The sequence below is a fragment of the Sorangium sp. So ce281 genome (genome assembly GCF_051527395.1).
Lineage (GTDB): Bacteria > Myxococcota_A > Polyangia > Polyangiales > Polyangiaceae > Sorangium > Sorangium cellulosum_B.
The window spans coordinates 6,688,770-7,150,142 of sequence record NZ_CP150322.1 but is presented as its reverse complement, the minus strand read 5'-3'; the positions used below and the strand labels follow the sequence as shown (position 1 = coordinate 7,150,142).

General features: G+C 71.4%; 325 protein-coding genes, 5 pseudogenes and 2 CRISPR repeat arrays (2 of these 332 running past the window's edge). Of the genes and pseudogenes, 176 read left to right on the top strand and 154 right to left on the bottom strand.

What is annotated here, in order from left to right; all coding sequences use genetic code 11:
- The 5 genes from WMF27_RS27040 to WMF27_RS27020 form a co-directional block, all read right to left on the bottom strand.
- Nucleotides 1–2,150: the start of an AAA family ATPase gene (locus WMF27_RS27040; protein WP_437765987.1), read on the bottom strand. 3,886 nt of this gene lie to the left of the window's left edge; the window shows 2,150 of its 6,036 coding nt (coding positions 1–2,150); it begins with the start codon at nucleotides 2,148–2,150; its stop codon lies beyond the left edge, outside the window.
- A 134-nt stretch (nucleotides 2,151–2,284) separates the two neighbouring features.
- Nucleotides 2,285–3,370 carry a P1 family peptidase gene (locus WMF27_RS27035; protein WP_437765988.1) on the bottom strand — a complete coding sequence of 362 codons (1,086 nt, stop codon included), beginning with the start codon at nucleotides 3,368–3,370 and terminating at the stop codon, nucleotides 2,285–2,287.
- 341 nt (nucleotides 3,371–3,711) lie between these two features.
- Nucleotides 3,712–4,698 carry an HTTM domain-containing protein gene (locus tag WMF27_RS27030; RefSeq protein ID WP_437765989.1) on the bottom strand — a complete coding sequence of 329 codons (987 nt, stop codon included), beginning with the start codon at nucleotides 4,696–4,698 and terminating at the stop codon, nucleotides 3,712–3,714.
- 4 nt (nucleotides 4,699–4,702) lie between these two features.
- Nucleotides 4,703–5,491 carry a DUF5819 family protein gene (locus WMF27_RS27025; protein ID WP_437765990.1) on the bottom strand — a complete coding sequence of 263 codons (789 nt, stop codon included), beginning with the start codon at nucleotides 5,489–5,491 and terminating at the stop codon, nucleotides 4,703–4,705.
- Between the two features lie 217 nt (nucleotides 5,492–5,708).
- Nucleotides 5,709–6,116 (bottom strand): hypothetical protein, encoded by a 408-nt coding sequence (locus tag WMF27_RS27020; protein WP_437765991.1) that lies wholly within the window; start codon nucleotides 6,114–6,116, stop codon nucleotides 5,709–5,711.
- A 576-nt stretch (nucleotides 6,117–6,692) separates the two neighbouring features.
- On the opposite strand from WMF27_RS27020, the gene WMF27_RS27015 reads away from it, so the two are divergent.
- Nucleotides 6,693–6,986 (top strand): hypothetical protein, encoded by a 294-nt coding sequence (locus WMF27_RS27015; RefSeq protein ID WP_437765992.1) that lies wholly within the window; start codon nucleotides 6,693–6,695, stop codon nucleotides 6,984–6,986.
- 177 nt (nucleotides 6,987–7,163) lie between these two features.
- On the opposite strand, the gene WMF27_RS27010 is transcribed toward WMF27_RS27015, so the two are convergent.
- Both WMF27_RS27010 and WMF27_RS27005 read right to left on the bottom strand, forming a co-directional pair.
- Entirely contained in the window at nucleotides 7,164–7,643 is a 480-nt protein-coding gene (locus WMF27_RS27010) for a YbhB/YbcL family Raf kinase inhibitor-like protein (protein WP_437765993.1), read from the bottom strand.
- Between the two features lie 50 nt (nucleotides 7,644–7,693).
- On the bottom strand, nucleotides 7,694–9,037 hold the full coding sequence (locus WMF27_RS27005; protein WP_437765994.1) for an erythromycin esterase family protein: 1,344 nt from the start codon (nucleotides 9,035–9,037) through the stop codon (nucleotides 7,694–7,696).
- 1,286 nt (nucleotides 9,038–10,323) lie between these two features.
- Here WMF27_RS27005 and WMF27_RS27000 point away from each other — a divergent pair.
- A complete protein-coding gene (locus WMF27_RS27000) occupies nucleotides 10,324–11,439 on the top strand; it encodes a glucuronyl esterase domain-containing protein (protein ID WP_437765995.1) in 1,116 nt (371 codons plus the stop codon).
- Nucleotides 11,440–11,582: 143 nt separating this feature from the next.
- On the opposite strand, the gene WMF27_RS26995 is transcribed toward WMF27_RS27000, so the two are convergent.
- Nucleotides 11,583–12,635 carry a hypothetical protein gene (locus tag WMF27_RS26995; protein WP_437943079.1) on the bottom strand — a complete coding sequence of 351 codons (1,053 nt, stop codon included), beginning with the start codon at nucleotides 12,633–12,635 and terminating at the stop codon, nucleotides 11,583–11,585.
- 332 nt (nucleotides 12,636–12,967) lie between these two features.
- Between WMF27_RS26995 and WMF27_RS26990 the strand changes: the two genes are divergently transcribed.
- From WMF27_RS26990 to WMF27_RS26970, 5 genes are all read left to right on the top strand, one after another.
- Nucleotides 12,968–13,381 (top strand): FG-GAP repeat domain-containing protein, encoded by a 414-nt coding sequence (locus WMF27_RS26990; protein ID WP_437765997.1) that lies wholly within the window; start codon nucleotides 12,968–12,970, stop codon nucleotides 13,379–13,381.
- Between the two features lie 274 nt (nucleotides 13,382–13,655).
- Entirely contained in the window at nucleotides 13,656–14,471 is an 816-nt protein-coding gene (locus WMF27_RS26985) for a hypothetical protein (protein WP_437765998.1), read from the top strand.
- Between the two features lie 226 nt (nucleotides 14,472–14,697).
- On the top strand, nucleotides 14,698–15,855 hold the full coding sequence (locus WMF27_RS26980; RefSeq protein WP_437769800.1) for a sensor histidine kinase: 1,158 nt from the start codon (nucleotides 14,698–14,700) through the stop codon (nucleotides 15,853–15,855).
- Nucleotides 15,852–16,508, top strand: a complete 657-nt coding sequence (locus tag WMF27_RS26975) for a response regulator (protein WP_437765999.1) — start codon at nucleotides 15,852–15,854, stop codon at nucleotides 16,506–16,508. Before WMF27_RS26980 ends, WMF27_RS26975 begins: the two co-directional genes overlap by 4 nt.
- Nucleotides 16,509–16,655: 147 nt before the next feature.
- Nucleotides 16,656–17,366, top strand: coding sequence for a DUF2306 domain-containing protein (locus WMF27_RS26970; RefSeq protein ID WP_437769801.1), 711 nt, complete (start codon nucleotides 16,656–16,658; stop codon nucleotides 17,364–17,366).
- Here WMF27_RS26970 and xylA read toward each other — a convergent pair.
- Nucleotides 17,347–18,678, bottom strand: a complete 1,332-nt coding sequence (gene xylA, locus WMF27_RS26965; protein WP_437766000.1) for a xylose isomerase — start codon at nucleotides 18,676–18,678, stop codon at nucleotides 17,347–17,349. The genes WMF27_RS26970 and xylA overlap by 20 nt on opposite strands.
- A 1,015-nt stretch (nucleotides 18,679–19,693) precedes the next feature.
- Between xylA and WMF27_RS26960 the strand changes: the two genes are divergently transcribed.
- Nucleotides 19,694–21,295 (top strand): hypothetical protein, encoded by a 1,602-nt coding sequence (locus WMF27_RS26960; RefSeq protein ID WP_437766001.1) that lies wholly within the window; start codon nucleotides 19,694–19,696, stop codon nucleotides 21,293–21,295.
- 175 nt (nucleotides 21,296–21,470) lie between these two features.
- Nucleotides 21,471–23,903 carry a substrate-binding domain-containing protein gene (locus tag WMF27_RS26955; RefSeq protein ID WP_437766002.1) on the top strand — a complete coding sequence of 811 codons (2,433 nt, stop codon included), beginning with the start codon at nucleotides 21,471–21,473 and terminating at the stop codon, nucleotides 23,901–23,903.
- Between the two features lie 39 nt (nucleotides 23,904–23,942).
- Here the strand turns inward: WMF27_RS26955 and WMF27_RS26950 are convergent, their stop codons facing one another.
- Complete coding sequence (locus tag WMF27_RS26950) at nucleotides 23,943–24,386, bottom strand: DoxX family protein (protein ID WP_437766003.1); 444 nt, start codon at nucleotides 24,384–24,386, stop codon at nucleotides 23,943–23,945.
- Between the two features lie 171 nt (nucleotides 24,387–24,557).
- Between WMF27_RS26950 and WMF27_RS26945 the strand changes: the two genes are divergently transcribed.
- From WMF27_RS26945 to WMF27_RS26920, 6 genes are all read left to right on the top strand, one after another.
- The gene (locus WMF27_RS26945) at nucleotides 24,558–25,496 is read left to right on the top strand and encodes a LysR family transcriptional regulator (protein ID WP_437766004.1); all 939 of its coding nucleotides are present in this window, start codon (nucleotides 24,558–24,560) and stop codon (nucleotides 25,494–25,496) included.
- A 150-nt stretch (nucleotides 25,497–25,646) separates the two neighbouring features.
- Nucleotides 25,647–26,057, top strand: a complete 411-nt coding sequence (locus WMF27_RS26940) for a hypothetical protein (protein ID WP_437769802.1) — start codon at nucleotides 25,647–25,649, stop codon at nucleotides 26,055–26,057.
- A 142-nt stretch (nucleotides 26,058–26,199) separates the two neighbouring features.
- Entirely contained in the window at nucleotides 26,200–27,426 is a 1,227-nt protein-coding gene (locus WMF27_RS26935; RefSeq protein WP_437943078.1) for a hypothetical protein, read from the top strand.
- A gap of 83 nt (nucleotides 27,427–27,509) precedes the next feature.
- A complete protein-coding gene (locus tag WMF27_RS26930; RefSeq protein ID WP_437943076.1) occupies nucleotides 27,510–29,204 on the top strand; it encodes a DUF1592 domain-containing protein in 1,695 nt (564 codons plus the stop codon).
- 148 nt (nucleotides 29,205–29,352) lie between these two features.
- Nucleotides 29,353–30,825: a protein adenylyltransferase SelO gene (locus WMF27_RS26925; RefSeq protein WP_437943075.1), complete on the top strand. Its 1,473-nt coding sequence runs from the start codon at nucleotides 29,353–29,355 to the stop codon at nucleotides 30,823–30,825.
- Nucleotides 30,826–31,029: 204 nt separating this feature from the next.
- Nucleotides 31,030–31,959, top strand: coding sequence for a YkgJ family cysteine cluster protein (locus tag WMF27_RS26920; protein ID WP_437943073.1), 930 nt, complete (start codon nucleotides 31,030–31,032; stop codon nucleotides 31,957–31,959).
- Nucleotides 31,960–32,364: 405 nt separating this feature from the next.
- Here the strand turns inward: WMF27_RS26920 and WMF27_RS26915 are convergent, their stop codons facing one another.
- Nucleotides 32,365–33,573: a hypothetical protein gene (locus tag WMF27_RS26915; protein ID WP_437766009.1), complete on the bottom strand. Its 1,209-nt coding sequence runs from the start codon at nucleotides 33,571–33,573 to the stop codon at nucleotides 32,365–32,367.
- A 439-nt stretch (nucleotides 33,574–34,012) separates the two neighbouring features.
- On the opposite strand from WMF27_RS26915, the gene WMF27_RS26910 reads away from it, so the two are divergent.
- The gene (locus tag WMF27_RS26910) at nucleotides 34,013–34,864 is read left to right on the top strand and encodes a helix-turn-helix domain-containing protein (RefSeq protein WP_437766010.1); all 852 of its coding nucleotides are present in this window, start codon (nucleotides 34,013–34,015) and stop codon (nucleotides 34,862–34,864) included.
- Nucleotides 34,865–35,074: 210 nt separating this feature from the next.
- Entirely contained in the window at nucleotides 35,075–35,428 is a 354-nt protein-coding gene (locus WMF27_RS26905; RefSeq protein ID WP_437766011.1) for a DUF1428 domain-containing protein, read from the top strand.
- Nucleotides 35,429–35,482: 54 nt separating this feature from the next.
- On the opposite strand, the gene WMF27_RS26900 is transcribed toward WMF27_RS26905, so the two are convergent.
- Nucleotides 35,483–35,899 (bottom strand): hypothetical protein, encoded by a 417-nt coding sequence (locus WMF27_RS26900; RefSeq protein WP_437943072.1) that lies wholly within the window; start codon nucleotides 35,897–35,899, stop codon nucleotides 35,483–35,485.
- A 116-nt stretch (nucleotides 35,900–36,015) separates the two neighbouring features.
- Entirely contained in the window at nucleotides 36,016–36,447 is a 432-nt protein-coding gene (locus tag WMF27_RS26895) for a hypothetical protein (RefSeq protein ID WP_437943071.1), read from the bottom strand.
- A gap of 19 nt (nucleotides 36,448–36,466) precedes the next feature.
- On the opposite strand from WMF27_RS26895, the gene WMF27_RS26890 reads away from it, so the two are divergent.
- Nucleotides 36,467–36,829, top strand: a complete 363-nt coding sequence (locus WMF27_RS26890; RefSeq protein WP_437943070.1) for a hypothetical protein — start codon at nucleotides 36,467–36,469, stop codon at nucleotides 36,827–36,829.
- Between the two features lie 18 nt (nucleotides 36,830–36,847).
- Here WMF27_RS26890 and WMF27_RS26885 read toward each other — a convergent pair whose 3' ends face one another.
- The 4 genes from WMF27_RS26885 to WMF27_RS26870 form a co-directional block, all read right to left on the bottom strand.
- Nucleotides 36,848–37,246, bottom strand: a complete 399-nt coding sequence (locus WMF27_RS26885; protein ID WP_437766015.1) for a hypothetical protein — start codon at nucleotides 37,244–37,246, stop codon at nucleotides 36,848–36,850.
- A 170-nt stretch (nucleotides 37,247–37,416) separates the two neighbouring features.
- Complete coding sequence (locus WMF27_RS26880) at nucleotides 37,417–39,972, bottom strand: helicase HerA-like domain-containing protein (protein WP_437943068.1); 2,556 nt, start codon at nucleotides 39,970–39,972, stop codon at nucleotides 37,417–37,419.
- Entirely contained in the window at nucleotides 39,969–42,164 is a 2,196-nt protein-coding gene (locus tag WMF27_RS26875) for a hypothetical protein (RefSeq protein WP_437943067.1), read from the bottom strand. The genes WMF27_RS26880 and WMF27_RS26875 overlap by 4 nt, the downstream gene beginning before the upstream one ends.
- A complete protein-coding gene (locus WMF27_RS26870) occupies nucleotides 42,161–43,030 on the bottom strand; it encodes a hypothetical protein (RefSeq protein WP_437766018.1) in 870 nt (289 codons plus the stop codon). The genes WMF27_RS26875 and WMF27_RS26870 overlap by 4 nt, the downstream gene beginning before the upstream one ends.
- 22 nt (nucleotides 43,031–43,052) lie before the next feature.
- Between WMF27_RS26870 and WMF27_RS26865 the strand changes: the two genes are divergently transcribed.
- Both WMF27_RS26865 and WMF27_RS26860 read left to right on the top strand, forming a co-directional pair.
- A complete protein-coding gene (locus WMF27_RS26865) occupies nucleotides 43,053–43,322 on the top strand; it encodes a hypothetical protein (RefSeq protein ID WP_437766019.1) in 270 nt (89 codons plus the stop codon).
- A 91-nt stretch (nucleotides 43,323–43,413) separates the two neighbouring features.
- On the top strand, nucleotides 43,414–44,964 hold the full coding sequence (locus tag WMF27_RS26860) for an outer membrane protein assembly factor BamB family protein (protein WP_437766020.1): 1,551 nt from the start codon (nucleotides 43,414–43,416) through the stop codon (nucleotides 44,962–44,964).
- 66 nt (nucleotides 44,965–45,030) lie between these two features.
- Here the strand turns inward: WMF27_RS26860 and WMF27_RS26855 are convergent, their stop codons facing one another.
- The 8 genes from WMF27_RS26855 to WMF27_RS26820 form a co-directional block, all read right to left on the bottom strand.
- Complete coding sequence (locus WMF27_RS26855) at nucleotides 45,031–46,119, bottom strand: HisA/HisF-related TIM barrel protein (RefSeq protein WP_437766021.1); 1,089 nt, start codon at nucleotides 46,117–46,119, stop codon at nucleotides 45,031–45,033.
- A 42-nt stretch (nucleotides 46,120–46,161) separates the two neighbouring features.
- The gene (locus WMF27_RS26850) at nucleotides 46,162–46,713 is read right to left on the bottom strand and encodes a tyrosine-protein phosphatase (protein WP_437766022.1); all 552 of its coding nucleotides are present in this window, start codon (nucleotides 46,711–46,713) and stop codon (nucleotides 46,162–46,164) included.
- A 19-nt stretch (nucleotides 46,714–46,732) separates the two neighbouring features.
- On the bottom strand, nucleotides 46,733–47,050 hold the full coding sequence (gene xseB, locus WMF27_RS26845) for an exodeoxyribonuclease VII small subunit (RefSeq protein ID WP_437766023.1): 318 nt from the start codon (nucleotides 47,048–47,050) through the stop codon (nucleotides 46,733–46,735).
- 4 nt (nucleotides 47,051–47,054) lie between these two features.
- Nucleotides 47,055–48,698: an exodeoxyribonuclease VII large subunit gene (xseA, locus tag WMF27_RS26840; RefSeq protein WP_437766024.1), complete on the bottom strand. Its 1,644-nt coding sequence runs from the start codon at nucleotides 48,696–48,698 to the stop codon at nucleotides 47,055–47,057.
- 259 nt (nucleotides 48,699–48,957) lie between these two features.
- Nucleotides 48,958–49,581 (bottom strand): glutathione S-transferase family protein, encoded by a 624-nt coding sequence (locus WMF27_RS26835; RefSeq protein WP_437766025.1) that lies wholly within the window; start codon nucleotides 49,579–49,581, stop codon nucleotides 48,958–48,960.
- 206 nt (nucleotides 49,582–49,787) lie between these two features.
- Complete coding sequence (locus tag WMF27_RS26830) at nucleotides 49,788–51,152, bottom strand: MATE family efflux transporter (protein ID WP_437766026.1); 1,365 nt, start codon at nucleotides 51,150–51,152, stop codon at nucleotides 49,788–49,790.
- Between the two features lie 6 nt (nucleotides 51,153–51,158).
- Nucleotides 51,159–52,136 (bottom strand): phosphotransferase family protein, encoded by a 978-nt coding sequence (locus WMF27_RS26825; protein WP_437766027.1) that lies wholly within the window; start codon nucleotides 52,134–52,136, stop codon nucleotides 51,159–51,161.
- Between the two features lie 469 nt (nucleotides 52,137–52,605).
- Nucleotides 52,606–53,655 (bottom strand): iron-containing alcohol dehydrogenase family protein, encoded by a 1,050-nt coding sequence (locus WMF27_RS26820; RefSeq protein WP_437766028.1) that lies wholly within the window; start codon nucleotides 53,653–53,655, stop codon nucleotides 52,606–52,608.
- Between the two features lie 118 nt (nucleotides 53,656–53,773).
- On the opposite strand from WMF27_RS26820, the gene WMF27_RS26815 reads away from it, so the two are divergent.
- A complete protein-coding gene (locus WMF27_RS26815; RefSeq protein ID WP_437766029.1) occupies nucleotides 53,774–54,898 on the top strand; it encodes an ATP-grasp domain-containing protein in 1,125 nt (374 codons plus the stop codon).
- 121 nt (nucleotides 54,899–55,019) lie between these two features.
- Here WMF27_RS26815 and WMF27_RS26810 read toward each other — a convergent pair whose 3' ends face one another.
- The 6 genes and pseudogenes from WMF27_RS26810 to WMF27_RS26785 form a co-directional block, all read right to left on the bottom strand.
- A complete protein-coding gene (locus WMF27_RS26810; protein ID WP_437766030.1) occupies nucleotides 55,020–55,814 on the bottom strand; it encodes a hypothetical protein in 795 nt (264 codons plus the stop codon).
- A 601-nt stretch (nucleotides 55,815–56,415) separates the two neighbouring features.
- On the bottom strand, nucleotides 56,416–56,754 hold the full coding sequence (locus WMF27_RS26805) for a hypothetical protein (protein ID WP_437770005.1): 339 nt from the start codon (nucleotides 56,752–56,754) through the stop codon (nucleotides 56,416–56,418).
- Nucleotides 56,755–56,933: 179 nt separating this feature from the next.
- A pseudogene (locus WMF27_RS26800) lies at nucleotides 56,934–57,194 on the bottom strand (VOC family protein); the annotation flags it as partial.
- Nucleotides 57,195–57,362: 168 nt separating this feature from the next.
- Nucleotides 57,363–57,779, bottom strand: coding sequence for a DUF6210 family protein (locus WMF27_RS26795; protein WP_437766031.1), 417 nt, complete (start codon nucleotides 57,777–57,779; stop codon nucleotides 57,363–57,365).
- Between the two features lie 291 nt (nucleotides 57,780–58,070).
- A complete protein-coding gene (locus tag WMF27_RS26790) occupies nucleotides 58,071–59,501 on the bottom strand; it encodes an SPFH domain-containing protein (RefSeq protein WP_437766032.1) in 1,431 nt (476 codons plus the stop codon).
- A gap of 161 nt (nucleotides 59,502–59,662) precedes the next feature.
- On the bottom strand, nucleotides 59,663–60,502 hold the full coding sequence (locus WMF27_RS26785) for an SDR family NAD(P)-dependent oxidoreductase (protein ID WP_437766033.1): 840 nt from the start codon (nucleotides 60,500–60,502) through the stop codon (nucleotides 59,663–59,665).
- Nucleotides 60,503–60,533: 31 nt separating this feature from the next.
- Between WMF27_RS26785 and WMF27_RS26780 the strand changes: the two genes are divergently transcribed.
- Nucleotides 60,534–60,656, top strand: a complete 123-nt coding sequence (locus WMF27_RS26780) for a hypothetical protein (protein ID WP_437766034.1) — start codon at nucleotides 60,534–60,536, stop codon at nucleotides 60,654–60,656.
- A 62-nt stretch (nucleotides 60,657–60,718) separates the two neighbouring features.
- On the opposite strand, the gene WMF27_RS26775 is transcribed toward WMF27_RS26780, so the two are convergent.
- From WMF27_RS26775 to WMF27_RS26755, 5 genes are all read right to left on the bottom strand, one after another.
- Nucleotides 60,719–61,273, bottom strand: coding sequence for a hypothetical protein (locus WMF27_RS26775; protein ID WP_437766035.1), 555 nt, complete (start codon nucleotides 61,271–61,273; stop codon nucleotides 60,719–60,721).
- A gap of 128 nt (nucleotides 61,274–61,401) precedes the next feature.
- Nucleotides 61,402–61,941: a carboxymuconolactone decarboxylase family protein gene (locus WMF27_RS26770; protein WP_437766036.1), complete on the bottom strand. Its 540-nt coding sequence runs from the start codon at nucleotides 61,939–61,941 to the stop codon at nucleotides 61,402–61,404.
- Between the two features lie 75 nt (nucleotides 61,942–62,016).
- A complete protein-coding gene (locus tag WMF27_RS26765) occupies nucleotides 62,017–62,481 on the bottom strand; it encodes a MarR family winged helix-turn-helix transcriptional regulator (RefSeq protein ID WP_437766037.1) in 465 nt (154 codons plus the stop codon).
- A gap of 210 nt (nucleotides 62,482–62,691) precedes the next feature.
- Nucleotides 62,692–63,432 (bottom strand): HEAT repeat domain-containing protein, encoded by a 741-nt coding sequence (locus tag WMF27_RS26760; RefSeq protein WP_437766038.1) that lies wholly within the window; start codon nucleotides 63,430–63,432, stop codon nucleotides 62,692–62,694.
- 82 nt (nucleotides 63,433–63,514) lie between these two features.
- A complete protein-coding gene (locus WMF27_RS26755) occupies nucleotides 63,515–63,916 on the bottom strand; it encodes a type II toxin-antitoxin system PemK/MazF family toxin (RefSeq protein WP_437766039.1) in 402 nt (133 codons plus the stop codon).
- A gap of 297 nt (nucleotides 63,917–64,213) precedes the next feature.
- Here WMF27_RS26755 and WMF27_RS26750 point away from each other — a divergent pair, with 297 nt between their 5' ends.
- The 3 genes from WMF27_RS26750 to WMF27_RS26740 all read left to right on the top strand — a co-directional run bounded on the left by WMF27_RS26750 (nucleotide 64,214) and on the right by WMF27_RS26740 (nucleotide 68,384).
- Nucleotides 64,214–65,608, top strand: coding sequence for a serpin family protein (locus WMF27_RS26750; protein ID WP_437766040.1), 1,395 nt, complete (start codon nucleotides 64,214–64,216; stop codon nucleotides 65,606–65,608).
- A 291-nt stretch (nucleotides 65,609–65,899) separates the two neighbouring features.
- Entirely contained in the window at nucleotides 65,900–67,258 is a 1,359-nt protein-coding gene (locus WMF27_RS26745) for a serpin family protein (protein ID WP_437766041.1), read from the top strand.
- A gap of 211 nt (nucleotides 67,259–67,469) precedes the next feature.
- Nucleotides 67,470–68,384 (top strand): hypothetical protein, encoded by a 915-nt coding sequence (locus WMF27_RS26740; protein WP_437766042.1) that lies wholly within the window; start codon nucleotides 67,470–67,472, stop codon nucleotides 68,382–68,384.
- Nucleotides 68,385–68,492: 108 nt separating this feature from the next.
- Here the strand turns inward: WMF27_RS26740 and WMF27_RS26735 are convergent, their stop codons facing one another.
- A complete protein-coding gene (locus WMF27_RS26735; protein ID WP_437766043.1) occupies nucleotides 68,493–70,010 on the bottom strand; it encodes a xylulokinase in 1,518 nt (505 codons plus the stop codon).
- Nucleotides 70,011–70,257: 247 nt separating this feature from the next.
- Between WMF27_RS26735 and WMF27_RS26730 the strand changes: the two genes are divergently transcribed.
- Both WMF27_RS26730 and WMF27_RS26725 read left to right on the top strand, forming a co-directional pair.
- The gene (locus WMF27_RS26730; protein ID WP_437766044.1) at nucleotides 70,258–71,292 is read left to right on the top strand and encodes a zinc-dependent alcohol dehydrogenase; all 1,035 of its coding nucleotides are present in this window, start codon (nucleotides 70,258–70,260) and stop codon (nucleotides 71,290–71,292) included.
- A gap of 161 nt (nucleotides 71,293–71,453) precedes the next feature.
- Nucleotides 71,454–72,212, top strand: a complete 759-nt coding sequence (locus tag WMF27_RS26725) for an SDR family oxidoreductase (RefSeq protein ID WP_437766045.1) — start codon at nucleotides 71,454–71,456, stop codon at nucleotides 72,210–72,212.
- Between the two features lie 55 nt (nucleotides 72,213–72,267).
- Here WMF27_RS26725 and WMF27_RS26720 read toward each other — a convergent pair whose 3' ends face one another.
- Together WMF27_RS26720 and WMF27_RS26715 are read right to left on the bottom strand one after the other, a co-directional pair.
- Nucleotides 72,268–72,537: a hypothetical protein gene (locus WMF27_RS26720; RefSeq protein WP_437766046.1), complete on the bottom strand. Its 270-nt coding sequence runs from the start codon at nucleotides 72,535–72,537 to the stop codon at nucleotides 72,268–72,270.
- 542 nt (nucleotides 72,538–73,079) lie between these two features.
- Nucleotides 73,080–77,756 (bottom strand): CARDB domain-containing protein, encoded by a 4,677-nt coding sequence (locus tag WMF27_RS26715; protein WP_437766047.1) that lies wholly within the window; start codon nucleotides 77,754–77,756, stop codon nucleotides 73,080–73,082.
- Nucleotides 77,757–77,966: 210 nt separating this feature from the next.
- On the opposite strand from WMF27_RS26715, the gene WMF27_RS26710 reads away from it, so the two are divergent.
- Together WMF27_RS26710 and WMF27_RS26705 are read left to right on the top strand one after the other, a co-directional pair.
- Nucleotides 77,967–78,794: an SDR family oxidoreductase gene (locus tag WMF27_RS26710; RefSeq protein WP_437766048.1), complete on the top strand. Its 828-nt coding sequence runs from the start codon at nucleotides 77,967–77,969 to the stop codon at nucleotides 78,792–78,794.
- A gap of 55 nt (nucleotides 78,795–78,849) precedes the next feature.
- Nucleotides 78,850–80,070, top strand: coding sequence for a lanthionine synthetase C family protein (locus WMF27_RS26705; RefSeq protein ID WP_437766049.1), 1,221 nt, complete (start codon nucleotides 78,850–78,852; stop codon nucleotides 80,068–80,070).
- 216 nt (nucleotides 80,071–80,286) lie between these two features.
- Here WMF27_RS26705 and WMF27_RS26700 read toward each other — a convergent pair whose 3' ends face one another.
- The gene (locus WMF27_RS26700) at nucleotides 80,287–80,604 is read right to left on the bottom strand and encodes a hypothetical protein (protein ID WP_437766050.1); all 318 of its coding nucleotides are present in this window, start codon (nucleotides 80,602–80,604) and stop codon (nucleotides 80,287–80,289) included.
- Nucleotides 80,605–81,245: 641 nt separating this feature from the next.
- Here WMF27_RS26700 and WMF27_RS26695 point away from each other — a divergent pair.
- A complete protein-coding gene (locus tag WMF27_RS26695; RefSeq protein ID WP_437766051.1) occupies nucleotides 81,246–84,281 on the top strand; it encodes a PEP/pyruvate-binding domain-containing protein in 3,036 nt (1,011 codons plus the stop codon).
- A 16-nt stretch (nucleotides 84,282–84,297) separates the two neighbouring features.
- Here WMF27_RS26695 and WMF27_RS26690 read toward each other — a convergent pair whose 3' ends face one another.
- A complete protein-coding gene (locus WMF27_RS26690; protein WP_437766052.1) occupies nucleotides 84,298–85,068 on the bottom strand; it encodes a hypothetical protein in 771 nt (256 codons plus the stop codon).
- Between the two features lie 423 nt (nucleotides 85,069–85,491).
- Between WMF27_RS26690 and WMF27_RS26685 the strand changes: the two genes are divergently transcribed.
- The gene (locus tag WMF27_RS26685; protein WP_437766053.1) at nucleotides 85,492–86,532 is read left to right on the top strand and encodes a Gfo/Idh/MocA family protein; all 1,041 of its coding nucleotides are present in this window, start codon (nucleotides 85,492–85,494) and stop codon (nucleotides 86,530–86,532) included.
- A 7-nt stretch (nucleotides 86,533–86,539) separates the two neighbouring features.
- Here WMF27_RS26685 and WMF27_RS26680 read toward each other — a convergent pair whose 3' ends face one another.
- Both WMF27_RS26680 and WMF27_RS26675 read right to left on the bottom strand, forming a co-directional pair.
- A complete protein-coding gene (locus WMF27_RS26680) occupies nucleotides 86,540–90,055 on the bottom strand; it encodes an AgmX/PglI C-terminal domain-containing protein (protein WP_437766054.1) in 3,516 nt (1,171 codons plus the stop codon).
- A 223-nt stretch (nucleotides 90,056–90,278) separates the two neighbouring features.
- Nucleotides 90,279–90,707, bottom strand: a complete 429-nt coding sequence (locus WMF27_RS26675) for a hypothetical protein (protein ID WP_437766055.1) — start codon at nucleotides 90,705–90,707, stop codon at nucleotides 90,279–90,281.
- A 1,012-nt stretch (nucleotides 90,708–91,719) separates the two neighbouring features.
- Here WMF27_RS26675 and WMF27_RS26670 point away from each other — a divergent pair.
- Both WMF27_RS26670 and WMF27_RS26665 read left to right on the top strand, forming a co-directional pair.
- A complete protein-coding gene (locus tag WMF27_RS26670) occupies nucleotides 91,720–93,369 on the top strand; it encodes a DUF262 domain-containing protein (protein WP_437766056.1) in 1,650 nt (549 codons plus the stop codon).
- The gene (locus WMF27_RS26665) at nucleotides 93,362–94,585 is read left to right on the top strand and encodes a type II toxin-antitoxin system HipA family toxin (RefSeq protein ID WP_437766057.1); all 1,224 of its coding nucleotides are present in this window, start codon (nucleotides 93,362–93,364) and stop codon (nucleotides 94,583–94,585) included. Before WMF27_RS26670 ends, WMF27_RS26665 begins: the two co-directional genes overlap by 8 nt.
- Here the strand turns inward: WMF27_RS26665 and WMF27_RS26660 are convergent.
- Nucleotides 94,582–94,842: a hypothetical protein gene (locus WMF27_RS26660; RefSeq protein WP_437766058.1), complete on the bottom strand. Its 261-nt coding sequence runs from the start codon at nucleotides 94,840–94,842 to the stop codon at nucleotides 94,582–94,584. The two genes, WMF27_RS26665 and WMF27_RS26660, sit on opposite strands and share 4 nt — an antisense overlap.
- A 167-nt stretch (nucleotides 94,843–95,009) precedes the next feature.
- Between WMF27_RS26660 and WMF27_RS26655 the strand changes: the two genes are divergently transcribed.
- Nucleotides 95,010–95,789, top strand: coding sequence for a hypothetical protein (locus tag WMF27_RS26655; RefSeq protein WP_437766059.1), 780 nt, complete (start codon nucleotides 95,010–95,012; stop codon nucleotides 95,787–95,789).
- 81 nt (nucleotides 95,790–95,870) lie between these two features.
- Here the strand turns inward: WMF27_RS26655 and WMF27_RS26650 are convergent, their stop codons facing one another.
- Entirely contained in the window at nucleotides 95,871–97,781 is a 1,911-nt protein-coding gene (locus tag WMF27_RS26650) for a DUF4215 domain-containing protein (protein ID WP_437766060.1), read from the bottom strand.
- A gap of 269 nt (nucleotides 97,782–98,050) precedes the next feature.
- On the opposite strand from WMF27_RS26650, the gene WMF27_RS26645 reads away from it, so the two are divergent.
- The 3 genes from WMF27_RS26645 to WMF27_RS26635 all read left to right on the top strand — a co-directional run bounded on the left by WMF27_RS26645 (nucleotide 98,051) and on the right by WMF27_RS26635 (nucleotide 102,463).
- Entirely contained in the window at nucleotides 98,051–98,797 is a 747-nt protein-coding gene (locus WMF27_RS26645; RefSeq protein ID WP_437766061.1) for a TVP38/TMEM64 family protein, read from the top strand.
- A gap of 632 nt (nucleotides 98,798–99,429) precedes the next feature.
- Nucleotides 99,430–101,169 carry a glycoside hydrolase family 5 protein gene (locus WMF27_RS26640; protein WP_437766062.1) on the top strand — a complete coding sequence of 580 codons (1,740 nt, stop codon included), beginning with the start codon at nucleotides 99,430–99,432 and terminating at the stop codon, nucleotides 101,167–101,169.
- Between the two features lie 286 nt (nucleotides 101,170–101,455).
- Nucleotides 101,456–102,463 (top strand): hypothetical protein, encoded by a 1,008-nt coding sequence (locus WMF27_RS26635; protein WP_437766063.1) that lies wholly within the window; start codon nucleotides 101,456–101,458, stop codon nucleotides 102,461–102,463.
- 63 nt (nucleotides 102,464–102,526) lie between these two features.
- Here WMF27_RS26635 and WMF27_RS26630 read toward each other — a convergent pair whose 3' ends face one another.
- The 6 genes from WMF27_RS26630 to WMF27_RS26605 all read right to left on the bottom strand — a co-directional run bounded on the left by WMF27_RS26630 (nucleotide 102,527) and on the right by WMF27_RS26605 (nucleotide 108,483).
- Nucleotides 102,527–102,901, bottom strand: a complete 375-nt coding sequence (locus WMF27_RS26630) for a DUF4406 domain-containing protein (RefSeq protein WP_437766064.1) — start codon at nucleotides 102,899–102,901, stop codon at nucleotides 102,527–102,529.
- A gap of 14 nt (nucleotides 102,902–102,915) precedes the next feature.
- Nucleotides 102,916–103,950 carry an aspartate-semialdehyde dehydrogenase gene (locus WMF27_RS26625; RefSeq protein WP_437766065.1) on the bottom strand — a complete coding sequence of 345 codons (1,035 nt, stop codon included), beginning with the start codon at nucleotides 103,948–103,950 and terminating at the stop codon, nucleotides 102,916–102,918.
- A 186-nt stretch (nucleotides 103,951–104,136) separates the two neighbouring features.
- Nucleotides 104,137–105,399 carry a glucose-1-phosphate adenylyltransferase gene (locus WMF27_RS26620; RefSeq protein WP_437766066.1) on the bottom strand — a complete coding sequence of 421 codons (1,263 nt, stop codon included), beginning with the start codon at nucleotides 105,397–105,399 and terminating at the stop codon, nucleotides 104,137–104,139.
- 96 nt (nucleotides 105,400–105,495) lie between these two features.
- Nucleotides 105,496–107,157: a serine hydrolase domain-containing protein gene (locus tag WMF27_RS26615; RefSeq protein WP_437766067.1), complete on the bottom strand. Its 1,662-nt coding sequence runs from the start codon at nucleotides 107,155–107,157 to the stop codon at nucleotides 105,496–105,498.
- Nucleotides 107,158–107,359: 202 nt separating this feature from the next.
- Nucleotides 107,360–108,187 carry a TIGR02452 family protein gene (locus WMF27_RS26610; RefSeq protein ID WP_437766068.1) on the bottom strand — a complete coding sequence of 276 codons (828 nt, stop codon included), beginning with the start codon at nucleotides 108,185–108,187 and terminating at the stop codon, nucleotides 107,360–107,362.
- Nucleotides 108,188–108,309: 122 nt separating this feature from the next.
- On the bottom strand, nucleotides 108,310–108,483 hold the full coding sequence (locus WMF27_RS26605; protein ID WP_437766069.1) for a hypothetical protein: 174 nt from the start codon (nucleotides 108,481–108,483) through the stop codon (nucleotides 108,310–108,312).
- Nucleotides 108,484–108,745: 262 nt separating this feature from the next.
- Here WMF27_RS26605 and WMF27_RS26600 point away from each other — a divergent pair, with 262 nt between their 5' ends.
- The 3 genes from WMF27_RS26600 (at nucleotide 108,746) to yddG (ending at nucleotide 111,590) form a co-directional block, all read left to right on the top strand.
- Nucleotides 108,746–109,597, top strand: coding sequence for a matrixin family metalloprotease (locus WMF27_RS26600; protein WP_437766070.1), 852 nt, complete (start codon nucleotides 108,746–108,748; stop codon nucleotides 109,595–109,597).
- A gap of 132 nt (nucleotides 109,598–109,729) precedes the next feature.
- Nucleotides 109,730–110,521, top strand: coding sequence for a helix-turn-helix domain-containing protein (locus WMF27_RS26595; RefSeq protein ID WP_437766071.1), 792 nt, complete (start codon nucleotides 109,730–109,732; stop codon nucleotides 110,519–110,521).
- A 181-nt stretch (nucleotides 110,522–110,702) separates the two neighbouring features.
- Complete coding sequence (gene yddG / locus WMF27_RS26590) at nucleotides 110,703–111,590, top strand: aromatic amino acid exporter YddG (protein ID WP_437766072.1); 888 nt, start codon at nucleotides 110,703–110,705, stop codon at nucleotides 111,588–111,590.
- Nucleotides 111,591–111,634: 44 nt separating this feature from the next.
- Here the strand turns inward: yddG and WMF27_RS26585 are convergent, their stop codons facing one another.
- A complete protein-coding gene (locus tag WMF27_RS26585) occupies nucleotides 111,635–113,041 on the bottom strand; it encodes a serine/threonine protein kinase (RefSeq protein ID WP_437766073.1) in 1,407 nt (468 codons plus the stop codon).
- 169 nt (nucleotides 113,042–113,210) lie between these two features.
- Here WMF27_RS26585 and WMF27_RS26580 point away from each other — a divergent pair, with 169 nt between their 5' ends.
- Entirely contained in the window at nucleotides 113,211–114,107 is an 897-nt protein-coding gene (locus tag WMF27_RS26580) for a hypothetical protein (protein ID WP_437766074.1), read from the top strand.
- An 8-nt stretch (nucleotides 114,108–114,115) separates the two neighbouring features.
- The gene (locus tag WMF27_RS26575; RefSeq protein WP_437766075.1) at nucleotides 114,116–118,132 is read left to right on the top strand and encodes a protein kinase domain-containing protein; all 4,017 of its coding nucleotides are present in this window, start codon (nucleotides 114,116–114,118) and stop codon (nucleotides 118,130–118,132) included.
- Between the two features lie 16 nt (nucleotides 118,133–118,148).
- Here the strand turns inward: WMF27_RS26575 and WMF27_RS26570 are convergent, their stop codons facing one another.
- Entirely contained in the window at nucleotides 118,149–120,212 is a 2,064-nt protein-coding gene (locus WMF27_RS26570) for a hypothetical protein (protein WP_437766076.1), read from the bottom strand.
- A gap of 472 nt (nucleotides 120,213–120,684) precedes the next feature.
- On the opposite strand from WMF27_RS26570, the gene WMF27_RS26565 reads away from it, so the two are divergent.
- The 5 genes from WMF27_RS26565 (at nucleotide 120,685) to WMF27_RS26545 (ending at nucleotide 126,382) form a co-directional block, all read left to right on the top strand.
- Complete coding sequence (locus tag WMF27_RS26565; protein WP_437766077.1) at nucleotides 120,685–121,392, top strand: alpha/beta fold hydrolase; 708 nt, start codon at nucleotides 120,685–120,687, stop codon at nucleotides 121,390–121,392.
- Between the two features lie 117 nt (nucleotides 121,393–121,509).
- Entirely contained in the window at nucleotides 121,510–123,018 is a 1,509-nt protein-coding gene (locus WMF27_RS26560; protein WP_437766078.1) for an NfeD family protein, read from the top strand.
- The gene (locus WMF27_RS26555) at nucleotides 123,015–123,488 is read left to right on the top strand and encodes an NfeD family protein (RefSeq protein WP_437766079.1); all 474 of its coding nucleotides are present in this window, start codon (nucleotides 123,015–123,017) and stop codon (nucleotides 123,486–123,488) included. Before WMF27_RS26560 ends, WMF27_RS26555 begins: the two co-directional genes overlap by 4 nt.
- Nucleotides 123,489–123,538: 50 nt before the next feature.
- Nucleotides 123,539–124,531, top strand: a complete 993-nt coding sequence (gene floA / locus WMF27_RS26550; protein WP_437766080.1) for a flotillin-like protein FloA — start codon at nucleotides 123,539–123,541, stop codon at nucleotides 124,529–124,531.
- A 180-nt stretch (nucleotides 124,532–124,711) separates the two neighbouring features.
- The gene (locus tag WMF27_RS26545; RefSeq protein WP_437766081.1) at nucleotides 124,712–126,382 is read left to right on the top strand and encodes a hypothetical protein; all 1,671 of its coding nucleotides are present in this window, start codon (nucleotides 124,712–124,714) and stop codon (nucleotides 126,380–126,382) included.
- A 279-nt stretch (nucleotides 126,383–126,661) separates the two neighbouring features.
- Here WMF27_RS26545 and WMF27_RS26540 read toward each other — a convergent pair whose 3' ends face one another.
- From WMF27_RS26540 to WMF27_RS26515, 6 genes are all read right to left on the bottom strand, one after another.
- The gene (locus WMF27_RS26540; protein ID WP_437766082.1) at nucleotides 126,662–127,558 is read right to left on the bottom strand and encodes a fatty acid desaturase; all 897 of its coding nucleotides are present in this window, start codon (nucleotides 127,556–127,558) and stop codon (nucleotides 126,662–126,664) included.
- An 875-nt stretch (nucleotides 127,559–128,433) separates the two neighbouring features.
- Nucleotides 128,434–129,405, bottom strand: coding sequence for an FAD-dependent oxidoreductase (locus tag WMF27_RS26535; RefSeq protein WP_437766083.1), 972 nt, complete (start codon nucleotides 129,403–129,405; stop codon nucleotides 128,434–128,436).
- Nucleotides 129,406–129,702: 297 nt separating this feature from the next.
- Nucleotides 129,703–131,037, bottom strand: coding sequence for a formylglycine-generating enzyme family protein (locus WMF27_RS26530; protein ID WP_437766084.1), 1,335 nt, complete (start codon nucleotides 131,035–131,037; stop codon nucleotides 129,703–129,705).
- Nucleotides 131,038–131,257: 220 nt separating this feature from the next.
- The gene (gene ilvD, locus WMF27_RS26525) at nucleotides 131,258–133,174 is read right to left on the bottom strand and encodes a dihydroxy-acid dehydratase (RefSeq protein WP_437766085.1); all 1,917 of its coding nucleotides are present in this window, start codon (nucleotides 133,172–133,174) and stop codon (nucleotides 131,258–131,260) included.
- A 98-nt stretch (nucleotides 133,175–133,272) separates the two neighbouring features.
- Nucleotides 133,273–133,509 (bottom strand): hypothetical protein, encoded by a 237-nt coding sequence (locus WMF27_RS26520; protein ID WP_272094263.1) that lies wholly within the window; start codon nucleotides 133,507–133,509, stop codon nucleotides 133,273–133,275.
- A 100-nt stretch (nucleotides 133,510–133,609) separates the two neighbouring features.
- Nucleotides 133,610–134,353: a class I SAM-dependent DNA methyltransferase gene (locus WMF27_RS26515; RefSeq protein ID WP_437766086.1), complete on the bottom strand. Its 744-nt coding sequence runs from the start codon at nucleotides 134,351–134,353 to the stop codon at nucleotides 133,610–133,612.
- A gap of 1,143 nt (nucleotides 134,354–135,496) precedes the next feature.
- Here WMF27_RS26515 and WMF27_RS26510 point away from each other — a divergent pair.
- The 4 genes from WMF27_RS26510 to WMF27_RS26495 all read left to right on the top strand — a co-directional run bounded on the left by WMF27_RS26510 (nucleotide 135,497) and on the right by WMF27_RS26495 (nucleotide 140,054).
- Nucleotides 135,497–136,009, top strand: a complete 513-nt coding sequence (locus WMF27_RS26510) for a hypothetical protein (RefSeq protein WP_437766087.1) — start codon at nucleotides 135,497–135,499, stop codon at nucleotides 136,007–136,009.
- A 211-nt stretch (nucleotides 136,010–136,220) separates the two neighbouring features.
- Nucleotides 136,221–138,065, top strand: coding sequence for a type IV pilus twitching motility protein PilT (locus tag WMF27_RS26505; RefSeq protein ID WP_437766088.1), 1,845 nt, complete (start codon nucleotides 136,221–136,223; stop codon nucleotides 138,063–138,065).
- A gap of 1 nt (nucleotide 138,066) precedes the next feature.
- Nucleotides 138,067–139,137 carry a type IV pilus twitching motility protein PilT gene (locus WMF27_RS26500; protein ID WP_437766089.1) on the top strand — a complete coding sequence of 357 codons (1,071 nt, stop codon included), beginning with the start codon at nucleotides 138,067–138,069 and terminating at the stop codon, nucleotides 139,135–139,137.
- 101 nt (nucleotides 139,138–139,238) lie between these two features.
- Nucleotides 139,239–140,054, top strand: a complete 816-nt coding sequence (locus tag WMF27_RS26495; RefSeq protein ID WP_437766090.1) for an arylamine N-acetyltransferase family protein — start codon at nucleotides 139,239–139,241, stop codon at nucleotides 140,052–140,054.
- Between the two features lie 96 nt (nucleotides 140,055–140,150).
- On the opposite strand, the gene WMF27_RS26490 is transcribed toward WMF27_RS26495, so the two are convergent.
- On the bottom strand, nucleotides 140,151–140,747 hold the full coding sequence (locus tag WMF27_RS26490; protein ID WP_437766091.1) for a hypothetical protein: 597 nt from the start codon (nucleotides 140,745–140,747) through the stop codon (nucleotides 140,151–140,153).
- Between the two features lie 647 nt (nucleotides 140,748–141,394).
- The gene (gene cysS, locus WMF27_RS26485) at nucleotides 141,395–142,933 is read right to left on the bottom strand and encodes a cysteine--tRNA ligase (RefSeq protein ID WP_437766092.1); all 1,539 of its coding nucleotides are present in this window, start codon (nucleotides 142,931–142,933) and stop codon (nucleotides 141,395–141,397) included.
- 197 nt (nucleotides 142,934–143,130) lie between these two features.
- Here cysS and WMF27_RS26480 point away from each other — a divergent pair, with 197 nt between their 5' ends.
- A complete protein-coding gene (locus WMF27_RS26480) occupies nucleotides 143,131–144,198 on the top strand; it encodes a class I SAM-dependent methyltransferase (protein ID WP_437766093.1) in 1,068 nt (355 codons plus the stop codon).
- A gap of 33 nt (nucleotides 144,199–144,231) precedes the next feature.
- Here the strand turns inward: WMF27_RS26480 and WMF27_RS26475 are convergent, their stop codons facing one another.
- On the bottom strand, nucleotides 144,232–145,776 hold the full coding sequence (locus tag WMF27_RS26475; protein WP_437766094.1) for a serine/threonine-protein kinase: 1,545 nt from the start codon (nucleotides 145,774–145,776) through the stop codon (nucleotides 144,232–144,234).
- 219 nt (nucleotides 145,777–145,995) lie between these two features.
- Between WMF27_RS26475 and WMF27_RS26470 the strand changes: the two genes are divergently transcribed.
- Both WMF27_RS26470 and WMF27_RS26465 read left to right on the top strand, forming a co-directional pair.
- Nucleotides 145,996–149,877 (top strand): protein kinase domain-containing protein, encoded by a 3,882-nt coding sequence (locus WMF27_RS26470; RefSeq protein ID WP_437766095.1) that lies wholly within the window; start codon nucleotides 145,996–145,998, stop codon nucleotides 149,875–149,877.
- A 440-nt stretch (nucleotides 149,878–150,317) separates the two neighbouring features.
- The gene (locus tag WMF27_RS26465) at nucleotides 150,318–151,085 is read left to right on the top strand and encodes a hypothetical protein (RefSeq protein WP_437766096.1); all 768 of its coding nucleotides are present in this window, start codon (nucleotides 150,318–150,320) and stop codon (nucleotides 151,083–151,085) included.
- Nucleotides 151,086–151,138: 53 nt separating this feature from the next.
- Here WMF27_RS26465 and WMF27_RS26460 read toward each other — a convergent pair whose 3' ends face one another.
- The 5 genes and pseudogenes from WMF27_RS26460 to WMF27_RS26440 all read right to left on the bottom strand — a co-directional run.
- Complete coding sequence (locus WMF27_RS26460; protein ID WP_437766097.1) at nucleotides 151,139–153,178, bottom strand: protein kinase domain-containing protein; 2,040 nt, start codon at nucleotides 153,176–153,178, stop codon at nucleotides 151,139–151,141.
- A gap of 111 nt (nucleotides 153,179–153,289) precedes the next feature.
- Nucleotides 153,290–153,925: a hypothetical protein gene (locus WMF27_RS26455; RefSeq protein WP_437766098.1), complete on the bottom strand. Its 636-nt coding sequence runs from the start codon at nucleotides 153,923–153,925 to the stop codon at nucleotides 153,290–153,292.
- A gap of 26 nt (nucleotides 153,926–153,951) precedes the next feature.
- Complete coding sequence (locus WMF27_RS26450; RefSeq protein ID WP_437943062.1) at nucleotides 153,952–154,449, bottom strand: hypothetical protein; 498 nt, start codon at nucleotides 154,447–154,449, stop codon at nucleotides 153,952–153,954.
- A gap of 107 nt (nucleotides 154,450–154,556) precedes the next feature.
- On the bottom strand, nucleotides 154,557–155,630 hold the full coding sequence (locus tag WMF27_RS26445; RefSeq protein WP_437766100.1) for a fibrinogen-like YCDxxxxGGGW domain-containing protein: 1,074 nt from the start codon (nucleotides 155,628–155,630) through the stop codon (nucleotides 154,557–154,559).
- Between the two features lie 182 nt (nucleotides 155,631–155,812).
- A pseudogene (locus WMF27_RS26440) lies at nucleotides 155,813–156,037 on the bottom strand (PAS domain-containing protein); the annotation flags it as partial.
- A 355-nt stretch (nucleotides 156,038–156,392) separates the two neighbouring features.
- Here WMF27_RS26440 and WMF27_RS26435 point away from each other — a divergent pair.
- The 8 genes from WMF27_RS26435 to WMF27_RS26400 all read left to right on the top strand — a co-directional run bounded on the left by WMF27_RS26435 (nucleotide 156,393) and on the right by WMF27_RS26400 (nucleotide 166,128).
- A complete protein-coding gene (locus tag WMF27_RS26435; RefSeq protein ID WP_437766101.1) occupies nucleotides 156,393–157,292 on the top strand; it encodes a 1,4-dihydroxy-2-naphthoyl-CoA synthase in 900 nt (299 codons plus the stop codon).
- A gap of 238 nt (nucleotides 157,293–157,530) precedes the next feature.
- Nucleotides 157,531–159,492 carry a glycoside hydrolase family 9 protein gene (locus WMF27_RS26430; RefSeq protein ID WP_437766102.1) on the top strand — a complete coding sequence of 654 codons (1,962 nt, stop codon included), beginning with the start codon at nucleotides 157,531–157,533 and terminating at the stop codon, nucleotides 159,490–159,492.
- A gap of 105 nt (nucleotides 159,493–159,597) precedes the next feature.
- Entirely contained in the window at nucleotides 159,598–161,538 is a 1,941-nt protein-coding gene (locus tag WMF27_RS26425; RefSeq protein ID WP_437766103.1) for a DEAD/DEAH box helicase, read from the top strand.
- 102 nt (nucleotides 161,539–161,640) lie between these two features.
- Entirely contained in the window at nucleotides 161,641–162,042 is a 402-nt protein-coding gene (locus WMF27_RS26420) for a DUF4398 domain-containing protein (protein WP_437766104.1), read from the top strand.
- A 17-nt stretch (nucleotides 162,043–162,059) separates the two neighbouring features.
- On the top strand, nucleotides 162,060–163,031 hold the full coding sequence (locus tag WMF27_RS26415) for an OmpA family protein (protein ID WP_437766105.1): 972 nt from the start codon (nucleotides 162,060–162,062) through the stop codon (nucleotides 163,029–163,031).
- A gap of 53 nt (nucleotides 163,032–163,084) precedes the next feature.
- Nucleotides 163,085–163,927 carry a CPBP family glutamic-type intramembrane protease gene (locus tag WMF27_RS26410; protein WP_437766106.1) on the top strand — a complete coding sequence of 281 codons (843 nt, stop codon included), beginning with the start codon at nucleotides 163,085–163,087 and terminating at the stop codon, nucleotides 163,925–163,927.
- A 157-nt stretch (nucleotides 163,928–164,084) separates the two neighbouring features.
- Nucleotides 164,085–165,419 carry a B12-binding domain-containing radical SAM protein gene (locus tag WMF27_RS26405; RefSeq protein WP_437766107.1) on the top strand — a complete coding sequence of 445 codons (1,335 nt, stop codon included), beginning with the start codon at nucleotides 164,085–164,087 and terminating at the stop codon, nucleotides 165,417–165,419.
- The gene (locus tag WMF27_RS26400; RefSeq protein WP_437766108.1) at nucleotides 165,406–166,128 is read left to right on the top strand and encodes a hypothetical protein; all 723 of its coding nucleotides are present in this window, start codon (nucleotides 165,406–165,408) and stop codon (nucleotides 166,126–166,128) included. Before WMF27_RS26405 ends, WMF27_RS26400 begins: the two co-directional genes overlap by 14 nt.
- Nucleotides 166,129–166,182: 54 nt before the next feature.
- On the opposite strand, the gene WMF27_RS26395 is transcribed toward WMF27_RS26400, so the two are convergent.
- The gene (locus WMF27_RS26395; protein WP_437766109.1) at nucleotides 166,183–166,944 is read right to left on the bottom strand and encodes an SDR family oxidoreductase; all 762 of its coding nucleotides are present in this window, start codon (nucleotides 166,942–166,944) and stop codon (nucleotides 166,183–166,185) included.
- Nucleotides 166,945–167,239: 295 nt separating this feature from the next.
- On the opposite strand from WMF27_RS26395, the gene WMF27_RS26390 reads away from it, so the two are divergent.
- Nucleotides 167,240–167,437, top strand: coding sequence for a hypothetical protein (locus WMF27_RS26390; protein WP_437766110.1), 198 nt, complete (start codon nucleotides 167,240–167,242; stop codon nucleotides 167,435–167,437).
- Between the two features lie 58 nt (nucleotides 167,438–167,495).
- Here WMF27_RS26390 and WMF27_RS26385 read toward each other — a convergent pair whose 3' ends face one another.
- Entirely contained in the window at nucleotides 167,496–168,749 is a 1,254-nt protein-coding gene (locus WMF27_RS26385) for an SLC13 family permease (RefSeq protein ID WP_437766111.1), read from the bottom strand.
- A gap of 54 nt (nucleotides 168,750–168,803) precedes the next feature.
- Between WMF27_RS26385 and WMF27_RS26380 the strand changes: the two genes are divergently transcribed.
- Both WMF27_RS26380 and holA read left to right on the top strand, forming a co-directional pair.
- On the top strand, nucleotides 168,804–169,355 hold the full coding sequence (locus WMF27_RS26380; RefSeq protein ID WP_437766112.1) for a hypothetical protein: 552 nt from the start codon (nucleotides 168,804–168,806) through the stop codon (nucleotides 169,353–169,355).
- Nucleotides 169,356–169,464: 109 nt separating this feature from the next.
- Nucleotides 169,465–170,523 (top strand): DNA polymerase III subunit delta, encoded by a 1,059-nt coding sequence (gene holA, locus WMF27_RS26375; protein ID WP_437766113.1) that lies wholly within the window; start codon nucleotides 169,465–169,467, stop codon nucleotides 170,521–170,523.
- A 42-nt stretch (nucleotides 170,524–170,565) separates the two neighbouring features.
- On the opposite strand, the gene WMF27_RS26370 is transcribed toward holA, so the two are convergent.
- From WMF27_RS26370 to WMF27_RS26360, 3 genes are all read right to left on the bottom strand, one after another.
- A complete protein-coding gene (locus WMF27_RS26370; RefSeq protein ID WP_437766114.1) occupies nucleotides 170,566–171,549 on the bottom strand; it encodes a hypothetical protein in 984 nt (327 codons plus the stop codon).
- 1 nt (nucleotide 171,550) lies between these two features.
- Entirely contained in the window at nucleotides 171,551–173,311 is a 1,761-nt protein-coding gene (locus WMF27_RS26365) for a MutS-related protein (RefSeq protein ID WP_437766115.1), read from the bottom strand.
- Nucleotides 173,312–173,468: 157 nt separating this feature from the next.
- Nucleotides 173,469–173,993, bottom strand: coding sequence for a DUF1801 domain-containing protein (locus WMF27_RS26360; RefSeq protein ID WP_437766116.1), 525 nt, complete (start codon nucleotides 173,991–173,993; stop codon nucleotides 173,469–173,471).
- A 924-nt stretch (nucleotides 173,994–174,917) separates the two neighbouring features.
- Between WMF27_RS26360 and WMF27_RS26355 the strand changes: the two genes are divergently transcribed.
- Nucleotides 174,918–175,130: a hypothetical protein gene (locus WMF27_RS26355; protein ID WP_437766117.1), complete on the top strand. Its 213-nt coding sequence runs from the start codon at nucleotides 174,918–174,920 to the stop codon at nucleotides 175,128–175,130.
- A gap of 255 nt (nucleotides 175,131–175,385) precedes the next feature.
- On the opposite strand, the gene WMF27_RS26350 is transcribed toward WMF27_RS26355, so the two are convergent.
- On the bottom strand, nucleotides 175,386–176,069 hold the full coding sequence (locus WMF27_RS26350) for an HAD family hydrolase (protein ID WP_437766118.1): 684 nt from the start codon (nucleotides 176,067–176,069) through the stop codon (nucleotides 175,386–175,388).
- An 868-nt stretch (nucleotides 176,070–176,937) separates the two neighbouring features.
- On the opposite strand from WMF27_RS26350, the gene WMF27_RS26345 reads away from it, so the two are divergent.
- The 3 genes from WMF27_RS26345 (at nucleotide 176,938) to WMF27_RS26335 (ending at nucleotide 181,997) form a co-directional block, all read left to right on the top strand.
- The gene (locus WMF27_RS26345; protein ID WP_437766119.1) at nucleotides 176,938–177,978 is read left to right on the top strand and encodes a hypothetical protein; all 1,041 of its coding nucleotides are present in this window, start codon (nucleotides 176,938–176,940) and stop codon (nucleotides 177,976–177,978) included.
- Between the two features lie 2,188 nt (nucleotides 177,979–180,166).
- Nucleotides 180,167–180,949 (top strand): hypothetical protein, encoded by a 783-nt coding sequence (locus WMF27_RS26340; protein WP_437766120.1) that lies wholly within the window; start codon nucleotides 180,167–180,169, stop codon nucleotides 180,947–180,949.
- Between the two features lie 250 nt (nucleotides 180,950–181,199).
- Nucleotides 181,200–181,997, top strand: a complete 798-nt coding sequence (locus tag WMF27_RS26335) for a helix-turn-helix domain-containing protein (RefSeq protein ID WP_437766121.1) — start codon at nucleotides 181,200–181,202, stop codon at nucleotides 181,995–181,997.
- Here the strand turns inward: WMF27_RS26335 and WMF27_RS26330 are convergent.
- Complete coding sequence (locus WMF27_RS26330; protein ID WP_437766122.1) at nucleotides 181,963–182,724, bottom strand: methyltransferase domain-containing protein; 762 nt, start codon at nucleotides 182,722–182,724, stop codon at nucleotides 181,963–181,965. The genes WMF27_RS26335 and WMF27_RS26330 overlap by 35 nt on opposite strands.
- Before the next feature lie 373 nt (nucleotides 182,725–183,097).
- Here WMF27_RS26330 and WMF27_RS26325 point away from each other — a divergent pair, with 373 nt between their 5' ends.
- Complete coding sequence (locus WMF27_RS26325; RefSeq protein ID WP_437766123.1) at nucleotides 183,098–184,384, top strand: efflux RND transporter periplasmic adaptor subunit; 1,287 nt, start codon at nucleotides 183,098–183,100, stop codon at nucleotides 184,382–184,384.
- Nucleotides 184,381–187,563 carry an efflux RND transporter permease subunit gene (locus WMF27_RS26320; protein ID WP_437766124.1) on the top strand — a complete coding sequence of 1,061 codons (3,183 nt, stop codon included), beginning with the start codon at nucleotides 184,381–184,383 and terminating at the stop codon, nucleotides 187,561–187,563. Before WMF27_RS26325 ends, WMF27_RS26320 begins: the two co-directional genes overlap by 4 nt.
- Here the strand turns inward: WMF27_RS26320 and WMF27_RS26315 are convergent.
- Nucleotides 187,540–188,904, bottom strand: a complete 1,365-nt coding sequence (locus tag WMF27_RS26315; RefSeq protein ID WP_437766125.1) for a Vgb family protein — start codon at nucleotides 188,902–188,904, stop codon at nucleotides 187,540–187,542. The two genes, WMF27_RS26320 and WMF27_RS26315, sit on opposite strands and share 24 nt — an antisense overlap.
- A 284-nt stretch (nucleotides 188,905–189,188) precedes the next feature.
- Between WMF27_RS26315 and WMF27_RS26310 the strand changes: the two genes are divergently transcribed.
- On the top strand, nucleotides 189,189–189,398 hold the full coding sequence (locus tag WMF27_RS26310; RefSeq protein WP_437766126.1) for an efflux RND transporter permease subunit: 210 nt from the start codon (nucleotides 189,189–189,191) through the stop codon (nucleotides 189,396–189,398).
- An 834-nt stretch (nucleotides 189,399–190,232) separates the two neighbouring features.
- On the opposite strand, the gene WMF27_RS26305 is transcribed toward WMF27_RS26310, so the two are convergent.
- Nucleotides 190,233–191,621 carry an IS1380 family transposase gene (locus WMF27_RS26305; protein WP_437763081.1) on the bottom strand — a complete coding sequence of 463 codons (1,389 nt, stop codon included), beginning with the start codon at nucleotides 191,619–191,621 and terminating at the stop codon, nucleotides 190,233–190,235.
- A gap of 398 nt (nucleotides 191,622–192,019) precedes the next feature.
- Here WMF27_RS26305 and WMF27_RS26300 point away from each other — a divergent pair, with 398 nt between their 5' ends.
- The 4 genes from WMF27_RS26300 (at nucleotide 192,020) to ribA (ending at nucleotide 195,551) form a co-directional block, all read left to right on the top strand.
- Nucleotides 192,020–192,262: an addiction module protein gene (locus WMF27_RS26300; RefSeq protein WP_437766127.1), complete on the top strand. Its 243-nt coding sequence runs from the start codon at nucleotides 192,020–192,022 to the stop codon at nucleotides 192,260–192,262.
- Nucleotides 192,259–192,585 (top strand): type II toxin-antitoxin system RelE/ParE family toxin, encoded by a 327-nt coding sequence (locus WMF27_RS26295; protein ID WP_437766128.1) that lies wholly within the window; start codon nucleotides 192,259–192,261, stop codon nucleotides 192,583–192,585. Before WMF27_RS26300 ends, WMF27_RS26295 begins: the two co-directional genes overlap by 4 nt.
- A gap of 146 nt (nucleotides 192,586–192,731) precedes the next feature.
- The gene (locus WMF27_RS26290; protein ID WP_437766129.1) at nucleotides 192,732–194,534 is read left to right on the top strand and encodes an acyl-CoA dehydrogenase; all 1,803 of its coding nucleotides are present in this window, start codon (nucleotides 192,732–192,734) and stop codon (nucleotides 194,532–194,534) included.
- Between the two features lie 339 nt (nucleotides 194,535–194,873).
- A complete protein-coding gene (ribA, locus tag WMF27_RS26285; protein ID WP_437766130.1) occupies nucleotides 194,874–195,551 on the top strand; it encodes a GTP cyclohydrolase II in 678 nt (225 codons plus the stop codon).
- A gap of 15 nt (nucleotides 195,552–195,566) precedes the next feature.
- On the opposite strand, the gene WMF27_RS26280 is transcribed toward ribA, so the two are convergent.
- The 4 genes from WMF27_RS26280 to glmU form a co-directional block, all read right to left on the bottom strand.
- Complete coding sequence (locus WMF27_RS26280; RefSeq protein ID WP_437766131.1) at nucleotides 195,567–196,370, bottom strand: family 1 encapsulin nanocompartment shell protein; 804 nt, start codon at nucleotides 196,368–196,370, stop codon at nucleotides 195,567–195,569.
- Nucleotides 196,371–196,372: 2 nt separating this feature from the next.
- Entirely contained in the window at nucleotides 196,373–196,756 is a 384-nt protein-coding gene (locus WMF27_RS26275) for an encapsulin-associated ferritin-like protein (RefSeq protein ID WP_437766132.1), read from the bottom strand.
- Between the two features lie 18 nt (nucleotides 196,757–196,774).
- The gene (locus tag WMF27_RS26270; RefSeq protein WP_437766133.1) at nucleotides 196,775–196,954 is read right to left on the bottom strand and encodes an FmdB family zinc ribbon protein; all 180 of its coding nucleotides are present in this window, start codon (nucleotides 196,952–196,954) and stop codon (nucleotides 196,775–196,777) included.
- Nucleotides 196,955–197,327: 373 nt separating this feature from the next.
- Complete coding sequence (gene glmU / locus WMF27_RS26265; RefSeq protein WP_437766134.1) at nucleotides 197,328–198,749, bottom strand: bifunctional UDP-N-acetylglucosamine diphosphorylase/glucosamine-1-phosphate N-acetyltransferase GlmU; 1,422 nt, start codon at nucleotides 198,747–198,749, stop codon at nucleotides 197,328–197,330.
- Between the two features lie 169 nt (nucleotides 198,750–198,918).
- On the opposite strand from glmU, the gene WMF27_RS26260 reads away from it, so the two are divergent.
- Both WMF27_RS26260 and WMF27_RS26255 read left to right on the top strand, forming a co-directional pair.
- On the top strand, nucleotides 198,919–202,779 hold the full coding sequence (locus tag WMF27_RS26260; protein WP_437766135.1) for a hypothetical protein: 3,861 nt from the start codon (nucleotides 198,919–198,921) through the stop codon (nucleotides 202,777–202,779).
- Between the two features lie 5 nt (nucleotides 202,780–202,784).
- The gene (locus WMF27_RS26255) at nucleotides 202,785–204,281 is read left to right on the top strand and encodes an OmpP1/FadL family transporter (protein ID WP_437766136.1); all 1,497 of its coding nucleotides are present in this window, start codon (nucleotides 202,785–202,787) and stop codon (nucleotides 204,279–204,281) included.
- On the opposite strand, the gene WMF27_RS26250 is transcribed toward WMF27_RS26255, so the two are convergent.
- The 3 genes from WMF27_RS26250 to WMF27_RS26240 all read right to left on the bottom strand — a co-directional run bounded on the left by WMF27_RS26250 (nucleotide 204,247) and on the right by WMF27_RS26240 (nucleotide 208,003).
- Nucleotides 204,247–204,747, bottom strand: a complete 501-nt coding sequence (locus WMF27_RS26250; RefSeq protein WP_437766137.1) for a host attachment protein — start codon at nucleotides 204,745–204,747, stop codon at nucleotides 204,247–204,249. The genes WMF27_RS26255 and WMF27_RS26250 overlap by 35 nt on opposite strands.
- Before the next feature lie 282 nt (nucleotides 204,748–205,029).
- Nucleotides 205,030–205,992: a prolyl aminopeptidase gene (pip, locus tag WMF27_RS26245; protein ID WP_437766138.1), complete on the bottom strand. Its 963-nt coding sequence runs from the start codon at nucleotides 205,990–205,992 to the stop codon at nucleotides 205,030–205,032.
- Nucleotides 205,993–206,140: 148 nt separating this feature from the next.
- Nucleotides 206,141–208,003 carry an AMP-dependent synthetase/ligase gene (locus WMF27_RS26240; RefSeq protein WP_437766139.1) on the bottom strand — a complete coding sequence of 621 codons (1,863 nt, stop codon included), beginning with the start codon at nucleotides 208,001–208,003 and terminating at the stop codon, nucleotides 206,141–206,143.
- 294 nt (nucleotides 208,004–208,297) lie between these two features.
- Between WMF27_RS26240 and miaB the strand changes: the two genes are divergently transcribed.
- From miaB to WMF27_RS26220, 4 genes are all read left to right on the top strand, one after another.
- Nucleotides 208,298–209,788 carry a tRNA (N6-isopentenyl adenosine(37)-C2)-methylthiotransferase MiaB gene (gene miaB, locus WMF27_RS26235; RefSeq protein WP_437766140.1) on the top strand — a complete coding sequence of 497 codons (1,491 nt, stop codon included), beginning with the start codon at nucleotides 208,298–208,300 and terminating at the stop codon, nucleotides 209,786–209,788.
- Between the two features lies 1 nt (nucleotide 209,789).
- Entirely contained in the window at nucleotides 209,790–210,374 is a 585-nt protein-coding gene (locus tag WMF27_RS26230; RefSeq protein ID WP_437766141.1) for a gamma carbonic anhydrase family protein, read from the top strand.
- Entirely contained in the window at nucleotides 210,371–210,571 is a 201-nt protein-coding gene (gene thiS / locus WMF27_RS26225) for a sulfur carrier protein ThiS (protein WP_437766142.1), read from the top strand. Before WMF27_RS26230 ends, thiS begins: the two co-directional genes overlap by 4 nt.
- A gap of 243 nt (nucleotides 210,572–210,814) precedes the next feature.
- Nucleotides 210,815–212,254 (top strand): VanW family protein, encoded by a 1,440-nt coding sequence (locus tag WMF27_RS26220; protein ID WP_437943061.1) that lies wholly within the window; start codon nucleotides 210,815–210,817, stop codon nucleotides 212,252–212,254.
- 36 nt (nucleotides 212,255–212,290) lie between these two features.
- Here the strand turns inward: WMF27_RS26220 and WMF27_RS26215 are convergent, their stop codons facing one another.
- Nucleotides 212,291–213,874, bottom strand: coding sequence for a DHA2 family efflux MFS transporter permease subunit (locus WMF27_RS26215; protein WP_437766144.1), 1,584 nt, complete (start codon nucleotides 213,872–213,874; stop codon nucleotides 212,291–212,293).
- 15 nt (nucleotides 213,875–213,889) lie between these two features.
- On the bottom strand, nucleotides 213,890–215,131 hold the full coding sequence (locus tag WMF27_RS26210) for an HlyD family secretion protein (protein WP_437766145.1): 1,242 nt from the start codon (nucleotides 215,129–215,131) through the stop codon (nucleotides 213,890–213,892).
- 164 nt (nucleotides 215,132–215,295) lie between these two features.
- Between WMF27_RS26210 and WMF27_RS26205 the strand changes: the two genes are divergently transcribed.
- Complete coding sequence (locus tag WMF27_RS26205) at nucleotides 215,296–216,042, top strand: TetR/AcrR family transcriptional regulator (protein ID WP_437766146.1); 747 nt, start codon at nucleotides 215,296–215,298, stop codon at nucleotides 216,040–216,042.
- Between the two features lie 487 nt (nucleotides 216,043–216,529).
- On the opposite strand, the gene WMF27_RS26200 is transcribed toward WMF27_RS26205, so the two are convergent.
- Both WMF27_RS26200 and WMF27_RS26195 read right to left on the bottom strand, forming a co-directional pair.
- The gene (locus WMF27_RS26200) at nucleotides 216,530–217,492 is read right to left on the bottom strand and encodes an MBL fold metallo-hydrolase (protein ID WP_437766147.1); all 963 of its coding nucleotides are present in this window, start codon (nucleotides 217,490–217,492) and stop codon (nucleotides 216,530–216,532) included.
- 152 nt (nucleotides 217,493–217,644) lie between these two features.
- A complete protein-coding gene (locus WMF27_RS26195; protein WP_437766148.1) occupies nucleotides 217,645–218,616 on the bottom strand; it encodes an aldo/keto reductase in 972 nt (323 codons plus the stop codon).
- Between the two features lie 267 nt (nucleotides 218,617–218,883).
- Here WMF27_RS26195 and WMF27_RS26190 point away from each other — a divergent pair, with 267 nt between their 5' ends.
- Nucleotides 218,884–219,453 (top strand): hypothetical protein, encoded by a 570-nt coding sequence (locus WMF27_RS26190; protein WP_437766149.1) that lies wholly within the window; start codon nucleotides 218,884–218,886, stop codon nucleotides 219,451–219,453.
- Nucleotides 219,454–219,579: 126 nt separating this feature from the next.
- Nucleotides 219,580–219,672, top strand: a pseudogene (locus tag WMF27_RS26185) (ester cyclase); the annotation flags it as partial.
- Between the two features lie 31 nt (nucleotides 219,673–219,703).
- Here the strand turns inward: WMF27_RS26185 and WMF27_RS26180 are convergent.
- The 3 genes from WMF27_RS26180 to WMF27_RS26170 form a co-directional block, all read right to left on the bottom strand.
- Nucleotides 219,704–220,744, bottom strand: coding sequence for a methyltransferase (locus WMF27_RS26180; protein WP_437766150.1), 1,041 nt, complete (start codon nucleotides 220,742–220,744; stop codon nucleotides 219,704–219,706).
- A gap of 167 nt (nucleotides 220,745–220,911) precedes the next feature.
- Nucleotides 220,912–221,103, bottom strand: coding sequence for a hypothetical protein (locus WMF27_RS26175; protein WP_437943060.1), 192 nt, complete (start codon nucleotides 221,101–221,103; stop codon nucleotides 220,912–220,914).
- A gap of 37 nt (nucleotides 221,104–221,140) precedes the next feature.
- Nucleotides 221,141–222,436 (bottom strand): hypothetical protein, encoded by a 1,296-nt coding sequence (locus WMF27_RS26170; RefSeq protein ID WP_437943059.1) that lies wholly within the window; start codon nucleotides 222,434–222,436, stop codon nucleotides 221,141–221,143.
- 488 nt (nucleotides 222,437–222,924) lie between these two features.
- Between WMF27_RS26170 and WMF27_RS26165 the strand changes: the two genes are divergently transcribed.
- Complete coding sequence (locus tag WMF27_RS26165) at nucleotides 222,925–223,521, top strand: hypothetical protein (RefSeq protein WP_437766153.1); 597 nt, start codon at nucleotides 222,925–222,927, stop codon at nucleotides 223,519–223,521.
- A gap of 166 nt (nucleotides 223,522–223,687) precedes the next feature.
- On the opposite strand, the gene WMF27_RS26160 is transcribed toward WMF27_RS26165, so the two are convergent.
- On the bottom strand, nucleotides 223,688–224,431 hold the full coding sequence (locus WMF27_RS26160) for a formylglycine-generating enzyme family protein (RefSeq protein ID WP_437766154.1): 744 nt from the start codon (nucleotides 224,429–224,431) through the stop codon (nucleotides 223,688–223,690).
- 127 nt (nucleotides 224,432–224,558) lie between these two features.
- Between WMF27_RS26160 and WMF27_RS26155 the strand changes: the two genes are divergently transcribed.
- From WMF27_RS26155 to WMF27_RS26145, 3 genes are all read left to right on the top strand, one after another.
- Nucleotides 224,559–225,326 (top strand): hypothetical protein, encoded by a 768-nt coding sequence (locus WMF27_RS26155; protein WP_437766155.1) that lies wholly within the window; start codon nucleotides 224,559–224,561, stop codon nucleotides 225,324–225,326.
- 168 nt (nucleotides 225,327–225,494) lie between these two features.
- Complete coding sequence (locus tag WMF27_RS26150) at nucleotides 225,495–226,334, top strand: hypothetical protein (protein ID WP_437766156.1); 840 nt, start codon at nucleotides 225,495–225,497, stop codon at nucleotides 226,332–226,334.
- 684 nt (nucleotides 226,335–227,018) lie between these two features.
- A complete protein-coding gene (locus WMF27_RS26145; RefSeq protein WP_437766157.1) occupies nucleotides 227,019–228,113 on the top strand; it encodes an NFACT RNA binding domain-containing protein in 1,095 nt (364 codons plus the stop codon).
- Nucleotides 228,114–228,198: 85 nt separating this feature from the next.
- Here the strand turns inward: WMF27_RS26145 and WMF27_RS26140 are convergent, their stop codons facing one another.
- Both WMF27_RS26140 and WMF27_RS26135 read right to left on the bottom strand, forming a co-directional pair.
- Nucleotides 228,199–228,657, bottom strand: coding sequence for a tellurite resistance TerB family protein (locus WMF27_RS26140; protein WP_437766158.1), 459 nt, complete (start codon nucleotides 228,655–228,657; stop codon nucleotides 228,199–228,201).
- A 25-nt stretch (nucleotides 228,658–228,682) separates the two neighbouring features.
- Nucleotides 228,683–229,462 carry a HAMP domain-containing protein gene (locus WMF27_RS26135; protein WP_437766159.1) on the bottom strand — a complete coding sequence of 260 codons (780 nt, stop codon included), beginning with the start codon at nucleotides 229,460–229,462 and terminating at the stop codon, nucleotides 228,683–228,685.
- A 489-nt stretch (nucleotides 229,463–229,951) separates the two neighbouring features.
- On the opposite strand from WMF27_RS26135, the gene WMF27_RS26130 reads away from it, so the two are divergent.
- The 7 genes from WMF27_RS26130 to WMF27_RS26100 all read left to right on the top strand — a co-directional run bounded on the left by WMF27_RS26130 (nucleotide 229,952) and on the right by WMF27_RS26100 (nucleotide 251,379).
- Entirely contained in the window at nucleotides 229,952–230,515 is a 564-nt protein-coding gene (locus WMF27_RS26130; protein WP_437766160.1) for a hypothetical protein, read from the top strand.
- Between the two features lie 1,229 nt (nucleotides 230,516–231,744).
- Nucleotides 231,745–241,599 (top strand): aminotransferase class III-fold pyridoxal phosphate-dependent enzyme, encoded by a 9,855-nt coding sequence (locus WMF27_RS26125; protein WP_437766161.1) that lies wholly within the window; start codon nucleotides 231,745–231,747, stop codon nucleotides 241,597–241,599.
- A complete protein-coding gene (locus WMF27_RS26120; protein ID WP_437766162.1) occupies nucleotides 241,596–247,163 on the top strand; it encodes an amino acid adenylation domain-containing protein in 5,568 nt (1,855 codons plus the stop codon). Before WMF27_RS26125 ends, WMF27_RS26120 begins: the two co-directional genes overlap by 4 nt.
- Nucleotides 247,160–248,482: an MFS transporter gene (locus tag WMF27_RS26115; RefSeq protein WP_437766163.1), complete on the top strand. Its 1,323-nt coding sequence runs from the start codon at nucleotides 247,160–247,162 to the stop codon at nucleotides 248,480–248,482. The genes WMF27_RS26120 and WMF27_RS26115 overlap by 4 nt, the downstream gene beginning before the upstream one ends.
- Nucleotides 248,479–249,321: an aspartate/glutamate racemase family protein gene (locus tag WMF27_RS26110; protein ID WP_437766164.1), complete on the top strand. Its 843-nt coding sequence runs from the start codon at nucleotides 248,479–248,481 to the stop codon at nucleotides 249,319–249,321. The genes WMF27_RS26115 and WMF27_RS26110 overlap by 4 nt, the downstream gene beginning before the upstream one ends.
- A gap of 2 nt (nucleotides 249,322–249,323) precedes the next feature.
- The gene (locus WMF27_RS26105; RefSeq protein WP_437766165.1) at nucleotides 249,324–250,379 is read left to right on the top strand and encodes a MupA/Atu3671 family FMN-dependent luciferase-like monooxygenase; all 1,056 of its coding nucleotides are present in this window, start codon (nucleotides 249,324–249,326) and stop codon (nucleotides 250,377–250,379) included.
- A complete protein-coding gene (locus WMF27_RS26100) occupies nucleotides 250,372–251,379 on the top strand; it encodes a TauD/TfdA family dioxygenase (protein WP_437766166.1) in 1,008 nt (335 codons plus the stop codon). The genes WMF27_RS26105 and WMF27_RS26100 overlap by 8 nt, the downstream gene beginning before the upstream one ends.
- A 283-nt stretch (nucleotides 251,380–251,662) precedes the next feature.
- Here WMF27_RS26100 and WMF27_RS26095 read toward each other — a convergent pair whose 3' ends face one another.
- Nucleotides 251,663–252,931, bottom strand: coding sequence for a lamin tail domain-containing protein (locus WMF27_RS26095; protein ID WP_437766167.1), 1,269 nt, complete (start codon nucleotides 252,929–252,931; stop codon nucleotides 251,663–251,665).
- 564 nt (nucleotides 252,932–253,495) lie between these two features.
- Entirely contained in the window at nucleotides 253,496–253,696 is a 201-nt protein-coding gene (locus WMF27_RS26090; RefSeq protein ID WP_437766168.1) for a hypothetical protein, read from the bottom strand.
- A gap of 222 nt (nucleotides 253,697–253,918) precedes the next feature.
- On the opposite strand from WMF27_RS26090, the gene WMF27_RS26085 reads away from it, so the two are divergent.
- A complete protein-coding gene (locus WMF27_RS26085; protein WP_437766169.1) occupies nucleotides 253,919–254,293 on the top strand; it encodes a molecular chaperone DnaJ in 375 nt (124 codons plus the stop codon).
- Between the two features lie 357 nt (nucleotides 254,294–254,650).
- Here the strand turns inward: WMF27_RS26085 and WMF27_RS26080 are convergent, their stop codons facing one another.
- A complete protein-coding gene (locus WMF27_RS26080; protein WP_437766170.1) occupies nucleotides 254,651–255,688 on the bottom strand; it encodes a PA0069 family radical SAM protein in 1,038 nt (345 codons plus the stop codon).
- Nucleotides 255,689–255,908: 220 nt separating this feature from the next.
- Here WMF27_RS26080 and WMF27_RS26075 point away from each other — a divergent pair, with 220 nt between their 5' ends.
- Nucleotides 255,909–256,331 (top strand): cupin domain-containing protein, encoded by a 423-nt coding sequence (locus WMF27_RS26075; RefSeq protein WP_437766171.1) that lies wholly within the window; start codon nucleotides 255,909–255,911, stop codon nucleotides 256,329–256,331.
- A 97-nt stretch (nucleotides 256,332–256,428) separates the two neighbouring features.
- On the opposite strand, the gene WMF27_RS26070 is transcribed toward WMF27_RS26075, so the two are convergent.
- The 3 genes from WMF27_RS26070 to WMF27_RS26060 form a co-directional block, all read right to left on the bottom strand.
- Nucleotides 256,429–257,052, bottom strand: a complete 624-nt coding sequence (locus WMF27_RS26070) for a DUF4276 family protein (RefSeq protein WP_437766172.1) — start codon at nucleotides 257,050–257,052, stop codon at nucleotides 256,429–256,431.
- Nucleotides 257,046–258,209 (bottom strand): AAA family ATPase, encoded by a 1,164-nt coding sequence (locus tag WMF27_RS26065; protein ID WP_437766173.1) that lies wholly within the window; start codon nucleotides 258,207–258,209, stop codon nucleotides 257,046–257,048. The genes WMF27_RS26070 and WMF27_RS26065 overlap by 7 nt, the downstream gene beginning before the upstream one ends.
- Nucleotides 258,210–258,297: 88 nt before the next feature.
- Nucleotides 258,298–258,744, bottom strand: coding sequence for a CoA-binding protein (locus WMF27_RS26060; protein WP_437766174.1), 447 nt, complete (start codon nucleotides 258,742–258,744; stop codon nucleotides 258,298–258,300).
- An 83-nt stretch (nucleotides 258,745–258,827) separates the two neighbouring features.
- On the opposite strand from WMF27_RS26060, the gene WMF27_RS26055 reads away from it, so the two are divergent.
- The gene (locus WMF27_RS26055; RefSeq protein ID WP_437766175.1) at nucleotides 258,828–260,018 is read left to right on the top strand and encodes a mechanosensitive ion channel family protein; all 1,191 of its coding nucleotides are present in this window, start codon (nucleotides 258,828–258,830) and stop codon (nucleotides 260,016–260,018) included.
- A 65-nt stretch (nucleotides 260,019–260,083) separates the two neighbouring features.
- Nucleotides 260,084–261,046: an L-lactate dehydrogenase gene (locus WMF27_RS26050; protein ID WP_437943058.1), complete on the top strand. Its 963-nt coding sequence runs from the start codon at nucleotides 260,084–260,086 to the stop codon at nucleotides 261,044–261,046.
- 270 nt (nucleotides 261,047–261,316) lie between these two features.
- On the opposite strand, the gene WMF27_RS26045 is transcribed toward WMF27_RS26050, so the two are convergent.
- From WMF27_RS26045 to WMF27_RS26035, 3 genes are all read right to left on the bottom strand, one after another.
- On the bottom strand, nucleotides 261,317–262,711 hold the full coding sequence (locus tag WMF27_RS26045; RefSeq protein ID WP_437766177.1) for a tetratricopeptide repeat protein: 1,395 nt from the start codon (nucleotides 262,709–262,711) through the stop codon (nucleotides 261,317–261,319).
- A gap of 508 nt (nucleotides 262,712–263,219) precedes the next feature.
- Nucleotides 263,220–264,422 carry an FIST signal transduction protein gene (locus WMF27_RS26040; RefSeq protein WP_437766178.1) on the bottom strand — a complete coding sequence of 401 codons (1,203 nt, stop codon included), beginning with the start codon at nucleotides 264,420–264,422 and terminating at the stop codon, nucleotides 263,220–263,222.
- 342 nt (nucleotides 264,423–264,764) lie between these two features.
- Entirely contained in the window at nucleotides 264,765–270,380 is a 5,616-nt protein-coding gene (locus tag WMF27_RS26035; protein ID WP_437766179.1) for a DNA repair ATPase, read from the bottom strand.
- A gap of 470 nt (nucleotides 270,381–270,850) precedes the next feature.
- Here WMF27_RS26035 and WMF27_RS26030 point away from each other — a divergent pair, with 470 nt between their 5' ends.
- From WMF27_RS26030 to WMF27_RS26020, 3 genes are all read left to right on the top strand, one after another.
- Nucleotides 270,851–273,787, top strand: coding sequence for a DUF4215 domain-containing protein (locus tag WMF27_RS26030; RefSeq protein WP_437766180.1), 2,937 nt, complete (start codon nucleotides 270,851–270,853; stop codon nucleotides 273,785–273,787).
- Between the two features lie 259 nt (nucleotides 273,788–274,046).
- Complete coding sequence (locus WMF27_RS26025; RefSeq protein ID WP_437766181.1) at nucleotides 274,047–278,024, top strand: RHS repeat-associated core domain-containing protein; 3,978 nt, start codon at nucleotides 274,047–274,049, stop codon at nucleotides 278,022–278,024.
- Nucleotides 278,025–278,093: 69 nt separating this feature from the next.
- A complete protein-coding gene (locus tag WMF27_RS26020; RefSeq protein WP_437943057.1) occupies nucleotides 278,094–279,404 on the top strand; it encodes a hypothetical protein in 1,311 nt (436 codons plus the stop codon).
- 268 nt (nucleotides 279,405–279,672) lie between these two features.
- Here WMF27_RS26020 and WMF27_RS26015 read toward each other — a convergent pair whose 3' ends face one another.
- The 5 genes from WMF27_RS26015 to WMF27_RS25995 all read right to left on the bottom strand — a co-directional run bounded on the left by WMF27_RS26015 (nucleotide 279,673) and on the right by WMF27_RS25995 (nucleotide 286,216).
- On the bottom strand, nucleotides 279,673–281,886 hold the full coding sequence (locus tag WMF27_RS26015; RefSeq protein ID WP_437766183.1) for a hypothetical protein: 2,214 nt from the start codon (nucleotides 281,884–281,886) through the stop codon (nucleotides 279,673–279,675).
- Between the two features lie 183 nt (nucleotides 281,887–282,069).
- Nucleotides 282,070–282,963, bottom strand: a complete 894-nt coding sequence (locus WMF27_RS26010; protein ID WP_437766184.1) for a glycine zipper family protein — start codon at nucleotides 282,961–282,963, stop codon at nucleotides 282,070–282,072.
- A 250-nt stretch (nucleotides 282,964–283,213) separates the two neighbouring features.
- Nucleotides 283,214–284,179 carry a hypothetical protein gene (locus tag WMF27_RS26005; protein ID WP_437943056.1) on the bottom strand — a complete coding sequence of 322 codons (966 nt, stop codon included), beginning with the start codon at nucleotides 284,177–284,179 and terminating at the stop codon, nucleotides 283,214–283,216.
- The gene (locus tag WMF27_RS26000) at nucleotides 284,176–285,459 is read right to left on the bottom strand and encodes a radical SAM protein (RefSeq protein ID WP_437766186.1); all 1,284 of its coding nucleotides are present in this window, start codon (nucleotides 285,457–285,459) and stop codon (nucleotides 284,176–284,178) included. The genes WMF27_RS26005 and WMF27_RS26000 overlap by 4 nt, the downstream gene beginning before the upstream one ends.
- A 403-nt stretch (nucleotides 285,460–285,862) precedes the next feature.
- The gene (locus WMF27_RS25995; RefSeq protein ID WP_437769803.1) at nucleotides 285,863–286,216 is read right to left on the bottom strand and encodes a BON domain-containing protein; all 354 of its coding nucleotides are present in this window, start codon (nucleotides 286,214–286,216) and stop codon (nucleotides 285,863–285,865) included.
- 147 nt (nucleotides 286,217–286,363) lie between these two features.
- On the opposite strand from WMF27_RS25995, the gene WMF27_RS25990 reads away from it, so the two are divergent.
- The gene (locus WMF27_RS25990) at nucleotides 286,364–287,602 is read left to right on the top strand and encodes a hypothetical protein (protein ID WP_437770006.1); all 1,239 of its coding nucleotides are present in this window, start codon (nucleotides 286,364–286,366) and stop codon (nucleotides 287,600–287,602) included.
- A 740-nt stretch (nucleotides 287,603–288,342) separates the two neighbouring features.
- Nucleotides 288,343–289,662 carry a DUF5690 family protein gene (locus WMF27_RS25985; protein WP_437943055.1) on the top strand — a complete coding sequence of 440 codons (1,320 nt, stop codon included), beginning with the start codon at nucleotides 288,343–288,345 and terminating at the stop codon, nucleotides 289,660–289,662.
- A 106-nt stretch (nucleotides 289,663–289,768) separates the two neighbouring features.
- Here the strand turns inward: WMF27_RS25985 and WMF27_RS25980 are convergent, their stop codons facing one another.
- A complete protein-coding gene (locus WMF27_RS25980) occupies nucleotides 289,769–291,268 on the bottom strand; it encodes a hypothetical protein (protein ID WP_437943054.1) in 1,500 nt (499 codons plus the stop codon).
- Nucleotides 291,269–291,603: 335 nt separating this feature from the next.
- Nucleotides 291,604–292,116: a hotdog fold domain-containing protein gene (locus tag WMF27_RS25975; protein WP_437766189.1), complete on the bottom strand. Its 513-nt coding sequence runs from the start codon at nucleotides 292,114–292,116 to the stop codon at nucleotides 291,604–291,606.
- Between the two features lie 433 nt (nucleotides 292,117–292,549).
- Here WMF27_RS25975 and WMF27_RS25970 point away from each other — a divergent pair, with 433 nt between their 5' ends.
- Complete coding sequence (locus WMF27_RS25970; RefSeq protein ID WP_437943053.1) at nucleotides 292,550–293,842, top strand: sigma-70 family RNA polymerase sigma factor; 1,293 nt, start codon at nucleotides 292,550–292,552, stop codon at nucleotides 293,840–293,842.
- Nucleotides 293,843–293,882: 40 nt separating this feature from the next.
- Here the strand turns inward: WMF27_RS25970 and WMF27_RS25965 are convergent, their stop codons facing one another.
- Genes WMF27_RS25965 through WMF27_RS25955 form a run of 3 tightly spaced genes read right to left on the bottom strand, consistent with a single transcriptional unit; the run spans nucleotide 293,883 to nucleotide 297,834 of the window.
- Nucleotides 293,883–296,147, bottom strand: a complete 2,265-nt coding sequence (locus WMF27_RS25965; protein WP_437943052.1) for a hypothetical protein — start codon at nucleotides 296,145–296,147, stop codon at nucleotides 293,883–293,885.
- Nucleotides 296,144–297,517 (bottom strand): hypothetical protein, encoded by a 1,374-nt coding sequence (locus tag WMF27_RS25960; RefSeq protein ID WP_437943051.1) that lies wholly within the window; start codon nucleotides 297,515–297,517, stop codon nucleotides 296,144–296,146. Before WMF27_RS25960 ends, WMF27_RS25965 begins: the two co-directional genes overlap by 4 nt.
- A 2-nt stretch (nucleotides 297,518–297,519) precedes the next feature.
- Nucleotides 297,520–297,834, bottom strand: a complete 315-nt coding sequence (locus WMF27_RS25955; RefSeq protein ID WP_437708072.1) for a hypothetical protein — start codon at nucleotides 297,832–297,834, stop codon at nucleotides 297,520–297,522.
- 364 nt (nucleotides 297,835–298,198) lie between these two features.
- Between WMF27_RS25955 and WMF27_RS25950 the strand changes: the two genes are divergently transcribed.
- Nucleotides 298,199–301,579: a protein kinase domain-containing protein gene (locus WMF27_RS25950; protein WP_437943050.1), complete on the top strand. Its 3,381-nt coding sequence runs from the start codon at nucleotides 298,199–298,201 to the stop codon at nucleotides 301,577–301,579.
- Nucleotides 301,580–301,610: 31 nt separating this feature from the next.
- Here WMF27_RS25950 and WMF27_RS25945 read toward each other — a convergent pair whose 3' ends face one another.
- A complete protein-coding gene (locus tag WMF27_RS25945) occupies nucleotides 301,611–302,591 on the bottom strand; it encodes a helix-turn-helix transcriptional regulator (RefSeq protein ID WP_437943049.1) in 981 nt (326 codons plus the stop codon).
- A gap of 135 nt (nucleotides 302,592–302,726) precedes the next feature.
- Here WMF27_RS25945 and WMF27_RS25940 point away from each other — a divergent pair, with 135 nt between their 5' ends.
- Nucleotides 302,727–303,182: a GFA family protein gene (locus WMF27_RS25940; protein ID WP_437766198.1), complete on the top strand. Its 456-nt coding sequence runs from the start codon at nucleotides 302,727–302,729 to the stop codon at nucleotides 303,180–303,182.
- Nucleotides 303,183–303,248: 66 nt separating this feature from the next.
- On the opposite strand, the gene WMF27_RS25935 is transcribed toward WMF27_RS25940, so the two are convergent.
- From WMF27_RS25935 to WMF27_RS25915, 5 genes are all read right to left on the bottom strand, one after another.
- A complete protein-coding gene (locus WMF27_RS25935) occupies nucleotides 303,249–304,613 on the bottom strand; it encodes an SGNH/GDSL hydrolase family protein (RefSeq protein ID WP_437943048.1) in 1,365 nt (454 codons plus the stop codon).
- A gap of 237 nt (nucleotides 304,614–304,850) precedes the next feature.
- Nucleotides 304,851–306,008 (bottom strand): hypothetical protein, encoded by a 1,158-nt coding sequence (locus WMF27_RS25930; protein WP_437943047.1) that lies wholly within the window; start codon nucleotides 306,006–306,008, stop codon nucleotides 304,851–304,853.
- Between the two features lie 148 nt (nucleotides 306,009–306,156).
- Nucleotides 306,157–307,242: a hypothetical protein gene (locus WMF27_RS25925; RefSeq protein ID WP_437766201.1), complete on the bottom strand. Its 1,086-nt coding sequence runs from the start codon at nucleotides 307,240–307,242 to the stop codon at nucleotides 306,157–306,159.
- Nucleotides 307,243–307,292: 50 nt separating this feature from the next.
- On the bottom strand, nucleotides 307,293–308,813 hold the full coding sequence (locus WMF27_RS25920; RefSeq protein WP_437766202.1) for an RNA polymerase sigma factor: 1,521 nt from the start codon (nucleotides 308,811–308,813) through the stop codon (nucleotides 307,293–307,295).
- 463 nt (nucleotides 308,814–309,276) lie between these two features.
- Entirely contained in the window at nucleotides 309,277–309,684 is a 408-nt protein-coding gene (locus WMF27_RS25915; RefSeq protein ID WP_437766203.1) for a DUF6968 family protein, read from the bottom strand.
- Nucleotides 309,685–310,543: 859 nt separating this feature from the next.
- Nucleotides 310,544–311,304: a CRISPR direct-repeat array (repeat unit 36 nt; unit sequence GCTTCAATGGGGCCGCCGCCTTTCAGCGGCGGAGAG).
- A gap of 601 nt (nucleotides 311,305–311,905) precedes the next feature.
- On the opposite strand from WMF27_RS25915, the gene WMF27_RS25910 reads away from it, so the two are divergent.
- The 3 genes from WMF27_RS25910 (at nucleotide 311,906) to WMF27_RS25900 (ending at nucleotide 317,838) form a co-directional block, all read left to right on the top strand.
- Complete coding sequence (locus WMF27_RS25910; protein ID WP_437761397.1) at nucleotides 311,906–313,108, top strand: IS110 family transposase; 1,203 nt, start codon at nucleotides 311,906–311,908, stop codon at nucleotides 313,106–313,108.
- Between the two features lie 425 nt (nucleotides 313,109–313,533).
- Nucleotides 313,534–314,374: a CRISPR direct-repeat array (repeat unit 36 nt; unit sequence GCTTCAATGGGGCCGCCGCCTTTCAGCGGCGGAGAG).
- Nucleotides 314,375–315,175: 801 nt separating this feature from the next.
- Nucleotides 315,176–315,358, top strand: coding sequence for a hypothetical protein (locus WMF27_RS25905; protein WP_437766204.1), 183 nt, complete (start codon nucleotides 315,176–315,178; stop codon nucleotides 315,356–315,358).
- An 89-nt stretch (nucleotides 315,359–315,447) separates the two neighbouring features.
- Nucleotides 315,448–317,838 carry a hypothetical protein gene (locus WMF27_RS25900; protein ID WP_437766205.1) on the top strand — a complete coding sequence of 797 codons (2,391 nt, stop codon included), beginning with the start codon at nucleotides 315,448–315,450 and terminating at the stop codon, nucleotides 317,836–317,838.
- 111 nt (nucleotides 317,839–317,949) lie between these two features.
- Here the strand turns inward: WMF27_RS25900 and WMF27_RS25895 are convergent, their stop codons facing one another.
- On the bottom strand, nucleotides 317,950–319,011 hold the full coding sequence (locus WMF27_RS25895) for a hypothetical protein (RefSeq protein WP_437766206.1): 1,062 nt from the start codon (nucleotides 319,009–319,011) through the stop codon (nucleotides 317,950–317,952).
- A 488-nt stretch (nucleotides 319,012–319,499) separates the two neighbouring features.
- Here WMF27_RS25895 and WMF27_RS25890 point away from each other — a divergent pair, with 488 nt between their 5' ends.
- Nucleotides 319,500–320,240 carry a Uma2 family endonuclease gene (locus WMF27_RS25890; RefSeq protein ID WP_437766207.1) on the top strand — a complete coding sequence of 247 codons (741 nt, stop codon included), beginning with the start codon at nucleotides 319,500–319,502 and terminating at the stop codon, nucleotides 320,238–320,240.
- 362 nt (nucleotides 320,241–320,602) lie between these two features.
- Here WMF27_RS25890 and WMF27_RS25885 read toward each other — a convergent pair whose 3' ends face one another.
- The gene (locus tag WMF27_RS25885) at nucleotides 320,603–322,114 is read right to left on the bottom strand and encodes a sigma 54-interacting transcriptional regulator (RefSeq protein WP_437766208.1); all 1,512 of its coding nucleotides are present in this window, start codon (nucleotides 322,112–322,114) and stop codon (nucleotides 320,603–320,605) included.
- A 391-nt stretch (nucleotides 322,115–322,505) separates the two neighbouring features.
- Here WMF27_RS25885 and WMF27_RS25880 point away from each other — a divergent pair, with 391 nt between their 5' ends.
- A complete protein-coding gene (locus WMF27_RS25880; RefSeq protein ID WP_437766209.1) occupies nucleotides 322,506–325,394 on the top strand; it encodes an nSTAND1 domain-containing NTPase in 2,889 nt (962 codons plus the stop codon).
- Between the two features lie 143 nt (nucleotides 325,395–325,537).
- On the opposite strand, the gene WMF27_RS25875 is transcribed toward WMF27_RS25880, so the two are convergent.
- From WMF27_RS25875 to WMF27_RS25865, 3 genes are all read right to left on the bottom strand, one after another.
- The gene (locus WMF27_RS25875) at nucleotides 325,538–327,466 is read right to left on the bottom strand and encodes a CARDB domain-containing protein (RefSeq protein WP_437944541.1); all 1,929 of its coding nucleotides are present in this window, start codon (nucleotides 327,464–327,466) and stop codon (nucleotides 325,538–325,540) included.
- Between the two features lie 1,013 nt (nucleotides 327,467–328,479).
- A complete protein-coding gene (locus WMF27_RS25870) occupies nucleotides 328,480–331,161 on the bottom strand; it encodes a Kelch repeat-containing protein (RefSeq protein ID WP_437766210.1) in 2,682 nt (893 codons plus the stop codon).
- A gap of 33 nt (nucleotides 331,162–331,194) precedes the next feature.
- Nucleotides 331,195–332,277: a hypothetical protein gene (locus WMF27_RS25865; protein WP_437766211.1), complete on the bottom strand. Its 1,083-nt coding sequence runs from the start codon at nucleotides 332,275–332,277 to the stop codon at nucleotides 331,195–331,197.
- 1,236 nt (nucleotides 332,278–333,513) lie between these two features.
- Here WMF27_RS25865 and WMF27_RS25860 point away from each other — a divergent pair.
- Together WMF27_RS25860 and WMF27_RS25855 are read left to right on the top strand one after the other, a co-directional pair.
- Nucleotides 333,514–333,999: pseudogene (locus WMF27_RS25860) on the top strand (Uma2 family endonuclease); the annotation flags it as partial.
- A gap of 741 nt (nucleotides 334,000–334,740) precedes the next feature.
- Nucleotides 334,741–335,031, top strand: a complete 291-nt coding sequence (locus WMF27_RS25855) for a hypothetical protein (RefSeq protein ID WP_437766212.1) — start codon at nucleotides 334,741–334,743, stop codon at nucleotides 335,029–335,031.
- A gap of 40 nt (nucleotides 335,032–335,071) precedes the next feature.
- Here the strand turns inward: WMF27_RS25855 and WMF27_RS25850 are convergent, their stop codons facing one another.
- Nucleotides 335,072–337,882, bottom strand: a complete 2,811-nt coding sequence (locus WMF27_RS25850; protein WP_437766213.1) for a protein kinase domain-containing protein — start codon at nucleotides 337,880–337,882, stop codon at nucleotides 335,072–335,074.
- Between the two features lie 296 nt (nucleotides 337,883–338,178).
- On the bottom strand, nucleotides 338,179–338,667 hold the full coding sequence (locus WMF27_RS25845) for a hypothetical protein (RefSeq protein WP_437766214.1): 489 nt from the start codon (nucleotides 338,665–338,667) through the stop codon (nucleotides 338,179–338,181).
- A gap of 371 nt (nucleotides 338,668–339,038) precedes the next feature.
- On the opposite strand from WMF27_RS25845, the gene WMF27_RS25840 reads away from it, so the two are divergent.
- From WMF27_RS25840 to WMF27_RS25830, 3 genes are all read left to right on the top strand, one after another.
- Nucleotides 339,039–340,304: a hypothetical protein gene (locus tag WMF27_RS25840; protein WP_437766215.1), complete on the top strand. Its 1,266-nt coding sequence runs from the start codon at nucleotides 339,039–339,041 to the stop codon at nucleotides 340,302–340,304.
- Nucleotides 340,305–340,790: 486 nt separating this feature from the next.
- On the top strand, nucleotides 340,791–341,849 hold the full coding sequence (locus WMF27_RS25835; RefSeq protein ID WP_437766216.1) for a hypothetical protein: 1,059 nt from the start codon (nucleotides 340,791–340,793) through the stop codon (nucleotides 341,847–341,849).
- A gap of 214 nt (nucleotides 341,850–342,063) precedes the next feature.
- On the top strand, nucleotides 342,064–343,887 hold the full coding sequence (locus WMF27_RS25830) for a sigma 54-interacting transcriptional regulator (RefSeq protein ID WP_437766217.1): 1,824 nt from the start codon (nucleotides 342,064–342,066) through the stop codon (nucleotides 343,885–343,887).
- A gap of 9 nt (nucleotides 343,888–343,896) precedes the next feature.
- Here the strand turns inward: WMF27_RS25830 and WMF27_RS25825 are convergent, their stop codons facing one another.
- Both WMF27_RS25825 and WMF27_RS25820 read right to left on the bottom strand, forming a co-directional pair.
- Nucleotides 343,897–344,085: a hypothetical protein gene (locus WMF27_RS25825; RefSeq protein ID WP_437766218.1), complete on the bottom strand. Its 189-nt coding sequence runs from the start codon at nucleotides 344,083–344,085 to the stop codon at nucleotides 343,897–343,899.
- Between the two features lie 142 nt (nucleotides 344,086–344,227).
- The gene (locus WMF27_RS25820; protein WP_437943046.1) at nucleotides 344,228–344,365 is read right to left on the bottom strand and encodes a glucuronyl esterase domain-containing protein; all 138 of its coding nucleotides are present in this window, start codon (nucleotides 344,363–344,365) and stop codon (nucleotides 344,228–344,230) included.
- Between the two features lie 291 nt (nucleotides 344,366–344,656).
- Between WMF27_RS25820 and WMF27_RS25815 the strand changes: the two genes are divergently transcribed.
- A complete protein-coding gene (locus WMF27_RS25815) occupies nucleotides 344,657–346,441 on the top strand; it encodes a DUF1592 domain-containing protein (RefSeq protein WP_437766220.1) in 1,785 nt (594 codons plus the stop codon).
- A complete protein-coding gene (locus tag WMF27_RS25810) occupies nucleotides 346,438–348,051 on the top strand; it encodes a DUF1552 domain-containing protein (RefSeq protein ID WP_437766221.1) in 1,614 nt (537 codons plus the stop codon). Before WMF27_RS25815 ends, WMF27_RS25810 begins: the two co-directional genes overlap by 4 nt.
- Nucleotides 348,052–348,211: 160 nt before the next feature.
- Here WMF27_RS25810 and WMF27_RS25805 read toward each other — a convergent pair whose 3' ends face one another.
- Complete coding sequence (locus WMF27_RS25805) at nucleotides 348,212–348,790, bottom strand: Uma2 family endonuclease (protein ID WP_437766222.1); 579 nt, start codon at nucleotides 348,788–348,790, stop codon at nucleotides 348,212–348,214.
- 139 nt (nucleotides 348,791–348,929) lie between these two features.
- Between WMF27_RS25805 and WMF27_RS25800 the strand changes: the two genes are divergently transcribed.
- The 9 genes from WMF27_RS25800 to WMF27_RS25760 all read left to right on the top strand — a co-directional run bounded on the left by WMF27_RS25800 (nucleotide 348,930) and on the right by WMF27_RS25760 (nucleotide 364,001).
- Entirely contained in the window at nucleotides 348,930–353,513 is a 4,584-nt protein-coding gene (locus WMF27_RS25800; RefSeq protein ID WP_437766223.1) for an nSTAND1 domain-containing NTPase, read from the top strand.
- A gap of 128 nt (nucleotides 353,514–353,641) precedes the next feature.
- Nucleotides 353,642–354,175, top strand: a complete 534-nt coding sequence (locus WMF27_RS25795) for a hypothetical protein (protein ID WP_437766224.1) — start codon at nucleotides 353,642–353,644, stop codon at nucleotides 354,173–354,175.
- Complete coding sequence (locus tag WMF27_RS25790) at nucleotides 354,156–354,533, top strand: hypothetical protein (protein WP_437766225.1); 378 nt, start codon at nucleotides 354,156–354,158, stop codon at nucleotides 354,531–354,533. Before WMF27_RS25795 ends, WMF27_RS25790 begins: the two co-directional genes overlap by 20 nt.
- 20 nt (nucleotides 354,534–354,553) lie before the next feature.
- Nucleotides 354,554–357,037 carry a SpoIIE family protein phosphatase gene (locus WMF27_RS25785; protein WP_437766226.1) on the top strand — a complete coding sequence of 828 codons (2,484 nt, stop codon included), beginning with the start codon at nucleotides 354,554–354,556 and terminating at the stop codon, nucleotides 357,035–357,037.
- 186 nt (nucleotides 357,038–357,223) lie between these two features.
- Nucleotides 357,224–357,679, top strand: a complete 456-nt coding sequence (locus WMF27_RS25780) for a hypothetical protein (RefSeq protein ID WP_437766227.1) — start codon at nucleotides 357,224–357,226, stop codon at nucleotides 357,677–357,679.
- Nucleotides 357,660–358,037 carry a hypothetical protein gene (locus WMF27_RS25775; RefSeq protein WP_437766228.1) on the top strand — a complete coding sequence of 126 codons (378 nt, stop codon included), beginning with the start codon at nucleotides 357,660–357,662 and terminating at the stop codon, nucleotides 358,035–358,037. Before WMF27_RS25780 ends, WMF27_RS25775 begins: the two co-directional genes overlap by 20 nt.
- Nucleotides 358,038–358,054: 17 nt before the next feature.
- Nucleotides 358,055–360,544: a SpoIIE family protein phosphatase gene (locus tag WMF27_RS25770; protein WP_437766229.1), complete on the top strand. Its 2,490-nt coding sequence runs from the start codon at nucleotides 358,055–358,057 to the stop codon at nucleotides 360,542–360,544.
- Between the two features lie 590 nt (nucleotides 360,545–361,134).
- Nucleotides 361,135–361,512, top strand: coding sequence for a hypothetical protein (locus WMF27_RS25765; RefSeq protein WP_437766230.1), 378 nt, complete (start codon nucleotides 361,135–361,137; stop codon nucleotides 361,510–361,512).
- 20 nt (nucleotides 361,513–361,532) lie between these two features.
- A complete protein-coding gene (locus tag WMF27_RS25760; RefSeq protein WP_437766231.1) occupies nucleotides 361,533–364,001 on the top strand; it encodes a SpoIIE family protein phosphatase in 2,469 nt (822 codons plus the stop codon).
- Between the two features lie 652 nt (nucleotides 364,002–364,653).
- Here the strand turns inward: WMF27_RS25760 and WMF27_RS25755 are convergent.
- On the bottom strand, nucleotides 364,654–365,328 hold the full coding sequence (locus WMF27_RS25755) for a hypothetical protein (RefSeq protein WP_437766232.1): 675 nt from the start codon (nucleotides 365,326–365,328) through the stop codon (nucleotides 364,654–364,656).
- Nucleotides 365,329–365,397: 69 nt separating this feature from the next.
- On the opposite strand from WMF27_RS25755, the gene WMF27_RS25750 reads away from it, so the two are divergent.
- The gene (locus tag WMF27_RS25750) at nucleotides 365,398–367,371 is read left to right on the top strand and encodes an ATP-binding cassette domain-containing protein (RefSeq protein ID WP_437766233.1); all 1,974 of its coding nucleotides are present in this window, start codon (nucleotides 365,398–365,400) and stop codon (nucleotides 367,369–367,371) included.
- Between the two features lie 37 nt (nucleotides 367,372–367,408).
- Here the strand turns inward: WMF27_RS25750 and WMF27_RS25745 are convergent, their stop codons facing one another.
- Nucleotides 367,409–368,011, bottom strand: a complete 603-nt coding sequence (locus WMF27_RS25745; protein WP_437766234.1) for a hypothetical protein — start codon at nucleotides 368,009–368,011, stop codon at nucleotides 367,409–367,411.
- Between the two features lie 206 nt (nucleotides 368,012–368,217).
- Here WMF27_RS25745 and WMF27_RS25740 point away from each other — a divergent pair, with 206 nt between their 5' ends.
- The 3 genes from WMF27_RS25740 to WMF27_RS25730 are packed head-to-tail and all read left to right on the top strand — an operon-like array spanning nucleotide 368,218 to nucleotide 371,787.
- The gene (locus tag WMF27_RS25740) at nucleotides 368,218–369,177 is read left to right on the top strand and encodes a hypothetical protein (protein ID WP_437766235.1); all 960 of its coding nucleotides are present in this window, start codon (nucleotides 368,218–368,220) and stop codon (nucleotides 369,175–369,177) included.
- Nucleotides 369,174–370,013: a S8 family peptidase gene (locus WMF27_RS25735; protein WP_437766236.1), complete on the top strand. Its 840-nt coding sequence runs from the start codon at nucleotides 369,174–369,176 to the stop codon at nucleotides 370,011–370,013. Before WMF27_RS25740 ends, WMF27_RS25735 begins: the two co-directional genes overlap by 4 nt.
- A complete protein-coding gene (locus WMF27_RS25730; protein ID WP_437766237.1) occupies nucleotides 370,000–371,787 on the top strand; it encodes a hypothetical protein in 1,788 nt (595 codons plus the stop codon). Before WMF27_RS25735 ends, WMF27_RS25730 begins: the two co-directional genes overlap by 14 nt.
- Before the next feature lie 63 nt (nucleotides 371,788–371,850).
- Here WMF27_RS25730 and WMF27_RS25725 read toward each other — a convergent pair whose 3' ends face one another.
- The gene (locus tag WMF27_RS25725; protein ID WP_437766238.1) at nucleotides 371,851–372,771 is read right to left on the bottom strand and encodes a transposase; all 921 of its coding nucleotides are present in this window, start codon (nucleotides 372,769–372,771) and stop codon (nucleotides 371,851–371,853) included.
- 227 nt (nucleotides 372,772–372,998) lie between these two features.
- The gene (locus WMF27_RS25720) at nucleotides 372,999–373,916 is read right to left on the bottom strand and encodes a LysR family transcriptional regulator (protein ID WP_437766239.1); all 918 of its coding nucleotides are present in this window, start codon (nucleotides 373,914–373,916) and stop codon (nucleotides 372,999–373,001) included.
- A 124-nt stretch (nucleotides 373,917–374,040) separates the two neighbouring features.
- Here WMF27_RS25720 and WMF27_RS25715 point away from each other — a divergent pair, with 124 nt between their 5' ends.
- Nucleotides 374,041–375,261 (top strand): Acg family FMN-binding oxidoreductase, encoded by a 1,221-nt coding sequence (locus tag WMF27_RS25715; RefSeq protein ID WP_437766240.1) that lies wholly within the window; start codon nucleotides 374,041–374,043, stop codon nucleotides 375,259–375,261.
- Here WMF27_RS25715 and WMF27_RS25710 read toward each other — a convergent pair.
- Nucleotides 375,173–375,790 carry a hypothetical protein gene (locus tag WMF27_RS25710; protein WP_437943045.1) on the bottom strand — a complete coding sequence of 206 codons (618 nt, stop codon included), beginning with the start codon at nucleotides 375,788–375,790 and terminating at the stop codon, nucleotides 375,173–375,175. The genes WMF27_RS25715 and WMF27_RS25710 overlap by 89 nt on opposite strands.
- Nucleotides 375,791–376,400: 610 nt before the next feature.
- On the opposite strand from WMF27_RS25710, the gene WMF27_RS25705 reads away from it, so the two are divergent.
- Entirely contained in the window at nucleotides 376,401–377,198 is a 798-nt protein-coding gene (locus tag WMF27_RS25705) for a sensor histidine kinase (RefSeq protein WP_437943044.1), read from the top strand.
- Nucleotides 377,199–378,076: 878 nt separating this feature from the next.
- On the opposite strand, the gene WMF27_RS25700 is transcribed toward WMF27_RS25705, so the two are convergent.
- Complete coding sequence (locus tag WMF27_RS25700) at nucleotides 378,077–379,930, bottom strand: sigma 54-interacting transcriptional regulator (RefSeq protein ID WP_437766243.1); 1,854 nt, start codon at nucleotides 379,928–379,930, stop codon at nucleotides 378,077–378,079.
- Between the two features lie 194 nt (nucleotides 379,931–380,124).
- Here WMF27_RS25700 and WMF27_RS25695 point away from each other — a divergent pair, with 194 nt between their 5' ends.
- Nucleotides 380,125–380,526, top strand: coding sequence for a hypothetical protein (locus tag WMF27_RS25695; RefSeq protein ID WP_437766244.1), 402 nt, complete (start codon nucleotides 380,125–380,127; stop codon nucleotides 380,524–380,526).
- 281 nt (nucleotides 380,527–380,807) lie between these two features.
- Nucleotides 380,808–381,980 (top strand): amidohydrolase family protein, encoded by a 1,173-nt coding sequence (locus WMF27_RS25690; RefSeq protein ID WP_437943043.1) that lies wholly within the window; start codon nucleotides 380,808–380,810, stop codon nucleotides 381,978–381,980.
- A gap of 1 nt (nucleotide 381,981) precedes the next feature.
- On the opposite strand, the gene WMF27_RS25685 is transcribed toward WMF27_RS25690, so the two are convergent.
- Both WMF27_RS25685 and WMF27_RS25680 read right to left on the bottom strand, forming a co-directional pair.
- Nucleotides 381,982–382,431 carry a BMA_0021/BMA_0022 family TOMM bacteriocin gene (locus WMF27_RS25685; protein ID WP_437943042.1) on the bottom strand — a complete coding sequence of 150 codons (450 nt, stop codon included), beginning with the start codon at nucleotides 382,429–382,431 and terminating at the stop codon, nucleotides 381,982–381,984.
- Nucleotides 382,432–382,576: 145 nt separating this feature from the next.
- The gene (locus WMF27_RS25680; RefSeq protein ID WP_437943041.1) at nucleotides 382,577–386,806 is read right to left on the bottom strand and encodes a TOMM system kinase/cyclase fusion protein; all 4,230 of its coding nucleotides are present in this window, start codon (nucleotides 386,804–386,806) and stop codon (nucleotides 382,577–382,579) included.
- A 560-nt stretch (nucleotides 386,807–387,366) separates the two neighbouring features.
- On the opposite strand from WMF27_RS25680, the gene WMF27_RS25675 reads away from it, so the two are divergent.
- Nucleotides 387,367–388,221, top strand: coding sequence for a hypothetical protein (locus WMF27_RS25675; RefSeq protein WP_437943040.1), 855 nt, complete (start codon nucleotides 387,367–387,369; stop codon nucleotides 388,219–388,221).
- Between the two features lie 101 nt (nucleotides 388,222–388,322).
- Here WMF27_RS25675 and WMF27_RS25670 read toward each other — a convergent pair whose 3' ends face one another.
- Complete coding sequence (locus WMF27_RS25670; RefSeq protein WP_437766249.1) at nucleotides 388,323–389,192, bottom strand: hypothetical protein; 870 nt, start codon at nucleotides 389,190–389,192, stop codon at nucleotides 388,323–388,325.
- Nucleotides 389,193–389,253: 61 nt separating this feature from the next.
- On the opposite strand from WMF27_RS25670, the gene WMF27_RS25665 reads away from it, so the two are divergent.
- On the top strand, nucleotides 389,254–392,061 hold the full coding sequence (locus WMF27_RS25665; protein WP_437766250.1) for a pentapeptide repeat-containing protein: 2,808 nt from the start codon (nucleotides 389,254–389,256) through the stop codon (nucleotides 392,059–392,061).
- A gap of 344 nt (nucleotides 392,062–392,405) precedes the next feature.
- Here WMF27_RS25665 and WMF27_RS25660 read toward each other — a convergent pair whose 3' ends face one another.
- On the bottom strand, nucleotides 392,406–393,479 hold the full coding sequence (locus WMF27_RS25660) for a GDSL-type esterase/lipase family protein (protein ID WP_437766251.1): 1,074 nt from the start codon (nucleotides 393,477–393,479) through the stop codon (nucleotides 392,406–392,408).
- A gap of 779 nt (nucleotides 393,480–394,258) precedes the next feature.
- On the opposite strand from WMF27_RS25660, the gene WMF27_RS25655 reads away from it, so the two are divergent.
- From WMF27_RS25655 to WMF27_RS25640, 4 genes are read left to right on the top strand one after another with little or no spacing between them, the layout of a single operon-like run.
- The gene (locus WMF27_RS25655; protein ID WP_437766252.1) at nucleotides 394,259–394,990 is read left to right on the top strand and encodes a sensor histidine kinase; all 732 of its coding nucleotides are present in this window, start codon (nucleotides 394,259–394,261) and stop codon (nucleotides 394,988–394,990) included.
- Complete coding sequence (locus WMF27_RS25650) at nucleotides 394,987–395,340, top strand: hypothetical protein (protein WP_437766253.1); 354 nt, start codon at nucleotides 394,987–394,989, stop codon at nucleotides 395,338–395,340. Before WMF27_RS25655 ends, WMF27_RS25650 begins: the two co-directional genes overlap by 4 nt.
- Nucleotides 395,337–396,872 carry an ATP-binding protein gene (locus WMF27_RS25645; RefSeq protein ID WP_437766254.1) on the top strand — a complete coding sequence of 512 codons (1,536 nt, stop codon included), beginning with the start codon at nucleotides 395,337–395,339 and terminating at the stop codon, nucleotides 396,870–396,872. The genes WMF27_RS25650 and WMF27_RS25645 overlap by 4 nt, the downstream gene beginning before the upstream one ends.
- 14 nt (nucleotides 396,873–396,886) lie before the next feature.
- Nucleotides 396,887–397,639 (top strand): response regulator, encoded by a 753-nt coding sequence (locus tag WMF27_RS25640; RefSeq protein WP_437766255.1) that lies wholly within the window; start codon nucleotides 396,887–396,889, stop codon nucleotides 397,637–397,639.
- A 15-nt stretch (nucleotides 397,640–397,654) separates the two neighbouring features.
- Here the strand turns inward: WMF27_RS25640 and WMF27_RS25635 are convergent, their stop codons facing one another.
- Entirely contained in the window at nucleotides 397,655–400,336 is a 2,682-nt protein-coding gene (locus WMF27_RS25635; protein ID WP_437766256.1) for a protein kinase domain-containing protein, read from the bottom strand.
- 444 nt (nucleotides 400,337–400,780) lie between these two features.
- Nucleotides 400,781–401,317: a GNAT family N-acetyltransferase gene (locus WMF27_RS25630; RefSeq protein WP_437766257.1), complete on the bottom strand. Its 537-nt coding sequence runs from the start codon at nucleotides 401,315–401,317 to the stop codon at nucleotides 400,781–400,783.
- A 263-nt stretch (nucleotides 401,318–401,580) separates the two neighbouring features.
- On the opposite strand from WMF27_RS25630, the gene WMF27_RS25625 reads away from it, so the two are divergent.
- Both WMF27_RS25625 and WMF27_RS25620 read left to right on the top strand, forming a co-directional pair.
- Nucleotides 401,581–402,021, top strand: coding sequence for a hypothetical protein (locus WMF27_RS25625; RefSeq protein WP_437766258.1), 441 nt, complete (start codon nucleotides 401,581–401,583; stop codon nucleotides 402,019–402,021).
- Between the two features lie 57 nt (nucleotides 402,022–402,078).
- Nucleotides 402,079–402,696 carry an antibiotic biosynthesis monooxygenase family protein gene (locus tag WMF27_RS25620; RefSeq protein WP_437766259.1) on the top strand — a complete coding sequence of 206 codons (618 nt, stop codon included), beginning with the start codon at nucleotides 402,079–402,081 and terminating at the stop codon, nucleotides 402,694–402,696.
- 69 nt (nucleotides 402,697–402,765) lie between these two features.
- On the opposite strand, the gene WMF27_RS25615 is transcribed toward WMF27_RS25620, so the two are convergent.
- Entirely contained in the window at nucleotides 402,766–403,626 is an 861-nt protein-coding gene (locus WMF27_RS25615; protein ID WP_437766260.1) for a PAS domain-containing protein, read from the bottom strand.
- A 683-nt stretch (nucleotides 403,627–404,309) separates the two neighbouring features.
- On the opposite strand from WMF27_RS25615, the gene WMF27_RS25610 reads away from it, so the two are divergent.
- From WMF27_RS25610 to WMF27_RS25565, 10 genes are all read left to right on the top strand, one after another.
- A complete protein-coding gene (locus tag WMF27_RS25610; protein ID WP_437766261.1) occupies nucleotides 404,310–405,551 on the top strand; it encodes an enolase C-terminal domain-like protein in 1,242 nt (413 codons plus the stop codon).
- The gene (locus WMF27_RS25605; RefSeq protein WP_437766262.1) at nucleotides 405,548–406,666 is read left to right on the top strand and encodes a hypothetical protein; all 1,119 of its coding nucleotides are present in this window, start codon (nucleotides 405,548–405,550) and stop codon (nucleotides 406,664–406,666) included. The genes WMF27_RS25610 and WMF27_RS25605 overlap by 4 nt, the downstream gene beginning before the upstream one ends.
- Nucleotides 406,663–407,436, top strand: a complete 774-nt coding sequence (locus tag WMF27_RS25600; RefSeq protein WP_437766263.1) for an SDR family NAD(P)-dependent oxidoreductase — start codon at nucleotides 406,663–406,665, stop codon at nucleotides 407,434–407,436. Before WMF27_RS25605 ends, WMF27_RS25600 begins: the two co-directional genes overlap by 4 nt.
- Nucleotides 407,433–409,097, top strand: coding sequence for an MFS transporter (locus WMF27_RS25595; protein ID WP_437766264.1), 1,665 nt, complete (start codon nucleotides 407,433–407,435; stop codon nucleotides 409,095–409,097). Before WMF27_RS25600 ends, WMF27_RS25595 begins: the two co-directional genes overlap by 4 nt.
- A 108-nt stretch (nucleotides 409,098–409,205) precedes the next feature.
- On the top strand, nucleotides 409,206–410,303 hold the full coding sequence (locus tag WMF27_RS25590) for a PfkB family carbohydrate kinase (RefSeq protein WP_437766265.1): 1,098 nt from the start codon (nucleotides 409,206–409,208) through the stop codon (nucleotides 410,301–410,303).
- Nucleotides 410,300–410,941, top strand: coding sequence for a bifunctional 4-hydroxy-2-oxoglutarate aldolase/2-dehydro-3-deoxy-phosphogluconate aldolase (locus tag WMF27_RS25585; protein ID WP_437766266.1), 642 nt, complete (start codon nucleotides 410,300–410,302; stop codon nucleotides 410,939–410,941). The genes WMF27_RS25590 and WMF27_RS25585 overlap by 4 nt, the downstream gene beginning before the upstream one ends.
- Before the next feature lie 173 nt (nucleotides 410,942–411,114).
- Nucleotides 411,115–412,575, top strand: a complete 1,461-nt coding sequence (locus WMF27_RS25580; RefSeq protein WP_437766267.1) for a hypothetical protein — start codon at nucleotides 411,115–411,117, stop codon at nucleotides 412,573–412,575.
- Between the two features lie 224 nt (nucleotides 412,576–412,799).
- The gene (locus WMF27_RS25575) at nucleotides 412,800–413,576 is read left to right on the top strand and encodes a mobilization protein (protein WP_437766268.1); all 777 of its coding nucleotides are present in this window, start codon (nucleotides 412,800–412,802) and stop codon (nucleotides 413,574–413,576) included.
- 29 nt (nucleotides 413,577–413,605) lie between these two features.
- Entirely contained in the window at nucleotides 413,606–414,535 is a 930-nt protein-coding gene (coaA, locus tag WMF27_RS25570) for a type I pantothenate kinase (RefSeq protein ID WP_437766269.1), read from the top strand.
- A 120-nt stretch (nucleotides 414,536–414,655) separates the two neighbouring features.
- The gene (locus WMF27_RS25565; protein WP_437766270.1) at nucleotides 414,656–415,519 is read left to right on the top strand and encodes a hypothetical protein; all 864 of its coding nucleotides are present in this window, start codon (nucleotides 414,656–414,658) and stop codon (nucleotides 415,517–415,519) included.
- Here WMF27_RS25565 and WMF27_RS25560 read toward each other — a convergent pair.
- The gene (locus WMF27_RS25560) at nucleotides 415,450–415,935 is read right to left on the bottom strand and encodes a sigma 54-interacting transcriptional regulator (protein WP_437766271.1); all 486 of its coding nucleotides are present in this window, start codon (nucleotides 415,933–415,935) and stop codon (nucleotides 415,450–415,452) included. The genes WMF27_RS25565 and WMF27_RS25560 overlap by 70 nt on opposite strands.
- Nucleotides 415,936–416,216: 281 nt before the next feature.
- On the opposite strand from WMF27_RS25560, the gene WMF27_RS25555 reads away from it, so the two are divergent.
- From WMF27_RS25555 to dauA, 3 genes are all read left to right on the top strand, one after another.
- Nucleotides 416,217–417,968 (top strand): phosphoenolpyruvate carboxykinase (GTP), encoded by a 1,752-nt coding sequence (locus WMF27_RS25555; RefSeq protein WP_437766272.1) that lies wholly within the window; start codon nucleotides 416,217–416,219, stop codon nucleotides 417,966–417,968.
- 65 nt (nucleotides 417,969–418,033) lie between these two features.
- Nucleotides 418,034–418,387, top strand: coding sequence for a hypothetical protein (locus WMF27_RS25550; RefSeq protein WP_437943039.1), 354 nt, complete (start codon nucleotides 418,034–418,036; stop codon nucleotides 418,385–418,387).
- 2 nt (nucleotides 418,388–418,389) lie between these two features.
- On the top strand, nucleotides 418,390–420,114 hold the full coding sequence (gene dauA / locus WMF27_RS25545; protein ID WP_437766274.1) for a C4-dicarboxylic acid transporter DauA: 1,725 nt from the start codon (nucleotides 418,390–418,392) through the stop codon (nucleotides 420,112–420,114).
- A 93-nt stretch (nucleotides 420,115–420,207) separates the two neighbouring features.
- Here the strand turns inward: dauA and WMF27_RS25540 are convergent, their stop codons facing one another.
- Together WMF27_RS25540 and WMF27_RS25535 are read right to left on the bottom strand one after the other, a co-directional pair.
- Nucleotides 420,208–421,470: an RNA polymerase sigma factor gene (locus tag WMF27_RS25540; RefSeq protein ID WP_437766275.1), complete on the bottom strand. Its 1,263-nt coding sequence runs from the start codon at nucleotides 421,468–421,470 to the stop codon at nucleotides 420,208–420,210.
- The gene (locus WMF27_RS25535) at nucleotides 421,470–421,862 is read right to left on the bottom strand and encodes a YciI family protein (protein WP_437766276.1); all 393 of its coding nucleotides are present in this window, start codon (nucleotides 421,860–421,862) and stop codon (nucleotides 421,470–421,472) included. Before WMF27_RS25535 ends, WMF27_RS25540 begins: the two co-directional genes overlap by 1 nt.
- A gap of 510 nt (nucleotides 421,863–422,372) precedes the next feature.
- Here WMF27_RS25535 and WMF27_RS25530 point away from each other — a divergent pair.
- Nucleotides 422,373–423,305, top strand: a complete 933-nt coding sequence (locus tag WMF27_RS25530) for a DUF2935 domain-containing protein (RefSeq protein WP_437766277.1) — start codon at nucleotides 422,373–422,375, stop codon at nucleotides 423,303–423,305.
- A 163-nt stretch (nucleotides 423,306–423,468) separates the two neighbouring features.
- Nucleotides 423,469–423,834: a DUF4180 domain-containing protein gene (locus WMF27_RS25525; protein ID WP_437943038.1), complete on the top strand. Its 366-nt coding sequence runs from the start codon at nucleotides 423,469–423,471 to the stop codon at nucleotides 423,832–423,834.
- A 470-nt stretch (nucleotides 423,835–424,304) separates the two neighbouring features.
- Here WMF27_RS25525 and WMF27_RS25520 read toward each other — a convergent pair whose 3' ends face one another.
- The 3 genes from WMF27_RS25520 to WMF27_RS25510 all read right to left on the bottom strand — a co-directional run bounded on the left by WMF27_RS25520 (nucleotide 424,305) and on the right by WMF27_RS25510 (nucleotide 426,370).
- Nucleotides 424,305–424,808, bottom strand: a complete 504-nt coding sequence (locus tag WMF27_RS25520) for an SRPBCC family protein (protein ID WP_437766280.1) — start codon at nucleotides 424,806–424,808, stop codon at nucleotides 424,305–424,307.
- Between the two features lie 33 nt (nucleotides 424,809–424,841).
- Nucleotides 424,842–425,258, bottom strand: coding sequence for a VOC family protein (locus WMF27_RS25515; RefSeq protein WP_437766281.1), 417 nt, complete (start codon nucleotides 425,256–425,258; stop codon nucleotides 424,842–424,844).
- Between the two features lie 164 nt (nucleotides 425,259–425,422).
- Complete coding sequence (locus WMF27_RS25510; protein WP_437766282.1) at nucleotides 425,423–426,370, bottom strand: sigma-70 family RNA polymerase sigma factor; 948 nt, start codon at nucleotides 426,368–426,370, stop codon at nucleotides 425,423–425,425.
- A 223-nt stretch (nucleotides 426,371–426,593) separates the two neighbouring features.
- On the opposite strand from WMF27_RS25510, the gene WMF27_RS25505 reads away from it, so the two are divergent.
- Complete coding sequence (locus tag WMF27_RS25505) at nucleotides 426,594–428,438, top strand: serine/threonine protein kinase (RefSeq protein ID WP_437943037.1); 1,845 nt, start codon at nucleotides 426,594–426,596, stop codon at nucleotides 428,436–428,438.
- 531 nt (nucleotides 428,439–428,969) lie between these two features.
- Entirely contained in the window at nucleotides 428,970–431,204 is a 2,235-nt protein-coding gene (locus WMF27_RS25500; RefSeq protein ID WP_437766284.1) for a penicillin-binding protein 1A, read from the top strand.
- Nucleotides 431,205–431,493: 289 nt separating this feature from the next.
- Here WMF27_RS25500 and WMF27_RS25495 read toward each other — a convergent pair.
- Together WMF27_RS25495 and WMF27_RS25490 are read right to left on the bottom strand one after the other, a co-directional pair.
- Nucleotides 431,494–431,790, bottom strand: a pseudogene (locus WMF27_RS25495) (protein kinase domain-containing protein); the annotation flags it as partial.
- A 74-nt stretch (nucleotides 431,791–431,864) separates the two neighbouring features.
- Entirely contained in the window at nucleotides 431,865–432,755 is an 891-nt protein-coding gene (locus WMF27_RS25490; RefSeq protein WP_437766285.1) for a serine/threonine protein kinase, read from the bottom strand.
- Nucleotides 432,756–433,079: 324 nt separating this feature from the next.
- On the opposite strand from WMF27_RS25490, the gene WMF27_RS25485 reads away from it, so the two are divergent.
- The 4 genes from WMF27_RS25485 to WMF27_RS25470 all read left to right on the top strand — a co-directional run bounded on the left by WMF27_RS25485 (nucleotide 433,080) and on the right by WMF27_RS25470 (nucleotide 437,178).
- Nucleotides 433,080–434,405, top strand: coding sequence for a flavohemoglobin expression-modulating QEGLA motif protein (locus WMF27_RS25485; protein ID WP_437766286.1), 1,326 nt, complete (start codon nucleotides 433,080–433,082; stop codon nucleotides 434,403–434,405).
- A gap of 134 nt (nucleotides 434,406–434,539) precedes the next feature.
- A complete protein-coding gene (locus WMF27_RS25480) occupies nucleotides 434,540–435,247 on the top strand; it encodes a hypothetical protein (protein ID WP_437766287.1) in 708 nt (235 codons plus the stop codon).
- 772 nt (nucleotides 435,248–436,019) lie between these two features.
- Nucleotides 436,020–436,229, top strand: a complete 210-nt coding sequence (locus WMF27_RS25475) for a hypothetical protein (RefSeq protein ID WP_437766288.1) — start codon at nucleotides 436,020–436,022, stop codon at nucleotides 436,227–436,229.
- Nucleotides 436,230–436,443: 214 nt separating this feature from the next.
- Complete coding sequence (locus tag WMF27_RS25470; RefSeq protein ID WP_437766289.1) at nucleotides 436,444–437,178, top strand: ferredoxin--NADP reductase; 735 nt, start codon at nucleotides 436,444–436,446, stop codon at nucleotides 437,176–437,178.
- Nucleotides 437,179–438,108: 930 nt separating this feature from the next.
- On the opposite strand, the gene WMF27_RS25465 is transcribed toward WMF27_RS25470, so the two are convergent.
- Nucleotides 438,109–439,659: an ATP-binding protein gene (locus WMF27_RS25465; RefSeq protein WP_437766290.1), complete on the bottom strand. Its 1,551-nt coding sequence runs from the start codon at nucleotides 439,657–439,659 to the stop codon at nucleotides 438,109–438,111.
- Nucleotides 439,660–439,762: 103 nt separating this feature from the next.
- On the opposite strand from WMF27_RS25465, the gene WMF27_RS25460 reads away from it, so the two are divergent.
- Together WMF27_RS25460 and WMF27_RS25455 are read left to right on the top strand one after the other, a co-directional pair.
- Entirely contained in the window at nucleotides 439,763–440,161 is a 399-nt protein-coding gene (locus WMF27_RS25460; RefSeq protein WP_437766291.1) for a hypothetical protein, read from the top strand.
- 94 nt (nucleotides 440,162–440,255) lie between these two features.
- The gene (locus WMF27_RS25455; RefSeq protein WP_437769805.1) at nucleotides 440,256–444,131 is read left to right on the top strand and encodes a protein kinase domain-containing protein; all 3,876 of its coding nucleotides are present in this window, start codon (nucleotides 440,256–440,258) and stop codon (nucleotides 444,129–444,131) included.
- 61 nt (nucleotides 444,132–444,192) lie between these two features.
- Here WMF27_RS25455 and WMF27_RS25450 read toward each other — a convergent pair whose 3' ends face one another.
- Nucleotides 444,193–444,984: an OmpA family protein gene (locus WMF27_RS25450; RefSeq protein ID WP_437766292.1), complete on the bottom strand. Its 792-nt coding sequence runs from the start codon at nucleotides 444,982–444,984 to the stop codon at nucleotides 444,193–444,195.
- A gap of 646 nt (nucleotides 444,985–445,630) precedes the next feature.
- On the opposite strand from WMF27_RS25450, the gene WMF27_RS25445 reads away from it, so the two are divergent.
- The 3 genes from WMF27_RS25445 to alaS all read left to right on the top strand — a co-directional run bounded on the left by WMF27_RS25445 (nucleotide 445,631) and on the right by alaS (nucleotide 451,873).
- Entirely contained in the window at nucleotides 445,631–447,829 is a 2,199-nt protein-coding gene (locus WMF27_RS25445; RefSeq protein ID WP_437766293.1) for a TIGR04551 family protein, read from the top strand.
- A gap of 283 nt (nucleotides 447,830–448,112) precedes the next feature.
- Nucleotides 448,113–448,952 (top strand): HEAT repeat domain-containing protein, encoded by an 840-nt coding sequence (locus WMF27_RS25440; protein ID WP_437766294.1) that lies wholly within the window; start codon nucleotides 448,113–448,115, stop codon nucleotides 448,950–448,952.
- A 170-nt stretch (nucleotides 448,953–449,122) separates the two neighbouring features.
- A complete protein-coding gene (alaS, locus tag WMF27_RS25435; RefSeq protein ID WP_437943036.1) occupies nucleotides 449,123–451,873 on the top strand; it encodes an alanine--tRNA ligase in 2,751 nt (916 codons plus the stop codon).
- Nucleotides 451,874–451,906: 33 nt separating this feature from the next.
- Here the strand turns inward: alaS and WMF27_RS25430 are convergent, their stop codons facing one another.
- On the bottom strand, nucleotides 451,907–452,305 hold the full coding sequence (locus tag WMF27_RS25430) for a hypothetical protein (RefSeq protein ID WP_437766296.1): 399 nt from the start codon (nucleotides 452,303–452,305) through the stop codon (nucleotides 451,907–451,909).
- Nucleotides 452,306–453,178: 873 nt separating this feature from the next.
- Between WMF27_RS25430 and WMF27_RS25425 the strand changes: the two genes are divergently transcribed.
- The 3 genes from WMF27_RS25425 (at nucleotide 453,179) to WMF27_RS25415 (ending at nucleotide 457,793) form a co-directional block, all read left to right on the top strand.
- Nucleotides 453,179–455,077 (top strand): HTH domain-containing protein, encoded by a 1,899-nt coding sequence (locus WMF27_RS25425; RefSeq protein ID WP_437943035.1) that lies wholly within the window; start codon nucleotides 453,179–453,181, stop codon nucleotides 455,075–455,077.
- 197 nt (nucleotides 455,078–455,274) lie between these two features.
- Entirely contained in the window at nucleotides 455,275–456,162 is an 888-nt protein-coding gene (locus tag WMF27_RS25420; RefSeq protein ID WP_437766298.1) for a LolA family protein, read from the top strand.
- 161 nt (nucleotides 456,163–456,323) lie between these two features.
- The gene (locus WMF27_RS25415) at nucleotides 456,324–457,793 is read left to right on the top strand and encodes a protein kinase domain-containing protein (RefSeq protein WP_437766299.1); all 1,470 of its coding nucleotides are present in this window, start codon (nucleotides 456,324–456,326) and stop codon (nucleotides 457,791–457,793) included.
- Between the two features lie 30 nt (nucleotides 457,794–457,823).
- Here WMF27_RS25415 and WMF27_RS25410 read toward each other — a convergent pair whose 3' ends face one another.
- Complete coding sequence (locus WMF27_RS25410) at nucleotides 457,824–458,630, bottom strand: glycerophosphodiester phosphodiesterase (protein ID WP_437766300.1); 807 nt, start codon at nucleotides 458,628–458,630, stop codon at nucleotides 457,824–457,826.
- A complete protein-coding gene (locus tag WMF27_RS25405; RefSeq protein WP_437766301.1) occupies nucleotides 458,627–459,631 on the bottom strand; it encodes a hypothetical protein in 1,005 nt (334 codons plus the stop codon). The genes WMF27_RS25410 and WMF27_RS25405 overlap by 4 nt, the downstream gene beginning before the upstream one ends.
- Nucleotides 459,632–459,710: 79 nt before the next feature.
- On the opposite strand from WMF27_RS25405, the gene WMF27_RS25400 reads away from it, so the two are divergent.
- Nucleotides 459,711–460,460, top strand: a complete 750-nt coding sequence (locus WMF27_RS25400; RefSeq protein WP_437766302.1) for a hypothetical protein — start codon at nucleotides 459,711–459,713, stop codon at nucleotides 460,458–460,460.
- Nucleotides 460,461–460,556: 96 nt separating this feature from the next.
- On the top strand, nucleotides 460,557–461,373 hold the 5' portion of the coding sequence (locus tag WMF27_RS25395) for a DNA-processing protein DprA (RefSeq protein WP_437766303.1). It continues 155 nt past the right edge of the window; 817 of the gene's 972 nt are visible here — the first part of the coding sequence; the start codon lies at nucleotides 460,557–460,559; its stop codon lies beyond the right edge, outside the window.

Here is a 461,373-nt window from a genome sequence, read left to right as displayed (position 1 = left end):
CCGCGGTTGAGGTGGCCCACGATCTCGAACAGCGTGTCCTCGCGCTCGTCCGGCCTCCGCCCCTTCAAGAGCAACTGGCCGATCCGGAGGTGCACCTCGGCGAGCTGCCCGGGCGGGATGAGCGAATAAGCCGCTTGCTGCACCCGGTCGTGGAGGAAGCGATAGGCGCTGTCCCGTCGGAGCAGCAGCCCTTCCCGCACGGCCTCCTCGAGCGCCGTGCGCAGGGCCTCGGCCGGCCTTCGCGCGACCACCGCGAGGGTGTCGAGGGTCAGGCTGCTGCCGAGGCAGGCGGCGAGCTTGAGCGCGTCGCGCGTCGGGACCGAGAGCCGATTGAGCTTGCCGACCATCAGCTCGACGACGTTGTCGGTGAAGCCCTTGTCGCGGATGGCGTCGATGTCCCACCGCCATGCGCCCTCGTCGGCGTCGAAGGTGATGAGCCCCTCGTCGTGCAGGGCGATGAGGAACTGGAGCACGAAGAAGGGGTTGCCGCCGGTCTTCTCGTAAACCAGCCGTGAGAGCGGCTCGACCTGCGCTTCCGGTGTGCGGACCGTCTCGGCGACGAGGGCCCCGACGTGGGCGGCGGAGAGCGGCTCGAGGACGATGTCGCCGACGGCGGCGCCGCGCTTCTGCACCTCGGCGAGGGTGAGCCGGAGCGGGTGCGCGGGGCCGACCTCGTTGTCGCGATAAGCGCCGATCAGCAGGTGGTGCGCGTCGCCGGCGAGGGTGGCGAGCTGTTCGAGCAAGAGGAGGCTACCGGGGTCGGCCCATTGCAGGTCGTCGAGGAAGAGGGCGACGGGGTGCTCCTTCCGGGCGCAGGCGGCGACGAAGCGCTGGAGCGTGGCGAGCAACCGGCTCTGGGCCTCGGCGGGCGGGAGCTCGGGCACGGGCGGCTGCGGGCCGAGGAGGCGCTCGATCTCCGGCAGCATGTCGGTGAGCAGCCTGCCGTTCTGGCCGAGGGCCTCGCGGAGGCGCTCTTTCCAGCGCTCGACCTGCTGCTCGCTCGCGCCGAGGATCTCCTGCACGAGGTCCCGGAAGGCGTGAAGGAGGGGGCGGTAGGGGACGTCGCGCTTGAGCTGATCGAACTTGCCGCAGAGGAAGGAGCCGCGCTCGCGCAGGACGGGCCCGCGCAGCTCGGCGACGAGCGAGGACTTGCCGATGCCCGAGTAGCCCGAGACGAGCACGAGCTCTGGCCGGCCGCCCGCGACGACGCGCGCGAACGCGGCGCGCAGCGCCTCGATCTCGCGCTCGCGGCCGTAGAGCCGCTGCGGGACCTGGAACCGGTCGGAGACGTCGCGCAGTCCGAGCGGGAAGGCCTCGATGGCGCCGCCCTGGCGCAGCTGGGAAAAGCACGTGTCGAGGTCGTGGCGCAGGCCGAGGGCGCTCTGGTAACGCTCCTCGGCGGCCTTGGAGAGCAGCTTGAGGACGACGGCGGAGAGCTGGAGTGGAATGGAGGGGACGAGCGCGTGGGGCGGCCGCGGCGCCTGGGCGATGTGGCAATAGACCCACGCGACGGGGTCGCTGGCGTGGAAGGGCAGGGTGCCAGTCAGCATCTCGTAGAAGGTGACGCCGAGGGAGTACAGGTCGGTCCGCTCGTCGACGCGGCGGTTCATGCGGCCGGTCTGCTCCGGGGCCATGTAGGCGAGCGTGCCCTCGATGAGCCCGTCGTGCGCGAGCACCTGGGCGCCGCGGGGGGAGAGGGAGGCGATGCCGAGATCGGTGATCTTCACCTCGCCGGTGTCGGGGTTGTAGAGGAGATTCTGGGGCTTGATGTCCTTGTGGATGACGTGGTGCCGGTGCATCTCGGCAAGCGCGGCGGCGAGGCGGAGGGCGAGCGGGAAGAAGCGCTCGATCGACATCGGCCCATCGATGAACCGGTCGAGCGAGCGGCCGCCGAAGTCCTCGAGGACCAGCGTCACCTGGTCGCGGAACGGCTCGATCCCGTAGGCCTTGACGACGACGGGCGACTTCAGCGCCCTGGCGACCTCGAGCTCGTGCTGGAGCCTGCCGAGGGCGCGGGGGCTCGCGTGGTCGCGCCGCAGGGCCTTGAGCACCACCGGCCGGCCGTCCTCCTCGCGCCGCGCGCGGTAGAGGATCGTGTCCGCACCCTGGTGCAGCACCCCGAGCACGCGGTAACGTGGACTGTCGGTCATACAGGGAGGATGTCCAAAGCCGGATCGGCCTCCGAGGCACCCGGTCCATTCGTGATGTTGCCAAAAGCACCTCGCTGCGCCACGGGAAACGGCGGCGAGCTCTCGCGCCGGCCCGCCCGCGGCGGTCTCGTGCTTTATGCAGGGCGGGAGCGGCCGGACGGCCGCTGGACGCCGTGCCTCGACAGCACCTCACGGACGCGATCCAGCGGAATGGCGTCCACGGTGCGGCCGCTCCCCGTGGTGGTCTCGGCCGTGAAGAGCGAGTTGTAGATGGCCTCCTCCGTCGCCTCGATCACGGCCTGAAAGAGGGCGGACGTCTCCTGGTTCGAGAGCTCCGTGATCGCGAGCCGCTTCGCGCCCGAGCGGCGCCGCACCGAGGCGCTCGTCGAGAAGGCGATCGCATAGTCCCCCGAGCCGTTCGCGCCGGAGGATCCGGTGCGCGCGAGGCCCAGGATCGCGCGGGCAGCGAGTCGCCCGAGGTTGCGATCCGACAGCGGCGCGTCCGTCGCGACGAGGATGAGGATGGAGCCGTCCCCCGCCGCCGCCTCGACCTGCGACCGGAAAGCGTACCGGCCGAGCTCCTCGCCGACGGGCGCCCCCATCACCTGCAGCACGCCGCCGAAGTTCGACTGGACGAGCACGCCGACGCAGGCCCCGCCGAGCGACGCCGGCAGCGCCCGCGAGGCGGTGCCGATCCCCCCCTTCCATCCGAACGCGACGGTGCCCGTGCCCGCGCCGACGCACCCCTCCGGCGTGGGCCCCTCCCGCGCCGAGCCCAGCGCCGCGCGCACGTGCTCGGCGGTGATCGGGCGGAGCCGGACCGCGTTGAGCACGCCGTCGTTGGTCTCGCCGACGACCGGGTTGAGCGAGCGCACCTCCTCCATGCCCGGCTGAGCCAGCATCCATTCGACGAGCGCGTCGGCGGCCCGGAACGCGCAAAGCGTGGTCGTGAGGAGAATGGGAGTCTCCAGCTCACCCAGCTCGCGGACCTGGGTCGCGCCGACGAGCTTGCCAAACCCGTTGCCCACGTGGATCGCCCCGGGGACGCGGTCGAGGTAGAGGTTCCCCCCGTGGGGGAACACGGCGGTGACGCCGGTGCGGATCGCGTCTCCCTCGATCACCGTGGCGTGCCCGACGCGCACGCCGCCCACGTCGGTGATCGCGTTCAGCGGGCCCGGATCGAAGATGCCAGGCGCGACGCCGAGATCACGCGCGCGCACGGCGCCTCCCGCGCGCTCCGTGGATCCGGGCGCGAACGGCGCGCTGCCCGCCTCGTCCGGGCAGCGGGCGATCGGGCAGCGGCAGGGCGAGGCAGCCAGGCGCGACGTGCGGCCCGGTGGCGGGACACGGCCGAGAGAGGGTTTCGGCATCCATGGGGAGCGGCGGTATCAACCTCCGTGCCAGGCGCGTCGCATGCGGCCCGATCAGGGGCGCGCTCGGCGGTGCCCGGGCCGCACGGGATGGGCCGCGATCCGCGTGGCGGAAGGCTGGTGAGGCTGGGCGGGGAGCGCTGGGCGGCCGGGGGGAGATCGGGCGGGCGCTCGAGCGCGCCCGCGCCGCGCTACTTCGTCTGGATCCGGCGCGCGGGCAGGAGGCGCCGGAGCGAGGGCGCCTCGAAGGACACGAGCCGCCTGGCGAACGCGCCGATCGCCCGGTACTCCGCGTCCGCGATGAGCGCCAGCTCGACGCTGATCATGAATACTGCGAACGTTCCGAGCCCCATCATGACGGCGATGCCGGCGTGGAACAGGAACGCCGCGGCGAGCGAGAGCCTGCGTGTGTGCCGGTTCAGGGCGAACAGGAACGGGAAGCTGAGCTGGAACCCGACCGTCGCGTAGGTCAGCGCCGTCACCACCGCCACGCTGCGGGAGAGGCTGTCGCTGTGGCCGGGCCACGTGAACTCGCCGACGCGGGTGATATAATACAGGGCCGTCCCGTTCTGCCACAGCTCCCCCTGCACCTTGTAGAGCCCCGCGACCCCGTAGACCAGGCACACCTGGACGGCGCAGGCGAGGATCGCGGCGTTGTGGAGCATCCCCTTGATCCGCTGGAGCTCCCCGCCGCGCTCCCGCTGCGCGCGGAGGCGATCGGCGTCGAGCGAGAAGTACGCGCCGAGCTCGGCGAAGATGCCGTACAGCAGCGCGAGCCGGACGAGGTTGTCGCCGCCGTCGAGCAGGACGGGGTTCCGCTGATGCAACGACCAGAGCCCGACATAGGTGAGCAGCGACATGAGCCGCGTGCGGAAGCCGATCACCCATAGCGCCGTGAACAGCATGGCGAGGTGGAAGACGACCTCGAAGTAGAGCGGCGACCTGCTGAACAGGTAAATCGAGAACGCGCCGGTGCTGTGGGCCTCCTCGAGCGACCGCGCGAAGGGCCACACCCCCTCGGGGCCGTAGAGGTAATGGCGCTGGAAGTAGTTGGCCAGGTAGAGGTGGAGGATGGTCAACCCGGCGACGATCCGGAAGAGGCTGGCCCCGATGAGACAGCGCTCGCGGCTCGTGAGCTCCACGATGCGGTGCCAGCGTGCGTTCAGCTTGCTCAGCATGGCGTCACCTCTCCTCCGCGGCCGCCGCCCGGAGGGCCACGGGCGTCGGGCGTCTGTCCTCGGTCGTCGCGTCCAGCGGCGCCACCGGTCGATGGGGAGCCCAGTCGAAATCATAGTACGTCATTTCACCCTTCGAGTCGGGCAGGTCGCGCCGGGAGAAGCGCGGGAATTTCAGCACCGCCAGGCGGAGCCGCACCGCCGCGGTGCGGCTCGGCCCGTACAGGCTGTCACAGTGCGCGGAGCCGGCCCGCTCCAGGACGGTCTTGCCGAGCTGAAAGCCGGCGTCCTGCTCCTTCTTCACCTCGTCCTTGAGCATGTTGACCACCTGCTCTTCGTGGGCCTCCGCGCCGCCTCCGCCCGCCTGCGCGCGGGTGCGATGTTGATCGAGCTTCTTCGCCATCTGAAGCGACGTCGGATCGACGGTGTAGATCATGCGCGCCGCGCCCGTCACCGATCGTCCGAGGCGCGTCGCGGGGCCGAGTCGGTTCTCCAGGTGGGATTCCCAGTAGGGGGTCGTGATATCGGTCCACCCGGTCTCGGTCGTGCTCCCGTCCGGCTCGTGCAGGCGGCAGGCGACCATCACGAGGCGCGTGTCGGTGATGGGATCGGGGGCGAAGAGGTGCCAGTTCTGCTCGAAGAACGGGTTCATGTACCCGCTGATGAGCCGCGCGAAGCGGAGCTGGAGCGGGTTCTGCGGCGTCAGGTAGGCCAGCGTCATCGCGAAATGAAAGCAGAGCGCCGCGGCCAGCAGCGCGGGCGCGGACGTCGAGAGCACACGGAGTAAACGGCGCATGGTTTCGTCCATCCCGGGTTCGGGGTCGTCGGAGAGGAGGCCGCGCGCGGCCTCCGTGGATGCTCCGGCCCCAGCGGGCCGGCCGGGGCCGCCTGTGGCCGCCGGGGTGCGGAGTGGGGCGGAGCCCCGAGGAAACCAGCCAGGTCCGCCCGCGCGAAGCCGCCGCGAAGCGGCGCAGAGGTCCGGCCATTCCTGGCCGGACCTCTGGCCGGTGGAACTAGTTGTCGAAGAGGATGTCGGCTTGACCGGACGCCGGCGCGTCGTTCATCGCGATCCTCCTCCAGCCTCCATAGCCCCGGCCGTGGCCGCGGCCATGGAAGCCCCCTGCGTTGGCCGTCGCGACACCGACGTTCCCGTACCCGCCGGCCTGGGCGACCGACGACTGGGCGACGGACCCCGAGGTCCCGATGGCGATGCCCGCGATGCCGATGTTCGTCGAGGTGGCCACGTTGGCCCCAGGGAACCCGCTGTAGTACGCCACCTTCTCGGGGATCCCGGCGCTCGCGTCGGCGTCGAGGACCGAGCGACCCTTCAGGCTCGATGTGGCGGGCGTCGCCGCCTGCGCCATCGCCACGCCGACGAACAACGACAACCCAGCGACCGCGGTGATGATCTTTCGTGTCATGTTCTTCCTCTTTCGTTCGATCTCGTGATGGTTGATGGTCAGAGAGGCCAGACATGCCAGCTGCGTTTGCCGACCGCGCGGAGCCGCTGCGTTCGAGCAGCTCCACCGGGCTCGGTGCATCAAGCCAGCTCGCGGGTCATGTGCCCCTGTGTGCTGCCTGCGGTCCGACGCAAGAGCACCCGTCGTGCCAGCCGCGTTCTCCGCTGGCCCAGCGCGCGCCGCGCCCTCTCGCCGCGCCGACGTGAGGCCGCGGCCGCTCGGCGGCGCGCTCCGCCCGCGGCCGGCTTGCGTGTTCGAGCAAACCATCGCGCGCAACCCTTTGCTCGGATTGTCGCGTTCGAAGCGACGATGTCGCCGCGCGCGGTGATGATGCGGCAGGACAGGCGAGCTCAACCCGGGCAGCTGGGCTGGCGGCGCCGTCCGAACATCGCGGACACACGCGGGGCAGCGCTCCCGTACCCGCCGCGGCGCCGCGAGCTCGGCCGCCGGCCGCGCCATTCGGCACGCCGCGTGCCTAGGCCCCTGGCAATCAATGATGCCCATTCATGGAAGCATCGCTGACCAGGAGGAGTGAAGATGCGCGGTACGCTGTTGTCGGTGTTCGTGTTGTCGATGCTGCCCGCTTCCACGGCGCTCTGGAGGAGCGCGGCCGCGGGGGCGGTGGACGGCAGAGCGGGGGCGCTGGTCGAGGCCAATGATCCTGATCCTTCGCAGCCCAGCGACGCCGATGTCGCGGCGGGCGTCGAGGGGGACTCGATCGCCTCGTGCGTCGCCACCTGCCCGAAGGGCGATAAGGTCGTCACGTGTCCTGATGGAGTGTGTCAGTGCCACTGTGACGATGACGGTCGCCCGGTCTGTAAATGCGAATGAGCGCGCGCCGAAGGCGCGTTCGTGGCGAGGTGTAGAGTCGTGATACGGACTCATCCGCCAGGCAGGCGAGCGAGGCGTACGGAGGTGCGCCGCAGCGAGTCGAACGACGCGGATGAGCCCGTAGCGCACGAGAGCGCACGAAGGCGAGCGCGAGCAGGGGCCGGCGGCGCTCGGCTCCTACGAGCCGCCCCTCTTCTGGTACGTGCCGACGAGCTCGACGCGCGCGAGGACGTGTCCTTCCATCGCCTTCTCGAGCTCCACCTTCGTGAGCCCGCCTCGCGGGGGCAGCACCGTGTCGAGCGCATACAGCTTGAAGAAATAGCGGTGCTTGCCGCTCGGCGGGCACGGACCGCCGTAACCGGCGCGCTTCCAGTCGTTCCTTCCCTCGAGCGTGCCCGTCGGCAGATCGGCCTTGCGCGCGCCCTCGGGCAGGCCGCCGGCGTCGGGCGGGATGTTGTAGAGCACCCAGTGGACCCACGTCGTCTTGGGGGCGCGTGGATCGGGCGCGTCCGGGTCGTCGACGATGAGCGCAAGGCTCCTCGTGCCGCCGGGGACACCCGACCAGGAGAGCGCGGGCGGCACGTCCTTCCCCTCGCAGGTGTGCACGATCGGGATCACGTCGCCATGGTGGAAATCGGGAGATTGTAACGAGAGCATCGTTCACCTCGCCCAGCGCGCTTTGCACCGCGCGCGCCATGCCGCCGGCGTCACACGCCGGAAGGGTAGGTCTCCGGCGGCTCCTTCTCGGCCCGCGGCGCGAGGTGCAGCGGCCGGACGGCCTGTGACTCGTCCACGAAGACGAGCGCGTCGTAGCGGCGCGGCAGCACCGTCGGCACGTAGTTCCCGTACCCCTCGTACTCGGGGTGGTAGACGACGCCGACGGCGCGGTGGCCGCGCCAGGCCAGCGACTCCTCCGGCAGCCGCCCCGGCTCGAAGATCAGCAGCTGATCCCGGTCGCCCGCCTGGTGCAGCAGGTCCTCCCAGCTCCCAGGCCGCCCGCTCGGCAAGCGCATCACCTCCATCGGCGCGTCCCACGCCCGGGCGGCGATCACCGTGCCGCGGTGGGCGCCGAAGGCGACAAGCGCGACGCGCTCCTCCCCGTGGCGCTCGCGGGCGAGCTGGCCGAGGTTCACCTCGCCCCGCTCCGCCATGTCGGTGAAGCGCGCGTCGCCGATGTGCGTGTTGTGCGCCCAGACGATCGCGCGGCCGCGCGGGCCGTGATGCTCGAGCAGCCGATCGAGCGTCTCGGCCATGTGCCGATCGCGGACGTTCCACGACGCCGCGTCGCTGCGCACCATCGCCCGGTAGTAGGCCTCGGCGTTCTTGACCACGAGCGCGTTCTGCTCGGCGACGAAGTGCCCGTCGCGCCCGTCGGCGCCGTGCTCCGGCGCTCTCTTGCGCACCTCGGAGAGCAGCTTGACGACCTCCGCCTGGCACGACTCCGGCACGAGCACCGTCGCCCGGGCGTACTCCTGGGCATCGTCGGCATACGGCTCGAAGCAGCGCACCGCGCGCCGCGCGGCCGGCAGCGCGTCGGGGGCCGCCCCCTCCAGGTAGCGCATGACCTCGCGGAGCGAGTCCCAGAGGCTGTAGACGTCGAGCCCGTAGAAGCCGACCCGCTGCTCCTCGGGGCGACCCTCGTTGTGCCTGCGCAGCCACTCGACGAGGTCGGCGACCTCCTCGTTGGCCCACATCCAGGTCGGCCAGCGATCGAAGGCGCGCAGCACCGCGCGGGCGCTGCTCCCCGCGTCCGCGTAGCCCTTCACATAGCGGTTGACGCGGTAGCAATCGGGCCAGTCGCCCTCGACGGCGATGAAGGACGCGCCCGCTTCGACGACGAGCCGCCTGGAGAGCGCTGCGCGCCACGTGTAGAACTCGCGCGTCCCGTGCGTCGCCTCGCCCAGGAGCGCGCAGCGCGCGCCGCCGACGCGCTCGATCAAGGGGTCGAGATCGGCCGTGGAGCGCAGCGGCCGAGCCAGCGCGCGGAGCGCGGCCAGGAGGTCGGGCGTCGCGCGCGTGCCGGGCTCGATGAGGCGTCGCAGTCGAGCCATGATGGGATCTCCTGGGGCACCGCGGCGGAACGGCAAGCGCGCGCGGGGTAAGGGCGAGCGTGCAGGCCGCCTGGCGGCGGAGGAAGGGCCGCCCGATGCCGCTGAGCCCGTGCCTCCGCGGGCACATCGCCGCCGGAGTCCGGTTCGCCCTCCGGCGACGAGCAGACGACCAGAAGCTGCATCGACGCGACGCGACGAGAAAAGTCTCGCTGACGAGCGTCGCTTCCTCGGATGTCCCGCAGGTGCGAGCTCTCGCGAGGTGTTCCCGGAGACGATCCGGATCACATCGACTACAAACTTGTCGAACATTTGCATCCTGACCAAACGCTGCGCGCTCCGGTCGTACGATTCCCAGCGATAAGCGTGATCGAACTGCCCTCCGCTGGGAATGGGCATCTGGTGATGTCGTTCCGGCCAGCCTTCTCCAGATCTCTCCCGCCAACGGCCATCCTCCCCTGTTCGTCGCGTGCGGCCCCAGCGACAGCCCCGAGATCACCGGCTCCGAGGCTCTTCCCTCCGGACCCGGCTGGACCGGAGGCGTCTTCCGGGAAGAACTTCTCCTCATCGAGCGACGTCCGCCCACCGCAGGCGACTGCAGAGAACCCAGCGAGGAAGCGAAGAGCTCGAGCGGAGCGCAGAGCCAGATCCGGGACTGGCTCCCCCAAGCCCCGGGAGCGCCGTTCTCATAGCTCAACTGACGGGCCTTCGGCTTGACGGTGATCGACTCGCACCGCGCCCTGGAACTTCTCGTTCACGTGCCATTGGCATAGTCAGTGCGCAAATTCGCACACGTTACGAAAGCAGCGTCACCAACGCGAAAAACGCACAAACTTCCCTATCGTCTGCTATAGATACGGCGGTTTGCCCGCGTGTCACGTGCTACGTGTCAAGGACCGCGTGTCGCATTCCGCCACTGCACTCGAAACATGGAGGCCTTCATGTCTGTCCGTTCTCGTGCCTCGCGCAAATTAGCCGCTCTCGCGATCCCCGCCCTCGCCCTCTTGAACTTCCCTGGCTGCGCTTCAGAAGTAGGAACCGGCGGTGCCGGGGGAGATGCCTCGGGCTCAGGCGGCGGGACACCGAGCGGGAGCGGGGGGGTCACCACGGGTGCAGGCCCCGCGACCAGCGGTGCTTCCACGACCAGCGGAGGCGCCAGTACGGGCGGCGGCGCCGCGACGAGCGGAGCCGGCACGGGCGGCTCCCCGACTGGCGCAACCAGCGGGACTGGCGGGGCCAGCGCGACCAGCGGGACTGGCGGCGGCGAATTCACTTGTGTCCTGCCCACTTTGCCTGAGCCGAGTGGTCTGACCGAGGTAAACCGGAAACTCCCGGATCCGTTTACGTTCTTCAACGGAACGAAGGTCACGACCAAAGAGCAGTGGGAGTGCCGCCGCAAGGAAATCCTGGCAATGGCGGCCAAGTACCTTTACGGTCCGGTTCCCCCCGAGCCGGATGAGGTGACCGGAACCGTATCCGGAGGTACCGTCTCAATCACCGCCAAGGCAGGTGGAAAGACAGAGACCTTCTCGGCGAGCATCAGCGGATCCGGCAGCGTGATCGCTCTCAAGTTGTCGGGTGGGATCTTCCCGTCAGGTCATAAAACGCTGTCGTTTGGAAGCGGCTTTGAAGGCAAGATACGAAATCTTTTCGGCTTGTCCGAGGTCAACACCAACATCGCCAACGGGTGGATGATTGACCGGGTGATGGACGTGCTGGAGCAGAACCCGGGCAGCGGGCACGATCCCACGAAGGTGATGGTGTCGGGATGCTCCGGGTGTGGAAAAGGTGCTTACCTGGCGGGTGTCTTCAGTCGTGCACCGGTGGTTGTCATCGTGGAGTCGGGCGGTGGTGGTGTAGCCAACCTGCGCCAGGCAGAGTGGTTCAGGCACGGTGAAGGTGGTTCTGTCTGGCAGTGCAAGGATGCCAAGCCTCAGAGCATCGACAACCTCGAGGACAGCGGTATCTGCGGACCCTGGGTGACCAGCGCGGCCCGCTGGCTCCGAAACGATCCCTCGAAGGTGTACAACCTCCCCTTCGATACGCATATGCTCTTGGCGACCATCGCGCCACGGCATCTGGTGCACTTCACGAATGCCAATGGCAAGGACTCATGGTGTCACCTGGGCGGGACCTGTGAGGCGCTCTCCGCATGGGCGGCAAAGCCGGTGTGGAAGGCGCTCGGCGTCCCGGAGCGCATGGGTTTTCAGATGTACAGCGCAAACCACTGCGGCGCCTCGAGCTCTCAGACCGCCCTTGCAGGCGAGATGTTCAAGCGAGCGTTCGATGGCAATACCAGCGCGAACACGGACGTGATGGGCATCCTGGACAATGGCGTTCAGCAGCCGGTCAGCGAATGGGAAGACATGTGGATTGACTGGGATATGGATACAGTACTGCAGTAGTGAGCCTGGTCACGAGAAGGCGCGGCCGGGCCGTTGTGCGAGGCCCTGCCGCGCCGGCGCGGCCGCCCCCGGTCCGTTGACCGGACGGGCGGGCTACCGATCCGATCAACGGACCGGCGCGACAGCGCGGAGACGAAGCTCGTTCACTCCCAGCCGGAGCTGCTGGCCGCGCCCAGGATCGCGCTCACGCCGTAGACCTGGCCGCCGCGCATCTTGAACATGTGCATGTCGGTGTTCCCCATGAACATGGTGAACCCGACCCCGATTCCCCTCTCGACGTCGGCGAAGATGAGACGAGGGGGAAGCGCGGGTGACCCCGAGCCCGGCTCGCCAGGATCGCAGCTCGCGCCGGCGCTGCACGTGAACGACCCGCCGCCGTTCTCGATGCGCTTGCAGTTGCTGACCGTGTTGCAGACGCCGCGCGGGAACATCCAGAAGTACTTCTCCATCCAGCCATCGAGCTCGTCCCGCGAGTTGCGCTCGCTCTCCGGAACGGGCTCCTCCCACTCGACGGTATCCCCGCTCGCGATGATGGCGCCGGTGTTCGAGGCGAAATTTTGCCCGGAGACCTTGTAGTCCCCTGGTCGCACGGCGATGGTCTCGATCTCGGTGATCTCCTGGCCCTGGAGCTTGAGGCGAAGGGCGAGCGGGATGTCCATGCTGCCGTCCGGCACCACGGCCTGGCTCGCAGAGCTGCAGGTCTCGGTGTCGAGCGCGCTGTGAGCGTATTTGAGCGCTCCGGCGGTCTTCCAGAGCCCTTCTTGACCGAGCGCCAGGGCTTCGCCGTTCTCCGTGAATTTTACGTTGTCGGCGAGGGGCAGCGTCGACGGATCGTGCGCCGCGAGCGCTTCGAAATAGGCGTCGATCGTGCTCTTCAGGAGCTCGCGGGTACAGGCTGTGGAATTCCCACCTCCCCCTGTCCCGCTGGTCGCGCCGGTCGCGCTGTCGCCCCCGCCGCCAGTGGACGTTCCTCCGCCGCCGGTCCCACCGGCCGGCGAATCACCGGCTCCGCTGCTGCTCGTCGCGCCGACGCTCTCGGCGGTCGACGTCGTCCCCGTGCCGCCGCTGCCGCTCGTTTCCGGCGTAGACGGCGAGTTGGCGCCGTCTACGCCGCAGGCGATGAGCGCGAGCAACGGCAGACAGGCAGCGAGGGAGCGACGCACAGAGAGGATGGATATCACGCCATGGTCAGCCATGTCCTCGGCTACATCTCCCACGTCGGCACGTCAAGGCCGTCTTGCTCGCAGCGGCCGCGCGCATCTCTTCGATGGTTCGAGTGCTCCTCCGCGATAGAGAAAAATATCGTCACAACGTGTCCGTTACGCGCTGGCCCGGGCTTGCTCGCCGCCGCTGGACTGGCGCTTGCCGCTCCACGGGCGCGCGTGCTCGGCGCGTCCAGGAGGCAGGGCGCTGGACAGGAAATGCCCGGACCGCATCTGTGCCCGCGCCTGAGACGCAAGAGAGGGCGCGTAGGAGACGGTCTGCGGCTACAGGGGCGGCGCTGCGCGTGGCCGCCGCGATTCACACCATGGCCGCCTGTTCGCCTGGCATGGACCTGCACGAGGAACGTGGGGCGGACGAGCCCGCGGCGTCACCGGTGGGGGGCGCGACACCGAGGCTGGGCCGCGATCAGTGGGAGGCAGTCCGCCTGAACGACTTCGATGCCGACGGCATGGGGGACATACTCTGGAGCTGCAAGGAGCAGAACCTGATCGCGATCTGGCGGATGGAGGGGAACCGGCTCCTGTCGCCGGGACCGGTGATCCCGGGGCCGCTCGGCCGCGGCTGGGAATTGCGCCCCGGCGCCGACGCGAACTTCGACAGCATGGCGGACGTCCTCTGGTACACCGTCGGAACGAACCAGGCGGCGGTCTGGCTGATGGACGGACCGCAGCTGCTCGCTCCCGGGCCGGTGATCCTGGGGCCGTACGACGGCGGGTGACGCGGCGCCGTCGCGCTCCGAGGCTCGCGACGGCTCGCGCGGCTCGATGCCACCGCTTGTTCTCAACGCGCGACGGCGGCATTCCGGCGCGGACGGAGGTAATAAAGGTCGTTGCAGGTCGCCATCGCCTCGAGCGCCGTTGCGGGCTTGACGCTCCCGAGACGTTTCGATTTCCTCCGTTCTCATGAACGGTGTGAATTCAGCTGCAGGAACTGCCGGAGAAGGCGCAAGAATCCGACGGCCGGCTCGATCGTGGCTTGACCGGCTGACGTCGATGGCCGCGGTGTTGTTGCTCGTCGCGTGCGGTTCGGGCGATGGGAACAGCGCCAGCGCGGGCGATGGGGCCACGGGGGGCCCGGGCGGCGCAACGAGCGGGGCGTCTCACGGTCCGTCGGGAGGTCTGGGCGGAGGCGGCGACGGCGGCGGGGCGGGGGAGGGCGGCTCGGGCGGAGACTCGGACCCTGGCGCGACGTCGGGCGCTTCTGCCGGGGGCGCAGGGGGGGCCGGAGAGGGCGGCGCTGGAGATTGCGAGAGCGGCCCGGAGGCGCTCGAGGGCAGCGTCCATCAAGGCGATCTGCTCATCGCTTCGGACGCGGACGCCCTCGCGGCGCGCGCTTACTCCACGATCAACGGCACGATCTCGGTCAGCCCCGACTTCGCCGGAACGCTCGACTTGCCCAGCTTGCTCGACGTGGGCGGTATCCGGGCCGAGGGCAGCGCCTCGAGCGGGGAGCTGGTCACGGCGCAGATCAAGGCGATCCGCATGCCGAACCTGGTGCGTGTTCGCGGTACGTTGTGGATCTATCTGGCGTTCGAGCTGCGGGAAGCCGACTTTCGCAAGCTCGAGGCCGTCGACGAGCGGCTCTGGATCCATCGAAACACGGAGCTCGCGACGCTGCGGCTCGATGCCTTGCGCAGCGTAGGCGAGGACGTACAGATCACCGACAACTTCAAGCTCCCGGCATGCGGCCTCGAGATGATCGAAGCCAGCCTGCGCGCGGTCGGCACCAGCAGCATGAACATCTCCGGAGGCCTCCAGGAGACCGGCTGTGAATGCAGGCTCGTCTGCGGACAGGGGCTCTGCTTGTAACGAGCGCCGGTCCGTGGCCGAGTCGAGGAGGTGAGCCATCGGACAGGGCAGGTCTCCCTGCCGGCAGCTTCGGGGCGTCGATCCGCGCGGCGCAGCGGACCATCGCGACAGCGCCCCCATCGAGGCCTCGTGCGCGGCGTCCATCCGGTCTATGCTGCGACCAGCACGCCAGGTCGTCGTGCTGGTTCGCTCGAGCGATGGGTATGGAGTCAACCCGGCCCTCATCATGAGGCAGGTGCGCGCGTTCTTTCGATCCGTGTGGTCCGAGCCACGAGCGCCGCACCCCCCTCGACGCGTCCGGATGGATTGGGTGCTCCTGGCCGCGTTCGCCGCGCTCGGGTCGCTCGAGGTCGCGATCCGGCGCGACCTGCCGTGGCGGATCGCTTCGCTGGCCCTTTGCATCGGGCTCTTGCCGACGCTGCTCTGGCGGAGGACCAGGCCGCTGCGGATGGTCGTGATCGCGTTCGGCCTCCTCATCGCGAACCAGCTCGCCGTGATGGCGACCGGCAGCGCGTCGCCGGGGCTCTACGCGATGGTCTACATGGTGCTGCTGCCCTATTCGTTGTTCCGGTGGGGTACGGGGCGTGAAGCGATGATCGGGCTGCCGATCATGGTGACCTCGGCGGCGGTCGACATGATCCGTTCTCATGCCAGGACCGGCGATGTCATCGGGGGCTACGCCGTCCTGGTCTCCACGATGGCGCTCGGCGCGGCCGTGCGCTACCGGGATGGCGTGCGCCTGCGAGAGCTCGATGAAGCCAAGCTGGCCGAGCGAGAGCGGATCGCCCGCGACCTGCACGACACCGTCGCCCACCATGTATCGGCGATCGCGATCCGCGCGCAGGCTGGCCTGGTCGCCGCGTCGGCTCGCCCCGAGGCTCCCGTCGACGCGCTCCGCGTGATCGCGGACGAGGCGTCTCGCGCCCTCGGCGAGATGCGCGCGATGGTCCGGCTCCTGCGTCGCGGCGAGTCGGCCGAGCTCGCGCCGAGCCCGCGGGTCGCCGATCTCGGACGGCTCGCGGGCGCGTCCGCCACAGGGGCCTCCGTCGAGGTGAAGTTGACCGGGAGCTTCGATGACCTGCCATCGTCGGTCTCCGCCGCGATCTTTCGCCTCGCGCAGGAGGCGATCACCAACGCTCGCCGGCACGCTCGCCACGCGACCCGGATCGACGTGGAGGTCACGGCCGACGAGGAGTCCGTGCGCTTGCGCGTCACCGACGACGGCCAGGGGGCCCACGCCGGCCATTCCACGTCGGCGGGATACGGGTTGGTCGGCATGATCGAACGAGCGACGCTGCTCGGCGGTACGTGCCACGCGGGCCCGGGCCCGCGGCGCGGCTGGACGGTGACGGCCGTGCTGCCTCGGAATGGACGGACAACATGAGCATTCGCGTCATCGTCGCCGACGATCAAGAGATCGTCCGCACCGGGCTCACCATCCTCCTCGACGCCCAGCCTGACATCGAGGTCGTGGGCGTCGCCGACGACGGACACAAGGCCGTCGAGCTGGCGCTCGCCCTCCGCCCCGACGTGTGCCTGTTCGACATCCGCATGCCCGGGATCGACGGCATCGAAGCTACCCGACGGCTCGCCGGCCCGACCGTCGACCGTCCCCTGGCGGTCGTGGTGATCACCACCTTCGATCATGACGACTACGTGGTTTCTGCCCTCAAGGCCGGCGCCCGCGGCTTCTTGCTGAAAGACGCCGGTCCCGAGCTGCTCGCGCAGGCCATCCGCGCCGCGGCGAGCGGCGACGCCTTGATCGCGCCGCGTGTCACCGCCCGCCTGCTCTCCTCGTTCGCGGCCTCTCGCCCCCAGCTGCCACGAGCGCAGCCCGGGGAGGCCCTCACCGCCCGCGAGGAGGAGGTCCTCCTCATCGTGGCCCGCGGTCGAACCAACGCCGAGATCGCCGACGAGCTCCACATCAGCCTGAGCACCGTCAAGGCGCACATCGCCAGCCTCATGACCAAGCTCGGCGCGCGCAACCGGGTCGAGATCGCCATCTGGGCCTACGAGACAGGTCGCGTCCGCGACTGATCCGTCGGCCCGGGCCAGGTGGCGGTGCACCTGGCCGAAAGTACGATCGCCGCGTCGGGCAATCGGCCGACCCGGATCCGCCATTTGCGCCAATTGCGAGGCGACGAGGGCCGTCCCTAGCTTGGCGGCATGACGAACGAGAGCACCATGACCCCCTCGGCGAAGCGAGACTGGCTCGTACCCGCGCTTCTGCTCGGCCTCAGCGCGGTCCCCGTGGTGGCCGGCGCCTTCCGCCTGGCCGAGCTGAGCGTCGGCGCCAAGATCACCCCGGACAACGCCCGCTTCTTCGCTGCGCCCGTTTCCATTTTGCTGCACATTTTCAGTGTCAGCGTGTTCTCGATCCTGGGTGCGTTCCAGTTCTCCTCGGGCTTTCGCCGCCGGAGGCCTCGCTGGCATCGCGCGGCGGGGTGGGCCGTGGCCCCATCAGGGCTCGTCGCTGCCGCCTCGGGTCTGTGGATGCAGGCGTCTTACGAGCTCCCCAGGGGGGACGGCGACGCCCTCGCCGTTCTCCGGGTGCTGTTCGGCTCTGCCATGTTCATGTCGCTCGTGCTCGGTCTTGTCGCCATCTCGCGGCGCGACTTCGTCCGTCACGGCGCCTGGATGCTGCGCGGCTACGCGATCGGCCTGGGCGCGGGGACTCAGGTGCTGACCCACGTGCCGTGGGTGCTGCTCTTCGGCGCGCCGGGCGAGGGCGCCAGAGCGCTCCTGATGGGCGCCGGCTGGGTGATCAACGTCGCCGTCGCGGAGTGGATCATCCGCAGGAGAGCTACATCTCCTCGGAAAGAAAAACAGCCGGGCGCGCAGCGGCGCCCGGCTGTCGTTCCCTCGATCGCTCGGCTTATCGGATCCAGCGATTGATGATGTTTTCGTACAGCTCTTGCTGACCGCTCGTGAGCTTGACCTCGCCGCCGGCGTTGCCGATCTCGGCCAGCTGCTCGAGCGTCAGCTTGCCCTGCTCGAACTCGGCGCCCTTGCCGCCGTCGAAGGACGCGTAACGCGCCTTGCGCATCGCCTCGAGCGGCGACTTGCGGATCAGGTCATCGGCGATGAGGAGCGAGCGGGCGAACACATCCATGCCGCCGATGTGCCCGTGGAAGGTGTCGATGAGATCGCTCGAGTTGCGGCGGCGCTTGGCGTCGAAGTTGACGCCGCCGCCCTGGAACCCACCGCTGCGGAGCAGGATGAGCATCATCTCGACCGTCTCGTTGATGTTGTAGGGGAACTGATCGGTGTCCCACGCGTTCTGGTAGTCGCCGCGGTTGGCGTCGATGCTGCCGAGCATGCCGTTGTCCGCGGCAACCTGCATCTCGTGGTCCATGGTGTGGCCGGCGAGCGTCGCGTGGTTCGTCTCGAGGTTGAGCTTGAAGTCCTTGTCCAGGCCGTGCTGGCGCAGGAACCCGATCACGGTCTCGGCGTCGAAGTCGTACTGGTGCTTGGAGGGCTCCATCGGCTTGGGCTCGATGAAGAAGACACCCTTGAAGCCGCGCGCGCGGGCGTAGTCGCGGGCGATGGTCAAGAAGCGAGCGAAGTGCGCCTTCTCGCGCTTCATGTCCGTGTTCAGCAGGCTCATGTACCCTTCGCGGCCGCCCCAGAACACGTAGTTCTCACCGTTCAGCGCGATGGTCGCGTCGAGCGCGTCCTTGAGCTGGGCGCCGGCGTAGGCCAGCACGGAGAAATCCGGGTTCGTGGAGGCGCCGTTCATGTAACGCGGGTTGGAGAACAGGTTCGCCGTGCCCCACAGCAGCTTGACGCCCGACTGCGCCTGCTTCTGCTTGGCGTACTCGACGATGCTCTGGAGGCGGCGCGACGTCTCGGCGCGGTTCTCGCCCTCCTCCACGAGGTCGATGTCGTGGAAACAGTAGTGCGTCGCGCCCAGCTTGGTGATGAACTCGAAGTTCGCGTCCATCTTCATGCGAGCGCGGGCCAGCGCGTCCTTGCCCTCGTCCCAGGGGAAGTTGATCGTCCCCGGACCGAACGGATCGTGCCCGCGCCCGCAGAACGTGTGCCAGTAACACACGGCAAACTTGAAGTGATCCTTCATGGCCTTGCCGGCGACGACGCGGTTGGCGTCGTACCACTTGAAGGCGAGCGGGTTGTCGGACTCGGGCCCCTCGTAGGGGATCTTGCCAACACCCGGGAAGTACTCTCTGTCTCCAGTGACAACGGTCATAAACGGATCTCCAGCTCGTGGTTTGCGTGTGCCTTAGTTCAGAGGGCGCTTTCGACAACGGTGTCCGCGGGGTAAGCCCCAGGGCGCTGGTCTCCGGGCCAGGGTGGAGGCGGCGTCTCCACGCCCGCGCTGGGCTTCCAGGCCTGTTGCGTTTGTTGTGGCTCCGGCGCTCCTCAAGTCAGAACCACCGGCGCGCATCAATTGCGCGCGTGGCGGAATCGGCGGGCTAGCAATAACATGGTGCCGGGTCGGAGGCTAGGGTGGGCCTCCGGCGCCTCGCACCGTTGACTCTGGCTAGCTGTGCCGCGTCAACCTCCCCCGCACGGACGAGCCGCGAGACCTTACCGAGGTTGCCTGCGCTGCCCTCGCTGGATCCGTCGAGGCGCTCGTGCCGCCGCCCCCTGCGACGCCGGCCGTGTTGAGCGAGCCGGTCCACGGCGGCGCTGTCTTACAGCGACATGGCATTCAAGCGCCTGGCAGCGGAACTTCGACGTGGGCGGCGCCCGAGAGGGGCCAAGCCCTGCGCGTCCATCGCTTCGCGAGGCAAAGGACTCGCCCGCATCGGGTGCCGTCAGCCGCGGTCGCACGGGCGCTTCGCTCACCTACCAGGTCAGCGTGTGCGTGTCAACGCTCGTCAGGACCCGCGTGACGGAGGCGGTCGGTGGTCTGGAGCGGGCGAGACTGCGGCCATCGCGGCGGATCGCGAGCGACGGCCGGCGCTGCGACCGCGTTGTCCAGGGGCGCCTCGGGTGGCGCTGGAGGCCTTGCCGAGCCGCCCGGGCCCTCGCACCGGGGGGCCTGCGGGAGGAGCCTGGGACGCCTCGCGCGGCGGTGGGTGAGGGGATGTCCGCCATCGATGGCTGTTCTGGTCCAGGGTGCTGGCGTGGTGTCCTGGCCCGCGAGATCTCCGCACAGGACGCTGAGCGCCACGGCGCGTTGCTCGGGCGCCGAGCGGAGATTCTGCCCCATGAGCGGCCGGCTCGCGCGGTAGCGTGGCGAGATGTCGAGACGATGCATGCGAGTCATCTGGTCTTTGGTTCTTATCACCTTGCCTCCGGGCTGCGCTGGCGAGTCGGGCGATGAGGTGTCGAGCCGTGGCGGAGGCGCGTCGAGCGCGAGCGGGGGAGGGGCGTCGAGCGGGAGCGGCGGCGGAGCGTCGAGCGGGAGCGGCGGCGGAGCGTCGAGCGGGAATGGCGGCGGAGCGTCGAGCGGGAATGGCGGCGGAGCGTCGAGCGGGAATGGCGGCGGAGCGTCGAGCGGGAATGGCGGCGGAGCGTCGAGCGGGAGCGGCGGTGGGGCGTCGAGCGGGAGCGGCGGCGGAGCGTCGAGCGGGAGCGGCGGAGGTGCCGGCGGGGATCCGGGCCCCGGCGCGTGCGGCGTCACCCGCGACCGTATTCGCATCACCCAGGTCGACGTCGGGGGCCGCGTGATCAACAACGAGGACGAGGCCGCGCTGAAGCCGCTCGTCATCTCGCCGATACCGTCCGGCGGGTCGCGCCTGGCATGGATGGGCGACGACGGGCAGGTCCACGTGCTCCAGCTCGACGCGGATGATAAAGCCGTGGGGCGCTCGTTCGGCTTGCCCGCGAACGACTTCGCCGACCTCCACGCCGACGAGAGCGGCGGCGTGCTGCTGCTCACCCGCGATGCCGAGGGCGGCGGGACGCTGAATTGCGGCACGCCCTCGAACCTGTGCGGAACGCCGCCGTCTCCTCCAATCGCCTGTCACGACATGTACATGGTCCGCTTCGACGGCGAGCGCGCGACCTGGGCGACCAAGCTCACGAGCTCGAGCGCCGCGCTGCCGCCCTACTCGACCGGACCCGACGGGCCCGAGGTGTACATGATCTGGTGGTACGCGCACCACGGCCGCATCGCCTTCGACGGCTCGCGCTATGCGGGCTATTTCGGCGCCGCGATCAGCGTCTCGCAGGGCGGGTGCATCAACATCCACCAGGGCGATCGCATGAAGGTCGTCGACGCGAGCGGCGCGCTGCAGAGGGACGGCTTCGACTGGGGCTGCAGCCACAGCGGTTACGAGCGCATCCTCTGGGACGACAGCGCCCGGAAGTTCGTGACGGTGTGCAAGACCGACAACGACAACCGCATCGCGTTCGCGCCGAATTACAAGACCATCTATCCGGTCGATCTCGCCTACTCGAACCTTGGAAATCTCGTCACGGCGGTCGGCGGCGGATACTGGCTCACGACGAGCAATATCCGCTCGGGCCAGCCGGCGGGCGCGAACGGGCTCGCGGAGGTCCGGCTGCTCCACTTCACCGACGGCGCCGCGGACAAGGACCTCACGATCGCCAGCGACGCGGGCATGAACCACCGCGCTCCGCACCTGGCCGCCTACGGCCGCTCCCGCATGCTCGCGGCCTGGGAGACCACGACGAGGGCCGGCGAGATCGCCCGCAACGACGCGGCGCGCGCGCTGTTCCTCCAGACGCGCGATCGCGCCACCGGCGAGGCCGAGGGCGAGCCGCTGGAGATCGACGTGCTCGGCAATCGTTACCAGGACCTCGTCGCGTTTCCCGACGGGAGCGTGGCCTTCGCCGCGCCCGGCAGCTCGAACACCACGATCCAGGTGCTGCGCATCCTGCCCTGCGCGTAGCGCGCGCCGCGCGGGCGACTCGTCACCTCCCCGGCGACCTCGGCCGTCGACGGCGGGCCGCGAGCCGGCCCACACACCTGGGGAGATGGGCAGATCGACCTTGACAGAACTGTGGTTCATCGCGCCTTCTGGGCACCGCGTCGCGCGTCGTGACGGCGGATCGAGCGGGACCCGTATGCGGCATGGAGTGGATCTCTTCGCGACATTGCAGCTGATCGTGCGACGGGCCATGGCGATCGCGCCGCGGGCGCCGCGCGGCGGCCTGCTCCTCTGCGAAGGGCGCCGCCTCGTCTACAGGGCGCTCGAAGGGTTCGACTCGTTCGCTCGGCAGGGGGTGAAGCTCCCGACCGACGCGGGCCTCGCCACCGAGAGCGGCCCGCGCGCCCCGCGCGCGGCGCCCGAGGCGGCGAGCGGGATGTGCGTTGTCGGTGCACATGCGTGGTATGAAGCGCACCTGCCCCTCGCGATCGCGGCAGAGGGCGCGGTGCCCGCCGGCGCGGGGGTGCTTGTCGCGCCCGTCGTCGTCCGGGGAGCGCCGGCAGGCTACCTCGCCTTGGAGCAGGCGACCCTCGAGCCGCCGCAGGGCGAGCGCCGCGCGATGCTCGAGGTGTTCCTGGACGCGGCCGGGGCCGCGCTGGAGCGGCGCAGGCTCTATGACGAGAAGGCGAGATTGGCACAGGAGATTCGCCTGCTCGAGCAGGTGCTGAACGCGGTGGGCACCACGGTGGAGCCGGACCACCTGCTGGACACGCTCGCCCACGGCATCAAGGGCGTGCAGATCGACCAGCAATGGGCCTCGGTGGAGCTGTGGCTCGTCGAGGACGCCGGCGGCGGAGAGGGCGCCGTGGCCGCTTCGGGCGAGCTTTCCGCCCGCGTGTTCCGGGCAGGGCGGTCGGCCCCCATGACGTACTTCCACACCCTGCGCGACGGCGCGGTCGACGCCGCGCGCGGCCTCGGCATCTCCGTGGATTTCCGCCTCGGGCCCCCCGCCGGCCCGGGGGGCCAGCGCGAGATCCTCGAGGACGGCATCCGGCGGGGTGTGGACGGCATCATCATCGCTCCGGGCGCCCCCGAGGAGGCGGAGGAGGGGTTCCGGCGCGCGGCGGAGGCGGGGATCCCGGTGATCGTCGTCGACACGCCGCCGGTGCCGGGCAGCCGGGCCCCTCTTTATATCGGCACGGACAACGTGGCGGCGGGCAGGCTGGCGGGCGAGATGATGCGGCGGCTGCTGCCGGGCGGCGGGGTCGTGGCGTCGCAGCGGCCCACGAAGGACGCGATCAACACGCGCGAGCGCATCGAGGGGTCCTGCGCGGCGATGGAAGGGGCCGAGTTCACCGTGCTGCCCCCCCACGAGGACAGCGACCACGATCTGGAGCTCGGGACGGAGCTCGCGCGGGCGGCCCTCCAGCGGCGGCCGGACATCGCCGGCGCCTTCGGGGTGGCGGCCGGCGGCGGGCCGGCATGGGGCCGCGCCGCGAGGGAGATCGGCAGGGACGGAGAGCTCAAGATCGTCGCGTTCGATCTCTTCTCCGCGACGGTCGCGCTGCTCCGCCGGGGCGCGATCCACGCGACGATCGTGCAGCGCGAATACGACATGGGGTATCGCGCCGCCGAGATCGTCCACCGGATGATCACCCGGGGCGTCGAGCCGACGCTCGCGGAGCTGCCGGCCTCGCGCATCATCCACACCGGCGTCGATTGCGTCACCCTCGAGCACACGCCGTGGTCCACGACGCTCAGCGATCACCTCGCGCTCGACGCGGCCCGCCGCGTCGCGAGCCGGCGCGTCGAGGGCGACGCCGCCGACCGGCCGATCGAGGTGCTGTTGATCGGCGTGGCGGCGCGCAGGGAGCCCGTCGTCGAGGAGCGCGTGTCCTTCTCGCCGCGCTCGCTGGTCGGCCGCGTGCTCGACGCAGGCCGCCCGCTCGTGATCGATCCGGCCGGGCACGGCGGGCGCGAGGACGCCTCGCTCCTCCGCGGGCACGCCGGCGCGCGGACGCTCGTCGGGGTGCCGCTGCGGGCGCGGGGCAGCGTTGTCGGCGTCCTCGTCCTGAGCAGCGGGCGTGAGGACGCCTGCGGGAGCGACGACGTGCCGTTCCTCGAGCGCGTGGCCGGCACCGCGGCCGTGGCCATCGAGAACGCACGGCTGTTCAGCCGGATCTCCGAGCGGACCGCCGAGCTGGAGCGGGCCAACGAGCTCCAGGAGTCGATGCTCCGGACGATCCATGAGCTGTCGAGCCCCGTCGTGCCGATCGCGGATGGAATCCTGGTCATGCCCGTGGTGGGCACGATGGATGCCCAGCGCTCGAGCGGCTTCATCGCGTCGCTGCTGAAGGAGATCCACGAGCACGACGCGCAGGTGGTGCTGATCGACGTGACGGGGATGGCGGTGGTCGACGCCACGGCGGCGAACCAGCTCGTCCGGGCGGCGCAGGCGGCGGCGCTGCTCGGCGCGGAGGCGGTGCTCGTCGGCGTGACCGCGGGGGCGGCGCAGATGATGGTCGCCCAGGGCCTGGACGTCGGCGCGATGGTCACGCACGTCGACCTGGCGCGCGGCTTCCGGTACGCCCTGGCGAAGACCGGCGGCCGCATCCTGGTTCAGCGCTGACGGCGACGGCCGCCGATCAGGTCAGCGCGGACGGGCGGCTCACGCCGCGCTCTCGGCCGGCCGGAGCTTGCTCTGCTCCGCGCCGGCGCTCGCGTCGACGCGCGCGGCGAGCATCGGGCGGAACGCGGCGCGGTACGCGAAGGCGAGGTAGAGCTGGAGGGCGAGGATGAGCCCTGTGACCGGGTTCGCCGGCGCGAGGAACGTGTGGAAGGCGATGATGTTCACGACGATGGGCGCGAGGAGCGCGAGCGCGAGGGGCACGTAGCGGTTCGAGAGCAACAGCGCGCCTGCGACGACCTCGGTGCCCTTGATGAGCGGGAACATGTACCCGGTCGCCGCGAGCGCGCCCGCGAAGCTGGCCGCGGCCTCCGGAGCCGGGGGCTGCGGCAGGAACTGCAAGAAGCCGTTGAGCCCGAACACGAAGAACACGAGCCCTTGCAGGATGCGGGCGGCGGTGGGGGCGAAACGCTTGACGTTGTTCATGGTGAGCCTCGCTGAGGTGTGGCGGGCTCTCCCGATCGGAGCGCCCACGCCTTTCCTGATGCGCCCTCGCGACGCCCGGTGCTATCGTGCAACGGCTCAACTCAACGTTGCGCTGGTGCAACCTGGCGAGAGCCCCCGATCGGCGCCGTCCACCCCTCGTGAGGTCCTACCATGCCCAGCCCCCGCGCGGCAGCCCGAGCGCGCCCCGCCCGGGCGCCCCAGCTCGACGAGATCGCCGCGTTCGCCAGGGTGGCGGAGCTCGGGTCGTTCACCGCCGCGGCGGAGCAGCTCGGCGTCCCGAAGTCGACGGTGAGCCGCGCGGTGACGCGGCTCGAGGACGGGCTCCAGGTGCGTCTCCTCCAGCGGTCGCCGCGCGCCGTGGCGCTGACCGAGGCGGGCCGTCGCTTCTTCGGCGACGTGGCGCCGCACATCGCCGGTCTCCGCGACGCGGCGCAGGCGCTGGACGCCTATCAAGGGCAGCCCCAGGGCACGATACGGCTGAGCGCTCCTCCGGATGGTGGGGAGTCTTTCCTCGGAGAGATGCTCGTCGAGTTCGGGGCGCGTTACCCGCTGCTGTCGGTCGAGATCGACATGTCCACGCGCCGGGTGGACCTCTTGCGCGAGGGCTTCGACGTGGCACTCCGGGCGACGCGCGAGCTCCCGGACTCCTCGCTGGTCGTGCGCAAGCTGCTGGACTCCTACGTGCAGCTCTTCGCCGCTCCGGCGTACCTCGCGCGCCGCGGCCTGCCCCGCGCGCTCGAGGAGCTCGCCGACCACGAGCGGGTGGTGTTCCTCCCGAGCGCCCGGCGCGGCCAGCAGCCCGTCGACGGCGCCCGCGCGGTGCGCGACGCGATGGCGACCGGGCGCCTCGCGACCGACGACTTCCAGCTCATCCGCTCGCTGCTCCGGGCGGGGGGCGGTATCGGGCCGCTCCCGCGCGTCCTCGCCGCGCCCGAGCTGGCGAGCGGGCGCCTCGTCCACGTGCTGCCGGAGTGGTCGCAGCGCGCAGGGACGCTGTACCTCGTCTATCCGAGCGCGCGGCACGTGCCGCGGAACGTGGCGGTGTTCCGCGATTTCGTCCTTGCCTGGGTGAAGCGGCTCGCGTGCTAGGGCAGCTCGCGCCTGGCCCGCTCGACCCCGGCCGCCTGGCTCAGGGCGCTCCGCTCGTCAACTGGTGAGGCGGCCAACGGCCGCCAAGCGTTGCTGCGGACCCGCGCGGAGCGGGCGCTCGCGCCGCGCGCTACAATGGGCGCGGTGTTCATGAGGGAGGTCCTGCGCAACGCGCACTTCGTCGTTGGCATAGATCACGCAGCGAAGCTCGTGAGGATCACGCGGTCCGCGGCGCCATTCGATTCCATCGAGCAGATCGAGCAGAAGTGTCGGGAGGTCACCGCGGCGCTCGCCCCGGTGGATCGGACGGCGATGTCGCTGCTCCTCGACATCCGCGCGGCCCCGGGGCGAAACGATCCGAAGTTCGAAGAGGCGACGCTGCGGCTGCGGACGGCCTCGGTGCGCGGCTTCGAGCGCATTGCCGTCCTGGTGCAGACCCCCGCCGGGGCGCTGCAGGTCCGGCGCCATAACCGCGAGGACGGCGTCGACCGGTTGATCAGCGACGACGAGAGCGAGCTGCTCACCTACCTCGCCGAAGCGCTTCCGTCGCGCCGCCGCTGACCGCGGCCAGGGGGCGGCCGCGCGCCCTCACGGCTCTGGGCCGCGCGGAGGGGCCCCACATGGCCCGGGATCGAGCCCGGGAAGCGCACGGCGATGACCGCAATGGCGCCGCGGACGATGGCTCGGTGTACCCTCCCGCGCCGTGCGTGCGTTCGAGAGTGCCGTGCTCCACCCGCGCTGGCTCGCAGCCGTCGTCGTGCTCGCCGGCGCCCTGACCGGGGGTGACGCCTCGGCGGAGGTCCAGCGCCTGCGCATCGCGTTCGAGGCGCACGACGGCTGTCCCGGCGCCGGGGCGTTCCTGCGCGAGGTGACCGCGCGCACGGAGCTCGCCCGCGCCGCCGCGGCGGACGAAGCGGCGCTCGACGTGCGCGTGCGCATCACCTCGAGCGCGGGCAGGAGCCGCGGCCGGATCACGCTCGGCAAGGGCGAGGAGGCGCGCGTCCGCGAGGTCGACGGCGCGACGTGCGGCGAGGTCGTCGCGGCCCTGGCGCTCATCACGGCCCTCCGGGTCGACCCCACAGCGTCGCTCGATCCGCAACCGCCGGCCGTCGGGTCGCGCTCGTCCGAGGCCCCGGAGGCTGGCGGGGCTCGGGATGCCGGCGGGGCGGCAGCGCCGGCCGTGGATCCCGTCGCGGCTGCGCCGCCCGCCGCGGAGCCCGCCGCTCCTGCGCAGCCGGCCGGGGCCGTCGGCGTCGCAGCGCCGGGCGCGGGGAGCTCGCCGCAGCTGCCCGCCGCCTCGCCGGCCCCACCGGCACCGGCCGCGCGCCCCGCGACCGCGCCGATCCGCCCGCCGCCGCCGGTCGCGGGGGCCTCGCTCCCTCCGCGGCCGCGACGGCCCGTGGAGCGCCCGTGGACGCTCGGCCTCCAGGGAAGCGCGGCGTCCGGGGTCGCCCCCGAGGCGCTGCTCGGCGGGGGGCCCTTCGTCGAGCTGCGCGCCGATCTGGGCCTCGGCGCGGCGTTCCGCGTCGCCGCCGAGGTGGCCGCCACCGGCGCGGTCGACGCCGGGCCGGGCGGCGCTCGCTTCGTGCGCGGGATCGGCCGGGTCGACGCCTGCGCGGACCTCTTCCGCCCGGCACGCCGGCTCTCGCTCGGGCCCTGCGTGGGCGCGGAGGGCGGCTTCCTTCACGGCACCGGGCTGGCCGGCGAGGCGATCTCCGACGTGGAGGAGGGCACCGTCCCCTGGGCCAGCCTCGGGCTCCTCGCGCGCGTGAGCGCCTCGCTCGGGGCCCTCGTGCGGCTCGACGCGCAAGGTGGACCGGAATTTCCGCTGGTGCGGCGATCGTTCATGTTCGAGCACCCCGCGCAGCTCATCCACGAGGTGCCCGCGGTCACGTGGACGCTCCGCGTCGGCGCCGGCCTCTCGCTCTGATCGCCGGCCGCCGGGAGCGGCGCGCGACGAAATTGTGATCCCGGGGGAGAGCCTCGGAGATTGCTACGGCGGGAGGCTTGGTCATGAGGCTCTGGCGCGCCGTATCCTCGCTCTGCTGCTTCGCGGCGCTCTCGCTCGTCGCCCCCGGGTGCGGGATCACGATCCTGGGCAAGGGCACCGACCGCGACGATCAGAGCGGCGGCGGCAGCGGCGCCACCGCCGGCGTCGGGGGGGGATCGGGCGTCGGAGGGGGGGATTCCTGCGTGCCCGGCATCCCGGTGACGTCCCAGATCCCGCGCCTGCTCAACCGGCAGTACGACGCGGTGGTGCGGGATCTGCTCGGCGTGACGACGCTGGAGAGCGCCGGCAACCTCCCGCCGTCTGCGCTCCTCGTCCCCGACTTCGAGGGGGACATGACAGAGCCCGCATGGAACGGCTATCTCGCGGCCGCCGAACACCTCGCCGCCGAGGTGATGGGCGGGCCGAACAAGCCCAGGTTCCTCGCCTGCGATCCGGCGGCGCCCGCGTGCCTGGAAGAGACGATTACCGCCTTCGGTCGCAAGGCGTTCCGCCGTCCTCTGCTCGAAGAAGAGGTGCAGAGCTTCCTGCGGCTCACCGCGGTGGAGCCCCAGGGCACGCCCGGCGAGATCGCCGAGGCCATCCTCTTCGCCTTCCTCGCTTCGCCCTCGTTCATCCTGCGCCCTGAGCTGGCGCAGGAGCGCGAAGGAAGCGCGATCAAGCTCTCCAGCCACGAGGTGGCGGCGAGGCTCTCGGTCCTGCTCTGGGATTCCATTCCAGATGACCTCCTGGACGCCGCGGCCGACGCTGGCCAGCTCGCCACCAAGGAGCAGATCCTGGCGCAGGCGCAGCGGATGATCCAGGACCGCGAAAAGACGGCGCCGGTCGTGACCCGGTTCCATCGCGCCTATGCGGACATTCGCCCGGGGTCGCGCTGGGGAGCGGTCGACCACGACACGACCCAGTTCCCCGACTACTCCCCGGACGTTGTGGCGCCGATGATGGCAGAGATGGACGCCCTCTTCGAGGAGGTGGCGTTCGAGGGGGGGTCGTTCAAGGACCTCTTCCTGAGCAACGTCGGTTACGTCAATCAGGACACCGCTCCGCTCTATGGGCTCGATGCGGCGGATTACGGCGCGGAGCTGACGCGGGTGGAGCTCGACCTGACCGAGCGGCCGGGGTTCTTGACCCGCGTCGGGTTCTTGAGCTCCTACGCGCGTCATGGCGCCACGAGCCCGATCCTTCGGGGCGCGTTCGTCGTCAACAGGCTGCTCGGGATCAACCTGGCGCCCGTGCCCGGCGCGAGCGAGGCGCCGCGGCCTCCGGGCCCGTTCTCCACGGAGCGTGAGGCCATCGAGGCGCTGACCTCCCCCGCGGGGTGCGCCGGATGCCACGGCACGTACATCAACCCGCCGGGCTTCGTGCTCGAGAGGTACGACGCCGTTGGCAAGGTGCAGACCACCGATCCGCTCGGCGGCGCCATCGACGGGGCCGCTGACGTCACCTTTGGCGCCGACAACGTCAAGACGATCACGTCACCCATCGAGCTGATGAACGAGCTCGCCGCCGATCCGGCTGCCATGCGCCATTATGCCGAGCGGTGGGTCGCCTTTGCCACGGGACGGGAGCCGAACGGGAGCGACAGGTGTGACGTTCACGGGCTCAGCGTCAACCTGCTTGTCGACGGCTATACCATCCTCGATCTGCTCGCCGATCTCACCCAGACGGACTCTTTCCGCCTGCGCGTCGCCGGGAACTGAGGAGGGAATGCGATACGACAAGGAGCCTGTTCGCTCGCCCTCGCGCGAACGGCTGAGCGTCGCTCGCTCCCGCGGCGCCGTGGCGCGGCCCGGCGGCGGGCTCTTCCGGCGGCTTGAGCGGCGGCAACTCCGCGCGTAAGGTTCGCCGATGAAGCTCCCGTTCGACAACACCTACGCCCGCCTTCCCGACCGCTTCCACGCGCGTGTCTCCCCCGCACGGGTCCGCGCGCCGCGCGTCGTGAAGGTGAACCGCGCGCTCGCGGAGGTGCTCGGGCTCGACGCGGAGCAGCTCGCCTCGCCGGAGGGGGCGGAGGTGCTCGCGGGCAACACGCTGGCCGAGGGCGCGGAGCCGATCGCGCTCGCGTACGCGGGGCACCAGTTCGGCAGCTTCGTCAGCCAGCTCGGGGACGGGCGGGCCATCCTGCTCGGCGAGATCGTGGGCAGGGACGGCAAGCGGCGCGACCTGCAGCTCAAGGGCGCGGGGCGGACGCCGTTCTCGCGGGGCGGCGACGGGCGCGCGGCGCTCGGGCCGGTGCTGCGCGAGTACGTCGTGAGCGAGGCCATGGCGGCGCTCGGCGTGCCGACGACGCGCGCGCTCGCCGCGGTGACGACGGGCGAGCCGGTCTATCGCGAGGAGGTGCTCCCCGGCGCGGTGCTCACGCGCGTGGCCGCGAGCCATATCCGCGTGGGCACGTTCCAGTTCTTCGCCGCGCGGGACGACCGCGAGGCGCTGGCCACGCTCGCTTCGTATGCGCTCTCCCGGCATTACCCCGAGGCGATGGGCAGCGGCAACGACGCGCTGGCGCTGCTCGAGCGCGTCGTCGACGCGCAGGCGTCCCTTGTCGCGCGCTGGCTCGGCGTCGGCTTCGTGCACGGCGTGATGAACACCGACAACACGTCGATCTCCGGGGAGACGATCGATTACGGGCCGTGCGCGTTCCTCGACGAGTATGATCCCGCGAAGAAGTTCAGCTCGATCGATCGGGGCGGCCGGTACGCCTTCGGGAACCAGCCGCGCATCGCGCAGTGGAACATGGCGCGGCTCGCCGAGGCGCTCCTGCCGCTCCTGGCCGAGGGCGAGCAGGAGGCCGTCCGCCTGGCGACCGAGCGCGTGGAGCGCTTCTCCGCGCTCTTCGCCGCGGCCCACGCGCGCGTCCTGCGGGCCAAGCTGGGGCTCGCGCGCGAGGAGGAGGGAGATCTCGCGCTCGCCGCGGATCTGCTGGAGCGGCTCGCGTCGAACGGCGTCGATTACACGGTCTTCTTTCGCCGGCTGTGCGCCTCAGCGGCCGATCCAGCGGCCGACGCGCAGGTGGCCGCCCTGTTCGCGGAGCCCGGCGCCTTCCGCGACTGGGCCGAGTCGTGGCGCCGGCGGCTCGCCCGGGAGGAGGTCACGTCCGAGGCGCGCGCGAGCGCGATGCGGCTCGTCAACCCGGCGTTCATCCCGCGCAATCACCGGATCGAGGCGCTCATCCAGGCGGCCGTCCTCCGTGACGACTTCGAGCCGTTCGAGACGCTGGTGCGGGTGCTCGAGCGACCGTACGACGATCAGCCGGAGAGCGCGCATCTGAGCGAGCCCCCGCAGCTGGACGAGCGCGTGCAATACACGTTCTGCGGGACCTGACCATTCTCGGACAGCGCGTCATCTCAGGGAGTCGGCCATAACGGTCGGTCACCAACGTGAACGTGAACGTGAACGTTAGGATGTGGGAGAACGCGGCGCGAAGCTTGGTTGACGCCTGGGAGGCTGGCGGACGGTTCGGACGTGTGATAAACTACGGTTTCTTCGAGCGCTCGGGCGGCAATCACCTTCCAGGAACCGGCCCCCATGAGTCAGAGGAAAGGCAAGCCGCGCCCCGCGTCAGGAAAGAAGGCCCGGCGAGACGCCCGCAAGGACGGCGCGGGCCGCGTGCATCTCACGGTCCTCCGCGACCCCGCGAGCGGGCATGAGCGCGTGGCGCTCAGGACCCCGGTGTTCCGGGAGGCGTGGCAGAACGACATCGCGGCGGCCGCGGCGAACACGGCCTATTCCGCTCTGCGCGGGGAGCCGAGCGTGGAGGGCGCGGTCGAGCTGGCGCGGGACGCGATGGCGGCCACGTCGCGGCTCGCTGCGGGGCTCCTGGCGCGCGCGCCCGATGGCGCGGTGGCGTGCAGGGCGGGCTGCGATCACTGCTGCCATCAATCGGTCGGGGTCACGCCGCCGGAGGCGCTCGCGATCGCCGACCACCTGAGGTCGACCCTGTCCGACGCGGAGCTCGCGCGCGTGGCTCAGCACGTGTCCGGGTGCCACGAAAGGACGCGGGGCCTGCCCTCGGCAGAGCGGTTTTCGCCGGACCACCCCTGCCCCTTCCTGCGGTCGGGGCGGTGCTCGATCTACGAGGTTCGACCGCTCTCCTGTCGAGGGATGAACTCGCTCGACGCGGGCGAGTGCGCGACCAGGCTGCGGGACCCCGAGGCGCGCGCCGCGTTCCTGGCGCGGGGCGTGGGGGGTCGCTCGTTCATGGAGCCCATTCGCGGCGTCCACGCCATCAGCGCCGGCCTGCAGCTCGGCCTCTCCGAGCTGTTCCGCCTCGACATGCGCCCCCTGGAGCTGACGGCGGCGATGCACCTGCTCCTGAACGGGCCCGACTCGCTCGCCGACGCGTGGATCCGCGGGGAGCGGCCGTTCGAGTCGGCGCGCAGCGCCGACAAGGCGACGGATCCCGGCCTGGGCGAGCTCATCGCAGCGGTGGGTCTCGCGCCCGGCCGGGAGCCCTGAACGGCTCAAAGCGGGGTGCAGGTTCGTGGGATACGGGCTCAGCCGCTAGGCAGGCGAGTGAGGCGTACGTAAGTCTCAGGATTGATCCTATTTCCCCCACCTCCCTCGCGGCGCTCCAGCCCTGGACGAGGGTGAGGAGCTGCTCGTAGCCACGGCCCAGGGTCTGCCAGCCGGGCTCGCCGAACTCGAGGATCGTGTCGTGCAAACACGCGGCGCCGTCACCGCTGGGCATGCACTTCAGAAAATTCTTCTTGAGCGCGGGGTCCGCCATCACCGGCGCGGCGATCATCTCGGCCACGGCCCTGTAGGCGCTTCAGCCCAGATCCGTGAGGCTCCCTGCCTGGTCCGTCGCCAGCAGCGTCGAGGGCGCGACATTGCCGGAGGCCGTCATGTTCGCTTTTCCGCTCAGAGGAGCTTGAGATAGGCGACCATGTCCGCCTCTTCCTGGGCGGTCAGGGTCGTGCGTCCCCCGAGGATCGGGGCGGCCAGGATCGGGGCGGCCTCGAAGGCCAGCTTGTAGTGGTGAATGACGTCCTCCAGCGTAGGGGCCGAGTTGTCGTGGAAATAGGGCGCCGTCTCGTTGATGCCCCAGAGGGAGGTCGTCTTGCCGTCCCCCAGGACGTCCAGGGTGCCAAAGACGAGAGCGGCGCCCGGATCGGCGGCGAGCATCGAGAAGACACCGTTCTCGAGCCTCGGCTGGTAGACGGCGATGAGCGGGAAGTACAGGTCCGGATCGGAGCAGAGGAGGCCGCTCCCGTCCGAGGGGCAGGCCATGGCGTAGCGACGCATCGGGTTCGGCGTCGGCCGCACCTCCGAGGTGCCGAGGACCTCGCCCGAGAAGCCGGTCAGCACGCCGGTGATCCTGGTGAACGCCCCGAAGGGGAACTGCTCGCTGCTCGTGTTGAGCATGGGCCCGCTGTGGCACTGGCCGCAGACGCCGTTCGGGAGAAAGTGCTTGCGCCCGCGCTTCTCGGACGGCGTGTGGCCGCGAGGCAGCTTGGGCTCGGGCCCGCCGTGCGCGTAACGGCGCAGCTCTCGCGAGCTGAACAGCGTCCGCTCGTAATCGGCGATCTTCTCGAGCTGCCGCCGCGTGGGCGTGACCGTCGGCTCGAAGTGCGCCAGGATCGCGTTCGCGGCCTGCGTCTCGAGGTCGGGCTCACGGGCATCGAACGTGATGAGCGGATCGAGCGCGGGCGAGTTCTTCACGGAGGGGACGCCTCGGAAGAGGGTCACGCTCGTGGCCGCGGGGTCGTCGTAGAGCCAGACGTTCGGGGGCAGCGGGAACTCGAAGCGGATCGTGGCCTCGTTGAGGAGCCGCGTGTAGCTGTCGCCGACGCCGTCGTCGCTGTCGATCGGGCGGAAGAGGGGATCGTTCGGGTTGGCCGCGTACCGCGCCTGCACGTCCGCCGGGGAGATCGTGCCGGTCTCCTCGCTGTGGCAGGTCACGCAGCGGCGCCCGTTGCCGCCGAAGGTCGCTCTCTCGAAGAGCTGCTCGCCGCTCTGGGCCCGGTGCGCCTGGGCGGCGACCGCGACGAGCTCGCCGGAGTCCCACTCCTCCTCCCCCGCGCAACCCGCGGCCCCCAGCAGCGGGATGAGGAGGAAGAGACAGGCCATGAACACGCCTTGATGAGAATTGAACATGTGATTCATAAACCCTCCCTGATGATGAGTCTGACAGGGGAGCGTCGCCCGGAGCGAACACGGTGTCGTGATCGCGCCGGTCGAGGTACGCGCGCGTGAACCGAGCGCGCAGCCATCATGTTTGATCTAGATCACGGTGATTCGGGCGTCCGCGCGAGGTTGCGGCGCGCCGCGAAGAGGACCCCCGGGTGACCTCGCAAGTTTCAGAAAAAACGAATCGATCCCCGGCTGTCAAGGGAGCTCAGCCGTGCTCGATCCGTTTGCTATGGTGTGCGTGTCCGTGGGGTTCAGGTCGCCGATGCGCGCCGGGTGCCGCCGCTGTGTGACGCCGCGTCGCCTGCCGGACCGAGGGAGCCTCGAGCGCCTGGTCAGTCCAGGAGCCTGTCCCATCAACGCGTGTTACCCTGCGACGGTGGCCATTGAGTCGCAGCTTACAATCGACGCGCTCGAGGCGGGCGTGATCCACGTACATGCCTGTCGCGCGCCGGAGCTCCGCCCGGTGCAGCGCGCCGCCGTGCACACCTATTCGGTCCTCGCCTTTCACCTCGGCGGCCGGATGCGGGTGGAGCACCGCGGCGAGCTGGAGCTGACGGCTGGCCAGGTCCACCTCATCCCGGCCGGCGATGCCCACCGGTGGCTCACGGCGAGCAAGGTGGATCTGCGCGGCGTGGCCTTCTGTCGCTCGTGCCTCCCTCAGGATCGTTTTCAGGAGCTGCTCGCCCCGCTCGATCGCGTCCGGCGCGGGGCTTTCCCGGTCGTCGAGCTGCCGACCAGCAGGCAGCCCCACGTGCTCGGCCTGCTCGAGGAGCTCGAGCGCGAGCTGTCGCGGTCCTCGGGCATGCTGCCCATCGTGGCCGAGAGCCTGCTCGGGCTCGTGCTCGCCGAGATCGTGCGCGCCGCCCCGCGCGACGCAGCTCCCCCCGAGGCCCCCTCGATCGTCGCCGAGGCGCTCGCCGTGATCGAGGCGCGCTGTCTGGGACCGCTGACCCTCGGTGAGGTGGCCCGCGCGGTGCGCCGATCTCCCGCGTACGTCACGACCGCGGTGAAGCGGTCGACGGGCCGCTCCGTGGTGGCGTGGATCCTCGAAGGCCGCCTCGCCGAGGCGCGGCGTCGCCTGCGCGACACGGACGAGCTCGTCGAGATCATCGCCGAGCGGGTCGGTTATGCCGACGCCAGCCAGTTCAGCCGCCTCTTCCGCCGCCGCCACGGCGTGGCCCCGGCCGCGTGGCGCGCCCGCGAGCGCGCGCTGCCTCGCCCTGGGTGATCGTCCGGCAGGCCTGTTGCGCCGAGCGCGCCCTCTGGCCGGTTCGAGCGCCGTGAGCCGTCGGGCGCGGCCGCCGGGCGGCCTTGCAGCGAAGTTGCCTTCGTCGATCGCGTGGGGCATCACCCCCGGTCCCCGAGCAGGTCGGCACGCCGCCGCGCGGGTCGCGGCGGTGGGCCGTTTGGAGCGGGGCCGAACGAGAGGAGAGCAACGATGAGCTACGTCGACGGTTTCGTTGTGCCCGTGCCCGCGGGCAAGAAGCAGGCTTATCGCGATCTGGCCGAGAGGGCCGCAGCGGTGTTCAAGGAGCACGGGGCGATTCGCGTCGTCGAGTGCTGGGGCGACGACGTGCCCGACGGCAAGATCACCGACTTCAAGGGCGCGGTGAAGGCGGAGGAAGGCGAGGTCGTCGTCTTCTCGTGGATCGTCTGGCCCTCGAAGGCGGTGCGGGACGAGGGCAACAAGAAGGTGATGGAGGACCCGCGCATGCAGATGAACAACGAGGACTCGCCCTTCGACGGAAAGCGGATGATCTACGGCGGGTTCGACGTCCTCGTCGACGTCTGACCGGGAGGCGGCGGTCCGCGAGCCCGCCCCCCCGCTCAGGGGGCCCAGGGCCGGTCACGGCGAGGCGTCGATGGGGTAGGTATCGATGACCGCATCCCAGAGGTCAACGTGGTGGACGAGGCTCACGGCAAAGTGCGCCTCGTCCAGCTCCACGAGGATGGGGTCGGACTCGTCCCAGCTCGCACCGGCGAGGACGGCGGCCACGCAGCCGGCAGCGAGCTCCTTGCGGCCTGCATCCTTGAGCGCAGAGACGCTGGCGCGAGCCCAGCCGGTCCGAGCATCGAGCAGCAGAGCGACAGTCGCGGACGGGAACGCGCGCTCGAGGTGGGGGAGCGCTCGAGAGGCGGCTGACGGATCACCGAAAGGGGTGGCGATCAGGACGAAGAACTCGGAGGCACGGGGGTCGCCCTGGAGCGCGGCGCTGTAGCGAAAGAACTGAGGGCTGTGCTCGACGCCAGGGACCGGAAGCATGACGAAGCGGCCCTCTGTGACCTCACCCGCCCCAGGATGGCCGGGCGGAACGAGGAACCCGTCCTCGATCGGCTTCACCTGGGCCGATACCGCGTGCTGGCGCGCCGCGCGCGCCGTCACCCCGGGCCCCGCAGCGCCTCGACCAGCGCCTCGACCAGCGCGCGCACCGGGAGCGAGGGCGACCGCTCGCCGAGCAGCTCGAGCACGTCCTCGTCGTCCTCGCCGCACGAGAGCTGCACGGCCGCGACCACGGCCCCATCGCGCTCGACCGCCAGGTCGAAGATCCCCTCCTCGTCGCTCACCGGCGCGCCGAGCAGCGCCGACAGCCGGCGGCCCAGGAGCTCGGCCAGGGGCTCGTCACCGTCGAGGCCCGCCTCGCCGGGGTCGATGGTGGCCTGGACCGCGCGCGTCGGCGCCCCGCTCACCTCGGCGCCCTCGCGATCGAGCCGGAAACGAAAGCCACGCGCCTCGAAGAACCCCGTCGTCACGCGCGCGATCAAGGCACGCCGCGGGGGCGCCGGCAAGCAGGGCGGGTAATCCACGCCCATTCAGCGCGCCGCGTACTTCATGACGAACGAGGGGTACCGATCGCCGACGATCGCGCCGCCGCGCCACGAAGTGCGCGCCAGGGCTCGGCGCCGTCGCGCCGCTGAGCAGCTCGTCGGCGAGCACGCGGTAGGCGACGATGCCGATACCGAGCTCGCGCGCGGACAGGCCGCCGGCCGCGTAGACGACACGTTGCCGGCGGCGGCCCTCGCGACGATGCTGCTCGCCGTGCTGGACGGCAGCAAGGCGATCCGGCTGCGCGATCCAGCCGTCGACGGCGGCCACGCGCGCGAGATGCTGCTCGCGCTCGTGTCGCGCGTCCTCAGCAACCGGGCCACGTCGCCGGCCACAAGCTCCGCGACGGCAGATGACAGACCGCGGTAAGGCGCCGGTACGGATGGGCTACGTCAGTCGTCGGATACCGACCATAGCCAGCGCGCCGCCAATCGCAATGGGGAGAAGCAGTTGCCATGTGAACTCGGGACGTGTCTCCCTCGTCGCGTTGATATAGAACGCTATGCCGGCAATCAAGGTGATGACACCCCCAAGGATCAGGCAGAAGTAGGCACCAAGCCTCTGCCAGATGGAGAGACTCGGCTTTGGCGCAGTGGCCGCCGGCGTGAGCTGGGGTAGTGCCAGACGCCGCAAGGCGACGAATGCGGTCGGAGCTCCGATCCACAGGAGACCGTACTCTCCCAAGAGCGGTATCCGAGCGAGCGCGCCAGCCACTGCGAGCCCGAGGAGCGCCGCTGGCACATCCCAGAAGTGTAGCGTCGGGTTCCTTGGGTTTCCGTTTGCCATGTCGATCTCCCTGCCAGATGTCATTCTGGTACGAAAAGTCGATCCGGAGCCGGAAGCCAGGGCGAGTGGCGCCGACTCCATCAACTCGCCCACGAAGCATGGGGCGATGCCGGAACCGAGCGCCTCGCGGCGCAGGTGAGAAGGCGTCGACCGAGCCCGCGCCCGGCGTCTCACCCGCCCGCACCACGGAGCCCCGCCTCGGTGACGGCCCGCTCCACGCGGTCGGGCGACCATGCGCCGGCGTGGCGCGTGAAGAGCGTTCGTCCCTTGAACGCGCGGCCCGCGAGCTCCGCGGGCATGTCGGGCCAGCGCGCGACGAAGCTCCCCTTCGGCGCCCCCTTGCGCGCGGCGACCCAGGGAGGCGCCCCGCCCTCGATCGTGAACCAGTCGATCACGCGCTCCACGTCCTGGGCCGCCTCGAGCCGCCCGATGAGCTTCGTGCTCGTGTTGCCGAACACGTTGTAATCCACCGATCGAGGGCTCTGGGTGCACAGCAAGCAGCCCACGCCGTACTTCCGGCCCTGGGTGAAGAGCCGGATGAGCGGCTGCTTGGCGGGCGGCTTGCTGCCGCCGGCCGGGATCCAGTCGCGCGCCTCGTCGATGTAGAAGAGCAGGTTCACGCCGCCGGAGGTCGCGTCCACGGTCGTGATCATCCAGCGGTACAGCTCGGTCGCGAGGGCGGCGAGGAAGAAGTGCTTCTCGTCGTCGTTGCTGAGCGCGTTCAGGTAAACGACGTTGAGCGGGACGCGCCCCGGCTTCGAGGGCCGGAGCAGCTCGGTGAAGTCGAGGCGCGTTCCCCCCGAGAAGAGCCGCGCGGACGGGCCCTGCACGAACGTGTTGAGCTTGCGCGCGAGCCGCTCGCGCTCGGACTTGCGGATCAGGCTGTCGACATCGTCGATGCCCAGGTCCTCGGGTGCGGTGACGGCGGCCACGATGTCCCTCAGCCGGACCGGCGCCGCGCGCGGCAGGTGCCGCAGCACCTGGTAGAGGAACGTGCGCTGCGACTCCTCCTCGCCGCCGCACGCGCAGAGGCTGACGAGGTTGGCCGCCACCGCCACGAGCAACCCCTCCTCCTCCTCGGCGCGGAGCGCGGGGTTCGCGATGTGCGAGAGCTCGCCCGCGCTCGGGAGCCGCAGCGGGTCGAGGCAGAGCCGCTGGCCGTGCGACGACCCGGGCGTGAGGATGCGCGGTTCCATGCGCTCCCGGAGCTCCTCCCAGGCGCGGTGCAGCTCCGCCGGCACGTCGGACGGCGGGCGCGCTTCCATCATCTGGACGAGATCGCCCTGGGGGTCGATCGCGACGACGGGGACACCGGCGCGCAGCGCCTCCTCCGCGATGACCTTGGCCATCCACGTCTTGCCGCTCCCCGCCGCGCCGACGACCGAGACGTGCGTCCGGAGCACCGCAGGGTCCACGCAGACGGGCGAGCCGCCGTCGTCGAAGCCGAGGAGCATGCCGGTGACGCTCGCGGTGCGGGCCTCCGGCGGCCTCGCTCCCGGGTCGAGCGCAGCTGGGGTCGAGCGCTCACCGCCCGGCGGCGCCTCTGCCGGCCTGGCACCGCCTGGCGGCGCCTCCGCCGGCCTGGCGCTGGTACCGCCCGGCGGCGCCTCCGCGGGCGCCCTTCGCCCGCGGCCGCGCGCCGGCGCCGGCTTCGGGCGCTCGACGGCCGGCTTCACGACCGCCAGCGCCTCGTCGAGCTCGGGATCGTCCTCCACCATCGGCTCGTCCGCCGCTGGCTCGTCCGCCGCCGGCGCGCTGGCCGCGGCGGGCTCGCGCCCCTCCGGCGATCCGCCGCCGCGCGTGGCCTCGAGCGCCGTCCAGCGCCTGTCCCACGCGCCCACGTCCTTGTGGCCGAGCTGCGCGACGCACGCCCCCGAGCGCTCGTGCTTGCAGCCGCCGCAGGTCGCGCGGTCACCCGGCGGCGCGAGCCCGCCCGCGCCCACCGCGTGGTCGGACCAGGCCACCATGCTGGCGATGAGCTCGTAGACCTTGCCGCGCTTCGCCTCGATCTCCTCCCAGCGCGCCTCGCGGACGCTGCGCGTGGGGTGCAGGTAGAACACCGCCACGTCCGGCCGGGTGCCGTGCTGGTGGTGGTGCATCAGCGCGTACGTGAAGATCTGGAAGAGATCGCTGTTCGGGGAGGTCGCGGGCGTGAGCTTGTAGTCCACGATGCGGTGCTTCCCGAGCCGCGGATCGAAGTACACGTAGTCGATCGCCCCGGTGACGTGGACGTGGACGTCCTCCCCCACGTGGAACGTCACGTCGACCCGCTTGCGCGAGTCCCCGAAGAGCTGCGCCCGGAGCTCCGCCGCGGGCAGGCCCGCCGCCCTCGCGTGCGCCGCGAGCCGCGCGAGCTCCTCCATGTAGCGCTGGACCGCGGAGATGAAGCCCAGCCGCAGCGGCACCGGGCGCGCCGCGAGCGCGTCGAGGTTCAGGCAGGAGGCGTTGAACCAGCGCATCAGCGCCTGCTGGAGGCCCGGGGCGTCGCCGGCGGCCTCCAGCGCCGCCAGCACCTCGTCCGAGCTCGCCGCGGCGGCGTTGAAGCGCTCCACCGCGGTGTGGAACAGCGCGCCGCAGCCGGGCGCCTCCCCGCCCTTGCGCCAGATGCGGCTCACGACCGTCCGCCCGTCCTGCCGCTCGGCCGTGGCGCGCGCGTCGAACCAGTGGAGCCTCGGGCACGTCGCCGCGACGCGGAGCTGGGTCACGTTGACGTGAACGAGCCTCACTTCTTGCCCCGCAGCTGGACGAAGAGGTCGTCGTCGGTCGCGGTCGCGTGGACGTGGCCCTCGTCATGGAGCGCCTGCGCCGTCTTCTTGATGTGCGACCACACCTCCGGGAAGCGCCTCTCGTGCAGCTTCTTCCGGCTCGCGAAGATCTGCGCGAGCTCCTTCGCCATCAGGCCGAGGCGCCACGACAGCTCGGCCATGATGTGCTCCCGCGTCTGCTGCGGATCCCACGCCGGGGGCGGCGTCGAGTCCCCGCCGCCCTTCACGATCTCCTCGGTGAGCAGCTCGCGCAGCAGCGGGTGCGCGAGCAGGAGGCTCTGGCGCTCGAAGGACGCCATGACCTCGGCCTCGGTCACCTTGCGGTACTGCCCGCGCGGGTGCTCGATCTCGAGGTCATGGCTCCTCGCGGCGCCGAGGAGCCCCACGAGCGAGTCGAGCTCCGCGTGCCCGGCGAAGTCGAGGTGGAGGTGGAGGAAGCGCTGGCGGCCCAGCTTGCAGAGCGCGTCGTACGCGGCCTTGCCGGCGCCGCCGAGCCGCAGCGGCCGGCGCTCCTCGTCGGTGACCAGGATGCGCTTGTCCGTGTGCTTCGTGTCCTCGACCATGCGCTGGAGCGGCAGCCGCGCGCCGTGCCCGCTCGGCGCGCAGAGGAACGTCACGCCGGTGGTCACGATGACCCCGTCCGCGCGCTTCTCCTTGGCCACGAGGTGGTGCGCCGGGGCGGCCTTGCCGCGCCTCTTCGCGGTCGCGTGCTCGACGCTCAGGAGCGTCGAGGCGCCCTTTCCGGCGCACCTGGCGAGCAGGTGGTGCGTCAGGCTCGCGAGGTTGTCCTCGTCGGGCGGCAGCGACGCCTGCTGCAGCCGGCGGCGGGTCGTGCCCTCGACGAGCTTCTTCTTCACCTCGGCGTCGATGACGTCCTCGAGCCTCCCGCCCGGCTCCTTCGGCTCGCGCTCGGGGCCGGGCCACTCCTTGAGCCAGCGCTTGCCGCCGACGGCCGCGAGCCGATCCTGCTGCGCCTCCCAGCGGTCGCGCGCCCAGAGGATCGCGTCCCGCGGCCGGAGCTCCTGCACGCCGTCGAGGCGCCGCTCGAGCCACCCGCTGCCGAGCGGGAAGAGCCGATCGCGCTTGCGCGCGGCGTTGAGCTCCTCGATCTCCTTCTCCTCGAAGCCGGAGAGCGCGGCGTCGAGCCGCCCCTCGAGGATGGCGCGGGCCTCCTCCGGCGAGACCATGTGCAGCTCGAGGATCCGCTCGGCGATGCGGTCCCACGCGGCCGCCGGGATCACCTCGCCGGTGCGCAGGGAGAGCATCGACTGCTTCACGCCCGAGACGATCACGACGAGGTGCTTCGCCCGGTCGAGCAGCGCGTGCGCGTACGACATCAGGGCGCGCACGGCCTCGGCGTCGAGGTTGTCGATCTGGTCGAGGCAGAGCACGAGCGGGAGCTCGGCGAGGGCGCACAGGTGCGCGAGGACGTGGAGGACGCGCTCCACCGCGGCGTCGTCCGCCAGGGCGAGGCCGTCCTCCCCGGCCGCCTGGTCGAGCAGGCGGGCCTCGTCGGGCCCGAGGGTCTCGCCGGAGAGCCAGAGCACCGCCGCCTGGGCGCGCTTCTCGGCGCCGGCGTCGCCGAGGCTCGCGTGCGACGTCCCGGTGAGGAACGCGTTGAGCACGGGGATGACGGCGTTCTGCGGGTCGATCTTGGCGCCGAGGCGGGCCAGCGCCTCCTTGCGCGCCTCGATTTCCTTCGGGCCCGTCATCATCCTGCGGCCCTTGAGCGCGCCCGTCCGGATGACGGCGCGGTTGAGGACGGTATAGAGGCGCGACTGCGTGTAGTCGCTGCCGCGGTGCCCCGCGAGGTCGCTGACGGTCGCGTTGAGCACGTACCGGAGCATCCGCTCGGGCGAGGCGAGGATGTTGTGCAGGTAGACGACCGTCGCCCTGTCTTCCCCGGCCCACTGGAACAGCCGCGCGAGCAGGTGGCTCTTGCCGACGCCGGGCGCGCCGATGAGCAGCGCGCCGATGCTGATCGGCTCCTTCGCGGCGTCCTGCACGACGCGCACGAGCTTGGTGAAGGCGCTCTTGTGGATCGACTCGACCGTGGCTTCGCCGCCCCCGACGTCGGTGATGCGGTGGCTGCGGAACGGGTTGGTGCCCCGGACCGCGGCGAGGAAGCGCTCGAACGTCGGCTCCTCGCTCATGCGTCGTCCCTCCGCGCCACGTAGACGAGCAGGTTCCCGGCCTCCTTGATGCCGGCGTCGCGCTCCGCCTCGGCCATCTGGTGGTGGCGCCCGTCGGACGGGTCGAGCGAGTAGCGCCGCTGCCGCCGGAGCGCGCCGAGCTCCTCGTCGAACGTGGCGCGCGGGATGTCCGGCAGCGCGGTGCGGAGCGCGTGGAGCGTGACGTAGTTGAGGCGGCCGGAGGCACGGTCGAGCGAGGAGAAGGCGGCGTCGAAGCGATCGGCGAAGGAGATGGCCGGCGCGCCGGGGCCGCTCGGGGCCGAGGTGCCGGGGCCGTCCGAGGTCGCGTTGCCGGCGCCGTCGGGGGCCGCGCGGCGGGCAGCGCCGTCGGTCGCGGCCGCGGCGGGCCGCGCCGGCGCGCCGGCGGCCGGGAGGACGGCGTCTTCGAGGAAGAAGAGCAGCGGCTTCTTCCCGGTCAATGCGCCGATGGTGCGGGGGAGCCGGCGCTCGGCGAGGCGCTGCTCGAGCGCCGCCTTGAACGCGCGGCTCAGGGCGGGAAGGAGGCCCTTGGGGAGCTTCGCCAGGTCGACCGCGGGAGCGTCGGCCGTCCGCGCCGACTGGAGCTGCACCTCCAGGAGCCGATCGGACTGCGCGACCGCCTCCAGGTCCTCCGCGAGCAGCACCAGCGTGGCGCCGGGGGCTGGCTTCTTCTTGCCTCCCGCCGCGCGGGAGAGCAGCAAGCGCGCCTTCGCCTCCTTGGTCGTCAGCGCCTTGCTCGTCACCGCGAGCGTGTCACCGGTCAGCTCCGTCAGCCGCTCGAGCGTCGGCGGGTACGACGCGCCGCCGAGCTGCTTCTGGGACTCCAGGACGCCGAGGAGCTTCGGCACCGGCGAGGGCGGCGGCTCCTTCTTGCGCGCCGCGCCCTTCTGCCTCGCGGGAGCCTTCGGCGCGGCGGCCTTACGCGGCGCGGCGGCCTTCTTCGGCTCCTCGGCGCTGCTCTTCCTCGCTGCAGTGGTCTTCGTTGTCGTCGCCCGCGAGCGCGGACTCGATGTGCTGTTCCGGTTCGTGGCCCACCTCCCGAGGGGTCGAGATTACCCCGGTATCCAGCCATGGGAAGGGGCTCCGCGCCGCCGCGCCGCCTTTCTCTATCCGATTGACACGCAGCTCGATTCCGCGTGACGTAGACTCGGGGCCTCGTGCTGCAGAGGCGACGGAACCGGCGTGTCGGGTGGCCGATCGCCGCTCACCTCGATGCCCCGGGAGGAGCACCATGAAACGCATCTTCTGGGTCCGGTCCGCGATCGGGGCCGCCCTATGTCTTGCCTTGCTCACTGTCGTCCTGGGGAGCACGGCCATGGGCACGGGCGCCGGGCGCTGGACCGTCTATGGCTACGATCTGGCCAACACGCATTACGCGCGCGACGAGCACCACATCGGGCCATCGAACGTCGCATCGCTCGCCGTGAAGTGGGACTTCACCACGACCGGCATCGTCCCCGCGACGCCGGCCGTCGACCACGGCGCTGTCTACTTTCCGGACGGGGGCGGCAAGCTGTACAAGCTCGACGCCAGGACCGGGCACCCGATCTGGACGCGCACGATCGCCGATCTCACGGGCACGGCCGGCGCCGTCTCGCGCACGACCCCCGCGCTCCACGGCCACACGCTGTTCCTCGGCACCCTGGCCGGCGCGCACATGATCGCCGTGGACACCCGCACCGGGGCGCTCCTGTGGAAGAGGCAGCTCGACACGCACCCCGCGGCGATCATCACGCAGTCTCCCGTCGTGCATGGTGGCCGCGTGTACGTGGGTGTCTCCTCGCGCGAGGAGCTCTTCGCGGCGGACAACGCCTATCCGTGCTGCAGCTTCCGCGGCAGCGTGGTCGCGCTCGACGCGGGGACCGGGGCGGTGCTCTGGAAGCGCTACACGGTGCCCGCCGGCTACACCGGCGGCGCCGTGTGGGGCGGCGCGCCCGCGATCGACCTCAAGCGCCGCACGCTGTACGTGACCACCGGCAACAACTACACCGTGCCGCCGTCCGTCTCCGCGTGTGTGGAGGCCGCCGGCGACGACGCCGTCGCCGCCGAGGCCTGCCTTGCGCCGGACGACTATATCGACGCCGTCCTCGCGCTCGACCTCCGCACCGGCGCGCTGAAGTGGGCGCGGCGGCTCCAGGGCTTCGACGCCTGGACGGGGGCCTGCTACTTCGGCGGCGACTGGTGCCCCGATCCGGCGGGCCCGGATTACGACTTCGGCACGGGCGCCACGCTCTTCACGGCCGGCCAGGGGGCGGAGCGCCGCGACCTGGTCGGCGCCGGCCAGAAGAGCGGTATCTTCTGGACGCTCGATCGGGACGACGGGAGCGTGGTGTGGAGCACGCTGGTCGGTCCCGGCGGGGAGCTGGGCGGCATCATGTGGGGAGTCGCCGTCGACGAGAGCAGGATTTACGTGCCGATCGGCAACAACGGCCAGGTCGAGTACACGCTGCAGCCCTCCGGGGAGGTCATCGACTGGGGTTCGTGGAGCGCGCTCGACACCGCCACGGGCGACATCCTGTGGCAGACGCCCGATCCCACGCCGGGCGCGCAGACCAGGGGGCCGCTGACGGTCGCGAACGGCGTGCTCTACGGCGGCTCGATGAGCGGCGACGTCCACGCGCTCGACGCCGCGACGGGCGACGTCCTCTGGAGCCATCCGGCCGACGGCTCCGTCAACGCCGGGCCGGCGGTGACGCGCGGCATGGTGTTCTGGGGGAGCGGCTACGAGAGCTTCGGCATCGGCACGCCGGGCAACACGCTCTTCGCGTTCGGCTTGCCGTAGCGCTGCCCGCCGCTGGACGCCGGAGCCCGGCCGTGCCGTGGGGCCAGGCGCGGGCGCCGGTGGCCGTCAGTCGGCCACGAAGCCTTTCCACCGCCGCAGGTACCCGGCGAACGTCTCCGAGACGCCGCGCTCGTACAGCTCGGCGCGCGTGAGCGGCGGTCTCCGGGGTTGCCAGGCGGGGTCGGCGATCCGCTGCGGCCAGTCGGGGTTGGTGATGGCGGCGCGCCCCAGCGCGACCCCGGTGGCGCCCTTGTCGAGGAGCGCCTCGGCCTCGGCGCGCGTCCAGACCCCGCCGGCGACCACGAGCGGCAGGCTCGCCCCCACCGCCGCGCGGAACAGCGGCAGCGGGTGCGTGTCCCCGCGCTTCTGCGAGGGCTTGCTCGAGTCCCACAGCGAGAGGTGCAGGAAGTCGGCGCCGTCCTCGGCCAGCCAGCGCGCGAGCGTCAGGTTCTCGTCGAGGTCGAGCCCCTTGGCCTGGCCCCAGTCCTCGGGCGACAGGCGCACGCCGACCACGAAGGACGCGGGCACCGCGGCGCGGACCGCCCGGAGGGTCTCGCGCAGGAGGCGAGCCCGGTTCTCCCACGCGCCGCCCCAGCGATCCGTGCGGAGGTTCTGCGTGGCGGACAGGAACTGGCCGAGGAGGTAGCCGTGGGCGCCGTGCAGCTCCACGCCCGCGAAGCCGGCGGCGTGCGCCCGTGTCGCGGCGTCGCGGAAGCGGCCTATCACAGCGAGGATGTCCTGCTCGGTGGCGGCGCGAGGGACGGGGAGGTCCGGCTCGGCGACGGCGCTGGCGCTCCACGTGGGCAGGCCGGAGACCTGGGGATTGGCGCGGAGGCCCCCGTGAAAGAGCTGGACGAGGCCGAGCGCGCCCTGGGCGGCGATCTCGGTCGCGAGCCGGCGGAGGCCGGGCAGCAGCCGGTCGGCGAAGACGCCGAGCTCGCCCTTCCAGCCCTGGCCGTCCTCGGCCACGTGGGCGGCGCAGGTCTCGACGACGCCGAAGCCGCCGCGGGCGCGGTAGGAGAGCCAGCGCAGCTCGTCGTCGCCCAGGGAGCCATCGTCATGGCTTTGCCCGTTCGTGAGCGGGGCGAGCCAGACGCGGTTCCTGGCGGTGAGGCCGTTCGGGAAAGAGAAAGGAGAGAGCAGCGGTGAGGTCACGGGGAGATGAGTAGCACTCGCCGGGCCCTGCGTGTCGGCGGCTCAGCTGCCGCCGCCGAAGGTCAGCGCGCCCCGCAGCCTTGCCCTGTCGACCTCGGCGGACGGCAGCCACTCCAGGATGCCCTCGATGGCCCGATCGATGGCGATGCGGTCGGCGCCGTCGCTGAGCATGTACTCCTCCGCGACGACCTGCCGCGGCACGTCGATCGCGAGCAGGGCCGCCGCGATGACGACCCCGGTCCGGTCCCTTCCCGACGTGCAGTGGACGTAGACGGGCCAGGGGAGGGCGGGGGCCGCGAGCGAGGAAAGAGCCTTTCCGATCCAGCTCCTCACGCGTCGCTGCCGCGTGTCGTAGTTCTCGATGTCGTCCTCCGCGGCGACGTGGACAACCTTGATTCCCGCGAGGTGACCAGGATCGGCGCCGCGCCGGAGGTTCAGTATCGTCCCGGGGAAACCGAGATCGCTGGCCGTCGTCATGAGGTCGAATCGCCCGCCGCGGAACAGGCGGCCGGCAGGGATCGGCGAGACGTCGAGCCAGAGCCCGAGCATCTCGCCGACATCCCGGTAGTTGGCGGGCCGGAACGTCGCGCTCATAGGGGTCGCCTGCGCCCGGTTACTCGTCGTCTTCGTCGTCCTCGTCTTCGTCGTCCGCGTCCGTGGTCACCTGCGCCTCGCGCTCGAGCTGCTCGGTGATGGTCTGCACCTGGATCTCCGCGGCGTGGATCTTCTGGCGGCAGAGCGTCACCAGATCCGCGGCCTCCTTCACGAGCGCGGAGAGCGCGTCGATGTCGACCTGGCCTTCCTCGATGTTCTGCAAGATCTCCTCGAGGCGCGATGACGCCTCGCCATAGGAGACCTCTTTTGCGGCGCGCTGCGGGCTCGTCGTGTCCCCATCGGACAGCTCCTTCGTCCCGCGCTTCGGCTTTGCCATGACCCTATGTCTCCTCCGATCCGTCCGAGCGAAGCCGCAGCACGCCCCGCTTCAGCTCGGCGATGAGCGTCGTCCCCTGGGGCGCGCGCGCCGCGTCGGTGAGCACCGCCCCTTCCGTCGTGCGCAGGATCGCGTATCCCCGCTCCACGACGCGCCGCGGATCGAGGAGGCGCAGGCGCCGTTCGCGCGACTCGAGGCGCTCGGATTCGAGCGCCAGCCGCCGGGACGAGCGCGGGCCGAGGAGCGAGGCCATCTCGTCGACCCGATGCGAGGCGGCGTCGAGATCGCGCCTCGCCCCCTGGCGAAGCTGGCGGACCGCCTCCTGGAGCTGGCCCGCGCGGCGCGCGATGAGCAGCGACGCGGAGCGCGGGACCCGGGCCGCCCGGCGGGTGAGATCCGACGAGGCCGACAGGAGGACCCGCCGGCCCTGGTCGAGGATGCTCAGCAGCGACGACTCGACCTCATCCCTCGCGTCCGAGACGCGTTTGACGAGCATCGCGGCCGCGGCGGTCGGGGTCTTCTCGCGAAAGCCCACGAAGTCGAGCGCGGAGATGTCGCGCTCGTGGCCGATGCCGACGACCACGGGGAGGGGGAACGTGGCGACGGCGCGGGCGATCGGCTCCGAGTCGAACCAGGCGAGGTCGGTGCGCGAGCCGCCGCCGCGGCAGATCAGCAGCACGTCGAGCTCCGCGGCGCGCGCCCGGAAGTAGTCGAGGGCGTTCAGGACCGATGGCTCCGTCTGCCGCCCCTGGACGCGGACCCCGTGCGCCACGACGCGGAACGCGAAGCCTGACTCCCTGAAGGTGCCGAGCACGTCGTTGTAGGCGTCCGAGCCCAGGCTGGTCACGAGGCCGACGCGGAGGGGCAGGGCGGGGAAGGGCAGGGAGCGGTTCCGATCGAGCAGCCCTTCCTCGGCGAGCCGGCGGCAGATCTCCTCTCTCCGCCGGGCGGCCTCGCCGAGCGTGTAGCCCACGTCGAGGTCCTCGATCAGGAACCGGTACGAGCCCCAGGGGACGTAGAGCTCCACGCGCCCGCGCACGCGGATCTGGATCTCGTCCTCGATCTGGAACGGGTCGCCCGCCGCGGCGAGGCGCCGCTCGATCTCGGCGCGCGCGCTCTCGAAGAGGGTTACCTTGACCTGGGCGATCTCCTTCCCGAGGGCGTCGCGCTCGACGAGCTCGAAGCCGACGATGCTCTTGTGGGCGGCCCGGTTGTACCCGCAGACCTCGCCCACCAGCCAGATCGAGGCCGGAAACGCCGCCTCGAGCGCGGCGCGGACCTGCCCGTTGAGCTTCGAGACCGTGAAGTCGGAGGCGGCCACCGCTGGCCTCGGCCGCGCGTCCCCGTTGCGCGGCTCATCGGCTCGGGCCGGCTCCTCGGTGGGGATCGGCGTGACGCCCCCTTCGTCGAGGGCGAGGGCCCCGCCGCGTTCCCGGTAGAGGCGCTGCGTCACCTCGCAGAAGCCGAACCCCTCGGCGTGCAGCACCTCCACCACCGCGACCACGTGCGTCTCCGGGACGCGCCAGGTCTTCTGTTCGGGATTCCAGCGGCGGGACGGGAGCGACTTCACGACGTCCACCAGCCTGCGATCGAAGGCGAAGTGGATCTGGAGGGTCCCGGTCCCGTCGCTGCTGACGCGGCGGCTCATCGCGCCACTCTATCATCGCGGGCGGGCATCGCGGGCGGGCATCGCGGGTCGCGCACGGGCATCGCGCACGGGCATCGCGGGCGGGCATCGCGGGTCGCGCACGGGCATCGCGGCGGATCTCCCGGCCGACCTGACGGGGGGCGCGGCTGCGCTGCGCGGTGGCCGAACGCGCGCTGCGTGGCGGCCGGGCGCGCGCTGCGCCACGGCGGCGAGCAAGCCCTCGGCCTCGAGGACGAGAGCTCCTCCAGCCACCTGCCCCTCAAGCGTTGATGCTGGCGAACGCCTGGGCGATGCGCGGGGCCGCGTGCGGGCGGGCGTACATCCGATCCATGTAGGCCCGTAGCTGCGGGAAGTCGTCCAGGAGATGGGCCTCGTTGGCCCAGTCGAGGGTGTAGGCCATCACGAGATCGGCGACCGTCACGCGGTCGCCGACGACGAACTGCCGCTGCTCCATGTGCTTCTCCAGCACGCCTGCCATGGCCTTGAAGTCCTCGCGGGCGACGGGGATGTCGGCAGGCAGGCGCTTGTCCTCCGGATACAGAAACTTGTTACGCGCGATGCGCCACAGCGGCTGCTCCAGCTCGGTCGCCGCGAACAGCAGCCATTGGTTGACCTTGGCCCGCTCCCTGGGGTCTGCCGGGAGCAGGCCCTTGTCGGGGTACTTCTCGGCCAGGTAGAGCACGATGGCAACGGACTCGGTGAGCACGAGGTCGCCGTCCACGAGCACGGGGAGCTTGCCGGCAGGGTTGAGCTTGAGGAACTCGGGGCGGCGATGCTCGCCGGCCCGGAGGTTGACCTGGATGGACTCGAACTCCACGCCGAGCTCCTGGAGCGCCCAGCGCACACGGATCGAGCGGGTAGGAGCGAACTCATAGAGCTTCATCGATGCCTCCCTCCTCAGCCGCGCGCTGCGGCTGGTATCGTTGCTTCTGTTTGCTTACGTCCGGACCTGCTGTGTTTTGAGACGGACGGTGCCAACCAGCAGGCGAATGGCCGAGTGTATAGCCGCACCGCGCGACGAGTGTCAACGGACACATTCGCGGTACGCAAACGGCCTCTGCGCCGTTTTTCCGCGGTCCGGAGGCAGGCTCAGCCCGCGTCAGGCGCTCTCGCCATGCCATGCCCAGAACCCGCGTGGGCATTCTTCAGAAGAAGGAAGGAGACGATGCAAAGAATCAGCTCCGAGATCGCCTCGGAGGCCCAGATCCCGGTCAGGGAGAACAGGCGGGAGGCCAGCAGCAGCACCGGCAGCTTGACCAGCAGGATGCCCCCGAGGGTGAGCAGCAGCGCCTCCCTGGCCCGGCCGATCGACTGAAACGAGGACGCCGTGACCATGGCCACGCCGGTCAGGGGATAGGAGAGCGCCAGCAGTCGCAACGCGGTCTGCCCTTCCGCGATGATCGCGCTCTCCCTGGACAGCAGGGCGATCAGCGCGGCCGGCATCACCAGGCAGACGCCGCAGACGAGCGATCCATAAACGACCGCGGCGCCAAGGGAGAGCCGGATGGCCTCCCGCACCCGCTCGAGCTTCTTCTGGCCGAAGTTGTACCCCACCAGCGGCTGCATCCCCTGGACGACGCCGGTCAGCGGCGCGAGCAGCCCGGAGTAGAGCCGGCTCACGATCGCGAACACGCTCAGGGCGCTGTCGCCGCCGATCCGCCGGAGCAGGTTGTTGGTGACGATGGCGATCAGGCTGACGCTGGCGCTCTTGATGAGCGAAGGGGACCCGATCTTCACCACCTCGATGATGATGGGCCAGTCCGGCCTGAAGTAAGACGCCTTGATGCGATAGGAGCGGTTCTTCCTGAAAAAGAAGAAGTGGAGGCCCATGCCGGCCGAGGTGACCTGGCAGCAGACCGTCGCCAGGGCGGCGCCGGAGACGCCCATCTGCAAGATGAGGATGAAGAGCCAGCACAGGACGATGTTGACGCAGATCGGGATGATCCACATGGCGGTCGAGTACCTGGCGTTGCCATCCGCCCTGACGATGGCCGAGTAGCCGGTGCCGGCGATGGCGCCGAGGAAGATGATCCGCCCGTACTCGATGGCATAGGGGGCGACGCTGTCGGTGGCCCCGAGCAGGTAGACGAGCGGCTCGATGAAGACCGAGCCCAGGGCCGTGATGGCGAGCGCCGCCGTCCAGAAGATCAGGAAGGTGCTTGCCACCGTCCGGGAGGCCTTCTCCACGTCCTGCTCGCCGAGCGCCCTCGAGACCAGCGAGGCGCCGCCGGCCCCGACGGTCGTGGCGACGGCGCCGAGGGCGATCTGGACCGGCGAGATGATCGAGGCCGCGGCTGCGGCCAGCGCGTTGACGCCCACGGAGAGAAAGTAGATGTCCGTGAGGCTGTAGATGGTAAAGACCAGCAGCGAGAACGTGGTCTGGGAAGACATCTCCAGCAGCAGCTTCCCGACCCGCTCGGTCCCCAGCTTTTCAACCCTGGAGCTCTCGCCCATGAGCGTTCAGCTTGCGCTCAGCCAGGCCATGTGTTCGCCCATCCACTGCCTGGAGAGGTTGAGGACGGAGTCGGTGTCGTAGTTGCGGTAATAACACTCCGTGTTCATGACCAGGGCGAGGTGCAGCGAGTACAGGCGGCATCTTCGCTCTTCTTCGACGGTGAAGGAGGTCTTGCCGTAGCCGCGCATGCTGCTGGTGATGCCCTCGGAGGAGAGCACCCGGAACTGGGCCTCCATCAAGGGATCGGCCCAGAGCGCCCTCTCGAAGTCGATGATGCCGGCGACCCTGCCTTCCTTGACGAAGACATTGGGGTTCCAGACGTCCCAGTGGACGAGGCAGGGCGTGGCGACCTCCTCCAGCGCGGGGGCGTGCCTGAGGACGGCGGCGCGGATCTCGTCGTAGCCCTGGTCGTACGCCACGCCTTTCCGGGCGCCGTCCTCCAGCACCGACTCCATGATCTTGATGAACGCCTCTCTCCAGGTGCTCGCGCGCAGGTCCGGGTTCCCATCGTAACCAAAATAGGTGCCGGTGAAGCCGTTGATCGCCCGGACGATCTCGCCGATGTGCAGGTCGATGGACGCCTGCGTCTCGGGGGAGAGGCTCGATTTCACGTGCTCGAGGTTGTCCGCGGCGATCTTCTCCATGAAGAAGTAGTCCGAGTCGCACAGGTCGCGGGTGTCGTCGAAATGGTAGATCTGGGGCACCGGGATGGCCGGGTTTCGCCGGACCAGGCGCATGGCGGCGACCTCGGTGGCCATGATGTTCTTTTCGTAGAGCATGACCTCCGCGTCTCTCGGCGGCGCGATCTTGAGGATGACCTCCCGGCCATCGGCGAGCCGGACGCTGTAGGCCGCGTTGAACCAGCCGTCTTTCAGCTCGACCACGGCGCCTTCGCCGTCCGCGAGCGCCATGCCGCCGAAGGCCCTTTCGGCCATGGCCGCGATCTGCGGGCGTGTCTTCGTGTTCTTGGTCTTGCTCTCCACGGTCTTCCTTCGTCGATTGGCGGCCCTTGTGATGAGCAAAATGGCGTTCATTGTGCTGGATCCTGGGGAGCTGTCAAGTCGCGACCTGGAGTCGTGCCGGGGCCCGGAGCGCGAGGGGGCCAGAGTCGTCGGCGTGGCCGGCGGGGGGCTCATGCGGGGTATCGTGTCATCCTGCGCCCCATGCCGATATACGGATTCTGACGGCGCTCGTCGCCGAGCTGCACGACGACTTGCTACGCCCCGCCTGGTGGTGGGGGCATTTGCCCAGAGAGATGTCACATGAAGGCGGGAAGGCGGGAAGATCATTGATGATTTTCTTCCCGCCTTCCCGCCTTCATGTTCAAATGACCCCACCACCCCCCGCCTGGCCGGCAGAAAAGCAGGCCACGCTGCCCCGCTCGCGCGCGGACCTCCCGCCGCCCGTGGCGGCGCCCCTCCTCGCCGGCGCGGACCGAGCGCGGCTGGCGGGTCAGGCGAAGCACCCCTTCAGGCGCGGATCGGTCCGGAGGATCGCCTCGACCTCGGATGCGCAGTCGCGGGAGGAGAGGACCGTGTAGTAGCCGGGCTTGATCTCCGGCGCGACGCGGACCGCCTCGATCCACTCGTCGAGCGAGAACGGGTCTGCCCGGATCGCATCCCAGAAGCTCGTCGCGTCGAGGACGGCGGCGATGAGGTCCGTGTCCCGCCCCTGGAGCTGGCTGACCACGTAGGCGGCCGCGCCGACCTGCAGGCCGTGGAGCCGCGGCCGGCCGGAGATCTGGTCGAGCGCGTGCGAGATGAGGTGCTCGCTGCCGCTCGCCGGCCGGGACGACCCGGCGATCTCCATGGCGATGCCGTTCAGCATGAGCGCCGTCGCGAGCAGGCGCATGCCCTCGAGGTCGCGCCGGGGGCGCGCCATGAACTGGAACACGGTCGCGTCCGAGAGCAGGGCGGCGAAGTCGTTGACCGGCTCGCCGCGCGCGTGGAACGCGAGCTTCCAGTCGTGGACCGCGGTGACCTTGGCCGCGAGATCGCCCACGCCGGAGAGCCACAGGACCTCCGGCGCGCCCAGGCAGACCTCGGTGTCGACCACCACGCCGAACGGCACCGCGCACGGAAGCGAGCGGCGCCTGCCGCCCACCGTGAGGCTCGCCGAAGGGCTGCAGAAGCCGTCGTTCGAGAGCGATGTGGGCACGGCGAGGAACGGCAGCCGGGCGAGGGACGCGAGGTATTTGGCCGTGTCGAGGGCGCGGCCGCCGCCGAGCCCGACGATCGCGTCGCAGCGCGTGGGGAGCGCGGGCAGGAGCGCCGAGGCCTCCTCGACGCTGGCCGAGGCGACCTCGCGCCGGGCCACGACCTCGATCGCCTGTGCGTCCAGGCCCTCGCGCATCGCCGCCTCGATGGCGGCCGGCGTCCCCGCGCTCGCGAGCAGCAGGACGTGGCGGCGCGCCGCCCGCGCAAGGTAGAGCCCGCTGCGCGGGAGCGCCCCGGGCTTGATGCGCACCAGCGTGGGGATGCCGATCTGGGTGGCTGCGGGCATGCGCGGTCTCCTAGGCCCGCCGCCGCGGCGCGGCTAGTCGCCGCGGGCTGCTCTACTTCCGGCAGAGCCTAAGGGGCGCCGAGTCGTCCTGATCCAGGGAAAGTGCGATGCTTGACCCGTGTCCCGCGTCGCTCTCCTCTCCGACCTCGACCGTGCCTTCGACGCCCAGGCCGACCCCCGCAACGTGGCCATGATCCGGCGTCGCCATGCGTTCTGGGCCCAGCTCGCCCGCCTTCATGGCTGGGACCTCGCGGTCTGCGACGTCGCCCAGCTCGACGCGCCGCACGGGGTCCGCGGCAGTGTGTCCTGGATCGATCTGCCGATGCTACCCCGCGCCGCATACCACTCCGTCTTCGCTCGAGCGATCGCCGCCGGCGCCGCGTGCGTGCTCGACCTCCCCGAGCATGTGGAGCGGGTCCTCGGGCTCGATCGATTCTACTCGGTCCTCACGAACGCCGGTGTCCCCACGCCGCGCACCGCGCTGCTGCCCGTGGACGCCGCCGTCGCAGCCGCGATCGACTCTCCCGCGGCCGTGCGCCGCCTGTTGACCGAGGCGATCTACGGCGCCCTCTTCGATGCGGAGATCGATCCCCATGCCGGGGTCTTCGTCCGCGGCTTCTACGCGTCGGCCAAGTCCGCCAACCCCGAGCTCTACTACGGCAGCAACCAGGCGGACATCGAGGCCACGGTCTTCGAGGTGGTCCGCCGCCTGCGTGTCGCTCTCGACGTCGGTGGCCTCGCCTTGCGGGAGCACCTCGACCTCGAGCGCATCGAGCTCGCCACCCTGCCCGGCGACCGCGACGCCATCCGGGTGCCCTTCGAAGTGCGGCTGACGGTGCTGGGTGGCCGTCCCCTCATGGCCAGCTACCACGGCCCCTTCGAGGTCCTCGTCGACGACGCGCGCCGCCTCCTCGCCGATGAGCTCACTGCCAGGAGCGACGTGGTGCAGCGGGCGGTTCGCGCCCTCGTCCCAGCGCTCCTCACCGCTGACCTCCCGGCGAACTACGTGGCTGACGTGGCCTTCGTTCGAGGCGGCCAGCCAGTGGTTCTTGAGCTCAACCCACTCTATGCCGCCGGTTACAACGTGCCCTCGGCGCACGCCCTGCTCGTCGCTGCGCTCGGCGCCGACCTCGCCCACCGTGCCGGGTACGCAGCGTTGCCGTGGACCCAGATCCTCGACAGCGCTGCGACACTCGCCGGCGAACGTGTCGAGCAGAGCACGGCGGTATGGCGGCTCGTGTAGTGGCCGACCCCTCGCTTCCTGTTCTGGCATCGTCGGTGAGTGCCTCCGGCCTCACCCCGCCATGGCACGGTGCGCCGCGGGTGCGACGCGCCCTTCGGCATCAGCGTCTGATTGGGCCAGCTCACGGGGCATCGGAGAACGCGAGCCAGTAGGCGAACTCGTGGCCCGGCTCCGCGTACTCGAACGAGCGAAGATTGCGGAACGTGTAATCTCCCGCGTGCGCGCCGGTGATGTGGATCGCGGCTCCCTCGCCGGCATTCAACGTCACGGAGGACGGGCTCGCGTCCGGCATCGAGAACCGCATCGCATAGACCGGGTTGCCGGCCTCGGTCGAGACGCAAACGTCCAGGCGCTCCACGGTGAAGGGGTCGAACGCGGCGGTGAGCGAATTGGGCCCGCCGGTGACGAAGCGCTCGTGCGCCGCCAGCCACACGCGGTCGTCCGTGGCCACAGGGTTCGAGAGGCCGCGCCAGTCGGAGAGATTCTCGATGTTGAGGTGCATCGCGGTGTAGTCGTTGTAGTCGGCGTAGCCGCTCCGTTCGCGCTGGGCCTGGAAGGTGAGCCGTACGAAGGCGCCCTCCGGGACGAGCACGTCGGGCAACCCGCTTGCGGCGAGCGTCAGGGTGGTGAGCGCCTGGTCGCAATCCGCGCTGGGAGAGCATGAGTCGATGGCGATCTCGCCCGGGGTGGAGGAGACGATCTGCCCCTCGATCGAGATCTGCGTGGGAGGATCGCCGGCCTCGCCGACCGGACTTTCGGACGAGAGGCTGGCGCCATCCGCCGTGGCCAGCGACCACGTGATCCGGTCCATCGCGGGGATCGAGCACTCGGCGCCGTCGTCGCCGCCGCTGCCCGCGTCCCCGCCTTCGACGACCTCGGAAGAGGTGCAGCCGGCGAAGAGAGAGAGTGAGAGCATGCCCAGAAGAAGGTCATGTTGAATTGACATGACCTGCAACATAGCAACCGTCGTGCCGCGCGAGAGCCCCGTCCCTCGCTGCGGAAGGTGCCCTGTTTCAGCCAGGAAGAACGGCACGGCCGGGCTGTGCCAGTGTGCGTCGTGTCACAATGTGCCGCTTCGCCCGGCACCTGTGCCCGCCGGGCCGCCAGGCGCAGCGGAGTTGCACCGGGGGCGGCCGGGTGTGGCAGCATGCGGGCCAGTAGGTTACATATATACGGCGAGATGCCTTCCGCTTGGTGAGCGCCTGCGCGACAAGGCTCGCCACGATCACGACGACGCCGAGATAGACGCCCGGCCGAGGAATCGAAGCGACGGGGGCGTCGCGCGCCGCCGGCACCCCGCCCGGGGACCTCCATCTTGCTGGCGCTGCTCATGGAACCGGACCTGCTGTGCTGTCTACGCGAAGCCCAGAGCACGCTCGTGCGGGCGCTGCGCCCCGGCACGGCACGGCACGCGTGCTCATGGTCCGCTTTGGCGGTCAGGGTGGGTTTGAAATGACATTTTTCTGACTGGCGCCGAGTCGAAACGGAGGTCGGCTCGCGCAGCCGGAACGGGCTTTCTAGCCGGCGGTCACGGTCGTCGCTCGCTTCTGGACCGCGGCGGCGCCCAGGGCGCGGACGAGCGCCTGTGCGATCTTCAAGCCGCCGGCGCCCGACGGCTCGATGGCGTTCGCGAAGTCCCCCACCTCCGAGCAGACAAGGCGGAGGTCGACGACGTCGAGCGCGCGCGAGAAAGCTTGACGAAGGATGACGTCGTTGAACGTCATCAAGGCGATGCGAGCTCGCTCCGCCTCACCGGGAGCGAGGTTGCCGTTGTAGATCGTGCAGACCGTGGTCGGTCGGCCGAGCGCGACGACGGCCTCGAGCGCCCACGAGTACGATTGCTCGAACGCGTCCACGCGTTCGCGGAATACGTCCAGAGCCTCGGCCGTCGACCGGACGGGCAGCCCGAGAAGGTCGGCGTTCGAGAGCGCGTCGTTTCCGCCGAGCGAGAGGAGGACGTATCGTAGTTCTCGCGAACGCCGGGCGGTCCTTCATCGACACCGCCCTTGCTGAGGGCCTCCGCGTGGAAACGATCGACCGCCTCGCGGCTCGGGGCAACGAAGGCGAGGTGGAAGCCTCGACCGGGAGCCGTCGCGTCAGGACCGGACGCGACGATGGCGAAGGGCGGCTCAGCTTCGTATCTCTCGGGCCCGTACCCCACGCTACGGGCGTTTTGCGAGAGCCGGACAAAGCCGAGCGGCGCCAGACAGGCGTCGTAGAACTCCGCAGCACGCTCGAGGTTCTCGACACCGACCGACACGTGATCGAACACGAAGACTCTGGCGTCCTTGGGCATGGGTACGAGGTACCTCTCGCGGTCGTCCGTGGCAAGCGACGAGGCGCGGGAGGACCTGTACGGACGCGGCGGAGAGGGCGGCAGCGAGCGGCCAGCCGACGACTGCCGCGGACAAGAGTTGCCTGGCGCTCGCTGTCGAGCAGCGCGCGCCCGACGAGCGCGCGGTCCTCAATCGGAATTGGGCCAGGTGAGAATCCCAGGACGCGGGTACGGGCCGAACCCGGTGAAGGGGCTCCAGTCAGATTCGCCTTCTATCACGGCGTGCACCCACGCTTCGTGCGAGTCTACGAGGCGTGTCCGGTCGGTCACGATGCCAACGATGCGACGCTCGCGCAGGATGCGGTCAACGACATCCGCGTCCTCTTGGTCGAGCCCGAGCATCGCGCCGCTGCCCATGTACTTCGGTCCTTCGAAGTGCGCCGCGAGGGAGCGCCACCCGTCTTCGTCGTCGAGCGGAACGAATACGCCCTCGATCTCGGGCTGCATGCAAATGTTCCCACAGGTCTGGTTCGAGTAGATGACCCCGCTCGGGCAGGGGATGAGCAGGCCGAGGCCTGCGTCGCATAGCCTGATGATCTTGTTCATCGTCCTCGCCTCGCGAACGCCTGCGGCTCTGCCGCGCCGCTCGTCGGTGCTGATTGCGACGGGCCGTGGCGTGTCATCCTTGGTAGCCCTGCTGTCTTTCAGGCTGGCAATCACAGCAGCCCGATGCCGTACCTGTCCAGCGACTCGTTCAGGCGCGCGTGTGTCGCGCGTCAGTTGATCCAACTCCCCACGGCCCGGTTGATGTGCGCCTCGCGCCGCGCCGCCAGATGAAGCAACCTTGTCCCGGCCCGCCTGGCTCCGCGCCAGGATCGCGCGACCGTGGCGCCGGGCTCAACGCCGGCTGCCGTCCAGCCCGCTCTCCTCGGTCAGCTCCGCCTTCTGCGCGCGCGCCGACGGCACCTCGAGCCCTGCCGCGCGCGCCAGCCCCATCACCCCCTCCACGGCCGCCGCGATGTATCCGAACGGGTTGGCGCCATCGACGGCCGTGACGTGCACCTCTCCCATCCGCTGCTGGAACGCGGCGGCGAGCGCCGGCATCTGCTGCGCGACCGTCAACCGGATGACTTCCGGCGACACGGTGTTCTCGATCTCCCGGAGCGCCCGCGCGCGGTCGAGCTCGATCTCCTGCGTGAGCCGCGCCTTCCTCGCCTCGATCTCGGCGATGGCGAGCTCGGCCTCGGCCACGAGCCGGCGCGCGCCCGCGATCGCCGCGCGCTGCCTGAGCAGGTCGATCTCCTGGGCGCTCGCGGCCATCTTCGCCGCGTGGCGCGCCGCCGCCGCCTCCGCCTCGAGCGTGGTCTTCTCGATCTCGGCCTTCAGCGTGAGCGCCGCGATCTGCTGTTCGTGGGCCAGCCGCGTCTCCTTCAGCCGCGCCTCGGAGGCGAGCTCCTCGAGCCGGGCCTTCTCGCTGGTCTCCTGGCGTCGCGTGCCCAGCTCGACCTCGGCGGAGAGCCTGGTCAGCTCGATCGCGCGCTGCGCCTCGGCCTCGCCCTGCCGGACCGCGCGCTCGGTGAGCAGCGACGCCTCCCTGGCCTTCCGCTCCTGCTCCTGGCGATAGTGCGCCTGCAGGTTGCCGAACACCGCCGGAGAGAGGATGCGCACGTCCTGGATCTCGATGGTATCGATGAGGACGCCCCACCCCTTGTCGGTGGTGTCCTCGGCGCTGCCGCGCCCGGAGACGACGGGCACGATCTCTCGCATCAGCTCGCTGGCGAGCCCTTCCTTCCGCCGCGTCAGGCATTCCTCGACGGAGAGGTTCGCGACCAGCCGGCGCGCGGCGCCGGCAAACATGTCCACGAGGAGCGCCTCGAGCTTCTCCTGCGCGCGCTCCGGGAACGAGAAGTTCAGCATCCGGAACGCGATGAGCGGCTCCGCGATGCGGTAGACGGCGAGCCCCGTGATCTCCACGCCGACCTTCTCGAGGGTGACCTGGTCGGCCGTGAACTGGAGCTTCTGGACCGTGGTCGGCACGATGGCGACGCTGTCGCCCGGGAGCTTGAAGCACGAGGCGCCCTGACCGGAGGTGGGCCGGAGGCTACCCCGCCGCATGTGAATCAGGTACTCGCTCGGCTTGGCGCTGACACGGCCCCATCTCTTGAGCTTCTCCGGATCTTCGGCCGGCTTGCCGGCGCGCCAGCCCTGATCGTACCGCCCGCGACCGGCCGCCCCGGTCCCGTGATCGTCCGCGTGGAGGACCGCCGCGGCGCTGCCCGGCACGCCGTTCTCGTGGATGATGACCCTGCGTTGCTCGATGTGCGTCATGACCTCTACCTCGCGAGAACGGCTTTCGCAGGAAGCGGGCCAGGCAGGAGACACGGCGAAGCAGGCGTTCCGGGGCCGCGCCGCGCGCGGGCGACCCGCGACAGGCGAGGCGCCGATCCGGAATGGAGCGCAGCGCCGGTCCAGGATGGAGCGCTGTTACCTCATAACCAGGGAATTATCCGTCGGTGCTGTACGAGCTCACCATAAATTACGCGCGTCGACTCGGCGGGTTGCGTGCAGATCCAGAGCACGTTCTTTGCGGCATCCGCTGGCGACTGCGCCGACGACATGTCGTCGAACCACGGGCGCGACGCGTCGGTGTCCACGAGCCCGGGGCAGAGCGCGGCGATGGTGAGCCCGCGCTGTGCGGCCTCGGCCTGCCGCTGGCGCGCGTAGATCTTCATCGAGGCGACCTGCGCGACCTTGGACGGGATATTGATCCACGCCGGCCAGTGGTGGGCCTCTGCTTCGCCGCGCTCGACCAGCTCGACGTACTCGTCCATGACGCGCTCGATGTCCTCGAGAGATCGCGTGGCGGGGTCGAAGCGGTGGTGCAGCCGCGAATCCAGCTTGCTGAGCGAGCCGAAGGCGCTCGCGACCACGAGGAACCGCCCGCCGTCGCGCAGCAGGTGCCCGAAGGCGCCGATCATCCGGTAGGTGCCGTGGTTGTTCGTGTCGATGAAGGTGCGGACCTGGACCGCCTGCGGCAGGTCCTTCACGATGCGCGCGGCCGCGTTCGAGAGCACGATATCTATCCCGCCGTGACGGCGCGCCAGCGTCTCCGCCAGGGCCTGGACGCTCGCGTCGTCGGTCACGTCCAGCCGGGCCAGCGACGGCTGCAGGCCTTGCTCGCGCAGGCGCGCAACGGCCGCCTCGCCGCGCTCCGGATCCCGCGCCCCCAGGTACACGGTGCTGCCCGGCGGCAACTCCTGGCACAGGCGGGCCACCATCGCGTAACCGAGGCCCTGGTTCGCGCCTGTAACGAGTGCGATTTTCGACATCGATCCCTCCTCACCCCCGCGCCGCGAAGACGTGGTGTTCGAGAAGTGCTACCTCAGCCTGGCTCGGGGCGCGACGATCGTCGTTCACGGCGCGCGCGATCCGCTCGACCCGCCCGGCTCCCGCAGGCTGAAGCGCTCGTTCTGCGGGACGTGACGACGAATCGCGCGGCGTCCTCGCGGGCTTGCCACGAGCTCTCCGGGGATCAGGAAACGGCGTCAGTACTTGCGGGAAAAGGCACGCTCGACCCACGCCTCGATGTCCTCGTGGGAGCTCCCCGGGCCTGGCTCATCCGTGCCCGCGACGCGGCTGCGGATGTCGGCCATCGCCTTCGAGCAGTCGGTGACGCGCGAGATGCGTCCCGCCTCGAGCTCCACCTCGAGGACGTGGGCGTATTTCCACGCCGGGTGGAAGCCCATGTGAACATAGAGTTCGAGCAAGAAGTCGCACGCGAGAAGCAGGCCGCCGCTGAACGGGACGTGGAGCCCGATGCCTTCGTAGGCGGCCGTGAATCCCAGGGGCTCCTTCGGCTTCTGCGGCATCTTGTCCAACAGGGGAGGAGCTTCACCTTCGAGCGCGACGTCCAGGCCGTCGAGGTACAGGGCGTTGTCGCGAAGCTCATAGCGACAGACGAAGCCACGCCAGCATGCAGTGCTCGCCGGGCGAACACGAAGTCCGTGGCTCGCCGGGTCGAACAGCTCGCCGCCGTTCACGCCCGCAAGGCTCCAGTCAGCGCCCGCATAGGCGACGTCGTCACCGAATTGCGCAGTCATGCGTCCGCTACCTCGAATCCTTCTTTCGTGGAGAGCCAGCGTAGCTGACGCTTCCCCCGCCTTGTCAAGGAGACCAGCGCGAGATCACCGCGGCGCTTCCGCTCTCGAGCCCCGCGCTTCTGTCGCGATCAGCGCAGCGCGTGGGTGCGGGTCATCCGGTTCGCGAACGTCGACAGCATGGTTGTGCCGATACCGACGATCACCTCCAGGGCCTGCTCGGCGGTGAAGCCCGCGCGGAGGAAGGCGTCGAGATCGGCGTCCGGCACCTGGCCCCGCTCGCGCAGCGTCGCCTCGGTGAACGCCGCGAGCGCCTGGAGGCGCGCGTCGGGCGCCGGCCTTCGCTCGAACAGCGCCGCGGCGACCTCGGGGGAAGCCCCCGCGCGGAGGAGCAGCCCGCGGTGCATCGTGCGGCAGAGATCACAGCCGTTCTCGCCGGCGACGACCATCACCACGACCTCGCGCTCGACCGGCGAGAGCGTCGCCCCCTCGAAGACCGAGAGGAGCTCGTCGAAGGCGCGCACCAGGAGCGGCGAGGTAGCGAAGCGCGCCAAGGGCAGCGGCAGGAAGCCGAACTTTTGCGAAGCCCGCTCCAGCGCGGGGCGGGCCGCCGCGGGCGCCGTGTCGAGCGTGTGCGCAGGGAAGTGAGGGGAAGCAGCGGTCTGGCTCATGCGGGTGTCTCCTGAATTGGTTGTCTATGCAAGTAATTGGAGATGAAGAAGGCCCCGCGGACGGCGGGGCGCCTTTCAGGCCTCGGGCTCGAGGTTCGCGAGGATGCGCTGCAGCGTGCGCCGGGTCGTGAGGAGATCGTCCTCCGGGATGCCGGCGCGCAGCGTGTCCACGAGGGCCATGGCCTCGCCCGACAGGGCCTTGCGCAGCGTTCGCCCGCGCGCGGTGAGATAGACGAGCCGGGCGCGCCGGTCCGTCGGGTCGAGCCGGCGTTCGACCAGCCCGTCGCGCTCCATGAGCGCGAGGATCCGGCTCATCGTGGGCACGTCCCGGAAGGTGCGCTCGGCCAGGTGCGTCTGCGTGACGCCCTCCTGCTCCCACAGGCGGACGAGGACCATCCATTGCTCGGGCGTGATCTCGACGCCGTGCGCGCGGAAGCGCCGGTACATCGCGGCGCGGGAAGCGAGGTAGACGCGCGCCACCCAGTAGCTGAGCGCGTTGTCGAGGACGATCCCCCCTTCGGCCGTGAACTGGTCGCGCATGATGACCGATCCTAGCGCACAGAATTTAGTTGTCAATGCAATCAATTGCGCCGCTCGTGCTGACGGCGGTGCCCCCTACGCCTCCGCAGCCGTCAGCGGAGAGCGCGAGCACGGCGGTCCGCAGACAGGCGCTCGGTCGTCGGCTCATGGTCATGTCGTCCATGGACGGAAGCGCTGGCATGGCCTCGTGTGTGCGTTGAATGAAACCGTTCAGGGTTCACCCTGGGTCGCACGAAGCTCCCGTACGAGCCGCTCGATCGTGAATCTCGATTCGTGCCACGACGTGTCGCTCCGGCTGGGCCCCGAGGATCGGTCCAGGAGCTCGTTCAGCTCGGGCAACAGCGCGGACGCATCCCGGCCAAGGGCGGCGACCGCGCGCAGCCAGCCATCGAGCCGATAGGCAGCGAGCCAGGCGTCGAGCCGTGGACGCGACGCCGCAAGGACGGGCGCCAGCGGGTGTTCGTCGCCGCTGCGCGCGAGCGCCTCCACCGCCAGCCAGCGCACGGTGAACAGCTCGTCGGAGAGGGCACGACGGAGCGCCGGAGCCTGCTCGGGACACGGCGCAGCGCGCGCGAGCACGCGGGCTGCGGCGAGCCGCACGACGGGCTCCTTGCTCGTCAGGGCATCGGCGACCGTACCCAGAACAGGCTGCGCAGCCGCCCCAGCCTTCTCGAGGGCAGAGAGGGCGGCTCGCTGGACGTTAGGATTGGACGCAGCCACCCAGCGCGCAGCGCTCTTCACGCCACGCTCGGTCGGGGCAACCGGCGGCAGCCACCTGCCGAAACAATTCCGATGGTGAACCGGGCGGCCCCACGCCTCGGCCAGCGCGATCAGGAACCGCTCAGGCTTCGGCTTTTCCCCCGAAAGCCGCTCGATCGCCGCCTCGATGCGCGCCCGATCCTGGGCAAGCCTCGTCCTGAAAGCGTCCTCCGGACCACCGCGGTGAGCCATTCATCCTTCTCCCCAGAAGCCGCGCTCGCACAACGCCACAGCCGCGATGAAGTCGACCTGCCCCATGAGGTGCACCCCCTCGCTACCGCCTGAAGAACGACGCCTGCTGGAAGCGCAGGCCGGCCAGGATCTGCTCCACCCGTCCGTCGGACAGCGACCCGATCCGCTCGCCCAGGCGGGCCTTCTCGACCGAGGAGATCTGCGACACGACCACGACGCTCTGCCTGGGAAGGTTCCCCTCGCCCACGTCGAGCAGGATGTTCCCAGGCTCGCTCGCCCGGTGCAAGTTCGACGTCAGCGCGCACACGACCACGGTCGTGATGCGCGAGTGGTTGAAGACGTCGTCCTGGACCACCACATGGGGATGGGAGTAGCTCGGGACAGGCCCCCGCGAGTCATCGGGCCCTATCCAGAACACGTCGCCGCGATCGATCCGCGCCGAGCGCGTGCCTGTCGGTTCTCCTGCGCCTGCGTCCGTCTTCATGTGCCTCGCGCGCCGGCACGAAGGATGGTCCGTGGCGCATCTCGGCGCAACCGCGCTCGTGCGGCACGATCTTCCCAGCACACCACGGGGTCTGGCAAGGCGGCACAGGCACATCGACCCCACCGATCCAGCGGTTGCGTCATCACCGGCTCGTCCCGGCTCACCCGTGAGCGCCGCGTTCGGCTCATCGTGGCACAGTCTGCTCCAGGTTTGCCGGCTGTGCGCGTCTCCCCGGGACAAACGTGCGATTTTCGGCGCAAAGGCGCTCTGGCACGCAGACTGCAATACCCTGGCATCATGAGAACATCAATTATCTTGGCGACCGTGCTCATGTCGGCTCTCGCGGGGTGCAGCTCGAACGAGGGTGGCGGCAGCGGCGGCGGTGGCCCGGACCAGGGAGAGGGCGGCTCGGGGCAGGGAGGGGGCGGCTCGGGGCAGGGAGAGGGCGGCGGGGCCGTCGAGTGCTTCGAGAAGAAGGCTGGCTGCGTGCTGCCGTCGAACGCGGCGCGGATCGAGAGCCCGGTCGTCTCCGAGGAGGATCGGGTGTTGCTGGCGCGCAACAACGCGAGCTTCGCGCTCGACCTCGGCCGCGTGCTCCCCAGCGAGAACGGGAACCTCGTCTATTCGCCTTACAGCATCTCGACGGCGCTCGCCATGACGTACGCGGGCGCGCGGACCACCACGGAGCAGGCGATGGCCGCGGCGATGCGGTTCGAGCTCCCGCAGGAGCGGCTGCACCCGGCGTTCAACTACGTGGATCTCGAGCTCCACAAGCGCGCCGAGGGCTCGAGCAACGTCGAGGGAGGCGGCTTCCGGCTCCACACGGCCAACGCGATCTGGTCGCAGCTCGACCTCGCGCTCGAACAGCCGTTCTTGAAGGTGCTCGGCGAGAACTACGGAGCGCACGTGCGGCTCGCCGACTTCGATGCCCCGGAGGAGGCCGAGAGCCTCATCAACGCGTGGGTGAAGGACCAGACGGAGGGCATGATTCCGGAGCTCCTCAAGAAGAGCGTGACCCCGGAGACGCTCGTCGTGCTCACCAACGCCATCTACTTCGACGCCGCGTGGCACACGCCGTTCAACGAGGACGCGACGAAGCCCGGCGCGTTCCAGCGCGGCGACGGCACGAGCGTCACCGCCCAGATGATGCACGGCACACAGGAGACGCGCTACGGCGCCGGCGACGGCTGGGAAGCGGTGGAGATCCCTTATGCGGGCACCCCTGTCTCGATGTTCCTCGTCCTGCCTGCCGAGGGGAACGCGGACGCGCTGGCGGAGTCGCTCGACGGCGCGGCGCTCGAGACGATCATCGCCTCGACGCAGTCGCGGTCGGTCGACATCACGATGCCGAAGTTCTCGTTCGGCACCTCGGCCTCTCTCAAGAGCGCGCTGACGGAGCTCGGCATGGGGGCCGCCTTCGGCCCCGGCGCCGACTTCTCGGGGCTGCTCCCGGTCGAGCCGGGCGAAGATCTCTTCATCCAGGACGTCATCCACAAGGCGGTCATCGACGTGGACGAGGCCGGCACCGAGGCCGCGGCGGCGACGGCGGTCCTCATCGGCGCCACGGGCTCGGGCTTCTTCCCCGAGCCCGCGGAGATCGTGCTGGACCGGCCGTTCTTCTTCTTCATCAGCGACCTGCCGACGGGGGCGCTCCTCTTCGCGGGGCGCGTCAACGATCCGACAGCACACTGAGGTGAAACGAAGCCCCTCGGGCGCCGGAAGAGCTCCTCGCCATGACACCCCGGTGTCTGGCAAGGAGTGGCACAGACTCATCGATCCCGCCGAGCCATGAATTCGCCGCCGCCCGCATATCCCGGTTCTCTCTCGGGCTAGACATGCGGCTCATCGTGGCGCAATCTGTCTCTGATTCCCCCGCTGCGCTCAGTCCTTCAGGCCAAAGTCGCGTTTTTTTCGCGGGGAGGCGCTCTGGCATGCTGCCTGCAGTCCGCCTGCGCCATGCGAACAACGATTCTCTTGGCGACCATGCTTATGTCAGCTCTGGTGGGGTGCAGCTCGGCCCAGGTTGGGGGCACGGGAGGCGGCGGCCCAGGCCAGGGCGAAGGCGGCTCGGATCAGGGCGGGGGAGGGGGCGACTCGCCCGAGGCTCCCGTCGAGTGCTTCGAGAAGAAGGCGGGCTGCGTGTTGCCCTCGAACGCGGCGCGGATCGAGAGCCCGGTCGTCTCGGAGGAGGATCGGGTGTTGCTGGCGCGCAACAACGCGAGCTTCGCGTTCGACCTCGGCCGCGCGATCCCCAGCGCGAACGGGAACGTCGTCTACTCGCCTTACAGCATCTCGACGGCGCTCGCCATGACGTACGCGGGCGCGCGGACCACCACGGAGCAGGCGATGGCCGCGACGATGCGGTTCGAGCTCCCGCAGGAGCGGCTGCACCCGGCGTTCAACTACGTGGATCTCGAGCTCCACAAGCGCGCCGAGGGCTCGAGCAACGTCGAGGGAGGCGGCTTCCGGCTCCACACGGCCAACGCGATCTGGTCGCACGTCGATCTCGCGCTCGAGCAGCCGTTCTTGACGGTGCTCGGCGAGAGCTACGGGGCGCGCGTGCGGCTCGCCGACTTCGATGCCCCGGAGGAGGCCGAGGGCCTCATCAACGCGTGGGTGAAGGACCAGACGGAGGGCATGATTCCGGAGCTCCTCCACGGCAGCGTGACCCAGGATACGCGCGTCGTGCTCACCAATGCCATCTACTTCGACGCCGCGTGGCACACGCCGTTCAACGAGGACGCGACGAAGCCCGGCGCGTTCCAGCGCGGCGACGGCACGAGCGTCACCGCCCAGATGATGCACGGCACACAGGAGACGCGCTACGGCGCCGGCGACGGCTGGGAAGCGGTGGAGATCCCTTATGCGGGCACCCCTGTCTCGATGTTCCTCGTCCTGCCTGCCGAGGGGACCGCGGACGCGCTGGCGGAGTCGCTCGACGGCGAGGGGCTCGAGACGATCATCGCCTCGCTGCAGTCACGGTCGGTCGACATCACGATGCCGAAGTTCTCGTTCGGCACCTCGACCCCTCTCAAGAAGGCGCTCATGGATCTCGGCATGGACGTCGCGTTTGGCGGCAGCGCCGACTTCTCGGGCATCATCGAGGGCGGAGGGCTCCAGATCCAGGACGTCATCCACAAGGCGGTCATCGGCGTGGACGAGGCCGGGACCGAGGCCGCGGCGGCGACGGCGGTCCTCGTCGCCGAGAATTCCGCGGGCGCGGGCATCTTCCTCGAGCCGGTGGCGATCGTCCTCGACCGTCCGTTCTTCTTCTTCATCAGCGACCTGCCGACGGGGGCGCTCCTCTTCGCGGGGCGCGTCAGCGATCCGACAGCGCGCTGAGGAGACGTGAGGCATACGCACTTCTGAGATCGCCCTCGCGCTGCAGGTTCTCACACGATTGGTTCGACGTATCGGTAAGTGCAGGTCGGTTCATGCGTCATTACGGGCGTCGCTCGAATATCGCGTCGAATCTGCCGATTCTCCGATTCGACTCTCTGGCTCCATAGATGGTGGCCCGCGCCGCGATCACGGGTTATAGGGTCGCGCGCCGATGCACAACCGCTCCGACCAGTTCTCCAAGAACTTGCTGCGCGATGGGCTGAGCCTCGTATCGGCGGTGCAAACCGAGGTCGAGGTGCTGGCGGCTACCCAGAAGATCGACGTCTACTGCGTGCCCGATCCTGCTCGGGAGGCTCAGCGCGTCAGGATGGGGCTGCTCGGCGAGCTCTCGACGGGGCCGAGCCTGTTCGAGCCGTTTCACGGCACGCCGAGCCTTCGGCTGGTCCGGCGGTGCCTGCGCAAGCAGCTGACATGGCACCACGAGCTCGAACGTCGCGCCCGCGCTGCAGCCGGCTCCGTCGTGCCGGACGACGATGCCGAGGCGCCGTTACAGCCGACGGTGGACTTTCCCGCGCTGGTCGTTGTCAGCCGGGGGCGTCCTGAGACGGTGCTCGACGCTGATGGGTTCAAGCCGGCGCAGGCAGGCGTCTACCAGGCTGTGCCGGGCCTGGCAATGCGCGTGGTGGTGCTCGCGGAGCTGCCCCGGACGCGTGCCACGCTGCTGCTGCGGCTGCTCGGGTCAGGCCGCCGCTTTCGCGAGGCGCTGGCGGATCTGGCGGCCCTGCCGCACGGTGCCTGGGAGAAGAGCGTCGCCACGCCGCTGCTGGTACACTTCCGGTTCACAAGCCATGAGCCGACGACGGACGAGGAGGACGATGTGAGCGCAGAGATCCGGGCGTGGTTCGAGGAATACGAGCGGAAGCTTCGGGCCGAGGAGCGGAAAGAAGGCCGCGCCGAGGAGGCGGCGCGTGCGGTGCTGACCGCGCTCAGGGTTCGTGGCATCGCCGTGCCGGACGTGGCGCGTGAGCGCATCCTGGCCGAGAAGGATCCGGAGACTCTGGAGCGATGGCATGAGCGGGCCATCGTCGCCGCGTCGCTCGCCGAGGTGCTCGACGGTCTGAGCTGAGCGATACCGGCCAACGACGGGCTGTCCAGGTCGCGGGCGTCGGTCGCGGCGCCTGCTTGAGCGCGGGTCTGCCGCCGCGGAACGCGCCCTGCGGCGAGGGGGGCGCACTTACTCCCTCGTGAAGGCCGAGAGGCGGCGCAGCAGCCCCGAGAGCTGCGGATACATGTCCCGGTAGATCCCCAGCAGCGCCGCGTAGCGCCCCCGGCGCGCGGCATCGGGATGGAACGTCGCGGTGGCGGTCCCGCGCATCGCCCGCGCGGCCGCCTCGATGCTCCCGGCCAGCCCGGCGCCGGCGGCCGCGCACATGGCGGCGCCCAGGCACGCCGCCTCGACCGTCTCGGACCGCTCGATGGCGACGCCCGTCGCGTCGGCCATCACGGCGCACCAGAGGTCGCTCGCGGCCACGCCGCCGACCGCGGCGAACTCCGCGACCTCGATCCCGGCCGCGCCCCGCATCAGGTCCAGCACCAGGGCCTGCTCGAGCGCGACGCCCTCGATCAGGGCGCGGTAGACGTGGCCGCGCCCGTGCGCGTCCGTGAGGCCCAGGATCGCGCCGCGGGCGTCGGGATCCCAGTGGGGGTTCATGGCGCCCTCCCAGTAGGGCAAGAGCAGCAGGCCGTCGCTGCCGGGCGGCAGCGACGCCGCCTCGGCCTCGAGCGCGGCCATCGCGGCACCGTCGCGCGGATCGACGCCCAGCTGGCGGCGCAGGTACCAGTCCGAGAGCAGCGCCCCGCTGCGCAGGCTGCTCTCCAGCACGTAGCCGCGGCCGGAGGCGCTGGTCATGGTCCGCCACGCCGGGTCCTGCCGCGGCTCGGCGCAAAAGACGCCGAAGACCACCGCCGTGCCCAGGTTCAGGTAGGCGCGCCGCGGGTCCAGAGCGTCCACGCCGAGCCCCGCCATCTGGCCGTCGCCGCCGCCGGCCAGCACCGGCGTGCCCTCGCGCAGGCCGGTGGCCGCCGCGGCGGCCGCCGACACAGCGCCGAGGGGCGCGCCGGGAGGGAGCGCCTCCGGCAGCCGGTCGGGCGTGATGCCTGCCGCGGCGCAGAGCTCCTCGGACCAGCGGTGCGCGCCGATGTCGAAGAGCGCGAGCGGGTCGGCGCTCGCCCAGCTGGTGCGGGCGCGCCCGGTCAGCGCCTGCACGAGGTACGCCTGCACGTCGCAGAAGAGGGCCGTGCGGCGGTGGGTGTCCGGCTCCTCGCTGGCCAGCCAGGCGATCTTGGGCAGCGCCGGGCCGAAGTCCGCGGCCTTGCCGGACAGCGCCCGCAGGCGGTCTCGCCCGATGCGGTCGATCAAGGCGCCGAGGTGCCCGCGCGCGCGGCCGTCCAGCCAGAGCATGGCGGGGCGGAGCGGCTCGCCGTCGGGACCGAGGCAGGCGAAGGTCTCGCGCTGGTGCGCGATCGCGAGGCCAGCGATGCGGCCCGGGTCCACCGCGGCGGTGACGCCGGCGACCGCCTGGCACAGGGCAGCCCACCAGTCCCGGGGATCCTGCTCGAATCGCTCAGGGGCCGGCCGGGCCAGCGAGAGCGGCGCGCGGCCGGCGGCGTGCAAGCGCCCCTGGACGTCGAAGGCCGCCGCCTTGGCCGCGGTGGTGCTCAGGTCGATGCCGAGGACGAGGTCGGCCGGCATGGCGCCGTCAGCGCCCCGGAACGCAGGATTGACAAGCGATCACGGGCGCAGACTACAGTAGGAAATCGCGCCGGCACAATCGTCCAGCGCGGCGCCGCCGGGTAGTGGTCGCATTTGCCCGGAGAGAGTTCACATGAAGGCGGGAAGATCATTGATCTTTTCTTCCCGCCTTCCCGCCTTCATGTTCAAACACGACCACTACCCGCCGCCGGGGAGCCGGCGGCGTCTTGAAAGGGAGACTCGAACGGTGCGCGCAACCTTCATTCACGGCATCCGTGATGTCCGGCTCGGCGAGGTCGAACCTCCGCTGCCTCGCGAGGGGATGGTGACGATCCAGGTCGCGGGCTGCGGGATCTGCGGCAGCGACCTGCACTATTACCTGGAGGGCGGGATCGGCGCGGCGCAGGTCCGGGCCCCCTTCGTGCCAGGGCACGAGTTCGCCGGCTGGGTCGTCGACGACCACCCGGCGCTGGGCCTGTCGAGGGGGCAGCTGGTCGCCGTCGACCCCGCGCACGCCTGCGGCCGCTGCGAGTGGTGCCACCGCGGCCACGTGAACCTGTGCCCGCACGTGGAGTTCCTCGGTGCGCCGCCGCTCCACGGCGGCATGGCGGAGCGGCTGGCGGTGCGCCCCGAGCAGCTGGTGCCGGTCCCCCGCAGCTTCTCGGTGCGAAAGGCCGTGATGCTGGAGCCGCTGGGCGTCGCGATGCACGCGATGGACCTGGCGCGGCCCCACCTGCAGGAGACGGTGGCGGTGCTGGGGTGCGGGCCGATCGCGCTGTGCCTGGTCCAGCTCGCGCGCCTGGCCGGCGTCGCGCGCGTCTTCGCGGTCGACCCTGTCGCGTACCGGGCCGAGGCCGCGCGCCGGCTGGGCGCGCACGACGCTGCGCCGACGTTCGCGGCCATCGCGGAGTGGACGGGCGGCCGCGGGGTCGATCTCGTGATCGAGGCGACGAACTCGCCCGAGGGCTTCCACCACGCGGCCGAGGCCGCGCGCATCGGCGGGCGGATCCTGCTGGCGGGCATCCCCGAGGGCGATCGCTATTCGCTGCCGGCGGCGCTGTGCCGCCGCAAGGGGCTGAAGATCAAGTTCTCCCGGCGCATGGGGCACGTGTACCCGCGGGCGATCCGCCTGGTCGCCGACGGGGCGGTGGACGTCGAGTCCATCGTCACCCACCGGTTCGATCTGTCCGAGGCCGAGAAGGGCTTCCGCCTGCAGGCGGATTGCCAGGACGGGGCGCTGAAGTCGATCATCGTTCCGGGCGAAGGCGACACGCCGTTCTGATCGGGGTCCTCGCGCGGGATCTCCAGGCGAGGCAGCGCGGCTCTCCTTCTTCCCTTCGATCCATGTCACACGAGCTAGACCCACTTCGTCATTGTGACGGCGAGCGCGGGGTCACAGGAGCAAGGCACCGGTCGCTCGCGTGATCGACAAGGGAGAAAGACATGAAGATCGTGGTTATCGGTGGAACCGGCCTGATCGGGACGAAGCTCGTGCGCAGGCTCCGCGAGCGGGGCCATGAGGTCGTCGCGGCGTCGCCTTCCACGGGCGTCAACAGCCTCACGGGCGAGGGGCTCGCCGCGGCGCTCGCGGGGGCCGAGGTCGTGGTCGATGTGGCGAACGCGCCGTCGTTCGAGGACAAGGCGGTCCTCGCCTTCTTCGAGACCTCGGGCCGCAACCTGCTCGCCGCCGAGGCCGCCGCGGGCGTCAGGCATCATGTGGCGCTCTCGGTGGTCGGCACCGATCGAATGCTCGGCAGCGGCTATTTTCGCGCGAAGATGGCGCAGGAGGCGCTGATCGAGGCCTCCGGGATCCCCTACACCCTCCTGCGGGCCACGCAGTTCTTCGAGTTCATGGACGGCATCGCGCGCTCCAGCGCCGACGCCGAGCGGGTCCGCCTCTCGTCGGCGCACCTGCAGCCGATCGCGGCCGAGGACGTCGCCGAGGCCCTGGCCGACGTCGCGCTCGGGGCGCCCGTGAACGGGATCCTCGAGGTGGCCGGCCCCGAGCGGCGCCCGCTCGCCGAGTTCGTCGGCAAGTACCTGAGCGCGAAGAAGGACCGCCGCGAGGTGATCGCCGACGCGGAGGCGCCCTATTTCGGTCTCCGGATCGACGATCGGTCGCTCACCCCGGGCGACGGCGCGCGCGTCATGCCGACGCGCTTCGACGACTGGCTCGCCCTGTCGCTGGCCGGCGCGGCGTGAGGCATCCGGTGGGACGCTCGAAGCAAGCTATCGATCGTATCCCTGCGGGGCGTGATCAGCGCCGCCCGAGCGGCTTCACGACGAGCGCCCCGGTCTTGACATAGCGCTCGTAGACGACACGCAGCTCCGCGTCGTCGAGCCCCTGCTCGTCGTCGATGAGGTAGACCCCGCGCTGCGGGTCGCGGTAAACGTTCGCCTGGAACTCCTCCCAGCTCATGATTTCGTCTCGGTCCGGCGTGGACTCGTCGGACTCGGACGAAGTGGAGGGCTCCGTGCCGCCGCAACCGGCGAGCGCGAGCGCCACCACGGGCACGCAGAGAAGCACAGACAGGGAGCTCGCGACGCGGCTCCTGGACAGACGCCTCGAAGACGATCCTCGATTCATGGAAACACCTCTCACGGCAAGGTCACACGTTGCTGGCAACCAGGAGATCCTGCCGGCGGCGATTCGACATTCAGCGCCGACAGCATCTGGCATATTTACACAGGAATCGAGGGACATGGAAGTCCCATGCGGGAGTGGCAGGGCACTTTAGTTGCCGCGTCGCCGCCAGCGGGGGGGGCGGTCTCAGCGCTGATTGCGCCTTGCGAGCCAGGAGGATGAAGAGAAGCGCGCACAGCGTCTGCCACAGGTCGTGTAAATCGAATGAATCCGGCGCGCCTGGGCTACCTCGGCCCCATCATGGCGCGCGTCGGAGGGGGTCGACTTGGCTCCGGGGTCCGCGGGGTGGTGACGAAGTGATTTTCACCCGCTTCCTCTGTACCCTCTTCGTTCGCGGGGAGGTCTTGTCACGATGCTTTCCCCCTCGATGGTCGTCGCGAGCGCGAGCGACCCGTGCTGCGCTCCGGAGCGAGCCGAGGCGATGATCAGAAGCTGACGACGAGCTCGCCGCCTGCCGTGGCGTTGTTGCCCTCGAGGAGCTCGGGGACCTCGCCGTAGGCGTCCACGATGGCCCCGAGCGTGTAGGTGTCCACCGGGAGGTAGGTGTCAGCGGGGACGACGAGGCTCTCGCACTGGCCTACGGCGAGGCCTGGCACCCAGGCGCCTCCGGCGAGGAAGTCGGCCGTCGTGATCGTCGCGCCGGCGGACAGCCGGACTTCCACCATGGTGCCGTAGCTCGGGGCCGTCCCCTGGTTGCAGACGGTGATCGAGGCGTCGAAGAGGCTGCCCTGCGTGACGCTCGGCGGGCCGCTCACCGCCGAGACGACGAGATCGGGGCCGTGGCCGATGGCCATGAGCTCGCCGGCGGCGGCGTTGTTGGTCTCGATGAGCTCCTGGACCGGGCCGTTCAGGTCCACGATCACGCCGAGGTGGTAGGCGCCGTCGGGGGCGTAGGCGCCGGCGGCCACGGTGACGCTCTCGCACTGGCCAGGGCTCAGCCCGGGGACCCAGCCGTTGCCGACATGGATATCCGAGGGCGTGACCGTCCCATCCGACGACAGCAGCACATCGACGCTCGTACCTCCGCTCGGGGTGGTGCCCTGGTTGCACACGGTGACGATGGCGTCGAAGCCGCCGCCCGGCGCGGCGGTCGATGGGCCGCCCACGGACGCGATGAGATCCGGCTGGTAGCCGACGCCGAACACGCCGCTTGCGTTGGTGTTGTTGGTCTCGATGAGCTCTTGAGTCGAGCTGAAAGGGTCCACGACGGCGGCGAGGCGATAGGCGCCGTCGGGCACCGCCGAGTAGGCGGGGATGGCCACGACCGTGCACTGGCCAGGATCCAGGTACGACACCGGCGCGCCCCCGGCGATCACACCGGCGCTGGCCGTCTGGTCGCTGGCCGCCAGTCGCAGCTCCACATCGGTGCCGTAGCTCGGCTGCGTGCCCTGGTTGCAGACGGTGACCTCGGCGTCGAAGCTGCTGCCTGGCAGGGCGCTGGACGGGCCCTCCACCGCGGAGATGATGAGGTCCGGCCGATAGCCGACGCCGAGCACGGTGCCCGCCGCGGCGTTGTTGGTCTCGATGAGCTCGACGAGCGATTCGCCCGGGTCCACGATCGCCCCGAGGTGGTGGGCGCCGTCGGGCCCATAGGCGCTCGCGGGGACGAGCACGGAGGTGCACTGTCCAGGGCTCAGGCCGGGCACATAGCCGCTCCCGGCGTGGATGTCCGCGGGCGAGATCGCGTCGTCGCTCGACAGGAAGAGCTCGAGGTCGACCCCGTAGCTCGGGGACGTGCCCTGGTTGCAGACGGTGGCGAAAGCGTCGAAGACGCTGCCCGGCATGGCGCTGGGCGGGCCGCTGACCGCCGAGACGACGAGGTCGGGCTGGAAGCCCACACCGATGAGGTCGCCCGAGGCGGCGTTGTTCGACTCGATCAGCTCTTCGTGCCAGTCGTTCACATCGACGATCGCTCCGAGGTGATACGCGCCATCGGGAACATAGGCGCTCGCGAAGACGGGCACGGAGGCGCACTGCCCGGGTGCCAGGAAGGGGACCATGCCGGCGCCAGCGTGTGTGTCGTCTTCCGTGATCGCGGCGTCGCCGGACAGGTAGAGCTCCACGTCGCTGCCGTAGCTCGGCTGCGTGCCCTGGTTGCACACGGTGACGGACGCGTCGAAGACGCTGCCCGGCATGGCGCTGGGCGGGCCGCTGACCGAGGAGATGATGAGGTCGGGCCAGTTGCCGACGCCGATCACGGCGCCCACCTCGGCGTTGTTCGTCTCGATGAGCTCGGGAACCCAGTTGTCCCGGTCGACGATCGCGCCCAGGTGATAGGCACCGTCGGGCACGTACGCGCTCGCCGGGAAGGTCACGGCGGCGCACTGGCCCGGATCCAGGTACGGCACCGGACCGCTGCCAGCAGGGGAATCCGCCATGGTGAGGGTCGCGTCCGCAGAGAGCAGCAGCTCCACCTGGGTGCCGTAGCTCGTCTGTGTGCCCTGGTTGCAGACCGTGACCGACGCGTCGAAGCTTCCGCCAGGGATGATGCTCGGCGGCCCGCTCACGGACGAGACGACGAGGTCGGGCCAGTAGCCGACGCCGATCAGATCGCCCGGCGCCGCGTTGTTGGTCTCGATCAACTCGGGCTGCCAGTCGTACGGATCGACGAGCGCGCCGAGGTGATAGGCGCCGTCGGCCACATACACGCTGGCGGGGATCGTCACGGCCGCGCACTGGCCGGGATCCAGGTAAGGCGTCGGCGCGCCGCCCGCGAGCGCGTCGGCCTCCGTGATCGTGGCGTCGGCGGACAGGCGCAGCTCCACCATGCTGGAGCCCGGGGTCATGCCCTGGTTGCAGACGGTGATCTCCGCGTCGAAGCCGCTGCCCGGCAGGACGCTGGGCGGGCCGCTCACGGAAGCGACGGTGAAGTCAGGCAAGGTGCCGATGCCGATCGGAGCGCCTGAGGCCGCGTTGTTGGTCTCGATGAGCTCGGGGACCCAGCCCTGCGGGTCGACGATCGCGCCGAGGTGGTAGGCGCCCTCGGTCACATAAGCGCTCGCCGGGAAGGTCACGGTGGCGCACTGGCCCGGATCCAGGTAGGGCACAGGACCGCCGCCGGCGAGGAAGTCGGCGGTCGTGACCGTCGCATCCGCGGAGACGCGCAGCTCGACGTGGGTGCCGTAGCTCGTCTGCGTGCCCTGGTTGCAGACGGTGACCGACGCGTCGAAGCCGCCGCCGGGGAACACGCTCGGCGGCCCGCTCACGGCGGAGACGATGAGATCCGGCAGATAGCCCACGCCGAGCAGCCCGCCCGACGCGGCGTTGTTGGCCTCGTTCAGCTCTTCTTGCCAGTCGTACAGATCGACGATCGCGCCGAGGTGATAGGCGCCGTCTGGCACGTAAGCGCTCGCAAGGACGGTCACGGCAGCGCATTGCCCCGGATCCAGGTACGGCGTCTGGGCGCCGCCGGCGGGCGGGTCGGTCCCCGTGATGTTGTCGTCGGCTGACAGGCGCAGCTCCAGGGCTGCGCTGTAGCTCGGGGTCGTGCCCTGGTTGCAGACGGTGACGGCGGCGTCGAAGCCGCTGCCCGGAACGGCGCTCGGCGGGGCGCTCACCGAGGTGACGATGAGATCTGGCCGATAGCCGATGCCGACCACCTCGCCAGCTGCGGCGTTGTTGTTCTCGATGAGCTCGGGGACGCTGCCGTACCGATCGACGATCGCGCCCAGGTGGTAGGCGCCGTCAGGCGCGTAAGCGCCCACGTGGAGCGTTCGCGTGGTGCACTGCCCCGGATCGAGGTACGGCACCGCATCGACGCCGATGGGCACGTCGTTCGCCGTGATGATCCCGTCCGAGGAGAGGTACAGCTCCACGTCGCTGCCATAGCTCGTCTGCGTGCCCTGGTTGCAGACGGTGACCGAGGCGTCGAGGATGCCGCCAGGCATCGCGCTCGGCGGCCCGCTCACCGAGGACACGATGAGGTCCGGCTGGTAGCCGACGCCGATCACGCCGCCCGCCGCGGCGTTGTTCGCCTCGATGAGCTCGACGACCCAGTCCGGGGCGTCCACGATCGCGCCCAGCGTGTACGCGCCGTCGGGCACGTACGTGTTCGCGGGGATGGTCGTGGAGAAGCACTGTCCGGGGCTCAGGTAGGGCACATGGCCGGCTCCGATCGGGAAATCGGCGGGCGTGATCTCGCCATCGGGCGAGAGCAGGAGGTCGACGTCGGCGCCGTAGCTCGGCTGCGTACCCTGGTTGCAGACGGTGACCGACGCGTCGAACCAGGCGCCGGGCCCCTGGCTCGGCGGCCCGCTCACCGCCGAGACGACGAGGTCCGGCTGGTAGCCGACGCCGAGCAGCCCGCCCGCCAGCGCGTTGTTGGACGTGATGAGCTCCGCGTACCAGCCGTTCTCGTGCGCGATCGCGCCGAGATGATAGGCGCCTTCGGGGACACTGGCGCTGGCGGGCATGATCACCGACTCGCACTGGCCAGGATCCAGCCATGGAACCGGAATGCCGCCGAGGAGGTGATCCGACGGCTCGATCGCGGCGTCCGGCGAGAGGAGCACATCCACGAGCGCGCTCTGGCTCGGCGTCGTGCCCTGGTTGCACACCGTGGCCTGGACCTCGAAGCCGCCGCCGGGGGGCGCGCTCGGGGGGCCGCTCACGGCCGAGACGATGAGATCCGGGCCGTAGCCGATGCCGATCTCGCCTGCGACCGCCGCGTTGTTGGTCTCCGACAGCTCGATCACCTGCTCGAACGAGTCCACCACGACGCCGAGCGTGTACGCGCCATCGGGCACGGCCGCGGCGGTCTGGACGCCGAGCTCGACGCATTGCCCCGCGTCGAGATACCCCAGCGGCGCATAGCCGGTGATGGGATCCGACGGTGTGATGATGTCGTCGTCCGACAGACTCACCTCGACCTGGGTGCTGTAGCTCGCCGAGTTGCCCTGGTTGCACACAGTGACCCACGTCGTGAAATAGCCGCCTGGCAGGACGCTGGGCGGCGCGCTCGCGCTCGAGATCACGAGGTCGGGCTCGTCGCCTGTGAGCGCCCCGGTCGCGGCCCCGATCGGCTCGGGATCGTCAGGGGGTCCGCTGCTCCCGCACCCCACGGTCATCGCCAGCATGCCGAACACGAAGCACGCCCGTCGCACCAGAGATACTGTTAGGCTGAGCATAGAGAATCAGGAGAAGCTGGGGGCGCGTCCACGTCAAGGGGGTCGCGATTCTCGCTGGAGTTTCGCGGGATAGGGGCGTTGCGCCGGCACGAGGCGAGGGGCGCCTCCGCTTCCCTGGCGTCTTCGGTGGCGAGGCGCGCGCGCTGTGGCCTTGCGCTCACCGCGGGAACCTGAGAGAGGAGCTCCATGAACGGGAAGGTCTGCATCGTCACCGGCGGCAACACGGGCATTGGCAAGGAGACGGCCCGCGGCCTCGCGCAGCGCGGCGCGAAGGTGGTGCTGGCGTGCCGCGACACGGGCAAAGCGGAGGCGGCGCGCGACGACATCGCGCGCTCCACCGGCCGCAAGGACGTGGAGGTGATCGCGCTGGATCTCGGGAGCAAGGCGAGCATCCGCGCCTTCGGCGAGCGCTTCCGCGCCGCGCACGAGCGCTTGGACGTCCTGGTGAACAACGCCGGGGTGTGGCGGAGCGCGCGCGGCACGACCGAGGACGGGATCGAGGCGACGTTCGGGGTGAACCACGTGGGGACGTGGCTGCTCACGCAGGACCTCCTCCCGCTCCTGAAGAAGAGCGCGCCGTCGCGGGTCGTGGTCCTGTCCTCGAAGCTGCACTACCGCGGCCGGATGGACTGGGAGGACCTGCAGTTCGAGCGGCGAAAGTACGGCACGACCGCGGCGTACAGCCAGTCGAAGCTCGCGAACGTGCTCTTCACCAAGGCGCTGGCCCGGCGGCTCGAGGGCACCGGCGTCACGGTCAACGCCGTCCATCCGGGGGTGGTCAGGACGGACCTGATGCGCGATTATCCAAAGCTCCTGGTGAAGCTCTTCAACCTGTTCCTGCTCACGCCCGAGCAAGGGGCCGAGTGCTCGTTGCATGCGGCCACGGCGCCGGAGCTGGCCGGGGTGACGGGTGAGTACTTCGAGAAGAGCCGTATCAAGCCGGCGGCCGAGGCGGCGCTCGACGAGGCCGCGCAGGAGCGGCTCTGGAAGCTGACCGAGGCGCTGGCGGTGTAGCGCCCGCCGCGGCGCGCGGCCGAGCGCGACGCTCGCAGAGCAGGCAAAGGCACCGATGCTGCACGAACCCGAACGCCACGAGGCATTGAACTCCGTCGCATGGGACGAGGACGTCGCGCGCGACGCCATCCAGGGCATCGTTCGCGACACCGAGGCGCGCTCCTCGGAAGACGCGTACTGGCCGCTGCACCCGAAGGACATCGCGCCCGGCGACGACCCGAGCCAGCCGGCGCTGCCGCTCTACCACGGCGCTTCAGGCGTCATCTGGGCGCTGCGCTACCTGCATGCGGTGGGGGCGGCGCCGGGCGCGAGGCGCACTACAGAGCAGCTCGACGCGCTCTTGCCACGCAACCGCGCGTGGCTGGCCTCGATGCCGGGCGATGAGAGCGCCGCGTTCATGATGGGGGACACGCCCATCCTCCTGATGGCGCAGGGCGAGCGGCCCACCGAGGAACGAGCCGACCGGCTCGCGGCCCTCATCGAGCGCAACCTCGATCACCCGGCGCGCGAGCTGATGTGGGGGGCGCCCGGCACCATGCTGGCGGCGTCGTTCTTGCACGAGCGCTTCGGCGACGCGCGCTGGGCCGATCTCTTCCGCCGCACCGCCGCGCGCCTCTGGTCGCAGCTTCAGTGGTCCGACGAGCACGGTTGTCATTACTGGTCGCAAGACCTCTACGGCCGCCGAAGCACCTATCTCGACGCCGTCCACGGGTTCGTCGCGACCGCGCGTGCGCTCCTCCATGGCCGGCACCTCCTGGACGCCGGCGACTGGGCAGCCTGGGAGCAGGCCATCGCCACCACGATCGGGCGGACAGCCACGCGAGAAGGCAGGATGGCCAGCTGGCCAGCGCAGCTGGCTTTACAAGGCGATGCCCCGTACCCCCGGCTGATGCAGTTCTGCCACGGCGCGCCCGGCTTCGTCATCTGTCTTTCCGAACTCCCCAGCCCCACGCTCGACGAGCTCCTGTGGGCCGCCGGCGAGGCGACGTGGGCGGCCGGGCCTCTTTGCAAAGGCTCCAACCTTTGCCATGGCACAGGCGGAAACGGCTACGCCTTCCTCAAGCTCCACGAGCGCACGGGCGACGCGCTCTGGCTGGATCGCGCGCGCGCCTTCGCGATGCACGGCATCGTGCAGACGCAGGAGGACGCGCGCCGGTATGGACAGCTGCGCTACTCGCTCTGGACGGGCGATCTGGGGTTCGCGGTCTACCTCTGGGACTGCATCCGCGCCAAACCGGCTTTCCCGACGCTCGATGTCTTCTATCCGCCCGCGTAGCGAAGCCCTGGAGGCGCTGCGGTCACGCCTGGCTCAGCGGGTGTTGGAGCGGATCTCGCGAACGAAGAGAGAGTAACGCAAAGGCGCCAAGGCGCAAAGACGCAAAAATACACGAGATCTGTTCTTTTTTTTGCGTCTTTGCGTCTTTGCGTCTTTGCGCCTTTGCGTTGAATTCTCTCTCTCCGGATTCATTGCCAGGACGCCTGGCGGACGGAATTAGGGGCAGCTCGGCCGCCACGCGTCGTCGGCGAAGTACCTGGCGATGAGGTCGTGGAGCGGGCGATCGTAGTCGCGCAGCTCGGCCCGGGTGTCGATGTCGTTGTGGATCCCGTTCGTGGGGATCGCCTCGGTGTTGGCGTCGAACCAGGACTGGACCCCCTCGGCCCAGTATTCGTCCTTGTTCGTCGCCGCGTAGGTGTTCTCCCATTTCCCCGCCTGGAGCGCGGCATCGAACACGTCCTCGAGCTCCCCGTTGAACGTCGGCTCGACGAAGGCGATGCCCATGATCGCGATGGCGTGCGAGAACTCGTGCACGCCGCGTCAGGCACCTTCTCGGAGCTGATGACGGGAATCCCCGAGGCGTCGACGTACTTCTCGTAGAAAGGGTCGAACCCCAGGTCGGGCGGCATCTCCGAGACGCTCCCGCACTCGCCCTCGGGCTCTCCTCCTCCTCCGCCGGCCCCGGCGCCCGTCGCGGCGCTGGAGGTCGCGCCCTCCGCCGCGCTCGAGCTGGCCTCCGCGGCGCCGCCGGAGCCGCCGCTGCCGGCTGGACCCGCGCCGCCGCCGCCTGCGCCGCCCTCGCCGGCCGGCGGCTCAGAACAGGCGGCCAGGGCGCACGTGAGGAGAGCGATCAAAGCAACTCGTTCATGCACGCTTTCACGCATGCGCGCGAGGCTACAAGAGCTGAAGCCAGCATCCAAGTCGCGCGCCCGACGAATGGGCAGTTGATGGTGTCAGCCGGCGCGGCCCCCTGGCGGTGACGGCGCAGGAGCTGGCACAGCCCGGCGCACGGCGAGCCGCGCTGCGCGGTCGAAGCACTGGATTCCACGAGCTTTCTGCGTCGCGCCAGGCGCCGGTGCGCGCGGCACGCCGCGTGCTGGCGGAGCGGGCATGACGGTGCAGGAACGACGGGAGCACGCATGATGGAGCGCTCACCCAGCGATCACGTTCACCCTTTGTCCCAGCCGCGCATTGGTGCGGCCCTCCTGTCGCTCGCCCTTGGCGTCGGCTGCTCGGGCGAGACCCGGCTCCCGGCGGAGGAGCACCCACCGGAGACGAAGGTGTGCGACTTCGAGCTTCCTGTGGCCGCCTCGCCTGCGCTGAGCGGCGATCTTCGCATCAACGAGGTGATGACCGGCAACGACGGCGCCTGGGTCGACGAGGTCGGCGAGACGGACGATTTCATCGAGCTGATGAACATCGGCCAGCGCGCGCTCGATCTCGGGGAGTACGCGCTGAGCGACAAGTCCGGCAAGGCGACACGGCTGCCGAAGCTGACGCTCGGGCCGGGGCGAACGGCGCTGTTCTGGGCCGACGACACGCCGGAGCAGGGCCCGCTGCACCTGCCGTTCAAGCTCTCGAACTCGGGCGCGCGCGTGGCGCTGTGGTCGTCGTCGTGCCTGCTCGCCGACCTGGTGAATGTGCCGGAGCTGCCGCGCTCCGAGAGCTACGCGCGCTTGCCCGACGGCACGGGCGAGCTGTCGATCTGCCGCTATGCCACGCCCGAGCGAGAGAACGGCGAGACCTGCGGTCCGCCGGATCCGCCGAACCTCGACGACAGCATCCGTTTCGCGCCTTTCCAGTGGCCCGAGCCGTTCCCGGCCATCGCCGGGCCGCTGGTCATCTCCGAGCTCTCGCTGCGGCCCGCGGGGTTCGTCGAGGTGCTGAACGCGAGCGGCGCGCCCGTCGCGCTCGACGGCTTCGCGCTGCGCCTCGCGGCGCTCTCTCCGGGGCAGGCGCCGCCCGGCGCCGATGCGGGCGTGCTGCTCGCGTGGCCCGAGCCGTCCGCCGCGCTCGCGCCCGGGGAGCGGTTGAGCGTCCCGGTGGGCGCGAGCGACACGGCCGAGCTCGAGGCCTCGCCCGATTTCGAGGGCGTGGCGACGCTGTGGCGCGAGGACGGCCCGGAGCCGAGCGATCGCGTCGACTTCATGGCCTGGCCCGAAGGCGCGTCGCTGGCCCGCGTGCCCGACGCCACCGGGGCGCCGCGCTTCTGCGGGGCGGCGAGCCCCGGCGCCGCGAACGAGGGCTGCGCCGAGCTCCCGGGGCGGGAGCTCGCGAGCGGGCGCGCGCACCGGCTGGAGACGGCCGCGGACTTCGCCGAGCTGGCCGAGGGCGGCACCGCGGTCGGTGAGCTCGGCGTCAAGTTCGTCGTCGACATGGCCGCGAACGACACGGTGCACCTCCTGAGCACGCGCCAGTGGGCGCTCCACTACACGTTCGTCCGCGAGCAGATCCGGAAGGAGCCCCACCTCGATCGCTGCGATCCCGAGCAAGCCGCGGAGTTCAACGTCGGCTGGGGCTTGTTCAGCCAGACCGAGTACTTCCGGTCCGAGGGCCGTCGCTACCTCCTCGGCACGCTGGTCGAGCACACCAACGGAGCCAAGACCGTCGAGTTCTCGCCCGGCGACCAGATCGTCGGCGAGCAGATGCGGCGCGCGTTCTTCGCGGCGATGAAGGCGGTGCCCGACCCGGAGGCGTGGGCGATACGGCCCACCGAAGGGCGCCAGATCATCGAGCTGCGCGCGATCGAAGGGACCGCGCCCATCGTGGGGCCGAACGCGCCGTACAAGGGGCTCACGTACCAGTCGCTCAACCCGGCCGAGGGCTTTGGCACGCTGACGTTCGTTCCGGCGCGCGACCTGGAGACGGCCGAGCTCGGGCCGAACGTGATCGTGGTGACCGACGACGTGCCGAACGAGACCGCGTTCATGGGCGGCCTCATCACCGAGGCGTTCCAGACGCCGCTCGCGCACGTGAACGTGCTGGCGCGCGGCCGGGGCACGCCGAACATGGCCCTGCGCGGCGCGCGCGGCGACGCGCGCCTCAAGGCCCTGTTCGGCAAGCTGGTGCGGCTCGAGGTGCGCGCGTCGGACTTCGACATCCGCGAGGCCACCGCGCAGGAGGCGGACGCTTACTGGGAGAAGCGCAAGCCGACCGGCGCGCGGCTCGCGCCGGCACTCGACCGCTCCGTGCGCGGGATCGTGCCGCTCGACGCCGCGGGCTACGCCATGGGCGACAGCATCGGCGCCAAGGCGGCAGGCATGGCCGAGCTGTACCGCGTGAGTGGCGTGGGGCAATATTGCCCGCTCGACCTGCTGCCGCTGTACGTGCCGCCCGCCGCGTTCGCGATCCCGTTCTCGCACTACATGGATCATTTCGAGGCGAGCGGCGCGGCGGAGCTCCTCGCCGAGCTCGAGCAGGATCCCGAGTTCCGCGCCGATCCGCACGCGCACGCCGAGGGCCTGGCCGAGGTGCGGGCGCGGATGCTGGCGCACCCGGTGGACCCTGCGATCCTGAGCGAGGTCACGGGCGCGATCGAGCAGCGCTTCGGCGGCGACCGCGTGCGCCTGCGCAGCAGCAGCAACACCGAGGATCTCGCGACCTTCAACGGCGCGGGCCTGCACACGTCGACGAGCGGCGATCTGGACGCCGAGTCGAGCTCCATCGGGGACGCGCTGCGCACCGTCTGGTCGAGCCTGTGGAACACGCGCGCTTACGACGAGCGCGAGTTCGGCCACGTCGAGCAGGCGCGCGCGGCCATGGCCGTGCTGGTGCACCAGGCCTGGCAATCGGAGCGCGCGCAGGGCGTGGCGATCAGCCGCAACGCGCTCGACGCCACCCGCGACAGCCAGTACTACATCAACGCGCAGATCGGCGAGGCCTCGGTCACCAACCCCGCGCCTGGCGTGACCAGCGACGAGATCGTGTACACGCCGCCGCCCCGCACGATCAAGGCGGAGTACCACACGCGCTCGAGCCTGTCGCGCGGGCGCGACGTGCTGTCGTTCCCGGAGGTCCAACGGCTCGGGTGCGTGCTCGAGTCCGTCCACGCTCATTACCGGCCGCTGGTGGACCCGGAGGGGGAGAACCACCTCTACGCGATGCAGATCGAGTGGAAGCTGATCGGCCCGGAGCGCCGGCTGCTGGTCAAGCAGGCGCGGCCCTACAGCTTCGGCGCGCTGGAGGCGCCAGGCGACTGCCGCGAATACTAGGCTCGACGCCTCCCTCTCATTCGAGGAAGACCGTGATCGGATGCAAGCTCCTGGTGGCCGGGCGGTTCGCCGGATCCGTGAAGCAGGAAGGGTGGTAGATGCCGTTCTTGGGGGCAATGGGGTCGCAATAGCTGCTACACGGGCCAAGGAGCTGGATCTCCCCGCACGGCTGGATGGCGCCGGTCGTCTCGTCGATGTGCCCGGCGGCGCAGTCGCGAAGCGCCGCGCGTGAGCTCGCATCGTTCTCTGGAACATGGCAGGCATAGAGCGCCGGCGAGCTCCCGTAGATGTTGCCCCAGAACGCGCCCTCCTCCCTCGTGAACGTGGACACCTCCGGCGAGTTTTGCTTGTTGAGCGCCTTCGTGGGTCCACGCGAAGAGAGCGCGACCGAGACCCTGTAGTAGTTGGTGCGCGCCGCGAGGCACGCCGAGACCCAGCGCTGTCCGTCCCCATCCAGCGGGTCCCACGCCCAGCTCCTCGCGAGGCCGAGCACGCCTGTGTAGATCTCGTCGTGATAGACGCCAGAGGCGTCGATCCAGCCGAAGCGGAATGATTGCGAGCTTTCGAGGGCGCATTCGACGGCGTACCTCAGGTGCTCGCGTGAGATCGCGCCGTTCGGCCCGGGGTCCAGGATCGCGGTCAGCGCCTGCGAGCCAAGGGAGATGACGCTCAAGGCGCCGATGGCCAGCGCGTTGGGATTGAGCGCGTTGGGGTTCAGCGCGTTGGGATTGAGCGCGTTGGGATTGAGCGCATTGTCGGCCTCCAGCGCGCTCTGCGCTTTGCCCAAGGGCTCTTCCAGCCACTCTCCGTCCTCGCCGCATCCGGTTCCGGCCAGAACGATGAGCGGTATCAGACCTACCATGGTATTTCGAGCCATATCAGTCCCCCACTGAAAGGCTGCAATTCTGGTAATAATGGCAGAGTTTACTGAGGGTGTCGAGTGAGCGGGTCGAAGTAATGGCGTGAGGTCTGACGGACAGACGTCTGGAGCGTGAGGGGGACTTCGATGGCGTCCTCTGTTCCGCCCCTGGACGATCTCGGGTACGTCGTTGGCGGCGAGGAGTTGGCGGCGAGGAGTTGGCGGCCAGGAGTTGGCGGCGAGGAGGTTGACCGGCGCTCGGCGCGGGGGCGCCTCGGCGGTTCCTCCGGTGCTTGTCGAGCGTTTACAGGCGCGCCGTCGACCGTTAGTTTCGCGAGCAGCGAGGTGCCCATGTCCACATCTGCCGAAGATCCGACGTCCGACGAATCCCTTACCCCCGTGCGCTGGGGCGTCCTCGGGGCGAGCCACTTCGCGTTGACGGTCAGCCTGCCCGGCATGAAGCGGGGGCCGCTGACCCAGCTCGCCGCGCTGGCGTCGCGCGACATCGGCAAGGCGCGCGAGGCCGCGCGGTCGCTCGGGATCCCGAAGGCGTACGGCAGCTACGATGAGCTGCTCGAGGATCCGGAGATCGACGCCGTCTACAACCCGCTGCCCAACCACCTGCACGTGACGTGGACGGCGCGCGCCGCCCGCGCCGGCAAGCATGTCCTGTGCGAGAAGCCGATCGCGCTCAGCGCGAAGGACGCCGAGGCGCTCGTCGACGTCCAGCGCGAGACGGGCAAGCTGATCGCCGAAGCGTTCATGATCCGCAACCACCCGCAGTGGCAGCAGGCCAGGGACTGGGTGCGAGGCGGCCAGATCGGCGATCTGGTCAGCGTCCAGGCGGCGTTCTCGTACTTCAACCGCGACGCTGCCAACATCCGCAACAAGAAGGAAGTCGGGGGCGGCGCGCTCTACGACATCGGCTGCTACGCGGTGAACACGTCGCGCTTCCTGTTCGGACGCGAGCCCGTGCGGGCGCTCGCGCTCGTCGAGCGCGATCCCGAGTTCGGCACCGATCGCGTGACCTCGGGCCTCGTCGACTACGGCGGCGCGCACCTGACGTTCACGTGCAGCACGCAGGCGGTGGCCTACCAGCGCGTGAACGCGCTCGGTACCAGGGGGCGCCTCGAGATAGAGATCCCGTTCAACGCCCCCGCCGACCAGCCGTGCAAGGTCTTCCTCGATGACGGCTCGACGCTGAACTGCAGCTCGGCCAGGGTCACCTCGTTCCCCGCCGTCGACCAGTACCACCTGCAGAGCGAGGCGTTCTCGCGCGCCATCCGCGCGGGCGGTCCGGTCGAGAATTCGATCGAGGTCGCGGTGGGCAACATGCGGGTCATCGACGCGCTCTTCCGTTCCGTCGAGAGCGGGCGCTGGGAGAGGGTCTAGCGGCGCGTCAGCGCGTGACGGCGCCGAGCTCCACGAAGGCTCCGTCGGTCATGACCACGAAGGGGCGCTCGTCGAAGGTCAGACCGCCCTTGCCGTCGTGGTCGACGATCTGCAGCTTGCCCATGCCGTAACCCATCGGGCCGCGCGCGTAGTAGTGCGCCTGCAGGGTGTACCGGCTCGCTCGCTGCTCCCGGGGCGCGCGGATGGTGAAGCACTCGGGCCCGTAGCCGGTGGTCACGTCGGCGTAGAGGCGCCCGCCGCCTGGCAGCGCCGGGTCGCCGTAATAGGCGTGGCCGCCGCGGTCGTCCCGGATGTGGAAGTCGACGTCGTTGGCGTCGGTCTCCCAGTTCAGCACGAAGCGGAGCGAGGGCGCGCTTTCGAGCGCGGCGCCGGCCTTCGCGAGCCGGGCCAGGATGGCCGCCCGGCGCGCGGGCTCCGCCTTGAGCCACGCCGCGGCGACCAGGCCGAGATCCTCGCGCAGGATGTTCTGCACGCCCACGAAGCGCCCCGGCGGGTAGCGCCGCGCGACGCCCGCCGCGAGCGCGTCGAAGGCGGCGGCGTGCTCGCCCCGCTTGAGGCGGGCGAACGCGAGCAAGCGGTGGCTCGCGGGGTGGTCGGGGCGCTGCTCGCGCGCCTTCTCGTAGGTGTCGACCGCCAGCTCGAGGCCGGCGCCGCCCGCGAGCCGCTCGAGGCGCGCGCCGGCGAAGCGGCGGAGGTCCGCGCGCGCCGGGAACAGATCGATCAGCGATCCGTACGCGCGGGCGGCGCCCGGCGTGTCGCTCGCCGCCTCGAGCGCCTCGCCGAGCGCGACGAGCGCGAGCACGTCGCCGGGGGCCTCCGCGTGCCAGGCCCGGGCGTCGCGCGCGGCGGCCGGCGCGTCGCCCCGGGCGAGGGTGTCGTGGATCTGCTTGAAGCGGCCGGTGTACGGCTCGGATCGAGGGGGGGCGGCGTCGTCGGCCGCGGCCGGCGCGGGCGCGGGCGCGCCGCTCGGGGGCGGCGAGAACAGGAGCGGGTACACCACGTCGACGCTGCCGCCCTCGGGCGCGGGGAAGGTGAGGTCGCGGAAGGCGCGGACCACGCAGGAGACCGCGGCGCTGTCGGGCAGATCGGAGCCGCCGTCGCGCGCGTTGACGAGCGCGCCGCGCGGGTCGATGGTGAAGCGCACGACGACGCGGCCTTGCAAGCCCGCGTCGCGCTGGAGCCCGTGCTCGTAGCAGAGGCGGAAGCGGCCGAAGCTCTGGCGGACGATGCGCTGGATCACCTCGGGCGGGAGGCGGCCGCTCACCTGGGTGGCGCCCGCGCGGACCTGCGGCGCCCTGGTCCGGTGGTCGCCGGCGAGGCGGCCGTGCCCGCTGCCGAAGCCCTGGCCGGTGCCCGTGGCCGACATGGCGCTCGGCGCGGGCGCCGCGGCCCCGCTGCCGTGGCCAAGGGTGCCGATCTCGCCGAGGCCGATGCCCTCGCCGCGGCCGCCGCCGCCCTCGCCGACGCCCGATAGCCCGAGCCCGCCGGCGCCCGACGGCGCGAGCACGTCCGCGCCGAAGGTGTATTGGCTGTCCGCGCCCGCAGGGGGCGCCGGCGGCGCCGGGGGAGGGCGCAGGGCAGCGCTCTCGCCAGGGGAAACGCCGGCGCCCTGCTCGGAGAGCACCTCGGCGCGCTTGCCAGGCGAAGCGCCGGCGACCGGGCTCTGGGCCGGCGCGGGGGCCGGCGGCTTCCCGGCCTGCGGCCGCGAGCGCTTCCGCACGGCGACGCGGCCGCCCTCCACGGTCAGGATGTCGGAGAGCCCTCGCCGGGCGATGTCGAAGCGCGCGTAGTCGTGCTCGGTCTCCAGCACGAGCAGCGCGGTGTACGGGCTCAGCACCCGGTGCGCGATCGAGAGGTCGATGATCTGCTTGCGGATCGCGTCCTTGTCGCCCCCGGCGCCCTCTCGGGCGAGGAGGCCGTCGATCTTCGCCCGGGCCCAGGAGCGCTCGAGCAGCGGGCGCTCCACGCCGCGGAGGTCGGGCGTCGTGGTGCGGCCGTCGACCGTGAGCCGGACGGGCAGCTCGGCCGGCACCTCGGCGTAGACGAGCGCCTCGTCGCCGGGCTGCACGCCGTTCAGGGTGCGGGGCCAGACCCAGCGCGCGCCCTCGATGTTCACCGCGATCCCCGAGCGCGTGGCCGAGCCGAGGCGCCGCTCGATCTCGGCGGCGCCGCGCGCGCCGTCGACCACGGCGCCGTCGCGGGGCAGGCCCGCCGCGACGAGCTGCCGCAGCGCGGCCTCGTCGCGGAGGCCGCCGAGCGCGACCGCGTCGAGCCGCTCGACCCCCGCGCCCCGCAGCGCCGCCGCGGCGCCGCGCAGCGCGCCCGGCGCGACCTCGCCCGCCGTCGCGATGCCGTCGGAGAGCAGCACGACGCGCCGCTGGCCGCGGGCGCGCGCGCGTTCGCCGGCCCAGCGGAGCGCGCGCCCGAGATCCGAGGCGCCGAGGGCCTGCCGCTCGCGGATGCGCGCGATCTCGACCTCGCCGAACGCCGACGCCGCGCCGTCGAAGACGGGGGAGACGGCCTGGTCGTAGCAGGCGACGGTGAGCGGTGCGCCCGGGCCGCCCGCCTGGGCGACCGCCCGCGCGATGGCCGCGAGCACGCCGAGCTGCTCCTCGAGCCCGAGCGCGCGTGAGGCGCTCGTGTCCACGAGGATCACCGCGGAGGCGAGCGGATCGGGCCGCGCGTCCACCGGCGCGCTCACGCGGGCGAGCACGAGCTCGCCGCTGCGCAGGCCGCCACGCGCCTCGATCGACGTGAGCCGCGCGGGATCCACCACGAAATCGGCCTCGGGCGCGGCGTCGTTCCGGCGCAGCGCGTGGACGGGCGCCGCGGCGCCGGCGACGGTGGCCTCGATGTCGAGGCGGCTCACCGTGGGCAGGCCGCGCAGCGGGACGGCGAAGGGCGCGTCCGGGCGGAGCTCCTGGGAGTACGCGAGGACGATGTGCTTCACGCCGCGCGCCGGGATGGGGAAGACCCGCGCGCTCACCTCGTTGCCCGCCGCCTGCTCGAGCAGCGCAGGGTCCTGCTTGCGGTGGAGGAAATCCTCGTACGCCTCGCGCGCGCGCTGCCGCTCGACGACCTCGCCCTCCTGCCACCGGTCGTCGATCTTCATGGCGAGGCGCCCGACGCTCGCGCCGGGCGGCAGCGTCACGCTGAAGGTGCCCTCGAGCACGCGATCCTCGGGGTTCTCGAAGGTGAGGTGCAGCTCGGCGAGCGCGAGCGGCGCCTCGATCACCGCGCGGCCGGTGAGCGCGACGAGGCGCAGCCCGGTGCCGTCCGCGGCGGTGAGCCGGAACGGCGCGGCCTCGGCGCGGCGCGCCGCGACGGCGACGGCGACGGCCGGCGCGGCGGGCAGGGGGAGCGGCGCGGCAGGCCCGGGCCCGCGCGAGAGCGAGGCGGGGGTGGCGGGCGGCGAGGGGCTGTCGGCGCAGCTGAGGAGGGCAGGGACGAGGGCGGCGATCGCGGCGAGCGCAGCGCGGCTGCGGAGGAGGGCTCTGGGCACGGGGGATCTCCGGTCGTTGCGCGGTGGGCCGAGCCGGAGCGCGGGCCCGCCGGCGGTGGGGCTGGGCGATCGACAGCCCGGGCGGGCCTGAAGTTCCCGCCTCGCGCCGCTCAGTCGCCAGTTCGAGCAGGTCCGTCGTGGTTCATCGAGTGGCGCTGAGCGCGCAAGGCCCCGTCCGGCATGGCCAGTTCCAGGTACGACAGCACCGGCGCACCGGCGTCGGCTAACCGTGTACGCCCGCTCTCGTCGCGAGCTCGTACACTTGCGCGGCCCAGGCCAGGACCGCGTGCGCAGCGCGGGCGGCGGGGTCCTTCGCGCTCATCGCGTCGAGGATTGCGAGTACCCGCCGCCGCCCTTCTTCGTCGCCGTCGACCCAGCGGTTCATCGCTTCCTCGAGCGGTGAGATGCGGCAGATCGGCGCGCGGTCTTCGGGCGCTTCAGGCTCGCTCTGCCATCCGGGAGTCGCCTCGTCCAGGACCGATCGAGCGAACGAGAGGAGCGCCGTCGCCACCTTGCCCGTCGGAGCGCTGTTGTAGGCATTGAATCCTTCTTCGATGAGCGCCTGCACGTGCTCCTTGCTCAACGGGACAACACGCCATTCCATTCGTTGAATCAATGGTTCGAGCTTCGATCTTTGGTCCTCGGATTCCACTCATCCCCCGCTTCCTACGCCCGGCAGGGTCGTGTTCAGCGGTGAGCGCTCGACGTCCTCCCAGTCGGATCCGCGTGCAGGGCTATCGCCACCCTCTTCGTGCTGTAGCGGGAAGCTCGTCAGGCCGGCAGCGCGACGCGCGGGCTCGGCCCCCGCCCCGGCGCGAGCGGGGAGCGGCGATCGCAACCGCACCGCTGGCTTGGCTGTGGATGGTCAGCCGACCCGTCAGCGAAGCTGCCTGAGCATCTCTTCGCGCTCCGTGGCGAGCCGACCGCGCGAGAACTCCTCCGCGTGTGCCTCGAGCAGCCGGTGCGCCTCGAGATCCGCCTCTGGGCTGCGAGCCTCGATGGCCGTACGGGCCTGGCTGATCAGGCTCCTCTCGCGCGCCGCCGCTCGCCCGCCTCCCTCGCATCGAAGGGCGCCGCCCTGGCGAGGTCCTCCGCGAGATCGCCGTCCTGGCGCAGACGACCGAGGACGGCGGCGGGTAGGCCCGCCGTTCTCGACGCCGAGGCCCGCCGCGATCGAGTGCTCTCAACCGAGGCGCGCGCCGTCTTGCAGGTGCTCGACGCGACCGGTACCACGTCAACTGCGACAAACAGCCGCGCGCGGCGAGGCGCTGCACGGGATCGCCGAACTCGCGCCCACGAAGGCGGCGAAAAACCTGCGCCTGCGCAGTGCCCGAGGCAACGTGCCGCATGAGCGCTTCGTCTCCAGCAGCGCCGGCAGGCGACGACGAGGTATCTCCGGCGAGATGCGACGCGCCACAGCCAAGCCGCCTCGCCCGCGAGACGCGCCCGCAGCCGCACGTAGCTCGCCCGTCTGCCGCGATCCCCGCGGAAGCGTGTTTGCTCGGCGAAGTGGTCCGCGCCCCCCCCGCGGCAGGCCGGGGCAGCACCAACCGGCCGCAGCACCCCCGTGCAGGGCCGCGGTGACGTCGAGCGAAGGATCGAGTATTCTTCTCTTGGACATGGGAATCCGGAAAGTTGGACAGATGTCGCTCCCTCGAACCGGGATGGTCAACAACGCCTCGCTGCGAGTAAAACCGCCGTCGTTGGACAAGCGCCCTGAAGCGACCAGGTTCCGCGTCGAAGATCTTCTGGGCATGGTTCCCGAGGGCCGAATCCGCGTCCCACAGTTTCAGCGCAGATGGCAATGGGGCCCAAAAAACGTCGAGGAGCTATTTGATAGCATGTACCGGGGCTACCCTGTCGGCACGCTACTGCTGTGGAAGCGCAGAGGCGAGCAGGCTACGCTGCACCTGGGCCCTCACTTGTTCACAGTCCCGCAACGCGATGACGCGCTGTGGGTGGTAGATGGACAGCAGCGCCTCACAGCTCTCGTCGGCGTGCTCACCGGCCAACCCGACACAAATATTAGCCCAGGGTTCGATCTCTATTTCGATCTGAAAACACAGGCATTCACTCGCCCTGCCCGCCACCGGCAGCCGGAACCCGACTGGATCCCGATGCGGGTCGTTGTGGATGCAGAAAACCTCTTTGCATGGGTGGATGAGTACAGGAAGCAAGACCCCCCCAAAGAACGAGTTCAGCTCGCCTTTCGACTCGGCAAGCTCATTCGCGAATACGAGATGCCGGCTTACGTGGTGGACACGGACGACGAGCAAGTACTTCGACAGGTCTTTAGGCGAGTAAACACGTCCGGAAAGCCACTCATGGAAGCAGATGTGTTCGACGCGCTCTACGGCACGATCGGACAAGCTCAACCGGGTGAGCTTCGGGAAGTAGCGGAGCGATTAAAAGAAACCAGGTTTGGCGAATTCGAGGCAAATTTACTCCTGAGATCCCTTCGTGCCTTACTCGGCCAGGACGTGGCAACCGACTACGACCTGCGCTTGCCGGAGGGGGCTAATCCTGGCGACGCGCTGGCCCGTACGGAGCGTGCGCTTCATCGAGTGGTCACGTTCTTTCGGGAAGACGCGCATATCCCGCATATTCGTCTCCTGCCGTACGAGATGACCGTCGTCACACTAGCAGTGTTCTTCGATCGACACCCGGATCCGGCGCCGCGTTCGCGCGAACTCCTAGCCCGCTGGGTCTGGCGTGGAGCGATTACCGGCGCTCACCGAGGCGATACCGTGGCACTGCGGTCAACTCTTGCAGTAGTTCGGGACCAGAAAGAGACGACGTCGGTAAGCGCTCTATTGAGGGCATTGCCCGAACAACCAAATATCGAGCCAAAGCTTGATCGTTTTAACTTTCGGACCGCTCGGTCCAAGCTGGAAACACTAGCGCTCCTTGCTCTCGATCCAAGAGATTTGTCAACCGGTCGCCCGGTAACGGTCACCAAGTTATTTCGCAATAATGGGCGCGAAATCCCGCCTGCGCTCATCGATGTGCGGTCCGAATCGATGCACGAGCTCGAGCTGTGCGCGCTAACCGTCGCCAATCGAATCGTGCACCCTCCAATTCAATCACGGACACTTCGCGAGCTTGCGCAAAGTGACGTCAATGAGGACATTCTCAAGAGTCACGGAATCTCTCGCGTCGCGTGGAAGAAATTGAAAAGAGACGACGCGCTTGGCTTTCTGACCACCCGGGGAGAGAAACTGAAGGAGCACATCGAGGCCTTTCTGACCGCTCGCGCAGCCTGGGTCCAAAGCGATCGACCCGCGATAAAATCACTGGTAATCGCAGATGACTGACGCATCGAATCTCCTGATAAGGCTACACGAGATAGACGTTGGCGTCCTTCGAAAAGGTTCGCGAACAAGCTTTTCTTTCTCACGCCCCTATATCGACCTCCCCCGTAGACCTGTGCTTGGCCAAGCGTTCGAGGACGACCTTCGTCGTCGCCGCCTGGGCGGTGGTGGGAGACTGCCTGCATTCTTCTCGAATCTCCTCCCGGAGGGTGCACTTCGTGAGCGGCTGGTGAGCGCGCTCAAGCTAAGCATTGCGCAGGAGTTCAAGCTGCTAACGGCGTTGGGCGAGGATCTTCCTGGTGCGATCGTAGCTACGCCTTTCGATGAAGAAGGCTCGGGAGACGAAGCAATCGCCGCAGAGGACGATGAATCACCGCCATCGCCGCCGAGGGAGGCTGGAATGTTTCGGTTCTCACTCGCAGGCGTACAACTCAAACTTTCGATGCTGCGCGAAGATGAGCGTCTGACGGTACCAGCCTCGGGTAGTGGCGGGAAATGGATCGTCAAATTTCCGAGCCCGGTTTACTTGGCGCTACCCGAGAACGAGCACGCGACGATGACGTGGGCCCAACGCGCGGGCCTGCGGGTGGCAGAGCAGGAGTTGGTGCCACTGGATCGACTCGATGGCGTACCGCAAAATTTGCTCGGCGGGCTCACCGGAACGGCGTTCGTCACACGTCGTTACGACCGCTTGGATTCAGGCCAACGTATCCACCAGGAAGACTTCGCCCAAGTCCTCGATGTATATCCCGAAAAAAAGTACGATGCCACCAACTATGAGACGATCGCAAACATCATTCTCCGACTATCAGGCATCGATGCGCTTTACGAGTATCTGCGACGCTTGGTCTTCATAGCGCTCAGCGGCAACGGCGATGCTCACTTGAAGAATTGGTCTCTTTACTATCCAGATGGCATCAATGCGGAGCTGTCGCCCGCCTACGATCTCGTGTCCACTGTTCAGTATGTTCAGACTGAAAATCTAGCGCTGAATCTCGCCCAATCTAAGCTGTTTGGCAACGTCTCCCTGGCGAGTTTTCAGCGGCTTGCTCGCAAAATCGGCGCCAATGAGGACAAGATCACTGAGCTGGTGCGCTCCAGCGTGGCAGCGACGCTTGCCGCATGGCGCGAGTTACAAAGCCACCTGGCTGTGCCCGACATTTACCTGAAGCGAGTCAATGAGCACCTTGACAACATTCCGCTAGCACGTGCTGGCTAATCGAGCGCGGAGATCTGCCGCCCGCCCTTGCCAGCAGCGATCGAACAGGCGCGGGATGTCTTCGGGCCGGATCCGTCGGCTGTCTGCGACGTCACGACCAGCATCCAGGAGCTCGCGCCCGTGGTGGTCCAGGCGGACCACGACACCCTGGCGCGCGGGCTCTTTCGCGTGCTGGTGAGCGCCATCCGGGCTGCGCGCCGCGGCGTCGTGCGCCTCGCGCTCCGGGCGAGGCCGACGGACGGAGAGCTGTGCGTCACGCTCTCACCGTCGTCCTGGCGCCGCGGCCGCCGCTTACGACAGAAGCGAGCCATCACCATCGCCGATCGAACGGCGTCGTCCCGGCGATCCGATCCTTGCTCCGCGCGCCGCGAGCGGATTGACGCGTGTTATGCTCGTCCGTCCTTTCCATCAGAGGAGGTCCAGCATGAGTCGATCATCGCTTGTCAACGTCGGGTTCGCGGCAATGTTCCTTGCGGCGGCGCCGCTGCTCCCGGCGTGCGCCGTCGGTCCGGACGGCACGGAAGAAGCCGAGTCCACCGGCCGCGCGAGCATCGCCCTGGTGGCGCAGACCAACGGGCACGTGTACCGGCTGAGCAACGCGCTCTTCAGGATCGAGGGGCCGATCGTCACGTACCTCGGCACCTCGGATGATCCGGGCGAGACGGTGCTCAGCGCGGCATTGCCCACCGGCGATTACGCGAGCACCCTGGAGCAGGGCTGGGTCTTGCAGCGCGATGACGGGGGCACGTTTGTGCCCGTGCAGGCGACGCTGCTCACCCCTCCCACCGCCTCATTCACTATTTACGATGGGGCCGTCACGCAGCTGGTCTATCAATTCCAGACGGACGGCGCGATCATCACCATCGGGGATGGGCAGCTGGACATCTCCATCGAGGTGACCGAGGTCGGCGGTGGCGGCGCGTGCACGCCGTTCGGCGCGGGCTGTAGCGGCGGCGAGTGGTGTGTTCCAGGACCGCTGATGGGAGGGGTTCCGGCCTGCCTCCCGGGAGGCACCATCCCCGTAGGAGGCACATGTGGAGGCGTCGAGGGGTGTGTGTCCAACGCCGCGTGCGGCGACCTGACCGGGGAGGGCGTCACCTTCACCTGCATCGAGCTCTGCCCGGGGAGCAGCTTCGGCGCGCCGTGTGCCAGCGGCGGGAGCTGCGTCGACATCGGCTACCCGGAGTTCGGGATCTGCTTCTGAGCGGGGTTCGCGGCGATCGTCGCCGGGAGCGCGCGGGCGGCTTCCGGCGACGATCGCATCGGGCGGCGACCCTCCGTCGGGTCAGCGCGGAATGAGGTTGCGGCAGCCGCTGCCGCAGGCGTCCCCGTCGCGGTTGTTGCCGTCGTCGCACTCCTCCACGTCCTGGACGACGCCATCACCGCAGTACTCGCCGAGCTTGCAGTCCTGCGCGCACTCGCCGTAGCCGCCGTCGTTCACGCCGTCGTCGCACTCCTCGCCCAGGCTGACGACGCTGTCGCCGCAGATGGGCTTGCACTCGCTGCGCGCCGTCGCGAAGCCCTGCAGCGTGAGCTTGAACGTCGACGCCGCGGTCTGGCGCTCGGCGTGGAACACCGCGATCTGGTAGACGCCGCCGTCCGTCAGGCCGAGGTCGATGTTCCGCGGCTGGATGTTGTCGTTTTCCTCCGTGGCGTAGGTGACCCTGCCGCCCCCGTTGGCGCCGATGACGAGGCGCCCGTTGACGGCGCTGTGGATGCCGCCGACGTCGACCGCGAGGCGATCGTTGATGAACACCCACACGTCGTCGTCGCCGGTGAAGTCGAGCTCGTACTGCTCGCCCGCGTTGTACTGGAACCAGTAGCGGATCTCGCTCGTGAAATGGAAGTTGTGCTTCGGGCTGCCCTGCTCCTTCAGCCAGTCGCCGCCGCCGTAGCTCGGGAAGATGTCGGCCGCGACGCGCTCGGCTGCCGGGGTGAACGGATCGTCGTCGACCGGGAAGAACAGCGGGTTCCCGTCGTAGGTCTCCTCGATGTACCTCGCCCAGTAGACCCCGCCGCGCACCTCGCAGCTGTGGAACGCCTCGCTGTGGATGTCGCCGCAGTCCGGGGTGGCCTGCGCCGACGAGGTGCACTCCTCGTCGTTCACCTCGTTGCCCACGTTGCCGCAATAGTGCTCGCTCTCCTGGGACAGCAGGGTCCACTGCTCGCCGTCCTCGCCCCAGCGGTTCACGAAGCGGCCGTCGCCGGTGTCCCAGAGCGTGAGGGTGGTGACCGTGGTGCTGTTGGTGCCGGGCACGTCGTGGTACCACTGGGCGAAGCTGTCCGCGCTCGTCACCAGGCTATTGGCGGCGGCCATGTACGTCGGCTTCTTCTGGGCGTCGAGCCGGGGCCCGACCATGTTGAAGATCGGCCTGCTGTTGGCGGGCCCCTTCGGCTCGAAGTCGGGGTGGGCCGCCTTGAAGTCGCGGAAGACGACAGGCACGGCCATCGAGCCCGAGGGCTGGGGAACGGCGCATGTGTATCCCGGCTCCTTCGTGCACGTCGCGGAGCAGCCGTCGCCGTCGATGTTGTTGCCGTCGTCGCACTCCTCGCCGAGCACGAGGCCATCGCCGCAGCTGGACGTGCAGGAGCCCGCGGAGCAATCGGGCTCGGCCTGGCAGCTCGAGGAGCAGCCGTCGAAGGGCATCGTGTTGCCGTCTTCGCAGCTCTCCGCGCCCTCTTGCGTCTTGTCGCCGCAGATCGTCGGCGTGCAGGCGCTCGGGCTGCCGCTGCACTTGAAGCCGACCTCCACCTTGCAGGTCGGCGAGCAGCCGTCGGTCGCCTCGGTGTTGCCGTCGTCGCAGAGCTCCGGGAACACCACGGCGCCGTCACCGCAGCGGGCGATACGCGTGCAAGCGACCCCGGGCAGCGGGCACGACCAGCCGAGCTCGACCGAGCGGCAATCCGCCGCGCAGCCGTCATCCCCCACCGCATTTCCGTCGTCGCACGCCTCGTCGTTCGTCAGGCCCCCGTCGCCGCAACGGAACGCGCTGTCGCTGTCGCCGATGTCCGATCCGCTCCCCGTGGTGTTGCCGTCGCCGAGATCGCCGCCGGTGGTGGTGGTGGGTTTGTCCCCGCCGCCACCGGGGCCGCCGCCTCCGGGAGGGCGGTCGGCGCTCGCAGAGCAGCTCGCCACCAGGGCGGCGCAGCTCGTGATGAAAATGGTTGAACCAAGCCACGAAGATCGGGGACGCATGACCTGCTCCTTCCGGTTGCCCGGGACCTCTCGGGATGCGGGAATTCGCGACAGTCTCCCACGCGGGTGCCCTGAATTCGAGCCCTTCCTTCGCGCGCCGCGGCCTCCAGGGCGGTTGAACAAGGCGACTCCCCCTGTGCGTCGACAAATCCTGAACCAGCGTCTCTTTCCCCCGAGGGCGGACCGCCTGAGGGACGTATACTCGCGCGCCTGCCGGCTCCCTCGTCACTCGCGGGGTGGCCGGCCCGTCACCGGACCTGGAGCGCTGCATGGTGCGATCGTCTGACTCGACCCGTCCTCCGGGGAGCGCACGCCTCCCCGGCGCGACCGCGCGCTCCCGGCGCTCCTGGCCCGGGTGGGCCGGCTTCTCCGGCGTGCTCCTCCTGGTCATCCTCGTGCCGTTCTTCCTCTTCGCCGACAGCCTCGAGGCCGCGGCGCGAAGGCTGCTCGCGGCGCCGCCCTCGCCCATCGCGACGGCGCTCGTCCTCGGCGGATTGCTCGCCGGCGATATCGTCCTGCCGGTGCCGTCGAGCCTGGTGAGCACGGCGGCGGGCGGGCTGCTCGGCTTCTGGCGCGGGACGGCGGTCTCCTGGGCGGGCATGATGGCGGGCTCGGGGCTGGGTTATCTGGTCGGCGCGCGCGCGGGCGCGCCGGCCTTGCAGCGGATGGTGGGCGAGGCGGAGCTCGCGCGCCTGACGCGGGCCGCCGAGCGGCACGGCCGCTGGTTCCTGCTCCTCTTCCGCGGCGTGCCCGTGCTCGCGGAGGCGTCTCTCGTCTTCGCGGGCGCGGGCCGCATGCCCTGGCGCGCGTTCGTCACGGTGACGGCCCTGGCCAACCTGGGCATCTCGGCGACCTATGCCGCGGTGGGCGCCTCGGCCGCGCGGCTCACGTCATCCCTGCTGCTGCTCGCCGGGATGGTGCTCCTGCCGGGGCTCGCGCTGCTCCTCGTGCGCCTGCCGGAGCGCCGGCGGAGGCCGCGAGAGGAGGGCGAGGGCCGCGGGAGAAGAAGGGAGTAGTGTTATCCGCTCAGCCGCCGGCACGCCCGCCGCCGTCAGGATCGATGAAGGCCGGAGCAGCGCGTCGACGCGCCGACGCGTCGCGTGCCCCCGTGACAGGCATCGTGGCGAGTCGTGGTCTTTCAGCTTGCCTTTTCCATCGACGAGCTCTGCCGATGTCCCCTTTCATCGACTTTGACGCTGTGCGCAGGGTGGATGACGCTGTGCACCTATCGAATGACGCCGCGCGCCCTTCGGGAGCGCAGGGCGCCCAGGTGGTTCGGCAATTCATGTGCAACTTGAAAGTCAAGCGCCTCGTGGCGGTCGCCCCCTCGTGCAGCGCTCCTGCAGGATGCCGCTGAAGGACAGCGCCTCCTGCGATCCACCGTCGTGGGAAAAACACCGCCCTATCGATAACTGGTCCGGGCGTCGGGGGGTGCGTCTCGTCTTGACCCTCTGTTTGGCGGCGGGTAACATGCGAGCCCGGTTGGCAACCCGTCGGTGTTGCTTGATTGCGAATTCTGCGCAGGGTCGACTGTAGAGCGCGACCGACCGTTGATCTGGCTGAGATTGTCTTACGGACGAGCCTTGGGGGTTGTCGCTCGAAGCAGTGCGCCGTGTTCTGAATTTGTGCTTAACGAAAGAACGAACCTATGAGAATCCGAAGAAGCCATATCTTCTTGTGTTCCTTCGCCGCCCTTGCTCTGACGGGCATCGCCTGCGGTGGTGATGGATCGACCGCGGCGACCGGGGGAGGGCTGACGGGCTCCGGCGGCGCGGGCAGCGGCAACGGCAGCGGCGCGGGCAGCACCGTCGGCAACGGCAACGGCAGCGGCGCGGGCAGCACCGTCGGCAACGGCTCGGGCGCGGGCAGCAGCGTCAGCAACGGCGCGGGCGCGGGCAGCACCACCAGCAACGGCGCGGGCGCTGGAGTCCCGAGCGGCAGCGGCAGCGGCAACCCGGACGCGAAGCCCACGCCGGACACCGACGACTCGCCGAACGGCAGGTTCCGGGTCAACCTCGACAACGGCCGCCTGACGCAGGACGGCGCGGAGATCCAGGTTCGCGGCGGCAACTGGTTCGGGCTCGAGGGACAGGACGATCTCGATCGTCCCGGCGCCATGGAGCTCTTCATCGGGTCGATGTGGTGGGCGGAGAACAGCGCCCCGCGCACGATCGAGGACACGATGAAGGAGCTCACCAGCTCCAACCTCAAGTTCAACACGATCCGGCTCCCCATCGCGCCGCAGACCCTGGTCGCCAACCACCCGGACGGCAACTACAGCACCACCTCGCCCCGGATCAGGAACAACGACGAGGACGTCTACCCGTACGCCAACGCCCTCGAGGCGCTGGAGGACTTCCTCAAGCAGGCCGACAAGAACAACCTGAACGTCATCATCGGCATCCACTCCTGCTCGAACCACCTCGGGTGGCGCGCGGGCAGGCTCGACGATAACAAGCCCTACGTGGACAGCGATCGCGAGAACTACGATTACAAGGCGGACGACTACTCGTGCCTTACGGGCGAGGACGCCTACAACTACGACAAGTGGCTCGCGGACATCCGGAAGATCGCGCAGCTGCCCAAGAAGCTCAACATCAAGAACATCATCGGCGTCGATTGCTTCAACGAACCGTGGAAGTACAGCTGGCCCGAGTGGGCGGACATGGCCAAGGCCTGCTACGACGTCATCGCCGAAGAGAACGACGACATGATCGCGGTGGTCCAGGGCGTTTCCGGCAGCCACCAGCCCGCGGGCGCCAGCGGCCTGACGCTGGAGCCGGAGCCCCACGGCGATCCCGACCTCAACCCGAACTGGGGTGAGAACTTCTACGGACAGACGGCCTACCCGATCCAGATCCCCAGGAATCGGCTCTGCTTCTCGCCCCACACCTACGGGCCTGCAGTGTTCGTTCAGAAGCAGCACGTCGATCAGTCGAAGCCCGAGTGCGTCGGGCTCGAGGACGAGGCGGCTGCCAAGGCCGGGTGCGGGCTGATCCTGGAGCGGAGCAACGCAACGGCTGTCGCGAAGCTGGAAGCGCAGTGGGACGAGCACTTCGGGTTCCTGCACGACCAGAAGTTCTGCGTGATCACCGGCGAGTTCGGCGGCGTGAAGGACTGGCCGAAGAACGAGATGGACCCGGCGCTGGCCCAGCAGTGGGCGCACCTGCCTGCCGGCAAGCGCTACGACTGGGAGTGGCAGAACATGTACGTGGATTACCTCATCAAGAAGAAGATGACGGACTTCACGTACTGGTCCATCAACCCCGAGTCGGGTGATACGGGTGGCATCTACGAGCACGCGTACACCGACGCCGACAAGTCGGGCTGGGGCACCTGGACGGGGCTCGACAAGGAGAAGGTCGACATGCTGGCCCGCCTCAAGTAGGCCGAGCCGCTGACGAAGAAGACCGCCCGCGGGCCTGGGCCTGCGGGCGGTTCTCTTTTGTGACTTCCGCCGTGTGACGCCAGCTTGCCACGGCGGCGTCGACCCGGGTCGTGGCCGAGCGCCGCGCGGTCGGGGCGGATCGGGCAGCGCGCTCGCCGATCGGTGGCAGCGGCGCGCTGCCGTGTTCCGCGGCGCTCCCGGCTTGGATACGCTGCTTCACGAGCTCCCCCGTCTCGTGTGTGCATACGGGGCCGAGCGCGCTGCTCTTCGAAGCCCCGCACCCGCCATGTACCGTACCGCCGCTCCCCTGCCTCCCGAGCCGCCCCGCGAGTGGCAGCTCATCGTCGAGGCCTTTCTGTACGAGCACCTCTCCGTGCCCGAGGCATGGCTCGCGCGCGCCGGGGGCACCGTCGCGCTGCTCGTCGGCGCGCGGATGCTCGCGCCCGAGCACCACGGGGAGAACCGCGCCTGGCTGTTCGGCGATCTGCGGCGGATGGAGGGCCAGCGGCCGCCGCTCCTCGCCCCCGCCTCGTTCGGGCTGGAGCGCGTGTGCGCGCCGGGCGAGGCGGAGGCCCTCCCGCGGCACGTCGCCGTGTGCCCCTGGCCCGACGCGGCGGGGATGACGCTGGCGGGCATCGCGCGCCACCTTCCGGGCTCGCGCTTCGAGATCGGCGCGGCGGCGGAGGTCGCGGCGCAGCTCGCGCGCGTGCGGCTCGCGGTGCCGCACGCGCGCTTCACGTACGCGCGCGTCATCGTCTTCGAGAGCGGCGAGGTGCGGGTCGCGCCGCCCCTGCCCGAGACGGAGCGCTCGGCCGCGCTGAGCCATACGGGGTTCGAGTACCTCGATGATCTGGGGATCAGGGTCTTCCAGCCAGGCGACCCCCGCGAGGCGGAGCCAGGCTTCGGCGTCGCGTCGGCGCTCTTCGAGCTCGTCGCCGGCTTCGGCGAGGCGGGCGGCGTGGCGAAGCGCCAGTTCCTCCACGCCGCGATCACGGCGCAGCCCGCGCACCCGCTGCCGTCGGACTTCGGCGTGCGCAGCCGCGAGGTCGACGCCCTCGTCGCGCGGGGCACGTCGGGCGACGCGTCGCTCCCCGAGCTGGCGCAGGCGCTCGCGGCGCTCAGCCAGGCGCTCGACGGCGCAGCCGCGCTCGGGCGCGCGGTGCGCGCGAGCGTCGCGGCGGCCGCGCCCTCGCCGCCCCACGGGCAGACGTGGAATGGAAAGCGTGTTTACATGCTCTTCCCCGACGTGCAGGCGCTCCCCGTCGGCGCCGGCTGGCCGGGGCCCGAGCCATGAAGAGACCGCGCCGCCGCGGCGTCTCGTGTGCCTCTCACGGGTCTCTCGTGTGGCAAGCCGCGGCTAGGCGCAGCCCGGCACCTCGTCGAAGCTGAAGAAGACCTGCTTGCCCATGGAGCGGGACAGCTCGACCATCTCGTCGGCTCCCTTCGAGGGGCCGCCGATCCGCAGGCAAGCGTCGCAGCGCGCGACGAGCCGGCGGGCGACGGGATGGAAGATCTCGTTGAAGATCTCGTCGCCGATCTGCCGCGACCCGGCGTGCTCGATGAGCGGCAGCGCGAACCATTCGCCGAGGACGGGGAGGTGGCCCGCCCGGAAGAGGCGCACGGCCATGTCGTTCATCGCGCGAACGTTGGCCGCGATCAGGACCGGATCATCGCCCGTGCCCGAGCGATACGGCCCGGCGACGAGGATCATGAGGGGCTGGGTGGGTTGCATCGTCTGCCGTCAAGTCAAGGGGCCTGCAGGTCGCGATCGGCGCTCGGGAACCAGCGCGTCGCGGCGCGGACCGCGTTGGTGGCCGCGCCGAGCCGAAGGTTGTCCCCGACCACGGTCAGGCACACGCTCTTCCGGTCGCGGTCCCGGGGATCGGGGCGGATCCGCCCGACCAGCGCGAGGTCTCGGTCCTGCACGCAGTGGAGCGCGCTCAGGCCCTCGCCGGCGGCGCCGGGGAGGTGCTTCACGAAGGGCGACTTCGCCGGATCGCCCAGGATGCTCGCGACCCGCTCGAGATCCACCGGGCGATCGAACGTGACCCACGCGTTCTCGTAGTGGCCGACCGCGACGCCGACCCGGCAGCACTGCGCGGAGACGCCGAGCTCCGGCATGCTCAGGATCTTGCGGCTCTCGAAGATGAGCTTCCGCTCTTCCGAGGAGAAGCCGCTCTCGTCGGTGCCGCCGTTGTGCGGGACGGTGTTGCCGGCGTAGCCCGACGTCTTGAACGGCAGGCCCAGCCGATCGAGGGCCTGGAAGCCGTCGCGCGCGTCCGCGAGGAACGAGTCCAGGGCGGCGATGCCGGCGCCGCTGACCGCCTGGTACGTGCTCACCGTGACCGCGCTCAGCCCGAACTCCCGGCGCAGGGGCGAGAGCGCGAGCATCAGCGGGATGGTCGTGCAGTTGGGGTTGGCCACGAGCCGGACCGAGTCGTCGACGATGCTCGAGTTCACCCCGGCGACGACGAGCGGCACCTTCGGGTCGGCGCGGTACGTGTTGCTCTTGTCGATCACGCGGTACCCGAGCTCCACGAGCCGCGGGGCGTACCGCTTGCTGTGATCGTCATCCAGGGCCACGAACGCGAGGTCTCCGCGGGGGGCGTCCTGCGCCTCGAGGCGCGACGCGCTGAGCACCTCGTACGACTTGCCGTCGAGGGTGAGCTCCTGGTCCCGGCTCGCGAACAGGGCGAGCGTCGCGCCGGGCCAGGCCCGCGCGATGAGGGTGATGGTTTCGCGGCCGACAAGGCCCGTGGCGCCGAGGATGCAGATTCGCATAAGGGCGCTCTTTACCAGACCGGGGCCCAGCCGACGAGGGGCGAGTGGCCGGGCGCCGCGGCGGCGTTCTGCCTACCTGGCTACCTGCCTGGCCGAGCCTACCTGGCCTAGCCTAGCCGCGCGCCGCGTCCCTTCCGCCCGCGTGCCCAGCCGCCGTCCCGTCGGCGGCCGGGGCGCGGCCCGCGCTCAGATGACCGTGCCCGGCGGGACGACGGCGTTCTTCGGGACGACCACGATGCCCTCCCGGGCCGCGTAGTACGGGGCGTCGCTGTCCGGCCGGTCGGGGATGTTGCGGATCACCACCCCGTCGCCGATGCGCGCGTTCTTGTCGATGATCGCGCCGTCGATCGTGCACCCCCGGCCGATGCCGATGGGCGGCAGGCCCCTCGTGCTCTCGGGGCCGTGGGGCTGGAACAGCGACTCGTAGTCCGCGCCCATCATGACCGTGTTCGCCATGGAGACGTGGGGCCCGATGGAGGAGAGCTGCCCGACGACCGACCGGGAGATCTTCGACTCGACGATCCGGCTCCCCTCGGCGAGGAGCACCTGGTCGAGGACCGAGCCGGCGGTGACGTGGGCCGGAGGGAAGAACTGCGGGCGCGTGTAGATCGGCCGCTGCGGGTCGTAGAACGAGAACGGAGGATCGGAGTCCGTGAGCGCGAGGCTGGCCTCGTAGTAGCTGCGGATCGTGCCGATGTCCTCCCAGTACCCGTCGAACGTGTAGGTCATCATCCGATGGGTGTCGAGCGCCCGGGGGAGGATGTGGCTGCCGAAGTCGGAGGCGTTGTCGTGCTCGAGCATCTCGTAGAGCGCCTTGGCGCTGAAGATGTAGACGCCCATCGAGGCGAGCCACGGGGTCGCCTGATCGGGCACCTGCCGCACGTTGTCGAGCAGCTTCATGTCCTTCGGCTTCTCGATGAACTTGAGCACTCGCCCGGTGTCGTCGGTGTCCACGATGCCGAGGCGCGACACCTCGGCCGTCGGGACCGGGCGGACGGCGAGCGTGACGTCGGCCCGGGTCTCGCGGTGGTGCTCGAGGAAGGGCTCGTAGTCCATGCGGTAGAGGTGATCGCCCGAGAGGATCATGACGTCCCGCGGGTTCGGCGATTTCACCTCGACGAGCTGCTTGCGGACGGCGTCGGCGGTGCCCTGGTACCAGTCGCTGTGGGTCGGCGTCTGCTCGGCCGCGAGGATCTGCACCGCGCCGGCGGAGAAGACGTCGAATCGGTACGTCTGCGTGATGTGGTTGTGGAGCGAGACCGAGTTGAACTGCGTGAGGATGTGGATGCGGTTGAACCCCGAGTTGAGGCAGTTGCTGATCGGGATGTCGACCAGCCGGTACTTGCCGCCGGTCGGGACCGCTGGCTTCGAGCGCAGCTTGGTGAGCGGGTAGAGGCGGCTTCCTACGCCTCCGCCGAGGATCAAAACCACCACGTCGTTGTGCTTCAAGCGGGTCTCCGCGAGGTGAGGGGGACGGTTCGACGCCCGGGACGATGGGCGCGGTTACACTAGCAGGAGTGGCGAACCCGCCGGGCTGCAGATCGCTCAGCGGCAGCGGGCTGGGCGGTCGCTCGGGCCGGGAGCTTCCCGGGCGATCGCCCCCGTCTGCTCCTCCACGCTGAGCGACGTGATCCGCGCGTCCGGCGAGGTGTCCACGCGCACGGCCAGCGAGAGCGCGCCGCGCTCGCAGCGCAGGCCGAAGCGCGCCGCCGTGGCGCTCTCCACCACGGCGGAGCCGTCGAGCGCGCACGCCCCCACCCGCGCGCCGGCGTCGCGCAGCGCCTTTCGCAGGGAGGTGAGGTGAGCCTCCGGGAACCAGCCGGGCCTGAGCCTGCGATCGAGCGCCTCGGCGCGCGCGCGGCCGATGACCGAGGCGACGGCCTGAGCGGCGCGGCGCAGGGGCGGGGAGGGCGGGACGACGCGCGCCGCCATGGCGCCGGTCGCCGCGAGCTGGCCTAGCACGTCCGCGTTGAGCGACTCGAGGTCGGCGCCGGCGACGTTGGCGAGCGCGACGACGCCGACGCCCCGCTGCGGGAGGAGCGTCACCGACGCGGAGAAGCCGTCGATCAGGCCGTTGTGGAAGACCATGTGGCCGAGGTCGCAGTCCTCGCGCACATGCCAGCCGAGCCCGGGGCCGTCGTCGCCGCCGGCGGCCGGGAACGCCGAGCCGTTGCGCGCCATCAGGTGCGACTCGCGCACCGTGCTCCGCCGCAGGGCCCCCGTCTCGGGCGCGTCGCGCGCGGGCCAGGCGGCGAGCTCGAACCCGACGAAGCGACCCATGTCGGCGAGGCTCGCGTAGAGCCCCGCGGTCGCCTCGGAGGCCCCGAGCCGCCAGGGCTGGATCGGCGCGACGGCGCCGTCGTCGGCGCTCCGCGCGTGGGGCGAGGCGAGCGCGCCGGGCGGCACCTGCGACGGGTCCCAGGCGGCGTCGCGCATGCCGAGCGGCCCGAGCACCGCGTCGCTCATGTAGCGCCGGTACGGCACGCCGGCGGCGCGCGCGACGACCAGCCCGAGGAGCGAATAGCCGAGGTTCGAGTAGGAGGTCGCGGCGCCCGGCGCGCTCTCGAGCCCGAAGCCGTCGAGCGTGGCCAGGATCTCCCGCTCGGTGACGTCGCGCGACGTCGACGCCGGGGGGAACACCCCGAGCCGCGGCAGGCCGGAGCTGTGCGTGAGCAGATCGCGGACGGTGATCTGCCGCGCGTCGCGCGTCGGGTAGACGACGCCGGTGAGCGCCGGCAGGTAGCGCGCCGCCGGGGCGTCGATCGACAGCCGCCCTTCGTCGCGGAGCCGCAGTATCGCCGCCGCGGTCAGCGGCTTGGTGACGGAGCCGATGCGGAAGCGCGTGTGCTCGTCGACCGCCCCGCCCGCCGCGGCGTCCCGCACGCCGAGCACCGCCTGGATCGCGAGCTCCTCGTCGATGACGACGCCGAGCGCGAGCGCCGGCAAGCGCTCCCTCTCCGCGGCGCGCCGCGCGAGCGCCTGCACGTCGGCCGCCGCCGCGCGGAGCTTCCGCCCGCGCGCTGGATCGGGGAAGCGCGGCGTCGGCGCGGGCTCTCTGGCGAAGCGCTGGTCGAGCGGCGCCGCGGCCCCCCGCGCGACGGCCGGCGGCGCGGGCGCGGTCGACGCGCACCCGCAGAGGAGCAGGGGTGACGCGGAGAAGACGGCCGCGGCGAGGAGCGCGGCGAGCCTGTCGTCGATCGTCCTCAAGTCGGAGCCATGACTCTCGCTCTTCGATCGCGACCCGACAATTCGAAACGGACCCGGTGGAGGGGGGCAGCGCTCGATTTTGGCGGTGGAGGTAGGCAGGGAGCGCGACGTGCGCGCAGCTCTGGGGTGGGGATCCCACGGTGTGAGCCGCGCGGGGCCGTGACGGCGCGCGCGGGATCGGGGGCGCCGGCGGTGTACGCGCCTACGCCTGCGCGAACCGCTCCTGGAAGGCCCGGTAGTTCGGCCGATCGTCGCCCCGGTCGTACACCGCGAACACCACGCGCGAGAACGCGCCGCGGAAGCGCGGGCGCTCGAGGCACCGGGCGAAGACGTCGGCGACCTCGCGCGGATCGTTGCGGAAGACGCCGCACCCCCACGCCCCGAGGACCAGGCACCGGTGCCCGTGCGCGCCCGCAGCGGCGAGCACCATGTCCGCGCGGCGCTCCAGGGCGGCTCGGATCTCCTGGTCCGTGGCGTCGTCGCGCTGGAACGCCTCGCCGGCGTTCGGCGCCGGCGCCGTGATGATCGACAGCGCGAACGGCCGGTCGAGGAGGGCGTGCCGCTCGTCGCGGAAGAACGGCACGTCCGGCGAGTAGATGATGTGGTCGGTATAGAGAAAGCTCCCGCAGGCGCGGTTCTGGTCGTAATACTCGCGCTGCTCGACCAGGGCCGCGTACAGCGCCGAGCACCTGGCGAGGTCCTCCTCCTGGGCCTTGGCCCCGCGCAGGAACCCGCCCCCGGGGTTCTTGGCGGACGCGAAGTTGAGGGCCATGACGCGGGCCTCGCTCTGCTGCTCGATGAGCCGCCGCCCGGCGGCCCCCGTGGTCTCGCCGGTGACCTCGATCACCGTCGGGCGCTCGAGGCGCTCCTTCGGCTCCCAGGCGTCGAGTGATCCGGGCCGGTAGAGCACGGTCCCCTTCACCGCGGCGAGCACGCGGTCGCGGATGCGAACGGTTGCGCCCGAGGGCGCGACGTACTCGCCACGACTCGCGATCTGCACGGTCTCTGCGGCGATGCTGGTCAGCTTCATGCGCTCAAGGATTGGCGAGCCGCGGCCGCTCGTCCAGCGAAACGCGCGGCGCGGGCGCGGCGGGGAGCGCTGCCCCCTCTGCCGGAGGCGCAGGCGGGCCGGCGATTTCCTCCAGCCAGCGTTCACCCCGCGGGGGCCGTCGAGTACACGCGCGTCGCGCCGACCGCGAGGCCGAACGGCTCGTTCTGCGCGGTGACGAGCCGCTCCGGCTCGGCGCCGCCCGGCTCGCGATCGACCGCCTCGAGCCGGTCCCGGCGGCGCGCGCTGCTTCGATCTCGATACGCAAGTCCTTGCACAGGTGCGCAAGCACCCGCTCCACGAGTGTGGACTCCATCGCACCGCGCTTGAGCTCTGGACCGCAAAGTCACGCCATCGCGCATGCGGCACGTCGCTTGCCAATATCGGACGACGAAACCGGACGCCATCCGCGTCAGTACCAGCAGTCGAGTCGGCCCGACCCGCCGTGGGGGTCCCGTGGCGCCGTCCGGCGGAGCTCACTGCGGCGCTGCGCGCCCTCGCCTGACCCGGGAGGGAAAGGCATGAACGAGAGGTACCTGTATGATGAGTCATCCGTCTACGAAGTCTCGCGGTCTCCTTCATGGCACTCTTGGTCTCCTCGTCCTGTCGCTCGCGCCGGCCGGGTGCGCCGCCGGCGCGCCCGGGGGAGAGGAGATCTCCGAGCAGGTCGGCGATACGGAGGTGAGCTTCGACGCGTTCGAGGCTCGCACCTATCGTGAGCCGGAGAGCGGCATCTACATCGTCGATGGCGACATCCCCGTCGAGGGCCTCGACGGGCTCGAGCGGTTCTATGAGCGCCACGTCCAGCGCGGGGCGCTCATCGTCGGTCGGAGCCATGGAAGGGACGTGCGGTGGAGCGACAGGGAGAAGCGGAGCCTCAGCTACTGCGTGAGCGAGGCGTTCGGTGGCGACCATGGCGCGGTGGTCTCCGCGATGGAGAGCGCCGCCGGGGCGTGGGAGGAGGTGGCGGACGTCCGCTTCGTTCACCTCGCGGACCAGGACGACGCGTGCGACGCGCGCAACAAGAGGGTCGTCTTCGACGTGCGCCCGGTCGAGGGGCAGCCGTACTACGCGCGCGCGTTCTTCCCTGACAGCTCGCGCCGCGCGCGCAATCTCCTCATCGACTCGACCGCCCTCGGCCCGCTGGATCTCTGGACGCTCACGGGCGTCCTGCGGCACGAGCTCGGCCACGCGCTCGGGTTCCGGCACGAGCACACGCGGCCCGAGGCGGGCGCCTGCTTCGAGGACGACGGCTGGCGTGCCCTGACGCCGTACGACGCGGGCTCGGTGATGCACTATCCGTGGTGCAACGGCACGAACTGGGGCGACCTCGACCTGACGAAGCGCGACGCGCGCGGCGCCGCGGCCCTGTACGGCCCGCCCTGCCGGTGAGCTCCGCCCCGCGGCGCGCGCTGCGTCCCGCGCGCGCTGCGTGCCGCGCGCCGCGCCGGCGGGAGCGCTGGCGCGGTGGGGAGCCCGAGGGACCATGGCGCGCGCGCGCCGCGCGTGAGATCGTGGCGCGCGATGGATGAGGTCGAGCTCGGCGTCCGGCGATACTCGGCCGAGGTGGTCGCGCACCGCCACGCGCACCACCAGCTGGTCCTGCCTCTGGAAGGCGCGATAGCGCTCTCGATGGACGGTCGAGAGCTCAGGGCATCCGGGCTCTCGGGCGCTCTCGTCCCGTGCGACACCCGCCACGCTTTCGCGGCGCCGGACCGGAATCGCTTCCTCGTCATCGATGTGCCGCCCGCCTCCGCGGAAGCCCTCGGCGCCGCGCCGTGGTTCGAGCGGATCGCCGGCGGGTCGATCGCCCTCGACGCCGCTGCTGCGCACCTGGTCCGGACCGCGGCGGACGAGCTCGACCGGGGCGGCTCGGTCGCGCTGCGCCGGCGGTGGGCGGGGCTGCTCGTGCTCACGCTGGCCGAGCGCGGGGCGCGCGGCGCGCTCGGCCCGATGCGCGCCCCGGAGAAGCTGCGCCGCGCGCTGCGCTTCCTCGAGGACCACGCGCACGAGCCGCTCACCGTCGCGGACGTGGCTGCCCGGGCGGAGCTCAGCCCGGGGCACCTCCATCATCTGTTCCGTGCGGTCCTCGGGACGACGGTGCAGGAGCGCATCGCGGATCTGCGCCTCGCGCGCGCGACCGACCTCCTGTCCCGCACCGAGCTCGGGATCGCGGAGATCGCGCTCCGCTGCGGCTACGCCGACCAGAGCTGCCTGACCCGCAGCCTGCGGCGCCGCCGCGGCGTGACCCCGGCGGCCCTGCGTCGCGCGGTCCGGGCCGAGAGTCGGGGCGAGCCGCGGCGCGGGCGAGCGTAGTCGGGCCGCGGGCGCGCAGCCCAGGCGCGGCGAGCCGGGGCGCGGGCGAATGTCGCTGGGGCGCGAGCCCGTAGTCCCGGCACAGGACGGCGGAGCCTGGGCCAAGACGGCGGCCGGCCGGCGCGCCATGCTCGGCGCCATGTCGGACACGACGCACGGCGCCGCCCTATCGGACGCAGCGATGGCAGCGACGCCGGCCGCGCGCCCCTCGCGGCGAGCCGCCACCCTGGCGGGCGTCGCGGCGATCGGGCTCTGGGGCAGCCTCGCCCTGCTCTCGACCTCGGTGCGCAGGTTGCCGCCGCTCCAGGTGCTCTCGTCGACCTTCGCGGTCGCGGCGCTCCTCGGCGCGGCGCGGCTCGCCCAGCGCGGCAGGGGCGGTCTCCGCGCGCTGCGCCAGCCGCTCGGCAGCTGGATCCTCGGCGTGGGCGGCCTGTTCGGTTATCACGCTCTCTATTTCTACGCGCTCTCCGCGGCGCCGCCCGCGCAGGTCAGCGTCATCTCGTACCTGTGGCCGCTGCTCATCGTCCTGCTCTCGGCGGCGCTCCCCGGCGGGCGCCTGCGCGGCAGGCACGTGGTCGGGGCGCTGCTCGGGCTCGCGGGCGTCTGGACGCTCGTCGCCGGCGTGGGCGCCGTCCGCCTGAGCGCCACACACGCGCCCGGTTACCTGGCCGCGCTCGGCTGTGCGCTCCTCTGGTCGACGTACTCGGTGCTCCAGCGCCGCTTCGCCGAGGTCCCTGCGGACGCCATCGCGGGCTCCTGCGCCGCGACGGCCGCCCTGGGCCTGGCCGGGCACCTCGCGTTCGAGCGCACGGTCGTGCCGACGCCCGGAGAGGCGCTCGGCCTGCTCGCGCTCGGGCTCGGCCCCGTGGGGGTCGCGTTCTTCGCGTGGGATCACGCGACGAAGCACGGCGACGTGCCGCAGCTCGGGGCGCTGTCCTACGGCGCGCCGATCCTCTCGACGCTGCTCCTCTGCGCCGCCGGCCACGCCGAGGCGAGCGCCCAGCTGCTCGCCGCCTGCGCCCTCGTGACCGTCGGCGGCCTCGTGTCGACCGCGCCCGGGCGCTCGTGACGGCGTCGCTCTTCTAGCCTCGCATCTTGCTGGTCGTCAGCGGTTCAGGGGTTGCGCCACGTGGGCAGCTCATCGTCCAGGATGCCGGCGGTCGCGCTCGGCGTCGCGAAGACCTCCTTTGCCTCGCCGGCCGGCGCCCACAGCCCCGCGCACGTCAGCGCGCCCCCCATGATCTCGGGCTGCGCCGTCTGGCGCACCTGCACGTCGTCGGCGTGAACGCACACGTTGACGTGGACGCGTGGGTCCGCTCCTGGGCGCCGGGCCACCGCCTCGTGCAGCGTCGTCGCGACCAGGAGCGCCGCGCGCCGCGCTTCGCGCTCCTCGTCCGGCTCCGCCGGCAGGACGCGCACGCCGAGCACCTCGTTGCCGGTCGTCGAGGCCAGGATGAACCCCGCGCTCGTGAGCTCCGACTCGGCCATGTCGAGCACCTGCCCGAGATCGGCCGCGAGCGCCTCGTCGAGATCGTCGGAGCCGCCCCGCGTCCGGATCTCCAGGTACACACCCACCGCCGGAAGCGTCGGGTCGAGCTTGCTCTGCGCCCCCGACGCGGGCTCGTCGATCGCCTCCCGGAGCGCCCACAAGAGCTCATCGACCGAACCGAACCGGCGCTCCCGGCGCTTTTCCATGCAGCGCAGCACCACGGCGTCGATCTCGAGAGGAAGCGGGACCCGCAGGCTCGGAGGCATCGGCGGCTCTTCGAGGTGCTTCCTCACCATCTCGTCCATGTCGTGGGTGTGGAAGGGCAATCTCCCAACCAACATGCGATGGAGGAGCACGCCGAGCGCATAGACATCCACCCGTGCATCGATGTGGCCCCCCAGGATCTGCTCAGGCGCCATGATGGATGGCGTCCCGGGCATACGTCCGGCGGTGGTGAGCCAGGTCGAGCCCTCCTCGGGCGCCATCATCTTCACGATGCCGAAGTCGAGCAGCTTCACGGTCCGCGGTCTGCCGCGGCAGATAAAGATGTTGCTCGCCTTCACGTCGCGGTGGATGATCCCGGCCGCGTGCGCGGCCCCGAGCGCTGCGCAGATGGGCTCGAACAGCTCGAGCACCTCCCGGGGCGCCAGCCGCGTCTCGGCCCTGATCAGCTCGTCGAGCGTCTGCCCCTCGAGACGCTCCATCACGTAGAACGGCCGATAGTCATACAGCTCACCTACTTCGTAAATTTCTACGATATTGGGGTGAGACATCCGCTGTAACGCCTCGATCTCACGGGCGAAGCGCTCGACCACGCGGCGGGAGTGGGCCACCGCCTCGCTCAGCACCTTGACCGCGGCGGGCCTCCCCGAGCGGGCGTGCCTGGCGGCATAGACGACGCCGCAGCCGCCGCGCGCGATGAACTGTTCGAGGAGGTATTCGCCGGCCAGGGTCCCCGGCGCGAGCTCGCCGCGCGCGCCGACCTTCTCCACATCCGAAAACGGCCTCGTCTCGTCCTCTGTCATTGTCATCGTCTCGTCTCACCGTGCGGCGCGTCATGGAGCTGCGGTGCGTGCTCCTGTCGTCGTTCGGGAAGATATTTGATAATGGGGATATACAGGAGCGTTTCCGAATGGTAACTTAAACTTGGCCGCGACTCGACCTCAAACGCCGGGACCCAACTCCGAAAGGGGGATCAACATGTTCCTTAGCTGTATGCGGACTGTTGCGCTGCTCGCAATACCTCTGGTTACTACCGCCTGCATCGGGGCGGAGCTCGACGAAGCGTCGATCGATGAAGCATCCGAAGAAGCAATCGGGGAAGCCGAGGCTGCGGTTGAAAGCAACAACGGCATCTTCCCTAATGCGATTGGCCGGAATGCCCTCACCTTGTCCTCGTTCTCGCCCAGGGATCTCAGCCTGAGCGCGCTCTCCTGGGGTGCGTTCAACCAGAACGTGCGCGCAGCTCTCCAGAATCCAGGACCGGACGGCGCCATGTCAAGGCAGCTCGTTCAGTACGTTGTGAGCTGTGCGCTGAGGCAGAATCAGTCGCTCTCGTTTACCTGGACCGACAGCGGCGGTGTGAGTCACCCGGAGACATACACTGGCTTCCTTGGGATGGCGGACTGGTGGGTGTACGGTCCACTCACAGATCCCTTCTACCAGCGCTACATCACCGCGTGTCTTGCAGCACGGACGAACTGGTACGGCGTCTCTGTGCAAATATCCTTGCGCGCCAGCCAGACGTCCATGGCCTCGTCGATTCCGGAGCGCTGGGCCTACCTGGTGAGGGAGGGCGCGTTCTGGGGGAATGTGTTCTCCACAACACCGTACGTGCGCGCCTGTTACTCGCCGCCCGGGGTCGCTCGTGCACGGGCTCTGCAGCGAGATTGTGCGGCAGGTCACCTCAGCGTTGACCCGGTGACCGGGGCGACGATCACGCAGCAGTGTGGTCCCATCGAGATCGTGGGCTCGTGCGATACTCTGTGCGGCTCGGTGAGCTACAACGGCGGATTCTACTCCCAATGTCTCGAGAACCCCGCAATCTCGTCCACGGTACGCACGGATGTGGTGATCACGTCCTTCCTGCCGCAGTAGGATTGGGCATGGGCTCCGAGGCCCTGCGGGACAAGGATCTCGAGCAAGCGCCGGCAGAGTCTCGGCGGTGTCCGTCGTGCGGGCGGCGGAACCTGGGCCTGTGCCCCGAGTGTCCGCTGCCCGAGCCGCAGCCCTACGACGAGGCGACCCCGCCGGACATCACCGAGGTCGTCGCGGTCTCGTTCCCTCGCTTCCCCGGCTACCGGACACGCAAGGTCTTGGGGCAGGGCGGCTTCGGGACCGTGTTCGAGGCCGAGCCCGAGGGGGGCGGAGAGCCGGTGGCGATCAAGCTCGCGCGCGCCGAGCGCCACGGGGCGGGGGTGCGGCTCCGGCGCGAGGTCGAGGCGCTCCTGGCCGTGGGGGTGCCCCACGTGCCCGCCGTGCACGCGTGGGGCACGTTGGAGGACGGCCCACCCTACGCCGTCCTCGCGCGCGTCGACGCGCCGACGCTGGCCGCGCGCCTCGCCGTGCGCCCCGCGCCAGGAATCGAGGAGGCCGCTCGGCTCGGCCTCGCGACGCTCGCCTCGCTCGAGGCCGTCCACGCGCGCGGCTACGTGCACTGCGACATCAAGCCCGAGAACATCTTCGTCGACGGTGCCGGGAAGGCGACCCTCATCGACCTCGGCATCGCCCGTGTCGTGGGGCGGCGCGACGGCGCGCAGGACGATGACCTGGCGCTCGGGACCGCGGAGTACATGGCCCCCGAGCAGTCCGCCGAGCGCGCCGATCTCGACGCGCGCACCGATATCTACGCGATGGGCGTCATCCTGTACGAGCTCTTCGCGGGCCGGCCGCCCTTCTGGGGGCCGCGGGCGGCGGTGCTGGAAGCCCACAGGAGCCGGAGGCCCCCGCGCCTCTCGGCACGCGCGGCCGTGCCGCGGACGATCGAGGAGGTGGTGCACCGCTGCCTGGCCAAGGATCGGGGCGCGCGGTTCGCCAGCGCGACCGAGCTCCGCGCCGCGCTGGAGCGCGCGCTCAGGGACGAGCGCACCGCGTGCGAGCGCGACGGGCCGCGCACGGCGGGCGGCGCCCAGCGCCGCGCGGTGGGGCTCCTGTTTTTCGAGGGCGCGGCCGATCGGGTGGTCGTGCAGCGCCGGATCCGGGCGCTGGGCGGCGATCTCGCGCACGCTTCCGGCTCACGTTACGTGGCGGTCTTCGGCCACGAGGGCGCGGCGAGCCCTGCGCGGCACGCGCAGCGCGCGGCCGACGAGCTCCTGCGCGGCGGGCTGTGCGAGCGGGTGCTCATCGATCTCGCGCCCGTCTCGGTCCAGGCCCGACCGGGCGGGGCGACACGCTTCCTGAGCCCGCTCTTCTCACGCGCCGAGCGGTGGCCGGCGGCGCCGGGGCCGCCGGGGCCGTTCCTCACGCCCGCGGCCGCGGCCGCGCTCCCCGAAGCGCCCGTCGCAGCAGACGCAGAGCTCGTGCGCGAGCCCGCGAGCAGCACCGGAGGAGAGGGGCGCGACGCGACGGATCCCGAGGCTTTCATCGGTCGCCACGATGTCCTCGACCCTCTGCTGCATAGCGCGGAGGAGGCGCTCCGCCTCCGACAGCCCACCGTCGTGTCGGTGATCGGCGAGCCCGGCTACGGGAAGAGCCGCCTCTTCGTCGAGCTCGGCAAGCAGCTCCGCGCGCGCTTGCCGCACGCCCACCTGATCGATCTGCGCGGGCAGGAGCCGACGAGCGGCGTCTCGGACGCGACGCTCCAGGAGCTCGTGCGTGAGGCGCTCGACGTGCCCGATGCGCCACCGCAGAGCGGCGCCCGCGCCATTCTCGTGGAGCGGCTCGGTCCGGTGCTCGGCGAGGAGCTCGGCTCGGGGTTGGCGATGGCGCTCGGGTGGGTGGACGAGCGGGCGGGCGGCGAGGTCTTCCCCGAGATCGAGGCGCTCGAGGCCGCGCCTGGTGCGCTGCGCTCCGCGCGCGTGCGGGCGGCGGGCGAGTGCTTGCGTCGGCGCGCGGCCGTCGCGCCCGTCATCGTCGTCCTCGACGATGCACACTTCGCGCATGACGTGACGCTTGCGGCCCTCGAGTACGCCGCGCTTGCGGATGGCGCCGCTCCTCTGTGGATCTGCGCGATGGGGCGCCCGGCGTTCGCGGAGGCGCACCCCGCCTGGGGCGAGCGGGCCGCGCGGCGCGAAAGGGTGCGGCTCGGCCCTCTGGACACCGAGAGCGCGCGGGCGCTGTGCCGGCGGCTGCTGCTGCCTGCGCGGGGCGTGCCCGAGCTGGCGATCGATCGCCTGCTCGAGCGCTCGCAGCAGGTGCCGTTGCTGCTCGTGGAGCTCGTGCACGGGCTCAAGCGCGAGGGGATCCTGCGGCGGCATCCGAAGGGCGACGCGTGGTATCTGGCGACCGACGAGCTCGAGCGCCTGCCCGTCTTGCCGCTCATCGATCAGCTGGCGCGGGGCGAGATGGCGGCGCTGGGGCCGGCGCTCGGGGCGCACGCGCGGCTCATCTCGCTGCTCGGCGCCGAGGTGTCGCTCGACGAGATCGAGGGCGTGCTGAACCAGCTGGATCAGCGCGGTGAGGGCGCGGCCTTCCCGCTCGACGCGCGCGTCGGGACCGAGCGCCTTGTCGAGGCCGGCGTGCTGGTCGCCGGTCGGAAGGGCCGGTTCGCCTTCCGTCACTCCCTCGTGCGCGAGGCGAACGCGCAGGGGATCGCCGAGGCGGAGCGGCGGCAGATCCACCTGGCCGCATACGAGCACCACCGAGATGCGGTCCACGAGAGCGAGGAGCAGCGGCGGTTCAAGATCGCATTTCATGCGGCCGAGGCGGGGCTCGCCGCGATCGCGGCCGAGGCCTACCTGGAGCTCGCCGAGCGAGCGCGGGCGCGGCACGCCTACGTCGAGGCGGAGCTCCACTACAGCCGCGCCCTCGCGCAGCCGGTCGAGGAGCGCGGGGTGCGGCGGAGGGCGGCGTACCGGGGTCGGGGCCTGATGCGCTACCGGCTGGGGCGCTACCACGATGCGCTCGGCGATCTCGAGCGCGCGCGTGCGATGGCCGTGGAGGAGGGCGACGCGATCGAGCAGATCGAGATACTGCTCGACGAGGCGACGGCGCTCGACTGGATGGACGACTACGGGCAATCGAAGGAGCGGGTGGAGCAGGCGATGGCGCTCGTGCGGGGCGGTCTGTCTCCGGCGCTCGCGGCGCGTCTCTCGATGGGGGTGGCGCGCTCGCTCGTCCGCGAGAACCGCGAGAAGGAGGCGGCGCCGCAGCTCGAGCTCGCTGCCGAGCAAGCCGAAGCCTTGGGCGACGAGGCCTACGAGACGTTCGTGGTGTCGATGCTCCTTTTGAGCTTCATCTATCCTGGGCTGGGCAAGCTGGACGAGGCAGGGGTGGCGCTGGAGCGGACGATTCGGATGTGCGAGTCGCGTGGCGACCTCCTGCACCTCGGGCCTGCGATCAGCAACCGCGCGCTCCTGCGCGCGCACCTCGGGGACAACGAGGGGATGATCCTGGATCTCTGTCGCGTCCTGGCCATCTCGCGCGAGCTGGGCCTCGGAGCGATGGAGCTCATGGGGGAGTTCAACCTCGGCGAGTTCCTCTACCTGATGGGCAACCTGGAGATGGCGACGCCGCACGTCGAGCGGGTCGTGTCGCTGGAGCGCCAGCAGCGGGGGGACGAGGCGCTGCCGCTGGTGCAGCTCCTTCTGGCCCGGCTGCTCCTTTACCGGGGCGACGAGAGCAAGGCGCGTGAAATCATCGAAGCGATCCGGGTCCAGCAGGCGAAGCTGGCCGCGGAGGGGCGCGAGGGCATGGAGATGGCTCCCGCGGAAGAAGTGCAGTGGTCGATGATCGACCTGGCGACGCGGGACGCGAGCGACGAGGAGTGGGACGAGCTCGAGGAGCGATCGGCCCGCTTTTTCGTGGGGCAGGAGCAGATCGAGGTCATCGAGGCGCGGGCGCGGGCGCGCTCACGGTGCGGTCGTCACGCGGAGGGTGCGGCGGCGCTCGAGCGGGCGATCGAGGTGGCTGGGCGGATCCCCAACGTCATGCGGGAGCGGCTCGATCGGCAGCGGCGCAGCTAGCGCTGGGCGCGCCGGCTCACCGCGGGACGGCCGCCGCGGCGCGGCGCGGTGGGTCCTCGCGGTGGGAGACGCCCGCGACGGCGCCCTTTGCGCCCGGGTGCGCAGCGGGGTCGCCCGTCGCGTCGAACAGGGCGAGCGCCCTCGAATAATCGAGCGCCGCCCCGGCGGTGTCGCCCCGCTCGCAGCGCAGATCGGCGCGCGCGTGGAGCACCGTGGCCTGGCCCGCGCTGTCCCCGAGCTCCTCGAAGAGCCGCAGCGCGTCCTCGTAGTCGCGCTGCGCGCCCGGGAGCGCGCCCCGCTGGCGGCGCAGGTCGCCGCGGGCCTTGAGCGCGGCGGCCTCGCCGCGGCGATCTCCGCTGTCCCGGTACAGCAGGATCGCATTGCCATAGTCGCGCGCCGCGAGCGCCGTCTGCCCCTCTCGCAGGCGCAGGTCGCCGCGGGCCTGCCACGTGCGCGCATGGGTCTGCTCGCACCCGAGCGCCCGGAGGAGATCCGGCTGCGGGAGCACCTCGCGCGCGGCGCGGGCGCGTGAGCTCGCCCCGCGACGCTCATCACGGCTGCTCGGCGGGGGCGAGCGCAGCTGGCTGAGGACGCGCTCCTCCACGCCCTCGAGGATGTACAGCGCGCGGTCGTAGGCGCGCGCGGCGCCCGCGAGGTCCCCCTCCCTGAAGCACAGATCGCCCTGCGCCTTCAGCACGTTGGCCTCGCCCAGGCGATCGCGGCAAGCCCTGAGGAGCGTGAGCGCGCACCCGTAGTCGCTCGCCGCCCCCGCCAGCTCGTCCTGGTCGAGCCGGAGGTTGCCGCGCGCGAGCAACCCCATCGCCTCTCCGGCCCGGTCGGACGCCGCCTTGAACAGCGACAGCGCCCGCTCATGATCGCGCGAGGCGGCCGCGAGGTCCCCCTGCCGCCGGTGCACGTCGCCGCGGAGCAGGAGCGCCGTCGCCTGGCCACGCCCGTGCATGGCCGCCTCGAACGCGGCGAGCGCTTCGCCGTAGTCCGCCACGGCGGCCTCGAGCGCGCCCTCGGCGAGGCGCCGGTTGCCGCGCGCGAGCAGCTCCTTGGCGCTGCGGAAGACCTCGTCGTCGGCCGGCGGCGAGCTCCGCGCCGCCGCGCGCTGCGCGTTCGCGCGCACCGCCTTGCGGAGGACGTCGCGGTGACCAGGGCGGCCGCGCTCGCGAGCGGCCGGCGTCGCGCGGAGCGTCCCGAAGGTGCCGCGCCGCTTGCTCGCGAGCTCGGCGCGACGCGCGCTCTCGAGCGCCGCGAGCGCGCGCTCGCGCAGCTCGGGGAGCGCGTCGCCCGAGAGCCGCGCCGCCTCGTCGAGCAAGCGCTGCTGGAGCTCGGCCGGGAGCCCGAGATCGACCACCGTGCAGGCGTCGACGAGCGCCCGCGCCAGCACCTCGGCGCCGCGCTCGCCGTCCCGGAACGGCGCGAGGTCGAGGGCCGCGAAGAGCTCGCAGGCGACGCGCCGGCGCGTCGCCGCCTCCGGCCGCCCCTCGGCCGCGGCCGCCCAGAAGAGCAGCGCCTGCATCGCGTCCGCCGACCCCCGGTGGAGCGCGTCCCAGCGCCTCGCGTCGGCCGCCGCGTCCTCGCGGGCCGCGGCGCGCACGGGGGGCGTCATCGTGAAGGTCTGCGGGCCCTGCTCGAGCGACACCACCCGCCCATGCACGAGCAGCTGGAGCGGCCGCGCCGCGGAGGGCGCCGGCTTCCCCGCCGCGGCGGCGACCACCTCCAGCGGAATGCCCGCCGCGGGCAGCACGGCGAGCGCATGCACCACCCGGCGCGCCTCCTCGCCGAGCGACTCCAGCGCGTCGCCGAGCACCAGACCCACGATCTCCCCCTCGGGTCCCCCCGGGTCCAGCTGCGCCGCGTTCTTCCGCAAATACGCCTCGGCCGACATTCCCGTCCGCCGCAGCGTGGCTGCGGCGATCTCGATCGCGGCTGGCAGATACCCGAGCGCAGCGACGAGCGCATAGGCCCACTGGACCTCCGCGGCGGGCGGCGCGTCCGTCCCCCATGCACCCTGGGAGAGGACGGACATCGCAGCGGATACGGAGAGCGCCGAGACGCTGAGCTCGGCCATCTTCCGATCTCCGGACGTGGAGCGGAACCTCAACATATCGCCTCTGTCATTCCAGAAGAGCTGGTTGTCCGAGCAGGCGCCGTCCGGCTCTCGGCCCGCGGCGACATGCCTGCTGGCCCCCAATCAGCCTGGAGATTGACGTCTCGAAGCCTGTGTCCACGAGCTTAGCGCGGCGCGCGACAGGCTCAACGGCCTTCCAGGTTTTCATGCGATCCTCGCGGCGAATTCGCGGCGAACCAGCCCGCGCTGGCACGCGTCCGGCAACGGCTCGCCGATCATGGGAAAGCGCGCTCGACGAAGCGGAACGACGGGATCCTGCGCCGGACGCTCGCTCCTCGTCGCCGGCTCGTATGTCCCCCGGTCGGGTCGAGGAGAGAAGATCCTGCCCATCTCCGCGGGCCCCGCGGCGAGGCGGGAGGCTCGGGCGGAAGGCCGTGGGCGCGAGATCCGGGTCGGAGACGAGATCCTTTATGTGACCGAGACGGGCACCGGCAAGACCGCGGTGCTTCTGCCCAGCATGCTGATCGACGGCGCGACCTACCAGCTAGCGGTCGAGGCGATGGCGCGCCACGCGCGGGTGGTCGTCCTGGAGCTGCCCGGCTCGGGCCGCGCCTCGCGGCTGCGCGCGCCGTGGACCCTGGAGCGGTATGCGCGCTGCGTCGCCGAGGCCTTGCGGGCTTTGCGCCTCGAGCGCGTCACGCTGATCGGCCACTCGCTGTCTGGCGCCGTGGCGCTGATCGTCGCGGCGCTGCACCCCGAGCGGCTAACCGGGGTCGTGCTCGTCGATTCCATCGGATTCAACCCGCCGGGCTCGGTCCTTTCGCTCGTCCTCGCCCGCGCGGCCGAGGCGCTGCTGGCGCCTCGCTTCGTCGCGCGGGGGACGCCTGCTCTCCTCCACAACCTGCTCTTCCACGCGCGGAGCGCGCTGAGCCTCCTGCGGATCGCCGCGACCGCGGATCTGAGCGGCCACGCGGCGCGCGTGCGGGTGAGGACGCTGCTCGCCTGGGGCGCGCGCGATCTCACGGTGCCGATCGGCTCGGCCCTCGCCATCCAACGCTTGATCCCCGACTCGACCCTTGTCGTCTCCTCGAAGGGAAGCCACGACTGGATCGTGGAGCGACCAGCCGAGTTCGCGGACGCGGTGGCGAGGTTCATGGCGGGCAACGGCGGAGCAGCCTGAGCAGGGGGGTATCGTGGAGCGCCGCCATGCGCTACCCTTGCCGCGGCGTTCTTCGGCGTGAACCTCAGGGAGCATGGCGCGCGGCGCGAGCCGAGCCGCCATAGCAGGGAGCGGGGCTTGACTGGTTTGTGGCGCCTGCTGGAACAGGCCGCGAGGTGGGCGCGCCTCGCGACCCCGCTCCTCGCGCTCCTCGCGACGATGGCGCTGTGCCTCCCCGCCCGCGGCGAGGCGGCGGTGCCGGCCGCGGGCCCGGGCGGCGCGGCCGGAGCCCCCGCGCCGCCAGGCCCGCGGCCGCTCCCGCCGATCCCCGGCGCGGGCAAGGTCACCGTGGTCGCGATCTCCGGGACGATCGATCTCGGCCTCTCGCCCTTCCTGGAGCGCGTCGTCGCCGCCCAGGGGGAGGGCGACCTCCTCGTGCTCGACATCAGCACGCTCGGCGGCCGCATCGACGCCGCGCTCGCCATCCGGGACGCGCTGCTCCGGGCGCGCGTCCGCACGGTGTGCTGGGTCAACCCGCGCGCGATCTCGGCCGGAGCGCTCATCTCGCTCGCCTGCGATGTCATCGCGGTCGCCCCCGGCGCCACCCTCGGCGCGGCGACGCCCGTGCAGATCGGCGAGGGCGGCGAGATGAAGCCTGTCGCCGAGAAGGTCGTGTCCTACATGCGGAAGGAGATGCGCGCGACCGCGGAGGCGAAGGGGCGGCGCGGCGACATCGCCGAGGCCATGGTCGACGCCGACGTGGAGGTCCCCGGCCTCGACGAGAAGGGGAAGCTGCTCACGCTGGACGGCGCGCAGGCGCTCGCGTGGGGCATCGCCGAGGTGCAGGCCGGGAGCGAGGCAGACCTCTTCGGCGCCCTGGGCCGCCCCCAGCCCGCGGAGATCATCCGCCCGCGCCCCAGCTTCGCCGAGGAGCTCGCGCGCTTCCTCTCGGATCCCACGCTCTCCGGGGTCCTCATGACCCTCGGGATGCTCGGCATCCTCCTCGAGCTCTACGCGCCGGGCCACGGCGTCCCGCTCGCCGTCGGGCTCTCGTGCCTCGCGCTGTTCTTCTTCGGGCACCACGTCGTGAAGCTCGCCGGCTGGGAGGAGCTCGCGCTCTTCGCCGTCGGCGCGATCCTCATCGCGGTGGAGATCTTGGTCCCGGGGCACATCGTCCCTGGAGTCGCGGGCGCCGCGTGCGTGGCGAGCGCCCTCCTCCTTTCGCTCCTCGATCTCGAGCGCGTGCCGGTCGACGTCGCCTGGCACGCCGGCTGGCTGCCGCGCGCCCTCGCCTCGGTGTGCGGCTCGCTCGCGGCGACGGCGGCGCTCGCCGTGGGCGCCGCCCGCGTCGCGCCGAGGACGCGCTTCGGGCGGCGGTTCGTTCTGGACGCGGCGATCCGCGGCGTCGCCGTCGGAGGGCCTCCCGAGGGCTCCGCGGCGCCCGCGTCGCTGGTGGACCGGCTCGGCACGGCCGCGACCGATCTGCGCCCCTCGGGCAAGGTCGCGCTCGACGGCCGCCGCGTGGAGGCGCTCTCGGAGCTCGGCTACGTCGAGGCCGGCGCCCGCGTGCGGGTGATCCGCGCGGAGGGGGGCCGGGTCGTCGTGAGGGCGGTCGCGCGCAGCGCGGACGAGGAGCGCGGAGCGTGACGCCCGCGCTGCTCGTCGTCGCGTTGCTCGTGGTGGGGCTCGTGCTGCTCGCCATCGAGGTGCTGGTCATCCCCGGCGTCGGCCTCGTCGGGCTCCTCGGCGGCGCCGCCGTGCTCGGCGCGGTCGCGCTCGCATGGACGGCCCTCGGGGTTGGCTACGGCCTGCTCGCCCTGGGCGCCGGCGTCTGCGTGACGGGGCTCCTGTTCTGGGCTGTCCCGAGGACGCCGGTGGGCCGCAAGATGGTGCTGCTCGAGACCCAGCGGAGCGGGCGTGGCCCGGACGCGCGGCTCGCCGCGCTGGCCGGCAAGGAGGGCAGGGCGCTCACGCCGCTCCGCCCCGCCGGCACGGTCGAGATCGAGGATCGCGCGGTCGATGTCGTGACCGACGGCCTCTACGTGGAGGCTGGCACGCCTGTGCGGGTCGCGAGCGTGGAGGGGAATCGGGTCGTCGTCGAGCCGCGCGAGCCCTAGCGAGCGCGCGAGAGGCGGCCCTTCACGGACAGGGACGGGTGGAGAGGGATATGGAGATCATCTCGGTCATCGTGATCGGCGGGCTCGTGCTCGTCGCCATCGTCGCGACGCTGTACATGGTGCCGCTCCGGCTGTGGGTCGCCGCGCAGGCGTCGGGCGCCGGGGTCTCGATGCTCACGCTCATCGCGATGCGCCTGCGCCGGGTGCCGCCCGATCAGATCGTCAACGCGCGGATCAGCGCCGTGAAGGCGGGTCTCGAGGGGGTGTCCGTCGACATGCTCGAGGCCCACTACCTGGCCCGCGGGCGGGTGGAGGCGGTCGTCAACGCGCTCATCTCGGCCGGCAAGGCGGGGATGGAGCTCGATTTCTCGCGCGCGGCCGCGATCGATCTCGCCGGCCGCAACGTGCTCGAGGCGGTGGCGATGTCGGTGAACCCGCGCGTCATCGAGACCCCGAAGGTCTCGGCCGTGGCCAAGGACGGTATCCAGCTCCTCGCGATCGCGCGCGTGACCGTGCGCGCCAACATCGATCGCCTCGTCGGCGGCGCGGGCGAGCAGACGGTGCTGGCTCGCGTCGGCGAGGGCGTCGTCTCGACCATCGGCTCGGCCGACGACTACAAACACGTCCTCGAGAACCCGGATACCATCTCGAAGAACGTGCTCAAGAAGGGCCTCGACGCGGGGACGGCGTTCGAGATCCTCTCCATCGACATCGCCGACGTCGACGTCGGCTCCAACATCGGCGCGAAGCTCCAGACGGAGCAGGCCGAGGCGGACAAGCAGGTGGCGCAGGCCAGGGCGGAGTCGCGCCGCGCGCTGGCGGTCGCGCAGGAGCAGGAGATGAAGGCCAAGACGCAGGAGATGCGGGCGAAGCTCGTCGAGGCGGAGTCGACGATCCCGCTCGCCGTCGCGGAGGCGCTCCGCACGGGCAAGCTCGGCGTCATGGACTACTACAACATGCGCAACGTCATCGCCGACACCGAGATGCGCCAGGGCATCGCCGGCACCACGGGGGGCAAGCCCGATCCCGTCGGGGAGTCGTGAGGTGCCGCCGCGCGACCCACCGAGCCCGCTCCTCGCGTGGCTCGGCCGCCGCGACGCGCTCGTGCAGCGCTTCGTCCTGGCCGAGGTGCTCGGCCCGCCCCGGGCGCTATCGCCGCGCTCTGCGCGGCCGGAGGGCGGCGCGGCCTGCGAGCCGCGCCCCGACGACGCTGGACGGGCGCCATGCATGACATCGACCTCGAGAAATACGTCGGCGCCCTCCTCGGAGTGATCTGGGCGATCGTCAAGCTCGCGAGCATGTACGGGAGCGTGCAAGCCAGGCGCGCCGAGCGCGCTGCGCGTGCCGCCGCGCGGCCCGGCGGCGCGGACGCCCCGCGGAGCGAACCAGCGCTCGTCGACGCCGCGCCGGGGAGCGGTACGGGGAGCGGTACGGGGCTCGCCGATGTCGCGCCGCCGAGCGCCGCGCCGTGGGCGGGGATGGCGTTCGGCGCCCCGCGCGCGCCCGACGCCGACCGGCTGCGCGTGGTGCTCCTGCGGCTCGCCGAGCTCGAGCAGAGCGCCGCGGCGCTCGGCGACGTGGTGCGTCACGAACGGGCGAACCGGCGCTTCACGGACGCGCTCCTCGGGGCCGTCCCGCGCGAGATCGGGCGCCTGCGCGCCGCCGTCGACGCGGGCCTCGCGGCGCGCGAGGCGGAGGACGCGGCGGACACCATCGAGCTCGTCGTGGGCGAAATCGCGGTGCTCGTGCGGCAGCGCCGCGACCCGTCGCTCCTGCCCGAGCTCGGCGACGCGGACGCCCTCGCCGACGCCTGCTACGCCCCCGTGATCGCGTTCGCGCGGGCGGAGGGGCTGCCGCTCCGGAGCGGAGCGCCGGCCACGCAGCTCACGGGTTTCGATCTCGCGATCTGGACGGGCTTCATCCCGACGTCGATCGCGCCCATCTTCCTCCCTGTCGACTTCTTCTCGACCCCGCTGCGCTGGCCGGCGCTCGCGCACGAGATAGGCCACGATTTCCTGGCCTCGGTCGACGGCCTCGAGCCGGCCCTGCGCCGCGAGCTCGGCCTGGGGGGCGAGCAGGTGCGCCCGCTCGCGCCGGACGGCGATCGCATCGCGGCTCCCGCGCTCAGGCGGATGTTCGGCGTGTGGTTCGAGGAGATCTTCTGTGACGTCTTCGGCACGCTCATGTTCGGCCCCGCCTACGTGCTCACGATGAGCGAGCTGTTCTTCCAGGAGGACGAGCCGTACGCGTCCATCGCCGTCCAGACGGACGTGACCGGCGCGCGTTATGACGAGCACCCTCCGCCGCACCTGCGCGTGCTCATCGGGTGCATGGTCCTCGAGCGGGGCGGGCTCAACGAGGACGCGCGCGCCCTGCGGGAGGCGTGGGCGCGCCGCCACGCCGAGGTGAGCCTCGATGACCTGCTCTTGCCCGTGAGGGGCGCCTTTCGCCCCGTCCCGCTGGCGCCCTTCGCCACCATGGCCGCGTGGATCGTGGAGCGCCTCTATGCCGGCCCGCTCACCGCCCTCTCCGGCTTCGGTCTGCAGGACATCAGCGGGCTCGACTACGGCCCGCACGAGCGCCAGGAGGCGTCGCGCGCGCGCGACGCGCTGCTCGCCGACCGGGTCCCCGCCGTCCTCGACGCCCGGGCGCTCCTCGCGGGCGCGGTCCTGGCGGCGCATCGGGCGCCCGCGCAGTCGCTGTCGATCCTCATCAGGGCGCGCGCCGCGATCCCGGCGCTCGGCACGGCCGAGCGGCGGCCCGACGCGTTCGGGTCGCGCCTCGACGTGTCCAGCGTCGCGCTGGACCGCCGCACCGTGGCGGAGGCGCTGCTCTTCCGAGAGGTCCTGCTGCCGCCGCGAGCGCTCCGTCCCCGCCGCCGCGCGCGCCTCTAGAGCGGCGGTCACCCGCTTCGGATACGGGCCCACCTCGACGTTTTCGGTGCTCAGCGCACCGGAGTGCGCTTCCGCGCCGAAAACGCCGATCTGGGCCCGTCTCCTGTGCGGGTGACCGCCGCTCTGCTGGGCATGTAGCGTGGGCCGGTCTCCTGTGCGGGTGACCGCCGCTCTGCTGGGCATGGTGGCTGGGCCCGTCTCCTGTGCGGGTGACCGCCGCTCTGCTGGGCATGGTGCAGAGGTGGGCGGAAACCGCCGTAGAGCGGGGCGCGGCGCGGATCAGATGGCGTCGAGCTCGGCCGCGCCCTGCGTGGGGTGAGCCGCCTGGATCGTGGGCGCCCGCGGCGCGGCGAGGCTGCCCGCCGCGATCAGGGGCAACGACGCCCGCGGCGGGGGGATGCTCTCCGAGCGGAGCTTCATGAGCTCCTCGCGCTGATGCTTCCACACGGTCCGGTAGCGGAAGAACGGCACGGCCGGGTAGAGGTGGTGGATCAGGTGATACGTCTGCCCGAAGAGCAGCACGTTGAACAGTGCGCTGTCGACCGCGCGCGTCGCGCTGTACCGGTCCTGCGTCGCGGTGATCTCGTGGGGGTAGTGAGGCAGGTAGTCGAAGGCGAACGCGAGGAAGAAGATCGCCAGCCGCGCCGGCAAGATCCAGTAGAGGAGCGCGAGCTCGCCATAGCCGAGCCCGAAGGCCAGCGCCACGAGCGCGAGCATGGCCGCGAGCGACGCGACCGTCTCGATCCGCTCCGCGCGCTTCTGCGCGTGGTAGGAGCGCAAAAATAGATAATAGTAGTGGAGATCCTGTGTCGCCCAGCGGAGCGGCAGGAGGTACCACGGGCCGCGCCCACTCCAGTAGTCGGGATCCCGGTCCGCCTCGTTCGTGTGTTTGTGATGCTCGAGGTGGAAGTGACGCACCGCCAGGAACGGCGCCATGAGCAGCAGCCCGGACAGCCGCCCGATCACGCCGTTCAGCAGCGCGGAGCGCGCCAGCGACCGATGCGACGCCTCGTGCATCGGCGTGAAGGCGGCATACGCGGCGACCGCCGCCGCGAGCACGGCCGGAACGGTCGACACCGAGCCCGCGATGCCCGCGTAGACGGCCGTCGCCCAGAGGGCGTACGACCCGGCGAAGAGCGCCACCGTCGGCCACTCGATCGTCCGGGTCTGCAGCAAGCCGCTGTCGAGCGGCAGGACGCTCCAGAGCGCCGGCCGCCCGGAAGGTCTCCCCGACGGCCTGTCTAAGGGCCGCCCCGACGGCCTGCCTAAGGGCCGCCCCGACGGCCTGCCCGAGGGTCGGCTCGGGCACTTCTCGTCGTTGTTCCTCGTGGAACTCCAGACGGCTGGCCGCCCCGATGGACGACTGAGTCGGTTCTCGTCGTTGTTCATGGCGCTCAAAACTCCCGGGGGAAGCTTCGGATCTTCACGTTGGTGACAGCGAACGGTGGACACCGGATCAAGCGCAAACGAACGTTCGACCACTCGGGACCGCGTTCCAGGGATGGCACCGAGAGGTCGTCAGGGGTTAGCGACCTCCAGAGCGAGGCCGTCCACGGCCATTCCCTCGGACGAACAGAGGAGCGCCATGGGCGGTCCCACTGCGAGAGAAGGCGCGAGACGCTCGCAGGCGAGCACGAATTCAATCTAGCAGCCTAGCAACAGGAGCACAACGGGACTTTCGGAGCGTTGCGTTGTGCTTTCTGGTTGGCTGGATTCCAGAAGCAGCGTCGTTTGTTTCGGTTTGCGACGGTCGCGTCGGTCGCGTTGGTTACGTCGGTCGCGTCGGTCGCGTTGGTTGCGTTGGTTACGTCGGTCGCGTTGGTTGCGTTGGTTACGTCGGTTACGACCGTTGCGATCGACGCAACCGTTGCGTCGGTTTGCGACGACTTCGTCCACCTGCGTCAGCTTGCGTTGGCTCGTGGCGGCGTTCGCGGCGGCGTGGGTTAACGTTGGCGCTGGCGCCGCTGCTGTTGTCCGAGGAACAGGCCCGGAGCGCCGCGCTGACGCTGCCATCATGGCGCGCGTCGAAACAGTGCGCTTGGCACATTCCGCTAGACATGGCCGTGTGTCGACGCGTTGCCGTCCCGCAGCATTGCGCTCACCTCGTGGGCACAACCCCATGCCAGCGTGTATCCCGAACCGCCGTGGCCGTAGTTGTGGATCACACGGCCTTCACGCTCGACCCGCACGGTGCTCCGATAAGGGCGCAGCCCGGCGCGTGAGCCGAGCAAGCGGCCTGGCTTGAGCCCGGCCGCGCGCACCCGCTGGAGCATTGCGTCAGCAAGCTCGGGATCAGGCGTCATCGGGCGATCGTCGGGCGACGGGATGAAACAACCGCCAATCACGATCTCGCGACGCCTTGGGATCACATAAACGAGCGCCGATTCGTCCCTTTCATCACCCAGTGCGACATCTGGGGGGATCTCGCCTGGTTCGACGATCGCCACCTGGCCGTAGACGCCGATGAGCTCGCCGTCGCCGGTGAGCGCGCGCGCCCCGAGCCCGGTGCAGTTCACGATGCAGTCGCCCTCGACCTCGGCGAGCGATCGCACGTGCTCGATGCGCACTGGACCGTCGAGCTGCGCCTCCAGCCAGGATAGGTGCAACGAGGGCTCGATGCGCGGCGCCGTGAATCGCAGGCTGTACGGCGCGCCCAGCGGGTGGGGTCCAGGCTCGAGCGCGAGGTCCGGGACGCTCGGAGCCCACCACGGCAGGCGCGTGTCGTCCGCCGCCTCGCGCGCGGTCAGGAGATCCACGCCCGCCTCCGGGTGTTCGTTCGCGATGCGCGTGAGCTCATCGAGGCTCCTCGAGGACCACGCGTTGACGCGATCGGGCGGGTTCGCCAGGAAAGGATGCCACAGCGCGGCCGCGACCGCGGACGTCGTGCGCTCGCCGCGCGCCGCTGCGATCACCTGCACCCGGTGGCCGTCGCGCTGGAGGACGACCGCCGTGGTCAACCCGATCACCCCTGCGCCCACGACGGTGATCTGCTGCCCTTGAGCCTGGCTCCGCGATGACGCCACGATCGCGCGCTCTAGCACGCCGCCCCTCGGCGTCGACATCGCACACCACGCCCGGCGTCGAATCCGGTCGTGTGGACGTCCAGCGACGTCCCCTGATGTCCCGCGCCGTCCCGCTGTGTCCAGCGACGTCCGATCCACGGCGGTTTCCGCCCACCTCTGCACCATGCCCAGCAGAGCGGCGGTCTCCCGCACAGGAGACGGGCCCAGATCGGCGTTTTCGGCGCGGAAGCGAACGAAGGTGCGCTGAGCACCGAAAACGTCGAGGTGGGCCCGTCTCCGAAGCGGGTGACCGCCGCTCTAGATGTTTCGTGCGCAGCGGGCGCCGATGTTGTTGACGCGGTCGATGGGATAACTGAAGTCGCGGTTGCCTGCGCGCACGTCCGTCGCCGGCGCGCGGTAGCTCCCGCCGCGGGTGACCCGCGTGGCGTCGCGATCGCCGTCCACGCGATGCACGCAGTCGACGCACGGCGTGGGGAGCGCGTCCCGCCACCAGTCCATCGTCCACTCCCAGAGATTCCCGGCCAGATCCGAGTGCCCCCATCGCCCGTCGCCGCGCGGCTTCGACCCGACCGGCAGGATGTCGCTCAGCGCGCAAGCCCCCGCGGCGCTTCCATCCCCGGTGCAGTTGTAGGAGGCGCGATCGCCGTCGATCCCGGAGCCCCACGGGTAAGGTCGATGCTCGTCGCCTCCGGCAGCCGCATAGTTCCACTCCGCCTCGGAGGGCAGGCGGCCGCCGTCCCACGCGCAGAACGCGAACGCCTCGAACCAGGTGATGCAATTGATCGGCAGCTCCTCGTTCGACCCGGGGGCGTCGGTCCACGTCCAGAGGCGATCGCCATTGCACTGCAGCGCCGCCCGGAGCGCCGCGGTGTCCGGCGCGAGCCGCGTGTTCCACCCCGCGATCCACCCGCTGCCGTTGACGTGGGGGTGCCGGCCAGCCCCGATGGCCGGCGGGCTCGCCTGCACGCCCTGCCCGGCATCCACGAACGCTCGGAATCGCCCCACCGTGATCTCGTACTTGTCCAGGCGGAAGTCGCTGACGGCCGCGGGGAACGCGTCGTCTGTGCTCGGCGTCCCGTCGTAGCCCCTCAGGAAAGTGCCACAGGGGACCATCCTGTTGCCGCAGCAGCTCGCGTCGCCCGGCCCGCAGCTGTCCCCGGCGCCCGGCCTGCTCCCCGCGCAGCTCGGAGGCATGACCATCACGTCCGTCGATCCGCACGTGTTCGGGCAACCCGGCTCCCCGCACTCGCACTGCATGCCGCCCGCGCACGTCACGCAGTCCCCGGTTCCATCACACGCCGCGCTGCCCTCTGCCCCGCAGGGGGTCCGCGCCGGCCTCGGCCGCTCCGCACACTCACCCTCGCTGCACACCGCTTCCATGCAGGCGCTCTGCGCTGGCGGGCAGTCCTCCACCGGGTCGACGCAGCTATCCGTCGCACCGCCGCTGCTGCTGCTGGCGCCGCTGGTGGTGGTCGTCGTGGTGGTGGCGTCGCTGCTGCTGGCGGTGGCGCTGCTGCCGCCGCCTGCCCCGCTTCCACCGCTCCCGTCGTCGTGGTCACCAGGGAAGTCACGCACCTTCGGGCTGCAACCCGAGACGAGAGAGGTGGCCACGATGAGCGCCAATTTTCTCATGTACGGCATCCTACGCGACCGGGCGCACCCCCGTCGCGATGGATGCCGTACCGGCCCGGAGCGTTGCAGCGCCCCGACCTGCGCCGGGCGCCGAGGCGCTCCGGGCGGCCGGGGTCGGTGGGCACCGTTCCATCGATGGCGGCCGCCGCGCAGCGGGCGCTGTGTCCTCGTCCGCGCCTCGCCTGCGCGGCTCGGCGGCGGGACGACGGCGGGAGCTCCGTTACTTGCGCTGCGCGGGGGCGGTCGCGGTCGCGCCGTCCCCGGCGCGCCGGCTCGGCTCGATCTGGCCGACGTCGCGGACAGCGCCGTTGGCGGCGCTCGTGGCCATCAGCGCGTAAGCCCGCAGGGCAGGGGAGACCTTCCGGTCGCGGTTCGGCCTGAACGCGTCGGCGCCGCGCGCCTCGGCGGCGCGGCGGCGGCGCTCGAGCTCCGCCTCGCTGACGAGGACATCGATCGTCCGGGCGGGGATGTCGATCCGGATGCGGTCGCCCTCCTCGATGAGCCCGATGGTCCCGCCTTCGGCCGCCTCGGGCGAGACGTGCCCGATGCTCAGGCCCGACGTCCCGCCGCTGAACCGGCCGTCGGTGATGAGGGCGCACGCCTTCCCGAGGCCCTTCCCCTTCAGGAACGACGTCGGATAGAGCATCTCCTGCATGCCGGGGCCGCCCTTCGGCCCCTCGTAGACGATCACGACCACGTCGCCCGAGCGGATCTGGTTGTCCCAGATCGCGTCGCACGCCGCCTCCTGCGAGTGGAACACCCGCGCCGGCCCCTCGAACTTCCAGATCTCGGGATCGACGCCGGCGGTCTTCACGATGCAGCCGTCCACCGCGATGTTGCCGTAGAGCACGGCGAGCCCGCCTTCGCGGCTGTACGCGTGGTCGACGTCGCGGATGCAGCCCTTCTGGGCGTCATCGTCGGTGTCGGCGAAGTACTTGTCTTGCGAGAACGCGACCGTGGTCGGCACGCCGCCCGGCGCGGCGAGCGAGCGCTTCTTCGCGGCGGCCGTCGCCGTGGGGCGGCGGATGTCGTTCTCGTCGATGGCCTCGCCCAGCGTGCCCGCGTGGACCGTGCCCACTTGCCGGTGGATGAGCCCCGCGCGGTCGAGCTCGCCGAGGATCGTCAGCACGCCGCCCGCGCGGTGCACGTCCTCGACGTGGTGATGCGACGACGGCGCGACCTTGCAGATGTTGGGCACCTTGCGCGACATCCGGTCGATGTCCGCCATCTTGAAGTCCACCTGCGCCTCGCGGGCGACCGCCAGGATGTGGAGCACCGTGTTCGTCGAGCCGCCCATCGCGATGTCGAGCGCCATCGCGTTCTCGAACGCCTCGAACGTCGCGATGCTCCGCGGCAGCACCGAGGCGTCGCCGTCGACGTAGTGCCGCTGCGCGAGCGCGACGACGCGCTTCGCCGCCGCCTCGAAGAGATCCCAGCGCGCCGCGTGCGTCGCCAGCAGCGTGCCGTTGCCGGGCAGCGCGAGGCCGAGCGCCTCGTTGAGGCAGTTCATGCTGTTGGCGGTGAACATGCCGGAGCACGAGCCGCACGTCGGGCACGCGGACCGCTCCATCGCGGCGAGATCCGCGTCGGTCACCTTGTCGTCGCTCGCGGCGATCATCGGATCGATGAGGTCGAGCTTCCGGATGAGCGGCTTGCCGTCGCGGTCGTGGGTCCCGACGATCTTGCCCGCCTCCATCGGACCGCCCGACACGAAGACGGTCGGGATGTTGAGCCGCATGGCGGCGAGGAGCATGCCGGGCGTGATCTTGTCGCAGTTCGAGATGCACAAGAGCGCGTCCGCGCAGTGCGCGTTCACCATGTACTCGACGCTGTCGGCGATGAGCTCCCGGCTCGGCAGCGAGTACAGCATGCCGGCGTGGCCCATCGCGATGCCGTCGTCGATGGCGATGGTGTTGAACTCGACGCCCCACCCGCCCGCGGCGTCGATGACCTTCTTCGCCCGCTGCCCGACGTCGTGGAGGTGGACGTGCCCCGGAACGAACTGCGTGAAGCTGTTGGCGATGGCGACGATCGGCTTCTCGAAGTCCGCGTCCTTCATGCCGGTGGCGCGCCACAACGCGCGCGCCCCTGCCATGTTGCGCCCCTGGGTGGATGTACGACTGCGGTATCCGGCCATGCCGGGAACTTACTCCGTTCCGGCCTTCGCGCCTAGCCGGCAGGCGAGGCCGGCGCTCGTGGGACCACCGCGACCGCAGCCCGGGGCCGGCCCTTCGATCATCGGCCTCGCGGCTTGGACCACCGATCCACGGCGACCATCGCGGCGCCCAGCCCGTCGATGTAGGTGCCGTGCCGGAACGTCGCGCGCTTGAGCGCCACGACCAGCGTGGCCAGGAGCTCGCGCGCCTCGTCTCGCTCTCGCCGCAGGTCCTGGACCTCATCCCGCGACGGCCGGTTGACGACCGCAGCTTGCCCGGCGTCGTTCGTGCCTGTCTGACTCGCTCTCTCGGACATGGGTCTCATCCTCCCATATCAAGTTAGCGCCGCGCCGCCCGCTCCATCAACCTCCACAGGAGGTATTTGAATGGGTGTTCGTATCCCGGCCCACGTCAGGTCAGGAGCGCGCGACGAGGGTGACGAGGCCGCGCGCGAGCTCGCGATGGATGACGCGGAGTCCGGCCGCGTCGAGCCTGTCGCAGACCCAATCGGGGGCGAGGCGCAGCTTGCGATAGAAGCTCGCTGACAGCGTCCACCGGCCGTCCTCTCGGCCGCGCGTGTGAACGAGGTCGTGCACCTTGACGGTCTCGGGTTCGTACTCGAGGAAACAGGTCATGATCACATCCGCGGAGTCGTGTACTGGGATGAACCGGTCGGCGCCTCCGAGCTCGCGGGTGAGGTCACGGAACGTGAGCGCGAGGTGGCCGCCGGGCGCGAGTCGCCGGGCGCAGCCGGCGAACATCCGCTCCACGTCCGACTTGCTGCCGAGGTGGGGGAGCGTGTCGCCCATGCACACGGCGAGCGCGCAGGGGGGGCCCGAGCGCTCCAGCGCGTCCAGGAGATCCCCTCTCACGATCTCGACGGCGAGGGGCCCGCGGCGCGCCTCGAGCTCGGCGAGCAGCCTGTCCGACGTGTCCACGGCGGTCACCCTGAACCCGAGCTGCGCCAGCGCGATCGACTGAAAGCCGGAGCCGCACCCGAGGTCGATGGCCTCGGGCGAGCCGCCCGACGAGCCTTCAGGGCGCAGGCCGAGGCGCTCGAACAGCGCCCGCTGCTCGGCGACCTTGGCGTCGTAGTCCCCGAACATCCTCGAATAGTGCTCGGCGAGGAGCTTGTCGTAGTGATCGGCGACCGTGGGCATGGGCTCTCTTCCTCCGCGGCCATCCTACAGCCGCAGGGCCCGCCGGCGCACGCCTTCGCCGGCCCACATGGCCAGACCGGCGCACGCCTTCGCCGGCCCACATGGCCAGACCGGCGCACGCCTGCGCCGGCCCACATGGCCAGACCGGCGCACGCCTGCGCCGGCCCACATGGCCAGACCGGCGCACGCCTGCGCCGGCACACATGGACGCACGGGGGCTCACCAGAATCGACTGCGTCCGAAAATTTCTGCTCTGCTTTGACGAAGACATGATATCTTGGTTGAAACGCGACTCTTACTCCGACATCGATTTTCGGGTCGGCGGTGTTGGAAGGCACCGGGAAGGTTCCCGGAGCGAGGGTGGAGAGGGAGAGATCGCGTTGCTGTGCGCAGCTGGTTTCGTCGGACGGATGGGAATGAGGCACGGCGGGCTTGGACCGAGCCAGCCTGTCGCTCGCGCGGGTGTTTCGCTCTTCGAGAGCGCGCCTCGCGAAGCGCGCTGATGGATCCGTCGGAGAACCAGCGAGGCGAGCCGGAGAGCCCAGGCAGGCGGTCACGCCGGGCGACCAGGCAGCCGGAACGACGGGCGAGCCAGAACGACAGGCAAGCCAGATGACCTGGTGAGCTCGGGCGAGCCGCGCCGCACCCCTGCGTGCGCCGCGCAGCCGGAGCCCGGTCGGCCTCGCCGACGCGGCCAGCACCGGAATCTGAGCGAGGCGCGCCCAAGCGCTCAGGGCGGAGAGAAGCTGACGAGCAGCTGACGAGCTGACGAGCTGCCGACGATGAAGGTGAAGCGGCGCGGCGCGCGGGAGAGGCGCGGGAGAGAGCACAGCCGGGCGCCGGTGATACGGGCCGCGCCCGGGTCACCCGCGATGATGACGGATGTGAATGTGAGTAGGAAAGTGAACGAGCGTGTAAAGTGAACGAGAACGAGCGAACGAGAACGAGCGAACGAGAACGAGCGAACGAGAACGAGCGTGTGACGACCGGCTCATGACCGCAAACCCCGTCGAGATCGAGAAATGAGTTGCGGAAGGTGTCAGTTTGCGTCACGATGAGAAGTTTTGTAGCTGCGGCGTTTGCGAGCCTGCGTAGTTCGCGCGGGTCGTGGGATCACGTCGAAGTAGCGAAGGAGCGTGGTGCATGAAGACGGTTGGTGATTGGCTCTCCAGGTGCTCGCGATCGCTCGTCGCCGCGGGCGCGGCCGCGCTCCTCTCCGCCACGCCGATCGCGGCCTCGGCAGAGCACTCCGCCACGCCGCGGCAGGCTCCGCCGGCGGCGGCTGCCGGCGCGGAGAGCGCGCCTACGGCAGAGCCCGCCTCCGCCCCCGGCGAGTGGGACACCTACTCCGTGGAGGTCTACGGCAGGCTGGTCTCGCGCGCAGGGAAGGTCGCGACCCTGCTGCCGCTCGTCTCCACGACCGAGAAGCCGGTCGCCGCGGGGACCAAGGCGGTGCTCTTCCGCAAGGTCGAGGACCCCGACGGGCCGAGATCCTCGAAATGGGTCGAGATCGCCAGGGTGACCATGAAGAAGATCGAGTCGACCGGCAACATGCAGCTCACCATCGACTCGGAGCAGCAGGCGCCTCCCGGCGAGAAGGGCAAGACGCATGGTCACTTCGTGAAGGGCGCTCGGGTCAAGCTCGCGATCCAGTAGCCCGGCGCCGCGCGCGGCGGAGCGCGCCGCGGGCGTGAGCCGGGTCGCACCGCTCCGAGGAGGACCGCGCGGTCGCCGCGAGCGGGGAAGGTGGGATGGCGTCGGCGCGCGGCGCGGGTCGCCGCGGCTGAATGTCGCCGCCGTCGCACGACATTTTGAAACGCGGCGCCTCATCGTTGATAGAGTCGGCTTGCGGAGACGAGCGACGACGATGAACGCCCTTCGATCCTGGCTCTCGCAACTGAACCGCCCCGAGGTGACAGAGTTCGCCGTGGCCACCGGGCGCATGCCCAGCGTGAAGGTCTCGGGCGCCTTCCAGGCCGTCGATCCCGGCGCCCTCTCCACGGAGGACATCCTCATGCTCCTCAGCGCGCTCGGCGGCGGCCGCCACATCGAGGCCCTCGGCGCGAAGCCGTCGCAGTGGCACATCCGCATCGAGGGCATCGGCGCCATCTCCGTCGTCGCCGCGCGCCAGGGCGACCTCGTGCACGCCCGCATGACGCGGATGCAGTCGTCCGCCGCGTCGGGGACCGCGGCCGCCGCGCCTCCCGCGCGCCCCTCGCAGCAGCTCTCCATGCGGGAGCACCTCGCGCCCGAGGAGGTGCAGCGCCCACCGCCGCGCGAGCAGGACGCGAGGCGCACGAGCTCCTCGGAGGTCGCGCTCGACCTCCGCTCTCCGCCGCCGCCTGCGGAGCCCCGCGCCAGCCGGCCCTCGGTGGCCCGCTTCGAGGCGCGCGCCGACGACGCGCCGGCCGCCGAGCGCGCCGCGCCGGCCGCCCGCACGTCATCGCCGTCCCCGGAGCCCCGCGCCGCCGCGCGCGCGGCGGTCGCGGGCGGGCGCGCGCGGCCCTCCTCCGCCGAGGTGCCGGCGGCCGCCCTCGACGGGCTGCTCGCCATGGCGCGCGATCAGGGCGCGAGCGATCTGCACCTCGTCGCCGGCCGCCCGCCGCTCCTGCGCGTGGCGGGCGAGCTGATGCCGCACGGCGAGCCGCTCGACCCGGCGGCCGTCGAGTCCCTCCTCCTGCCGCGCGTCCCGGCGCGCCTCTCGCGGGTGCTCGAGGTCGAGGGCTCCTGCGATTTCGCCCTGGAGCTCGGCGCGCTCGGCCGCTTCCGGGTGAACATCTCGCGCCACCGGCAGGGGTACAAGGGCTCGTTCCGGCTGATAGCGCGCACCATCCCGAGCCTCGCGTCGCTCGGCCTGCCCGACGCCATCGGGCTCGCCACCCGCCACCACCAGGGCCTCATCGTGATCACCGGGCCGACGGGCCACGGCAAGACCACGACGCTCACCGCGATCGTCGATATCCTGAACCGCGAGACCAGCCATCACATCATCACGGTCGAGGATCCCGTCGAGTTCGTCCATGCGCGCGGCAAGGCGATGATCAGCCAGCGCGAGGTCGGCACGCACACCCGCTCCTTCGAGAACGCCCTCAAGGCCTCGCTGCGCGAGGACCCCGACGTCATCGTCGTCGGCGAGCTCAGGGACACGGCGACGGTCCGCATGGCCCTGGCCGCGAGCGAGACCGGCCACCTCGTCCTCGGCACCATGAACACGCCGAGCGCGGCGAAGACCATCGATCGGCTGATAGACCTCTTCCCGCCCGGCGATCAGCAGCAGGTGCGCGTCACCCTCGCGGGCGGCCTCCGGCTCATCGTCAGCCAGCGGCTCCTGCCGAGCGAGGGCGGCAGGCGCATGGTCGCCGCCGCCGAGGTCCTGCCCGGCTCCGTCCCGCTCTGGAACCTCATCCGCGACTCCAAGACGTTCCAGATACCGAGCCTCCAGCAGCGGGGGAAGGGCCTCGGGATCATCCGCCTGGACGACTCGCTGGCCGAGCTCGTCCGCGCCGGCAAGACCACGCTCGAGGCCGCGCTCAAGGTGGCGGAGGCCCCCGACGAGCTCGAGGCCGTCCTCGCCGGCAGGCGGCAGCCCATGCTCACGCCGGACAGGAGGCCGCCCGCCCCCGCGCCCGACGCGTCCAAGTCCGCGCCCATCGAGGCGGGCAAGGGCCTCTTCGAGCGCGCGGGCGCGCTCTTCGGAAAGAAGGGAGCGTAACGTGGCCCGGATCGACCGCCTCTTCGACGAGCTGCTCTCCAGGAAGGGCAGCGACCTGCACCTCGGCATCGGCTACCCGCCGCTCGTGCGCGCCCGCGGCGAGCTCATCGCCCTGCGCGACACGCCCCTCGACACGGCCGAGATGGAGGCGCTCCTCTTCGAGATCACGACCCCCGAGGAGGCGCGGCGGATCGTCGACGAGCTCGATCTCGACTTCGCCTATTCCTACGCGGACAGGGCCCGCTTCCGCGCGAACTACTTCTACAAGACCACCGGGCTCGCGGCCGTCTTCCGCACCATCCCGAGCAAGATCCTCTCGCTCGACGATCTCGGCTGCCCCGAGATCGTCCGCCGGCTGTCCGAGCGGACGAGCGGGCTCATCTTGATCACGGGGCCGACCGGCTCCGGCAAGTCCACGACGCTCGCGGCGATGATCGATCACATCAACCGCTCGCGCGCCTGCCATGTCCTCACGATCGAGGATCCGGTCGAGTTCGTGCACGGCCCCATCAAGGCCCAGATCACGCACCGCGAGGTCGGCCCCGACGCGGGCAGCTTCGCGAGCGCGATCCGCAGCGCGGGGCGCGAGGACGCCGACGTGATCCTGATCGGCGAGCTCCGGACCAACGAGACCATGAAGCTCGCCTTGCAGCTCGCGAGCTTCGGTGTCCTCGTCTTCGGCACCGTCCACACGAACAGCGCCGCCGCGACGATCGACCGTATCATCAACGCGTTTCCCGCCGACGAGCAGCTCCAGGTCCGCGGCATGCTCGCCGAGAGCCTCGCCGCGATCATCGCCCAGCAGCTGCTCCGCACGAAGGACGGCGCGGCCCGCGTCGCCGCGCACGAGATCCTCGTCGGATCGAGCGCGCTCTCCGCGATGATCCGCGAGGGCAAGACGTTCCAGATCACGAACCTGATGCAGGCGGGCCGCTCCGCCGGCATGCAGACGATGGACATGGCGCTGGAGCGGCTCGTCAAGAAGGACACCATCTCGGTCCAGGCGGCGCTGGAAAAGGCGATCGACAAGGACAGCTTCCAGAAGCTCTTCCCCGACGCGCAGGGGGCGTGACGCAGCGTCGAGCCGCGGAGACGTGCTCTACCGCCGTCCATGTGCTGACCGGCGCGTTGACGGTCGAGCGAGGGGCCGCATATCCTCGCCGCACCGATCCAATGCAACCTTCGACACAGGACAGCGCATCGCTCGACCTCGACGCGTATCTCGCCCGCATCGGCTACCGCGGCGCGCTCGCCGCCACGCGGGAGGTCCTCGACGCGCTCCACGCAGCGCACGTCTACTCCATCCCATTCGAGAACCTCGACGTCCTGCTCGGCCGGCCGATCCTCCTCGACCTGGCCAGCGTCCAGGCGAAGCTCGTCAGGGCGCGCCGCGGCGGCTATTGCTTCGAGCACAACACGCTGTTCGCCGCGGTGCTGCGCCGGCTCGGATTCAAGCTCACGACGCTCATCGCGCGGGTGCGGTTCCAGCGCAGCGACACGGGCCCTCGAACTCACATGCTGTCGCTGGTCGAGCTGCCCGAGGGGCCGTTCATCGCGGACGTCGGCTTCGGCGGTCCGGGGCTCTTGCAGCCGCTCCCGCTCGTCGAGGGCGAGGGGCATGCGCGGGTGCTCGACGTGATCGGCTTGCGCCGGGAGGGCTCGTCATGGGTGCTCGCCTCCAGGGGGGGCGAGGCGTGTCAAGACATCTATGCGTTCACGCTCGAGGAGCACCTCCCGATCGACTACGAGGTGGCGAATCACTACACGTCCACGCACCCGAGCTCGCTGTTCGTGAACAACCTCATCGTGGCGCTGCCGTCGCCGGAGGGGCGGGTGACGCTGCGCAACCGCGAGCTGGGGAGTTGGCGGGCGGACGGCGTCGAGCGCGTCTTGCTGCGCGACGACGCGCTCCTCGACGTCCTGAGAGAGCGCTTCGGGCTGGAGCTCCCGGCCGGGACGCGGCTCTCCTGCGCGGGCCTCGACAGCTGAAGGGACGGCGCGTCCTCCTCGGGGCCTGCGCGGGAGGCCGGGCGGGCGCGGCTCGCCGGCCGCGCCCGCCGCCCCTCGCGCCGGGGCGCTACCGGATCAGTGGACGCGCCCGATGCCGCGACGGATGAACGCCGAGCGGCTCGCGGCCGCGCCGGCCGCCGCGCCGCCGGCGTTCGCGGCCCTGAGCGCCGCGAATGTCGGGGCAGGCTCGCAGACCAGCGCCGCCAGATCCTGGTTCCGGCGCTTCAGATCGTTCAGGGTGCGCAGCTCACCGCTCACCGGGTCACTGACCGTGATCCCCCTCATGAAACCCGACAGCGCCGCCTCGTTCCCGGGCGACCTGGGGTTCACGTGCAGGAACCCCGTCCGGGTCTCCGCGCTGCCGTGGCACCCGTTGCAGGTGTTGAGCGAGAACTTGTGTCGCGCCTCGTTGTTGAGGATGCCAGGAGCGGTCCAGGCCGTGAGGTTGTTGAACGACGATCCGCCGAGGAACGGGCTCCCCTGGAACGTGTCGGGCACCGTGTGCTGCTCCGCGATGATCGCGGCCTCGTTCTGGTTCACGAAGTCAGCGAGCGTGGGCGGCCCGTCGAACCCGAGATCCGGCGTCAGCTTGACGGTCGCCGGCTGCAGGAAGCCCGTCTGGGGCGAGAGGACGAACTCGCGCAGCTCGTCGAACCCAGCGTGCCTGGGCATGTCGGCGGACTCCGACACTGGCACATCTGGCACACCCATTTTGCGACCCCACGCGGGTGCTCGAGATCAAACAAGCACGCTTTCGACGCGTCCAGATGGTGCGCGGCGGCGCGCGGCAAAGGGGGACAACAAGGTTCCTCCTCGTAGCCGCACGCTTGTCGCACTTCGTCTCGACCGCAGCTCCGCCGTCTCGCGGTCATCCATTGCGCCGCTTCTATATGCCGCGCCGCGCCGCCGTCTCAATGCGTCGCGCCGCGCCGCCGTCGCGCTATGCCGACATCTCTCTATAAGGAGGTGGCCGCGGCCTACTAGGAGGCGGACCGTGACCTGGAAGGAGGCGGGCCGCGGACATCCCGTGTCGTGACGGCTGGAGCGGGCCGCCCTTTGGCGCCGCCGCAGCTTCCGTGGCCGAATCCCGGGCCGCAGCCGTCTCCAGCCCGCCCCCTCCGCCGCGCCGCTCCCCGCCCCCGGCAAGTTTCCGCCGCGCGATCCTCTCCGCTCGTTCTCCGAGCCCTGATACATCCGTTAGCGGAGCTCTCCCGCACAGGAGACGGGCCCAGATCGGCGTTTTCGGCGCGGAGGCGTACTCTGGTACGCCGAGCACCGAAAACGTCGAGATGGGCCCGTATCCGAAGCGGGAGAGCTCCTCAGGACGAAGACCAGCGGGGACCGTGGGGGGTATCTTCGAGCACGACGCCTGCCTCGGTCAGCAGGTTGCGGATGGCGTCCGCCTTGGCGAAGTCCTTCGCCTTCCGAGCCGCCTGGCGCATCGCGATCAGCCGGTCGATCGCCGCGTCACCCCCGCGCCCAGCCGCGCCCTCGGCAGGGGCGAGCGCGTAGTCCGGGACGAGCTCCGGATACAGCGCCGGCTCGGCGATCTCCACCCCGAACACCGCGAGGTGACGCACGATCGCCCGGTAGGCCGCGAGCAGCGAGGGGCGGTCCTCGCACTGCTCGATCCCCGCCGAATAGAGCGCGCTCACGTAATCGAAAAATGCAGCCACGGCGTTCGGCGTGTTCAGATCGTCGTCCATCGCCTCGATGAAGCGCGCGATGAACCGCTCGGTGAGCTCCCCGAACTGGCCGTGAACGTAGTGGTGGCGCATCCTCGGGAACCGCTCTTCCTCGGGTCGCTGCGACGCGTACGCGCCCGGGGCGAGGGGCGCCTCCGTCGCGCCGCCCAGCTTTTCGGCGAGGATCACCGCGAGCTTCTTGATGCGCGCATAGCCCTGGGCGGACTGCTGCAGCAGCTCCCAGCCGAACGGGAGCTTGCAACGGTAATGCTGCGTCACGAAGAACCACCGCGCCTCGTCGTGCCCGTGCCTCGACAGGAGCTCCTCGACGGAGATGACGTTCCCGAGGCTCTTCGACATCTTCATGTCCTTGAGATCGAGGTGCTCCGGGTGCAGCCAGTAGCGCACCCAGGGCCGCCCGCAGAGCGGCTCGCTCTGCGCGATCTCGTTCTCGTGGTGAGGGAACATGTTGTCGATGCCGCCCCCGTGGACGTCGAAATGGTCGCCCAGGAGCGCCGTGCTCATCGCCGAGCACTCGATGTGCCAGCCGGGGCGTCCGGTCGGCCACCCCTCCTCGCCCGTGCGCCAGCTCGGCTGGCCCGCGCCGGTCGGCTTCCAGAGGCTGAAGTCCGCCGGGTGCCTCTTCCGGGCGAAGTCCTCCTCGACGCGGCCGCTCGCCCCGACCTCCTGCTCGTCGACCTTGCGCCCCGAGAGCTCACCGTAGGACGCCCACGTGCCGACCTCGTAGAAGACCTCGCCGTTGACCGTGTAGGCGTGGCCCTTCTCGATCAGGCGCTTCGCCATGTCGACCTGCTCGTCGACGAAGTCGGTGGCGCGCGTGTAGACGGCGTAGTCCTTGATGTGGAGCTTGCGGCAGTCGCGCCGGAACGCCGCGATGTTCCGCTCGGCGACGTCGACGGCGCCCTCGCGCTCGCTCGCGCGCTGCATGATGCGATCGTCGATGTCCGTGTAGTTGATGATGCTCAGCACGTGATAGCCGCGGTACTCGAGGTAGCGGCGGAAGACGTCCCAGAAGCAGTAGGTGCGCGCATGGCCGATGTGCATCGGAGCGTAGACCGTGAGACCGCACGTGTAGATACGCACGACCTTCGGCCGGGCGGAGACGAAAGGCTCCTTCTTCCTCGTGAGCGTGTTATGAACCTTGAGCGGCATCGGCCACCTGCGTGAGTGTGCGAGCACCCCCCGGGACCGCGTACGCTACCCTGGCCCCGCCGTCCGGTCAACGCGGAACCTCGCCGGTTTCCCCTGTGGTTTCGCGGTGTCTCGCCTCGTTTAGCGTCGTCTCGCCACGTCTCGCCACGTCTCGCCACGTCTTGCGGCCGTCCTCCGTCCGGTCTACGCAACCGCGCATGCACATCACTTCAAGGACCTTGCTGTTCGTCCTCGCTGGCGCGCTCTCCGCCTGCGCGGGGAGCCCCCCGCCCGTCGAGAGCGCCCCGCCGCCCCCGCCGCCGGCCCCCGTGCAGGCGCCGCCGGCCGCCGCGCCGGTCGCGCAGCCCGAGGCGGCGCCGCCCAAGGCGGACCCGGAAGCCGAGAAGAAGCAGGCGGAGCTCGCCAAGCTCGCCGAGGACACGAAGGCCATGGAGGCCAAGGCCGACAAGGAGGCGGCGCGGTTCGACGACGCGCTCAAGGCCGAGGTCAAGGCGCTCATCGCGGCCAATTACCCGAGCGCGGGCGCCGCGCTGCGGGCGGCGCTCAAGGGGAAGCACCGCACCCCGGGCAACGCCGAGCGCGACGCCGCCCGGCACCCGGTCGAGAACCTGGAGTTCTTCGGCCTCAAGCAGACGAGCACGGTCATCGAGCTCGGGGCCGGCGAGGGCTGGTACACCGAGCTGCTCGCGCCGGTGCTCGCGAAGAAGGGCAAGCTCATCATCACGGCGTTCGATCCGAACGGCCCCGCGGACTCGCGCAGCACGCTCTATGGCAAGCGTGTGAAGCGCATGATCGAGAAGTCGCCCGAGCTGTTCGGCAAGGTCGATGTCGTCGTGATCGATCGCGACAGCCCGAAGCTCGGGATCGAGGGCAAGGCCGACCTCGTCATCGCCATTCGCGAGGCGCACGGCTGGCACCGGAACGGCAAGTTCGACGCCTACGTCGCCGAGGCGTTCAAGGCGCTCAAGCCGGGCGGCGTCTTCGGTGTCGTGGCGCACCGGGCGAAGCCCGACGCCAACCCCGATGAGAGCGCGAAGCAGGGATACCTCCCGGAAGCGTGGGTGATCCAGAAGGTCGAGTCGGCGGGCTTCAAGCTCGGCGGCAAGTCCGAGATCAACGCGAATCCGAAGGACACGAAAGACTACCCGGAAGGGGTGTGGACCTTGCCGCCGAGCTTCCGGCTCGGCGACAAGGACCGCGCGCACTACGCCGCGATCGGCGAGAGCGACCGCATGGCCCTCAAGTTCGTCAAGCCCGCCCGCTGACCCCATCCTGCGCCCGGCGCCCGCGGCCCCGCTCTAGGCGGGCGCCGCGGCGCGGCCCGGCGGCCGCACGAACACGCGGCGCATCGGGATCGTGGCGCCGGCGGCGCCCGGGACCCGGTGGGACAAGAAGGCGACGCCATCGAGCATCGCCGGCGACGCGTACACGCCCGACTCCGCCGTCTCCGGGAGGCACGAGGAGAGCTCGAGGAGGTTCCCGCCCACCAGGGCGCCGTCCTCGGTGAGCACCACGTCGCCGGCGTGGAGGCAGAAGCGGACGCGGATCGAAGGATCGCGCTGGCCCGGCCCGGCGAGCCGCGTGTGCAGCGCGACGGCGGCCGCGATCGCGCGGTGGCGCGCCTCTTCGGTGCCGCGCTCGCCGCGCCGAAAGGGCGCCGCGAGCAGCGCGCTGGTGCTCGTGATCGCGAGCGGCGAGAACCCCGAGGGCGCGAGCGCGGCCACGGCGCCCGGGACCACGGCCTCGAGCTCGGTCAGGAAGGCGTCGGCGGGGGCCTCGAGCGCGGGGCTGTCGGCGAGCACCTCGACGAGCAGCCCGATGGCGAGGCGCCGGATGTGCCCCGCCTCCGCCGCGCCGGTCCGCGCGATCCGCGCCGTCGCGGCCCGCACGTCGCCCAGGAACGCGGCGACGTCCGGGTGGCGGCCCGCGGGATCCTTGCTCATGGCCCGCACGACGATATCGTCGAACGCCGGGTCGACCGGCGCGTGCAGGCTCGGGCGGGGCGGCGCCTGGTGCAGGTGCAGGTGGCGCAGCACCGGGTACGTGGTCGCCTGGAACGGCATGGATCCCGCGATCATCGTGTAAAGCAGCGCGCCGAGCGCGTAGACGTCGGTCCGCATGTCGACAGGCCGGTTGAGGAGCTGCTCGGGCGACATGAACGCCGGGGTCCCCACGACGTGCCGTGACGACGTGAGCGAGAGATCCGTCGCGCCGAGCAGCTTCGCGATGCCGAAGTCGAGCAGCACCACCCTGAGCTCCCCGCCGTGCTCGCACAGGATCACGTTCGAGGGCTTCACGTCGCGGTGGATGATCCCGAGCGCGTGGACCGCGGCGAGCGCGCTGCAGAGCGGATCGAGGATCGCGAGCGCCTCGTCCGCCGGGAGCCGGCCGCGCGCGAACAGGTGCTGCTCGAGGCTCCTGCCCTGAAGGAGCTCCATCACATAGTAGGGCCGCCCGTCGTCGAGCCGCCCGACGTCGAGGATCTCCACGACGTTCGGGTGCCGGATCCGCCCGATCGCGTCCACCTCGCGCTGGAAGCGGAGCACCACGTCGGCGCGCGAGATCAGGTCGGCGTGCACGATCTTGACCGCCGCCGGCGCCCTGCTCGTCGCGTGCACCGCGCGGTGGACGACGCCGAACCCACCCTCGGCGATGACGCCGTCGAGGAGGTACTCGCCTGCCCGCAGCGCCGCGGCGCGCGGGGCGCCCGCGCCCTCGCGATCGCGTGCGTCGAGCGCGCGTTGATTCCATGTCCGCGACGCGCCGATCGGCGGCTCGCCCGCGGGGGCGTCGGCCGGCGCCGCGACGGGGGACGGCTCATCGTCTTGGCAGGGGTTCTTCATGGGTGACACCCGCTGACTTCCTACATGACAACTGCTGAGCTCGCGCATTACAGTACGCTTCGCCCGCGTCCTGCGCGACCCTCGGCTGCCCGCAGATCGAGCCCAATCATGCACCGTTGCTCCGTATGTCACGGGCGGCTCGCCGCTGACGCTCGGTGCGTCAGAGATGGTTTTACGCCGCCGCCCGGCGAGCACGACACCGTGGAGCGCGCGGCGCCCATGATAGAGGGCTTCTCGCTGCTCGGGCCGCTCGGTCACGGCGGCTTCTCCGACGTCTGGGCCGCGCAGCAGGACGGCGATGGAGCGCCGGTCGCCATCAAGGTAGGGAGGCACGCGGCGTGGAACCTGCGCGAGCGGTTCCGGCGGGAGGCCGCGCTGCTCGAGCGCGTCGGCGTGCCGCACGCTCCGCAGCTGGTCGCCTGCGGCGAGCTCCCCGGGGGGCGGCCCTATCTCGTGATGGAGAGGCTCTCCGGCCAGACCCTCGCCGAGGAGCTGGCGGCGCTGCGCGCGCCGCTCGATCCGGAGCTCGCCGCCGGGCGCGCGGACGCGATCCTCGCCGTGATCGAGGCGGCGCACGCGCGCGGCGTCATCCATCGCGATCTCAAGCCGGAGAACCTCTTCCTCCTCGGCTCGATCGGGCGCGCGGCGCTGCTCGATTTCGGTCTGGCGCGGCTCGCCGAAGGCGGCGAGCCGCCGGCGGTGTCCGCCGGCGTGACGCGCGCCGGCGACATCGTGGGGACGCCGGAGTACATGGCTCCGGAGCAGCTCCGGGGCGACGCCGCGCGGATCGACGCGCGCGCGGACATCTATGCGTTCGGCGTGATCCTGTTCGAGCTGCTCACCCTGCGCCCGCCGTTCGTCGGCGGCGAGACGGCCGTCGAGCACGGCCACCTGGCGCTGCGCCCGCCGCGCCCGAGCGATTTCGCGGACGTCCCCGAGGGGCTGGAGGCGCTGACGCTCGCCTGCCTCGCCAAGGACCCGAGCCGCCGCCCGGACAGCGCCGCCGCGCTCCGGCTTACCCTGCACGCCTTGCGCGCGCGGCCTCGCGCCGACTCGATCCCGCCTCCGTCCGCGCCGCGATCGCAGCGGCAGGACGAGGGCGCGGCGGCGGCCGTCGCCGAGGGGCGGCAGCCGGTCGCGCTGCTCTTCGCGGAGGGCGGCGCCGGGCCGGTGATCGCGGCGATCGGCGGCCGCCGGGGGTTCGTCGCGCGGCAGCGGGGGCAGCGCTGCCTCGCCGTGTTCTCCGCGCGGGACGTCGACGACCCGGCCCGGGCAGCGCTGGCCGCGGCGCGCGATCTCGCGCTGAGCGGCGGCGTGCGCGTGGCGCTGCACCTCGCCAGCGTGCGCCTGCGCAGGATCGCCGGCGGGCTGCACGCCGCCTACGGGGCGCCGGTCGAGCGCCCCGAGGCGTGGTTGCCGGCCGAGCCCTGGGGCGGGCTCGCGATGACCGAGGAGTTCGAGCGCGCGCTGCCCGACGACGAGCTCGCCCCCACGCCGCCGGGCGACCCGGAGAGCCTGCGCGAGCCGGCGCTGCTCGGCCGCGACGACGTGCTCTCGGCGCTCGCGGCCAGCGCGACCGACGCCTTCGACGGGACGTGCCCCGGCCTGTTCACGCTCATCGGCGACGCCGGTCTGGGCAAGACGCGCCTCGCGGCCGAGGCGGCCAGCATCGCCGGCGTTCCGGTCCCGGACGTGCGCGTGGTGGCCGCGCGCGCGCTCCACCCCATCCACGGCGGCGCCGCGCAGGCCGTGCGCGCGCTCCTCTGCGTCGCGCTCGACGCGCCGAGGGAGAGCCCCGGAGATCCGCGGCAGTTCTGCGTGGAGCGGCTCGGCGAGACGCTCGGCGGCGCGACGTGGGAGGCCGTCGCCGCGGCGCTCGGCTGGGCCGGGCCCCGCGGGGGGCGCCTGGACGGGGAGGCCCGCAACGGCCTGATGCTGGCGCTCGCCGAGGCGCTCCGCCGCGGGGCGCGCCGCGGCCCCCTCGCCGTGATCCTCGACGACGCCGACCAGGCGGACGACGTCCTGCTCGACGCGCTCGAGTACGCCACGCTCGACGGCGAGGGCACCCCCCTCTGGGTGGTCGTGACCGCGCGCCCTCGCTTCGAGCACGCCCGTCCCAGCTGGGGCCAGCGCAACCAGCGCCACACCCGCGTGACGCTCGCGCCCCTCGCGGAGGAGGCGGCGATGGAGCTCGCCTCTCGCCTGCTCTTGCCGGCCGAGTACCCGCCGGCGGAGATCCTCCGCCGGCTGGCCGGCTGGGCGGGGGGCAACCCGGATTGCCTGCGGCAGATCGTCCGGTCGCTCAAGCGGGCGGGCGTCGTGCGCCGGCGCGCCGGCGGCGGCTCCTACGTGGCGACCGCGGAGGTCGAGGCGCTGCCGCCCGCGCCGGCGTGGCAATGGCTCGCGGCGCAGAGGCTCGACGATCTGCCGCCGGAGCTCGCGACGTGCGCCCGGGTCTGCTCGGCGCTCGGCATGTCGTTCGATCGCGCCGAGCTCGAGGCGGTGCTGGACGGCCTGGAGCGCGCGGGCGGCGCCGGAGCGATGGTCGACGCGGGCTTCGGGCTCGCGGCCCTGGTCGAGCGGCGGATCCTGCTGCGCGACGGCGAGGGCCGCGGCGGCGGCGGCGGCGTGGACGACCGGCACGCGTTCCAGAACGCGGTCCTCCAGGAGGCGGTCTACGAGATGCTCGACCCGGCGCACCGCGCCGCGATCCACCGGAGCGCCCTCGCGTACTGGCGGGCGCAGGCGGCGGCCGGCTCGACCGACGACCTCCGCGCGCTCGCGCGCCACGCGGCCGCGTGCGGCGAGCGCGCCGAGGCGGCCGACGCCTACCTCGCGCTCGGCGATCTCGCGTCCGCGCGGCACGACGCCGTCGAGGCGGACCGGCGCTACGACGCCGCGCTCCAGATCGCCGAGCAGGGCGACGCGCCCCGGCGCGCGCGCGCGCTCGCGGGCCGCGGCAGGAGCCGGTACCGGATGTGCCGCGTCCGGGAGGCGCGCGGCGATTTCGGCGACGCGCTCGCGCTGGCCGAGGCGCTCGGCGATGCGCAGGCGAGGGCGGGCCTCCTGCTCGAGGACGCGACCGTGCTCGACTGGGCCTTCGAGTTCGAGGCGTCGGCGCGCCGGGTGGAGGAGGCGCGGCCGCTGGTCGACACGCACGCGCGCGCGCAGGGCTCTCCCGAGCTCGCGCTGCGCCTCCGGGTCGCCGAGGCCCGCACCTCGTGGCGGCGCGGGAGGACCGAGGAGGCCATCGCGGAGCTCACCGCGTGCGCCGATCGCGCCGCGGCGTCGGGCGACTACGACGCGCGCGTCTCTGCGCTGATCATGCTGTCATTCCAGCTCGCGAGCGCGGGTCGCCGGGACGAGGCCGAGCGCGCCTCCGACGACCTGATCGCCCTGGTCACCGCGGCCGGCGATCGATTTCACCTCTGCGGGGCGTACATCAACCGCATCGCGCTGTGGGCCTGGCGGTGGTCGCTGCCGGGCGCGGTCGGCGACCTGCGCCGCGCCGTCGATCTCGCGCGCGAGATCGGCAATCCGTGGCTGGAGAAGATGGCGTCGTACAACGTCGCCGTGCTGCTCCACTGGAGCGACAGGCAGCGCGAGGCGCTCGCGCTCCTGCGGCGCGCCCGGTGGCTGGAAGAGCAGGCCTCCGAGCGCCCGATGCCCCAGACGGCGATGCTGCTCGCGCAGATCCACCTCGCGCTCGACGAGTACGAGCAGGCCGGCCAGCTCGTGCAGTGGATCCAGCGATCCTGCGCCCTCGAGCCGGGCGACCTCACGGAGTACGGCTTGCTCGAGCTCGTGCTCTCGGAGGTCGGGCTCCGGCCGGCGCCTCCGTCGTCTCTCGCGTGGGGCGAAGCGATCCGCCTGGTGAAAGACCAGTCGATCGCCGAGCAGACGCTGATGTTCCTTTACTGGCGTGCTCGCATGGCGCTCCGTCGCGGACACGTGCGTGAGGCGGAGGAGGCGCTCGCGAGCGCGCGGGAGCACCGCGGGGAGAGCCCCTTCTGGCTATCCCGCTTCGTCGAGCTGGAGCGCGTGCTGGCGGAGGCGGAGAGAACGCGGGCGCCGGGCGCTCATCCACCCGTGCCGGACTGATGGGAGCCTGTCGCGATAGGGTTTATTCCGTGTCGTGTTCGGGCACGTCCGTACTTTCACGCGACCCTTTCACGCGATCCTTTCACGCGATCCTTTTACGCGATCCTTTTACGCGATCCTTTTACGCGATCCTTTTACGCGATCCTTTTACACAACCGACGTGTACCGATTTTCAGCATTGCGCGCCTTCCTGGAAGATGGGAGACTGCCAATTTAAGAAAGATCGACAATGCTGGTCGATGTCTGGACCTGGCCCTGTGCCTGGCTGCGCGACCACCTCGGAGGAGAGCCGAATGTCATCGACCCGTTTCATCGTGGTTGGTCTCCTTGGCGCCGGTGTGTTCACGGCGGGATGCGCCGCCTCGTCGGAGACCGGCCCCGACGCCCCGTTCGACGCCGACCCCGTCGAGACGGCGGAGCTGCCAATACGGAGCACGGCGGTGCCCATCGGATGCAACGGCCTGCTCCCCAGCGACTTCTGGGCGCCGGCGAACCGCGCGGCGCTCCGCGCGCTCGGCCAGCAGGCGCTCGCCGGCGCCAACGACGTCGTGGCCCCGACGGCGCTGCTCGGCACGTCCGGCGGAAAGAGCGTGCTCGACTACACCGTGCGCTGCGCGCTGTCCTCTGACCAGGTCGTCTACGGTCCGGACGGCCACGAGTTCCACGGCTCCTTCGGGTTCGCGCCGGAATGGACCGAGCGTGCTCTCACCCCCTCGGAGCAGCGCTGGGTCTCGGCGTGCATCTTCCAGCACCTGAACGGCACCGGCGAGCATGTGGATATCTTGCTGCAGGGCGGCCACCCGGCCCTCGATGGCCCCTTGAACGAGGAGCCCTACACGGAGTTCGTCGTCAACGACGCCACGATGTACGGGAACGCGTTCCTTCCCGGGACCATCGTCGGGTATGCCTGCATCGATCCCGATCTCACCGGGCAGCTCTCGGCGCTCTCGCTGAGCTGCCCGCTCGATCTCAGCCTCCTCTCGCTGGAGCGGCTGTGTGGCCTCGCGTCGACGTGCGGTATCGCGTTCCTGGGGCTCTGCGACCTGACCTGCTTGGAGGACGCCTCCGGCAACCAGACGTGCCACACGCTGCCGCTGCTCGGGCCGCTCCTGGGGCCGCTGCTCGGGCCGAGCTACTCGGAGACGATCCGGAGCGAGGTGCGCGACAGCGATCTCCTGCCGCTCTACCCTGGTTGCGGCCTGCTCTGAGCGGCGCCTCCGCGGCGGGGCCCGGCTGAAAGGAGGCGCGCCGCGCGCGCCGGTCACGTCCCGAGGCGCGTCTTCAGCTGCTGAATCGCGTCGGCGATCGCCTTGTCGTCGCGGAAGCAGCACGGATCGCTCCGCCTGCACCGCGCGCCGTGCAGCACCTGGAGCTCGAAGAGCATGCGCTCGTCCCCCTCGGCCGCGGCGCGGCCGAAGAGCGCCCGCTTTCCGCCGCAGCTGGCCCTGCGGAACGCGAAGAGGACGCGGAGCGCGGGGGTCGCGCGCGCCATCACGTCGGGCCGGGCCAGGATCTCGCTGGCGCGCCGGGCCGCCTTGGTGCCTCCGCGCGCGCGCACGAGGTCGAGCAGCACGTCCAGCCCGCCGCTGCCGAGCCGGTTCGTGAGCAGGTCGAAGACCTCGTCCGCCGCCGGGTTGTCCTCCTCGAACCCGATGCCCGCCACGGTGGAGAGCACCTCTTCGCGCAGGCCCCTGCTCAGGGCGAGCTCCGGATCGGCCTCGGCGAGGGCCAGCAGCGACCGCGCCCCGAGCACCCAGTTCCTGGTCGCCACCGCCCGGCTGAGCTGCGCGCGCGGGCTCGGGGCGCCGCGGGCGTCGTCCTCGGGCGCCGCGCTTGCCGACGCGGGGGGCGGCGCTGACGGCGCCGGCGGGGGCTCGACGGAAGCGACCGCGGGCGCCTCCGTGGTCGTCGCGGGCCGCCGGACGACGAGCCAGAGCGCGACGCCGAGCGCGAGCGCCGCCAGGGCCGAGAGCGCCGCCGCGAGGGGCACCCAGCGCGCCGAGGCCGTGGGCCCGCGGTGCGCGCGCGCGAGCAAGGTCGCCCGGGGCCCCGGCCAGGCAGACGGCGCCTGCTCCCTGGGCGCCGCCTTCGCGGCCTGCGCGGCGGCCCCGCCCGCCGCGTAGGCCCCGCCCGCCGCGTTGCTCGCGCCGGCTCCCGCCACGGCGGCCCCGCTCGCCGCGCTGTTCCCGCCCGACGGGGCCCGCCCAGCCGCGGCGATCCCGCCCCCTGCCGGCGCCGGCGGCGCCGCCGAACGAGCGAGCGCCGCGAGCCCCTCATCGAGCGCCGCGATGGCGTCGGCAGCCGTCTGGAAGCGGAACGACGGATCGTGCTCCATGAGCCGCATCACGGCCTGCTGGACCTCGTACGGCACCTCCAGATCCGGAGCGCGCGCGCGCAGGGCCGGCGGCCCCTCCGGCCCCTGCTGCTTGAGCCGCTCCACGACGTTCTTCGTGTCGAAGGGGTGCTGTCCGGTGAGCATCTCGTAGAGCACGAGCCCGAGCGCGTACAGATCCGCGCGCGCGTCCACCGCGTCCATCCCGCGCAGCGCCTCCGGCGCGAGGTACGCGAGCGTGCCGAAGACCTCGCCGGCGCTGGTCAGGGCGGGGCTCGGCGTCGCCGTCTTGCGGCTCTGGCTGGACATGAGATCGACGTTCACCTTCGCGAGCCCGAAATCGATGAGCCTGACCTGATCGTGCGCGTCGAGCAGCACGTTCAGGGGCTTCACGTCGCGGTGGACGATGCCCTTCTCGTGCGCCGCCGCGAGCGCCGACGCGATCTGACGCGCGATGCGGAGCGCCCGCGCGGGCGGGAGCCGTCCCCCGGCGATCGCGTCCTTGAGCGGCGTGCCCTCGACGTACTCGAGGACGAGGAAGAACGACGCGTCGTCCAGCTGGCCGAAATCGATGGCGGCGACGACGTTCGGGTGGCGGATGTGCGCCCCCGCGACGGCCTCGCGCTCGAACCGCGCCACGAGCTCCGGCATCCGCCGGGCGAGGGGCCGGAGCAGCTTGATCGCGACCTGCTTGCGGAGGTGCACCTGCTCGCCGCGGTAGACGGCGCCCATCCCGCCCTCCCCGATGAGCTCGTGGACGCGGTAGCGCCCCGAGATCAGGCTCCCGATCAGCGGGTCGCCGCCCGCGCCCCCGGCCGCCGCCGCCTCGATCGCCTCGATGTCCTCGGTGAGCGCCGAGCTCGAGAGCTCCTCCATGGGCTGCGCGGCCGGCGCGTTGAGCCTCGGGACCGTGACGTCCTCGACCAAGGCCGAGCCGAGCGTCTCTTCGGATCGCGGCGTCTCCGGCATGCGGCGCAGGATATCAGGTCGGCCCGCGTCGCGGGGAAGCGGTGAGGAGGGGCGCCACGAGCGGGAGGGGCGCGGGGGCGCACGGCGCGGGCGTCCGCGAGCGCGCGAAATTCACAGGAGGAACGAGACGCCCAGCGAGAACGCGGGGTATCCGAGCCGCATCGTGAGCGTCACCTTCTCCGTGAAGTGGAAGCGCCCGCCGACGAACAGGGCCGGTGCGACCCCGAAGACCCCGTCGCGGCCCACGTCGCCGAGGTACAGCGACAGCCCCGGCTCGCCGAAGACCGACCACTTCCGGTGAAGCCAGAAGTTCCACTGCATCACGACCGAGCCGAACACGTAGTCCGAGGGCGCCCCGTACCGGTCGACCTCGGTGCAGATACGCGTGCCCGCGGGCCCGTTCTCGAAGCGGGTGCATTCGCCGCGGTAGTCCGCGTCCCCTCCGTAGTGGATGCCGTCGAGGCCAAAGCCGATCCCGACCGAGTCGTTGATGCGCTTGATGAAGCCGTCGGGCGCGATGTCGATGGTGGCGCGGAGCCCGGCGCCGAGGCCGTTCCCGGCGCCGGGGCCGAGCGGGGCGAACGGCGTGAGGAGGAGGTGCGGCTCCAGCTCGACCTTGTAGTCGGGCCGGTCGCCGGGGCGCTTGATCGTCATCTGCGCCTCGCCGACCTCGGTCCACCCGATCGTCAGCGCCGCGAACGAGAGCGCGGCGGCCAGGAGGCGCGGCGCGCGAAGCTGCGATGTCATCGCTCTCTGCATCGGTCTCGGTCTCCTCAGCATCCGCCGCACGAGCGCGAGCCGTTCGGGCACATGACCGCAGCCTCGCCGCCGCGGCAGGTGACGCGGCACTCGCCGCCCACGTTGTCGCAGAACACCTCGCATGAGCCCCGGCACTCGACCTCGCAGGTCGTCACGTTCCGGCAGGTCACGACGCTGCCCGAGCCGACGCTGACGCCGCACCGGCTCGTGTCGTGGCACTCGTACCGGCAGTCGCGATCGCAGATGGCCCCGCACGCCGCCGTGTTATGGCAGTTGAGGTCGCAGTCGTCCCCGCAGGAGGCCGAGCACTCGTCGACGTCGAAGCACTCGAACGAGCACCCGTGCTCGCAGACGGCGCCGCAGCGATTCATCTGGAAGCAGCGCTGGTCGCAATCGTCACCGTCGCAGCCGAGGTAACACTCGTCACCCTGGGAGCACTCGCACGCGTCGCCCTCCACGCAGCCGCCGTTGTTCCAGCAGCTCGCCAGGCCGAGGCTCGCGAAGAGCGTCAAAAAAGTCAGTGCATAGAAGCGCATGGCCGGGGCAGCATACCCGAGCCTCCCGAGAATTGTCACCAAATCCGCGAAGGTACGGGCGGAGGTACGTCTGAGGGCCCGGCTCACCACCGTGTCCAGCGAGAGATTCGCCGCACCCGGGTATACCGCGTATTGTCGTTCGCGAGCCCGGCCTGATCCGCGATGTGCGTGCCGAGGTGGGGACCCCAGCCGCCGTCGTCGAACGGTGCGTCCCCGTCCGCGCCGAGGTTGTATTCCCAGCACTGCGCGTAGTGCTGCGTGACGTTCAGGGCTTCGACAGCGCAGTTATTGTTCGGGGCCGTGTCGCCGTCGTGATCTCCCGACGACCACCCCGAGAGGAAATGCGCGAAGTAGACATTGGCGTTCCCGGAGACGTGCAGGGGGCCGAGGAGCTTCATGGTCGTCGTATCGATGCCTTCGGCGGTCGCGCGCATGACCTCTGCGACGGTGCCCTCGATATCCGCGATCTCGTCGCGGTACTCCCGGCCGACGAGGTAGAGGGAGCCCCTGTAGAAGTTCCGCTCGAGCGCCGGCTCGCCCTTGGTCCCGAGCCGCTCGGCGTACGGGATGTCCCAGAACGGCAGCGTCGCTCCCTCCGCCGAACCGACGCTGTTGTAGAGGAGCGCCCACCCTCCTCCGTCCGTCTCCAGATCGCACAGCACGGGGAACTCCGGATCTCCCCCGGCCCCGTCCAGATCGAGCAAAACCACGCCGCTCGGCAGGCCGCGGGGGACGTCGGCGCACCGGGCGTAGGCGCACCCCGCGTTGACCGCGCCGTCGCAGTCCTCGTCCTCGGCGGTGTCGCAGCGCTCGGCGGCGGGCAGCACCTCTCCGGCGCACGGGCCGTACCCGTTGCCCTCCTCGTCGCAGATCTTCACGCCGGCGCGGCAGGCTCCGCGGTTCAACGTGGCCGGCGGACCACCGTAACAGACCTCCTGGTGACCGGGCTCGCACCCGCTCCCGCCGCTCGACGCAGAGCCGCCGCCGGCGCTCGAGGCAGCGCCGCCGCCGCCGGCGCTCGACGCCGAGGCGCTCCCGCCGCCTCCGGCGTCGTCGTCTCCGAACCTCCGCACCCTGGTCGAGCAGGCCGACACGGCGGTGAGCAGCACGATGGCCGCGCAGCAGGCGCCTGCGACCGAACCTTGGCCGAGCGACATGCGGCCTCCGGGGACACGAACACTCGCCACGCGGCCTTATACACCAGCCCCCCCGGCGCGCGCATCCGCCCCGCGCGGCCGGCCGCTCCGCCGCGGCGCGACGGCTCCTCGGCCGCGTCCAGGTGAGCGGTCCACGCGAGCCACCTGTAGGAGCCGTCCTTGCACGCGTACCGGTTGTCGAACTTGATGGTCGTGTGGCCCTGGAAGAGCGCGGCGGCCTCGGCGAGCGTGGCCTCGCGGTCGTCGGGGTGGACGAGCTCGATGTGGGGCCTGGCCCTGATCTCGTCGAGGGACCAGCCGAGGGGCTGCTCCCAGGAAGAGCTCAGATCATGGAAGTAGGCACGCGCGTCCGCGGTGGCCAGGAGTCCTGACGAGACCTGGAAAAGTCGTTCGTAGCTCAAGCCCATGTCATCCCCCTCGCGGGCAGGCAGAAGCGCGCCCCTCGCCGAGGCCGCCCGCCATCAGCGATTCTCCTGTCCGAACCCCGGCGAGCGCCTCCCGCGCCGCCTGGCCAGAGCGCGCACGCGAAATCCCGAGCGGCGCGACGTCGACCGCGCCGCGCGTCGAAGCCTGCTTGTCCACGAGGACGGCTTATGTGTCAAGAGTACCGGGCGGCTTGCGAGCGGGCGTGCAAGGCCGGCAGCGCCAGCAGGGAGCACCGGATCCGGGGAACGCGCGCGCCCGGAGGTCGCCACTGTCATGTCGCCGAGGTTGCCGGCCCACGATGAGGCGAGTACGGTCCGCGCCCCAAAGGAGTGGACCATGACCGTCTCTGCGATTTTCAACCCGGCGCGCTGGCGTGAGGTCGAAGGGTTCTCGTTCGAGGATCTCACCTATCACCGCGCCGTGGACCAGGGCACCGTCCGCATCGCGTTCAACCGACCCGAGGTCCGCAACGCGTTTCGTCCCCGCACCGTCGATGAGCTGTACACCGCGCTCGAGCACGCGCGCACGACCTCGGACGTGGGTTGTGTGCTGATCACCGGCAACGGGCCTTCGCCGAAGGACGGCGGCTGGGCGTTCTGCTCCGGCGGCGATCAGCGCATCCGCGGGAAGGACGGGTACAAATACGAGGGTGAGAGCGCGGGGCAGGCCGACCCGGCGCGGCTCGGCCGGCTCCACATCCTGGAGGTGCAGCGGCTCATCCGGTTCATGCCCAAGGTCGTCATCGCGGTGGTGCCCGGCTGGGCGGCGGGCGGCGGCCACAGCCTCCACGTGGTCTGCGACATGACGCTGGCGAGCCGCGAGCACGCGATGTTCAAGCAGACGGATCCGGACGTCGCGAGCTTCGACAGCGGGTATGGCTCGGCGCTGCTCGCGCGGCAGGTCGGGCAGAAGAAGGCGCGGGAGATCTTCTTCCTCGGGCTCGATTACACGGCGGAGCAGGCGGCGGCGATGGGGATGGTCAACGCCGTCGTCCCTCACGCGGAGCTCGAGGAGGAGGCGCTGCGGTGGGGCGCGATCATCAACTCGAAGAGCCCGACGGCGATGCGGATGCTGAAGTACGGCTTCAACCTGCCTGACGAGGGGCTCGTCGGACAGCAGCTCTTCGCCGGCGAGGCGACGCGGCTCGCCTACGGCACGGAGGAGGCGAAGGAGGGCCGAGACGCCTTCCTGGAGAAGCGCCGCCCGGACTTCACCCGTTATCCCTGGCACTACTGACGACGACGCGCCGCCCACGCCACGCCCAGAGCGCACACTCGCGCTTGACACCGACATCCACTTCATCGATGGTGGCGAAGCTGCAAGATTCCGCGTGTGCCGTCTGGTCACGCGGCTTCAACTTCACCTGGAGATGCGCATCATGCTTTGTTCTTTTGCTGCGAAGTCGGCTCGTCGGGACCGTTCCTGGCTGTGGTTGGGAGGGTCTCTTCTTCTGGCGCTCGCGGGCGGCCTCACCATGGTTGGCTGCGGCGACGACGACAGCTCCTCGGCCGGCGCGGGGGCTGCTGGCGGCGCAGGGGGCGAGGGCGGCGCAGGGGGCGCGGGCGGCGCGGGGGCTGCTGGCGGCGCGGGGGGCGCAGGGGGCGCAGGGGGCGCAGGGGGCGCGGGCGGCGCAGGCGGCGCGGGCGGCGCAGGCGGCGCGGGCGGCGCAGGCGGCGCAGGCGGCGCAGGCGGCGGGGCGCCGTCGGGCACCGAGCTGATCCGCGTCAACCAGGTCGGGTACCTGCCGGCCGCCGCCAAGGTCGCCACGGTCGTCGCCGCGGCCGACGAGCCGCATGCATGGGAGCTCGTCGACGCCGGCGGCACGGTGGTCGCCAGCGGGGCGACCCGCGTCGTGGGCGACGACGCGAGCTCCGGCGAGCACGTGCACACCATCGACTTCAGCGGTTTCACGACCGTCGGCGAGGGGTACACCCTCCGTGTCGGGGAGGTGTCGAGCCACCCGTTCGACGTGGGCCCGACCATCTACTATCAGATGAAGTACGACGCGCTCGCGTACTTCTATCACAACCGTTCTGGCATCGAGATCCTGGCGCAGTACGTCGGCCCCGACCACGCGCGCCCGGCTGGGCACCTGCCGGACGAGGCCCCTTGCGGCGCGGATCTCGGCTGCACGTACACGCTCGATGTCACCGGCGGGTGGTACGACGCCGGCGACCACGGCAAGTACGTGGTCAACGGCGGTATCTCCGCCTGGACGTTGCTGAACCAGTACGAGCGCTTCGTCGCGCTCGGGTCCACGGCGGACGACTTCGGCGACGGCAAGCTGAAGATCCCCGAGAACGCGAACCAGATCCCCGACATCCTCGACGAGGCCCGGTGGGAGATCGAGTTCATGCTCGCGATGCAGGTGCCGGAGGGCGAGGCCAACGCGGGCATGGTGCACCACAAGATCCACGACCTGGAGTGGACCGGCCTGCCGCTGCCGCCGCACGAGGATCCGCAGCCGCGCTTCCTGCGCCCGGTCAGCACGGCGGCGACGCTCAACCTGGCCGCCACCGCGGCCCAGGCCGCGCGCATCTGGCGCGAGCTCGATCCCGGGTTCTCGGCCCAGTGCCTCGAGGCCGCGACGCGGGCGTGGACCGCGGCGAAGGCGAACCCGAAGGTCGTGCCGAACGAGAGCGGCGTCGTGGGCGGCGGCGCTTACGGGGACGCCGAGCTGAGCGACGAGTTCTACTGGGCGGCCGCCGAGCTCTTCCTCACCACGGAGGACGCCGCGCTTCAGGCCGAGCTCGCGGCGTCGCCCTACAGCGACGAGCTCGCCGGCGTGGACGGCACGTTCAGCGCCATGACCTGGGGGCAGGTCGACGGGCTGGGCGCCATCTCGCTCGCCGTGGTCGAGGCCGAGCATGCCGCGGCGGAGCGCGAGGCGGCCCGGGTCCAGCTGGTCGCCATCGCCGACAAGTACCTCGAGGTCATCGGAGCGGAGGGGTACCGGGTGCCCTTCAAGGCGGACGAGAGAGGGTATCCCTGGGGCTCCAACTCCTTCGTGCTCAACAACATGCTGGTCCTGGCGCTCGCCCACGACTTCACCGGCGAGCAAAAGTACTTCGACGGCGTGGCGTCGGGCGCGGATTACCTCCTCGGGCGCAACCCGATGGACAAGTCCTATGTCTCCGGCTACGGCGAGAGCCCGCTCGAGAACCCGCATCATCGCTTCTGGGCGCACCAGCTGGACGCGTCGTTCCCGTTCGCTCCGCCCGGCGCGGTCTCCGGCGGGCCGAACTCCGGGCTGGAGGATCCGGTGGCGAAAGCGGCGCTCGGCGCGACGGAGGAGAGCGCGAAGTGCGTCCCGCAGAAGTGCTACATCGACCACATCGAGGCGTGGTCGGTGAACGAGATCACGATCAACTGGAACAGCCCGCTCGCGTGGACGGTGGCCTGGCTCGACGAGAAGGCGAAGGCGAGCGCCCAGTGACAGTGATCCGGCGCGCAGGGGGGCCGCGCCGCGCCGCGCTGCGCCACGCCCGATGGGCGATTGGCCGCGACAACCGTCCAGCTTCTGCTAGGTTGCGCGGCTTTCATGAATCCAGACTCACTGCTCGACGCCTTGCCCGCGCCGCTCGCGGGCGCCCTCGCCCGCCGCGGCTTCACCTCCCTCACCTCCGTCCAACAGGCCGTCCTCGCCCCTGAGCTCGCCGGGCGGGACCTCCGTGTCTCGTCGCAGACCGGCTCCGGAAAGACCGTGGCCATCGGCCTCGCGCTCGCCCCCCGCCTCGAGCGCGCCCTCGCCGACCGCGCAGCCGCGGCCGCGCCCGACGGCGCGCCCCGCACCACGGCGGCTCCGGCCGCGGTGATCATCGCGCCGACGCGCGAGCTCGCCGCGCAGATCGCCGGCGAGCTCAGCTGGCTCCTCTCGCCCCTCGGCGCGCGCGTCGCGTGCGTCACCGGCGGCACGAGCTTCGGCGCCGAGGCGCGCTCGCTGCGGCGCGACCCCCTGGTCATCGCCGGGACGCCCGGCCGCCTGCTCGATCACCTGGAGCGCGGGACCCTCGACCCGCGCGGCGTCCTCGCCCTCGTGCTCGACGAGGCGGACCAGATGCTCGACCTCGGCTTCCGCGACGACCTCGAGGCGATCGTCGGCAAGATGCCCCAGGAGCGCCAGACCCACCTCGTGTCGGCCACCTTCTCCCGCGAGGTCCGCGCGCTCGCCGATCGCTTCCAGCGGGACGCGGTGAGCGTCGAGGGCACGCGCCCCGGCGCCGCGAACGTCGACATCGCGCACGTCGCCCACCTCGTGCTGCCGGCGGAGCGCGACGCGGCGGTCGTGAACCTGCTGCTCCTCGCGCCCGGCGAGCGCACGCTCGTCTTCGTGCGCACCCGCGAGGGCGCCGCCGAGCTCGCCGACAAGCTCACCGCGCTCGGTCTGCCCGCGGGCGCCCTGAGCGGCGACCTCGAGCAGCGCGAGCGGACCCGTACGCTCGACGCGTTTCGCTCGGGCGCCATCACGACCCTCGTCGCGACCGACGTGGCCGCGCGCGGCATCGACGTCCCCGAGGTCGGGCGCGTCATCCACGCCGATCCCCCGGGCGATCCCGAGATCTTCACGCACCGGAGCGGCCGCACCGGGCGGGCGGGCCGCAAGGGGATGAGCGTGCTGCTCGTCGCGCCGTGGGCGCGCGAGCACGCGCTGCGGCTGTTCCGTCGCGCGCGCGTCGAGGCCACGTTCCGGCCGGCGCCGTCGCCGGACGACGTGCTCCGCGCCGCCGACGAGCGGCTCGCCGCCGAGCTCGCCGCGGTGCGCCTGGAGGGGGCGGCTGCGGGCAATGCGGTCGCGGGCGACGCGGTCGCGGGCGACGCGGCCGCGGGCGACGCGGCCGCTGTCGACACGGCCGTGGTGGACGCGAACGTGCGCGGCCCGCGCGAGGCGTCCGGCCATGCGCCCGAGGCGCGGCACAGGGAGCTCGCTGCCCGCCTGCTCGCGGACATGGACGCGACCGAGCTCGTCGCGGCCCTCCTCGCGCGGGCGAAGCACACCGGCCCCTGCGCTCCGCAGCCCGTCACCGCCGTCGCGCCGCCCCGCTCCGAGCCGCCGTCGCGCGCCCGGTCCTCTGCGCCGCCCTGGTCCGGGGCGCCGTCGCGCGCCCGGTCCTCTGCGCCGTCCTGGTCCGGGGCGCCGTCGCGCGCCCGGCCCTCCGCGCCGCCCTGGTCCGAGGCACCGCCGCGCGCTCGCCCTGTCGCTCGTCAAGGCAGCGGGGAGCAGCCCCCGCGCCTCCCCTTCGTGCCCTTCCAGGTCAACTGGGGGGAGCGCCACGGCGCCGATCCCCGGCGCCTGCTCGCCCTCGTGTGCCGCCGCGGCGGCGTGTCGAGCCAGCAGATCGGCGCGATCCGCATCGGCTCCACCGCGTCCGTCGTCGAGGTGGCCTCCCCGGCCGCGCCCGAGTTCGCGCGCGCGGTCAACCAGCCCGACGCGCGTGACGCGCGGATCCGCATCGTCCGCGCGAGCTCGATGCGCGTCGAGTAGCGCCTGTCCTGACGCGGCGGACCGAGGCAGATGGCCGAGATCGCTCGCGACAGTAGGGGTTTCCTGATTTCTCGGAGACCTCGGGTGTTGTACAACGGCCGGGTGAACCGAAGCCCGAACAACAAGCCACCCCTACGCCGCCTCGCGAGCCCGGCCGCGGTGCTCGCTGCAGTGCTCGGTCTTGCGCTCGCCGCGTGCGGCGGCACCGTGCCTCCGCCGAACGACCAGCTCGCCGCGTCCCAGGCCGCCATCCGCGCGGCCGACGAGATGGGCGCCGGGTCGGACCCGCAGGCCACCCTCCACCTGAAGCTCGCGCGCGAGCAGCTCGAGAAGGCCAAGCAGCAGATGCAGGCCGAGGACAACGAGTCTGCCACGCGCCTCCTCCAGCGCGCCGAGGCCGACGCCGAGCTCGCGCTGGCGCTCGCGAAGGTGCGCTCGACGCAGGCCGAGGCGCAGGAGGCGCTGAAGCAGGTCGAGAAGCTGAAGCAGGCGGGGGTCAAGTGAAGCGAGGGGTGATGGTGATGGCATCTCCGGTGAAGAACCCGTCCTGGCCTGCTCGGTCTCTCGCCCTGTGCGCCGCGCTCTACGCGGCGTCGGGGTGCGGCGCGGCGGTCCCGCCGAAGGAGCTCGTCGACGCCCGCGCGAGCTACAGGCGCGCGGCGGAAGGCGCCGCCTCGCGCCTCGCGCCCGCCCAGCTCGACACGGCGAAGCAGGCGCTCTCCCGCGCCGAGGGGGCGTTCGGCGAGGAGCCCGAGGCCTCGCAGACGCGCGATCTCGCGTACATCGCCGACCGCAAGGCCCAGGAGGCCGAGGCGGCGGCGGCGCTCCTGCAGGCGCAGCGCGACAAGGCCGCGGCCGAGGACGCCTTCAAGGACCTCTCGCAGCAGCAGCTCGCCAGCGCGAGGGAGGCGCTGCACAGCGGCCAGCAGCAGATCGAGCGGGAGCGGCACGCGCGCGCCCAGGCCGAGACCGCGCAGCAGCAGGCCGAGAGCGCGCGGCTGCAGGCCGAGAGCGCGCGCACCGCGGCCGAGAAGGCCCGCCAGGAGGCCGAGGCGGCGCGGCGGGAGGCCGAGCGCGTCGCGAACGCGGCGCTCGCGAGCCTCAAGGAGATCGCCGCGGTGAAGGAGGAGAAGCGCGGCGTGGTCATCACGCTCTCCGGCGCGGTGCTCTTCGCCTCGGGCAAGTCCGACCTCCTGCCGATCGCCAAGGAGAAGCTCAACCAGGTCGCGGCCACGCTGAAGGACCAGGGGTCGCCGCCCCTGCGGATCGAGGGGCACACCGACTCGACCGGCTCCGCCCAGGCGAACCGCAAGCTCTCGCTGGAGCGCGCCGACGCCGTGAGGGCCCACCTCATCACGGCGGGGCTGCCCGGGGACAAGATCGCCACCGTCGGCCACGGGCCGGACCGCCCCGTGGCGGAGAACACGAGCGCCGAGGGCCGGGCCAACAACCGGCGCGTCGAGATCATCGTCAATCCCACCACCCAGCAGTAGGAGCGCCTGCCGCACGGTTGTGCCGGGGGCGCCGGCGGTGATAAGCACGGCGCGTGATCGGACGCTTTTTCCGCCGGATCTGGCAGGAGTACGTCATCGACCTGCGCGACCGGCTCGACGCCGAGGCGGCGCACCACCGGGCCACCACGCCCGCGGGGGAGGTCACCCGCCGGATGGTGTGCGTGTTCCTCACCGTCATCGGGGTGCTCATCTTCGTCCGGTTCGCGGGCAACGAGAACAACACGCGCTGGATGGTCGACGGCCTGCGCGCCGTGGGCCTCGACGGCGCCGCGGCGAGGCTCCACGACGCGCTGAACACGTCGCCGGATCGCCGCTTTCACCAGCGGATCGTCTGGGCGCTCGGCCGCCTCGCCGGCTATCTGATACCGACCCTCGTCGTCGCGAAGCTCGTGCTGCGGGCGCCGATCCGGAGCTTCGGCCTGCGCGTCCGCGGGACGGCGCGGCACCTGCCCGTCTATGGCTTCCTCTTCGCCGTCATGGCGCCGGTCCTCTTCGCCGCGTCGCTCTCGCCGGCCTTCCAGGCGAAGTATCCCTATTACAAGCTCGCGCCGGGCGAGGGCCCGTGGCCCTGGCTCTGGGCGTGGGAGGCGCTCTATGCCGCGCAGTTCGTTGCGCTCGAGTTCTTCTACCGCGGCTTCTTCCTCCACGGGATCCGCCGCGCGCTCGGCTACTCGTCGATCTTCGCCATGATGGTGCCTTACGCGATGATCCATTTCGGCAAGCCGCTGCCCGAGGCGCTCGGCTCGGTGCTCGCCGGGTTCATCCTCGGCACGGTCAGCCTGAAGAGCGACTCCATCTGGGGCGGCTGCGCCATCCACATCGTCGTCGCGACGTCGATGGACCTGCTCTCCCTGTGGCATCAAGGGCGTCTATGACGACGCGCGGCCGCCGCCTCGCCGCGTAGAGCAGGCGTCTCGCGGCTGGCTGCGCTACGTGCTCCTCGCACGAACCTCATTCCCCGCCGGGAAGGACCACGATATACCTCCTGCGACGACGATGGGGCGAAGGTCGCGACGCGCGCTTCTTCTCGCGATGAGCGGCGTCCGGGTCAAGGACGAGGAACTCGCGCGCCTCGGGCTGACGCTGCCGGGCTTCGTCGAGCGCAGCGAGGTCATCGCGTCGCTGCCGAGCCTGGGGCTGCTCACGATCGCCGCGCACACGCCCGAGGGCTGGGAGGTGGAGTACCGCGAGCTCGACGCCATCGCCGACGCGGACGTCGCGCGCATCGTGGACGGCCGGTACGATGTCGTCGCCATCTCGTCGCTCGCGGCGCGCGCGCTCGACGCCTACGCGCTCGCCGACCGGCTGCGCGCCGAGGGCGTCACCGTGGTCCTCGGCGGCCTGCACGCCTCCGCGCTCCCCGACGAGGCGGCGCAGCACGCCGATTCGGTGGTCCAGGGCGAGGGGGAGCTGCTCTGGCCGGCGCTGCTCCACGAGCTCGGCGAGGGCCGGCTGCGCCCGCTGTACAGCGCCCGGAGCGGCGCGTGGCCCGCGTTTCCGATCGAGGGCGCGCGGGTGCCGCGTTATGACTTGCTCGACGTCGCTCGGTACAATCGGTTCACGCTCCAGACCACGCGCGGCTGCCCGCTCGCTTGCACTTTCTGCGCCGCCTCGCGGCTCATCAGCCCCTACAAGCGCAAACCCATCCCGCTCATCCGCCGCGAGCTCGACGCCATCATCGAGGCGTGGCCGCAGCCGTTCCTCGAGCTCGCGGACGACAACACGTTCGTGCAGAAGCCCTGGGCGCGGGAGCTCGCGCGGCTCTTCGTCGAGTACAACGCGCGGCGAGCGCGCCCGATCGCGTGGTTCACCGAGACGGACATCTCGGTCGCCGACGATCCAGAGCTCCTCGATCTGCTCGCCGAGTCCAACTGCGCCGAGCTGCTCGTCGGCCTCGAGTCGGTCAATCCGACCGCGCTCCGGGCCGCGGAGCCGCGGGGGTTCAAGGCCGCGGAGCGGGCCCGCTACGTCGACTCGGTCGGCCGCATCCAGGAGCGTGGGATCCCGGTGAACGGCTGCTTCGTGCTCGGCTTCGACGAGGACGATGACGGCGTCTTCGAGCGCACGCTCGCGTTCGCCCGGGAGTGCGATCTCGCGGAGGTGCAGATCACGGTGCTCACGCCGTTCCCGGGCACCGCGCTCCACCGCGCGCTCGAGGTGCAGGGACGGCTGCTCCGCCCCGTGTTCTGGGACGCGTGCACGCTGTTCGACGTGACCTTCAGGCCGGCGCGCATGAGCGTGGAGGCGCTCGAGCAAGGGTTCCGCTGGCTGATGAGCGAGCTCTACAGTCCGGGGGAGACCGCGCGCCGGCGCAGCCGGTTTCGCCGCGCCACACGCGCCCGCAGGGAACGGCATGCGCGATCGTGATCGACCGTCGTTCGCCCGCGCCGCGGGGCGGCTGCTCACCTTCCGGCTCTCGCGCGACGACCTCGCGCGCCTCGACGGGCGGCACCTCGCGCTCGGCCTGGCCTGCACCTGGCTTGTCGGCGTCGGGCGGTACTGGGACGATCCGGTCGCCAGCGCCTGGCGCAAGACGGGCCTTGGCTCGGTCGTCTATGCCATCCTCCTGAGCGCGTTTCTCTGGATCGTCGTGGCGCCGCTCCGGCGCCCGGACGAGCTGCGGCTCTCGTACGCGAAGCTCCTGACCGTCATCACGATGACGGCGCCCCCGGCGGCGCTCTATGCGATCCCGGTCGAGCGCTTCACCTCCATGCCCGTGGCCATCCAGATCAACCTCGGGTTTCTTACGGTCGTCGCTGGCTGGCGCGTCGCGCTGCTCGTCCACTACCTCTCGCGCGGCGTGGGGTTGCGCTGGCCCGCGGTGATCACCGCGACGCTCCTGCCCCTCGCGCTGATCGTAACGGGGCTCACGTATTTCAACCTGGCCACCGGCGTGATGGAGATCATGGGAGGGCTGCGCGATCGAGCCGAGAGCCCGGACGACGGCGTCAACGGCGTGCTTCTGGTGCTCGCGTTGCTCTCGCACCTCGCGGTGGGTCCGCTCCTGGTCGTCTACGGGGCGCTCGTCGTGAAGGCGCGGTGGTGGCGCGGCGGAGCGGGCCGCCGGAATCGCTGACCAGATCCACGAGATAGGGGACTCGCGGGTCCTGCTCTCCCTCCCTGGGGCCGCTCAGGCCAGGGTCCTGCCGCCGTTGACGGACAGCTTCTGGCCCGTGATGAACTCGGCGGCGTCGGACGCGAGGAAGGCGACGGCCTCGGCGATGTCGTCCGGCGTGCCCATGCGCCGGAGCGGGTTGCTCGCCCGGTAGGCCTCGATGGCCTCGGCGCTCGCGCCCTCCTGGAGGTGGCGCTCGACGACGACCCAGCCGGGGGACACCTGGTTGACGGTGATCCCGTGCGGGCCGAGCTCCATCGCCCAGGAGCGCGTGAGGCCGAGCTGCGCGCCCTTCGCCGAGACGTAGCTGGAGAACTCGGGCACGCCCTGCTCGAAGACCTCGGACCCGACGTTGATGATCCGCCCCGACCGGCGCGCTTTCATCCCCGGGACCACCGCCTTCGCGAGGAGGACCGGGCTCTTCACGAAGAACTCGAGCTGGTCGAGGCAGTGCTTCCAGGTCAGGTCCTCCAGCTTGACGAACGGCTGCGGGCCCGTCGCGTTGAGCACGAGCACCGCGACGGGGCCGAGGCGGGCCTGCACCTCGCCCACGAGGCGGGCGACCTCCTGCTCGTCGCGCACGTCGGCCCGGAACGCCTCGGCCTCGCCGCCGCCCTGGCGGATGTCCTCGACCACGCGCGCCGCCTGCTCGCCGCTGCCGAAGTAGTTGACCGCCACCCGCGCGCCCGAGGCCGCGAGCTTGCGAGCGATGGCCGCCCCGAGGCCACGGGAAGCGCCGGTGACCAGGGCGACTCGTTCGGATAGTTGATGCGCCATTCAGGCTTCTCCAGGAGATAGGTGACCGCGGTTCGCTCGCCGCTGCGAAGGAGATCGGCCGCACAGGCGCGCCTCCAGGGGCCTCCCTGCCGCGCGGGCGCGGACCGCTCGCCGCGCGGCGGAGAGGGTCGACAGAAGGTCGAGGTCGGCCACCCCCAGCTGTAAGCGAGCAGGATCCAGCAATACAAGATTTTTCCGCGACGAAGCTTGAACATGGGTCTTTCCAGCAGCACAGTTGAAGTTTTTTAGCTCAATCCGCTGCTGGGCTCGCCGGTGGTGGTGTACGCTGGGACACATGAACAAGCGCACGATCCGGCAAGCCTTGCGGCTCCTGGTGATGCTCGCCATGGGGCCTGTGTTCTGTGCTGCCGTCGGGATCACGGTGATCCACGCGTGGCTCGACGTGCGGCGCAGGCCGCCGGGGCGGCGCCCTTTGGCGCGCGCCGGGATGCGTCATCGCCGCCTGCGCCTGCGCGAGCAGGCGCCGTTTTGATCGGCGCGGCGCTTGCTCGGCGCGGCGGCGTGGCGGGGTCGCGCCGTGGCGGCGCAGCTCAGCGCACGAGGAGGAGCCAGGCCAGCGCCGCGGCGGTCGAGGCGAGCGTCACCGGGACACCCACCCTGGCGTAAGCGCGGAAGCCGATCTCGCGCTCGGCGCCGACCGTCTCCACCACGATGATGTTGGCCACCGAGCCCAGCAGCGTGAGGTTGCCCGCGAGCGTGGACACCAGCGCCGTCGTGATCCACGCGAGGTGCGGATCGGGCTGGCTGCGGATGTACGAGTCCGCCAGGAGGATGAAGGGGACGTTCGAGACGATCTGGCACCCGACGAGCATCGCGATGCTCAGGCCGAGCAGGCCCAGCGTCGGCCCGGCGGGGAGGAAGGGGCTGGCCGCGCGCAGCGCCTCCTCGGGCACGCCGGTCTTCTGGAGGCCCGCCACGACGATGAAGAGGGCCCCGAAGAAGATGAGCACGTTCCACGACACCCGCTCGAACAGGGCGTTCGCGTCGCGCCGGTGAAGCAGGATGACCGCGGTCGCGCCGCCGATCGCCGCCCACGCCAGGTTCGCGCCGAGCACGAACAGCGCCGACACGACGACGAGGCAGGCGAGCGGCGCCAGGGCGCTCGGCCGGGCGCCTCCCGCCGGCGCGGGCTCGGGCGCCGCTGGCTCGGCCGCGGGCGCCCGCACCGAGAGGCGGCGCCGGAGCAGCAGGTGCAGCGTCACGGCCGTGACGGCGAGCCCGATCAGCGCGGCGGGGCCCGCCTCCAGCAGGTACGTGCGGTACGAGATGCCGGAGAGGTGGCCCACGAGCATGTTCTGCGGGTTGCCGGCGAGCGTGAGCGCGCTGCCGGCGTTGGCGCCCATCGCGAGCGCGAGGAGGTACGGCGCCCGCTCGAGCCCCGCGCGCCGGGCGGTCCGGTCGACGAGCGGCGCCAGCATCACGCAGACCGAGTCGTTCAGCAGCACCGCGGAGGCGAGCCCGGAGCCCACCGTGACGAGGTAGAGCAGGCGGACCGGCGACAGGTCCCGCTGCGCGACCCACGCGGCGGCGTGCTCGAACACCCCCGCGGCGTCGAGCGACGTCGCCAGCAGCATCATGCCGAGCAGGAGGCCGATGGTGTTCGGCTCGATCGCCGCGAACGCCTCGTGCGGGTCCAGGCCGGCGCCCGGCTGGATCGCGCTCAAGAAGACCATGGCGCACGCGCCCGCGAGCGCGCCGGCCGGGCGTCCGATGGGCAGGATCGACAGGCGCCGCGCCGCGATCAGCATGTACGTCACGGCGAATACGAGCAGGACGGACCACACGGCGCGGATCTAGAGTCGTCGGGGGGGATCCTGTCAAACTGGGAATGCCAAGGCATGGGCAGGCAGCTCTCGACTCCCACCGCGATCCTCCTCGGCAGCGCCATGATCGCCGCTGCGGTCTACCTCGGCCTTCGCCACGGCCCAGCCGGCGTCCCCACGGACCCGCGCCCCGCCGGGGGAGCGCCCTCGCCGCCTGCCGATGCGGCGTCCGCCGCCGGGCCGGCGGCGCGGGCGCCTGGACCGGGCGTGTCGGCGCGTCCGGTCCCCGCGCCCGCACCGGCGCGCCCGGTCCAGGCGCCCGCGCCGAGCGTGCCGCGCGACGAGGTCGCGACGCAGGCAGCGCGGGCGCTCGAGGCGCACCGGCCGGCCCTGATCGAGCGCTGCTACAAGCCGGCGGTCGCGGCGCAGCCGGCGCCGCGCGGGGTGAAGTACGTCTTCAACCTCACGTTCGACGCGCAGGGCCGGCAGCTCGCGCGCGGCATCATCGAGGATCGCGAGGCGTCGCGCCCCGAGGTCACGGCCTGCCTTGTCGACGCGCTCCCGCCGGTCGCCGTCGCGCCGCCGGGGGCGAACGTGCGGGTCGATGTCCCGTTCTCGCTGCCGTGATCGAGGGGAGGGCCGGGCTCGCGGGCTCGCCGGCGCCGGGGGCGAGCGCGGCGCCCTTGACGCACCTGCCTGAACGCCCGATGCCGGAGCGGTGACGCCCGACCAAGCCTTGAAGGAAGCGGCCACCGGCGCCCTCCGCCCCGTCTACCTCGTGCTGGGGGAGGAGCGCTGGCTTGTCGATCGCGTGGTGAGCGCGATCCGGGAAGCGGCGGCCAAGGGGGGCATCGCCGGCTTCAACGAGGACAAGTTCACCGCGGGCGACGCGCCTATCGAGTCGATCCTCGGCGCCGCCCGCATGCTCCCGATGATGGGCCCGCGCCGCTTCGTGCTCGTCCGCAGCGTCGATCGCTGGGAGAAGAAGGACGAGGGCGACGACGGCGAGGGGGACGACGACCGCGGCGCGAGCGGCGCGAGCGGCAAGCGGGGCGTGTCGAAGCAGCTGAGCCCGCTCGACGCGCTCGCGGAGTACGCCAAGGCGCCGTCGCCGAGCGCGGTCCTCGTGCTCGTCGCGACGAAGCTCCACGGCCAGCGCCGCCTCGTCACCGCGGCCAAGAAGGGCGATTTCCTCGTCGGGTGCGAGCCCCTGAACCGCCGCGCCTTGCCCGGCTTCATCGCGACCGTCGCCCGCGAGAAGGGCAACCCGATCGCGCCCGACGTGGCCGATCAGCTCGCCGAGCTCGCCGGGCCCGAGCTCGGCTACGTGGTCGACGCGCTCGAGCGGCTCTCGCTGTACGTCGGGCCGAAGCAGCCGATCACCGAGGACGCGATCGCCCAGGTGGTCATCCGCGTCCGGCAGAGCACCGTCTGGGAGCTGATCGACGCGCTCGGGAAGCGGCGCCTCGACCGCGCGCTCGCGGCGCTCGCCGACGCTTACGATCCGCGCGACGGCGGGCTGCGGCTGCTCGGGGCGGTGTCGTGGTCGGTGCGGCAGATGGTGAAGTTCGAGTCGGCGCTCGCCGGGGGCGCGAGCCAGGCCGAGGCCGCCCAGCGCGCGGGCGTGGCCCCCTTCAAGGCGAACGACGTGGCGCAGTCGGTCCGCCAGCTCCCGAAGGGCGCGCTCGCCGGCTGGATGCGCGTGCTCGCGGAGACGGATCTCGCGCTGAAGAGCAGCCGCCGCCCGGCGCAGGCGGTGCTGGAGGCGATGCTGATGGAGATGTGCGCGCGCTGAGCGGAGCTCGGTGACCGCCTCGCGCTCCCGGGAGCGAAGCCTTCACTCCTCGACGCTGCGCCGCACCGCGAACGCGAGGCCGCAGCCCTCGATCTGCTCGCGATGGAGCACGCCCGTCGGCGAGAGCCCTTGCTGGTCGACCCGCCGGCTCACGCGCAAGAGGACCTTCTTCGCCGCGAGATCCACGAGCGAGACGCGCGCCGAGCTCGCGGACGTCGTGCTCTCGACAGGGCTTTCGGCCACCACGATCAGCACCTCCGCGCCGGCCGCCTTCTTCGCCAGCTCGATCGGGGAGTGATCCAGCTCCTTGCGGTGCCTTTTCACCGCCGCGACGTCGCTGGCCGCGCGCACCGAGCCCTCGAACGCGGGCCCGAGCACCGCGAGGCCGAGCCGCGCCTCGGCGAGCCGGCGGACGTTCGCCGTCTCCTCGTCGACCTTGGTCCCGCCGAAATACACGCCTCGCACCTTCGTGAGCAGATCGCGCTCCGAGGGCGAGGGCGGAGGCTTCAGGAGGCACAGGAGGAACGCATCCTTGTCGGATCCGCGCGCGGCGTCGTCGATCCCGCGGGCGTCGCGCAGCTCGGCGCGAGGAGCGCGCACGTACACCGCGGGCCGGCGGAGCAGGGCGTCGAGGGCGCCTGGAGCGCGGAGCGAAGGGTCGACGACATCGGCGGGGTCCCCGTCGCTCGCGGCCTCGCCGATCCAGCGATCCGTCGCCTCGACGAAGCCCTCGTGGCCCGCCGGGAACCCCGCGCGGCGCTCGTCGAGCGCGGCCAGCAGGGCGCGCCGCTCGGCCTCGACGGCGCGGCGATCCTGGACGTACATCGCGATCGCGAGGAGCACGACGGCCGCCGCCGCCAGCAGCGTGAGCAGCCGCGCGCGCCCGAGCCGCTTGTCGCTCGCGAACGTCCCCTTGATCCCGGCGCGAGCCGCGTGGTGGCGCGCGCGCGCCCGGTGGCTGGCGGCCCGCTCCACGCGCGCGCGGAGCGCGGGGTTCATCCGCTCGGTCGTGAGGAACGTCGCCACGTCAGCTCTCCCGACCCACGACGGACAGCGCCCGGGAGGCGAGCAGGTTGCGATCGATGTTGCGATCGATGAGGCCCTCGAGCTCGCCGCGGGTCACGCCGAGTCGAGCCGCGGCCTGGGCTGCGAGCGAGGTCGCGGCCACGCCGTCGACGAACTGGTACGTGGGCTTCTGCGCAGCGTCGAGCTCCACCTGGACGAAGCGGAGGTTCCTTATCGCCTTCTCCCGCTCGAGCCGCGCCGCGAACGTCAGGAAATGCGTGGTGATGAACGCCTGCGGGCGGAGCTTCTCGAGCAGCGTGACGACGAGCTCGAAGATCTCCTCCCCCTCGGACGGGTTCGTCCCCGAGCAGAGCTCGTCGAGGATCACCATCGCTCCCGGGCCGAGCTCCTCGAAGAGCGCCCGGATCCGGAGCAGCTCCATGCCGAGCCGCCCCTCGCTCTGATCGAACTTCGTCTCCTGGATGAGCGACACAACGAGCCCCGGGACGCGGGCGACGCTGGCCCTGCGCGCCGGCACGAACATGCCCGCCTGCGCGAGGAGCTGCGTCAGCGCCACCGACTGGAGCAGGCGCGTCTTTCCGCCCGAGTTCGGCCCCGTGACCAGGAGCGTCGTGTCGGCCCGATCGGTCACGACGTCGCACGGCACCGCCTTCCCTCCGCCGGCGACGAGGAGCGGATTGAAGAGGCCGAGGAGCACGCGCTCGCCCTCCGCGGCGGACCGGAGCTCCGGCAGGCAGACCTCGAGCCCCGCCGCTTCGGCGAGATCCCGGAAGCCGAGCGCCCCCAGGTAGACCTCCATCTCTCCGACGAGCGGGACCAGCTTGACGACCTGATCCTCGACGCCCTCGAACACCGCGTCGACGAGCCTCGCCATGACCTCTCCGTCGCCGAAGCTGTATCCGCGGAAGAACATCTCGAGCTTCGCGAGCCAGCGCCGCACCGGCGACAGGACGAACGGGTTCTCCTGCCGCTCCCGGACGGTCACGACGTCGAAGCCTCGGATGCGGCCGTCGGCGCCGACGCGGATATCCAGGCGGAGCGTCGCGAGGTGCTCGTCGTAATCGAGGAGATCGGCCATCGATCGATATCCCTCGGTCGCCTGCACCGCCTGGCCGAAGTCGCGCAGCCGGGAGAGGCCCGATCGCGCGCCCTCGAACGACCCGCTCATCAGGTCGAAGACCTCTTTGACGATCGCGAGCACGTCGAGCTGCCGCCGCGTCGGATCGAACTTCTTCCCTGCCACCGCGCCCTCGAGCGCGCCCCGCATCCGGCACGAGGCCGTGTAGAGCCTCTCGAGCTGCCTGCGAAACGTGGGTGAGCCCGACAGCTCGTGGAGGATCCCCCTCCGGAGCTCGGTCACGCGCGCGTCGCTCGGGGGCCGCGAGAGGACGCGGAGGATGAACCCTCGGTGGACGACGGCCTCGTGCCCCCCGACGCGGACGCGGAAGCACCGGGCGACGAGCTCCTCCAGGAACAGGTCCGGCGCGAAGCTCTTCGGATCCCACGTGGAGGGCGCGATGGGCGCCCGATCGAGCGCCTGGCTGAAGAGCCCGCCGGAGACGCCGCTGGTGAACGCGAACGAGAGGGACTGCCGCAGCTCGTCGAGATCGGCCCGCGCGGGCGGGTCCACGAAGAGCAGGCTGGGGATCCTGTCCGTGGACGGGAGGGCGGGCGCGTGGGGCGCGTCGGGCGCGTAGGGCCCACCGGGCTCGGGCGGGCGGGCGACGCTCTCGGTAGGGGCATGCGCGCGGATCGGGTGCATGAGCAGACGACCCGCGCCCGCGCGAAAAGTTCCCCGCGCAGGGTCATGACCGCTACATGGCCGCCCACGAGGACGACGACCTGCTGCTCATGAGCCCGGGCGTGCGGGACAAGGTGGTGACCTCACGCGAACCACACGCGTCGAGCCCGCAGCAGCTTCAAACCCATCGGATCCATTCTCGCAGGACGGCCTCCAGCGCCGCCCGCTTGGCCTGGATGTCCTTTCCGTCGCTGAACGTCACGAGGCAACGGTCCTTGGCGAGCCACTCCAGGAGGCCTGCTGGGTCCGCGATCTTCTCCGCGCTCATGGCGCTGTCCTTCACCTTTGCCCCCATGTGGAGAATGAGCCGGACCCCGTCCTTGCCGCGCAAGTTGAACGTCGCGAAGTACTCTGTGGTCCGGAAGCTGGGCGCGTTCCACTTGATCCCTTCGCGGATCTCGGGGCTGACGCCGAGGATGATCTGCCGAATGGCCTCGATGTCCTGCTTGCGCGGAGGATCGAGCGCGCGCAGAAACGCGACGACGGCCTGGTCCTCCTGCGGGCGACCGGGTCCGGGGGGAGCGGGCGCGTCCTCCCGCGTCTTCGCGCGCGGCTTGCCGGATCTCCCGGGCGTGCTCGTCTTCGTTTTTCCAGAGGGCACGAAGGCAGCTTCGCCGAACGGCGACGGCTTGACCACGCCCATCGGGCCCTCCTCGGGCGCGGGGACCGCCGCGACCGCGGCGCGAGCGCACCCTGTATGCCCGCCCCGCTGGCATCGAAAGACCGGTCAATCCGATCGAGAGCCCCGTCATGGCGTGCCTGCATGGAGGGCGGTCCTTCCTCGATGCAGGCGGTCCGATCGACCTTCCGTCAGGGAGAGCGCGTGATGAAGGGATAGGTAATCTTGGAACTTTCGCCGTCGGTGCTGCGCGATCATGTCTCGCTTTCAGGGGAAGGAGAGGAGAGCGAGGATGCCGTCCAGTGCGACCGCGTCCTCGACGGTTGCTGGAGCGGTCTCCACTTCGTCCTCCTCCCCAGGAGCATGCCTCCGTCCCCCCCGCCGTCGCGCCCTCCGGCGCCACGGGCGCCCGGGCGTCCCGTCCCCCTGCCTCCGTGTTCCACGGAGCGGACAGCGCCGTGATCTGTGCCAGGCCGCCATGACCTGTGCCAGATGAGGGGGGTCCGGCATTGGCTCAAACGCAATGCATTGCGACACACCGCGGTCCGGACCCCTCGAGATCGCTCTGCAGAGCGTCTTCGGAAGTAAAAATGTGCCAAAATTCGCCTCTCGCATCGCATTTTTGTGCCAAAAGCCCCGCGAACGCCCTCCTTGTTGTGCCAGAAGGGGGGTCCGGACCCCTCCAGATCGCAGATCAGAGCGTCCGCCGCCGTTCGGGACCCCTCCAGACCGTAGATCAGAGCGTCTGCCGCCGCTCGGGGACCTCTCTCGTCGGGTCGCGGAGCACGACGCGCTCGCCCCGGACGTGCAGATCCTCGTTGCCTCGCACGCCGATGCGGTCTGGGATCAGACGGCCAGCTACGCGCGCTTCCTCCTCGTGCCGGACACGGATCCCCGCTCGCGTGCATGGCGCGAAGCGCAGCCTCTTCCGCGCACGCAAGAGGCGTCATGAAGCCGTCGTCGGACGTGACGGGCCTGTACCGAAATTTTCCGGCCTATCTCTGGGTCGAGGACGAGGAGACGCGCACGTACCTCCAGACGGCGTGGGAAGGCGAGTTGCACATCAAGGTCCTCGTCGCCGGCGGTCACGGGCACCTCCACGCCGTCGTGAATGTCGGCTCACCTTCGTCCAGGAGATCGCCAGAGCTCAGCTCGATCTGAATCGGGTACCGCAGGAGATCCGCGAGCTGCGAACCGCAATCCGGCGTCGCATCGGTCACTGAGCACAGCTTCTCGTTCGGCGGGCCTATGCGGGTTTGACCTCCACGCACCCGCCGCCCCACGTGTCAGAGAGCTCGCCGCGCCATCTGATCTTCTTCCGGAGGATCGGTTGACCATTGGCGTGATCCCGCAGAGACCCCCTGTCGTATCGACGCCGCAGCGGTCAGCCGGCCGCTCGTCGAGAGATCTCGGATCTCAACCGAGCAGCGCCTCGAGCGCGCCCCGCGCCCGGAGGTCGGTGAAGCTGTGGGTCGGGGCGCATGCGGCGAGCTCTGCGAGGGCGTAGGTGCCGGTGGCCACGGCGAGCGACTCGGCGCCGATCGCCCGGGCCGCCGCGATGTCCTTCGGGGTGTCGCCGATGACGACGACGCGGCACGCGGCGAGCGGCGCCTCGAGCATCGCCGCCCCGCGCGCCGCGCCGATGCGCAGGAGCTCGTCGCGGCGCTCGTGGTCGCAGCCGAAGCCGCCGAACGCGAACCGCTCGTAGATGCCGACCCGGGTGAGCTTCGCCTGCGCCCCGGCGCGGACATTCCCCGTGCCGAGGCCGATAGCGCAGGTCGCGCGCCGGGCGGCGGCGTCGAGCGCCTCGATGACGCCGGCGTGGACCCGGGTGTTGCCGGCGACCGACATCTCCTGCGCGAGGAGCTCGACATAGATCGCGAGGAGCGCGTCGATGGCGTCCTCCGTGGCCTCGCGCCCGACCGTCTCGAGCCCTGTCCGGATGATGGCCCGGTCGGTCATGCCGGCGAACGAGAACGCCTCGCACGCGTCGCGCCGGTCGGCGTACCGGGCGAACGCGCGCTCCATGGCCCGCCGGCCTGCGCCGCCGGTGGAGAGCAGGGTGCCGTCGATGTCCCAGAGGAGCACGGTGGGGCGCATGTCCCATGGTATAGACCGGCGCCGCCCCAGGGCGAGCGCGGAAGGGCGGCGGGCGCGACGGCCTCGTCGCGGCCTCGCCAGGCGGCTGGGCCGGGGACCGGGCGTCCAGCTAGCGGCGCGCCGGTCCGCCCGATCCCGGCGCGGCTGTAACGTCGGCGCGGGGCTTCCGGCGGCTGGTTGAGGGGCCGCTGCGTCGGCCGCCCTGCGCCAGCTTATCCAGGCTGGGAATTTCTGGAGCGTCGGCTCACCCAGGTTGAGGAGCCGTCAGCTCTCCCCGCCAGCTCACCCAGGTTGAGGCGGAGGCGCCAGCTCCGCCAGCTCACCCAGGTTGAGGCGCCAGCTCACCCAGGTTGAGGAGCGGCGCAGGTTGAGGAGCGGCGTCGCGTCGGCTGACCCAGGTTGAGGATTTTTGGAGCCTTAGCTCATCGAACGCGAGAAATTTATCTCGATCGATGCAATGCAACGCAACGTGCTCGTGCTGGTGTCCAGCCTACATATTGGGTGGTTCGAATGCAGCTGTTCGGTGATCTCGGGCGTCAGCTGGCCCAGGTTGAGAATAGGGTCAAAATTTTGGAGCGAAATCTCACCTGATGTGAGAATTTTTGTTCGATAAACGCAATGCGTGTTGCTGATCCTGGCGCCTTCTCGTCGTGTCGTTCGTCCTCACATCTTCTGTTGGTGTCGAGCGTTTCGAGCGCAACCGTGCGGTGATCTCTGGTAGGAGAGGCGCTGGAAATCGAGAGAGCGCGTTGCTCGAGCTCCCGTGCCAGGCCCTCGACCCTGAGCCCGAGGCGCACCGCGCGTGCGACGCCCTCGCGAGCTGCGCAGGGCGCCTTCGCCGCGCGGAGGACTCCCGGAAGACAAGACCATGCGACGCCCGCTGTTCAGCCCGATCACCGCGGTCCTGCTGCTGCTCACCTGCCCAGTAGTGGCGGCGGCAGCGCCGCTCCCGCAACGGCCGCCGCCGACCGGGCCGGAGCGGGAGATGCTCGACGAGGCGAAGCGGCTCCTGGACGAGGGGCGACTCGCGGACGCGCGCGACATCCACCTGACGCTGTGGGGGCTCACGAAGAGCGCCTCCGACGCGTTCCGCGTGGGGATGCTGTCGTTCAGGCTGCACGACTTCGAGAGGGCGGCGGAGTTCCTCTCGATCTACTTCGACATGGTCGGTACCCCCGACGCCCCGAAGATCTGGGTGCCGCCGGGCTTCAAGGAGAGCTACGAGCTGGCGCGGGCCGACTTCGCGGAAGCACGGCGGCACGTCGGCGCGCTCGACGTACGCGTGAGCGAGCCCGGCGCTGCCGTGCTCGTGGACGGGCGGCAGGTCGGTGTGTCCCCGCTCCCGCGATCCGTATACGTCGCTCCCGGCCAGCACCGCGTGAGCGGACAGCGTGTCGGGGAGCAGATCGAGACCACGGCCGGCGTCGATGCGGGCGGCGAGAGGACCGTCTGGCTGGTGTTCACGCGCGCCCGAGCCGAGGTGCCCGCGCATCCCCCGGTGAGCAAGGTGGCCTCGCGGCCCGTCGCGGCGCCGCCTCCTTCCACGCCCAGTCCCGCGCTTCGGTGGTGGACCGTGGGCGCGCTTGCGACCACGTCGGCCGCCCTCGCCACCGTCGGGGCCCTCTCGGTCGTAGAGGCCAACGACGCTGCCGAGCAGCGGGATGCCGCCTTCCGCCGGGCGCGGTGGGAGGTCTTCCATTGCCAGCCGGGGCTCCCTGCCTGCGACGCGTATGCCGACGCCGACAGGCGGACGAAGACATTCGCTGCCCTGTCCGTGGGCGCCTTCGTCGGTGCGGGTCTTTCGGCCGGAGGCGCCGTGGCCGCGGGGTTCCTGCTCGCACCACAGGCAAAGGTCCGCGTGGGGGCCTTGCGGACCGCCCCGGGCGTGGGGCTCTCGTTCTCGTGGTAGCGCCCGATCTCGGCAGAGGCGTGCTCCCGGGCTGAGAGCCAACCTCAATTCTATGAATGGATTTCATTATGGTGGAGAATTTGAATGTGCTGATCGCAATGCGAACGGCGCGCATCGTTCGACGCCTGGCTCAGATCTCCGCGCTCCCGCGGACGAGGTGGCCTGATATCGTGTCGCGAATGTCGAATCGGTGGCTGTGTGCCTCCAGCGCGGTGTTCCTGGGCGCCTTCCTCTGGGCGGCCTGCAGTGGTGACGCCTACGTCGATGTGGAACAGGAGCCTTCGTGCGATTCAACGGCGGAGTGCCAGCCCGAGAAGACCAAGATGCAGTGCATCGACGGGCACTGCCAGTGCCCGGATCCCGAAGAGAAGCGCTGCTGCAAGCCAGGCGCGATGGAGGAGGAGGGCGATCGGTGTGAGTGGGCATGTCGGCCCATCAGAGAGTGTAACGCCACGGCCTGCGAGACGCCGCGGGACTGCCCAGGGCCCGTCGACCCGCGGTGCGGTGAGGCCGTTTGCGTCGCCGGCGTCTGCAGGCTGGCTTTGCGCGAGCAGCTCGAGCACCAGCTCTCCGGCGATTGTCGTATCGTCAAATGCGACGATGCAGGGCAGATCTGGGTCGAGAACTCAGAGCGCGACGTCTTCAACGATGGCAACGAATGCACAATTGACCGCTGTATCGATGGAACCAGCTTGCACTTGCCGCAACCGACCGGGCCATCGCCAGAGACGTCGGGATACTGCAAGGATAGCAGGTGGGCTGGTTGTCTACGGGACGAAGACTGTGGACACCCCTCCTACACATGTTCCAGGTCCGGCAGGTGCGTCCACGAATGGTGCGAAAACGGCATCCTGGATTCTTCCTCCGGAGAGACGGCGCTCGACTGCGGCGGCCTCTGCGATCCCTGTGAGTCCGGACAGCGGTGCGATAGCGACGACGATTGCGTAGAGCACATCTGCGCCGAGGACGGGGCGTGTGCTCACGCGCGCTGCGACGACCGTGTGCTCAACGGCGCAGAGACGGACGTCGATTGTGGTGCCCCATCGTGCCCCGCCTGTGATCTAGGGAAGAGTTGCAACCCCCACGACTCATGCCAGAGCGGCGTGTGCGAGGATGGCGTGTGCCGCGAGGCAACGTGTAGCGATGGAGTGATGAATGGCGACGAGGCCGGTCTCGACTGCGGCGGCCCGTGCATCGCATGCCCCCTGTACATCGACGCCCCGGACATCTGGCACGAGGGATCATGAAGAGACAGAGAATTCTCGTCGCGGCGCTCGCGGCGCTCACCGTCGTATCATGCTGGCTCGCGTGTCCGGACACTCCGCCGCCTTCCTATACGCCGCCATAGTGCAGACGCACAGCGGACTGTGCGTTGTCTTATAATGTTAGATCCGAGGTGCGGGGAAATGGCATGTGTCGATCGGCCTGCGAGCTTGATCTGTTCACGACGTCGAGGAGCCAGTATCGGTCGTAAAGCTGATCGCGGCACCGGATTCCTTGCCAGGATCGATGGCGCACTTCGGTAGAGAAATTGGGTTCGCTCAACGTAATGCGAGTAGCGCTCGCCATTCGACGCCGGCTTCCGAATTCCTGCTTCCGTGTGCGAGGCGTCTGATATGGTGGCGCGCATGGGAGAGCGACGCTTATGCGCCTCGAGCGCGGTATTCCTGGCAGGATTCCTCTGGGCGGCCTGCAAGGGTGACGCCTACGTCGATGTGGAGCAGGAGCCTCCTTGCGATTCAACGGCGGAATGCCAGCCTGAGCTGACAAAGACGCAATGCATCGATGGACGTTGCCGGTGTCCGAATCCCGAGCAGGAGGAGAACTGCTGCGCGCCCGGTGCGAAGGAGGAGGAGGGCGATCTGTGCGAGCGCCAGTGCCGGCCCATCAGCGAGTGTAACGCGACGCGCTGAGAGACGCCTCAGGACTGCTGAGGGCCGGAAGCCGGCGGCGGTGACGCGTATGGCGACATGGAACAGCAGCCTATGTGCGATTCGAACGCGGACTGCCAGCCCGAGCTGAGCGGAACCCAGCGCATCGACGGGCGCTGCCGGTGCCCTGTTCCGAAGGACGACGAGATCTGCCGCAAGCTCGCCGCGAAGAAGGATGGCCCTCCCCTGAGCAGAACCTGCGGCGCAGCCGTCTGTTGCAATGACATAGGATCGTGGAGGAGTTCATGAGAGGCATCATGTGGCTGGCTTTGATCGCCGTCCTGGGTCTTTTGGGGACAGCGTGTGGGCCGGACGAGTACCGGCCCCTTGCGGAGAACGAGGCAGTCGTCATCCGGGTCTACGGATACAACGTGCCGATCGTCCGCGATGGCGCCGAGTACATGGGCGAAGCGGAGGCTTACGTTACGAAGCTGGGCGCCAGCAGCGCGTCCGGCGTCCGAGACCCTGGCGACGGGGAGTACCTCCCCGACAGGTTCGTCGTGAGCAACGGTGCGGAGGAGGCGGAGCTCGCCTGCTACTGGTGGCATGACAGCAATCCGGACGACGACCTCATCGCCGCCAAGTGCCGCGGTTATCTCAAGCAGGCCGAGCCGGGCCGCGCGATCCGCGCCCGGTTCAACGACCTCGACGGCTGGGAGATCGTGATGCCCGAGCTCTCGGAGCTCACGTCTCCCGAGCCGGAGAGCGTGTTCAGCGTCGGCTCCGGCGAGGATCTCGTGCTGGCGTGGGAGCCGCTGGGCAAGGACGACATGATGAGGTGGTCCATCGGACCTGTCAGCTTCGATGAGCCGGGTCCTTGTCTGGACGACGTATCCTGGGTCGACTCGTCGGGGGAGGCGGACGACACCGGCTCGTTCACCGTTCCCGAAGGCTCGTACCCCACGGGGCTTCCCGCCGAGGGGTGTCAGGCCTTCGTGCGCTTGAGCCGCGGTCGGGACGGGACCATCGATCCTGGCGCCCCAGGGAGCGTGATGTTCGGCATGCAGACTTACAAGATGCGGATGACGCTGAAGCCGTAGCGCCGTCCGGCAGGCGCGCGCGCAGGTCGGGCCCGCCAGATCTTCGCCGGCCTTTCGCTGGCGCAGCGCAGGGAAGAGCTCCTTACTATCCAGCAGCCTGCTCGGCGGAGAGCGCCGGCGCTCGCCTCCTGCTTCCGCCGATGTCATCATGGCGCTCGTGCCCCCCGCGCCGGTGATCCAGCGAGAAGACCTTGTGGGCGGAGGCCGAGCGATCTTTTGCTGCCGGCAGCCCTCACCGGTGCAGCCGGTCATGCGGGCGTCCGTGACCCACGCCTTCGCCGCGCTGGCGTTCTACACGAGCGGCGCTTCTCGGATCGATCAGCGCGGTCGATGGAACGTCGAGGCCGGAGACGTCCTCCTCGTGCCGGCCGGACAGCCGCACCGCTCGATCGAGAAGGCGGCCCCGGACTGGATCGGCGTTGGCTTCTGTGTCCCCTGCTTGGCCGCCGAGGAGGCGGGCAGCTTGCTCGAGCCGTTCGAGCGCGTGCGCTCCGGCGCGTCCCCCGTCGTTCGGGTGCCCGCGGATCGTCACGCGCACATCGAGATGCTGCTCCGCGAGCTCATGCGCGCGACGGAATCGCGCGATGGCGGCGCTCCTGACGTCGTCCAGCGGAGCCTCCTTGTTCTCATCCTCAACGAGGTTCGGCAGGCCGCGCGCTCGCAACACCCTGCCTCGCCATCGCCGGGAGTCGTCGTCGATGCCCTTCGCTTCATCGAGCGGAACTGCCTTCGGCCCCTCTCGCTCAAGGACGTCGCGCGATCCGTGGGGCGGAGCCCGGCGCACGTGACGACGGCGCTCTCCCGGGCGACAGGCCGGAGCGCGGTCGCGTGGATCGTGGCTGGGAGAATGGCGGAGGCTCGCCGCATCCTCCTCCACTCCGACGAGAGGGTCGAGCTCGTCGCCGAGCGCGTCGGCTACGCGGACGCGACGCACTTCATCCGCATGTTCCGTAGAGAGCACGGGGCGACGCCGGCGGCGTGGCGCGCCGGAGCGCGGGGCAAGGGCCGCACGCTCACACAGGAGACGGTGTCCGGCCGCACACGCTGAAGACGAGGTCGCCGACGAAGGTGGTATTGGCCTTCGTCCGTTCGGCGGCGAGACGTTGTTCCAGGGTGTCCACGTCGATCTCGGCCTCCGAGGCCACGCCTTGCTGCACGATGCGCGGGAGCATCGCGCGAACGATGAACGCGAGGTGATGGTGGATCCTCGGCGTCTGCACGACGGCCTCGGCCCTCACGAGCTGCACGGTCAGGCCCGCCTCTTCAAAAACGCTCGGCATCTGGAATCCCATGTGGAGGCTCGCGCCCTCACGCTCGACGGTCCGCCAGATCCACTGGTGCGCCTGGCGGTGCAGCTCCATGGGGAGGAGGCTGCCCTGGCCCATCGTCGGGTCGTTCTCCTGGAGCAGGATCAAGCCGCCGGCGCGCACGGCCCCGGCCATGGCGCGGACCGCAGCGACAGGATCCGGCTGGTACATGAGCACCCTCCGGCCGACGGCGGCATCGAAGCGCTCGGCGGTGGGAGAGAGCGCGCCGAGGTCCCGCTCTTCGAAGGCGACTCGGCCGAGTCCCAGCTCGGCGGCTCGCCGGCGAGCGACCGCGATGGGCGCCGGATCACGGTCTACCCCGAGCACACAGCCCCCTTCGCCGACGATGCGGGCGACCATGAAGCTCACGTCGCCTCGGCCGCATCCCACGTCGAGGACGCGCATGCCGGGAGCGATGCCGGCGTCGCGCAGAAATCGTTCGGTCATGTCGTTGACCAGGTCTGTCATCGTCGTCTCCGCCAGCTCGTGTCAGCTCGCCCGTCGTTGCTGGTTTCACGCCGGGCTCGTGGGTCAGCATCCCTGCTGTCTGCAGGACTGTACGGACTGCCTGTCCTGCGCGGCAGTGCGTGTCTTTGTGCTGGATCGGCGGGCTTTGCGATCGGTGGGCGGCGGAAGTCCCGGGCGCCCGTCGCGACCGCCGCGCTGCGCGCCGCCGGCCAGATCGGGCCGCGCGTACCGTGCTCCCCGGCGCCCCGCCGTGCGCGGCGCAGGCCCGGGCGTGCGCGGGCCCCGCTGCGCGGCCTGTGGCCGGCGTGACGCTGCCCGGCCAACCCGCTTGGCCCGCGCACAGCGGCTCAAGTTGCGCTACTCCTCCACCTAGATGGTGCTCCAACCGATTCGCGTGGCCGCGCTTGCCCTGGTGGCGGGGCTTGTCTTCCTCGGATCTCCGGCGTGCAAGAAGGGCGGGGAGGCCTCGCCCGAGCAGGGGCGCAAGCCCGCGAAGCAGGGGCTCGGCTTCCCGGTCGAGGTCGTGCCCGTCGCGGCGGAGCGGGTCGAGTACGCTGTGACGGCCGTCGGCGCGGTCGAGGCGTTCGAGCAGGTGCAGCTCACCGCGCGGGTCGCCGGCGTCGTCGAGGCGGTGCGGTTCATGGAGGGCGCCGAGGTCAAGGCGGGGCAGGTGCTCGTCGAGATCGACCCGGCCCGGTACAACCTCGCCGTCCGCGCGGCGCGCGCGACGCTCGATCGGATGACCGCCACCCAGGCCGAGGCGACCGCGGGGCTCGAGCGGCGCGAGGCCGAGGGCGCCGACGGCGTCTTCAGCAAGGAAGACGTCGCGTCCTGGCGCTCGAGGGCGGCGACGACCGCCGCGCAGGTCGCCGAGGCGAAGGTCGCCGTCGACCAGGCGCTCCTGAACCTGCGCGACGCCTACGTGCGCGCCCCCATCCAGGGGAAGATCCAGACGCGCACCGTGCAGACCGGCCAGCACGTGCCTGTCGGCACCGTGCTCGCGACGCTCCTGCGCCGCGATCCGCTCCTGCTCCGCTTCCAGATCCCCGCCGCCGACGCCCCGCGGGTCAGGCCCGACATGGAGGCGCGCTTCACCGTGAAGGGCGACGCGCGGACCTACAGCGCCAGGCTGACGCACGTCGCCGACGCGGCGGATCCGGCGACGCGCATGGTCGCCGTGACCGGCGAGGTCCAGGGCGAGGGCAAGGAGCTGCTCCGCCCCGGCACCTTCGCCGAGGTGACCGTGCCCGTGGGCGCGAGCGGCGACGCTCCCGTGATCCCCCTCACGTCCGTGCGGCCGAGCGAGCGGGGGTTCCTCGCGTACGTGGTCGACGGCACCACCGCGCGCGAGCGCGTGCTCTCGCTGGGCCTGCGCACGCCCGACGGGCGCGTCGAGGTCAAGTCGGGCCTCTCCGTGGGAGAGCTCCTCGTGGCGCGCGGCGCGGAGGCGCTGCGCGAGGGGGCGCAGGTCCGCATCGCGGCGCCCGGCAGCGTGCCGGGAGGCCAATCCCCGGCGCGCCACCCCGAGGGAGGCGCAGACGCCAGCGCCGCCCCGTCCGGCGCGTCACCGCCCGCCGCCTCGTCCGGCGCGTCACCGCCCGCCCCGTCCGGCGCGTCGCCGCTGACCGCTCCCGCCAGCTCGTCACGGAGCGTGCCGTGAGCCTCACCGAAGCCTGCCTCAGGAAGCCGGTCTTCGCCTGGATGCTGATGGCCGCGACCATCGTCTTCGGCCTCGTCGCCGTGTCGCGCATCGGCATCAGCCAGTTCCCCGACGTCGACTTTCCCACCATCACCATCTCCGCCACGCTGGAGGGCGCCGCCCCCGAGATCATGGAGCACGACGTGGTCGAGCCGCTCGAGGAGGCGGCCGTCCAGGTCGAGGGGATCCGATCGATCACGTCGACGTCCCGCCAGGGGAGCGCCTCGGTCACCATCGAGCTCGACCTGTCGCGCGACGTCGACGTCGCGCTCCAGGACGTTCAGACGAAGATCTCCCAGGCGCAGCGGCGGCTGCCGCGCGACCTCGACCCGCCCGTCGTCTCCAAGACGAACCCGGAGGACCAGCCGATCATGTGGGTCGGGCTCTCCGGCCCCTTCTCTCCCCAGCTCGTCGCCGACATCGCGCGTTACCGGCTGAAGGAGAAGCTCCAGACGGTGCCCGGCGTCGGAGAGCTCACGCTCGGCGGCTACCTCGAGCGCAACGTCCGCATCTGGCTCGACGCCGAGCGACTCGCGGAGAAGGGGCTCACCGTCGCCGACGTCACCGAGGCCCTGCGCCGCCAGCACATCGAGCTCCCCGCCGGCCGCATCGAGACCGAAGGGCGGGAGATCAACGTGCGCGTGATGGGCGAGGCGCTCGATCTCGCGACCTTCAGGCGAATCGTCCTCCGCCAGGGCAACCCCGGCGCGGCCGCCCAGCCGGGCGCTGCCGCCCAGGCGGCGGTGCCGCCGTCGTCGGCGCGCGCCACGGTGTACCTGGAGGACGTCGCGCTCGTCGAGGACGGCTTCGAGGACGTCCGCCGGCTGGCCCGGGTGAACGGGGAGCCGGCCCAGGGCCTCGGCGTGAGGAAGCAGCGCGGCTCGAACGCGGTCGAGGTCGCCCGGGGGGTCCGGGCCGCGCTTGCCGAGGTCCAGAAGTCCCTGCCCGAGGGGATGGAGGTCGGCGTGAACTTCGACTCGACGAAGTTCATCGAGGAGTCGGTCCACGAGATCGAGCTCGAGCTCGGCATGGCCATCGCGCTCACGGCCCTCGTCTGCTGGATGTTCCTCGGCTCGCTCTCGAGCACGCTCAACGTCGTTCTGGCCATCCCGATGTCGCTGCTCGGCACGGTCGCCGCGATCTACTTCCTCGGCTTCACGCTGAACACCTTCACGCTGCTCGGGCTCTCGCTCGCCGTCGGCATCGTCGTCGACGACGCGATCATGGTGCTCGAGAACATCCACCGGCACGCCGAAGAGGGGAAGGACCGCGTCCGCGCCGCCCGCGAGGGCACGGCCGAGATCACCTTCGCGGCGCTCGCCGCGACGCTCGCCGTCGTCGCGATCTTCCTCCCGATCATCTTCATGGAAGGGGTGGTCGGCCGGTTCTTCCTCCAGTTCGGCGTGACCCTCTGCATCGCCGTGCTGCTCTCGTACCTGGAGGCGATCACCCTCGCGCCCGCCCGCTGCGCGCAGATCCTCGACGTTTCCCGCGAGGGCCGGGGCCGCCTCGGGCGGCTCGTCGATCGCGGCTTCGAGGCGCTCTCCCGCGGCTATGGCTGGCTGCTGGCCCGGGCGCTCCGGTTCCCGGTCGCGGTCGTCCTGCTCGGCGCGATCCTCTTCGCCGGCGCGATCGTCACCATGCAGCGCCTCCCGACGGAGTTCGTCCCGTCGCAGGACCAGGGGCGGCTCCTTGTCCGCCTGCAGACGGCGGTCGGCTCGGACATCGAGGAGACCGACCGACTCTTCCGCCGCGCCGAGGCGGCCGTGGGCGCGAACCCGGCGGTGGAGCGGGTCTTCGCCGTCGTCGGCGGCTTCGGCGGAGGGGGCGGCGTCAACACGGGCATCCTGTTCGTCACGATGAAGCCGGCGGAGGAGCGGGCGCTCTCGCAGGCCGACCTCCAGGGCGCGCTCCGCAAGGAGCTGAACGGCTACCCCGGCCTGCGCGCCGTGGTCCAGGACCTCTCGCAGTCGGGCTTCACGGCCCAGCGCGGGTTCCCTGTCGAGTTCTCGATCCGCGGCCCCGACTGGGACGAGCTCACGAAGCACAGCGAGCGCATCCGGGCCGAGCTCGCGCAGAGCGGCGTCGTCGTGGATCTCGACTCCGACTACCAGCTCGGCATGCCCGAGCTCCGCATCGCTCCCGACCGGGCGCGCGCCGCGGATCTCGGCGTGAGCGTCGAGGCCATCGCGACGACGCTGAACACGCTGATCGGCGGCGGGCGCGTCGCCAAGTACAACGACAGCGGGCGCCGCGTGGACGTCCGCGCGCGCCTCCTGGCGGAGCAGCGGAGCCGGCCCGAGGATCTCGCGCGCATCCAGGTGAGGAGCGCGTCGGGCGCGCTGGTCCCGCTGACGTCGGTCGTCACCTACGAGGAGCGCCCCGCGCTCCAGGCGATCACGCGGCGCGACCGCGAGCGCGCGATCTCGGTCTTCGGCAACGTCGCGCCGGGGCGCTCGCAGGGCGAGGCGGTGGCGCGCGTCGAGGAGCTCGGCCGGGACCTGCCGGCCGGCTACCGCCTGGTGCTGGGCGGCGCGAGCGTGACGTTCCGCGAGTCGATGGGCGGCCTCCTCTTCGCGCTGGTGCTCGGGATCCTCGTCGCTTACATGGTGCTCGCGTCCCAGTTCAACTCGTTCCTGCACCCGGTCACGGTGCTGACGATCCTGCCGCTGTCGATCGCGGGCGCCGCCTTCGCGCTGCTCCTGACCGGGCACACGCTCAACATCTTCAGCATGATCGGGATCCTCCTGCTCATGGGGATCGTGAAGAAGAACTCGATCATCCTCGTGGATCACGCGATCGAGGTGAGGCGCGGGCACGGCGAGGGGGCAGGGGAGGTGATGGACGCCCGCGAGGCGATGCTCCGCGCCGGTCCGGTGCGGCTGCGGCCGATCCTGATGACCTCGATCGCGACGCTGATGGCCGCTGTCCCGTCCGCGCTGGCGCTCGGCCCCGGCGCCGAGATCCGGGCCCCGATGGCCGCGGCGGTGATCGGCGGCCTCGTCGTCTCGACGGCGCTCAGCCTCCTCGTCGTGCCGGCGTTCTACGTGGTCGCGGACGACCTGCGGGCGCGCCTTGCGCGGCTCCGGCGGCCGGGCTCCACGGCCGCCACGGGCTCACTTGGGGCCGTGGATCGGTGACCAGTCGGGGGGCGGGTTGAAGGCGAGGTCGATGAGCGATCCGAACGCCTCGCTCGTCAGGACGGTGGCTCCCGCTTCCACCTCTCCGCCCGCGACGAGCTCGGCCTTGGCGATCGCCGCCGCCGAACCGACCCGGGAGGGCAACCACAGGTTCCCCTGCTGATCGAAGGCGATGCTCTCCGGAAGCGCCAGCACCCCCACGCCGAGTTGAACCTCGGGGGTGAGCTCCGCCGATGCTTCGAGATCGCCGGGCTCGAACTTTGCGATGGTGTTCGAGCTCCAGTAACCCACCCAGAGCGCGCCCTGCTCGTCGAACGCGAGCCCCGTCGGCTGGCCCAGCGGCCCGATCACCGGCTCGGGGGTGAGCGCCTTCAGCACCACGTCGGCGGGATCCCCGTCGTCCGCGGCGAGCCGCTCGGCCGCGTACATCAGCACCGCGTCCTGCTCGGCGCTCGCCACCCACAGGTTGCCCGATCCGTCGAACGCGAGCGCTTGAACGTTCTCGATCTCGTCTCCGGTGATGGTCACGGAGGGCTCCACCACGCCGGAGCCTTCGAGATCGGCCGCGTCGATCCTCAGCAGATGATCGCGGATCCCGACCCAGAGGTTGCCGGCGGCGTCGAACGCCAGACCGCCCGCGGCGCAGGGGATGACGCCCGCGCACGCCTCGGACACGTCGAGCACGCGATCCGGGGCGGCCTCGCTGCTCTCGCCCAGCGTGTCGACGAGCCGCACGGTGATCTGGCCCGCGTTGGCCGATACCCAGAGGTTGCCGGCCCCGTCGAAGGCGATCGCGCCCTGGTTGATGATCTCCGCGCTCCCCTGGAACGCGACGCTCGGCGTGACCTCGCCCGACTCGAGCAGCGCCTCGCCGTCGAGCGCGCCGACCAGCTGGTCGCCGTTCTGCGCGGTGAACCAGAGCTGGTGGCTCCCCGGCGTGAGCTCGTAGTTGAAGGTGACCTCGGTGGTCGCGCCGTCGGCGACGCAGGCGCTCTGCTCCGGGTCTTCGGGCCGATAGACGAAGCCGACGCGTTCGCCGTCCGGGTAGTCGGCCACGCTGCCTGCGCGCAGCGTGTACTCGCCCGCCGGCGTGTCGAGGGACGCGCTCGAGACCAGGCGCTCGTCCGGCACGCCCGGCGAGGTCACGGCGACGTCGCCGGTGTCGTTCGGGCTCACGATCTCGACGTCGAGCGTCCCGTCGCCTTCGGCTTCGCACGCCGCGCCACCACCTGCACCGCCGCCGCCGTCACCGCCCGAACCCGCCTCCGACGGGTCGTCGTCGTTGTCCCCACAGCCCACGGAGACCAGCGCCGCGAGCAGAACCCAGGAAAGTCGTTTCATGGGTCACGAGTCTAGGAACCCCGGGCAAGCACGGCAAAGGGCGTGTGGCCCCCGAATGCTCGATGTCGAAAAAAAAAGCGTGGATCCACCGCCGCGGGAACCGCTGTCCGGTCGGCCGTGGTGCACGCTTAACGGCGATCGAAGGAGGCGGGAAGACGCTTGGCCGCCGAGAGGCAGCTTCAGGGAGCGATGCGAGAGGGCAAACCTCCCTTAAATGCACGCACTGCCAGAAATTCGCACGAAAATGGAGTGACCCCTCGGCTTTTACCTCGATCGACCCCTGCTTGATCGGCGGCGGGCGCGTCGCCAAGTACAACGACAGCGGGCGCCGTGTGGACGTGCGCGCGCGGCTCCTGGCGGAGCGGCGGAGCCGGCCTGCGGATCTCGCGCGGATCCAGATGAGGAGCGCGTCGGGCGCGCTGGTCCCGCTGACGTCGGTCGTCACTTACGACGAGCTCCCTGCGCCCCAGGCGATCACGCGGCGTTTGCCTTGACGGCGCAGTCGCCGCGCCTATTCTGTGGAAGGGCGCCGCTGCGGTGCCGAAGATTTGAGGCCCACCGGCCTCGGAAAGCTTGGGGATCAAGGCAGAAGTTAAAGCGGCGATCGATATCTCGTTTGGGTTGGGCATGACCATCCTGGTCGTTGTGCTCGGAAGTTCGTTCACTGCGGTAAAGGATTGGCTCATGAACAATGCAAGCGTCGTTATGACATGTGTTTGGTGCGGAGTTGCGTTCCTGCAAGGGCCTGGTGGTAAATGCTCCAACCCAAACGAGAGATACGGTCGCCGTGGAGGCTTGTGCTTCCCAAGAGTGACGCGAGAAGGTTCGAATCCTTCCCCTTGCACCAAGACGATCTATTGAACAGCACGCATCCGACCGGTGCGTCGAGGCTAATTCTACTGCGGGAAGTTGCCCCGGATCAGCAGAAAAACCGCCAAGCCGCCAAGGACGCCAAGGGGAGAGGGGAAAGGGGGCCGTCCGGGCATCCCCCCCCTATTCCCTGGTTTTCTTGGCGCTCTTGGCGGCTTGGCGGTTCGCTTCCCCGGCCGACTTCCCGCAGTAGAGCTAATGGGCTGTTTCCTGCGCCCAGTCGCATCGCGCGGAATAGGCTGCCAACTCGCCGCTGCTGCTGACGCACGCATCGTGCCTCTCTTCGCGTGGCGGGACTCAACGTGGATTTCGCGCCCACGGGGCACGAGTGGGCCGACGGCGACGCGCGAGCGGCGTTCCACCGACGAATGCGACGTCGATTACAATCGGGCGCGCTCAGCGCGCCGCGAAGGCACACGTCCCCCTTACCCCCACCATGAATTCGGCTGGTTCCGGGCTCAATTGAGCCGGCGAGCGAGCTGCGAGCGCTCCGGCACGTGCAGCTTCGTGCCCCGACTCGAGCGGGCCAACCTTCCAGGGACGAGGATCAGCGCGCGCCGCAGCCACGGCGTTCGCCAGCTCGCGAGGTGCGGAACATGGTCGAGCACATACCGGCGCATCAGGTTGGCGGTCAGCAGCTTCAGCAGCAGCGCGGCATGATTGGCGTTGAAGCTCTGGCTCGGCACGCGACCGCATCCCCAGCCGTGCTTGAGATCGCCGATGAGCGGCTCGATGCCCGCGCGCAGGTCATACCGCGCCGCGACGTCTTCGGGCGCTTCGACCGGCTCGTTGGTCAAGAAGACCTGCACCGTGTAGTCGAGGCCTTCCCAGAGGTAGATCTGCTTGCCGTTGTCCCGATCGCGTGTGCGTACGGCGATCACGCGGACTCCATTCGGCCAACCGCTGCGCCGGAAGGGGACCTCGGTCACCTGCCGTCGAGGACGACCGTCGGCATCCCGGTCGACGGTACGCCATCCGGTGGCGTACGCGACCCTGCCCACCAGATCGGGGCTCATCCGCGCCTTGGTCAGGAAGAAGCATCCCTTCGCGGCGACGGCGTGCATCAAGGCGCTGCAATCCCCCGCGCCGTCGATCCGCACGTAGATGGCCGCGCTCGGCGCTGCGGCGCGCGCCCGGTCAATGCACTCCTCGACGAAGGGCACATCGACTTCGCCGAAGCTCGTGTCGCCCGGTCGCAGCTTGGCCCCGACGATGGCCTCGACCTCGGCGATGCGCGCCAGGATCGGATGATAGCTCGGCCTTCCGCGATAGCGTGGGTTCGGGCCCGGCAGTGCCCCCTCTTGCATCCCGAAGAGCGGCTCCACGGTCGTGTCGACGTCGATGTGCACGAACCGGTGCTTTCGGCGAGCAACGAGGGCGAGCCCGTGGTCGACGACCATGCTGTGCAGCGCGTCGAGCGCCTCCTCATCGAACCGGCACAGGTCCCGGTAGACGGTGTCGATGCTCGGGACGACGCCGCCTGCGAGACGCACGAAGAGCGGATCGACGGCGAGCGCCTCGAGGCCGAAGACGCGCTCCTCGCCGGCGAGCGCGCTGTCCATCAGCAGGCGCATCTGCGCAGCCATCGGGTAGATGACCGTGCGGCCGGTCTTCAGCCGGGAGAACCTGCGGCTCAGGGCCGCGTCGATGCCGAGCTCGCGGATGAAGGCGCCGAAGGGGCCAAGCCCTGCGACGCCCGTCAGGTTCTTCTCCGTGGGCTCGACGTGAATCCCGGCAGGATCTGGCCGCCGGATTCGCCCCGGGTGCCACCCGTCGCCTTTCCTCTTGAACCCGAACTCGCGTCGACGCACCTTGGAGGTGCTCGGCGTGTGCCTTCGTTTGGTCATAGCAACCCGGACGGGTCGCCACGCCGAGCCTTTCTTTCAAGGACTTCCGTTTACGACGACGGATTTCTCACGCCTCAGATCGGCTTCGTAGGCGCGAAATCCACGCTCAATGCAGCAGAGCGCGAGGCGTTAGCCAGCCGAGCTCCGCTGACCTGCTGAAGGCGAGATCGACGCCGAGATGATGCATAGGGCAGCACGGTCGGAATCCGGGGGAAGCGACGCGCCGATCTCGACGACAGGGCCGCCGTCGGGTTCAGGCGTACGTTCACCGGCGGCGCTGCGGTCCCGGATCGGCGTGACGGTGCCGCGGTTCGCGGCTCACCGTCGGCGCCGCTCGCTCCTGACCGCGTCAGCCACGCGCTACGCCGCCGCGCGCCCCTCGTGGTATCCTGCGGATCATGGAGCGAGCCATCCAGAACCCGCCGCCTGGCTTCGACGAGCTCACCGTGAAGGAGCAGATCGAATACGTCCAAGCGCTCTGGGAGCGGATCGCGGCGAGGGAGGACGCGGTGCCGGTACCCGAGTGGCATAGCGCCGAGCTCGATCGCCGGCTCGCCGAGTACGAAGCCGCGCCAGACGCTGGCCGGTCCTGGGAAGAGGTCGAGGCCGACCTTCGTGCGAGCCTCGCGACGCGTCGATGATCCGGCTCATCGTACGTCCGTCTGCCGAGCTGGACATCCGGGAGGCGGCGGAATGGTACGAGGACGAGGAGGCCGGGCTGGGCGGACAGTTCGTTGATGAACTGCGGCATATCGTCGGCCGGATCCGCGAGCTCCCGTCACAGTTCCCCGAGGTCGGGCGGGGGACTCGCCGCGCACTGCTCAAGCGATTCCCCTATGGGATCTACTTCCTGCTTCGTGGTGAAGCCGACCAGCGGGCGGCGGTGATCCTTGCCGTACTCCATCAGCGGCGCCGCCCGTCTGTTTGGAAGAAACGCACTCGAGACGAAGGCGGAGCGGGATAACTCGGCGCTGGCGCCGCCGCCGACAAGATCCAGCCGGATCCTGTCGGTTCATTTCCGCCCGCGCTCGCCGGACCCATGACCGAGACAAGCCGCTCGACATCCCGCTTCATGCGCGCCTAGCGTGCGCCACGTCCGGCGAGAGACACATGACCCCTCCCCAGAACCCCCTCCTCAACGACCGCGACGTCGAGTTCCTCCTCTACGAGGTGCTCGACGCGCCGCGCCTCTGCGAGCTCCCGTATTTCGCCGATCACGCGCGCGACACGTTCGATCTCTACCTCCAGAGCTGCCGGCGCTTCGCGCGGGAGGTGCTGTTCCCGACCTACAGGCAGGTCGACGAGGCGCCGCCGCGCTTCCAGGCGGGCGCCATCACGGTGCACCCCGCCGTCCAGCGGGTCTTCCGGCCGATGGTCGAGCTCGGGGTGCTCACCGCGGCGCGGCCGGCCGCGGTGGGGGGCCAGCAGCTGCCGCTCGTCGTCGCCACGCTCGCGGGGGCCTACCTGCAGGCGGCGAACCTGAGCGCGTGCGGCTACCTCAGCCTGACGGCCGGCGCGGCGCACCTCATCGAGACGTTCGGCGACGACGCCCTGCGGTCCGCCTTCATGACCCGGATGTACGCCGGCGAGTGGACCGGGACGATGGCGCTCACCGAGCCCCAGGCCGGCTCGAGCCTCGCCGACGTGCAGGCGAGCGCGGTGAAGACCGACGCGGGCCACTACCTCGTCCGCGGCTCGAAGATCTTCATCTCGGGCGGCGACCACGACCTCACCGAGAACATCGTCCACCTCACGCTCGCGCGCATCGAGGGCGCGCCTCGGGGCATCAAGGGCGTGAGCCTGTTCGCCGTGCCCAAGCGGCGGCCCGAGGGCGGGCAGCTCGTCCCGAACGACGTCGAGGTCGCCGGCATGATCCACAAGCTCGGCTGGCGCGGGCTCCCCAGCCTGTCGCTCAGCTTCGGCGAGAAGGGGGACTGCCACGGCTACCTCGTGGGCAGCCCCCACCAGGGCGTCGCCTGCATGTTCCAGATGATGAACGAGGCCCGCATCCTGGTCGGCGCGAACGCCGTGGCGACCGCCTCCGCGGCCTACCACGAGGCGCTCGGCTACGCGCTCGTCCGGCCGCAGGGCCGGCCGCTCGGCGCGAGGGACCCGGGGGCGCCGCAGGTGCCCATCATCGAGCACGCCGACGTGCGCCGGATGCTGCTCCGGCAGAAGGCCATCGTCGAGGGCGGCCTCGCGCTCGTCTCCACGACCGCGCTGTACGCCGATCTCGCGGCGCACGCCGCGGACGCGGCGGAGCGGGAGCGCGCCCAGCGGCTCCTCGACCTGCTCACCCCCATCGCCAAGACCTTCCCCGCCGAGAAGGGCTTCGAGTCGAACGCCCTCGCGCTCCAGGTCCACGGCGGCTACGGCTACTCGAGCGAGTACCTCCCGGAGGCCTGGCTCCGGGATCAGAAGCTCAACTCGATCCACGAGGGCACGACGGGGATCCAGGGCCTGGACCTGCTCGGCCGCAAGGTCGTGGCCGGGAACGGCGCCGCGCTCATCGCGCTCGGCGGCGAGATCCGGCAGACGATCGCCCGGGCGCAGCGGGCCGGCGTCGAGCCCGCGTGGGGCGAGCGCCTCGGCGCGGCGCTCGCGCTGCTCGGCGAGGTGACGGTGCAGCTCGCCGAGGCGGGGATGCACGGCGACACCGAGCGGATGCTGCGGCACAGCGCCGATTACATGGAGCTCGTCTCCGTGGTCGTGGTGGCCTGGCAATGGCTCGCGATGGCCGCAGCCGCCCGCGAAGGGCTCGCCAGGGGCGCCGCTCCGGCCGGCTTCTACGAAGGCAAGCTCTGCGCGGCGCAGTACTGGCTCTCGACGGAGCTGCCCCGGGTCGAGGCGCTCGCCGCCCTCTGCCGCTCCGGCGAGGACTCGTACGCCAGGATGCAACCCGGGTGGTTTTGAGGCGGGCGCGCGGCTCCCGGCCGCTTCGGCACCCCCGGGTGGTTCCGAAGCGGCGGCGGTCCCCCGGCCTCCTCGCCGGTCCGCCGGTCCGCCGGTGTCTCGTTGGTGAGTTCGCTCACCGCCGACGGCACCGGCGATGGCGCGGGACGAAGCGGATCGGCTGCTCCAGGTATGTCCTTGGAGCAACATCTTGGAGAGCTTACCTTGTTCCGGCCGGGTGCTTACGCTACCTGATTGACGCCACCTTCAGGGGTGGCCGGACAAAGGCAAGGCAGCGGGCTACCCAGGCGCGCTCCTTGCTTGACAGGCGACCCAGGATTCCTCCACCAGGAGAGCGAGATGCACGTCCCGACGACGGCGATCCGGCCTCAGCTCGATATTCGTGCCCAGGCGCCCGTGCCCACGAAGCACGGCGTCTTTCAGATGTTGGTGTTCCACTTTGGCGGGGCGACGAGCCCCGACCAGGGGCTGTCTCCCGATCACGTCGCGCTCGTCATGGGCGACGTGCGCGGCCGGTCGGACGTGACCCTGCGCGTCCACTCCGAGTGCCTCACGAGCGAGGTGTTCGGCTCCCTCAAGTGCGACTGCCGCGAGCAGCTCGAGGCGGCCCAGGCCGAGATCGGGCGCCGCGGGCTCGGCGTGGTGCTCTACCTCCGGCAGGAGGGACGCGGCATCGGGCTCGCCAACAAGATCCGGGCGTACCAGCTCCAGGCGTTCGGCCACGACACGGTCGACGCGAACCGCATCCTCGGCCTGCCGGACGACGCCCGCGGTTACGAGCCCGCGGCCGCGATGATCGAGCACCTCGGCATCGAGTCGATCCGGCTCCTCACGAACAACCCCGACAAGGTCGACGCGCTCCGCGCGCTCGGCGTCCGGATCGCCTCGCGCTCGGCGGCCATCGTCCCGGCCAACCCGTTCTCCGCGCCCTACCTCGAGGCGAAGCGCCTCCGGATGGGCCACGTCATCCCGTCGCTGCGGGACGGCGAGGGCGCCGCGGCCGGCGACGCCGAGTAGCCGCGGGGCCTGATTTCAGCCCCGCCGCAGCGCCACGGCCGCGGCGCGCTCGAGCACGCGGAACGTGAAGCTCTCGGTGAGGAAGAGCTCGACGACCTGTCTGTCGTGCCCGTCGTAGCCGATGGACAGGTCCTCCCCCACGGTCAGCTCGAAGTCGCCGCCTCGCGTGCTCAGGAGCACGCCGCCTTCGAGCGCGGGCGCCCATACGATCGGCCCGTCGATCAGCTGGCCCTCGATGTGCTTGCGGAGCGGATAGCCGTCCTCCGCGGCCGCGGCCAGCTCGTCGTACGCCTTCGGGCCCAGCGCGAGCGCATAAGGACCGTCGACGCCCGCGGCGCGGAGCACCTCTCTCGCCTCCACCACGGCGCGCGGCCACGCCTCCGGCGCCGGGATCCCCACGGGCTTGTGCGGCGCGACCTCCAGGATCCCTTCGATCCCGGCGGCCGCGAGCCCGTTGAAGATGGCGCCGTCCTCGAAGCGCGCGGCGTGCTCGGCGGCGCGCACGACGTCCTCGATGTTGGGCTCCTGCGCGCCGCGCCCGACGGCGTCCAGCTCGGCGAGCTCGAGGCGGATGGGCGCGCGGAGCTCGACGAGCGGCCGCACGAGGCGGACGCCCGCGCTCACCGAGGACGCGTCCTTCCGCTCGATCGCGCGCAGGCGGCCCGTGTTGACGGCGGCGACCTCCCAGCCGAACGGGCCGCGAAAATCGACGACCTTGCGGCCGGCGAGGTGCAGCTTGAGCACGCGCGTCGCCTCGTGATCGATGAGGTCCCACGCGGCGGGGAGGATGGGAGCGAGCTCGCGCTTGAGAAGATCCATGATCATGCCCCCTTCAGGCTCCCGATGCCGAGCGCTCCGCCCGGCGCCATGGCGCCGGCCTTGGCCGTGGCGCCGAGCTTCGCCGCCTCCTCGGCCGCTTCCACCTCGACGATCGGCCCCTGGCTGTTGAGATAGATGTCGATCTTCTCCTGGAAGACGCGATCATTCCGCCGGAGCCACTCGAGGTTCATCATCGCGTGCTCCACCTCCTCCTCGAGGTGGTGGAGCAGCACGGCACGGAGCTCCGCGTCCGAGCACGCCTCGGCGCGCTGCTGGTACCAGTCGATCGCCTCGAGCTCCTCGATCAACGAGACGATCGCGCGGTGCCGTTCCTTGGTCGCCTCCGACAGGAGCTCCGGCAGCTCGTGGTAGTTCTCGCTCGACACGCCGCTTTGTCCTTCTGCCTAGGCGCTCTTTCGCGCCGTTTGCACCTGGAACGCCACGATCTCCGTCTCGACGTTCGAGCGGCCGCAGGCCGTGCACTGGACCGTGCGCTCCCGCTTCAGGCGCTCGAACTCGGAGAGCGACGCGACCACCTCGAACTCGGCGCCGCAGTCGTTGCACTTGAACTCGTACGTCGGCATGGGACTCCTGTCCTGCAAATGTGAAACGAATCACATACGCGGGCACAGGCGAGATCCGTGCCCTCCCAGGATTCGAGCCGACCCAGGTTGCAGCCGGACGAGCACGAATGTCTTCGGCGTCGCGCGAAAATGACCTACGCGGTCGTCGCCGGAGGCCGAGCTACAGCCGCGGCCGGAAGCTCGGGCCGGCGCGCCGATGCGCTCGCGGCGCGCCTCCGGGCGCTGGAAGGTGTGATCCCGAGGGGCCGGCCGGTCGCCTCGCCGCCCCCCACCGTGCGTGAACAGCACGGGGGCACGTTGACCTCGCCCGCTTCTGGCCGGTCATCTGCGCTTCTCAGCGACGCCGTCCACATGCGACAGGGCGATCCCGGGCCTACTTCTTCGACGCGTCCTTCAGCCGTGCCTTGAGCCGCGTCGCGTAGCCCTCCTTGTTCTCCTGCTTCACCCGGCCGATCGCCAGCGCCTCGTCCGGCACGTCGCGGGTGACGGTCGTGCCCGTCGCCACGTAGGCGCCCGCGCCGATCTTCACCGGGGCGACGATCTGCGAGTCGCTGCCGATGAAGGCGCCGGCGCCGATCTCGGTCCGGTGCTTCCGGAAGCCGTCGTAGTTGCAGAAGATCGTCCCGGCGCCGACGTTCGCGCCCTCGCCGATGTCGCCGTCGCCGAGGTAGGCGAGGTGGTTCGCCTTCGCGCCCTTCCGGACCACGGTCTTCTTGGTCTCGACGAAGTTGCCGATGTGCGCGTCGGCCTCGATCTGGCTCTCCGGGCGGAGGTGCGAGAACGGCCCGATCTGCGCGCCGGCGCCGATCGACGACTGCGAGGCGACCGTGTACGGCTTCACGGAGGCGCCCGCCTCGACGACGACGTCCGTGAGCACCGAGCCCACGTCGATCCGCGCGCCCGCGCCCACGCGCGTCCGGCCCCGCAGGACCACGGCGTGCTCGATCACGGCGTCCGGCTCGACGGCCACGCCCGCGTCGACGCGGGCGCTCGTGCGGATCGTGACGCCGCTCTTGCGCAGCCGGTCGGCGACGCGGCCGTAGAGCACCTCCTCGGCGGCGGCGAGCTGCGCGCGGTCGTTGATGCCCACGAGCGAGCCGGCGTCCCTCGCCACGACCGCCGCGGCGCCGCCGGCCTTCGCCGCCTGCGCGACGATGTCGGTCAGGTAGAGCTCGCCCTGCGCGTTGTCCGTCGTCAGCCCGGCCAGCGCGCGCCCGAGGAACCCGCTGCGGGCGAGGTACACGCCGGGGTTCACCTCGGTGATCGCGCGCTCCTCGAGGGTCGCGTCCTTGTGCTCGCGGATGCCGATGACCCGGCCCGACGCGTCGCGGAGGATCCTGCCGTACCCCGTCGGATCGGAGACCTCCGCGGTGAGCATCGCGATCGGCGCGTCGCCCGCGCGGTCGAGCGCCCCGCGGAGCTGCGTGAGCTGCTCCGGGTCGAGCAGCGGCGTGTCGCCGCACAGGATCAGGATCGCCTCGGAGGTCGGGTCGATGTGCGGCATGGCGCAGCGCACCGCGTCGCCCGTGCCGCGCTGCTGGGGCTGGAGCGCGGTGCGGACCTTCTTCCCCTGGGCGCCGAACGCCTTGTCCAGGGCCGCCGAGACCTCGTCGCGGCCGTGGCCGACGACGACCACCACGTCGGAGGCGCCGGCGGCCAGCGCCGCGTCGACGACGTAATGCAGCATCGGCCGGCCGCAGAGCTCGTGGAGCACCTTCGGCCGGGCGCTCTTCATCCGGGTCCCTTGTCCAGCAGCGAGAACGACAGCGGTGAGCGGGGTGGGTTGGGTCGCCATCGCTCCTCAGCCTATACCCACGAGCCCGCCGCCGTCCCCGTCGCAGCGCAGTGAACCCTGGAGAACGCGCGCTCCGTGCATCCCATCCCACGCCCCCCAGGGGCGCCAAGCCTCTACGCACCTGGAGTGGAATCGTCTACCCTGGGGGCAACTGGGGGAGGTTGTCGTCATGCGCAGGCGCGCGCTGGGTTCCTCGGCCGCTGGGATGCTCCGGCTGGTCGCGCTCGTCTCGGCTGGCGGGGCGATCGCTTCGTGTCACGAGCCGCTCGACACGACGCGGGTGGCGCCTCCCAGGGTCAAGGAGGGCGGCGGGCTGGGCGACGACGTCTTCGGCATGCTCTGCGACCGCGTGGGCGCGTCGAGCCTCCACGAGGACCCCACGGGCGCCTCGTACCAGCGCGTCTGTCACTACGATCGCGAGGGCAGGTACGAGGACGAGGTCGACGTCTCGCTGCTCCCGCCGGTCTCCGGCGAGCGGGCGGAGCAGGCGCGCAGGCTGGGCGTGGCCAAGGTGGAGGCCATGGCGCGGTGGCGCAACGCCCTCGTGGACGCCGTCAACGCCGCGGTGCCGGACATCGAGATCGACAACGTCGCGCCCGGCGAGGGGGGCGGCACGATCCGGCTGCACGATGCCGTCCTGAGCCTCTCGCAGACCCTCGCGCCGCTCTACGAGACGAACCCGTTCGACGCGGCGGGGCCGCCGGTCCTGCCCGCGTCGACCCGGGGGATCGCCCGGCTCCTCGACGCGCTCATCCACGGCGGCGAGGAGAGCGCGCGGCCGGCGGAAGCGGAGGGCGACCAGAAGAGGCAGCGGGAGCGGGCGCCGATCGCCTGCGACCGGGCAGAGGGGCGGGAAACGCCCGTCTGTGCGCTCGCGAGCATCTGGGGGCGCCAGGGCTATCGCTCGGCGGAGGTGGGGCTCGGCATGGCGGGCGCGGCGCTCGCGTACCCCGGGCTGCGCCCGATGACCGTGGCGGCGCTCGACGTGCTCGGCCCCGGCGGCCCGGGGGCGCCCGCGCTCCAGGCGCTGCTCGCGGCCGGCGAGCAGGCGCTGGCCACGCTGTCGCCGCCGGAGCGGGCGCCGCTCGCGATCGACGCCGCCACCGCGCAGCCGAGCCGCCCGCGCACGGCCCTGGAGCTCGCGCAGGCGGCGCTGCTCGCGGAGCACCCCGCGCTCGCCGCGCCGCCGTCGATCTTCATCGCCCGCCGCGACGGGCGCGGGTGGGTCCTCCCCCAGGGCGAGGGGGTCCCCGCGCCTTTCGCCGACGCGGACGGCGACGGCCTCGCCGACGTCGACGCGTCCGGCAGGTTCGTGGACCGGACCGGCGCGCCGCTCGCGCTCGAACCGCCGTTCGCCATCCCCGGCGTCACCGAGCCGCCGCGGGACCCGTTCGGGGGCCTCTCGCCGGAGCTCTACGCCTACGTCGACACCTCCCGCACCGTCCTCGGCGCGGCGCTGCGGTCGATCGTGCCGCTCGTCGACGGGACCCGGTACGCGGGCAAGGGCGATCCGGAGCCGTGGAAGACCGAGCACGAAGGGCTCATGTACGCTCTCTCCGGCGCGTACCTGCTCTTCGGCGACCGCGAGGAGGCCCGCTACGACGTCCGCCGCGGCAGGGTCGTGCCGGCGGACGAGCGGTGCGACGGTTGCCTGTCGTACCGCCGCTTCCGCGGCGAGGACTCGCCGCTGGCCGACCTCGCGCACGCGGTCGGCCAGGTGCTCGCCGACAGGGACTCGGACGTCCTCCTGCTCACGCTCATCGATCTGCTCGAGAACCGCGAGGCGGAGCTCGCGCGCATGACCGCCGCGGCGCTGCGCATCCGGGACGTCGCCCGCGAGCACGACCGGCTGGCCGCCCAGGGCAAGGAGGCCCCCGCGCGGATCGACGACGAGGCGCCGCTCTGGGACGAGCTCGCGGCGGCGCTCGGCAGGGCCGTGGAGCAGCCGGGGCTCGTGGCGCGCTTGCTCGAGGCGATCGCGGGCGGCGCGCTCCTCACCCCGCACGGCAGCGCGCGGCACGCGGGCGACGCGATCGCGGCGATGCTCACGACCCGCGACCAGTACGCGTACAACCCGGCGGACCTGAACGGCCCGGCCATCAACCTCACGGTCGGGGCGCCGTCGACGGCGGCCCCGAAGACGCCGGTCGACCCGAAGAAGCCGAGGGGCGGCGACAACCGCTCGGGCATGGAGCGGCTGATGCAGCTCATGCACGACACCGCCGGCGTCAGGCAGTGCAACAAGGAGGGCGCCGTGGTGAGCGCCTTCGAGATCACGGTGCCTTTCGTCGAGTTCGCCGAGTGCGAGCTGTTCCAGATCGACGACCTGGCGGCCTTCTACCTCGACTCGCTCCTCCCCGACGGGGACCCGAAGCGGGCCGAGCTCGAGGTGAAGCCCTCGGCCCTGGCGCTGCTCGTGACCGACTCGGTGCTCGTGGACTCCAGCGGCATCGGCGGCCTGACGAGCCACCCCACGCCGGCCGCGCTCAGCCGGCTCATCTACTTCGGGGCGGACTCGGACAGGTTCCCGGGGCTGCCGGACCTGGATCCCTTCCGGGCCGGCGCGAACCTGGCGACGAACCTGTTCATCTCGGGGACGCTCGAGCCGGCCGGCACGATCCATTGCCCCAGGAACGCGCTGGGCGTGAACGCGTGCAGCTCCCCGGAGAACCTGATCCGGGTGCGCCACCCGGGGACGACTTACCTCCTGGAGCAGCTCGGGCTCGCCGCGTACCTGGGCCCCATCGTGAAGGCGTTCGCCGACGTCGACCACGGCACCACCGGCGAGGCGATCCTGACCGATCTCTTCAGCACGGCGTACCGCCACTGGCCGGGCAAGGAGCACGGGCCGGAGTGCGTCAAGGCCGGCTCGCCCGAGACCAACACCGCATACTGCTCGGAGGCAGGGGTCAACAGCTACGAGCCGCTCGTGGCCGACGCGCTCCGGGCCGAGGACGTCCTGGCGTCGTCGGTGGCGTTCGCCCGGATGGCGCGCGACACGTCCGTGACCGTGCGGCGTGGCCCCGCGGCAGATCGGCCGCTGACGAAGGCCCAGGTCATCGAGAAGCTCGCGCGCATCCTCTTCAGCACCCGCTACGCGGCCGGCGTGGGCATGGTCGACCGCTCGGGGAAGAAAAATGCCACGTGGGCGGATGGGCGGGTCCAGGACCAGCTCACCGTGTTCACCCTCCTCGCCGGCGCTCTGAACGGCGTCGATGCGCGCTTCGCGCAGCGCAATGCGCCCGGCGCCGCCGAGCGGGAGGGCCAGTGGAAGCGCGGCGTGGACGAGCTCGTCGATGCGCTGCTCGCGGTCGAGGGGTCGGGGCCCGAGGCCCGGTTCAAGAACCGCGCGCTCCCGAGGATGGGCGCCCTCGTCCTGCGCGTCCTCCGCGAGCAGCTGAACGCCCGCTGCCCCGATCGCGAGACGACGGGGCGGTGCGCCTGGGCGCAGAAGGAGCTCGGCGCCACGGTGAGCGACCTCCTGAGCCACCCGCTGTTCGCCGCCGCCGCCGACGTGATGGAGGCAGTCCGCGCCCACGAGCCGGCGCGGCGGGAGGTCGAGCGGTTCCTCACCTACCTGCTCGACGCGGACGCAGCCGGCGCCCCGTTCCAGGCGCTGCCGACGGCGCTCGCCGACGGCCTCCAGCTCCTCGCCGACGACGACGCCTCGCGCCGGATCCTGAAGGCCGCGTCGACCGCGCTGACCCCGGCGGGGGGCGCCGGCGGGCCGGGCGCGGCCGACGCGGGGCTCGACGCGCTGAAGGCGCTCCACGACGATCGCTACGACAGGTACCGCGCGATGGAGCGCGTGCTGCCGGCGCTCGTGACGCCGATGGCGGACGGCCGAGCGCCGCTCGACGTGTTCCTCGACGCGTTCGCGGACGTGAACCGCATCGAGGCCGGGAGCGGCGCGCCGCTGACGGCGGAGGACTACCGGCAGCTGTTTGTCTCGGCCAGGGACTTCCTGACGGACGAGACCCGCGGGCTCGAGCAGATCTACGCCATCGTCAAGAACCGGCCGCACGAGTGAGCCACGTGCGAACGCCCACGATCCGCGCCGTGCTCTCCGTGGCGTCCGCCGCGGGGGCGCTCCTCCTGCCCGCGGGCGACGCCGGCGCCGCCGGGCTGTACTTCACCGACCGCGGCGTCCGCCCGTCGTCCCGCGGCGGGGCGTACATCGCCGGCGGCGACGATCTCGGGGCGATCGCCTACAACCCCGCGGGCGTCTACGAGGCCGGCACCCAGGTCCTGTTCGACGTCGGGCTCTTCGAGTGGCGCAGCCGGCACACGCGCCAGGCGATCGTACGGCAGGTCGACCCGAACACCGGCGAGCCGACGGGCGCGAGCTTCGTGCAGACGATGGAGCCGGTGACCGGCAGCGCGCCGGTGCTGCCGATCCCCACGCTGGCGGCGTCGTTCAAGGTCGATCCGCGGTGGGTCGTCTGGGGCGGGACGTGGGCGCCGTACGCGGCCCTCTCCAGCTATCCGGAGCAGGTGAACGGCATGCCGGCGCCCCAGCGCTACGCGCTGCTCACGCTCGAGGGCTCCGCGCTCGCCCTCGTGGGGGTCGGGGCGGCGTACGCGCCGTCGCCCGAATGGCGCTTCGGCGCCGGGCTCGGCGCGCTGGTCGGCGCGTTCAACAGCCGGATGGTCGTCTCCGGGTGCCTGCCGGAGCGGATGTTCTGCGCGCCCGAAGATCCGGAGTGGGACATCCATTCCGAGCTCAGCGTCGCGCCCATCGTCGCGCCCACGGGCCAGCTCGGGGCGCTCTTCGTCCCGACGCCGCGCTGGCGCGTCGGCCTGGCCTTCCAGCTGCCCATCTGGGTGCGCGCGCCGGCCAAATTCAGGGCGCGGCTCCCCGCGGCGCCCGTCTTCGAGCGCGCCGTCCAGGAGGGCGAGGACGCCGACGTCGCGTTCGACCTGCCGTGGATCCTCCGCGCCGGGGTGGAGGCGCGGGTCGTGGATGACCTGCGCGTGGAGCTCGGGCTCGGGGTCGAGGGCTGGACCATGCACGACGACATCCTCGTCGAGCCCGACGGCGTGGTGCTCCGGAACGTCGCCGGCCTCCCGGAGGAGTTCCGCGTGCCAGCCGTCTCGTTCCCGCGGCGCTTCCAGAGCTCGCTCTCGGCGAGGCTCGGGGGCGAGTATTCCTTCGATCTCGCGGGCGCGCGGTGGGATCTGCGCGCCGGCGTGAGCCTCGAGCAGAGCGCCGTCCCGCCCGGGTACCTGTCGGTCCTCACGATCGACGCGACGAAGCTGACGACGGCGGCCGGCCTCGGCGTCCACCTCGGCCGGTGGCGCCTCGACGCGAGCTACGCGCACGCGTTCGCCGCGGACGTGAGGGTCGATCCGAGGGAAGCGCGGCTCCCGCAGGTGAGCCCGGTGCGGGCCAATCCGCCGGAGGACCCGAACACCATCAATGGCGGCGCCTACAGCGCCCGGGCGAACGTCGTCGGGCTCGGCGTCGCTTACACGTTCGAGGCAGCCGGGAGCGGCCCTATCCGGCCCGCAGCTCGCGCAGCCGCTCCGTGAGCCGGGGGCCGTCCAGCCAGCTCAGGTCCTTGTCCACGCTCGTCTCGATGTGGTTACTGACCTGCTTGCTCACCGCGCCGCGGAGCAGGCCGAGGAAGTGCGGCGGCGCGACGAGCACCAGCGTCTCGTAGGCGTGCTCGTTCAGACCCTTCTCCAGCACCTCCGCGAGCTCCAGGGCGAACTTCTGCTTCTCGACCTCCTTGGGATCGGTGTCGGGGGCGGCGCCCGGACGGCCGAGGTACTGACCCCCCGGGCCGCCGACAGGGCTGCCACTCCCGCCGGGGGTGCCGTTCGGCTTGCGGCCGTGCGCGTCGGCCATCAGATCCCGCACGCGCGCCCGGCTCTCGTCATGATTGTACGACTCGAGCAGGGTGAAGCCCTTGCCAGCAGGCTCTTCACGATAGAGCTGGGCACGGCTTGCGTCGGAGACCAGGATCCATGTCTTCCGTGCTGCCTTCTTTGCCATAAGCCTCCACGGGGGAATCAACCCTTCCCTTGGTTTACGTTAAAGACCGACCCCACGCGGCGCAAGCGGCCGGAGGGCCGAGTCCGACGCAATTCGGTGGATCGCACCCCGAGAGGCAGGCTCCAGCAGGCTCGACCACCTGCGCGCGGCCTGAATTCATGGAGAGCGAGAGGGGGCGATCGGCGCTCGGGAGGTGGTTGACCGCGAAATACGGTGTTTGGTGTACCGGGCGTGTCCACCGAGCTCGGCCGCGCCGCCGCGGCCGCGCTCGTTGACCGCCGGTCAACGGAACCGGTCGGTCGCCTCGACCAGCTCGTGCAGGATGCCCGGCTCCATCGCCGAGTGCCCTGCGTCCGCCACGATGCGCAGATCGGACTCGGGGAACGCGCGGTGGAGCGCCCACGCGCTCTCCGGCGGACAGACCACATCGTAGCGGCCCTGCACGATGACGGTCGGGATATGGCGGATCCGGTGCACGTCGTCGAGCAGCTGCGTCTCCGCCGTGAAGAACCCCTTGTTCATGAAATAGTGGCACTCGATCCGGGCGAACGCGAGGGCGAACTCATCACCTGACGTCCTCGCGACGAGCTCGTGGTTCGTGAACAGGCAGCTCGTCCGCCCCTCCCAGACGCTCCACGCGCGCGCCGCCCGCTGCTGCAACCCGGGGTCCGGGCTCGTGAGGCGCCGGTGGTACGCCGTGAGAAGATCGTCCCGCTCCGGCTCGGGGATGAACGCGAGGTACTCCTCCCACGCGTCGGGGAAGATGGCGCTCGCGCCCCGCTGATAGAACCAGTCGAGCTCCTGCTTCCGCAGGAGGAAGATGCCGCGCAGCACGAGCTCCGTCACCCGCTCCGGGTGCCGCTCGGCGTAGGCCAGCGACAGCGTGCTCCCCCACGAGCCGCCGAACACCTGCCAGCGCTCGATCCCGAGGTGCTCGCGGAGCGCCTCCATGTCCGCGACGAGGTGCCAGGTGGTGTTCTCCTCCAGGCACGCGTACGGCGTGCTCCTGCCGCAGCCCCGCTGGTCGAAGAGCACGATCCGGTAGGCGGCCGGGTCGAAGAAGCGCCGCTGCTTCGGCTCCGTGCCGCCCCCGGGGCCGCCGTGCACGAAGACCACCGGCTTGCCGCGCGGATTGCCCGACTCCTCGAAATAGATCTCGTGAAGATCGGAGACGCGCAGCCTCCCGGCGCGGTACGGCTCGAGCTCGGGATACAGCGTTCGCCTCTGGGTGCCTGTCGTCGTCATGCCGCTCCCGTTCGCCGGTCGACGTCGCGCGCGCCGGCGCGCCCAGCGTACGCGAAGGCGCGCCGGGAGGGGAGAGGGCCTGGAGGAGGGGACGGCAGGTCGCGGCGGGGGAGCGGCGAGGGACCGCCGGTCGGGACGCGCGGGCGGCTCAGCCGGGCTGCGCGGCGTCGCGCGCAGCGGTTTTCTCCGCGCCGCCCGCGCCGCCCGCGCCGCCCGCGCCGCCGTAGAGCGCCTCGAGCGCGGGCCCGTACTTCTGGAGCGCCACGCGCCGCTTCAGCTTCAGGGTCGGCGTGAGCATCCCGTTCTCCGCCGTGAAATCCTCGGCCGCGAGGGCGATCTGCCTGATCTTCTCGAAGGACTTGAAATCAGACGCGTACCTGTCGACCTCCGCCTGGACGTGCGCGACCACCCGCGGGTGCTTCAGCATCGCCTCCGTCGACTCGAACGAGAGGCCCTCGGCCCGCGCCCATGCCGTGAGCGCCGTCATCTCGGGCGCGATCACCGCCACGTTGAAGGGGCGGTTGTCGCCGTAGATCATCGCGCCGTTGATCAGCGGAGACAGCTTGAGCTTCTCCTCGAGCGGGGCCGGCGCGACGTACTTGCCGTTCTCCAGCTTGTACTGCTCCTTGATGCGGCCCGTGACGAAGAGGTAGCCGTCGTCGTCGAGGTAGCCCAGATCGCCTGTGCGGAAGCCGCCATCCTCCGTGAAGACGGCCTTGTTCTCCTCGTCGCGCTTGTAATAGCCCACCATGACGTTCGGGCCGTAGACGACGATCTCTCCCTGCTTCGGGTCGTGCGTCTCCGACCTGTCGATGACGATCTTCACGCCCGGGATCGGCTTGCCCACGCTGCCGAGGCGGCGGGCCCCCGGGTAGTTCACGGTGGCGACGGGCGATGTCTCCGTGAGGCCGTAGCCCTCGTAGACGGTGATGCCGAGCGCGTCGACGAACTCGGCCACCTGATAGGCGAGCGCCGCCCCGCCGCTGATGGCGTACTTCAGCTTGCCGCCGACACTGGCGCGTATCTTCGAGAAGATGACGCGGTCCGCCGCGACGAGCGCGAGCCGCTCGACGAGGCCGAGGGGCTCGCCCTTCTGCTTCTTCGTCGCGGCGCGCATCCCGGCGCGGAACAGGGCCTGGATCACGGCGGGCTTCCCCGCCATCTTCTTCTGCACGCCCTCGTAGATGCGGTTGAAGATCCGCGGGACGCTCATCAGCACGGTGGGGCGCACCTCGCCGAGGTTCGCGAGGATCTTGTCGACCGACTCGCTCAGCGCCATCGACGCGCCCACCGTGATCATCACGTGGAGCTCACCGGTGTGGCCGAACGAGTGGGCCCACGGGAGGAACGACAGGCTCCGATCGCCGCCGCCGAAGGGGATGAGTTCCAGCACCGCGCAGACGTTGGAGGCGATGTTGCCGTGCGACAGGATCACCCCCTTGGGGTTGCCGGTCGTGCCCGACGTGTAGATGAGGCACGCCGTGTCCTTCGATGTCGGCTGGATGGCCGGGGCCGGGCTCCCCTCGCCCGCGGCGAGGAGCTCCTTGTACGAGCTGGTCTTCGCCCCGGGGACGCCGTCTCTCGCCCCGTCGGGGTCGAACAGACAGACAACGTGCTTCAGCGAGGGCGCCTTCTCGGCGAGATCCTTGCATTTACCGTAGATCTGCGGCGTGGCGACGATCGCGGCCACGGCCTCGCAATCGTTGATGATGAACGCCCACTCGCTCGGGAGCTGCGCCTCGTACATCGGCACGACGGCGACTCCCATGCTGAAGCAGGCGTACGCCGAGACCGCCCACTCGACGCGGTTGTTGGAGATGAGGGCCACCCGATCCCCCCGCTGGACGCCGAGCGACGCCAGCCCGCCGCGGAACCTGGCGACGAGCTGCCCGAACTCCGCGTACGTGATCCAGTCCCAGCGGCCATCGGTCTTCGTGCCGAACAGCGGCCGCTGGCCATGAAGCTTCAGCGCGCGATCGAGCAGGTCTACCAGGTTCTCCAGTTTCGCCATCGGTCTCCTCCCGAGCCGAGTGTTAACATGGTACTGCGCCGCGCCAGTGTCCTTTTGGCGGCGCGTGGCGCCGGCTGTTGTCGCGCCGACGCTGGAGCGACGCCGCGCGCGTCGCGTGGGCGCGGGGTCGGCGGTGCCCGCGCGGGGTGGACGAGGGGGAAGCGGGGAAGGGGGAGCGGGGAGGGGGGAGGGGGGAACGGGAGCGCTCGCGCGGCGTCGCGGCGTCGACCGCGGGGCTCCTGGCGCGCGAGGTGGCGGCCTCGGGCCCCTTCTGTTAGAGCGTTCATCGCTTCGATGCCCCGGTATTCCATCACGACGTTCGGCTGCCAGATGAACGTGCACGACTCCGAGCGGATGCACGACGTGCTCCGCTGCGCCGGCTACACGGAGGCCGGCAGCGCCGACGAGGCGGACGTGCTCGTGCTCAACACGTGCAGCGTGCGCGAGAAGGCCGAGCAGAAGCTGCGGAGCGAGGTCGGTCGGCTCGCGCGCTGGAAGCGGGAGCGCGCGGATCGGGTGCTCGTCGTGGCGGGCTGCGTGGCGCAGCAGGAGGGGGAGCGCCTCCTCAAGCAGATGCGCGCGATCGACGTCGTGGTGGGGCCCGACAACATCCCGGAGCTGCCCGGCCTGCTCGGCGACCTCGCGATCGGCGGGCTGCCGATCGCGCGCACGGTGTTCGACCTCGACGCGCCCCGGTTCCTCGTCGCGTCGCCGCCGTCGCCCTCCTCCTCGCCGCGCGCCGCGCCGACGGCGTTCGTGACCGTCATGAAGGGCTGCGACGAGCGCTGCTCGTTCTGCATCGTCCCCCACACCCGCGGGCCGGAGCGGTACCGGCCGAGCGACGAGATCGTCGCCGAGATCGCGGCGCTCGTGGCCGCGGGGACGCGCGAGGTCACGCTGCTCGGCCAGACGGTGAACAGCTACCGCGACCCGCTCGGCGCGCTGGCGCGGGCCCCGGGCGCGAGCGCGGACGACCCGGACGAGAGCGAGTTCGCGGCGCTGCTCCGGCGCGTCGCGGCCGACGTCCCCGGCCTCGCGCGCCTGCGCTACACGAGCCCGCACCCGCGGCACCTCACGCCCTCGCTCGTCCTCGCCCACGCCGAGCTCCCGGCGCTGCCGCGCCACGTGCACATGCCGGTGCAGTCGGGCAGCGATCGGGTCCTCCGGCGGATGATCCGCCGCTACACGCGCGCCGAGTACGTCGCGCGGACGCGCGCGCTCGTGGAGGCGGTCCCGGGACTGACGCTCTCGACCGACGTCATCGTCGGCTTCCCGGGCGAGACGGAGGACGACTTCGCGGCGACGCTGTCGCTCGTGCGCGAGGTGGGGTTCAAGGGGCTGTTCGGCTTCAAGTACTCGCGCCGGCCGCACACGCCCGCGCTGAAGCTGCCGGACGACGTGCCCGAGGCCGTGAAGGGCGAGCGGCTCGCGCGCCTGTTCGAGGAGAGCGAGGCGCTGCTCGCCGCCCACCTGTCGGCCCTCGTGGGGACGACGCAGGAGGTGCTCGTCGAGGGGCGCGACAAGGAGCGGGGCCACGGCGGAGCCGGCGGCGCGCTCTGGTCCGGCCGGACGGGGCGCCACGAGATCGCGCACATCGACGGCGCCGGGGAGCTCGATCTGCTCGGCGAGGTCGTCGAGGTCTCGATCGCGCGGGCGAACAAGCACTCGCTGCAGGCCGAGCTCACCGAGGCGGCGCGCGCCGCGGCCCGGCCGCGGCAGCGGGGCGGCCTGGAGGCGCGGCCCGCCCGGCGCTCGCTGCCGGTGGTCGCCGCCGAGGGCGGGTGACGTGGCGCTCGTCCTGGACCTCGGCGGGGTGGCCCCGCGGCTCGGGCGCGACGTGTTCCTCGCGCCGAACGCGACGGTGATCGGCGACGTCGAGCTCGGCGACGAGGCGAGCGTGTGGTTCGGCGCGGTGCTGCGCGGGGACATCGGCGCGATCCGCGTCGGCCCGCGGACCAACGTGCAGGATCTCGCGTGCCTGCACCTGACGGGCGGCGTCTCGCAGACGATCGTCGGCGCCGACGTGACCATCGGGCACAGCGCGATCCTGCACGGCTGCCGCGTCGGGGACGGGTGCCTGATCGGGATGGGCAGCATCGTGCTCGACAACGTCGAGATCGGCGAGCGCTCGGTGATCGCGGCGGGCGCGGTGGTGCCGCCGGGGCGGGTGATCCCGCCGCGCTCGATGGTGCGCGGCAACCCGGCCCGGGTGGTGGGCGAGGTGCGGCCGGACCAGGCCGAGCTCGGGAAGCTCGGCGCTGCGGGCTACGTGGAGAACGCGCGGCGCTTCCGGGCGGCGCTCGCCGGCGAGGCCGTCGAGCCGCCGGAGGTCGCGGCGCGCTTGGTGATGCGAGAGGTGAGGAAGCCATGAACATCACGGTGAACGGGGAAGCGCGCGACGTGCCGGCGGCGCTCACGGTGCGGCGGCTCGTCGAGCTGCTCGGGCTGACCGAGGGGCCGGTCGCGGTGGAGCGCAACGGCGAGGTGATACCGCGCGCCGAGCACACGGCCGCAGAAATCGCCGAGGGGGACGTGGTCGAGATCGTCCATTTCGTCGGCGGCGGTTGAGGCCGTTCGGCTGACGGCGGCTCCTGGAGGAAGAGAAGGAACGCAAAGTCGCCAAGGCGCAAAGGCGCAAAAAGACGCGAGAAAAGGGGGAAGCAATTCTCCCGTTTTTTTGGCGCCTTCGCGCCTTTGCGTTTTTTCTCCTCTTTTCTCATGGCGCCCTTGGCGCGATGGCGGTTTTTTCTCTTCTCAACGGTCTGGCGATCTTCCCGATCGTCCGCGATCCGGCTAGCATGTCGAGCTGCCGTGGATACGAGGGCCCTCGTTCTGGTCTTGGCGCTCGGCGGGTCGGCCGGCGTGGGCGCCGCCATGGCGGTGCGCCATGCGTTGCCGGCCTCTCCGGTGGTCCGCGGCCTCTCGGTCGGCGAGCGCTTCCTGCCGGACGGCGCCGCGCCGGCGGCCTGGCTCGCGGCGCGGCGTGACGCGCTTCGCGAGCGCGTGGTCCGGCTGCGCCACGACGACGTGGAGCTCACCGCGACGCTCGGCGAGGCGGGCGTCGAGGTCGACGTCGACGAGACGCTCGCGGCGGCGCTGCGCGTCGGCCACGAGGGGCCCTGGGCGCGGCGGCTCCGGGAGGCCCGGGGGGCGCGGCGCGGCGAGATCGACGTGCCGCTCGCCTGGGCCGTCGATGCGCCGCGGGCGCGGGCGTTCCTCGAGCGGCTCGCTCCGCAGATCTACCGGGCGCCCGTGGACGCGCGGCTCGATCTCGCGAACCGGCGCAAGATCCCGGAGCAGGCCGGCCGGGCGCTCGACGTCGAGGCCTCCCTCGCGGCGCTGCGGGCCGGGGAGCACGGCGACGAGGAGCTCATCGAGCTCGCCGTCCGGCAGATCTTGCCGCAGGTCGCCGTCGCCGACCTGGTGAGCGTCGACGTCACCAGGGTCGTCGCGGCCTACGAGACGAAGTTCAAGCACCACGGCAAGGAGGCGGGGCGCGCCCGCAACATCAGGAACGCCGCCTCCAAGATCGACGGCACCATCCTGGCCCCGGGCGATACCTTCTCGTTCAACGCCCATGTCGGCCCCCGGACGGCCAAGAACGGGTTCACGATCGCCCCGGAGATCCTGGGGGACGAGACCGTCCCCGGCTACGGCGGGGGGACGTGTCAGGTCTCGAGCACGCTCTACGCCGCGTCGCTCTTCGGCGCGCTCGACACGCCGGACCGCCAGAGCCACTCCCGCCCGAGCGCCTACATCCCCATGGGGCTCGACGCGATGGTGACCTACCCGGAGTCGGACCTGAAGATCAGGAACACGCTCCCGTTCCCGATCATGATCCACGCGTATCTCCCCGAGCCGACGGTGCTCCGCGTCGAGATCCTGGGCGGCGACCCCGTGGCGGAGGTCCAACACCACGTCTCGGCCGAGCACACCGACGATTTCATCCGGCGCATCTACGTGAAGTCCGAGCTCGCCGAGGGCAAGGTGAAGCGCCACCAGAAGGGCTCGTGCGGATACGACGTGAGGTCCTTTGTCACCGTCCGTTACAAGGACGGCAGGGCCTCGGAGCGCAGCTATTCGAGCGAGTACAGGCCCGCGCCGGAGGTCTTCTGGGTCGCGCCCGACTACGACCCGCAGGCGCTGCCGGCGCTCTCCGAGCACGCGAAGGCGGTGGAGGAGCTCCGCGAGGGGGAGTCCCCCGCCGAGGCCCCCGCTGCGGCGGGGCAGGGCGGCGCCTACTCGATGTGAGCCCGGTCGAGGGCGCCGGACCCCTCGGCGAGCGGCTCAGTGCCCCGCGGGCGCGGGGCCGCCCCGGCCCTTCCCCAGCAGGAGCACCAGCGGGAGCGTCGCGATGACGAGCACCGCCGTGACCCAGAACGTGTCGTTGAACGACATGACCGCGGCCTGCAGGTTCACGATCCCGTCGAGGACGTGGAGCGCCTTGTCGCGCGCGTCCGCCGGATCGAACCCCTTCGCGGCGAAGCCCGCGGTGTACGCGGCGACGCGCTCCAGGGTCCTCGGGTCGCTCGCCCCCATGTCGCTCACCAGGACCGCGCGGTGGAACGCTTGCCGGTCGGCGAGCACGGTGGTGAGCAAGGCGACCCCGACGCTGCCGCCGAGCTGCCGTGTCAGGCTGAAGAGGCCGGTCGCGGCGGCGATGTCCTTCTTGGGGAGCGGCCCCAGCGTGGCCATGCTCAGCGGCAGGAACATCAGCGTCGTGCCGAACGACCGGATGATCAGCGGCCAGAACAGGTCGCCCGAGCCCGTCATCGGGGTGAGCGTCTGGAGCTGGAAGAGCGCCGCGAGCAGGATGAGCCCCCCGACCACGAGGAGCGCGCGCGGGTCGAACCGGCCCAGGAGCCGCGCCACGAGCGGCATCGAGAAGGCGGAGGCCAGCGCGCCGGGGAGCAGGAGCAGGCCGGTCTGCTGCGACGTGAAGCCAAGGATCGACTGGGCGAAGATGGGCACCGCGAAGAGCGCGCCGTAGAGGCCCATGCCGATGACGGCGGAGAGGAGGCTCCCCGCCCAGAGCGAGCGGTGCCGGAGCACGCGCAGGTCGACGATCGGGCTCTTCGACGAGAGCTCGCGGTGGATGAACAGGGCGAGGCTCGCGGCCGCGATCACGGAGAACGCCAGGATGAACGGCGAGTCGAACCACGCCTCGGAGTGCCCCTCCTCGAGCACCGTCTGCAGCGAGCCGACGCCGGCCGCGAGCAGGGCGATCGCGATCCAGTCGACGCCGCCGCGCTCCCGCTCGCCCGCGGCGTCCGGCGGCAGGAAGGCCAGGCACATGAGCACGGCCGCGATGCCGAGCGGGACGTTGATGAAGAAGATCCAGCGCCAGTCGATGTTCGTGACGATGTAGCCGCCGAGCGTCGGCCCGATCGTGGGGCCGGCGATGACGATGGCGGAGAAGAAGCCCTGCGCCATCGCCTGCTCGTGCTTCGGGAACGTCTCGAACAGGATCGACTGCGCCTTCGCGAGCAGGCCGCCGCCGCCGAGCCCCTGGAACACGCGGGCGACGATGAGCATCGGGAGGCTGTGGGCGACGCCGCAGAGGACCGACGCCGCGGTGAAGGCGATGAGCGAGAAGACGAAATAGCGCTTCTTGCCGAAGCGGTGCCCGAGCCACGCGGTGAGCGGCAGGATGATGACGTTCGCGATGGCGTAGCTCGAGACGACCCAGCTCACCTGCGTGAGCGTGGCGCCGAGCGAGTTCTGCATCTCGGTGAGCGCCACGTTGACGATGCTCGTATCGACGATCTCGAGGAGCGCGCCGAGGGCCACCGCCACGGCCACGAGCCACCTGTTCGCGCTGGCGGGCGCGTCGGCGTACGCCGGCGGGGCCGCGATAGCCACCTCTGCCACAGCTCCCTCCTCATCCTATTGCCTCGTGTCGACCGTCAGCTCGACGCTCATCCCCGGGCGCAGCACGACGTCGGGTGGCGCGTCGTGGAGGCGGATCCGCACCGGCACCCGCTGGACGACCTTCGTGAAGTTGCCCGTCGCGTTGTCCGGCGGCAGCAGGCTGAAGCGCGCGCCCGTGGCGGCGGAGAAGCTCTCGATCTCGCCGTGCACGGTCACGCCGGGGTAGGCGTCGATCGACATGCGCGCGGGCTGCCCGACGCGCATGTGCGCGAGCTGCGTCTCCTTGAAGTTGCCGGTCACCCAGACCTGTCGCGCCGGGACCAGCACACCCACGGCCTGGCCCGGGGAGACCATCTGCCCGACGGAGAGGGTCTTCTTCGACACGGCGCCGTCCTGCGGCGCGACGATGCGCGTGTACGAGAGCTCGAGCGCGGCCAGGTCGCGCGCGGCCTGGGCGGTCTCCACCTGGGCGTGGGCCACGCGGGCGCGGGCGCGCGCCTGCGCGATGAACGCGTCGACGTTGCTGGCTTGCTGGACCTTCGCGTTCGCCTCCTCGACCCGGCTCCACGCCTGCGTGGTCGTCGCCCGGAGCGCCGCGAGGCGCGCCTTCGCCTGCTCGAGCGACGCGCGGGCGACGTCGACGGACGCCTGCAGCTGGTCGAGCTGGGCCTGCGCGAGCGCCCCGGTCTCCACGAGCTTCCTCGCGCGGTCCCGCTCGAGCGTCGCCTGCTCCAGGGTCGCCGTCGTCGAGGCGACCTGCGCCTCGCCCTCGGCGATCTGCTGCTTCGACGCGCTCGCGCTGCTCGCCGCGCCGTGCAGCGAGGCCTCGGCCACCGACTTGTTGCTGCGCGCGTTGGTCTCGGCGATGCGCTCGTCGGCGTCGGCCGCGTCGGCGCTCGCCCTGGCCGCCGAGAGGCTCGCCTCCGCCTGCGCGAGCCGCGCGCGCGCGGGCTCGGCGTCGAGCTCGGCGAGCACGTCGCCCGCCTTCACCGCCTGGTTCTCCGCGAAGAAGACCTTCACCACCACGCCGGCCGCCCGCGCGGGGACCGACACCACCTCCGCGTCGATCTGCGCGTCGTCCGTCGCCTCGACCCCGCGGTGGGTGACGTACCAGCCCGCGCCCGCCGCGACGGCGAGCGCGGCGACCGCCGCCATGATGCCGGCCGCCTTGCTCGGCTTCCCGGCCTTGACCGCCCCGGAGATCGCCTCCGGGGCCGCCCCCGGTTCTCCAGGGAGAGCGCTCGTCGTCGTGGACATGGTCGCCGCCTGCTCCTCGTCGCCCCCGACAGCGGCGATCGAGCGCCGCGTCTCTAAGGCAACCCATGGTTGCGATAGTGGTACCACGGGGGCTACCAAAGGCAACCAATTGTTGCCATAGTTCGATCGAAGGCCTCGCCACCCGCCTGCGTGGTCGTGGTTCAATGAGCGCCCTCGCGATGCGGAGCGTGATGCCGATCACCCCGAGAGAGCCGTCACCGGCCGAGCCGGTCCCAGCGCTGGAGCGCCGTCGCACCGGCGCGCGTGGCGCGCGGCGCGGCGGCCGGAGCGAGCGCGTCGTGCGGGCGGTGATGCACGCGGCCGCCGCGGAGATCGCGCGGGCGGGCTACGCGGCGCTCCGGGTGGAGGACGTGGCCGCGCGGGCGGGCGTGAACAAGACGACGATCTACCGCCGGTGGCCGACCAAGGCCGAGCTCGTCAAGGCGACGCTGCGCTCGCTCCTCGACGATGGCGGCGCGCCGCCGGACACCGGGGCGGTGCGGCTCGACCTGCTCGAGCTCGTGCGGCGCTTCGTCGCCTCCGCGTCCACGCCGGAGGGGCAGGGCATCTACCGCATGCTCCTCGCCGAGCTGCACGTGCCCGAGGTCGACGCGTTCGCTCGCGCGCTCCGCGACGAGCGCCTCGCCCCCTGGCGGGAGGTGCTCGAGCGCGGCGTCGCGCGCGGCGAGCTGCCGCCGGGCTCCGACCTCGACCTCCTGGTGGAGATGATCCGCAGCGTCGTGACGAACCGCCTGTTCCGCCTGCGCGGGCCCGTCGACGACGGGGTCCTGGAGGCCGTCGTCGACGTCGTGGTGCTCGGCGCGAAGGGCGGCGGCGCGCTCCGCCGCGCCGCCAGCTCGCCGGCTTCGCCGCAGGCGACCGCGCGGCCGCGCCGTCCGGCCCCGCGTTGACCGGGGCGCACGCGCACCGCGGCGCCACGCGTGCCGGCCTGTCGCGACTCACCCTCTCGGCGCGACCGTGTCGCCGATGACCGCCGTGTCCTCGGTGACCTGATGGATCAACTCTCTCCCTCATCAACGGAAGAGAAGGGGATGAGCTCTAGAAAATTGTGCTGACTCTATCGGCTCGATCCGGGGGCGCCGCGCGCGTCGGCCTGAAGGGGTGATCGGCGTCGCGACGGGGATGTCCTGCCGAATGGAGAATGCCGGCGCGATGGCAAGGACATTGGCTGTCCGCGCGCCCCTGGCGTCGCTTGACCAGGAATCGTCCTCAGGGGAAACTCTGTGTCCATGGCGGCGGGCGGCGCCCCTCTGTGCGCGGCCGAAGCGCCGAGGATCGCCTGCTGCCAGGGACGACGACGGGCGTGATCTTCGCTTAGCTTAACTTCGCTGTTCGCGACGACAGACTCATGACGATCGTCTTCTTCTTCTGGCTCGCTCAACGTGGCCGGCGCGCGAGCTCGGCCATGAGGCCGAAGAGCTCGATCGGGCCCGGCGAGGGGAGCTTCCCGCCGCTGAACTCACGGTAGAGCGTGTGCACGTTGACCACGATGCGCTCGGCGTCGCTCCAGCTCGCGTAGTCGGCGAGCGCGATGTCGCGGGCGGCGTCCGCCGCGGGCATGCCGGCGTCGTAGCGGCGCCGGGCCTCGTCGCGGATGTACACGAGGTAGTCGCGGACCGCGCGCACGCCCGCGCGATCCGTGATGGGGCCGTGTCCCGGCACGATGACGTCGACGTCGGCCGCGAGGAGGATGTCGCAGGCCTTGAGCCAGTTGCCGACGGGCCCTGCCCACATGATCGGCGTCGCGTCGATGAAGAGGACGTCTCCCGTGTAGATCACCCGGTCCGCCGGGACGTGCACGAGCAGATCGCCCTTCGTGTGCGCGGGGCCCACCTCGACGAGGCGGACCTCCTTGCCCCCGACCGCGACGGTCAGCTCCCCGTCGAACACCCGGGTCGGCGGCGCGGGGGCGATCCCGTCGAAGTCGAAGGCGCCGAAGCAGTGGACGAGGTACTCGCCCAGCGCGCCCGCGGCGCCGCTGCGCGCCTGTCGCATCAGCATGGCCAGCATCGGCGCGGGGACCTCGTCCATCTCGGCGGCGCCGGCGCGCGTGGCGATGAGGGTGGCGCCCTCGACGAGCGCGTTGCCGTAGCAATGGTCGCCGTTCGCGTGGGTGTTCACGACGGTGCCTATGCGCGCCGCGGCGGGGGCCGCCGCGCGCATGGCGTCGAGCATCTCGCGCGTGCGCTTCAGGTCGAAGAGCGTGTCGACGAGCAGGGCCTCGCCGTCCGAGGTGACGAGCCCCGCGTTGCTGAGGCCCCAGGTGCCGGCCGGCTGGAGGTAGGCAAAGCAGCCATTGCCGATGTCCTCCAGCCCTCGTTCATACCGCCATCGACCCATGGCCGCTCCCTCGTTCCCGGGCGCCGCCCGGCGCTTCTCCGAGCCTCGAAGGTAGGCCATCCGCCGGCCGCCATGGAATCGAAATCAGCCCCTGCACGCCGCCGTGAGCGGAGGGGCCCGGGGGATTTGTCAGGAGGCGGTCGCGGTCGCTGTCACCACGCGTACGCCTCCGGCGCCTCGCCGCCGGGGCCGGGGAACATCGCGTCGAGCCGCCCGAGGTGCTCCGGCGTCAGCGTGATCTCGAGGGCGCGCAGGCTCCCGTCGAGCTGCTCGGCGGTGCGCGGGCCGAGGATGGGCGACGTCACGACGGGGTTCCGGAGCAGCCAGGCCACGGCCACGTCGGCGGGCCGCTCTCCGATCTCGGCGCAGAACGCCTCGTACGCCTCCAGCTTGGCGCGGTTCTTCTCGATGCGCGCCTGCGCGTCGGCGGAGGAGCGCCGGCCCTCGCGCGCCTTCTGGAGGGCGCCGCCGAGCAGCCCGCCGGCGAGCGGGCTCCAGGGCAGGACGCCGAGGCCGAGCGCGCGGCACGCGGGCAGGACCTCCAGCTCGACGGTGCGCGCGTTGAGGTTGTACAGGCTCTGCTCCGAGACGAGGCCGAGGAAGTGCCGCTGCGCGGCGAGGCCGTTCGCCTGCGCGATCTGCCATCCAGCGAAGTTGCTGCTGCCGATATAGAGGACCTTCCCCTCGCGGACGAGCTGCTCCATCGCCTGCCAGATCTCGTCCCAGGGCGTCTCGCGGTCGATGTGGTGCATCTGGTAGAGGTCGATATGGTCTGTCTGCAGGCGGCGCAGGCTCGCCTCGCAGGCGCGCCGGATGTGATAGGCCGAGAGCCTCCTGTCGTTGGGCCCTTCGCCCATGAGGCCGTAGACCTTCGTGGCGAGCACGATGCGGTCCCGGCGCCCGTCGCCCTGGGCGAGCCAGCGCCCGACGATCTGCTCGGTGATCCCCTCTCCGCGCTTCCGCCCGTAGACGTTGGCTGTGTCGAAGAAGTTGATCCCGTGTCCGAGCGCTCGGTCCATGATGGCGAAGCTGTCGGGCTCGCTGGTCTCCGGGCCGAAGTTCATCGTGCCGAGGCAGAGGGGGCTGACCTTCAGGCCGGTGCGTCCGAGATTGCGGTAGTCCATGGCGCCGGAGGGTAGCAACGCGCTCCGCGGGCCGTCCACACCGTAGGGCTGAACCCGTCGTAGGGTTTTGCCGGAGTCGCGCCGCCATGAGCCGGCCCGGCGGGCGGCGGCGCGCGGCGTGTGGCGCGCGACAGGTACCGCGCGCCGCGCGCGGCGCCGGACACCTTGTCGCGGTGTGGCGGCGGCGCGGATCCAGCGCGGAGGGCCGCTTCCTTGATGCGCAACGGTGCTTCACTTATGCTCGCTCGCCGGGGCGAGGAGACGACCATGTGGCAGCAGGAAGACACGGAGATCGCGCATGCCGAGAGCGTCCACGACGAGGCGCGGGGCATGCGCGGCGTCCGGTTCGTCATCGATGTCGGGAGCATCGACCCGCTCGACGCCGCCGCCATGTGGTGGGATCAGCAGGGCTGCGCGCGGGAGCTCTTCCCCGGGACCGCGTGCGAGATGCAGTCGGGATCGTTCCGTGCGCCGCGCTTCGTCGTCCGGATGAGCGTGCCTCTCCCGGGCGTCGGGCATTTCACGCAGACGTTGCGCTTCTCCGCGGAGCGCGTCTCGCCCGAGGTCTTCGTCCTCGTCGTCGATGCGTTCGAGGAGAACGTGCTGTGGACGCGGGGGCTCGGGACTTACCGCTTCTCGCCGGGCTCGGGCGGCACGACGCTGATCGAGGTGACGAGCCTGTACGCGCCCAAGGTGCCGATCATCGTCCTGAATCAGGCGTCGCTGGCGGCGGCCCGCGCGCACCAGCGGCGCTACCTCTCGGGTCGGCGCCCGACGGACGAGGAGAGAGCGCAGTTCCTGTCGGCGATCGGCGCAGGCCCGCAGGCCGACGCCTGAAGCGCGCCGCTCGTCGCGGCAGCGGCCGGCAGCGGCCGCTCCTTGCCCGGCGCGGGCCGCCCGCGACGGCGCACACGAACAGCTGCATGTCCTCGAGCTCGACCATCGCGCGCGCCCCTCGACGCGGCGATCGCGCCGACGTTCACCGACCGCACCTTGCCCAAGGGGCGCCCGCAGGGCCCCGAGGGCCCGGCGTTCGCGTCGAAGAGCTTCCCGGCGCAGTGACCGCCGAGGGGGGGCGGAGCGGGCCTCAGCGATCGAGGGGTTTCCTCGCGCCGATGAGCGAGTATCCGGCGCACGACGGCGTGACCGATACGTCGTCGAATCCGCAGCCGCGGAGGAGCTCGTCGAGCTCGCCGGCCGTGAACTGCTTGCCGGGGGTCAGAACCACCATGTTCATGGAGCTCAGCGCCGCCGTGAGCGGGCCGTCCTGCCCGTCCGAGAGCAAGAGCTCGAAGACGAGGACCCGGCCGCCCGGCGGCAGCGCATCGAAGCTGTGCCGGATCAGCTGCTGCCGGCGCGCGCTGTCCCAGTCATGGAGGACATTGGCGAAGAAGATCACGTCGTGATCCGGAGGCCACATGTGGCGGAACATGTCGAGCTCCAGCACGTCGATGCGATCCTCGAGGCCGTGCTCCGCGACGTATTGCCTCGTCGCCTTGCACACGGGCGGCAGCTCGGCGACCGTGAACCGGACCTCGGGGTTGTGCCGCGCCAGGGCGATGCTGAAGCAGCCGGAGCCGCCGGCGACGTCGAGCAGGCGGCGGGCGCCCGTGAGGTCCGCGCTCTGCGCGAGCCCGACCGCGGTCGCGAAGGAGTGGCCGTGCATCCCGCGGGTGAAGGCGAACGCCTGCTCCTCCGACAGGTCCGCCTCCGCCCACTCCTCCGTGATGACCTTGCCCTGGTCCCACGCGAGCGCCCCGTCCCGCCGCAGGATCTCCAGCAAGGTGCCGTGCGAGACCGGAGCCTGGCGGAGCAGCCGCAGCATGTGGCCCCAGTAGAACGGCTTCGCCGGGAGCAAGAAGTTGCGGGACACCTCGGTGAGATGGAACTTGCCACGAGACTGCACAAGGAGCCCCATCCCCGCCAGGGAGGCCAGGAGTGCCTCGGTCGCGCGGAGGCTGAGAGACAGCTTTCCGGCCAGCGCCGCGATGCTCGCGGGCTCTCGTTCGAGGAGCGGAAACACACCGAGCTCGTCGGCGACGCTCATGATGGGCAGCTGATAGGCGGACATACAGAGCTGCCGCATCAGCGAGTCGTCACAGGTGGGTTTCTCGAGATCCACGGGCATCGATGGTTCCTCCTCTCTGCTCGAAAAGGGATGCGCACGCCGGAGCGGCCTGCGATCGAGCTACTACCCATAGCCGAGTTCGGTCGCTCCTGCCCAGGTGTCGCGTCTCTCTGAACCCTGGAGCCCGCCTTTCTCGCCGGTCGAGACGAGCGCACGCCCTCCGGGCGTCACCGGCGGCTCGGCGGCTCGGCGGCTCGCCACCCCATGGCCTCGTTCGGCACGGTGGGCGTCACGGCGTGCAGCGGAGCGCCCTCGGGCTCGCCGCGCGCTTCCGTCAGCGGCGGCGGTGGCCGCCCGGATGCCTTGGCGAGCGCCACGAACGCCCGGGCCAGCTCTCCGGCCGTACGTGGCAAAACCATCGTGGCAACTTCGCAGGGAGCGCGATCGGCGCGCGGCTCACTTGGCCAGCTTGAACACCGACGCTGGCCGCTCGTCGGTGGCCCAGGTCGTCCAGTAGAGGGCGCCGCAATCCTGGGCGAGATCTCGGATGTCCGCGCTGTCGGCGAGCGGCTCCGGCGCGCCGCCCGAGGTGCGCACCCGCTGGAGCTGCCCCTCGCGGCTGTACCAATAGACAAAGGTGGAGTCTGCCAGCAGGCGTGTGGGGAAGTCCGTCGCCACGAGCGCCCCTGCGTCGGTGCCGTCCTTGTTCACGGCGTAGATGGCGTAGCCGCTGATCCAGAAGATCCGCTCGCCGAGCGCGATGTCTCCGGGGAGATCGCCTTCGTGGATGGGGATCGACGCGACGATCTCGGTCTGGCCGGGCTCTCCGAGCGCCATCCGCCGAACGGTGCTGTGCGTCCCGCCGGGCGGGAGCTCGGTCCAGTAGAGATGGGCGGCGTCGAGCGCGAGGCCTCCGACGTACGTGTCCCGGTCGAAGACGGAGAGGCCTGTCTGATCGGTCGCGTCGGCCCGCGCCGCCCAGATGCGCTTCGGGACATCGCGCGCGTCGGGATCCTGCTCCGGGTCCTCGATCACGCCGGTGATCCAGTAGACCCAGCCGCCGCCGGCCACGGGCCGCCGGTAGCCCGCCGCTCCCTGGGCGCTGGCGACCGTCGAGACGGTGACGTTCCCCGTGAGCGGCATCCGGTACACGTCCGGCTCGGTCTCGTCGGTGATGAGCAGCGAGCTCTCCGAGCGCGCGAGCATGGTCGCGAGCGGGTCGAGCACCATCAGCGGCTCGGTCGAGCCGGAAGCCGCCTTCTCGGTCGCGAAGATCGTGCTGCCGTAGCCGCTCGCCCAGAGCACGCGCCCGTCGTCCCCGTCCCCATCCACAACGAGGCCGATCGCTTCGTGCTCCTCGTCGTTGGCCGTGGCGAGGACGACCGGCAGACACCTGCCCTGCTCACAGGCGCCGCCGAGGCAGCTCCTGCCGGGCACACAGCAGTTCTCCGGATCGGAGAGGTAATCGTGGTCGCCGTCGGCGGCCTGGCACGCGCCCGGCGCGCGCCCTGTGAACGGCGCGATCGGGCACTCCGCGGAGGGCCCGCCGGCCGCGCCGCCCCCGCCCTCGCCGGCCCCCGAGCCTGCGCTCGCGGTGGCCCCTGCGCCCTCCGAGCTGCCCGAGCTCCCCGCGCCGCCTGCCGCGGGATCCCCGCTGGCCTCTCCGTCGGGGATCCCCCAGATCGCGTTGCAGCCAAGCGCCGTGCTCAGGGCGGCGCACGCCGCCAGGCCGGCCCGACAGGTGGGTCGCATCGCGGTACTCTAGCGCCGCGTGGTTCCGGTGGAGAAGCCGGACGCGCGCGATGTCGGTTTCTGATCGACACGCGTCGACTCCCGCCGGCAGGCAGACGCTCAAGGCGCCAGCCTCGCTGCCACGGTTGGAATTTGGCGACCACCTCGTCCACCATCACGCGATTGCGTCGCGTGCGTTCACATGCTTTCCAGCACTGCTGCGGGAAGTCGGACGGGGAAGCGAAGCGCCACGACGCCAAGGGCGCCAGGAAACCAGGGCAATGGGAGGGGAAATACCGGAACCGCACCTCCTCTCTCCCCTTGGCGACCTTGGCGACCATGGCGGTTTTTCTGACGATCCGGGGCGACTGCCCGCAGTAGTGCTAGTCTCCGCGTGAATCGCTCGCGCGGCGAACGCCGCGTGACCAACACCATCATGAAGAGGTACCTTGCTTTATCACAACAATCCGCTTCGATTGGTCCTCTGCCTGGCTCTCGGGCTCTCGGCGGTGGCTTGCTCCGATGACGAGTCCACGGGCACCGGCGGCGGTTCCGCCTCCAGCACGACCAGCAGCGGCGGTGCTGGCGAGGGCGGCGGCGGTGCGTCTGCCGGCACCGGGGGCGAGGGCGGCGGCGGTGCGCCGGCCGGCACCGGGGGCGAGGGCGGCGGCGGTGCGCCCGCCGGCACGGGGGGTGAGGGCGGCGGCGGTGCGCCGGCCGGCACCGGGGGCGAGGGCGGCGGCGCGCCTCCGAGCGATCCCGCCTGCGGCGCGGACACCGCGGCGTTCGCCGACGTCGAGCCCATCCTGACGAGGAGCTGCGCGAACCAGTACTGCCACGGCAGCGCCGGCGCGCCGTCCGGCGGGCTCGACCTCCGCGCGAGCGCGGCCGCCGGCAAGCTCGTCGATCAGGACAGCGCGTCCTGCTCCCGCGAGCAGGCGCTCGTCGTGCCGTTCAAGCCGAGCAGCAGCTACGTCATGAACAAGCTGAAGGATGTCGGCCTGTGCGACCCTGACGAGAGCAGCATGCCGCCGGGCGCGCCCCTGTCCGAGGCCGATATCAAGACGATCAACGACTGGATCTGCGCGGGCGCTCCCGCCCGCTGAGCTCTGCCTCGTCGAGATCGTCGATGCGACAGCGCCTGCCGGCGCACGCCGAGCACTGGCAAACCGGGCGCTGCGATGAGGTGAGTCGCTCGGCGGTGGTGGTATTCTCCGCTCTGTCCACTCGGGCGACCGATTCTCTCGCCGATTCGCCCTCGGGGACCCTGTGCTACGGCCCTGACCGCGGATCCTTGCAGCAGCGAAACCCGATCTCGTAGAACCGGAACATCGGTCCATGCGAGTCGTTGGTCCCCCGGCACCCCGCCCACGGCTTGGACCAGTAGCCGCCCTTCAGCGACGAGCGGTGTGGCCACTCGGGGCGCGAGGTCGACACCCACTCTTCGACGTTGCCGACCAGGTCGACCACGCCGTAGGGGCTCACGCACGCCGGGTACGAGCCCGACGGCTCCCCCTGCCAGAGCCGCTGCGTCTCGGCGGCCCGCACCGCCGGGTCGTTGGACGCGAGCCGCCGCTCGCTGATCCCACGGTACGGCTTGCTGACGTTGCAGGCGGCCGGATCGTGCGCGTAGCCGTAGGGGAAGGGGAGCGCGGACGGCCCCTCGCAGGCGAGCTCCCACTCGAACTCGGTGCAGAGGCGCTTGCCGACGGCGGCGCACTCCCGCTCGGCCTCGATGAAGCGGAGCATCACGACCGGCAGCGCGCCGGCCCGGTTCGGCCACTCGTGGCGGTCCATGCACGTGCGCACCGGCGTGAAGCGCGGCTCGGCGGCGAACAGGCCGGGGAAGAAGTCGAAGCAGTGGCCGCCGCGGTAGCTCGTGCAGACCCGCTGCACGTTCTCGGCGTGGGTGCCCTCGACGAGCACCATGTCGGGCGGGCAGGACGCCGCGGGTCCGGGCCGGGGCGGCGCGTCGGCCTGGGCGAGCAGCGGGGCGAGCAGGAGGTCGAGGAGCACGCGGCGGGTCTCTATCGCAAAGCCGCGCGGCGGACGAGAGGCCGCGCGGCGGCTCGCCTCGATCCGGGCCCGTCGCGCCCGTGCCGCGCTCGCGCTCGGGCGCCCACCTGGGGTATTCTCGCGGTCTATGCGAATGGCGCTGCTCAGGATGCGCGCCGCTGCGCTCGCCGCCCTGGCGTGGGGAAGCGCTTGCGGTGGCAACGTGGTGGTCGACGGGATGCCGGACGGGTCGGGAGGCGCCGGGGCGACGAGCTCCAGCGCCAACACCACGGGCGCGTTCGGCTCCAGCGCGATCAGCACGGGCACGGTCGCCGCAAGCGCGGTCAGCGTCGGCGTAGGCGGCACCAGCGGGGGCGGCTCCGGCGTGGGCGGTTCCAGCGCGACCGGGATGGCCACGTCGGGGACAGCGAGCGCCTCCACGGGGGCGGGCGGCGGCGATGCCTGGTCGGCGTGCATGAAGTTCTGCGAGACCTATACGGGGGCCTGCGAGCTGGTGGAGCCGGGGCAGTGCGAGGGGTTCTGCAAGGGGTATGTGAACGAGGCGCCCCAGTGCAACGAGCCGCTCGCGCTGTTCTTCGACTGCGCGACGAACGGCAGCATCGACTGCGACTTCGTCCTGGAACGGTGCCGGCCGTTCCTGGCCGCGTTCGATGCGTGCCGGGCCGGCGGCGGCTGCACGCCGCTCGAGTGCTTCGCCGATCGCAACCGGGCCTGCTCCTGCAAGGGCTCGTGCCCGAACGCGGTGTTCGCGGTCGAGTGCCGCCCCGACATGCGCAGCGGGATCGCCTGCTCCTGCTTCGTCAACGGCGAGGAGCTGGCCAGGTGCCAGGATGTCGGCCCGGCGTGCGACCTCGCCCAAGGCTGTTGTGAGCCGTTCTTCGACGAGTTTCGCTGAGGGGCGCCCGCGGCGTTCGCCAGGGAGGGCCAGCAGGGGAGCGGGGCGCAGGGCGGAGCGCTCGCCGAGGCGAGCGCGCGCTGCGTGGGGGCGCGGGTCGACGCGGCGCTCGCGCCCGGGCGCGCTCCTGGGGTACTCTCGCGGCTCATGAGAATGACGATGCTCGGGATGCGTACCGCTGCGCTCGCCGCCCTGGCGTGGGGGAGCGCGTGCGGTGGCAACGTCGTCGTCGATGGGATGCCCGACGGGTCAGGAGGCGCCGGGGTGACGAGCTCCAGCGCGATCGGCGCGGGCGCGTTCGGCTCCAGCGCGATCAGCACGGGTGCAGTCGCCGCAAGCGCGGTCAGCGTCGGCGTAGGCGGCACCAGCGTGGGCGGCTCCGGCGTGGGCGGGTCCACCGGGGTGACCGTCGGCGGGGGCGGTTCCAGCGCGGTCGGCACCGGCGTGGGTGGCACCGGCGGAAACGGCTCCAGCGCGGTCAGCTCCAGCGCGACCTGGATGGCCACGTCGGGGACAGCGAGCGCCTCCACGGGGGCGGGCGGCGGCGAGGCCTGGTCGGCGTGCATGCGCTACTGCGAGCGCTACGAGGACATGTGCGGGGCGCTGGAGCCGGGCGACTGCGGGACGATGTGTGGCACGGAGCTGGACCAGGCGCCCCAGTGCAACGATCTGCTCATCCCGTTCTTCGACTGCCTGATGAACGGCAGGTACGACTGCGACCTCATCGGGCCCCGGTGCAAGCGGTTCCTGGACGAGTACAACGCGTGCGCGAACGGCGGCCCCGGCTGCCCGGGGATCGCGTGCGCCGGCGATCCCGGCGGGGCCTGCAGTTGCAAGGGAGCGTGCCGCGGCGTGGTCGTCGCGGCCGAGTGCCGCCCCCAGAGCTTCGGCAGGACCCTCTGCTCCTGCTTCGTCAACGGTGAAGAGGTGGCCTCGTGCGAGGACCGCGGCGAGACCTGCGAGCTCGGGCTTCGCTGCTGCGGGCCGTACTTCGAATCGTTGCGCTGAGGGGCACGAGCGGCGTTCGCCATGGAGGAACACTCGGGGGGCGCGGCGCAGGGGGGGACGCTCGCCGAGGCGCTCGCGCGCTGCGTGGGGGCGCGGATCGACGCGGCGCACGCGAACCCGGCGACGGGGCTCGTCGCGCTCGCCGTCTACGACGGGACGAGGCGCGTGCTCGGCGCCGGCATCGGGCCGCGCGTTTCAGGGGTGGGAATCCTGCCGAGGCTGCCCCGGCTCCGCGCCGGCGCGTCGCACCCGCTCGTCGCCGCCATGAGGGCGCACCTGGTCGGCCGCCGCGTGCTGGCGATCGAGGTGCGGGGCGACGGCATCGTGATCGTCGCGGGGGATGTTGATGCGGCAGTGCCGGAAAATGACCGAGAGGGTGCAGAGGGCGCACCCAGGTTGGGGTTGGCCGCGTCCGAACCCGGGTTGGGGCCGGCGGCAGTTCCCGAACCCGGGTTGGGGCCGGATGCGGTCGTAGCGGAAAATGACCGAGAGGGTGCAGAGGGCGCACCCAGGTTGGGGTTGGCCGCGTCCGCACCCAGGTTGGGGCCGGCGGCAGTTCCCGAACCCGGGTTGGGGCCGGCTGCGGTCGTGACGGAAAATGACCGAGAGGGTGCAGATGGCGCACCCAGGTTGGGGTTGGCCGCGCCCGAACCCGGGTTGGGGCCGGCGGCGCTCCCACCCAGGTTGGGGTCGTCCCCGGGAGCGCGGCTGGAGCTCACGCCGGGACGCCGCGGCGAGGCGCGGCTGCTCGATGCCGCCGGCCACCTGATCCTCCGCTGGCCGCCTCAGGGGGGCGCCCCGCAGGCGGCGGTCGCTTCCCCGGCGGATCCGCTGGCCGCCGGCGCGGCGCTCGTCGAGGCGAGCGACGACGCCGCCGCCGGGCAGGAGAAGGCGGCGCTCGCGCGCGCCGTGAGGGCGCGGCGCGTGGCGCTCGAGCGCAGGGCCGAGGCGGTGCGCGGCGATCTCGGGCGGCTGGCCAGCGTCGCGCGCCTGCAGAAGACGGGGCAGCTCCTGCTCGCGCAGGGCGCCCGTGTGCCGCGGGGCGCCGCGAAGGCGCTCCTCGACGACTGGGAGACCGGCGGCAAGATCGAGGTCGCGCTCGACCCGTCGCGCCCCGCCAAGGCGCAGGCCGAGGCCTTCTTCGCCAAGGCGCGGCGCTACCAGCGCGGCGAGGCGGTGATGCGCGCGCGCCTCGCCGACACCGAGCGCGCCCTCGCGGCGATCGCCGCGCTCGAGGCGGACGTCGCCGCGGCGGAGGCGCGGCCCGAGGCGCTCGAGCCGCTCGCGCAGCGCGCCCGCTCCCTCGGCGCCTCGCGCGCGGAGCTCGCCGGCGAGCCCGGGACGTCCGGCGCCCGCGCCCTCGGGGCCGGGCGGCCCGCGCCGCGGCGGCCGTTCCACGCCTACCGCAGCGCGTCCGGCGCGGCGATCCTCGTCGGCCGGGGCGCCGAGGACAACGACGCGCTGACGACGAAGCACGCGCGGCCGCACGACCTCTGGCTTCATGCGAAGGGCGTCACAGGCTCGCACGTCGTCGTGCCGCTCGCGAAGGGGGCGAGCTGCCCCGCGGACGTGCTGGTCGACGCCGCGACCCTGGCGGCGCACTTCAGCGACGCGCGCGGCGAGGCGGTGTGCGAGGTGAGCTACGTCCAGCGCCGCTACGTGCGCAAGCCGCGCGGCGCGGCCCCGGGCGCGGCGGTCTTCGACCGGGAGAAGGTCATCGCCGTCCGCATCGAGGGCGATCGCCTCGCGCGGCTGCTCGCGACCAAGGAAGAGGGCTGACGCCGCGCACGGCCGGCGGAGGCCACGCCCGCCGGCGCAGGTCTTCGCCCGCCGGCGGAGCCCGCACCGCCGGTCGAGGCCGCCGTCAGGTCGCGAACGCCGCCCGGACCTGCTCGTTCAGCTGATCGAGCCGGCGCGCGGGGAGCTCGGCCGCGCGGGCGAGCGACTCGACGACCGCGCGCTCCGCGTCGGAGATCCCCTCGCTCGCGTGGGCGACCGCCAGCGCGACGATGATGCCCTCCTCCACCGCGTCGCAGTCCATGAGGATCTCCGCGAGGAGGCGGACCCGGGGCTCGACGCCCGCCGCCGCGATCACCTTCAGGCTCGCCTCGATGAGGTAGCGGACGAGCTCGGCGTTGAGCTGGGCGCCGAGCATCGGCTCGATGAGCTGGCGCAGGGCGTCGATCTCCTCGGCGTCCACGGTGCCGTCGGCGTTCGCCACGAGCGCGCCGAGGTCGACGATCGGGGTCGGGTTGTACTCGTTGAGATCGAAGCGGGCGCGGAGCAATCCGGCCGCCTGCTGGACCAACTCGGGAGGCTTCATGTCGCAACCGCCCCGGCGATTCGCCTCATGACTGACCACCTTTCGGGCCGCGGCGGCGCACCGCCTCGGATTCGCTGAGGCCGAGGCAGAGCTGCGCCCGGAGCGCGCGCAGCCCTGCGAGCACCTCGGCCGAGGCCGACTCGGCCTCGGCCCGCTCGATGGTCGCGTCGAGCGTCGCGAGCCTGCCTGTCTGGAGCGCCTTGAGCGAGTAGGTCATCTGCACGAACGTGTCGAACAGGTCCCCGAGCTCATCGCCCTTTCGCAGCCCGCCTCCGATGGTGAGCCGCGTCGTGCCGACCTGGCGGCAGAGGCGCTTCAGCTGGTGGACCGGCCCCACGATGCGCTGGGTGATGAAGACCCCGAGCACGCCGAGGACGGCGAGGAGGAACGCGCCGCCGCCGACGAGGATGCCGAGGAGGCGGCCTTGCAGCGCCTCGACGTCGGCGCGCCGCTTGGCGACCTCCGCCAGGTTGCGCTCGTACTCGCGGTTCGTCTTCTCGAGCTCCTCGTCGAGGGTGCTGCCGAGGTCGGCGCCGTCGCCGCCCAGGGCGGCGGTGCTCATCCTGAGGATCTTGGCGCTGTTCGCCGCCTCTTTGAGCGCGAGCTCCGCCTGGGTCGCCGCGTAACGCGCCTGTTCGTTCGCGACGCTCGCGGTCTGCCAGATGACGAGTCCGAGCGCCACCATGACGGCGAGCACCACCGAGACGAGGAGCCCGGTATATTTGAGCTGGAATCGCGGGTTCAGGAGCAGCTTGCGGCGGGATGCCGGGCGGGCCGTGGCGCGATCCTGGGCAGGTGAGGTCATGAGGGCTCGTCAGCGGGCGCGCGGCATCGCCGCGTGTCCAGGATAGACCAGGAGCGGGCCGCGCCGGTGCGACCCCCCACGAAAACGCACTGCGGTCTCCGTGGTACAGCATTCCGTTCGCCGATCGCAAGGCCCAATCCGCGGCCGTGGGTTCGCGGAGCGCCTGCGTGCCTTGTGAGGGCCATGAAGCCGCGCCGTTGGTGATCCGGAGCCGGTGCGTCACCGCCGCGAACGGCGCGGCGCGACGGCGGCACACAGTTGGAGGGGGGCGTCGTGTGCGCTTCTGTAGGGCCCGTGCGCGGAGCGTGCGGTCGCGGGAGCTCGCGGGAGGCGGCTCGGCCTGAGGCAGCGAGCGCGCGTGACCGGGGCTGTTGCGTCGCAGCGTGCACCTGCTGGGCGTGCTCGCGCATGATAGGAAGATGAAAGACGCCTGGTGCCACGCCACGAGTCGCGGTATTCACCGAGGCCAAGCGCATCGACGATTCGGTCATGGAAGTGCAGGTCACCAAGCTCGGCGGGAAATATTGTTTTGCCTCGAACGCCGCCGGTCAAGGGAACAACCACGCTCATCTCGCCGCTGCCCTCACCAACCTGGCGCATGCGCACACGCTGCAGTTCGACGGCAAGGAGGTGAAGGCGGGCCAGATCGAACGGGTGGAGGGGCCCTTGCACGCCGGGCAAAACCTCCTCCGGGCGCTCGCGAGGCGTCTGAGAGCCGCCGGGAATGACTTTGCCAAGTACCCCGAGCACGTCTTCGTGGTCGGCTCGAAGAAGCCATGTACGGTCTGTCGAAGGGTGCTCCTCTCGTTCAAAGCGGCGCTGGACGCAGACTGCCCGTTCGTGAAGCTGCATTTCGTGAACGAGTCGGGGGCGAGCACCGACGTGCACGCGCTCGATCTCTCGGATCTGTCCGCCGGCGGCGTGCCCAGATTCCAGGCATTCGTGCAGGACTACACGAATCGACTGGCGGGGCAGCCGGCGCAGCCCGCCGGTGAGAACGTGGCCGCAGGCGTTCGAATGGCAGCGGCGATCGATTTCATGCAGCTCGCTTGACCGGAGGCGCGTTCACCGAGAGACGGGTGCCACCCAATCATGAGCGCGCTCTCCGCGCTGGCGTTCCGCGCGTTCGCCTTGACCACGATCTTGCGGTCGAGATCCGTCGCGGCGCCCCACCCGAGGTACTCGCCGTCTGCCAGATGCGCGGCTTGCCTCGGATCATGGCAAACGCAACGGCTGCGCGCGTCGAGCCCTGCCTTCAAGGCGTTCCGTTTTGCGGTGTCAGTTCGCCACACTCTTCGAATGGCTCGGCACGCGCGAAATCCAGGTTGGATCTCACCACGAGCGTTTCGCCCGCTGGCACCCATTCCGAGTTGGGCAGCTTTTCTTGCCGATGGGGCACGAGCTCCCGCGCAACCTGGCACTCAAACCATGGTCCCCTTCTCACGACAAGCATCCCACAGGGACGAGAGCCGCAGCAGCCGCGCTCAGGCGTCGATCATGCATTGAGGCGGAAGTCGTCGGCGAACGCTCCGAAGGGCTCGGGGGCGTTTGGTGCTAGCTCGCCGGCGCCACGCGGCCAGCCGTTTGTCGGATTGGTCGGGGCTACGACAGGCGATCTCGTTCGGCAGACGCGGTTTGCTGCACAGGCGCTCGGCGTCCTGCCGCCGAGCCCGAGCCGCGCCCGCGCACGGCGCAACTCCTCCTCTGTCCTTGGCGCGCACCGCGAGGTTCCTCTGATCGCGCTCGCGCTTGTCGAGCGTGGCGAGCTCGGGGCAGAGCTCTGCGGGCGACATCTTGCTCCTCGTCGCGTGCGTGATGAGCGCCCGGATGGCCTCTGCGGAGGCGCGGAATCCCAGGGCGCGGAGCGCCTCGGCGGGGTCAGCTGGCGTTCGAGCAAACGCCTATTGGTTTGATGGCCCCATGAGGCTGCAAACTGGCAGGCCTCGGCTGGCTCACCTCGGATCCAGGGACGAATTGGGGGAACGCTGTTCGAGCCGGCGCCCGCCTACCCAGGGGGCAAGAACATTTGCACTGGTGGCGTGGGGCGAGCGGAGGCAGCGTAGATGATGTAGATGATGAGGGGTCCCGACCGCTTTCGGTGTGGAGGAGGTCGCCCGGGCAAGAACGAACGGCACGCCATCTCGACGGCATCCGAGCGGACATGCAACGCCCCCGCCGGGCTGGACTGGGCCCATTGTTTCGCTGGGCTCGCGCACTCCGGTCGCTGCATGCGCCCGGAAAATACATATTCATTCTTACCGCTCCAACGAGAATCATCCGATATGGCGAAGATCGAGACCCTGGTAGAGAGCCTGTCTCGCCACCTCCAGCTGCAACCCGAGGCCCTGCTGTACCGCTTCCTGCCGGACGGCGACCCGGCGCGCGCGATCGAGTGGTCGTACGCGGAGACGTATCGCCGGGCCGCTGCGGTGGCCCGCCGGCTGACCGACGAGGGGCTCACGGGCCGCCAGGTGCTGCTCGTGCACGCGCCCGGTCTCGATTACATCGCTTCATTCTTCGGCTGCCTGCTTGCGCGCGTGATCGCGGTGCCGGCCTATCCGCCTCATCCGGCCCGCCTTGCCCAGACGCTCCCTCGGCTGCTGGCGATCGCCCGCGCGGCCGAGGTCGACGCGGTGCTGACGGTCTCGGGCATCCGCTCCATGGCGCAGGCGCTGCTCAGCTCGGCCCCGGACCTCGCGGGTCGACCGTGGCTATGCACTGACGAGCTGCCGGACGAGCCCGATCTGGACGGGCGATGGCTCGAGCCGCCCGACGCCGATGCCCTCGCGTACCTGCAGTTCACATCGGGCTCGACCGGCGATCCGCGGGGCGTGATGATCTCCCACGCCAACATCGCCCATAACTCGCGCGCGATTCGCGACAAATTCGGCAACTCGGAGGCCACCAACGGGATGAGCTGGTTGCCTCCGTACCACGATATGGGTCTGATCGGCGCCATCATCCAGCCACTGGCCGTGGGCGGCATGACGACGCTGATGTCTCCGGTGGACTTCATCATGCGACCCATGCGCTGGATCGAGGCGATCTCGCGCTACCGCGTGACCACCACGGGCGGCCCCGACTTCGCGTACGAGCGGTGCGCGAAGCTGTCGCCATCGTCCGACGCCCAACTCGACCTGTCGTCCTGGGTGCTGGCGTACACCGGCGCCGAGCCGGTTCGCGCTCGCACCCTCGATCGGTTCGCCGAGGTGTTCGCGCCGTTCGGCTTCGATCGGCGCGCGTTCTATCCCTGCTATGGCCTGGCGGAGGGCACGCTGCTGGCCACCGGCGGCAAGAACGGCGCCGGCGCGTCGGTGCTGGCGGTGGCTGCTCCGGCGCTCGCGCGAGGCCAGGCCGAGCCGGCGTCCGGCCCGGGCACGGCCCAGCGGCTCGTGTCCATGGGCACGCCGCCTGCGGGGCACGAGCTCGTCATCGTCGCTCCGGACACCGCGCGGCGCGTGCCCGACGGGACCGTCGGGGAGATCTGGCTTCGCGGTCCGAGCGTGGCGGGCGGATACTGGGGCCATACCGAGGCGACGCAGCGCACGTTCGGCGCGAGGCTCGCGGACGAGCCGGAGGCAGGCCCGTTCCTGCGCACCGGAGATCTCGGGTTCGTTCGAGGCGGCGAGCTCTACGTCACGGGCCGTCACAAGGACCTGATCATCGTTCGCGGCCTGAACCACTACCCGCAGGACATCGAGCACACCGCGCAGGCCTCGCACCCAGCCATCCGCGCGTCCGTGGCGTTTGCCGCCGGTGACAAGGGCGTTGCCCTGGCGGTGGAGGTGCGCGCGGACGCGTCCAGTGACGGGGTCGTGGATGCGCTGCGACGGGCCGTGGCAACGGCGCACGATCTGGCCCTGGACGAGGTGTACCTGCTCGCGCCACGCACGCTGCCCACGACCTCGAGCGGCAAGCCGATGCGCTCGGCCACCCGCGCGGGCATTGCGGACGGGACGCTGTCGCCACGCGAGACGTGGCGTCTCGCCGACAGCGAGCCCTCGCCCGCCTCCGACCGCAGCGGCAGCGGGCCCTCGCCCGCCTCGGACCACGGCGACCGCGAGCCCGTGACCCCATCGAGCCACGTCGATCACGAGCTGCGACGCTGGTTGATCGAGGAGGTGGCACGGCGGACCGGGCGATCGCCCCGGGACGTGGATCCGGCGCGGCCGCTGATCGAGGCCGGGCTCGACTCCAGGGGCAGCGTGGAGCTCGCGGGCGCGATCGAGCAGCGGCTCAACCGGCGTATGCCGGCCAGCCTGGCCTGGGACTACCCGAACATCGACGCGATCGTCCGCCACCTGTCGGGTGCGGACTCGCCAGCCCGGCAGCTCGCGCGGCCCGCCGAGGACGAGCGCATCGCGATCGTGGCCATGGCCTGCCGCTTTCCTGGCGACATCGAGCACCCGGACGACCTTTGGCGTCTGCTGTCGAGCGGCCGCGACACGATCACCGAGCTGCCCGCGGATCGCGGCGGCGCCGGGGCGCCTTTCGGCGCGCGGCCGGATGCGACCGGGCAGACGAAGCTCCACGGCGGGCGGCTGGCGGGCTTCGATCGCTTCGACGCCGAGTTCTTCTCGATCTCGCCTCGCGAGGCTGCGAGCCTCGATCCGCGCCAGCGCCTGCTGCTGGAGGTCGCCTGGGAGGCGCTGGAGCAGGCCGGCCTCGCGACCGAGCGCCTGACCGGCAGCAACGTCGGCGTGTTCGTCGGGCTGTGCGGCAACGACTACCAGCAGGAGCTGCTCGACGCGGGCTCCCTGGATCAGCGGTACGCGCTGACCGGGAACATCGCGAGCGCGGCCGCCGGACGCCTGTCCTACGCGCTCGGCCTGGTCGGCCCGGCCATCGCGATCGACACCGCATGCTCCTCGTCGTTGGTCGCGGTGCACCTGGCCTGCCAGAGCTTGCGCAGCGGCGAGTGCGAGGTCGCGCTCGCGGGCGGGGCCAACCTCGTGCTGTCGGCGCTGCCCACCGAGTGCTTCCAGGCGATGCGCGCCCTGTCGTCCATCGGCCGCACGGCCGCGTTCGACGCCGACGCCGACGGTTATGTGCGCAGCGACGGCTGCGGGCTGGTGGTGCTGAAGCGCCTGGCCGACGCGAGGCGGGACGGCGATCACATCGTGGCCGTGATCCGCGGCAGCGCGGTCAACCACGACGGCCGCAGCAACGGGCTGACAGCGCCGAATGGCCCGGCCCAGGAGGCGGTGATCCGCGCGGCGCTGCAGCGGGCCAGGGTCCAGCCCGAGCAGGTCTCGTACGTCGAGGCCCACGGCAGCGGCACCCCGCTCGGCGATCCGATCGAAGCTCGAGCGCTCGGCGCGGTGTACGGCGCGGTCAAGATCGGTTCGGTCAAGACCAACCTGGGCCACAGCGAAGCCGCGGCCGGCATCGCCGGGCTGATGAAGGCCGCGCTGGCGCTCCAGCACGAGCAGATCCCGGCCAGCCTGCACTTCCGCACCCCCAACCCCCACGTGGACTGGGCGGGTCTGGGCCTCCAGGTCGTCGCCGAGGCGCAGCCCTGGCCGCGGAGCGCGGTCGCGCGCCTGTCCGGGGTGAGCTCGTTCGGGTTCGCGGGCACCAACGCGCACGTCGTGATCGAGGAGGCGCCGGCGCACGAGTCGCCGGCGCGCTCGCTCGAAGGTCCGCCGGCTGCGTACCTCGTCCCGATGTCCGGGACGAGCGATCGAGCGGTCGCGGCGCAGGCGCAGCGGCTTGCCGCTCACCTGCGCGCCCACCCCGAGCTGCCGCTGGCGGACGTGGCGTTCACGCTCTCGACCGCGCGCCGTCACTTCGGCAAGCGCACGACCCTGGTCGCCTCGTCGACCGCTGCGCTGTGCGACGCGCTCGACCGGTTCGCCGGCGCCTCGGCCGCTCACGCAGCCGCTCCGGCCGAGAGCGGCCAGCCGGAGACCGGCAAGCTCGCGTTCCTGTTCGGAGGACAGGGAAGCCAGCGCGTCGCCATGGGACGCGACCTCGCCCGGCGCTTCCCCGTGTTCGCCGCGGCGATCGAGCGCTGCGATGGGCTGTTTGCCCGCATCTCGGGCCTGCCCCGCTCTCTGCGGGACGTGATGTGGGCCGAAGCGGGCACGGCGGATGCGCGCCTCCTGGAGCGCACCGAGTACACGCAGCCCGCGGTGTTCGCCGTCGGCTACGCCCTGGCCGAGCTGCTCGCTTCGGCGGGGGTGAGGCCGGATCTCGTGGCGGGCCACAGCGTGGGCGAGATCACCGCGGCCTGGGCCGCGGGCGTGCTGTCGTTCGAGGACGCGCTCGGGTGGGCGGTCGAGCGCGGGCGGGCCCTCGGCGCGTTGGCGTCGGACGGAGCCATGGTCGCGGTGTCCGCCTCCGAGCGAGAGGTGGCGGGGTTGCTCGCGGACGGCGTGTGCATCGCCGCGCTGAACGCGCCCGAACGCGTGGTGCTGTCCGGGCCGCGAGGCGCGATCCAGACGATCGCCACGGCGCTGGCGGGCCGCGGTGTGAGGGTCACGCCGCTCGATGTCTCGCACGCGTTCCATTCCTCGCTGATCGAGCCCGCACTCGCCGGCTTGCAGGCGCCGGCCCGTGCCCTGAACCTGCGCCCCGCCCGGCTGCCGATCGCCAGCACGGTCACGGGCGCGCTCGCGGCCGAGGCCCTCGCGTCGCCCGCGTACTGGGTGGAGCAGGTGCGCGCGCCGGTGCGCTTCGCCGACGCGGTCAGGACCCTGGACGGCCAGGGCGTGGACACCTGGCTCGAGCTCAGCGGCCACCCGGCGCTGCTGTCACACGTCGCCGCTGCCGCGACCGCCAAGACCCAGCCCACGCTGTGCGCCGTCCTGCACCGCCGGCGCCCTGAGGACGAGACCTTGCTCGAGGCGATCGCGGCTTGCTATGGCCGCGGCGGCGCGATCGATCTCCGCGCCCTGTTTCCGCACGGCGGATCGCGGCTGGAGCTGCCGGGCTACGCGTGGCAAAGGCGACAGTTCGCGGTGCCGAGGCCGAGCGCGACCGCGCGGTCGACCCTCCCGGCTGGCCAGCCGGCGCGACCCGACCAGCCGGCGCGACCCGACCAGCCGGCGCGACCCGACCAGCCGGCGAGCCCGGCCGTGGCCGCACGCGGCGTCGAGGGCTCGGTGCTCGAGGCGGTGCGCGGGTTCATCGCCGGCCAGCTCCGCCTCGAGTCGAGCGCCCTGGCCGTGGACGTGGCGCTGCTGGACGTGGGTGCGGACTCGCTCGTGTTCGTCGAGACGGGGCACTTTATCGAGCGCACCTACGGCGTCCGGCTGGCGCTCCACCAGCTCTTCGGCGAGCTCGCCACGCTGCGCGCGCTGGCGGCCCACATCGAGGCCAGCCTGCCGGAGCAGCCGCGCGCCCCCGTGGTCACGTCGTCCGGAGACGAGCGCGCTGCGCCGACCCCGCGCGTGGACGTGCCGCCGCGGCGCGCGGCTGCGGACCCCTCGGTGCGAGAGCTCATCGACGCGCAGCTGCGGATCATGACGCAGCAGCTCGAACTGCTGCGGAGCGAGGCCGCTGCGCCCGCGCCGCAGGTGGCCGCGTCATCGGCGCCGGGGGTGACCATGGCGCCCGCACCGCGGGTGGCCGCTGCGCCCGCGTCCACGACCCCGACCGCCCACCACGCGCGGCCGCTGAGCGACGCGCAGCGCCGTCACATCGACGATCTCGTTGCGCGGTACGCGAAGCGCACAGCGGGGTCGAAGGCGCAGGCCGCGGCCTGCCGGCCGGTGCTCGCCGACCGCCGGGCTTCCGCTGGTTTTACGCTCGAAACCAAGGAGATGCTCTATCCCATCGTCGCGGCCCGGGCGGCCGGCAGCCGGATCTGGGACGTCGACGGCAACGAGTACATCGACCTCGCGATGGGCTTCGGTGTGCACCTCTTCGGGCACCAGCCCGCATTCGTGCGCGGCGCGCTCGACGAGCAGATCGAGCGCGGCTTCCCGATCGGCCCGCAGTCGTCGCTCGCCGGCCGGGTCGCCGCGGCGCTGTGCGAGCTCACGGGCATGGAGCGGGTGACGTTCTGCAACTCGGGGACCGAGGCCGTCATGACCGCGCTGCGCCTCGCGCGCGCCACCACCGGCCGGACGCGCGTGGTCCAGTTCAAGGGCTCGTACCACGGCCACTTCGATGGCACGCTGGCGCTGGCGCAAGGGGAAGGCACGGCGCCGATGGCGCCCGGGGTCGCGTCGGGGTTCGTCGCGGACGTGTTGGTGCTCGATTACGAGGATCCGCGCTCCCTCGAGATCATCGCGCGGCACGGGGCAGAGCTGGCGGCCGTGCTCGTCGAGCCGGTGCAGAGCCGGCGACCGGGGCTGCAGCCGCGCGCGTTCCTGCACGAGCTCCGGCGGATCACGCGCGAGCGAGGCGTCGCGCTGGTGTTCGACGAGGTGATCACCGGGTTCCGGATCGATCCCGCCGGTGCGCGGGGCCTGTTCGGCGTCGAGCCGGACCTGGCCACGTACGGCAAGCTGCTCGGCGGCGGGCTGCCGATCGGCGCGGTCGCCGGCGCGCGGCGCTTCCTCGACCGCATCGACGGCGGCGAGTGGTCGTTCGGCGACCTCAGCGGGCCGGCGGTGAGCACCACGTTCTTCGCGGGCACCTTCTCCAAGAACCCGCTGACCATGGCGGCGGCGCTGGCCGTACTCGAGCACGTGCGCGAGCACCGCGACACGATCTACGCGCGCGTCGACGCGCTGGGCTCCCGCCTCGAGGCGGCGCTGAACGAGCGCTTCGAGGTCATGGGCGTGCCGCTCCAGCTCGTCCGTTGCGGCTCGATCTTCCGCATCGCGCCCACCGGGCGGGAGGAGCGCGTGTCGTACCTGTACGAGCCGATCGAGCTCACGCTCCTGTATCACCACATGATCGCGCGCGGGGTGTACGTCTGGGAGGGCCGCACCGGCTTCCTGTCGACCGCGCACACCGAGGCGGACATCGACGTGGTCGTCCGCGCGGTCGAGGAGAGCCTGCGCGCGCTACGCGACGGCGGATTCTATCCTGATGCCCGGCCGCGCGCGCCCCGGCGTCGGGTCGAGCGCGCCCCGCTCTCGTGGGGCCAGCAAGGCCTGTGGTTCCTGTCGCAGATCGAGGGCGCCGGCCAGGCCTACAACCTGCCGTGCGGCGTCCGCCTGTCGGGCACGCTCCACGTCGATGCGCTCGAGCGCGCGATCCGGACGATCGTCCAGCGTCACGACATCCTGCGCACCACGTTCGTCACGGACGACGACGACGCGGTCGTCGCGGTCGTGGGAGAGGAGCGCCCGCTCAGGCTGGCGCGGCTGGACTTCAGCGCGCTGTCCCACGAGGAGCAGCAGCGCGAGATCTCGTCGCTCATCCGGCGCGAGGCGCGCGCGCCGTTCGACCTGTCCGCCGGGCCGCTGCTGCGGGCGACCTTGGCGCGCCTGGCCCCCGACCGGTGGATCCTGCTCGCGACGCTGCACCACATCGTGGCCGACGGCTGGTCGCTCGGGATCTTCGTGCGCGAGCTGTCGCAGCTCTACCAGGCGTTCGTGGCCGGTCGTGCCTCGCCGCTGCCGCCGCTGGCCTCGCAGTATGCCGAGCACGCGATCGCCGATCGGGCGCGCGATCTCGAAGCCGACCTCGCGTACTGGCATGCGCAGCTCGCCGACGCGCCCACGGCGCTGGAGCTGCCCGGCGACCGCCCCCGACCGCAGAGCCATGCCGACCAGAGCGCCACGCTGACCCGCACGCTGTCCGCGCAGGTGCTGGGCGAGCTCCAGGCGCTGGGCCGGCGCGCGGGCACCACGCCGTACATGACGCTGCTGGGGCTGTTCGTGCTGCTGCTCCACCGCCTCACGGGCCAGGTCGACCTGGTGGTCGGGTCCCCGGCCGCGGGGCGCTCGCGCGCCGACGTCCGTGACCTCATCGGGTTCTTTGTCAACACGTTGGCCCTGCGGTTCCGCCTGGATCAGATCCCGGACGCGACGGCGCTGCTGCGCCACGTCCGCGAGGTCACGGTGGGCGCGTACGCCCACCAGCAAGCGCCGTTTGGCCGCGTGGTCGAGCGGGTCGCGCCCGCGCGCCTGGCCGGCCGCCATCCCTTCTTCCAGGCGTGGTTCAACCTGGACCTGGGCGAGGCCGCGTTCGAGCTGCCCGAGCTCGCGGTCGAGGTGCTCGACGACATGGTCGATGCGCCGACGCAGGTCGATCTGAGCCTGGTCGTGCAGCAGCGCGGGGACGCGCTGCGGCTGAAGTGGCTGTACGACGCGCGGCTGTTCGATCGCGATCGCGTCGAGATCATGGCCGACCAGTTTGAGCAGCTCGTTCACCAGATCACCGCGGATTCGACCCGCGCGCTGGGCCGGTACACGCTGGTGGCGCCGGCGCACGCGGCCCGGCTGCCCGAGCCGCACGCCCCGCTCGCGCGCACGCGACACCCGGCCGTGACCGAGGCGTTTCTGGCCTGGGCCGAACGCGCGCCAGACCGGCCGGCGATCACCCGGGGCGAGCAGACCTGGAGCTACGCCTGGCTGCGCGAGCGCGCGCTGGGCATCGCGCGGGCGCTCGCGGCTCGATCGGACGGCGGGGCCGTGGCGATCACCGGCGAACCTGGTCCCGGGCTGGTGGCGGGCCTGGTCGGGACCATGCTGAGCGGGCGTGTGTTGGTGCCGATCGACGCGGCCCTGCCGGAGGCGCGCCGGGCGCTGATGCTGCGCGAGGCCGTGGCGGGCGGCCACGGCGCGCCGGGCCTGGTGCTGGTGGGCAGCGCGGCCGAGACGCCCGGCGCGGCCTGGGTGCTGCGGGTGGATCCCGTCAGCGGCGAGATGTCCTCGGACATGGGTACGGCGGAGCTCCCGCAGGAGCCGGAGCAGGACCGGCCGGCCACCATCTTTTACACCTCGGGCACGACCGGGACGCCCAAGGCCATCCTCGGCACCCGCGATGGCATCGCGCACTTCCTGGCCTGGCAGCGCTCGACCTTCGCCGTGACGCCAATGGACCGGGTCTCGCAGCTCACCAGCCTGTCGTTCGATGCGATGCTTCGCGACGTGTTCCTGCCGCTGACCAGCGGCGCCACGCTGTGCCTGCCCGACCCGCGGGCCGAGTCGACGATCGCGTGGTTGCGCCAGGCGCGCGTCACCGTGGTGCACGCGGTCCCGAGCCTGGCCGAGCACTGGCTCCGACAGGACGAGGGTGCGACGCGTCTTCCTCAGCTTCGGCTGACATTCCTGTCGGGCGAGCCGCTGACCTCCGATCTGGTGCGCCGCTGGCGCCTCGTCGCCCCGGACACCGAGATCACCAACCTGTACGGGCCCACCGAGACCACGATGATCAAGTGCTGCTACCGGGTGCCCGCCGAGCCGATCGACGGCCCGCAGCCAGCCGGATGGCCGTTGCCGGAGACCGGCCTGCAGGTGATCGGTCCCAGCGGCGAGCCGTGCGGGATCGGCGAGGCCGGCGAGATCGTGATCCGGCCCCCGTTCGACACGCCCGGCTACCTGAACGCACCGCAGGAGCAGGCAGCACGGTTCACCAGCGCCGGGTACCGGACAGGCGACCGCGGGCGGTTCCGCGTGGACGGGAGCCTCGAGGTGCTCGGCCGCGCCGACCGGCAGATCAAACTGCGCGGCGCCCGCATCGAGCTCGGCGAGATCGAGGTCGAGCTCGCGCGCCACCCCGAGGTCGAGCGGGGCCTCGCGCTGGTCACGGACGGCGATCCGCTCCAGCGCAGCCTGGTCGCCGTCTTCACCGGCGCCAGGCACGCGGGGGACACGCTTCGCTCGTTCCTCGAGGCCCGGCTGCCGCCGTGGATGGTGCCCAGCCGCTTCGAGTGGATGCCCGAGCTTCCGCTGAACGCGAGCGGCAAGGTCGACCTCGGCGCGCTGCGGGCCATGATGTCGCGGCCGCGTGCCGCGAGCACGGTGACCGCGCCGATTTCGGACAGCGAGCGGCTGGTGATCGAGCACTTCCGCGCGCTGCTCGGGACCGACCAGATCGGCGTCGAGGACGACTTCTTCAAGCTCGGGGGGCATTCGCTGCTGGCCGCCCAGCTGGTCACGCGGCTGCGCCGCGCGAACGGCGTGTCGATCTCCCTGCAATCGCTGTTCGAGGCCCCGACGCCGGCCGGCATCGCTCGTCACCTCGACGCAGCCGGCGATGTCCAGAAGGACATGGAGCGAATCGAGCTATGACCGACCTCCCGCTGCACACGTTCCTCGCGGATCTCGCGGCGCAGGGCATCCGCCTGTCGATCCACGACGACCGCCTGCGCTGTGACGCCCCGCGCGACCGGCTGAGCCCTGCGCTGCGCGAGGCGCTGGCCGCGCGCAAGCACGAGATCGTCCAGCACCTGTCGCGCAGCGCGTCCGCCCGCATCGAGCGCGCCCCGGAGGGCCCCGTGCCGCTGTCGCCCGCGCAGCAGCGGCTCTGGGTGCTCGCCCGGATGGACGAGGCCAGCGCGGCGTACAACATGCGCACCGCGCTGCGGATCACGGGCCCGCTCGACCCGGCCGCGATCGAGGCCGCGCTGGCCGGCGTGGTCCGCCGGCACGCCGTGCTGCGCACCGCGTTTTCGACCATCGCGTCCGAGCCGGTGCAGGTGGTTCACGAGGGCGTCGCGCTCGCGGTCGACCGGATCGATCTCTGCGGAGCGGCCGACGGTGACGCGGCGCTGGAGCGGGTCCTGGCGGCGTCAGCCACGACCCCGTTCGATCTCGGCCGCCCGCCGCTCGTGCGCGCCGCCATCGTCCGGACCGCGCCGCTCCAGCACGTGCTCGTGCTGACGCTGCACCACCTGGTCGCCGACGGCGCATCCCTCGGGATCCTGGCCGCCGAGATCGCGGAGCTGTACACGGCCGCAGTCCGGGGACGGCCGCACCGGCTGCCCGCGCTCCCGGTGCAGTACGCCGACTTCGCGGTGTGGCAGCGCCGGCGCCTCGACCCCGAGCGGCTCGCGCAGCTGCGCGCGTATTGGCTCGGCCAGCTCGCTGGCGCGCCGCCGCGGCTCGAGCTGCCCACCGACCATCCCCGCAAGCAGGACGGCGCGAGCCGGCAGGGCGCGATCGCGCGCTTCATCCTGCCCCAGGCGCTGGCCGAGGCGGTGCGCCGGACCAGCCAGACCAGCGGCGCCACGGTGTTCGCCACGCTGCTGACCGGCTTCGTGCTGCTGATGGCGCGCTACACGAACCAAGACGACATCGTGATCGGCGCGCCGGCCTCGCTTCGCGACCACCCGGATCTCGAGCCGCTGATCGGCATGTTCGTCAACACGGTCGTGCTGCGGGTCCGCCTCGACGGTGATCCCACGCTCGAAGCGCTGCGGGGCCGCGTGCGGCAGACCGTGGCCGAGGCCTACGCCCACGCTGACTTTCCGCTCGACCGGCTGGTCGACGCGCTGCAGCCCGAGCGATCGCCGACGCACCACCCGGTGTTCCAGGTGATGTTCATCCACGACAACGCGCCGACCGCGGTGGGCGGCGTCGCGGACCTCGACCTCGAGATCCTCGAGCACCGGACGTTCGACGCCAAGTTCGATCTGATGCTGGCCATGAGCGAGGGCGCCGACGGCATCCGCGGCGTGTGGGAGTACCGGCGGGATCTGTTCGAGCCCGCGACCATCGCCCGCGCCACGCAGCACTTCCTGCGACTGCTGGAGGCGCTGGCGCTCACGCCGCGCACGCGGGCGCTCGAAGCGCCGCTGCTGAGCGGCGCGGAGCGACACCAAGTCCTGCGCGCGTGGAATCGCACCGAGCAGGTGTATCCGGACGATCTGCCGGTTCACCGGCTGTTCGAGCGCCAGGCCGGGCGCACGCCGCACGCGCTCGCGGTGCGAGAGGTCGCGGGTCCCGGGCAGTGGACCTACGCGGAGCTCGACCGGCGCGCCAGCCGGATCGCCAGCCATCTGGCAGCCCAGGGGGTGGGCCGGGGCGACCGGGTGGCCGTGCTCCTGCCACGCTCGCCCGACCTGCTCGCCACCCTGCTCGGCGTCTGGAAGGCCGGCGCCGCGTACATCCCGCTCGACCCGAGCTATCCGGCTGCGCGGCTCGACTTCATGCTCGGCGACGCGGCGCCGGCCTGCCTGGTCACGACCGACGCGCTGGCCGCCCGGCTGGGCCAGACGCCCGCGCGCGCGATCCGGCTCGATCGCGACCCGATCTCCGACGACGTCGCGGCTCCGGAGGTCGAGGCCGCGCCGGCGGACCCCGCCTACCTGATGTACACGTCGGGCTCCACCGGCCGCCCCAAGGCCGCGATCATCAGCCACGCCGCACTCGCGAACTACCTGCGCTGGTGCGTGACCGCGTACGCGGTGGACCGAGGAGCCGGCTCGGCGGTGAGTACGTCGATCGCGTTCGATGCCACGGTCACCAGCCTGTACACACCGCTGCTCGTGGGCCGCCCGGTGCTGCTCCTGCCCGAGGGCGACGAGATCCATCACCTGGCGGCGCTGATGTCGGGCGATCGTCCCCTGGCGCCGATCAAGCTGACTCCCGCCCACATCGACGCGCTCCGCGCCGTGTCCGGCGAGCAAGTCCGGCCGGGGGGCGCCCACGTCGTGGTGGTCGGCGGCGAGCAGCTCCTCGGCGAGCACGTGACCTGGTGCCGCACGATGGCCCCGCAGGCGCGCATCTTCAACGAGTATGGCCCGACCGAGACCACGGTCGGCTGCTGCGTGTACGAGGTCCCGCACGGCCAGCCGCCGGACATCGTGCCGATCGGGAAACCCATCGCGAACACCCGCCTGTACGTCCTGAACGAGCGGCTCGAGCCGGCTCCGATCGGCGTCATCGGAGAGCTGTACATCGCGGGCCACGGCGTCGCTCGAGGGTATCTCAATCGTCCCGAGCTCGTGGCCGAGCGGTTCGTCCCGGATCCCTTCTCGCCGGATCCGGAGGCCCGGATGTACCGTACCGGCGATCTCGCCTTCTGGGCGCTCGACGGCGACCTGCGGTTCATCGGACGGCGGGACGGCCAGGTCAAGCTGCGCGGCTACCGCATCGAGCTGACGGAGATCGAGGCGGCGCTGCTGCAGCACCCGAGCGTGCGCCAGGCTGCGGTGGTGGTGCGCGCCGGCGCCGGCCAGCGGCCCCACCTGGTCGCGTTCCTCGTGGCCGCCGAGCGACGAACGCCGGACGCCAACGCGCTGCGCGACCACCTGGCGCACCATCTCCCCGAGCCGATGGTGCCGGCCGTGTTGCACTGGATGGCGGCGCTGCCGCTGACGCCCAACGGCAAGGTGGATCGGGCAGCGCTGAGCGTGGCGCCGATCGAGGCTGCCGCCGAGCCTCCGCCCGCCGCGACCGCCGAGCACCAGGCGCTGATCGAGCTGTGGTGCGGGGTGCTCGGGCGCGACCAGGTCGGCGTGACCGACAATTTCTTCGCGCTCGGCGGCGACTCGATCCTGGGCATCCAGCTGGTGGCGCGAGCGCGCGAGCGAGGCATCCACTTCACGCCGCGCGATCTGGTCGAGAACCAGACCGTCGCCGAGCTGGCGCGCGTGGTGCGCAGCGCGCCGCAGGCGCCGGTGTCCGCAGGGCCGGGCGCTGGTCCGGTGGTGACCACGCCGATCCAGCGCTGGTTCTTTGCCCAGGCGCTGCCCGAGCCCCACCACTACAACCAGTCTCTGCTGCTCGAGGTGCCGGGCGACATCGACGCGGACGCGCTCCACGCGGCCCTGCGGGCGCTGGTGGAGCACCATGACGCACTGCGCATGCGCTTCGCGCCCTCGGGCGAGGCGACGCTCGCGCGCGAGGCCAACGTGAAGCTCGAGGTCGTGGACCTGTCCGACCTGCCGGCCGAGCGGCGACGCAGCGCGCTCGAGGCCGAGGCGGACGCGCGCCAGCGCATGCTCGATCTGGCCGGGCCGCTGTTCGCCCCCGCGCTGTTCCGGCTCGGCGAAAGCGCGCGGCTGCTCCTGACCACCCACCATCTGATCGTCGACGGGGTGTCCTGGCGCATCCTGCTCGAAGACCTGGCGCGATCGTACGAGCAAGCCACCGCGCGCCGGCCGATCGCGCTGCCGCCGCGTACGAGCTCGGTCCAGGCGTGGGGCCGGCGGCTGCGGGAGTGGGCTGGCTCCGCCGCGCTCGCCGCGGAGCGCGCCACGTGGTCGCAGGTCCCCGCGCTGCCGGAGAAGCGGCTGCCGGTCGACGACGCTGGCCCGGCCGAGGCCAACCTGGCCGGGCTCACCGCGGTGGTGACCCGTACGCTCACGGCCGGGGAGACCGAGCGCCTGCGCGCCACGCGCGCGCTCGCGGACGCGGACGTGCAAGAGGTGCTCATCGCCGCGCTGGCGCGCGCATTCGCCGAGGGGGACGACGCGACCACGCTCGCGGTCGATCTCGAGAGTCATGGTCGCGCCGACCTGTTCGACGACCTCGACGTGTCGCGCACGGTAGGCTGGTTCACCGCCGTCTACCCGGTTCACCTGGAGCTCCGCGGGGCGGCCAGCCCGGCCGAGACGCTGAGCGCGGTGCGCGCGCAGCTCCGGGCCGTGCCGAACCTCGGGCTCGGCTACGGCGTGCTGCGGTCTTTCGGCGACCTGCCCGGTGCGCGCCCGGCGCCGATCCGCTTCAACTACTTCGGCCAGCTCGATCGCGCGCAGCCCACGACCAGCGGCTGGCGTCTGGCCGACGAGTCGTGCGGCGCGCAGCGGAGCCCATCGGGCGCGCGTGTCCACCTGATCGAGATCGATGCGTCGATCCTCGACGGCCGTCTGACGATCGAGTGGCGCTACGCCGGGCGCTCGTTCTCGCGCGCGACCATGGAGTCGCTCGCGGCCAGCTTCGTCAGCGCGCTGCTAGGGCTCGTGCGCCACTGCCACGAGGCGAGCGTGCCCGCGCCGTCGGACGCCGCGCACCCGGCGGCGCAGCGCTGGTCTCCGCTGGTTCCGGTGGGCAGGCACGCCCGCGGCCCGGCGTCCTCCGGCGAGCGTCCGCTCGTGCCTCTGTTCTGCGTCCCCGGCGCGGCCATGGACGTGATCTCGCTGCATCCGCTGTCGCAGGCGCTCGGCCCAGACCAGCCCCTGTACGGGCTGCAGCCGCGCGGGCTCGACGGAGCGCTGGAGCCGCACCGCACGGTCGAGGAGATCGCGGCGTGCAACGTGGCGGCGCTGCGCGCGGTCCAGCCGCACGGCCCGTATCGCGTCGCCGGACACTCGTTCGGCGCCTACGTCGCGTACGAGATGGCGCAGCAACTGCGCGAGGCCGGCGACTCCGTGGCCATGCTGGCGATCTTCGACGCCGAGGCCTGCGACCATCGCTCCGCGGCCGCCGCGGTGGCCCGGACCCGGACCGACCGGCTGCACAGGCTGCTGTCGCTGGTCCAGCGGTTCGTCGGCCGCGCGCTGCCGCTGCGCGTCGACTCGCTGGCCAGGCTCGCGCCTGAGGAGCTGGTGCAGCAGGTCGCGGCCGCGCTGGTCGAAGCCGGGATCTTGCCGGTCGAGGTCAGCTCGGAGCAGGTCGAGCGCTACCTGCGGGTGGGCGAGGCCAGCGCGCTCGCGTTCGACGCCTACCGCCCGGCCGGCCGCCACCCGGTGCGCACGCTGCTGTTCCGGGCGCGCGACCGACACGCCGACGACGACGCGCTCGGCGCAGGGCGTGCGTCCGACGAGACGCTCGGGTGGCGGGCGCTGGTGCAGGATGCGACCACCCACTGGGTGCCCGGCGACCACGTCACCCTGCTGACCTTGCCGCACGTGCACGAGGTGGCGGCCGTGCTCCGGCGCACCATCCAGGACCGGACGGTGGCGGCGTGACCCACCGCGCTCCGGTCCTCCGCGGGCCCGGCGCGTTTCGCTTGATGTGGGTCGGGCAGTCCGCGGCCGCGCTCGGCGCCGGCCTCACGGGCTTCGCGCTCGCGGTGTGGGCGTACCAGCGCACCGGGTCCGCGACGCAGCTCGCCATCATCGCCGCCTGCAGCGTGTTGCCGGGGCTGCTGCTGTCCCCCGTGGCCGGCCCGCTGGTGGACCGCTGGAGCCTGCGCACCGCGCTGCTCGTGAGCCACGCCGGCGCGGCGGTCGGCGCCGTCGTCGTGACCGCGCTGCTCGCGCTGGACCAGCTGCACGTCTGGCACCTGTACTTCGTGGCTGCGGGCAGCTCGGCCGTGGGCGCGCTGCACTGGCCAGCCTTCAGCGCGGCGACCGTGCGGCTGGTGCAGCCGGCGCAGCTCGGCCGTGCCAGCGGCCTGGTGCAGCTCGGAGATTCCACCGCCCAACTGCTGTCCCCGGCGCTCGGCGGCGCGCTGCTCGGTCTGGTGGGGCTCCAGGGGGTGGTCCTGATCGAGCTCCTCACCCTCCTCGTCGCGCTGTCCAGCATCGCGTCCAGTTCCTTCCCGGACCGAACATCCGGTATCGCCGGGCATCCCCCGGGCTCGGCGGGCAACGGCGCGTTGGCAGGCCTCGTGTACGTGGTGCAGCGGCGCGGGCTGCTCGGTCTGTTCGGGTTGTCGTGCGTCCTCAACGGCGCTTTGAGCTTCCTCGAGGTGCTGAGCGCGCCGATCGTGCTCGCCATCGCCTCGAGCAGCGTGCTCGGGGTCGTCCGGTCCGTGGCCGGCGCGGGGATGCTCGCCGGCAGCATCGTGATGAGCGTCTGGGGTGGTCCGCGCAATCGGATCGCCGGGCTGGTCTGGTCTCAGGCGTTGCTCGGCGTGTTCCTGGTCGCGATGGGCCTGAGCGCCACCCCGCCGCTGATGGCGCTGAGCGGCTTTTGCGGGCTGTTCTTCATCCCGCTGGCCAACGGGTGCGGTCAGATCCTGTGGCAGACCAAGGTCCCGCCGCATCTTCACGGCCGGGTGTTCGCCCTGCGCCGCTGCGCGGGTCTGTTCCGGCCGCTCGGCTTCCTGGTCGCGGGCGTGCTGGCCGAGCGTGTGCTCGAGCCGCGGGTGCAGAGCGGCGAGCTCGCGTGGCTCGCCGGGGCCGCGCCGGGACGGGGCAGCGCGCTGCTGCTGGTGATCGCGGGCGTGGCCACGGCGCTGGCCACGGCGCTCGCCATGCGGTTCCGGTCGCTGCGCGAAATCGAACGCGTCCTGCCCGACGTGGGCGTGGCCGCGCCGCTCCCCGCAGGAGGTGAACTGTGAAGCCGAAGCAAGTCGCAGTGCCTGGGATCCTGGGCGGCCTCGGGCCACTCGCTCATGTCGAGCTCGAGCGCGACCTGATCGACGAGGGCACGCGCCGCGGCGCGAGGGGCGATCTCGACCACCCGGTCTGGATCGTGATCAGCGCGACCGACGTCCCGGATCGGACGCGCAGCCTGCAGTCGCGGGCCGACGAGTGCGCGGCGGCCCTGGTCCGCTACGGCAATCGCTTGCACGCCGCCGGGGCGGACTTCATCGTCGTGCCCTGCCACACCGCGCACGCGTTCTACGACGTGGTGCACCGCGAGCTGCGCGTCCCCTGGGTGCATCTGGTCGATCACACCGCGCACCACGTCGCGCGCGCGCACGGCGGCGTGCGCAAGGTGGGCGTGCTGGCCACCGACGGCACGCTCGGCTCGGGCATCTACCAGCGGAGCCTGCGCCGGCTCGGGCTGGAGGCGATCACGCCCGACATCGGCTCGACCGTGCAAAATCACGTGATGCAGGCGATCTACGACCCGGGCTGGGGCATCAAGGCCGTGAGCTCCGATCTGCATCAGCGCGCGCGCGCGGTGCAGCTCGCGGCCGCGGCCTCGCTGGTCGAGCGAGGCGCAGAGGCGGTGATCCTGGCCTGCACCGAGCTGTCGGTCGCCATGCGGGGGATCTCGTCGCACGCGGGCGTGCCGCTCATCGACCCGCTGAAGGTGCTCGCCTCGATCATGCTCGACCTCGCCTTCGGCGCGCCTATCGCGTCCGTCGATGCACCTCGCCCGAGCCGTCGCGACACGTCCGCCACCTCGCCGCCGGCGAGCGCACACCCCCTCATCGATCCCGGAGTCTAGCCATGAAGTTCAGCCTCTTCTTCTTCTCGTCCGACTCGGGCGCTGAAGACCCGTACCGACTCATGATCGCCGCCAGCCGGTATGCCGATGCCAACGGCTTTCGCGCCGTATGGACGCCGGAGCGGCACTTCGATCGCTTCGGCGGCGCCTTCGCGCACCCGGCGATCACCAGCGCCGCCCTGGCCATGGTGACCGAGCGGATCGAGCTCCGCTCGGGCAGCCTGATCTCGCCCCTGCATGACGTGATCCGCATCGCTGAGGCCTGGGCCATGGTCGACCAGCTGTCGCGCGGCAGGGCGGCCATCTCGTTCGGCTCTGGGTGGAACGCCAACGACTTCGTGTTCTTCCCCGAGCGCTACGAGCGTCGGGGCGCGGTGATGTACGAACAGATCGACGAGCTGCGCCGGATCTGGCGCGGCGAGCCGATCTCGCGACAGACCCTGTCCGGGCCGCAGACGCTCGAGATCTTCCCCAAGCCGGTCCGGCGGGATCTGCCGGTCTGGATCACCACCTCGGGCTCGCTCGAGACCTGGCGCGCCGCGGGAGCGCGCGGGACCAACGTGCTCACGCACATGATGTTCCAGGACCTCAACACGCTTCGCCAGCGCATTACCGAGTACCGCGAGGCGCGGCGCGCCGCCGGCTTCGACCCGAGGTCCGGCGTGGTCTCTCTGATGCTGCACACCTTCGTCGGCCCGTCCGACGAGCTGGTGCGGGCCGCGGTCCGGCCGAGCATGCGCGAGTATCTGCGCGCTGCCGTGCAGCTCGAGATCAAGGCGGCGAAGGCCGGCAAGATGAGCGGCTCGCTGTCGATGCCCGACGGCGATATCTCGGACGACGTGATGGAGGACCTGCTCGACCTGACGTTCGAGCGCTATTACCGGTCGAGCTCGTGCATGGGCACGGTCGACGCCCTCGAGGCCAGGCTACGCCTTATGAACGAGGCCGGGGTGGACGAGATCGCCTGCTTGATCGACTTCGGGGTGGAGCGAGGCCAGGTGCTCGAGGGCCTGGACGCGCTGCGCACCCTGAAGCGGAGGTTCGATGCCGATGCGTGAGCTCATCGCCGAAATTCCTGGAGTCCTGGCCAGCCAGCTGGTGCGAGAGTCGGATCGCCTGCAGCTGGTGACCTGCGACCGGCCCGGCATGCGCCTCGCCGAGCTCGCCCGTCAGCACAAGGGTGCGCTCGAGGCGCTGCTCGCGCGGGCAGGGGGCGTACTGTTCCGCGGCTTTGGCGTGACCGAGGCAGAGTTCGCGGAGGTGGTGGGCGCGCTGTGCGAGCCGCTGCCCTACGTGTACCGGTCGACGCCGCGAACGGAAGTGGGCGAGCGCATCTACACCGCCACGGAGTATCCCGCGGCCCGGGATATCCCGATGCACTGCGAGAATGCCTACCAGCGCGACTGGCCGCTGCGGCTGTTCTTTTTCTGTGATCGGGCGGCGTCGCGTGGCGGAGAGACGCCGCTCGCCGACGTGGCTCGCGTCACCGAGGCGCTCGATCCCGCCCTGGTGGACCGCTTCGCGCGCAAGCGGGTGATGTACGTGCGGAACTATCGTCCGGGGCTGGATCTGCCGTGGCAGACGGTGTTTCAAACCAGCGAGCGCGGCGAGGTGGAGCGCTACTGCGCCGTGCACGACATCGCGTGGGAGTGGATCGAGGGTGACGCGTTGCGGACCCGACAGGTGTGCGACGCGCTGGCCGCGCACCCGGTCACCGGCTGCGTGCTGTGGTTCAATCAGGCGCACCTGTTCCACGTCTCCAGCCTGCCGGCCGCGGCGCGCAATGCAATGCTCTCGGTGTACGCGGAGGACGAGCTGCCGAGGCATGCGCTGTTCGGCGACGGCTCGCCCATCGACGAGGCCGACCTCGATCGGATCCGCGCGGCGTTCGCGGCGCACACGGTGACGTTTCCCTGGCGCACGGGCGACGTGCTGGTGCTGGACAACATGTCCTTCGCGCATGGACGGCGTCCCTTCGAGGGCGATCGGCGAGTCCTGGTGGCAATGGGAGACGCCTTCTCCCGCGCGGGATTTGTCAGGCGCTCTCAATTGCAATAGGCGCGGGGATTGGTTTCTGCGGAGGCGCCGAGGACCCTGTCGAACCACGACCACACGATCTCCGTGGTGTCGCTGGTCGCCTGCGCACCGCCGCTGCGGATGGGGAAGCGAGGCTTCTGCTGTCAGGCTGGGGTCGCTACCTCGATCTCTTCAAGGAGGCTGTCGGGCAGCTCTTTCGGGTTCTGGAGAAGCGTCGGATGAGGCGGACGGTGTTCAATCCAGATACGGAGATGATGAGACAATGGACACCCGAGGCGCTGCCGCTCTACCACACGACCTTCAGTCACTCGAGGCAACCGCAAGCGAGCGAGCCTTCGCGCAGGGAAAAGCCGCCGGCATCGGCGTCGTCGGTCCAGAAGAACGGCTTGACGCCGCCGCTGCACTCCGCGTCCGGCGCGAGCGCGATGCCTTCGTTGTTGGAGTCCGGCAGCCCGCTGGGGGGCCTGAAACGCCGCTCCAGCACGAAGCGCCCGAGCGCGTCGTCGATACCGAACACGGCGGATTGGTTGTCGCACGTGTCGTCGCAGGATGCCCACAAGCTCCCGGTGTCACGGTCGAGCTCGAGCCCCATCACGCCCGCGAGCGGCGTCGAGAGGCTGGCCACCAAGGTGGCCGCGCCGCTCCCGTGATCCAGCGCGAAGGCGTACACCTTGCCGGTCTCTTCCACGCCCACCAAAAACAGGCCGGCGCCGTGCTCGCCGTAGTCGCTCGGGACGTAAGCTCGGGCCTTGCTCTCGTCGAAGAAGCGGCGCGCCGTGAGCAAGCCGTCAGCCGCCCAGGTGACCGCTTCCAGGCCCGCGTTCGCGTCGACCTCGGGCAAGAGCGCGGTGAGGTTCCACTCGTGAGTCGCGGTCAGCGTCGCTCCGGCGGCCGTCACGTCGTAGCGCAACACGGAGAGCCGGCTCACGGACGGAGCGTCCGTGTCGCGCTCGGCGCACACGTAGACGCCCGCGGCGCTCGTGGCGGCGAGCGTCACTCCCTCCGCGTCGGGGGTGCCCTTGCCGTTCGGGTAACGTAGCCGTTTGCCGGAGGCCCAGCCATTGGACGTGTCCGGCGCGTAGCTCGCTCCGCTCTTCAACAACCGAAACAGCCTGGCGGAGAGGTTGTCGGTCGCCCACAGCACCCCGGGCGCCTCGTAGGTCAGCCCGCTCAGATCGCTCTCGAACGCGTCCTCGCTGTCGAGCGTGCGTACCTCGGCCTTGCCAGGCCACGGCGACAGCTGCGTCGAGCCCGCCGGGCACGCGCCGGCACCGCCCGCCCCCGCGCTCGCACCGCCGGCTCCGGCGCTGTCGGCGGCTCCGGCGGCGCCGCCGGCGTTCGGGCTGCCGGCCACGCCGGTCGAGCTCGCGACAGCCGCAGCGCCGCCGCTCGCTCCCGCGCCACCTGCCGGTGCTGCGCTCCCGCTCGAGCCGCCTGCCGCGGGCGAGGCACCGGCCGCCGACGTACCACCTGCTCCGCCCGACGGCGCTGGCAGAGGCGGCTCGCTCGAGCCGCTGCCGCACGCGGCCAGCCATGCCATCGCGACGACGGTCGCGTGAGACCGGAGGTTCATCGTCCTCTTCCCCTCGACCTTCAACTCTCGCCAGCCGGTCGCCGGCACCAAGCAACGATAGCACTCGAGCGCGCCACGTCACAACGGCCGATATTCGAGCTCCTCCGCGCGAGCGCCAGCGTGGTGTAATATTGCAGAGTCGAGTGAGCTCGTTCGATCCGTCGGGCTTTGTCGGGAAGTTGCCCCGGAGCGGCAGAACAACCGCCAAGCCGCCAAGGACGCCAAGGGGAGAGGAGGAAGGGGCGGTCCGGGCATCCCCCCTATTCCCCGGTTTTCCTGGCGCCCCTGGCGGCTTGGCGGTTCGCTTCCCCGGCCGACTTCCCGCAGTAGATTCCCGCAGTAGAGCTAAGCTGGGGCGGCATGGCATGATGGCCTTCAAGGCAGCTGCGCCATCACCGGCACGCTCGCGGGCGAGCCCGTCGTCGAGGTGACCGGTGATCACGCTCGAGTCGGCGACACGCTGTATCTGCACGTCGGCTGGAGCGTCCTCATCGCCAAGCTCGACCGGCAGGACACCACCGAGACCCTCGTCGCCGGCGCCTGCCTCAGCCGCGGCGGCGAGCTCTACTGCTTCGACGCCGCGAGCGGCGACGCCCACGACATCGCCACCGCCGACATCACCTTCACGAGCGACGGCACCGGCACGGTGACCACCGAGGTGACCGGTCTATCGCCGGGGGTGGACGGCAGCGTCGAGGTCGCGCGCGGCGGCTCGCGGCAGGCTGTGACCGAGACAGCGACGCTGATGGATGAGGGGGCGGGCACCCACGTGGTGACGGCGGTGCGCGTCGCCGAACACGATCAGATCGTCCGCCCCGTCCACGAGCCGAACGACGCGGATCACGCTCACACCGCGCGACGCGGAGCACCGCCGCAACGCACAAAATGGAGGACCGCCCCAGGCAAAGCTTCCACGAGCCACGATCGGCTGTATGCTCTCGCGCATGAAGGACCCGAAGCACCTGCCCCGACCCGAGGGCCAGGCTCATGGCTGGTGAATCCTGCGGCATTTGCGGCGGCGACGGCCGCATCGCCAACTCGTTCTCCGGCACCACCGCCACCTGTCCGGGCTGCCACGGCACCGGCCGGCGCTCGGACGACACCGGCATCCGCGACGTCACCAAGACGAAGCCTTCCCACTTCCGGCAGCCGAACAAGCAGGCGGCCGTCGAGAAGCCGCAGGGACCTGCGTCGCTGGAAGGCGTCCAGCTCGCCAGGGAGGTGAACGCGGCCGCACATCTCTCCAGCGGGACGAAGACCAAGCTCACGCTCGAGATCGTGGAGCATGAGGCCACCCACGGAAAGTGCACCCAGACCTTCATCAAGAAGGTCCGCAAGCAGCTCCGTCCGCCCGGATCGTGAGCGGCGGAAGGCAGCCGCGAGCGCCATGTCCTGCATCTGATGCCGAGATCATTCGGCAGGAATTCCCCTTCTCGGGTGCTGGCTACGCCACGAAACGCCAAGGCGCAGGCGACAGAGAGGATTTCAGCCCTGACTCCTTGAGGCACCCGCCGCCGCGGTGCCCGCTCGGGTCGGCCACCACGACCGCATGGGCGGCGGCGAGATGCCGACCTCGTGGGTCTCGGCCCGCACCACCGAGCGGTTGCTCGGCCGAACGCTTCGTCCAGACCGGCGGCGCCGGCCGGATCTGCTGCTTCGTGGCGCGCTGAGCGGTCAGCAGCGAACCCGTCGGCAAGCACCGCGCTGCTCGTGCCACGCTCACAGGTCGAACAACGTCCCCTGCCGGGTCGGCCGCCTGAACGTCGACTCGCCCTCTCGCTCGATGTACTCGCCGCTGCCGCGCGCCACGTTGAGCCCGAGCCGCTGGCAGTGGACCTCGAACAGCCGCTGGATCGCCGCCCAGCGCGGGCCCGCGCCCTGGAAGCGCGCCCCGAAGGCGGCCTCGTTCATCTTGCCGCCGCGCATCTCCTGGATGCCGCGGCGGACCTTGGCGGCGCGGTCCGGGAAGGCCTCCTCGAGGCGCTCGTCGAAGACCGGGAGCACCTCGCGCGGCAGGCGCAGCGGCATCATGAACGCGCTCTCCGCGCCAGCGGCCCGGGCGCGCTCCAGGAGCTCCGGGACATCGCTGTCGTTCAGGCCGGGGATCATCGGCGACAGCGAGATCCCCGTCGGCACCCCCGCGTCGGAGAGCGCCCGCATCGCCTCGAAGCGCAGCGACGAGCGGCTCGCATACGGCTCCATCTTGCGCGCCACCGCGTCGTCGGCGAACGGGATGCTGAAGTGGACCCGGGCGCGCGCCCGGCGCGAAAGCTCGCCGAGCAACGCGGCGTCGCGCCGCACGAGCGCGCCCTTCGTGATGAGCCCGACCGGGTTCCTGAACGCGAGGCACACCTCGAGGCAGCGGCGGGTGAGCTCGTAGCTCGCCTCGAGCGGCTGGTAGCAATCGACATTGCCCGAGAACACGATCGTGTCTCCCTGCCAGCTCGGCTTGTTGAGCTCCTTCTCGAGCAGCTCGGGCGCATTCGACTTGACCACGATCTTGCGATCGAAATCCGTCCCGGCGCCCCACCCGAGGTACTGGTGCGACGGCCGGGCATAACAGTACGCGCACGCGTGGAGGCAGCCCCGGTACGGGTTGACGCTGAACCGGAAGGGAAGATCGGGGCTGTCGTTCGCGGTCACGATGGAGCGGGCCTGCTCCTCGAAGATCTGCAGCGTCGCCGGGGGCGCCTCTTCGAGGTACTCGACCTGCGTCGACGACCACGGGTTCGGAGGGTTGTTCACGGGGCGCGGCATGGTGCGGAGTACTCCGGGCGAAGAGGCGAGCGCTGCGAGCGCAGTCTAGCGCGTCCCGGCCGGGATGGGAGCGTTTGTTCAGTAGAGCCCGGCGGGCCCGGTCGGGGCGCCAGGGGCGCACCGGTCGTGCCGGCGGGGAGGCCACGGCGGGAAGAGCAGATTGACACGGTGGGGGAGCCCTGCTGGCATGGACGCCCTCAGTCGAGACCGGGAGGGAAAGATGGCCGAGCCGAGACAGCCTGGGTTCGATCTCCGCAGCACGTACCTGCACCTCGCGGACGGGGGGGATGCCCTGCAGATCGAGGTGAAGCCGACGTTCTGGCAAGAGCTCATGTCCGACGATGCGACGGGCGCCGACATCCGGCGGGTCAAGCACGTGGATGGCTGGCTCGTGACGAGGTTTCACATGGCCGAGGACACGCCCCGGTGGGAGATGCACCCGGCCGGGGACGAGATCCTGTACCTCCTCTCGGGCGCGATCGACGTGGTGCTGCAGGACCAGGGCGGCGAGCGGGTCGTCGCGCTGCGCGCGGGGACGGCGTGCACGGTGCCGCAAGGGGTGTGGCACCGGATGATCGTCCACGAGCCGGGGGATTTCGTGGCGATCACGTACGGCAAGGGGACGCAGCACCGAGCGGTGTAGTCGCCCCACGGCGAGCCCGCCGTCCGACATGCCGGGGCCGAGCATCGCCGGGCTGCCGCAGAACGCGGTGAATGGGGGCGGCGCCTGCCGGACTCGTTCACGGCGGGCCGGCCTCAGCACGAGCGGCGAGCATGTTGAAGAGCCGCGCGGCATGCGCGGAAGCGGCGCGCACCTTGTGCGGGTCGACCAGCCCGATCAGCTCGAACGCATGAGACTTCGCATACTTCCCCTTGGTCTTCGAGTCTCTGGTAGCTCGTTCCATCACGTCGTAGAGGTCTCGCTTCGCGACCTGCTCGACGTTCTTCTGCTGGGGGAGCGCGTCCCTTCGAAATCCATTCTTGTAGTATGCCGCGAGTGCTTCGGGGTCAGCGACCAACCAGGCCTCCATCGCCTGGACCATCAAGTGGAGCTGTTCATCGCTCACACCATCCGGCCTGAGCCACTGATCTCCCTCGCGCCTGAGGACGTGATCCCACGTCGAGGTCCCAGGCTTCACGGGCTCCTCACTGTCGACGAGCAGGATGCACAGCGCGTCCGGGTGGCTCTTCAGCCCCCGCTTGAAATCGTCGAATGCCGCATTGCGGCTTCCGCATGTGATGACCTTCGGCCTGGCGCGCTCGCCGAGGACCCTCGCGAACAGCTTGCCGAAGCCTATGCGAAGGGGCTCCTGAGCCCGCCGCGTCTCGCCGCCCCCCTCGACGTAGATGCGTACGGCTACCATCGCGTGCCCCCGAGCTCGCCCTTGCGCCAGAGCTCACCGAGCGAGTACTCCTCCAGCCACGTCGAGAGAGCATCTCGCGTGAGGCGCCGCATGGTCGTCTGCCCTTCGCGGCGCTCGCAGACGATCACGGAGTCCGGCGTGTCGGAGAGCGCATCGACGAGGACATTCGAGTGGGTCGTCACTACGATCTGCGTCCGCTTCGACGCGCCTTCCAGGAGGCGTGCCAGCGTGGGCATCAGGTCTGGATGGAGGCCGAGCTCCGGCTCCTCGATGCAGATGAGCGGCGGCGGCGCTGGATCGAGCAGGATGGCGAGCAGCGCGAGCCATCGGATCGTGCCATCGGAGAGGCGCGTCGCGGGGATGGTCCAGCGCTCTTCTTCGAGGAAGATCTGGACCGTCCCCCCCTCGATCTGCACGGAGAAGTCGACGATACCGTCGAATACCTCGCGCAAGGCATCGATCAGAAGCCGCTTGGTCGGGACATCCCGGCGGAATCGATTCAGTATCAACCCGAGATTCTGTGTATCTTCGCGCAGATGGTCGGTCGGCAAATCGGACGGCTGCGGGCGTCGGGGAGAGGACGCGCGTCCGAAGCCCCAGTCACGGTAGAGCCTGATCTTGCTGTACTGCTCACCGACGAACGAGAGCTCCGGGTACTGGTCGGGATCTTTGCGCTGGGAGAGGATGGACTGCTGGGAGTCGATGTCCTCGCGCCGGAGCTCGCGCTTGCCGGCCTTCACGTTGAGCATCGGGCGCCCATGCTCGTAGCCGAAGTAGAAGTACTGCCTGGTCCTACCGGTCGCCGGCTTCTCATTCTCGATGCGCTCGTCGACGATCTCCAGGCGCGCGCCGACCTCGGTGAAGGAGACCCGGTGGCGCAGGTTCTTGTTCGACTCGGACCTGTAGGCGAGGACGGCCTCCACCTCGGCCTTCGCGCCCGGCTCGCCCCTCCAGATCCACGCGCTCACACCACCGCCGTGCCGCACGGCGGCGAGCAGATCCGTCGGTGCGGCGCGCAAGAAGTCGATGGCCTCGATGAAGTTCGACTTGCCCGAGCCGTTCGGGCCGATGAGGACGTTGAGCCCGCTGAGCTCGATCGGATCAGTGCCCGGCCCGAACGAGAGGAACCGATCCAGCCGCAGGCTCTTGAGGAACATGCGCCGAACTCTACTCGGATCGCCCTCATGGTCGCCAGCGGAGGAGCCGGTCCGGCCTGACCGGACCGCCTGACGCCTGCGCCGCGCCTCAGCCCCGCCCTGCGTGGCGGCGGTGCTCCACCATCAGGCAGCGGTCCTGCACGACCAGGATGCCTGCCTCGACCAGCCGCTCGGCCACCTGGTCGTTCCGGATGCCGCTCTGCAGCCAGACGGCGCGCGGCCGGGCGGCGAGCAGGTCGTCGAGGTGCCCGGCGACGTCCTGGCCCCGCCGGAAGACATCGACGATGTCGATGGGGCCCGGGACGTCGGCCACCCGGCGATAGACCTGCTGGCCGAGGATGGTCTTCACGTCAGGGTAGTAGACAGGGACCGGGATCACCTCCACACCCGCGCCCTGCAGATAGCTGGCCACGTAGAACGCTGGCTGATCCGACTGCGCCTCGGTCTTGATGCCGAGCACGGCGACGCGCCGCGCCGAGCGCACCAGCTCCGCCACCCGGGCCTCGTCGTCGCTTATATCGCGAATGTCGTTCATGGAAGGAGTCTACGCCCCCGGGCGCGGCTCGGCGACGGATCCCCGCGCTCGGGCCGTTGCAGAGTTGTGGCAGACTCGGCCGCGTGAACCTCGACCGGCTCCCGGCGCTCTGGGCCGACCTCATCCGCTCTCCCGCCTCGCTCCCCGTCGCGCTGGCGGCCTCGGCCTCCGTCCTCGCGCTCGGCTTCGTCGTCTACCGCGTGGTCTTCGCCTCGCTCTCGCGCCTCGCGGGCGCCACGCAGACGTCGCTGGACGACCTCCTGGTCCGCCGCATGCGGCTGCCTGCGCGCATGCTCGTCGCGCTGCTCGCGCTGCACGCGTTCATCTCCCTTCGCGGGGGAGAGCTGCCCACGCTCCACAAGGGCGTGCTCCTCCTGGAGCTCACCCTCGCCGCGTACCTCGCCATCGAGATCGCCGAGACCCTGGTCATCGACTACTGGCTCGCCGAGCGCCGGAAGGTGCTGCTCCCGGCGCTGGTGCGGCACCTCCTGCTCACGATCCTCTACCTGGTCGCCGGCCTCTCGATCGTCGGCGCGGTCACCGGGGTCGACCTCGTGCCGCTGCTCGCGACCTCGACCGTCATCACGGTGGTCCTCGGCCTGGCGCTGCAGGACACCCTGGGCAACCTGTTCGCCGGGCTCGCCCTGCACTCCGAGCGCTCGTTCGGCGTCGGGGACTGGATCCTCGTCGACGGGGTCGAGGGGCAGGTGATCTACGTGGGATGGCGCTCCACGCGCCTCCGGACGTTCTCCGGAGACGTGGTGATCCTGCCGAACTCGATCATCGCCAAGGCGCGCGTCCAGAACTTCTGCGCGCCGGACCGGAACTGCGCGCGCAACGTCGAGATGCTCGTCGCGCTCGCCGCCCCGCCCGAGGCCGTGGAGCGCGCCGCCCAGAGCGCTTGCAGCGCGGTGCCCGAGGTGCTGCGCGAGCCCGCGCCCAGGCTCTGGCTCACCGCCGTCACGCCGCTCTTCCAGCGCTACGTCATCAAGTTCTGGATCGCCGACTTCGAGCGCCACGATGTGCTGGAGTCCGACGTCATGAAGGCGTTCTTCCGGGCGTGCCGCGACGAGGGCGTGGCGCTCAGCCCCGCCGCGGCGCAGCCGGCCCTCGCCGTCGAGATACGGCCCCCGGCTGGCGCCCCGGGGCCCGCCGAGGGCGCCGCAGGGCCCGCCGGCGCCGCGGTGCCCGCCGCAGACCCGAGGGCGGCGCCGGCGGTCCTGGCGGCGATCGTCGTCGCGCCGGCCGCCCCGCCGCCGGGCGGCCACGGCTGACCCCGCGCGGGCTCAGCGGCCCGATTTGCCTTGGTGCAGCCGTCCCGCCGCGGTACCCCGGCGGTATGCCTGATCACCAGACCGTCTCTCCCAGCAAGGTCGCGATCGTGGGTGCGGGCAGCGTCGGCGCGACGATCGCCTATGCGTGCCTTCTCCGCGGCGTGGCGAAGCAGATCGCCCTGTTCGACGTGAACCGGGCCAAGGTCGGCGCCGAGGTGCTCGACCTCAACCATGGACTGCAGTTCGTCCCGGTGGCCACGCTCGACGGCAGCGATGACGTCGAGGTCTGCCGCGGGGCGGCCGTGGTCGTGATCACCGCCGGCGCGAAGCAGAAGCCCGGGCAGAGCCGGATGGACCTCGCCACCGCGAACGTCGCGATATGCCGCGAGCTCCTGCCGAGGCTGCAGGCCGTCGCGCCGGGCGCGCTCTACCTGCTCGTCACCAACCCGGTCGACGTGATCACGTATGTCACGCTCAAGCTGACAGGCCTCCCGCCCGCCCGCGTGATCGGCAGCGGCACGGTGCTCGACAGCAGCCGTTTCAGGTTCCTCATCGCGAGGCAGCTCGACGTGGCCGTGCAGAATGTCCACGCGTACATCGCGGGAGAGCACGGGGACAGCGAGGTGCCGCTGTGGAGCAGCGCGAACGTGGCGAACATCCCGCTCGACGCGTGGTCCGTGCCCGGCCACGGCCACCTCGGCGCGACCGAGCGGGCGGAGATCTTCTCCAACGTGAAGAACGCCGCCGCCCAGGTGATCTCCGGCAAGGGCGCGACGAACTACGCTGTCGGCCTCGCGACCGCCAAGATCCTGGAGGCCCTGCTCCGCGACGAGAGCCGCGTGCTGCCCGTCAGCACCCTGCTGAGCGGCTATCGCGGGATCGACGATGTCTGCCTGAGCGTGCCGTGCGTCGTGAACCGGTCCGGCGTCGAGTCACAGCTGCCCATTCCGATGAGCCCCGAGGAGGAGGCCGGCCTCCGGGCCAGCGCGGACACGATCCGCAAGGCGATCCGATCGCTCGGATTCTGAGTTCTGAGGCGACCCCGTGCGGCCGGGCGCCGCGCGACGCCAGCCCGCGCGCGAAGTTGACGCGCGCGCGCCGTTCGGGACACGGCGCCTCGATCGCCACGCGACCCCCCGACTCCGCTGGTCGGCTCGACGCCCAGCAGCGGGAGATCGAGTGGCTGAGACGGGAGCTGGACGTCCGGCCCAAGATCACGCAGAAGCGGTACAAGATCCTGACCCTCGGCGTCAAAGGGACCGGAAAGACGTCGCTCACGGTGGTCGAACGTGGCGAGCCTACCTCCTCTCCTTGGCGCAGGATGTCCGATCTCCCAGCGTGCAGCCGCGCGCATAGGCAGCCGCGGCGCGTGCCTCGTCTTTGCGGACACCAAAGGCTTGTGCGAATTTCGTCAACAAATCGCCGAGGGTGGAGCAGCCTTGCGCAACGCCTCCGTCGCAGACCTTCGTGAAGAGGGTCGCGGCGCGTGCTCCGTCCCTTCTCACCCCGCGACCTAGCACGAACGAATTGCCGAGATTGTAGCAGGCACTGAGCGCGCCACCGTCGCAGGCCTTGGTATGGAGAGCTGCGGCGCCCGCTTCGTTCTTGCGTACACCGCGGCCTTCCATGAACAAGTTGCCGAGAGTGTAGCAGGCTTCGGCATAGCCACCGTCGCAGGCTTTGGTGAAGAGGGCCGCGGCGCGCGCCTCGTCCTTGCTCACCCCGCTTCCATCCAGGAAGGCGATACCGAGGTTGTGGCAGCCTCGAACCACGGCCCCGTCGCAGGCTTTGGTGAAGAGGGCCGCGGCGCGCGCCTCGTCCTTGCTCACCCCGCGGCCGCTCCGGTGTGCGTTGCCGAGATTGAAGCAGCCTTCGGCATAGCCCCCATCGCAGGCCTTGGCGTAGAGGGTGGCCACTTCGGTCTTGCTTACCCCGTTGTTCTTCTCGAGCAGAATGCCTAGGTTGAAGCAGCCCCTGGCGGCGCCCCCGTCGCAGGCCTGGGTATAGAGGGTCGCGGCGCGCTCTAGGTCCTTGCTCACCCCGCGGCCTTCTGCGAACAGAACGCCCAGGTTGAAGCAGCCCTCCGCATGGCTCCCGTCGCAGGCTTTGGTGTTGAGGGCCGCGGCGCGCGCCTCGTCTTTGCTTACCCCGCGGCCTTCCGCGAACAGAACGCCTAGCTCGAAGCAGCTCTCTGCGTAGCCCGCGTCACAGGCTTTGATGAAGAGGGCCGCGGCGCGCGCCTCGTCCTTGCTCACCCCGCTTCCCATCAGGAAGCTGATACCGAGGTTGTGGCAGCCTCGGACCTCGCCCCCGTCGCAGGCTTTGGTGAAGAGGGCCGCGGCGCGCGTCTCGTCCTTGCTCACGCCGAGACCCAGGCGGAACGTGTGCCCGAGGAGCAGGCAGCCCTTGCCACTACCCTCGTCGCAAGCCTTGGTGAGTAGGGCGGCCCCCTGCGCTTCGTCCTTGTTCACACCCAGGCCTAGCTGGAATGCCATGCCGAGCATAGCGCATCCCTCGGCATGGCCGCGGTCGCAGGCTTTGGTGAAGAGGGCCGCGGCACGCGCCTCGTCCTTGCTTACACCGCGGCCATGCCCGAACAGCTCGCCTAGATTGAAGCAGCTGTTTGCGTCGCCGTCGTCGCAAGCTCTCGTGTATCTAGCTGTTTCGTCCTCTACGCCGAGCCCAGTGGGCATGGGTGCGCTCGGAGCGCGCGGTGCGCTCGGAGCGGTGGGCGTGCTCGAAGCGATGGACGTGCTCGTAGGGCCCTGTGCTGGCACACAGGCTGTGAACAGCAGGCCCATCACAGACCATATGGGCACCAATGATGTTGATGCCATCTTGCTGCTTTCTCGCCTCGGCGCTCCCATATCCATCCGCCCTGCGCTGGATCGTTCCGAAGCGGACCCATCCCGCAGTGCCGCCGTCCTCGCTGTGATCGCGGCGTCCTCGCACAGCATTGTATGTGTGGTCATGGAATGAGACCATCTTCGTCGGGTGTGGCCAAAACAAGGGCCTTCTGCCTCGGTGGATCCGCGCGGGGAGGACCCCAAGAGAAGCAGGCTTTGGGCAGGTTGACGTCGCTCTCGACCCCCTCGAGACCCGCGCAAGCCGGCCCGATCATCGCATCCTGCTCCCCCGTACGGCGCGACAAGCTGCCTCTCTCTCCCTCGGTTTGGGCCGCTAGGCACAGGAAAGCAAACCTCACCCGCCAGCCGTCCCCTGGTCCGACTCCCCCCACGCCACCATGACCGCGCTCGTGTTGTAGAAGCCCTCGACGCTCCCCCCGAACTTCGCGATCTGCCCGTAACACGCCATCCCGAACATCGGGTTCGACGCCGCGTTCGGCGAGAGAAACGCCCGCACCTCCTCGCGGTACCGCTCCCCCAGCATCCGGAACCGCGCCGCGCAGTCGAACACCAGCGAGCCGGCCACCCCGGGCAGCGGCCCCAGCACCTTCGTCGACAGGCTCTTCGCCGCCTGGAGCACCGCGTCGGTCGCCGCGTTCACGACGCGCACCACCTGCCCGCGCGCCAGCCCCCCGGTCAGCACCACCGCGCCGTCCCCCCGGATCGCGATCGGCGACCTGATCTTCAGCGACTCGCCGAACGGCGTCTTCGCCCCGAGCGCGTGCTTCGCCATCGTCTGGAGCAGCCCCTCGCCGCTCGACCGGAAGCCGAGCCGCGAGAGCTCCTCCTCGTACACCCGCGCCGCCGGCTGCCCGTCCAGCGTCCTGAGCACGTTCCGCTCGATGTCCGTGATCGTGAAATCCCGCCCGCCCTCGGCGGCGCGGAACCCGTGCACCACGTCGATGTTCACCCGCTGCCGGTGCGTCAGCCGCACGAGGACCGCCGCGTCCGTCAGCACCTTGCGGCCGAGGAACACCCGCGCCCCCTCGAACGTCCACCCGTCGCCCGCCGTCCCGCCGAAGACGCGCGTGTGCGGCGGCACGCCCTGGCGGAGCGCGGCCACCAGATCGTCGCCGTCGCACGCGAACGCGTCCGCCAGCACCAGGATCGAGCTCGTCGCCCCGCTCCGCCCGCTGCCGCTCGAGACGGCCTCGTCCATGTCGCTCAGCGCCGCCCTGATGCTCTTGGCGTGATCCGAGCGCAGCTCGCGCGCCGCCGTGCACGCCACCTCGACGTTCGCTCCCCCGAGGAACGCGCACGTCACCCCGCTCCTGCTGAAGCCGCGCTCCGTGAACGACACCCCGCCGGTCGTGGCTCCGACCACCGGAACGCCCGTCGCGTCCTCGACCGCGGCGAGGTACTCCTCGTGCTTCGTCCCGCTCGGCATGGCCACGATCGCGAGCCGCGCGGGCTCCTTCCACTCCGCGACCGTTCGCTCGATCTTCCGGCCGAGCAGCCACGCGTTCCCGTCAAAGGGTCCGAGGGTCATCATCTTCATGCGCTGAAGCTCCTGCGTGCCCGGCGCCGGAGCGCGGGCTTCGGATCCAGGCCATCACCGACGAACCGCGTCGTGACGGTGATATCACGCACGAGGGAGGCCGCTCTACTCCTCATGGAGAGGCGCATGGAGACGCGCCCGCCGCCGGAGGGGCGCCCGCCGCCCGCGGCTGCTCGCTCGGGTGACGAGCATTGCGCAGCATCGGCTCAGCTCGGGTGCTGTGTTCGGGCCGCATACCTCCGCGCCGGAGCACCGCGCCCCGCTCTGCGCCCTGCGCGCGCGAGCGCGGCGTCGCGTCGGCGTCACCACGCGAGCGCGTGAGCGCCAGCTCTGCGTGCCCGCTCACATGCCGAGCAGCATCGGCTCCCGCTGCCGCACGAACCCCTCCACGAGCTGCCGCTGCTCGCCCGAGAGCCGCACGAAGCGCGCCCCGAACCCAGGCGGGCCCTCCTGCTCTGTCTCGCGCGTCCATTCGACCACCCCCACCGCGTCGATCTCGCCGCCCTCCGCGAACGGGATCTTGAGCGCCACCGTCGTCCCGCGCGCCGGCGGCGGCCGGAAGGTCGGCACGAAGATGCCGCCGTGGTCGACGACGTCGGCCGCGGGCGCCGTCCGGTAGAAGTTCGCCGGCGACGCCGCCCCGACCCGCGCCTCGAAGCGCGGCGGCGGCGGCTGGCTCTGCGGGCGCGCCGCCGCGCGGACCTTCTCGTCGAGCGACCGGAGCCCCTGCGCGAGCTCCGAGACCTGCGCCTCGATCGCCCGGATGCCGAACGCGCTCTGCGTCGTCGCCTTCGCGAGCGGCGCCACGAGCCGCTCCACCAGCGAGAGGTGGTGCCCCACGAACTCCGACACCGAGCGATCCGTCTCGACCTTCACGTCGACCCGCGGCTGCGCCGCCCCCTTGAGCGCCGCGGAGAGCCGCTCCATCTCGGGCGCGAGCCACTGCTTCATCTCCCGCGCCCGCGCGTCCCCCGCCTGCGCCACCGCGGCCGCCTTCCCGATCGCGCCGCGGATGCCCTCCAGCTGCTCGCCCAGCATCGACAGCGTGCCGGTCACGCGCACGACCGGGTCGTCCTCCTTGCCGCCCATGCGCTTGATCCGCACGAAGCCCTTCTTGATCTCGTCCCACCGCGCCGCCTGCTCCGGCGTCATCCGGCCGCGCAGCTCGGCGAGCTTGAGGAGGTTCTGCTCGGCGCCCGTCGTCAGCGTCTGCGACTCGCTCACGTAGTGATCGTCGATGAGCCGGTCGACCTCCTCGAGCGTGTGCGCGGCCACGACCTTCTCGGCCAGCTTGTTCATGTTCCGGTAGCTGCCCTGCAGCTTGAACGGCGGCTCCGTCCGGAAGGCGTCGTCCTGCGACGCGCTCCGGATGTACTCGAGGTTCACGGACAGGAGCACCTTCTGCACCCGGAAGAGCCGCTCGAACACGGCGACCATCTCCGAGACCTCCGCCGCGGAGTAGGCGTGCTCGAGCTCCGACGCGGCGATGGATTCGCCCTGCGCCATCCGGATGAGCTTGTGCGTGTCGCCCGGCGCCCGCCCGGAGAGCGGCGCGAGCGTCGGGTTCGACGTGAGCGCGTTCTCCAGGTAGCTCAGCGCGAACAGCGCCTCCTTGCCGTCGAGGACGTCGCCGAGGTTGTACGTGTCGGCCCGGTTCGACAGCATGTCGGGGATCTGGAACCGCGCGCCCGACTCCGTGTACGGGTTGCCCGCCATCACCACGCAGAACTTCTTGCCGCGCAGGTCGTACGTCCTCGTCCGGCCCCGCCACACGCCCTCGATCCGGCGCTGCCCGTCGCAGAGCGAGATGAACTTCTGGAGCAGCTCCGTGTTCGTGTGCTGGATGTCGTCCAGGTACAGCATCACGTTGTTGCCCATCTCGAACGCCAGGTTGATCTTCTCGACCTCCTGGCGCGCCGTCGCGTTCGGGGCCTCGGCCGGGTCGAGCGACGTCACCTCGTGGCCGAGCGACGGCCCGTTCACCTTCATGAACACGAGGCCGAGCTTGCTCGCGACGTACTCCATCAGCGTCGTCTTGCCGTAGCCCGGCGGCGAGATGAGCAGCAGCATGCCCATCAGGTCGGTGCGCTTCACGTCGCCCGCGGCGCCGAGCTGCTTCGCCAGGTTCGCGCCGACGAGGGGCAGGTACACCTCGTCGATGAGCCGGTTGCGCACGAACGACGTGAGCACCCGCGGCGCGAACTCCTCGAGGCGCAGCCGCTTCCGCTCCCGCTCCGCGATCTCGCTCCGCACCTTCCTGTAGGCGCGGTAGCGCGGCGCCCTCTCGTGCAGGAAGTCCTCGATCCTGCTCAGGAATTCGTCGAGCCGGAGCGCGATCGCGCGCTCCTTGATGCGCGGGTGCTGCCCGAGCAGCCCCTCGACGCGCGCCTCGGTGACGGCCCCGCTCGGCTCCCGCTCGATGTGCCGCTCCGTCACGACGACGACCGCTGCTTCCAGCGCGAGATGCTTGAGCGCAGGGTTGCTCGCGGCGAATCCGCGCAGCCACGCGAGCGCGAGCTCCAGCCGCTCGGCCGGGTGCTTCTCGAGCTGCCGCAGGTCCTCCTCGAACGCCGCCCGGCCCCCCTCGAGGTCGAGGCGCGCGAGCAGCGCGTCGCGCAGCGCGAGCGCCGCGTCGCTCGTCACGAACCGGGGGCGCTCCGCCGCGAGCTCCTCCACGAGGTACCGCGCCGCCACGCGCACGTCCGCCGCGCTCGCCTCGAGCCTGTGCGCCGCCGCCGCCGCGGCCACGCCCTGCGCGAGCTCGGCCGCGAGCGCCGCCCGCGCCTCGCTCTCGCCGAGCTGCGCCGCGAGCCGGCCGAGGCTCCGCGACCGCCGGTGCGCGAGGTCCCGGGCGCGCGCGTCGAGCCCCGCCCAGGTCAGGCAGGCGAGGGCCCGCGGCGCGCTCCCGAAGCGCAGGAGCCCCGCCGTGGACCGCAGCGCGAGCAGCTTCTCCAGGATCAGCGCCGCGTCCGCGTCGTGGACGCCGCGCTCGTAGCCCTCGTCGTGCCGGCCCTCCGCGTACGCGCGCACCGCGCCGAGCAGCCCGCCCGGGCCGAGCGACGCCTCGCGCAGCCGCTCGATCGACAGTCCGCAGAGCCCGCCCCGCCCCGCCTCCGCGTCCGCGAGCATCGAGCCCGCGAGGAGCTCGCCCCGGTAGACCTCGGGGGTCTCGCTCGCGAGCTCCTGGCCCCAGAGATCGCGCGCGCTCTCGAGCGCCGGGTCCTCGATCGGCTCGAAGAAGTCGGTCCCGGTGAGGTGCAGCGCGAGCCCGTCGCCGCGCGGGACCAGCGTGAGCTCCAGGGCCTGCGTGCTCACGTTGAAGCGGTGGCGGCCCAGCTTGATGACGTCGCCGCCGCCCTCGAACAGGTCCTCGCGGTCGCGCAGCGCCCGGAGCGCGTCCTGCCGCGCCGACTTGAGCCGCGCCTCGACCTCGTCCCCCTTCACGCTGTCGCCGAGCGCGTGGAGATCGGCCGCGAGATCGCGGAGCTTCGCGACCATGGCGTCGGACGCGAAGTACGTGTTGAGCTCGTCCACGCCCGGGAAGGTGCGCGCCCGCCGCGCCACCCCCTGGACGATCCGGTCCGCCGCGGCGACGAGGTTCGAGACGCGCCGCTGCCGCTCGTCGAGCAGCGCCTGTCGACGCGCCGCGATCGCGTCGTTCACCTCCTCGCGCTTGGCCGCGAGCTCGCCCAAAAATTCGTCGAACTCGCCGAACTTCCCCTCGAGCTCCTCGAGCTGGACGAGCAGCTTCGACAGCTCGGCGTCGCAGCGCTCGGGCGTGTCGCACACCGCGATCGCGCTCGAGACGCTCTGGCCGAACACCTTGAACTGCGCGCCGAACTCGGCGCGCCCCTCCGCGCCCCGCAGGTCCCTGCCGCGGGCGCTCAGCGTCGCGCGCGCGCGGTTCAGCTGCGCGTAGACCTCGCTGATCCCCTCCAGGATCCGGGTCCGCGCCGTGGGGTCGTCGACCTTGAGGCTCGCCACGATCTCGGCGAGGACCGAGAGCCCCTCGTTCACGGCGTCGAGATCGGCGGCGAACGGCGCGAGCTCGGGCGACTTCGCGACGGCCTCGATCTTCGCGATGAGGCCCGCGAGCCGGTCGGCCAGCGGGCGGAACGCCTGCTCGCCGAGGAGGAACGTCACGCACGCCTGGCTCACCTCGTCGGCGCGCGCGACGATCTCGGCCTCGAGCGCGTCGACGCGGCCGAGGTCCATGTACTTGAGCTCGCGGAGCGTGATGAGGTGCCCCCGCTGCCGCCGCAGCGCGGTCAGGGCCTTCAGGAACGCGTCGACGCTCGCCGCGTCCTCGGGCCGCACCCCGGAGAGCAGCTGCCGCTGCGCCGCCTCGGCCTCGGCGAGCGCGGCCGCGGCGCGCGCCTTGATGCCCTCGACCTTCTCGAACTCGTCGACGATGCTCTCGGAGACGCCCCGGAGCTCGTTCACGACGGACAGGAGATTGCCCGCCTCGGCGTGCCCGAGCCAGTAGTAGGCGTCGGTCATCCGCTCGGCGGTCCTGATGAGATCCTCGTACGTCTGCCGGGTCGGCGACCCGTCCAGCGCCGCGCGCCGCATGCTGAGCGCGTCGGAGATCCCCCGCACGAGGTCGGCGTTGCCCACCTTCGCGAGGTACGAGCCGTCGGTCGGCGCAGACGCCGCGAACTCCGCGGTCATGAACGGCGTCTGCCAGATCTGCATCGGGTGGACGCGGGTCGCCTCGTCGCTCGACGCCCGGAAGATCACCATCTTGCCGTCGTCGAAGAGGCTGTACCCGTGGCACTGGATCGGCGTCGCGATCTCCTTGCGGATCAGGTTGTACGGGAAGAGCACGTACCGCCCGTCCACGACCTGGTGGAACACGTAGAGCACGTCTTCCCCGTTCGGAGAGCGGACGACCCGCTCGAAGACGAGGCTCTCGGTGCTGCCCTCGAAGCGCTTCGTCTCGCCGGTGATGAGGTAGTAGCCGTTCGGGAAGACGATGCCCTGGTCCTCGGGGAGGCTCAGGCAGGCGAGGCCGATCGCGTCGATGCGCGTGACCTTCCGGGTGCGGCCGTTGTAGACGAGGTAGCGGTACGAGGGCTCCCGGAACGGCTTGATCTTGAGCAGGATGAGCGGCCCGAGCCGGGCGTACTGGATGTCGGCGTCGTCGAGCGCCTGGCCCGCGTCGTCGACCGGCTCGCGGTAGATGCCGAGCCCCGTGGTCGTGTTGTTCTCGATCTTGACCGTGAGATCGCCGCCGACCGTCTCGACGAAGATCTCGCCGAGGATCGCGACGTGCGGGTGCTTCCCCTGCACGTGGTCGTCGCGCGTGGTCTGGGTCCAGGCGAAGTCGTGGGCGCGCGGCCGGACGTTGTCCTCGTCGCCGCGCGCGTCGAGGTACCGGATGCGCCCGGTCGCGTCGATGCTCCACCGGAACACCTTCACGTCGCGCTCGGTCGCGCCGACCTGGAAGATGGCGAGCAGCCGCGTCTCGCCGCTGCGCCGCAGCTGGAGCAGCCGGGGCTCCTTGACGTAGCGGTGGAGGTCCTTGAACTCCTTGACGAAGCTGGGGTCGCCGAGGAACGCCTCGCCCTCGTCGAGCGGCACGTGGGTCAGGTCGAAGGCGCCGCCGTCCTTCGCGAAGCGGTGGAGGCTGAAGACGTCGCCGACGTCGACCTCCTTCAGCCCCATGAACACGAGGTAACCGACGAGCAGCTTGCCCCGGATGCTCACGATGTCGCGCGGCACGCAGTTGTTCTCGGTCCTGACGCGGGCGTTCTCCAGGAGCGCGAGGTCCGTGCCGCCGAACACCTCTTTTCGCCGCGCGTTGAGCGCCTCGGCGCGGCGGGCGAGCTCCTCGGCGCGCTCGACGAGCCGCCGCCGGATGACCTCGTAATTGCCCCCGTCCAGCGGCTCCGCCGCCTGCGGCGGGGACGCCCCCGCCGCTCGGGCCGCGCCGTCCAAGGCCCCTGTCGACACCATGCATGCTCCCTGTGGTCAGCCGAGAGGCCCGCCCCGCGTCGAATCCGCGCGGGCCTCGGCCTGCCCGCGGCCAGGTTACAGCCGTTCGCCGCGTCCGGGGGGCGAGATGGCGAGCGCGCGGCGGGGCCGGGACGTCTTCCGACGATGTCAAGCCCGAGCGCCGCCGCCGTCGTTCGCGCGCCGCCATGCCGCCGCGCCGCCGCGCCGCCATGCCGCCGCGCCGCCGCGCCGCCGGCGGATTCCGTCGCGCCCCGACGGGCGGCGCGTCGGGAACCCGCTATACCGTGAAATCCGCTTGCTCCACGCGGGTGGCTGCGTTGCGATGAGCGGGAACGAGGGCGACCCACATGTCGATGCAAGCGCGTGCCTGTGCGACGCGCGCTTACTCCGTCTCCAGCGGCGCACCTCGTCGCTCGAGGCGCCTCGCGGCGTGGCTTGGACAGCGTGACGACCTTCTGAAGCAAGTTGGGATGGTGGCGTCGATGGGCTTGGGAAAGAGACTTACTTCCGTGCTCCTCGTCATGCTCGCCGGTCCGCTCGTCGCCTGCGGTGGCGGCGGCGAGGGCGGCGGCGGCGAGGGCGGCACGGGCAGCGGCGAGGGCGGTGCGGGCGGCGGCGGGGCTTCAGGCACCGGCGGCGAGGACCCCAGCGGGGGCTTCGGCGGGTTCATGACGGTCGGATCGGGCGGGAGCGGGGGCGCCGGGGGCGATCCCTGCGAATCGCCGGATCCTCCGCCGGAGTGCGACGCGGTGGAGCCGGCGTGCGGCGACGGCGAGATCAACCAGGGGAGCGAGGCGTGCGACGACGGGAACAGCCTCCCCGGGGACTGCTGCTCTGGCGCCTGCAAGGTGGAGCCGTACTGCGTCTGCGAGCCCGGGGAGCTCTGTCACACGACGATCGTCTGCGGCAACGGGGCGGTGGAGCCCGGCGAGAGCTGCGAGGACGGCAACACCGTCTCGGGCGACGGCTGCGACGATCGCTGCCAGAGGGAGCCGGGCGACTGGGTCTGCCCGAGCCCGGGGGAGCCGTGCGTCCGGCTCCACTCGTGCGGCGACGAGCGCGTCTCGGGCGGGGAGAGCTGCGACGACGGGAACGCGGTGTCCGGAGACGGCTGCTCCGAGGTCTGCGCGCTGGAGGACCCCGGCAGCGTCACGTGCCCTGTCCCCGGGCAGCCTTGCAAGCCGGTCGAGCGCTGCGGCGACGGCCGCCTGCGGCCGACCGAGCGGTGCGACGACGGGAACACCGAGCCGGGCGACGGCTGCTCGCCGAGCTGCCTGGTGGAGGCCGGCTGGACATGCCCGGACGGCGTGCACTGCACGTTCACGGTCGTGTGCGGCGACGGCCAGATCGGCGTGGGCGAGGCGTGCGACGACCGCAACACGGTCTCGGGCGACGGCTGCTCGTCGACCTGCGCGCTCGAGGCCGGGTTCGACTGCGCGCGCGCGGGGAGCCGCTGCACGGCGGTCTGCGGTGACGGGCGCGTCGTCGAGGGCGAGGACTGCGACGACGGCGACACGAAGAATGGCGACGGGTGCGACGCCACCTGCAAGTGGGAGCCTGGCCTCGTGTGCCAGTCCGCGCCCGGCGGCTACGTCTGCCGCGATACTGTCTGCAACGACGGGACGAGGGAGGGCTCGGAGCCGTGTGACGACGGCAATGCCAACCTCGGCGACGGCTGCACGCCGTTCTGCCAGGTCGAGCCGGACTGCGGCGACAGCGGGTGCTCGTCGGCCTGCGGCGACGGGCTGCGCCTCGGCGGCGAGGAGTGCGACGACGGCAACACGAGGAGCGGCGACGGCTGCTCGCGCGCGTGCACGATTGAGCCGGGGTACAGCTGCAGGAACGATTCGACCCTGGGCGACGAGCTCCGCGTGCCGATCGTGTACCGCGACTTCAAGCACGACGCGCCGAACTTCGAGCCTGACTCCAACCCGCCGGACGCCATCGTCACGGGCATCGTGCAGCCCCTCCTGGGCGCCGACAACAGGCCCCAGTTCGCCGCGGCGCGACCGAACGCCTTCCTCACGAACGCCACCGATTTCAACCGCTGGTACAACGACTCGTCCCTCTCGAAGACGGTCGTGGACTGGCTCCCGCTCGCGCGTGTCGGGACGTCGAACGTGTTCCGCTTCGAGGATCACCTGTTCTTCCCGCTCGACGACAAGGGCTGGCAGGACCCGTCGGTGCCGGCGGCGCAGCGCGAGGCGAGCCGCGAGGCCCGCGATCCGTTCAACGACTGGGCCGTGGCGGGCAACCACAACTTCTACTTCACGAGCGAGGTCCGCACCTGGTTCGAGTACCACGGCGGGGAGCGGCTCGATTTCTACGGGGACGACGACGTCTGGGTGTTCATCAACAACCGGCTCCGCATCGACCTCGGCGGCATCCACACCCCGATGGGGACCGGCGAGGTCGCCGGCGTCGAGGACGATCGCGGGACGGTGCTCATGGATGACCTCGGCCTCACGGAGGGGCGCGTCTACGAGGTCGTCGTGTTCCAGGCGGAGCGCCACACCACGGCGTCGAGCTACAAGCTGACGCTCGGCGGCTTCAACGCGGCCTCGTCCGTGTGCGAGCCCGTGTGCGGCGACGGCATCGTCACGCCCGACGAGCAGTGCGACGACGCGCACGAGAACGGCCCGGGGTACGGGAAATGCTCGACGAGCTGCACGCTGGGGCTCTACTGCGGCGACGGGGTGGCGACCTCACCGTACGAGATCTGCGACGACGGCACCAACCTGGGCGGCTATGGCTCCGAGGCTTGCGCGCCGGGCTGCGTGGCGGCCCCCCGCTGCGGGGACGAGGAGATCGACAGCCAGTTCGGCGAGGAGTGCGACGACGGCGTGAACGACGGCCGCTACGGCGGGTGCACGCCGGAGTGCCTGACCGGGCCGCGCTGCGGCGACGCGGTCGTCCAGGAGCCCAACGAGACGTGCGACGACGGCGTGAACGACGGCCGCTACGGCGGGTGCACGCCGGAGTGCGGCGACGCGGCGAAGTGCGGCGACGGGGTCACCCAGGACGCGTGGGGCGAGGAGTGCGACGACGGCGTGAACGACGGCAGCATGGGCTGCCTCGGTTGCCGGATCGGCGCCGTCTGCGGCGACGGGAGCGTGCAGCGGGAGCTCGGCGAGGAGTGCGACGACGGCGAGAACGACGGCGGCTACGGCGAGTGCGCGCCGGGCTGCGTGTACGGCCCGCGCTGCGGCGACGGCGTGACCCAGGCGCCGCCCGAGCAGTGCGACGACGGCGAGAACGACGGCGGCTACGGCGAGTGCGCGCCGGGCTGCGTGTTCGGCCCGCACTGCGGCGACGGCGTGCGGCAGGCGGCGTTCGAGGCGTGCGACGACGGCAACACCGCGAGCGGCGACGGCTGCAGCGCCACGTGCCACAACGAGGTCCACTGATCCGGCGCGAGCCCTGACGGCGATGAGAGCGCGGCGGCTCGCCTGGGCCGCCGCGCTGCCCTCTCGACGGCTCAGGGCACGTGAACACGCGGGCCATCTGCCGCCGTGGGGCGCGATGCGGGGGGACCGCCGCCGCGTCGTCACGGCGCGGTCGAGCACGTGGAGGAGCTGCGCGCGGGTTGTGCTCGGCACTCCCATCGCCGAGCATGCCCGCATGGCGCGAACGGCCCCTTTTCCGAATGCGATGGTGATCCCCGGCATGAACCCCGGTGTCTTCATCCTCGGCGGCGGCGGGGGCGGCGGAGGCGGCAGCGGTCGCGGCGGAAATGGCCGTGGCGACGGCCAGGGCGGTGATGGGAAGAACGGCGGCGACGGCGCGCGCGGCGGCGGCAAGGACGCTGGCAGCTGCGGGCCGGGCAGCGGCGGCGGCTGCCCCAACCCCACGCATGGCAGCGGCGGCGGCACGCACGCGGGCGATCCGGTCGATCCGATCACCGGGCGCGTCACCACGGTGGCGGTCGTCGACCTCGCGCTGCCTGGCGCGATCCCGCTCGTGATCAAGCGCAGCTACAGCTCGGCGCTCGCCGAGGAGGATTGCGGCCTGGGCTTCGGCTGGACGCACTCGCTCGCGTGGCAGGTCGAGGAGCGGCGCCGCGGCCTGCGGGTGCTGGAGCCGCACGCGGCGGCGACGGAGCTGCCGAGGAAGCTCGATCCCGGCGAATCGGCGCGGCTCCCTTGCGGGGTGCTGACGCGGTACGCGTGGGGCTACGCGCTCGCAGCGGAAGGGCTGGCGTACCTGTTCGCGGAGCCGCGGGGCAGCCGCTGGCTGCTGAGCCGGATCGTCGACGTCCACGACAACGCCATCTCGCTTGCCTACGAAGACGGCCGCCTCGTGCAGGTCATCGACAGCGTGGGCCGTGTCGTGCGCGTGCGGCGGCACGGCGACGGGCGCATCGCCGCCTTCGAGGTCAAGAACGCCTTTGCGCAGGGTCGGTGGGAGACAAGGCGGCGGTACACGTTCGACGCGCGCGGCGACCTCGTCGCGGCCGAGGACGCCGTGGGGCACGCGCACCGCTTCGCCTACGACGAGGACCATCGCCTGGTGCGGCGGGAAGAGCCGGGCGGGCTCGTGGTGGAGTTTCGCTACAAGGACAGGCGCTGCATCGAGGCGTGGTGTCACCGCGAAGGCAATGACGCGCTCGACGGCGGCGTGTCGGGGGCCTTGCGCGACGGCTCGCGGGCGAAGGGGTTCCTGCACGTCAAGATCGACCACCACGACGGCGTGCTCACGGAGGTGATCACCTCGCGCGCCATCCGGCGGGTCGACGGCAACGCGTTCGGCAAGCTCGACCGGATGGTCTGGGGCGCCGGCGGCGGCGTGCATCTGTTCGGCTACGACGACACCGGCGCGCTGCGCGAGTACCGGGACGCGCTGGGGCAGGTCTTCCGCTGGGAGCGCGACGCCGAGGGGCGGCTCCTGGCCGAGGTCGATCCGGCGGCGAACAGGACCGCCTACGAACACGACGCGCGCGGGCTCGTCTCGGCCATGACCGACGCGCTCGGTGACACCGCGCGCTACGATCGCGACGCGCGGGGCGACGTGGTGGCCGTCTACGACGACATGGGATTCGTCGTCGGATTCACGTATGACGCGCGCGGCTTGCTGGTCGGCGCGACCCTACCGAACGGCGGCGAGACGCGCATGGAGTACGACGCGCTCGCGAACCGCGTCCGCGTCGTCGAGCCCGACGGCGCCGAGCGGCGCATCCGCTACGACTTCCTCGGCCGGGTGATGGGCTTCACCGACGAGCGCGGGCTCGAGACTCGCTTCGCTTACGACGCGTGTGGCAGGCTCGCGGCCGTGTTCGGGCCGGGCGGCGCGGTGACGCGCTACGACGTCGACGTCGACGGCAACCTGGCGAGGATCAGCGACGCCGACGGGCGCACGACCACGCTGCGCTGGGGCGGTTTCCACGTCGTAACGGAGCTCGTGCGGCCCGACGGGAGCACGGTGCGGTACCGCTACGACCGCGAGCAGGACCTGGTGCGCATCGTCAACGAGGCCGGCGAGGAGCACCGGATCGAGCGCGACGCCGAGGGGCGCATCACCGGCGAGCGGACCTTCGACGGGCGGGAGATCCGGTACAGGCTCGATCTGCTGGGCAGGATCGTCCGGAGGGAGTGCGGTCTCGAGCGCGTCGACCTGGAGTACGATCCGCTCGGCAGGCTCGTGAAGCGGAGCACCTCCGACGGGCGCGAGGACGTGTTCGAGTACGATCCGCTCGGCCGGATCGAGCGCGCGGTCAGCGGCGGCGTCGAGTGCGAGTACACCTACGACCGGCGGGGGCGGGTGACGACCGAGGTGACGCGGCGGGGCGCCGAGGTGCTCGCGGCGTTCGCGTGGACCTACGACGCCATGGGCAAGGCCACCTCCGTGCGCGGGCCGGGGGGCGAGATGAGCGTGCAGCGTGACGTCCGGGGGCGGCCGGTGGCCGTGCAGATCGGCGGGGAGAGCGCGCCGCTGCGCCTCGCCTACGACGCGCGCGGCTTCGAGGTCGAGCGGCTGCTGCCAGGCGGCGGCACGATCGCGACCGAGGTCAACGCGGAGGGGTGGATGGAGCGGCTGCGCGTGCTCGGCATGCCTGCGGCGCCGCGTATCGGGCCGGGAGAGCCCGCGTGGGTGGGGCCGCTGCCATCGCGCGAGACATGGCGTAAGACGTACGCGTGGTCGCCCGCGGGGCTGCTCCGCGCAGACGAGGATCGCGGCGGCAACATGGGAGAGCTGCTCCGCGATACGAACGGCCGCGTCGTCGAACGGCGCAAAGCCGGCAAGGTCCCGGAGCGGTTCCGCTTCACCGTGGCGGGGGAGATGGAGCGAGCCGGCGAGCAGCGGACGTACGCGCCTGGGGGGCGGTTGACGGCGCGCACCGCGGGACAAGAGACGGTGCGGTACGACTACAGCGAGCGCGGCGATGTGGTGCGGAAGCGCGTGAGCGAGCTGGACGGCGATGGGGAGGTGCGGCGCGAACTCGTGTGGACCTACGACTGGAGCAGCGATGGGCGGCTCACGCAGGTGCGGACTTCGGAGGGGAGGACGATCTCGTTGGCCTATGACGCCTTCGGCCGCAGGATCGAGAAGCGCGTGGCGCGGCTCGGGCAGGTCGAGAGCAGGACAAGGTATGCCTGGCGCGGCGATGTGATGGTGCACGAGTGCACCGAGCGAGCGCGGGATGGGGAGGCGCCTGTCGTGGAAGTGCGGAGCTACGTCACCCTTCCGGAGAGCGTGCTGCCACTCGCGCAGCGGGACGGCACGGCAGGTGCGCTCAGGTACTTCGTCCATGGCGTGAACGGGTTTCCGGAGGCGCTGTTCGAGGGCGACGGGAGCGTCGCGGAGGAGCTCGAAGCGGGGCTCTACGGCGACGTGCCGGCGGAGCAAGCAAGCATCACGCCTCTCAGGTTTCCGGGGCAATATGCGGACGAGGAGATGGGGCTCCACTACAACTGGCACAGGTACTACGACCCGGAGACGGGGGTGTACCTGAGCCCGGAGCCGATCGGGATCGAGGGTGGGATCAAGGCGTATGCGTATGTTGACAATTTCACGATAGATTGGGTCGATTTCAACGGCCTGGCGCGGATGGAGTGCACCATCACGCGGACGGATGGCTCGACGATAACGGCACCAAGCCGTGGGCGGCGCCGGAGCGATCTCCACCCTGCTGTTCAGGCGGCGCTGCCCCCATCGAACGCTCGCGGCCAGGACGCGAACGTCCAGCCACAGGACTGCGCAGAACCGCAGGCGCTGAGCGCCCATCTTGAGGACTGGGAGAACAGAACTGGCCTATCGTGCCGGCCAGGTGATCCTGACTGGAAGCAGCACCTGCGAAGAGCGATGGGTGAGATCAACCAGCGCGACGGCATCGCCTCATCCATGGCTGGAGTGCCACGCGCCTCGTGCCCCAATTGCTCACAGACGATCCCCCGCCTTTACGCGCTTGCGGGGATGAACCCGCCGAACGGCGTGATCGCGCCCGGGTACGGGAATCAGGAACGCAGTGGGACTCAGACAAGGACCACCAGACCCACGAGTGGCTTCCTCTCCGACCGCGGCAACCGTGCTGCCTCCAGCTTCAACGATCCCCGTAACCGCGGCGGGACTCCAGGACAGGCGCCCGGACGCAGCGGGCTCGGCACCTGGACATACGACGAAGAGCGCGGATTCTGGCATCGTCGTTGAACCGCTGAGCGCTCCCTCGGCGCTCGCTCACAAAGGCTCTGAGGAACCTATGTCATGGCAAATCCTAGCATGAGAGCAGAGCAACGAGGCCCACTCCCCGCGGGAGCATTCGAGCTCAATCTGGTCGAACCGAGCACCTCTCAGCACGCAACGCTGCGCATTCTCGGCCACACCTTCGGGCAGAGCCTCGCGGGCGGCGGCATTCATGGAACCAAGCATCATACATACGACAGCGCGATCGCGGCGGTGACGGTGTTCGAGCATCACGTAACGAAGCTCCTCGCATCAGGCTTCCGCCATCCCCTGCCGCCCCCTTCATCCTACACTGACGTCGAGTCGCTCATCGACGATGAGCCTGAAGAGCCCACAGGTTACCTGCTTCTGGCGGAGCTGCTCCGCGCATCAGGAGACCCGCGGGGCGAACTCATTGAAATTGAAGCTGCACGCCTTGGAGCGGACACACCGGATCTGCGCAAACGTGAGGATGAACTGCTGCGGGCGCACGGGGGCCGCCTCTTTGGTGCCCTCGACGATGTCCAGCACGCTCTTCCAGGCACCTTCTCGTACGAGCATTCCCTTGGGTTCGTTCGCGAGGCGACCGTGGCGGACGCCGACGCTGTTGCCCTTGCGGACGGATTTGAATCACTGCTGCTGCGCGCCGATCCACGCGACCTCGGCTTCGATCCCCGCGTCGAGCCGCCTGCACCCCACACGTACGCCATCCATGCGCTTCGCCGCTTGCTGCACCATCCTGCCGGACGCTTCATCCGCCGTCTGCGCATCGAGGTCCACGCGGAGCTCGATCCATTCGTTTCTTTCCTCATGGAGCACGGCCGTATCGACCGCGTCTCGCTCCTGACCGTTACCTCGCGAGCCGGAGGCGCGCTTGGACCCTCGTTGCCTGGATTGCTGGCCCTTGCCTGCTACGCCCGAGCGCTCGGCGGCTTGACCGCATCGCCGCTACCCCAGCTCGAGCGTGTCACGGTCCGCTGGGAAGCGGCGGGACTGTCCTCGGTTCTGGCTGCACTCAGCCGTGACCGCCTCCCGGCGCTTCAGCACCTCGCGTTGTGGGACGCTCCGCTCGACGCGAAGTCAACGAGCGCCATGCTCGACGAGCCGATCCTGGCACAGATCGGGAGCCTCGATCTCTGGTCACAAATCACGCCCCAACGCGGCATGTATGAGGCGCTGCTCGCGAGGCGGAGGGATCTGGCTCATTTGGATCGGCTCGTCCTCGCGCGTCATGGCGCACCCGCCGATCTCGTCGCTCAGTTTGCCGACTGGCCGGCCGTGATCTGGACGGACCGGACCCGCGCTGGCCTTGAAGCAGCGGATCGAGAGGCGATCGCCGGTTTCCCTCTCGGAGGATTCCTCTTTTAGCTTCGTGAGACCACGATAATTTCGAGAAGCTCGCTTCACCGTGGCCTCGGAGGGCACCTCGTCCCCTCGCACGTTCGGGAGCGATTCGCCGATGGGCCCGTCATCGAATTTGTGAGTCACGATCGCCGTGAGGTCATCGTGCTCGACATCGCCGTCTCCGGCTGGGCACGGGCACTCCTCTGATTCCCAAGGGGATCAATTCTGAGACTCCGGTGCGCCGGGCACCGAAGACGTCGAGGTGGGCCCGTCTCCGGAGCGGGAGCGCCGCTCAGGCGCGCGGGCCGCGCAGCTTCGCGAGCTCGTCGATGCCGAGCTCGCGCGCCTTCTGGGCCAGCGCCTCGATCTTCCTCTTCCCGTCGGCGTCGGCGCTCGGCAAGAGCGACGTCAGGAGCCCCGACAGCGTGCCGTCCGAGGGCTTTCCCCCGGGCGCGACGAGCTGCTTCAGGTCCTCCGTGACGCTCGCGTTGCCGTTCAGGTAGTCGCCGGCCAGGGCGCGCACCGTCGCGCTCTGGTCGACCAGCCCGTCGACCGACTGGCCCAGGGTGACCGCCTTGACGAAGCGATCGAAGAACGCCCCGTCGCCGCCGACGATGTTGATCTTCGCGTGCTCGAACGCCCCGTGCAGGATCTCGGCCTGCGCCTTCGCGATCTCGGCCCGGATGCGCAGCGACTCGAGCTCCACCGCCCGCTCCTTCTCGAGCCGGAGGCGGAACTCCTCGTGCTCGCGCCCGACGCCGTCGAGCGCCTTCATCGCCGCCGCCTTCTCCGCCGTGCCGGCCGCCTCGGCCAGGAGCCGCTGCTTGATCGCGGTCGCCTCGGCGAGGCCCGTCTTCTCCAGGGCGAGCGCCTCGGCCTCGCGCGTCCTCGCGGCCGCGAGCCCCTTCTGCTCGATGCCCGCCGCCTCGGCGAGCAGCCGCTCCTTCGCGACCGTCGCCTCGGCGCGACCCTGCTTCTCGATCGCCATCGCCTCGGCCTCCTTGACCATCACCCGCGCGAGGCCCTGCTTCTCCTCGCCGGCGGCGGCGGCGTTCATCTTCTCGAGCGCCACGCGCGCTTCGGCGAACCCCTGCTTCTCGATCGCCTGCGCGTCGGCCTCCTTCACCCGGATGCGCGCCAGCCCGTCGGCCGCGGCCTCGGCCTGGTGGCCCTCGGCGAGGCGGATCTTCGCGCGCGCGGCCTTGTCGCTCGCCTCGAGCTCGGCGTCGGCCGTGATGAGCTTCTCGCGCGCCCGGAACTTCGCCGCCTCCTCGCTCGCCTCCGCGCCCTTGAGCTGCTTGACGAGCTGCTCCTGCGCCTCGGCCTCCGCGTTGATGCGCGTCACGTCCTTGAGGCGCGTCGCCTCGGCCACCGCGCGCACGTCCTTGATGCGCTCCTCCTCCTCGGCCACCGTCTTCTCGACCGCGATCCGCGCCCGGACCACGTCGGCGATGTCCTTCTTCTGGACCTCGAGCTCCTTCTCGCGCGCGATCTGCTGGAGCGTCACGTCGCGCTCGCGGCTCACGATCTCGAGCTGACGCGCCTTCTCGACGCGCTCGGTCTCGACCGCGACCTCCCGCTCCTTGTTCTTCTGGGCGACCGAGACGCCGCGCTCCTTCGCCTCGCGGGCGACGAAGGCCTCCTCGTCGTTCTTCTCCTGGAGGAGCACCGTCTTCTTGCGCTCGTCGCTCAGGATGCGCGCGGCCTCGTTCTGCTCGCGCGCCTGCGCCACCGCGATCTCCTTGGCCTTCTTCGCCTCGGCCTCGGCCCGGCGCTGGTCGAAGCGGAAGATGGCCTCGTCGGAGTTCAGGTTCTGGCTGCCGATCTCCATCCGCTCCTTCTGGCGGAGCTCGTTCGTCAGCACGTTCTGCGCGACCGTGAGCTCGGTGATCTTCCGGATGCCCTCGGCATCCATGATGTTGTCCTTGTCGAGCAGCTCGATGGGCGTCTGCTCCAGGTAGTCGATCGCCGCGTCGGCCAGCACGAACCCGCTCAGGTCCTTGCCGATGACGTCGATGATGTCGTCCTTGAACTTCTGCCGCTCCTTGTAGAGGTCCTCGAAGTTCAGGCGCTTGCCGACCGTCTTGAGCGCCTCGGAGAACTTCGCGGCGAAGAGCTGCTCGAGCGTCTCCGGGTTCGACGCGCGGACGCAGCCGATGGTCCGCCCGACCGTGCGCACGTCGTCCTGCGTCTTGTTCACCTGCACGAAGAAGGTGACCTTGATGTCCGCTCGGATGTTGTCCTTGCAGATGAGGCCTTCCTTGCCGCGCCGGTCGATCTCGATCGTCTTGACCGAGATATCCATGTACTCGGCGCGGTGGATGATCGGCAGCACCAGCGTCCCGGTGAAGGTGACGATGGGCTCCTGGCCTCTCGTGTTGATGATCAGCGCCTTGCCCTGATCCACCTGGCGGTAGAACTTGGCGTACATCACCAGCATCCCGAGGGCGACGAAGGCGAGGACGCCGACGAGGACGATGACTAAGGGGACGGTCACAGGGGGCACGCGGAGCTCCTTCGCGTTTCGGTGGAGGGGAGGGCGCCGGCCCCCGCGTTCACGTCGGTGAGGGTCGGACGGCCAGGCCCGCTCAGAGCCGGGGCGGGGGCGGAATGACGCCCCCTCGGGGACGAGCGTACACGAAACCGCCCGCCCGACAGCGGCGTTCAGCGGCGGCGCCCGCGCCGGCGTTCAGCCGCGGCGCTGCCGCTCGTCCGCTGCGCGCGCCGCGGGCGCGTCGTCCTCCTCGACGCCGGCCGGGCGTGCCTCCACGCGGGACGCACCCCGCTCGGCCAGGGGAGGGGGAGGGCCGAGGAGGGCGTCGAGCGGCTCGACGCTGAAGACCTCTCGGTCCGGGTCCCAGCTCACGAGCAGCGCGCGGTCGCCCCGGCGGAGCGCGCCGGGCGTGTCGCACCGGACGTCGAGGATGTGGCTCGCCCCGCCCTCGTCGATCGTCGCCTGGCCGAAGCGCTCGTCGACGCGCCCGGTGGAGACGACGCACACGCGGCCCACGAGATCCTTCTTCGACTGGGCGTGCCGGGTCACGAACAGCGGGCCGAGCGGCCGCACCGCGAGCGAGGTCGAGATCACGGCCGCGGCGAGCGAGCCGGCGAGCACCGCGGCGCCGAGCGTCCAGCGAGGCAGCCCCCAGCCGAGCCAGAGCGGCTCGACGAGCACCGTCGACAGGGCGCTCGTGAACCAGCCGAACGTCGCGATCAGCGTGAGCGTCACGGTCGCCGGCACGCGGTGGAGCTGGAGCGCGGCGAGGAGCGAGCCGGCATCTTCCGCGCCGCCGGCCCCGTCCGCCGTGCCCGTGGCAGCGCCCTCGAGCGAGCCCTTGGCGGCGCCTTCGAGGGCGCCCTTCGCTGCGCCTTCGAGGGCGCCCTTGGCTGCGCCTTCGAGGGCGCCCTTCGCTGCGCCTTCGAGCCCGCCGAGGTCGGGGGCAGCGTGGCCGTGGGCGCCGCCGAGCAGGTCGAGGTCGACCGCGCCCAGGAGGACGAACAGCCAGTAGATGAGCGCGAGCGCGAGCGCGACCGTGAAGATCACGGCAGGGAACGCGAGCGATGCGGCGAGCACCTCGGCCATAGGCAGACGCGAGCAGGGTGCAGGATGCGGCGCCTGCGACCGGCGTCTCCGATAGGATCACAAGGAGGGGAGGGATGGGGCCAAATTCGGTCGCCCGGCGTGCGGCCGAAAAGACTTGACATGCATGGCCAGGCGCCCGTCGCGAGCCTCCCTGCAGGGGGCTGCCGGGATCGCACAACCAGGATGCGATACGGCCCTCATGGAAAGGTGACGCCGGCTCAACAAGTATCCGTGCGCCGAGCGCCGTGGCTCAGCGGGCTTCGTGGCTTTCGAGGCTCGAGAGCACGCTGAGGTCCTCGGGCCCGCCGAAGACCGGCGCAGGCACGCCGAGGATCCCGAGCTCGAGCAGTTCCCCGAACGACCTCGCCGAGATCGCGAAGTAGCCGGTGCACCGGGAGGCGTTCAGATCGGGCCTCGCGCTCGTCAGCGCGTCGAGCCGGCGCGCGCGCTCGTCCAGGAGCGCGCCGACCTCCCGCGGGCGCGAGCCATGTTCGGTGAGCGCCGCGTACCCGATCCGGACCCGCGGCTCGTCCTTCGGCAGCCTCGCGAAGGCGTCCCGCGCCTCCTTGTGAAAACGCTCGGGCACGATGCAGAGCCCCGCGTGATCCGGGATGAGCCAGCCCTTCGACAGCGAGGCGAGGAGGATCGCGCTCTCGTCGTCGAGCAGCGCCCGCGCCTGCTCCGTCGGCGGCGTCGCATAGGCCGAATCGAGGATCAGCATGCGCCGCTCGTCCGCGCGCGCCCAGCGCCGGAGCCGGGCCGCTTCGAGCGGCGACAGGTGCGAGCCCCACGGCTTCAGGGGCTCGCAGATCAACACCGCGTCGAGCCCGTCGAGGGCAGGTAACCCGAGGCGCGTAGTCCACGGGACGAGGGTCGCTCCCGCCTCGGCCGCGAGCTGCTGGTAGACGGGGTAGACGTCGGCGGGGACGCCGACGCGCGCTTCCCGCTTCGCGAGGAGCCCGAACAACGCGCGGAGCGAGCGACGGATACCATGGCTGACCTGCGTGCGCGGCTTGAGCGCCTGCGGGAGCTCGAGGTGCGCGAGGAACCGCTCCGCGAGGTGACAGCGATACGGCGCCTCCGGGTGGGTCGAGGGCGCGATGACCGGGAAGAAACGCGCGAGGCTCCGGTAGACGTTGAGCTCCGAGAGATCGACGAGCGAAGGGCGCGTGGCCCTGAGCTCCGCGCGGCGGGCGAGAAACGCTTCGTGCTTCATAACGTGGAGCTCGGATCTTCCAGGGAGGCGAGGCAGGACCCGTCGGCCATCACGTTCCACGAGCGGACGATGCCATGTGTCCGTTCCCAGCCGACCGATGGCTCGGTGTAGGCCGCCACGCGGAGCACGCGGCCTCCCATGGTTCCTTCGAAGACCGGGCTCCCCCAGGGGAGCTCCGCGCGTCGCTCGAAGCCGAGGTCCGCGAGCGTGTGGAGCACGAGCGAGAGAGGCACCTGGTTCGCCTCGCAATACCGGTTGGCCGCGCTCGGCGCCCACGGGTTCTCCGAGAGGCTCGAGACGTAGAGCTCCTTGAAGCACACCTCCTGAAACCCCTCTCCGGCGCTCCGTTCGAGGTAGGCGCGCACCTTCGCGGCGTCGTCGACGCCGCCGCGCTGGAGCACGCAAATGGCCCGCGTGCGGAGGCCCGGCGCGCTCCCCAGCGCGCCGGAGTCGACCTCGATCCCCAGGATGCGCGCGTCGTCTTCGCGCGTCACGCCGTGCCGGCTCACCGCGAGGGTGGTGAGCCCTGCGTCCCGGAGCCGCTCGAGCTGCGCGAGGTCGAGGCGCGCGCCGTTCGTGATGAGGAGGGTCTTCGGTAGCAGCTCGGAGAGGCCGTGAACGAGCGCGCGGAGCCGCTCGGGCTCGAGCAACGTCGGCTCGCCGCCGCCGGTGATGACGGCGCGCTCGGCGCCGCGCTCCTTCGCGCGCTTCGCCCAGTCGACGTAGCGCTCCAGCGTGGCGCTCCGCTGGCGCGCGAGATCGGAGACGCTCGCCTTCGAGAAGCAGAATGCGCAATGCGCCTGGCAGGCATTCGCGACGGGCAGCACCGAGAGGCTCCGCGGCCGACATCTCGCCCAGTCGATGAGGCCGGCGTCATCGAGGCGAAAGGCCTCCGCGGTGATCTCCTCGTGCCGGGTGGGCACGAGGGCGCCATGCCCATCGACCCACGCCACGCCGCTCAAAGGGATCTCGCTCGACGGCCAGCGCCAGCCGATGCCCGTGCCCGTCACGTCGTTCGGGCGCATCGCGTCGGGCCCGACGGGGAGCCGCGCCCGCAGCGCCACGACGCGATCTTTCGGCCGCCCGAGCCTCGTCACGAGCCTCCGCGCCTTCTGGAGCCCGGGCGCAAAGGGCTCGTCTTCCTTCAGCATGTAGAAAGCGTCGGGGAAGGTGGATTCGCGGATCAACGCCTTCGAGTAACGCATCCCGTAGCGATCGAAGCCCCGCAGCCAGTTCGACAGCGGAATGAAGGCAACGAAGGGGACCATGATGGACGACATGGTCGATGAGTCACCGAGTCGAGTCAACCGGACTCGATGGGGCGGCCGTCCGCGGCGCGGGCGAAGCCGGCGCCGGCCTCGAGGACCAGCTGGCGCCGGTCAGGAGAGCGCCCTCGCAGCGCCGCCGCTCCGGGGAAACTTCCCGCAGAGTGCTTGAGCACCGACCAGCTTGGAAACCAGGGGAATGAACCGCCAAGAACGCCAAGGACGCCAAGAAGACAATAAAATCTTGGCGTTCTTGGCGTCCTTGGCGGTTCAATTTCTTGCTGTTTGCATGCGACTTCAACCCGTTTGTCGCGCTAGACGTGGCTGCGGCGGCTCCCGCCGCCACGGGTGCCACGCGCTCGGCCCGCAATCGACCGCTGCGCGGCGGTCCGCCCACCTTGGCCATTCGCGCCGGAGCTCAGGAGGCGTTCCGGCGCGAATCGTTGTTCTTCGCCTCCGGGGGTGACGTCGCGCCGATGGAGGTCGCGGAGCCCGCCGTGACGCCGCTCGTGCCCGCGGCCACGCGCTCGCTCGACGACGACCCCGTGCTCGTCCTCGCCTCGCCCTGCTGCGGCTCGCGGTAGAGCCGGATCTCGTTCCGCACGTCGACCACGCCCGAGATCCGCTCGGCAAGCGCCTCCAGCTGGTGCTTGAAGCGACGCTCGCGGACGGTCCCGGAGAGGACGACCTCGCCGCTCTGCACCTTCACCTCGACGTCGCTCGCGTCGAGGTCCGGCTGATCGGAGATCTGGTCGCAGAGTTCCTCGCGGATCCGCTCGTCCGAGCGCTTGTACCCCTTGGGCGGGCGACCACGCGAGCCGCTGAGCCCGCCGCCCTGTCGAACGGTCTGGAGGAAGCTCCGGTCGCCTGAGGCCTGTCCGCCGGATCCCTGTCCGCCGTAGGGCTGAGGGGAAGGGCCTTGATCGCCGCCGAAGGACGACCCGTGGCCTTCGTACCCGCGTTGCTGTCCTGGCCGCTCGTTCCAGCCGCGCTCGTCGTCGGCCCATCGCCGGAGGCCGCCGCGGGCTCCGTATCCTTCGTGCTGGACTCCGCCCAGGCCTCCCTGGCGACCGAAGCCGCCCTGGCCGCCACCAGATCCACCCTGGCCACCGAATCCACCCTGGCCTCCGAGGCCGCCCTCACTGCCCTGGCCGCCGCCGAAGTGGCCCTGTCCGCCGAAGCCGCCCTGGCCAACCTGGCCGCCGAATCCACCCTGGCCACCGAAATAGCCCTGACCGGCGCCATGACCGCCCTGGCTGCCGCCGAAGCCACCCTGTCCGCCGAAGTGCCCCTGTCCGCCGAAGCCACCCTGTTCGCCCAAGCGGCCCTGTCCGCCGAAGCGGCCCTGTCCGCCCTCATCGCCATAGGCGCCCTGGCCACCGGCGAATCCACCCTGGCCGCGGCCGAATCCCTCTCTGCCGTGGCCGCCGAAGTGGCCCTGTCCACCGAAGCCGCCCTGGCCGCCGTCGAGGCCGCCCTGGCCGCGGCCGAATCCGCCCTGGCCGCCGCCGTAACCGCCTTGGCCGCCGCCGAAGCCGCCTTGGCCGCCGTAGCCGCCCTGGCCGCCGCCGAAGTGACCTTGGCCGCCGTGACCGCCCTGGCCGCCACCGAAGCTGCCCTGGCCGCCTCCGAAGCCGCCCTGGCCGCCGCCGTGGCCGCGCCCGGCGTCAAGATCGTCGCGACCTCCTCGCTGGAAGTCATCACGCTGGCCGCCCCAGTCCTTACGCTGGGCGTCTTCGCGCTGCCCCCCGGCGCGATCCTGTCGGCCTTCCCAGCCGCGTTCGCCGCCGTGGCCGCGCCAGCTCGGGTCGCCCTCGCCGCCGCGCTCGCCCTCGTGGCCGCGTCCGACAGACTCTCGCTGATCGGCGCGACCGCGGAGATCATCGTGACCTCCGCGGGAATGGCGCCGATCGTCTCGCTGGAGGACTTGCTCGTAGTTGCCACGATGCCCGTAACTAGCATCCCCGCTCGCTCCACGCTCGCCACGATATCGCTCATCGCCTCGCTGACCCTGGGTTGGCCCAAACCGCTCGTCGTCGCGCCCCGGCCCATCGTTATGTTCCTCGTCGATCCATCCCTGACGATTCGGCATGACTCCTCCGCCTTTCTTGCGAGGAGAGCGACACGGCAGCGAAACTGGGCCGCTCCTCTCCGGTGATCCAGCCGACGCTCGGGCCACGTTCGGGCGACGCACGAGCGTGCGGGAGGACAGCCGTATCGGGCCGCCTGTCGTGCGTGCCTGTCCGGCGCCGCGTGGGCTGAAGAGCCAGGGCCCCGACGCCCCGGCGCGATCCGAGCATCGCAAGGGGTGTTCCAGGACGGCGAGGGCGGTATTTCGCTCCGTTCTCAGGGAGATTTCACCCGGTCAGGCCCGCTGCGAGGCGCGATGCGCCCCATGCCGGATCGACCAAACCGTCTCACAGAGACGTTGTGCCACAGTGACGACGTCATGACTTAGGGCTTCCCCTGAAGGCGACTCGGGAGCCGGCGGACGAGCTCACATGACTCTCCGGGCCGCGCGCCGGCGTCGCTCGCCGAGGTGTCGATTCAGGCCATCCGATCTCGACCACCACGCCGCGGATGAGCCCGCCTCATCGATTGCCGATGAGCTTCCTCGAACGCCGCACGCTCGCGGGCGCCCCACGAAAGGCGCGAGAGGCGAGGACCGAAAAGCGGAGCGACGACGGGCGAGCAGCGACACGAGCCGGGAGAAACAAGAGCGAGGCGGAAGGCGAAAAAGTTGACCATCGCGGTATACCGGCCGGACGCTCGGCAGATCACGGCGAGATCCGCGGTTCGCGTGTTCGCGTGAGGGCGGGAGACCGGCCCGCTCCTCACCGAAAATCCATGCGCTCGCCGCGCGGCCGCGATTACCCTCGCGCCTTCCTCGGAGCTCCCATGCCGGCCCAGCGAAGCGTGACGAAATGGCTCGAGCGAGCCCCTGCGCCGGTGTTCACGGCCTTCGCCGTGATCGCCGCGTTCTCGACCTACTTCTGCATGTACGCCTTCCGCAAGCCGTTCGCGGTCGGCTCCTACAAGGGGATGGTCGCGCTGCCGCTGCTCCCCGCGCTCGATCTGAAGAGCCTCTACATCATCGCCCAGGTGCTCGGGTACTGCGCCTCCAAGTTCCTTGGCATCAAGGTCGTCTCCGAGATGCCGCCCGAGCGGCGCGCGCTCGCCATCCTCGCGTGCATCGGGGTGAGCGAGGTCGCGCTCGTCCTGTTCGGGCTCGCGCCGGCCCCGTACGCCGCCGTCTTCCTGGCGCTGAACGGCCTGCCCCTCGGCATGGTCTGGGGGCTCGTCTTCGGCTTCCTCGAGGGGCGCCGCGTGAGCGATCTGCTCGGCGCCGGCCTCTGCGCCAGCTTCATCGTCGCGAGCGGCTTCGTAAAGACTGTTGGCAAAATCACGCTCGGCTGGGGGGTCCCGGAGGTGTGGATGCCCGCGGTGACGGGGGCCCTCTTCTTCCCGCCGCTGCTCTTCTCGGTGTGGATGCTCGCGCAGATCCCGCCGCCCTCGATGGACGACGAGGCGCTCCGGACCCGGCGCGCGCCGATGGACCGCGCCGCGCGGCGCGCGTTCGTCCGCGCGAACGCGGGCGGGCTCGCGACCCTCGTCCTCGGCTACGTCGTCCTCACCGCCTACCGCGATTTCCGGGACAACTTCGCCCGCGAGATCTGGGACGCCCTCGGCTACACCGATCAGCCGGCCATCCTGACGACGGCCGAGATCCCCGTGGCGATCGGCGCGCTCCTCTCGGTCGCGGTGATGATCGGCATCCGCAACAACCGCGCGGCGCTCGTCGCGATCCACGGCGTGATGGTCGCCGGGGCGGCGCTCGCGGGGCTGAGCACCGCGCTCTACCAGGCGGGCGTCATCGGCCCCGTGGCCTGGATGATCAGCGTCGGGCTCGGGCTCTACGTGGGGTACGTCCCGTACAACTGCGTCCTCTTCGACCGGCTCATCGCGGCCGTGGGCTCGGTGGCGACGGCGGGATTCCTGATCACCGCGGCCGACGCCTTCGGCTACCTCGGGAGCGTGGCGCTCCTGCTCTACAAGAGCTTTGGCCAGGCGAAGCGCTCGTGGCTCGAGTTCTTCCTCGGCTTCAGCTACGCGACCGCGCTCGTCTGCGGGGCCCTGTTCGCCTCATCCGCGGCGTACTTCTGGCTGCGCACCCGCGGCCCGTCCCCCACGGTGCGGCGCGCGGCGCTCGACGCATGAGCGCGCCGCCCGGTGCCGGCCGCGCAGGCGGGCGCGCGGCGCGGGCGAGCGTGGAGGGCGCGGCGCGGGGGAGCGCGCGGCGCGGGGGAGCGTGGGGGGAAGGGGCTCAGTTGATCGGCGGGATCTCGGTCTTGCAGCCGACCTGGAGCTGGACCTGCCCGCCCGCCTGGAAGTGGGTGCAGGTCGCGGGGCACATCACGATCTTCGTCGGCGTGCCGCCGGTCGTGGGGTCGACGTCGTAGTACCAGCCGCCGGCGGTCGCGTCGCAGCGCGCCTCGCTGGCCACGTAGAAGATGGTCGACGGGTCGGCGCCCTCCGGCGGCGTGTGCTGGACGTTGAGCGTGCCGTAATCGAGCGTTTGCCCCGCCGACGGCGCCGGGACCTGGTACTCGCACGCGAGGCTCGTCCCGCGGATCTCGCTGAGCGCGTCGAGGAACGCCTGCGTCACGTCGGAGCTCGTGTCGATGAAGTAGGCCGACGTCGTCCCGCCGCCCTCGGCGATGCGGTTCATCGTGGCCTGGGCGCCGTCGTCGTCCCTGCCGAAGACACCGATGACGAAGGTCGAGATGCTCGGCGAGCCGCCCAGCCCCTCGGCCGCGATCTCCGCGATGCCGTCGGCGGACGTGGGATTGCACTCGGTGGGCATCCCGTCGGTGGCGAGCACGGTGACGACCCTGTGGGTCGGGTTCGCCTGGGCGTGGGCCCGGGCCTGGGCGATCGCGCCGGACAGGGCGCCGGCGGTGGGCGTGCCTCCGTCGGGAAATGTCTGGCCGATCGACCCGATGAGCTCGTCGGCCCAGGCGGCGTCGAGCGGCGCGATCGAGACGGCGGGCGTCGCGTAGTCCTCGGTGACGCACGAGTACGGATGCGCGCAGGTGCTCCGGGACACCCTGCTGCACGTGCCCGCGCGGTTGGGACAGCGCTCGCCGATGTCGCCGCAGACGACGTTGCTGTTCTGGGAGCATACGCCGATGTCGATGCACGCGTCGCCGTCCGGGCAGTCCGCGTCGGCGGCGCAGACCTGGAGGCCCGTGCGGGCGTCGAACGAGCTGCGACAGGCCCGGAGCGCGCACGGCCCGCTGACGCCGCACTCCTCGTTGGTCCTGCAGCTCATGGGCTGGCCGGGGTTCAGCAGAGGGAAGTACTGGAGCCCGACGCCGAGCCCCTCCGACTTGGGGTCGGTGAAGAAGGCCTCGAGCGCGTCGGTCACGGCGGTCCACTTGGTGCCGCCGGTCGCGAGCCGATCCCTCATCGACCCCGACGAGTCGAGCATGATGTAGAGGTCGAGCGGCACGAGCTCCGCCGTTTTCGTCTCCCCGGCGCACGACGCCTCGCCGCCGGCGCCCTCGCCGGCGCCGCTGCTGGGCCCGGTGGTGATCTCTCCAGGCCCGTCGGTGCCATATCCGGTGCTCGTCACTCCGCCTGTTCCCGGGCCGTTCCCCGAGCCGTTCCCCGAGCCGTTCCCCGGGCCTGTCCCCGAGCTGGCCCCGGCGCCCGCTCCGCCGGCTCCGCCGGCGGAGACCGAGCCATCGGTCCCCCCGCACGCCGCGAAGATCACGCTGATCCCCGTCGCGGCGAGCGCCACCATCGCTGACCGGTTCCTCATTCGAAGAATCGAAACACCCTGGAAGCGCTTTGTCGAGCGTGTTGACTCGAACCCTCTGTCCGCGCTCCGGCTCGGTGTGGGGCGGGGTGAGACGCTTCCGTGGAAGTCAGGTGATAATGGCTGCGCTCACCGTGTGCTTGCGGGCACAGGATTGCTCCGAAGCACAGGATTGCTCCGGCCCGCAAGGTGCTTTGGAGCACATGGCTGCTCCGGAGCGTAGGGCTCCGCCGGAACGCGAGGGGCTTTGGCGTACAGGGGGGCTCCGGCGCGTGGCGCTTCGCCGGAATGCAGGGGCGGTAGCTCCCGGGGGCTCCGGGGGCGGCGGGGCGCCGAGCTCAGGGGTGCTTCTTCGGACCGACGAGGCTGCGGAGGACGGCGCGGGCGACCTCCGTCCCCGTCGCGTCGCGCAGGCTCACCGGGATATCGTACTCCCTGCGCTCGCTGGTCTCCGGCAGAGGGCACTCGCAGACGGCGCGGATCGTCCCGCGGGCCTTCTTCACGTACTCGATCGAGAGGCCCGCGACGATGAACCGGGCGTCATCGGGCAGCGCGTAGGACAGCGCCGTGTTGCCGGTGAGCTCGGCGAGGTTGACGAGCGCGACCGCGTGCACCGAGCGGAGGTGGTTGCGCAGCCCCGGCCGGTCGCGCATCGACACCTCCGCGCGGCCGCGCTCGAGGACCTCGACCTCGGCGCGGATCGTCCCCGTGTACGGGGCCATCGCGCCGATGAGCCGGCTGAACAGGCGCTTGCCCCCTGGCAGGGGGCTCAGCTTGTCCCAGACGTCGCGGATGGTGTTGCGGCGCGAGCTCGCCGCGATCGATGCGAGAGAGAAGTCGGTGAGCTTCATGCGCTGGATCCGCGGGGCGGGGGCGGCAGCCTGCCTCGAATCGCGCGCGGGCGCACCCGGAATCCCCGGCCAGCCGGCCAGCCGGTGCGTCCCGGCGCCTCCGCGCGCCGCACCCTGGGCGCAGCACAGATCATTCGTCGCATGAATTGTATTTAACAATTCTATTCGATAATCGGATGGCTCCGGAGCGCCCTGGCGCCCCGTTCTCGCGAGGATTCTGCGGCATTTCCGGCCTCCGGACGCCCGTGAGCAGCCGTCCGGCCTCCGGTCCATCGCGCGCGGCCTGCTTCGGGCGGCAATCTGCCGTCCGTGCCCGGAACTGGACTTGTGTATGACAAGACCTCGACGTCCGGGCCAAGGCGGCCCACCCGAGAAAGAGCGCGCGTTCGAGCTTCTCTTTCGTGAGCAAACCTCCGCGCTCGTAGGGCGCTGGTTGACGGGTCTGGGGGTCCCGCTGCGTGATCGCAAGGACCTCGCCCAGGAGGTCCTGTTCGCGGCGTACCTCAGCTTCAACAAGTACAACCCCGAGATCTCCCGGCCCGAGCGCTGGCTGAACAGGATCACGGTCCACACGGCCTCGCACTACCTGCAGCGGGCCCAGCACCGCTACGAAGAGCTCGTGCCCGACGATGAGCTCCCTCCCCTCATCGACCCCGCCATGACCTCGGAAGAGCTGCTGATCTCGGATCAGGAGCGGCTCGTCGTGCTGGAGCTCATGCAGCAGCTCGACGCCGACGCGCACTGGATCCTGGTCGGGCACGATCTCCACAGCACCCCGATGGCGGATCTCGCGCAGCAGCGCGGCATCCCGCTGTCCACCGCGTACAAGTGGCGCGCGCGCGCCGTCCGCCTGTTCCACGCCATCGTCCTGAAGCGCCGGCGCGAGGACCGGAAGAGGGAGGGCTTTCGCCTCGTGCTGCCCCTGGATCTGGCGGCGCTCCTCGCCACCGCGCGGATCTCGCCGCGCGTGCCCGACGACGTCCGGGCCTCGATCCTCCGCGGCGTGCAGGAGTCGGTGGGGGCGCTCAAGGCGGGCAGCGCCGGGAACGCCGCCGGGGGCGCCGGCCGGGCGCTGAGCGACGCCGTGACGTGGCTCAAGGGCCTCGCGAAGCTCGTCCAGCTGCCGACCCTGGGCGTCGCCGCCCCCGTCGCGGCCACGGCGGCGGCGGCCACGGGGGCGGCCTGGCTCGCGCTCCAGGCCCCGGAGCCGCCGCCTCCGCAGGAGGTGAGGCACGTCGTGCCCGCGCTCGTCGCCGCCATGCCGCCGCGCCGGCCCGCCGAGCCGCCGGCGCCGCCCGTCGCGCCGCCGGCGGCCCCGGCGCCCGTCGAGGCGCCGCGGCGGGGCCCCCCGGCCCTGCGGCGAGCGCGCGTGCCGCCGCCCGATCGGGGGGAGCGCGCGCCGGCGCCGGTCGCCGCCGAGCCGATCGAGAAGCTCGAGATCGAGATCGACGGGCCCGGCAGCCATCACGACATCGCCCTGTTCGACGCGGTCACCGGGGCGCTGCAGGCGCGCGATCCGGACCGGGCGATCGCGGCGCTCCAGCGCTACGAGCGCGAGATGCCGAACACCCTCTTCGCGTCGGAGCGCAAGGTGCTCTGGATCCGGGCGTTCGTGATCGCGAGGCGTTACCCGGAGGCGCGCGCCCTGCTCGAGGAGGTGCGGCTCGATACCGCGATCCCACGGCAGGCGATCGAGGAGCTGGACGCGATCCTGAACCGCCGGTGAGCGGGCGACCGGGCCGCCGCGCGCCCTGCGCCGCGGCGGCTCAGTCGCCGGCGTAGGTGCCGAAGCTCGCCCGGCCGCCCGTGGAGACCTGCGGGGCGGCCTGGCCCACCTGCACGACCGCGGACACGAACGCGGCGGGCTTGAGCCCCTCGTCGGGCCCGGCCTCGTTGGTGATGTACTCCAGCCCGAGCCCGGCCAGGAAGCCGAACGACGTGGTGTTGCCGCCCGAGCCGAGGATGGGGATCGTCGGCGCGACGCCGACGTAGCCGAGGAGGCCGACCCGCCCCTCGCCGAGCGTCTGCACGAAGCCGCCGAGCTGCGCCGCGATCGGGAAGGCCCGGCGCTCCACGGGGTCGTAGCGGTCGATCGCGAGCGCGACGCCGACGGCGCTGAGCACGCTCCGCGTGACGAGGGGCTTCTCCACCCACGGCGCGCGGGTGACCTGCAGCGTCGCCAGCATCGCCGGGACGGTGAGGTACGCGCGGAAGCAGGTCCCCGCGGCCTCGAGCGTCTGGAAGTTGTCCTCGCCGCACAGCGGGACCGAGTGGATCGCCACCGATCCCACGAGGCGCCGGGCGCGCTCCGGCTCGCCGGGCTCGTTCGAGCGCAGCGAGCTCGCGACGCGGCCCGCGTCGGAGACGAGCACCACCTTGCCCTGTGGGCTCAGCGGATCGCTGTAGACGGCCAGCCGGAGCCGCGCGTCCCCGTCGAAGTCCTCCGCGAGCGGCGGGAGCGGGAACTCCGCGCTGCTCGGCGTGACGATCCACGTGCCGTTCTGGAGGAGCTCGATCGGCGTGCCGCTCCGCATTTGATCGGTGCGCGTCAGCGAGACATGGAGCGCGAGCGGCGCCACGAGCCGGTGCTTGGCCTGGCCCGTCAGCCGGATCCGGCAGTTGCCCAGCCGGAGCGGCGCCGGCGAGATGACGACCGCGCCGTGCGCGAGCGGCTGCGGCCCGGGGCGCGATGGATCCACGTCGGGCGCCCGGCGAGGAGGCGGCAGCCTGGCCGGCGGCTGGGCCTGCGCCGGAGGCGGGGCCTGCTCCGCCGCGCCGGGCTGCGCCGTCGGACCGGCCTGCGCCGCCGCCGAGGGCCGCCGGCCGGCGCCTGCGCCACCCTGGAGCTGCCCATCCGCGCGGGCAGGCACCCGGCCCCCCGGCGGGGCAGGGGACGCCGCCCGCGGCCCGGGCGGACGGGCGCTCCCCGGCGGCGGGAGGCTCCCGGCATCGGTGCGGGGCGCGATCGGCGTGGGGCCGCAGTCGACCTTCAGGTCGTCGGCGAGCGGATCGGGGAAGAGGAGCCGCGCGGGGTTCGACTCGACGAGGTTCTCGAGCGGCGGGACGGTGACCCGGTACGTCGCGTTGATCACGTTGCCCGCCGCGGGCGCGTGGAGGTTGAAGGCGGTGACCCGGAGCCAGCCGCCGCCCGGGAAGACGCGGAGGACCTTGCCATCGGGGCGCCCGCAGCCGCCCGAGGCGACCTCGAGGACCGGCACGGTGAACGTGCGCTGGAACGGCTGCACCCGGGCGTTGCCGCAGCTGTCGACGATGGCGAGGTAGTGGAAATCGGCCATCTCCGACTGCTTCGGCCACTGCATGCCCAGCGTGAGCTCGCCCGCGTCGGCCGGCGGCGGCTCGGGCCGGCCGTCGCGGCAGACGTCCACGCGATCGGGTGACGGCGGCGACGGCGCGGCCGGCGCGGCCGGCGCGCCCACGGGAGACCGCGGGGCGTCGGCGACCGGGCGGTAGGCGCAGATGTGCCGGTACGAGCGGCGGCCGAGCAGCACCGGGTCGAAATCGAGCAGGCGCTGGCCGTCCTCGGTGAGCCGCCCCCACACCGTGAGCGGCAGGGGGAGCGTCGGGGTCTGGAGCTTGATCGAGCGCAGCATCTGGTCGCCGATCGGGCTCTGCCCGGGATCGCCGGTCTGCGCGGCGCAGCCGCCGCCGCTGCACAGCCAGCGGCCGCCGCGGCGCGCGGCCTCGATCGGGACCGGATCGGTGTCGCGGACGCTCATCCAGACGCGGCGCGCGTCCGGGAAGATCTCCGGCCCGCCGGCCGACGACGCGGCGCTGGCCGTGCCCGCCGGCGCGCGCACGACCTGCAGGCTGCCGCCGAAGTCGGCGGGGACGGCCATCGGCGCCGCGCCTGTCGAGCGCCTCAGGGAGGTGGCCGTCTCCGGCGTCTCCCCGTCTCCGGTCTCCCCGGCGTCCGTCCCGGGATCGTCCTGCGCCGGCGCGGTGGCGGGCGCGGCGATCGCGAGCGCGAGCGCCACGGCCGACAGGAACAGGGCGGATCTGCGTGCGCTCACGGCGAGCCTCCCCCTCCGGCGCCCGGCTCCGGCTCGGGTTCCGGCTCCGGCTCCGGCTCCGGCTCCGGCGTGACGGTGATGGGCTCGGAGGAGCACTCGGGGCTCGCGAGCAGGCGGGGCGTCACACGGAGCGCCGTCGTCCCCGGCGCGACAGCGACGCCCTGGATGATCGTCGCCTCGCTGTCCTCGCCGCGCAGGGTCACGGACGCCCCGCCGAGCGCGATCACCTGGTCGTCGCCGACGGCGAGGTCGACGGGGACGGCGATGCGCACGCGCTCGGCGTTGTAGGCGCTCACCTCGAAGAGATCGCCGGGCGTCCCCGCGGCGACGACGCTCCGGAGGGCGCGCACGCGGAGCAGGCGCGGCTCGGGGTCGACGGTGAGCGAGGGGATCGGGTCGAGCGCCTTCTGCCCCGAGCTCACGGCGATCTTCACCTCGCCGCCGAGGTCGCTGAAGCACAGGATGAAGGGCGGGCTCTCCCCGGTCGCGCCGAGCAGCACGCGCAGGCGCGAGGTCCGCTCGAGGCAATCGGGGGCGAGCGAGAGGGCGGCCTCGCTGTGCAGCGACTCGATGATCACGGGCGCGTGCTCCACGACGCCCGGCGCGTTCAGGGGGGGTGACGCGCGGACGCGCGCCTCGCGCGCCCGGATCGCGCCCGGCCGCCAGCTGGCGCCGAGATCGTCCGGCAGGGGGCCGATCGTGCACATGAGGGGGACGTAGGTCGCGAGCACCCGGTCGCTGGCGCCGAGGCCCCCCGCGATGAGCGCGAAGTTGGTGGCGTCCCCCGGCAAGCCCGCGGGGAGGATCGTGATCGGCAGCTCCTCGGTGCGGTCGGCCCACGAGACGACGAGCCGCGCCTCGCCGGACCAGTCGCCCTCCGAGGCGGCGGTGAAGCGGGCGTAGCCCTGGGTTCCGGCGGTGCAGCGGAACGCGCCGTCCTTCACGCCGCACGAGGCCCCGGCTTCCTGGTCGCGTTCCACGGGGTGCAGCGTGAGCGCCTCGCTCGGGATGGCGCGGACCTCGACGTAGCCGCCGTACGCCGGCTCGTTCGCCTCGGTCAGCTTGAGCGAGACCGCGGTCCGCCAGGGGCTCTGGCGGGGCAGCACCGGCTTGCCCGCCTCGTCGAGCGTGTCGGCGGCGAACAGCGGCCCGGCGACGTCGGCGCGGAGCTCGACCTGCCCGCTCCCGGCGAGGGGATAGCCGCGCTCGATGCAGGCCGAGGCGAGCGAGGCGAGGAGGAGCGCGCCGGCGGCCGCCGCGAGGAGCGGCGCGCCCGGTCGGCGCGGGCGGCGCAGGCGGCGCGGGCGAGCTTTCGCGTGCAGCGCGCGGGGCGCGCGCGGGCAGGAGAGGGGCACGGCCGGCCGGGGCACGCTCACTTCTGGTAGATCTCGGTGTACTCGGTCCCGAGCGGGTGGCGATGCCAGGCGTAGGCGCTCTGCGGGAACCCGCTCTCGTCGGTGTAGTCGCAAGGGCCGAGCTCCCATTCGGTGTGCCAGACGCTCGCGCCCGTCGCCGGGTCGACGGACATCCCGTGGGCGGTCACGTCGCTCTCCGGCTCGGCCGGGTCGTGCACGACGCGCGTGGCCTCGTCGAGGTAACGCTCGAGGACCGCGATGGGGATGCGCGCCACGCGCTTGCCGGGCATCGGGATGAGGAACACGTCGCTCTTGTCAACGGTGCTGGTCATGGAGCTCTCTCCTGGCGAGCAGCGGGGGCGGCGTTCCTGGCCGCGGAGCGCCGGCGCCGTGGCCGCGGGTCGCGCCGGAGCGCGGGCTCTCGCTGGTGCTCGTCGCCATCCCTCCAACGCGGCGGCGAGCATACCTGCTTCCCGCAACGCGAGGGAGCGCTTCGCGCGGCGCGGGCACGCTTCGATGTCATGGACATGCCCTCTCCCTCGCGCGGATCCGCCCCGCGGGCGCGTCGCGCGGGGAGCATCGCCCCGGGGACATCGGCGCGGAACGGAGGCCGCCGACGGCGGGGCGCCCGCGCCCCCTGTGGTAAGCTGCCGCCGCCGTGGCCCCTCCCGAGCTCGTCCCGGTCGCGGCCGCCTCATGCCTTCTCCGGATTGCCCGCTCGTCGTTGGTGGCCGCTACCGTCTCCTGAGCGAGATCGGCCGCGGCGGCGCGGGCGTCGTGTACATGGCCGACGATCTCGACGGAGGCGGTCGGGTCGCGGTGAAGGTCCTGCTCCGGACGCACGCGGCCGGCACGGCGGCGGCCTCCCGGTTCGAGCGCGAGATCCGGGCCATGCGGCTCCTCGACGCGCCCGGGTTCGTGCGCATGCTCGACGCCGGCTTCGCCCGCGAGCTCGACGATGCCCCCTTCCTGGTCATGGAGCTGCTCCGGGGCCACGACCTGGAGCAGCTCGTCACCACCCGGGGCAGGCGCTCGCCCGGCGAGGTGCAGCGCTGGCTCGGCGAGGTCGCCGAGACCCTCGAGCTCGCCCACGCGCGGGGCCTCTCCCACCGCGATCTCAAGCCCGCGAACCTCTTCCTCGCGATCGGCGACGACGGGCGGGAGCGCGTGAAGATCCTCGATCTCGGCCTGGTCAAGGCGGTCGAGCCGGGCGCGCTCGGCGCGTCGGGCGGGATCACCGCCACGGGCACGGCGATCGGCACGCCCATCTACATGGCCCCCGAGCAGGCGCGCGGGCGCTCGGACCAGATCGGCCCCGCGGCGGACGTGTGGGCGATCGGCCTCATCGCCGTCCGCCTCCTGACCGGCGACATCTACTGGACCGCGAACAGCATGGCCGAGCTGATGGCGGCGCTCCTCGTGATGCGGCTCTACCCGCCGTCGACGCGCTGGCGGTGGCTCCCGCCCGCGTTCGACGCGTGGTTCTTGCGGTCGTGCGACCGCGACCCGGCCGGGCGTTTCCCTTCGGTCCGCCAGCAGAGCCTCGCGCTGCGCGCGGCGCTCGAGGCCTCCTCGGCGGCCGCCGAGCCGCCCGGCGCCGGCGGGCCGGCGTCGCGCAGGGGCGGCGTGCCCGCGGACATGCTCAGCACCGACACCATCGAGCTCGCGGGCACGCTCGAGGCCCCGCCCCAGGCGCTCCCCGGCGGCGCGCACCGCGACTCGGACCGCTTCCTGCCGCCGCCCGGCCTCCACGGCACCTCGCCGCCCGCCCTCCACGGCGCTCCGCCGCCGGGCCTCTCCGGCGCGTCGCTGCGCGGCAGCACGCCGCCGCTCGGCCTGTTCGGCTCGCCGGAGGCCGAGCGGCCGCGCCACAACCTGCCGGTCCAGCGCACGCCGTTCGTCGGCCGCGCCCGCGAGCGCGCCGAGATCGCCGCGCTCCTGCTCGACCCCAGCGCCGGCCTGCTCACGCTCACCGGCGTCGGCGGCACCGGCAAGACCCGGCTCGCGCTCCAGGTCGCCGAGGAGCTCGTCCCCGCGTTCCCCGGCGGCGTCTGCTTCGTGCCCCTCGCGTCGCTGCGCGAGGCGGCGCTGGTGCCCTCGGCGATCGCGCAGGCGCTCTCCCTCGGCGAGGGCGGCGCGCGGCCGGATCTCGAGCGCGTGGTCCAGTTCCTCCGCGACCGCCGCGTGCTGCTCCTGCTCGACAACCTCGAGCACCTGACGGCCGCGGCGCCGGCGATCGCGCACCTCGCCGCGAGCTGCCCGCACCTCTCGCTCCTCGTGACGAGCCGCGCCGCGCTGAACCTCTCGGGCGAGCGGCGCTACGTCGTGCCGCCGCTGGAGGTGCCGGAGCCGCGCGACGTCACGGTCTCTGCCGCGCTGGCGAGCTCGGCGGTGATCCTGTTCTGCCGCCGGGCCGCCGCGATCAAGCCCGGCTTCCAGCTCGGCCCCGACAACGCCGCGGAAATCGTGGAGATCTGCGCGCGCCTCGACGGCCTGCCGCTCGCGATCGAGCTCGCCGCGTCCCGCCTCCGGGTCCTCACCCCCGCGGCGCTGCTCTCGCGCTTCGGCGACCGCGGGGCCGCGGGGCGCGCCTCCGCGCCCGCGGGCTCGTTCCGCCTGCTCACGGGCGGCGCGCGCGATCTGCCCGAGCGCCAGCAGACGATGCGCGCCGCCATCGACTGGAGCTACGGCCTCCTCGATCCGGAGGAGCAGCTCGCCTTCCGCACGCTCGCGGTGTTCGCGGGCGGCTTCTCGCTGGCCATGGCGGACCAGCTGTGCGCCTCCCGCGATCCGGCGCTCGACACGCTCGGGATCCTCGAGTCGCTCATCGACAAGAGCCTCGTGCTCCAGGTCGCGGGCGAGGAGCCGCGGTTCCAGATGCTCACGATCCTCCGCGAGTACGGCCTCGATCGGCTCGTGGAGGAGGGCGCCGCCGGGGCGTGCAACCGGCGCTTCGTCGAGCTGTCGCTGGAGCTCGCCGATCGCGCCGCCGAGGCGCTCTGCGGGCCCGAGCAGGCCGCGTGGCTCGCGGCGCTCGATCTCGATCACGACAACCTCCGCCTCGCCCTGGAGCTCGCGCTCGCGGGCGCCGACGCGGGCGCCGCGGTGCGCCTCGCCGCCGCGCTCTCGCGGTTCTGGTACATCCACGGGCACTACCAGGAGGGCCGCGCGTGGCTCGGCCGGGCGCTCGCGGGCGCCGCGGGCGTCGCGCCCGAGCACGTGGCCTCGGCGCTCCGGGGCGCGGGCAGGCTCGCGCTCCTCCAGTGCGACTACCGCGAGGCCCGCGCGCTGCTCGAGCGGGGCGCGGCGCTCTACCGCGAGCTCGGGGACGAGGGCGGGCTCGCGTCGGTGATCCAGATCCTCGGGAGCGTCGCCCGCGAGCAGGGCGACTACGAGCGCGCGCTCGCGCTGCACGGCGAGAGCCTCGCGCTGGCCACGCGCCGCGGCGACACGCTCGAGGCGGCGCGCGCGCTCGGCTACTCGGGCTTCGCGGCGTGGCTCTCGGGCGACACCGCGCGCGCGGAGGGCGCGTGCCGCCTCGCCCTGCCGGAGCTCCGCCGCGCGGGCGATCGCGAGGGGACCGCGACGGCGCTGCTCTACCTCGGCTGCGCGGCGCTCTACCGCGGGGAGCTCGGCGAGGCGGCCCGCCTCTGCGAGGAGAGCGAGGGCCTGTCGCGGCAGGTGAAATTCAAGGAGGGGCTCGCCTGGACGAGCAACATCCTGGGCCTCATCGCCATCGAGCGCGGCGATCTCGCCCTCGCGGAGCGGCGCCTGCGGGCGAGCCTGCGGCTGCACCGGGAGCTCGGCGACCTCTGGCGCTCCGCGAGCGTCCTGGAGGCGCTCGCGCGCGCGGCGGTGCGGGCGGGGAAGGCGGAGCGCGGCGCGCGCCTGCTCGGCGGCGCCGCGGCGCTCCGCGAGGCCATCGGCACGCCGGTGCCGCCCATCGAGCGGCCGGCGCTCACCGAGTGCGCCGCCGCCGCGCGGGCGGCGCTGGGGGGCGCGGTCCACGAGGCCTGCCTCCTCGAGGGCCGGGGCGCCGGGCTCGACGCGACGATCGCGGCGGCGCTCTCGGAGTGAGCCCGTTCGCGTCGCGTGAGGGAACGGGACTTCACGAGCCCTCTCCCGTCGCCCCGCTCCGCCCCGCGGCCCGGCCGAGGCGCTCGGCCAGGCGGCGGAGCTGGTCGATGAGCTCCTCGGGCTCGTGCACCTCGAACTCGAACCCCATGAACCCGAGGTGGAAGGCGAGCGCGTCGAGGCTCCCGCCGCCGGTGTGGACCACGCAGCGGTCCGGCGAAAGCGCCTCGATGCGCCCCGCCACGCCCGAGAGCCGCTCCGAGACGGCCTGCGCGGGGGCGTGCACGGTCACGCGCGCGCGGATCGGGTAGGCGTCGGTGGAGACCGACCTCGACACGTAGTCGGCCACGTCCTCCGCGGGCAGCGGGCGCGGCTTGAAGCGGCCCGCGGCCTTCGGCCTGCCCTGGATGCGATCGACGCGGAACGTCCGCCATGCGTCCCGGTGGAGATCGTACGCGAGCAGGTACCAGCGGCGGCTCGTGTGCACGAGCCGGTACGGCTCGACGGCGCGCGTGCTCGCGACGCCGCTGTGGCTGCTGTAGTCGAAGCGCAGGACCTCGGCGTCGCGGCATGCGTTCGCCATGACGGCGAGCGCGTCCGCGTCGACGGTGGGGCCGCCGTCGCCCAGCCGCACGCTCACGGCGCCCAGCGCGGTCACCTTGCGCCGGAGCCGCTTGGGGAGCACCTGCTCGAGCTTCCCGAGCGCGCGCACCGACGCCTCCTCCAGCCCCCTCACGGGTCCGGTCGCCGCCGCGCGCAGCCCCACGGCGACGGCGACCGCCTCGTCGTCCTCGAGCGGCAGCGGCGGCAGCTCCTTCCCGGCGCCGAGCTGGTATCCGCCGCCGATGCCGGTGGCCGCGTGGACGGGGTACCCGAGGCTCCGGAGCCTGTCCACGTCGCGCCGGACGCTGCGCTCGGTGATCGCGAGCTCGCGGGCCAGCTCGCCGCCCGTCCAGAAGCGCCGGGATTGCAGCAGCGACAGGAGCTTCAGCAGCCGCGCGGACGTCTGGACCATGTGCCGCCTGTCTCCTTGCGGACCGAATCTGTCCGCAATCCAGTCTAGCTTCCTCTCCTCCCGCGGGCGAGGCGCCCGAAGGCGCGTCTCGACGAGCCTACGGCCCCCGCCCCCCACCCTTTGGAGCTACCGCCCATGAGCAACGCCGCTTCCGAGCACACAACGACGACCCCCGGCTTCCGGACCTACAAGGGCAGCTGCGCTTGCCACGCCGTCCGCTTCGAGGCCGACTTCGACCCGAGTGCCGGGACGACGCAGTGCAACTGCACGATCTGCACGAAGACGAGGTGGTGGGGCATCCTCGTGAAGCCGAGCGCCTTCCGCCTGATCGCCGGCGAGGAGGTCCTCGGCGACTACTCGCGGTACGAGGCCGGCCATGCCCGGTTCTGCAAGACGTGCGGCATGCGCGTCTTCGGGCACGGGAACATCCCGGAGCTCGGCGGGGAGTTCTGCTCCGTGAACCTGAATTGCCTCGACGACGCGGACCTCACCGGGGTCCCGGTGGCGTACCTCGACGGGCGTCACGACACCTGGGCGCAGATCGGCGCCACGACGTACGTGGATCCGTTCTCCGCCGCCAAGAGGGCTTGAGCCGGAGCGCGCCGCCGGCGGGCGCTTGCCGAGCGCCCCGGGCCGGCGGCGCCGGGAGCTCGAGGTTTACGGAGATGCTCCCTTGACGACGGCGTTGATGATCGCGTCCAGGTCCACCGCGTTCGCCATCGCCTGGTACCCGGCGTCGTTCGGGTGCAGCTTGTCCGCGTCGTAGGCCGGGAGCAGGCGGCTCGGATCGGCCGGGTCGCGCAGGGCCTTGTCGAAGTCGATCACCCCGTCGAAGGCGCCGCTCGTGCGGATCCACGTGTTCAGCTTCTGCCGCTCCTGCTCCCCCTTGGCGGTGCCATAATCGCCCTTGTAGGTGCCGTTCGAGCCGGCGAACGGCACCAGGGTGCCGCCGTAGATCTTGAGCCCGGCGGCGCGGGCAGACTGGATGATCTGCTGGACCGCCGGGATCAGATCCGCGGCCTTGGCGGAGCGATCGCCGATGTCGTTGATGCCTGCCAGCAGGATGATCGCGCGCGCTCCGGGCTGGGTCAGCACGTCGCGCGCGAGGCGGGCAGGGACGGGGTACCCGAACTGGAGCTGGGGACGGACGGTGAGCAGCTCGTTCCCGATGATCCCGGCGTTCGCCACGGCGAGGGTCGGCCCCTTCCGGCTGGCGAGGCGCTGCGCGAGGTAATCGGGGTAGCGATGGTTGTCGTTCTTGGTCGACAGGTATCCATCCGTGATCGAGTCGCCGAGCGTGATCAGGGTGCCGACGACGTCCGGCGAGGCCTTGACGTCGACGCCCGACACGGCCATCCAGCACGAGATCTTCCGTGTGAACTGCTTGTCGGCGCCGTTCCCTGTCCGGTTGCCCGAGGCGAGGAAGTTGTCCTGTGCCGCAAAGTAGTGTTGCGTGATCGGCCCGGTCTTGCTCGGGAGGTAGACGTTCACCGCCAGCGCCTGCAGCGGCTGGACCTTCAGCGCCACCGGGTCGCTCACCGCCTCGCCGCCCGCGGCGATGACGATCGATGTCTGGCCTCCGAAGCGCAGCGGCAGCGAGCTCCCCGCGACCGTGGCGGCTCCACCGGCCGAGAGCGCGACCGACGCCGAGCCCACCTTGAGCGGCTCGCTGCCGCCGGCGTTGGAGATGCGCACGCGCACCGAGCTCCCGCCGGCGCTCACGCGGACGATGTTCCGGACCGTCTGGTCGGCGAGGCCGACGTCCGACGGACAATCCTGCGAGTTGAACGTGCCGCCGGGCGTCGGGCTGCTGTGCCATCCAGCGACCCATCGCCCCTCGGGCGCCTTGTCCGCGGCCAGCGCGGGGCGCCCCGGCGCAGCGGTCATCAGCCCGATCGCCGCGGCGAGGAGGAGGGGAGCGCGCGGCGAGCGACCGTGCTTCGGCTCGGGCCGCGCGGACGAGGAGCGCCGGGCGTCGCGGCGCGTCGAGGTGACTGCGTTGTGTCTCGGTGAATTATCCATCGGTCCTATCCCGGTTGTTTGCCTGGAGCCGTGGAGCGCGGAGGACGCCCACAGAGTCTCAATCCTCACGACCTCACGGCGTCCGCCGACTGTATTCCCGATCCATGGCTCCAGTCGTCACACACTTCGCAGCACGTCGGCGTCCCCGCCGACCCTCTCGCCGGGCGCAGGGGCACCGTGCGAATCCACGCCCTGCTCGACGATGCTTCGCGCTTCAGGCTTCCGGGAGCGCCCCGCTCAGGCCGTGCAGCAGAAGGTCGATGGCGCGCTCGCCTGGAGCTCGCCCACGGGCTCGCCACCGTGCGGAGCGCACGCGCCCGGCTCGACGGCCGAGATCACGGCCGACTTGCTCCCCAGGCCTGCGCCGGGAGGCGTCACGACGCAGAACGGGACGCTGGAGCTGACGAGGTTCGACGCGAGCAGGTCCGTGCAGGCGGCGTCGCGGAACACGGACGCCATGAGGGTGCACGAGGCGCCGGTCGGGTCGCCGCAGCCGCAGGGGGTGCACTCGCGGCCGTCGATCACGTCCTCGAAGAAGACGTGCCTGGCGGCGTACCCCTCCGGACAGCCGGCGTCGCCGCCCTCGTGGTAGACGCAGGTCAGGAAGCCCGACGGCGCTGCTGGCACGCACGTCGTCGCGTCCTCGCACGCGGTGTACGCGCCGGCGAGGCACGCCCTGGCCCGCGTCGCCCACGGATCCAGCCTGGGGACAGGCGGCGGCGCGTCGATGCGCGGCGTGCACGCGCCGGTCGTGACCGAGGGCGCCGCGATCGTGAGCGACTGCACGCAGGGCTCGCCGTCGCAGAGCTGGCCTTCGGGGATCGGGTTCGCCGCGGTGCACGCGCCGTCCCAGCCGTCGGGCGCGGCGAACGAGGTCATCACGGTGCCCGGCTCGTCGCCGGGGCACGAGGCGGACGATGCGGCCCAGCCGGTGGGGAGCGCGCACGAGGCCTCGGGCGGATCGCACGCGCAGGTCGCGCAGTCGATCGGCGGCTGCTGGAGATCGGCGAAGCCCTCGTAGCCGATGGTCGGCGCGTCGGCGGGGCAGTCGGGGACAGCTTCGGGTGGGCCGAACCAGAGCAGCGCCGGGCCGAACCAGCCGAGCGGCGCAGGCGGGGCGCACTGGCCGGAGCACAGCGAGCTGTGCATGTCGCCGCCGGCGCCGCCCTGGCCGCCGGCGCTGGCCTCGCCGCCGGCCGCGCCTTGGCCACCGGCGCCGCCCTCACCGCCTTCACCGCCCTCACCGCCGTCGCCGCCTTGGCCGCCGGTGGCGGCCCCCGAGCAATACCCCAGCGCCTTCTCTTGGGCTGTGCAGGGGCCCGTGATGATGATGGGGTCTTGCTCGCAGCCAGCGATGAGCAGCAACCCTGGAAGGACAAATCGTGCCGTCCGCATGGCTGAAACCTTACTTGAACGCCATTCTTCAGCACAAGGCCTATGACGTACGACGATTCTCATGAACACCATTCCCTGAAGCGAGAGGAAGTTCTCTTGCCGTTTCAATTTGTCGGAGCGTTCTGCCGCGTTCACTGTCGAATCACTCTCAGAAGCTCGCCTGTAGACCGAGGCCGAGCGCCACGGCGACGGCAGGAGCGCTCCAGACAGGGCGCTCGGGCTCAGGATCGCCTGGGTGGCGAAGGATGGCGGCGGCGGCCACAGGATGAGCGACATCCGCGTGTGCTCGGGCTGATAAATTTTCCGAGAGAGGCCACTCGATACCCGCCCGAGCACCGAATCCGGCGTGGAGATTCAGCCGTGATGTCGTGTTGAACGGAACAGCGGGGACCGCATGGAGGACGCCGAGCTCGGCGAGGCCGCACGCGAACAAGCTCCGGCGGTCCAGACAGAAGACGACATCCGTCGTGAGGGTGGAGACCGACATGGCGACGGCGTCGACGTTTCCTGACAGTGCGGCGAGCCCGCGGACCTCCAGCGCCACGGACCACGCCGGCCAGCGTGCCCCGACGGACAGCGCCGGCCCAGCGGCAACGCCGGGCGTCAACCCGAGGCCTGCCACCGCGCCGAGGCCGGCCACCCAGCGGAAGCGTTCCGCCGGCGCTCGCAGTACTGCGCTGCTCCGGGGCGGCGCGCGCACGGGGGACGCCGTGCGCGGCGGTGATGGCGGCGCAGGGGCCGGCTTCGGCGGGCAGGGCCGCTCCGGCGAGCAGGGCTCTTCGGGCGGCATCGCCTGCTCGGCGGGCCTCGCTGGCGCCGCCGGTGGTGCGGGGAGCTCGGCGGCGTCGTCGAGCACCAAGGCGATGGACAGGGCCATGGAGGTGACGAGCACCTTGCAGTCGTCGCGCGCGCTGAACCCGTCGGCCCAGCGCCCGTGACCGTCGCCATCGCGGAGGAACAGCGATGCGGCGAGCTTGCCGTGCCGGCGCTCGATGGACGCCGTCATCGTGAACGGAGCCTCTGCATCATAGGGGTCGACCCCGCCCATCGCCCTGGCCGTCTCCGCGCGCAGGAACGACTCGTCCGGGCAATCCTCGGCGCCTGGCCCGCGGATGAACTCGAGCCGCACCCGGAGCGGCGCGGGCGTGAACTCGGCCCGGACCGGCGTGGCGCCAGCGACGGAGATCGCCCCCGCGGCCATCGAGGCGAGCGCCGCGCGGGCCGCCCGCTTCATGCGCGCGCTCTCGCCGTGCGATGTCCGGCGCACGTGCCTCCTCCGCGCGGTCACGGAAGCTTCTGCCCCGCCGCGCCGCCGGCCGGCGTCGCTTGCGCCGCCGCCGCCTTCGTTCGCAGGCGCTCGCGTATCAGCTTGAGCTGCCCCTCGGGGAACCGTCGCTCATGGGCGGCGATGCGCTCCAGCGCGGTCGCCCTGTCGCCTTGCAACAGCGCCTGCCTGGCGGTGTCGAGCAGCTGCAGCTCGTCGGCGAGCGGCTCTTGATGCCGGTCGGAGGGAGCGCGCTGCTCCGGCGCGGCGGGCTCGCGCCGGCGGAAGGCACTTGCCGGCGCGGGCGCGGGCGCGGGCGCGGGCGCACGAGGGGGTGGAGCTTCCTTGTCCGAGATCGCGTCGGAGCGCGGCGCATCGGAGCGCGGCCGCCCACCGGGACCCGTCTCCGGTCGCGCCTCGGGGGGGACGGCACGCGAGAGGAGGAGCGGTGTCGCGATCGGGCCCAGGCGGTGGGCCCAGAGGGCCGGCGCCGGCGCGAGCGCGGCGAACAGCGCGGCGCCGCCGACGCCCGCCGCCGCCAACGCCAGCGCCGGGCGGATGAGCCGGGCGAGCGGGCGCGCGAGGCGAGCGGCGCGCCCGGGTCGATCTGCGAAGTCCTGGGGTCCGGGCTCGCCTGGCAGCTCGGGGCGGGTCACGGGCGCGTTCGTCTCGACGATGGCGGAGGCGCCAGACTGAAAGGCCGGCGACGCGACGGCGGGGCGCGAGGAGGTGAGGGAGAAGAGCGGGAGGATGAGCAGGCCGGACCGGAGCGCGCGCTGCTCCTCGGGGCGCAGGCGCTTCACGGCGGCGCGGTAGTCTTCGCGCGCGAGGCGCAGCCGGCTTGCAGCGGTGTTCTCGTTGAGCTCGAGGGAGCGCGCGATCTCGCGCACCGGGATCTCGACCCCATCGGCCATGATCAGGATGGCGCGCCGTTCGGGCGCGATCGTCGCCAGCAGGCGGGTCGCGATCGCGATTCGCTGGTTCGTGGCGATGCGCTGCTCGCTGGTCGGCGCGGCGTCGGTGCCCTCGAAGCACGCCTCGCTCGCGAGGCCCACCGGCACCTCGAGGCGCCGGTAGGTGCGCTCCAGATGGCGCCGGACCTTTCGCCAGGCGATCCCGAAGAGCCAGCTGGACTCGGCTCGCCAGCGCGGGCCGAGGCCGTGCGGGCGCGATGCCCGAGGGGGATTGCGCGGCGCCGGCGGAGGGAGCGACGCGGGGTCGTCCTGCCCCTGCTTCTCCTGGACGGTGCCCGCGGCGGCAGCTGGCATGGCGGACGCGAGGTCCTGGAGGAGCGGCGAGGCGGCCGGCGGCGGTGAGGCAGCGCCGCGCGCCGCGGCGGGATAGGCAGGGTTGTACCGGCGGAGGCTTGTGTAGGCGCCGAGGAGGACCTCCTGGGACAGGTCGTCGATGTCGTCCTCGGCGACGCCGAGGTACCGGAGCATCCCCGGGAGCACGTGAACGGCGGTCGCGTGCATGGACGTCCAGGTGCTGTGCAGGGCGAGGTCGGTGGGAGGAGGGGGGAGGGGAGAGAGAAGGCTCATGCTTAGAATTGCGGGGGATTTCTGGGATCGTCACAGAATCGACCGGGCTGGTGCCGAGGGGTGGGGCGGGAGCGTGGCCGATGGCGGCAGAGGTCCGAACGATGCGGGGCGCTGGGCGGCGCGGGTGCGCAGCGGGTCGGGGGTGATCTCTCCCACCGCTAGCCCACCACCCCAGGGCCGTCGCCGAGGCCGTCGAGACGAACCCGCTGTTCGCAAGAGGCGGTGCCGTCATCCGATCCGTGTCCTGAGCATCCGTGTCCCGCGTGCTGCGCTGGAGGAGGCGCTCAAGTCCACGGAGGACAAGGGGGCGAGGTCCACCCAGGTGCATCTCCAGGTGCTCGATGGGATCGTCTACTTCGTGATGCAGTGACCGCGGTGTAGGCCCAGCCCAGGCCACACAGGCGGCGATCGAGACACCCGCGGTCACGCCCCCTCTCGGAGCATGGCGCGTCGGGAGGGGGCTTCAGCCGGGGGAGCCCGTCGCAGCACGCGCCTTCTTCTCGTCCACGAGCTTCTGGATCTCTTCGTCGATGAGCTGCTCCATCCGCTGGGAGAATGCGAACCCGAAGGCATAGTGCATCAGCTTCGGAAAGCCCGCGTCCCCCGGCTCCCCCCCCTCCCAGGAAACACGAATCCCGGAAGTCTCGAGCGCATACCGGATGGCATGGAGGGCGTTGAGCAAGGCTGAAATGCCATCGATCCCGAGACCTCGATCCGACCGAGGCTCGGGGATGCCGTCGATCGTGAACGGGCACGCCCATTGACCCGGCTGAACCTCCAGAGGTTGGCCGAGCGCTACCGTCACCGAACGACCTGGGTCGTCAACGACGGTGAGGCGACGTTCCGCGATGGGGTTGTCGATGGGAACCATGGGACGCAGCCTGCCGCTCGTTCCCGGGAACGGTCAAGTGGCAGCCGTCGACTATTCCCCGAAATGCCAGTTGCACCAGTTGATGCAGGCGATCATGCCACCCTTTGCAGCCAACCAGCAGGTCGCTCTCATGCGTGGATCAGGTAGCCCCCGGCAAAACTGCTCCATCGCGAGCTGACCGTTCCTGCAGGCGGCAACGCACTCACTGTAGGAGTCAGGCAGCTCGACCTCGCCGCTGGCCGCTTCAGGTTCGTCCACCTCTGGCGATGCTCCACATCCCGTGGTCGCCGCCGTCCCTGCAACTCCCAGCAGACCCAGCGCGCGCAGCAGTCGCCTCATGTGCTCCCCCCCCGAGGAGCACGTGGAGCGCGGCCCCTGGCCACGTCAAGGACGAGCCTGCCAGGCTGATCGACGCCATTCTTCTCGTCTCTTCCGCGTAAGATCTTGACGTAGGAAATCCGTAATGGGTGTGGATCCCTGGCGACGACAAAGGTCCGTGCGCTTTCATGGTGTTGCGCGGCAGGTGCGGTCCCTGGGACCGCGCCCCTATCACATCGATGCAGACGCCCATCGACGTAGCCGGTGGACTTGGTCCCCCTGCCCCCAACCTCACCCCGGGGCAGGCCTTGCTTCAACGGGGCCGCCGCCTTTCAGCGGCGGAGAGCTAGATCGACAGACGGGTTGAAACTGCCTGAAAAGCGCAGAATTTCCAACCGCCAAGACGCCATAAGACGCCAAGATTTTTGTGGTTTTTTTTTTTTTTTTTGGCGTCTTATGGCGTCTTGGCGGTTCATTTCTCGCTAGATCAACGTGATCGATGTTCTAGGGGAGCCGCATCGGTAGATGCTCACCCGACTCAGCTTCAATGGGGCCGCCGCCTTTCAGCGGCGGAGAGAGCTTGTGAGTACCAAGAATGCCGCGTCCCTGGTGCAGCTTCAATGGGGCCGCCGCCTTTCAGCGGCGGAGAGAGAGCGAGTCGGCGCTGATCGACGGCCTGTCGATCGTGCTTCAATGGGGCCGCCGCCTTTCAGCGGCGGAGAGTGCAGTCGACCGCGCCCGCTCCGGATGGGTGCCCGTAGCTTCAATGGGGCCGCCGCCTTTCAGCGGCGGAGAGGATCGCGATGGCGACCGCCGCGGGCGGGCGCTGGTAGCTTCAATGGGGCCGCCGCCTTTCAGCGGCGGAGAGCGTCTCCGCGACCGGGTACCAGCGGACGACGGTGGAGCTTCAATGGGGCCGCCGCCTTTCAGCGGCGGAGAGTGGGGCCCGGTCGACATCCGCGCGAGCGAGCGCAAGTGGCTTCAATGGGGCCGCCGCCTTTCAGCGGCGGAGAGCTCGCTGGAATAGCTCGTAGAGATCGGCTTTCTTAGCTTCAATGGGGCCGCCGCCTTTCAGCGGCGGAGAGTATCTGTTCACGCATCTCGGCGGCGAGCCGCTGTCCGCTTCAATGGGGCCGCCGCCTTTCAGCGGCGGAGAGCGTGACCGCACTCGACGGGTACATCGTCACGGCGAAGCTTCAATGGGGCCGCCGCCTTTCAGCGGCGGAGAGCTGGATCCGTGGCGCGTACGAGGATGCCATGGATTGGGCTTCAATGGGGCCGCCGCCTTTCAGCGGCGGAGAGCACCGTCTCAGCCTGGCAGCGAAGGGCTAGAGCGACAAACGGGTTGAAACCACGAGAAAAAGCAGGAATTTTTACAGGGAGGCGGGGAGGCGGGGAGCGAGAGACGGCAAGAGGGAGAAATTTATTTCTTCTTCCTCCCCATCTCCCCGCCTCCCTGTGAAAATTCTCCGGGTTTCAACGTGATAGATGGGATGAGGCAGCCCAAGCGGCGCCTGGATCCACGATGCCGACCGCACCGACCCGTGCGTCTGCTCGACGCGTTCGCGCGGCGGGGCCTGCGAAGACAGCCCGCATCACCGTGGAGGTCGGCCCATCGGCAGCAGCAGAGCGTGCTGGAGTGCTCGGGGGGGTCAAGGGTTCGCGAGCGGAGCTCGCCGGCTCCGCCGCCCTTGACTCCCCCTGCGCGCTCCAGCCGGACAAAGCTGCGGGCGATGGGCGGACGGAGGCCTCCGGCGGGGGCTCCAAGCTCCGGAGAGCAGCGCGCAAGAAGGAGCCACTCGGAGCAGCAAGCAAGATGGCCGACCTCTCGCCTGCAGGGTTGCCTGCGGGCACCCCCACGCGTTCGAAGACGCAGTCGACGGGGGCCCAGGAGAGGTCAGCCATGCGAAGTGTAGCGCTGGATCTGGGGGTCAACGAGATTTCGTTCTGCGAGGTAGTGGGCGGGCAGGTGGCGCTGCGACGCACGGTCCGCTCGCTTGATTCGCTCCAAGATGTCCTCGGTCCGTCGTCCTCGCCGGCCCGGGTGGCGATCGAGGCGTGCCGGGAGGCCTGGGTGGCTCACGACAAGCTCCGCGACTGGGGCCACGACGTCCTGGTCGTCGACACCACGCGAGCACGTCAGGTCGGCGTTGGCCAGCACGGCCGCAAGAATGACCGCCTCGATGCCGAGGCGCTGGCGCGCGCCGTCGAGCGCGGGGGCATTCCGCTCGCTCACGTGCTTTCGCCTCACCGGCGGGCCATTCGCCACCAGCTGGCCGTCCGGCGCGCGCTGGTCGAGACGCGAGCCCAGTACGTCACCACCGTGCGCGGCATTCTGCGCGCCTGCGGACACAAGCTCGCGACATGTATGACCGAGGATTTTCTCGCGCGGCTGCGCGAGGCCTCTTTGCCAGCCGAGAGCCGTCAGCTGGTCGGGCCCTTGGTGATCACGCTGGAGGTGCTCAACCCCCAGATCGCGCTGGTCGATGCCGCGCTCGAGCAGCTGTGCGCCCACGAGCCGGTGATCGCGCGGTTGACCACGGCGCCCGGCGTGGGGCTGGTCGTCGCTGCCGCGTTCGTCTCGGTCGTGGACGAAGCCAAGCGCTTTCGCCACGCCCACCAGCTCGCCTCCTACCTGGGTCTGGTTCCCTTGGAGGACACCTCCGGCGGGCGCGACAAGCGGCGGCTGGGTTCGATCACCAAGCAAGGCAACGCGTACGTGCGCGTGCTGCTGACACAGGCCGCGCACACGATCCTGCGGCACAAGAACAAGAGCGGCGACGACCCACTGCGTCGATGGGCAGACGCCATTGCCGAACGCCGGGGTCGCCACATCGCCGTCGTGGCGCTGGCGCGGCGGCTGTCGGGGGTGCTGTGGGCCATGTGGCGCGACGGCACGCTCTACGACGCGCAGAGCGCAGCGGCTGCCTCGGCCAAGGGCCTGCGCCTGCAGGCGCAGTCGGTCGAGCAGCAGGCGCACGCCTTGCAGCGAGCCACGGTCAAGGCGCGCCGCCGGCAACGGTCCGTCGACAAGGGACTCAACGCCGCCACGGCAGCGGCTCCATCGAGGCCGAGCTCGACCTCAAGGAGGGCCTCGATGCACTGACTTCCCCCACACGGGGGACATGCGCCACGAGCGCGCCACGCCAGGAGCGTGAACGAGGGCTACGTGGATGAGCGCGGGAACACCGAGGGTGATCCGCCTCTGGGTGGAACACACCGTTTGATAGATTGCGCCTCCACGATCCCGTTTCGGACCCCAGCCTGCATCCAGGTCACCAGGGCGACCGCCGGCCTGTGAATGCGGATCGTCGATTGAGCCACAGCTCGCTCCTGCGCACGCGACGCGGCGCTCCAGCCCAACCGTAACGACGCCCGCCAGGGCGAAGGGAGACGCCCATGCCGAAACGACCTGCACTGACGACACCGAGCGCTACCGCTGCCGAGCCGAAGCCGGCCAGCCGCGGAAAGAGAGCGCTAAAGCCCTTGACCTCGGGGCTGCCTCATCGTCGATGTTCTAGAACCGCATGGGCTTCAATGGGGCCGCCGCCTTTCAGCGGCGGAGAGCTGGATATGGCGTCAAGCCTGGACAGCCGTTCAAACGGCTTCAATGGGGCCGCCGCCTTTCAGCGGCGGAGAGCGGAGCTCGCCGCGGTCGCGAGCGATGCCGAGGTCGCACGGCTTCAATGGGGCCGCCGCCTTTCAGCGGCGGAGAGAGGTCTCGTCGTGCGTGGCTCGTTCGTTTTTGATGACGCTTCAATGGGGCCGCCGCCTTTCAGCGGCGGAGAGCGCACATGCGCGCGACCCACCCGCTGGGGTCGTCCCTGCTTCAATGGGGCCGCCGCCTTTCAGCGGCGGAGAGAATGGTGATGATTGGCAGCAGGGAGGTGAAAGCGCAGCTTCAATGGGGCCGCCGCCTTTCAGCGGCGGAGAGGTCGAGCACCGTGAAGTAGCCGCGCCCGCCAGGGTCGCTTCAATGGGGCCGCCGCCTTTCAGCGGCGGAGAGCAGGTACATGCTCGGCGGCAGGAGCGGGAAGAAGGGGCTTCAATGGGGCCGCCGCCTTTCAGCGGCGGAGAGGAGCTCGAGCGGCTGCGTCGGATGAAGTTTGAGTCGGAGCTTCAATGGGGCCGCCGCCTTTCAGCGGCGGAGAGAACGAGATCGGCGTCTACTACCTCGCGTGCCAGTGGGCGCTTCAATGGGGCCGCCGCCTTTCAGCGGCGGAGAGCGCGGCACAGTGTGCCGGAGCTCATCGCGAGCCCTCGCTTCAATGGGGCCGCCGCCTTTCAGCGGCGGAGAGGCGCGCGCGAAGAACGGCTGGCGCTCGCCGGAGCCGAGGCTTCAATGGGGCCGCCGCCTTTCAGCGGCGGAGAGAGGCCTCCCAGACCTACCTGACATTTCGCGTACTTACAACCCGGTTTGCGAGAGGTTCCCGTTCCGGCCCCCCGCGCGGGCCGTCCGAGGCCCCTGGCGTGGCCTCGGCCATCCAGAAATTCTTCCTGATTTCAAACACCTGCCCGCCTTGCGAGCGCCCCCCGGGGTTTTCGCGTCACGCCACCGCTCGCAGCCGGTGCTCCCGCCCTCGTCATAACACGCCCCGTCCTCTCCTCGGGCAGCCCTTCCGCTCTCGCCGGCGGCTCCGCCCGTACACCCCCCACCTCCGCCGCTCGCTGCCCTGCCTCCGGCGCTGTCGCCCCCGGCTCGCACGACGCATGCCCCGCCTCCGGCCACGTCGCCCCCCGCCTCGCCCGACTCATCCCCCACCTCGCCCGACTCATCCCCCACCTCGCCCGACTCATCCCCTGCGGGGCGCTTGCCCTCGGACCCGGGGGAGACGCCTTCCGCCGCGGGGCGCCCGTCCGCCGCCTCGGGGCGCCCGCGCTTTCCGCGGGGGATCTCGCCTTCCGAGGCCCCGCGTGCATCGCCCTCCCTGGGGGGCCGCCCTGTCGAGGCAGGTGTCCCTTCACCCGGGCCGGGGCGCAAGCTCGCCCGGCGCGCCTCGGGCGCACGCGATGACGACGGCAGAGCACCCGAGCTGAAGGCGCTCCCCTCCGCGAGGATCGCCGCCATCGACTCGCGCGCTGGCCCTGAGGAGGCGCCCCGCTCTCGGCGAGGGGAGCCGTCCTGTGCCGGCTGCTGCGCATGCAAATGCGGCCGGCTCCGTTCGGAGGATGGGTGAGCAACCAGGCGAATGCGACCACGCTCGCTGCCGCCGGCAGGATGGCGGATTCGGCTCGGCGCAAGGCGCGGGGCGAGGCCCGCGCGGTGAGGCAGGCGGCGCGGCCAGCGCAGGCGGCGCGGGGCGGCATCGCGGAATTGGGCGGCATCGCGGAATTCGCCGCGGCGCATTTGCGTTGAATTTGCCGCGCCGCAGTGCGGTAATCGCCCAAGGAGCCCCCGGATGCTCGGGCGGCGCGGCTCGCGGGCATCACCATGGACAGGGACGCGTGACGGGCGGAGAAGACAGCGGCGGGGACCTTCCGGTAGGCGAGAGCGTCCCGCCCGCGCCCGTCGAGGCGGGCGGCCCCGAGGGCGCGCCCGGGGCCGAGCTGCGGTCGGTCGCGGCGGGCGGCGCCACGCTCTGGCTCACGCAGGCGCCCGGGTTCTCGCTGTGGCGCGGCGAGGTGGCCGCGCCGGATCGGCTGCGGATCGAGGGGCGCGACGGCTACCTCCACGAGCTCCGGCTCGAGCCGGTCGGCGCGCTGCGGCTCGGCCGCGTGGAGCGCGTGGGCGACGAGCGCAACGAGCTCGTCTACGCCGACGTGGCGTCGCGGCTCGCGGCCTCGCTGCGCCACGACGGCGTGCGCTGGTGGCTGCGCCGCCGCGAGGAGTGCAGCGTGCCCGTGCAGGTCGGCGCGCGGCACCTCGCGCGCGGGGAGGAATCGCCGCTCGTGCACGGCACCTTCGTCTGCGTCGGCGGCATGCGCGCGACGTTCTTCGACCGCCGCTACGCCGCGCTGTCGGTCCCCGCCGGGGCGGTGGACCCGGCGACGGGCCTGCTCGCGCGCGCCGGGCTGGAGCAGGAGTGCGCGTCGCTCCTCGCGCGGAAGGGCCAGGGCGCGCTCGTCCTGCTGCGGCCGATCGAGGCGGGCGCGCCCTCGCGCGCGGCGGCCGCCCTGGTCGCGGTGCACCGGCTGTGGCCGGATCTGCCTGTCGGCGACGCGGACGGCACGGCGGTGGTGCTCGTGCGGGGCGGCGCCGCGGAGGCGGCCGCCGCGGCCCGGCAGGCCCTGGAGGCCGCGGAGGCCGCGGGGCTCGGGGCGTTCGCGTGCGGCTACTTCACCATCGCCGGCGAGGCGGACGTGGCCGGCCGCGAGGTCGAGCTCGGCCTGCACGCGATTGCATCGCTCGCGGCGGAGCGCGAGCGGGGCGCATCGCTCGGGGCGGAGCGCGAGCGGGGCGCGTCGCTCGGGGCGGAGCGCGAGCGGGGCGCGGCGGGCGCGAACGGCGCGTCCACCCCCGTGGTGGAGCTCCGCGACGGCGCGGCCAGCGCGCGCTTCGCCGCGCCGTTCGAGGTGATCGAGGCGTCGCGGAGCGGGCGCCGGGCGACGGTCCTGTTCGGCATCGAGGAGCAGAGCGCGCTCGGCGGCGTCGGGCCGCACGTCATCGGGGCGCTCGCGCAGGAGCTCGCGGCGGTCGTCGCGACCCACGCGGGCGCCGGCGCGCTGATCGCGCCGCTCGCGCCCGGCGTGGTCGCCGCGTGTGTGCCCCGCAAGGCGGATCCGGCGGTGATGGCGAGCGCTGTGCAGTGCGACTGGCACGGCCGGCCGCCCATCCTGGACGGGAGGGTCGAGCACGCGCGGACCCTGTCGTGGGAGCTCCTGCACGACGCCGACGCGGGCGCGCGGGCGGCGGAGATCTCGCGCGAGTGCGGCGATCCGCACGGGGTGCTCTCGGCGCTGAGCGGCGGCCTGCCCTATCCCATCGCGGGGCGGGTGCGGGCGGCGATCGGGGCGTCGAGCGCGATCGAGCGGGTGAAGATGCTGTTCGACGTGCTCGAGGGCACGTGGCGCTTCATCGCGACGGTGCTCGTCTCGGCCTTCTTCAGCGGCGGCAGCGCGCCCCCGACCTCGGCGCGCGGCGGCGTCCCGAGCAGTCCGGGCGCGGGCGGGGCGGGCGCGGGCGGTCCAGGCGCGGGCGGGGCGCCTCCCGGGTGGGGCGCGTTGCTCGATTTCCACGGCCGCACGCGCACGCGCGACGGCCTTGCGCTCGGCGCGTGGCGCGAGCTCGCGCGCACGGCCGCGCGGGCGTTCGGCGACCGCGACGATCCGATCGGCTCGATGGCGAGGGAGGTGCTCGACGTCAAGCTGTCGCACAACCAGACGTTCGAGACGCTCTCGAACCTGATGCAGGCCGAGCGCAACCAGTTCGCGCACGGCCACTACACCGAGGCGCGGGCGGCCGCGGATCTGCCCGACTTCGAGCAGATGACGCGCGCGCTCCTGCGGGCGCAGCGGCCGCTCTGCGCGTGGACGCTGGTGACGGTCGAGAAGACGGAGCCGGACCTCTACGGCGATCTCCAGACCGTGGAGTTCATCGATCACACGGGCCCTTACGCGTCCGGGACGCGGCGCCGCATCGGGCTGAACTCCCCTGTTCGCCTGTCGAACGTGGTCTATCTGGCCCGCTTCCGCGAGGGGCTGATGCTGCCGCTCGAGCCGATGGTGCGGCGGCTCGCGCCGGACGACCGGTTCGATCTCTACTGGATGGATCACCTGCCGCGGCCGGGGACGTGCCATATGAGCGCGGTCGTCGCGGGCCGGGCGGTGAAGGCGCCCTGCGATCCGCGGCGCACGCCGCCGCTCCTGCGGGCGATGCTGGACGCCGCGGGCGGATGACGGGCTGAGCGCGGCGCGGTCGCGCAGGCGGAGCCGAGCAACCCCGAGGGAGGCTGCGATACGAGCGCTCGCGGCGCGCGAGGGGTGAGGGACGCCCCTTTCCACGCGCGATCAGGGCAAGAGGACGAGCCGCACGCCGAGGCTCAACCATGCGTGAAGCGCCGTCTCGGGGATCCGGCCGCTCGCGTCGGGCACCTCCACGCCATCGAGCTCGAAGGTCATCGACGAATACTCACCCAGCGACATGGCGAGCACCGGCCCCATGCCGAAGGCGCTGTTGATCCGGAAATCGACGCCGGCCATGAGGTGCGCGAACTCGAGCCCCACCAGGGACAGGCTGGCGTCGCGACCGCTGCCGCTCATGGAGAGCGTCGCGATCTCCAGGCCGGCGCCATAGCCGAGCCAGGGGTTTACCTTGCCATCCGGATTGAGATGCACCTGCATCTCGGGGCCCATCCGGAAGGTCCGCGCCGAACAGGAGATGAGGCCCGAGCTGCACTGCGCTTCTATCGCGCTGCCCGGGGTACCGAGCCCCAGACCCGCGTAGACGCCGATGAAGAGGTCGGCGCTGGCCTTGCCGCCCAGCTCGACCAGGATAGGCGCCTGCCCTCCGAACATCCTCGAGAGATCGTCGGAGCTGGCGCCCGTCGCGCCACCCTTCGGGATCGCGTAGCCCAGGCGGATCGCCATCTGAAACCCGTTCGCCGTCGGCGGAGCGCCGTCCGCGGGCTCCCTGACGGCGAGATCGCCGTACGCGGGATACGCGACCGGGAGAGCGTTGTACACAGGGGCCGCGATGGGAGGAGCGACGCCCGTCATGGGAGGACCACCGCCCGCCGGCGCTGCGCCGGGGGATGGACCTGCCGTGGGCGCGTACGGCGCAGGGGAGACCGGCGATGCCACGCCGGCCTCGCGGTCCGGCGGGGGGATCGGTGCGGGAGTCGGCGCATCGGCCGGCGGTGGCGGCGGGCCCCCCTGCGGCGCGGCGCTCGGTGATGGCAGCGGGGCCGCCTGCGGCGCGGCGGTCGGCGATGGCAGCGGGGCCGCCTGCGGCGCGGTGGTCGGCGGTGGGGAAGGTGCAGGAGCCTGCGCCAGGACCGAGCCGGCAAGGAGCAGCGTGAGCGAGAAAGAGAGCGCCGCGAGTGCCATGGGAGGCTGCACCAGAGTTGTCATCGGAAGACCTCTGCACCGACGCCGCGACCGATGGAGAGCTCGTCAGGCGGAGCGTCGGATGGACTTCATCTGCCAGGCGATGGGCAGACGGCGCTTACGCCTCATCGACCCGTAAATGTCCAGTTGCTGTCGGCATGTCAGCACAACCGCCGTCCGCGCACCAGCGCTTCACGTCAGGGCGACGTCGAGAGGGCTCGCGCGGCCGTCGCCGCGTCGCGCGGACGCGCGGGAGCGACCCGGAGGGCCGATGACCTCCCCGTGAGCCGCGCCCGCCTCCTCTCAGGAGGTGACGCCCGCGCCGCTCTCGGTTCACTTCGGGGCTCGACGGCGCCGCGAGGCGCGTTCCCTCGTCCGCCAGCCGCTCCCTCGGCCTGTCGATGCCGCAGAGGTGGCGGTCGTGGTATCCTCCGTGCCAGGCCATGTCAGACGTCGAGTCCACGGCCCGTCCGCCCGCTGCACCTCGTCCGGCCGCCGCTCCCCGCCGCCGGATGGGACCTCACGTCTACAGCCGCCCGCCCGAGCCGGTGTACTTCCCCGAAGCCGAAGAAGTGCCCGAGACGAACCGCCACCTGGAGCTCCGCACCGCGCTGTACCTCATCCTCAAGCGCGAGCTCGCGCACACGGCGACCCTCGGCTCAGAGCAGTTCGTCTACTGGGACCCGAGGACCTCGAAGAAGCGCCTCGCTCCCGACGCCTTCGTCCGGCTGGGTATGCCTCATCGTACCTTCCGCACCTGGAAGATCTGGCTGCACGGCGCGCCTGACCTCGGGGTCGAGATCGTGAGCGACTCGGACGAGGGCGAGCCCGACTGGGACGAGAAGCTCGAGCGCTACCGCGCCGCGGGCATCCCGGAGGTCGTGCGCTTCGATCCCGAGGATCGAGAGCGACCGATCCGCATCTGGGACGCGCTCGACGGCGATCTCGTGGAGCGGGCGTCCGACGACCCCGATCTGCGCGCTTGCGAGACGCTGGGCCTCTGGTGGACCGTCGTGCAAGACCCGTCGCTCGGCCCGATGCTCCGGCTGGCGCGCGACCGCGAAGGCCACGATCTGCTGCCGACGCCGGACGAGGCGGAGAGCAAGGCGCGCGAGGCCGAGAGCAAGGCGCGCGAGGCGGAGAGCAAGGCGCGCGAAGCGAACGACAAGCTGCAGGCCGAGGTGCAGGCGCTGCGGGCAGAGCTGGCGCAAGCCCGAGGGAAACGGAAGACGCGGCGACGCTCCCGGGGATGAGGCGCTCGCCTCGCCCCGGGGAGGCCGTCTCCCCGCGGGAGCTCCCGATGCGTCCAGGGCTCTTGGCCACATCCTGGGTGAGCGTGCTCGGCGCTCTGTGCGCGAGCTCTGCGGTGAACCTCAAGCCGCGCGGGCGACGCTCGTTCTCCCGCTCCCTGTTGCTCCCCAGCCGCTGCCCGCCCGGACGACGCCGCACGGCGGCGCCCGTGTATCTCGTCTAGAATAGCGATCACGTTGATCGAGCGAGAGACAAACCGCCAAGACACCAAGGACGCCAAGATAAGATTCTCTTCTTGGCGTCCTTGGTGTCTTGGCGGTTCGAAATTCTGCGCTTCCCAGGCAGTTTCAACCCGTTTGTCGCTCTAGCTGGTCTCCTTCGGCTTTCGCGGCCGCGGGAGGTTGTACTTCTCGATCTTGGTGACGAGCGTGCGCCGCGAGATGCCGAGCACCTTCGCGGCATACGTCTGGTTCCCCACACACTTCTCGAGCGCGTCGACGATGCGCTGCCTCTCGTTCGGAGCCGACGCGAGCGCCTGCGGCGTGGTCCCCTCTGTCCCGCGCGGGGCCATCGGCTCTTCTGGGCGGCTCTTCACCTCGTGGTCCCGCGCGGCGGCGCCCGGCGCTGGGGCCCGAGGCGCGGCGCCCGCCGTCATCCTGGGCGGCAGGTGCTCCGGGAGAAGGCGATCGCCGGCGCAGAGCATGACGGCGCGCTCCATCGCGTTGCGCAGCTCCCGGATGTTGCCCGGCCAAGGATAGCGCTCGAGCAGCGCGACGGCCTCGCCCGAGAGCGCGGGGATCTGCGATCGCTCGAACGCCTTGCAGGCTTTCGCCGCGAAGAGCTCGGCGAGCGGGGCGATGTCGGCGACGCGCTGGCGCAGCGGCGGAATCGTCAGCGTCACCCCGTTCAGCCGGAAATAGAGATCTTGCCGGAAGGCCCCGCGCGCGACATCGGCCTCGAGATCGCGGTGGGTGGCGGAGAGGAAGCGGACATCGATGCTGCGCGGGACCCGGCCGCCGACGCGGAGCACCTGGTGCTCTTCGAGCACGCGCAGGAGCTTGACCTGGATCGTCTGCGGCAGCTCGCCCACCTCGTCGAGGAACACCGTGCCCCCGTCGGCCGCCTCGAACAACCCCGGCCGCGCCTGGACCGCCCCGGTGAAGGCGCCCTTCTCGTGACCGAAGAGCTCGCTCTCCAGGAGCGACTCGGACAGCGCAGCACAGTTGAGCCCGAGAAAGGGCCCTCGCGCGCGGGCAGGCGAAGAACGGCGGTGGATGGCCTGAGCCAGCACCTCCTTGCCGGTGCCGGTCTCTCCGAGCAGAAGGACGCTGATGCGGCCCGGGGCGGCGAGATAGGCCTGCTCGTAGAGGGCCCGCATGGCCGGGTCCCGCAGGACGAGTTCGCCGCTCCCGTCGGACGCGGCGGGCGAGCGCCCGCCGGCGGAAGGTGAGCTCCCGGCGGCCTGGGTCCGGCGGATGACCACGAAGACCGAACCCAGGGTGATGCATTCGCCGGGCGCGATATCGATCGTCTGCTTCGAGACCTGGCGCAGCTCTTCTGTCTTCACCGTCTCGACGGCCGCGAGCGGCGCCTGGACGAAGGTCGCGTTCGTGCCGCCCAGATCTTCGAGCCGCAGCTGGGGTCCGAGGTGCAGGATCGCGTGCCGGCGCGAGACGGAACGGTGGTTGATGCAGATGTCGTTGTCGGAGGAGCGGCCGATAGAGACAGAGCCGCTCTCGGGCAGGGGGTAGGCCACGACCCCGTCGCTGGCGAACACCGCGAGCTCCCGGAGCACCTTCTCTCCAGAGAGGCACGCCGCGGCGCGACCCTTCGGGGGCGCCGCGCTGGCCGGCTGGCTCCGACGTGAACGATCCATACTCACCGATCCTTTCTACACCTCGATGGCGCTTCCAGGGAAGGTGCGGTGAGCTCGACGTGCCGGAGCGCCCGACGTGCAACGGTAGGATGAAGCGCGTCGCCGTGGTCGCGGAGCCGGAGCGCCGCCACCAGCTCTCTCGCCGCGCTCGGCAAGCCGGCCGAAGCTCCAGCACGCTCGCCTGGTATCGCCTGTTGGCGGAAGATTGCCGTTCTGCTGGAAGAGCGCCCGCCTGCCTTGCGAGACGCTCGGTGACGCTGCGTGACCGCACGCACGGGTGCAGCGGGGCCCAGATAGCTCGCCACCGGCGGGCGCCCGGCGCCTTGCCGGCTTTTGCCAGGAGGCAGTATCTTCGGCCGACATCGATGTGGACCAGAGGGCACCGCAGGCCATGACGCAAGTGCGACGCGACCATCTCGGCACGGGCGGCATCACGGCGCCGGCGAGCGGGACAGCGACCGAGAACCTGCCTGGCCGCCCCGGCCCGCGCGGCACCGACTCTCCGCCCGGGCAGCACGAGCCGCTCCCACCGGGGACGTGGGTCGACCACTACGAGATCATCCGCGAGCTCGGGCACGGCGGCATGGGCGCCGTGTATCTCGCCCGCGACACCAAGCTCGGGCGCCGGGTCGCCATCAAGCTCATGCAGCGCGACCGGCCGTCGTTCACCGAGCGCTTCATCGTCGAGGCGCGGAACACCGCGCGGTGCAGCCACGAAAACATCGTCGTCATCCACGATGTCAGCGAGTTTCAGGGCAATCCGTTCATCGTGCTCGAGTACCTGAAAGGACAGACCCTCCACGCCCTCGCGGCCGGCGGGACGATGCCGGTCGGCCGGGCGGTGCAGCTCATGGTGCCGGTGTTGCGCGCCCTGGCTTGCGCGCACGAGCATCAGATCATCCACCGCGATCTCAAGCCCGACAACATCTTCGTCACCGAGTCCGGCGCGATCAAGGTCCTCGATTTCGGCATCTCCAAGGTCGTCCACGAGAGCGAGCTCGAGCCGATGGTGACGGCGATGGCGACCACCGTGGAGGTGCTGCCGCCGGCCCGCAGGCTCACGCAGCGGGGCGCGCTCATCGGCACGCTCCCCTACCTGTCGCCCGAGCAGTGGAACGGCGAGGAGCTCGATTATCGGTCCGATCTGTGGGCGATCGGGATCATCTTGTATCAGCTGCTGGTCGGCAAGCATCCGCTCTCGCCGCTGTCCTGGGAGCAGCTGCTGCTCACCGGGGTGCTGGAGCAGCCCATGCCCAGCGCTCACGACGCGAGCGTGGCCATACCGCCCGCGCTCGCGGACGTCATCGATGGTTGCCTCCAGAAGCACCGGGACAAGCGCATCGCCAGCGCGACCGACGCCCTCGCGGCGCTCGAGCGCCTGCTCCCCGGCCGCGAAGGCCGGGAGCTCGGGGACGCCGAGAGCCCGTACGCTGGCCTCACCGCGTTCCAGGAGGCGGACGCGAACCGGTTCTTCGGCCGCTCACGCGATATCGCCACGGTCATCGCGCGCCTGCCCGAACATCCGCTCATCGGCATCGTCGGCCCGTCCGGGGTCGGCAAATCGTCGTTCGTCCGCGCCGGTGTCATACCGGCGCTCAAGCACTCGGGCGACGAGTGGGAGTCGTTCGTCGTGCGCCCGGGACGCCAGCCCGTCGCCGCGCTCGTCCGGGTGCTGGCGACCGTCGCCCGCGACCGCAACGCGGACACGACCGACGCCGCCGACGTCCCTGACGGGGACGATGGCGGCCACCTCCGCGATCTGGCGAGCAGGCTCGGCAGCGAGCCGGGATTCCTCGGGGCGAGCCTGCGCGAGCGAGCGCGCAAACGGGGCTGCAAGATCGCCTTGTTCGTCGACCAGTTCGAGGAGCTCTACACGCTCACGCCCGACGCCAAGGAACGGCTGAAGTTCACCCAGGCGCTCCTGAGCGTGGCCGACGACCCGACGTCGCCGCTGCGCGTGATCCTGTCGATCCGCTCCGACTTCCTCGATCGTGTGGCCGAGGACAGCCGGTTCATGGCCGAGCTCGACAAGGCGCTGTATTTCCTCGTCCAGCCCGACCGCGAAGGCCTGCGCGAGGCCATCGTCAGACCGGCCGAGCTGGTCGGCTACCGGTTCGAGACCCCGTCCATCGTCGATGAGATGCTCGAACAGCTCGAAGCGTCGACCGGGGCGCTGCCGCTCCTCCAGTTCGCGGCCAGCAAGCTCTGGGACGGCCGCGACGTGGCGCGGAAGCGCCTGACCCAGCGCGCGTACCAGGAGCTTGGCGGGGTCGAGGGCGCCCTGGCAAGCCACGCCAACGCGGTGCTGAGCGGGCTCGCACCGCAGGAACAGACCCTGGTCCGCGCCATCTTCCTGCAGCTCGTCACCCCGGAGCGGACGCGCGCGATCGCGTCGGTGAACGAGCTGCGCGAGCTGTGGCACGAGCCGGAGGTCATGCAGCGGCTGATCGACGAGCTGGTCGACGCCCGCCTGCTCGTGACCCAGCCCGGCGAGAGCGAGGCCGGCTCGCTCGTCGAGATCGTGCACGAATCGCTGATCCGCAGCTGGCCGATGCTCGAGCACTGGCTCGACGAGCACGCCGAGGACGCGCCGTACCTCGAACAGCTCGACGCCGTGGCCAGGCAGTGGGACCGGAAGGGCCGTCCGAACGGACTGCTCTGGCGCGGCGAGGCGGCCGCCGAGGCGGAGGTGTGGTATCGCCGCTACCGCGGCCTGCTCCTGCGCGTACAGACGGACTACCTGCATGGCGTGCTGGCGCTGGCGGCGCACGGGCGGCGCACGAAGCGGCTGGTGGTCGTCGCGACCATCGCCGTCCTGTCGCTGCTGGTCGTCACGGCGGGCGTCGGGCTCATCGTCGTCAACGACGCCAGGAAGGAGGCCCGCGCCGCCGAGAGCGTGGCGGTGGAGAAGGAGCGGACCATCCGGCGGCAGTACGACGAGCTCCAGGCCGAAAAGACGGCCAAGAAGCGAGCCGAGGACAAGGCCGACACGTTCAGGCAGAAGGCCGACGAAGCCTCGACCCAGGTCGAGCTCAGCAAAGATCAGCTGAAGGCGAAGAACCGCGAGCTGACCGCGGCGCTCGAACAGGCGCGCAGGAACGAAGAGGTCGCCAGGAAATCGGCCGAGCTGGCGCTGCACAAGACCGAGGAGGCCCGGCGCGCCAAGGACGAGCTGGAGGTCCTGTACAAGCTCGAACAGGACCGGCTCGATCGCGAGAAGGCGCGGGTCAAGGAGCTGGAGCGCGAGCTGGGCGCGAAGCGCAGCACGAAGTTGAACTAGAGCGCCGATCACGTTGATCAAGCGAGAAATGAACCGCCAAGACGCCATAAGACGCCAAGGAAATAGAAAATCTTGGCGTCTTATGGCGTCTTGGCGGTTCGAAATTCTGCGTTTTTTCAGGCAGCTTCAGCCCGCTTGTCGCTCTAGGGAAAGGGGGCCCCGCCCGTCAGGCTGATGGAATCATAACCGGTGTTGTTGCGCTCGTCGGACTCGCTCACCAGCGATGGGTTGTCGGCGATGACGCCCACGTACTCGATGCCAGCGTGCCCCCTGGGAATGGTGCCACGGCAGGTGACCATCTGCGATCCGCCCGCTGGAATGGAGAGTGGATTGTCGCAGCTGCCGATCCGAGCGCCGAAGCTGAAGTTGTTCGGGACGCCGGAGAGGTACATCTCAACGCTGAACGAGCCCACGAGGCTGCCTCCTTGATTGCCGATGCGCGCCGAGCAGCGGATCTCGCCCGGGGACGTCGCGCTCTGGGGACAGTCGACCGAGGATACCACCAGATCGGCCAGGCTCTGCTGGATAGAGACCGCGGCGTGACCGGTGTTGTTCTTCTCGTCGGCCTCGTTCACCCGAGACACACTGTCGGCGATGATGCCCACGTACTGGGGGCCGGTCTGCCCCGCTGGAATGGAGCCGCTGCAGGTGATCGTCTGTGACTGCCCTGCGAAGAGGCTGGGGCTGTCACAGGCGCCGATCCGCGTGGCGAAGCCGGCGATGTTTGCATCGCGAGACAGGCGCATCTCGTTGCTGAACGAGCTCGCGGCGCTGCCTCCTTGATTGCTGATGCGCACCGAGCAGCGGATCTCGCCCGGGGACGTCGCGCTCCGGGGGCACTCCACCGAGGATACCACCAGGTCGGCGGGGCCCGGATCGAGCTGGATCGCGTCATAACCGGTGTTGTCGTCACCGCTCGGCTCGGCGCTGAAAATCGGGCCATGGGTGACGATGCCCACGTTCTGGAGGCCGATGAGCCCGCTTGGAATGGTGCCATCGCACGTGATCGTCGTCGAGCCGCCTGCTGTCAAGCTGACGCGATCGCAGGTGCCGATCAGGGTGTCGAACGTCGTAATGTTTGTGTCTTGAGACAGCCGCATCTCGCCGCTGATCGAGCTCGCGAAGCCGTCTCCTTGGTTGCGGATGCGCACCGAGCAGCTGATCGTCCCCGGGGACGTCGCGCGCGCCGGGCAGTCCACCGAGGACACCACCAGGTTGGGCGGGCCCTCCTGGATGAGGCGAAGATGCCAGTCGTGCTCGGTGTTGTTGCTCTCGTCGGACTCAGGCACGGTATCCTCGCTGTCGGCTACGGCGCCCACGAGCCAAGAGCCGATCATCATCTCCCGAGGCCTCGTGAAGGCGCAGGAGATCGTTCGCGACGATCCGGCCCCCACGCCGGAGACCTGGCACGTATTCAGGAGCAGATCGGGATCGGCGATGAGCTCGTCGCTGGATAGACGCAGATCGACGAGGAACGGATCGGTGTCCTGCTTGCCGATATTGGCGACGACCACCAGGCACTCGTGTTCATCGATGCTCGAAGGCGACTCGCAGTACACCGAGGAGATGACCAGATCGGCCGGCGGCACGTAGTCTGAATCCACCACGACCGCCTCGTAGCCGAGGTTGTTGGTCTCGTCGAGCTCGGCGACCGCGCCCGAGCTGTCGGCGACGAAACCCAGGTACCAGGTGTCGGCCTCGGTCGCGGGCGGAACCGTGCCGCTGCAAGCGACGGTCGACGTCGAGCCAGCCGCGAGGGCGGCCGAGCTACAGCTGCCGAGCAGCGCGCCACCGCTGGAGAAGGTCCCATCGCTCGAAAGCAACAATTGGTTCTCGAACGCGCCTGTATCGGCGGTTCCCTGGTTGACGAGCACCACCTCGCACGAGACCGGACCGCCGGCCTCGATCGGCCGATCGCAGTCGAACGACGCGACCGCCAGGTCGGCGCCCCGCGGTCCGCAATCGCTGTAGCACGTGGAAGACGTCTCCCAGGCGTCGCAGGTGCCATCGCCGCAGGCCTCGGGACAGTCTGCCCGGTCGCACGAGGCGTAGCGCGCATCGCGTACGCACATCCAGGCGCCGTCCGAGGCGCTGCCCGCCAGAGGAGCGGCGGCGCAGCGGCTCTCTCCGGGCGACCAGTGCTCGAAGGTCAGCTCGTAGCCGGGCTCGTCCAGCGATTTCGCCGGCTCGACAAGCGGCAGACCCACGACAAACAGGCGCTGTGCTGCGTCGTCGGCGGGCGCGCCGTCCGCCTGCTCGCACGACCAGCGCGCGCGGTCGAGCCGATAGGCAGGCCCGAAGCCGGAGACCAGCGCGCCGTCGATCTTCCAGCCCAGCGAACGCTGCTCCACGATGATCTCGGCGGTGACGATGCCGGCGGTGGGGAGCGGGATGCCGTACTCGTCCTTCAACGCGCATTTGAGCTCATAATCCTGGGGAGCGTGCGCTGGCAAGACCTCGTGGCGCCCGTGCGGCGAGGTGGTGTCCAGATCCAGCTCCGGCGTGTCGTGGAGGCGCACGACGGGACGGCAGCTACGAGCCCGCTCATCGGTCGCGGACGCGCACGGCCGGCGACACTCGAGAGCGACGGAGACGCTGCGAGCCCAGTCTGGAGATTCACCGTCCGTGCCTCGGGAGAGAGCTACTTCGATGACCTGGTCGTCGTCCACCTGGGCGGCGAACTCGACGGCATACGTGCCCGGCCCACCGTCGACCGGCGGGTGCGCCACCATGGCCCCCACGCCGCGATTCAATCCCAGGCACAGCTTTCCTGGGAGCGAACCGTCGACGTAGCTGTGCGAGTGTCGATGCTCGCACACAACGCGCGACTCCCACCCCGTGTTCAAGGACCACCCGTCGATGACCCCGAGCGGCACGGGCGGCGGGGCCGCGCCGCCGCTGCAGCCGAGCTCCGTGATCGGCTCGAGCGGACCGGGAAACAGGGTTTCCGGCGGCTCCGAGCAGGAGCACAGAACGATGGCACACACCGCGCTCAGCAGGGTTCGGCTCTCATGGGTCATAGGCGTGTCTGTCGTGTCTTGTGTTCGGCGTTGTACCATTGCACGCTCTGGCAGGAGCCCGCTGCTCACTGCGGATTGCAGTCGGCCGGGCAGCTCTCTCCTGGGCTGCACAGGAAGTCGCCGCAGACCGGCGGGCAAACGCCGCAATCCTGCGGACAGAGGACGCAGGTCTCCAGCTGCGCGTTGCAGACGCCATCTCCGCAGCGCGGAAGCGAGTCGTCGCAGTCGCCGGCGCCGGCGGGAGGACAGGAGGGAGCGCAATAGCTCCAGCAGTCGGGATCGCTGCATCCAATCAGGCCGTCTCCGTCGTTGTCGAACCCGTGGAGGCAGGTCTCGTAGACCTGGTCCCCGCGATGATAGGAGAATTGCCACGTGTCGGCCGTCGCGCTCGGGAAGTCCTCGCCGCCGCCGAAGAGAACGACGCGGCTGCGAACGGCGTCGTAGGCCATCGCGGCGAACGCCCTCGGCGCGGGGGAGGAGGCGGGGGTAACTTCGCTCCAGAGGCTGCCGTCCCACTCCCACGTATCGGCGCGGTAGATTCCGTCGAAGCCGCCGAGGAGCACGACGCGCCGCCGGGCGGGGTTGTAGGCCATGGAATGGCCGTACCGAGGCGACGGCGTGGTACCGGAAGAGGGAAGCTCCGACCATCGCGAGCCGTCCCACCTCCATGTGTCGTTGAGCGCCGAATCGCCTCGGCCGCCAAAGAGGACGACCCCGCCGCGCTCGGCGTCGTAGGCCATGGCGTGGTCGTATCGGGGAGGGGGAGAACGACCGGAGCGGGCCACCTCGATCCAGTCCGTGCCGTCCCACTCCCAGGTGTCGCCCCGAGCCCGGTCGCCGAACTCGCCGCCGAAGAGGACGACCCGGCGACGCGCGGCGTCGTAGGCCATCGCATGTCCAAATCTCACGGGAGGAGAGATTGCAGGGGTGAGCCGCGTCCAATCCGCACCGTCCCACGCCCACGTCTCACCCCAGCCGTACAGGAAGGTGCGATCGCGACCGACATCGTAGGCCATCTTGGCGCAGCATGGGGGAGAGGAGCTCGGGGTGCGCTCGGTCCAGGTCGCGCCGTTCCACTCCCAGGTGTCGGTGGCCCCTGCGACGTCGCCGCCGAACAGCAGGACGCGGCTGCGCGCTGTGTCATAGGCCACCGCCGCGCTCCATCGACCACCTGGCGAGGCGTCGGCGAAGGTATGCTTGGTCCACTCGGCGCCATCCCAGAGCCATGTCTCGCCATCGTCGACGACGACGACGCGGCCGCGCGCGACGTCGTAGACCATCGCGTTGTCCACCGAGGAGGGCGAAGACCCGGCGGGCAGCCGCTTGGTCCAGCCGGCGCCGTCCCATTCCCAGGTGCTGGAGCCGAGTAGAAGGACGATGCGGCCACGAGAAGCGTCGTAAGCCATCGCGTGTGCGGCATCCCAAGCCAGCGAGGGGCCGACGGAGAGCCGCTCGGTCCATGTCGTCCCATCCCACTCCCAGGTATCCTGGAGAGTAGAAGTGTCCTGGAAACGAGCGTCGTAATAGATGCCCCCATAGAGCACGATGCGATTGCGCGCGGCGTCGTAGGCCATCATATGATCGAATCGAGGAGACGGCCTGGACGAGCCCACAGGGGTGATCTCGGCCCAGGCTGTGCCGTCCCACTCCCAGGTGTCGTCGAGCCCAGTGTTCAGCGCGCGAGAGCCGCCGAACAGGGTGATCCGGCGTCGCGCAGGGTCGTAGGTCATCGTGTGAGCATGCCGGGGCCCGGGCGAGGAGCCAGCCGGCCTGACCTCTGTCCACGTCCTTCCATCCCACGTCCATGTATCGTCGCGGCTCGTACCCCCGGCGAAGCCGCCGAACAGCACGACGCGCCTGCGTGCGGCGTCATAGGCCATCGCGTGGTCAGCGCGCGGCGACGGGGAGGCTCCGGTGGGGGTGGTCCTGATCCAGGTCGTACCGTCCCACTCCCAGGTCTCGTTGTTCAGATCGTCGAAGCGGCCCTTCCCGCCGAAGAGGACGGTGCGCCCGCGGGCGGCATCGTAGGCCATCGCGTAGGACGACGAGGACGAGAGGGCGGTGAACGTGTGCTCGACCCAGAGAGGCTCCTCGGCGACACAGCTGGACGTGCAGCCGTCGCAGCTCAGCGCATTGCCGTCGTCGCACAGCTCGCCGGGGATGATATCGACATATCCGTTGCCGCAGCTCTCGTCGGACCGGCAGTCCGGCGTACAGCCGTCGTCGGCGGCAAGGTTGCCGTCGTCGCACACCTCGCCGGTGTCCTGGATACCGTCGCCACATCGTCGCGGCTGGCAATTCGGCCGACATTCCGCGTCGGGATCGCGCGAGTTCGCCGAGCCTTCGTCACATATCTCGAAGAACTCGTCGTCGAGGATCCCATCTCCGCAGAGCGGAATCGCGCAGTTCGCCTGGCAGCCGTCGCCGTCGACGTTGTTGCCGTCGTCACACGCCTCCGTCTTCGGATCGACGACCCCGTCGCCGCATTTCTCCGTCGAGCTGCAGTCCGCCGAACAGCCATCCCTGTCCAGATTGTTGCCGTCGTCGCAGGCCTCGTCCGGGGCGTCGACGATGCCATTGCCGCACCTGAACCGGATGCAGATGTCCTGGTTCGCCGCGCAGAAGGTCCCAGCGGGACATCGCCGTCCGTTGGGACACAGCGTCGATGTCGTCTCCACGCAGGCGGCGCCGGCCAGCCAGCAGCCAAGGAGGAGGGCGAACGCTGCCGTTCGCATCACGCCATTCATCCGTCGGCTCCCATTCTTCAGCGTCCCCCTGGCTCAGAATCGTCCAGCGATGGCCAGCCCGCCGCCCTGCGGGGACTGGGATAACCCGAGCGTTATCCGCGCCTCTTCCGAGCTGCGGTCGAGGCGCACCGTGCGTGGCAGGTTGACGACGACCCCGGCGATGCCCACGGCCGCGACCAGCCCACCTGCGACATAGCTGCCCCAGGCGAGCTCTTGCTGCAGTTGACCCGTCCGTAGCCGCTGCGACGGAGAAACGGCCTCGGCGTCGTGGCACCCCAGCGGACAGTCCCTGGCCAGCTGGTCGTCGAATCCCTCGATGTTGGAGCGCGCGCCCCAGTAGTGAAGGGCGCCTCCGGCCACGGTGATCCCCACTCCGGCGGCCACGACGGCCCACGGCTGCCAGGCCTTCCAGTAGCGTTCGCTCCCCGTGAGCTCCTCCTCCGTGAACAGGCGGAGTCGAACCTCGACGGTCGCGCTGGAGTAGACCGGCAGCGATCGCGTGACGGTCCGAAACCCGCGCTTGCCGGCGACGAGCTGGTGCTCGCCGACGAGCACGAGCGCCCGCGCCGTCCCCGGGCCGGTGAGGACGAGCTTGCCGTCGAGCTTGACCTCCACGCCCGCCTGGGCGCAGCTCAGCTCGACCTCGCCGATCTGTCTCCTCAGCAGTTGCTGGTAGTTCTGCGCCTGCTTGTACTGCTCCGCATCGAGCGGCGCAGCGCCGTGACGAAGCGACTGGGTGATCGTCCGATAGGCTTCGATCGGCTGGTCGAGCTTGATGAGCGCGATCGCGAGGTTGTACTGGATGGCCGGGTGGGGCCAGCGCTCGATCGCCTGCCGGTACTTGGCCGCGGCCGTGGCGAACCCGAGGTTGTCGAGATAGTCATTGCCCTCGGCGAACAGCTCCTGCGCGCGACGTTGATCCTCCGCGGACACGCCGCTCGCCCACGGCCTCGCGTCGGGGTCGGCGGCCGGCGGCGCCGATGCCTGCGGCGGTGGTGGTGGAGGTTCGTTCGCGTCCTGTTCGGAGGACGGCTGAGCGATGGCCGGCGAAGCCAGCGTGGCGACCATGACCAACGTCAGCGTCAGCGAGGCCGGAAATCGACTCCCTTGTGACATGCGTTGACTCCCCGGGACTACCTTCCCGAACGGTGCGGCGAACAGCGGAGGCGCTGGCCGTCACCGGAACAATTCACGATAACGCAGAGCGCCCGCGGACGGCAACTCGGAATCATCGCCCGCGCTCTCGGCGAGGGGCAGCCGCCCGAACGTGGGTCCGCAACGGTGGTCGAGCTCGTCTGGACGGACTTTGAAAAGGATGACCCCACGACGCTGGCCGCGCACCTTTCATGTGGAACGTCTCTCGGCAAATGACGGCACCATTCGCACCCGGGGGGAGCGTCGGGCACGTCTCCTCGACGGGCGGACCCCGCCACGGAGGAGACAAGTTCGGGGCCACGGCGCGCACCCGTCCCGGAGCTCCGTGGAGCACGAGCGGCGGCCCGGGATCCAGCGGCGTCAGCGCGCAGGTCGGCAGGGGGCGGATGGATCGAACGGATCGATCCCTTGGATCGAACGATCGACGCTCACGCCCGCAGCCCCCGTGACGTCCTCCGTGCGCCCGTGCGCACCGGCGTCTGTCGGAGCCGATCCTCTACCTCGCTGGACAGGAAGGAGCGCTCATCATGAAGAATCATGCGCTGTTGTGCGAGGACGGGAATGCGGAGCGCATCGTCGTCGGCGAGGAGGGGCAAACATCCCGCAGACGAGCTCGAGCTTCGTGTGCAATCGAATCCCGCCTGATGCTTATTTCGCCTCGCGCGGCATCCGAGGTTCGCGAGGTTCGCGAGGTTCGCGTGTCCTGAGCCGCAACCGAAGCGCGCGCCGTGGCTCCGTATCGTCGGCGGCACCTCCACGCTCGCCGAGAGGACGCCGTGATGATCACGAGAAAGCGCACGGGCGCAGCGCTCCTCGTGAACGCGCGCGGCATTTCGCGCGCGTTCTCCTGCTCCCTCTTGCGCTCCACCCCCGGGCTCGCCCGAGCGATGCCGCACGGCGGCGCTCGTGGTACCCTCCGCGAAGGCATGTCAAGGCATGTCAACCATCGAGCCCACGGCCCGCCCGCCGCGCCTCGCGAACGGGTGCGGGCGCACGTCTACAGCCGCCCGCCCGAGCCGGTGTACTTCCCGGAGAGCGAAGAAGTGCTTGAGACGAACCGCCACCTGGAGCTCCGCACGGCGCTGTACCTGATCCTCAAGCGCGAACTCGCGCGGGTGGCGACCCTCGGGTCGGACCAGTTCGTCTACTGGGACCCGACGACGCCGAAGAAGCGCCTCGCCCCCCGACGCCTTCGTCCGGCTGGGCGTGCCTCACCGGACCTTCCGCAGCTGGAAGACGTGGCTTCACGGGGCGCCCGACCTCGCGGTCGAGATCGTGAGCGAGTCGGACGAGGGCGAGCCCGACTGGGACGAGAAGCTCGTGCGCTATCGCGCGTCGGGCATCCGCGAGGTCGTGCGCTTCCATCCCGACGATCGGGAGCGATCGATCCGCGTCTGGGACGCGCACGACGGCGATCTCGTGGAACGGGCGTCCGACGACCCGGAGCTCCGGGCGTGCGAGGCGCTGGGGTTCTGGTGGACCGTGGTGGACGACCCGTCGGTCGGCCCGATGCTCCGGCTGGCGCGCGACCGCGAAGGCCACGATCTGCTGCCGACCCCGGAAGAGGCCGAGGCCAAGGCGCGCGAGGCGAACGACAAGCTGCAGGCCGAGGTGGAGGCGCTGCGGGCGGAGCTCGCGCTGGCCAAGGGGAAGCGGCGGACGCGGCGACGCTCCCCGGGATGAGGCGCCCGCTTGGCCGGGGGTGGTCGAGCACCGTCCCGGCAGCGCGCTGAGCGCCGCCGGAGGCGGTGAACCACGCGCCGGCTACGTCGTGGGCCACGCCGCAGGTGGCCAACCGCCTTCGCCGGCGCCGCCGGGCTCGTCGCCCTCCTCTCGTCCTCGATGAGCGCGCCCTCGGCGAGCTCACCCGCGTCGCACGGCTCGGCCCTCGAACACCCTTCCTCCGTGGCGATCACGCCCGGTCCGGGCCCGCGGCGATAGGAGCTTATCCCTCTCGCCACTGACGAGGAGCGCGCCCCGTCGCGTGCGCGGCCCTGTTTCTCACTTTGTGCAGATCGCCAGCTCACTTTGCGCATCGCTTGTGTAACAGACCCTCTTCGCAGCCGGGGAGCCCCCGCTAGAGGCGCCTCCCGCCCGCCCGCAGCCCGCTGAGAGATCCTCGGTTTCCCCGAGGATCTCGCCGTTTTTCCCATCTCACGCACCTCGGACGCTCCGCGACCAGGGCCCGCGGCGGCCCCTGGTACGGCACGTGCGATATCCCCCTGGCGAACGGACGACGCCGCTCTCACGAGGGTTCCGGCGAGCGCTCACGAGGAGCCCCTCCTCGAGGACAATCGCCGACGGCCAGCGTGGGTCCTGATTGCCACTCATGATCTCATGATCGGCAGTCCGGCCAGCGAGCGGATCGCCCGCGGAAATCCCTGCAACAGCGGCCCTCCGGCCGCTCGATGGAGAGGTGCGATCATGGCTCGTCACATCCTGAAGTCTCTTGGTCTGTCCTCGCTCTTCCTCGCTGGCCTCCTCTCGATGCTGTCCACGACCGCGTGTGTCGCGTCGAGCGACGACAGCCCCTGTGGGCTCGGCGCTGGGGCCTGCAGCGAGCACGGCGAGGGCGCGCCCATCGAGGACGATGAGGAGGGCGCGGACGAGAGCGCGGACGAGGAGGCGCCCGCAGGCGAGGAGGACGCCCCGAGCGTGAAGGCGCCCTCGGTCACGCCTCAGATGATGTGCCAGCCGTTCTGCGGTCGCATCTGACGCGCAGGGCGAGGAGGCCGGTACGCGCGCGCCGCCGCGCTCAGAGGGACAGCTGCGATCGCAGCCACGTCGCGCAGGTTCGCTCCCACTGCTCCGACGGCGCGCGCGTCTCCAGCGACGCGCGCGCCGCGGCGTGCTTGCCGGCCATCCGGTAGGCGAGCGCGCGGTGGAACGCCTCCGTGAACGAGCCTGGGGCGCCCACCTTCCCGAGCCAGCCCACGGCGGCGTCGGGATCCGTCCACAGGTACGCGCCGGCCACCGCGGTGGCCACGTACGGGTTCTTCGCCGCGCCCTCCTGGAACTGCCGCTCCAGCACGGCGAGGCGCTGCTCCAGCCGGGCGTTGCCCGGCTCCCCCTTCTGGCGCGCGATGCGCAGGAGCCCCCGGATCGAGGTGGCCTCGAACGGCCTGTCGGCCTTCGCCCCGGTGTCGGCGGCGAGCTCCTCCGAGAGCTCCCGCCGCGCCTCGTCCAGCCGATCCTGGCGCAGCAGGACCGCGGCGCGGAGCAGGTGGGCGCCCGGCTCGGGCAAGACGCCCATCCGCCGCGTGATGCCGCGCGCTCCGAGCGCCCGCTGCTCCTCCTCGAAGGCGAGGAGCCGGAGCGACACCCGATCTGCGACCTCCCACCTGTCCTCTTGCATGGCGAGCATGATGCGATGTCGCAGGACCCTGCCCGACAGGCTGCGATCCAGCTCGATCGCCTGCTCGGCGACCTGATCGACAAGGTCGCTCTGGCACGTGTCGTCGTAGAGCCGCGCGAACACGAGGAGCACGTCCGCCGACCCGGGATCGGCGTGGCGCGCGGCCTCGCAGGCGTCGAGCGCGGCCTCGTTGTCAGCGTCCGTCGCGTGGTCCTGGGCCTGGCGCTTCACCTGGAGGACGCGGCAGCGCATGACCAGCGCCTGCGCGTCGTCCGGCGCGCGCGAGAGGGCGCGATCCAGGTCGCCGAGCGCCGACGCGTACAGCGAGGGCTCGTCCTGCGCGTAGGCGTGCAACGACCGGAGATAGGCCCGCTCCGCGAGCGCCGGCACGTAGCCGGGATCGGCGGCGAGCGCCTCGTCGAGCAGGCGCTTGCCCTCCGCGTGGTGCTGCGGGCGCGGCGCGGGGCCGATCAGCTTGTAGTACTGGAGCAGCCTCGCCCTGGCCGTGGCGTCGCTCGTCCCGCGGACGGCGCGATCCTGGCGGTGATGGTCCCGCCACAGGAGCCGGACCTCGTCGATGGCGCGGCTCCGCAGCGCCTCGAGCAGCCGCGGCATCTCGCCCGGGTCGCCGTCGATCTCGATGGGCTCGTCCGCGACCGGGCCGTCGGTCGCCCGGAGCTGCGCCGAGAGGCGGAGGCTCGCCCCCACGCGCTGGAGGGTGCCCGTGAGGACCCAGGTCGCGCTCTGCCGCATCGCCTCGGCCGCCGGATTGCCGGGCGGCGCCGAGCCGAGCGCGCGCACCTGCGGCATGGTGCGGAGCCCGCCGAGGATCGCCTCCGCGGCTCCCTGGCCGAGCCCGTCCCACGTGGGGTCGTCGGTCAGGTTGTCGAAGCGCATCACCACGATGGAGGGGCGGGGGTCCTCGGGAGGGGCCGAGCGCGCGGCCTGCGCTTGCTCCTCGGGCGGGGCGACATCGAGGGAGGCCGCCTGCCCGCCGCCGGTGCCGCGCCAGGCGACGGCCGCGAGCCCGATCGCCGACGCCGCCGCGAGGGCCGCGCTCCACCGCCACCTGCGGGGCGGCAGCGACGTGTGGCCGCCGGGGGGCGCCGCGCTCGCCGCCGGCGGCAACGGGACGCCTGGCGTCGTCGCGTCCAGCGTGGTCGACAGCGACGCCCGGCCGTCCGGAAGCGTCGGGGCGATCGCGCCTGCAGGCATCGACGGGCCGCGGCGCGGCATCACCTCGCCCGCCGCCGTGGTCCTGCCGTTCGCCTCGTCCAGAGCGGCGATGACCGCCGCGAGCGCGGCCTCGAAGCCGACGGCCGAGGGGAAGCGCTCTTCCGGGCGCTTGGCCATGGCGCGCGCGAGCAACGCATCCAGCGCGCAGACGGCGCTCGCCGGCAGCGCCGGCACCTCGAGGCGCTGCGGTGGATCTTGCAGGATGGCGCTCGCGATCACCAGGGGCGCGCCGCTGCCGAAGGGGGAGCGACCGGTGAGCAGCTCGAAGCCGAGGATGCCGAGCGAGAAGACGTCGCTGGCCGGGCTGAGGGGCTCGCCGCGCAGCTGCTCCGGAGCCATGTACGCGGGCGTGCCGGCGATGCTGTCGACGGTCGACGCCTGGGCGAGCGCGCCCCGCGCGAGGCCGAAATCCGCGACGATCGCCCGCCCGTCGCGCCGCACCAGCACGTTCTCCGGCTTGAGATCGCGGTGGATGATCTCCTGCTCGTGCACCGCGGCGAGCCCGCTCGCCACCTCGTGCAGGAGCGAGAGCGCCCGCCTCGGATCGGGGGGGCGTTCCAGGAGGACGGCCCGCAGCGTCTGGCCCTCGACGAGCTCCATGGTCAGGAAGCGCAGCCCGTCGGCCTCGCCCAGGTCGAAGACGCGGCAGACATTGGGATGGGAGATCCTGCGCGCGAGCTTCAGCTCACGGTGGAAGCGCGCCACCATGATCGGCGCGCTCGACCGATCGGCGAGGAGGACCTTGACGGCGACCTCCTCTTCCAACGCGCGATCGAGGGCGCGCCACACGGAGCCCATGCCGCCCACGCCGAGCCGAGAGAGGATCTCGTACCGGCCGGCGATGACGTGCCCAGGGCCGAGGTCGGCGCCGAGGCAGGCGCGCAGGACGGGGGGCGCGAGGGGGGAAGTCGACGCGTTGAAGACCCGCGGCGCGTCGGGCGCCGTCGGGATGTCTGGCGAGTCGTGCTGCGTCATGCTCGACAACGCAGACTACCCGAAAAGTGACCTGGACCGGCAATCGTCGCGCTCCGCGGCGTGAGGCGCTGCGGACCGGGCGAGGCGGGGGAAGAAAAGAAGAGGAGAGGTGGGGTGAGCTGATGAACCTGGATCCATCGCGCCCGTGAGCGTGAACCGTGTCCGGCCGGGGGCTGATCGGCCGTCGTCGCTGTATCGGTGCGCGGTCCGTGGGGTGGTGAGCGGGGGGCGACCTTGCCGCGCGCGGCGATGCGCGCGGACCGGGGGCGCTCGGCGGGAAGAGCGGTGCTGGAGGATCAGAAGGTGCCGCCGACGGCGAGCCCCGGGGTGTCCGGCCGCCCTGCGAACTGGTGGGTGGGGGCGACGAAGAGGCTCCCTCGCTGCTCGTTCGAAGGGCTCTTGTTCAGCGCCCCGCGCGATCCCGCGTTCGTCGCGATGCCCCAGAGCATGATCGGGAGGCCGATGCCCATCGGGAGAAAGACGCCCGTGCAGAAGGCCGCACCCTCGGTCTCGCACTTCGGGAGCCCCACCGCGAGGTTGAGGGCGCCGTACGCGGTGACGATGCCGCCGAGCACACCGGCGGTCGAGCCGGGATGATCGATGTCCGCGATGTCGCTGCGCGGGATGGTCTCCTGTCCGCCCAAAGGCGTCTCGACGTACACGTCGTAGCGGTCGCCGCCGACGATCTTGGCCTCGACCGAGGGGCCGCTGGCGCGCGTGATGGTGGCGGTGGTGCTGCAGCCAGTCAGGAACACGAGCCCGAGCATCGACAGCTTGATCGTCATGGACAACTCCTTCGGTTGAGGGGCGGTTGAACGGGTGGCCATCCGAGCGCCTCTCTGCGGCGCTCTCCGCGAGAGGACCCTTTCAACGGTTCTGCAGGAGCGATTCAGCAATCCCCGGGCCAGCGCGCTCGGAGGCCCGAGAAGGCCCGACGGCGGCGCCGGGCTGGCGCGAGGATGGATCGAGCGGATCAGCCTGCTTGATCAAACGATCAACTCCGGTATCCTGCGCGATGTCGGCCTTCGTGTTCCATGGGCCGGGCGCCGCTCGACGCCCGCGCCAGGTTCGGCCCGGACCTCTCGTGGCATGCGCGGTGCCTGGGGCCGCCGCAGCGCGCGCCGGGAGCGGCGTCGCGCCGGACAGAAGGGAATCCATGCGCAAGAACGACTTGATCTGGGGTTTGCTGCTGCTGACAGCCTGTACCGCGCCCTGGCAGCAGTCCTCCGGCGATCACGGCGGAGGCGGCGCCGACGCGTCGAGCGCCGGGAGCGGCGAGCCCTCGGGAACCACGGCGAGCGGGCCGGCCACCGTCGCCGGCACGGGCGCGGGTACCGGCGGAGAGGGCGTGGGTGGGAATGGCGGCGTGAGCGTGGGTGGTCATGGCGGCGCGGGCGGCGACGGCGGCGCGGGCGGCGACGGCGGCGACGGCGGCGCGGGCGGCGACGGCGGTGAGGGCGGTGAGGGCGCGGGAGGTGTGATCGGCAGGCGCACGTACACGACCGATCCTGGCTACTTCGACGTCGTGCTGGACACCGAACGAGACAGGGTGTTCTTGAGCTACGGCGGCGATGGGCGGGTGAACGTGGTGGACCTTGCGTCCGGGGTCGTGACCGCGGTCCCCACCGGGTGGCGCGCCGAGTTCATGCATTTCGACCCCATCCTCGATCAGGTGATCGTCTCGCTGCCGACCGACGATCATTCACCGTACTGGTGGGACGACGAGCAGGAAGGCTACGTCGCCGCGATCGACGCCGTGACGCTCGCGGCGCCAGCGCCGGTCTGGATCCCCCTCGATCCGTGGCAGGTCGTGTCGGACGGGACAGGTTACGTGCATGTGGCGGGCGGCTCGGGGCAGTGGACCTCCGTGGCCTCGGTCGACGTCGCCACGGGGTGGTACACGCTCTCCGGGACCATCCGCCATAACACCAACATCAAGCTCCATCCGAGCCGGGACCGCTTCTACGGGGCGGATACCGATGTCTCGCCGAGCGACATCGAGCGGTGGAACCTCGCGGACGGGGCGGCCAGACCGGCCTACGACAGCCCGTACCACGGCACCTACCCGATGTGCGGCGATCTCCGGATCCACCCCGCCGGGACCACGATCTACACACGGTGCGGCCATATCTTCCTTGCGAGCAACTCGAGTCCGTCGGACATGACGTGGGTCGCCGACATGGGGCTCTCCTGGAGCGATCTCGCCTTCGGCCCGGGCGGCGAGCTGGCCTACATGCTCGCGGGGACCGCGCCAGTGCTTCACGTGTACAACACCGAGACGCTCGAGCCCGAGGCGACCCACTCCATGGATGCGGCCGCGCAACGCCTCCTGGCCGGGCCCGAGTACCTCGTCCTGGTCCGGAACATCCTCGGCGGCAGCCCGCACACGGAGATCGAGGTCGTCCCGTTCGACGAGCTCTGAGATCGACCCGGCGGAAGTGATCGTTCGATCGAGCCGATCGATCGTTCGATCCATCGCCCGACCCGCTGGACGCCGCCGCGCGGGGCCGAAAGCCCAGCGCGGCGGCGAGCGCCGGCGCACGCGGTCTGCTGCGAAGCCCTGCGAGCGCACGGCGGACGCCGGCGGCTACCCCCCGGGCCCTTCCGCCGCGAAGACCGGCGCGTCCGCGATGGCATGGCCGTTGCGATGACGGATGGCCGACTGGCCGACTGGCCGACTGACCGACTGGACGACTGGACGACTGACCGACTGACCGACTGACCACACGCCGACGCGCGACGCTCACGCGCCTGTCGGCAGCAGCCGCGGCGCACAGCGCGACCGCCGGCATCGACCGCCGCACGCAGGCTGACAGCGATGACGATCCCGCCGCCTCGTCCCGGCGCGATCGACGTCGACGCCAGGCTGCGCCCCCCGCGCCGAGCGCGCAGAAGGATGGATGAACAGATGAAATTCAGGTGGTTTCCTCTCGGATTGGCGCTCTTGGTCTCCGCCGGAGCGACGACGACGATCGGCTGCACGTCGCCCGTGGGCTCGCATGACGAGCAGGCTGCCGGGATGGTCAGCCTCCCGCTCGTGACGTCGGCGGGAGGCGAGTTCCGCCTCCACAACGCCGTGTTCGCGATCCACTCGACGAACGGCGCCCACGCTGCCATCCTCGATTCCGAGGGCGATCCGGCTGCGGAGACGCTGACGGCGATGCTGTTCCAGGGGCCTTACACGGTTCGCCTGGCGGACGGCTGGGAGCTCGCCAAGATCGAGCCGGACGGCACGGAGTCTCCCATCTCCGCGGCCCTGCTCTCGCCGAATCCCCAGACGTTCGAGGTCAGCCCGTCCGCGACGACCGAACTCTCGTTCACGTTCACGACCGGACAGGGCGCCATCACCCTCGGCGATGGCTCGGTCGGCATCCGCTTCGATGTCGCCCCGAACGAGGATCGGGGGCAGTGCAACCTGGTCTCTTCCTATTATTACAACTACTGTCCGTCGGGGCAGACGTGTCTCCTCGCGGACTCGAGCGGCCGCACGTTCTGTGCGTCCCCTGGCGCGCTGCCGGTGGGCTCTCCGTGCACCTCGGACCAGTGCGTCGCGGGCGCCCAGTGCCTCAAGGTGGATCAGGCCAACCCGGACCAAGGCTCGTGCGTCAAGTTCTGCAGCGTGAGCGGCTCGGCGTTCGGCGTCAACTGCCTGAGCCTCGGTCTCCCGGACAGCGACATCGGCTTCGAGGGGCCCGCGCCCGAGGGGACGTGCGATCTCCTGACCCAGACGGGCTGCGCCGCGGGCGAAGCGTGCCAGTACACCGGCGGCAGCTTCGCGAGCTGCGGCCAGCCGGGCTCGACACCTCCGGACGGGGCCTGCTCCGGGGAGACCTGCGGGGCCGGATACCAGTGTTATGGCGGGACGTGCAGGAAGATCTGTGACGCGCGCACGTGGTATGTCGGCCAGCCGGGCTGCTACTCCTGCGAAAGCGTGGGGACCGGCAACGCCGGGCGCTGCTACAACTGACACGTATCGTCTTCTCGGCGCCGCGGCCGCGTCCGCTCAGCGACTGCCGACCGGCACGAGCGCGCACCGCGGGGCCCCTCGCCGCCGAGCGGCGACCAGCGGGGGATCGCTCGGCGCGGCCAGGCCAAGGTGAGCGCCAGCGCGCCCCTCCCCGGATCGTTGCGCCGCTCCGTCCTCGTGGGCGACAATGGCGCGGGCTCCGACGCCCGCGCCCATGCCCTACCTCGTCGTCCGTGAACCCGGCCAGGTGTCGTACACGCTCCCGCTCCGCGAAGGCCTCCGCCTCGGCAGGAGCGAGCAGAACGACGTCGTGCTCGACGATCACCAGGTCTCGCGCTTCCACGCCCGGTTCACCCGATCGGAGCAGGGCTGGCTCGTCGAGGATCTCGGGTCGACGCACGGCACGCTGGTCAACACCGTCAGGATCACGACCCACCTCCTCAACGTCGGCGACCGCATCCAGGCGGGCAACACCCTGCTCGCGTTCCGCGAGGACGGGGAGCCGGAGATGGTCCACCAGCAAGCCACGGCGGCCCTCGCGCCCCTGCGCCACGACAGCGACCGCCGCCTCGAGCTCGTCTACGAGCTGAGCCGCGCCGCCTTCGGCCTCGCGGACCGCGACGAGCTGCTCGGCAGGATGCTCCAGGCCATCCTCGACGCGCTCGGCTGCGAGCGCGCCCTGGTCGGCCTCGCAGAGCCGGGCGCGCGGGGCTTCCGCCGCGTCGCGCGGACGCGCGCGGGCGGTCCGGGGGCCGACGACATCGCCGTGAGCCGCACGCTCCTCGAGGCGGTCACGGTGCGGCGCGAGGGCGTCATCTTCCACAACACCGGGGAGCGCGGCGCCCCGAAGACCCTCGTGCGGGAGGGGATCCTGACGGCGATGGCGGTCCCGCTCCAGGCGGGCTCGCTCCTCCTCGGCTTCCTGTACGTCGATGCGCGGCAGCGGCCGGCGCTCTTCACGCCGCAGGATCTCGATTTTCTCCTGGCGCTCGGGCACCTGGCCGCGGCGGCGCTCGAGAGCGCGCAGCGCTACCGGCAGATGGAAGCGCTCGCCGAGGCGCTCGGGCCAGGCGGCCCGGCCAGCGAGCTGATCGGCGCGAGCGAGCCGATGCGACAGCTGAAGCTCGAGATCCAGAAGTACGGCGCGTCCACCGCCCACGTGCTCATCCAGGGCGAGAGCGGGACGGGGAAGGAGCTCGTCGCGCGCACGCTCCACAGCGTGTCCCCGCGCGCGGCGGGCCCGTTCGTGGCGCTGAACTGCGCCGCGATGCCGGAGTCGATGGTCGAGAGCGAGCTCTTCGGCCACGAGAAGGGCGCGTTCACGGGCGCCGTCGCGAAGAAGCGCGGCAAGTTCGTGCTGGCCGACGGCGGGACGCTGTTCCTCGACGAGATAGGCGATCTCGGCCTCGCCGCGCAGGCGAAGGTCCTCCGCGCGCTCCAGGAGGGGGAGATCCATCCGCTGGGCGCCGAGAGGCCGGTGCACGTCAGCGTGCGCGTCGTATCGGCCACGCACAAGGACCTCGCCGAGGAGATCGCCAACAAGCGGTTCCGCGAGGACCTCTACTACCGGCTCAACGTGGTCGAGCTGTCGGTGCCCCCGCTGCGCGAGCGCGGCGACGACATCGAGCTCCTGGCGCGGGCGCTGCTCCGGGCGGCGGCGTCGAGCATGGGCAAGCGGGAGATGGAGTTCACGCCGGCCGCCCTGGCGGCCTTGAAGGCGTACAGCTGGCCGGGCAACGTCCGGGAGCTCCGCAACGAGATGGAGCGGGCGGCCATCGACGCCGAGCTCCCGATCGTGGATCTGCACAACCTGAGCTCGCGGATCCGCAAGGGCCCCAGGGAGGCGCCGGTGGGGCGCGAAGGCATGTCCCTCGCCGAGCAGTTCGCGGCGCTCGATTCGACGGAGCGGCGGCTCATCGAGGAGGCGCTCAAGGCGGCGCGCGGCAACCTGTCCGAGGCGGCGCGGCTGCTCGGGATCACCCGGGTCATGATCAAGCGGCGCATCGACCGGTTCGGGCTCGGCTTCCGCGACGGGTGAGCCCGGCGGTCACTGGAGGTTCGGCGGCGTCCACGTCATCCACCGGCCGAGGTCGGCCTTCGCCCCGTCGCTCTCGAGCAAGTTGGTGTCGTCGGTGCCGCCCCCGACGAGGAACTTCTTCACATACGCCTCGAGGATCGCCCTCTGCTGCGCGGGGAACTGGCAGTGCTCATGGCCGCCGAGCTGTGAGTAAGCCATCCTGTCGGGCACGCCTAGAACATCGATCGCGTCGATCAAGCGAGAAATGAACCGCCAAGACGCCATAAGACGCCAAAAACACAAAAATCTTGGCGTCTTATGGCGTCTTGGCGGTTCGAAATTCTGCGCTTTTCAGGCAGTTTCAACCCGTTTGTCGCTCTAGCCCGTCCCAGATCGCGTGGGCGATGGCCCCGGCCGTGAAGGTGCTGTCGATGCCGAGCCAATCGATTCGATTGTCGACGACGAGCAGCGCGCACGGAGCGACGAGGCCCATGACCATGTGATGATCGAACGGGAGCGTCGCGTGGCGCTGTCCGCTGTACGTCGATGTCCATGTGAACGCTCACAATGTCATGCCACTCTCACGCAATAATTTCTGTATCACAAGAGAAGTCGAAATTCGACTCACGCGCCTCGCCCCGGCGCCTTGCAAACCAGCGGATTTGCCGGGCGAAAGCAAACTTGCGCCAAGACGAAAATACGAGAAAACTCGTGATCTGCGGCCCGCAACAAGGCATCCTGATGCGTGGGCGATGCTCGATGTGAGAATCCCTCGGATGAGGTGAGTTCCATGAACACGTGGGCGAGACGGTTCATCGTTCCTGTGCTGCTCACGGCGAGTTACGCCGCCATGGGCGGTTGCACCGCGATGATCGGCGGCGGCGATGACCCAGAGGCGAGCAGCGGCTCTGGCGACGGGCCCGGGAGCGGGTCTGGCGATGGGCCTGGGAGCGGCTCTGGCAACGGGTCTGGAACCGGAGACGGCGCCGGAGGGAACGGCTCGGCGGGGGGCGGCCCCGGCGTCGAGCCGACGGTGTGTGTGCCGGGCGTCCCGCGAACGTCGGCGCTGCCGCGTCTGACGAGGGCGCAATACGACAACACGATTCGCGATCTGGTCGGCATCGACAACCAGCCGTCGTCGATGCTCGCGCCGGACGGGGTCGGGAGCGTCGATCAGCGCGCGTGGGACGGGTACAAGACCGCCGCGGCGACGGTGGCGGCGGCGGTGATGGCGGACGCCAGGGCGCGCGCCAAGACCATCCCGTGCACGCCGGCAGGCGACGGCACGGCGTGCGCGCACCAGCTCATCGATGCGCTGGGACGGCGCGCCTTCCGGCGGCCGCTCACCGAGGAGGAGAGGGGGCTCTTCCAGGCCCTCTACGCTCGCCGCCAGGCGCTCACGCCGACCGGCTCGTTCGAGGACGGCGCCCAGCTGATCATCGAAGGCTTCTTGCTCTCGCCCTCCTTCCTGATGCGCGCCGAGATCAGCGAGAAGCCCGAGGGCGAGTACTTCGTGCTGAACAGCCACGAGGTGGCGTCGCGCCTCTCGTACCTGATCTGGGGGACCATGCCGGACGACGCGCTGTTCGCCGCGGCGGACGAAGACGCGCTGCAGACGCCGGAGCAGATCCTCGCGCAGGCGCAGCGAATGCTGGCGGATCCCAAGAGCCGCGGGATGGTCAAGGCCTTCCACGAGCTCTACCTCCACATGGGCCCCGGCACGCGCTGGTCGGATATCCAGCGTGATCCGGCCGCCTTCCCGGACTTCAAGGCGTCGATGATCCCGCTCCTGTCGGAGGAGACCGATCGCTTCATCGAGCACGTGGTCTTCGATCAGGCCGGGACGTTCCAGGATCTGGTCACCACGCCGGTGGGCTTCGTCAACGCCTCCCTGGCGCCGCTCTATGACCTGGATCCTGCGGAGTTCAACGGCGCGGAGCTCGTGCCGGTCGAGCTCGACCCGACGCAGCGCTCTGGCCTCTTCACGCGCCTGGGCTTCCTGGTGTCGCACTCGGGGTACGACCGGACGTCGCCCATCCTGCGCGGGGCGTTCTTGCAGAAGGAGGTCCTCTGCGCGGACATCCCGCCGCCGCCCCCGATGGTGGAAGGCACGCCGCTGCCCACCGACGCGAGCCTCACGACCAACCGCGCTCGGGTCGACGCGCAGACGGCGGGAGACTCCTGCAAGTTCTGCCATCACACGTACATCAACCCGGCGGGCTTCGCGTTCGAGGCGTATGACGCCCTGGGCGCCTACCAGCAGACCGAATCGTTCTCGGGCGCGCCCATCGACACGCGGGTGGACGTCGGCGTGGGCGAGGACGTCGTGGCGGTCGACGGCCCGGTGGCGCTCTCCGAGGCCATCGCGAGCTCCCCGGCAGCGCACACGTGCTACGTGCGAAAGTGGGTCTCGTTCGCCTACCAGCGCGAGCTGAACAACGAGGACTCGTGCACCGTGGACGAGCTGACCGCCAAGCTCACCCAGGGCGGCTACACGGTGCTCGACCTCATCGCGGACCTCACACAGAGTCAATCGTTCCGAGTTCGTGCCCTGCAGGCGGAGGTGGAGCCGTGAACCGAAGACTGTTCCTGCGCGGAATTGGCGGCGCGGCGCTCGCCGTCCCCTTCTTGAACTCGCTCGGCCGCTCGGCGCGAGCGCAGGAGGCGCCGTCGCCGCGCCGCCTGGTGATCTTCTACACCAACAACGGTTGCCTGACGAACCGGTGGTTCCCGACGGGGATCGAGAACGGGGCCGGGAACGTCACCGCGGCGTCCCTGGAGACGACGCAGGCGGACGATAAGCCCCGGACCCTCGCCGCGCTCGCGCCCTTCGCGTCGAAGCTGCTCTTCCCGCGCGGGCTCGCGATGCCGCTGAACGGCTTCAACAACAAGGTGGACGGCACGGAATATTTCGATCCCCACGATCAGGCCATGGGCAGCAAGCTGACCTGCGCGCCGATCGATCCCACCGGGGATCACTGGGCGCTGTCGCACTCGCTCGACCACGAGATCGCGCAGCGCTTCAACCCGGGCACCAACAAGGTCCCGCTCGTGCTCTCCGTCGGCAATGCCTTCACGAACGTCAAGGGCATCGTGTCGTACTCGGCGCCGAAGACGCCGTACGCGCCCGTGACCAACGCGCGCACGGTGTACAGCAGCCTGACCGGGCTCTTCGCGAGCGGCTCCGAGACCGAAGCGGATTATCGCGTGGCTCGCGGCGAGAGCATCATCGACCTGGTGAGCCGTGACCTGAACGCCTACAAGGCCCGCAAGATGAGCGGCGCCGATCGGAAGAAGATCGACGACTGGCTCTCCCTGCTCCGCGAGACGGAGCAGCGCGTCATCCCCTCTGCTTGCACCGCGGAATCGGCGACCGCGCTCGGCGTCACGGACGCCGCCCTCACGGAGGCGGGCTACCCCGCTCGCGGCGGCGGCTTCCCCAACAACGAGAAGGTGTACACGCTCGGCAGCGAGATGATGATCCGACTCATCGCCCTCACGATGATGTGCGATAGCAACCGATCCATCGTGCTCCAGTGGCCGGGATTCGTGACGTTCAAGTGGGACGGCATCGCGCACACCCACGATCATCACGGGCTCTCGCACCGGAACGGGAGCGCCGCCGTCGGCGGCCAGTGCGTGAGCGGCGTCATCGAGCAGATCCACGAGATCGACCGCTGGTACGCGGGTCGCTACGCCAAGCTGGTCAAGACCATCGACAGCATCGAGGAGGGGGGCGGCACCATGCTCGACAACTCCGCGGTCATGTGGCTGCCGGAGCTCGCCGACGGCAACGCGCACAACAACAACAACCTGCCCATCGTGATCGCCGGCAGCGCCGGCGGTTACCTCAAGCAGGGCGTCTCGGTGAACGTCGCTGGCGGGAAGCTCGAGGCAGGCAACAGCGAAGCCACCTGCTCGAGCGGCGCGGAGGGCGAGAACAACAGCGGCAACACCGGCTCTTCGGGCGGAACCGTCCCGCTGAACAAGCTCTACACGACGTTGATCAACGCGCTCGGCGCCGGGACGGCTGACTGGACTCCGGTCGATCGCTTCGGCGTCTCGGATGCGGTCGCGGCTGGCTTCGGCGGCAGCGGGCCGTCGTTCACCACCGACGGCGCAGGCAAGGTCACCGACGGGCCTGGCATCAGCAAGCCGGGGGAGCTCGACGCCATCAAGGCGTGAGGCGACCGAAAGTCCGCCGCAGGCCCGGGCCAGCACGCGCACGAGTGCGCCGTCGGCGCGCCTCGACTCCGACGATCGGCTCGAGCGTGACGGCCCGACCCTCACCTCGCCGGCGGGCGCGTCCGTCCCTGCAGGCGCGCGATGGCCTGCATCATGAAGCTCATCTGGCGGCCGCGAGCACGCCCCGGTACACGTCGTCCACGCCGAGCTCGCACCCCACCGACGACAGCGCAGCCCGAGCGCCGGGGCCATAGACGCGGAGCACCCAGCTCCCGTCGGCCTGGCGCGCGAACACCTCGATGCGAGGCGCCTTCTGTGACGCCAGGACGACCTCTCGGATCGACGCCACGGTCTGGTAATGCGCGAACTTGTCGCCGCGATCGTACGCCTCGCTCGAGTCGGAGAGCACCTCGATCACGAGGACCGGGTTCAGGAGGGTGTCGCGCCGCTCGTCCTCGAACTCGGGGCGGCCGCAGACGACCGAGCCGTCCGGGTAGACGTAGCGATCCGCGGCGGGGATCTTGATGCGCATGTCGGAGTTGAGCGCTACGCATCCGCGCTCGCCCAGCGCGTTGCCGAGCAGTCGGCCGATGTTCGCGGCGACGGCGCTGTGCTCGAACGTGCCGCCAGACATCGCGAAGAGCTCGCCGCCGGCGTACTCGTGCCTCACCTCCGATGCGCGCTCGAGATCGAGGTATTCTCCCGGCGAGAGCTTCCTTCGCGGCGCGGCTTCTCCCATGTGCGGCAGTGTCGCGCGCCGGGCTTCCGATGTCCACGCGCGGTGTCCACGCGCGGCCGGGCGGACTGACGCGGCGCCGGGGGCCGCGGTGAGCGGGACCGTCCACCTCGCGCCGCGCCGGTGGTACCGTCGTCTCGCGATGGACCGCACGCTCGTCGACGAGGGGAGCTCCTCCCGCGATCCGGGCCCGGTGCCCATGCCCGCGGGCGCGCTGGCGCACGCCCCCGGCGACGTGCTCGACCGCCGCTACCGGCTCCGCGTCCGCCTCGGGCGCGGCGGCTTCGGCGACGTGTGGCGCGCCGAGGAGCTCCTGCCCGACGGCGCGCCGTTCCGCGAGGTCGCCCTCAAGCTCCTCGTGTCGGACTTCGCCGACGCCGCCGACTGGGCCGACGAGGCCAAGCTCCTCGCCTCGTTCCGCCACCCGTCGCTCGTCACCATCTACGCCGCCGGCATCCTCCACGGCGCGCCGAGGACCCCGTTCGTCTCGATGGAGCTGCTCGAGGGCCGGAACCTCGCCGACCTGATCCGCTTCCGCCGCCGCATCCCCTGGCGCCGCGTCGTCGCCTGGGCCCGCGACGTCGCCGGCGCGCTCGACGTCATCCACGCGCGCGGCGTCGTCCACCTCGACCTCAAGCCCGCCAACCTGTTCCTCACCCAGGACGGCGCCCTCAAGGTCCTCGACTTCGGCATCTCGCGGCGCGCAGGCGCCCCCGTCTCCCGCGCCCCCGCCGTCGCCGTCGGCGGCGGCCATGACAGCGGCGGCAGCGACCTCGGCACGGCGGCCTTCCTCGCCGAGCGCGACGTCTACGCCTCCACGCGCCGCGCCTTCGCCGGCGCGGACAGCCCCGCCGCCGCGCGCGGCGTCATCGGAACACCGGGCTTCATGGCGCCGGAGGTGCTCGAGATGGCCGAGCCGACCGCCGCCACCGACGCTTACGCGCTCGCCGTCTGCATCGCGCAGCTCGCCACCGGGCGCCTCCCGCACGCCGTGCCCGACGAGCCGGACGACTGCTCCGACCCCGCGAGCGTCTCCGCCTGGTGGACCGAGCTCCGCGCCGCGACCCTGCGCGGCACGATGCGCGACCTCGAGCGCGACCCCGCGCGGCTGCCGCGCGGCCTCGTCGCGCTCCTCCAGCGGCTCCTGTCGGTCGATCCAGCGCACCGGCGCGTCGCGCCAGGGAAGCTGACGCAGCTGATCGACGAGGTCTGGGAGCGGCCCCACGGCGTCCCCGATCGGCCGTACAGGGGCCTCGCGCCGCTCTCGTCCACCGACGAGGGGCTCCTGTTCGGGCGCGACGACGACACCGCGCGCCTCGGGCGCGAGCTCGAGTTCGAGCCGTGCGTCGTGCTCCAGGGGCCGCGCGGATCGGGCAAGAGCTCGCTCGCCTCCGCGGGGCTCGTGCCCCACCTCGCGCGCCGCCACGTCGACCAGAAGGACGACTGGATCGAGGCGCGCCTCACCCCCGGCGGCGACCCCGACGGCGCCCTCGCCCGCGCGCTCGCCGCCGTCTCGCCGGAGCTCGAGGCCGCGGACGTCGACGCCCTCACCCGGTTCTGCATGGCGTCCGCCGTCGGCGTCGCGCTGGTCGTCGACCCCATCGCGCCCCTCGGCGACGGGCGCCTCGCCGCCCTCGTGGGCGCGCTCGCGACCGGCGAGCCGCGGCGAGGCCTCCGGCTCATCGGCGTGCTCGACGAGGCCGACGACCGCACCGCGGCCCTCCTCGCGACGCCGGCCGGCGAGGGCCTCCGGGCCGCGCTGCGCTACGTGGGGCTGCCCGCCGCCGCCGCCGTGAAGGACCTCGTCGCGGGCCCGGCGAAGCTCGCCGGCGCCGAGGTGCGCGGGCTCGCCCAGGTCGCGGCCGAGGCGCAGCGCGAGCTCCGGAGCGGCGGCGCGGCGCTCTCGTTCATCGCGCTCGCCCTCGCGGCGTGGTGGGAGCGCGCGCGCGACCCGCGCGGCGCGCTGAGCGGCGAGGCCTGGCAGGAGCTCGGCGGCGTGCGCGGCGCCCTCGCGCGGCACGCCGACGCCGCCCTCGCCGCCCTCGCCCCGGAGGACCGCGCGATCGCCGACGAGGCGCTGCTCCGGCTCGGCGCGATGGACGGGTCGCGCGTCCGCTGGGCCGAGGCGGAGCTCGCCGAGGCCGTCGGCGCGCCGCCCGACGATGTCGACCGCGTCCTCGGCGCCCTCGAGCGCGCGCGCCTGCTCGTCCGCCGCGACAGGTCCGTGGAGCTCGCCCACGAGTCGCTCGTCTCGAGCTGGCCGCACGCCGCCGCCACCCGCGCGCTGCACATGGAGCGGCTCATCCTGCTCGAGCGCCTCCGCGAGGCCGCCGACGTGTGGGATCGCTCCGGCGAGAGCCGCGATCTCCTCCTGCGCCGCGACCTGCTCGAGCAGGTGCGCAAGAGCGCGGCCTTCGCCTCGCGGCTGCCGCGGCGCGAGCAGGCGCTCGTGCGCGAGAGCCTCCGGCACGCCCGCGCCCAGCGCGCCAAGAAGATCGGCGCGGCCCTGGCGCTCGGGCTCACCGTCGCCTCGGCGTTCGTGGCCGAGCGGTGGGTCGCGGCGCGCCAGGCGCAGACCGAGGCCAAGGCGCGCGAGGCCGAGGAGCGCGCCGAGCTGGCCGAGCTCATCGGCAAGGCGCGCCGCACGGAGGACCCGTACCACCGCGCCGCGTGGATCGCCGCGGCCCTCGCGCGGCGCGCGGACGACGCGGCGCTGCCGCTCGATCTCGCGTCGGCCGCGGTGGGCCTGCCGCGCGCGCGCTTCCTGACCGTCGACGGCGTGGTGGGGCCGGCGCTGCCGTGGGACGATCGGTGGGTCATCGCCGGCGGCCCCGGGGGCTCGCTGCTCGTCGCCGACCTGCGCCCGCCGGACCCGGAGGTCATCGACGACGTGGCGCTCGACGCCGACCCGGAGAGCATCGAGCGCGCCAAATCGCCGCGCGTCCTCGCGCTGCGGCCGCACGACGCCCCGCACGTGGAGCGCGTGCCGTTCGCGTTCGACACGGCGCTCGCGACGCGCTCGGTCACCGGCGAGGTCCGCGTCTTCCGGCTGCGGGAGGGCGGCACCGTCGCGCTGGCCGCGGTCGCGCCGGTGCGCTGCAGCAGCGCCGTCCACGCGGCCGAGGCGGCGCCCGTCCTCGCTTGCTCGACCGACGGCGGGATCGCGCGCTGGGACATGCGGCGCGGCGGCGGCGCCGAGGCGGTCGATCGGCACCCGTTCCGCGGCAACGTGCTCGGCGTCTCGCCCGACGGCGCGCACGTGGCGGCGGTGCTCGGGCGCAGGGCGCTGCTCTGGGGGCCCGGCGGCGGCGCGGGCGCGGAGATCACCCTGGGCGCGCCCGCCGTGCTCGGCCGCTTCGGCCCGCGCGAGCCCGTGATCGCGCTCGTGCAGCAGAGCAGGACGTCGATCTACGCCCTCGACCGGCCCGAGGCGCCGCTCTTCGAGCTCGACACGGATCCGGCGCCCGCGTCGGCGCGCTGGGACGCGGGCGGGCTCGATCTGGGCGTGTGCGGCAGCGGCGGCAGCGTCTGGCACTACCTCCGGAAGGGCGGCCGCGCCGCGGGCGATCCGCCGCCCGAGGGCTCGCCGTGCGAGGCGTCCCCGGGCAAGGGCGCGCCGCGGCCGCTGCGCGCGCGCGGCGAGATGGCCGACATCGTCGAGCGCGACGTCGGCCCGCACGCGCTCCTCGGCGGGTGGCGGTTGCCGGACCGGCGCGTGCTCACGCGCGACCTCGTCCTGTTCAGCCCGGGCGCGCCCGCCGCGGAGCGCCTCCTCGGGTTCGAGGGGCTCGACCCGGAGGGGAGCCCCGAGGTGCGCGGCGCGGCCGCCTCCGCCTCCGCGGCGCTGCGGCGCGGGGGCGCCGTCGCCTTCGAGATCGGCGGCGAGGTGCGCCTGTACGACGAGGGCTCGCGGCGCCGCACGGCCGCGCGGCGGGGCCACCTGCTGCGCGCCTGCGACGACGGCCGGCTCATGGCGTACCGGCGGGACGAGGGGGTGTGGACGCTGTTCGACGCGACGACCGGCGCGACGGTGGAGGTGGTGCCGAGGGCGCCGGCGCTGGTGCTCGGCGTCGACGCCGCCTGCCGGACGCTGTTCACGCAGGAGCTCGACGGAAACGTCGTCGCGACGTCGCTCCGCGACCTGTCGTCCCGCACGATCGCGGTGACCGACGGCTATGTCTACGAGGCGCGCCCGAGCGCCGCGCGGGGCGACGTCGGCCCCGGGCTGTGGCTGGCGTTCAGCTCGGGCGCGCTGGCGCGCATCGACGAGGCGCGGGGCGAGGTGCGGGTCCTCGGGTACGCCACGCCGCGCGCGACCGCGATCGCGGACGGCCCCCTGCCGGGGGACGCGGCCTTCGCGGACGCGACGGGCGTCGTCGTGATCCGCCGCGCCGGCCTCACGGAGCGGGTGCTCGAGGGCGTGAGCGGGGCGGAGTGGGAGGACATCGCCGCCGCGCCCGACGGCAAGACGCTGCTGCTCTCGTCGGCGGACCGGATCGGGGCGCTCGACCTGGAGCGGCACGAGATCGTCGGCGCCATGCCGTCCGACGGCCGCGAGCGGCTCGCGCCGTGGGACGCCGACGGCTCGGTGCTCTCATGGTCCTTCGGCCGCGTGGGCGGGGCGACCGGCCTCGTGGTACCCCGGGGGCTGCCGCTCGCCCAGCGCGTCGGAGAGGCGGTGTCGAACCTGAGGGCCCAGGGCAAGCGGCTCGTCGCGCACCAGTGAGGCCGCGGCCGACGCGCCAGGTCAAAACCAGAGCCCGCCGTCGCGCGCCGTATTGTAGGGTCTGCCCTCACCCGCGCGCTCGCGCGAGAGCAGAAGGCGTTGGCTCCGCTGCGGGAACGACGTAGGCTGTGGCAATCGTGCCCGCGTCCGAACCGAACCTGAATGCATCTCTGTTCCTTTGCATCACGTTCTTCCCGAGCGACCGCATGGCGACGGCGGTGCTGCGGCTCGTGTCCAGTTTCTGCGGGATGATCCTGGACGACGCGAACGTGAGCTCGCGGTTCTACATGGCCGCGCACGAGCTCGCCGAGAACATCACCAAGTACTCGACGGGCCCCAAGGTCAGCCTGGAGCTCGCGCTGGAGGAGGCCGAGAGCTCCTGTATCCTGAAGATCCGCGCGCGGAACGAGGCCTCTGCCGATCGCCTACGCGAGGTGGAGAGGCGGCTGCTCGAGCTGAAGACGACGAGCGATCCTGTGAAGCACTACGACGAGCTTATCCATGAGACAGCGATGGTAGACGGGGTGTCGGGGCTCGGCCTCGCGCGGGTGCGCGCGGAGGGCGGGCTCGACGTGGACTACAAGATCGAGGGGAACGAGCTGACGATCATCGCGCACGCGCCGGTTGGGAGATGGAGGGGAGATGAGCAGCTTGAGGGTTGAGTCCGTCGTCACGGACAGCTTCGGGATCGAGCCGGCCCTGCGGGAGGACACCCTCAGCGTCAAGCTCACCGGCACGGGCGACATGGCGGCGGCCGCGCCGCTCGGCTCCTATTGCAAGGCCCTCCAGGCGGAGGTGGTGCGCCTCTCCGTGAGCGCCGTGGAGTTCGACGTAAGGTCTCTTTACTTTCTGAACTCGAGCTGCCTGAAGGCGTTCATCAGCTTCATCTGCGGGCTCGCGGGCCAGGGGCTGAAGTGCAAGGTGCAGTTCCTCACGGACGCGAGGCTGGGGTGGCAGCGGCGGAGCCTGACGGCGCTCGAGCGCATGTCCCCCGAGCTGGTCTCCATCGCGGACGTCTGAGGCGAGCACTGCAGGACACGATGAAGAAGCGCCGGACCATCGCCCTCCTGATGGATTACGTACGAGGCGAGTACCAGTCCGAGGTGCGCTTCGGCGTCGAGCGCGCCGCCGAGGCGCACGACGTCAATCTCATCATCGCCTTCGGCGAGACGCTCGCCCTCCCCGGTGCGGCCAGCACGGCCCAGAACAGCATGTATCACCTCATCGGCGCGGAGACGGTCGACGGCATCATCGTCGCCTCGACGACGCTCTGCCACCACGTCGGCATCGAGGGGATGAAGCGGTTCTGCCGGTCCTACGCGCCCCTGCCGATCTGCAGCCTCGGGATGGCGATCGACGGCATCCCGAGCCTCCTGGTCGACAACGGCCTCGGGCTCGATCTCTCGGTCGGACACCTCGTCGACGACCACGGGTGCCAGCGCGTCGCGTACATCGGCGGGCCGCCGAGCAACGAGGAGGCGGAGGTCCGCGCCGACGCCTACCGGAGGGCGCTCGCGGACCGCTCGCTCCGCGCCGACGAGCGCCTCGTCGCGTTCGGCAGCTTCACGATCGACACCGGGCGCGCCGCGATGCGGGAGATCATCGGGCGCGGGGTCGCCTTCGACGCCGTGGTCGCCGCCAACGACAACATGGCGCTCGGGGCCATCGAGGAGCTCAAGGCGCACGGCCTGAGCGTCCCGAAGGACCTCCCCGTGTGCGGCTTCGACGATGCCGTCATCGCGCGCTTCGCGAAGCCGTCGCTGTCCACCATCCGCCAGCCCATCAAGCGCATCGGCGCGCGCGCCGTGGACATCATCGTGCGCATGATCGAGGGCGAGCCGGTCCCCGAGTACAACCTGTTCCCGGTCGAGCTCACGCTGCGCGAGTCCTGCGGCTGCGGGTACCAGGTGGAGCCCGCCGGCGCGCCCCCGAGCAAGGCGTGGAGCGCGCCGCTCCCGTCCGCTGGCCAGCGGGGCGATCTGGAGCGCCTGCTCGAGAAGAGCGTCGTGATCCCCGCCGGATCGCTCGACGGCTGGGCCGGCCTGCTCCTCTCGGCGCTGGAGGAGGAGCTCGCGGGGACCGAGGGCCGCTTCCTGCGTGCGGTCGAGTCGCTCCTCGACGCGGCGGGGCGCGAGGGCGCGATCCTCGAGCACTTCCAGGGCATGATCACGCTGCTCCGCGAGCAGTTCCGCCGGGGCCACGGGGCCCTCCGGGACGCGGTCCTCGACGAGGCGCTCGAGCGGATCTGGCACGCCTCGCGCATCGTCATCGGGAGCGCGTCGGTGCGCGCCGAGGGACAGCAGCGGCTCAACGTGGAGCTCGCGTCGCTCTACCTGAGCTGGAGCGCGAGGAGCTTCTCGACCTGCCTGAGCCTGCCCATCCTGCGGCGCATGATGGCGTCGGAGCTGCCGCGGATGCAGTTCTCGCGGGTCGCTGTGTCGCTCTACGACACCGCGCACGACCCGCAGCGCACCACGATGAAGGCGCTCTTCCTGATGGAGGACGGGCGCGAGCTGGAGCCGCCGGCGGAGAGCTTCCCGGCGCGCCGCCTCGCGCCCGAAGGGTTCCTGGGAGGCCGGGAGCGCACGAGCATGATCGCGCTCCCCGTCGCGTTCGGCGACGAGGAGAAGTTCGGTGTCGCGGTGCTCAACAGCGGCGCGAACGAGATGGTCTATGACGCCCTCCGCCTCCAGATCGGCTCGGCGGTCAAGGCCGCGGCGCTGCACTGGGAGGTCGTGCGGCAGGTGGAGCTGCGCGAGCGGCTGGAGCAGGAGAAGGTCCGCCAGGAGAGCGTCGTCGCGGCGCGCATCCAGACGACGCTGGTGCCGGCGCAGCTCTCGGTCGAGGGCCTCGAGCTCTCCGCCCTCATGAAGCCGGCCGCCGAGGTCGGCGGCGATTACTACGACGTTCTCGCGACGGACGAGGGCGGGTGGCTCGGGATCGGCGACGTCGCGGGGCACGGGCTCGCGGCGGGGCTCGTGATGCTGATGATCCAGAGCATGATCTCGGCCCTGACGCGCAACGACCCGCGCGCCAGCCCCGGGGACATCCTCTCTGCGGTGAACGGGGCGGTGTACGAGAACGTCCGCAGTCGGCTGAAGCGGGACGAGCACGCGACGCTGCTCCTCTTGCGGTACGAGCGGAGCGGGCGGGTGACGTTCGCGGGGGCGCACGACGACATCATCGTGTGCCGCGCGAAGACCCGCCGCTGCGTGTGCATCCCGAGCTCGGGCGTCTGGATCGGCGCGCTGCCCGCCATCGACGCGATGACGCGAGACGCCGAGTTCGTCCTGGAGGACGGGGACGTCCTCGTGCTCTACAGCGACGGCGTGACGGAGGCGCGCAACGCGCACCACGAGCAGTTCGGCCTCGAGCGGCTGTGCTCCACCATCGAGTCCTCCCAGAGCGCGCCCGCCGAGGCGATCCGGGACCGGATCCTCGGCGAGGTCGAGGGCTGGTGCCCGAGCCCCGATGACGACATCACGGTCGTCGTGGCGAGGTACAGCGCGCCTCGATGGCTGTAATTGTGGCAACTGTGGCAACTGTGGCCTTAGACCGCCCGCTTTCCTACATGAGCGCTATCGTCGGTGTCAGCAGAAGGGATTGGATCCGGGTTGAGAACCACGTACGCTGCGCCAATCGTGTCAGTGTCCGAACCGAGTCTGAACGGGTCACTGTTTCTATGCATCTCGTTCCATCCGAGCGAGCGTATGGCCAACAGTGTGCTTCGGCTGGTGTCCAGCTTCTGCAGCATGGTGCTGGACGACGCCAACGTGAGCTCGCGGTTCTACATGGCCGCGCACGAGCTCGCCGAGAACATCATCAAGTACTCCTCGGGCCCCAAGGTCAGCCTCGAGCTCGCGCTGGAGGAGCGCGAGAGTTCCTGCGTGATGAAGATCTCCGCGCGGAACGAGGCGTCGCCGGAGCGGCTGCGCGAGGTGGAGAGGCGGCTCTTCGAGCTGAAGGCGGCGAGCGATCCTGTGAAGCACTATGACGAACTCATCTGTGAGACGGCGATGGTAGAAGGGGTGTCGGGGCTCGGCCTCGCGCGGGTGCGCGCGGAGGGCGGGCTCGACGTGGACTATACAATCGAGGGCAACGAGCTGACGATCATCGCGCACGCGCCGGTGGGGAGGTGGAGGGTCGATGAGCAGCTTAAGGGTTGAGCCCGTCGTCACGGACAGCTTCGGGATCGAGCCGGCCCTGAGGGAGGACACCCTCAGCGTCAAGCTCACCGGCACGGGCGACATGGCGGCGGTCGCGCCGCTCGGTTTGCTGCTCAAGGACCTCCACGCCGAGGCGGCGCGCCTCCGCGTGAGCGCCATCGAGTTCGACGTGAGGGCCCTTTACTTCCTCAACTCGAGCTGCCTGAAGGCGTTCATCAGCTTCATCGCCGCCCTCGCGAGCCAGGGGCCGAAGTGCAAGGTGGAGTTCCTCACCGACGCGCGGCTGGGCTGGCAACGGCGGAGCCTGACGGCCATCGAGCGCATGTCTCCGGAGCTGGTCTCCATCGCCGACACCTGACGCGAGAGCCGCGGGAGATGAGCGAGAAGCGCCGGACGATCGCCTTCCTGATGGACTACGTCGGGGGAGACTACCAGTCCGAGGTGCGCTTCGGCATCGAGCGCGCCGCGGAGGCGCACGACGTCAATCTCATCATCGCCTTCGGAGAGACGCTCGCGCTGCCCGGCGAGGGGGGGGCGGCCCAGAACAGCGTTTATCAGCTCATCAGCCCGGAGACGGTCGACGGCATCATCGTCGCTTCGGCGACCCTCTGCCATCACATCGGCATCGAGGGGATGCGCGAGTTCTTCCGGGCTTACGCGCCGCTGCCCGTCTTCAGCATCGGGATGGCGGTCGACGGTATCCCGAGCCTCATCGTGAACAACGGCCTCGGGATCGAGCTCTCCGTCGGGCACATGCTCGACGTCCACGGGCGCCGGAACATCGCGTACGTCGGCGGGCCGGCCAACAACGAGGAGGCCAAGGCGCGCGCCGACGCCTACTGGGGGGCGCTCGCGGGGCGCGGCCTCCCGTTCGACGAGCGCCTCTTCGCGGTGGGCGCGTTCACGATCGACAGCGGCCGCGTCGCGATACGCGACATCCTGGACCGCGGGGTCGAGGTCGACGCGGTGGTGGCCGCCAACGACAAGATGGCCCTCGGCGTGATCGAGCTGCTCGCGGAGCGGGGGCTCCGCGTCCCGCAGGACATCCTCGTGTCCGGCTTCGACGACGCCTTCATCGCGCGCTTCTCCAAGCCGTCGCTCACCACCGTTCGCCAGCCCATGAAGCGGCTCGGGGCCCAGGCGATGGACACGATGCTGCGCATGCTCGACGGCGAGGTCGTCGAGGACGTGGCGCTCCTCGACGTCGAGCTCACGTGCCGTGAGTCGTGCGGCTGCCGGGTTCAGGCGAGCGCCTCGCTCGCGCCGTCGGCCTCGGCGCCGCGCGACGGGGCGTCCCTGGTCGCGGCGCGGCGGGAGTCGCTGGAGACCGCGCTCAGGAGGAGCGTGGCCATCCCGACTGGCTCGCTCGATGGCTGGCCTGGCGAGCTCCTGTCGGCGCTGGAGGACGAGCTCGCGGGGCGGGAGAACCGCTTCCGGCACGCGCTCGAGGCGCTCCTCGACGCGGCGGGGCGCGCGGGCGCGATCCTCGATCACTTCCAGGGCATGATCGATGTGCTCCGGGAGCGGCTCGGCCGGCCGCCGTCGGTCGGCGGGGGCGTCGCTCTCTACGATGCCCTCGAGCGGCTCTGGCACGTGTCGCGCATGGTGATCTCGAGCGCGTCGATGCGCGTCGAGGGGGAGCGGCGGCTGACCGTGGAGCTCGCGGCGACGTACCTCAGCTGGAGCGCGCGGAGCTTCTCGACGTGCCTGAGCCTGCCCGGCCTGAAGCGCGTGCTCGCGTCGGAGCTGCCGGTCCTCGGGATATCGCGGGCCGCGGTGTCGCTGTATGACGACGCTCCCGAGGCGCAGCGAGGTGTCATGAGGTCGCTCTTCCTGATGGAGGACGGCCGCGAGGTGGACCCGCCGGCGGCGAGCTTCCCGGCGCGGCGCCTCGCGCCCGACGGGTTCCTGGGAGGCCGGGAGCGCACGACCATGATCGTGCTCCCCGTCGCGTTCGGCGACGAGGAGAAGTTCGGTGTCGCGGTGTTCAGCAGCGGCGCGCACGAGCTGATCTACGACGCGCTCCGCCTCCAGATCGGCTCCGCGACCAAGGCCGCGGCGCTGCACCGGGAGATGGTCCGTCAGGTGGAGGCGCGCGAGCGGCTGGAGCAGGAGAGGGTCCGCCAGGAGAGCGTCGTCGCGGCGCGCATCCAGACGACGCTGGTCCCGGAGCGGCTGTCGGTCGCGGGGCTCTCGCTCTGCGCCGTCATGAAGCCGGCCGCCGAGGTGGGCGGCGACTACTACGACGTGCTCGCGACCGCCGACGGCGGTTGGCTCGGGATCGGCGACGTGGCGGGGCACGGGCTCGCGGCGGGGCTCGTGATGCTGATGATCCAGAGCATGGTGTCGGCGCTGACGCGCAGGGACCCGAGGGCGAGCCCCGCCAGGGTGATCTCGGCCATCAACGCGGCGCTGTACGAGAACGTCCGTGGCCGCATGATGCGGGACGAGCACGCGACGCTGATCCTCTTGCGGTACGAGCGGAGCGGGCGGGTGACGTTCGCCGGGGCGCACGACGACATCCTCGTGTGCCGGGCGAAGACCCGCCGCTGCGTGTGCATCCCGAGCTCGGGGGTCTGGATCGGCACGTTGCCATCCATCCGCGAGTTGACGCGAGACGCCGAGTTCGTCCTGGAGGACGGCGACGTCCTCGTGCTCTACAGCGATGGAGTGACCGAGGCGCGCGACGCCCACCATGAGCAGTTCGGCCTCGAGCGGCTCTGCACCACCATCGAGGCCGTCCAGACCGAATCCGTCGTGGCCATTCGTGACAGGATCCTGAAGGAGGTCGAGGGGTGGTGCCCGAGCCCCGACGACGACATCACGGTCGTCGTGGCGAGGTACCGCGCCCCCCGGCAGCCCTGACGCGATCGTTCGCTCGCCTACATGGGCACACGGCCGACCAAGGGGGATTGGATCCGGTGCAAGAATTACGTACGCTGCGTGAACCGTGTTAGCTTCCGGACTGAGCCAGGACGCTTCACCGTTCTTGTGCATCACGTTTTTCCCGAGTGAACGGATGGCTAGCGCGGTGTTACGGCTGGTGTCCAGCTTCTGCGGAATGGTGCTGGACGATGAGAGTGCGAGCTCGCGGTTCTACATGGCCGCGCACGAGCTCGTCGAGAACCTCATCAAGTACTCGTCCGGCCCGGAGGTCAGCCTCGCGCTGGCGCTGGAGGGGGGCGAGGGCGCGCGGGTCCTCGTGATCCGCGCGCGGAACGAGGCGTCGCCGGAGCGGCTGCGCGAGGTGGAGCGGCGGCTCTCCGCGCTGAGGTCGGCGAGCGATCCTGTGAAGCACTATGACGAGCTCATCTGTGAGACGGCGATGGTAGACGGGGTGTCGGGGCTCGGCCTCGCGCGGGTGCGCGCGGAGGGCGGGCTCGACGTGGACTGCGCGATCGAGGGGAACAGGCTGACGATCATCGCGCAGGGGCCGGTCGCGGGATGGAGGGGAGATGAGCGGTTTACGGGTCGAGCCTGTCGTCACGGACAGCTTCGGGATCGAGCCGACCCTGAGGGACGACACCCTCGGCGTCAGGCTCACCGGCACGGGCGACATGGCGGCGGCGCCGCCGCTCGGCCTTTGCCTCAAGGCCCTCCAGGGAGAGGTCATGCGCCTCTCCATCAGCGCGGTGCAGTTCGATATAAGGGCTCTTTACTTTCTGAACTCGAGCTGTCTGAAAGCGTTCATCAGCTTCATCTGCGGGCTCGCGGGCCAGGGGCTGAAGTGCAAGGTGCAGTTCCGGACGGACGCGCGGCTGGGATGGCAAAGACGGAGCCTGGCGGCGCTCGAGCGCATGGCTCCGGAGCTGGTCTCGATCGAGGACACCTGACCGGAGAGCCGCAGGACAAGATGAAGAAGCGCCGGACGATCGCCCTCGTGATGGACTATGTGCGCGGAGAGTACCAATCCGCGCTGCGGATCGGGGTCGAGCGCGCCGCCGAGGCGCACGACGTCAACCTCGTGATCGCCGTCGGGGAGACGCTCTCCGCCCACGGTCCCTCCGAGGCCGCCCAGAACAGCATCTACCGCCTCGTCAGCGCGGAGGCGGTCGACGGCATCGTGGTCGCGTCGGCGACGCTCTGCAATTTCGTCGGCGCCGAGGGGGTGCAGCGCTTCTGCCAGGACTACGCGCCGATGCCCCTCTGCAGCATCGGGATCCCGCTGGAGGGCATCCCGAGCATCCTCGTGGACAACGGCCTCGGGATCGAGATGGCGACCGGCCACCTGCTCGACGATCACGCGTGCCGGCGCGTCGCGTACATCGGCGGGCCGGTCAACAACGAGGAGGCGAGGATCCGCGCCGACGCGTTCCGCAAGGCGCTCGCCGCGCGCGCGATCCCGTACGACGAGCGCCTCGTCGCGAGCGGCCAGTTCACGATCGACACGGGCCGCACCGCGATGGCCGAGATCCTGGACCGCGGGGTCGAGATCGACGCCGTGGTCGCGGCGAACGACAACATGGCCCTCGGCGCGATAGAGCTCTTGAAGTCGCGGGGTCTCCACGTGCCGAGGGACATCCTGGTGTGCGGCTTCGACGACGTGGGCGTGGCGCGCTACGCGAAGCCGTCCTTGACGACGGTTCGCCAGCCGATCAAGCGGCTCGGGGAGATCGCGCTCGAGACGGTCGTGCGCGTGCTCGACGGCGAGTCCGTCCCCGATCGGAACATGCAGCAGATCGAGCTCACGCGGCGCGAGTCCTGCGGCTGCGCGTACCAGGCGGTCGCGATGCGGCCGCTCACGAACCCGCCGCGCCTCGGGGCGATGTCGCTCGGCGGCCGGCGCGACGAGCTGGAGCGCGCGATCGAGCAGGCGGTGGGGATCCCGGCCGCGTCGCTCGACGGCTGGGCCGGCGGGCTCCTGTCGGCGCTGGAAGAGGAGCTCGAGGGCCACGACGGGTGCTTCCTGCACGTGCTGGAGCGCGTCCTCGACACGGCCGGGCGCGAGGGGGTGTTCCTCGATCTGTTCCAGGGCGTGGTGACGCTCCTGCGCGCGCGGCTCCGGCGGCCGGTCGAGGAGGGGGGCGACGCCGCCGTGAACGAGGCCCTGGAGCAGCTGTGGCATGCGTGCCGCGTCCTCATCGGGAGCGCGTCCGTGCGCGTCGAGGGGCGGCAGCGCCTCGACGTCGAGGTCGCCTCGATCGATCTGAGCTGGAGCGGGCGGTGGTTCTCGACGTGCCTGAGCTTGCCCCTCTTCCAGCGCATGCTGGCCTCGGAGATGCCCAGGCTGCACTTCACGCGCGCCGCCGTCTCGCTCTACGACGACGCCCAGCGAGCCACCCTGAAGACGCTGTTCCTGATGGAGGACGGCCACGCGGTGACGCCGCCGACCGAGAGCTTCCCGTCGCGCTCCCTGGCCCCTCCCGGGTTCCTGAGCTCGAGCGAGCGCACGAGCGTCATCGTGATGCCGCTCACGTTCGGTGACACGGAGTATTTCGGGGTGATGGCGCTGAACAGCGGCATGAACGAGATGGTCTACGACGCGCTGCGGCTCCAGATCGGCTCCGCGGTGAAGACGGTGGCGCTGCACCGGGAGATGGTGCGTCAGGTGGAGCTGCGCGAGCGGCTGGAGCAGGAGAGCGAGCGGCAGGAGACGGTGCTCGCGGCGCGCCTCCAGACGACGCTGGTGCCGGAGCAGCTGCACATCGAGGGGCTGGAGCTCTCCGCGGCCATGACGCCGGCGGCCGAGGTGGGCGGCGACTACTACGACGTCATCGCGACGCCCGAGGGGGGGTGGCTCGGGATCGGCGACGTCGCGGGGCACGGGCTCGCTGCGGGGCTCGTGATGCTGATGATCCAGAGCATGGTGGCGGCGCTGACGAGCAGGGACCCGGGCGCGAGCCCGAGCGAGCTGCTCGCGGCGCTCAACAAGGCGCTCTACAAGAACGTGCGCGGCCGCCTGAAGCGGGACGAGCACGCGACGCTGCTCCTGCTCCGGTACGAGCGGGGCGGGCGGGTGACGTTCGCCGGGGCGCACGACGACATCATCGTGTGCTCGGCGCGCACGCGGCGGTGCGTGTGCATCCCGAGCTCGGGCGTCTGGATCGGCGTGTTGCCTGTCATCGACGAGGTGACGCGGGACGCCCAGTTCGTCCTGGAGGACGGGGACGTCCTCGTGCTCTACAGCGACGGGGTGACGGAGTCGCGCAACGCGCACCGCGAGCAGTTCGGGCTGGAGCGGCTCTGCACCGCCATCGAGGCCGTGCAGACCGCGCCGGTCGAGGCGATCCGCGACAGGATCCTGAGGGAGGTCGAGGGGTGGTGCCCGAGCCCGGACGACGACATCACGGTCGTCGTGGCGCGGTACCGCGCGCCGGCGTAGCGCTGGCGGCTGCTGTTGCCGCTGCGTCGCCTCGGCAGGGCGGCGCTCGATGACGCTGCCGTGGAGGAACGGAGACGTCCTGTCCTCGGCGGCGCTCTGGCGGCGTGGGGCGCTGGACTGGCGTTGCGCGCGGTGCGGCGCGCGGCAGCGGACGCGAGGGGCTGCGCGCCGGAGCCTGGAGATCGTGGGGTGGACCCGGTGGACCCAACCCCGGTGGACCCAACCCCGGTGGACCCAACCCCGGTGGACCCAACCCCGGTGGACCCGACCCGGGTTGAGGGAGGGCGAGACCCGGGTTGGGCGCCCCGACCCGGGTTCGCTTTCCGCTTTCAGCGGTCGGCGACCCAACCTGGGTGCGGTCGGCGGTCCGACCCAACCCGCGTGGGTAGCCTCGAACCTGGGTGCGGTCGGGGCGGGGCGACCCAACCTGGGTGCGGTCGGCGGTCCGACCCAACCCGCGTGGGTAGCCTCGAACCTGGGTGCGGTCGGGGCGGGGCGACCCAACCTACCCAACCCGGGTGAGCGGTCCGGGTGAGCGGTCCGACCCAACCCGGGTGGGTAGCCCCGGGGGGTAGCCCCGAGCCCGGGTCGGCGGTCTGCGGTCCGGCAGCCCGGAGCTGGCAGCCAGCATGCCCGCCGGATCCGCTCCGGCTCAGTCGACCGAAGGCACGGTGGCGTCGACCCGGGTTGGGAGCCCGCGCGCGCCTGCCGGCGCGCGGAACGCTGCGCCCGACAGCTCCCGCCGCATGCAGGTGGCCGCCTCGTCGTAGCGGGGGTCGGACGCACTCCCGATGATCGTCGGCACCACGATATAGCCCTCGGCGTCGACGTTGAACTCCACCCGGATGGCGTCAGGCGGCAGCAGGCTCCCGCCCGGGCCGCGGCAGCGCTGCACGAGGTCCCAGTAGAGCTGCGCCCGCGCCGCCTTCTCGATCGCCGGGCTCGACATGTTGGCCTGCACCATGGGCGCGCCGATCTCGACGCGCGAGCGGGGGGCAGGGGTGGGGGCGGGCGCCGGCTCCGGCGGGAGCGCGGAATGCGCCGGGAGGCCGGTGCTCGTGCCGATCTTCGCGACGCTCACGCCATCGGCCGGCCTGGGGGCGGCCTCCCGCGCGGCGGCGAGGATCTCTGCGAGCGCATCCGGCTCGACGGACCCCACCGCCGGCGCGCTGTCCGTCCGGAGGCGGGCGCCGCGGTCGTCCAGCGACGCGGCGGCACCGCGCGCCCAGGGGGTGAGCGCGCCGGCGTCGGCCCCCGCCGGCGGCGCGGGCGGCGGGCGCTCGCAGGCCGCGAGCAGCGGGAGCAGGACCACGAGCGCGGTGCGCACGAGGAGAGCGTCGATCGAATGCGCGTCGCGCGCAACGGCGTCGGCAGTGTACCGTGGCATCGCACGTCGATGCGCGCGCTCCTCGCGATCCTGCGGATCGGTCTTCGCTCGCTGCGCGAGGAGGGCGTGTCGCCCACGTCGTCGTCCTCGGGAGGCCTGCGCGGCGGCTCTTCCAGCGCCGCCGCGCGCCTCGCCCTCGTCGTGGCGCTGTCGTCGCTCGCGGGCGCGCTGTCCGGCCTGCTCCCGGCGATCGCCGGCGTGGCCCTCGGCGCCGTCTCCGGGCGCGAGGCGCCGCCCTCGGGCGGCATCGGCGGCGCGCTCGCCCGGCTGCTCGCCGGCGCACCGCCGGCGGCCGTGGTCCTCGCGGCGCTCGGCGCCACGCTCGTGTCCGCCTCCCTGGCGGTGCTCTCGGGCCGGAAGAGCTCGGAGCTAAGCGGCGATCTCACCGCCGCGCTCCGCGTCGCGCTCTTCCGGGCGGCGCTCTCCGCCTCGCCCCGCGACGTGGACGCCGCCGGGCGCGCGCTCATCGCGGCGCAGGCGGCGGGGCCCGCGCCGCGGCCGCCGAGCGCCGGGCCCGCGCCGCCCGTCCGGGGCGCGGAGGTCGTGCGGCTCGCGATCGCGCGGGACGCCGGCCTCGTCGCCGATTTCGCGATCGCCGTCGCGACCGGCTTGCCCCAGGCGCTCGCGACGCTCGCGGTCCTGGCCGGGTCGCTGGTCTCGAGCGGCATGGCCCTCGTCCTCGCGGGCGGCGCGGCGCTGTTCGCGGCCTCGCGCCTCGCGGCGGACCGGGCCTCGGGCCGCGTGGCGCGCGCGATGCGGGAGGTGCAGCACGCCGACACGGCCGTCTTCGGCGCGGTGGGCGAGGCGCTTTCGGGAGCGGAGGACCTCCGCCTGCTCGGCGCGCGCGCCCAGGCCGAGGGAGAGCTCGCCGTGGCCGCGCGCCGGGTCGCGGACGCGCGCCGCCGCTTCGGCCAGGCGCTCGCCGTCTCCGGCCAGATCAAGGGCACGCTCGCGGCGCTCTCGCCGCTCGTCATCGTCGCCGCGCTCGCGGCCTCTCGCGGGGTCGCCGGCGCGGGCGAGGTCGGAGAGCTCCTGCTCGTGGTGCCGCTGCTGATGGCGCGCCTCGAGGCGCTCGACGCCCTCCGCGCCGGCTTCATCGAGCGCGCCCCCCTGCTGCGCGCGACGCTCGCGCTGCTGCGCCTGCCCGAGCACCCGCCGCGCCCCTCCGGCGGCCTCGCGGTGCAGCTGGACGGCGAGGCGAGGCGCCCCCTGTCGATCGCCTTCGAGGGGGTCACGTTCACGCCGCCGGGCGCGAGCCGCCCCGTCCTCGACGGCGTGTCGCTCTCGATCCCCGCCGGAGCGGTGGTCGGCGTCTGCGGTCGCTCCGGCAGCGGCAAGTCGATGCTCCTGCGCCTGCTCCTGCGCCTCGACGAGCCGTCGTCGGGCGCGATCGCCGTGGGTGGCGTGGATCTGCGGCAGATCCCGCCCGAGGAGCTCCCGCGGCTGTTCGGGGTGGTGGGGCAATCGGCGCGGCTGTTCGAGCGGAGCATCGCGGACAACCTGGCGCTCGGCCTCGAGCCCGCGCCCACGGAGGAGCGCATGCGCGAGGCGCTCCTCCGGGTGGAGCTCGACGAACTCGCTGGCGCGCCGCCGGCGGAGGGCGAGGCGCGGCCCGCGCGCGGCCTCGCAACGGAGGTGCGCGCCTCACCGCCGAGCCTGTCGGGCGGTGAGGCGCGGCGGCTGCTGCTCGCGCGGGTGCTGCTGCGCGAGCCGCGGGTCTTCGTGCTGGACGAGCCGGAGGCGGGCCTGCCGGGCGCCACCGCCGAGGCGGTCCTCCGCACGGCGTGCGAGGTCGCCGCCGGGCGCACGGCCATCGTCGTGACCCACGCGCCGCACCTCCTCAGGTCGACGTTCAACGTGCTGCTCGACGGCGGTCGGGTCGCGGCGGTGGGCACGCACGAATCCCTCCGCGAGAGCTCGCCGCTCTATCGGTCGCTTCTGGCCGAGGCGCTGCAGCGATCCTCGAGGTCGGCGGCGGGCTGACGAAGACGCGCGCGCGGTCCCCCCGCTCGCGCGGAGCTCACGGATCGCAGGGACCGCCTGCCCGCGCGGCCTGGCGGGCGAGGTGCTCGGCGTCGACGGCGCGGCCCGCCTCTTCGGGCACGTCCGCCGAGATGCCCAGCGGGCGGCCCGCGAGCCCCCGCGCGAGCCAGACGAGGATGGATACGGCCCCCCAGGCGAGCGCGAAGGCGACGCCCGCGTCGACGATCGCGCGGTAGGGCGGGGGCATCTGCCGCACGAGCAGGATGAGCGCCACGATGCCCGCGACGAGCGCCCACGTCGCGATCAGCCGGCGGCGCGTCGCGTGGAGGAGCGCCATGCAGTAGAGCGGCGCCAGCGCCACGTGGAGGGGCCGCCCGTGCTCGGCGAGGTGGAGCGCGCGCGCGACGACCCGCGGCGAGAAGCGCTGCTGAAAGCCGCGGTACCCCTCGAAGTAGGCGATCGTGACCGTCCAGGCCGCGAGCAGGACGAGCTGTCCCGTCGTGAGCGTGTACCCCGTCAGGATGCGCGCCGCCGTCGCGCCGAGACGACAGATGGCCTCGACCAGGACGGCCACGACGCCAAGGACACCCCACAGGACGACGGCAAGGCGTCGCCGCCCCTCGCGGACGGGCGGGCTCATCGCGCCCGCGCCGAATCGACGGGCCTCGCGGCCGTGGATCGCGCTCGAACGGCCGCGCGCGCGGACCAACGCTTCGGAGGGGGCGCCGGACAGCCGAATCGCCGCATGTCGCTGCATGCTAGGAGAGGAGCTCGGCACGTCAACCGGTTCCCACGGGTGTCATGGCGGTTCGCTCCGGCGCGGTCCGGCGGTAGCATCGGCGGTCCATGCCGCTCGCCGACCGCTCCGCGCCGGGTGTCCCGCCCGCCCCGGCGCGGGCCCTCCCGCCCCACCCGCACGCGCTGCGCTCGCCGCTCGCGCCCTTCACGGCGCGCCTCCGCGACCTGCTCTCGACCGTCGAGTCGGCGGCGCTCCTCGGCGCGGTGGAGGCGCGGGTGCGCGGGCTCGGGGAGCACCTGCGCTTCGCGTGCCTCGCGATGCCGTGCTCGGAGGCGCTCGTCGCGCTCGAGATGGAAACGCTCGGGCGGCTCACGGTCCCCGTCGTCGCTGACGCGGTCGGCTTCCGCGCCCCGGGCGCGGAGCTGCCGCCGAGCGGCACCCCGTTCGCGTACCTGCTCGGTGGCGGCGGCGGGCACGCGGTGGAGCTGTCCGACGGCGATCCGATGATCGCGCCGCTCCGGCCGCTCCTGGCCGCCGCGCCGGCGTCCGCGATCTTCGTGCCCATCCGCGTCGGCGCGGCGACCGTGGGCGGCGCCGCGCTGTTCTCGCACGAGGCGCCCCTCGGCGGGCGGGAGCTCGACCTGGCCGAGCGGCTGGCCGAGGTCCTCGCGCTCACCGTGGAGTCGTTCCGCACCGAGCGCGTCGTCTTCGAGCTCTTCGCGCGCGCGATGCCCGACCTGCTCGCGCAGGCGCCGGGCCAGCCGGCGGCGGGGCCGGGCGGGCGCGCAGCGTCGAGCGCGGAACCTCCCATGCCGGAAGGGGCGGCCCCGCCGCCGACCTCGCTCCGCGCCGCGCTGGAGCGGCACATCCACGCGCTGCGCCTCACGCCCGAGTACCGCCGCCGCCTGGAGCTCGCCGCGGTGGTGGGCAGGCTCGCCGAGCGCGGCGAGGCGGAGGCCCGCCTGGCCCTCGACCTCCTCGCGCGGATCGACGCCTACGCGAGCGGCGCGAGCGGCGCGGGCGATGCAGGGGAGCCGGCCTCCGCGGGGGAGGGGAGCTCCGCGTGACCACGGCTTCTCCGGCAGGACCGGGCAGCGAGCTCCACGGCGCGCCACGCCCGGGCGCGCGAAGCGGCGCCGGCGTGCGCGTCGCGCTGATCGACTCCGGCGTCGATGCCTCGCACCCCGCGCTGCGCGCAGCGGCGCTGCGGCACGTCGCCCTGGTCCAGCGCGGCGCTGGCGGTGGCGCGCACGGGGTCGCGCCGTGCGCTCCGGGAGATCTCAGCGGGCACGGGACGGCGTGCGCGGGCATCGTCCACCGCATGGCGCCCGCGGCCGAGATCACGAGCGTTCGTGCGCTCGGTGACGACGGGCGGTGCTCGCGTGACGGGCTCGTCGCCGCGCTGCGCTTCTGCGTCCGCGAGCGATTTTCTGTGGTCAACCTGAGCCTCGGCATCGACATCCCGAAGAACGCGCCGCTCCGCCCGGGCGACTACCGCTCGCTGGTCGAGCTCTACGAGGTCGCGGACGCCGCCTACACCGCGGAGGTCGTGCTCGTGGCCGCCGGCCCGAACGCGGCGGCGTTCCGCACCTATCCAGGGCGCTTCAAGTCGCTGATCGGCGTCGGCAGAGGGGCCTTCCAGGATCCGGAGGCGCTCCGGAGCGAGCTCACGCTCGATCACGAGATCCTCGCGCCCGGCGACGACGTGCTCGCGCCCGCGCCCGGCGGCGGCGAGCGGCGCTGGACCGGTACGTCGTTCGCGGCGCCCCACGTGACCGCGCACGTCGCGCGCATCCGCGCCGCGTGGCCGGAGCTCTCGATCGAGGCGGTGAAGGCGGCGTTGCACGGGCTCGCGCGCGGGGCGCGCGGCGACGGGGTGGAGGCGCGCGGTGCTCCCGCTTGATCCGATCGACAGCGTGTCGCCGCTGTCGCGGCTGCTGCGGAGCGCGCCGGGCGCAGAGGTCCGCGCCGAGCTCGATCGCGTCGAGGCGCTCCTCGGTGCCGGCCGCGATCCTGCGGCGGCGGTGCTTGACGGCGGGCCGCTCGTCGCGGCGGCGCTCGGCTTTGGGCGCGGCGCGCTCGCGTTGCGTGAGGGAGCGCTGGACGCCGCCGTGCTGCACCTCGAGGGCGCTGCCGCGGCGTTCGACCGAGGAGGGGCCGCCGAGGCGCGGGACCTCGCGCGGTGCGAGGCGGCGCTCGCTCGCTTGCGCCGCGACGCACGATCGGCCTGTGCGTCCGCCATCGAGGAGCTCGACGCCATCGCGGCCGCAGGCGATCCCGGACGCCGCGCCGCGGTCGTCGCCGCCCATTACCGCGGTACGGCCGAGCGGCTCCTCGGCGACGCGGCGGCTGCGCAGCGCACGCTGCTGTCGGCGCTGCGCCGCTCGGAGCCGTTCCTCGGCGAGCGCGCGCAGATCCTGAACTCGCTCGGCACGCTCTACGTGACCCTCGGCGCGCACGGCGCGGCCGAGGCGCTGCTCGAGCACGCGGCCGAGCTCCACCGCCGCCGGGGCGACGCCGTGGGCGAGGCGATCGCCTGCGGCCAGCTCGGCGCGGCGGCGCTCGGCCTCGGCGCCCTGGAGCGCGCCCGAGCCCCGCTCCAGCGACAGGAGTGGCTGTGCGCGCGCCTCGGCGACGCGTTCGGCCGGGCGCGCGCACTCACGTTCCTCTCCGAGCTTGCGCTCGAGCTCGGCCGCGCCGACGACGCCCTCGCGCTCGCGATCTCCGCCCGCGACGTTGCCGAGCACGCCGCGCCGCCACTCCGAACCTGGGTCGCTTACGCTTCGAGGGCGATCGGGCGCGCGCGGCGGGATCTCGGCGATCCGGGCGCGGCGGCGGCGCTGGATGAGGCGGGCGCGCTCTTCCGCGCGCTCGGCCTTTCGCTTGGCGAGGCGCTCGCCGCCTGGGATCGCGCCTCGACCGAGGCGCTCGCGCTCGCGGAGCCAGCGGACTGGTTCTCCGCCGCCTGGTCGCTCGGCTCCCTGGGTCTGTCCTCGCGGGTGGCGCAGCTCCTCCGGGAGCGTCTGGAAATTAAGGAAGCCGCGCCGCTCCAGGAGAAGGGAGGGCCAACGTCGGACGGCGAGGCCCGCGAGCGGGCGCTTGCCGCGGCGGCGCAGACCTCGCCTCACGTGGCGATGCAGCGCGAGGTCGAGCTTGTTTACGATCGTCCCGACCACCTTGCCGCGATCGCCGCTCGCAGGACGGCGGCTCAGCGCAACCTCGGTCGGCTCGCGGCGTTGACGCTCGCCCGGCCGGGGCTCATCGTCGCCGCGATCGCGGCATTGCCCCTCGGTGCCCGTGGCCGCGCGCTCCCCCCCGAGCGCGCGATGGCGGTCTGCGTGGCCGACCTGCCCGGCCTCGCGGTATGGATCTGGCCGGCGGCTGCCACACCGGCCACCATCGGCAACGATCTCGCCGTGCTGCGCGCGACGCTGGGCGAGCCGCTGCGCGCAGCGCTGGCGTTCGCGCCGGCAGGGCGCGTGCTGTGTCCCCCGTTCGCGGGAGACACTGGCGCGGAGCTCGATGCGGTCGAGCTCGTTGGTCTGATAGCGTTGCCCGTCGTGCTCGCGCCGGGCGAGCTTCGCCTAGATCCGCGGCTCGGCTGGGACGGCGACGCTCGCGCGAGCGTGGAGGCACTGGGATTCGTCGTCACGAACAACCCGTGCCACCCAGGTTGACCCGCGAGCCGCGCGCGCTACCTCACCCAGGTTGTCCCTGCCCTTTTACCCTCGACGAAGTACCTACATCGTGAGCACAGCATCGGCCATGTTGGCGCCGTGAAACGTGCACATCCACCACGTCCCTGCCGGGAATACCACGCTGCGCACGCCGGCTCGCCACCGCTCGAGCGCCGCGCGGTACAAGGCGCGAAACCCGCGTGCAGCGGCACGAGCCGAGCGCCACGCGTCACCCTGCTTGGGGCCGACAGCAAACGTCGGATTGCCAGCGCGCGGCGCCTCGAGGCTCGTGATGCGCTCATGGGGCGAGACCTTGCCGGCTTGTTCGGCGCCGAGGAAGCGGCCCCCTCGCTGCTTCACCTCCGCTTGCGCCTGCAATTCTTGCCTCTCGAGCTCGGCGGCGATGGCCTGGCGAAAGTCCTCCGCGCTGTCTTGCTCGATGGTCGGCGGCAGCGTGATTGACAGCGTTGCTTCCTCCGGCCACTGTGGATTTTGGGGGTCGAAGTATGCGGCGGGACGCGCCGCGCACAACACGCCCCTGCCGATCTCGCCCACCTTCACCTTGGCGCCCGGCCACTCATGCGCATGCGGGACGAGTCCAGCGGCCACAGGGTTTGCGAGGACATAGGCGATCTTCTCCACGACGGCTGCGCGTGTCAGCAGCCGCACCACGCTCGTGGCCTCATGATCCCATACCGGCCCTTCCCACGCACGGAGCACCTTCGTGCCGAGCGCGACGATGCGATGGAAGAACTGCAGGAAGCGCGGCAGAACGCCGTTCACGTCGGTCACGACGAGGTGCAGGTGCGTCGACATCGCGCAATGCGCATGGACCTTGATGCCGTAGCGGCGGGTCGAGACCGCGAGGGCGTAGACCAAGAGCTGAGTGATGGCTGCGTCGGGGCGGAAGAGGAGATGTCGGCGCAGGACGCGACGGGTGATCAGGTAGGTTACGCCGGGCGCGATCTGGCGGGGCTGGCTCATGGTCGGGCAGAATTCCAAGAGCCGTGCCGGCGATCGTGGTGAACGATTTCAAGTGCTTACCAAGTCCTTACCGATGCCTGCAGGTGGCGGCGCCATGGCGGACCGTGCTCCGTCACCCCGTGGGTCGGGCCAACCTGGGTGGGTCGACCTGGCTCGGGTCAACCTGGTTCGATCTGGCTCGGGTCAACCTGGTTCGATCTGGCTCGGGTCAACCTGGTTGGGTCAGGTCAACCTGGTTGGGTCGCGCCCGCGCGGATCGCCTTGCTGAGCCAGGAGCGCAGCCAGCGATGGCCCGGATCGTCGTGCACACGCTCGTGCCAGACCGCCGAAGATCGGTCCACGCCGAGCTCGACGGGGGGCCGGGCCGCGCGTAGGCCAAAGGGCGTCGACACCGCCGCGACCGTCGCTGGACACGTCACCACGAGGTCCGAGGCCGCGATCAGGAAAGGCACCGTCACGAAGTGCTGGACCTGCGCGACGATCCGCCGCCGCCGCCCACGAGCTTCCAGCGCGCGATCGACGAGGCTGCCCGGCATGCCGTGCGGAGCGACCAGCACGTGCCCGAGCTCCAGGTAGCGCTCCAGGGTCAGCCGCCGTGACGCTGCGGGGTGGTCCCTGCGCATCAGCGTCACGAATCCCTCCTCCGGCAAGCGCAGCTGTCGTGACGACGGGGGCACGAGGAACTCCGGGACGAACGCCAGATCCGCCGTTCCCCGCTCGAGCCGCCTCACGAAGTCCGCATCGGCGCGGTCGACCTGCACCGTGATGTACGGTGCCTCGCGCGCCAGCATGGGCAAGAGCCGCGGCAACGCAACCGCCTCCAGCAGGTCGTTGCCGAGCAGCACGAAACGGCGCTCGGACGTCGCTGGGTCGAACGGCGCGCCGGCCTGGACCGCCGCCCGCAAGCTCGCGAGCGCCTGAGCCAGCGGGTCGGCGAGCGCCTCGGCGCGCGGCGTGAGGGCCAGCAGCGGCCGCCCCGGAGCGAGCAGCGCATCGCCGAAGAACTCGCGCAACCGCCCGAGCCGCTGGCTCGCAGCCGACTGCGTGATGCCGAGCCGCTTCGCCGCGCGCGTCACGTGCCGCTCGCGCAGCAGCACGTCAAGCGCGAGCAGGAGATTCAGGTCGTCGGGGAGTGCCTCGATCATTAGACACACTAATATATCATATTAGAGAGATGTCTTTTACTAATCGTCAGAACCGCCTCAGTCTCTGCGCATGGCCGTCGCTCGCGGAGCCCGGTCAAACGTCCTCTGGAGGATGGAGCGCATCATGGAGAGGAAATTCAAGGTCTCGCGGCGGCGCCTGCTGGAAGGCGTCGCGACGCTCGCCGTGGCGGCGGGAGCGGGCTGGTACGCTGCCGGCCGGGGTGTGTTCGACGCTCGGACGGGCGAGCCGTTCGCCCCTTGGACCGCGTTCCGCTGGCAGCGCGGCGGCGAGCTCGCCGAGCTCGTGCGCGCGGCGGTGCTCGCGGCGAGCCCGCACAACACGCAACCCTGGCTGTTCGAGGTCCACCCGGATCGCATCGACGTGTTCTCGGACAGGTCTCGATCGCTCGGCACCATGGATCCGTTCCTGCGCGAGATGCACATCGGGCTCGGTTGCGCGATAGAGAACCTGGCGCTCGCGGCGGGTTCGATGGGATGGGCCCCCCGCGTTGAGCTCGAAGCCGGCCCTCTGCCGGGCTCCGACCCGGAGGGATCTCGCGCTCTCGAGCGCACGGCGCCGCGGGCGATCCGGGTGGCGAGCGTCCGTATCGAGCCAGGCGCAGCGGCGTCCCCGCTCGCGGAGGTCATCGCACGGCGACACACGAACCGCGGCCCTTACCAGGCGCAGCGTGTGCCTGGTTCGGCGCTCCAGGAGCTCTCGCGCCTGAGCGAAGCGGGCTCCGATGGTGAGGTCGTCTGGCTGGAGCACCCCGATCAGCGCGAGAGCTTCGCCGCTCACACGCTGCGGGCCACCGAGACCATCGTCCGCGACGCGGCGATGGTGCGGGACAGCGACGCGTGGTTCCGGCTGGCGCCGGAGGCGGTGCCGAGCCATAGAGACGGGCTGACCCTCGATGTGATGGGGCTCGGTCCGCTGCTCACCGCGGCGGTCAAGCTGCTGCCGCGTCCGTCGGCGGAACAGATGCACGACGACTGGCTCCGCGTCACCCGCGAGGTCCACCTCGCCGGCGATCCCGGCGTCGGCGTCATCGCGGTCCGCGACCGCTACGACCTGGGCGCGACGCTCCGCGCCGGGCGCCTGTGGCAACGCATGCATCTCTGGGCGACCGCGCGCGGCATCGCGATGCACCCGCTGAACCAGGTGCCAGAGGTCATCGACCGGGAGCGTATGCTCGGACGAGCGCCGGCGATGGAGCGCTCGTTCGCCGAGGCGCTGGGTCTAGGCGACCGGCAGCTCACCTTCGCGTTCCGGCTGGGCTTTCCGGAGCGAGAGGGCGTGTGCGGCCCGCGCCGCGCAGCGGAGGAGGTGATCCGCGCCGCGTGAGCGCCGCGCCCCGGCTGGCGTGCTGACCGAGCGCGGCGAACCCTGGACGTCGAGGAACGACCGTCACAGCACGGCGATGCCCTGGGCGCCGCCGCCGGGCGTCAATCCACCCGCCTCCCCGCGCGGGATCAGGTCGCCGTCGCGGCTCACCTGGAATCGGGAGGTCGCCGCCCGAGTCGACCACGTCGAGCAGCGTCAGGCCGTGCGGGCCGACGCGGAACATCGACACCTCGCTGCTGCCCGCGTTCACGGCAAACAGGAGCTTCCCGTCCTCGCTGAGGACGAGCGAGCTCTGGGATCCGAGCGCGTTGATCGGCCGGGTCGGCGCGCGGAGCCCTCCGGTTGCGTACGTGCCGGCGTACGAGAGCGAGCCGTCCGACGCCCGGTCATACGCCATCACGGAGTTGCCGTCTCCGGCGTTGGTCATGACGACGATCTGGCCGCGCCGGTGGACGCCGCTGCCGTGCGCCATGGCGTCGCCGGGCGCGCCCGCCGCCAAGAGACCGAAGCTCAGGGCCGTGATGCTCATCGTGCTGCGAAACATGAGAAAGCTTCTGGGCAATGGCGCCGTGAACTCAGCGGCGCGGGCTTGTCGGTGCGTCGATCGTCGAGGCGCATCTCCGTCGTGACGACGGGCACGGCGCGCCCCGAGCTCGCGGGCGCGCGGCTCTGCGCGCTCCGCCGGGCGGGTTCATCCGCTGCTACGCGGAAGCCCCTCCGCGGTTTCGCTGCCGTCGACCGGTCCGCTCCGGCGCACCTCAGCCCTTCACCCGGGCGCCGATCCGCCTGCGAAGCCAAAGCCACCCCAACCTGGGTCGGGTAGCCACCCCAACCTGGGTCGGGTCGTCCCGGGTCGGGTCGACCCCGGGGTCGCCTGCCGCCTGCCGCCTGCCTGCCGCGCCAACCTGGGTCGGGTCGCCCCCTCCCTGCCCCAACCTGGGTCGGGTCGCTCCACGCTCTGCTTCTTGCGTACCTGAGCAACCGTTCGCCGGGCGCCACGGCACCCCCGCCCTCGGCGGCCCGGATCCAGCGCGAGGTGCCGCGGAAACCACGCTTCTCCCACGGCGATGACGCGTGGCATCGCCGATGCTTCGGACGCGATCGCGAAAGTCCATCCACTCTCCAACGGGAGTTGAACCATGTCCGTCTCGAACGCCCCGCTCACTGGAACCCCCGAAGCTCGCCGGCCCGCCCGCGGCTGCGAGCCCGACGCAGGCGCCAGTGTTCGGGACGAGTTCCTCACGCTCGCGTCGCACGAGCTCCTGACGCCGCTGACCTCGCTCAGCTTGCAGGTGCAGCGGATGAAGCGGCTGAGCGAGCAACGGGCGGAGGACCGGTCAACGTGGGTCGCCTCGCTCGAGGTCGTCGGCCGGCAGGTCAACCGCCTCACCCGGCTCTGCGATGACATGCTCCAGGCGATCCGGCTCCGATCGTGCCCGCTCGATCCCGAGCGCGAGGCCGTCGATCTCGGGGCGCTCGTCCGGGAGGTGATCGCCGGGCTCCCGGTGGAGCTCCGCTCCCCGTCCTCCACGATCTCCATCGACGCGCCGGACGGCATCGTCGGCCGCTGGGACCGCGAGCAGATGGGACGCCTCGTGTTCCATCTCGTCAAGAACGCCATCCAGTTCGGCGCGGGCCGTCCGATATCCATCGAGGTGAAGGCCTGTCCCGGCGGAGCGGAGCTCCTCGTCCGCGATCGAGGCGCGGGCATCGCGGAGGAGGACCAGGCCCGCATCTTCAGGTGCTTCGAGCGCGCGGGCGGCGTTGCGCACTTCGGTGGCCTCGGGCTCGGGCTCTACATCGCGCGCGAGATCGTGCGCGCTCACGGCGGAACCATCGGCGTGGAGAGCTCGCCGGGCTGCGGCTCGACCTTCATGGTCGAGCTCCCCCTCGATCCCGAGCCCGCCAGTCGCGCCGCCATCTCGCGCGCCCCCTGACACCGTCGCTCCCTGCGACGCCCGCCCACACGCCTTCGCCCTCCCCATCCCCTCGTCGAGCGCCCGCCCACACCGCGAGGCGCCGCACATCCCCCACCATCGACGCGAGCTCGCCGGTCGCGCGCGGCGCGCCCGACGCCCGACGCCACGCGAGGTCCGCCGCGCGAGGCAGCGCAGGCGTGCGCCCTCCCTGGCACGCACTCCATTGCTCGATCGTGCAGCGGTCCGCGCGCTCATCCCCGCTCGCGCGACCAGCGCGCCGATATCCCCGTGAATCTGCGTGGGTGCGGCCGGCACGAGGTGTGCTCTGGTTCACGTGAGAGCTGGGGCCAGATAGGCAATCCGCGTTCGGCGAATGCGCGAGCGAAGCGGCGCCGATCGATGGGGCGTCGTCGTGGCGCCCGCGTCGCAGGGAGAACCATGAAGATCGAAGCGACCGGCGACCTCATCCGCATTGTGCTCGGCAAAGATCACCTATCCATCGTCTCGGAGGCTGCGAAGAACACCGAGGCTCACGGCGTTCGTCATCCCACGAGCGTGCGACCCGCCGACCTCGCGGAGCTCGGCGGGGAGAGGAAGGCTTGCGGCCGCGCCGCCGCCTACCTCCGCGCGAGCGTCCACGCCAAGCCCGGCTGTCTGCGGCCCGCCCTCAGCGTCTGCCCTGCCCTGGCGCCGGTCGCCCTCTTGCCGATGCACGCCCTCGGCGTGCGCGTGATCGACGAGACGCCTCGCTGGGGGCTCTCGTTCGATGTCGTCGGGCGGATGCGCGGCTGGCAGGCCGTCTGCGAGGCGACCACCGGGCGCTTCCTGTTCTATGAAACGACCGCAGGAAGGGCAGAGCGGCCAGCCAGCGTGGCCGGCCGCTCCCCGGCCGCGCGCTACGGCTCCCTGGGAGGCGCGTACCCGAGCCGCTTGATGCCGAGCGCCTTGAGCTTGTACACGAGCGTGCGCAGCGGCATGCCCAGCGCGCGCGCCGCCTCCGTCTGGTTCCCGCTCGCCTTGCGGAGCGCCTCGACGATCAGCTCGGCCTCGCAGCGCTGCAGCCGCGTCTTCAGGTAGTCCCCGCCCGGGGGCGCGGCGGTGAGCTCTCCGACCTGGTACGGCAGCTCCCCCTCCGCCGCCGGCTCGGACGAGGGCGCCGCCCGGGCGCGCTCCGGCAGATCCTCCTCGGCGATCCACTCGCCCTCGGCGATGACCACGGCCCGCTCGATCGCGTTCCGCAGCTCCCGCGCGTTCCCCGGCCAGGAGTACGCCCGGAGCCGCGCGAGCGACTCGGCGTCGAAGCCGCGGATCGACCGGCCGTTCGCCTGGTTCGCCTGGTCGAGGAAGCGCAGCGCGAGCGGCTCGATGTCCTCCGGGCGCGCCCGGAGCGGCGGGATCGTCATCGTCATCGTGTTCAGGCGGTAGAACAGATCGCTGCGGAACGCGCCGGACGCGCACATCGCCTCGACGTCGCGGTGGGTCGCCGCGACGACGCGCGCGTCGACGTCGATCGGCTTGTTCGAGCCGACGCGGGTCACCTGCCGCGTCTCGAGGACGCGCAGGAGCGCGGCCTGCACCGCGGCCGGCAGCTCGCCGATCTCGTCGAGGAAGACCGTCCCGCCGTCCGCCGCCTCGAACACCCCTCGCTGCTGCTGCCACGCGCCGGTGAACGCGCCGCGCTCGTGGCCGAAGAGCGTGCTCTCGACGAGCTGCTGCGGGATCGCCCCGCAGTTGACGCACACCATCGGCTTGCCGCTCCGCGGGCCGCTGTCGTGGATCGCCCGCGCCACGACCTCCTTGCCCGTCCCCGTCTCGCCCAGCAAGAGGACCGGGATCGACGAGCGCGAGACCCGCTTGACGATCTCGAAGACGCGGCGCATCGCGGAGCTCACGACGACCGGCTCGAAATTGCAGGTGCCCGGGTTGCTCTTCCAGGTCCCGCCCGGCGCCGAGCGCACCGGCTGCTCCACCGTCGCGCTGCGCACGGCGCTCCAGCACCGATCGAGCAGCTCCTCCGCCACGGTCCCCGCGTCGGGGAACGTCGCGAACCCCGCGAGCACGACGGGCGACCCGCCCCCGGGCGGCGCGGCGAGCGCGCGCGCCACGTCGAGCGCCACCTCCGTCCCGGCCTCGAGCAGCAGCGCCGCCACCACGTCCGAGCTGTAGAGCGCGATCCGGTCCACGGGGCGCAGCAGCGCCCGCACGCGCGGGAACAGGTGGCTCACGTGGGCGCCGGGCTGGCGGGCGACCCGGGCCATCACGACGGCGAAGCTCCGCCCGAAGTACCGCGCGCGCTTCACCTCCTCCTCGAGGGCGACGCGGAGCTGCTCGTGGCTCATCAGCCCTGGCAGCTCGTCCTCGGCCGCCGTGATCGAGCGGACGGCGACCACCACCTTGCCGAGGATCACCTCCTCGCCCGGCTTCACCTCGCCTCGCGTGATGCGCTCGCCGCCGAGCCACGTGCCGTTGGTCGAGCGCAGATCCTCGATGACGACCTTGTCGCCGGACTGGGTGAAGCGGGCGTGCTCGCGCGAGAGGCTGACGTCGCCGATCTGGACCTGCGACGGCGGCGCCCGGCCGATCACGACCGGCGCGCCCGGGCTCAGCACGGCGCGCTCGGCGCCGTCGCGGTGGTAGACGAGCAGGGCGACGCGCCGATCGTCCTGCCTCACACCCTGGATCGCATCGATGAAGCTGCTGGACAGCGGCGTTGTCTCCGGGCCGATGTCCGTCTCGCGAATGACTGCCACGCTGCTCACCCCCTTCTCACGTGACCTCGCCCCCCGGGCTCGCGGCGGCGCGTCGCGCGCGCTCCCGCGGCGTGCGCCGGCGAGCCCGCTCGCCCGCGCTCCAGGCAGGCGCTCGCTGACGCTGAATTGCGCACCAGCACGGGCGTCTCCGGCGGGCGGCGACGCACCAGCTTGTCCATCAGGGTCCGGTGTTCATGAAGCGCATCCCACGCACCCCGCGCCTCCAACGCGTCCAATGCACCCGGCGCACCTTGCAATTCAAGCACCACCTGGGCGTCGAGCTCGCTGGTGACAAGGAGACGGTGTTCCTGATCGGCGAGCGTGAGCGCACCATGCTCCGCGGCCGTGTCGTTCACCTCCTGGGGCCGCTCCTCGACGGCCGGCGGACGGCGGACGAGCTCGTCGCCGCGCTCGACGGCGAGGCCTCCGCGGCCGAGGTCCGCTACGCCCTGAGGCGGCTGGAGGAGCGCGGCCATGTCCTTGAGACCGCGCCATCTCCCGAGGCTGCGGGCTCCTGGCAGGCGCCGGGGGCGGACGCCGCGCAAGCGCCTCGCCTTCGGGCCGGGGCGCCTCTACGACGTTCCGGTCTGCCTTAGATGGCTCGATCGGACGAACCGGGAAGAGGACCTGAACCCTGTGCCGCTGGTCGTCTGATTCCGTTCCGTCTGCCAGAGATCCGGAGAGAGAAATTTTAACGCAAAGGCGCAAAGGCGCAAAGGCGCAAAAGAAAGAATCAATGTTTTTGTCTTTGCGTCTTTGCGTCTTTGCGCCTTTGCGTTGAAATCTCTCTGTGGATCCCTCGCAGGATCTCTGGCCCGCGGCGCCAGGCCAGGTCCGGGGGATTCGGCAGCAGCAGAAGCAGAAGAGGAGAACTCCCGTGCGCGACGGCTATCGCATCCTCGACGCGGATCGTCACGTGATCGAGCCGCTCGATCTGTGGAAGGCCCACCTCGAGCCGGAGCTCCGCGTTCACGCGCCGTACCTCGCGTACGCTGGCGAGGGCGAGCCCCTGGCCGACCGCGTGGCGCACCTCGGGCCGGAGGGGCTGCTCCGGCTCCCCCCGCAGCCGATGGTGGATGGCCGGCCGGTCCATCACCGCATGAGCGCGCGGACCTGGCGCGCGATCGCCGCCGCCGGCCGCCGGCGGCTCGGGCCGCTCGCGCCGCTCGGGCCCCTCGAGCAGCCGCGCGCGCAGCTCGACGACATGGATCGCGAGGGCATCGACGTGGCGTTCCTCTACCCGACGCTCGCGCTGGCGCTCCTCGGCATGACCCCGCTGGATCCCGCCCTGGCGAGCGCGCTCGCCAGGGCGTACAATACCTGGTTACGGGGCTTCTGCGATCACGACCCCTCGCGCCTCCGGGGCGTGGCCCTGATGAGCCCGCACGATCCGGCGCAGATGGTGCCCGAGCTCGCGCGCGCGGCCGCGCTCGGCTTCCGCGCCGTCGTGCTCCGGCCGAACCCCGTCGCGGGGCGGACGCTGGGCGACCCTGCGTATGAGGCGTTCTGGGCCGAGTGCGAGCGGCGCTCGATCGCTGTCGCCATCCACGAGGGCACCCACGCCTCCTTGCCGGCGGCCGGCGCCGATCGCTTCCGCACCCGCTTCGCCCTGCACGCCTGCTCGCACCCGATGGAGCAGATGATGGCCTTGCTCGCGCTGATCGAGGGCGGCGTGCTCGAGCGCCACCCCGGCCTGCGGGTGGCCTTCCTCGAGGCCGGCTGCGGGTGGCTGCCCTACTGGCTCTGGCGCCTCGACGAGATCGAGTACCGGGGCCTCGCCGAGGAGGTCGCGCCGCACGTCCGCCGCGAGCCGTCCGCGTACTTCCGCCGCCAGTGCTTCGTCGAGATCGAGCCGGACGAGCCGTGCCTCGAGCAGGCGATCCCATGGCTCGGCGAGGACAGGGCGATCTTCGGGACGGACTTCCCCCACATCGATCACGACGCAGGCATGGTGGAGCGGGCGCTCGCGCTCCGCCGCAGGCTCCCCGGCGAGGGCCTCCGCAAGATCCTCTGGGACAACGCCGCCAGCTTCTACGGCATCGACGGATGACTCAGCAGATGACGCCGACCGACCCGGGGTCACTCGCGAGCTCGGCCAGCGCGACGGGCTGATCGTCCAGCTCCGGCGGCGGTGGGACATAGAGGGTGATGGCGCCCGCCGACGGGTCCCAGCCCTTGCGCTGCTCGCAGAAGCGCAGCGCGTCGCCGCCCGGCGAGCCTGGCTCCCGCGCCTCGCGGATGGTGAGGTCGATCCCCGGCGGCAGCCGGTAGCCGCAGCAGGCCATCAAGAAGCCCCGTGGGTCGCTCTTCAACCGATCGAGCTGCGTCGGGTCTTCCCAGCAGATCGCGACGGCGCGCAACCACGCTCCCTCCAGCTCCAGGAGGCCTTCCACCATCGCGCCTCGCTCGCTCGGGGGGCGCGCCTCCTCGTCGAGATGCGCGGGATCGCTGTCGGCGTTCGGCATCCTGGACATGTATTTGGATGACTGATGGGAAAACATGGCACCCTCTACTTGCCGGCGCCGCAGGTGCTGGCATGGGATATGAGGCTCATGGAACCGGCGCTGCGCGCCGTCGAGCCCTGCGCGCATCCACTACAGACAAATGCACACGCGATGAGAGCGACCCAGGCGGCGCCGAGGCAGATCAATCGGTCATCTCCTGGAGCAGCGCTCGCGCCTCGGCAAAATCGGGAAGATCGGCGCACTCCACGGGCCAGTCGGTGATCTCCCCGAGCAGGCGGCGCGCCTCGTCGCGCCGGCCCTGCTGCGCGAGCATCGGGCAGAGCGCCAGCGTCGAGCGCAGCTCGAACGTTCGCGCGCCTTGCTCGCGCGCGACGGCGATCGATCGCCGCAAGCACCGCTCGCTCTCCTGCTCGGCGTCGGCGCCGGAGGCGCGGAGAGACAGCGCCTTCAGGCGGTAGAGCTCCGGGAGGTAGTACACGTCCCCCGACTCCTCGGCGAGCAGAAGGCAGCTCGCGAGCTGCTCGATCGCGGCCTCGTGTCGTCCGCGCTTGGCCTCGAGCTCCGCCACGAGCGAGAGCCAGTACGGCAGGCCTGTCTTCTGGCCGGCGTCCCGGATCACCTCGACGTGCTGCCTCAGCTGCTCGAGATCGCCCTGCGCCCAGCAGCGCAGGGCCCAGCAGTGCACCTTGAACCAGAGCTGATGATGCTCTGTCAGCTGCAGCACGGAGTCGGTCACCGCGGCGACCTGCGCCCGTTCGCGGGCATAGTGGTAGACGCCGGCCAGGTGGAGCAGCGCCATCCCGAGGCTGCTCAGGTGATCGAGCTCGCGCGCCCACGCCACCGCGGCCTGCCCGTGGGCGAGGGCCTGGGCTGGACAGCCCATCAGGTAGAGCACCACCGCGAGCGTGTACTGGCCCCAGACCTTGACATCGACGCCGTAGAAGAAGGCCTGCTCCCGATGTGCCTGAGGGTCGTAGAGCGCGATGCCGCCGTCGAGTTGCTCGCGGGCCTCGGAGAGCTTTCCTTCAAAGAACGAGCACTGTCCCAGCAGCACCATCGACGAGACCAGCTGCGCGGTGTCCTGCAACCGCCTGGCCAGGTCGAGCCACCGCTCTGCGATCGCCCGCGCCTCAGGGCGATGGTTCCGCATGTGGTGGTACCAGAACATCGCCCACAGCGTCGGCGGGGTCATCGAGCTCTCCCCGAGCTCGTCGCTCAGCTCCTCACAGCGGTGGACCGCCGCCTCGAGCTCCTTCGGCATGTACCCGCGCCGGCCGATGAGCGCCAGGATCAGCAGGCTGTTCAGGCGCAGCTCCGCCAGCGCGCGCTCCCGCGCGTCCGCAATGCCTGACAGCCAGCCGAGCGCCTGCGTCACGTGGACGATCGCCTCGGTGTCGTCGGCGTTCGCGGGCCGCTTCAGCGCGCGCTCCGCCGCGATCTCCGCGTACGCGATCGCCCGCTCCAGCTGCTCGGCCCCCGCGTGGTGGTGCGCGAGCAGCTGGGGCCGCGCCGCGACGATCTCGGGGAAGCGCGCCTCGAGCGTCCGGGCGATGATCGCGTGCACCTTCCGCCGGCTCCGCTTCGAGAGCGACTCGTAGGCCGCGTCCCGGATGAGCACGTGCTTGAACTGGTACGTCGGGTTGTTCAGCCGCCGCTTCCTGTGGATGAGATCCGCGGCCATCAGCCGCTCGAGGTCCTCCTGGACCTGCTCCCCGTCGAGCGAGGACACGGCGCAGAGCACCTCCTGGCAGAACTCCCGGCCGAGCGCCGCGGCGATGCGGGCCGTCTCCTTGGCCCTGCCGAGCCGGTCGAGGCGCGCCACCAGGAGGCCCCGCAGCGTCGTGGGGATCGCGAGCGCCGAGAGCGGCTCGGCGAGGCGGTAGTGGTCCCCCTCCTCCACGAGCGCCCCGGACTCGAGCACCATCCGCGTCAGCTCCTCGACGTAGAGCGGGACGCCGTCGGTCCGGTCGACCACCTGCGAGAGCACGGGCCCAGGCAGGGCGCGGCCGCCGGCGAGGCGCGCCACCAGGTGCTCGACGTCCGACCGATCCAGGCGGCTCAGCTGGATCTGGAGCATGCTCGACATCGACCAGGGCGGCGAGAACTCGGGCCGCGCGGTGAAGACCGCCATCAGCCGCGCCGAGGGCACGTCGGCGATCATCACGCCCAGCCACTCGAGGGTCGTCGGATCGGCCCACTGCAGGTCCTCGACCAGGAACAGGACGGGCTGCTCCTCGGCCATGTCGAAGAGCATCGTCACGAGCACGTTGAGCGTCCGCTCCTTCTGCCGCGGCGGCGGGTCCAGCGGGGCGGCGTAGCGCCCGTCCAGCGGGATCGACAGCAGCGCCGCCAGCAGCGGCGCCGTCTCCGGAAGGTCGAAGCCGCGGCGCGAGAGGAGCGCCTCGAGCCGGGCGAGCCGGCGCCCCGGCGCGTCGTCCCGGCCCGTCTCGATCAACCGCTCCAGGAGCTCGATCAACGGGTAGAGCGCGCTGCTCCGCTGATCGGGCACGCAGCGGCACTCCAGGCAGCTGTGCCGCTCGCCGCGGAGCCGCCGGACGAGCTCCCCGGTGAGGCGCGACTTGCCGATCCCGGGGCCGCCGGTGACGAGGATGCTCTGCCCGATGCCCTGCCGGACCTGGCCCCAGCGCTGGAGCAGGAGATCGAGCTCCTGGCTCCTCCCGATCAGCGGCTCGGTGTCGCGGCCGGCGATGTCCTGGTCCTGGGCCGGGGGAGGGATCTCCTGCCCCATGCGGTAGCTCGCGAGCGGGCGCGCGACGGACGAGAGATCGGGCGGCGCCATCGGCTCGAGCGCGAACCGGCTCCGGAGGAGCCTGAAGGTCTCGCCGCTGACCACGACCGTGCCCGGCGCCGCGGCCGCGCTCAGCCGGGCCGCGATCTGCGGTGTCGTCCCGAGGTGCTGTGTGTACCGATGGAGCTGGCCGGCGACCACGAGGCCGGTGTGGAGCCCGATCCGGACCTCGAGCGCCACGCCCCGCGCCGCCGTGAGCTGCGCGCTGCGCGCCTCCACGTCCGCCACGACCTCCAGCGCCGCGCGGGCGGCGCGCCGGGCGTCATCCTCCTGCGCGGAGGGATAGCCGAAGTGCAAGAGGACCTGATCCCCCAGCGCGCCGGCGAAGCGCCCCCGGTGGCGGCGGGCGATCTCGGCGCAGGCGTCCTGTTGCTCGTCGAGCAGATCGTCGATCTCCTCGACGTCGGTGGTCTTCAGCCCCGGGCCCGAGGCCGTGAAGGTGCAGCAGACGACGGTGAGGGGCCGCCGCTCGCCGTCGGGTCGCTCCAGCGCCTGTCCCTCTGGCTCCGGCGGGGCCGGCGCGTCCACGCGCCGGGGCGTGGCCGGAGACGGCATCGTCTCGGCCGCCGCGTGGTCGCTCGGCAGCGAGCGGGGCTCCCGCGAGGGCGCGTCGAGCGGCGCCGTCTCGCTCGCGACGCGGCGCCACGGGCTCGCATCCTCCGTGCCTCGGGTCGGGGCCGGCGGCGAGCGCGGCGCTCGCGCGGGATCGACGAGGTCCTCGCGGCTCAGCGCGTCCACGTCGCAGGCCTCGAGCTCGCGCAGCAGGCTCGAGGCCGTGACGACGCGCGCGGCCATGTCCTTGAGGGTCGCGCGCCGGAGCAGGGCGCCGAGCGGGTGCCCGAGCAGCGCCGGGGGGATCGGGATCGGCTCGGGGCTGGCCTGCCGGAAGAGCACCTCTTGCAGCGACCTGCCGGTGATCGACGGCCTGCCGGTGAGGCACTCGAGGAAGACGAGCCCCCAGGCGTACAGGTCCGAACGCACGCTCACCGGCTGTCCGAGGAGCTGCTCCGGCGCCGCGTAGGCGGGCGTGCAGAGGATCTCGTTGCTCGGGGTGAGCTTGGGATCCACGCCCTCCATGGCCCCGGCGATGAGCGCGCCGATGCCGAAGTCGAGCACCAGCGCGTTTCGCCGCGCGCCGGTCGAGACGATCATGATGTTGCTGGGCTTGAGGTCGCGGTGGACGACATGCTGCCCGTGGGCGCAGCCGAGGGCGTCGAGGACCTGGAGCATCAGGTACCGCGCCTCGCGCGGATCGAGGGCGATCTCTTCGGCCAGCACCTCCGCCAGGTTCTGGCCGGGCACGAACTCGAAGATGGTGTAGAGGGTGCCGTCGTCCGTCTGTCCGGCGTCGATGAGCCGGACGATGTTGGGGTGGTGGAGCTGCGCGCAGAACCGCGCCTCCTGGTGGAAGCGGGCGCAGCGCCGCGCGACGTCGGCGGACTTGCTGCCCCGGATCGGGTGCATGACCTTGATGGCCACCGGCTGTCCGGTGGCGAGCTGACGCCCCTTGTAGACGTCGGCGAAGCCGCTCTCGCGCAGCGCGGAGACGATCTCGTAGCGCTCCTGGAACACGGCGCCCGAGGCGATGGCGCTGCGGCTCATCCCATCTCCCTCCGCCGGGCGGCCCGGCGCGACCGGGGGAGCGGGCGTGATCCGGGGAGGGCGGCGCGCTGCGCCGGCCGGCCCGCCTCATCGATGAGGCGTCTGGACAGAGCGGCTGTCGATCTCGTCAGCACACCTTGTCCACGGCCGACCTCGCTGCTCACGTTGGTTCATATAGGGTGGTACTCCGCCGACGTCCGTCGATGCCGATCGGGTTCTGGCGCTTCGGCGAAGAAACCCCGGAAGACGCTCGCGCCCGGCCGGCTCCGTGGGGCGTGGCTCCGGGGAGACGGGCCGACGTGCGCAAGCGCGCTCCTCGTGGGGCAGCGGCCGAGCTCCGCCTGCGTGTTTGTTTCGGCTACAATCTTCTATCGTGGCTGCTGTCGCGGCGACCGAGCGAGTCGCGGTGAACAGCGGCGAGTTGACCTCTGGCACGACCGGTGAGAGGGCGGTGAAGCGGACTTCGTCGGCGCTCGACGCGCGCGGGGAGCCGAGAGCGGTCCTTGGGCGGTGAGCGACGATTCAAGGCTTTTCAATCCTTTGTGGAAGGAGCACGAAACATGCTGAGGCAACTGGCGATCCACATCGTTCTGCTCGCGCTCGCGGCGGCTGGTCCGGTTGCGTGCGGGGGTTCGGGCGACAGCCCCGCGGACGCCGGCAGCGTCGCCAGCGGGAGCGGCGGCGCGGCCGCTTCCGGCGGACAGACCTCGGGGAGCGGCGCGACCGGCGGAGGCGGAGACGGTGGAACGGGCGGCAGCGCCTCGGGGAGCGGCGGCGCGGGCGCAGGCGAAGCGGGCACGGGCGGCGCTGGCACGGGCGGCGCGGGTGACGGCGGCGCGGGTGACGGCGGCGCGGGTGCGGGCGAAGCGGGCACGGGCGGCGCGGGCGACGGCGGCGCGGGCGGCGCGGGCGACGGCTGCCCGGGGACGGGGGGAATCACCTACACGCTCGCGAAGGTCGCCTCGCCGACGGCGGAGCAGCAGTCTGCGTACGACAAGATCACGAGCGCGATGGACGAGGCGCTGTCGCACTACAACTGTCAAACGAGCATCGAGAAGCGCCTGTCGGTGTCCTACGTGCCGTCGGTCGCGACGGCCGATGGCAACGTCAATGGGTCCATCCGGTTCGGCGCGACGAGCTCCATGAACTACATCACCGCGATGCACGAGATCGGTCACACCCTGGGGGTCGGCAGCCGCGAGTTCGGCGCGCTGGTGGTGGACGGCGTCTTCACGGGCGAGGCGGCGACGCGCCAGCTCAGGGCCATCACGGGCAACGAGAGCGACGTCGTGCACGCGGACACGCAGCACTTCTGGCCGTACGGCCTCAACTACACGACCGAGGTCAAGACGACGGACGATCTCGTGAACCACTGCAAGATCGTGGTCGCCATCCGCGAGGACATCGGGTTCTGACGGAACGATTCCGCGGGGGCGAACCGTCGCGATCCGTCGGGTCGCAAGAGCTCTCGCATCTGACGCATGAAGAGCGCGCCCCCGGCGCAGGCGCGGGCGGGTCAGTACGTGAGCGAGGGCGTCGTGCAGCCCAGGCCGAAGGCGCCGATGGCTCCGCCCTCGACGACGGTCTGAACGAGGTTCGCGACCTGGTCTGCACCGCAGAAGGTGTCCGGGAACTCGCCGCCGCCGTCGCCGCCCACGCCGTCCGGCCACGTGACGGGGCCGAGCTCGACGCGGAGATCGCCGGGAGGTCCCGTCACGAGGAGCGGCGCACAAGCGATGAAGAGGAGATCGAGGTACCTGCCAGACCAACCGCTGAAGCCCACCACCACCTCGTTCTCCGGGCACAGCATCTCCCAGGGCTCGGTGCCCTCGCTGCCCCGGAAAGGGGTCACGTCGCCGGGCATCATGGTGATGGTGTACGGGCCGTCTCCCGTGAGCTCCAGGTGGCCGCACTGCGCCTGGATCTTGGCATGGATGAGCGACTCCCCCAGCGGTCCGAGGGACCCCCGAAACCCGAGGAGCACCTGGCTCTCCGGGCACCGGTCCATGGCAGGGGTGGCCGTACCGGGGCTGCCGCGCAGCTCCGTGTAGGTCTGCTCCACGACGTCGACGCCTGTCGGCGCCGGGCACGGCTCCCCGTCGCACGCGCCGCCGCCGCCCGCGCCGCCCGCACCACCACCGCCGCCGCCCGCGCCGCCCGCGCCGCCCGCACCACCGCCGCCGCCCGCGCCGCCCGCCTCACCGCCGCCGCCCGCCTCACCGCCGCCGCCGCCCGACCCGCCACCCCCATCGCCAGGCGGGGCGCCGCCTCCTCCGCTCGCGCCCACGCCGTCGAAGGTCAGGCTGCCGATACCCGAGATCGCAGTGCATCCGGCGAGGACGAGACCGGAGATCAGCGCGGAGAGGCCGAGCAGATGGCGCGTCACCGAGATCAAGTACCCGATCCGCGGCCGGACCGGTAGCTGGTCGCCCGAACGCCGCGCGGACGTGGCGTGGAAGGAGACGGCCAGCGCCCCGGCCGGGAACGCCGCCGCTTCGTCCTCGATCGCGGTGGGCTTGGCCGCGACATCGACGCCTGTCGAGCCCCGATGGGCACTCCATGTGCGCGCGCCGGCTCGCACGTCCGAGAATGACGACCGATGGAGCGGTGAGAGGCAACGGATCCGAATAAAGTTCGGTTCGATGATCCGACAGGTCTTCGGCGCCACCCGCTTCAACGCGCCCGGCAACTTCACTGGTCTCGATTTTGCTCCGGACTCCAGAACGCTCGTGGCCCTCGTGACCGGCGAGGAGCGCACGAAGGTGCATCGCTTCGCCGTCGACGACGGTCGTGCCCTCGACGAGCAGACGGTGACCGGTTGCTTCACTGGCGTCTTCGCGTTGCCTGACGGCGACCTTCTCCTGTGGGCGCGTGGCTCCATCGCGCGCCTCGGCCAGGACGGCGAGCTTTCGTGGAAGCTCGGAGAGAAGGCGACGAGGAAGTTCGCCTTCGCGACCGTGAGCGCCGACGGTGCGATCGTCGCGACCTACGGCGGAGACGCCGTCGCCAGCGTCTTCGACGCGCGTACCGGCAAACGACTTCACGAGCTGAGCGAGCCCGCAGGCGAGATCTTCGCGTTCGCCTTCTCACCCGACGGAGCGACGTTTGCGACCGGCGGACAGAAGGGCATCGTCCGCGTCTTCGATCGCGAGTCGAAGGAGGAGCTCGCCCGACGAAAGAGCTCCAAGATCCTCGTACTCGCGTTCTCACCCGAGGGCAGCGTGCTCGCCGGCGGCCACGGACAAGGCGACGTCCACCTCTGGGACGGCGCATCGCTCGAGCCCGTCCGCTTCCTGGGCGCGCATCGCTTCCAGGAAGATTACGGCTCGGGCGAGCAGGACCGGGGGCCGGCCGGCTGTCGCTGGCTCGCGTTCCTGGCCGACGGCAAGACGGTGGTCTCGCAGGGCAACGATCGCTGCTTTCGCTGGTGGAACCGCAGCGGCGCGGAGATCCGTCGCGTCCGCACGCCTCGCCACCACGCGTACGGCCAGGGCCCCGCGATGGCGCTCTCGCGCGACGGGAAGTGGCTCGCCGCCGGCTCGACGGCGTCTGGCATCGGCCTCTGGACCTCGGACGGTGAGCCGGCTTCGAGCGAGCTCGGGATCGACGCGCCACGCGCGATCGCGCTGAGCCGCGAACGCGTCGTCGTCTCCGGCTCGTCGGGGATCTGGTCCTGGCGAAGGACCGACGGCGCGGTCAGCGAGCGGCGCGCGGGCGGCCCGGCGGCGCTCGCGAACCTCCCGCAGGGAGAGCTGCTCCTCGTCGCGCCCGAGAGCGCCGTCGTGGAGCGCGAGATCACCGATGAGGGCGAGGCGATCTTCGCGAACGGCGCGATCTCTCCCCAGGGCGCGGCGGCGGTCTCGCGCGACGGAAAGACGGTGATGCTCCCCGTCGCGTCGAACGTCGAGCTCTGGGACCGTGCGCGCGGCGTCCGCACCGCGGCGCTCTCGCACGACACCAAGGTGTCGGCCTGCACGTTCGGGTCCGACGACACCTGGGCCGTTTCGGTGTCCGACGCGGTCCGGATCTGGCGGCTCGACGATCCGGAGACACCCGTCCATACGATCGAGCTGGAGAGCGGCGCGCCCGAGCGCTGCGGCGGCGTCGCCGTCTCGCGCGCCGGATGGATCGCCGTCAGCATCGATCGTGACATCAGCAATCATTCGTCGGACAGCGCGCTCGTCTTCATCGATCCGCGTTCGGGGGAGGTGACAGCGACCCTCTCCCATCCAGACAAGCGCCTCGGGCAGGTCGCGTTCGTCGACGACGCCCGCGCGGTCGTCGTCGACTCCGCGGGCCGCACGAGGACGGCCGACGCCGAGGAGGGCCAATGGCTCGACGAGCCGGGGGCTCCGGAGGACATCGAGTTCCACGGCTTCGAGCTCCTCCCGCTCACCGCCTCCGAGGACGGGACCGAGATCGCGTACATCGACGGGCACGGCAACCTCGCCATCCGCGCGATCGAAGGCACGAAGAAGCGTGTCACTCCCTTCGATCTCGGCTTCACCCCGCTGGCGGAGAAGAAGCCGCAAGGCATGTTCGAGAAGCGCCTCGCCGGGACATGCATCCTCTACGCAGGCAAATTCCAGAGATCGGCGATGGATGTGCGCACGTCGCGCGAGCTCCGCGAAGACATGCTGATCGAGCTCGGCGGCACGGTCGCGAAGAAGGCGAAGGACGCGACGCACTTCGTCGGCGCGCATATTCCGTACGTGGAGCACGTCCCGTCGAAGGCGGAGACCGAGATCGACGCGCGCATCGCCAGGGGCGACAAGGTCATCAAGCTGAGCGAGAAGAAGCTCATCGAGATGCTGCTTCCTACGTTCGAAGAGTCGCGCGCGATGCTGCGCGGTGAGGTCAAAGACGGCATCGCGCGTTGGAACCGCTGGCGGTCGCGCTGGCGCACGTTGAGCGGCGGGTTCGTGCAGCTCCCGGGCATCGATCTCACGGGAGCCGACCTGCGAAAGGCAGACCTCGCGGTGATCCCGTTCGAGGAGGCGAAGCTCTCGAGCGCGCGCCTCGAGGGGGTCAATCTCTTCGACTGCGTCTTCCGCCGCGCCGACCTCCGCGGGGCGGATCTCGAAGGCGCTCGCTGCGGCCGCGTCGTCTTCTCGAACGCCGACCTCCGCGAAGCGAAGCTGGCCGGCGCCGAGTTCGACGGCGCCGAGTTCGACGGCGCCGACCTCCGCGGCGCCGACCTCCGCGACGCGGACCTGCGGTACGCGAAGCTCGACGGCGCCAGGCTCCCGCCGTAGAGCTACCCGGGCGTCGAGCTGAAAGTCGCCGCCGGCGACGGCGAGGTCAGCCTGCCGCGGGCGCGCAGAGAAGCGCTCGAGCTGCACAGGAGCCGTGTGATCGTGAGATAAGACACAAAAATGGGTGCACAGGAGGGCTGCCGGGGCCGCGCGGGAGCTATGCGATCGTACGGTAGGACACCCAAAGGGGGGCGCAGGAGGGTCGCGAAGGCCGCGCAGGAGCCATGCGATCGTACGATAGGACACCAAAAGGGGTGCGCAGGAGGGTCGCGGGGGCTGCGTAGGAGGGCGCCGAGGCCGCACAGGAGGGCGGTGCGGCTCTGGCCGGCGTGCGCCGGCGGGGATCACTCGAGGTACGCGGCCAGGCCGAGCTTCTGATCGCGGACGGCGCCGGCCATGACCTTCGCGATCTGCTCCGCGCCGGAGCGCGAGAAGTGCGTGTGATCATCGCAGAAGAACTCGCCGACGGGGCCGCTCGTCGTCGCGCTCACGTCGCCCCCGGGGACCGGGCAGAAGCCCAGGGTGCCGTAGAGCGCGACGCTGAGCTCGTGCAGGTCGATCACCGGCACGCCGTACTCCTTGCCCGCCTCGTGGGTCGCGGTCACGTAGCCGCCGCGCGTCCCCCGGGCCGTGCTCCCGCTGCAGGAGATCGCGCTCACGGGGGTCACGAACACGGGCTGAGCGCCTCGCTCCTTCGCGGCGCGGGCCATCATCCCGTAGCTCGACTTGAAGGCGTCGAGCCCCACGTGCCGATCGCACGTGCTCGAGCCGTCGTTGATGCCGAACTGGATGAACAGATAATCGCCCCGCTTCATGCCGTCGAGCATCTGGACCCACCTGGCCTGCAGCAAGGGCTCGCCGCTCGAGTCGCGCTCGAGCTCGCATTCGCCTGCGCTATCCATGGTCTTCTGCACGTTGTAGAGCCACGTCCGCACGCTGCGGCCGCCGACGGCGCTGTTCACCACGGTGACCCGGTCGTCGAAGAGCGCCGCGAGCTGGCCGCCCCAGCCGGCCGGGCAGGGGGTCTGCCCGTTGGCGACCGTGGAGTCCCCCGCGATCCAGATCGTGATGTCCGGCAGCGGCCCCGCGCCGCCCGCGCCGCCCTCGCCCGCGCCGCCGCCGCCGCTCGGCCCACCTGAAGATCCCGCCGAGCCTCCCGAGCCGGCGGGCGCGTCGCCCCCGGCCCCCGCGCCGCCCGTGGAGCCGGCCGAGATCGCGGTGCTGCCCGCGCTTGCGCTCGAGCTGCTCCCTTCCGGTTGCGAGCTCCCGCCCGCGCCGCCCGTCCCCCCGCCTCCGCCGGCGCCGCCTGGGGCCGCCTCCGGATCAGGGGAGCAGGCGGCGGTGAGCAGCGCGAGGCAGGACACCCGGGCAAGCATCCGGCTGCGCGTGCGGGCGGTCGATCGAACGTTCCAGTCCATGAACATGCCTTTCCTCCAGTCATGACACGAGCATCAGCCCATCCACGCCGGATGGCGCTGGCCCTTCGCCTCCCGGTCCCGCAGGCTGCCAGGGCCAGGGCACGCTCGGTCGAGGTGCCGGGCCGGCGGCACGACGAGCGCGCACCGCCGCGGGCGCAGGGCGCGCCGAGAGCGGCAAGGCAACGCCGGCGAGGCGAGCGGCGGGGGTGACGGGGAGCGAGCACGGCTCGCGTCACTGTGTCAGGAACGGCTCCCAACCAATCACGGACAGGCGTTTTTTTTTCGGATCTGCGTGCCGGGGTGCGCTCCGGAGCACACCCATCACAAATCTGAAGCAGTGGCAGAATCGAGGCCGGCGCGAGGGCGCCCGCCTGTCCACCCACCGCACCGGCGCCACGCTCGTGGAGAGGAGACCCGCGGCGGTTCGTTCACGACACACGGCGATGTCCGGCGATGGATTGGCCAGTTGGCTGTGCGACCAGGGCAATCACGGTGATGCAGGGCAGGGCAGCGCAAGGAGCATGAGGGCGGAAGGCGGACGGAAATCCGTTGAACGGAGATGTGCAGTGGAGGGCATTGTTATGCCGTTGACTGACACCAACTTTGTCACGTATGTTTATCAAGGGTGACGCTGATTGGGGGTGGCGTCGCACCAGACGTGCAGACGTGCAGACGTGCAAACGTGACCGATGGCACGGATCGGCCACGCGTGCTCTCGTGCGCCCGCGACACAGCGGCGCGAGGCTCGGGCGCGCGAGGGCCGAGGAGCGAGGATCGGCATGAACAGCTGGGATCCCCTGGGTGCGGCGGAGCAGGCCGCGGTCGCGGACGAGATCCTGTCCGTGCTGCGTCACGACCTGCGCAACCGCTTTGCGATCGTCCGGAATGCGTCGTTCTACATCAAGCGGAGGGTCGCGCGTGACGCGGCCTACACGGCGGATCCGAGGATCGAGGAGTTCTTCGGGATCATCGACGAGGAGGTGATCGCGGCGAGCGCGCGGCTCGAGGAGGCGGTCGACGCCGCGAGGCTCTTCACCCGCAGGAGCGCGTGCGTGAGCGCGGCGGGCTGCGTGCGCCGCGCGGCGGCGTGCGCGCGCATCGGCGCGTCCGGGGCCCGCGTCGTCCTCTCGGCTCAGGACGGCGACGTCGAGGCGGACCCGATCGAGCTCGCCGTCGCGGTGCGGTGCCTGATCGAGAGCGCCGTGGAGTCGACGCCGGGGGACGGCGTGGTCACGGTCCGGGGCACCTCGAGCGCCGCGCGGTACTGCATCGAGGTCACGGACGCGGCGGCTGTCCCCTGCGAGGCGGACAGCGAGGCGATCCTTCGGCCGTTCACCACGACCAAGCCGGGTCACACCGGCCTCGGGCTGAACATCGCGAGGCGGGTCGCCCGTCGCTACCGCGGGTCGCTCGCCGTCGAGCCCCGGGCGCACGGCTCGTCGGTCGTCATCGCGCTGCCGCTCGCCGCGGCGCCGGTGCACGGCGACGCCGGATCGGAGCCGGCGCCGTGAGCGCGGGCGGTCCGCCCGCAGGGCGCGCGCCGGCGGCCCGGGAGCCAGCGGCCCGGCCCTCCGCGCGGCGCGCGCGCCCCCGGGCCTCGCTGGGCTTGATCCTGCCGCTCGGCGACGTGGTGCCGACCATCGAGCTCGCCGCCGAGATCGAAGACACGACGTCGCTGCTCCTCGCGCCCGGCGTGCTCTGGCACCCGGCGCCCGGCCTGGAGCTCGGCGCCGCGCTCGAGCTCGGCCTCGCGGGGGAGACGCCCGACGCCGGGCTCATGCTCCTCGTCACGCGGGAGATCGAGCTCGCGGGCGACGGCGACGACCACGCGAAGCACGCGAGCAGGAGCCGCTCCCCATGAGCATTCGAGCCACACTGGCCGCCATCTTCGGCGTCGCGCTGGCGGCGGTCCTCGTCGCCGGCGGCGCCTTCTACTTCGCCGTCGCGGAGATGCTCGTCTTTCAGCGGCGCGCCGAGGCGTCCTACGACGACCTGAAGCTGCACGTCACCCTCGCCAGCGACGCCAGCCGCTACATGAACGAGGCGGTCAAGTCGGTGCTCCACGGCAGCCTCAGCGAGGAGCTCTCGAGCGCGGCCGAGGCCACGGCGCGCGATCTCGACGCCATCGAGGCGCGCAAGAGGGCGATGATCGCCGACGAGGAGATCAGGGAGAGCGACGAGGAATCGGCGGAGGAGATCGAGCACATCGGCTTCATGCGAGCGAGCTTCGCGCGGATCGTCGGAGGCGTGACGGCCGCGGCCCATGTCGAGCGCGAGCGCACGAGCGAGCGGCACGAGATGCTCGTGCAGCTCGCCGACCGCGAGTACAAGGCGGAGTTCCTCCCGCACATCAGCGCGGCCGTGCACGACGCGGAGCGCGACGTGGCCAGGATCCTCGACGACGAGCGCCACCTCCGGGCGCGGGTGGCGTTGCTCGGCGCGGCGGCGACCGGCGGCGCGCTGCTCGTCCTCGTCGTGCTGCTCGGGCGGCTCCTCCGCTCGGTGGACCGCGGCTTCAACTCGCTGCTCGAAGGCTCCCGGCGGATCGCCCAGGGGGATCTCGAGCTGCGCCTCTCGGTGCTCGATGAGCACGAGTTCGGTCGCATGAGCGCGGCGTTCAACGAGATGGCGTCCAGCCTCCGCGACGCCCAGGCGTCCAGGATGCGCATGGAGAAGCTCGCGGCGGTGGGGCAGCTCGCGGCGAGCGTCGGGCACGACCTGAGGAACCCGCTCGGCGCCGTCCGGAACGCGAACCACTACCTCAAGAAGCGGATTGTAGGGACCGAGCTCGGCGCGGAGCCCCGCGTGGCGCAGTTCCTCTCGATCATCGAGAGAGAGCTCGCGGCGTGCGCCAAGATCATCGACAACCTGCTCGACTTCGCGCGCGAGCGGCGGCCGCGCTTCGCGGCGTGCGCGCTGAGGCCCCTCGTGGACGACGCCATCTCGGTCGTCGAGATCCCGCCGCGCGTGCGCGTCGACAACGACGTACCGGACACGCTCCCTGTCGTGGAGATCGACAAGGACCAGTTCCGGCAGGTGCTCGTGAACCTGATCCAGAACGCGGCCGAGGCGATCCCGGCCGAGCGCGAGGGGCGCGTGCGCGTCGCCGCGGAGCGGGCGGGCGGCGGGGTGACGCTCTCGGTCGTCGACGATGGGACGGGCATCTCCGAGGAGACGCTCGCGCGGATCTTCGAGCCGCTGTTCAGCACCAAGCTGAAGGGGACGGGCCTCGGCCTGGCGATCAGCGCCGGGATCGTGGAGCGGCACGGCGGCACGATCGAGGCGACGAGCGCGCTCGGCAACGGCACGACCTTCGTCGTGCGGCTGCCGGCGCGCGAGGAGCCCGAGGCCGCGGAGCCAGCGCTGACGCCGACCGGGACTCAGGGCGTATGACGAGGGGGCAAGCCATGCAGGTGCAGGAGCCCGCGCAGCGGGGCAAGCGGGTGCTCGTGATCGACGACGAGGAGGGCATGCGCGTCACGCTCGCCGCCAGCCTCGAGCTCGAGGGCTACGAGGTGGTGGAGGCGAGGGACGGCATCCACGCGCTCGAGCTCGTCCGGCAGCAGGCGTTCACGCTGGTCATCAGCGACATCCGCATGCCCGGGCTCAACGGCGTCGAGACGTTCCGGGAGCTCAAGAGGATCCAGCCGGAGCTCACCGTCGTGCTGATGACGGCGTTCGCGCTCGAGAGGCTCATCGAGGAGGCGATCGCCGAGGGCGTGTACACGGTGATCCACAAGCCGTTCTCGATGGACCACCTCGCGCGCATCGTCGCTCGCGCGGTGGACTCGCCGGCCGTCCTCGTGGTCGACGACATCCCGAGGGTCGCCGACGCGATCGTGGCGGTGCTCCGGGACGCGGGGCTGTCGGCCCACGCCGTCCACGATGGGCGGGCCGCCGTCCAGTACGTCGTCGAGCGGGGCATCGACGTCTGCGTGCTCGATCTCGTCATGCCCGATCAGGACGGCGTGACGACGTGCGCGCAGATGCGGGGGCTGAAGAAGCGCGTCACGGTGATCGCCATGACCGGCCACGCGGTCCCGGAGATGGTCAGCGCGATCATGAGCAAGGGCGGGTACGCGTGCCTGCACAAGCCGTTCGACGCGCGCGAGCTCATCCACACGATCGCCCGCGCGCGCGGGGACGCGGCGTATGGATGAGCGCGTGCGCCCGCCTCACGCGGGCGCGCGCCCGGCCGGGGAGGGGATCTCGCCGCGCGCGGGGTCGTCGCCCCGCGCGAAGTGGTCGGCCAGCACCATCGGGTCCTGCTCGCCGGCCTCGAGCAGCCACTCGCCGGCGAGCCGGTGGCCGAGCGCCCGGTCGCGATCCGTCAGCATCGCGTAGGCCGCCTCCCGCAAGAGCGGGTGGCAGAAGGCGATCTCCTCCTCACCCGCGAACCGGGAGCTCGGCCGGCGCTCGATGATCTCGCGCTCGACCAGCTCGGCCCACGCGTCGCGCTCGCTCGTCCCCGACGCCCCGGCGCCGAGCAGCGCGCGCACGCCGCTCACCCAGGCGACCTCCCCGAAGACGCTCGCCGCCCGCAGCTGCCGCCGCGCCTCGAGCCCGAGCGCCGCGAGGCGCGCCTCCGCCATGCCCAGCACCGTCTCCGGCAGCGCGCCGCCGCGCCCCTCCGAAAGGGCCCGGATGAGCTCCTCGAGATAGAAGGCGTTGCCCCCGGCCCGCTGGATGAGCGCGGAGATCTCCCCGGGCGCGAGCTGCCTGCCCGCGCCGCCGAGCGCGCTCTGCACGAGCTGCTCGGCCGCGCGGGCGGGCAGCTCGCGCAACCGGAGCTCCGAGAGGCCCCGCTCGGCCCAGAGCCTCGGGAAGGCCGCGTGAACCTCGGGCCGGGCGAAGGCGAGCAGCGCGTACGGCCGGTCGCCGAGCTCCCGCAGCGCCCGGTCGAAGATCCCCATCGAGGGCGCGTCCCCCCAGTGGAGATCCTCGAGCACGACGAGCACGGGGCGCGCGGCGGTCACGGCGCGCGCGTAGTCGAGGTACGCGCGCTGGATCCCCTCGGCCATCAGCGCCGGGTTGTGCCGCGCGGCCCGGAGCGCCGGCAGGTCCTCGTCGGGGAGGGGGGCGACGCCGAGCAGCTCGCCCAGGAACCCGCCCACCCGTAGCCCTTCCTCGCCCGAGAAGAGCGGCGCGAGGGCCTGCGCGAGCCTCCGTCGCCGCGCGTCGACGGCCTCGCCCGCGGCGATCCCGAGCGCGCCCCGCAGCGATCCGGCGAGCATGGCGAACGCGGCGCCCGTGCCGATGGAGTCGCCGCGGACGACGCTCAGGCTCACGTCGGGGTGGCGCTGGCGCAGCACCTCGACGGCCTCGTGGCGCAGGCGCGATTTGCCCATGCCCGCCGCGGCGGTCACCAGCGCCACCGCGGCGCGCCGCTCGGCGAAGCTCTCGTCGACGAGGTCGAGCAGGTGGCGCAGCTCCCGCTCGCGCCCGACGTGGGGGCTCGGCTTGCCCAGGAGCTTGCGCGGCCCCTCGCCGATCTCGCGCTCCGCCCTGAGCCAGGAGAGCCCGCCCCGCTCCACGACCTCGAAGCGCACGTCGAGCAGGGCGCGCGTCACCGCGTCGATGTGGACCCCCTCGCGCCGGCCCTCCGCGCGGCCGGGCGCGGCGGCTTCGTCCAGCAGGGCGGCCGCCCTGTCCAGCACCTCGCTGAGCGGCGATCGACCCGCCGGTTCGCCCCACCCCGTCACCAGCACGACCGCCGCGCCGGGGAGCTGCGCGCAGATCTCGAGCGCGCAGCGCGCCGCGAGCGCCGCCTGGTCGGTCGCGTTGCCCGCGCTCACCACGAGCGTCACCACCATCTCGTCGCCGAGCTCCTCCACCTGCGCGCCCAGCGGCATCGCCGCGCGGCGCACCACGGCGAGCGTGTTCGGCGGCGACGCGTGCAGATCGAGCGACTCTGTCGACTCGAAGAACGAGGCTTGCGCCGGCCGGACCGCCACCATCGAGATCAGGCGCTTCTCGCCCGTGGTGATGACCGCGCCGGGAACGGGGGCCGAGGACGCCTTGCTCCTCGTCCAGGCGCCGAGCGTGTCCAGGGTGCGCGCCACGGCCGCGCCGTCCTCGGGCCGCGCCGCGGGATCCTTGGCCAGCATCTGCGCGACGAGCTCGTCGAGCGCGTGGGGCACGTCGGGCCGCAGCTCCCTCGCCCTCGGCGGCTCCTCCAGGAGCAGCTTCCACACGAGCGCCATCGGGTGTTGCTTGCGGAACGCCGGCTTCCCGGTGAGGCACTCGTAGAGCACGCATCCGAGCGAGAAGATGTCCGCGCGCGCGTCCAGGTTGTCCCGCTCGCCCCGCGCCTGCTCCGGCGCCATGTAGCCCAGCGTGCCCAGCACCGCCGCCGTCCGCGTCAGCCGCGTCGAGGCGTCCGCCAGCTGCGCGATGCCGAAGTCGAGGAGCTTGACCCGATCGAGCGCGCCTTCGACCAGGAACAGGTTGCTGGGCTTGATGTCGCGGTGCACGATCCCGCGCGCGTGCGCCGCGCCGAGCGCGTCTGCCACCGTCCTCACGAGGGCGATCGACTCGTCGATGCGCAGCTCCTGCCGCGCCAGCCGATCCGAGAGGCTCTCGCCGGAGAGCCACTCCATCGCGAGGTACAGCTCCCCCGTCGGCGCCATGCCGTGCGTCGCGTACCGCACGATGTGGGGGTGCTCCAGCCGGGAGAGCGTCTCTGCCTCGCGGAGAAAGCGCGCCTGCGCGCGCGCGTCCGCCGCCTTGCGCAGCAGCTTGACGGCGACCACCGTCCCGCTCGCGCGATCGACGGCCCGGTAAACGGTGCCCATGCCTCCGGATCCGGCGATCTCCGCCAGCTCGAAGCGGCCGTCCAGCAGCCTGCCAGCCAGCATGCGCGTGAAGGATGCACTCTCACTGGAGCGCGAGGCAAGGCGGACGAACGGCGCGAATGTGCCGTGGCACCTGCGCGGGGCGCGATGGCGGGCTCGGCCGGCGCGGGGGCGCGCCGTTCCGTTGTCGTTCCGCTGTCGTTCCGCTGTCGTTCCGCTGTCGTTCCGTTTCCGGGCTCCGCGAGGACCCTGGCCCGATCCCGCGCGCTCGTTCACGACGCAGCCGGCCTGTCGGGAGGCCGGGTTGCCTCGATGCGTTATGTTGTCGGGCCGGCGCCCGATCCGCGCCGGAGTGCTTCTGTCGAATCGGAACGCCCCAGTCCCACGCGGTGCTGATGGATCGAGCCCTATCATGGCGGCTCGCTCCACCCCAAGAAGGCCGGCCGCGGACGCGCCCAGTCCGTTCAAAGGCCCGATCGCGGCGTGGACCGCGTTGGACAGGAGTCGTTACGAAGCGCTGTCCCCGCGATCGAGGTCGAGCCGCATGGCGCAGCGCTGCGCCGGGTCGAGGCCCTGGCGCGCCTCGTTCTCGAGGATCTCCGCGAGCCGCGGGGACGCCTCGGCCGGCGACAGCTCGCGGAAGCCCATGGAGGCGTAGAACGGCCCGTTCCAGGGGACGGTCCGGAACGTGGTCAAGGTCACCGCCTTCAGCCTCGCAGTCTGCGCCCACGCGATGACATGGGCGAGCAGGCGTCGCCCCAGCCCTTGCCCCTGGCGGTCGAGGACGACGTCGAGCTCGCGGACGTGGAGCTCGTCGCCGGCCACCTCGGCGCCCAGGAACGCGATCGGCGCGCCGGCGCCGTCGTCCATCACCCAGAGCGTCCCGGCCCGGAGCGCGCCGCGCCAGCCCTCCGCCGGCGTCACGTTCGCCAGGGCCTCGACGTCGAGGTCCGTCCCCCGGAACGCGTCGCTCGCCGAGCGCTCGATCTCGGGCAGGTGAGGCAGGTCGGACTCGACGGCAGGTCGGGTGAACGTTGATGTCATCGGGCTGCGCAGTAGTGCTAGGCAGCCACGGGCGCCGCCGCAACCTCGGGGCGCGACGGGGCTCCGGGGGAGGGCGACCCCGGGGGAGGGCGACCCCGGGGGGGGCCGTCGGCGCCGCGCGCCGCGGCTGCTCGGGCCGTCGTGCACGGAAAGAGCGGCGTCGATTGAACGTTCCGCGAGCGTCCGGGAACTGAGGTCCATCCAGTCACGCAGCGGCGCCCCCACGGCGGGAGGCCCGAGGCGTGCTCGCAAGGAGCCACCAGATGACGCTCGTCTCCTCGGCCCGCGCGGCGCGGAGCTCCGCGCCGCGATCCGCCCGGCGCCGGCTCGTGAAGCCGCTCCTCGGCCTCACGGTCTTCACGGCGCTCTTCGTCGTGCTCGCGTGGCGGCTCGACAGGCCCTCTGTGGCCGCCGGGCCGCTCGACGCGCCGGCCGGGAACCCGCTCGGCCAGCTCTCCCGCGCCGCCGCCGACCGGGCGCCCATCGCCGGCCTCGTCGAGGAGCGACTCCCGGCCGGCTCGTACACCTATGTCGCCGTGCGCACCGGCGAGGACCTCACATGGGCTGTCACCGTCGGCGACGCGCCGCCGCCCGGCACCCCGGTGCAGGTGCGGAGCATGGGTCGCAAGGCGAATTTCCACTCCCGCCGCCTCGCGCGGACGTTCCCGGAGCTCGTCTTCGGGATCGTCTCGCGCGCCGACTGAGCCCCCGACAACGGACACAGCCTCCGGCAACGGACAAGAGCAGAGAGGACCATGATCATGACGACACGTGGATTCGACCAGATGCCGAGCGCGACGAGCGCGCGATCCTCGGGCGCGCTCGCCGCCGCCGTCATCGCGGCGCTCGGCGCGATCCTGTCGGGGTGCAGCTCCGAGCCCGGCGGGAACGGGAAGACGACCGACGCTCCCCTCGCCGCGTGCACGGGGGGCGTGCTCGAAGCCGATCTGGAGGCAAGCCCGCTGAGCGGGCCCGGCGTCGACCCGGAGACCGGGAAGCTCCGGCCGCCTCCGGAGGGGTCGTCGTACGCGGTCAGCGCGACGTACGGGGTTCCACGGTCGGGCGACGCCGTGATGCAGCGATACGTGCAGATCTTCGGGGCGGTCCAGGCGGAGCTCGCGTCGCAGCCCGGCCTCCTGGCCATCCAGCTGGGCCAGTCGCCGTCCTGCGGCTCCGGGCGCACGCTGGCCGTGTGGGCCTCGACCGACGCGATGTACGAGTTCGTCATGGGCCCCGCCCACCTCGCGGCGATCGACGCCGCGGACGAGCTGCTCGAGCCCACCTACGTGGTCACCCACTGGGAGACGGCCGAGACCGATGGCATCACGCTGGCCGACTCGGTCCGTCGCATCCAGGCGCTCGACGCTCCGGCGCCATGAGCCGGCGCAGCGGCGGCCGCGCCCTGCGCGCGCCGGCGACGCCTGGGCCGGCGGGGCGAGCCCCCGGGCTCAGCGGGCGGCCGCGCGCTGCGCGCTGAGGCGGCTCATCGCGTAGGCGAGCCCGCTCTGGAGCGTGCCTTGCGTGGTGATCCGGCCGAAGTCGATGCCCAGCCCGACCAGCGTCCTGGCGATCTCCGGGCCGATGCCCACCATCACGCTCCGGCAGCCGAGCAGCTCTGCCGCCTGCACGGCGCGCATCAGGTGGCGCGCCACGGCGGAGTCGATCACCGGCACGCCGGTGATGTCGAGGATCACGAACTCCGCGCGCCGCTGGCCGATGGCCGCGAGCAGGCTCTCCAGCGCCTGGGCCGCGCGCCGATCGCTCATCTCGCCGACCAGCGGGATGAGCAGGATCCCCTCCCAGACCTGGATGACCGGCATGGCCACCCGATCGAGCAGCTCCGCCTGCATCTGGATGATCGCGCGCTGCTCCCGGTTCTCGGCCGCCATCCGCTCGGCCTCCATGTGCCGCTGCTTCAGGTCGGTGATGTCCGTGATAAGCCCGCACAGGCCGACCACCTCCCCCTGAGCGTTCTTCATGGGGAACTTGCGGGTCCAGATCGTGCGCGCCACCCCGTCCGAGCCCGTGGCGCTCTCCTCGTTCTCGTTCGGCTCACCCGAGTTGAAGACGACGTCGTCGTAGCTCCAGAAGACATCGGCCTGCTCCTTCGGCCAGTAGTCCGGGTCGCTGCGGCCGATCAGATCGTCGTAGCGCTGCCCGATCAACCTGCAGAAGCCCGGGTTGCAGGCGATCCAGCGATGTCGCCGATCTTTGACGAAGATGGGATCCGGGATGGTGTCGATCACGAGCTGGAGCAGCCCGAAGGTCTTCCAGTCCGAGACGTCGATGCAGTGGAGTGTGAACGCCATTCAGCCAAGCCCATCTCCCCCGACCCCGACCAGCCTCCCTTTATCAGGCATCGTGGATGGCCATGCAAGGGCAGAAATGCGGCGGATCACCGCGGAGACGCCGGATGCGTGTGCGTGCCCCGCCCGATTCAGGGAGCGCCTGAGTGTGCCTCGCCTTGCTAGCTGCCGCTACATGATGACGCGAGGGTTCGACGGCAGGCGCGCGCGAACTCGATGTTTGCTTCCTTTGCCTCGTCTGCCTTGTCTGCTTCGTCTGCTTCGTCTGCTTCGTCTGCTTCGTCTGCTTCGTCTGCTTCGTCTTCAGCGCTCGTCGCGGCCGAGGGGGGACCCTGCCGCTGTCCTCTCGCGGCGTCTGCTCGCCGGCAGCAAGCCGGAGGGGGCGGCGACCTCGGCGCGCCCTCCCGGAGGTCCCCCGTCGCGTCGTCGACGAGAGCGAGCCCTCCGTCCAGATTCGACCGCGAGGCGTGATCACCACGGCACCGTCCGGGAATTCATCGGGGCCGTATGGCAGACCACCGCGCAGGCGAAACCTCCACAGAGAGGACTCGCCACCTCGTCGATTCATTCCCCGCACTCTGCACGAGGAAGATCGAGCGAGGCGCGCCGAGGCAGGTGTCCCTGCCCGCTGGGACGCCTTTTTCGAGGCGCATTGGACCGCTGGGGGCCCTGGAGTCCCGTCCCGCATGAAAATCGTCGAACTCCGCGCCACCACCGTCACCGTGCCGCTGGAAGCGCCCCTGCGTCACGCCAACGGCTGTCACTGGGGCCGCTTCGTGCGCACGATCGTCGAGATCGAGGCGGATAACGGGCTGATCGGCCTCGGTGAGATGGGCGGCGGCGGCGAGTCGGCCGAGGCCGTGTTCCGGGCGATGAAGGGCTACCTCGTCGGCCACGATCCCGCCCGCCTCGAGGAGATGCGGTTCAAGATCGCGAACCCGACGGCCTCTCTTTATAACAACCGCACCCAGGTCCTCGCCGCGCTGGAGTTCGCGTGCCTCGACCTGCTCGGACAGGCCTTCGGCGTGCCGGTCCACGATCTCCTCGGCGGCAAGCTGCAGGACGAGGTGCCGTTCGCGTCCTACCTCTTCTTCCGCTACCCGAACGCCGACGGGTCAGGCGAGGTGCGGACGCCAACGCAGCTCGTCGAGCAGGCGAAGGCGCTGAAGAAGACGTACGGGTTCACCTCGCACAAGCTCAAGGGCGGCGTGTTCCACCCGGACTACGAGCTCGAGTGTTACCGCGCGGTCGCCGCCGCCGTGGGCGAGGATCGCGTCCGCTTCGATCCGAACGCGGTCTGGTCGACGGAGCAGGGCATCCGCTTCGGGCAGGCGATCGAGGACCTGAACAACGACTACCTCGAGGACCCCGTCTTCGGCCTCCACGCGATGCGACGCACCCGCGAGAAGGTGCGGATGCCGCTCGCGACGAACACCGTGGTCGTGGGCTTCGAGCAGCTCGCCGCGAACGTCCTCGACACGGCGGTGGACGTCATCCTGCTCGACACGACGTTCTGGGGCGGCATCCGGCCGTGCGTGAAGGCGGCGGGGATCTGCGAGACCTTCGGCCTCGGCGTGGCCGTCCACTCCTCGGGCGAGCTCGGCGTGCAGCTCGCGACGATGCTGCACCTCGGCGCCGTCATCCCGAACCTCTCGTTCGCCGCCGACGCGCACTATCACCACCTGCGCGACGACGTGATCCAGGGAGGCCCGCTCCCGTACCGGAACGGCCGTATCCGCGTCCCCGCCGGTCCCGGCCTGGGCGTCCGCCTCGATCGCGAGAAGCTCGCTCATTACGCCGAGGAGTACCGCCGGCTGGGCGCTTATCCGTACGACAAGGACCCGCTGCGGCCGGCCTGGTGCGCGACCGTGCCGAACGACCGCTGGGCCGATCCGAAGGACGACCGAATCCCCGAGGTGCCGAGATGACCCTCGCCGAGCGCGTGGCCGCGGCCGTCGACGCCGCGCCCATCATCGATCTTCACACCCACCTCTTCGCGCCCCAGTTCCCCGCGCTGAACCTCTGGGGCGTCGACGAGCTCCTCACGTACCATTACCTCGTCGCCGAGGCCCTGCGCGCCGAGCCGAAGGTCACGCCCGAGGCGTTCTTCGCGCTCGACAAGAAGGCGCAGGCCGATCTCGTGTGGGCGTCGCTCTTCGTCCGCCGATCGCCGCTGTCCGAGGCCACCGCGGGCGTCGCGACGGTGCTCGCCGCGTTCGGGCTCGACCCCGCCGCGCCGGATCTTCGCGAGGCCCGCGCCTTCTTCGCCGAGCGCCGGGTCGAGGATCACCTGGAGGACGTGCTGCGGCTCTCGGGCGTGACCGCGCTCGCGATGACGAACGATCCGACCGACCCGGCGGAGCGCGCGATCTGGGACGCGGGCGCCACGCCGGATCCTCGGTTCTACACGGCGCTGCGCCTCGATCGGCTCATCCACGCGGACGATCTCGCGCCCGAGCTCGAGCGGTGGATCGCCCGCATGCGGCCGCGCTACCTGGCGATCTCGGTCAACGAGGTCTCGGCGCCGCCCCGGGCCGTGCTGGACGCATGCCGCGATCACGGGCTGCCGTTCGCCATGATGATCGGCGTCCGGCGCGCGGTGAACCCCCGCCTCGGCGTGGCCGGCGACGGGGTGAGCACGGTCGACCTGACCCCGCTCGAGCGGCTCGCCGGGGAGAACCCCGACGTGCGCTTCCTCGTCACGACGCTCGCGCGCGAGAACACGCACCCCCTCTGCGTCGTGGCGCGCAAGTTCGCCAACGTCCTGCCGTTCGGCTGCTGGTGGTTCATGAACAACCCGAGCCTCATCGAGGAGACGACGATGATGCGCCTGGAGATGCTCGGGCCGACCTTCGTGCCGCAGCACTCCGACGCGCGCGTCCTCGATCAGCTGATCTACAAGTGGCGCCACTCGCGGCGGTCGATCGCTTCAGCGCTGGCCCGGCGCTACGGGGCGATGCCCGTCCCGCCGACCGACGCGCAGATCGAGCGCGACGCGCGGGCGCTCCTCGGGGGCATCGCGAAGGACTGGCTGGGAGCATGACGGACCGCTTCGACATCTCGGGCCGCACGGCCGTCGTCGTCGGTGGCACCTCCGGTATCGGGCGCGCGATCGCCCTCGGCCTCGCCGAGGCGGGCGCCCACACCGTCGCGACGGGCACCCGCGCGGACCGCATCCAGGCGGTCGCCGCCGAGATCCGCGAGCGGGGCGTCCGCTCGATCGAGGCGGCGTGCGACGTCGGCGATCGCGCGACGCTCGACGCCCTGCGCGACCGCGTGATCGAGGCGTTCGGCGGCGTCGACATCCTCGTCAACTGCGCCGGTCGGACCTTCCGGAAGCCCACCGCCGAGGTCGGAGAGGCCGAGTGGGGCAGCCTGCTCGACACGAACGTCACCGGCATGCTGCGCGCCTGCCAGGCCTTCCATGGCCCGTTGAAGGACAGCGGCCGGGGCCGCATCGTCAACATCGCCTCGCTGTCGAGCTTCGTCGCGTTCCACGAGGTCGCGGCCTACGGAGCGTCGAAGGCGGCGGTGCTGGCGCTCACCCGGAGCCTCGGCGCCGAGTGGGCGAAGCACGGTATCCGGACGAACGCGCTCGTGCCGGGCGTGTTCGTGACGGACCTCAACCGCGCCCTCCTCAACGGCACAGGGCGCGGGCAGGAGCTGCTCGCTCGCACGCCCCTCGGCCGCTTCGGCGACACGCAGGAGCTGGTCGGCGCGGCGCTCTTTCTCTGCTCCGACGCGGTGAGCTTCATCACCGGCACGAGCATCACAGTCGACGGTGGATTCCTCGCCTCCGGGGTGAACCAATGACCGCAGCGTCTCCCGTGGCCCCGGCGACCGCCGGCGTCATGTCCCGCACGCGCTGGACCATCTGCGCGCTCCTCTTCTTCGCGACGACGATCAACTACCTCGATCGGCAGCTGTTCTCCCTGCTGATCCCGTTCTTCGAGAGCGAGCTGAAGCTCGGGCCGACGGATCTCGCGCTCATCAACGTGAGCTTCCTGCTCGCCTACGGCTTCGGCATGGTGTTCGTCGGTCGCTGGATCGACCGCGTCGGGCCGCGCAGGGGGCTCAGCGTGACGTTCCTGCTCTGGAACATCGCCTCGGCCGGCCACGCCGTCGTCGGCAGCTTCGCCGGCTTCGCCGGTATCCGCTTCCTGCTCGGGGTCGGCGAGGCCGGCAACTTCCCGGCCGCCGTCCGCACCGTGGCCGAGTGGTTCCCCAAGAAGGAGAGGGCGCTCGCGACAGGGCTGTTCAACTGCGGCTCCAACGTCGGCGCCATCCTGGCCCCGCTCCTGGCGGTGCGCATCGCGGAGGCGTACGGGTGGCGGACCTGCTTCCTCCTCCTGGGCGGCGTCGGCGTCGTGTGGATCTTCTTCTGGACGCGCCTCTACCGGCGGCCCGAGGAGCACCCGAAGGTGTCGCCCGAGGAGCTCGCGCACATCCGCTCCGACCCGAAGGAAGCGACAGAGTCCCTCGGCGTCGGCGAGGTGTTCGGGATGCGGCCCGTCTACGCGGTCGCGGCGGCGAAGTTCTTCACCGACGCGCCGTGGTGGTTCTACCTCACCTGGCTGCCGAAGTTCCTTGTCAGCGAGTTCAACCTGAAGCCGACCTTCATGGCCTACGCCATCCCCGTCGTGTTCCTCGTGGCGGACGGCGGCGCGGTCGGCGGCGGCTGGCTGTCCTCCAGGCTCATCGCGAGCGGCCGCTCGGTCGGCGCGGCGCGGAAGCTCGCGATGCTCGCGTGCGCGCTCTCCGCGGTGCCCGTCATGTCCGTCGGGCTCCTCGTCGATGTCCCGAGCGTCGCGGGCATCCCCACGATCTACGTCGCGGTCGCGATCCTGTCGCTCGCCGCGGCAGCGCACCAGGGCTGGAGCAGCAACCTCTACACGCTCGTCTCGGACGCCCTCCCGCGCCCGGCGATGGCCACGGTGGTCGGCGTCATGACGGCGTTCGGCGTCGTCGGCGGGGCGCTCTTCCAGATCTTCGTCGGCTGGGCGCTCACGGCCACGGGCTCGTACGTCCTGCCGTTCCTGCTCGCGGGGACGCTGTACCTCGTCGGACTGCTCGCGCTGCACCTCATCCTGCCGCGCGTCGAGCCGGTCGCGCCGAAGCGGCGCGTGCCGAACGCGGCGATCGTCGCCGGCGGCCTGGTGATGCTCGCCAGCATCGCGGGGCTGCAGTTCGCCCTCAGCCGCCCTGCGTACACCTCGGTCGACCAGTACCGGGCGACCCGGCCGGCCCAGCTGAATGCGACGGGCGCGCCGGTCGAGGGCCCCGCCGCCCACGTGGGCTGGATGGACGCGCGCTGGTACCTCTGGCCGACGGCCGCGGGGACCAAGGCGGAGCTCGTCAAGTTCGACCGCGATGGGCGGCCCATCGTCGAGGGGAAGGGCGCTGCCGCCAAGGGCTACACGGGCCCGTCCGCCGCAGAGGTCGAGTCGTCCCGCGCGCCAGGAGGCGATCGGTAATCACCGCCATCGGCCCGCCCCATCGCATCTCCGCGACTGCGGCGGCCCTTGAACCCTGCTTGTCCACCAGCTCTTCCGCCACGCGGCCTGAACCACTGCAAGCAAGCCATGTCCTTCACGCTCCGTGATCCTTCCACCTGCCGCTGGGACCTCGTGTCCCTCGGCGAGGTCATGCTGCGCCTCGATCCCGGCGACGGGCGGATCTCCACCGCCCGCAGCTTCCAGGCCTGGGAGGGAGGCGGCGAGTACAACGTCGCCCGCGGCCTGCGCCGCTGTTTCCGGCTCAGGTCGGCCATCGTGACCGCCCTCGCGGACAACCCCGTCGGCCGCCTGCTCGAAGACCTGATGCTGCAGGGCGGCGTGGATCTCACGCACGTCCGCTGGGCGACGCACGACGGCGTGGGGCGCCTCGTGCGCAACGGCCTGAACTTCACCGAGCGGGGCTTCGGCATCCGCGGGGCGGTCGGCCTCTCGGACCGTGGCCACACGGCCGCGTCCCAGCTGAAGCCCGGCGAGATCGACTGGGATACGATCTTCGGCGCCCAGGGCGCGCGGTGGTTCCATACCGGCGGTATCTTCGCCGCGCTCTCCGAGACCACGCCTTCCGTGGCGAAGGAGGCGATGGAGGCGGCCAGGCGGCACGGCGTCGTCGTCTCGTACGATCTCAACTACCGTCCGTCGCTCTGGAAATCGATCGGTGGTCAGGCCCGCGCGCAGGAGGTCAATCGAGCGCTCGCGCCGTACGTCGACGTGATGCTGGGCAACGAGGAGGATTTCACGGCTGCACTGGGCTTCGAGGTCGAGGGCGTCGACGAGGGGCACGCCAACCTGCGCGTCGGCGCGTTCGAGAGCATGATCGAGCGCGTCCTCTCGGTGTTTCCGAACATCCGGGCGGTGGCGACGACGCTCCGCGTGGCGACCTCGGCGACGCGCAACGACTGGAGCGCGGTGCTGTACCAGGGCGGCCAGCTCTACAGGGCGCCCGAGCGCAAGGACCTGGAGATCTTCGATCGCGTGGGCGGCGGCGACTCGTTCGCCTCGGGGCTCATCTACGGCTTTTTGATGGGCAAGGGGCCGCAGTGGGCGGTCGATTGCGGCGCGGCGCACGGGGCGCTCGCGATGACGACGCCCGGCGACACGACGATGGCGACCCTCGACGAGGTGCTCAAGGCGATGAAGATGGGCACTTCCCGGGTGGACCGATGAACAAGCAATCCGTGCTCGAGTGGATCGCGCGTGGCCGCATCGTCCCTGTCGTGCGCGCCGGCTCGGCCGACGAGGCGCTGCAGGCGGTCGAGGCCCTCCTCGAGGGGGGGATCGACGTGCTCGAGATCACGATGACCGTGCCCGGCGCGGTCGAGGTCGTGCGCGAGGTCGCCGCGCGCCACGGCGATAGGGCGCTCGTGGGCGCCGGGACGGTGCTCGACGCCCGCGCCGCCGAGGCGTGCGTCGAGGCCGGGGCGCGCTTCGTCGTCAGCCCTGCGCTCGACGAGGCGACGGTGAGGGCGTGCGTCGCGATGAACGTCGTCCACGCCCCGGGCGCGCTCACGCCCACCGAGGTCGTGGCGGCGCACCGGGCGGGCGGAGACGTCGTGAAGGTGTTCCCGTGCGACGCCCTCGGCGGCGCCTCGTACCTCAAATCGCTCAAGGCGCCGCTGCCCCATATCCCGCTCATGCCCACGGGCGGCGTGACGCTGGAGAACGTCGGCGCCTTCTTCGCGGCGGGCGCGGTGGCGGTCGGCGTCGGCGGCAATCTCGTGGATCTCAAGCTCCTGCGCGACGGGCGGCGCGACGAGCTCGTCGCCCGCGCCCGTGCGTTCTGCGACGCGGGCCGCGCGTCCTGAGGGAGCGCGCAGGAGGCGCGCCCGCCGTTCACCTTATCGATTCCAGCGGCTCCCCGGGGGGAGACGGGCGTGGTGCGCGCGCTGCGCGGTGCGACGTAAAACGTAGTTAAAACGAATAGTTACGGCGTTTGCAGGGGATTCCCGGCGCCATGGATGACCCAGGGGTTTCGAACATGAATCAATCGAAGGTTGCGAACCTAGTCGGTGCGTCGATTTTCTTCGTGGCGGCGGTCGCGCGCGCCCAGACTCCCCCGCCGGCGCCGGACGCGGCCGCCCCGCAGGCCGCTGCGCCGGCCCCGCCGGCGGACGCGCAGGCGCCGGCCACGCCGCCGCCGGACGCGGCTGCACCGGCGGCGCCGCCGGTGGAGGCCGTCAAGCCGGCCTCCAAGGATCCGGTCCCCGTCACCGCCAAGTGGAAGGCCACGATCTACGGCATGGCGGAGTTCGACATCATGCACGACTCCACCCAGAGCTTCGGGGAGTCGGTCGGGGCCACGGTGATCCAGCGCGAGGACACCTATGCCGGCTCGCACGGCCGCACGCACTTCACGACGCGGAACTCCAGGTTCGGCGTCAAGGTGACCGCGCCCGAGGTGTCCGGGATCAAGACCACGGCCATGCTGGAGCTCGACTTCTTCGGCAATCAGCCGCCCACCGTCTCCGAGGCCTCGCTGGTGAGCAGCGGCACCTTCCGTTTGCGTCAGGCCAACATCAAGGTCGAAACGGACTACGTCGACCTGTTGATTGGACAGGGCTATCACCTGTTCGGGTGGCAGCCGTACTTCTTCCCGGCCACGACGTCCTTCTTCCCGGTGATGAACCAGGTGTTCGGGCGGATGCCGCAGCTGCGCGTCGGCCACAACTTCAAGTCGGACGCCGCCAACGTGGAGCTCGCCGCTGCCGTCCTCAAGCCGCCGCAGCGCGACTCCGAGGTGCCTGACATGCAGGCGGGGCTGCGCGTCGGCTTCAACGGCTGGAAGGGGATCCACACGCTCGGCGCCGCCGGGATGCTGCACGACCCGCTGACGCTCGGCGTCTCGGGCATCTTCCGCCGTTTCAGGGTCAACGAGCACTCCGCCGCCCCGATCGAGTCGAGCTCGGCCAGCGGCTACGGGATCTCCGTCGATGCGCTGCTCCCGATCATCCCGGCCAAGTCGCTGGACGAGTCCGGCAACGCGCTGACACTGACCGGCTCGTTCTTCACGGGCACGGGCATCTCGGACGTGGTGGGCGTGGCGAGCAACGTGCCGAACCCGGCGCTCCCTGACGCTGGAGCGACCTATACGCCGAACATCGACAGCGGCCTCGCCGTGTACGACGCGAACAACAAGCTGAAGACGATCGGCTGGACGGGGTTCATGGTCGGGCTCCAGTACTATCTGCCGCCCTCGGGGCGCTTCTCCGTCTCCGGCAACTACACCCAGGGCTCGAACGACCGGGTGACCGAGGAGAACGACTACGGCGCGCTCCGCGCGGCCTACCACGAGTCGCGCTACATCGACGGCAACCTGTTCGCCGACATCACGCCGGCCATCCGCGCGGGCCTCTCGTTCCAGTACTCGGAGCAGACCTTCGCGGACGACGTGACCGCGACCAACGAGCGCATCAAGCTGTCCCTCTACAGCTTCTTCTGAGCGACGGTGGTGGGCGACCCGGGTCGCGTTTGATCCGAACGCTCTCGCGCGACGCCTTCGCGAGCCAGGTCGCGGAGGCAGCGCTCGCGCTGCTCGACCCCGATCGCGTCGCCTCGACGTCGCGCCACCGGCGCATAGCGGCGCCGGAACGCCATTTGCTACGAATGGCTTGACTTCCACGACATGGTGGCCGAATGGGGAGGTGCATGAGTACTGTACATTTTGTGGGCGGCGAGAAAGGTGGCGTCGGCAAGAGCGTGGTCGCTCGACTGCTGGCGCAGCTATTCATCGACCGAGCGCTTCCGTTCGCGGCACTCGATGCGGATCTGTCGCATGGCGCGCTCCGCCGTTACTACGCGGACTACACGCAGCGCGTGGATCTCGAGCAGCTCGATAGCGCCGATCAGATCCTGGACAGCGCGCTCGGAGGCGATCGCGTGGTGCTCGTCGACCTGCCTGCGCAGAGCCATCGGGCTCTCGAGCGCTGGATCGAGTCGACCGACGTCCTCAACTACGCGCGGGAAATGGGCGTCCAGCTCGTGTCCTGGCACGTCACCGACGGCGGCTTCGATTCGGTGTCCCACCTCGAGCGGGTCCTCGCGGCGCCGGGCGACGGGCTGCAGCATATCGTGGTGAAGAACCAAGGTCGCTCGAGGGACTTCAGCCAGCTCGACGCCTCACCCGCGTCCCAACGCCTGCTCGAACGCGGCGGGAAGATCGTGACATTGCCCGAGCTCGACTCGTCGGTGATGTACAAGATCGACCGTTTCGGTTCGAGCTTCTGGGCCGCCATCAACACGAGCGAGGGGCCGCAAGCGCTGTCCGTCCTGGAGCGTCGCCGCGCCAAGCTCTGGTTGGAACGCGCGCAGGCTGCGCTGGAGGCAGCGGGCAACTGGCGGCCAGCGACGGAACGCGCATCTGCCGTGGTCGCGCTGCAACCTCCCGAGTCGGCGCAACAGAAGCTCGAATCGGCCGCGAGCAACGAACCGATCGCGACCTGACCAAGGCGCCGGGGGCGCTTGAACCCATCATGGACGCCGCCACCACGACGTACGAGGTCTTCGCCGCTGCGCAGTGGGGTTGCCTGCGCGCGGCCACGCCGCTCACCCTCACCGAGGCCGACCTCGTGGTCTTGCGGGGCCTCAATGATCGGCTCTCGCTCGACGAGGTCGCGACGATTTACTTGCCGCTCTCGCGGCTGCTCAACCTGCACGTAGGCGCGGCGCAGCAGCTCCGCCGCGTGAAGGACACCTTCCTTGGCCGCCCCACCGCGCGGCGGCCTTTCGTGATCGGCATTGCCGGGTCGGTCGCGGTGGGCAAGAGCACGACCGCGCGCGTGCTGCAAGCGCTGCTCGCGCGATGGCCTGACCACCCGCGGGTGGACCTGGTGACCACCGACGGCTTCCTGTACCCCAACGCGGTGCTCGCCTCGCGCGGCGGCCTGCACCGCAAGGGGTTTCCCGAGAGCTACGATCTCGGGCGGCTGGTGAAGTTCCTCGCCGACCTCGAGGCGGGCGTCGAAGCGATCGACGTGCCGGTCTACTCGCACGCCACCTACGACGTGATCGCCGGGAGGGTGCAGACCGTGAGGCAGCCCGACGTCGTGATCCTCGAGGGCCTGAACGTGCTGCAGGGCCCCGACCGCGCCGCGGCGATCGCCGTCAGCGACTTCTTCGACATCGGGCTCTATGTCCACGCGGACGAGGCCGACATCGAGCGATGGTACGTCGAGCGCTTCTTCGCGCTGCGGGCCACGGCGTTCCGTGACCCCTCCTCGTATTTCCACCGTTATGCGGCGATGGGGGACGACGAGGCGCGCGCCTTCGCGTTGCGGGTCTGGCGCACGATCAACGGCCCCAACCTCACGGAGAACATCCTGCCGACGCGGGCACGCGCCGACGTCGTGCTGGAGAAGGGGCCCGACCACGCCGTGCGCGCCGTGTGGCTCCGCCGGCTCTGACGTGGAGGTCCACGGCCGGCGCAGAGCGCCTGTCGTGCCCAGGTCCACGCGCCTCCCGTCGGTGGGCGTCTCGACACCGCTGTCGGCGGCGAGGGCCGTGAACTGTTGTATGCTGCTGTCATGGACTGGAAAGAGAGCTGTCGCTCCCGCCTCCGCGAGCACGTCGACCAGCACGGCGACATCGCTCCTCCATGGGAGCGCTTCCCCGACTACGAGCGCTACACGATCGGCTGGCGAATGGGCTCCGGTGAAGACTGGTTGGGGATGTGGAGCGTCTTTCTCGAACAGCTCGCGCCGGATCGCGAAACACGCATCGCCTACCTGCGACGCCACCCTCCCGCGCCGATCACCTGGGCAGAGGCCGTTCACAAGGTCCTGCACCCGACGGATGAACGGGCAGAGGACGAGGACGGCGACGAGGAGGAGGAAGACGGCGACGAGGAGGAGGACCCCATCGCGGCGGCCTCGCGTCGCTCGGCGCTCCTGGAGCAGGGGCTCATCGCGGTCGACGTCTCCTTCTCCATATGGCTCAGCCAGCAGGACGGCGTGCGTTGGCCATGGGAATCGTACGAGACGCCCGAGAAGGCGGCCCGCTACAACACCCGCGAATTCTGGTTCTGGTCGCGCCAGGTCGCCGAGCTCCGGAGAGGCGACGGATGGCTGCCTCCCGCCGTGCCGGAGGGGTGGCGAGCGTGCGCGACCGCGCTCGCGAGCGGCGACGCAGATCCGATCGAGCCTCGCGACGGGCTCCTTTCGCTGGCGCGGCTGCTCTGCGCCGGGGACGTCAAGGCGCCCTGGCAGCTCGGCCTGGAGCTCGCCGACTTCGCCGATTCGTTCGAGGACGACATGGGTTATGTCGACGCGTTTCGCCTGTGGGGAATGTCCGCCTTCGACGACGCCCACCAGCTGCGTCGCTACCTCGAGGCCACCCGAGTGCCGCCGGGCTGGGAGGCCTGGATCGCGGAACAATTCCCGCTGGACTGAGCAGCGGAGCCGGCTCCGGGCGCCTCACGAGCGCTCGCGCGTCGTGGCGCGGTGTTCGCGGGCGTCGGCGCGGCCCGGGCGATCGGGCCCGCCGCGGCGAGGTGTCGCTGGATCGTGCGAAGGCTGATACCGAGCCTCTCCGCCGCCCTCGAGCGGTTGCCGCTCTCCAGCGCCGGCTGCTCCAGCGGCCGCAGCGTCGCGCAGACGATGCGGGCATTCACGGAGAGCTTCTCGGTCCCGCCCACGCGCATGAACTTCCGGTTCTCCAGGAAGCGCAGGAGCTTCGCCTGAACCGAGATCGGCATCTCGCCGATCTCGCCGACGAGCGAGATGCCCACCTCCTTCGGGGCGACCGTGCGACGAATGCGGCCGAGCTCCCGCATCGCGGCCGACCGCATCACAGGCTCGATAACCACGTCAATATGTCGTTATCGGCGACTCACGGCGAGATTATGGAGACATTTTGTCGTAATGTCACATCCATCCCGCGGTTCGCCGTCAACGGGCGGGCATCGCGCGACAAACAGGGGTATTCCTGCGTGGCACCGATTTTGCTAAGTGCCTTGCTAAGCCATGCTAGGTAACTCAGCTGCCAAGGCCAAGATTGCTTTGATGTCGCTAAGGGAGCGCTGATGTTGCTGTGGCTGGAGGAGGCGCATCGCGTCGCCGCGCGCCGGTCGCCATCGAAGCAGCGAAGATGCACTTGAAGGAAGGGACAAGGATGCAGAACGAAGAGCTCGATTCATGGGTGCTCTCGATCGCGACGCACGTCCGGCCCTCGAACATCCACTGGTGTGACGGCTCGGACGCGGAGATCAGGTGGCTCCAGAAGCGAATGGTCGCGAAGGGCGCGCTGGCGCCGCTCGATCCGGACAGATATCCGCGAAGCTTCCTGCATCGCTCCCATCGGGCCGACGTGGCTCGCGCGGAGTCTTCCTCGTTCCTCTGCACCGAGCAGCGCGTCGACGCCGGGCCCACGAACACGTGGATGTCGGAAGAAGACGCGAACCAGACCGTGTGGCCTCTGTTTGCCGGAGCGATGACAGGTAAGACCCTGTTCGTGGTCCCGTACCTCCTCGGCCCGCGCGGCTCGCGCTACAGCCGCGTGGGGGTGCAGCTCACGGACAGCCCCTACGTCGTCGCGAGCCTCCGGCTCATGACGCGCATGGGGAAGGCGGCCCTGGAGCACTGCGGCAGCTCGGCCGATTTGGTTCGAGGTCTTCACTGCACGGGTGACCTCTCCACCGACCGTCGGTACGTCGTCCACTTCCCCTCGACGAAGACGATCTGGAGCATCGGCTCCGGGTACGGGGACAGCGCGATCCTCGGCACGAAGTACCACGCCATCTGCATGGCCAGCGTGCAGGCACGCAATGAAGGTTGGCTCGCGGAGCGCATGCTCATCATGGAGCTGACCGATCCGGAGGGGAGCAAGCATTACATCGCCGTGGCCCGGCCAGGCGCCGGCGGGAACGCGAGCCTGTCGATGCTGGTCCAGGACCTGCCCGGATGGACGGTGAAAGTGGCCGGCGACGACGTCTGCTGGATGCACGTGGGGGAGGACGGGCAGCTCTGGGCCATCAACCCGCTGGCCGGGATGTCCGGCGTCGTGCCCGGGACGAGCCTCAAGGAGAACCCCAGCGTCGAGCTGCTCTTCGGTCACGATGTCCTGTTCACGAACACCGCGCTTCAGCAGGACGGCACGCCGTGGTGGGAGGGCATGGGCGAGGCGCCGAGGGAAGGGCTCGTCGACTGGCGGGGGCATCCGTGGTCGGCCTCGTCGCCGGAGAAGGCGGCGCACCCGGACGCTCGGTTCACGGTCGCGGCGAGCCAGTGCCCCTTCGTGACGGGCGCGATCCACGATCCGAGGGGCGTGCCCATTTCCGCCATCGTCTTTGCCGGCGGCGGGGCGGAGGTGGCGCCGCTCGTGTACGAGGCCACGAGCTGGGCGCACGGCGTGTACATCGGAGCCACCCTGCTCTCGCAGACGGCGCCCGCCGCGGTGCCGCGGAACGACCCGATGGGGATGCTCTCCTGTTGCGGCTACAACATGGGCGACTACTTCGCTCACTGGCTATCCCTCGGCGCACGGCTGCGGAAGGCGCCGCGGGTCTTCCACGTCAACTGGCTCCGGGCCGACAGAGGCGAGCTCCTGTGGCCCGGCCGCGGGCACGAGGCTCGCGTCCTGAAGTGGATCGTCCAGCGCGTGCAGCGGAATGCCCCCGCGCGGATCACGCCGATCGGGTTCGTTCCGATCGAGCTGGACGTGGCAGGTCTCGGCCTGTCCGCGGAGCAGATCCAGAAGCTGCACGAGGTCGATCTTCGCGCCTGGTCCGAGCAGATGGCTCGCAATCAGGAGTTCCTCGCGCGCTTCGGGAGCCGCTTGCCCGAGCCGCTGCGCGGCGAGCACGACGGCATCGTCCGCCGGCTGAAGATGGCGTCAAACTGATGGTGAGGAAAGCCAGGGCTGCGGTGCGCTCCAGTGTGCGAAGGCGACGGGGCGATCCGCTTCACGTGGTGATCGTCTCCGACAACGCGGAGACGCTGGATGGGCTGCAAGAGTACCTCCAGCGCGCCGGCGTGACCGCGCACGTGACGCGCCACCTGCGCGGAGCGGTGCTGGACGGCGCCGTCATCTCGGCGGTCGTGCTGTTCCCGGACGATTATCCGCCGGCGGACGTCGATGAGGCGGTCGAGAGCATCCTGCGAGACCATCCCGGCGTGCTCACCCTCCTCGTGACCCGGAACCCCCAGTTTTTCGCGAAGCGCGCGACCGCCGCGGGCGCGCGCGATGTCCTCACGATCATCCCGAAGCCCGCCTGGGGTTGGACGATCCTGGATACCATCCGCGCGCGGGTGGAGGCGTAACGATGCATTCCTCTCGGCCTGCTCCGTCGCTGCCTCGGATCCCGGTGGCGTCGGCGCTCCGGCGCTGCCTTGGCAAGGGGTACGGCCTCGGGGATCTCCAGGCCGACCTCCTGGCAGGCATCGTCGTCGGCGTCGTGGCGCTCCCTCTCTCCATGGCCCTCGCCATCGCGGTGGGGGCTCCTCCTCAGCACGGGCTCTACACGGCGATTTTGGCCGGCGCGCTGGTGGCGCTGCTGGGCGGCTGCAAGTTCCAGGTCACCGGCCCGACGGCGGCCTTCGTGGTGATCCTCGCGCCGATCGTGGCGGAGCACGGGCTGGCCGGGCTGCTGACGGCGGGGCTCCTGGCCGGCGTGCTGCTCGTGATCATGGGGCTCATGCGGCTCGGCCGGCTCATCGAATTCATCCCGTACCCGGTGACCACAGGCTTCACGGCCGGGATAGCCACCGTGATCGCGACGCTTCAGGTGAAGGACGTCCTGGGCCTCCAGGCCGGGCCGCTCCCGGAGCACTACACGGCCAAGGTGGAGGCCTTGTGGGCGGCGCGCGGGACGGCCGACCTCTTCGAGCTGGCCGTCGCCGCCTCGACGGTCGCCCTGCTCTTGCTCGTCCCGCGCGTCGTCAAGAAGGTGCCGGCGCCCCTCATCGCCATCTCCGTCGTGTCGCTCGCCGCGGTGGTCGTCGACGCGGTCTACCCCGCGTTCTCCGTGGCGACGATCGGCAGCCGCTTTCGCTCCACCGTCGACGGCGTGGAGATCGCCGGGATCCCATCGATCCTCCCGACGCCCTCGCTGCCGTGGGGCGATGGGCTCTCGCTCGAGCTCGTGAGGAAGCTGCTCCCCGCCGCCTTCGCGATCGCCATGCTCGGCGCCATCGAATCGCTGCTGTCGGCGGTCATCGCCGACGGCATGACGGGGACCAAGCACGATCCGGACTCCGAGCTCATCGGCCTCGGTATCGGGAACATCGTCGCGCCGATCTTCGGCGGTATCGCGGCGACCGGAGCGCTCGCGCGGACGGCCACGAACATCCGGGCCGGCGCGCGCTCTCCGATCGCGTCCGTGACACACTCCGCGGTCGTCCTTCTGTCGATCCTCGTCTTCGCCCCGCTCGTGGCCTACGTCCCCATGGCGTCGCTGGCGGCCCTGCTGCTGCTCGTCGCGTGGAACATGTCCGAGCTCCACCATTTCATCCGTATCGTGAAGCTCGCGCCGAGGAGCGATGTGTTCGTACTCCTGACCTGTTATGGGCTCACCGTCGTCCTGGACATGGTGATCGCGGTGTCGGCCGGCGTGATCCTCGCCGCCATCCTCTTCATGCGCCGGATGGCCGAGCTGACAGGGAGCCGAACGGTGCTGGACGCCGCCGGCGGATCGAGCGAAGTCGAGCTCCCGAGGCGGGTCGCCCTCTACGAGATCAACGGCCCGCTGTTCTTCGGCGCCGCCCAGAAGGCGATGGCGGCGCTGCACGCCATCCGCGGGGACAGCTACGAGGTGATGGTCCTCGACCTCGGCAAGGTGCCGTTCATCGACAGCACGGGGTTCGTCGCCCTCGAGAACGCGCTCGACGAGCTCGCGCGGCGCCAGAAGGCGGTGATCCTGGCCGGTCCGCTGCCCAGGCCGCGCGAGATCTTCGACAAGGCGCGCCTCCCGGAGCGGTCCCAGCGCGTGTACCTCGCGGAGGATCTGGAGGCGGCGATCCGCCTCGCCGGCGAGCTGGTGAGCGGCTGAGCGCTCGCCCAGGCGTCACGTGCGGTCAGGTCCGCGGCGTCGCTCGGTCCTCGCGGGACACGCTCGCCGCGTTTGCGCGCGCCGCGCGGCTCGCTACTTCAGCGCGTCGCTCAGCCGGGCCGCCTGCGTCGCCAGGTAGTTCTGCTCCGGGATGCTCGTCGTGCGGCTGGCCGCGCGCCTGTAGTGCGCGATCGCCGCCTCGCGATCGCCGGCCCGCTCCAGGAGGTGCGCGCGGGTGGCGTCGAGGCGGTGATGACCCGAGAGGCGCGCGTCGGCGTCGAGCGCGTTCAGCCGATCGAGCCCCGCCCGAGGGCCGTGCACCATGGCCGTCGCGATCGCGTGGCTGAGCGCCACCATCGGGTTGTCGGACATCCGCATCAGCACGCCGTACAGCGCCAGGATCTGCGGCCAGTCCGTGTCCTCGGCCCGCGCTGCCTCGTCGTGCACCGCCGCGATCGCGGCTTGCAGCTGGTAGGCGCCGATCGAGCCCCTGGACAGCGCCGCCGTGACGAGCGCGACGCCCTCGGCGATCGCGCGCTGATCCCACAGGCCTCGATCCTGCTCCGCGAGCGGGATCAGCTCGCCCAGAGGCCCGGTCCGCGCCGCGCGCCGCGCGTCGGTCAGGAGCATGAGCGCGAGGAGGCCCGCGACCTCGCCGTCGTCCGGGAGGAGCGCGTGCACGGCGCGCGTCAGGCGGATCGCCTCGCCCGACAGATCGTCGCGGTGCAGCGCGGGGCCGGAGCTCGAGGTGTAACCCTCGTTGAAGATCAGGTAGAGCACGTGCAGGACGGCGCCGAGGCGCGCTGTGCGCGCCTCGGGCGTCGGCCGCTCGAAGGGCACGCCGGACGCCTTGATGCTCTGCTTTGCCCGGCTGATCCGCTGCGCCATGGTCGCCTCCGGGACCAGGAACGCCCTTGCGATCTCGGCTGTCGTCAGGCCGCCGATGGCGCGCAGGGTCAGCGCGATCGCGGACGGCGCGGACAGCGCGGGGTGGCAGCACATGAACAGCAAGGTGAGCGTGTCGTCCTCGAGCGCCGCCTCGTCGCTGTCGGCGGCGAGGGCGATCTGCAGCTCGGGCGGCACGAGGCTGACCACGATCGCCTCTCGGCGGCGGCGCGCCGCCTCGCTCCGGACGTGATCGGCGATGCGCCGCGACGCCACGTGGATCAGCCAGGCGCGCGGCTCGTCGGGCACACCCTCGCGCGGCCACTGCGTGGCCGCCGCGATCAGCGCCTCCTGGACCGCGTCCTCGGCGGCGCCGAAATCTCGGAATCGCCGCATGACGGCGCCGAGCACCTGCGGCGCGAGATCGCGCAGCAGGCGCTCGGCCGTGGCGCCCTGGGACGGAGAGGTCACTAGCGATCGCTGGGCGGCGCGCTCATCACCTCGCGCACCTCGATCCCCATGTTGAGCGGCGCGCCGCCGGGGCCGGGCGCGGCGGACGCTTGCGCGGCGATCTCGTACGCGCGCTCGGGGCTCTCGACGTCCACGATCCAGTAGCCGGCGAGGAACTCCTTGGTCTCCGGGAACACCCCGTCGGTGATCGGCGTGCCGTCCTTGCCAGCGCGCACGAGCTTGGCCTGATCGGGCCCCGCCAGGCCCTCGGCCGCCACGAGCTCGCCCGACGCGCTGAGCTCCCTGTGGAAGCTCTTCATGAACGCGATGTGCGCCTGGAAGTCCTTCTGCTGCCAGTTGGCGACCTGGTACGGCCCCCCAGACGGGGTGTTCATCATCAGGATGTACTTCATGATCGGCTCCTTCTCTTCGCTGTCGCCCCGGGATCGGGCGCGCGTTCGTGGGGTTGTCGGAGCCGAGGGCGGGTCCTCGACATCCCGGGCGACGATAGCGAAGAAATCCGAACCCCGACACAAGGGACGGCTGCGTGTGGGTGCAGGTGCGCCTGCAGCGCCAGCGGGAGTGTGCAGGTCCGTCGTCGCGAGCGTGTGTCCTCCGCGGCGCGATGTGCTCCGTTGTCGCAGGTGGTCGGTAGAGGAGGGGGAATGTGCTCTGACTTCGCAGGTCGCCGATCGCAGGGCGGCCCATCACGGGCGGATTCCGCGGATGACGTCCGGCGCGCCCCCACGCCACCTCTCTGCCGACGAAGCGCTCGGGCGTGGTGATTCCGCGCGTCGCTGGCCGTCGCGATCGGTGAGGCGCGCGCCGGCGGACCGCCCTGCGCGTCGACTCCTTGGCTCGGGCGCGGGACATGCACCCTCGCGCTCCGATTCTCACGGATGCATGAACCTGGAGGAGCGTCGATGGAGAAGCGTGTTCCGCAAGGGAAACTTGGACGCCGGCAATTCGCCGGCGGCGCGATGGCCACCGCGGGTGTCTCGCTGCTCGCCACACCGAGCCTCGCGCTGCCCGACAAGAGCTACGCGGTCTGCGAGTCGATCGCGCCCCTCGCCCTCCCGGAAGGGGCCGCCTATACGCCCGGCATCTCGGTCGACCGGCGCTCGAGGAAGCCGGTCTTCCTGCCCGCCCCGGGCGCCGGCTATGCAGCGCACGCCGTCTCGGAGGTCCTCTTCTGGACGGACCAGATGATGGAACATGCGTTCTTCATCGCGCTGCTCATGCCCGGCGACCACCTCCGCGGGCCCCGGGACGAGGCGCGGCAGTACCAGAACCTCTTCGCCAGGCACTTCCTCGCTGCGCGCGACCGGGGGTATGGTGATTACGGGATCTCCTCGCTCCTCGCCTCGACGCGGTCGAACGTCCAGCGCTTCATCGAGTACAAGCGCCGCATGCAGCGCGCGCAGGAGAGCGGCTCGCTCCGGAGCCTCGTCTGGCCGCTCTTCTTCGACCACATCGCGCGGGAGGCCGAGCGCTTCGTCGCCCGGCTCGATCGGCTCGCGTACGGCGACATCGCGCTCCAGAGCGACGAGGTCTCGGCGTTCTGGACGACGATCATGGCGGATCACCTCGAGTTCATCGCGCACCTGCTCGACCCGCAGGAGCGCGCGCTCATCGACCAGGCGACCGCGCGCGCCGGGCAGCTGTACCAGGCGCACGCGTTCCGCGTCGACAGCGGGCAGCTCGCGACGATGGCCGACGAGGTCATCGACTTCAAGTCGGCCGCGGAGCAGGGCATCGAGACGGGGCAGATCAAGAGCATCATCGATCCGGCGCTCGCCGATCACGTGCTCCGCGAGGCGGTGAGGTTCTCCGACGAGGTCAGGCGCGCGCAGTGACGAATGACGCCCTGGGCCCCGCGCGGCGGGGGCGAGCCCGGCCCCTCCTCCTGCTCGCCGCGCGATGCCTGTACAGCGGCCGCTCGCCGGGATACCCCTGGTCGCGGGTCGAGCGGAGCTCTCCGCCGAGCCCGCGGCGCAGAGGCCGTGTCGGAGGGATGCCATGGATCTGACGGTGGTCGACGAGGGCGGTGTGCAGTTCGTGGAAGGGCAGCCGGACCAAGGGCTCATGGAGAGCGTCCGCGACGTCGACCGCGTGATCGAGGCCTGTTTCTCGGGCGGCGTGCTGTGTGCGCTCCTCCACCCGGCGAACCTGACGGCGGCTTTCTTCGACCTCAGCTCGGGGGAGGCCGGGGAGATCCTGCAGAAGCTAAGGAACTACCGGATCCGGCTCGCGGTGGTGTGCCCTCCGGGGGCCGCTGATTTCAGCAGCCGGTTCGGCGAGATGGTGGCCGAGGAGCGCCGCGGCCAGCATTTCGGCGTGTTCGAGGCGCGTCACGCCGCGATCGCGTGGCTCGGCCAGACGTAGCCATGGCGGCCTGGCCGACTGCGCCTTGTGCGCCATCGCGGCCTCCGACGCAGGCAGACATCGAGCCCGAGCGCTCACCACGCACGCGGGATCACTTGGCGCGGCCGAGGAAGTCCAGCCGCCCGCACCGATTGTGGCCGACGATCGCCATCGCGCCGGCCGCCCGTCACCGGCGCGCTTCCCGGTGGTGGCCTAATTTGCCCCGGAGTGATTCACATGAAGGCGGTAAGGCGGGAAGAACATTGATCTTTTCTTCCCGCCTTACCGCCTTCATGTTCAAATTAGGCCACCACCGGCAAAAGAGGCATCCTGTCCCGAGGCCGGTGGAGTGATTACGGTGTCAAGTAAATTCAGTCGCCCCGATGGGGCCGGGCCGGCGTATCGACGCGGTACCCATCGAGACGGGTTCATCGAGGCGCCGGGGCACGAGGCGACGGTGGCGGCGCCCGCTCACCGGCGACCAGCCGGGCTCATTGCTGCTGCAGCTGCGCGACCAGCGCTTCGAGGCGGTCGTAGCTGATGCCCGCGCCCTTGGGCATCCCGGACGCGAGGACCATGTCGCGCACTTCCGTCGACGGATAACGCACCGTGGCCGTGAGCCGCGTCTTTGTGCCCTCTTCGGTGTAGGTCGCCGTCACCACCGTGACCGTGTCCGGAAACTGCTCGAAGATCTCCGTGAACACGAGCCGGCTCGGCGGCGTGATCTCCTGGTTCTCGCCGTGGAAGGCGGCCTCGCCGCCCGGGTGGCGGTTCACGAAGCGCCACTTGCCGCCCGGGCGGAGGTCCATCTCGCAGACGGGCACCGAGTAGCCCTCGCCCAGACAGCCCCACCACCGCTTGATGTGCTCGGGCCTCGTCATCGCCTCGAACACGAGGTGCCTCGGCGCGTCGAACAGGCGCGTCATGCGGACCTCGTCCGCCGACGGCGTCGTGACCTGGAAGCTATCGCTGTTCGCTGTTTGGCTCTCGACCATGGCTCTCCTCCTTCTTCCTCGTCGAGGCGCCGGCTACGACTGGATCGCCTCGGAGGCCATCCAGACGACCTCCCAGTGGTGACCATCGATGTCGTAGAAGCTCCAGCCGTACATGAAGCCGTGATCCTGCGGATCCATGGCGTGCGACCCGCCCGCCGCGATCGCCTTCTTCACGATCTCGTCGACCTCGGCCCGGCTGCTGCACGAGAGCGCGAACATCCCCTCCGTGTGCGTGCTCGTGTCGCAGATCTCCCTCTTCGTGAAACCCTTGAAGAACGGCTCCACGAGGAGCATCACGAAGGCTTCCTGGCTGACGATCATGCAGGCGGCGTTGTTGTCCGTGAACTGCGGGTTGAACTCGAAGCCGAGCTTCGCGAAGAACTCCATCGACCGCTTCAGGTCGCGGACGGCCAGGTTGACGAAGATCTTGCGAGCGCTGTTCGTTGTCATGGTCCTCTTCTCCTGTTCGAGCATGGACGCCGGGTGATGCCGGCCACGATCGCGGCCATGAGGGCCGTCGTGCCGGAGTTCACCCCATAGACCCCGGCCTGCGCCGGGACTCATCGGTCGACCGGAAAAAAAGATCGCCGCCCCGATCCGGCCGGGCGCGGGGGCTACGCGGGGAGCTCGAGCGGCAGGCCGAACCGCGGGAAGAGCGTCTCGGTGTCGAGGAAGGACGTCATGCTGGCGATCCGGTCCCCCGCGAGCTCGAGCACGATGAGCGCCCAGGCCCGGTGGCCGCCCTCCGGCGCCGGGCGGTACTGGGCGAACGCCGGCGAGCCGCAGGCGGCCGTCGGCACGAGCCGCGACCCGCGGCAGCCCGCGCCCCGGCCCAGCAGCCACGCGCGGATGGCGTCGGGGCCGCGGAGCCAGAGGGTGAACGGCGGCATCGACAGGGTCGCGTCCTCGTGCAGCAGCGCCGCGAGCCGGTCCACGTCGTACTGCTCGAAGGCGGTGACGTAGCGGTCGACCAGAGCGGCCTCCGGCTCCGGCAGCGTGGCGCGCACGTCGCCGAGATCGCGGCTCGCGAGCGTCGCCCGCGCGCGCTGGAGCGCGCTGTTGATCGCGGCGACCGAGGTGCTGAGGCTGTCGGCGACCTCCGCGGCGGACCACCCGAGCACCTCGGTGAGCAAGAGCGCGGCGCGCTGCTTCGGCGGCAGGTGCTGGAGCGCCGCGACGAACGCGAGGCGGATGCTCTGGCGGAGCACGGCCCGCTCCGCGGCGTCGATGTCCGCCGGGAGGGCGTGCGCGTCGGGGACGGGCTCCAGCCAGTGCGTGCGCGGGCGCGTCTGGAGCTCGTCGTCCACGGTGCCGACCGGGCCTTCCTCGACGGGGCGCGCCCGGCGCGCGCGATCGGCCCGCGCGTCGAGGCAGACGTTCGTCGCGATGCGGTACAGCCAGGTGCGCAGCGACGACCGCCCGTCGAACTTGTCGAGGCTTCGCCAGGCGCGCACCATGGTCTCCTGGACGGCGTCGTCGGCGTCGACCACGGAGCCGAGCATCCTGTAGCAGTGCCCGGTGAGCGCCGCGCGGTGTTCCTCGAGCTGGTCCACGCTCCCCATCGCGGCGACGGTACCATCGGCCTCCCGCCAGATCCACGGTCACGCTCCCTCGCCGCGTGACACCCGCGCCTCGGGAAGGGCGCTGGTCTCGACTCGGGCACTTTTTCTTGGCCTGGTCGGCCTGCGGCCGCGCTCGGTCGGCGACACACCCGGGACGGCATGCCGAGCATCGCGCGGTCACGACGACGTCGCGCGGTCACGACGCCATGGCCAATCGGCTAGGATGGGCGACGGGCGGTGCTGGGGCGCCGCGAGGACTCCGTTCGGCAAATTAGCAAACCCGATACCGGATATGGACGACCAGGAACTGCAGCGCAGAGTCGGCACAGTGTTGTGCGGGAAGTGGACGATCGAGCGGTTGTTGGGCTCGGGCGGCATGGCCGCTGTCTACGTCGGCGCGCACAAGATCGGGCGGCGAGATGCCATCAAGATCCTCCACCCCGAGATCGCGCGCATGCCCGAGCTGCGTGCGCGGTTCGATCAGGAAGCGCAAGCCGTCAATCGATTCGTCCATCCCGGCGCGGTGGAAATACGCGATATCGACGCGACCGCGGACGGCTGCCCGTTCCTCGTCATGGAGCTGCTCGATGGTGAGTCGCTCGCCGGGTACGCCAGGCGCCTGGGCAGGATGGACATGGCCGAGCTGCTGGCCATGGTGGACGGGCTGCTGGACGTGCTGGCAGCGGCCCATGCGCACGGCATCATCCACCGCGACATCAAGCCAGATAACCTGTTCCGCCTCCGCGACGGGCGCCTGAAAGTGCTCGACTTCGGCGTCGCCCGTGTCAGGCAGGCCGCGGCCGACTACGTTCGGACGCGCACTGGAACGACGCTCGGCACGGTCGCCTACATGCCACCGGAGCAAGTCAGAGGCGACGAGATCGACGCGCGTGCCGACCTGTTCGCGGTCGGAGCGACGATGTTTCGTCTGATCACGAAGCGGCGCATCCATGACGCGAGCTCCGACACCGATCTGGTCGTCAAGATGGCCACGCTGCCTGCGCCGCCGCTCGCGAGCGTCGCTCCGGAGACCCCGCAGTGGGTGTGTGCCGTCGTCGATCGCGCGCTCGCGTTCGATCGAGGCGAGCGCTACCCGAGCGCGACGGTCATGCAGCAGGACGTGCGCGCGGTCCTGGCCGGTCAGCCGCCCGCTTTTGCTCTCCGGTTCGGCGCGGCCGGGCTCCCCGCCCCCGCGGCGGATCCGCTCAGCACCGCCACGACGGTGTGGATGCCACAGGGGCTCGCCCCTTCCTCGGCCGTCTCGGTGCGCGCCTCGGGCGCCGGTGGCCTGCATCCCGCCCCGCCGCCGGCAGGTGCCATGGGGAGCGTCATCCGCGATGTCTCCGTCGCCAGCGCCCCGAATACGTCGAGCGCGCCGGGCGTCCCGGGCGGCGGATCGGCCGTCGCTCCGGCGGGTGCCCCCTCACCGGCCACATCGGCGTTCACCCAGGCGACGCAGTGGACGGCGACCACGGTACGTGGACGGAGGCTGCGATGGGCCGTGCTGGCGTTCCCGCTGCTCGCCGCAGGCGTGCTCGCCGCCGTGTACCTGCGTGCGGTGAACGTCGAGCCCGACGCGAAATCGCCGGGGGCGACCGGCGCGCAGCGACCGGCGGCGTCACCGCCCGCCAAGGTTCCCGGCGGTCCGGCGGCGGATCGCCTCCTGGCGAATGCGCCGGATCCCGGCCCCGAGAAGAAGGGCGACACGAGAGCTCGCCTCCCTGGCTCACCGAGCCGCGGCCCCGAGGAAGGGCGCGGCGCGTCGCAGCGGACCAGCTGTATGCTGACAAACGACTGCGATCACGTGTGCGACGAAGCGTGCCAGATTGCTTGTCAGGACGGGAGCGTCTGCGACATCGGAGCGCGCCGAGACGCGCTGGTCAACTGCATGGGATCGGGGATGCACAAGGTCTGGTGCGAAGGCGATTGCTCGGTCAATTGCATGACGAGCGCTCCATGTTTTGTGTACTGCACGCCTGGCTCCGATTGCGTCATCGGCACGTGTCTCGGGCAGATAGAAGCCTGTCCTGGCAACGTCACGGCGTGCGGAGCCCCATGCCCCGACTGATCGTCGCGCCGGGCTCGTGCGCTGCTCTCATGGCGTCTGCGAGGAGGGCGCCGCGGCACGCGCGCTCAGCCCGCACCGCGGAGGAGTTGGATGGATATGGACCGGTTCGGCCGTCGTGACGACCTCGCGTCCCCCTCGCAGCGCGGCGAGGAGCCCCGCCGTGACGACGCGGAGGAGGGGGAGCCCGCGACACGGCTCTGGGTGCGCTCGCCCCAGGCCACGCCGCCGATCCCCGAAGAGAGGGCTCGCCAGGCCGGACCGGAGCGACCGACGCTGCCGTGGTCGCCGCCGCCCGGGGGCGGCGCCGCAAGATCGTCGCCGGCCGAGGCCTCCGCCCAGCCGACCGTACAACGCGCGCTGCCGGCACGGCGGCTCGCGAGGGCCGCTGTTCGGATCGCCTCGGCGCTAGGTGCTCTGGCGAGCGCGCTCAGCCGCGCCGTGGCGGTCCGCCGGGCGCGGGAGCAAGGTGATCCGCGCCCGCGAAAAGTCCAGTGGAAACGACGCTTGCGGCGATGGGCGTGGCGCATCGTGATGGCCGCTTCGACGCTGCTGGGTCTTGGTCTGCTGATGTTTGCGGGGCTCATCTGGTACTACGGCCACGACCTGCCGCGGACCTCGGAGCTGAGGAGCTATCATCCGCCGGAGGTCACGCGCATCCTTGCGCGCGACGGGACACCGCTCGCGGAGCTCTTCGTCGAGCGACGCACCGTCGTTCCGATCTCGGCGGTGCCGACGAGCATGAAGCTCGCCGTGTTGGCCGCGGAGGACGCGAACTTCTACAAGCACGAAGGGCTGAACTACCTCGGCATCCTGCGGGCGCTCCTCGTGAACCTGCGGTCCGCGCGGGCCCGCCAGGGAGGCAGCACGATCACCCAGCAGGTGATCAAGAACGTGCTCCTCACGCCGGAGCGCACCTTCGCGCGCAAGATCCGTGAGCTCATCCTCGCGCGCCGCATCGAACAGGAGCTCACGAAGGACGAGATCCTGGAGCTTTATCTCAACGACATCTATTTCGGGCACGGGCGCTACGGCGTCGAGGAAGCCGCGCGGTACTACTTCGGGAAGAGCGTTCGCGACGTGCAGCTCGCCGAAGCGGCCCTGCTCGCAGGTCTGGTCAAGGGGCCCAGCGTCTACTCTCCGCGCGTGGATCTCGCCCGCGCCGAGGAGCGGCGCAGCTACGTGCTCCAGCAGCTGGGCGACAAGAAGTTCGTAGCACGCGCCGACGTGGACGCCGCCGCTCGCCAGAAGATCGTCCTGGCCCCCCCGCCCGAACACGCCGCCGAGCTGGCGCCCGAGGTCGTCGCCGAGGTCGAGCGCGCGCTGGTCGCGGCGGTGGGCCCGCAGGCCAACCGCGGTGGGTACACGGTGACGACCACGATCGAGCCGGCGCTGCAGAGGGCCGCGAGAGCGGCGGTGCGCAGCAATCTCGATGCGTACGCCGCGCGCCGCGGGCTCATCGCTCCGCTGAAGCGTGGCAAGGGAGATCCGGCCCCCTTCGAAGGAACGCCCACGCAGGGCAGCGAGCGCGTCTACCACGGCGTGGTCACGAAGGCCGACGACGCGGCAGGCACGCTCACCGTGCGCGTGGGTACGGCGCAAGGCGTCGTGAAGCTGGAGAGAGCGGCGCGCTACAATCCACGCAACCTGCCCCCGAGCCAGTTCGCCGAGATCGGCAAGGTCGTACGCGTCACCTTTGCCGGCGGCGATCCGCGCAGCGGACGGCTGGAGCTCGCGCTCGGGCCCCAGGGTGCGCTCGTCGCCCTCGACGTCCGGACGGCCGAGGTGCTCGCGGTCGTCGGCGGCTACGACGCGGCGCGCGGCGCCCTCAACCGGGCAAGGTCGGCGCGCCGCCAGCCCGCCTCGACGTTCAAGCCGATCGTGTACAGCTACGGGATCCAGACGCGGGCATTCACCGCGGCGTCCATCCTCGAGACCCATCCGTCCGCGCTCGGAGGGAAATACAGGCCCGACAACTACGACGAGAGCGACGGACAGGCGCCGCGCCGGCTGCGCGAAGCGCTCGCCCAGAGCGTCAATGTCGCCGCGGTATGGGTCCTCGATCGGCTCGGCCCGGCCAAGGTCGCCGAGTGGGCGCAATCGCTCGGAGTCACGTCGAAGCTCGGCGCGGACCTGTCGTTGGCGCTCGGCGCTTACGAGGTGACGCCGTTCGAGATGGTCGGTGCGTTCAACGTGTTCGCCGCGGGCGGCACGTACCGCGATCCAGCGCTCATTCGCGGCATCATCGGCCCGGGCGGCCAGCCGCTGCCGCTGCCCGGCGTGGCGCCAGCGCGCCGGGTGATGGGCGAAGCCGAGGCCTACATCATGACGAGCCTCCTGCGTTCCGTCGTCGACTCGGGGACAGCCAAGCGCGCGCGATCCATGAGCACACCGGTCGCGGGCAAGACGGGCACCTCGAACGCCGCGAAGGACGCGTGGTTCGTGGGCTACTCGACCGACATCGCGTGCGCCGTCTGGACGGGCTACGATGACGCCTCTCCGCTCGGCCCCGGCGAGACGGGCGGCGCGACCTCCCTGCCGGCCTTCATCGCGTTCATGCAGGACGCGCACAAGGCGAGACCACGCACCGACTTCGCCGCGCCTCCGGACGGGCTCGTGCGCGTGTTGATCGACGCGACGACCGGTCAACTCGCGCTGCCGGGGGCCGCGGGCGCGATCGAGGAGGTGTTCCTTGCAGGCACGGAGCCGACGGCGTACGCCGAGCTTCCGTCGAGCGGCGAGCCTGCTCCCTCGATGTGGCCCTTTTGAGCCTCTGTGAGCTGAGCAGGATGGCGATCAAGAGCGCGACGCTGAGCAAGAGCGATACGACGATGGACGCAATGAGCCACGGCCGCATCGCCGGCGAGTTCCACCTGGACGCGAGCGATGTCGCGCTCGTCTGGCGCCCCGGAGCGCCGGGGTGCATCGCGACGGTCGGCTCGAGCTGCCTCGGCGCGCCCTCCATCGCCGCGATGGCCCCGTCGACGGCCGCGATCACGTTGGTGGCCGTCGGATATCGCTGGATCGGGTCTCGCTGGACGAGCCGCATCACGAGCGCCTCCGCTTCGGGGCGGATACCTGATCCCGGAGCACGCTGGCGGAGCGGGGGCGCGTCCTCGAGGAGCCGCCGCCGGAAGGAAGATTGGCCGTCGCTCGCGTCGAACGGGCTTCTCCCGGACAGCATTTCGTACAAGATGATTCCAAGCGCATAAAGATCTGCGCGGGCATCGACGGCATCCATGCCGCGCACGGCCTCCGGCGCGAGATAACTGAGCGTGCCGAGCACCTGGTCGGCAGCGGTGAGGTCCTGGCCTTTGCGCGCGGCCTCGCGGCTCTCGGTGGACAGGAGCTCCACGTTCACCTTGGCGAGGCCGAAATCGATGAGCTTCACCTGGTCACGGGACAAGGCCGCCGCTCCTCACAAAGATATTACCATTGAAGCTCGGAGGGGTGGTAGGCTTTGAGGTCGTCAATCGGAATAGGCCCGTCGGGGGTGCCGATGCACGCTTTGGCGCCCTCGTCATTCGTGCGTACTGGATAGGCATGTCTCAATTTCGACGTGACGCAGAATGGATATTTGCCGTCTTTGACGAGGAGGCGATACTTGCCATTGGGGGCGGGCCGGCGCGTCGATGGGGGCTCAGCGGTCGTGGATGGCGTGGATGGCGTGGATGGCGTGCCGGTAATGGACGACGTCGCCATCGTGCGAGAGCTGCCGCTCGCCTTGTCCTCTTGCGATGTCTCTTCGTTCGCGCTCTCACGGGTGTCTTCGGCGGAGTCTCGCGAACGAACAACGAAGAAGACAGCGGCGAGGCAAACGGCGACAGCAAACGAGCCAATCACTGCAATCATCAAGAATGGCGAATTCGAGCTGTCAGGCTTGATGTCTCGATGAACGATGCCGAGCCCGTGCGCGACATCGAGCACTTCGAGCACGGTCGAGACAACGCGGAGCAGCTCGCGCTCCTCGATGCCGCCGGAGCCGTGGGCGCGCTTGCCGAGCGATTCGCCGTCGAGCAACTCCATCACCAAGAACGGCGAGCCATCTTCGCTCGTGTCAATGTCGAGGACATTGACGGCTGCGGGGTGGCCGAGCTGGTTTACTGCGAGCGCCTCTTGCTCGAACCTGGCTCGAAGCTCCTTGGAGACCGCGATTTCCGGATGGAGGATCTTGATCGCGCAGCGCCGGCCGATCCTGTGTGTCGCCTCGTAAACCGCAGCCATCCCGCCGACGCCGATAAGCGAATCGATGCGCCATTTGCCCCGGAGGACCGTCCCGACTCGTGCTGTGCAGTGTGCTGGCTGGGGATCATCAGTCATTGAGGTTCAGGCTCGAATGTATACCGGATGCGAGGAGCTGAACAACATGCTCGGCGTGGCCCACGGGGAGCGCCGGCGCGCGCCCTCGCGCTTGCCTCCCTGGCACAGGCCAACACGTTGCCGGAGGCCTCCGGGGCGCTTCGGCACGCAACCACTGCGCACGGGCGACCTCAGCAGAGCCCGCGGGCGCTGGCGAGCCGCAAAGCTCCGGCAACGAGTCGACCCGAGCGGCGCGCTCGCGAGCCAGCGCCGGATCCGCGCCGGAGCCGCAAGCGCTCGCGCCGGCCGCTTCCCGCGCCCCGCGGTTCGCGCGAGCATGGGGCCATGAGCATCGACCGCGCCGTGCTGGAGCAGCTCGATCGGGTCGGCGCCCGCCTCTGCGAGGGCAAGGCGCTCCGGCTGCTCGAGGACATCGCCTGGCCTCGCGAGGTCGAGGAGCGCTTCTTCGCCGCCGGCGAGGACCGCCTCCCCGAGATCGAGCGCCGCGTGGATCGCGACGGGCTCGCGCGGCGCATCGCCGAGCTGCGCGAGCTCCTCGGCTCGATCGACGGCGACGCGCCCGCGCTCGACTGGCTCCGGGACAACGTCCGCGCGCAGATCCAGGCCGCGGAGCTGCTCGAGGCGGCGGGGACCCGCGAGTTCTCCGAGCGCTCGCGGGCGCTCTACGGCGGCGCGCGCTCGCGGTTCTTCGGCGGCGAGGTCAGCAACATCGACCTCGCCGAGCACCTCACCGCGCGCCTGCGTGTCCACGGCTGGGACGAGGCCAGCGATCCCGACGAGGAGCCGCTCGACGCCGGCGCGCTCCGGGAGCTGCTCGCCGCCCGCGTCGCAGCGCGGACGCCGACGCTCGACATCGAGATCGTGCTCGACCCGAGGATCACGGCCAAGGTGGTGGCCGGCATGAGCCGCGTCCGCATCCGCCCGGAGGCCACGTTCGCGTCCTGGGAGGCCGAGGGGCTGTGGCACCACGAGGTGGAGACGCACGCGCTCACCGCGCACAACGGCGCGGCGCAGCCGCGGTGCGCGTTCCTGCGGTCGGGCGGCCCCCGCACCACGCGCACGCAGGAGGGGCTCGCCATCTTCGCCGAGCTGTACAGCCGCTCGCTCTCCATCGGCCGCCTCACCCGGCTCGCCGAGCGGGTGCGGCTCGTGGACATGGCCGAGCAGGGCGCGAGCTTCCTCGATCTCTACCGGTACCTGCGCGAGCGCGGCGCCGGGCGCCGCGACGCCTATTTCGACGCCCAGCGCGTCTGCCGCGGCGGGCTCGTCGAGGGCGGCGCGCCGTTCACGAAGGACGCCTGCTACCTGGCCGGCCTGCTCGAGGTCTATGCCTTCCTGGCCGCGGTCCTGCGCGGCGGCCTGCGCGACGAGGTGGAGCTGCTCGTCTGCGGCCGGATCGCGCTCGACGACATCGCGGTGCTGGCCGAGCTGCGCGCGGCCGGCGTGCTGGAGCGGCCGCGCTACCTGCCGGGCTGGCTTCGCGCCTGGCAGACGCTGCTGCCCTATTTCGCGTTCACCTCGTTCATGGATGGCATCGACCTCGGCCCGGTGGAGCGGCACTTCCAGGAGCTGCTCCGCGTGGCCGCCGAGGCGCGGCCGACCGGGGGCGGGGAGGAGAGCAAGCGCCGCGGCCGGCCGCGGGAGGGGTGAGCGCGCCGCGATCGCGGGCGCAGGCCGGGCGAGCGGGACGCGGCAGATGTCCCTGCGCCACGGTTGAGGTATGCCGCTCGTCGATGGGACGAGTCCATTCCCGTTTCGCGCATTCCCCCGCGCCCCCGGCGCGCGTGTCCTCCACTTCTTCCGCGGCCGCGGTGCGCCGCCGCCTCGCCGCGTGGGCGCTCGCCCTTGCCGGCGCGGTGCTCGCGTCGAGCGCGGCCGCGCAGACGTCGCCGGAGGGCCCGGAGCGCACGCCGCCCCCGCAGCTCGCGCCCCCCGCGCCCCCTGCCGCGCCGGCCGTGGAGGAGCTCCCGCCGCAGGCCGTGTGGGAGGCGACGGTCGCTGCGTACGAGGCGAGGATCGCGGCGCTCAAGTACGAGGCGGATGCCATCCACGATTTCGTTGAAGCCGAGGACGTGCGAGACGCCCGAGGGCGCCAGATCGAGCTGGAGATCGAGGCGACGAAGAGAGAGCTCCGCGGCTTCGTGGAGCGGACGACCGAGCGGAACAGCCCTGTCATGATGGTCTCGGGGATCGTCCTCGCGGGCCTCGGAGCAGCCGCCCTCGTCACCGGCGCCGTGCTGATCACCGCGAACCACGACGAGGCCGTGACGAAGCAGCGCGACGGGTACACGGTGGCCGTGGCGACGGCGGTCGGGGGCGTGGCCGCGGTCGGCGTCGGCCTGCCGCTCTACGTGATCGGCAAGAGGCGGGTGCTGCGGAAGGGACTCGAACTGCGCGGGCTGGCCGCTGCGCGTCTCCTCGTCGGTCCGGCCGCCGTCGCCGCGTCGCCTGGCGCGGTGCCCCTCGGCGTGGGGCTGCGCGTGGCGTTCTGAGCCGCGGCTCGGCGCGCCCGCGCGAGCTCCCGTGGCTCGTGAGGTGGAGAAGAAGCGGAAGCAAACGAGGACACGAACGCTCCGCGAGGACAGCGCGGGATCACCACGCGCACAGCTCTCCTCCACAGACGCAGAAAGTGCTGGGCGATCTCTGGCGCCGATGCTAGCGTTGCTGTCGACGCGTCGCCCGCGTCAATCATGAAGACTTTCCCCTGATACCACCGCTCCGTCACGCGGCCCCGAAGGGGGAGCGCCTGTTGCCCAGGTAGGCACGGCGCCCTTCTGCTGCCGCGCGTGAGCAGCCACGACGGCCGCCCGCAGCCTTCCCGCGCGGGCGTGGGTCGTGTGCTCGTGGGGACGGAGCGTGGCCGACATGCGAACGAGTCCGATGCGCTGGAGGTCGCTGACCTCGCGGTCGCAGCCCCTCGCTCGCTGGCCGCTCGCGCGAAGCACCGAGCCGGATGGTTCGTGGCGCGGCGGGCCGACTCGCCATCTCTCCTGACGGCGAGGCGCTGAGGCGCCTCGCGAGGGGGCGTGTGGCGATTCGGACCGCCCTGCCCCGGCGATGCGTGGAGGTGTGTCCATCGCGCGAGAGCGCCAGTCGAGCGGCCTTTGGGCGGCGTCCTGAGCCGGCGTCCGTCGCGGCATCGGTGTGCCTGCAATCCGTGGTCGTACGATGAATGGAGGGTGTATGAGAGCTGGTTCTTCGAAGGGTTCGTTCAGCCTTGGTGCTCTTTCTGCCGTGGTGATGCGTGATCGAATGGAGGATCCTATGACCGAGCGACCCGCCCATCTCCCCGAGCGCGCACTGCAGCTCGGCTCGACCAAGACGCCCGAGCGGCGCCCGCCGCAGACGGGGCCTGTCCCCGCGCCGAAGCCCGCGCACCGGGAGCCCCGCCCGCCGAGCAAGCTCCCCCACCAGGATCGCTCCCGGCCGGCGCTGAACATCCCGCAGCGCCGCCGCATGGGCGTGCAGCGGTAGATCCGCCGCCGCTCCGGCGCCGGGGCGCCGCGAACGGGCGGCGGCCCGGCCGTGCGCGCCGGCGGCGTGGAGCCGGAAGGCCCAGACTTCCGCGACTCCGCGCCGTCCGGCGGCGCCATGACGGCTCCGATCGTGATTGGGCCAGGGCGAGGGCTGCGGTAAGACCTCGCCACCCGCGCGGCCCAGCAGCCTGTGGCCGCGCCGAGGCCCGATCATGATCCAAGCCGAACCGTTCGAAGCCCGCCTCGTCGCCGTCCGGCCTCTCAGCCCCTTCGTGCGAGAGCTCTCGTTCGAGCGCGCCGATGGCAGGGCGTTCCTGTTCGAGGCCGGGCAATGGGTCAACCTCGTCCTCCCGCTCCCGGGCGGTGAGGTGAAGCGCGCCTACTCGATCGCCTCTGCCCCCGACGGCTCCCCTCGCTTCGATCTGGCGGTCACCCGCGTGGAGGGCGGGGCCGGCTCGGAGTACCTGCACCGGCTGGAGCCCGGCGCGACGCTCCGCGCCGTCGGCCCGCACGGGCTCTTCACGCGCGATCCCGGGAGCCCTGCGCCCTCGCTGTTCGTCGCCACCGGCACCGGCGTCACGCCGCTCCGGAGCATGCTGCGCGCGTCGCTGCGCGCCGGGGCGGCCGCGCACCAGTGGGTCCTGTTCGGCGCGCGCTTCGAGGAGGACATTATCTACCGCGACGAGCTCGAGGCGCTTGCGCGCGGCTCGGACCGGATCCGCTACGAGATCACGCTCTCGCGCGGCGGCCCGTCCTGGTCGGGCCGCCGCGGCTACGTGCAGGCGCACGTGCCCGAGCTCTACCGGGAGCTGGCCGGGGTGAGCGGGGATCCGGCCCCGCACGTCTTCATCTGCGGCCTCGATCGGATGGTCTCGCTCGTGCGCGAGCTCGCCCGCGGCGAGCTCGACGTCCCCCGCAAGCACGTCCACGTCGAGCGTTACGACTGAGCCGCCGCCTCGGCTGGCGCGTCGACGTCGAGCGCCGCGACGGAGCTGCCGGGCTCTCCAGGAGGGAGCCGCCGACTCTCGAGCGGACGCGAGCGTGGATCGCCCTCCGGTGACGCGGCGTGCCTTGAGCGTTCCCCTGGGGATCTGGAATGCGGGCAAGTACGTGCTCAGCCGGTCTGGGGAGGGCCATCCGGTCTCCGAGGCGCTGGATCGGGCGTACTTGCACAAGCTGTCGGCGGTGGTGGCGGACGCGCGGAGGAGACGGGGCAGCGGTCGATCCACCGGGCGAAGTGGCCGGCGGCGGGGATTTCGCGGAGGTCGCGGCGCCGGCGGACGCGGGGCAGCTGGAGCTGGCGGCGGCGGCGATGGCGGCGGTCAGCAAGCGGAAGAGCGAGCTCGGCGCGAGCGTGGGGCGCGTGGTGCCGGAGCTGGCGCCGGGGGCGAGCGCGGCGGCGCTGGCGCGCAACTCTTCGGAGCCGACTCGGCGGTTGAGGTTGAAACCAAGCGTGGTGCGCACCGCGGGCCAGGGCGCTCACCCCGCGGCCGCATGGACATGCGCGGTGGTCATCAGGATGGTCATCAGGACATGCCAGGCGGCCATCAGGACATGCCGGTGCCCACCAGGACATGCCAGGCGGCTATCAGGACATGCCAGGCGGCCGCCAGGACACGCCGGTGCCCACCAGGACACGTCAGGCGGCCATCAGGACATGCCGGGCGCCCATCAGGACACGCCAGCCTCTCATCAGGACACGCCCGTGCCCGTCAGGACATGCCACGCGCTCGTCAGGACACCTCGCGCGTTCCTCTGCGCGTGATTCGGCGCAGCACGGCGCGTGACGTGCACCTCCGTTGGCCCCGCGCGGCAGGCGTCGGGGCCGGAAGGCACACCGAGGGCGTCCCGGGACAGCTCCTGAACGACGAGCGCGCTCAGGCGCGAATCACGACGACCTCGCGTCCGGCGGGGGTCAACGCGTGCTCGCGGCGCGTGCGCTCGGCGATGGGAGGCTGTCCCGAGCGCTGGTCGAAGAGGATGAGCCACCCGCGCAGGAGCCCCAGCCCGGCGAGGTACTCGTCCAGCTGGGCAAGCCCTTCACCAAGGGGATCCGGGCGGCCGTCTCGCCAGACCTTGAGCTCGATGGCGAGCGTCTCACCCGCATAACGAACGCAGAGATCCATCCTGCCCCGGCCGATGGCGTACTCGCGATCGAGGGTGCCGCCGCCGTTCACGACGCGGTGGAGGAAGGCCATGACCACGAGGTGCGGCGCGATCTCGTGGTAGGGCGCTGCCCTGAGCAGCGGCTCGCCGTGCTGGCGCCAGAAGGAAAGAAAGGCGTCGAGCAGGCGGTCGGCGTCGAGGCGGCCCTCCTGGGTGAGCCATGTCGCCGGGATGCGCGGCAGCGAGTCGCGCACCCCGCTCGCGAGCTCACGGACGATGATCTCGCGGTAGATGGGGTTGGCGATGACGAGACCGCCTTCCTCTGTTCGGCGCACGAGGCCCAGGTCGACGGCGAAGCGCCGGTCGTCTTCAGGCACATCGCCGAGAGTGGTGCCAGCGAGCATGGGCTCGATCACGGCGCGGATCCGCGGATCGCGCAGGCGGTCCACCAGGCTGTCGAGGTGCGTGTCCTGCCTCTCGATGAGGATCTTCTTGGCACGATCGACGTCCGGGGCCGCGATGGGCAGCGCGCGATCCTTGACCAGGACATCGACGAGCTGGCGGGCGAGCGCGTTCACGAGCCATGGCTGCCCCTGGGTGAGCTCGACGGCGCGATCGACCGCGCCCGGCTGAAATATCTGGCCGGTGTCCGAGGTGTGCTGAGCGTAAAGCGCGGCGACCTCGTCGTGCGTGAAGTTGCGCAGCGTGAGCGACTCGACCTTGATGTTGAACGGGCTCGACGTGCCGAGCCGGTCGCTGTCGCCGGACTCGACCTTGTAATCGCGCACGTCGCGCAGCCCGATGAGGGCGAGCGCGTGCGGGAACCCATGCGGGCGACCCGGATAGCCGCTCCGGAGCTGACGCAGCACGGACACCAGCGTCGTGCCTTGCAGGGCGTCGATCTCGTCGAGGAAGACGACGAGCGGCCTCGGCGCGGCCTGCGCCCAGGCGCCGAGAGCGGCCCCGATGCGTTGGCCGGGGGGCGCTTCCGGGAAGGGCGGCGGCTGGAGCTCGGCCGGGAGCTGCCACCCCGCGATGCGGCGCCACTCCGCGAGCACCGCGAGCTCCGCTGCGCCGGGGTCGTCCGGGAAGGGAGCGCCGACCTCCATCGAGACAAGCACCGCGGCATAACCCCCTTCCCGCGTGAGCGCCTGGGCGAGCGTCGACAGCGACGTCGTCTTTCCGATCTGCCGCGGCGCGTGCAGCACAAAGTAAGCTTTGCGATCGATGAGAGCGCGCACCCCGGGCAGGCGCTCCTCGGGCGGGAGCATGTAGTGATCGGCCGGATTGCAGGGGCCTGCCGTGTTGAACCAGCGGTGCATCGCGGCGGTGAGCCTAAGGGCGGCGGCTCCGGATGGCCAGCGCGGCCATGTTGGCTGCGCTCGTCCGGCGGCGTCGAACCTCGATGGAATAGGATGCGTGGCCATGTCGAACGGGCGATGCGGAAGCGGCGGGGCGGGGCGGGGCGCGATCGCCCTGGCGGCGGCGATCGGCGGCTGCAGCGGCGCAGCCGCAGCCGGCGCAACAGACGACGACCGCATCAACGCCTCCAAGGACCTCGACGCGGCCCGCCCGGAGGCGACCGTGACCGGTCTTCTCGCCGGCGCCGCCGAGGGGGAGACGCTGCTCGTCTACTCCTCTGGTCACGGCCTCGACCAGCGCGGCGAGGGCTTCCTCCTGCCCATCGACTACGACCCTGTCCGCCCCGCCGATCTTCGCAACGCGCTGCCCGCCGCGCGTCTCTTCCTGGCCATCGCCGCCTCGAAGGCAGGGCGCGCGCTCGTCATCCCAGCTGACCCCGAGATAGACCACTCACCGGGGTGATGGTGGTATAGGTTACATTCGTTCCGTCAGGGCACCGTGATCCTGCGGGTGAGGGCCGTCGCAGGAGGCCCGCGTGAGCGACATCGCAGACGCAATGCGCGAATTGGACGTGGTCGAGGATCGGTTCGAGATCGAGCGGTTCGCCGGATCCGGCGGGATGGGGGAGGTCTATCGCGCGCGGGACCGGCGCTCGGGGGAGGCGGTCGCGCTCAAGGTGCTGCACAGCGCGAGCGCGGGCGATCTGCGCCGGTTCGCGCGGGAGGCGAGGGCGCTCGTCACGCTCCGGCTGCCAGGGGTCGTGCGGTACGTGGCGCACGGGACGACGGGCGCAGGGCGGCCGTACCTGGCGATGGAGTGGCTGGAGGGCGTGACGCTGGACCAGAGGCTCGCCCAAGGGCCGCTGTCGATGGCGGAGAGCGTGACGCTGGCGGCGCAGGTGGCGACGACGCTGGGCGCGGTCCACCAGCAGGGCATCGTCCACCGCGACCTGAAGCCGAGCAACCTGATGCTGGTGAGCGGCGCGGTCGAGCGAGCGACGCTGCTCGACTTCGGCATCGCGCGCGAGCTCTGGCTCACGCAGAGCCTGACGGCGCCCGGAGCGATCCTTGGAACGCCCGGGTACATGGCCCCCGAGCAGGCGAGCGGCGAGGCGCCGGTGGACGCCCGCGCGGATGTGTTCGCGCTCGGGTGCATCCTGTTCGAGTGCCTCGCGGGGCGCCGGCCGTTCCTGGGCGACAACCTGCTGTCGCTCCTCGTGAAGGTCGTGCTGGAAGAGCCGCCGCGGCTCGGGGAGCTGCGCGACGACATCCCCGAGCCGCTCGATCGCCTCGTGGCCCGGATGCTGGCGAAATCGGCGGAGCACCGGCCGCGCGACGGCGCCGCGGTCGCGGCGGAGCTGGCCGCCTTCGCCGGCGAGGGGCTCGCCGCGGGAGGGAGCGCGGTCGCGGCGCCACGCGCGCCCGGCGAGGAGATCACGACGTCGGAGCGGCGGGTCATGTGCGTCATCCTGGCCGCCCACGGCAGCGAGGAGACCGGCGCGACGCTGGCGGAGGCCGATGGGGTCGCGCAGGCCCAGGCGCTGCGGGACATCGCGGCGCGCCACGGGGGGAGGCTCGATTTCCTGCAGTCGAAGTGGCTGCTCGTCGCGCTGTCGGGGGCCGAGTCCCCGACGGACCTCGCGGTGCGAGCGGCCCATTGCGCGCTCGCGCTCCGGACCGTGGTTGGCGGCGTGCCCGTGTCGATCGCGACGGGGCTGGCGGCGATCGAGGGGCGGCTGCCTGTCGGTGAGCTGGTCGATCGGGTGGCCCAGCTGATCGTGGCGCGCGACGGCCCGCCGTCCGGGGGCATCCGGCTCGACAGCGCGACGGCGAGCCTGCTCGCGAGCCGCTTCGAGACCGTCCAGGGCCCGGATGGGTGCTGGCTGCGGGGCCGGAAGGAGGAGCCGGACACGGTGCCGAGGCTGCTCGGGAAGCCGACGCCGTGCGTGGGGCGCGAGCGAGAGCTCTCGCAGCTCGCGGCCGAGTGGCGCCATTGCGTGGACGAGCCCGCCGCGAGCGCGGTGGTCGTCGTGGGGGCCGCGGGCATGGGCAAGTCGCGCCTCGCCTGGGAGTTCCTGCGCGCCATCGAGGAGCAGCGCGAGGCCGCCGAGGTCTGGATCGGCAGGGCCGATCCGATGGCGGCCGGCTCGGCGTTCGGCTTGCTCGCCCAGGCGCTCCGCCGCGCCATGGGGCTGCTCGACGGCGAGGCGCTGGAGGTGCGGCGGAGCAAGGTGCTGGCGCGGGTAGAACGGCTCGACGGGCTCGGGAGCAAGGGGCCGCACGTCGCGGCGTTCCTCGGCGAGCTGGTGGGGGCGCCCTTCCCTGACGAGGGCGATGTGCAGCTGCAGGCGGCGCGGCAGAGCCCGGTGCTGATGGGCGACCGCATCCGCCAGGCGTTCGAGGACTTCGTTCGGGCCGAGTGCGAGCGGCAGCCGGTGCTGCTGGTGCTGGAGGACCTGCACTGGGGCGACCTGCCGACGGTGCGGCTGATCGACGCGGCGCTCCAGCACGCGAGGGACCTGCCGCTGCTGGTGCTGGGGCTGGCGCGCCCCGAGGTGGACGAGCTGTTTCCGGAGCTCTGGCGCCAGCGGGTCGGGCTTCGGCTGCAGCTCGCGGCGCTGCCCCGGCGCGCGAGCGAGCGGCTTGTGCGGGAGGTGCTGGGCGACGGCGTGAGCGCGGCGCAGGTGGACGAGCTGCTGGCGCGCGCCGAGGGCAACGCGTTCGTGCTGGAGGAGCAGATCCGCGCGGTGGCCGAGGGGCGGGGCGAGGGGATGCCGGAGACGGCGCTGGCGATGGTGCAGGCGCGGCTGGAGGCGCTGGGCGTGGAGGAGCGGCGGGTGCTGCGCGCGGCGAGCGTGTTCGGCGAGACGTCGTGGGAGGGCGCGGTGGCTGCGCTGGTGGGCGGGGGGCCGGTGGCGCAGCCGCTCGCGGAGCTCGGGCGGCGGGAGCTGCTGGTGCGGCGGCGCGAGGCGCGGATCGCGGGCGAGGTGGAGTACGAGTTCCGGCACGCGCTGGTGCGGGAGGCGGCCTACGGCATGCTGACCGAGCGCGACCGCCGCGTCGGGCACGGCCTTGCGGGCGACTGGCTGGCCCGCGCCGGCGGGGCGGACGCGACGGCGCTGGCGGAGCACTTCGAGCTCGGCGGCGCGCCGGCGCGGGCGGCGGAGGCGTACCTGCGCGCTGCGGAGGAGGCGCTCCGCGGCGGCGATCTCGACGCGGCGATCGCGCGGGCCGACCGGGGCCTCGGCTGCGGCGCGGCCGGGGACGCCGCCGGCAGGCTCCGCTGGGTCCAGGCGGAGGCTCATGTGTGGCGCGGCGATCTCGCGCTCTCCGCGGAGCGGGGGAGCGAGGCGCTGGGCCTGGTGGAGCGCGGCTCGGCCGCGTGGTTCTCGGCCATCATCTCCCTCGTATGGGCCACGTCCAAGCTGGGGCGGATGGACGAGGTCGAGCGCTGGACGACCGAGGCGGTGGGCGTGGCCGCCTCCGGCGACGCGCAGGACGCGAAGCTCCGCTGCCTGTCCGTGGGCGCGAACGCGCTGTCGCTGGGGGGGCGGTACGCCGAAGGCGCCGCGCTGCTCGATGTGGTCCAGCGCGCCCTCGCGAGCGCGGAGACGACGGATATCGAGGTGGTCGCGCACCTCCACGACGCGCGCGCGGCCCATGAGATGTGCAGAGGCGACCTGGGCTCCTGTGCCGTCAGCCAGGAAGCCGCGTCGCTCGCCTTCGAGCAGGCTGGCGATCATCGCAACGCGCTCAGCGCCCGGGCGAGCCTGGGCGCCGTGTGCACGGAGCTCGGCGACTTCGAGATGGCCCAGTCGATGTTGCGGGCAGCCATGGAGGCGGCCGACCGGATGCACCTGGACGAGCTGAAGGTCTCTGTGCAGGCCAACCTCGCGCACGCGCTCGGATACCGTGGTCAGCTCGCCGAGGGGCGGGCGCTCGCCGAGGATGCGGTCGCGTCGAGCCAGGGGGCGGGCATGGTGCGCACGGAGCTCTTCGCTCGCTGCTACCTGGCGAAGATCGCCCTCGCCATGGGTGATCTCGAGGCCGCCGAGCGCGAGGCGCGCGCCGCCATCGCGCTCTTCGAGAGCGCGCCGACGCTCTGCGTGCAGGCCTTCTCCATCCTCGCGCGCGCGCTGCTCGGGCTCGGGCGCACCGGCGAGGCGATCCGGGCCGCCGCCGAGGCGACCGCGCGGCTCTCGGAGTTCGGCACGCTGGAAGAGGGCGAGTCGCTCGTCCGCCTGGCGTATGTCGAGGCGCTCGCCGCGAGCGGGAGGCGCGCCGAGGCCGAGGTCGCGATTTCGTCGGCCAGGGCGGCGCTGCTCGCGCGCGCCGAGCAGCTCAGCGATCCGGCCTGGCGCGAGCGCTTCCTCCGCGACGTGCCGGACAACGCCCGCACGCTCGAGCTCGCGCGGCAGTGGCTCGGCGGCTGAGCCCGCGGTGCACGAAGCGGCACGCCGCCGTCGGCGCCACGGGCCCCTCGCTTGCCGGCGCTTACTTCTTGGCGAGCTTCGTCAGGTCGAGCATTTCGTCGACGTCCGGCATCACGATCAGGTCGCACCGGCGGTTCTTCTGCTTGCCGGCCGGCGTGTTGTTGCTCGCGATGGGGTCCGTGTCCGCGAACCCTGCCGCGCTCCAGTGCCTCGTCGGCAGCTGGCCCTCCTTGCCGATCAGGAACAGCAGCACGGCCCGGGCGCGCATCAGCGACAGCCCCCAGTTGTCCTGGAACGGGCCGCTCTTGTAGGGCTGGCTGTCGGTGTGCCCGGCGACCTGGTAGTCGCGGTCCACGAGCGACTTGTCGCCCCGGATGACGTCCGAGATCTTCTTCAGGATCTGCTGGCCGTCCTTGCTCAGCGTGTCCTTGCCCGAGTCGAACAGGACGTCTCCGGGGAGCGAGATGACCATCCGGTTCCTGCGGACCTGGACCTCCAGGCCGAGCTTGACGAGCTCCTCGAGCTTCTTCCGGAGCAGGTCGAACCGCGCCTGGATCGCCTCGAGCTGCTTCGCGCGCGCCTTGTACTCGGCCAGCGCCTTCTCGCGGTCCTCCAGCGTCGAGCTCATCTTCGAGATGTCGGCGCCCTGGTCCGCGAGCTTCTTCTCGAGCTCCTCGACGCGCTGCTTCGCGTCGGCGAGCTCCTTCTCGAGCTCGGCCTCCCTCTTCTGGCTCCGGTTCTGGAGCTGGTTGTACTTGTCGAGCTGCGACTTCCACTCCTGCTCGGAGTGGCCGCAGCCCGCGGCGAGCAGCGACGACAGCGCGAGGGGTAGTGCAATGAGTGTCCGGTTCATGAGCGCTTTCTCCATGGCTCCGTCGGCGGGAGCGGGATGCTGCGGGCGAGAGGGTCGCTCAGCTCGGGCGAGAGATCCAGAGGGGAGGACGACGAGATCCGCCCGTCCGCGCGGCCGTGCGCCGCAGGCGAGGCGGGATCAGGGCTCCGGCGGCACAGGTGAGCGCGGCGGCGGCGCGGCGCGAGCGAGGTGGCCCCGACGAGGTGGTCCCGACCGAGGTTGAGGCGGACCCGACCGACCGAGGTTGAGGCGGCCCCGACCGACCGAGGTTGAGGCGGCCCCGAGGCGGACCCGACCGAGGTTGAGGTGGAGGTGGCCCCGACCGAGGTTGAGGCGGAGGTGGCCCCGACCGAGGTTGAGGCGGACCCGACCGAGGTTGAGGCGGAGGTGGCCCCGACCGAGGTTGAGGCGGACCCTCCAGCCGTCCCTGCCAGGCGACCGGGGTTGAGGCGGCCGGCCGGTGGCCCCCGCTCCGGTGCGTCCCGGGTGTGTATCCGTGACCGGGTTCCAGGGCCCGGGGCCGAGCGGTGCCTTGACCACACAGGCCGGGCGTGAGACATCGGCCCCCGGCCCCCGGGCCACCGAGAGCTCGGATCTTCAACCTCTTCCTGCGCGCGGGGCGAAACGCGCGAACGAAACCAAGCAGATGCCCATCTCGTCGCGGTCTCCGGGTACGTCGTACCGCCCTGGCACCCCTCGCCGTCGCCTCCGGTCGGGCCTCGCGCTCGCGCTCGTGCTGGGCGCGTCTTCCGCGTCCGCCCAGCCGGTACGCCGGCCGGCCCAGCCGCCGGCGGCCCCAGCGCAGCCGCCCGCCGGACAGGCAGGCACCCCCGCTGCGCAGCCCGCCGCTCCGGCCCAGCCCGGCGCAGCGCCGCCCGTCGCGCCGGCCCAGCCCGGCGCGACGCCTGCGCAGCCCGGCGCCGCGCCGGCCAGCGCCGAGACGCCCGAACCCCCGGCGGCGCGCCAGCCGCTCCTGCCGCCGGCCGACACGGCCGCTCCCTCCGCGCCGCAGCCGGCCACGCCGCCGGCCTCGGAGGCGCCCGCGGCCGCTGCGGCGGCCGAGCAGCCCGAGCGACAGGCGATCCAGGCGGAGATCGGCGCCCGGCCCAGCGAGGTCTACGCCGAGGACTGGTGGTCCCACGCGCGACCGACGTTCGAGTTCCACGGCTACTACCGGCTCCGCTGGGAGCTCTTCAACAGCTTCGCCCTCGGCCGCATCGACCCCCGCAGTCAGGCGCTCTGGCCGCAGCCGGCCGACAACTCCTACAAGGGGAACGTGGTCTCGCTCTGCAACCCGAGCGAGACCACGAGCGGCGGCTCCCGCTCGTTCGACTCGTGCAAGAACGACACCCAGGCCGGCGCGAACATGCGGTTCCGCCTCAATCCCGAGCTGCACATCAGCGACAACCTGCGCATCCTCACTCAGGTCGATCTCCTCGACAACGTGGTGCTCGGCTCGACCCCGGACGGCTACGCGAACCAGCCGGCGGCGGGCGGCGGCTACCAGGTCGCCCGCCGGGGCGGCTACTCGCCGCTCGGGGCCTTCTCCAGCACCCAGTGGGCCCCCAGCGCCGGCATCAACTCGACGAAGGACTCCATCTCCGTCAAGCGGATCTGGGGAGAGTACATGACCCCCGTCGGTCTCCTCCGCTTCGGCCGCATGCCGAACCACTGGGGCCTCGGTATGGTGGCGAACAGCGGTGACGGGTACGACTCAGACTACCAGTCGACCGTCGACCGGCTGATGTTCGTCACGGGCATCAAGAAATACGACATCTACTTCGCCGGTGCGTGGGACTGGGCCAACGAGGGCGCGACGAGCGCGTCGATCCAGGACCTCGAGGGCCAGCCGTACGACCTCGCCCAGTCCGATGACGTCGATCAGTACGTGTTCGTCGCCGTCCGCCGCAAGAATCCCGAGCTCCAGAAGCTCGAGCTCGCCCGCGGCAACATGGTCATGAACGGCGGCGTCTACTTCGCTTACCGGCAGCAGACGCTGGCGAACGACATCACCGCCGGCGACAACACCGCCGACTTGTCCGCGTCGCTCGGCCAGAGCGCCGACAACGTCGCGGCGGGGTACGTGCACCGGGGTGCGGAGATGATCATCCCCGACGTGTGGTTCCAGCTGCTCTACAAGAAGTTCCGCTTCGAGCTCGAGGCGGCGATGATCTACGGATCCCTCGATCTGCGCGGCCAGGACGAGAGCGATTATGCGAACGTCATCTCGCCGAAGGACACCGGCTGGGGCGTCCGGCAGTTCGGGCTCGCCACGCAGGCCGAGCTCACCGAGATGGAGGGCCGGCTGCGCGTCCACTTCGGCTTCGGGTACGCGACCGGCGACGACGACGCGCCCGCCCTCGAGCCGCGGGGGACGCAGCTCGGGGCCATGGATCCCCAGCTTTCGACCGATCGCACGTACTCCACATTCCGCTTCCACCCCGATTACCGGGTCGATCAGATCCTCTTCAGGAACATCCTCTCTCGGGTCCAGGGCGCGTATTATTTCCGCCCTGGCGTCGACTGGGATTTCGCCCGCGACAAGAACGGCCAGCGCGCCGGCCTCGGCGCCGCGGCCATCTGGAGCCGCGCCTCGGAGTTCCTCCAGGCTCCAGGCAACTCCCGGGATCTCGGCATCGAGCTGAACGCGCAGCTGTACTTCCAGTCCAAGGACGGGACGCTCAACGACGACCCCGACAAGATGGGCGGCTTCTACACGGCGGTGCAGTACGGCGTGCTGTTCCCTCTCGGCGGGCTCGGCCAGCTCAGGGGTGAAGAGGCGGTCCAGAAGCTCGATCTCGAGACCGCACAGACGGTGCGCTGGTATCTCGGTATCCTCTTCTGAGCCGAACCCGCCCGGCGCTCAGCCAGCCTCGCGCGTCGCCGTGTGTCTGGAAATGAGCGCTCGGGGCGGCGGAGCGGCGCGGAGCCGTGTCAAACGGTGCGAAACGGCGACGTCGTCGCTCTCGTCATGAGTCCTGCATGAGCCATCCGGGGCCAAACAGCCCTTGATCTCGCGACCGTCCTGGCCAAGGATAGGATTGTCTGGACGCCAGGCGCGTCGCGATACTTCCGTGGTTCACCGAGGAGAACGGGTGGCGTGAGCCGCCGTTCTCCGGAGGGACGTGATGGTTCGTCGTCTCTTCATTGCGATGTTCTTGGCGGCGTCGATGGTGCTCGGGTCGACCGCCCTGTCCGTCGCCCAGGACGCAGACACGTCCGCTTTCCGCGACATCGCGGTCGGCAAGGACTATCGGCTCCGTGTCGCGGCGGCGCTGTCGCTCAGCAGGTCGAAGAGCCCCGGCGCGCGCCCTGCCCTCGAGAAGGCGCTCAGGGATCCGCACCCGGCGGTGCGCGCGTCGGCCGCGGCGGCGCTCGGCGCGCTGGGCAACCCCGCGGCGGTCCCGGCGCTCAAGGCGGCGCTCAGGCTCGAGCCCGCCCCCAACCTGAAGCGCCCGATCGAGGCCGCCATCGAGAAGCTGTCGCGCTCGTCGCCCAAGGCGCGCTTCCTGGTCAGCCTGGGCAAGTTCGAGAACCGCTCCGGCGTGAAGGACGCGAAGCTCGGACCGCAGCTCAAGCAGCAGACGCGCAGCCGCGTGGCGCAGTTCGCCGACATCGAGATCGTGGCCGACGGCACGGACCTGGCTGCGGAAGGCAAGAGCCGCAAGCTGCCTGCCTTCACGCTGGACGGCTCGGTCACGCACCTGAGCAAGCGCCATGGGGCGGACGGGGTCGGCTTCGCCGCCAAGGTCGAGTACGTGATCCGCGAGATGCCGAGCCAGACGCTGAAGGGCTCGATGACCGGCTCGGCCCAGGCGCTCGCCGAGGCGAAGCGCGCCAAGGGCCTGAGGGAGCTCGCCCAGCTGCAGAGCGACGCCGTCGCGGGCGCGATCGAGAGCGCGCTCCAGAGGGCGCCGCTCGCCCTCGAGGCCGCCTCCGGCAGCAGCGTCGTCGCCTCCGGCCGCTGACCCGGCGGTCCGGCCTCGCCGGCGTGAGCCGGCGCGCCCGGCGGGCCCGGCGCGGGCGGGATGGCGCGCCGGCCCGGCGCAAACCGGCCCGGCGCGCGCGTCTTCCGCCGCGGGCGCGCGTCGAGCAGGCGGAAGCCGCTCTCCGGTCGTGCTAGACCGCGCGTCCTCCTATGTCCATCGCAACGCCTGCCAGCTCCGACCTGCTCCGCCGCACATTCCTCGAGTTCTTCGCCCAGCGCGGGCACGAGATCGTCCCGAGCGCGCCGCTCGTGCCCCAGAACGATCCGACGCTGATGTTCGTGAACGCGGGCATGGTGCAGTTCAAGGACGTCTTCACGGGCAAGGACAGGCGCCCGTACCAGCGCGCCGCCTCGAGCCAGAAGTGCATCCGGATCAGCGGCAAGCACAACGATCTCGAGAACGTCGGCGTCACCGCGCGCCACCAGACGTTCTTCGAGATGCTCGGCAACTTCAGCTTTGGCGACTACTTCAAGGAAGACGCGATCGCCTTCGCCTGGGAGCTCCTGACGAAGGTCTACGATATCTCGCCGTCGCGGCTCGTGGTCACCGTCTACAACGGCGAAGGGGGCTTCCCGGCCGACGACGAGGCCGCGGCGATCTGGCGCAAGGTCACGGGCTTCGGCGACGACCGGATCCTCCGGCTCGGCCTGGCCGACAACTTCTGGACGATGGGTGACGTCGGCCCGTGCGGCCCCTGCTCGGAGATCCACTTCTTCCACGGGAACGAGCCTGACGTCGCGCGCTTCGGCGAGGAGCCGCGCATCGACGGCACGGGCTGGACCGAGATCTGGAACAACGTGTTCATGCAGTACGAGCGCGTCGAGAAGGACGGCCCGCTCGTGCCCCTGCCGGCGCCGAGCATCGACACAGGCATGGGCCTGGAGCGGCTCGCGAGCGTGCTCCAGGGCGTGACGTCGAACTACGACACGGACCTGCTCCGCGGGCTCGTCGACAAGGCCGCCGAGCTCAGCGGCAAGCCGTACACGGGGGGCAGCGCCGACGACGACGTGTCGATGCGGGTCATCGCGGATCACGCGCGCACGGCCGCGTTCCTGATCGCCGAAGGGGTGATGCCCGAGAAGCAGCGGCGCGAGTACGTGCTCCGCCGGGTGATGCGCCGCGCGATCCGCCACGGGCACCGGCTCGGGATCGATCGGCCGTTCCTTCACGAGGTCACGCTCGAGGTGGTCCGCCGGATGGGCGAGACGTACCCCGAGCTCCGCGACCGGCGAGAGCTCATCGCCCGCGTCACCGAGGACGAGGAGGTCCGCTTCCGCTCCACGCTGAAGCGCGGGATGAAGATCCTCGACGAGCGCTTCGACGAGATGCGCTCGTCCGGCGAGCGGACGCTCCCGGCCGCCGCTGCGGCCGATCTCTACACCACCTATGGCTTCCCGCTCGATCTGACCCAGGTCATCTGCGCCGAGTCGAACTTCGGCGTCGACGTCCAGGGGGCCGAGGCGATCATCAAGGGCGCCGGCGAGGCGGACGGCCCGATCGATCCGACCGCCGCGGTGGATCCCGCGCACCGCGAGGCCCGCGCCAAGCTCGCGCAGCCGGTGGTGTTCACGGGTTACGAGCACGAGGAGGGCGACAGCGAGATCGTCGCGATCGTCCGGGTCGACGTCCAGGGCGAAGGCGACCGGGCGCGCAAGGTCCGTGCGCTGGTCGAGCGCGCGGAGGCGGGGGCGACGGTCGAGATCGTCGTGCGCGAGACGCCGTTCTACGCCGAGTCGGGCGGCCAGGTCGGCGACGCCGGCGAGGTGACGGCGGACGGGGCGCGCGTCGAGGTGAAAGACACGCAGAAGCCGCTCACCGGGCTGGTCGTGCACGAGGGCGTGGTCAGCGAGGGGGCGCTCGCGGTGGGGCAGCGCGTCCACCTGGCGGTGGACCACGCGGCGCGGTCGGCGACGCGGCGCAACCACTCCGCCACCCACGTCCTGCACTGGGCGCTGCGCAAGGTGCTCGGCGAGCACGCGCAGCAGAAGGGCTCGCGGGTCGGCCCGGACGTCCTCCGCTTCGACTTCACGCACAACCGGCCCCTCACCCGCGAGGAGATCTCGCGGATCGAGGATCTGGTGAACGAGAAGGTCCTGACGAACGCGAAGGTGACGACCGAGATCCTGCCGATGGACGAGGCGCGGCGGCGGGGCGCGATGGCGATCTTCGAGGAGAAGTACGGCGACACGGTGCGGATGCTCACGATGACGCCCGAGGTGGTGGAGCTCTGCGGCGGCACGCACGCGTGCGCGCTGGGGGACATCGGGCTGTTCAAGATCACGAGCGAGGGCGGCGTGGCCGCGGGTGTGCGGCGGATCCTCGCGTCGACGGGGCTGAACGCGCTCGCGTACGCGCGGGGCGTCGAGGCCGAGCTCGCCCGGGCGCGCCAGGTCGCGAAGGCGCAGGGCGGCGATCTCGCCGAGAAGATCGGGAAGATCGTGGCGCACGAGCGGGAGCTCGAGAAGAAGGTCGCCGAGCTCGAGCGCCGGATCCTGGAGGGGGCGGGCCCCGCGCAGGGCGGCGGCGGCGGCATCGACGCGATGCTGGACGGCGCCCGGGACATCGGCGGGATCAAGGTGCTCGCGCGCCGGGTGCCGGACGGCACCAACCCGGGCGCGCTGCGCGATCTCGCGGAGAAGCTGCGCGACAAGCTCGGCGATCGCTCGGCGGTGCTGCTCGGCGCGGCCGTGGGCGACAAGGCGCAGCTCGCCGTGATGCTCTCGAAGGCGGCCACCGAGCGGCTCAAGGCCGGCGAGCTCATCAAGCCGATCGCCCGCATCGTGGGCGGCTCCGGCGGCGGCCGTCCGGACATGGCGCAGGCCGGCGGGACCGACGTGGCGCAGCTCGACGCGGCGATCGCGGCGCTCTACACCGAGGTCGAGCGGGCGCTCGCGCCGTAGCGCGTGCTGTCTGCGCGCTGCCGGGACCGTCGTTCAGGCGTCACGCCACTTGGTGCGGGCGAGCGGGAGCAGCTTCGGGGCCTTCCCGCCCCGCGCGGGGCGCGCCGGCAGCCGCGCTGGCTCGCCCGGCGCGGCCGCCCGGGGCCGCGCGCCGCGGGCGTGGGCGCCGATGGTCGCGCGCACGATCGGCGGCAGGAACACGGACTCCAGATCGACGCGCGCGAGCGCGGCCGCGACCGTGGCGATGCGATCCGGCAGCGACGCGTTGGCGTCGACCAGGATGAGCCGCCGGCCGAGCACCGTGCAGAGCCCGCCCCGCGGATTGCGCGCGTCCGACAGGTGCGGATCGAACGCTTCCATCCTGACGGCGATGCCGACCTTGTCCGCCGCCAGGGTGAGCTCGTCGAGCAACCGCGAAAGCTCCACCCACATAGCGTAACCCTCCTGTCCGGCAGATGGCAAAGCGCAAAAGCGCTGTCGCCCGCGCCGCGCCGCGCAACCGCTGGCCGGGCGCGCCGCGGCCGTGACGACCGCGTGACATCGCGGCGCGCCGTCCGGGAGCGCGTGTCCACTTGCGTCCACGCGCGGTTACGCGTGTTTGCGCAGGATTACGCGTGTTTGCGCAGGATTACGCGTGTTTGCGCAGGATTACGCGTGGTCACACATGAACACGCGCGGTCGTGTACGGTGATGCCCGGTCCGTCCGGCGCGCTCCGGCCAATCGCTTCCTCCCTCATCGCATAGCGCTCCTCGGCCGCGCGGTGGTGGTGCGGTCGTGCGGCGATGCGGTGAGTTGAGGGAGGGCCTTCGACTCCAGGACATATCGACGCGATCAACACCTCAACAGATCAACGCATCAACTCCTCTTCTCCCGTGGTCTTCTCCCGTGCTCCAGACTGGCCGACATCGGCTCACGCGCCACATCGATGCTCGTCCAGGGGGCCGCGCGCCGTTGACTGCGCGCCGCGCGTTCATCGTTCATCCAGCCTGCCGTCGCCGGCCGCCGCGCGCTCGCCTCGGCGCGGCGCCCGGTCGATCCGGGCCTCGCGCCGCCCGGCCCCCGGTTCCGCGCCCTAGAGGTCGGTCAGCGGCTTCTCTTGAGCCGGATCGCGCGTTCCGTTGACCGCCGTTTCCGAGCATGCTACGAGCAGGCCGTTCCGCGCGTCGTGGTCGAGTGGGAGCGAATGTGCGTTTCCCGGCTGCGGTGGGGTATCCCGCGCGCTTCGTCAGCCACTTTGGACGGGGCGGCCGCGATGGGGACGACGAGGGCGCCCGCCGGGCGGCGCGCCCGAAGGGCGAACAAAGATGACGTTCACGGATGCAGCCGCCGAGGTGCTTCGCCTCATCGGTAGACCGCTTCACTATAAAGAGATCACCGATATCGCGATCGAGAAGAACCTCCTTAGCCACGTTGGAAAGAGCCCAGAGGTGACGATGGGCGCCCGCCTGGCGGCGACGTTGAAGAAGGACACGGCGGACAACCCCCTGGTGCGCGTGAAGCCGGGCGTGTTCGCGCTGCGCGAGTGGGACGAGAAGACCATCAAGTCCGGTCTCGACGGCAAGAAGGCGAAGCGCGGCGGAAAGCCCGAGGCGGCCAAGGCGCGCAAGGACGAGGAGCAGCCGACCCTGTTCGACGCGGGCGCCGACGACGACGCGGTGGAAGAGAGCGAGCTCGGCGCTCCCGCGGCGCTCGAGGCGGAGCGCGGCGCGGTCGAGGTCGAGGGCGGAGCCGCGAACGCGGCGGCGCAGGCCGCGCCTGCGATCGACGATGAGGACGAGGACGACGAGAGGGTCGTGGCCGGCGCGACGGGCGCGGCCGGGCTGAACGGCGTGGACATCGCGGCAGCGCGCGAGCCCGTGCCGCCGCCGACGCCGTCGTCCCCGCGCGCCGCGAGCGCCTACGTCGACGAGGAAGAGGGCGAGCTCGACGACGCGGAGCCGCCGGGCCCGGACGAGGCGATGCGGGCCGAGGCCGTCGCCGGCGCCGCGGAGCTCTTCGACGAAGAGGACGACGACGATCAGCCGATCCTCGGCGGCGAGGACCGCGCGACGCCCGGCTCGTCGGGCGAGCAGGGCGAGGGCCGCCGCCGCCGCCGCCGTCGCCGGCGCGGCCGCGGGACCGCGGAGGCCAACCCGAGCACCGGTGGGCTGCCTTCCTACGTCGCGACGCCGGTGTTCGAGGCGCGGCGCGAGAACGGCCGCGAGCCACCGCGCTCCGACCGGACCGAGCGCTCCGACCGGACCGAGCGCTTCGATCGTCCCGACCGGGCCGAGCGCACCGACCGGGTCGAGCGCACCGACCGGGTCGAGCGCGCCGACCGAGCGGACCGCCCCGACAGCTTCGGCGCCGAGCCCGTCTACCGCGGGCCGCAGGTCATCGAGCTCACGGGCGGCGAAGGGCACGCGCTCGACGACCTGGCCGGCCGTGATCTCGCCGATGCGGTCGCCGGCATCCTCTCGACCTTCGATCGGAACGCGGGCGCGGTTTCGCTCCGGCAGATCGCCGAGACGGCGCAGCGCCGCGGTCGCCTCGTCGGCGACGTGCAGCTCGTGCAGTCCCAGGTCGCGGCCGCCGTGCGCGCCGACAACGCGCGCCGCACCGCCGCGGGGCAGCGGCCCCGGTTCCGCTTCGCCGGCGGCAGGATCGCGCTGACGGACTGGCTGCTGCCGGGCGACCTGGCGCGGCTGGAGCAGGAGGCGCTCGCCGCGGTGGAGCGCTACCGCGACGCCGCGCGGCGCGCCTTCGTGCGCAAGCTCTCCGAGCTGCCGGGCCATGCCTTCGTCGAGATCTGCGTCCTCGCCCTCGAGCGCATCGGCATCGGCCAGCTGCGCGCGGTGCGCCGCGCCGGGGCGCCGGGCGGCGAGAGCCACTTCTCCGGCGCGCTCCGCACGGCGGGTGACGAGATCAAGCTCGCGCTGGTCATCCGGCGGGACGGCCGCGAGGTCGGCCGCGAGCGGGTCACCGAGCTGCGCGGCTCGCTCCACCACTACGGCCCCGCGACCGCCGGCTGGATCCTGACCGCCGGTCAGATGCTCTCCGGTGCGCGCGAAGAGGCCGCGATCGTGGGGACCGCGCCCATCTCCCTCTTCGATGGGCTCGCGGTGGCTCGCCTCTGCGAGGACAACGACGTCGCCGTCCTCCGCGCCCGCCTCCCGGTCGCGATCCCCGACGTCGATCTGCTCGAGGCGCTCCGGGCGTCCTGATCCCGCTCGCGCGCGTCCGGCCGGGGGCTCGCTCCGGGCCGGGCGCGCGGCCCTCCTCGCCGCCGTCTCCTGGGCCCTCGGCCCTCCCTCGACAACCCTCCTCCTCGGCCACCCCCTCGCGCCGCTCCGGCGGTGGATGGGCTCGGCGCCGCTTCCGCGGTTGACGGGCTCGGCGATCCTTGCCAGCGTCCGCGCCCATGCGCCATCGCGCGATCGCCTGGGCCGCGCCCCTCGCCGTGCTCGTGACCGGCTGTGCCTCCGTGGCTCCGCCCGCGTCCCGGTTCCCCACCGCCGACGCGGCGCTCGACCGGATGAAGGCCTCCTATGCCTGCGTGAACGGCGTCCAGGGCACCGCCAAGGTCGACCATTTCTCGCGCCAGGGGCGGCTCCGCGGGGACATGTACATCCTCGCGCTCAACCCGGATCGGGTGCGCTTCGACGTGGTGAGCCCGTTCGGCGCGACGCTCTTCACGCTCACGTCGAATGGCACCCAGTTCCAGATGCTCGATGTCCGGGAGAAGCAGTTCCTGCACGGGCCCGCGAGCGCGTGCAACCTGGCGCGGCTCACCCAGGTGCCCATCCCCGGGCACGCCCTCGTCTCGCTGCTCCGCGGCGAGGCGCCGGTGCTCGCTCACGAGCCGCACGGCGCCTCGATCGTCTGGGACGGCGACGGGTTCTACCGTGTGCTGATCCAGGGCTCCCGCGACGCGGTGGAGGAGATCCACCTCGAGCCGCACCCCCGCGACTTTCTCGCGCCGTGGAGCCAGCAGCGCCTGCGCGTCCGCGAGGTCCGGGTCGCGCAGCGCGGGACGGACCTCTATCAGGTGGAGCTGAGCCATCACGAGGCGATCCGCACCGCGCCGCCGCGCGTCGATCCGGAGGGGATCGACGATCCGATCCCGCCGAGCGGCGGCGCCTGCATGGCCGAGATCCCCCGATCGATCCGCATGCGGGTGCCCAACACCGCGGACGACGTGATCTTTCAGTACAAGGAGGCGAAGTGGAACCCGCCCATCATCTCGGGGGCGTTCACGCAGCCGGTCCCGGGCGGCGTCGTCCGCCGTCATGTCGACTGCCAGGACTAACGTGCTCTTGGCAGGCGCGCTCAGGCGGCTCCTGAAAGGACAAAGGCCATCTCGGGTGGCGCTGGCTGGCGTACCGCAGCGCTCGCCTGATGGCGTGGACGCCGCTCGCTCGAGCGTCTAGACAGACGCAATCCACCTCGCCGTGGCGGGAGGAGTCGGCGATGGACGTCGAGCCGGGAACGATCGTCGGCGATAAATACCGCCTGGAAGGGCCGCTCTCGCGGGGCGGGATGGGCTCGGTGTGGCTGGCCCGGCACCTCCAGCTGGGGGCGCCGGCGGCGATCAAGTTCATGGATCCCGAGCACGCGGCCTCGCCGGAGTTCCGCGCGCGCTTCTACCGCGAGGCGCGGACCGCGGCGAACCTCGATAGCCCGCACGTGGTGAGCGTGCAGGACTACGGGATCTGGGGGGCTGTCCCGTACCTCGTCATGGAGCTGCTCCGGGGCGAGGATCTCAGCCGTCGCCTGAGGCGGGTCCGCCGCGTCTCCCTCGCCGAGGCGGCGCGCATCGCGGTCCAGACCGGCAAGGCGCTGCGCCGCGCGCACGAGTCCGGGCTCGTCCACCGCGATCTCAAGCCCGGCAACCTGTTCCTCTCGCGCGTCGACGAGGACGAGGAGATCGTCAAGATCCTCGACTTCGGCATCGCCAAGCAGCTCACCGGCAAGCTCCTCACCGACGAGACCACGAGGACCGGCGAGCTCCTGGGCTCGCCGTTCTACATGAGCCCGGAGCAGGCGCGCGGCGACAGGAACCTCGACGCGCGGAGCGACCTGTGGTCGCTCGGGGTGATCCTCTTCCGCGCGGTCACGGGCAAGCTCCCGTTCGAGGGCGACGTGCTCGGCGCGGTCCTGTCGCGCATCCTCGTCGAGCCGATCCCGCTCGCGACGCACCTCGCGCCCGACGTGCCGGCCGATCTCGATCTCTTCTTCCTGCGCGCCCTCTCGCGCGACAGAGCCCAGCGGTTCCAGTCGGCGCAGGAGATGGTGCACGCCTTCGTCGTCGCGGCGGGCGATCCGGGCATCCCGCTGCCCGTGCCCTCGGCGCCGCAGCCGGCGCCCGTGACGTCGCGCACGGGGACGCTGCTCGGGCTGTCGCCGGGCAGCACCGGCGCGCTGGAGGGCTCAGGGGAGCTCGGCACGCTCTCCCGACCCGGGGACGAGGGCCCGCGCCCGCGGCAGGACACGCTCGCCTCGCTGACCGATCCGTCCCTGCCCGGCACGCTGACGGCGGCGGCGGCCGGCGAGGTCCGCGCGGACCGCAGGCCTCACGCGAGCGCGACGCTCCGCTGGCTCGTGGCGTGCGGCCTGCTGTCCGCGACCAGCGCGACGGTCGCCGTCACGGCGCTGCGGCCCGTCGGCGAGGAGGGCGCCGCGCCCTACCACGTGATCGCGCCGAGCGAGCCCGAGAGCGTGAGCTCGGCCGCGCCGACCCTGGAGGTGGTCCGCGCATCGACCCCTGTGATGGCGCGCTTGCCCCTGGCCGAGGACGTGCCCGCCGCGAGCGCCGCGCTGCCCGCGGCCACGGCGGAGCCGGCTGCGTCTGCCGAGCGAAAGGCCCCGCCGGCTCCGTCGGCCCCGCGCCGGAAGCCGCGCCGCTCGCGCGAGATCATCGACCCCTGGCAGCGAAGGTAGCGCGCGGTCGCGCTGGTCCGACGAGGCCCGCTACGCGAGCGCGTCGCGGATGCGGCGCGGCGCGTCGGTGATGAGCCCGTCGACGCCGAGCGCCGCGAGGTCCTGCGCTTCCCGCGGGTCGTTCACGGTCCACACGTTGATCACGCGGCCCTGCCGCTTCAGGAGCGCGATGCGCTCGGGGGACGCGATCGTCCGCTCGATGTGCGCGGCGAGCGCGCCGAGCGCCGGCGCGAGGCGCACGGCCGCGTCGTGGTAGCGGCTGCGGTGCACGAGGAGCGCGCGCGGGACGGCCGGCACCAGGGCGCCGAAGGAGGCGATCATGACCGGATCGAACGACGAGACGAGCACGGCGTGGCGCGGATCCCAGGCGCGCACGAGCCGCGCGGTCGCGAGCACGACGGCGGTGCGATCGGGCACGTCCCGCTTCATCTCGATGTTGACGGCGAGCCGCCGGCCGCGCGCGAACGCGAGCACCTCGGACAGGAGCGGCACCCGCTCGCCGCGGAGGTCGACCCGCCGGAGCTCGTCCCAGGGGAGCGCCGCGGCGGCGCGCGGGTCCGCGCCCTCGGTCATCCGCGCGAGGTCCGGGTCGTGCAGCGCCACGAGCTCGCCCGAGCCGCACACCCGCACGTCGAGCTCGATCCCGTCGGCCCCCTGCGCCGCGGCTTCCTCGAAGGCGGCGAGGGTGTTCTCCGCGGGGGCGCCCTCGCCGCGCACGCCCCGGTGCCCGAAGAGGAGCGGCGCGCGCGTGGCCGCCGCTCCGGCCCGCGCGCGTGATGACGCTGCCCGCCCCGTCTCGCGCGCGCTCCTGCGGAAGCGCTGCTCGGCCCAGGTCACCGCGCGGGCTCCCCGTCGAGCTCCTCGGCGACGGCGCGGGCCGCCTCGCGCGCGCGCTCGAGCGCGGAGAGCGGGAAGGACGCCGCGCCGACCGCCGGGTGCCCGCCCCCGTCGTAGCGGCGGCAGATGGGGGCGATGTCGCGATCGCGGGGGACGCCGCACCAGGGGTTGTAGCCGATCGAGAGCTTGTAGTGCTGCTTCTGCCGGGAGAGCGTGACCGAGTACACGCAGTCCGGGTACATCGCGTACGTCATGAACTTGCCGACCGCCTCGAGCGGCGCGTCGGAGAGGTCGACGAGCACCACGCGGCCGAGCTTCCGCGCGCCGCGCGCGATGCGCGTGACGAACGTCTGCCGCGAGACGGAGAGGGGGCGCCAGAGATCCTGGATGTCCGCCTCGCGCGCCACCTCGCTCACGGGCCGCTCGACGAGCCGGGGCACCACGGAGGCGAGGAACGGCCCGTCGCCGTGGTGCTCCACCACGGAGGCGAGCTGCATGATCGGCTCCTCCCGGCTCACGGCGGCCTCGGCCGAGGGGAAGCGCGCGGTGTCGATGAGGTCGGCCCACCGGATGAGCTCATCGGCGCCGGACATCTCGACGCCGAAGTGATCGCGGGCGACGTCCGCGATGAGCTTCGTGCACGAGCCGTAGGCGGCGTCGTAGAAGACCTGAGGCGCGTCGCCCGCGACCTTCGCGCGCGACGCGCCGGCGAGCGCCGCGTCGCGCTCCTCGTCCGAGCCGAACCCGGTGACGTGGTGGTCGAAATACCACGTCAGCTTCTTCGTCGGCGTGTAGCGGAAGTCGAGGATCGCGTTCTCGTCGCCGTCGAGCCACGAAGGCGGGATCATCGTCATGCCCGGGCCGTACCCGCAGGAGCGGTACCGCAGCGCGAGCGGCTCTCCGGGGCGGAGCGCCTGCATCAGGCGGGTGAACAGCGCCGCGCTCGCCATGCCGTCGAAGCAGTGACCATGCGTCGCGACGACGATGACCCTGGGTTTCATCGGGCGAGTGGGTAGCACGACCCACGGCCGGCCGCTCGCAGACCGAGCGCGGCGGGGCGGTTCTGGTAGGCTCCGCGCGGTGCGGCGCGCTCTCGCTCTCGTCGAACTGCATCCGTTCGGGCCGGCGCGCCGCCTGCTCGCTACGTCGCTCGCGCTCGCCGCGTCGGCTTGCGGCGGAGGCCGCGCCGAGGTCCTGCGCCCTAGCCCCCCGCCTCCGCCGCCCTCCGCGCCCGCGCCCGACGCGCCGCGGAACCCGCCGCCTCCGCGCGACGCGCCCGAGCCGGATCCGGAGGCGTCGCGCCTGTTCCTGAGCCGCGCGGCGGAGCAGCGGCCCGCGGCGAGCGCGCCGGTGCCGCGCGTGACGGCGCTCGCGCTCGCCAACACCGCGCGCGGGGAGGCGAGGGGCATGGCGCCCCTCGGCGACGTCGTGTCGCTCGCGCTCGCGGAAGGGGAGAGCGCCGCGATCCCCGTGCGCGTCCCGCGCGGTGTTGGTGAGTGCGCGGTGTTCATCGCGCAGGGCGGGCTCGGCGTGATCGAGGTCGATCTCTTCGTCACGAAGGGCGCGCCGCCCGCGCTCGAGATCGTCGCCCAGGACGCGGAGCGCGGGCCGGTCGCGGTGATCGGCGGCCGGGGAGCGTGCCTCCCGGCGCCCGGCGCCGCGCCGCTCGCCGTGGAGCTCCACGCGCAGGTGCGGCGCGGCGCGGGCGTCGTGCTCGTCCAGGGCTTCCTGGGCGCGCGCCCGGCCCCGGCGCCCGGCGCCGCGCAACCCGGCGCGACCCCGCCTGACACGGCGCCGCCGAGCGCCGCGCCTCGCGTGCCGCCCCGGTAGCGCGGCGATCGCGCCGGGGGCGGGCGGCCGCCCGCTCCTCGTGCCGCGGTCCTCATTTCGCGCAACTCGCCCCGCGCGTCGGTCGACACGCCGCGTATGGCGTCGATCGAGATCCAGCCCGCAGATCCATCCTACCCCGCGCAGCTCTGGGCCCTCGTGACGGAGACCGAGGCCGCGCCGCCGACGCTCTACCTCCGCGGCGCGCTCCCGGCGCGCCCGGGCGTCGCGATCGTCGGGACGCGCGCCGCGAGCGACGAGGCGCTCCGGTTCACCCGCGCGCTCGCCGCGGCGCTCGGCGAGGCGGGCTTCTCGATCTGGTCGGGCGGCGCGCGCGGCGTCGACGCGGCCGCGCACGAGGGCGCGCTCGACGCGCGCGCGCCGACGGTCGTCGTCGGCGGCGGCGGCCACGCGCACCCGTACCCGCGCGAGCACACGGCGCTGTTCGCGCGCGTCCTCGCCGCGGGCGGCGCGCTGCTCGCGCGCGTCCCCGACGACACGCCGCCGCTGCCGGGGCTGTTCCTCCAGCGCAACGCGGTCCTCGCCGCGCTCACGCTCGCGACCGTCGTGGTCGAGGCGGGCGTCGAGAGCGGCGCCCGCTCCGCCGCCGCCGCGGCCCGCCGCCTCGGCCGCCACCTCTGCGTCGTCCCCCACGCCCCGTGGAGCCCGCGCGGCGTGGGCTGCGCGCTGGAGCTCGTCTCCGGCGCGCGCCCCATCACGCGCGCGGCCGACGTCATCGACGTCCTCGGCGGGCAGGCGCCGCCGCCCCGCCGGCGGGCGCGGCGCCCGGCGCGCAACAGGTCGCCCAGCGGGGGCACGCTGCCGCTCCCCGAGGCCGCCTTCGGGGCGCCGACGGGCGTTTTGCCCGAGGAAAGCGGGCCACCTCCGTCGATGAGCGCGGCCGAACGCGCGGTCC

Excerpts from the sequence above, each read along its gene's own strand:
- WMF27_RS26685 (WP_437766053.1), top strand. The coding sequence starts at position 85,492 with ATGTCCACATCTGCCGAAGATCCGACGTCCGACGAATCCCTTACCCCC.
- WMF27_RS25835 (WP_437766216.1), top strand. The coding sequence starts at position 340,791 with ATGAAATTCAGGTGGTTTCCTCTCGGATTGGCGCTCTTGGTCTCCGCC.
- WMF27_RS25720 (WP_437766239.1), bottom strand. The coding sequence starts at position 373,916 with ATGATCGAGGCACTCCCCGACGACCTGAATCTCCTGCTCGCGCTTGAC.
- thiS (WP_437766142.1), top strand. The coding sequence starts at position 210,371 with ATGAACATCACGGTGAACGGGGAAGCGCGCGACGTGCCGGCGGCGCTC.
- WMF27_RS26300 (WP_437766127.1), top strand. The coding sequence starts at position 192,020 with ATGGAGCGAGCCATCCAGAACCCGCCGCCTGGCTTCGACGAGCTCACC.
- WMF27_RS26335 (WP_437766121.1), top strand. The coding sequence starts at position 181,200 with ATGCGGGCGTCCGTGACCCACGCCTTCGCCGCGCTGGCGTTCTACACG.
- WMF27_RS26970 (WP_437769801.1), top strand. The coding sequence starts at position 16,656 with ATGACCCCCTCGGCGAAGCGAGACTGGCTCGTACCCGCGCTTCTGCTC.
- WMF27_RS25745 (WP_437766234.1), bottom strand. The coding sequence starts at position 368,011 with ATGAGCCCGCCCGTCCGCGAGGGGCGGCGACGCCTTGCCGTCGTCCTG.
- WMF27_RS26625 (WP_437766065.1), bottom strand. The coding sequence starts at position 103,950 with ATGCGAATCTGCATCCTCGGCGCCACGGGCCTTGTCGGCCGCGAAACC.
- WMF27_RS25805 (WP_437766222.1), bottom strand. The coding sequence starts at position 348,790 with ATGGGAGAAGCCGCGCCGCGAAGGAAGCTCTCGCCGGGAGAATACCTC.
- WMF27_RS26060 (WP_437766174.1), bottom strand. The coding sequence starts at position 258,744 with ATGAACGACATTCGCGATATAAGCGACGACGAGGCCCGGGTGGCGGAG.
- WMF27_RS26705 (WP_437766049.1), top strand. The coding sequence starts at position 78,850 with ATGCTGCACGAACCCGAACGCCACGAGGCATTGAACTCCGTCGCATGG.
- WMF27_RS25465 (WP_437766290.1), bottom strand. The coding sequence starts at position 439,659 with ATGCACCGCTGGTTCAACACGGCAGGCCCCTGCAATCCGGCCGATCAC.
- WMF27_RS25825 (WP_437766218.1), bottom strand. The coding sequence starts at position 344,085 with ATGGCTTACTCACAGCTCGGCGGCCATGAGCACTGCCAGTTCCCCGCG.
- WMF27_RS25525 (WP_437943038.1), top strand. The coding sequence starts at position 423,469 with ATGGATCTGACGGTGGTCGACGAGGGCGGTGTGCAGTTCGTGGAAGGG.
- WMF27_RS25510 (WP_437766282.1), bottom strand. The coding sequence starts at position 426,370 with ATGGGGAGCGTGGACCAGCTCGAGGAACACCGCGCGGCGCTCACCGGG.
- WMF27_RS26585 (WP_437766073.1), bottom strand. The coding sequence starts at position 113,041 with ATGACAATGACAGAGGACGAGACGAGGCCGTTTTCGGATGTGGAGAAG.
- WMF27_RS25520 (WP_437766280.1), bottom strand. The coding sequence starts at position 424,808 with ATGGTCGAGAGCCAAACAGCGAACAGCGATAGCTTCCAGGTCACGACG.
- WMF27_RS26495 (WP_437766090.1), top strand. The coding sequence starts at position 139,239 with ATGCAACCTTCGACACAGGACAGCGCATCGCTCGACCTCGACGCGTAT.
- WMF27_RS26835 (WP_437766025.1), bottom strand. The coding sequence starts at position 49,581 with ATGAAGCTCTATGAGTTCGCTCCTACCCGCTCGATCCGTGTGCGCTGG.
- WMF27_RS26915 (WP_437766009.1), bottom strand. The coding sequence starts at position 33,573 with ATGGCCTGTCTCTTCCTCCTCATCCCGCTGCTGGGGGCCGCGGGTTGC.
- WMF27_RS25610 (WP_437766261.1), top strand. The coding sequence starts at position 404,310 with ATGAAAATCGTCGAACTCCGCGCCACCACCGTCACCGTGCCGCTGGAA.
- WMF27_RS26960 (WP_437766001.1), top strand. The coding sequence starts at position 19,694 with ATGCGAGTCATCTGGTCTTTGGTTCTTATCACCTTGCCTCCGGGCTGC.
- WMF27_RS26085 (WP_437766169.1), top strand. The coding sequence starts at position 253,919 with ATGGCTGGTGAATCCTGCGGCATTTGCGGCGGCGACGGCCGCATCGCC.
- WMF27_RS26380 (WP_437766112.1), top strand. The coding sequence starts at position 168,804 with ATGGGCAGGCAGCTCTCGACTCCCACCGCGATCCTCCTCGGCAGCGCC.
- WMF27_RS26150 (WP_437766156.1), top strand. The coding sequence starts at position 225,495 with ATGCGTACCGCTGCGCTCGCCGCCCTGGCGTGGGGGAGCGCGTGCGGT.
- WMF27_RS27025 (WP_437765990.1), bottom strand. The coding sequence starts at position 5,491 with ATGCGCCGTTTACTCCGTGTGCTCTCGACGTCCGCGCCCGCGCTGCTG.
- WMF27_RS26830 (WP_437766026.1), bottom strand. The coding sequence starts at position 51,152 with ATGGGCGAGAGCTCCAGGGTTGAAAAGCTGGGGACCGAGCGGGTCGGG.
- WMF27_RS26195 (WP_437766148.1), bottom strand. The coding sequence starts at position 218,616 with ATGGACTACCGCAATCTCGGACGCACCGGCCTGAAGGTCAGCCCCCTC.
- WMF27_RS26005 (WP_437943056.1), bottom strand. The coding sequence starts at position 284,179 with ATGAAGCACGAAGCGTTTCTCGCCCGCCGCGCGGAGCTCAGGGCCACG.
- WMF27_RS26895 (WP_437943071.1), bottom strand. The coding sequence starts at position 36,447 with ATGGGCGTGGATTACCCGCCCTGCTTGCCGGCGCCCCCGCGGCGTGCC.
- WMF27_RS26460 (WP_437766097.1), bottom strand. The coding sequence starts at position 153,178 with ATGCCGGAGACGCCGCGATCCGAAGAGACGCTCGGCTCGGCCTTGGTC.
- WMF27_RS26315 (WP_437766125.1), bottom strand. The coding sequence starts at position 188,904 with ATGAAACGACTTTCCTGGGTTCTGCTCGCGGCGCTGGTCTCCGTGGGC.
- WMF27_RS26735 (WP_437766043.1), bottom strand. The coding sequence starts at position 70,010 with ATGCCGGCCGACCTCGTCCTCGGCATCGACCTGAGCACCACCGCGGCC.
- WMF27_RS25980 (WP_437943054.1), bottom strand. The coding sequence starts at position 291,268 with ATGAGGAACCGGTCAGCGATGGTGGCGCTCGCCGCGACGGGGATCAGC.
- WMF27_RS26355 (WP_437766117.1), top strand. The coding sequence starts at position 174,918 with ATGAAGCCGTCGTCGGACGTGACGGGCCTGTACCGAAATTTTCCGGCC.
- WMF27_RS26270 (WP_437766133.1), bottom strand. The coding sequence starts at position 196,954 with ATGCCGACGTACGAGTTCAAGTGCAACGACTGCGGCGCCGAGTTCGAG.
- WMF27_RS25615 (WP_437766260.1), bottom strand. The coding sequence starts at position 403,626 with ATGGCGTTCACACTCCACTGCATCGACGTCTCGGACTGGAAGACCTTC.
- WMF27_RS26640 (WP_437766062.1), top strand. The coding sequence starts at position 99,430 with ATGAGAATCCGAAGAAGCCATATCTTCTTGTGTTCCTTCGCCGCCCTT.
- WMF27_RS25580 (WP_437766267.1), top strand. The coding sequence starts at position 411,115 with ATGAATCAATCGAAGGTTGCGAACCTAGTCGGTGCGTCGATTTTCTTC.
- WMF27_RS26305 (WP_437763081.1), bottom strand. The coding sequence starts at position 191,621 with ATGACCAAACGAAGGCACACGCCGAGCACCTCCAAGGTGCGTCGACGC.
- WMF27_RS25840 (WP_437766215.1), top strand. The coding sequence starts at position 339,039 with ATGCGCAAGAACGACTTGATCTGGGGTTTGCTGCTGCTGACAGCCTGT.
- WMF27_RS26575 (WP_437766075.1), top strand. The coding sequence starts at position 114,116 with ATGGGCTCCGAGGCCCTGCGGGACAAGGATCTCGAGCAAGCGCCGGCA.
- WMF27_RS25760 (WP_437766231.1), top strand. The coding sequence starts at position 361,533 with ATGAAGAAGCGCCGGACGATCGCCCTCGTGATGGACTATGTGCGCGGA.
- WMF27_RS25895 (WP_437766206.1), bottom strand. The coding sequence starts at position 319,011 with ATGACAACTCTGGTGCAGCCTCCCATGGCACTCGCGGCGCTCTCTTTC.
- WMF27_RS26400 (WP_437766108.1), top strand. The coding sequence starts at position 165,406 with ATGCGCGATCGTGATCGACCGTCGTTCGCCCGCGCCGCGGGGCGGCTG.
- WMF27_RS26010 (WP_437766184.1), bottom strand. The coding sequence starts at position 282,963 with ATGGCCGAGGTGCTCGCCGCATCGCTCGCGTTCCCTGCCGTGATCTTC.
- WMF27_RS26510 (WP_437766087.1), top strand. The coding sequence starts at position 135,497 with ATGAAGACGGTTGGTGATTGGCTCTCCAGGTGCTCGCGATCGCTCGTC.
- WMF27_RS26630 (WP_437766064.1), bottom strand. The coding sequence starts at position 102,901 with ATGCAACCCACCCAGCCCCTCATGATCCTCGTCGCCGGGCCGTATCGC.
- coaA (WP_437766269.1), top strand. The coding sequence starts at position 413,606 with ATGGACGCCGCCACCACGACGTACGAGGTCTTCGCCGCTGCGCAGTGG.
- WMF27_RS26795 (WP_437766031.1), bottom strand. The coding sequence starts at position 57,779 with ATGAACAAGATCATCAGGCTATGCGACGCAGGCCTCGGCCTGCTCATC.
- WMF27_RS26670 (WP_437766056.1), top strand. The coding sequence starts at position 91,720 with ATGGTCAACAACGCCTCGCTGCGAGTAAAACCGCCGTCGTTGGACAAG.
- dauA (WP_437766274.1), top strand. The coding sequence starts at position 418,390 with ATGCATTCCTCTCGGCCTGCTCCGTCGCTGCCTCGGATCCCGGTGGCG.
- WMF27_RS26475 (WP_437766094.1), bottom strand. The coding sequence starts at position 145,776 with ATGAAGAACCCCTGCCAAGACGATGAGCCGTCCCCCGTCGCGGCGCCG.
- alaS (WP_437943036.1), top strand. The coding sequence starts at position 449,123 with ATGTCCATCGCAACGCCTGCCAGCTCCGACCTGCTCCGCCGCACATTC.
- WMF27_RS26765 (WP_437766037.1), bottom strand. The coding sequence starts at position 62,481 with ATGCGCGACCAGTTCACGGCCGAAGGGGGGATCGTCCTCGACAACGCG.
- WMF27_RS26655 (WP_437766059.1), top strand. The coding sequence starts at position 95,010 with ATGAGTCGATCATCGCTTGTCAACGTCGGGTTCGCGGCAATGTTCCTT.
- WMF27_RS26210 (WP_437766145.1), bottom strand. The coding sequence starts at position 215,131 with ATGTCCACGACGACGAGCGCTCTCCCTGGAGAACCGGGGGCGGCCCCG.
- WMF27_RS26945 (WP_437766004.1), top strand. The coding sequence starts at position 24,558 with ATGCCCAGCCCCCGCGCGGCAGCCCGAGCGCGCCCCGCCCGGGCGCCC.
- WMF27_RS26020 (WP_437943057.1), top strand. The coding sequence starts at position 278,094 with ATGAGAGCAGAGCAACGAGGCCCACTCCCCGCGGGAGCATTCGAGCTC.
- WMF27_RS26025 (WP_437766181.1), top strand. The coding sequence starts at position 274,047 with ATGAACCCCGGTGTCTTCATCCTCGGCGGCGGCGGGGGCGGCGGAGGC.
- WMF27_RS25490 (WP_437766285.1), bottom strand. The coding sequence starts at position 432,755 with ATGACTGATGATCCCCAGCCAGCACACTGCACAGCACGAGTCGGGACG.
- WMF27_RS26635 (WP_437766063.1), top strand. The coding sequence starts at position 101,456 with ATGTACCGTACCGCCGCTCCCCTGCCTCCCGAGCCGCCCCGCGAGTGG.
- WMF27_RS25915 (WP_437766203.1), bottom strand. The coding sequence starts at position 309,684 with ATGGTTCCCATCGACAACCCCATCGCGGAACGTCGCCTCACCGTCGTT.
- WMF27_RS25680 (WP_437943041.1), bottom strand. The coding sequence starts at position 386,806 with ATGAGCCGCAGCGCCATCGCCTCGGGCGCCGTGTTCCAGGAGCGCTAC.
- WMF27_RS26045 (WP_437766177.1), bottom strand. The coding sequence starts at position 262,711 with ATGCCCACTGGGCTCGGCGTAGAGGACGAAACAGCTAGATACACGAGA.
- WMF27_RS25505 (WP_437943037.1), top strand. The coding sequence starts at position 426,594 with ATGGGCGACGGGCGGTGCTGGGGCGCCGCGAGGACTCCGTTCGGCAAA.
- WMF27_RS25930 (WP_437943047.1), bottom strand. The coding sequence starts at position 306,008 with ATGCGGACGGCACGATTTGTCCTTCCAGGGTTGCTGCTCATCGCTGGC.
- ilvD (WP_437766085.1), bottom strand. The coding sequence starts at position 133,174 with ATGGCCGGATACCGCAGTCGTACATCCACCCAGGGGCGCAACATGGCA.
- WMF27_RS25630 (WP_437766257.1), bottom strand. The coding sequence starts at position 401,317 with ATGACATCAACGTTCACCCGACCTGCCGTCGAGTCCGACCTGCCTCAC.
- WMF27_RS25440 (WP_437766294.1), top strand. The coding sequence starts at position 448,113 with ATGGTTCGTCGTCTCTTCATTGCGATGTTCTTGGCGGCGTCGATGGTG.
- WMF27_RS25655 (WP_437766252.1), top strand. The coding sequence starts at position 394,259 with ATGAACAGCTGGGATCCCCTGGGTGCGGCGGAGCAGGCCGCGGTCGCG.
- WMF27_RS26900 (WP_437943072.1), bottom strand. The coding sequence starts at position 35,899 with ATGCTTCCGGTCCCTGGCGTCGAGCACAGCCCTCAGTTCTTTCGCTAC.
- WMF27_RS26135 (WP_437766159.1), bottom strand. The coding sequence starts at position 229,462 with ATGACCTCACCTGCCCAGGATCGCGCCACGGCCCGCCCGGCATCCCGC.
- WMF27_RS26190 (WP_437766149.1), top strand. The coding sequence starts at position 218,884 with ATGTGGCAGCAGGAAGACACGGAGATCGCGCATGCCGAGAGCGTCCAC.
- WMF27_RS26810 (WP_437766030.1), bottom strand. The coding sequence starts at position 55,814 with ATGCTCTCACTCTCTCTCTTCGCCGGCTGCACCTCTTCCGAGGTCGTC.
- WMF27_RS26975 (WP_437765999.1), top strand. The coding sequence starts at position 15,852 with ATGAGCATTCGCGTCATCGTCGCCGACGATCAAGAGATCGTCCGCACC.
- WMF27_RS25950 (WP_437943050.1), top strand. The coding sequence starts at position 298,199 with ATGCCTTCTCCGGATTGCCCGCTCGTCGTTGGTGGCCGCTACCGTCTC.
- WMF27_RS26820 (WP_437766028.1), bottom strand. The coding sequence starts at position 53,655 with ATGCCCGCAGCCACCCAGATCGGCATCCCCACGCTGGTGCGCATCAAG.
- WMF27_RS26390 (WP_437766110.1), top strand. The coding sequence starts at position 167,240 with ATGAACAAGCGCACGATCCGGCAAGCCTTGCGGCTCCTGGTGATGCTC.
- WMF27_RS25500 (WP_437766284.1), top strand. The coding sequence starts at position 428,970 with ATGGCCGCTTCGACGCTGCTGGGTCTTGGTCTGCTGATGTTTGCGGGG.
- WMF27_RS26175 (WP_437943060.1), bottom strand. The coding sequence starts at position 221,103 with ATGGTTTTGCCACGTACGGCCGGAGAGCTGGCCCGGGCGTTCGTGGCG.
- WMF27_RS26075 (WP_437766171.1), top strand. The coding sequence starts at position 255,909 with ATGGCCGAGCCGAGACAGCCTGGGTTCGATCTCCGCAGCACGTACCTG.
- WMF27_RS25855 (WP_437766212.1), top strand. The coding sequence starts at position 334,741 with ATGGCTCGTCACATCCTGAAGTCTCTTGGTCTGTCCTCGCTCTTCCTC.
- WMF27_RS25455 (WP_437769805.1), top strand. The coding sequence starts at position 440,256 with ATGCGCGAATTGGACGTGGTCGAGGATCGGTTCGAGATCGAGCGGTTC.
- WMF27_RS26710 (WP_437766048.1), top strand. The coding sequence starts at position 77,967 with ATGAACGGGAAGGTCTGCATCGTCACCGGCGGCAACACGGGCATTGGC.
- WMF27_RS25475 (WP_437766288.1), top strand. The coding sequence starts at position 436,020 with ATGACCGAGCGACCCGCCCATCTCCCCGAGCGCGCACTGCAGCTCGGC.
- xseA (WP_437766024.1), bottom strand. The coding sequence starts at position 48,698 with ATGAGCCGCCGCGTCAGCAGCGACGGGACCGGGACCCTCCAGATCCAC.
- WMF27_RS26580 (WP_437766074.1), top strand. The coding sequence starts at position 113,211 with ATGTTCCTTAGCTGTATGCGGACTGTTGCGCTGCTCGCAATACCTCTG.
- WMF27_RS26325 (WP_437766123.1), top strand. The coding sequence starts at position 183,098 with ATGGTGCTCCAACCGATTCGCGTGGCCGCGCTTGCCCTGGTGGCGGGG.
- WMF27_RS26180 (WP_437766150.1), bottom strand. The coding sequence starts at position 220,744 with ATGCCCGTGGATCTCGAGAAACCCACCTGTGACGACTCGCTGATGCGG.
- WMF27_RS26445 (WP_437766100.1), bottom strand. The coding sequence starts at position 155,630 with ATGTCGCTCGGCCAAGGTTCGGTCGCAGGCGCCTGCTGCGCGGCCATC.
- WMF27_RS25740 (WP_437766235.1), top strand. The coding sequence starts at position 368,218 with ATGCCGCTCGCCGACCGCTCCGCGCCGGGTGTCCCGCCCGCCCCGGCG.
- WMF27_RS27030 (WP_437765989.1), bottom strand. The coding sequence starts at position 4,698 with ATGCTGAGCAAGCTGAACGCACGCTGGCACCGCATCGTGGAGCTCACG.
- WMF27_RS26645 (WP_437766061.1), top strand. The coding sequence starts at position 98,051 with ATGGTGCGATCGTCTGACTCGACCCGTCCTCCGGGGAGCGCACGCCTC.
- WMF27_RS26530 (WP_437766084.1), bottom strand. The coding sequence starts at position 131,037 with ATGAGAAAATTGGCGCTCATCGTGGCCACCTCTCTCGTCTCGGGTTGC.
- WMF27_RS25530 (WP_437766277.1), top strand. The coding sequence starts at position 422,373 with ATGGAGAAGCGTGTTCCGCAAGGGAAACTTGGACGCCGGCAATTCGCC.
- WMF27_RS27020 (WP_437765991.1), bottom strand. The coding sequence starts at position 6,116 with ATGACACGAAAGATCATCACCGCGGTCGCTGGGTTGTCGTTGTTCGTC.
- WMF27_RS25660 (WP_437766251.1), bottom strand. The coding sequence starts at position 393,479 with ATGGACTGGAACGTTCGATCGACCGCCCGCACGCGCAGCCGGATGCTT.
- WMF27_RS26345 (WP_437766119.1), top strand. The coding sequence starts at position 176,938 with ATGCGACGCCCGCTGTTCAGCCCGATCACCGCGGTCCTGCTGCTGCTC.
- WMF27_RS26395 (WP_437766109.1), bottom strand. The coding sequence starts at position 166,944 with ATGGCGCATCAACTATCCGAACGAGTCGCCCTGGTCACCGGCGCTTCC.
- WMF27_RS26040 (WP_437766178.1), bottom strand. The coding sequence starts at position 264,422 with ATGAAGATGATGACCCTCGGACCCTTTGACGGGAACGCGTGGCTGCTC.
- WMF27_RS26995 (WP_437943079.1), bottom strand. The coding sequence starts at position 12,635 with ATGGCTGACCATGGCGTGATATCCATCCTCTCTGTGCGTCGCTCCCTC.
- xseB (WP_437766023.1), bottom strand. The coding sequence starts at position 47,050 with ATGGCAAAGCCGAAGCGCGGGACGAAGGAGCTGTCCGATGGGGACACG.
- cysS (WP_437766092.1), bottom strand. The coding sequence starts at position 142,933 with ATGCCGCTCAAGGTTCATAACACGCTCACGAGGAAGAAGGAGCCTTTC.
- WMF27_RS26205 (WP_437766146.1), top strand. The coding sequence starts at position 215,296 with ATGAGCGCCCTCGCGATGCGGAGCGTGATGCCGATCACCCCGAGAGAG.
- WMF27_RS25590 (WP_437766265.1), top strand. The coding sequence starts at position 409,206 with ATGTCCTTCACGCTCCGTGATCCTTCCACCTGCCGCTGGGACCTCGTG.
- WMF27_RS26250 (WP_437766137.1), bottom strand. The coding sequence starts at position 204,747 with ATGGCAAAGAAGGCAGCACGGAAGACATGGATCCTGGTCTCCGACGCA.
- WMF27_RS26650 (WP_437766060.1), bottom strand. The coding sequence starts at position 97,781 with ATGCGTCCCCGATCTTCGTGGCTTGGTTCAACCATTTTCATCACGAGC.
- WMF27_RS26755 (WP_437766039.1), bottom strand. The coding sequence starts at position 63,916 with ATGAAGACGGACGCAGGCGCAGGAGAACCGACAGGCACGCGCTCGGCG.
- WMF27_RS25785 (WP_437766226.1), top strand. The coding sequence starts at position 354,554 with ATGAAGAAGCGCCGGACCATCGCCCTCCTGATGGATTACGTACGAGGC.
- WMF27_RS26290 (WP_437766129.1), top strand. The coding sequence starts at position 192,732 with ATGACCCCTCCCCAGAACCCCCTCCTCAACGACCGCGACGTCGAGTTC.
- WMF27_RS26850 (WP_437766022.1), bottom strand. The coding sequence starts at position 46,713 with ATGAGCGCGACGTTCCGGCCCGCCAACTACCGGGATGTCGGCGAGATG.
- WMF27_RS26790 (WP_437766032.1), bottom strand. The coding sequence starts at position 59,501 with ATGACGCACATCGAGCAACGCAGGGTCATCATCCACGAGAACGGCGTG.
- WMF27_RS25885 (WP_437766208.1), bottom strand. The coding sequence starts at position 322,114 with ATGGATCGTTCACGTCGGAGCCAGCCGGCCAGCGCGGCGCCCCCGAAG.
- WMF27_RS26785 (WP_437766033.1), bottom strand. The coding sequence starts at position 60,502 with ATGTCGAAAATCGCACTCGTTACAGGCGCGAACCAGGGCCTCGGTTAC.
- WMF27_RS26360 (WP_437766116.1), bottom strand. The coding sequence starts at position 173,993 with ATGGGCGTGGTCAAGCCGTCGCCGTTCGGCGAAGCTGCCTTCGTGCCC.
- WMF27_RS26295 (WP_437766128.1), top strand. The coding sequence starts at position 192,259 with ATGATCCGGCTCATCGTACGTCCGTCTGCCGAGCTGGACATCCGGGAG.
- WMF27_RS25880 (WP_437766209.1), top strand. The coding sequence starts at position 322,506 with ATGACGCAAGTGCGACGCGACCATCTCGGCACGGGCGGCATCACGGCG.
- WMF27_RS26770 (WP_437766036.1), bottom strand. The coding sequence starts at position 61,941 with ATGAGCCAGACCGCTGCTTCCCCTCACTTCCCTGCGCACACGCTCGAC.
- WMF27_RS25445 (WP_437766293.1), top strand. The coding sequence starts at position 445,631 with ATGCCCATCTCGTCGCGGTCTCCGGGTACGTCGTACCGCCCTGGCACC.
- WMF27_RS26775 (WP_437766035.1), bottom strand. The coding sequence starts at position 61,273 with ATGACTGCGCAATTCGGTGACGACGTCGCCTATGCGGGCGCTGACTGG.
- WMF27_RS26435 (WP_437766101.1), top strand. The coding sequence starts at position 156,393 with ATGACCGTCTCTGCGATTTTCAACCCGGCGCGCTGGCGTGAGGTCGAA.
- WMF27_RS25710 (WP_437943045.1), bottom strand. The coding sequence starts at position 375,790 with ATGAGCATCACGGCCCTGAGCTTCGGTCTCTTGGCGGCGGGCGCGCCC.
- WMF27_RS26875 (WP_437943067.1), bottom strand. The coding sequence starts at position 42,164 with ATGAGCGAGGAGCCGACGTTCGAGCGCTTCCTCGCCGCGGTCCGGGGC.
- WMF27_RS26860 (WP_437766020.1), top strand. The coding sequence starts at position 43,414 with ATGAAACGCATCTTCTGGGTCCGGTCCGCGATCGGGGCCGCCCTATGT.
- WMF27_RS26505 (WP_437766088.1), top strand. The coding sequence starts at position 136,221 with ATGAACGCCCTTCGATCCTGGCTCTCGCAACTGAACCGCCCCGAGGTG.
- WMF27_RS25940 (WP_437766198.1), top strand. The coding sequence starts at position 302,727 with ATGAGCAACGCCGCTTCCGAGCACACAACGACGACCCCCGGCTTCCGG.
- WMF27_RS26760 (WP_437766038.1), bottom strand. The coding sequence starts at position 63,432 with ATGGCTCACCGCGGTGGTCCGGAGGACGCTTTCAGGACGAGGCTTGCC.
- WMF27_RS26260 (WP_437766135.1), top strand. The coding sequence starts at position 198,919 with ATGCGCAGGCGCGCGCTGGGTTCCTCGGCCGCTGGGATGCTCCGGCTG.
- WMF27_RS26425 (WP_437766103.1), top strand. The coding sequence starts at position 159,598 with ATGAATCCAGACTCACTGCTCGACGCCTTGCCCGCGCCGCTCGCGGGC.
- WMF27_RS25625 (WP_437766258.1), top strand. The coding sequence starts at position 401,581 with ATGACGCTCGTCTCCTCGGCCCGCGCGGCGCGGAGCTCCGCGCCGCGA.
- WMF27_RS25845 (WP_437766214.1), bottom strand. The coding sequence starts at position 338,667 with ATGACGATCAAGCTGTCGATGCTCGGGCTCGTGTTCCTGACTGGCTGC.
- WMF27_RS25685 (WP_437943042.1), bottom strand. The coding sequence starts at position 382,431 with ATGTTTTCCCATCAGTCATCCAAATACATGTCCAGGATGCCGAACGCC.
- WMF27_RS26100 (WP_437766166.1), top strand. The coding sequence starts at position 250,372 with ATGCGTGAGCTCATCGCCGAAATTCCTGGAGTCCTGGCCAGCCAGCTG.
- WMF27_RS25645 (WP_437766254.1), top strand. The coding sequence starts at position 395,337 with ATGAGCATTCGAGCCACACTGGCCGCCATCTTCGGCGTCGCGCTGGCG.
- WMF27_RS25870 (WP_437766210.1), bottom strand. The coding sequence starts at position 331,161 with ATGAATGGCGTGATGCGAACGGCAGCGTTCGCCCTCCTCCTTGGCTGC.
- WMF27_RS26140 (WP_437766158.1), bottom strand. The coding sequence starts at position 228,657 with ATGAAGCCTCCCGAGTTGGTCCAGCAGGCGGCCGGATTGCTCCGCGCC.
- WMF27_RS26330 (WP_437766122.1), bottom strand. The coding sequence starts at position 182,724 with ATGACAGACCTGGTCAACGACATGACCGAACGATTTCTGCGCGACGCC.
- WMF27_RS25985 (WP_437943055.1), top strand. The coding sequence starts at position 288,343 with ATGCCGGCCCAGCGAAGCGTGACGAAATGGCTCGAGCGAGCCCCTGCG.
- WMF27_RS26885 (WP_437766015.1), bottom strand. The coding sequence starts at position 37,246 with ATGGCAAACGGAAACCCAAGGAACCCGACGCTACACTTCTGGGATGTG.
- WMF27_RS26490 (WP_437766091.1), bottom strand. The coding sequence starts at position 140,747 with ATGCCCAGGCACGCTGGGTTCGACGAGCTGCGCGAGTTCGTCCTCTCG.
- WMF27_RS25850 (WP_437766213.1), bottom strand. The coding sequence starts at position 337,882 with ATGACGCAGCACGACTCGCCAGACATCCCGACGGCGCCCGACGCGCCG.
- WMF27_RS26130 (WP_437766160.1), top strand. The coding sequence starts at position 229,952 with ATGGAAGTGCAGGTCACCAAGCTCGGCGGGAAATATTGTTTTGCCTCG.
- WMF27_RS25750 (WP_437766233.1), top strand. The coding sequence starts at position 365,398 with ATGCGCGCGCTCCTCGCGATCCTGCGGATCGGTCTTCGCTCGCTGCGC.
- glmU (WP_437766134.1), bottom strand. The coding sequence starts at position 198,749 with ATGGCGACCCAACCCACCCCGCTCACCGCTGTCGTTCTCGCTGCTGGA.
- WMF27_RS26080 (WP_437766170.1), bottom strand. The coding sequence starts at position 255,688 with ATGCCGCGCCCCGTGAACAACCCTCCGAACCCGTGGTCGTCGACGCAG.
- miaB (WP_437766140.1), top strand. The coding sequence starts at position 208,298 with ATGCCCCGGTATTCCATCACGACGTTCGGCTGCCAGATGAACGTGCAC.
- WMF27_RS25600 (WP_437766263.1), top strand. The coding sequence starts at position 406,663 with ATGACGGACCGCTTCGACATCTCGGGCCGCACGGCCGTCGTCGTCGGT.
- WMF27_RS25605 (WP_437766262.1), top strand. The coding sequence starts at position 405,548 with ATGACCCTCGCCGAGCGCGTGGCCGCGGCCGTCGACGCCGCGCCCATC.
- WMF27_RS26665 (WP_437766057.1), top strand. The coding sequence starts at position 93,362 with ATGACTGACGCATCGAATCTCCTGATAAGGCTACACGAGATAGACGTT.
- WMF27_RS26520 (WP_272094263.1), bottom strand. The coding sequence starts at position 133,509 with ATGTCCGAGAGAGCGAGTCAGACAGGCACGAACGACGCCGGGCAAGCT.
- WMF27_RS25935 (WP_437943048.1), bottom strand. The coding sequence starts at position 304,613 with ATGGATAATTCACCGAGACACAACGCAGTCACCTCGACGCGCCGCGAC.
- WMF27_RS26890 (WP_437943070.1), top strand. The coding sequence starts at position 36,467 with ATGACGAACGAGGGGTACCGATCGCCGACGATCGCGCCGCCGCGCCAC.
- WMF27_RS25485 (WP_437766286.1), top strand. The coding sequence starts at position 433,080 with ATGAGCATCGACCGCGCCGTGCTGGAGCAGCTCGATCGGGTCGGCGCC.
- WMF27_RS25800 (WP_437766223.1), top strand. The coding sequence starts at position 348,930 with ATGGACCGCACGCTCGTCGACGAGGGGAGCTCCTCCCGCGATCCGGGC.
- WMF27_RS26340 (WP_437766120.1), top strand. The coding sequence starts at position 180,167 with ATGTGGCTGGCTTTGATCGCCGTCCTGGGTCTTTTGGGGACAGCGTGT.
- xylA (WP_437766000.1), bottom strand. The coding sequence starts at position 18,678 with ATGACCGTTGTCACTGGAGACAGAGAGTACTTCCCGGGTGTTGGCAAG.
- WMF27_RS25875 (WP_437944541.1), bottom strand. The coding sequence starts at position 327,466 with ATGTGCGTACGCGATGCGCGCTACGCCTCGTGCGACCGGGCAGACTGT.
- WMF27_RS26000 (WP_437766186.1), bottom strand. The coding sequence starts at position 285,459 with ATGTCGTCCATCATGGTCCCCTTCGTTGCCTTCATTCCGCTGTCGAAC.
- WMF27_RS26480 (WP_437766093.1), top strand. The coding sequence starts at position 143,131 with ATGCACATCACTTCAAGGACCTTGCTGTTCGTCCTCGCTGGCGCGCTC.
- WMF27_RS25815 (WP_437766220.1), top strand. The coding sequence starts at position 344,657 with ATGAACACGTGGGCGAGACGGTTCATCGTTCCTGTGCTGCTCACGGCG.
- yddG (WP_437766072.1), top strand. The coding sequence starts at position 110,703 with ATGGCAGCGACGCCGGCCGCGCGCCCCTCGCGGCGAGCCGCCACCCTG.
- WMF27_RS26990 (WP_437765997.1), top strand. The coding sequence starts at position 12,968 with ATGGCCGCCTGTTCGCCTGGCATGGACCTGCACGAGGAACGTGGGGCG.
- WMF27_RS25715 (WP_437766240.1), top strand. The coding sequence starts at position 374,041 with ATGGAGAGGAAATTCAAGGTCTCGCGGCGGCGCCTGCTGGAAGGCGTC.
- WMF27_RS26455 (WP_437766098.1), bottom strand. The coding sequence starts at position 153,925 with ATGACATCGCAGCTTCGCGCGCCGCGCCTCCTGGCCGCCGCGCTCTCG.
- WMF27_RS25820 (WP_437943046.1), bottom strand. The coding sequence starts at position 344,365 with ATGGTCATGGGCCTCGTCGCTCCGTGCGCGCTGCTCGTCGTCGACAAT.
- WMF27_RS25775 (WP_437766228.1), top strand. The coding sequence starts at position 357,660 with ATGAGCAGCTTAAGGGTTGAGCCCGTCGTCACGGACAGCTTCGGGATC.
- WMF27_RS25865 (WP_437766211.1), bottom strand. The coding sequence starts at position 332,277 with ATGTCACAAGGGAGTCGATTTCCGGCCTCGCTGACGCTGACGTTGGTC.
- WMF27_RS25430 (WP_437766296.1), bottom strand. The coding sequence starts at position 452,305 with ATGTGGGTGGAGCTTTCGCGGTTGCTCGACGAGCTCACCCTGGCGGCG.
- WMF27_RS25725 (WP_437766238.1), bottom strand. The coding sequence starts at position 372,771 with ATGAGCCAGCCCCGCCAGATCGCGCCCGGCGTAACCTACCTGATCACC.
- WMF27_RS26750 (WP_437766040.1), top strand. The coding sequence starts at position 64,214 with ATGAGAACATCAATTATCTTGGCGACCGTGCTCATGTCGGCTCTCGCG.
- WMF27_RS26365 (WP_437766115.1), bottom strand. The coding sequence starts at position 173,311 with ATGCACCCGATCCGCGCGCATGCCCCTACCGAGAGCGTCGCCCGCCCG.
- WMF27_RS25910 (WP_437761397.1), top strand. The coding sequence starts at position 311,906 with ATGCGAAGTGTAGCGCTGGATCTGGGGGTCAACGAGATTTCGTTCTGC.
- WMF27_RS25585 (WP_437766266.1), top strand. The coding sequence starts at position 410,300 with ATGAACAAGCAATCCGTGCTCGAGTGGATCGCGCGTGGCCGCATCGTC.
- WMF27_RS26955 (WP_437766002.1), top strand. The coding sequence starts at position 21,471 with ATGCGGCATGGAGTGGATCTCTTCGCGACATTGCAGCTGATCGTGCGA.
- WMF27_RS27010 (WP_437765993.1), bottom strand. The coding sequence starts at position 7,643 with ATGCTCTCGTTACAATCTCCCGATTTCCACCATGGCGACGTGATCCCG.
- WMF27_RS25470 (WP_437766289.1), top strand. The coding sequence starts at position 436,444 with ATGATCCAAGCCGAACCGTTCGAAGCCCGCCTCGTCGCCGTCCGGCCT.
- WMF27_RS25975 (WP_437766189.1), bottom strand. The coding sequence starts at position 292,116 with ATGAAGCTCACCGACTTCTCTCTCGCATCGATCGCGGCGAGCTCGCGC.
- WMF27_RS26980 (WP_437769800.1), top strand. The coding sequence starts at position 14,698 with ATGAGGCAGGTGCGCGCGTTCTTTCGATCCGTGTGGTCCGAGCCACGA.
- WMF27_RS25945 (WP_437943049.1), bottom strand. The coding sequence starts at position 302,591 with ATGGTCCAGACGTCCGCGCGGCTGCTGAAGCTCCTGTCGCTGCTGCAA.
- WMF27_RS26595 (WP_437766071.1), top strand. The coding sequence starts at position 109,730 with ATGGATGAGGTCGAGCTCGGCGTCCGGCGATACTCGGCCGAGGTGGTC.
- WMF27_RS26600 (WP_437766070.1), top strand. The coding sequence starts at position 108,746 with ATGATGAGTCATCCGTCTACGAAGTCTCGCGGTCTCCTTCATGGCACT.
- WMF27_RS26155 (WP_437766155.1), top strand. The coding sequence starts at position 224,559 with ATGCGAATGGCGCTGCTCAGGATGCGCGCCGCTGCGCTCGCCGCCCTG.
- WMF27_RS25460 (WP_437766291.1), top strand. The coding sequence starts at position 439,763 with ATGTCGAACGGGCGATGCGGAAGCGGCGGGGCGGGGCGGGGCGCGATC.
- WMF27_RS25770 (WP_437766229.1), top strand. The coding sequence starts at position 358,055 with ATGAGCGAGAAGCGCCGGACGATCGCCTTCCTGATGGACTACGTCGGG.
- WMF27_RS26745 (WP_437766041.1), top strand. The coding sequence starts at position 65,900 with ATGCTTATGTCAGCTCTGGTGGGGTGCAGCTCGGCCCAGGTTGGGGGC.
- WMF27_RS26065 (WP_437766173.1), bottom strand. The coding sequence starts at position 258,209 with ATGTTCCTCAAGAGCCTGCGGCTGGATCGGTTCCTCTCGTTCGGGCCG.
- WMF27_RS26570 (WP_437766076.1), bottom strand. The coding sequence starts at position 120,212 with ATGGCCGAGCTCAGCGTCTCGGCGCTCTCCGTATCCGCTGCGATGTCC.
- WMF27_RS26415 (WP_437766105.1), top strand. The coding sequence starts at position 162,060 with ATGGCATCTCCGGTGAAGAACCCGTCCTGGCCTGCTCGGTCTCTCGCC.
- WMF27_RS26940 (WP_437769802.1), top strand. The coding sequence starts at position 25,647 with ATGAGGGAGGTCCTGCGCAACGCGCACTTCGTCGTTGGCATAGATCAC.
- WMF27_RS26105 (WP_437766165.1), top strand. The coding sequence starts at position 249,324 with ATGAAGTTCAGCCTCTTCTTCTTCTCGTCCGACTCGGGCGCTGAAGAC.
- WMF27_RS26470 (WP_437766095.1), top strand. The coding sequence starts at position 145,996 with ATGATAGAGGGCTTCTCGCTGCTCGGGCCGCTCGGTCACGGCGGCTTC.
- WMF27_RS26200 (WP_437766147.1), bottom strand. The coding sequence starts at position 217,492 with ATGGGTCGATGGCGGTATGAACGAGGGCTGGAGGACATCGGCAATGGC.
- WMF27_RS26030 (WP_437766180.1), top strand. The coding sequence starts at position 270,851 with ATGGTGGCGTCGATGGGCTTGGGAAAGAGACTTACTTCCGTGCTCCTC.
- WMF27_RS26905 (WP_437766011.1), top strand. The coding sequence starts at position 35,075 with ATGAGCTACGTCGACGGTTTCGTTGTGCCCGTGCCCGCGGGCAAGAAG.
- WMF27_RS25890 (WP_437766207.1), top strand. The coding sequence starts at position 319,500 with ATGGGACCTCACGTCTACAGCCGCCCGCCCGAGCCGGTGTACTTCCCC.
- WMF27_RS26050 (WP_437943058.1), top strand. The coding sequence starts at position 260,084 with ATGCCTGATCACCAGACCGTCTCTCCCAGCAAGGTCGCGATCGTGGGT.
- WMF27_RS25425 (WP_437943035.1), top strand. The coding sequence starts at position 453,179 with ATGACGTTCACGGATGCAGCCGCCGAGGTGCTTCGCCTCATCGGTAGA.
- WMF27_RS25595 (WP_437766264.1), top strand. The coding sequence starts at position 407,433 with ATGACCGCAGCGTCTCCCGTGGCCCCGGCGACCGCCGGCGTCATGTCC.
- WMF27_RS26095 (WP_437766167.1), bottom strand. The coding sequence starts at position 252,931 with ATGAACCTCCGGTCTCACGCGACCGTCGTCGCGATGGCATGGCTGGCC.
- WMF27_RS26035 (WP_437766179.1), bottom strand. The coding sequence starts at position 270,380 with ATGGTGTCGACAGGGGCCTTGGACGGCGCGGCCCGAGCGGCGGGGGCG.
- WMF27_RS26930 (WP_437943076.1), top strand. The coding sequence starts at position 27,510 with ATGAGGCTCTGGCGCGCCGTATCCTCGCTCTGCTGCTTCGCGGCGCTC.
- WMF27_RS25695 (WP_437766244.1), top strand. The coding sequence starts at position 380,125 with ATGAAGCGCATCCCACGCACCCCGCGCCTCCAACGCGTCCAATGCACC.
- WMF27_RS25620 (WP_437766259.1), top strand. The coding sequence starts at position 402,079 with ATGACGACACGTGGATTCGACCAGATGCCGAGCGCGACGAGCGCGCGA.
- WMF27_RS25415 (WP_437766299.1), top strand. The coding sequence starts at position 456,324 with ATGGACGTCGAGCCGGGAACGATCGTCGGCGATAAATACCGCCTGGAA.
- WMF27_RS26120 (WP_437766162.1), top strand. The coding sequence starts at position 241,596 with ATGACCGACCTCCCGCTGCACACGTTCCTCGCGGATCTCGCGGCGCAG.
- WMF27_RS25555 (WP_437766272.1), top strand. The coding sequence starts at position 416,217 with ATGCACTTGAAGGAAGGGACAAGGATGCAGAACGAAGAGCTCGATTCA.
- WMF27_RS26070 (WP_437766172.1), bottom strand. The coding sequence starts at position 257,052 with ATGGTAGCCGTACGCATCTACGTCGAGGGGGGCGGCGAGACGCGGCGG.
- WMF27_RS25955 (WP_437708072.1), bottom strand. The coding sequence starts at position 297,834 with ATGACCAGCACCGTTGACAAGAGCGACGTGTTCCTCATCCCGATGCCC.
- WMF27_RS25420 (WP_437766298.1), top strand. The coding sequence starts at position 455,275 with ATGCGCCATCGCGCGATCGCCTGGGCCGCGCCCCTCGCCGTGCTCGTG.
- WMF27_RS26985 (WP_437765998.1), top strand. The coding sequence starts at position 13,656 with ATGGCCGCGGTGTTGTTGCTCGTCGCGTGCGGTTCGGGCGATGGGAAC.
- WMF27_RS25780 (WP_437766227.1), top strand. The coding sequence starts at position 357,224 with ATGGCCAACAGTGTGCTTCGGCTGGTGTCCAGCTTCTGCAGCATGGTG.
- WMF27_RS25535 (WP_437766276.1), bottom strand. The coding sequence starts at position 421,862 with ATGAAGTACATCCTGATGATGAACACCCCGTCTGGGGGGCCGTACCAG.
- WMF27_RS27015 (WP_437765992.1), top strand. The coding sequence starts at position 6,693 with ATGCGCGGTACGCTGTTGTCGGTGTTCGTGTTGTCGATGCTGCCCGCT.
- WMF27_RS26430 (WP_437766102.1), top strand. The coding sequence starts at position 157,531 with ATGGTTGGCTGCGGCGACGACGACAGCTCCTCGGCCGGCGCGGGGGCT.
- WMF27_RS26920 (WP_437943073.1), top strand. The coding sequence starts at position 31,030 with ATGAGTCAGAGGAAAGGCAAGCCGCGCCCCGCGTCAGGAAAGAAGGCC.
- WMF27_RS26405 (WP_437766107.1), top strand. The coding sequence starts at position 164,085 with ATGAGCGGCGTCCGGGTCAAGGACGAGGAACTCGCGCGCCTCGGGCTG.
- pip (WP_437766138.1), bottom strand. The coding sequence starts at position 205,992 with ATGACGACGACAGGCACCCAGAGGCGAACGCTGTATCCCGAGCTCGAG.
- WMF27_RS26515 (WP_437766086.1), bottom strand. The coding sequence starts at position 134,353 with ATGCCCACGGTCGCCGATCACTACGACAAGCTCCTCGCCGAGCACTAT.
- WMF27_RS25565 (WP_437766270.1), top strand. The coding sequence starts at position 414,656 with ATGGACTGGAAAGAGAGCTGTCGCTCCCGCCTCCGCGAGCACGTCGAC.
- WMF27_RS25765 (WP_437766230.1), top strand. The coding sequence starts at position 361,135 with ATGAGCGGTTTACGGGTCGAGCCTGTCGTCACGGACAGCTTCGGGATC.
- WMF27_RS25920 (WP_437766202.1), bottom strand. The coding sequence starts at position 308,813 with ATGAGCCTTCTCTCTCCCCTCCCCCCTCCTCCCACCGACCTCGCCCTG.
- ribA (WP_437766130.1), top strand. The coding sequence starts at position 194,874 with ATGCACGTCCCGACGACGGCGATCCGGCCTCAGCTCGATATTCGTGCC.
- WMF27_RS26170 (WP_437943059.1), bottom strand. The coding sequence starts at position 222,436 with ATGCGACCCACCTGTCGGGCCGGCCTGGCGGCGTGCGCCGCCCTGAGC.
- WMF27_RS26350 (WP_437766118.1), bottom strand. The coding sequence starts at position 176,069 with ATGCGCCCCACCGTGCTCCTCTGGGACATCGACGGCACCCTGCTCTCC.
- WMF27_RS26740 (WP_437766042.1), top strand. The coding sequence starts at position 67,470 with ATGCACAACCGCTCCGACCAGTTCTCCAAGAACTTGCTGCGCGATGGG.
- WMF27_RS25405 (WP_437766301.1), bottom strand. The coding sequence starts at position 459,631 with ATGAAACCCAGGGTCATCGTCGTCGCGACGCATGGTCACTGCTTCGAC.
- WMF27_RS25790 (WP_437766225.1), top strand. The coding sequence starts at position 354,156 with ATGAGCAGCTTGAGGGTTGAGTCCGTCGTCACGGACAGCTTCGGGATC.
- WMF27_RS25640 (WP_437766255.1), top strand. The coding sequence starts at position 396,887 with ATGCAGGTGCAGGAGCCCGCGCAGCGGGGCAAGCGGGTGCTCGTGATC.
- WMF27_RS26280 (WP_437766131.1), bottom strand. The coding sequence starts at position 196,370 with ATGGATCTTCTCAAGCGCGAGCTCGCTCCCATCCTCCCCGCCGCGTGG.
- floA (WP_437766080.1), top strand. The coding sequence starts at position 123,539 with ATGGAGATCATCTCGGTCATCGTGATCGGCGGGCTCGTGCTCGTCGCC.
- WMF27_RS25675 (WP_437943040.1), top strand. The coding sequence starts at position 387,367 with ATGCTGAGGCAACTGGCGATCCACATCGTTCTGCTCGCGCTCGCGGCG.
- WMF27_RS26240 (WP_437766139.1), bottom strand. The coding sequence starts at position 208,003 with ATGGCGAAACTGGAGAACCTGGTAGACCTGCTCGATCGCGCGCTGAAG.
- WMF27_RS27005 (WP_437765994.1), bottom strand. The coding sequence starts at position 9,037 with ATGGCTCGACTGCGACGCCTCATCGAGCCCGGCACGCGCGCGACGCCC.
- WMF27_RS26725 (WP_437766045.1), top strand. The coding sequence starts at position 71,454 with ATGAAGATCGTGGTTATCGGTGGAACCGGCCTGATCGGGACGAAGCTC.
- WMF27_RS26545 (WP_437766081.1), top strand. The coding sequence starts at position 124,712 with ATGCATGACATCGACCTCGAGAAATACGTCGGCGCCCTCCTCGGAGTG.
- WMF27_RS25830 (WP_437766217.1), top strand. The coding sequence starts at position 342,064 with ATGCCCTACCTCGTCGTCCGTGAACCCGGCCAGGTGTCGTACACGCTC.
- WMF27_RS26125 (WP_437766161.1), top strand. The coding sequence starts at position 231,745 with ATGGCGAAGATCGAGACCCTGGTAGAGAGCCTGTCTCGCCACCTCCAG.
- WMF27_RS25705 (WP_437943044.1), top strand. The coding sequence starts at position 376,401 with ATGTCCGTCTCGAACGCCCCGCTCACTGGAACCCCCGAAGCTCGCCGG.
- WMF27_RS25450 (WP_437766292.1), bottom strand. The coding sequence starts at position 444,984 with ATGAACCGGACACTCATTGCACTACCCCTCGCGCTGTCGTCGCTGCTC.
- WMF27_RS26925 (WP_437943075.1), top strand. The coding sequence starts at position 29,353 with ATGAAGCTCCCGTTCGACAACACCTACGCCCGCCTTCCCGACCGCTTC.
- WMF27_RS25635 (WP_437766256.1), bottom strand. The coding sequence starts at position 400,336 with ATGCTGGCTGGCAGGCTGCTGGACGGCCGCTTCGAGCTGGCGGAGATC.
- WMF27_RS26610 (WP_437766068.1), bottom strand. The coding sequence starts at position 108,187 with ATGAAGCTGACCAGCATCGCCGCAGAGACCGTGCAGATCGCGAGTCGT.
- WMF27_RS25925 (WP_437766201.1), bottom strand. The coding sequence starts at position 307,242 with ATGAAGCGGGCGGCCCGCGCGGCGCTCGCCTCGATGGCCGCGGGGGCG.
- WMF27_RS26950 (WP_437766003.1), bottom strand. The coding sequence starts at position 24,386 with ATGAACAACGTCAAGCGTTTCGCCCCCACCGCCGCCCGCATCCTGCAA.
- WMF27_RS25515 (WP_437766281.1), bottom strand. The coding sequence starts at position 425,258 with ATGACAACGAACAGCGCTCGCAAGATCTTCGTCAACCTGGCCGTCCGC.